Below are 439821 nucleotides of genomic sequence, written 5' to 3'. Positions count from 1 at the left end.
TCGGTTGTGAACAACACCAACCCCAACGCACCTGCAAAGATAAAAACGTCGGCAATGTTAAAAACAAACGGATTGTTGATGCCGCAACAAGACATATTAAGAAAATCAAGCACATAGCCATAGATCAGCCGATCCGCCACATTGCCAAGTGCCCCGCCCACCAGAAGGCCACCACTTATTTGCGCCCAGAACCCTTGTTCTGATCGGCGCAGCCACAGTGTAACAGCAAGACAAATAACCAACGCGAGGACGATCAAGAACCAGATGCTGACGCCATCGCCAAGGCCAAAGTTGATGCCCCGATTTTCGCCATACCGAAAATTCAGAAGAGGCGGCAACACGTCAATCGACCGAATGCGGGCCAGTTCCATCATGTGGATCACCACATATTTGCTGGCCTGATCGATCAGAAAGGCGGCAAATCCGGCCCAGATAAAATTGCGCATCTGTTGCCCCTCTTAGTGCCGAAAGTGGCGCATGTTGGTAAAGACCATCGCCAGACCAGCCGCGTCCGCAGCCGCGATCACCTCGTCATCGCGCATTGACCCGCCCGGTTGAATAAGTGCCGTTGCCCCCGCCTCTGCTGCGGTGATCAACCCGTCAGCAAAGGGAAAGAACGCGTCAGATGCCACAACAGACCCTTGTGTCAAGGGGGCCGGCAGGCCCATCGCCTCGGCCATGTCCTGTGCCTTTCGGGCCGCAATTCGGGTGCTGTCGACGCGGCTCATCTGGCCCGCGCCCACGCCGACTGTGGCACCATCTTTGACATAAATAATCGCATTGGATTTAACGTGTTTCGCAACCGTCCAGGCAAAAAGCAAATCGCTGAGCTCTTGATCTGAGGGTGCGCGTTTGGTCACAACTTTCAGATCATCACGGGTGATCCGACCCACATCCTTGTCCTGCACCAGATATCCGCCCGACACCTGCCGCACCGCCAGCTTTGCCAGTGCGGGGTCAGCCAACCCATTTGTGGTCAGTAACCGAAGATTCTTCTTTTTGCCAAAAATACTCATGGCGTCTGCATCAGCACCAGGCGCAATCACAACTTCGGTAAAGATCCCGCTGATGGCTTCCGCAGTTTCACCGTCAAGGATTTGGTTAAGCGCAATGATGCCGCCAAACGCCGAGGTGCGGTCACAATCAAAGGCGCGCGTGTAGGCCTCGATCATGGTGCTACCTGTTGCAACGCCACATGGGTTGGCATGCTTGATAATCGCGCATGCAGGGCCATTTTCCGGTGCAAATTCGCTGACCAGTTCAAACGCCGCATCGGTGTCGTTGATGTTGTTATAAGACAGCTCTTTTCCCTGATGCTGGGTGGCCGTTGCCACGCCGGGGCGGTCACTGCCATCAGTATAGAACGCGGCTTGCTGATGGGGGTTTTCGCCATACCGCAAGGTTTGCGCCAAAGTCCCGCCAAAGGTGCGGCGGCGCGGTGTTTCGCTGACCTGCTCGGCCATCCATGTGCTGACCGCTGTGTCGTAGGCCGCCGTGCGGGCATAGGCGGTCTGGGCCAGACGTTGGCGCAGGGCATAGGTGGTCTGACCGGCATGGGCATTCAGTTCGGCAATCACCTGAGAATAATCTTCCGTATCGACCACAACAGTCACAAAGCCATGGTTCTTGGCCGCTGACCTGATCATCGCCGGGCCGCCGATGTCGATGTTCTCAATAATCTCAGGATAGGCCGCCCCCTTGGCAACTGCCGCCTCAAACGGATAGAGGTTCACCACCACCAGATCAATTGCGCCAATGCCGTGGGTGTCCATCGCGGCCAGATGATCCTTGTTGTCGCGCAGTGCCAGCAGCCCGCCATGCACTGCGGGGTGCAATGTCTTGACGCGGCCGTCCATCATTTCCGGATAGCCGGTCAAATCGGCCACATCGCGGACATCCAGCCCCGCATCGCGCAATGCCTTGGCCGAGCCACCCGTGCTCAGCAATTCAACCCCATGCGCCGCCAGAGCCTTGCCCAGATTAATCAATCCGCTCTTGTCAGATACAGAAAGCAGGGCGCGTTTGACGGGGTGCAGGTCGGGCATGGGCAGGGGTCCTCTGGTCAGTCTTCTTCGGCATAAGGATCGTCTCGTGACAGATCCCGCACGCCAATCGCAGTTTCCTGCGCTTTGGACAAGGACCACCTGACCCGTGTGGCATAGGTAAATGCCATTCCGGTCAAAATAATCTGTTGTGCAGCACGTGGTTTCAACCGCGTGGTTTCCAGATAGACGCCTGCTTCGAGTTTGAGATTATGTGTGCCGTCATGGCGGAACACCCATATTTCACCGCTCTTGAGCGCCATAGAGATCGCAGCACCGCCCAGATCGAGTGTCGCATCAACGTCAGGGTGCAAGTGAAACCGGATATCAAACTGAATGCCTTTCAACTTGCCGGCATCCAGAGCGCGGTCAAAACGCTTCTTCTCAACGTCCTCCATTGCCAGCAGCATATCCTCACCCGCCAGCCCGCGCCCATCCAGCGTCAATTCAAGTGTCCGCGCATGGGTCAGCCCATGGGTCATGACATAACCATTATGACCGCCTTGAAAGCGGATGCCGTCCGACATCTGGCTGATTTCGACGGGCACATGGGTTGCCGCATCGATCAGCGCCTCATGACCGGTGTGGCGATCCGGTTCGGCAAGCCGGGCACTTGAATAGCCCCCCAAAGACAGCGTTGAATGTGACGGTGTGGCCCGACCGGCCCTGCGCCATTCGGCACCAAAAGACGCACCAGAACCACAGTTGACCACCAGGGGCCTGCGCCCCGAGGTCAGTTCAAATGCAAGTGTAGAGGCATGGGCGTTGTCAGACGCTGCACCCGACGGCGGCGTTTCTGCGTCAATGATCACGCTGGTGCGGCCCGCCGACAGTCGCGCATACCCCATGGCCAGCCCGTCTGGCTGAGTGGCCCTTACGTTCGACGCCGCCAGCGCATGATCCAACCACCCCTCAGCGCCGCGCCCGCCGCCATGAAAGCGTGCCAAGGCACCATCGGCATGCCGCAGGCTGCGCAGGGTGGGTGCGATGCGTTCGATGGCTTCAAGATGTTCCTTGGGCGCACCACGGCCCGCATCACTCAGCGCCGCCGCAGCCCATGTGAGAAGCGTGAAAACAGCAAGCAATTCTTCAGGGTTGCGTGTCGGCAAACCGCCTTGGTTGTCTATTTGCGATTTGCATTCGCGGGCCAAAGCCTTGATGGCCGGATCGGCCAGCGATTCCTGCCCCTCAAGCGACAAGCCCGCATAAATGAGGCCCGTCAACGCCTCAAACCTCGGCAAACCGGGCGCGGCTCCGCGCCAGCGCCGCGACAAAAACTGGGTTTGCTGCTCTAATGAGCGATAGAACGCTTTGCTTTGGTCCGACTCCTGCCCGCGCAGCACAAAAAGCGCGTGATTGATCCAGCGGATCAACCGACGACCCGTCAGATCAGGTGTCCATCCCGGCCCCTTGCCCTTGCCATAAATGTCAATCCAGGCCCAAAGCCAGTTTTGCGCCACAGTTCGTGCTGCAACGTCACCAACAGCGGCGAGATCGTCCATCCACGCAAACCCGTGAATTTCTTCGGCATAAGCCGCATCTGGTGGCGCAACATCCCAGATAGAGGTGCCCGGTTCGTTCAATAATGTCCCTGCAAACAGATAATTTCCTGCCACCAACTGCCGCCCACGCGCATAGGACCCGATGGTGCGGGGTTCCGGCGAGGATACAAATCCTTTGACCTGTGCACGGGTTCGGGTTGCGACCTTTGCGTGCCACAGATTGAGAAAACGCGCTTTGCGCGCCTTCAGACTGGTGGTGTTTAACATATGTGCTGCCCTTGACGCTCTGCTGGCGTTTGGCGCAACCATACCCTGAGTCAACCTGCAAGTCACCGCATTTTGGCATTTTTTATGGCAATCGGCGGGATTGGTCGCAAATGTGCGTTTGCCAGCTGCTTGCACATATTAATCTACGGGCGAAATATCTAAAGGAAACCAGTTCATGATCGCCAGCCTGATGATGTACATGCGCCCTGAGCTTGACGCGGCACATGCGCGGTGTTGGGGTCAGATCCGTGCTGAACTGGCCGCGCGAGGCGTTGCCGCCCCTGTGGTCCTGTCGCATGATGTGGATGAATTCAGAGTATGGAACGATCCGCATCTGGTGCTCAGCCAAACCTGTGGGATGCCCTATCGGAAATGGCTGCACGACAAGGTCACGCTGATCGGCACACCTGACTTCGGCGTGCCCGATTGCCCGCCGGGATACTACAAAAGCGCGATTGTGGTGCGGGCGGATGACACACGCGGGGCGCTGCCAGACTTCAAAGATGCGAGATTCGCTTTTAATCAGACGTTTTCACAATCAGGTTTTGCGGCACCCTATGCCCACACAAAACCGCTTGGGTTCTGGTTCACAGATCGGGTGCAGAGCCACAGTCATTTGTCCTCTGCCCGCGCCGTGGCAGAGGGTCAGGCGGACATTGCGGCACTTGACGCTGTGTCTTGGCGATTGATCGCGCGGTATGAACCTTTTGCAGAGCGCCTGCGGGTGCTGGAATGGACATCCCCGACCCCCGGTTTGCCCTATATCGCTGCTGCCGGTGCCGACCAACCAGCAACATTTGACGCCGTCAGCGCCGCGATTGCAGCATTGGAAGGTCCGGATCGTTCAGCACTGGGCATTCAGGGACTGATCCCGATCCCTAAAGAGGCCTATCTGGCTGTCCCCAACCCGCCAGAAAGTGACAGCTGATCAACCTGCCTTGCGCAGGCAGGAGATATAGAATCCATCCATCCCACCCCGATCGGCCCAATAATCCGGGCGCAGGCGCAAGCCGCCTTCGGTGGTGTGCCAGTCAGCATCAATCCCCGGCACATCCAAAGCATCGGTATCCGTTGTCATGTCGGCGTGACGCTCCAATGCCTCGTCCACCTGCACTTCGCCTTCATCAGGCAAGAGTGAACAGGTGCAGAAAACCAACCGGCCACCGGGTTTCAATAATGACCACGCATGGTCGATCAACTCCGATTGCAGTTCAATCAGATCGCCAAATTCAGACCCATCCTTGGCATAGGGCAAATCAGGGTGCCGCCGGATCGTGCCGGTGGCCGAACACGGGGCATCCAGCAAAATGGCATCATATTCACCTGCCACCTCGCGCGCGTCCTGCACACGGGTCTTGGCGGGCAAATGCACCCGCGCAAGGTTTTCCTTGACCCGCACCATGCGCGACGCAGAGCTGTCGACGGCCGTGACCTGTGCCCCAAGCGCTGCCAGTTGCATTGTCTTGCCCCCCGGTGCCGCACATAGATCAAGCACATTTTCGCCCTTTTTCGGGGCCAGAACCTGAACCGGAAGCGCCGCGGCGGCGTCCTGGACCCACCAATCGCCCTCTGCATACCCGGGCATTGCGGATACTTGCCCTGCATCCCGGACCCGCACCGACCCATTGGGCAGCACCACGCCGCCAACGGCCTCTGCCAAGGCCACTGGATCGCGTCTGGCGGTCAGGTCCAGCGGTGCGCCCGCGAAATGTGCGGCCTCCATGGCGGCCATTGCATCGGCCCCCCAGGCTTCGGTCAGCGGCCCCCGCAACCATTTGGGCAAACGCGGCGCGCGCAGGGCGGCCCAGGCGTCCGGCCCCTCTGTCGCGATTTTGCGCAGAATGGCGTTTGTCAGCCCCTTGAGATGGCTCAGGGTCCGGTGACCCGAAACCAGATTGACCATTGCGTTCACCACACCATGCGCGGCACCGCCCTGGCAAAGCTCTATCGTGCCGACGCGCAGAACGTTGCGAATGGTCAGGGGTGGATAGGAGTTCAGGTATTTTTGCAGCAGCCGATCCGCCCGTTCCATGCCGCGCAGCGTTTCCAGCGCCAGACGTTGCGCGCGAGCGCGGTCATCGGGGGGTAGCTTATCAAGCGCACCGCCAGCCAAAAGCTCAGACATCAGGCGTGGCTCTTCACCAAGTATCTGATCCAACAAATAGACGGCACTTTTTCGGGCCTGAACGCCTGTATCTGCCATGAGGTCACTTTCTATCTGGGGGCCAGCCTTGGGGGCATGGGTTGTCTGCGGTAATCTGGGACGTATATCAAGGTGGAAGTTGCCTCAAGAGGACCCCATGCCAAATCCTACGTCACCCCCCGGACCGGACCTGCCGCCTCAGCCCAAGCCAAGGGAAAACCCCGCCCCCGACGTGCCCAAACCGACCCCGCCAGACCCCAAGCCCGACCTGCCACCAGCCGCCATGCGCGCTCTGGCTGAGGCTGAAGAGCGGCGGAAAACCCAAAAAGTGACAAACCTGCCGCCGGAATTAGGCGGTCGGAACGGGCCGGAGCCTGTCAGATACGGTGATTGGGAGAAAAAAGGTCTTGCGGTCGATTTTTGATCAGGACCTAACCGTTGTAACGAAAACCTGCGAGCCTGCTTAACGGCCCAAAAGATCAGCGCAGTCTGAATTCAGCCGACTGACCGGCACCCTTGTCAGAAGTGATGCGCATTTTGGCTCCATCCGCTTCAACCGACTGGCAGTTGTAGCCCAGATCGTCACCGCCCCATTCGAGGCTGCGGCACAGATAGTTCCCTTTCCACTGCCATTGCCCCGTAATCTCCCAGACTGCGCCCATGCCCGAGATTTGTCCGTTTGGCAGCACCGACAACTTCACCATGGGACGCGTAAGCGACTTTCCCTCGACCAGCGCAACAAAATCGGCTTTGGTTGTGACCTTTTCGTAATCCGCAAAGGCAGGTGTTGCCAAAGCGAGGACACAAGCGGAAATGGAGGCTAACAATGATTTCAAGGCGCGTCTCCTTTGACTAATATAAAGGATACGTTTCAACCGCCCGATTGGTTTCATCTTTGTTGAAAAAACATCTCGACGCTCAATCAGACAGGCCCAGAACGTCAAGCATATCATATTGCCCGGGGGCCTGTCTCAGCCCCCAAAGTGCGGCCTTGAGCGCGCCGCGCGCAAAGACCGAGCGATCAGAGGCGACGTGCCGCAAGATGATCCGTTCACCTGCAGCGGCAAACATCACGTCGTGTTCTCCGATAATATCGCCACCACGGATGGCTGAAAAACCGATGTCGCCGGGTCTGCGCGCGCCCGTCATTCCGTCGCGCGCCCGGTCCGATACCTCGGCCAGTGTCACACCCCTGCCCGCTGCTGCCGCTTCACCCAACATCAGCGCCGTGCCAGAGGGCGCATCGACCTTCTGGTTATGATGGGCCTCGATGATTTCAATGTCGTAATCTTCATCCAGCGCGGCCGCGACCCGTTTGGTCAATTGGGTCAAAAGGTTCACGCCAAGGCTCATGTTGCCTGCGCGCACGATCACAGCATGGCGGGCAGCGGGTTCAAGGGCCGCGATCTCATCCTCGGTCATGCCGGTTGTCCCGATGACGTGTACGGCGCGGGCCTGCGCTGCAAAGGCTGCAAACTCAAGTGTTGCTTTGGGCGCGGTGAAATCAATAATGGCTTGCGCGGGTGCAATGGCGTCCAGCGGGTCGTCTGTAACCGTAACTCCCAAAGTTGCGCCACCCATGGCCACGCCAACATCCTGACCCACCCACGCATGGCCGGGTCGTTCAATCGCGCCAACCAACCGCATCCGGTCGCTTGCTGAAACCTGCGTGATCAGCATCTGGCCCATACGGCCAGAGGCACCTGTGATGGCGATACCGGGGGTTTGGGTCATGATCGCGCTCCTTGGTCAATTTCGTTTGGTTTAGCCTGCATGGCGCGGCTTGGCAAAGGCTGCGGGACGTCTTAGATGGAAGCCATGGGAAAGAATAAGTTTCAAGAGGGCACAGGTCCATCGCAACGACAGCTTCGGGTGGGCGAGACCATTCGACGGGCTTTGTCAGACGTTCTGGCGCGTGGCGATGTGCACGACCCCGAACTCAACCGCATGTCAATCACCGTCGGCGAGGTGCGCACGTCATCGGATCTCAAGATCGCCACAGCCTATGTTTTGCCATTGGGCGGGCAAGGCAAGGATGAGGTGCTCCAGCTTTTGGCGCGCAACAAAGGCGAATTGCGGCGCATGGTCTCCAAGAAACTGACGCTCAAATTTGCGCCGGATTTGCGGTTTCAACTGGATCAGACCTTTGACCAGATGGACGAAACGCGGCGGATGCTGGCCCAGGACATTGTGCGCCGGGATGCCAATGCCCCGGATCAGGCACTGGACGAATGAGGCTGCTTGTCCTCTTGGCTCTGGTTCTTGTTACCAGACCAGCGGACGCTGCGGCATGTCGGTCTGAAACCTACGCTGGCAATAAATACTCAATTTGCGAGGTCGATCTGACGCAGGAAAACCTGCAGCTTTTCCTCAAGGACGAGGATGGCCAGATTTACGGTCATTTTGGCAACGTTGAAGCAACCCTGAACGCAAACGGTCAGCATCTTGGCTTTGCGATGAACGCAGGTATGTTTCATGAAGACCGCGCACCGGTGGGCCATTATGTCGAGAACGGGCAAGAGGTCCAGCGGGTGATCAGCAGCGATGGTCCCGGCAATTTTGGTCTGCTGCCCAATGGTGTGCTGTGCCTTCGGGACGGTCGGGCAGATGTTTTTGAAACCAAAGCGTTTTTGCGCGACAACCCACCTTGCGTCTCTGCCACACAATCGGGTCCTATGCTGGTGATTGATGGTGCGCTGCACCCAAAGTTTCTCGAAGACGGGACATCACGCTACATCCGCAACGGTGTCGGCACCACGGCGGATGGCACACGTGCGGTATTTGCGATTTCGGACAACACAGTTAATTTTTATGATTTCGGTGTCCTTTTTCGCGATCACCTCAAGATGCCGAATGCGCTTTATTTTGATGGGAACGTATCGCGCCTGCGTGCCCCGGAACTGGGCCGCGACGACGCAGGGTTCAGCGCGCTGGGTCCAATCATTGGCGTGGTTGAGCCCGCGAGATAGCGGCCGCTCGCCCGTTCGGGTTCTTTTCAAACTTGGGTCTGGGCAGTCACGCTTTGGCGCGTTAAGTGGCACTTTGGTCAACAAAGAGAGTGAACATGGCACGCAAACGCAAAGGTCGGGATATTTCAGGTTGGCTGGTGGTCGACAAACCCGCCGGGCCGACCTCAACGGCTGTGGTGAACAAGGTACGCTGGGCGATGGATGCCAAAAAAGCAGGCCACGCTGGCACGCTTGACCCGGATGCGACCGGGGTACTGGCCGTGGCACTGGGTGAGGCCACAAAAACTGTGCCCTATATCACCGATGCCTTGAAAGCCTATGTGTTCACCGTGCGCTTGGGGGCATCGACAAACACCGATGACGCCGAAGGGGAAATACTTGAGACATCTGATGTGCGCCCGGATGATGCGGCTATAAAGGCGGCGCTGGGTGCCTTTGTCGGTGATATCGAACAGGTGCCGCCGCAGTTCTCCGCAGTCAAGATTGACGGGGAACGCGCCTATAAACGCGCCCGCGACGGTGAAGCGATGGATTTGGCGGCGCGGCCCCTCTGGGTGGAGAGCCTGCTTTTGACCGAAAGACCGGATGCGGATCACGTGACCCTTGAAATGGTGTGTGGCAAGGGCGGCTATGTTCGATCTGTTGCGCGGGATCTGGGGCAGGCATTGGGATGTTTCGGCCATGTCCGCGAATTGCGGCGTATCTGGTCGGGCCCCTTCGACGTCTCTGATGGTTTGACGCTGGAAGAGGTTGAGGCAATGGCCCGCACGCCCGAGCTTGATGCGCACCTCTTGCCGCTTGAACAGGGGTTGCATGCTTTGCCAGAGGTCAAGGCGACCGCAGAAGGTGCTGTGCGCCTGCGCAATGGCAATCCCGGCATGGTCATCGCACACGATGTTGAATACGGTGACGAATGCTGGGCGTCCTTTGACGGCAAAGCCGTTGCTGTTGGCCGCTTCAGATCAGGCGAACTTCATCCCACACGGGTTTTCAATGTATCTTCGTCAGGTAACGACTGAGTGTTGTGGTTCATTGGGATTGAATCCATCGCTGTGCCACACCGTTCAGGCCAGTCCCAAACGGTCTGTTCATCCCAGTGATTGCCCCTGCCACATCCATCAAAGCCACAGGCGCTAGCACCGGGGCATAGTTTCTCAGAATACCGTTATTCGAATTGCACTGAGACGCCAGGATTGGCACAACCACATCATGATCACCCGAACACACACCAAAGGCGATGCGCCCTCTACTGCGGTCTATTCCGACTGCGACAGATACCGCTATAGCCTTGGCCGCATTTGGAATCCGGTCGGCAAGCAGGTGATGTTCGTGATGCTCAACCCGTCAACCGCGACCGAAGTGCAGAACGACCCAACAGTTGAACGCTGCGAACGTCGGGCGCGGGCGCTGGGGTACGGCGGTTTTCGCGTGACCAACATCTTTGCGTGGCGCGCTACGGATCCACGCGACATGCGTGCCGCCCCTGATCCTGTTGGCCCCGAAAATGATTCGACTTTGAAAGAAGGTGCGCTGTGGGCCGACCACATCATCGCGGCATGGGGCACTCACGGTGCGCATCTGGATCGGGGCATTGCTGTGGCTGACATGCTGTCCCGACAGGGTAAACCATTGTTCCATTTTGGTTTATCTAAAGCGGGGCACCCAAAACATCCGCTATACCTGCCCTATTCTCAACAACCCATTTCGTGGTCAATCGATCAGGTCACCCTTTAACGGTCAATTAACCAGTTAACTCTATTGGCTTAGGCGACCGCGCGCTTGCGTGGTTTATCTGCGCCGGGGCGGTACGTGGTTGTGCCGAAGACCCGCTTTTTAGGATGATCAGATGTTGTGGTTGGCAGGATTGATGGGTTTGATGGCGGTCAGCACGGCGGTCTATGTCGATTTGAGCGAAGAATTGGACGGCGACGACCAGCCCGGCGCACCGGAAAACAGCAACGCTACACAAGACGACATCGTTCTGGGCAGTGCTGATGCGGACTTTATTATCGGCGGCGGCCACACCGACCAGATTAACGGTTATGACGGCAACGATGTCATAGATGGCGGTGCCGGCAATGATGATGTTCATGGGGCCGGTGGCGATGACACACTTTTTGGCGGGCCGGACAATGACAATGTCCATGGTGATCAAGGCGATGACGATATCCATGGGGATGATGGGGACGACAGTGTGATGGGCCACGGTGATGATGACATCCTTTATGGCGGTGTCGGCCAGGATTCCCTTCACGGGGGCGAGGGTGACGATCAGCTTTTCGGTGAAGAAGGTTCCGATGCCCTCCAAGGCGGCCTGGGCAATGACACGCTTGATGGTGGCGCGGGACAGGATGTTCTTTTTGGGGGATGGGGTGCTGATGTGTTGAATGGCATCGTCGATGATCCCGATACAGCGGGCATTCAAGACCTCGATGATCGGGATTTCCTGAACGGTGGCGGTGCCGATGATGTGATTCTGGCAGGTCAGGACGATATTGTGACCACAGGTGATGGGGCCGATCAGATCGTTATGGGGGACTGGATTGGCGCAAGCCATGCGGTACACATCACAGATTTCGTGCCAGCTGATGACGCCTTGCTGTTTGTCTGGGATGACAGCGCCGCTGACAGCGAAGCGCCAGAGGTTTCGATTGTGGCCGATCCTGAAAATGCGGGCCTTCTAAACATCTTTATGGGTGATGTGATCGTGGCGAATGTCACAGGGGCAAAGGCGTTGGACAGCGCGGAGGTAATGCTGATCCCGCTCAGTTCCGCTTATGCCAATGGCCTGATCGCTGCCTGACCAGCGGGCAGCCAAACCGCTATGGCAATAAGTCTTTGCCATTCCCAAGCTATTTTCCTATACGCGCCCATCACCTGCTGATTCTGATTGGCATGTGATGCCTCCATGGGCCTGAGCTGGACGACATCCCGGCCTGCGCCATTCATTTTAACTTTTCCGCAAAGGAGACCCCGATGTCGATTACACTGGAAGAAAAAGCAAAAGTCATGAAGGACTTTGGCACCAAAGAAGGCGATACAGGATCGCCAGAAGTGCAGGTCGCCATCCTTTCCTCGCGCATCGCGACGCTGACAGAACACTTCAAGACTCATAAGAAAGACAACCACGGTCGCCGTGGTCTTTTGAAAATGGTCGCAACACGCCGCAAATTGCTCGACTATGTCAAAGGCAAAGATGAGGCCCGATATCAGGATCTGATCAAACGTCTGGGCCTGCGCCGCTAAGCGTTTAGGCATCGCTGAAGAACACGAAACCGCGCTCTGGTGACAGAGGGCGGTTTTTTCATGCGCACCGCATGGCGAAAAGCCTGCGAAAACCGGACAGAATCCCGATCATCAAATACGGCCCAGCCGCCAGTTTGCGAAAAGGTTCGACTTTTTCGAAAAGGTGCCTGTTTCATACCCGGCAAACAATCCATCTTGAGTCACAAGAACTGTACGCCATCCGCGTGCCGCAGCCCCAAGTATATCAGTGTGCAGCGTATCTCCACACATTGCGATTCGATCTTTCGGCACGTCGGGAAGCGTTGCTTCGACAAGGTGGTAAACCTCGGGAAAAGGTTTCCCGAAAAATCGCACCTGTTCAGGGAACAGGTCTGCAATCAGATGACCAAAGTGGCCAGGTTCCACGGAAAACCCATCGTCGCGCGGGGCCGCCAGATCGGCGTTGCCAATGAACAGGGTCCGCGGGCGGTTCTGCATGGCATCTTTTAACAAATCCTGACGGTCGGTTGTCCAATTGGACGTGGAAAGGAACAGGAAATTGTCGACCATATCATAGTCTTTCGGATCATCGCCCAAGCGCAACGCAGTGGCAGGCAGGTCGACCAGCCGATCGGTATCCGCAGCAATGACACCCCATTTCCCTTGGGTCAGGTGAAGCAATGCGGCCTCGCGGCTTGTGATGATCTCATCATCTGAGAGTGTGAGCCCCAGACGTTTGAATTTCGCGACAGCGCCGCTGCGGTCATAGCTGGCGGCGTTGGTCAGGATACGAATGGCGCAGCCCCGTTCACGCAGCTGATCGAGCCTGTGATCAGCCCCCGGAATCATGGTTTCGCCCACATTCAGCACCCCGAAGGCATCGAAAACAAAGGCATCAACGTCGTCGGCGATATCCAGCAGGCAGGTGATATCGACAGTTTCGGACTGCGCTACAACTTTGGGAAATCGGCTGCGGACTGCCTGGTAGCGATCAAAGATTGATTGCGTCGTTAGCATGTTGTCCCCGCGCTTGTCAGTGGTTGCTAAGTTTTCTGTGCATCCCTAAGGGTACTGAGCCAGAGCACAGCCGTAAACAACAAAACAACATTTATTTCACCATCATGCCGCAGATTTACCAAATTATATCTATGATGCCTTCCAAAATGGCACTATTCAGATATTAATGTCAAAAACTCGCCCATCTTTTTTGTTGTTTTGTTGCTTTTAATGACCTAGCGTAAAGTCAGGGTTGGGATTTGGGGGGGGCAGAATGTCGTCGAAAAAGCGCAGTCGGCGAGAAGCAATCACGTCTCTTGTTCAAGAGCAGGGCGCTGTGACTGTCGGCTCGCTTGCAGAACGTTTCGATGTTTCGATGCAAACCATCAGGCGCGACGTGGATGCATTGTGCGAAGGCGACATGTTGCACCGGGTTCATGGCCGCATTGAGTTAAGTGAACAGTTTTTGAACACCCCGTTCGATCAACGCGCGGGCACCAACCTTTTGGGTAAACGCGCCATCGGACAGGCAGCGGCGGCCTTGATCCCCGACGGATCAACGGTATTTATCTCGATCGGGTCCACCCCGCTGAGCGTGGCGCAGGCGCTGCGCGGCCACAAAGGTCTGACGATCATTACCAATAACCTCAGCGCTGCGATGGCGTTGAGCGAAGAGGTATCCAACCGAATCATCCTGCCGGGCGGTGAACTGCGTCTGCCAGATCGCGACATACTGGGGAACGAAGTTCTGGATTTTTTCGGGCGTTTCCGGGCCGGGTTTGCTGTTTTTGGCGCGGCCGGTGTTGCCAGTGACGGTGGCCTTTTGGAATTTCACACAAATGAAGTCCGCGCGACACAAAAAATTCGTGCAAATGCGCAAAAATCCATTCTCGTGGTCGACTGGTCGAAGTTCGGGCGGCAAGCGCCGGCCCTTGGTGACAACATAGCCGATATTGACACGATCATCATTGACCGGCGGCCGGGCGAAACCTTTGCGCCGCTGCTCGACAAAGTAAACGACAGGCTGCTGGTGGCCGAAGGAGAAGCGACATGACAACATCCCCATTTGTGGTGCTCAAGGACGTAGCGAAACGCTGGAATGGCCAGCTTGGCGTCGAAGGCATCACGCTGGATATCCCCGAAGGCAGCTTTACCGCGCTGCTCGGGCCGTCGGGTTGTGGTAAATCGACGACGCTGCGCCTGCTGGCAGGATTGGAATTGCCGGATGAAGGGCGCATCCTGATCGACGGCAAGGATGTCACCACCAGTGCGGCGTCCGACAGGAACCTGTCGATGGTGTTTCAGTCCTACGCTCTGTTTCCGCATTTGTCGGTTGCCGAAAACGTCGTGTTTGGCCTGAAAGTGCGGCGTGTGCCCAAGGCAGAACGGCAACAAAAGCTGCACCGCGCCTTAGAGATCACGGGCCTGCTGGGCTACGAGGATCGTAAGCCGGGTGAGCTGTCCGGCGGTCAGCGTCAGCGCGTCGCACTTGCCCGTGCGATTGTGGCCGGTCAGCGCCTGTGCCTGATGGATGAACCCCTGTCAAACCTCGATGCAAAGCTGCGTAATTCGGTGCGCAAAGACATCAAGAAACTGCAGCGCGATCTGGGCATCACGGTCGTCTACGTGACCCACGACCAGACCGAAGCGATGAGCATGGCCGATACCGTCGTATTGATGAAAGACGGTCATATCCAACAGGTCGGCGCGCCTGAGGATCTGTATAACAAGCCCAACAACACTTTCGTGGCCGAATTTGTCGGTGCCCCCCCAATGGCGTTGATCGGGGCTGCCGCACTGGACGGTTTCGGTGCGGATCAGACCATCGGCATCAGGGCCGAGAACATCCAGATCGTCCCAAAGGGTGAAGGTCGCCTGAGCTGTATCGTCACCGAGAGCGAATTCCTGGGGTCGGAAACACTGATTGGGCTGGACCATGCGCATACCGAAGGTCTCTGCGTGTTGAGGTCCGGGCTGTCGCTGATGGCTGAGGGCGAAGAGATCGACATTACGTTTCAAGACGACAACCTGCACGTCTTTGACGGGTCAGGACAACGGATGGCGGCACGGTAGCACCTTATCGCGCCATAAAGACAAAGATCAAAACAAGGGAGAAAGACATGAAACTATTTTCAAAAACGGGATTGGGATTGGCCACTGCAATGGCGGCTGGCCTTGCTGCCCCAGTCAGCGCCGAAACCGAGCTGACAATGTATTACCCCATCGCAGTCGGGGGCGCGCTTACAGAGGTGGTGGACGGCATTGTCGCGGATTTCGAGGCTGAAAACCCCGATATCAACGTCACCGCGATCTATTCAGGCAACTATGACGACACACGCGTGCGCGCGCTTTCTGCCCTTGCCTCGGGTGAGGCGGCACAGCTTGCTGTCATGTTTTCCATTGATGCCTATGACCTGATCGAACAGGAATTGATTGTGCCATTCGACGAGGTTGCAACCACGGATGCAGATAAGGAATGGCTTGGCAGCTTTTATCCGGCGTTGATGGCCAACAGCCTGATCGAAGGTCAGACATGGGGCATTCCGTTTCAGCGTTCGACCATCGTGGCCTATTACAACAAGGATATGTTTCGCGCTGCAGGTCTCGACCCCGAAGCACCGCCAACCACGTGGGATGAAATGGTATCAATGGGCAAGGCGCTGACGCAGGGCGATACCTACGGGCTGATGATCCCCTCAACCGGCTATCCCTATTGGATGTTTCAGGCGCTCGCGATCCAGAACGGCAAAGAGCTGATGTCGAACGACGGTCTGACGACGTACTTTGACGATCCCGCCGTGGTCGAAACGCTTGAGTTCTGGAAATCATTGTCGGCTGAACACGGCATCATGCCTACAGGCACTGTTGAATGGGGCACATTGCGTCAGGCGTTCCTCGAAGGGCAAACGGCGATGATGTGGCATTCCACGGGCAACCTGACTGCGGTCAAGAACGGCGCAAGCTTTGACTTTGGTGTGGCGGAACTGCCCGGCAATGTACGCAAAGGGTCACCCACGGGAGGCGGCAACTTCTATCTGTTCAAGAACACAACTGATGAAGAACGCGCCGCAGCGCTCAAGTTGATGCAGTTCATGACATCCCCGGCGCAGGCTGCTGCATGGTCTATCGCGACCGGCTACATGGGCGTGTCACCAGCCGCCTACGAGACTGAAGCTCTGAAAGCATATACAGGTGAATTTCCGCCGGCACTGGTTGCCCGCAATCAGTTGGAAAACGCAGTTGCTGAATTCTCGACATTCGAGACAGCGCGCGTGCGTGATGGCCTGAACAACGCCATTCAGTCTGCGCTGACCGGGGCAAAGGCCCCTGCGGATGCCTTGGGCGAAGCGCAAGAAGCCGCAAAGCGCCTGCTGGCTGCATACCAGTAACTTTCCCGGCGGGGCCGATGCATCCCGTGCATCGGCCCCGCCACCTCCCCCATACCCGGAGACGCGCCCATGTCCGCCCATGCCAACCTTGAACGCCGTAGACAGGCCATCTACGGCTGGCTGTTGCTGTCACCCGCCGCGGTGTTGCTGACGGTCTTTGCGTTTTATCCGTCGATCGCGACCCTCTGGTCGAGCATGTTTTCCCGCGGCACACGCCGCAATCCGACAGAATTCATCGGCACCGAAAATTATGCGGACCTGTTCGCTGATCCGACCTTTTGGCTCGTGGTCAAAAACAATCTGCTCTACGCGGGCGTCACGATCCCCGTTTCCATCGGCATCGCTTTGGCAATGGCGCTTTGGGCCAATTCCAAGATATCTGCGCGCGGATTTGTGCGGACCGCCTATTTCACGCCCACGGTGCTGCCGATGATTGCCGCAGCCAACCTTTGGCTGTTCTTTTACACCCCCGGATTGGGCGTGCTGGACCAAATCGGCAGCCTTTTTGGCCTGCCTTCGGTCAACTGGCTGGGCCAGCCCGAAACAGCGCTTTGGGCGATCATCATTGTGACAATCTGGAAAGAGGCGGGGTTCTTTATGATCTTCTACCTCGCCGCATTGCAGACAATTCCCGTAGACCTTAAGGAAGCCGCCGATATTGAAGGGACCAGCCGCTGGACCTATACCCGCCGGATCGTGCTGCCGCTGTTGATGCCCACCACGTTGTTCATCGCCGTCAACGCGATGATCAACTCGGTCAAGCTGATTGATCATCTGTTCATTTTGACCAAGGGCGGGCCTTCGGATGCGTCCAAGCTGATCCTTTACTACATCTGGGAAATGGCCTTTGCCTTCTTTGATGCGCCCCACGCCGCCGCCATGACGATCCTTGTGATTGCCGTGCTTGGGGTCGTGGCCGCGGTGCAGTTCCTCTACCTTGATAAAAGGACGCATTACCAATGAAGAGCCTTACAAAATTCATGGACAGCTTTGGCGCGATCCTTTTGGCAATCATTTGGATTGCACCGCTGCTGTTTGCCTTCTGGGCCGCGACCCACTCGACCTCCGACGCCGTTAACCTGAACTTGTTCGCGCCCTGGACAATGGACAATTTCCGCGTCGCCTGGGACGGCGCGCCTTGGCTCAAGTATTTCATGAACACCTTCATGCTGGTCACGGTGATCCTGATCGGTCAGTTCATCCTGACCACGCTTGCAGGCTTTGCCTTTGCGCAGTTGCAGTTTCCGGGGAAGGACTATGTGTTCATACTGGTGCTGATGCAGTTGTTCATCCTGCCCGAAGTGCTGATCGTGGAAAACTACGCGATGGTTTCCCGCCTTGGGTTGTTTGACACAATTCTCGGCGTTGGCATGCCCTATATGGCCAGCGCGTTTGGCATTTTCCTCATGCGGCAGGCATTCAAGGGCGTTCCCATTGAACTCCACGAAGCCGCAAGGATCGAAGGCTGCGGGCTTTTGGGCATTCTCTGGCGGGTTTATGTGCCTTTGGCCAAACCCACCTATTTGGCCTATGCTCTGGTGTCGGTCTCAACCCATTGGAACAACTTCCTCTGGCCGCTGATTGTGACAAATTCGCCTGACACACGGCCCCTGACAGTCGGCCTTTCGATCTTTGGTGCGCCGGAAAACGGTGTGGATATCAGTGTGATTTCTGCCGCGACCCTGATGTCGGTCGCACCGCTACTGATTGCTTTCCTGATCTTCCAACGCCAGTTCGTACAAGCGTTCCTGCGCGCGGGGATCAAATGACCACGATCCTGCAAATCTCGGACACGCATATCGTACCCGAAGGCGCACTGGTGTCCGGACGGTTGGATACGGCAGAGGCTTTGGCGCGACTGATCACCCGTATTCAAACGATCCGCGACGAGATCGGACCGATTGATGCCGTACTGGTCAGTGGCGATCTAAGCGATGATGGCAGCCCGACAAGTTACGGCCGGTTCAAGACGTTGATGGCGCGGTTGAACTTGCCGCTGCTGGTCATCCCCGGCAATCACGATGCGCGCGAACCAATGCGCGCGGCCTTTGCCGACCAGTTGCCCGCGCAAGGTCCGTTGGATTGGGACACGCAGATCGATGATATGACGGTGATCGGCCTTGATACCCTTTCAGAAGGGTCGGGCAAAGGTGTCCTTTCGGCCCAGTCCCTGTTATTTCTCAAGGCAACATTGGCAAAGTCAAAGACCGCGCCAACCCTTATCGCGCTGCACCACCCGCCTTTCCCATCGGGGATAAAGTTCATGGATGACATCGGGCTGACAAATCGCGACGCTTTTCAGGCGATAGTGGCTGATCATAAAGGCCCGTTGCGGATCGTTTGCGGCCATATTCACAGTATGATGGTGATGGATCTCGGAGGTCACATCGCGGTCTCAGCGCCGGCACCTTGCAGCACATTCGCCTATGATGTGCGTGGCGATGCACCTGTGGGTTTCATGACGCTCGAAGATGGATGCGTGCTTCACCGGTGGAACGCGGGCTTTCAATCCGTGCGTATCGGGCCGGTTGCGGGGGCCGGACCGTTCCCCTTCTAAGTCTTCCCATTGACAGAAATCCGCCCTCCATAAGGCGCGCTGTTCAGTGGCGCTGCAGCAGCGCGAACGTCGCCTTTGTCTCTGCGCTGCTGGGCGAAAGAAACCGACACAATACCGACGCAATACAGATCGCCAAAAGCGCTCAGAATTTGCGTCTCTGCCCACCGCATCGAACAGGGATCGTAACCGCCGAGGCGCTTCGCATCCCCACCCTTCCCATCCCCTCGAAAACACTGTATGCCCCCGCAATCTGAAAGCAGGTGCCCGGACCTCAGCCCCTGTTAAAAGAAGATACCGAGGTCAGGGGCAATTCGGCCCCTATGCAAATGGCCCAAACAGGGCCGAAACAGGAAACGTAGATGTTTAATGTAACGACAAAATCAATCCAGTGGGGCGAAGAAACGCTGACACTGGAAACCGGCAAAGTGGCCCGTCAGGCAGACGGTTCTGTGATTGCCACGCTGGGCGAAACCAGCGTCATGGCGAACGTGACGTTCGCACGTCAGCAAAAGCCCGGACAGGACTTTTTCCCGCTGACCGTTCACTACAACGAAAAATATTATGCTGCCGGTAAAATCCCCGGTGGTTTCTTCAAGCGCGAGGCGCGCCCGACTGAAAAAGAGACGCTGACAAGCCGTCTGATTGACCGCCCGATCCGCCCGCTGTTCGTCCCCGGCTTCAAAAACGAAGTTCTGGTGATGTGTACAGTGTTGTCACACGATCTGGTTAACGACCCGGATATGGTTGCGATGATCGCCGCCTCTGCCGCCTTGACCATTTCTGGCGCGCCGTTCATGGGCCCGATTGCGGCATGCCGCGTTGGCTTCTCGGATGGCGAATACATCCTGAACCCTGAGATTGACGACATGCAGGACCTGCGCCTGAACCCAGATCAGCGTCTTGATCTGGTTGTTGCCGGCACCAAAGACGCCGTGATGATGGTGGAATCCGAAGCGTATGAGCTGACCGAAGAAGAAATGCTTGGCGCGGTGAAATTCGCGCATGAGCAGATCCAGCCGGTGATCGACCTGATCATTGATCTGGCCGAAGACGCCGCGAAAGAGCCGTTTGATTTCCAACCCGTTGACTATTCCGACCTGTCGGCAGCTGTCAAAAAAGCTGGTGAAAAAGACATGCGCGCCGCCTTTGCAATTGCTGACAAGCAAGAGCGCACTACAGCGGTCGCTGCCGCGCGCGAGACAATCAAAGCCGCATTGAGCGAAGAACAATTGGCAGACGCCAATCTGGGTTCCGCGATGAAAGGTCTTGAGGCGTCTATCCTGCGCGGTGACGTTGTGAAGACGGGCAAGCGGATTGATGGCCGTAAAACGGATGAAATCCGTGATATCGTATCCCAGACCGGCATCTTGCCACGGACCCACGGTTCAGCCTTGTTCACACGCGGCGAAACCCAAGGTCTTGTTGTAACCACGCTGGGCACCGGGGATGATGAACAGTTCATCGACGCGCTGCATGGCAACTTCAAATCGAACTTTTTGCTGCACTATAACTTCCCTCCCTATTCGGTTGGCGAAGTGGGTCGCGTGGGCCCTCCAGGCCGTCGCGAAATTGGTCACGGCAAACTGGCATGGCGCGCGTTGCAAGCCGTGTTGCCTGCGGCGACTGATTTCCCTTACACGATCCGCGTTGTGTCTGAGATCACTGAATCAAACGGTTCATCTTCGATGGCGTCTGTTTGTGGTGGCTCCCTGTCCATGATGGACGCTGGTGTACCGTTGAAAGCCGCTGTTGCTGGTGTGGCCATGGGTCTGATCCTTGAAGAAGACGGATCATACGCGATCCTGTCCGATATCCTGGGTGACGAAGACCACCTTGGCGACATGGACTTCAAAGTTGCGGGTACAGAAGCCGGGATCACCTCCTTGCAGATGGACATCAAGATCGCGGGCATCACGCCAGAGATTATGGAAAAAGCCTTGGCGCAAGCCAAAGAAGGCCGCATCCATATCCTTGGTGAAATGAACAAAGCGATCTCTGGTGCTGCCGAATTCTCTGAGCACGCGCCACGCATCGAAACCATGCAGATCCCAACCGACAAGATTCGTGAAGTGATCGGGTCTGGCGGTAAAGTGATCCGTGAGATCGTCGAAGTGTCCGGTGCAAAAGTCGATATCAATGACGAAGGCATCATCAAGATCGCAAGCCCGAACGGCGACGCGATCAAGAAGGCCTACGACATGATCCATTCCATCGTCGCAGAGCCAGAAGAAGGCAAAGTGTACACCGGGACGGTTGTTAAGATTGTCGATTTCGGTGCATTCGTGAACTTCTTTGGCAAGCGCGACGGTCTGGTCCATGTGTCACAGATCGAAAACCGTCGCCTGAACCACCCTTCAGATGTTCTGAAGGAAGGCCAGGAAGTGAAAGTCAAACTGCTTGGTTTTGACGATCGCGGCAAGGTGCGCCTGTCGATGAAAGTTGTTGATCAGGAAACTGGCGAAGAAGTGAAGAAAGAGGAAACGGCTGAGGAGTAATTTCTAAGCCCGACCTCTAAGAGCAGAAAAAGACGGCCCTGATGGAAACATCGGGGCCTTTTTGCGTTGGGATATATACGGGGGCCTGCGCCGCTCTACGATTTGCGCCGCTATTTGTAACGGGATAGTCTGCCGCCAACACGATTTGAAAGAGGGGAATTTCAATGACACTTTTTAACCGTCGCAACATTCTGACCACAGGTGCTGCCGCCTTTTTGGCTGGCCCTGCGTTTGCCGCGACCGAAGCCTATGAAATTCCCAAGCATCATCAGGCCAAGATTGTAAAGATCAGGGACGGGTTCCGCCCCGGCGAAATCCATGTCGATCCGGGCCAATTCGCACTTTATTGGACGCTGGAAGGCGGCGAGGCTATCCGATACCCCGTCGGTATTGGCAAAGCTGGCCGCTATGCTTCAGGCACATTCCGGGTTGGGCGCAAAGCCGAATGGCCAAGCTGGACGCCAACCAAGAACATGATCCGGCGCGAACCGCACCTCTACGCCAAACACGCAGGCGGTATGGCGGGGGGTGGCAATAATCCGTTGGGCGCACGCGCGCTCTATCTTTATTCGGGCAGCCGTGACACTTACCTGCGCATCCACGGCACTCCGCGTCCGCAAAACGTCGGCCTGGCGGTTTCAAACGGCTGTGTGCGGATGATCAATGCGCATGTCATTGACCTTGCTCAGCGGGTGCCGAACGGTGCGCGCGTTGTGCTGCACTAGATCCGACAGATCAGAATTATGGGCCTTAGGTATAAGGTATCGGTTTTTTGTGGCAGTTCCTGAGGGAGTAGGCCAAAAGTCACTGCACGGATGGTGGATAGGGACATTCGAAATCGGTAAGTTCAGTCCCGCAACCGAGTGTTTCAATATCCTCAGATCCGCTCGCTAGGTGCTTTGTTCAAGGGAGATATCGTCGAATGGTCCGTATGGTTCTTGCAGCTTTGCTCGTATTAACTGCCAGTATCCTGCACGCCGAAACGATCAAACTGGCGGTGACGACATCTTTTAAAAATTCCGGTTTGTCTGATGTCCTGCTGCCCGAAATCAAGCGCGATACCGGGATTGATGTGCAGCTTTTAGTTGTCGGCACAGGTCAAGCCCTTCGGCTTGGCGAAGCGGGGGATGTGGATGCAATTCTAGTCCATTCAAAAAACGCCGAGGAAGCCTTTGTCGAGGCGGGTTTCGGGACACACCGGCGCGAACTCATGTACAATGATTTTGTATTCATCGGGCGCATGGATGATCCTGCCGCGATTGGAACTGCGCCATCCGCGAACGATGCGCTGCGGCGTATTGCAGCCCTGCAATCGCCATTTGTCAGCCGTGGGGATGACAGCGGCACCCACAAAAAAGAACTGTCGCTCTGGGCTGCGGCAGAGCTTGACCCCACAAGTTTTGCCGATTGGTACAAGCCCGTTGGGTCCGGCATGGGTGCAAGCCTGAACACCGCGGCGGCTTTGGGTGCCTACATTGTGTCGGATCGGGCAAGTTGGTTGAGTTTTGCGAACAAACGCGACCTTGCACTGCTTTATGCGGGCGATCCGACGCTCTTTAACCAATACGCCTATATTCCGATCAGCCCTGCGCGACACCCGCATGTGAATGCCGATGCCGCCCGTCGGCTGGAACAATGGTTGGTCGCAGATCGTGCGCAAGAATTGATAAACGGGTACGAATTGAACAATCAGCAGCTCTTCACATTTAACGCCAAGCCAGAGTAGCCGTAGCAGATTTGGTCTATGACCGGCTGCGAATTGACGCTAACAAACGCTATGAAATCGCTGATTATTCATATGTCTTCAAGCATTGCGCGCCGCGAAAATGCGCATCGATTGTTGTCAGCGTTGCCCGACGCAAGTCTGGTTGAAGCGGTTGATGGCCGAGATCATGGTCAAGTGGAAGGTGTGCAGGTCATGCCCGGCACCCATCTTGATCCTGCCTACCCTTTCACCCTTGGCCCCGGCGAGGTTGGGTGTTTTCTGAGCCACCGTAAATGCTGGCAGATGATCGCAGATGGCAACGCACCATTTGCTCTGATTGCTGAGGACGATTTAAGTATTGATCCGGCTATTTGGTTTGATGTCTTGAAATTGATTGAACGGCACGCCGCCGAGGACAGCTTTATCCGTGTTCCCGCAAAAAACCGTGAAACAGCTGCATCAACAATTGAAACGCAGGGGAGTGCGTCCCTGTTTGTACCGCGTGTCATCGGGCTTCAGACTGTTTGTCAGGTGGTCGGGCGTGGTGCCGCGCAGCGCTTGCTGGCGGCGTCCGAAACGCTGGACCGACCGGTCGACGCCTTTCTGCAATTGCATTGGGCAACAGGTCAGACGATCCTTACAATCCTGCCAAATGGCGTGCGTGAACTCACCGCAGAGACCGGCGGCTCAACCATCCAAAAGAAAACCCGCACCAGTACCAAACTGATGCGGGAAATCAGACGCGCGTGCTATCGCGCAAAGGTCAGACAGAGACCTCAAAGAGCGTAAACTTATTTTGGCGCGGCTGTGGTCCGCAGGTAAGGCAGAACTGTCTTGAACTCACCAAATTTTACTTTTGCGTCCTCATTCGATACGGATGGGGGAATAATCACATCCTCACCCACATTCCAGTTCGCCGGTGTGGCGACACCTTTGCCAATTGACATCTGCAACCCGTCAAGCGCGCGCAGCACCTCGGCAAAATTGCGGCCCACAGTCATCGGATAGGTCATGCTAAGCTTTAGCTGTTTGTCTGGTCCAATGATGAATACAGACCGAACCGTGGCACTGTCCGCGGGCGTGCGGCCATCGGGCAGATAGGCTTCTGCCGGTAACATGTCGAATGCCTTTGACACCTCAAGCCCCGTGTCGGCGATGATCGGAAATCCCGCTTTGGCTCCCGCCACCTTCTCAATATCGGCTTTCCATTTTTTGTGGTCCTCAACACCGTCCACGGAAACACCGATCACCTTTGTTCCGCGCTTGGCCCATTCGTCGGCCAATTGGGCAACAGCGCCAAATTCGGTGGTGCAAACGGGGGTAAAATCTTTGGGGTGCGAGAAAAGTATCGCCCAGCTGTCGCCGACGAAATCATGCAGCGAAATGGAGCCTTGGTCCGTTTCAACAGTCAGATCAGGAATGGTGTCGTTGATGCGCAAGCCCATGATGTCCTCCAGGGTATGATTCAGAATATTGTCTCTATGATGTAGTATTTATTTGCCGCACTTGCATCCCCTCTCTTGCGGCCACATCTGCCCAGTGACAATGTTACGCAGATTTAACCGAGGCAATCGCCCCGGTCGCGCAAGTGAATAAAGGAGTACTTCAATGCTCGAAAAACGTGATTTCTATGTCAACGGCCAATGGGTCGCCCCCGCAGAACCAAACGACTACGCCGTGATCGACCCATCGACCGAAGAACAATGTGCCGTCATTTCCCTTGGCGGTCAGGCCGATACCGACGCCGCCGTTGGTGCGGCACGCGCGGCATTTGACAGCTGGTCACAGACTTCAAAAGAAGAACGCACCAAGCTCATTGAAAAACTGGCTAAGATCTATGATGCCCGTCAGGAAGAAATGGCACAGGCGATGTCCATGGAAATGGGTGCCCCGATTGATCTGAGCCGCAACCAACAGGTCGGCGCAGGGAGCTGGCATATTGACGGTTTCCTGAACGCGTTCAAGGACTTCTCATTTGATCGGGATTTCACTGCAACTGAAAAGACATTGCTTGAGCCGATCGGTGTTTGTGCCCTCATCACGCCTTGGAACTGGCCGATGAACCAGATTATTCTCAAGGCGATCCCGGCAATGGCCACAGGGTGTACCGTTGTTCTGAAGCCATCCGAAATTGCCCCCTTGTCGGGTCTGCTGTTTGCAGAATTCGTGCACGAAGCAGGCTTTCCCCCCGGCGTGTTCAATCTGGTGAACGGCGATGGTCCCGGCGTGGGCAGCCAGTTGTCTGTGCATCCCGAGGTTGACATGGTCAGCTTTACCGGCTCAACCCGTGCCGGCATTGCGATTTCCAAGGCGGCGGCGGATAGCCTCAAGCGCGTTTCGCTTGAGCTCGGAGGCAAAGGTGCCAACATCATCTTTGAAGATGCGCACCCCAAAGCGGCGAAATCCGGCGCAATCCGCTGTTTCCGCAACTCTGGCCAGTCGTGCAACGCCCCGACTCGGATGCTTGTGCACAAATCGCGGTACGATGCAGCCGTTGAAATGGCGGCTGATGTCGCCAAGAACACCCGTGTCGGCCCCGCATCTGAGGAAGGCCAGCACATTGGTCCGGTGGTTTCAGAAGCGCAATACAACAAGATCCAGGGTTTGATCGAAGTGGGTATGTCCGAGGCGCGTTTGGTCGCTGGTGGTCTGGGCCGTCCGGATGGGTTGAACCGTGGCTATTACGTCAAGCCAACGGTCTTTGCTGATGTGAACAACCAGATGACCATCGCGCGCGAAGAGGTGTTTGGCCCGGTGTTGTCAATCATCCCGTTTGAGAGCGAAGAAGAGGCTATCGCGATTGCCAATGACACGCCCTACGGCCTGACCAACTACATCCAGACCGAAGACACCGAAAAACGCCGCCGCGTGGCGCGCCGCCTGCGGTCGGGCATGGTGGAAACCAATGGATCGGGCTTTGCCCAAGGCTCGCCATTTGGGGGGTATAAGCAATCGGGCAATGGTCGCGAGGGCGGCGTTTACGGACTTGAGGAATTTCTCGAAGTTAAAGCGGTATCTGGCTGGGCGGCGGAATAACCAACCTCAGAGAAGCGATGCAATTGGGGCTGCCTTTTGGCGGCCCTTTTTGTCCATGAGATCAACCGAATGGGATCAACGTTCAACCGGTCCTAGCCCGCTTTGCGCACCCATTCTTCCCAAATGAACGGATATTCCCAAACACATTCGTGGGTTTTGGAATGACCGTTGCGAATTTCATCGCGTTGGCCGATCTGGTTCTCCGAGTACCGATGAAACTGCACCGTCAACCTGTCAATCTGTTCAATATGTCCTGTCTCGATCAATGCGGGCAGCAGATCATATTCGCCCCCTTCAATATTCATTTTGACCACGGCAATCCCGCCCAGACCAAGTTCCTTGAACACGTCCTCGACCGGGCGGATGTCACCACTGACCGTTGGTCCTGAGGTGACCAATGCCGATGATGCATTTTCATCATCTGACAGATCAAGTTTTCCAGCTTCGGCACCCATGGCATACCCGTGAACTTGCACATCATCCCTGCCGGCAAACCGGTTCTGCATGTGGGTGATGAACCTTGGATGCGGCTCGAATGCACGGACCGTAACACCATAAAGGTCGGTCATTCTTTGCGCCCTGTCCCCGTGATAACCGCCCACATCCAAAACCACATCGCCCGGCTTAAGGTCTGAATACCGCTCGGGCGTGCCCCGACCATGTGCTGCCCGAAATGAAGCCATCTGGCGTTTCATGGCGCGAAATTCGGGATCGCTGATGCGTTTCCACACTTTGTGCAGTTCGCTTTTGACACTCATGGTGGGTTACCTTTTCATCTGGCGAAGATTGTCATCTATATCCTACAAGGTGTTGAGCAAACCCAAAAGGCACCCTGTCAGATGATCTATACCCGATTGCACGGCTTTCTTGGTAATCAGATGTTTCAATATGCCGCCGCGGCTGATCTTGCCGCCCGATTGGATGTGCCGGTTGCCCTTGATCCACGTCGCGCGATGGCCAAGGGGCAAGGGAACCTGACGTCGGTGTTTGATCTGCCCGTGGTCACACCTGACAATCTGCCGCCAGACCAGGACAAACATCCGCTGGCCTATATGGCCTGGCGATTTCTGGGCCGCAAACCGTACCTTCGCAGGGAGAAATCCTTGGGCTATGATCCGGCGATCAAGGGTTGGGAAGATGAAAGTTACCTTCATGGCTACTGGCAAAGTGACAAATACTTTGCATCTATCGAAGAACATCTGCGTGAGGTGTTTGTCATGACCCCACCCATGTCACCCGAAAATGCCGCGATGGCTGATCAGATCAAAGCGGGGCCGTCGGTCGCGCTACATGTGCGCCGCGGCGATTATGTTGCGCTGGGGGCGAGCGCTGTGTGTGATCAAGGCTATTATACGGCAGCGCTGAGGGCAGTGGCCCATGAGTTGCCAAAGGACCCTAAAGTCTTCGTCTTTTCCGACGATCCGACATGGGCGCGCGATAATCTGGATGTGCCGTTTGAAAAGGTCGTGGTCGATCTGAACGGGCGCGAAACAGCACATGAGGACATGCGGCTTATGTCCCTTTGTCAGCATAACGTGATTGCCAATTCGACGTTCTCGTGGTGGTCTGCCTGGCTAAACAGTAACGCCAAAAAACGCGTTGCTGCGCCTGCGCGGTGGTTCGCCAATGATCATCAGCGCAACCCGGATATCCTGCCCAGCGAATGGATCGCCATCGCCAGTTAGAATGGAGCTTTTGCGCGTATCTTTGTCGAATGGCCACCTTGCGGATGGTTAAAGCGCAATTCCTCTGAGTGTAGCATCAGGCGCGGGAAATCCCGCGCCGGGCCTGTTGCGTAAAACGGATCACCCAAAATCGGATACCCCAGCGCCAGCATATGAACGCGCAGTTGATGGCTGCGGCCCGTTTTGGGCGTAAGCCGCACGCGTGCGGTATCACCCTGGTCTTTCAGCACCCGCCATTCTGTTTGTGCGGATTTTCCGGTTTCATGGCACACCATTTGCAATGGCCGGTTTGGCCAATCCACTATCAACGGCAGATCAATCAAGCCCGTTTTTTCGACAGGCACACCCCATACGCGTGCGACATAGGTTTTGCGTGTCATTCGTTTTTCAAACTGCAAACCAAGGTGTCGCTGGGCGTAGGGTGTCAGCGCAAAAATCATCACGCCAGAGGTATCGCGGTCCAGACGGTGCACCAGCAGTGCGTCCGGAAACGCCGCCTGAATGCGTGTCAGCAGGCAGTCTGCCAAATGTGGTCCTTTGCCCGGCACGCTGAGCAATCCGGCAGGTTTATCGACCAACAATACTTCGGCGTCTTCGTGCAAGACCACCAGCGGCCCATCAGGGGGCGTGTATTCTGTTTCCATGCTGCCCTGTCTCATCCGGTCTTGTGCCGCATCTGATGTAGCATTGAAGTCGAATAGATCACCAGTGCGGCCCAGATCATCGGAAACGCAATCATGCGCGCGGGGCCGAAAGGTTCGTCAAAAACAAAAACCGCAATGAGAAAGATCATTGTCGGCGCGATATACTGAAGAATGCCGATGGTCGACAGCCTGAGCAGTTTCGCGCCGTTGGCATAGATCATCAGCGGGATTGCCGTCACCGCCCCGCAGCCGATCAACAGCCAGGTATCCAACGCGCCGCCCGTTAGAAAATGGGACTGTCCTGTGCTCACCAAATATCCAAAAACTGCAAGTGCGGGCAGTATCAGGATTAAGACCTCCAACAGAAATCCCTGATTGGGCCCGATAGGCAGCCTCTTTTTGGCAAGCGCGTAAAGGCCCCATGACAACATCAGACCCAGCGCAACCCAGGGAATGCGTCCGGCATCAAGGGTCAGAACCAGCACCGCGCCGGCAGCCAAAGCAATCGCCGCCAACTGCGCCCGCGACAAACGTTCACCAAGAAGAACCGCGCCGAGAAAGATGCTGAAGAGCGGGTTAATGTAATACCCCAAGGCAGCGTCCAACGCATGGCCTGAGGAGATCGCCCAGACATAGATACCCCAATTGACTGAGATGAGTGCCGCCGTCACGCAGCCCATCAACAACATGCGGGGGGATCTGAGGGCATCGCGCAAATCGGAGGTCCGGCGCAAGGCAATCAGAACGATCGCTGCGATAGGTAGGGACCAGATAATCCTGTGCGCCACAACTTCTGCTGCGGACATATGAGACAACAGTTTCATATAGAGCGGCAAAAAGCCCCACAAGACATAGGCCCCTACAGCAAATGCAAGGCCCTGCGGCGTATCCTCGTTTGCGTTTTTTTTCAGACTGTCAGGGTTGCGCATTCGGTGTCCTCCACCTCAAGGCAGGTAACGCGATACGCACTCCGCTGCCAGTGCTAAACCTTCACACGCTCCGACGTGGGATCATACATTGGTTTAAGGGATACTTCCGCCCTGACCCGTGTTCCTGCCACGTCAATTTCATATGCTGATGCCAGAACATCACCGGCAGTTTGATCTTTGCAAGGGACGTACCCCAATCCAATTGCCGCACCTAGATGGTGGCCGTATGATCCAGAGGACAAGAAACCAACAATCTGATTGTCCCGGATAATCGGCTCATTGTGATAAAGCAATGGTTCAGGGTCAGTTAGACGGAACTGCAACAGACGGGCATTCAGCCCCTCTTCTTTTTTGCGCAGGACGGCGTCGCGCCCGATGAAGTCAGGCTTGTCAGTTTTTACAGCAAACCCAAGGCCTGCCTCAAGAACGTGATCCTCTGACGTGATGTCATGTCCAAAATGCCGAAAACCTTTTTCGATCCGCGCAGAATCCATCATATGCATGCCGCACAATTTCAGCCCCATGTCCTGCCCCGCTGCGTGCAGTGTTTCAAAGGCATGTGCAGCCATGTCAGCACTGACATAGATTTCCCAACCAAGCTCGCCAACATAGGTAACGCGGTGGACACGAGCCAGCCCCATCCCCAACTCAATCTCCTGCGCCGTGCCAAACGGGTTTATGTCGTTCGAGAAATCATTCGGTGACACCGCCTGCAACAACTTACGGGCATTCGGGCCCATGACGGCCAACACACCTTCGCCTGCTGTGACATCGGTGATGACGACGTTAAAATCATCCATATGCCGGCGCATCCATGTTTCATCCGCCAGACGGGTCGCGGCTGGTGTTACCACCAGATACGCCGTTTCAGAGAGGCGCGTGACCGTCACATCCGCCTCAATCCCGCCGCGATGGTTCAGGAATTGAGTATAGACGATCTTGCCCACTGGCACATCGTATTGCCCGCCCCCCACATGGTTCAAAAATGCAGTTGCATCGCGCCCTTCCACACGGATTTTTCCGAAAGATGACATGTCGTACATCCCGACATTCGTGCGGATCGCGGCCAGCTCTTGGGCCACATTGTCAAAGAAATTTTGCCGCTTCCACGAGTATTCGTATTCGGGTTTTTGCCCATTGCTAGCGAACCAATTGGCGCGCTCCCATCCGGCCAGTTCGCCCATGACCGCGCCTTGATCCAGCAGGTGTTGGTGAAACGGCGTGCGCCGCACACCGCGTGCAGAGGCCTTTTGCCGGTACGGATAATGATCGGCGTATAACAATCCCAGCGTTTCTTTGGAGCGTTCAAACAGATAAGTCTTATTGCCCTGAAAGGGTTGCATGCGGCCAATGTCCACATCGCCCAGATCAAAGGGTTTTGCGCCATCCTCCATCCATTGCGCCAGTGCCATGCCTGCGCCGCCCGCCGATTGAATGCCGATGGAATTAAAGCCGGCGGCGACCCAGACATTGTCCATGTCGGGGGCCTGACCCAGATGGTAGGCATCATCGGGTGTAAAGGATTCCGGTCCGTTGAAAAAGGTGTGAATGCCTGCGTCTGCCAGCATTGGCATGCGCTCTACCGCCGCTTCCAGAATGGGTTCAAAGTGATCAAAATCTTCTGGCAGTTGATCAAATTCAAAGTCTGCGGGGATGCCGTTCATCGCCCATGGTTTTGCATTCGGTTCAAATGCCCCAAGTAACATCTTGCCTGCGTCTTCTTTGTAATACGCACATTCGTCCGGCACGCGCAGGACGGGCAATTGGGTCAGGCCCGGGATCGCCTCAGTCACGATATAAAAGTGCTCGCAGGCGTGTAGCGGCACGTTCACGCCCAACATGCGGCCCACCTCGTGGCCCCACATGCCACCACAGTTCACAACCATGTCGCAGGTGATGTGACCCGTCTCGTCACCCTGTTCCCAGGTGACGCCAGTGATCCTGCGGCCCTCACGGGTGACCCCGGATGCGCGGGTACGCTCGATCACCTTGGCACCGCGCTGCCGCGCGCCTTTGGCCAGTGCCAACGCGATGTTGGCCGGGTCGCCCTGCCCGTCCTTTTCAAGGAAAACCGCGCCCGTGACCCCGTCAATATTCAGATGTTCATACTTTGCTTTGACTTCTGCAGGGCTGATTTCTTCTACGGCTACACCAAAAGCACGCGCCATCGCCGCCTGGCGGTAAATCTCTTCCTTGCGCTCCTCGGTCAGCGCCACGGTGATGGACCCACAGCGCTTGAAACCGGTCGCCACGCCTGTTTCTTGTTCAAGTTTGCCGTAAAGTTCCTGAGAATACTTCGCCAGCTTGGTCATATTGGCCGTGGCCCGCAATTGAGCGATCAGGCCCGCCGCATGCCATGTGGTGCCAGACGTCAGTTGCTTGCGTTCCAACAACACAACGTCTTTCCACCCCAATTTCGTCAGGTGATACGCAACAGAGCAGCCAATAACGCCGCCGCCGATGATAACCACGCGTGCGTGTGAGGGAACGTCAGCCATTGTAAGGCTCCTTATACAATATCATGCCCAGCTGCGCGCAGGCGACTAGCGATTTCAGCAATATGGGCAGGGCTCACTTCGCAGCATCCGCCAATGATAGTGGCCCCCTGATCGACCCACGCCATCGCGTGATCGGCATAGACAGCCGGCGTCATATCCTGCCGTTTGGTCAGCGCATCCACAGTCGGTTTGTCCTTGAGGAAATCATCCGTGATCTGCTCAAAAGCATTGGCATAAGCACCATACGGCAGGTCGCCCTGGGCAAGGACATTCAGTGCTGCCGGGATCGCCTCTGGTGCAGAGCAGTTTATCAAGATTGCGGTGGCCCCTGCATTTGCTGCCTCAAGAACCGAAACAAGCGGTTCGCCAGAGCGCAGCAATGTGCCGTCCTTGTCATTGACGGTCAGCGACAACCACACTGGTTTGCCCGTCGGGCCCGCTCCTTTGAGCACGCTGACCGCATGATCATGAGAGGCAACTGTTTCACAAATGAGCAGATCACATTCAGGCGCAAGCAGGCCCGAAACTTCGGCATAAAGCAGGGCACCGACTTCAGGCTCCGGATGCAGATCAGGGCGATAGGATGCGCGCAACGGCCCAATTGAGCCGGCAACGCGCCGCGCACCACTGCCCCGTGCCTCTTTCAGGGCCAATGCATAAAGGGCCTCAAATTCATTTTCGAACGTCGTGCCCTCCAGACGGTCGCGGTGCAGGGCATAGCTGTTGGTGGTGATAATCGTGGCCCCCGCAGCGGCAAAGTCCCGGTGCACTTCTGCCACCATGCCGGGATGGTCGATCATCACTTGCGTTGACCACAAGGGTGTCGGTCGATCCCCCGCCCGATGGACCAACTCCTGGCCCAATCCACCATCCAGCAGCGTGATTTGTGTCATTGTCATTCCCCCGCCGCAGGGATTTTGTCGTTTCCCTGCGGTGTTTTGATTGAAGCGAAGCAGTTATGCGCGCAACCGATCATTATCCGGATCCCACAGCGGCTGATCCGGTTGCACCGTGGCACTGTACATCTTGCCAAATATATTGATGGTCAGTTTGGTCCCAGGCACCGCCAGATCGGTGCGGATCATCCCCAGCGCCACCGATTTTCCGATACGGTAGCCCCAATCGCCCGAGGTCGTTTCACCGACAACTTGGCCGTTGTGCAGCACCGTGGACATATAGGGCGCATCCTGATCTCCTGCTTCGACGACCATGGTCACAAAGCGCTTTTTGCTGCCCTGCTGTTTTTCATTCAGCAATGCCTGCTTGCCGGGAAAGTCCTGTGGTTTGTCGAGTTTGACAAAGCGGTCCAACCCACCTTCGAACATTGTGTAATCAGTGGACAAGTCGCCCTTCCATGCGCGATACCCTTTTTCGATGCGCAGCGAATTCAGCGCCCACATGCCAAACGGCACGGCACCCGCGCCTGTCACAGCATCATAGAGCGCGGGAATGTCTGCGTTCGCGGCATGAATTTCCCAGCCAAGTTCGCCCGCAAAGCTGACCCGCGCCAAAGCGCATTTGATGCCCGCAACTTCAGCCGTCTGATGCGACAACCATGTGGCAGAGAGGTCGGCCTTGGTCGACAATGCCTCAAACAATTCACGTGATTTTGGACCGGTCACAATCAATGTGCTGTATTCGGTTGTGTGATCGGTCAGGTTCAATCCGGTATCCAAGGCAGGGCGCAGCACGTCGTAGTCATGCCATTGCGCTGTGGCGGCAGTAATCAGGGTAAAATGATCCTCCGCATGGCGCAGCACGGACATTTCGGTCAGGATACGCCCGCGATCATCCGCAAAATAAGCAAGGTTCATACGGCCCACTTTGGGCAAGCCGCCGGTGATCTGGCTCCGCAACCACTCGGCGGCACCTTCGCCTGTGAGGTTGAACCGCGAGAAACCCGGCAGATCCAGCACACCGACGCGGTCGCGCACTGCTTCGCATTCTTCTTTGATGCGCGCCGCCCACGGGCCGTTTCGATCCCAGGTTTGAGTGGCCTCTTCGGAGGTGTCGTCACCGTTCTTGGCAAACCAGTTGGCGCGTTCCCAACCGTTGTACGCGCCCATCACGCCCCCCGCCGCGATCACCTTGTCATGCACAGGTGACAGTTTCTTGTCGCGACCCGCTGGCCAAGCATGGTGGGGAAAATGCATTGCATATTCGTGGCCATACACTTCGACAGCTTTTTGGTTGCAATAATCCTGATCGGTGTAATCGGTGTAACGGCGCGGATCGACAGCCCACATGTCCCATTCCGTTTGCCCTTCGGTGACCCATTCGGCCAGCACCTTGCCTGCGCCACCCCCTTGGGTGATGCCAAAGGTGAACACGCAGGCCTCATAAGCGTTCGGCACGCCGGGCATCGGACCCACCAACGGCAGTCCATCAGGGGCATAGGGGATTGGGCCGTTGATGACCCGTCCTACACCAGAGGTGCCCAGTATCGGCACACGCGCCATGGCGTCCTCAATATACCATTCAAGCCGCTCAAGATCATCGGGGTAGAGTTGGAAACTGAAATCCTCTGGCATCGGATCATCAGGTGTCATCCAATGACCCTTGCAGTTGCGTTCATAGGGGCCCAGGTTCAACCCGTATTTGTCCTGCCGCAGATAATACGAGCTATCTACGTCGCGCAGCAGGGGTACCTTGTGCCCCTGTGCCAGCGTCCATTCCTTGAGCTCTGGAATTTCTTCTGTCAGGAAATACTGATGTGACATGGTGGCCATTGGCACGGTGCGCCCGCCATAGGGTTTAAACCATTCACCGACACGCTGGGCATAATAACCCGCTGCATTGACGACCTTTTCACACCGAATGTCGCCCTTGTCCGTGTGCACAATCCATTCATCACCATCGCGCATGACCCCGGTTGCCGGACAGAACCGTTCGATGCGCGCGCCCATGTCACGCGCCCCTTTTGCAAGAGCTTGGGTCAGTTGCGCCGGATCAATATCACCATCGTCGGGATCATAGAGACCGCCTGCCAGATCGTGGGTTTCAATGAATGGGTACTTTTCCTTGATCGCGTCCAAATCCATCATCTCAAGGTTCAGGCCCTGATAGTTGCCCATGGAACAGGCGCGCTCAAATTCAGCTATGCGTTCTTTGCCATGTGCCAGCCGGACGGACCCGGTGACGTGATAGTTCATCGGGTAATCGACTTCTTCAGCCAGCCGTGAGTAAAGTTCCAGCGAATACCGCTGCATGTTCATCACAGCCCAGGACGTTGAAAAGCTTGGGCAATTGCCCGCCGCATGCCATGTGGACCCAGCCGTAAGTTCGTTTTTCTCAAGCAAGACACAATCCGTCCAACCAGCCTTGGCAAGATGGTAAAGCGCCGAAACGCCTACAACGCCCCCGCCGATGATGACCACGCGGGCCGTGGTTGGGAAATCACTCATCTTCTTGCTCCTCCTGCCGAACGTTATCGGTGATGTCGTAATAGTCGCCTTTGTCTTTGGTAAAAATGTGCCGCTCAAGGTGCAAACCTGTCGGGCTGTCCAGCGCACCTAGGGCTATGCCTGTATCGTCGTCGGCATTACCCTTCCAGAACAAAAAGCTGCCGCAGGTTGGGCAAAATCCGCGTTTGGCGGTAGGGCTGGCGGCGTACCATTTCGGCATTCCTATGATGGTCAGGTCGGCGTCCATGACCTGAACAGCGGCCCAATAGTGACCCGATTGTTTTCGGCATTGGGTGCAATGGCAGGCCGCTGGATCGCGGGCGGCACCAAGTGCTGTAAACTTAATCGCGCCGCACAGGCAGCTTCCGTTTAACACATCAAAACCTTTCCGGCGTAGAGGCCACACCAAGAAGCACGCCATAGATAACAAAGCACACGGCCATGACCCGGCGCACCCAAACATTGAACACCGCGCCCAATGCATTACGTCCAATGCCTGCGCCAAGGGCTGTAAACCCTGTATAGCTGAGGGCCGTCAGCGTGAGGGCGGTGGGCATAATCACCAACATCTGACCCCAGATTGGCGCGTCAGGTTGCACAAATTGCGAAAATGCCGCGAAGTAGCCTGCAACGCTTTTGGGGTTTATCGTCGCGATGGCAAAGGCCCGCACATAGACCGAGGATGCGGGGCGCACATCCACTTTTACCGGTGTCTTTGCCATGATCCAGCCCCGAACGCCCAGGTAGACAAGGAAAGCCGCCCCGACGAATTTCGCGATCAAAAAGCCCATAGGTGAGGTTGCGATCAGCGCGGTGACCCCCGCCGCAGAGAGCACAAGAAACAGCGTCGCCTGAGTGAGAATCGCCAACACGCCGATCATTGACCGGCGCAATCCAATGGTCATGCCATTGGTGATGCAGTTCAACGCATTGGGTCCGGGCGTGGTGACGAACACCAACCAGAACAACGCGAATATGATCCAGGCGTCAAATGTCACATCAGTACACCGGCGGCGCAATGACCCAGATGGCCACCGCGGGTTCATCAGATTGATTGGCCCAGCGAAACGGCTCGCCGCGCACCCGAAAGCTGTCGCCGGGGTTTAGCTGATGGGTTTTCCCGTTGATCTCAATTTGGAGGGCCCCAGACACGAGATACCCAACCTCTTGGGTTGGCCTAATGACGGTATCCTTGATCTTGCTGTGCGGCAGAAAGGTGGAATGCACCATCTCGAAATCATCGGTAAGATCAGGCGACAGCAATTCTTCTACCAGCCCGGCAATCGATGATCCGATGGGCCGCCGGGCATCCTTGCGCACGACAAACCCGGCCTCATGCGCAGGCGCTGCGGCGTGGCGAAAAAGCATAGAGACAGAGACATCCAGACAGGCTGCGATTTCGCGCAGATCAGTAATAGAGGGTTCTGACATATCCCGCTCTACCTGACTGAGCCAGCCAACGGATCGGACCAGCATATCAGCCATTTCCAACAATGTCAGGCCCCGCGCCTTGCGCAGGGCGCGCAGGTCAGCACCTAGTGTATGTGGCGTATCAGGCAGATCGTGGCGCATGAAAATCCGTGAAATTCTAGGTCAGAATTTCACGATGGCCGAGTCGCATGAAAAAATCCAGCATTATTTCATGAAAGCGGATCAGCCGATGAAAAGACGTTCGACAGAATTCCTGACAGGGCATCGGCATCATCTTGGGTGAACGCATCATGTTGATCGCTGTCGATATCAAATACCGCCAAAAGCCTATCCGTTTTGTCAAAGACAGGTATGACAAGCTCTGACCGGGTTGAACTGGCGCAGGCAATATGACCGTCAAAAGCATCAACATCCGGCACCAGCTGAACCTCACGGGTCCGGGCCGCCGCCCCGCAGACGCCACGCGAGAACGGAATGACCAAACATCCATGGCCACCCTGGTATGGGCCGATCTTTAACAGCTCTGGCTCGGTGACCCGGTAGAACCCCGTCCAGTCAAAGCGGTCATCGGCATGGTGCACTTCGCAGGCAACCGTTGCCATAAGGGCGATGGGATCATCTTCGCCTGACGTCAGCGATGCGATTGATTGGGACAGGCTAGGATAATCAACGCGCATATATGTCAGACCCGTTCAATCGCAATCGCAGTGCCCTCACCGCCACCGATACAGATGGCTGCAACGCCACGTTTCAGCCCGCGTTTTTCCAAAGCATTCAAAAGTGTCACAATGATCCGCGCACCAGATGCACCAATAGGATGGCCGAGCGCGCAGGCACCCCCGTTTACGTTGACGATGTCATGGCTCAGCCCCATTTCTTGCATGAAAGCAAGAGGAACAACGGCAAAGGCCTCGTTCACTTCCCAAAGGTCGACCTCTTCCTTGGTCCACCCAATGCGTTGCAACAGCTTTTGCGCTGCAGGCACGGGTGCGGTTGTAAATAGTCCCGGTGCCTGGGCATGGCTGGCATGGCCGACGATACGCGCCCGCACCGTGAGGTTTTGCGCCTGCGCTGCGTCCTCGGACGCCAGAACAAGGGCGGCTGCACCGTCAGAAATGGACGATGAATTTGCGGCTGTGACCGTACCTCCGTCGCGAAACGCTGGCTTGAGCTGAGGGATTTTTTCAGGTTTGGCTCTGGCAGGCTGCTCATCTGCAGCGACCTCAAGGCTTCCCTTGCGGTCCTTGACCGTAACCGACGTGATCTCGTCCGCAAAGGCCCCGGATGCCTGGGCCTCAAGCGCGCGGGACAGAGACGCCAGTGCATAATCGTCCTGCACTTTGCGGGTAAACTGATAGGTTTCCGCGCAGTCTTCGGCAAACGTGCCCATAAGGCGGCCCTTGTCATAGGCGTCCTCAAGGCCGTCCAGAAACATGTGATCCACCACTGCACTATGGCCAAGCCGCGCACCGTTTCGCATTTTGGGCAGCATATAGGGCGCATTCGTCATGCTTTCCATGCCGCCAGCCACCATCACATCGGTCTGGCCGAGTGCGATCTGATCAAAAGCGATCATTGCCGCCTTCATACCAGAGCCGCACATCTTATTCAGCGTCGTCGCAGGTACGTCTTCTCCCAGACCAGCTGCAAAGCCGGCTTGTCTTGCAGGGGCTTGGCCCTGTCCCGCAGGCAGGACACAACCCATCAGCACTTCTTGCACCACTGCGGCACCGGCACCATCAAGGGCTGCTTTGATCGCCTTGCCACCCAGCTCTCCGGCTGTCAGCATCTGAAACGCGCCCTGAAATCCACCCATTGGCGTTCTCGCTGCACCGGCAATTACTACATTTCTCATCATGGTCTCCTGATCTGGTCGCACTCATAACTTGGTAAGCAATCGCTGCTATCCAAATGAGCGGATGTAAGGCTCAAAGGTATGTCTATGGAAATCTCTGCAAGGAATGAAGGGTGTTTGTGCATCGTTAGCGTGCAGGAAGCGCGTATTGATGCGGCGGTTGCGCTAGCTTTCAAAGAAGCGATGCGCAAGGCAACCAATGCCGGGCAATCTGACGTGGTGTTGGACCTGCAGCAGGTCGAGTTCATTGATTCCAGCGGCCTTGGCGCAATTGTTGCCACGATGAAATTCCTTGCGCCGCAACGTGCATTGATCCTCGCGGGGCTGACAGCAGGCGTTGAGAAAGTGTTCAAACTTACCCGGATGGATTCCGTCTTCAGTGTCTATACAACTTTGGATCAGGCATTGAAGGCGCAAAGTGACTGATCCGGCGCTATTTCCTGATGAACAGGACGAAGGTGAAATATGTTCTTTGGAGCCTTTGAATGTCTGTGTTCCAAGCGGTAACATGGCTGTGCGCGATGCCTTGGCTCAGCTCCTTGCGGGATTGAAACAACTGTCGCTGGATATCGAAGAGACAGCAATCGTCGAACTGGTCCTTGCCGAAGCCCTGAACAATATTGTGGAGCACGCATATCCCGCATCGCAGCCTCAGGGGCCTATTAATATTCGATGTCGCCACCGGGCCAACGGCCTGCATTTTAGGATCAATGACCAAGGCAATTCGATGCCAGATGGACATATGCCCCTTGGTCTGCCCCAGAACATCGAAGTGGATCCCATCGATCTGCCCGAGGGCGGATACGGCTGGTTTTTGATAAAAGATCTGGCGAAGGACATTCAGTATCGTCGCGTTGGTCAGAAAAATCAGCTGGTGTTGCGGATCGCGGTGGCAATCCCCCGCTTCAAGTAATCAATGAATATATTTCACCAGCTGTCTCAAAGAACGGCAGAGAGGCGTGTCTTTTGGTTCGCCATTCCCCCTGCCACGCCGCAATTAAGCCCAGAACATTCCTGAAATTGCCGCGTTTGCATCACATTTGCGCCATGGTCACAGCGCATAAATAATTCATAGCTGATTATGGCTTCCCTCGACGTCGCGTTTAATAGCCCCCACCCAGTGCGCGACGTCGAGGATCTTATCCCTTACATTGTTGGCAGTCTGACAAAGCCGAGCTAGGTTCGTTTTTTGAGCTTTATCGGTAAGGGGCATACATGCGTGATTTTCATCTTCCGGGGCGATCTTCGGTTTTCGCAACCAACGGCATGTGCGCCACATCACACCCACTCGCTGCCAAGACGGCAATCGATATCCTTGAACGAGGCGGTAACGCGATGGATGCCGCCATTGCTGGCGGGGTTTTGTTGGGCATCTGCGAACCCCAGATGACCGGGATCGGAGGGGATTGTTTTGCACTCTACACTCTTCCCGGCAGCGATGAGGTTCATGCGCTTAACGGGTCGGGGCGCGCACCTGCCGGGCTTGATGCAGCAATGCTGCGCGAACAGGGTGAGAAAACCGTGCCTTTGCAGTCCGCCCACGCGGTCACAATTCCAACCGCTATTGACGCTTTCTGTCATCTCTCTGGGACTGTTGGAAATATAGGGTTGGATGCGATACTGCAACCGGCAATTCATTATGCAGAAACCGGTGTCCCTGTGGCATCGCGCGTCGCGATGGATTGGGCCAACGACGCCAGCTCCTTACAAGGCAAAGCGCAAGAATACTTTTTGAGCAACGGCAAACCGCCCCTAGTCGGCGACATGTTTAAGGCCCCTGGTCAGGCCGAGGTGTTGCGCCGGATCGCAAAGGACGGCCGCGATGCTTTTTACACGGGCGAAGTTGCTGAGGATATGATTGCCGCACTGCAAGCCATGGGTGGTACCCATACCATTGCCGATTTCGCAGCTGCGGCATGTGACGCGACAACGCCTGTCGCGGGCACGTACAAGGACATCGAAGTGGTCGAACATCCCCCAAACGGTCAGGGTGCCACAGCGTTATTGCTGCTTAACATTCTCACTGAATTTGATCTGGCCGGGATGGACCCATTGGGGGCGCAGCGGGTGCATATCGAAGCGGAGGCTACAAAACTGGCCTATGATGCGCGAAACAGGTTCCTGACTGATCCAAATTTCACGACGCGGTTGGATCATATGCTGGCCCCCGAAACTGCTCGCAATTTGGCCAGATTGATCGATCCGCGCAAAGCGATGAAGGCCGCGGCGCCGCTGACTGAGGCGGTTCACAAAGACACCATTTACATCACCGTCGTGGATCGGGACGGCATGGCCGTATCGTTGATCTATTCAATCTTTCACGGCTTTGGGTCTGGTATTGCATCTGACAAATTCGGGATATTACTGCAAAACCGGGGGGCCGGATTCACGTTGGAGGCAGGTCACCCGAATGAGCTGAAGGGCGGAAAACGCCCGATGCACACCATTATTCCAGGGATGATCAAACGAGACGGCAAGGTCATCATGCCCTTTGGTGTGATGGGCGGTTCGTACCAGTCATGTGGCCACGCGCGTTTTGCCTCGAACCTCGTTGATTTCGACATGGATTTGCAAAGCGCAATCGACGCACCGCGCGCATTTGCCGATGCTGGCGCGCTCAAGGTTGAACGGGGGTTTGGCAAAGATGTGCATGCCAAGCTATCCGATATGGGGCATAACTTAGTTGTTCCTGACACCCCAATCGGCGGGGCGCAGGCGATCAGAATACGCGATGACGGTGTTCTGGAAGGGGCAAGTGACCCGCGCAAGGATGGCTGCGCGTTGGGTTACTGACAGATCAGTTCAACTGAAAATGCAGCGGATACGCGCCATCGGTAAAAGGTCCGAACAGATCGGGGATGTCCGGGTGATCCACCGGTTCGCCTGAATAGTCCGCAACCAGATTCTGTTCGGACACATAGGCGACGTAGTAGCTTTGATCGTTTTCGGCCAACAGATGATAATATGGCTGATCTTTGATGGGGCGATTGTCTTCCGGGATCGCTTCGTACCATTCATCGGTATTTGCAAATTCAGGGTCCACGTCAAAGATCACCCCGCGAAAGGGGTGTTTTTTGTGCCTAACAACCTGGCCCAGATGATATTTTGCGCGCGTTCGTAGCATAACATTGCTGCCCCTATCTTTCGTTAGTAGTCGTTTCAAGGGCCTTTTGTCCAATCACGCTGCGGCAATTCGCGGAAACAAACTGTTGATACTCGCAATGATAGAATTCTGCACCCAAACCGCAGTAATTTGCTGGCAGGGAATAGGTTTAGCTTCATCAGACGTGGTTCTGACGGGCGGGTAAAATCCCTCACACAACTGGCACTCATGATGCTGGATCATACCATATTTTTGCGCCATTGACGAAAACTCAGATGGATCCGGCCCGCAGTAACAACGCTTTTGTCGGCAACTGTTGCGGCAGGGGCGCGGGCACGGTGCTGACGACCTTGCATTAGAAAAAGTGATGTGACGCCGACGCATTTTCGGTTAAGATAGGCGAAAATAAGAAACGACAAAAAAGCGAGAGGCAGATGAGCAAAACTCTTCGCGCATTGATTATTGTGTTGCTGGTGGCATCCTGCGGTGGCGGACAGACGTCTGCCCCCCGCGGATTGGATGATGCCTGCACAATTCTTCAACAGCGCCCCGAATATTACAGAGCATTCCGTGCGGCAGAACGCAGATGGGGTGTGCCAGTGCATGTGCAGATGGCCACCATCCATCAGGAAAGCAAATTTGTGGCGGATGCCCGCACACCTTTCAAATATGTGCTGGGCGTCATTCCGATGGGTCGCCAATCCAGCGCGTTTGGCTATAGTCAGGCGCTTGATGCAACATGGGATGAATATCGCAATGCCCAAGGACGACGTTCCGCCAAGCGCGACCGGATCAAAGACGCCACTGATTTCATGGGCTGGTACATGAATCAAAGCCGGGACCGAAACGGGATCGCATTGTCAGACGCGCGCAATCAATACTTAGCTTATCATGAGGGTCACACTGGGTTTTCGCGGCAAAGCTACAACAGCAAGGCTTGGCTGGTTGCGGTTGCAAGCAAAGTCGATGCACGCGCGCAGATGTACCAAGGTCAGATCGCTGGCTGCCGGTTGCGTGGCTAATAAAAAAGCCCCGGCAGAAACTGCCGGGGCTTTTTTCGTTATCGGTTAACCGTAGCGCGGCTGATGTCGAACTTGCTGTTCGGGATGTTGCCGCCCTTTTTCAGATTACCCAAAATCACAGTCGTCTGGCCGCCATTCCCATCGTTGATGATCCATTGACGCAATTCGACAGGGTTGGCCGTGAACTTGAGCTGAATATTTCCATACTCAGGATGTTCCGGATCCTGGGCCGTCACAGTTGTTGCTGTTCCATCATAATTGTGTCCGGTGACCATTTTTGCCCGGCCCAGATCAACCTGTTTTGCCAAAATAATGGACAATGGTGTCCGGGACAGCGGATACGTTTCGGGCGGCTGGTTCGACTTTTTGTCATAGATCACAACCGTATTGCTGCCAGCGACCACCAGGGCAGTTTCCGGAGGGTTATACTCGAACCGGACTTTACCGGGGCGTTTGATCAGGATCGTACCCGTGCTGATCGACCCATCATCATTGATCTGGGTGAATTCGCCCTGGGCTGTTTGCAGCTTGTTCAAATAGCCGGACAATTCGTTCAATGGCAGCTTTTGCGCCATCGCAGCAAAGGGTGCCAGTACGGCCAGCCCCAATGTGAGAGCGACAGAGATGATAAAACGCATAACTTTGTTCCTGTGTTTAGGTCTTGTCCAATGACATAGGTCCTTTGCAGCTGATATGCGATATCAAGGCGCGGCTTTTTGCCGAGCCAAGTCATACTGCGCATAAAAAACACCGCCGAAGCGATATTCGGCGGTGCTTACATTCGGTTTGATCGTCTCGTCAGGACTTGAAACTCAGCCCTGTTCCGGTACCAGAATTTCACGTTTCCCAACATGGTTTGCAGAGGAAACAAGTCCTTGTTCTTCCATCTGTTCAACCAGACGCGCGGCCTTGTTGTATCCAATCGCCAATTTGCGCTGGATGTAACTTGTCGAACATTTGCGGTCCTTGATCACGATCTGAACGGCGGTGTCATAGAGGGCATCTTCGCCATCGGTATTGCCACCAAGGCCCAGAACCGCGTCGATGCTGATTTCAGCGTCTTCTGCCGGGCCTTCGACCACCCCGGAAATATAATCCGGTGCGCCAAATGCTTTGAGGTGATTGACGATTTCCTCGACTTCTTCATCGCTGACAAACGGCCCGTGACAGCGGGTGATTTTTGCGCCCCCTGCCATATAAAGCATATCACCCATGCCGAGCAGTTGTTCTGCACCCATTTCGCCCAAAATCGTGCGGCTGTCGATTTTCGAAGTGACCTGAAACGAAATTCGCGTTGGAAAGTTCGCTTTGATCGTCCCGGTGATCACGTCAACTGACGGGCGTTGTGTCGCCATGATCAGGTGAATGCCTGATGCACGCGCCATCTGTGCCAGACGCTGAATGCAGGCCTCGATCTCTTTGCCGGCAACCATCATCAGATCGGCCATCTCATCGACGATAACAACGATATAGGGCAATGCGACGGGTGTGTTTTCTTCGGTCTCAAATATTGGCTCGCCTGTGTCTTCGTCAAAACCGGTTTGTACCGTGCGACTGAACAACTCGCCCTTGGCCAGCGCTTCGCGCACTCGGCCGTTGTATCCTTCGATGTTGCGCACGCCCATCTTCGACATCTTTCGATAGCGTTCTTCCATTTCGCCCACTGTCCATTTCAGTGCGACAACGGCTTTTTTCGGGTCGGTTACGACCGGAGACAGAAGATGCGGTATGCCGTCATAGACGCTGAGCTCCAGCATTTTTGGGTCGATCATGATCAACCTGCATTCTTCTGGCGTCAGCTTATAAAGCAGTGACAGGATCATGGTGTTGATCGCGACCGATTTACCAGAACCGGTGGTCCCTGCAATCAAGAGGTGAGGCATCTTGGCCAGGTTGGCGACCACGGGATCACCACCAATGTCTTTGCCCAGGGCCAGTGGCAGGCGCATGGTGCTGTCTCCAAAGTCGCGGGCCGACAGAATTTCACGCAGTACGACTTTTTCCCGTGTCTCGTTGGGCAATTCGATGCCAATCACACTGCGTCCCGGCACGGTCGAAACACGCGCAGATAGCGCCGCCATTGAGCGGGCAATGTCATCAGCAAGCCCGATCACACGCGATGCCTTAAGACCCGGCGCGGGTTCAAGTTCGTACATCGTGACAACGGGGCCGGGGCGGACGGCGACAATCTCGCCTTTGACGCCGTAATCATCCAGCACGGATTCCAACATCCGCGCGTTTTCTTCCAATGCCTCATCAGACAGATGCAGGCGCTCCACCACATCGGGGCTTTCCAACAAGTTCAGCGGCGGCAATTCAAAGCCTGGATGCGTATCGTCGAATGTCAGGGTCGGTTGCGCCTCGGCCTTGGCCTGTTTGCTGGGTTGTACAGGTTTGCGCACCAGTTGCTGCACAACTTTGCGCGGCTCGGCCAGTGGGATCGATGCCATGTCAGGTGCCGGTGCAGGCTCAAGCGGCAGGGCCTCGGCATCTTGAAAAGCAGCATCTGATGACGCAGTCGAATTCAGTGAACCCCTTGACGCGCTAAGTGGCGGTTCGGCACGCATCGCACCTGTCAGAGGTGGCTCGGCGCGCAGGTCTGCTGGTGCATTGGCACCCAGCACGAGCGGGTCAGGTCCACGCCCCCGGCCTTTTGTAAGTGGAGAGGTGGTCGGCGTATGCACTGCATTTCCGGTGCGCACCCGGCTTTTGATGACATCAGCGATCTTGCTTCTGATGCGGTCTTCTCCGGGTCCTTCGTCAACAACGGCATCGCTGTAGTGTTCAACCAATTCGGGTTCCGGCATCACTTCAGGACGCTTGATCAATGCGGGCATCCGCGCAAGCAGTCCGGATTTTGGCCCCGTTGGTTCGGTAAGCATTGGTTCATGTGCACGCGCAGCAGAAGTAAACTCGGGCTGGCTTGCGGCAAAGGCGGCCGCCTCTTCGGCCTCAATCCGGTTGCGTTCACGGCGTTCCTGCTGGCGGGCATGCAAGCCCTGCGCGGCTTGCACGGCACCGCTTGCGCCACGGCCCAGAACATTCATCAGACCAGCGTAAACCATGATTACACCAACCAGAAGGAAGCGACCGATACGCGTCAATTCCAGCTTGGTGAACCCCAATACAAAGGTCCCGAAAACGACAATTGAAACACCCATGAAGAGCGACATCAGTTTGACCGTAAATGTCGAACCGATGGGCAACAGCGTCAGCAGGAAACCCATTACGAAATCGCCAAACAGCCCGCCAAGCCCAAAGTTGTGCGTTTGCAGCCATTCCGCATTTGGCGTCAACGTCGCAGCATAGATGGCGCATGCTGCCGCAGCGATAGGGGCAAATATCAGCCGCCCAATCGCGAGTTCCTCGCCCCGGTGCAACGCGAAACGAATGCCCCAGACCAACAGGATCACCGCAATGCTCCACGCACCCCATCCGCCGATCATAAACAGCGGCGCAGCAATGGATGCGCCCATGCGTCCGAGCCAGTTTTGGACAGCGGCATCCGTTGAGACAAGGAAGTTCGGATCGTCAGGGGTGTAGCTGCCGATCATCATCGCGGCCATCACACCCAATCCAATGAGCGCCAGCCCCAGCAGTTCCTTGCCACGTCTTTCAATCGCTTCGGCGGTTTTGCTGTCCAACAGTGGGTCGCGCCCGCGTGTCTGATATGCCATTGCTCTATTCCCTCGTTATACGTCTGAGTACAGGCAGTCGCGGATTGCTTCCAATCCACGCTCCGTCTCGTCTTTTGGGGCCACAAGTGCGACCCGGATGTATTCTTTGCCGGGGTTTTCCCCGTTCACGTCTTGGGCCAGATAGCTGCCGGGCAGAACCCGCACCCCGGTCTCGCGCCACAGTTTCAAGGCAGCCACTTCACCGTCTTGCACAGGCAACCACAGGAAAAATCCAGCTTGGGGGCTGACGTAGCCCGGCACATTGCCCAGAATACGATCAGCGATCTGGTATTTTTCAGCATAAAGGGCGCGGTTTTCTTCGACGTGCGCCTCGTCATCCCAAACCTTTGCCGCAGCCTGTTGCAGGGGTAGCGGCAGTGGCGCGCCCGCATAATTACGCAGTTGCTTGACCTCGCGGATCGTGTCCGCCCCGCTGGCGACAAAACCTGACCGCAAACCGGGCAGGTTTGATCGCTTGGACAATGAATGGAACGCAACGATGCGGTTGCGGTCTGCGCCCATACTTTCCGCCACTTGCATTGCCCCGACGGGCGGCGTGTCGCGATAAATCTCTGAATAACATTCATCCGCAAAAATCATAAAATCATGCTTTTCGGCCAAAGCAATCAGGCTCGCCCAATACTCATGGGTCGCCACCGTGCCTTGCGGATTGGCCGGAGAGCATATGTATGCTGCGGTGGTGCGATCCAGAACATTCTCAGGCACGCTTGTGAAATCCGGCAAATGCCCGGTTTCTGCGGTGGCTGGCACCAAGATCGGATCAGACCCACCCGAAATGGCACCGATCAAATAGACCGGATAGAACGGGTTCGGCATCAGGATAGCGGGCGTTTGGCCGTTCTTTGTCTCAGGACACAGCGCGATCACCGCATTATAGAGACCCTCGCGCGTGCCATTCAGGGCCATCACTTCGGTGTCGGCGTCCATTTCAACGCCGTAGCGTCTTTTGATCCAACGGGCGATGGCACCCCGCAGTTCGGGTGAGCCGTCGTTTGGAGGATAGCTGTTAAAACCGGCTGCATTTTGCGCAATTGAATCTGTGACCCAGGCCGGAAAGGCGTGTTTTGGCTCACCAATCGTCATGTGAATAGGCGTACCGCCCCCGTCATGCGCATCCAACAATGCGCGCAGACGCGGCCATACATGGGCCGGAAGGTTCGAAAACCGCTCGGGAAACTTCATCAAAACTGCCTCAGGGTCGGGATCATTAACGTCCCGTTTCCCCCAAATTAGACAAGGCCCGCCCATTCGTCCAGAAAAACCCGACCGTAATCAGGCATTTGTGGCTTTTCGGTTGTGTAGGTGTGTGAATGTGGCCGCTTTAGCTGATCGCCTCTTCGACAGCGATGCCCAGACGCAACAATTGTTCTTCCATTTCGGGGGGGCACATCATCATGACGCCACAAGACGGCAGTCCCGTAGGCAGCGTGAGTGCACAGACACCCAAAAGATTGCCGATACGCGTGTTGCGCAGAGCCAAAAGGTTTTGCGCGATATAGTAATCATGATCACGCGTCAGCCGTTCAAGATTAGGCGGCACAATGGGCGCGGTAGGCAAGAGCACTGCATCATATCCTGCAACGGCTTGATCATAGCCCATACGCGCAACCTCAAGCTTGGCCCAGGCGGCAACATAATCCGGGCCAGAAAACCCCTTACCCAAACGAAAACGCTCCAAAATCTCGCTGAACATTGCTTCAGGATTTGCCTCAATTACATCTTGCCAAAGCCCGTAAGCCTCTGATGTATAAAGGCACGCGCTCAATGGCATGGCGTCCGAGACCTCTGGCACATCGATGTACTCGATGGCGGCACCAGCGCTTTGTATTCGCTCTATTGCGCTTTTGAATGCGGCCGCCGGCTGGTCGCCGACGCCGTCCATGGCGACGGTCCGCAAGACAGCAAAGCGGCGGCCTTCGAGTGTCGCGTGTTGCAGATCGGCAGGCTTGTTGCCTTCAAGTGCTGCCAGCAACAGCCCTGCATCTTCGACAGAGCGGCAAAGCGGCCCGATCGTATCAAATCTTAGCGCCAGGGGGACCACCCCTTCGAGTGATAGGCGGCCAGATGTTGTCTTGAGCCCGACAAGATCATTCCAAACTGCGGGAATGCGCACAGAACCGCCCGTGTCAGACCCGATGCCAGCAGCAGCCAAACCGAATGCCACGGAAGCGGCAGCCCCTGATGAGGAGCCGCCCGCAACCCCATCCGCATCATTGACGGAAGGAGGCGTGGCCGTACTGGGATTATGGCCAAGGCCGGAAAACGCAAGTTCGCTCATATGGGTTTTGCCCAGACATACCAACCCGGCGGCTGTCGCATTGACCAATACAGCAGCATCCGCATCCGGTATCCGACCCTCAAGTAGCTTTGATCCCGCTTCAGTTGCGACACCAGCTGTGTCAAACAGGTCCTTCCACGAAATCGGCACCCCATCCAAAGCAGACAATCGATGCCCTGCCTTTGCCCGGTCTGCTGCTGCCCGTGCTTCTGCCAACGCACGGTCAGCGGTCACACGGGCATAAATCCGGTCGCGCAGCGGATGCGCGTCAATGGCATCGAGATAGGTCTGGCACAGTGCCACAGGATCAATTTGCCCTGCTGCAATGCCGCGGCCCAAATCCGCAGCAGTCATTTTCAACCATGCCTGCATGTCTGATCCCCTGTCATCGATCTTCGCCCTGACGGTAGCGACCGTTGGGCACATGGACAATCCCTGTACAGCGGTCATATCTAGAGCCATGGATTTTGATACAGATATTGCCATCATCGGTGGCGGACTGAATGGCCCTGCCTTGGCGATTGCCTTGGCGCAAACAGGGCTGCGGGTGACAATAATTGACGCATTGGCGGTCAAGACCCGCAAGATCGCGGGGTTTGATGGGCGGTCCTATGCACTGGCTTTGACCTCAACCCGTTTGTTGCAGGGTATTGGCGTATGGAACGCGGTTGAGCCATATGCGCAACCGATGTTGGAGATCAAAGTCACCGATGGGCGCGCTGGCGATGGGCCGTCACCGATGTTCATGCACTTCGATCATGCCGAGATTGAAGAAGGACCAATGGGCTTTATGGTCGAGGATCGGCATCTGCGGCGTGCATTGCTGGCTGCTGTCAAATCCACTCCAAACATCGTTCAGATGAACGGACAGGCAGTTGTGGGGCAGCAGGCAGATGGTTCAGGCATCACACTAAGTCTGGCGTCCGGAAAAAGCTTGCGTGCGCATCTTGCCATAGGGGCGGATGGGCGCAGTACCGGCACCGGTCAGCGCGCCGGGATCAAAAGGATTGGTTGGGAATATGGACAGACCGCATTGGTCTGTGCGTTGGAGCATGAATTGCCTCACCACGGTGTCGCGCATCAGTTCTTTATGCCGCCCGGCCCCTTGGCGATCTTGCCGCTGACGGGGAACAGATCATCCATCGTCTGGAGCGAAAAAGACCAGAATGCCGCCGCGATCAATGCGCTGTCGGATCAGGCATATCTCGATGTATTGCGCCCTCGTTTTGGCAGTTTTCTGGGTGATTTATCCATTGTCGGCCAGCGCTACACCTATCCGCTGAGCCTCTCACTTGCGCACGATATGGTCGCCCCTCGCGTGGCATTGGTGGGCGATGCGGCTCACGGAGTTCACCCGATTGCGGGTCAGGGGCTTAACGCGGGACTGCGTGATGTGGCGGCATTGGCCGAAGTCATCGCGGATACCCAACGTCGGGGTGAAGATGTGGGGTCTGATGCGACACTGGCGCGCTATCAAGAATGGCGGCGCTTTGACAACACAACGTTGGCCTTGGCGACGGACAGCTTCAACAGATTGTTCTCAAACGATAATCCTCTGATCCGCATAGCGCGTGATTTTGGAATGGCTGCGGTAAACGCCCTGCCCGGTCTGCGGCGGGGGTTCATTCGTGAAGCGGCCGGATTGACCGGTGAACTACCCCGTCTGATGCAGGGAAAACCGCTTTAGCAGATCAGTCGAGCTCCCGCGCTTCATCCACCAGCATCACAGGAATGCCGTTGCGAATCGGATAGGCCAGATTGGCTGCTTTTGAGACCAATTCCTGTTTGTCTGCATCATAGCTGAGTGTGGTCTGGGTCCGCGGACAGATCAGCCCGTCAAGCATGCGGCGGTCAAAATCGACGCGAACATCGCTCATTGCATCATTCCTTCTTCCTGTCCGCCCCGCATCGTGTATTCGATCAATGTCACCAGCGTTTCGCGGCGGGTTTCGAGCGATGGTGCCTCAAGCAGCGCCTGCTTATCTTCTGCCTCAAAGTCCAGCATCATCGAGAGCGAATTGATTAGTAATTCGTCGTCCGCTTCTTTGAGGGTATCCCAATCTGCGGACAGCCCACGCGTATCAAAATACCGCTCAAGCAGATCAAGGAAAGACTTCCGGTTAAAGCCCGCATCGGCTTCGTCCTTGCCAAGGTCGCGATCAAATCCATCCCAGTTCACATCGCACCGGCGATAGGGTGTAAATCCTTCGACCTCTTTCGTCACCCGAAAGCGTGACACCCCCCCAAGGGTGATCATATAGCGCCCGTCTTCGGTCTCAGAAAACTGCGTGATCCGTCCCGCGCATCCGATGGTATGCAAACCCGGTCCATCACGGCCGGGGACCGGGTTTGGCTGGATCATGCCGATCAGACGACAATCGGTCTTGAGCGCGTCTTCGATCATCTGCAAGTATCGCGGTTCAAAAATGTGCAAAGGCAAGCGCGCGCGCGGCAACAAAAGTGCCCCACCAAGCGGGAAAATCGCAATCGTATCTGGCAGTTCGCTTTGCTTTAGCATGACTATTGACCTAGCGCGCTTCGTGAATCAGGCAAATATCATTGAACTGAGTTTGCGGCGTCCGTTTAGAACTACAGGATCATTCGCTTTCAACGCGTCGAATATGGTAAACAACTGGGTTTTTGCAGCGCCCTCATTCCATTCGCTGTCTCGGCGAAAAAGATCAAGAAGGTGATTTACTGCCCCCTCGGCATCCCCATTTGCATAGAGAGCCTGTGCAAGATCAAACCGGGCCTGATGGTCGTTCTCGTCCGCCTCAACCGCTGCCATCAGGTCGCCTACAGGACCCGCATCCGCCGCCTGTCGCGCCAGCAGCAACTGCGCATGTGCCGCTTCAAGTTCAGGGGATTTTGAAATCTCAATTGGAGCACCGTTCAACAATGCCTCGGCCTGATCAAGCTCGCCTATCGCGATGTGTGCCCGCACCAGACCACCATATGCCCCGGCGTGATTGGGGTCTTCGCCCAAAATAGCGGCAAATGTCTGGGCCGCGTCTGCTGCTTCGCCTGCGGTCAACATATCTTCTGCGGCCTCAACCGCCTCGGCCAACCCGTCACCGGGCGCTTCGCCACCGGCAGCTTTGATCGTGCGGTCCACGAATGCCTTGATCTCTGATTCTGGTTGCGCGCCCTGAAAGCCGTCAATCGGCTTGCCCTGAAAAAAGGCATAGACGGTGGGGATCGACTGGATCTGCATTTGACCGGCGATCATCTGCGCCTCGTCAACATTAATTTTGACCATTTTGACCGCACCCTTGGCGGCTTGCACAGCTTTTTCCAACTGCGGCCCAAGCGTTTTGCACGGTCCGCACCACGGCGCCCAGAAATCAACAATGACCGGGGTCGTTTGGGACGCCTCGATCACATCCGCCATAAAGCTGGCTTCGTCACTGTCTTTGATCAGGTCAGCATCTGGTGCGCCGGCGAGGTTCAGTTCCATAATATCAAATTCCTTGGTCGTTCCTGTTTGCCTTTATATGTAGGCAAGGCGTGATGATTCAAAGGTCGAAACTGGCAAAAACTGGCGCGTGGTCGCTGGGTTGTTCCCAACCGCGCACTGCCCGCCCGATATGGCTGGAGTGACCGGCGTTCGAAATGTCCGCTGTGGCCCAGATGTGATCCAATCTGCGGCCTTTGTCAGCACCGTCCCAATCTGGGGAACGATAGGACCACCAACTATAGAGGTTGCCATCAGGAATATCCTTGCGGGTTATATCGACCCAGTTGCCCGCCTCTTGCATGGCACCCAGTGCCTCAACCTCAATCGGGGTGTGGCTGACGACCTTGAGCAGTTTCTTGTGATCCCATACGTCGTCTTCGCGCGGGGCAATGTTCAAGTCACCGACAAGGATCGCCTTTTCTGGCTTCTGCTCGTGGAACCAATCCCGCATCTCAGAGAGATAGTCGAGCTTTTGGCCAAACTTTTCGTTAATTTCGCGGTCCGGTTTGTCACCGCCGGCCGGCACATAGAAATTGTGGATCGTGGTCCCGTTCTCAAGTCGCGCTGACACATGGCGGGCATGACCGAGGGCTGCGAAATCACGGTCGCCGGTATCTTCCAATGGCAGCTTGGACAGGATTGCGACACCGTTATATCCCTTTTGACCACGTGCCACCATGTGTGTGTATCCCGCTGCATGGAACGCCTCGGTTGGAATTTTCTCAACCGGGCTTTTGCATTCCTGCAAACACAAGACATCTGGGCCATGCTCCGCCAACAGACGCAGAACCAGAGGTTCGCGCAGGCGAACAGAGTTGATGTTCCATGTGGCAAGTGTGAATGGCATTGGCAGGCTCCGAGGTTGGGGTGACGTCCGGCACCCTACTCCTTGCCGCCGCCCGCCGCCATGGTGAATTCAAATGCCGTTTGGGGTCAGGATTACCTTCCCCTTGCGCTCACCAGCCCATGAATATTTCGCAGCTTCGGCGATCTGGTCCAATGAAAAATGCCGGTCAACAGGGGCAAATAGCGTTCCTGAGGCAATGGCTTTGGTCAATGCGCCATAAACGGCCATGCGTGCGGCAGAGCCGCTACGCTCAAACCAATTTACCAGCCAAAATCCGTGAATGTGGATATCGCGAAATATCAGCGCGCTAGCATCAACGCTGCAGGGTTCGTTTGACATGCCGCCGTAGTTGATCATCGTACCCCCTGTCTCCAGACAGGCCGCCAGACGCCCAAATGTTTGGCCCGCGACAGCGTCGACAGCCAGTTTCATCTTGGCCCCGGTCGCCGCCTTGACCTCATTTACAAGGTCAGGACCATCAATCAGAACAATATCCGCCCCGAGGTCTTTGAGACCCTGAATGGCGGTTTCGCGGCGCACGACGCTGACAACATTGATCTCCTGCTCTTTTGCCAATTGAACTAGATACCCCCCAACCGCAGAATTTGCTGCCGACTGGATCACCCAATCGCCGGGGTTTAAGGCGACAAATTCACTGAGGAGCAAATGCGCCGTCGCCGGGTTTACCATTAGCATCGACAATTGATCCAAATCGCCGTCCGGCAACGGGATCAGGTGCCGCGGATCGCAAATGACCTCGCTGACCCATGTCCCCTGCCCCGCGGGCAGAAGAACCAATTGCCCCGTGCCCTCGCCTTCAACAATGCGGCCGAGCCCTTCGTTACCGGGAACAGCGGGCAAGGATGGCTTGACCCCGTAATTGCCTGAAACCTGGATCAGATCAGAAGGGTTGATCGGCGCGCGCAATACCTCAACCCGCGCCTGACCTGGGCCTAACGGCTCTGACGGGACCTCAACGACTTTGAGGACCTCTGCAGGATTTCCGAACGCTTCGTAGATCACTTTTTTCATGCTGTCGCTCCTTGGATTTCCACAAGCATGGCGTGTTGCGACATCCAAGACCAGCCTTCACACCGCGACGTCGTCCAACAGCGCAAAAAAAGGCCGAGCACAAAGGCTCGGCCAGTCCAACAGGGAGGTATGTGTCATAACCCGGACACAAACGTCGGGATTCGGGTCGATGGGCGGGTCACGACAACCCGGCCACTCGGAATACGAAGGACCCTGGGGCGCGAATCATTACACCGTCAGGCCATTAATCTATATCCGCCAGATTCGGTCACAAGAAGGCGAGCATTTGACGGATCTGGTTCAATTTTTTGGCGAAGACGGTAAATATGCGTCTCAAGCGTATGTGTGGTTACACCCGCATTATAGCCCCAAACCTCGTGCAGAAGCACGTCACGCGGTACCACGCCATCATTCGAGCGGTAGAGGTACTTGAGAATGTTGGTCTCTTTTTCCGTCAGACGCACCTTCTTGTCATCTTCAGTGATCAACATCTTCATTGATGGTTTGAAGGTATATGGCCCCAGCTGGAAAACCGCGTCTTCGGATTGTTCATGCTGGCGCAACTGCGCGCGAATGCGGGCAAGCAGCACGGGAAATTTGAACGGTTTACTGACGTAGTCATTTGCACCCGCGTCAAGGCCCAGGATGGTATCTGCATCACCGTCATGCCCGGTTAGCATCATGATCGGGCTTTTTACGCCCTGTTTGCGCATCAGACGGCACAATTCGCGACCATCGGTATCGGGCAACCCAACATCGAGAATGACCAGATCATAACGCGCCTCTTTGGCCCGGCTCATTGCGTCGCTGCCATTCGCGGCCTCGAAAACGTCGAAATCCTCTGTCATGATAAGCTGCTCACTGAGCGCCTCACGCAAATCATCGTCGTCGTCAACAAGCAGGATTTTCTTGAGTTGCGCCATGGTGTTCTCCGTTTCGCTTACTACAAAGATGTGCCTTGTGATCCGTTCCGACAAGGTTTGCGGTAAATCTTTCACAGCCTCGTGTTATTGGCCGGGTCAATTGTTTCAATTTCATGCTTTGTGGCATAGATATCCTTCAATACCGCTGCGGAGATGTAACACAATGAGCTTTGCACCCGACATCACAGAACAGATTGCGCGCGCCCGGGCGGATCTGCGCATGGGTGTTCCTGTTGTTTTGACGGGGACGCACCCGGTGATCGTCATGGCAGCCGAAACTTTGACGGCACAAAGGTTGACGGACCTGCTTGCCTTGGGCGGGACCCCTGTTTTGGCCATCACAGCGCGTCGCGCAGAGACACTTAAGGCGCGGGCCTATGATGGCGATCTGGCACGCATTGCAGTGCCGGTTGATGCGACACCTGCCTGGGTTCAAAGCATCGCAAACCCAGGCGATGATTTACGCGCGCCGATGAAAGGGCCTTTCAATTGCTTGCGTGGCGGGGATGTGTCCGCGCACCGTGCCGCCGTTCAACTGGCCAAAACGGCGCGGTTGCTGCCGGCAGTTCTGGTGCTTGAACTGGCTGACGCTGTGGTATTTGCTGCTGAACACAACCTGAACTGTGTTGATCTTGCGGCTGCAACACCTGCTTTGAGCAAACGAAGCCCACTACATCCTGTCGTCAATGCGCGGCTTCCTATGGAAGTATCCGAGACCGGTCGGCTGCATATCTTCCGACCAGACGATGGCGCGGAAGAGCATTATGCGATTGAAGTTGGCCGCCCTGACAGAGCCAGGCCAGTTCTTGCCCGACTGCATTCGGCCTGTTTCACAGGCGATTTGATGGGCAGCCTAAAGTGCGATTGCGGACCGCAGTTGCGCGCAGCTTTGGCGCAGATGGGTCAGGAAGGGCACGGCATTCTGCTGTACCTGAACCAAGAAGGCCGTGGGATCGGCCTTGCCAACAAAATGCGCGCTTATTCTCTTCAAGATCAAGGGTTTGATACTGTAGAAGCCAATCATCGACTGGGCTTTGAAGACGATGAGCGTGATTTTCGGCTTGGGGCCGATATCCTGAGATCAATGGGATTTTCTGCGATACGCCTGCTGACCAACAACCCCCGCAAGGTTGAAATGATGATAAAGAGCGGCATCGAAGTAACCGAACGCGTGCCATTGGCGGTGGGTGAGAACCGCCACAACAGTGCGTATCTGGCAACCAAGGCCGCGAAATCGGGGCACCTGTTGTGACACCCCACGATCTGGTCCTGACGCCGCGTGGCCTGCGGTTTCAGGGGCGCATTTTTCCTTGTAGCATTGGCAAAGGTGGACTGAGCGATGCCAAACGCGAGGGTGACGGGGCAACGCCACGCGGTGTTCACAGGATCGTCGGTATGCTTTATCGACCTGATCGAATGGCCCGGCCTGCAGATTGGGCGACACCAATCGGTCCATTGGATCTTTGGTCAGATGATGTGTCGTCGCCAGTTTACAACCATAAGATATCAGCACCCTATGAGGGCAGCCACGAAGCCCTCAGTCGTGCCGATCCGCTGTATGATCTTGTTTTGGTGACCGATTGGAATTGGCCGGTTGCGGTGCCGGGCAAGGGATCTGCCATATTTATCCATCAATGGCGGCGTCCGGGCTATCCAACCGAAGGATGTCTGGCCCTGGATCGGATGCACCTGCGGCACGTTGCGCAACGGATTACGCCCGCAACCCGGCTGATCATCCTCTGACGCAGGGCTTGTATTATACCGCTGTGCGTTCTCCAAAAATCGCAGAACCGATGCGCACGTGGGTCGCTCCCAAGGCAATGGCGCGTTCAAAGTCACCACTCATGCCCATGGAAAGCCCAGCCAAGCCATTGCGCGCGGCGATTTTGGCCAGAAGGGCGAAATGCAATGAAGGCTCTTCGTCGGCGGGCGGGATGCACATCAGGCCCTGAATGTTAAGGTCAAGTCCCTGACATTCCTTGATAAAAGCGTCAGCATCGGCAGGCAAGACGCCTGCCTTTTGCGATTCTTCTCCGGTGTTTACTTGAATGAACAGATCAGGACAGCGCCCGATTTCCTGCGCGAGACGCGCAATCGTGTTTGCCAGTTTGGGGCGATCGACGGAATGGATGGCGTCGAAAAGTTCCATCGCCTGCCGGGTCTTGTTGGATTGGAGCGGTCCGATCAGATGTAGATTGACGCCCGCATAGGTCTCGCGGAAATCCGGCCATTTGCTGGCTGCTTCCTGCACTTTGTTTTCACCAAAGCATCGGTGGCCTTGGTCCAGCACCGCCTTCACCCGCTCGTTCGGTTGAACCTTGCTGACAGCAATAAGCGTGACCGCACCCTCAGCGCGACCCGCGTCACGTGTCGCTTTGGCAATTCTGGTGGTGATATCGCGTAGGGTCATATTCTACCTTCTTGTTAGAGGCGCAGAAAACAACAGCGATGCGCAAAAGAAAAGGGGCAGACCAATGGCCTGCCCCAAATACCGTAGTGCGTTAGATCAACTTAGAAGTTGAAGATAACACCCAAGTCAGCAACTGTCTGGTCGCCAGTGTTACGACCAACCATACCGCGCAGGGCTACGCCGCCGCCCAGATCGTGGTCGAAACCGATGCCGTAAGAAGACTTCTTAGTTGTGGTAACATCATCACCACCGCCAGAAACAGAGGCGAGGATTTTTGTCGACGCGCCTACGTCAAAGCTACCGGATACACCGTAAGAAGTGCCTTCGAACTTGTCATCACCGATGAACAGAGCAACGTCAGCCACACCCAAAGAACCACCAACAGTCAGAACTGTACCGTCGTTTTCTGTGATTCCGTCATCGTCTTTGATTTCTTCGTAACCCAAAGCAACTGTCCAGCCGCTGAATGTGTATGCAACACTTGCAGAAAGAACGTCTCCGCCTGTGCCTGTTGCAGCGACAAATGCAGGGGTGCCAACGCCAGTCGCGGCAGCAAAGTTACCATCGTTGTCGCTGCTGTATGACAGTTGACCGCGGAAATCGCCCATTGAGTAAATTGCGCTTACGCCGTTAACGCCCGCACCAGTTGAGGAATAACCTGCCACTGGGCCGGAGTAGTTTGCATACTGACCAACTGCGCCGATCAAGCCTGGCTCGTAACCGTAGTAGTTTGCCAAGTTGTCGAGTGCGTGTGCAATGTTGCCAACTTCAAGACGGAAGCCGCCTGTTTCAGCGTGGAAACGCGCGCCGTTGAATACAGCCTGGTTTGCTGAACCGTCTGAGTTTTCGTCAGCTTGGATACGAACGCGTGCACCGAAAGTCACACCAGCATCAGATTCTGTTGACGCGTCGATGTTCAGACGGAAGCGGCTTTCGATGATGGTATCATCAAGAACGGCACCGGTGTTTGCGTTAATACGGTTTTCCTGGTGCTGCAGACCAAAACGGCCGTAACCACCAAATGTAACGTCTGCTGCTGCAACGCCGGCCGTTGCGACCAAAGCTGTTGTAGCGAAGAGAACTTTTTTCATGGGCTTTCCCTCGATTTGAATTCATATGCCCTGACCGGAGCATCCGGAAAGGGTATGAAGGGTGTTTGCATCCAATGACCCTGTCTTGGCAAGAACACTGAACATCATTGCATCAATGTCGCGTTCAATGGTGCAGCTTTGCCACAGTTTTACCCGACGCTTGGGCCCACATTGATATCGTCAGGTGCCAAACCCCCACAAAACCTGCGGAATCACCCCTTACATAGACCTTGCTCACACGGGCATGCTTGTTTAGACAATTGACCAAACAGGCAAAGGAAAGCTGAGAATGGCGCACGGGACCGTTGGCAGAATCGCAATCACCTTATTCTTGGTAGGTACTCTGGGTGCCTGTGGTGCATTGCGCAACATTACTGGTGGCAGCGGTGGTGGGTCTGACCAGTCCTATGCGCGTCCCAGCCTGAGTGGTTCGAACGACGTCGAAACCAACCCTGACAATACGATCTGGTCCATTTTTCGCAAAAAGACCGCCGAAAACAAAGTGCAGGTCAACAGGTACATTTGGGCCGCATCGCTTGAAGTGTTGAATTTCCTGCCTGTGCAATCGGTTGATCCTTTCACCGGCGTTATTGTTACCGGATACGGCACCCCGCCCGGCGGCGGACGTGCGTACCGCGCAACTGTACTGATTGACGACCCTGCGCTTGATGCCCGTTCTTTGAATGTTGCCCTTCAAACACGTGGGGGTAGCCCGGTCAGCAAGGCAACAAGCCGTGCCGTTGAAGATGCTATTTTGTCTCGTGCCCGCGAACTACGCATCGCCGATAGCAAGTTCTAATCCGGTCGATCCTCAATTCTCAATCCAACGCCGGGCTTTGTCTTTCAAACAGCCCGGCGTTTTCATGTTACAAGGTTCCACGTAGATGCCGCGTTATACACCTGCCGAAATCGAAGCCCGCTGGCAGCAAGCCTGGGAAAAGGATGCCGTGTTTCAGGCCGTCCGTTCAGCTGAAAAGCCCAAGTATTATGTGCTTGAGATGTTCCCCTATCCATCCGGGCGCATCCACATGGGACATGTGCGCAATTATACGATGGGTGATGTGATCGCACGGTATAAGTTGGCGACGGGCCATAATGTGCTGCATCCGATGGGCTGGGACGCCTTTGGCATGCCCGCCGAAAACGCCGCCATGGCCATCGGGGGACATCCCAAGGACTGGACCTACAAAAACATCGACGACATGCGTGCACAGATGAAACCATTGGGCCTGTCTATTGACTGGTCGCGCGAATTTGCCACCTGCGACCCCGAATATTATGGCCAGCAACAGGCGCTGTTCCTTGATTTTCTGGATGAGGGATTGGTTTACCGCAAGAATGCGATTGTGAATTGGGATCCGGTGGATATGACCGTGCTGGCCAACGAACAGGTAGAGGCCGGGCGCGGCTGGCGGTCTGGCGCATTGGTGGAACGCCGCGAACTGACCCAATGGTTCTTTAAAATCTCTGATTATTCTGATGAATTACTGACGGCACTTGATACGCTTGATAACTGGCCTGCCAAGGTCAAGTTGATGCAGGCGAATTGGATTGGCAAATCCCGCGGTCTGCAGTTTGCGTTCAGCACCATCGACGCACCAGAAGGCCATGACCGCATTGAGGTCTATACAACCCGCCCCGACACGCTGATGGGCGCGTCCTTTGTTGGCATCTCGCCGGATCATCCGCTCGCCAAGGTGCTGGAACGCGGGAATGAAATGGTTGCAACCTTCTGTGCCGACTGCCGCAAAGGGGGCACTACCGAAGAAGCCATCGAAACGGCTGAAAAGCTGGGTCTGGATACCGGTATCCGCGTGCGCCATCCCTTTGATACGGCACATGAACTGCCTGTCTACATCGCGAACTTTATTTTGATGGACTATGGCACCGGTGCCATTTTTGGCTGCCCTGCGCACGATGAACGTGATTTCGAGTTTGCGACCAAATACGACTTGCCGATCATTTCGACGTTCTTGCCGGATGAAGACAGCCCCGATGAGCTGGAGGCCGCCTTTGTCCCCGCAAAAACCGAAACGGTGTTCTACAATCGCGGTTTCGCTGGGGAACCGCACCAAACGGGAAATGAAGCCATCGACGCCGCCATCTCATTTTGCGAGTCAAATGGGGTCGGACGGGGTGTGACCAAGTTCCGCCTGCGCGACTGGGGACTGTCGCGACAACGTTATTGGGGCTGTCCCATTCCCATCGTGCATTGCGATGCCTGCGGTGTGGTGCCGGAAAAGAAAGAAAACCTGCCAATCGAGTTGCCATATGATGTCAGCTTTGATGTTCCCGGCAATCCGCTTGATCGCCATCCAACATGGCGCGACTGCGCCTGCCCGTCTTGCGGGGCTTCTGCAAAACGCGAAACTGACACGATGGACACATTTGTGGATTCGTCGTGGTATTTTGCGCGCTTCACAGCCCCGCACGCCGAGACCCCAACCAATCTGGAGGATGCGGCATATTGGATGAACGTCGATCAATACATCGGCGGCATTGAACACGCGATTCTGCACCTGCTTTATTCGCGCTTTTTTGCGCGTGCGATGCAGATCACCGGGCATCTGCCCGCATCCGCGATCGAACCGTTTGACGCGTTGTTCACGCAAGGGATGGTGACCCACGCCATTTACCAGACCCCAAAAAAGGACGGTCGACCCACTTATCATTATCCGGAAGCGGTTGAGTTGCGTGATGGCAAAGCATTCCTGAAAGACGGCGGTGCCGAGGTGCAGATCATACCCTCGGCCAAGATGTCGAAATCAAAGAACAACGTGGTAGATCCGCTGAACATCATCTCAAATTACGGCGCGGATACCGCGCGCTGGTTTGTATTGTCCGATTCGCCCCCTGAGCGAGATGTGGAATGGACGGCATCGGGCGCGGATGCCGCGTTCAAGCACCTGACACGGGTGTGGAACCTGTGTGATCGCATCAGCGAGATGGACAAGGATGCCCTTGGCATAGGCGACGACGAACTTTTGCGCGCCATGCACAAGGCCATTCATGATGTCACCATGGGCATTGAAAGCTTTGGCTTTAATGCAGCGATTGCAAAACTCTATGCATTCACCGCCATCTTGCAGAAATCACAGGCCAGCCATGCCGCCCAGCGCACAGCCATCATGGCGCTTGCGCAGCTGATGTCACCAATGACGCCACATTTGTCTGAAGATATTTGGGCACATCAGGGTGGAGAAGGGTTGATCGCAACTGCCCCCTGGCCGGTTGCTGACGATGCAATGCTGGTTGATGACACGGTGACCATGCCGATCCAGATCAACGGCAAACGGCGGGCTGAAATTCAGGTTCCCGCCGACATGTCCAAGGAAGAGGTTGAAAAGATCGCGCTAAGCCACGAAGCTGTCATTCGGACCTTGGATGGTGCCACTCCGAAAAAGGTGATTGTTGTGCCGGGACGGATTGTGAATGTCGTTGCTTAACCGCAGAACCCTGATTTTGGCCCCGCTGGCATTAGCCGCCTGCGGGTTTGAACCGGTGTATGGTCCCGGTGGCAATGGCTCGGCGTTGCAGAATCGCGTTTTGGTTGATGAACCGAATGAGCGTTATGGATATTTTCTGACCCGCGAAATTGAAGGCCGGCTGGGCCGCGCCGCGGCACCAACGTATGGCTTGGCACTTACAATCGCGACCAAACAAGCAGGTCTTGCCACAGATGTTGAGGGCAATACGCAGCGGTTCAACCTGATTGGCACCGTTGATTATGCGCTGCGTCACCTGTCGACCGGTCAGATTGTCACGTCGGGCAAGGTTGAAAATTTTACAGGTTATTCTGCGACCGGCACGACCGTTGCGACACTGGCCGGGGAACAGGATGCACAGGTACGGCTGATGACCATTTTGGCAGACCAGGTTGTCACCCGCTTGTTTGCCGCTGACATAAGCGGATGAAACTTTCACCTCGCGACGCCAACGCTTACTTCGCGCGTCCCGACGCATCCAAGACGGGTTTGTTGATCTATGGCGGCGATGCAATGCGCGTGGCACTCAAGCGGCAGGAGTTTCTGAAATCGCTCCTAGGAGTTAACGCAGAAGAAGAAATGCGCCTGACTCGGATGCAAGCAGCGGATTTACGGCGTGATCCGGCGATGTTGCTTGACGCGATCAAGGCGGTTGGGTTCTTTCCCGGCCCGCGTGCGGCGTTTGTCGAAGACGCCAATGACAACATCGCACAAATTCTGATTGATTCTCTTGCGGATTGGTTGCCCGGCGATGCGCAGATTGTCGTCAGCGCTGGCGATCTGAAAAAGACGTCCAAAGTCCTCAAGGCGTTTGAGGCCCACAAGACCGCTTTTGCCGCGGCAATCTATGATAACCCACCCGACCGCGCCGAGATTGAGCGTCTTCTAAGCGAGGCGCGATTGACGCCTGAACCTGATGCCATGGCGGCCCTGACGGATCTGGCCCGCGCCCTTGATCCCGGTGATTTTCGCCAAACCATCGAAAAGATTACTCTGTACAAGCTCAATGATGCCGGCCCGCTTAGCTCAGAGGATGTTGTGGCCTGTGCGCCAACCTCAACCGAGGCAGAAGTTGACGACATCCTGCATGTTGTGGCCGAGGCGCGCGCGGGCGACATCGGCCCGGTGATGAGCAAACTGCAAGGCCAAGGCGTCAACGCCGTGACCTTGACCATCATGGCCATCCGCCATTTTCGCACGCTTTACCGAATTGCTGCCAACCCCGGCGCGCCCATCTACGGTGTCCGCGACCGTGACCGCGCGACCCGGCAGGCCAAAAGCTGGGGCGCGGCAAAGTTGGAAATGGCATTGGGCGTTTTAACTGATACGGATCTGACGCTGCGCTCTGCCGGGCAACACGCACCCGCACTTGCGCTTGTGGAACGCGCATTCATCCGTCTGGCCATGCTGGGCGCGCAACGCTGAGAATCTGACTGATCTTTTGAAAGGATATCCCATGTATACTGTTGTTGGTGCGACCAAATCACGGGCATTTCGCGTGATGTGGATGCTTGAAGAAATGGGGATCGACTATGATCATAACCCTGCCGGACCACGCTCGGATGATGCAAAAAAGTTCAATCCGCTGGGGAAGATACCCGCACTTGTCGATGGCGACGAGGTGCTGACCGACAGCATGGCGATCATGACCTATCTTGGCGACAAACATGGACAATTGACTGCACCTGCCGGAACCCCCGCCCGCGCCCGGCAAGATGCAATGACCTTTTGGCTGGTTGACGAATTTGATGCCATCCTGTGGACCGCAGCCAAACACAGTTTCGTACTGCCCGAAGACCAACGCGTGCCCGCCATCAAAGACGCCCTGAAGGCCGAATTTGCCCGGTCCGCCGCGGTTTTGTCAGACCGCTTGACCGGCCCCTTCTTGATGGGCGATCAAATGACGATCCCCGATATTCTGGCAGTGCATTGCATCAATTGGTCGATTGGCGCGGGATTTCCACGGGTGGATGACAAATTGGGCGCATGGGCCAAAGAAATGCGAGACCGTCCAGCGTTCAAAGCGGCGCAAGCCAAAGAGACGTCCTAACCCCGCAGCGCCCAATCTGCGGCATGTTCACCTGCCCAGCGGCCTGTCGCAAGGCAGGCCGAGATCAGATAGCCACCGGTCGGGGCCTCCCAATCCAGCATTTCGCCTGCTGCAAAAACGCCCGGCAGTGCGTTGATCATCAGGCCTTTGTCGAGCGCATCAAACCGGATGCCGCCAGCGGTTGAGATGGCTTCATCCATTGGACGCAGCCCCGTATGTTTGATCGGCAACGCTTTGATCAGTCGGGCAAGGGCGCGTAAGCCGTCAGGCAGCGGGCGCGCCATTTCCTGAAGCAATGCAATCTGTGCCGGCGGCAATTTCAGCGTCTTGCGCAGATGTTCCTTAAGGCTGGCTTTGCCGCGCGGCTTGGACAGGCGTGCGGTGATCTCTGGCACACTCAAGTCCGGCAACATATCCAACGTCAGCGGATGCCCCTCGCGCACGCCGCGCGAGATCGAATAAATACCGCCGCCTTCCAATCCCCGCTTGGAAATCGCGGCCTCGCCCCGCGAGGAATACGGCCCCGATGTCAATGCGATACCCTTGAGGGCCGCACCGAAATGACGTGTCATATGATCGGACCATTCAACCCGAATACCCGCATTGGCTGGCGCAAAATCGGTCAGTGCCACTCCCTTGGCACGCAAATGGGCAGCCCAATCGCCCGTCGATCCAAGACGGGCCCAACTGGCCCCTCCCAACGCCAACACGGTTACATCTGGCGAGAGATATTCACGTCCCTGAGGCGTCTCAAACTCCAACGCCTGACCTTCCCAGCCTTGCCAAAGCCATCTTGTGTTGATCTGTACATTCGCCTGCCCCAACCGTGCCAACCACGCGCGCAGAAGCGGCGAGGCTTTCATCACTTTGGGAAAGACGCGCCCGGTGCTGCCTGTAAAAACCTCCTGCCCCAAATCATGCGCCCAGGCCTGAACAGCTTGCGAATCAAACGCAGTGATCACCGGTTCCAACGCGCGCTGCGCCTCAGCGTAGGCACCCATGAACGGGTCCAGCGGTTCGGATTTGGTGAGGTTCAAGCCCGATTTCCCAGCCATCAGAAACTTACGCCCGACAGATGGCTTTGCATCACAAACCGTGACGTGAAGCCCTGCAGCGGCCAAAATTTCTGCAGCCATCAATCCGGCCGGGCCTGCGCCTATGACAACAGCCTGCTTCACGATTTCATCTGGGGCAAGCCACCCTTTATCTCAACCACCCGCTGTGGATAAGGAATTTCGATACCGGCGTCTTTCAACGCGTTCCACACCAAAAACAGCACGTCGGAGGTATATTTATTCGGGCCATCATCCAATCCTTCGACCCAAAACTCGACGGCAAAATCGATACCGCTGTCACCGAAACCGCGCAATTCGCAATCTGGTGGATATGGTTCGTCCAAGACATCTGGATGTTTGGACACTGCCGCTTCGATCAAGGCAGGCACCTTGTTGATATCAGTGTCATAGCTGACGGAAAATTCGGCCTCAAACCGGTTGGCCGATCCTGAATCGGAATAATTGGTGACCCGCGTGGTGATGAAATCTTCGTTCGGGACCACAATCCAGCGGCCGTCGAATGTTTCCAGAATAGCGGCACGGGCCATCATCTTGACGATTGTGCCCTTCTCGCCGCCGTCGAGCTCGACAAAATCGCCAACTGTTGCCTGGCCCTCAACCAGCAGGATCACCCCAGAGATAAAGTTTGACGCAATCTTTTGCAGACCAAACCCGAGGCCCACACCAATGGCACCGCCCAAAAAGGCCAGCGCACCAAGGTTAATCCCCATGATGTTCAGCAAGAGAAAGAACGCGGTCGCAAAAATCACAAATTCAATCGTCTTGCCCACCAATTGCCGCACAGACGGGCGCATCTGTTCCTGCGCCTCGATGAACTGTGATGTCTGGCGTGTCGACCAGCCGCCCAGCCAAAACAATATGCTGCCTGCAATCGCACCGCGAAGCAGGGCCATGACGGAGATTGAGATGTTGCCAAACGTAACCTGCATCGACTTGAGCGCGGCCAGCACATCGTCCAGAACGCCAAACATATAAAGGGCTGCAATCGGCAATAGAATGTACCGTCCCAACACTTTCAGGAATGGATCGTGGATGATATCGCGGACCAATCGGCGGACTGCGAGGAACAGAAAGACGCGTTTGCCAAATGCGATGACAGCACCGCTATCGAACATGGACCGTACGAGCGTTTCGCCAATTGCGGTAAAGCCATAGGCCAACAGCGGCAGCAAGAGCGGCAGGAACAACACCGCAAAGCGCCGGACATCAGCAAGGGCACCTTTACTGTCTTTTGCCGGCGCGATCTTTATCGCCAAAACGGGCCGCAACCGCCGCGCGACAAGAATTGCCAAAAGGTAGGCAAGCACCAGGAGGCCAAATTGCGACCATGCGACCGGGCTTAAGAGCCAACTTAAGGCCAATTCCCAGCCCTGAAGCGCATACCCATAGGCCTGCTGGACGATTTCTGGCTGAGATGAGAGATCAAACTCCATACGGAACCTTTGCTTCATGGCGATAACAACGCGTCCTATTGCCCCGCATGTGCGATGGGATCAAGGTTTATCCGGTTTGTTCCCGCCCTCGGAGTGGGTCAATCAACATGTTAGTCGACGCTGAGATCAGGCGGCCTATGTTTTAGGAGGCTCCGACACGATGAGAAGGCGGCGCTGCGATGCCTCACCCAGTCTGCCCCCTGTGCGCCCGCGACATACCACCCAATGTGCCGCAAAGCCGACATCACCTCATCCCAAAGCTCAGAGGCGGCAAGGGCGGTCCGACCGTTCTGATGCATCACATTTGTCACCGCGAGATCCACGCGACCCTGACAGAGGCTGAATTGGCACATAATTACAGCACGATGGAAGATTTGCGCGCGCATCCTCGGCTTGCAAAATTTGCTGTATGGGTGGCGAAACGACCACCGGGGTTCAGATCCAAGGTGCCGGGCGGAATGCGCAAGCGCTAGGCTCCCTGCTTAACAATGCGCGTTTTCCATGCTCTCGATAGTCTCCCGGCTAGAGGATATCTTGGGCGGTGTCCTGAACCGTGCCTGCGCACATCTCTTTGATCCCCATTGCAATCTTTGGTGCCGCGGCAACTGTTTCAGCGGCCAGCAGGCGTGCGTGGTCCAACAGATCGGCATCCGGCACGATCCGGTCGATCAGCCCGAATGCCAGCGCTTCATCTGGCGTAATTTTTTGGCCACCCATCAAAATCAATTTGGTACGCGACGGGCCAATAAGGGCCACCATACGCGCGGGGTCGGAAGGTTGCGGCAAAAACCCCAGCTTCATAACAGGATAGAAGAATTTGGCACTCGCAACGGATATGCGCAGATCGCAGGCCAGCGCCATGCCCATTGCCCCACCTGCCAATGTTCCATTCAGGGCCGCAATGCTTAGCCCCGGAAGGGCAGCAATAGCGCCCGACAGCCGTTCCCAAACCTCGGATTCCGCAAGGCCCGCACCAGCCTCGGCCAGGTCCGCACCAGCGCTGAACACTTTGCCCTGCCCGGTCAAGATCACTGCGCGGGCGTTTTGGGCGTCTTCCATAATGCTCGCCAATTTGCTGAGCATGGCGTGGGTCAGCGAATTGGCTTTGTCCGGGCGGTTGATTGTCACCGTCCAGACATCGCGGTCGCGCTCAAGCTCAATCATATAAGACCAACAGCGCGGCGGACATCATCGTCCCGCAATGAGATTTCATCGCCCACATACTTGTCAGCCTCGGCGCTGCACATCCACAAAAGCGTGCGGGCAGGCCAATCAGCGGGAATATGGACATCCCAATCCAATTGGCTAACCGGGTTGATCCCGCTGGCCTTGATCTCGCGCTGCATCTGGGTGGCGACGGTGCCTGGCGACAGTCCGATCGCACGAATGCCGTTTTCTGCTTCCTCTTTGTCCACACATCGGTTGAGCATGTTCACGGCGGCCTTTGAGGCGCAATAATGGCTCCAGGCTTCGATCGGGCCATGTGCAGCGCCCGATGAAATGGTGAGGATCGACCCGGCCCCAGCCGCCTTCATCACAGGCAGCGCCGCGCGGATGCCGAAGAATACGCCCTTTAGATTGATGTCGATGACCTGACCCCAATCGTCGGGATCGGCATCTTCAAGGCGCGCGATGGGTTCGATCACGCCTGCGTTGTTGATCAGCACATCCAGACCACCAAACGCCTGCACAGTTGTTGCAACCGCCGCAGACACTTCGCCAAAGCGCGCCACATTGCAGGGGATTGCGATGGCTTTTTCACCAATTTCTCCGGCAAGGTCTGCAATCGCTTCCTGGGATCGCGCGATCAAGGCAACATTGGCCCCCGCTGCGGCAAAAACGCGCGCGGTTTCGGCGCCGATGCCCCGACTGGCCCCTGTGATCATCACTGTTTTACCTGTCATATCCATGGTGCTTATCCTTTGTATCCTGAAAAGAGGTTTTGCATCCGGTGTCAGCCAAGTGGTAATCTGCCTGTAAGATATGGTCCAGCCCTCGAGACCTTGACGATCCTTCGGGTTTGTCCGACCTATGGGCCCGAGAATTGCACAAAGGAATTTCATCATGTCTCGTCTTTCCCCAACGGCTTTTGGCCTTGCTTTGCCCCTTGCGGTCATGTCTCAGGCGGCGCTGGCCGATCTGACCCCGTCCGAAGTGTGGGGCGACTGGCGTCAATACATGGAGGGCATGGGTTACGGTATCGATGCCACAGAGAGCCAAAATGGCAATGATCTGACGGTTGCTGACATCAGGTTGAACATGGTCATGCCGGAAAACACCGGCGCAATGTCGATGACTTTGGGTACATTGAAATTCGTGCAAAACGGGGATGGTACTGTATCTGTCGTTATGCCCGGTGAACTGCCGATGACTGTCAACATCGCACCCGAGGGAGGCGCGGAACCCGTCACGGTAAGCATGCGGTATAGCCAAACTGATCACGCCATGATGGCCAGCGGATCACCACAAGAAATGGTCTATGACTATTCCGCAGGGACGGTCGCGTTTACGTTGGACCAATTGCAGGTTGGTTCCGAAACCTATGGACAGGAAAATGCCAAGGTAAACATCATTGGCACGGGTTTCAGCAGCAGCACAACAATGACCATCGCTGAAATGCGGAGCTATCAGCAGACCGGTAAGATCGACAGCATCCAATACGACATCGCGATCAATAATCCGACAGAACCTGCCAAGGTGACGATGAATGGCAGCGTTGCAAATCTGACCATGGATGGCGGCGGCATGATCCCGTTGGTGATCAGTGATGCCGCCGACATGGCTGCGATGCTCAGGGCCGGGTTCGATGTCTCCGGTCTGATCGCCTATGGTGCCGGCTCAACTCAGATGGATGTCGAAGATCCCAAGAACGGGAATTTTACAATGTCTACGACATCGGATGGCGGTGATCTGGGCATCAAGATGGGCGCAGACGGGCTGGCCTACAATGGATCCCAGAACAATATGGCGATAACGGCGAATGTCGCTGGCCTGCCCTTTCCGATTGATATGAGCATGGTGAAGGGCGCGTTTAACCTGAGCATGCCTGTCAGCAAATCAGAGGACCCGCAGGATTTTGCCTTTGGCATCACACTGGGCGAATTCAAGATGTCCGACGTCATCTGGAGTATCTTCGATCCTGCCGGCCAATTGCCGCGCGACCCGGCGAGCATGGTAGTTGATCTGTCAGGCAAGGCGAAATTGTTAGTCGATTTTCTTGACCCTGATGCCGCGGCACAGCTTGCAAGCGAACAACCCGGCGAAGTACAGTCCCTGACGGTGAACAAGCTGCAATTGGATGCGGCGGGTGCCAAATTGGACGGTGCGGGCGATTTCACCTTCGACAATACAGACATGACAACCTTTCCCGGCATGCCCAAACCGGTCGGCGCGGTCGATCTGTCCTTGGTTGGCGGCAACGGTTTGCTGGACAAGCTCGTGGCGATGGGCCTGCTCCCAGAGGATCAGGCAATGGGCGCACGCATGATGATGGGGCTTTTTGCGGTACCTGGGTCCGAGCCGGATACGCTCAATTCGAAAATTGAGTTTACCGAAGAAGGCCAGGTTCTGGCCAATGGTCAGCGCATTAAGTAGCGAATCTGTCGATTCAAGTAGGGGGCGTGCCAATTGGTGCGCCCTTTTTGCTGGCAACTGGTGGGGTCCCCTTGCCCTGCCTAGTTCTGACCATTAGGTCTGCCCTTCAGTCACAAACGGAACCAGTACCATGTCCCAGCCCCTTGATGCGCTCACAAGATCACTGCTGAGGGCGGCAGGCAAAGCGGGTGCCGACGGCGCAGATGCCAAAGCCGTAAGGGCCACATCGGTATCCGTTGATGTGCGCGGCGGCGCATTGGAACAGGCCGAACGGGCCGAAGGCATCGACATCGGTTTGCGGGTTTTTGTGGGCCAAAGATCGGCAAATGTATCGGCCTCGGACACATCAGAACGGACAATCGAAGAGATGGCGGAACGCGCTGTCGCAATGGCCAAAGAAGCACCGGAGGATCCACACAGTGGCCTTGCTGCCCCGGATCAACTGGCGACAGATTGGGACATCGACGCACTTGAGCTTTACGATGCCACACCTGAACCTTCCCCCGCTGATCTGCAACAGGATGCTGTATTGGCCGAGGCAGCTGCATTGGCGGTCAAAGGTGTTGCGCAGGTGCAGTCGGCAAGTGCCGGTTACAGTGCCCAAGACGTTCATTTTGCCACAACGAATGGATTTGAAGGTGGGTACGCCCGCACGGATCGTGGCCTGTCTTGTGTTGCCATTGCCGGTAAAAGCAGCGGGATGGAGCGGGACTATGACGGTGACAGCCGCATTTTTCAAAGCGATCTGCGCGATCCTCACGATATCGGCACGTCAGCGGGCGAAAGGGCGTTGCGCAGACTGGATGCGCGCAAACCGCCGACGGGTGCTTATCCGGTGCTCTTTGATGAACGTATTTCCTCCTCACTGATTGGCCATCTTCTTGGGGCAGTCAATGGGATGGCAATCGCACGCGGTGCCTCATGGCTGCGTGACGCATTGGGTCAGCCCGTTCTGCCCGATAGTCTGTCACTGATCGAAGACCCCCATCGCCCCCGGACCAGCGGTTCGCGCCCTTTTGACGGTGAAGGTTTGCCAACAGCCCGTCGGCTGATTGTTGAGGATGGCGTTCTACAGGGCTGGACGCTTGATCTGGCAACGGCGCGAAAGCTTGGGCTTTCCTCTACCGGGAATGCGGCACGCAGCACGTCATCAGGACCAAGCCCGACAAACTGGAATATTGAACTGACCCAAGGCGAACAAACCAGTGATGACCTGATCCGCGACATGGGCACAGGTTTGTTGGTGACATCAATGATCGGCAGCACCATCAACCCCAACAATGGGGACTATTCGCGAGGCGCGTCTGGTCTGTGGGTTGAGAACGGCGAGATTACGCATGCGGTGAATGAATGTACAATTGCGGGGAACCTTCGGGACATGCTGCGCGCAATCGTGCCAGCCAATGACGCGCGCGCGCATCTGTCACGTGTTGTCCCATCATTGTTGGTATCAGGAATGACCCTTGCCGGGGCGTGATTTGTCTTTGTTGATAGATGCGGCGCGAATGGCGGGTCGGGTCGCGACCAGCTTTGTGGGGCGCACGGCACAGCGTTGGGACAAACCCGGCGGTGCCGGTCCCGTGACAGAGGCCGATTTGGCGGTAAACGATTTGCTGCGCTCTGTGCTCAGCTTGGCCCGTCCTGAGTACGGATGGCTGTCAGAAGAGACCGAAGATAACGACAAACGCCTTTCCAAAGAACATGTGTTTATCATTGACCCCATTGATGGCACCCGAAGTTTTGTCGAAGGTTCAAACACCTGGGCGCATTCGCTTGCCATCGCAAAGAACGGCATTGTCACCGCTGCGGTTGTCTTTCTGCCGATGCGCGAAAAACTATATGCTGCGGGTTTGGGCATCGGTGCCACGCTGAACGCCAAACCGATTGCAGCATCACAAGTATCAGAGCTTTCAGGCGCGACAGTGCTCGCGGCGCGCCCCGCAATGATTGCAGACCATTGGATATCCAAAACTGAACCCATTTTTAAGCGGAGCTATCGCCCCTCACTGGCATACCGGCTTGCATTGGTGGCCGATGGGCGCTTTGACGCTATGATAACGCTGCGCCGCAGTTGGGAATGGGACATTGCCGCAGGCACCTTGATTGTGTCAGAGGCAGGTGGGGCATGCAGCGATCAACAGGGCACGGCGTTGCTGTTCAATAACCGTGATCCACGCCTGAACGGTGTTGTCGCGGGCGGGTCGAACGTACACACCGCCTTGATAGACGCTCTTGCGTGACGTGCCCCATCTGATACGCAAAGACCCAAGCTAATTGATAAAAGGATAACATCCATGACCCAACGCCTGCACCTTGTCTTTGGCGGTGAACTGGTGACCCCCACCGAAACTGCGTTCAAGAATGTGGATGATATTCATGTTGTTGGCATATTTGCCGACTATGCATCGGCATATGACGCCTGGAAAAACGAGGCCCAGCGTACCGTGGATAACGCGCATATGCGTTATTTCATCGCCCATCTGCACCGCTTGCGTGATGAAGAAGCGGCTGCGTCATCGACCGAAGAACTGGGATAAATCACACATGGCTCAGTCGCTGGGGTTGACGGCGTATCGGGCTTTGGCCCGGCGGAGCGAGGCGCGCATGGACGCGCCCGTAACGCCCCGCCCCGATGGCGAACTGGTGTGGCTACACGCCGCCGAGCCCGGCAATCTGATCGCCGTCCAAGACCTTGCGCTGCGGCTTTGTGCAAATCGGGTCGGGTTGAATGTGTTGATCACCTTACCCGAAGAAACAACAGCACCGAACCGCATTGCCGTCCCTCATGATGCAGTTTTGATTGTGCAAAACATACCAAATGAGCATCCCGGTAGTGTTGCCGCGTTTCTGGACCACTGGCAGCCTGATCTCTGCGTCTGGGTCTGGGGCGCACTGCGTCCAAACCTAATCTTGGAGGCCGCTGAAAGGAAATGCCCGCTGATCATGATAGATGCCGATTCCAAGGGCTTCGATGGTCGCAGGGATAGATGGTTGTCGAACCTGACAAAGAATATGTTGAGCCGTTTTGAGGCCATCCTTGCCCGCTCCGACGCTGGCCAGCGGCGGCTGGTCCAACTGGGTCTTAGGCGCGAAGATATTGAGGTCACATCGCCGTTGATGGCTGGTGGGCAAGCACTGCTTTGTGCTGATTCAGATCTGGCAGAATTGTCGGCGGCTCTCGGTGGGCGCCCAGTTTGGTTTGCCGCCCACGTCTTGGGACAGGAAGCCCCGGTTGTTCTGGCCGCGCACCGCAAAGCACTGCGGCTTTCACATCGGCTGTTGCTGATCATTAATCCAGCAGATGCGGGCGACGCTGATACAATCACTGAGCATGCCAGTGAAAATGGTCTCAATGTGATCCGATGGGGTGGTGCCTATAATCCAGACGATACAACCCAGGTGATGATCGCCGATGATCCTAATGATTTGGGGCTCTTTTTTCGCGTGGCACCGGTGTCGTTTCTCGGCTCATCCTTGATGTCTGAAAAGGGCGGCTCCGATCCTTTTGAAGCAGCCGCCCTTGGATCAGCGGTTCTGTATGGCCCTAAAGTGCGACACTTTATGCCATCGTACACCCGGCTCGCAGCGGCGGGTGCCGCGCGGATTGTGAATGACGCGGATGCGCTTGGCACTGCGGTGTCCCATCTGATTGCAGCAGATCAGGCCGCAGCGATGGCGCATGCGGGATGGGACGTCATCAGCCAAGGGGCCGCATTGATGGACCAGGTTATTGATCTGGTACAGGACGCGCTTGATACACGGGCCGGGCAACCGTGAGCCGCGCCCCCGCCTTTTGGCACCTGCCCAAACCTGATTGGCGGGCATGGGCATTGCGACCGTTGGGCGTGGCGTATGCGATGGCAACAGCGCGACGGCTAAGAAAGGGCGTGCCGATCACGTTGGATATACCAACGGTATGCGTCGGCAACATCAACGCGGGTGGTACCGGAAAGACGCCGACAGCCATCGCCGTTGTTGATCATCTGCGCGGACTTTTCCATGAACCACACATCGTCTCTCGGGGCTATGGTGGAACGCTCGAGGGGCCAGTGCGCGTCGATCCCGCCCGCCACAAAGCCGCGGATGTCGGTGATGAACCACTTTTGCTTGCTGCATTTGCCGAAGTTTGGGTGGCGCGTGACCGCGCCGCAGGTGCGCGGGCCGCACAGGATGCCGGTGCAAGTGTCGTGGTGTTTGACGATGGGTTTCAAAACCCAGCAGTACATTATGACCTCAGCATTGTCGTGGTGGATGCACAAAGGGGATTTGGCAACGGCCTCTGTCTGCCTGCTGGACCTCTGCGGGAACCTGTTAGTGTAGGTCTCAAACGGGCCGATCTGATATTATTGATTGGTGATGATGCCGCGCAGAGCGGTTTTGACACATCGCAGCTGCCTGCCCAGTTGCCTCATGTCCGTGCCGCACTAAAGCCCCTCAAGACTGGCATGGATTGGACGGATATGCGCGCATTGGCCTTTGCCGGCATTGGGCACCCAGAAAAATTCTTTGCCACATTGCGAGGGTTGGGGGCGACCCTTGTGCATTGCGAAGCGCTGGACGACCACCAACCGCTGACAGCAGCGTTGATGGCCCGCCTGGAGGCGGATGCGGCACTGCGCGGGGCGCAATTGGTTACAACAGAAAAAGATGCCGTGCGGCTTCCCGCTACATTTCGGACGAAAGTTATCACATTGCCGGTGCGGTTGGAGTTTCCTGAGGATAACGCGCTCTTTGCCTCTTTGAATGCGCTGCCCAAGCCAAAGTAACCCTCGGAATCTATAAATTCCCTAAGCCGTTTTTCGTCGGGGCCGATGTCTGGCCATCAATTGTCCTCGCCAAGCTTTGGTGATGGACGATGCAGGTCCAGTTCCGCGTCAGAAAACCTAAACGGCGAGCGCAGCCCCGGTACACCGTCCAACTCGATCTGCATGCCACGGGCTACGACCTGTGGGTCTGCCATCACATCTGCCATGTCGTTAATCGGCCCTGCAGGCACATTATGCGCTTCACACGCTGCCAAAAGATCATCCCGCGTTCGGGTTTGCGTCGCTGCAGTCAGACGGCGGATCATGTCAGATCGGTTGGCAACCCGGTCCGCGTTTTTCGCGTATTCGGGGGCCGTTGCCATGTCATCCAGACTCAAAAGCCGACACAGCCGTTGATATTGACCATCATTGCCAGTCGCGATGATCAAATGGCCGTCACTGCATGCAAAAACTTCATAGGGGGTAAGGTTGGGATGCGCATTGCCCATCCGTTTTGGTGCCTTGCCTGTCGTCAAATAATTCATCGCCTGATTGCCAGTAATGGCCACAGCACAATCCAGCAGGGACATGTCAATGTGTTGGCCCCTTCCGGTATGCGCGCGTTGATGAACGGCGGCCAGAATGGACGTAGTGGCATATACTCCAGTGAAAACATCCGTTATAGCGATGCCAGATTTCTGCGGTTGGCCGTCAGGATCGCCGGTGATGGACATCAGGCCAGACATACCTTGGATAATAAAGTCATATCCGGCGCGGTGGGCATAGGGGCCCGTGTGGCCGAAGCCGGTGATCGAACAATAAATCAGCTTTGGAAACAGCGTTGCAAGGCTGGCGTAGTCCAACCCATATTTCGCAAGCCCGCCGGTCTTGAAATTCTCAATCAGGATATCCGCGTCACGCAGCAACTCCTTGACATGCGCTTGCCCCTCGGGCGTGCGAAAATTGATTGTCACCGACGCTTTGCCGCGATTGGTCGAATGAAAATAGGCTGCGGACACATCATCATCGCGCGTGACAAAGGGTGGTCCCCATTGCCGCGTGTCGTCGCCATCCGGGCTTTCTACCTTGATGACCTCACAGCCAAGATCGGCCAGCGTCTGACCGGCCCATGGGCCAGCCAGAACACGCGCCATTTCAACAACTTTGAGACCCGCCAGTGGTGCCGCCATCAGCCGTCAATTGCCGCATCAATCAGATCTTTCATGGCATTATATGACATGTTCGAATACTTTGTGCCGTTGATCAAAAAGCTGGGGGTCGAGGTCACATCATCTGCCTCGCGGTTCTGCTTTTCCCATGCAACAAGTGTTTCTGCTGTGCCTGCGTCTTTCAGACAAGCGTCAAGCGCCTCAGCATCAATCCCGGCGAGCCGGCCAATTTTGCCCAATTCGCCAGCAATCGCAGCAGGTTCACCGGCGCGGGTCCATTCAGGTTGCCCTTTGTAAATCAGATCTGCGATCCCAAAGTATTTGTCCGGTCCACCACACCGCGCCACCATCGATGCCCAAAGGCCAAACCGATCAAAATAGACCTCGCGGTAAACAAAATTGATTTTGCCTGTGTCGATGTAATCTGCCTTGAGCTGTTTGAACGGTCCTGCGTGAAACGCCGCACAATGGGGACAGGTGAACGACGCGTATTCAGTGACAGTGACCGGGGCATCGGGGTTGCCGATCGTCATGTCCTGAATGGCTGACGTATCAATATCGGTTGTTTGCGCATTGGCGGCATTGGCCAGCGGATTCACGGGTGTGGAGTTGGGGCTCATTTTGCTGCCCAATGCCCAGCCGCCGACACCGAGTACGGCCAATACGGATAGAATAACGTTTCTGCGGTTCATCTGGTTTTCCTTTGTCGGCTTTTCAGCGTTTCGTCTTGTTCAATATGTTCTCACCCAGGCGCGCAAGGGCATCGCGCAGACCATCGTCCGAAACAGGCTTTGTTGCCTCTGCCGCTTTTTGACGCAGGGCGGGATCAGGAGGAGCCGTTTCGATGGTCGGTTTCTGGTGACCAAACGCCACTTTGCCTTCGGCAAACCCTGATGCGGCGGTTTGGGTGATGCGGACCCGCGCGATGGCGTTGTAGCCATAAACAGCGTTCACTTTGGTGCGCAATTGTTCCTTTTGCATTTCCAGCATCGGAGCGTTTGAGCCCGTGGTCAGCAAGGTCAGTGTCGCCCCCATGCCGCCACGCCCATAGCTGATTTCGACGGGTTGCGCGATGGCCGCCGTTGCCGTCCCAGCGATTTCAGCCCATTGAGTCAACAAACGCGACTGCGCGAAACCACGGGATTCAGATGCATGCCGGATTTGTCCGGACAGCAAGCTGTCTGTGCGTTTGAACCCTTTTGTGCTGGTGCGCCGCGGCGGCATGACTATGTTCCTCAGGTGATCTGATCCTACATAACCTGCCTGACCCTTGGCACCAACCCATGACCCCATCAGGAGCCATAAATATTGCGTGAAACTGCCCCGACAAGCGACCTGCCGTGCATCTTGCTGGACTGGTACGACGCGCATGCCCGCGACATGCCGTGGCGCATTGGTCCATCTGCGCGCAAGGCAGGTGCCCTGCCCGACCCTTACCGTGTGTGGATGAGCGAAATCATGTTGCAGCAGACCACCGTTGCGACGGTGCGCGATTATTTCACACGGTTCGTGACGCGCTGGCCCACTGTGGCCGATCTGGCCGCAGCACAAGATGCCGATGTGATGGGCGAATGGGCGGGCCTTGGGTATTATGCGCGTGCGCGCAATCTGCTGAAATGCGCGCGTGCCGTAGTCGATCAGTATGGCGGCACCTTTCCGGCGGATCATGCGGCTTTGCTCACGCTGCCGGGCATTGGTCCTTATACCGCTGCGGCTTTGTCATCGATTGCATTCGATTTGCCGCATACGGTACTGGACGGAAATGTTGAACGGGTGATGGCACGGATGTACGACATTCATATTCCGCTGCCCACCGCCAAACCCGACCTGATGGCCAAGGCTGAGGCGCTGACCCCGACCGAACGGCCTGGCGATTATGCGCAGGCAGTGATGGATCTGGGGGCAACGATATGCAGCCCAAAATCACCGGCATGTGGCATCTGCCCATGGCGTGATCCTTGCGCGGCGCGGGCGGCAGGGACGGCATCGGAACTTCCAAAAAAGACTCCGAAAAAGGCGAAACCTGTGCGACATGGCACTGTTTATATGGCCCAGCGTGATGACGGTGCCTGGTTATTAGAAACCCGCCCGGACAAAGGATTGTTGGGCGGCATGCTGGGCTGGCCCGGTTCCGATTGGTTGGATGTGAGCCATGACCGACCCGAGGGAATACCGCCAATCGGAGCCAAGTGGCAGGATTTGCCCGGTGAAGTACGGCATACTTTTACACATTTTCATTTGATCCTGACCGTCAAAATTGCCCAAGTTGATGCCAGTACCGCCGCTGCATCCGGACAATTCATCCCTCGCGACCAATTTCGCCCTTCGGACCTGCCGACCGTGATGCGCAAGGCGTTTGATTTGTCGCAGGGCGAGCGCTGCGTCACAGCTATGAGCACATCACATTCTGCGCTATACGGCTCCGAATAGGACAAGAGGTTCGATACCATGGCCACGCAGCATCCAATCATCGCCCCTGCCGATCTTGCGCGTTTTTCACGTGTTTTGCCGTTTTGGCTATCGCTCGGCCTGATCCCGTTGACGTGGTTTTGTGCGCTGCAAGGGGGATGGACCATTGCCCTTTTGCCGCTGATGACCTGGATGCTATTTTCGCTGCTCGATCAAATCGTCGGGCTGAACCTTGAGAATGCTGATCTTGAAGCGACGGACGAAGACCTTTTTTGGTACCGGCTTGTCACGCTGATCTGGGTACCGTTGCAATTTATCACGTTGTTTGGCTTGCTTTGGTATGCGCCGCGCGCCGACCATCTGGGCATGGCAGAGCGGGTATTTCTATTCTTCGGCGTGGGCGTGATCACCGGCACCATAGGTATCAATTACAGTCACGAATTGATGCATCAAAAGAACAGGCTAGAGCGATTCTTGGGCGACGCACTGTTGGCCATGGTGCTTTATTCGCATTTTCGATCCGAGCACCTGTTGGTCCACCACCGCTATGTGGCAACCCCACGCGATACTGTGACGGCCCATTACAACGAAGGTTTTTATCGCTTCTATCCGCGTGTCCTCAAGCAATCATTGAAGTCGGCGTTCCGGGCCGAAGCGCAGATGTTGGCGCGCAAGGACCTGCCCTGGACAAATTTGAAAAACCCGTTTTTCAAATACTGGGCGCTGCAGGGCGGGTTTTTGCTGTTGGCGCTTATTCTGGGCGGATGGTCTGGATTGGTATTGTTTTTGGTCCAGGCAGGTGTCGCGATCTGGCAGTTGGAGTTGGTGAATTATATTGAACATTATGGTTTGACCAGGAAACATCTGGGGGACGGCAAGTACGAACACGTCCAGCCCCGGCATTCCTGGAACGCCGCCCAAAAGGCATCAAACTGGCTCTTGATCAATCTGCAACGTCATTCCGACCATCACTTTAAACCAGATCGCCGTTTCCCCGTGCTGCAGACTTATGGTGCCGATCAGGCACCACAATTGCCGTTTGGGTATCCGATCATGACGATCGCAGCGATGTTTCCACCATTCTGGCGGCGGATCATGAACCCGCGGGTGCGTAAATGGCGCGACATGTACTATCCCGAAATCACCAACTGGCAGGCTTACAACAAAGGGACGACTCCGATGCCACGCTAGATCCTGCGAACAATATCTTAATCTTTCTCTGCCACAAAAATAGGGTCCATGGTGAGAAGGGGACGTGATGAAACATCCGGCATCAGCAAGAACCGCTGCGCAGCAGAGAACATGTCTGATCGTTGAAGACAGTGATTTTGACCGCGAAAAGATGACCCGTGTACTGAACAGAACCATGGGAAAGATACATGTAGAAGTTGCCACCACCCTTCGCTCGGCGCGGCTTGCCCTGTCGAACGCTGAGGTGTCCTTGATCTTGCTGGACAATAATTTGCCGGACGGCCTGGGCGCGAATTTCGCGCTCGAACTGTCCCTTAATGCGCGCCTTTCTGGAATTCCGGTTATTCTGGTCAGCGATTGGCCTTCTCCTTTCATGTGGGAAAAAGCCGCTTCAGCAGGTGTTCTATACGTGCTGAACAAGGGCGAATTTGATGCCCGATACGTTCATGCGGCACTCAAGATGGGATCAACACGGCGAAACAAATTGAACTTGGCACATTGAGGTGAAAAAAGCCCCGCCAAAAAGGCGAGGCCAAGGTGAGTGCCATTCATTGCGAGCCTTCGTTTGGAAGGCCGCAGGCACCGGCGGTGTTCAGTTTTCGGTAAGTCAGTTGGCCATTTCAGCCCTGATCTGTTGACGAAGGATGTCGATCGGCACCCGTTTGCCATCTTTTTTATAGCACCAATATGTCCAGCCATTACAGCTGGGTGCCTTTTCATAAGCCGCGCCAACCTGGTGAATGGATCCTTTGATGTCACTGCCAATCAATGTCCCATCCGCACGAACCTTGGCTTTATAGCGCCCGTTCATTGAAAACAGCTCTTCTCCAGGTCTCAACATGCCGCGTTCAACCAGTTGACCAAAGGGTACGCGAGGTTCGGCGCGCTTTGATGTGGTTGTCTGCAACGCCTCTTTGTCAAACTTCCGCACCTTGCTGATGCGTTTTGTTGCGACCTTGCGATATGCTTCTTCCCGCTCAATACCGATGAAATCGCGTCCCAGCATTTTGGCGACGGCCCCTGTCGTGCCCGTCCCAAAGAACGGGTCAAGGATCACATCGCCGGGGTTGGTCGAGCCGACCAAGACGCGATGCAAAAGGCTTTCTGGTTTCTGGGTTGGATGAGCCTTGTCCCCTGCGTCATCTTTCAACCGCTCGTGGCCGGTACAGATCGGCAAAACCCAATCGCTGCGCATCTGGATGCCTTCGTTCAGCGCCTTAAGGGCTTCGTAGTTGAACGTGTACTTGGCATTCTCATCTTTGCCAGCCCAGATCATTGTCTCATGGGCGTTGGTAAAGCGTTTGCCGCGGAAATTCGGCATCGGGTTCGACTTGCGCCAGACAACATCATTCAGGATCCAATAGCCTTGGTCCTGCAATGCGGCTCCAACACGGAAAATGTTGTGATAGCTTCCAATGACCCAGATTGCCCCGTTGGGTTTCAACAAACGGCGCGCTGCCTTCAGCCAGGCCTTGGTGAATTTGTCGTAGACTGCAAAACTGGCAAACTGATCCCAGTCGTCGTCCACAGCATCCACTTTGGAGTTGTCAGGACGGTGCAAATCACCCCGCAATTGAAGGTTATATGGCGGATCCGCAAAGATCAGATCAATGCTCTCCGCAGGCAACGCATTCATTGCTTCAATGCAGTCACCCGCAAGGATGGTGTTCAACGGAAGCGCACCAGCGCCCTTTGTCATTGTCTTCATATATCTGCCTCTGTCCCCGGCACATTTTGTGCTCGTTGGTTGAGGGACAGGATGATTCAAAGGGGATTCGCGGTCAATTTCTTTTTTGAATCAATCGCTTAAGTTTTTATCTTGATACAACATCTTGTGGACGGGTTTAAACAAACGTCTATGGTGTGGGGTCACACCCAAATTCTGCAGCGCTTCCATGTGTCTTTTTGACCCATATCCCATGTTAGTTTCCCAACCATACCCCGGATGCTGTTGCGCCAAGGACAACATGACACAATCCCGACATATTTTGGCCATAATTGAGGCCGCCGAAATGGACTGTGATCGCGCGTCCCCCTTGATGATCGTCTCGGCAGGAACTGTCAGCCCATTTGGCACCATGTTGCCGTCGATCAGCACATAATCCGCTGACTGCCGCAGCCCCTCCAACGCCCGTATCATGGCAAGGTGACTGGCCCTCAAAATATTCAGTTCCTCGATTTCCTCGACCGATGCGTGGGCGATGCTGACGTCAGCGACCTCCATTATCTCATTATAAAGACGCGCGCGGGTTTTCTTGGTCAGCTTTTTGGAATCGTTCAGGCCCTGCGGTATACATGCTGGGTCCAACACCACAGCTGCGGCGGTCACCGGGCCGGCCAACGGCCCACGACCCACTTCATCAACGCCAGCGACACGCACATAACCGCGTGCATGGGCGCGGCGTTCAAATTCAAAATCTGGTTTCATAGATATCTCAAAACGCAAGACAGCCCAAACCGCAAGGCTTGGGCTGTCTGCATTGTCTGTTACTCGTTAAAAAATATGGAAGGGAAAGGTGCCCGAACAACTTTCCCTTCCGGTCCGGGCAACAGGGACGTGTTGCCCGGATCGGCGACGGGATTACCCGCGCGCCAATCGGTATCCCGCGTCGCGCAAGCACCGGGCCTGATACCCTGTACGTTTCCCGTTGTAGGTTTTCACCCGTACTTTGCAGTGCTGTGGCAAACGGTTTGCGTGGCGGAAATTATTCTGAAGACAGCGGTTGCCGAACATCCGGACCGGGCCGCTGCGGGTATCAAAACTACGAAAGCATTGGCTTGGCAGCAATTTGTCGTTGCGGACGTGTCTGGGCAGAGGACGGGGCTGGATGTGCTGGTTGTAACGGCGCTGCTGCACCTGCGGCTGGTTGTAACGGTGCGGCGCTGTATAAACCGGCGAGGCGTGACGGCGCGTTACTACGCGTTCCTTTTTCTTATTGTTGTCGTGAATGATCTTTCCGACAACAGCGATGCCCAATATCGCGGCCAATGCCCGGGCAACATCTCTGTCATCTGCATATGCCGGGTTCGAACCAAGTGCAGTAATGGCGATCGACGCGGCTGCAACAGTAGCAATGAATTTGCGGTACATGGTTTGATCCTTTCAAAGTGTGGCACCTGACATCGTGAAGGGCGCTTTGTGGTCGTCATGGGATCAATCTGTGTTTTGGTGCTCAGACAGGCAATAACACTGCCATGTTATCCAATAGCAGCCACGCCAAGTGCTTTTGGATATTGAATAACCAGCGGCAAAAGCGCAAAACACCGCCTATGAAAAACATTATGCTTTCCCTTTTGACGGCACTTGTTGTTGGCTTGGCGCTGCCGGCCACAGCAGCCAATTGCTATGCCGATTATAAGGCAAAGCAGGACAATCCGTTGCGTCTGCATTACGGTGTTGCGCAATTGATGGGTGCCTGCGATGCAGCTTCTGCACAGACCGAATTGGCGGAACGCCTTGCCAAGCAGGGTTGGAAATTGCTGAATATCGTTTCGGTGTTCGGCGACGAAGGCTTGGCACAAAGGAGAGACAGTGCAGGACCAAACTACCTCCGCTTCTAAGATGCGCCGCGTTGGTGGCCGGTTTGTGGGTGGTGGCATCGCTGCCATTGTCGCCGTTCTTCTGATCGGTATCGTGGTCTTGTTCTGGGCCTTGCCGGACGCCAATGTCTTTAACGCTCAGGTAGAACGTATTTTCATTGAAAATGACGACCTGAATACTGGTGCAGAGATCAAATTACTGGAAATTCTCGCACAGTCCGGCACGGCGTTTTCAGACACCCTCGCCAGCTACCGCGTTGTGATTGTGGTACTTTTATTGTTCGCTACGGCCATGCTGATTGCCGCCATGGTGTTCTTGGTCTTGCTGATCGGCTTCAACCGCCGCATGGCACAGATTGAACGCGCCGGCATTCAGGTAAACTCCCTGCTGATCAGTCGCGAAGAAAACACTGTTTACCTCAATAACCTTGGTTTCAAATTGACCGCCGCCGCCATGGAAACCATGTCGGTGCTGGCTGAGGCACGGATGGATGATGAAGTTATGTCCGGGTCCGAAATCGAAGGCGTCATTTCCGGACGAAACGCATCTGATTGTGACGAAGCAGCCGGGGCTACGCGTATCAAGCGCCTGCGCGATACGCTTGGAAACCAAATAGTTGCAGAACTGCTCGTCAAGAATATAGCACGGCGTGGCTACATGTTGGCCATCGACAAGGACGTGATCAAAGTCATCTGATTTACGCGGATGATGCTTCATTGTTCTTCAAATACTCTCATCCCAGATCACAAACAGGTGCCAACTTGCCCATTTGTGCCCTTGAACAGAAGTTGGTTCAGCGCATCACCGTCAATCTGGCTCTTTTTGCAAGCGCGGTTCACAGCCCCCTTGCGGCTGCGACGGTTCCACACCGTTCGACGCGCAAAGCGATGGCACCCCTCTGGTCAATTCACAATATCCATGTCTAGGGTGCGCCGACAATCAGACCGAGGATCACGCAGATGCCCGCACCAATCAATCCCTTCAAGATAGCACTGCGCGCGGGCAAAACTGTTTTTGGATGCTGGCTCGGTCTTGCCGATACCTTTAGTGCTGAATTGATGGGGACCGCTGGTTTCGACTGGCTGGTCATTGATGGCGAACATGCACCAAATGACCTGCGTACCATTCTGGCTCAGCTGCAAGTCCTTGAAGCCAGCCCAAGTCACGCAATTGTCCGTGTGCCCAAAGGCGAGACTTACCTGATAAAACAGGTTTTGGATGCCGGTGCGCAAACCGTTCTGGTGCCGATGGTCGACTGCGCCGCTCAGGCGCGCCAGCTGGTGCGTGATGTTACCTTTCCGCCGCATGGGGATCGTGGCGTTGGCTATGCGCTGACCCGCGCTTCTGCCTTTGCCCAGATCGCCGATTACGGCACCACGGCAGATGAACAGGTGTGCCTGCTGGTTCAGGTCGAAAGCCTGAAAGGGCTCGCCGCTTTGGACGCGATCTTGGCGATTGACGGGATTGACGGTGTGTTTATCGGCCCTGCCGATCTGGCCGCTGATATGGGGCATATGGGCAATTCATTACATCCGGATGTGCAGAACAAGATTATGGATGCGCTGCGCCGCATCTCCGCTGCTGGCAAGGCAGCGGGCATCCTATCGACCGACGATGAAATGACACAAAATGCTTTGAAGGCAGGCGCAAGGTTTGTTGCCGTTGGCGCGGACAGTCTGCTGCTCGGCCAAGCGGCGCGACGTCTTGCTGAAAAATGGGTGGGGTCCAACACATGAACGCAGGTATCTTCCTTCTGGGGCTGGCTTATGTCCTTAGCCAGTTCTTTCGTGTCTTCCTTGCAGTGCTCGCCCCCGTTCTTGAACGCGATGTCGGGGCAACGCCGGATGACTTGGCGTTTGCCTCTGGCATGTGGTTTTTGGCATTTGCTGCGATGCAGATTCCAGTTGGTTGGGCGCTTGATACCGTCGGCCCGCGGCGCACCGCAGGGTGGCTCTTGCTGGCGGGCGGCTGTGGTGGTGCGGCAGTCTTTGCGCTGGCAACATCCCCCGCGCACATCGACATCGCAATGGCGTTGATTGGTGTGGGTTGTTCTCCGGTTCTGATGGCCTCGTATTACATCTTTGCGCGCGATCATCCACCTGCACAATTCGCCGTCTTGGCATCGCTTATGGTGGGGCTGGGCAGCGTCGGAAACCTGGTCGCCTCCTATCCGATGGCGCTTGCCGCCGAAACGATTGGCTGGCGCGCTTCCTTATGGGCATTGGGCGGTGTTTCGGCATGTGTGGCGCTTGGGACGCTTGTTCTGGTCAAGGACCCCATCAGAATCATCGGCGAGACCAAGGGATCGTTGGCTGAGTTGTTTCGCCTGCGGGCGTTGTGGTTCATTTTTCCTCTGATCGGTGTCAGCTATGCGATTTCCATTGCAGTGCGCGGCCTTTGGATTGGCCCCTACCTTGCGGATGTATTTGGCGCAGATACCGCCACGATCGGGCGTGCGACACTCATCATGGGACTTGCGATGATTGCAGGGACATTGGCTTATGGACCACTGGATAAGGCACTGCGGTCACGCAAATGGATGATTGCAGGCGGCTCTTTCGCTGCTCTGATCGCAGCAGTGGTTCTGATCATCACCCCCTCCCAATCGGCCGGACTGTCCATTACGATGATGTGCGCGATTGGCTTTTTCGGGGCAACCTATCCGGTGATCATGGCCCATGGTCGCAGCTTTCTGCCGCCACATCTGATCGGCCGAGGTGTGACCATGCTCAATCTCTTCAGCATCGGGGGCGTCGGCCTTTTACAGTTCCTGTCAGGGAACGTGTTCAGCAGCGCAGTTCCCGCCGCGACCGCGTCAGCCCCCTTTGTTGCGGTGTTCATGCTGTTTGCCATCTCTCTGGCTGTTGGTTTGGTAATTTATCTTTTCAGCAGTGACAGCCCCAACTAACACGTCCCCAGCCCTTTCCCTTGGTGCGCAAGCGCGCTAAAGGGCAGCGACCATCACACATCAATTTTGGAGAAATCAGATGGGTTATCGCATCGCTATCGTTGGTGCCACTGGCAATGTGGGGCGCGAAATGCTGAATATTCTGGCTGAACGCCAGTTCCCCGTGGACGAGATCGTGGCCTTGGCCAGCCGAAAATCCATGGGTTCCGAGGTTAGCTTTGGCGATAAGACACTCAAAACAAAGGATCTTGATACATTTGATTTCAAAGGCTGGGACATTGCATTGTTCGCAGTCGGCTCTGAGGCGACCAAGAAATACGCGCCTTCCGCGGCCAAAGCTGGTTGCGTTGTAATCGACAACTCGTCGCTTTATCGCTACGACCCCGATGTACCGCTGATTGTGCCGGAAGTGAATCCGGAGGCGGTGCATGGGTATTCAAAGAAAAATATCATCGCCAACCCCAACTGTTCAACCGCGCAGATGGTTGTTGCTCTTAAGCCCCTGCATGATCGTGCAACGATCAAGCGTGTGGTGGTCAGCACCTATCAATCGGTATCCGGTGCAGGCAAGGAGGGGATTGACGAGCTTTGGGATCAAACCAAGTCGATCTATAATCCGGTCGACAACAAGCCACCAAGAAAATTCACCAAGCAGATCGCTTTCAATGTGATCCCGCACATCGACGTGTTCTTGGAAGACGGATCCACCAAGGAAGAGTGGAAGATGGTGGCAGAGACAAAGAAGATCGTGGATAAATCGATCAAGGTTACTGCAACCTGCGTGCGTGTGCCGGTCTTCGTAGGCCATTCGGAAGCGATCAACATTGAGTTTGAGGACCATCTGGACGAGGAAGAGGCCCGCGAGATCCTGCGCACGGCACCCGGTGTCATGGTAATCGACAAGCGTGAAGATGGTGGCTATGTCACGCCAGTTGAATGCGTCGGAGATTTCGCCACATTCATCAGTCGCATTCGCCAAGACAGCACCATCGACAACGGCCTGAACCTGTGGTGTGTCAGCGACAATCTTCGCAAGGGTGCCGCGCTGAATGCCGTTCAGATTGCCGAACTGCTGGGACGCGAAGTGCTGAAAAAGGGGTAAACCTGACACCGGTTATCTGAGCGTGCCGCTTTTGATCCCAACGATCGGAAGCGGCATTTTTTTGTTTTTTTTCAAAACCCGTCCGCGCCGCCTCCGAGAATCGCTTAACGATTCGTTAATCTGCGTACGTCATGCAAAAACGATTGTTTCCAAACCAATATAAATCTTGGCATCGACATGTTATAAATTGGCTAACTCGGCGACAATCCCGTGTCAAAATTGTGATTCAACAAATTCTAGACACAAGAATGAACGATTCCCGCCAGATTTCAATTCAATCATGAGTAGGTATTCGGTAGTTGGTTTGGTGAGTGAGTTCGGGCAAGTCCTCCCATTAATCAATTGGAGGACAAGCGTCATCCAGCCCGTACACCTTTCACCCCCAGCAGCTAGCGGATGGAGATTTTTCGGCGTCAGATGGCATTCTTGCGAATGCCTCAGCGCGGAGGAAAATACGTAGCCATGGGGATGGTTGCACTTAAAAACAAGGCGAATTCGCCTGCTGCTAGGAAGGAAAAACTGTGAACAACGTCATCTCTTTCAAAAAGTGTACCAATAATCGCAAGCGTGCAGTTATTCAGAAATTATCCGACAATGTCGTGTCTCTTATGGAATGGAAGACAACGCCACGGGCCCTTCGAACCCCGAACGGAGTTTTCTTCATCACATCCGTCTTGGCGCAGCGCGGAAACCTCGCCTGATTCCTCCCTCTCTCACAATCAAAATTCTTTAGGAGAACCCAATGAACACTTCACTCTATGAAACAGCCCGCCAGAACCGTACCGCAGCTCTTGAAACCCTTCGCCTTAAAAAGCAGGTGAGCCAAAGCGAAGGCCAAGTTCTTTGCCTTCGGTCCATGCGCGAAAAGATGGCCACCAAGCCGGTCTTTAGGTCTGTCAGAGTGTACCGCTTTGAAGAGCGCCGCGCAGCATAGTCAGCTGGGGATCATGATCATGTATCGCGGTCCCGCCGAAATAGAAAAGGCTTGGCCCCCTGTTTTGCCAAGTCGGAATGGGATGGGCAATGGCAGCGGCCCTTCCCATTCCCAAAGTCCGTCGGCCCGCTTTGGATCAGGACGGATCATACTCGCAAATCCGTCCTAATTCGTTGCCCTGCCGACAGAGAATGCGCCAACCTGATGGTCAGCCGACCCATTCAGCCTGATTTCAGACAGATTGAAACATCTTTGTCTCGGGGCTGTAATATTCCAACCCACCCTCGCCAATATCGGTCCACAGGCCATGCAGGCTCAGATCGCCGGCCTGCACCAGTTCGTCGATCCAAGGGAACGTCATCAGGTTTTCGAGGGATATCATCACCGCGTGCTTTTCAAGTTGCCGCAGCTGGTCATTGGCATCTTTGATGTCTGCAACGGCCTCGTACTTTGGCCGCAGAATATCCATCCAACGACCGACAAAGCTGTCCTTTGCCTCAAGCTCGGGCGCTTTGCCTTGGCACATGTCAATGCACCCCTGCACCCCACCGCAATTGGAATGCCCAAGGACAATCAGATGGGCCACTTTGAGGACCCGCACGGCATATTCAACGGCGGCAGACGTGCCGTGGTGATCGCCATCGGGCTGATAGGGCGGCACAAGGTTGGCAATGTTGCGGTGGATAAAAAATTCGCCCTGATCCGCGCCGAAAATCGACGTCACATGAACGCGGCTGTCACAGCAAGAGATCACCATCGCACGGGGCCGCTGACCCTCGGCGGCCAATCTGCGATACCATGATTGATTGTCGGCGTATCCGGTTGCCTTCCACCCATGATAGCGCTGCAGCAAGTACGCTGGCAGTGGCTTTGCCTTGTTCATTTCGGCCCCGTCCCTTCACTCTATTGCCCATGCGATATCGCAAATTCTGCGACAATTCGAGGGAAAATGCATTTGTGCTTCAATCATTTGAATACTTGTTCCGGCCATAGTGCAAATCTGCCGTGGGGGCTGATTATGGGGTGAGAGACAATGCAGGTACTGCAAATTAGACCATTGGAACAAGTGAGCCTCGATCAGGAACGTCTGGGCGCGCTTTACTCGCAATTGGGAGAAGCAAGCGCCGAGGACATCGTTTGCCGCGCACTTGAGGAACTTGCACTCAGGATGTCACAGTGTGACCGGCTATACCGCGAACAAAACTGGTCAGATTTACGCAAAAATACACGGTCTTTGATCGCAATCGCAGATCAAATCGGCATGCAAAAGCTGGCTCAGGTTGCGGGGGACGTCACGCGATGCATTGACGCTGGCGATACCAACGGCCTTGCCGCCACGCTGTCGCGGTTGCTGCGGATTGGCGAAAAATCCCTGACCACCATTTGGGATACGCAAGACTTGAAAATCTGACGGCTTGCGAGCATCTCAGGAAAGGCTAGGCTATGCAAATAACCCCGCCAGCCTGAAAGGCCGAACATGCCTGCAACCTTTGCACCTTCCTCTGATGCCGCAATTCCATTGCAAGTGATTGCCGAAGACGCTTTGGAAGAGTGGTTGGGTGACCAACCGGCGACCATCAAATCCTGGGCGAATGCACATGGTTTCACGGGCGGTTTGGGTCAGGCTTTGACCGTCAGCGATCGTGCCGGAATGCCAGCACTTGCGCTTGCAGGATACGGAACCGAGGCATCGCGCCGGCGCGGCCGGTTTGCGCTTGCGGCGGCAGCGATAAAACTGCCTGAGGGCGACTATCGCATCATTGGTGGTTTGCCCGAAGACCAAATGGCGAACGAGGCCTTGGGCTGGCTTTTGTCCGGTTACCGGTTTGACCGCTACCGCAAACAAACTGGACTGGTCGCAGGTCTGGTTGCCCCTGAGGATATTGACGCGGCTCTGATTGAGGCTTTGGTCGCGGGTGAGATCCTGACCCGTGATCTAATTAACACGCCAGCTTCCGACATGGGCCCACCAGACCTTGAACAAGCCGCACGCGATTTGGCGGATCGACAAGGTGCCTCAGTTCATGTGACTATGGGCGACGACCTGTTGGCCCAGAATTTCCCAATGATTCACACTGTGGGCCGCGCTGCCGACCGCGCACCTCGGTTGATCGACATGCGTTGGGGCAAAGCGGGGCCAAAGCTGACGCTGGTTGGCAAGGGCGTTTGTTTTGATACCGGGGGGCTGAACCTGAAACCCAACGCGTCGATGGGGTTGATGAAAAAGGACATGGGCGGTGCAGCGGCAGTTCTCGGGCTGGCGCACATGATCATGGCCACAGGCCTGAAACTGCAATTGCGGGTTCTGATCCCAGCGGTCGAAAATGCAGTAGCCGGCAATGCATTTCGTCCACAAGATATCCTGACGTCGCGCAAGGGCCTGAGTGTTGAGATTAACAACACCGATGCAGAAGGGCGGTTGGTGTTGGCGGATGCGCTGGCGTTTGCAGACGAGGAAAAGCCAGATCAGATCATTTCGATGGCGACGCTGACCGGAGCTGCACGCGTGGCTGTCGGGCCCGATCTTGTCCCTTACTTCAGCGACGATCCGGGATTTGTTCGGTTACTTGAGGATGCGGCCACGCAGCATGCAGACCCTGTTTGGCGGCTGCCCTTTCATGCCCCATATGAGACAATGATCGAACCCGGTATCGCGGATTTGGACAACGCGCCCAAGGGCGGTTTTGCGGGGTGTATCACCGCCGCATTGTTCCTGCGCCGATTTGTTACGGACAGCCCCTATGCCCATTTTGATATGTTCGGTTGGCAACCCAGCGACGCACCTGCCCGGCCAAAAGGGGGCGTGGGTCAGGCAACGCGGGCGCTTTATGCGGCGCTCGGTCCGCTGTTAAAATTATGAGCGACCAGCGCACCACACCTGATCCTGCGCAAATCACGCAACGCGATCCAGCGCAGATTGTGGTCGCGGTGTCCGATCTTTGCGGCATTCCCGATGGGCCACGCGACCGGCAGTTGATTTTCGGTGACAGCGTCGTGGTGCTCAACACTCGTGATGGGTGGTGCTACGTGCAGGCGGCCAAAGACGGCTATTGTGGCCACATAAGATCATCCACTTTGGGTGCTTTGCTGCGGCCAAGCCACAAAGTGACTGCACCCGCCACCCACATTTATGAACGGCCAGATTTCAAATCACCCAACCTTTTGGACCTAAGTTTCGGCAGCCAGTTGCAGGTCACGGGCAAGACAGAAAAGTTTGCACAGATCGACGCTGGTTTTGTGCCATTACCCCATTTAGCTGAGATTGATGCCTATGGCACAGACCCCGCCACCGTCGCAGCGCTCTTTCTGGGAACGCCCTATCTTTGGGGCGGCAACAGCAGAAGGGGAATTGATTGTTCCGGGCTCGTCCAAGCGGCCCTTTTGGCCTGCGCCATCCCCTGTCCCGGTGATAGCGATCAACAACAAGAGATCGGAGCCGCCGCGACAGGCCCTTATCAGCGGAACGATCTGATATTTTGGAAAGGGCACGTGGCGCTGGTCGTCGATGCGGATACGCTCATCCATGCAAATGCGTACACAATGTCCGTCACCTATGAACCGATCACTACCGCCATCAAAAGGATCAGCGAACAAGGGGACGGTCCCGTTACGGCGCATCGTCGGTTATGACTTGCCAAGACACCGTTCAAAGGGACCCAAAATACCCCTGCGCAATTGTCGCCGCCATCGCGACATTTGGCCAGAACGTTATTCGACTGCCCGGATCAATTTACGTTCCAACACACGCAAAACAGATTTCAGGTCATGCCCCCGCCGCATGACCAGACCACCGGTGCCGACAACCGCATACATCCCTTGTTTTGCCTTCAATTTGGGCCGTTTTTCGATCCGATACAGCGGGATTTCGGCTGTCCGCCTGAAAACGGAGAAAACGGCAACCTCACGCAAACAAGATATGCCATAGTCACGCCATTCGCCCGCCGCGACCATGCGCCCATAAAGCGATAAGATGACTGAAAGCTCAGTACGGTGAAACGCAATCTGCTCTGGTGGGCGTTCAATCGGGCCATTCAGTGGCGGGATATGTAGTGTCATGATTTGACAGTTGCGCCGTTCCATCCGCAAATCAAGACTTAGAGTAAATCATAAATATTGAATGTGTTACACAATACTGTAAGTATCCATGAAGCTGAAACACAAAGGCCCCCGTATGACCCCTGAAACACGTGCCAAAAAATGCGCTGATGTCATGTTTGCGAATGATGCGGCGTCGATGGGTCTGGGCATGAGCATCAAAACGATCAATCCCGGCCAAGCGGTGCTGAGAATGCAGGTCAGGCCGGACATGTTGAACGGCCATGGCATCTGCCACGGTGGGTTTATCTTTACGCTTGCTGACAGCGCATTTGCTTTTGCCTGCAACACCTACAATCAGGTGACGGTCGCGCAGCAGAACCAGATAACCTATCTGACGCCGGGGAAATTGGGGGAAATGCTGACCGCAACAGCGGCGGAGGTTTCTAAATCTGGCCGCTCCGGCACTTATGATGTCACGGTCACGGGCGAAGATGGCCGCACGGTCGCGCTTTTTCGGGGCCTGTCGCGCAGTGTAAAGGGCCAGCATTTTCCAGAAGAGGGCTGATAAATATGAAAGACCTGACACCCCACAAGAACACCCTTGATCCAATTGAAATCGCCAGCCGCGACGAAATTTCTGCGCTGCAACTTGAACGCATGAAATGGTCGCTGCGGCATGCCTATGACAATGTGCCGTTCTACAAATCCAGCTTTGATGCGGCAGGTGTGCATCCTGATGATCTGCACGATCTGTCCGATCTGGCCAAGTTTCCTTTTACCGTGAAAACAGACCTGCGGGACAATTATCCTTTTGGGATGTTTGCCGTGCCGCGCGAACAGGTTGCACGCATTCATGCGTCCTCGGGCACCACAGGTCAGCCAACTGTTGTAGGATATACGGCGGATGATCTTACAAATTGGGCAAGCGTCGTTGCCCGGTCTTTGCGCGCGGCGGGCATGCGTCCGGGCAACATGCTGCACAACGCCTATGGGTACGGGCTGTTTACCGGTGGCCTGGGCATTCATTTGGGCGCGGATGCGCTGGGGCTGACGACCTATCCGATCTCGGGCGGCATGACGCCGCGCCAAGTCCGTCTGATCGACGATTTCAAGCCAAAGGGCATCACCGTCACGCCTTCTTACGCCCTGTCTATCTTGGATGAATTCGCGGCCCAGGGCATTGATCCACGCGCTTCATCGCTTGAGGTTGGGATATTCGGTGCAGAACCCTGGACCAACGCGATGCGGCTGGAAATTGAGCAGGCATTCGATATGCATGCGGTTGATATCTATGGGTTAAGCGAGGTGATGGGACCCGGTGTGTCAATGGAATGTGTAGAAACAAAAGACGGCCTGCACATTTGGGAAGACCACTTTTTTCCAGAGATCATCCACCCCGAAACCGGAGAACCGGTGGCAGATGGTCAAATGGGTGAGTTGGTTTTTACATCCTTGACCAAACAGGCGTTCCCGGTCATCCGTTATCGCACCCGTGATCTGACGCGTCTATTGGCTGGAACCGCTCGGTCCATGCGCCGAATGGAAAAGGTGACCGGGCGCAGTGATGACATGATCATCTTGCGTGGCGTCAACGTGTTCCCCACCCAGATTGAAGAGGCGTTGATGGCAACAGATGGGCTTGCGCCACACTTTCAGATCGAACTAAGCCGTCCCGGCCGCATGGATCAGATGCGGGTCTTTTGCGAATGCGCCGATGCATCGGTTTCGGTGGACATGCGCGATGCCGCCGCCAAGACATTGTCAGCACGTATCAAGCAATCGGTCGGGATCAGTGTGAAGGTCGAGGTTTCCGATGTGGGTGGCGTTGAGCGATCCGAGGGCAAAGCCGTCCGGATCCTGGACAGACGCCCCAAGACCTAGCCACAATCAATGGCGACAATGACATCTGTCTCGTCCAGTTTGATGTTGACCCGATTTGCAACGTAGTCCGATGTAACGGGCTGTCCGATGCGGTATTCGCGTTTGGGGTCTGGCACGGCCAGTGCTGTCACCGCCTCTTGACCAATGATCCCCTCATAGGCGGCCGCGTTACAGGTATCAGGCCCGGCTGACCCGCTTTTGCTTGCCGTGTTGTTGGTCGCAACGCCCCCACATCCCGCCAATATCAGCAGGCTGAAAAACAAACATCGCATGAGCCGTCCTCTTCGATTTGGTGTCGCCTTTCGTTAGTAGCATGCATTCCGCTACTTACACTCATCCATAGTGGTCTTTGGATTCAGAGGGTTTTTTGGAGTGAGCGGTGAGAAGCACACCTTCTCAGATGACCGGGATATTGCCTAGCGCGTTGGCCCAAAGGGTTCTCCAACCTGCAGTTTTACTTGGGGCCGCTTACCATTGCATTATGCTGCATCCGGATCAATTCGCCGCCTTCATCACAGCAAATCCAGGCGGCTCACGCACCATACCTTGCCATAAAGGTTTCAACCGCACCGTTCACCACTCGCACCATTTCGCAGTGGGTCACCGACCTGCTGACCCCGAAAATGAGCCGAGGCCAGATATCTGCCTTGCAAAGCTCACCAAATTGATCGGCTGCCAAAATGGCATCGTCGATTTTCAATTCTCCGCGCGCCTGAGCCATGCCAAAATACTTTGCCATCTCGGCCCGCATCACCGCAGGCCCAGAATTGTAGAAGCGTTGACCAAGCTCCGGAAAGCGATCCGATTCAGCCACGCAGATGCGGAATACCTGCTGACCAAACGTCGATGTGATGAACCCCAGAAAATGCAGACCCGTTTGCATCAACACTTCACGAGGTGGACCATCCATATCAATGCTGTCCATCGCTTCGCGCGATTGACGTTGGCATTCGGCGTTGGCCACTTCCATGAACAGCAACCTTTTATCCGGAAAGTAGCTGTACAGGGTCGCTTTTGACACGGCCGCCACGCGCGCGATCTCGTCTACGCTTGCACCCTCAAACCCATCTGCCATGAAAACAGTCCGTGCGCCGGCAAGCACCTGATCAAATTTGCGGCCCTTGCGGATATGGTGGTCTATGGCTGTCATCACGACTCCGGCTGTTGGAAGGACACTTTATAAACCGAATCGTTTAGTTCCAAGGTCTATTTGACTTTACCTCAGGCAATCCCAGTTGTTGTTTCTGAGGTATTTGATTAGAATCATTCTAAGCAAGCAAAGGACATGTCATGGGTTTTTCTCGGAGCCGTAAGCGTTTCAAAGATTTATCAGAGCAAGAAGTGCTAGCCCTGGCGATCTCTTCTGAAGAAGACGACGCAAGCATTTACCGGGGCTACGCCGAAAGATTGCGTGGCGAATATCCTGATAGCTCTGCGGTTTTCGACGGCATGGCAGCCGAAGAAGATACCCATCGACAGCGCTTGATCAATCTGCACCAGAAACGGTTCGGTGATGTGATCCCATTGATCCGCCGCGAACATGTGTCAGGCTATTATGCGCGGCGTCCGGTTTGGTTGATTGAAAACTTGGGCCTCGACCGCATCCGAGCGGAGGCAACCGCGATGGAGCAAGATGCCGAGCGGTTTTATCTTGCCGCCGCAGCTCGGACAACTGACGCCGATACCCGTAAATTGCTGGGGGATCTGGCCGTCGCCGAGGCCGGGCATCAGATCGCCGCTGATGATCTGACGTCCAGACATCTGGACGACCATACGGTCAAAGACGAAGACGCCCGCGCGCATCGGCAATTCATTCTGACATGGGTGCAGCCCGGGTTGGCCGGATTGATGGATGGGTCCGTCTCAACGCTTGCACCGATCTTTGCCACGGCGTTTGCCACACAAGACACCTGGACAACATTCCTCGTTGGCCTGGCCGCATCGGTCGGTGCAGGCATTTCTATGGGATTTACCGAAGCGGCCTCGGACGATGGCGAACTGTCTGGCCGTGGATCGCCTTGGAAACGCGGCTTTGCGTCTGGCATCATGACGACAGTTGGGGGGTTGGGCCACGCCCTTCCATATCTGATCCCCGACTTCTGGACCGCCACGACGACAGCTTTTGTTGTGGTGTTCATTGAGCTTTGGGCCATCGCGTGGATACAAAACAAATATATGGACACCCCCTTTTTCCGCGCGGCTTTGCAAGTGGTGCTGGGTGGTGCACTGGTGTTTGCTGCTGGTGTCTTGATCGGGTCAGGCTAGCGGTACGCCATTTCGCGTCTGCTGGCCTCTACCAGTACCTTGCGCGCACCAGCTTTGCTGGGGTAGGTCTTTGTCCATGCTCGCGATCTTCCTGAAAACGCTACCCTTCTTTGCACTGATCGGGCTGGGCTATTGGGCCGGACGCACGCGGTTCTTCAGTGCCGAAGCAACGGCGTATCTGACAAAATTTGTGTTCTACTTTGCCCTGTCCGCAATGCTGTTTCGGTTTTCAGCAAATCTGTCATTGGCAGAGGTCTGGGACACGCGCCTTGTTGTGGCGTACCTGTGGGGCACCACATTTGTCTATGGCATCGCGACAATCGTTGGGTTCTTGCGGCGGCTGGACGTTCCGACGGTCGCGATAGAGGCGCAATGTGCGGCCATCGGCAATACTGGATTCCTGGGTGTTCCCATGCTGACCTTGTTGCTGGGGCCAGAAGCGATTGGCCCGGTTCTGTTAGCCCTTGCTGTCGATCTTGTGGTGTTTTCAAGTCTCATCGTGATCTTGATTACAGGCGCGCGCGACGGTCAGTTTAGCCTGAGAATGTTGCGCACGATCGGCCTCGGGCTTATCAAAAACCCGATGATCGTGGCCATCGTCCTTGGATTTGCATGGTCCGGCATGTCGATACCGATCCCGGCCCCAATGAATGATTTTCTGGCAATTCTCGGCGGGGCCGCAACGCCCGGCGCTCTTTTTGCCATTGGCGCGTCGCTGGCCACAAAATCCGCCGAACGGTTGTACATCGCGGGCTGGCTCAGCTTTTGTAAGCTGGTTCTGCATCCGTTGTTTGTCGGTTTTGCCGCACTTTTCGTGTTCGAGGTTGATCCTTTCAAGGCAGGCGTGATCATTTCGGCTGCTGCCCTGCCTGTCGCCGGCAATGTCTATATCCTCGCTCAGCATTACGGTGTCGCACCGCAACGGGTGTCCGCCGCAATTTTGGTGTCCACCGCGCTCAGCATCGTTACAGTCAGCTTAGTTGTTGCCTGGGTGACCGGAACCTGATCTTCACCCTTTTTCAAATACCGTCCGCCACCCGCCTCAAGCCAGAACAGATCGACATAAAGGACCAGCCCATGAAAACGCTCTCTGAAAATGCATGCTTTGGCGGAACCCAAGGTGTTTATTCACATGCCTCTGCTACCTGCAACTGCGAGATGACATTTGCCGTTTTCCTACCTGAAGAGGCCAAAGACGGGCCCGTTCCGGTGCTCTGGTATCTTTCTGGCCTGACGTGCACGCATGAAAACGCGATGACAAAGGCAGGTGCACAGGCTTGGGCGGCTGAACACGGAATTGCACTGGTCTTTCCAGACACATCACCGCGCGGCGAAGACGTTGCTGACGACGAGGCCTATGATCTGGGCAAAGGTGCCGGGTTTTACGTGAACGCAACCCAAGATCCCTGGGCACCACATTTTCAAATGCGGGATTACATTGCCGAAGAATTGCCAAGTCTGCTGGCCGGAAACTTCGCGGTTGATATAACAAGGCAGGCCATTACCGGCCATTCGATGGGTGGGCATGGCGCGCTGGTTTTGGCAATGACCCTGCCCGGGCGATTCCTGTCTGTCTCAGCCTTTGCGCCGATCGCAAACCCAAGCAAAAGCGATTGGGGTCGCAAGCAGCTCGGTGCATATGTCGGCAGCAATGAAAAAGACTGGGGCAAGAATGATGCGACAGTTCTGATGCAAGAAAAAGGGTTCGACGGACCCATCCTGATCGATCAGGGCGCGCAGGATCAATTTCTTGACCTGTTAAGGCCAGAAGCCTTGGCCGCCGCCATTGCCACGCGTCGTCAGCAGGCCATTTTTCGGATGCAACCGGGCTATGACCACAGCTATTTCTTTGTGTCCACCTTTATGGAAGATCACATCGCGTTCCATGCCGATGCGCTTTATGCAGGTTGAATTCAGCGGGGGACCGTGGGTTATTTCGTACGGAACACGGTCAAGAGACCCACAACCTAGAAGAAAGACAGATGACCGCACTGTATATTGATGCCGATGCCTGCCCGGTAAAGGGTGAAGCCGAGCGCGTGGCGACCCGCCATCAAATTCGAATGTTCGTGGTGTCCAACGGCGGTCTGCGGCCCTCGCAAAATCCGTATGTGGAGATGGTGATCGTACCCGATGGACCGGACGTCGCAGATATCTGGATTGCTGAGCGGTGCGGCCCCGGCGACGTGGTTGTGACGGGGGACATCCCGCTTGCCGCACGCTGTGTTGAGGCCGGCGCACGGGTGCTGAAACACAATGGTGAGGCGCTGACGGAGGCAAATATTGGCAATGTGCTGGCAACACGTGATCTGATGACCGATCTGCGTGCCGCTGATCCGTTTCGCCAGGGAGGGGGTAAGGGATTTACCAAGACCGACCGCTCGCGCTTTCTAGAAGCATTGGAGCGTGAATTACGCGCTGCCGCGCGTGTAAGCATTTCCCCCAAAAGTTAATCGCACCGGTCCTCTGAAAGATTTCCGCTGCAACACAAAAGGATAGAACATGGTGCCTCAAGCTGTCGTTTTCGACATCGGTAACGTCCTGATCGAATGGCAACCGGAGCGTTTCTATGACAAGGCCATTGGCCCGGAAAAACGCCACGCAATGTTCGCCGCAGTTGATCTGCACGCAATGAACGACCGCGTTGATTTGGGCGAGAATATTCGCGAAGTTGTCTATGAAGCTGCAGAGCAATACCCGGAATGGCGCGCCGAAATCCGGATGTGGCACGATTGCTGGGCCGACATGGCCACCCCGGCCATTGATCATTCCGTGCGCTTGATGAAAGCGCTTCAGGCGCGCGGAGTGCCGGTTTTTTCGCTGACCAATTTTGGCATCGAAACCTATGATCTCGCGGCCACGCACTATCCCTTTCTGCGCGATTTTGACCGTGACTTCATCTCAGGACACATGCGTATGATCAAACCCAACCCTCTTATATACAAGACTTTGGAAGAGAGCAGCGGCATTGCACCCGAGGCCCTGCTTTTCACCGATGACCGGGCCGACAACATTGCTGGGGCAGCGGCACGTGGCTGGCAAACTCATTTGTTTGATGGGCCTGCGGGATGGGCGAACAGGTTGGTCGACGCGGGCCTGCTGACCCAGGAGCAGGCGACATGAGCGATATCCCCTTCATCCCCTTTGAAGCTGGCGAAGCGGTGCTGGACTGGATCGGCCTGACCGATGCGCTGGCAGCGGGTCACGCCCTGCCCCGTGCTGAAATTGGCGATACCTTTTTGTACCGCGGCAAGGATACATTGCTGAGCCGGGCAGCGTGGATTGATGGCTTAGGCATCGCCGTGAAATCAGCCACCATTTTTCCCGACAATCCCGCCCATGGCACACCGATGATCAATGGCGGTCTGAACCTATATGCAGATGCTGATGGCACGCTGGAGGCGATTGTCGATTTTCACCTTGTGACCAAATGGAAAACTGCCGGTGACAGCCTGCTTGCGGCCCGCCGCCTTGCACGGCCAGACAGCCGGGAAATCCTGATCGTTGGCGCTGGCAACCAAGGGCGTGCATTGCATGCGGCCTATTCAGCCGCGTTTCCGGCTGCCAATTTCACCGTCTGGAACCGCACCCGCACCAATGCCGATGTGATGGCCGCCGAATTGCCGGGTCTGCGTGTAGCCGATGACCTTGAGGCCGCCGTTCGGTCCGCGGACGTGATTACCAGCGCCACCATGTCAACCGAACCACTCATCAAGGGTGCGTGGCTAAAGCCGGGTCAGCACCTTGATCTAATCGGTGCGTACCGCCCCGACATGCGCGAGGTGGACAACGAAGCGCTGTTGCGAGCCCGCGTGTTTGTGGACAGTTATGACACGACAATTGGCCATATCGGGGAGATTAAGATTCCCATTGAGGCTGGTGTCATCACCAAAGACACGCTGGTTGCGGATTACTATGCTCTTGATCAGTTCAAGCGCAATTCACACGACGAGATCACCCTCTTTAAAAATGGAGGTGGCGCACATCTGGATCTGATGACAAGCCGCTACATCCTTAACCGTTGGAAAGGGCTCGGATGATCGGGGCGCTGCCGCAACTCAGAACGAAGGAGCGATTGCGTAAAGTTGGATTTCGACCGGCAGGGCATGGTGGTGCCGCGTTCGTAACCGCTTGCGTTCAAACAAACTTCTTAGTGATCGAATTATGTCGCTGTTCCATTCACCGCCTATGCCGGTCAGATCATATAAATCGATAGCCAAGCGCAGCCTTGGCTTTTCAACTGGGCATCTGCACGCTAAGCCAGTGGTATGACCAGCCTTCGTGAAACCTATGATCGCCTGATTGACGAGGGCAAACTGCAATCTGATCCAGCGCAGGAAGCGTTGATACCAGAGTTCGATCGCATTCGCGATGCCTTGTCGCAACCAATTAAAAAGGGCCTGTTTCGCAAAGCGCCGGAGCCGCCCAAAGGGCTGTACCTATGGGGCGGTGTGGGCCGTGGTAAATCCATGTTGATGGATTTGTTTGTTGAACACTTGCCCGACATTCCATCGCGCCGCGTGCATTTTCATGCTTTCATGCAGGAAATTCATGCCCGGATGCACGAAGCACGCAAAACTGGTGTCGACGACGCTATTGCCCCCGTCGCGGCAGATGTTGCGGCATCGGTGAGGCTACTGGCATTCGACGAGATGCAAATCAGTGATATCACCGATGCAATGATTGTGGGTCGGTTGTTTCAGGCCTTGTTCGCTGCGGGCGTCGTTGTGGTGACGACCTCAAACCGATTGCCGGATGAGCTTTATAAACATGGTTTGAACAGAAGCCTTTTCATTCCGTTTATCGAGATGATCAAAGAAAAAATGGTTGTGCGGGAAATGGTCAGCCCAACCGATTACCGTCAGAACCGTCTGTCAGGGACCCAAGTGTATTTTACCCCGGTCAACGCCGACAGTCGTGCCGCGATGAATGCGGTTTGGGACGATTTGGCCGGCGGCCCCGGCACACAGCTAACGCTGCGCGTCAAAGGCCGCGACGTGGTGATCCCGGCGTTTCACAATGGGATGGCGCGCGCGCAATTTCATGATCTGTGTGGTACTCCCCTTGGCCCGGCCGATTATCTTGCTCTGGCTGAGGCTGTTCGGGTTCTGCTGCTTGACGATATTCCCACGCTCAGCCGATCAAATTTCAATGAAGCGAAGAGATTTGTGACTTTGATCGACGCGCTTTATGAGGCGCGCGTGCGTCTCATTTGCTCGGCAGCCGCAAAACCCGAAATGCTGTACATCGAAGGCGAAGGCACTTTTGAATTTGAACGCACCGCGTCGCGGCTGCGTGAAATGCAGGCGGATGGCTGGGGCGACTAGACGTTCCTCTCAGGAATCGGCGGTGTCGCTGACTTGCGTTTCGGTCACGGGGATGTCTGGATGATAGGGGCCGTCAACATCGTAAAGCAGCCACAAACCACCTACAATGATGGCAAAGCCAACGCCAATAAATATCACTTGAGAACGGTTTGAAACATCCGCTTTTGAGGGCGGCAGAATTGCAGTCTGGTCCTTTCGTTCCATGGCGCTCACCTTTGGTCTTTTGAATTATTGCATGCGCGTGTCACGCCTGAATAGACCTATACTATACACCAAATATGGACGATTGATCAGCTCCCCACACAAAATACTGCGGGTTAGCTGTTTTCTCGCAACACGCCGCCCGCCAGATAAAGTGAGCCACAGATCAGCACCCGGGCGGTCGGATCGCTTGCCACAATGTCACGCAGGGCTTGTGCCACGCTTGGCGCTTCAAAGGCATCCATCCCCACTTTGCGTGCGGCGGCCGCAGTATCAGCGGCAGGCAGCGTCGCGGTTTCCCCCGGTATGGAAACCGCATGCAGGGTGGTGGCATGGGCCGCCAAAGGGCGCAGATATCCACCAATGTCCTTGGTATTCAACATGCCGCAAATCAAATGCGTGGGACGTTTGGGGCCCTGTGCAAGCACCGCTGCGATTGCATCGCCTGCTGCGGGGTTGTGACCACCATCAAGCCATAGTTCTGCCTGGCCTGCGATATCGGCAAGCGGTCCTGCTTTCAAACGCTGCATGCGCGCGGGCCAGTAGGCCTGGGTCACAGCCGCCTCGCAAGCAGCGTCATCTGCGCCCAGATGGCGCAGGGCGGCCAGCGCTGCCCCTGCATTCATAATCTGATGATCACCGGGCAAATTGGGACGTGGCAAATCAAGCAAGCCCCGCTCATCCTGATAGATCATGCGCCCGGCTTCGGCACCTGCATGCCAATGCTGGCCATATGCCAAAAGAGGCGCGGCTTGGCGGGCCGCGACCGCCTCAATCACATCCAAACCTGCGTCATCCTGCGGTCCAACGACACACGGCACATGGCGCTTGATGATCCCTGCCTTTTCACCTGCAATCTCGGCCAGAGTGTCACCCAGATATTGCTGATGATCGACCGACACAGGCGTGATGATTGTGAGCAACGGTGTCTCGACGACGTTGGTCGCATCAAGCCGTCCACCCAGCCCCACCTCAAGCAAGGTATAATCCGCACGGGTGCGCGCAAACGCCAGCAGGGCCGCGCAGGTGGTGATCTCAAAATAGGTGATGCTCTCGCCGCCGTTGGCCGCATAGCATTCATCCAGAGCTTTTGTGAGGTCATCCTCGTCAATCAACGATCCGGCAACACGAATACGTTCATGAAACCGGGCCAGATGCGGAGAGGTATAGGCGTGCACCGACTTGCCCATCGCCTCCAATCCCGCGCGTATCATGGCCTGTGTTGAACCTTTGCCATTCGTGCCTGCAATATGGATCACAGGCGGCAGATCATTTTGCGGATTGCCCAATTCGCTGAGCAACCGGTGCATACGGTCCAGTGTCAGATCAATGATCTTGGGGTGCAGCGCCATCATCCGGGCCAGGATGACGTCCGAAGTTGGGGCGTTCATTTCTTGGCATCTGCCTTGGCTTGCGCCTCTTCGACATCGCTCAGTGCATGATCCAATTCGCCACCCTCGCGTGGCGGTGGCAAATCGCCGCGCACGGCAGGCGGCATGCCAAGCAACATTCGGGTGATATTGATCAATTCGTCGCGCAGTTGCGTGCGCGGGGTCACGCGGTCCAACATACCATGATCCAACAGGTATTCTGCGCGCTGGAACCCGTCGGGCAGCTTTTCGCGGATGGTTTGTTCAATCACGCGCGGCCCGGCAAAACAAATCAACGCGTTAGGTTCAGCAATGTGAACATCACCCAGCATCGCATAGCTTGCCGTGACGCCACCGGTCGTCGGGTGGGTCAAGACAACGATATAGGGCAATCCGGCCTCTTTGAGCATCTGGACCGCCACTGTCGTGCGCGGCATTTGCATCAGTGACAAAATCCCTTCCTGCATCCGCGCGCCCCCTGCGGCTGAGAACAGAATCAGCGGGCGTTTGAGCTTCACTGCCTCTTCGGCAGCGGCAATAATTGCGTTGCCTACATACATGCCCATTGATCCGGCCATGAATGAAAAATCCTGTCCTGCCGCGACAATCGGTGTGCGGCCCATCTCGCCCGTGGCCACCAACATCGCTTCGGCCTCTGCCGTTTGTTTCTGCGCGGCTTTCAGGCGGTCGGGATATTTCTTTTGGTCCCGGAAATGCAAAGGGTCCGGTGTGGGGGCCGGTACTTTAACCTCTGTAAACACACCGCCGTCGAACAATGTCTGAAACCGCTCACGCGGGGTGATCGGCATGTGGTGGCCGCAGTTGGTACAGACGTTCAGGTTATCGGAAACCTCACGATGAAACAGCATGGTGCCGCAATCATCACATTTGGTCCAAAGATTGTCCGGCGTTTCGCGGCGCGAAAAGATCGAGTTGATCCGTGGCCGGACGTAATTGGTAATCCAGTTCATGTGCAGCCCCTGTTGGCATCAGTTGCATCTGAAATAAGCTGCCGGCCCGTGAATTGCAATCAGCGGCGTAGGGCCAGCCGCGCCGCCAGCCATGATACGAACATCAAGACGAAATCAACCGGCAGCCAGGCGCGTATTTCTGCGGTATCGCCCAGACCGAAGGGTGCCAGATACAGCGCCAGGCCAGAAAGGTCATCGGGCAGCGATACAATCAGAACTGCCGATACGTTATTCCACAAGTGCAGCGCGATCGCGGGGCCAAGTGTGCCCGCGCGGGCCGTGAGATCGGCCATCATGATCCCAAATAAACCCGCCCAAACCGCAATAAAAAGCGCATTTTCACCCGCAGTGTCGGGCAAGTAGTGCCCAAGTGCAAACAGGACTGAGGGCAAGATCATCCAAACCAGCGGCGACCTGAAACGGGCGGCCAGCTGTTGTTGTACATAGCCTCGAAAAACGATCTCTTCTGCGCTGACCTGCACCAAGACAGCCACCAACGAAATTGGCAACAGAATGACCCAGCGGCTGGCTGACATGTTCGCGACGAAATCGCCGCCCATGTCCCAAGGGGGCAACAAAAACACCACAATCATCAGGCCCAACATGGCTGCGGACACCGCCCCGAACTGTGCCAACGCAAGGCGCAGGTCACCCAGCAGCCCCAATGCCGATCTGCGGTGCACAATGCGTACGGTGACACCAACCGCCATCGTCATGAATGCAAAGCTAAAAAGCAACAGGTACATCGCCTGTGGTGTACTGCCTTTCAACAAGTTCTCATAAAGCGCGCTGCTTTGCGCGCCCAGAAACGAATACACGACCTGAAAGAACATCTGACTAAGGGCAACATACCCCAGTGCCGCCAGGGTAAAGCCCAACACAAGCCGCCACAACGCAGCGCTTTCACGCGCTGGCGCAATAAACTGCTCATGCGCGGCATAGTTCAATCGCCAGATCACTTGTTTTCCTCTGCCTCGATCAGCGGGGGCAACCCTGGCCCAAATTCGCGCGGAACTTCAATTTGTGATGCGCGTAACAATTCTGCGGCACCTGTCAAATGCCCTGCAACCGTTTGGAGCAAGCGAAGCAATACGGTCTTATCATTTTCAACGACAGCCAGAAATTCTTCTGCGCCGATGCGTAAGAACTTGGTGGGCTCAGTCGCTGTCAGATTTAATTGCCGCGGTTCATTGAGGATAATTGCCAGATCGCCGATCAATCGTCCCGGCTCAACCTGCGAGACATGGTGCAAGATGCCATATTCATCCAACCAACCCAAATCGGCACGGCCCGACAGACACAGATAAGCGGCATCAGGGCGTTCGCCCATCGAGAAGACACGTTGTCCTGCGTCAACATCGTACCATTGGGCGGCAAACGCCAGAAGACGCTGGCTTCGGGCATCCAGACTGCCAAAAAGATCATTGCGCGAAATGATCTGTAGTTTGCGCCGCAGATCGTCGGAAGTGCCTTCATCGTCATCACTTGCTTCCTGTTCGACGAGCCCATCAATGCGACCATGTCGGATGACCATGTGAAGGTCGAAGTCTTCCGGGGCAGCGAATTTACTGCCTAGGTATATCTGGGTGCTTTCGGGCAAAAGGGCGCTCAGCTTGTTTCGGATATCCGATTGTGATTTGGCGTCCTGACCGGCGAGAAGTTGGTTAAAGACCAACACATCGGGGCGCTTGATCGCAGCGCGCCCAAAGGCAACACGCTCCTGAAAAATCGCGGGCAAATTTGCGCCACCTATTGTCGTGCCAACATCAAAAAGAATCGCTGAAACCATTTGCTGCAATCCGTTTTCTTCCAGCACCTCGGCCACGACATCCTGCACCAGATCACCCTGCAAACCAGCGACCGAAGACAATCGGCCATACAGCATGTTTTCAAGGATCGTCAGCCGCGGCAGGTAGTTCTCCGGTGCCACCGGTACAAACAAAGCATTGGCTTTTTTCCGCAGCATTTCACCGTCGGTTTTGCGAATGTGGAGGATTTCTTTTTTGAAGCTTTCCGGAAAGGCCGGACCAATCTGTTCTGCCGTAAAGGCAAATGGAACAGTCAGGAGAAGTGCAAATTCGTCTGGCGTCAACGCCTTGTCGCCCATCTCGCGGCGGCGGCCGGCGATATCAACAAGCTGTTCGTAAAGCGCCTCTTCAATACCGAGTGCCGTGAACAATGGGTGCCCGGTTCCATCCATGCCAAAGGTTTGGTGCAGACCTTCGACCAAAGTTTGTGAAATTGCGATGGCCTGTTCTGCAAGACCCTGATCAATGATCATCGCCAGAAACGATTTTTCAGCAACAAGGCTTTGGGGGCTGATGTTGCGTGCCGGGCTCGCAAACATAAGGTTGCCCCCTAACGGCACTGACGGATTGAACTTGTCAGGATCGAACCGGTTGACAACTTTGTCCAAGCCTTTGGCCTTTAACCTTTTGTGCACTTCATCGCGCAACGACACGATGCGCCGGGCAAGTTCTGTATGCTTTGTCGCATCCATGCGAGAATTCAGCATACGTTCGAACAAGACCTCGGCTGTTCCCAATGCCTGCGTGATTTGGAACCACCATTTGAGGATGTCTTCGTCGGTGTTTAGACCTGCAAGCCCCGGATCAAGCCAATCGGCGCGCAGGCTATCACGGCTGTTGCCGGCACGTATTGCTTCGATGGTTTCACGGTCACTGCTTTTTGGGTCCCACAAAACCGTTTTCGGGCTGGTGCGCAGTGGCATCAACATATTGTCACCGACCGTCCCCTGAAAAAGATAGGGCGATGAACTGGCGTACCCGATGCGCGCCGCAACCACTGATTGATGGAGGCGTGACAGGTCAAACTCACCAACTTTGACTTTCCCGCGCGTTGGAATAATTTCGCGGGTCAGAATCTCTGCCAACGCGGTTCTCTCAGACTGAGCCGGCACTTCGATCGCCACGCGGCTGCCTGCCGGAATATGCATTGTCAGGTCGTCCAAAAGGGTATTGCCGCTGGCATTGCGCACAGAGACGTTTGTCAGATTGATGTCACCGCGCAAGTGGGGAATTTGATCTGGCTCACCCTCAAACAATGCCTCGTCTATCATGCCTTTGGGGGCGAACCGTTCGATCACGATTTCCCAGCGCAGCGACATATCCTGTGTCTGATTGTAAAAGGTCAGCAGTTCTTTCCAGGGGTTGCTGAGGTCTTTGTAGGCCGCAAGCGCTGCGACAAGTGCACCAACCGTTATATCACCATTGATCGCCAGATAACCGCCAACCGCATAGAAAAAAAACGGGGTGAGCTGCGTGATGAAGTTGTTGAGAAACTTCATAAAGAACTTCTTTTGATAGATCCGAAACCGGATTTCAAAGAGCCGTCCCAAGATGGCAGTAAACGTCGCCAATCGGAATCGCCAGCCTCCGTTGGTCCGTAAATCAGTGATGCCCGCCGCCGTCTCGCCGATCTCGGCAGACAAATGGCGCACTTCTTTGATACGCTCCTTGTTCAACAGATTTATCTGACGTTGCAGCAAAGGGATCAGCCATGCCTGCAACGGGATCAGTGCCACACCAGCAAGGCCGAACCAGAGCGATTGGATAAAAAGGAACAACAATATAATGAGCATTTGACCGGCCTGAAACACGGGTTGCGCCACGGCTTCGCCCATCAGCCCGCCCATGGGCTCGGCTTCGGATGTCACCATGCTCACCAATTCACCCTGACTGGTTTCCTGGAAATAACTATTCGGAAAGCGCATCATTCGCGCGATCAACTGATACCGGAAACGACGCAACAGACGTTCCGCCACGACACCCTTCATGGTGTTCAGACGCATTTTCATCAGGCCATGCACCAGAACGGATGCCAGATAAGCAAGACACAGCGCCATCAGGAACTGCACCTGAGTGACCTCAAAGCCAAACACATCAACGAAACTGGTGGTTGATCCGATCGCGTCGTTGATAATGCGTTTGGGCAGTTCAAGCGTCACATAAAGAAATGGAAAGGTGACGATTGTGAACAGCAATAATGCCAGCTGATCGCGACGGGAATATTTCCAGATAAAGGAAAATATGCTGGGTTCCATCCGCCGCTCTTTCTTTGGGAGGGGCCGCAAAAGGCACCGAATACGCTTGTGCAAAGGTAAGCGTTGCGGTTGGCCAATACAACATCCCGCACAGGCTGTTGTGTCTTGCGGCCTTGCAGCACCGGGCGCAGCCGACTATTCCAGTGAAAATGCTTAACGGAGAGCCTGTCGATGTCCACCAATCAACGCTTTGATAAATCCAAATTACCCAGCCGCCATGTCACCGAAGGCCCTGCGCGTGCGCCGCATCGTTCATATTACTACGCGATGGGCATGACCGATGAAGAAATTCATCAGCCCTTGGTGGGTGTCGCGACCTGCTGGAACGAAGCGGCGCCTTGTAACATTGCGCTCAATCGTCAGGCGCAGGCTGTCAAGATCGGTGTCAAACAAGAACAAGGCACGCCGCGCGAATTTACCACCATCACCGTCACGGATGGCATCGCAATGGGTCACGAGGGCATGCGGTCTTCGCTGGCAAGCCGCGAGGCGATTGCCGATACAGTTGAGTTGACGATGCGCGGTCATTGCTATGACGCGATTGTGGGCCTTGCAGGGTGTGACAAATCCTTGCCCGGCATGATGATGGCAATGATCAGGCTGAATGTGCCGTCGGTATTCATGTATGGCGGATCGATTCTGCCGGGTCGGGCCCCTGAAGGGGCCGATGTCCCGGCCGCTTTTGCAGATCGGGACCTGACGGTACAGGATATGTTCGAAGCCGTTGGCAACTGGCAAAGCGGCACCATGTCCGAAGCTGAACTTGAAATTCTTGAACGGGTGGCCTGTCCGTCTGCGGGCGCGTGTGGGGGTCAGTTCACGGCCAATACGATGGCCTGCGTATCCGAAGCAATTGGCCTTGCCCTGCCCAACTCGTCCGGCGCACCTGCTCCGTATAAATCACGCGATGAATATGCCGTGGCCTCCGGTGCGGCAGTGATGAGCCTGATCGAGAAAAATATCCGCGCCCGCGATATCTGTACCCGCGAAGCGTTCGAAAACGCGGCGCGCATCGTTGCCTGCACGGGTGGCTCGACCAACGCGGGTCTGCATTTGCCTGCGATGGCACATGAGGCAGGCATTGAATTCTTTCTCGAAGATGTCTGCGAGATCTTCCGCGACACGCCATATTTCGTCGACATGAAACCGGGCGGTGCTTATGTGGCCAAGGACCTTTATGAGGCGGGCGGCGTGCCCGTGGTGATGAAGGAATTGCGCAAAGCAGGGTTGATCCATGCCGATTGCATGACCGTAACGGGCTATTCGATGGGTGAAGAACTTGACCGGATTGAGCGTGAAGCGGATGGCAAGGTCATCCACTCCGTTGTGAACCCAATCAGCAAGACAGGCGGCGTTGTGGGGCTTAAGGGCAACCTCGCGCCTGAAGGCGCAATTGTGAAGATCGCCGGTATGTCAGAGGACGACATCGTGTTCACCGGTCCTGCGCTGGTATTTGAATGCGAACAGGATGCTTTCGAAGCGGTGCAAAACCGGACCTACAAAGAAGGTGACGTGTTTGTCATCCGCAACGAAGGCCCCGCCGGCGGTCCGGGCATGCGCGAAATGCTGGCGACCACGGCGGCGCTTTCTGGTCAGGGCATGGGCAAGAAAGTTGCACTGATCACCGATGGTCGTTTTTCCGGCGCGACGCGCGGGTTCTGTGTGGGCCATGTTGGGCCAGAAGCGGCACTTGGCGGGCCAATCGGATTGCTGGAAAACGGAGATATGATCACGCTGAATGCCATCGAAGGGTCAATCTCTGTCGATTTGAGCGATGACGAACTGGCCAAACGCAAGGCCAACTGGAAAGGGGCACGCCCCACCAATTATGCCAGTGGAGCCTTGTGGAAATACGCGCAACTTGTTGGGCCAACTTATCTGGGTGCGGTCACACATCCCGGTGCCAAGGCGGAAACCCATGACTACATGGACCTGTAAAGGTCCCATTGCGGCTCTTGCGCTGTTCGCCCTGACCGCCTGCGAAGACGGTCAGGGTGCAGCGCTGTTTGAAGGGCTATCGGTGCCTCCGGCCAACGGTCGAACTACCAAGCCATTCTTACAGGCAAAGCTGTCACAGGGTGCCGTCATACTGGTCGCGCCACCGGGGTTTTGTATTGACAGAAAAAGTGTGCAGAAAAGATTTGCGCTGATGGCCCGGTGCGACATTCTGGGTGCGCCGCAGGCCGCTGGCGACGCGCCTCTGGCATTCATCACGGTCAGCGTCCAACCCGCCAGCACCGACGCCTCACTGCCAGCTGTTGAGCATTTGGCAGCGGCCAGCGCATTGAGCGGTATATCAGATCCTCAGATCAGAGACGGACAGCTTACCTTTCGTGCCAAGGGGGCCGCACCGATAGACGGGGTGAGCAATACCCACTGGCGCGGTACGACACGTATCGGCACGCAAATTGTCGGCGTGGCGCTTTATGGACCTGAAAAGGGGCGCGCTATAACCGGAGAGGGACGCAGCATCGTTTCCGCAGTGTTGTCACGCAGTCAAAGTGGATCGTGACGCTAACTGTTTCCATCAAAGCAACATAGTAGGATTTCGCCCAAGTATTGTTGCCAATTTATTTGAATGAAACCTTTAGGCTAGATAGAGTGTCAAAAAGTCAGAGGCAGTCCATACATGTCCAAGCTCGGTTTTCGGTTTCTGGATGGCAAGATATATGCGCGCAACATCCAACGTTGGGCGCGTGCGGCCCGTATGGCGGCAACGACCGACCTGTCTTTGCTGCGCCGCCAGCGCAGCCGTGCGAGATTGCTAAAAATGCATCTGGACCGGCTTATTCACACAGCGGATGAACGGTTGGCTTTGCCCAAAGTCGGCTCCACCAGTTTTCCCAAACCCCACAATGCGGACTGGTCGTGGCGGCCGGAACTTTGGCGCGGATCGCTGCCGACGCCTGGGCTGTCGTCAGTTCAGACGAAATCCATGCTGGGCGATGAAGTCACTCTATTTCATGATTGCAAATTTTCGGAACTGACCTTGCGCCAATTGCGCAATCTTCGAGAAGAAGACCTCGCACCTTACGGGTTAAGGCTGGATGTTTTCAAATTCGACGGATCTTTTTTGTCGCTGGTCGTGGACCTACCGGATGCCGGGGTGAAAGGGCTCAAGCGCAGCCATCTGGTGCGGATGGATGCAATCGTCGAGATGGAAAAGCCGCTTGAGATTTTTGCGCGCCTGAACATCCGGCACGGCCCCAATACCGAACAGATCGTGCGTGAGTTGCCCCTGAGCGAAGAGAATATTCGCGTTGAGTTTGATCTGGCTTATTCCAACATGAACGAAAAACGGGTCGAGCGGGCGTGGATTGATTTGATATTTGAAGGGCCGCAAATGAATCAGGTGATCCTGCGCGACCTGACCTTTTCGCGCCGCCCGCGCGCCCACCTTTGAGGAGCCATGCGCATGACTGCAGTTCAACTAACAAAGACCAAGATGCAGCAAGGCGTTTGGCAGGGGATCATCACCCAGAATGGCACAGACACCCCACAGATTGATGTATCACATCAAAAAAATTCCATAGCAGACGTGAGCATAACCCATGATAGCGCCGCCAATCACTGGGTTTTGTCGGTTCCCATCCCGAAAGAGGCAATCGCGGATGGCGTTCAAACGCTGATTATCCGGGACACCGCCGCTGACGAAAACATTGGTCATATCACGCTGCTGGCAGGTGAAGTGCTGGGGGATGACATCCGTGCTGAAATCGATCTTTTGCGGGCAGAACTGGATATGCTGAAACGTGCATTTCGGCGCCATTGCCTTGAAACGATGTGATGTTCGCCGGATGGGTGCGCCGTGGTCACGGCGCTTTGTCCTTCGGACTTCAGGAACTAAGGATTACAACGAAAAAGGCCCGCGCATAACACACGGGCCTTTTCATTCTTGTTGTTGCTTCGCGTTACTCTTTCGGACCCAACGCTGAAAGGCCTTTCAGAATATCAATAGCATAGGCCAGTTGATAATCTTCTTCGCGCAACTCTGCTGCCTTTTCCGCCTTATCGCGGTCCGCTTCGATCTGTTTGATCTGGTCGTCCGTCAGGCTGTCATTGTTCAGGCTGCCGCGCAGGTCGGCCTCCGAACGTGTGCGAAGCGCTGATTTCTTGTCGTCCTCGTCCTCTGCCGCGGGCTTTGCCGGGGGCTGGGCCACGATGATGTCAGGCGAAACACCCAGCGCCTGAATAGACCGGCCTGATGGTGTGTAATATCGCGCGGTCGTCAAGCGCATAGCACCGTCACCACGCAGAGGCATGACCGTCTGAACCGACCCTTTACCAAAGCTTTTGGTGCCGATGACAATGGCACGGCGGTGGTCCTGCAAAGCACCGGCCACAATTTCAGAGGCCGAGGCAGAGCCGCCATTGATCAACACAACAATCGGTTTGCCTTGTGACAGGTCACCCGGTGTTGCGTTGACACGGTCCCCGTCCGCCAATTCACGGCCTCGGGTGCTGACAATCTCGCCTTCTTCGAGAAATGCGTCTGATACTGCAATCGCCTGGTTCAACAACCCACCGGGATTATTGCGCAGGTCGATCACAATACCATTCAGGTTGTCGATCCCGCCCAAAGCATCGATTTGCTTGGCCAGTTCTTCCTTCATCTTCGGATAGGTCTGTTCGTTGAAGGTAGTCAGGCGAAGGACAGCGGTTGATCCAACAGTACGGGCACGCACTGCAGTCAGTTGGATGGTGTCGCGAATGATTGAGACATCAAATGGTTCTGCTTCGCCTTCCCGCACAACGGTGATGATAATCTCGGACCCGACCGGGCCGCGCATCAACTCAACCGCGTCATCGAGCAGCAGGCCCAAAAGGCTCTCGCCATTCACGTGGGTGATAAAATCACCTGCCTCAATGCCGGCTTCTGCCGCAGGCGTCCCGTCGATGGGGGAAACCACTTTGACAAAACCTTCTTCTTGCGTGACCTCAATCCCAAGGCCACCAAATTCGCCGCGCGTCTGTTCACGCATCTTCGCGGCGGCCTTTGGCGACAGATAACTGGAATGCGGATCAAGCGATGTCAGCATGCCGTTAATCGCTGCTTCGATCAGTTCACTGGAATCCACTTGCTCAACATATTGCGCGCGGATCCGTTCAAAGATGTCGCCAAACAGGTCCAGCTGCTCATAAACATTGACCGTCTTGGCCGATTCCTGTGCTAACAATGGCCCGGCAATCTGGGTAGTGGCGATTACACCTGCCAATGTGCCGCCAACGGCCGCCATCACGAATTTCTTCATCTCTTTATCCATCCTTGTCGGTGCGGAACCAGTCACTTGGGTCCTGTGGAGTGTTGTCTTGCCTGACTTCTATATAGAGCGTTTCTGAGCGATCAGTGCCAGTGCCATCACGATTGGGTGACAATGTCGTGTCATTTTCATCCGGCGGGGCCCCCATCAGACCAATCGGCGTGCCCGCAGCGATCACTTGACCGGTCTGTCCATAGACTGTTTCCAGCCCAGCCAAAACAAACAATGTGTCCGCTTGGGGTTCTAAAATAATCACATTGCCTAAATCAAGCAACGGACCCGTATAGCGAATTGTTGCGGCCGTCGGGCTGATCACGATGGCCCGCGGACGGGTTGCAACGATAATGCCGGGTCTTTTGATGCCAGCGGCATCTGCTTCGCCTGCCCGGCGCAAGATCAATCCCTGCACCGGCAAGGCAAGCTCACCAACTTTGCCGTCCAGTTTTGCGAGGGCCGGTGCCGTTTCGTCTGTCACGATCTCTGACAATCCGCTGGCAAAGCCACCCAAGGTCTCGGTTGAAGCAATCAGGATAGCGGTCCGCACCGGATCTTCGGTAAAACGCTTGGGCAAGTCGGTGCGGTTTGCCATTGCCTGATTAAGTGCCGTCCGTGCCGCCTGAACTTCAGTCAGCCCATCTTGCAGACGTTCTGCTGCATCGACCTGCAGGTCGCGCAGGGTTTGCACATCTTCCACATCGCGGCGCAGAGCATCGGCACGGGTGTTCAGCGCGGGGGTCAATTCCGCCAGCAACATGCCAGCCCGCGCGGTACCCGTAGGGCCGCCTGGATGTAAAAATGCCACGGGCGATGGTGTGCCACCGATAGTTTGCAGGACTCCAAGCAATTCTGCAACTTCGCCGTCACTTGCCTGCAGTTTTTGGGACAGCTGCGCCTCGCGGATCGCAACCTGACGCAACCCGGCCCGCATCGCGCCCAGACCCTTTTCAAAGGCCTGAATCGTCTCAGTCAGGGCTTTGACCCGGTCGCGGGCACCTTCCGCGCTGTCCAAGAGTGCCGATGCTATTTCCAGCTCTGCTGCCGCTGCACGGGCCTGACTGGCTGCCTCAGATTGGGCAACGGCTGTCATTGGCCATAAGAGCATGAGGATCAGCGCTGTGCGGATCATGATAACAAACACCGCCCCGTCATTTCGTCGGGTTTTGCCAAGCCCATCAAGTGCAACAGTGTCGGTGCCAGATCTGCCAGCCGCCCGTCTTTGAGTGTCGCGCCGGTCGGTCCGCCCAGAAGAGCTACTGGCACAGGATTCAAAGTATGCGCCGTGTGCGGACCACCTGTTTCAGGATCAATCATCGTCTCGCAATTGCCGTGATCCGCCGTCAGGATCATGGCACCGCCCGCTTTTTCCAGCGCCTCAACGACCCGTGCAAGCCCCGCGTCCACCGCCTCGCAGGCGGCAATTGCGGCCTGCAAATCGCCGGTATGGCCCACCATATCCGGGTTGGCGTAATTCACGACAATCAAATCATAGCCATCGTCAATTGCCTGAACGAAATGATCAGTCACCTCGCCGCAAGACATCTCTGGTTTTAGATCATAGGTCGCCACGTCTGGCGATTTCGCCATGTACCGATCTTCACCAGCCACAGGCGTTTCAGCGCCGCCGTTCAAAAAGAACGTCACATGCGGATATTTCTCGGTTTCTGCCAAACGGAATTGGCGCAGGCCCTGCTGCGATACCCACGCGCCCAATGTGTTCACGATTTCGGGCTTGGGATACATCGTGGTCATATAGGAAGTATGGGCATCGGAATAGGCCGCCATGCCCATGAGCGCCGCAAATTTCGGGCGTTTGCCTGTGTCAAATGCATCAAACTTCGGATCGCCCAGCGCGGCCATGATCTCGCGAGCGCGGTCGGCGCGGAAATTCAGACAAAACAACCCATCGCCATCCTTAACCCCTCCATAGCCTTCCAGAACTGTCGGCAGGATGAACTCGTCATTTTCATCGCGCGCATAGGCGGCGTTGACCGCTGCCTTGGCTGACTTTTCGAGATGTCCCTGAGCCTGAGCAATGGCCTCATAGGCCTTGGCAATACGGTCCCAACGGTTGTCACGGTCCATCGCATAATAGCGCCCTGTCACTGTGACCACATCCTCACCTGTCGGCAATTCAGCCTCCAGTGTCTCAAGAAATCCCAGCGCAGAACGTGGTGCCACGTCACGACCATCGGTCAATGCGTGGATCACAACCGGCACTTTCGCGTCGTGCAAGGCGTTTGCCGCAGCGATCATATGGCTTAGATGACCATGCACCCCACCATCGGACACAACACCCATCAGATGGGCGGTGCCGCCGGTCTCAAGCATCTGGCCGATAAAGGCTCGCAACCGCGCGTTATTGGCAAAGCTACCTTCCTCAATCGCAAGATCAATTTGACCCAGATCCATTGCCACGACGCGCCCTGCACCGATGTTGGTATGGCCGACCTCAGAATTTCCCATCTGTCCGCGTGGCAAACCGACGTCGGGGCCGTAGGTGATCAAGGTCGCATTGGGACAGGTTTTCATGATGTGATCATAAGTGGGCGTCTTGGCCAAGAGCGGTGCATTGCCCTCGGACGCGTCGCGCAATCCCCATCCGTCAAGGATGCACAACACTACTGGTTTGGGGCTGCTCATGTCTGTGTCTGCTCCGAATGATCTTTGTTTTGTTGGCCTTTTAGCGGGTCAAAGGGCCGGGGTGAACCGTTTTCATGGTGATGGGCAAATATGCGCAATAATCGGATTGAGCGGCTGACCCAAAACCACAACAAGAGGTGGCACATCAAGGGAGACACACCATGCACTATTCCGCTATGCCCACCAACATTGCCCGCGGTTATCAGACGGGTATGGTTGACGCTTATGACAACGCGCCTGAACTTGCAGTTTCAAATGGCCCCGGCACGCCATGCCGGCATTGTCTGAAAAATATCCCGAAAGGTGCAGGGATGCTTATCCTGGCGTATAGACCTTTTGACGGGCTGCACCCTTACGCTGAAACAGGGCCGATATTTCTATGCGCTGAACCTTGCGGGCGCGGGGGTGGCGATGTCTTACCGCCGGTTCTAACCACCTCGCCTGCATATCTGGTCAAAGGCTATTCATCAGATGATCGCATCGTTTATGGCACCGGTGCGATTGTGAAATCAGCAGAAATTCCTGATCACACGGCTCAGGTCTTGAAAGATCCTCGCGTCAGATATGTCCACGTCAGATCCGCAAGCAACAACTGTTATCTGGCGCGGATTGATCGCGATTAACGAGCTTCAAGCAGGGCTTGTCCCGCTCGCTGGCTTTGGGCATAACAGACTGGCAATCTGCCCAGAGCCAAGGATCATTCGATGACCATTTCAGCGCCCGAAACCCGGATCGTGAACACCTATCGCGTCGCCTGTGATGGCAGCGAAGGTGCATTGGGCCATCCCCGTGTCTGGCTGCAAATTCCCCGCGATACCGGGTGGGTCGAGTGCGGCTATTGCGATTGCAGGTTTGTGCATTCGGATTTTGAGGGAAAATCCTGATCAAAATGGCGACCTCTTCTTCTGGAAGGGGTCAGACGGTACTTTTGAAAGGGCGAAGGACAACGATTTTCCTGTATCGCAGGTCGCATGTGATCCTTTGCAACAGACAACGCAGGAAAAGGAACGCATCATGTCCCAGACATTTGGCAAAGGCCATCACCTGCATCTGATTGACGGTTCGGCCTTCATATTTCGCGCATATCACGCATTGCCGCCGCTGACGCGCAAATCTGATGGCTTGCCAATTGGTGCGGTTGCGGGGTTCTGCAACATGCTGCACCGCTATGTCGAAGGCAATACTGGCCCAGATGCGCCGACCCATGCCGCCGTTATCTTCGACAAAGGCAGCCATACATTTCGCAATGAAATGTACGACCAATACAAAGCCAACCGCGATGCGATGCCCGAGGATTTGCGCCCACAGATACCACTCACCCGAGAAGCGACAATTGCCTTCAATATTGCCTGCGAGGAAAAAGAAGGATTCGAAGCCGACGACATTATTGCAACCCTTGCCGTACAGGCGCGCAAGGCCGGCGGGCGGTGTACGATCATCAGCTCTGACAAGGACTTGATGCAGTTGGTCGGGGATGGCGTCGAAATGCTTGACGCCATGAAGAACAAGACCATCGATCGGGAAGGCGTGTTTGAGAAATTCGGCGTTTATCCTGAGCGGGTGGTTGATGTGCAGGCGCTGGCGGGCGACAGTGTCGACAACGTCCCCGGCGCGCCGGGCATTGGGGTCAAGACGGCGGCCTTGTTGATCAATGAATACGGAGATCTGGATGCGCTTTTGGAGCGCGCGGGCGAAATCAAACAGCCCAAGCGCCGTGAGACCTTGATTGAGAATGCAGAGCAAATCCGGCTGTCGCGCCGCCTTGTCCTATTGGATGAGAATACACCGCTTGATTTCACCCTTGATGATCTTGAGGTAAAAGCCCCTGATCCAGACAAGCTCTTGTCTTTCCTTGCCGAAATGGAGTTTCGGACCCTCTCTAAACGAGTTGCGGAAGTTCTTGGCCGAGAAGCGCCGACGATTGAAGATGCCCCTGCAACGCCTGATGCACCTGTTGCTGCGGATATCCCATTTGACCCCTCCAAGTACGAGCAGGTCGGTGATGCGGCTGCCCTTCAAAAGTGGATCGACCAGATTTACGAATTTGGGTACGTCGCCGTGGATACCGAAACCACCGGTCTGAATGAAATGACGGCAGAGTTGGTTGGCATATCCTTGGCAGTTGAGGCGGGGCGGGCCTGTTACATCCCGCTGATCCACAAAGCGCATCGCGGCGATGATCTGTTTGGATCCGACGATCTGGCCGAGGGGCAGATGGCTGTTGAGGAAGTGCTTGGGATGCTCACGCCGGTGTTGGAGGATGCAAGTATCCTCAAGATCGGGCAGAACATGAAATATGATGCCAAGATATTTGCTCAGATCGGCATAACTGTGGCCCCCTTCGATGACACGATGCTGATGTCCTACGCGCAACATGCGGGTCTGCACAATCATGGCATGGATACGCTGTCAGAACGATATCTTGGGCACATCCCTATTCCGATCAAACCGCTGTTGGGCTCTGGTAAATCCGCAATCACCTTTGACAAAGTGCCGCTGGAAGACGCGGTGAAATATGCAGCAGAAGACGCCGACATCACCCTGCGGCTTTGGCAATTGCTGAAACCTCAATTGCACATGGCGCAGGTTACAAAGGTCTACGAAACGCTTGAACGGCCTCTTGTGCCAGTGCTGGCCACGATGGAACGCTCTGGCATCAAGGTGGACCGCGATACGCTATCGCGCATGTCCAATGCATTTGCCCAAAAGATGGCCGGGCTGGAAGATGAAATATACGAATTGGCAGGCCGAAAGTTCAACGTCGGGTCACCCAAACAACTGGGCGAAATCCTGTTTGACGAAATGGCGCTTGAGGGTGGCAAGAAGGGCAAGACCGGGGCCTATGCCACGGGTGCGGATGTGCTGGAGGATCTGGCAACTGAGCATGAATTGCCTGCGCGTGTGTTGGATTGGCGTCAGTTGAGCAAACTCAAATCCACCTATACCGACGCATTGCAGGACCACATCAACCCCGATACGGGCCGGGTACATACCTCTTATTCCATCGCGGGCGCTTCAACAGGTCGCCTCGCATCCACCGATCCGAACCTGCAAAACATCCCGATTCGCAGCGAAGAAGGCCGCCGCATTCGCGAAGCCTTCATCGCGGAACCGGGCAAGACACTTGTTGCGCTCGACTATTCCCAAATTGAGTTGCGTATTCTGGCGCATATTGCTGAGATCCCCGAATTGAAACAGGCCTTTGCGGATGGCATCGACATTCACGCGCTCACAGCCTCGGAAATGTTCGGCGTGCCTCTGGACAAAATGACCCCGGATGTGCGTCGTCAGGCCAAGGCGATCAATTTTGGCGTGATCTATGGCATTTCGGGCTTTGGCCTTGCCAGAAACCTGCGCATCCCACGGGCCGAAGCACAGAGATTTATCGACCGCTATTTCGAACGCTTTCCCGGCATCCGAACCTACATGGACGACACCAAGGCATTTGCAAGAGAACACGGGTATGTACAGACGCTCTTTGGCCGCAAGATCCATACGCCCAACATTGGTGCCAAAGGGCCGCATGCCGGGTTCGCCGCGCGTGCTGCCATCAACGCACCGATCCAAGGCACGGCTGCCGACGTCATTCGCCGCGCCATGATCCGCATGCCGGGTGCCATTGCCGATCTGCCGGCAAAGATGCTTTTGCAGGTGCACGACGAATTGCTGTTCGAGGTGGACGAAGGATCCGAAGACGCGCTGATTGGGGCGGCCCGCGAGGTCATGGAAAACGCCAATGATCCGGTGGTGAAGTTGGATGTAAAACTGACCGTTGATGCGGGGCAGGGCAAGAACTGGGCCGAGGCGCATTGAGCGTGCCATGACACCCATCCTCTACACGTTCCGCCGCTGCCCCTATGCCATGCGGGCGCGGTTGGCGATTGCGGTGGCAGGGGTGCGGGTCGAATTGCGAGAAGTGGTTCTGCGCGACAAGCCTGCAGCGTTCTTGGTGGCGTCATCCAGCGGAACAGTGCCTTGCCTTGTAACCGATCAAGGTGCCATCGACGAAAGCCTCGACATCATGAAATGGGCCTTGGTGCGCAATGACCCAGACGAGTGGCTAGACATGCCTGTGGCGGGTTGGGACCTGATCAGACGCGCTGACGGGCCGTTCAAAGACGCATTGGACCGGACGAAATACGCCAACCGTTATCCAGATACCGACGCCAAGGAGCAGCGTGAGATCGCGGCAGAATTTCTGGCGAACTTGGACAGCAGAATTGCAGTTTGGATTTTTGAGCGTCCGAGTATTGCGGATTTTGCGATCTTACCTTTTGTCCGGCAATTCGCCTTTATCGACAAGCCGTGGTTTGACGCGCAACCATTGCCCAACCTGCAGGGCTGGCTGAGCCGGTTTCTGGCGACAGATCAGTTTGAGAACATCATGTTGAAATACCCGCAATGGTCCGAGGGCGACGCGCAAACATTCTTTCCCGGCTAACTGCGATGTTCGGACCTACCTGACCAATTTAGCGACCAGTTTCCGGGTCAGCGGCGCGACCACCAGAAGAGCCGGAAAAGCGATTATCCAACTGGCTAACCAACCGCCCATCCAGATCACTGCAAAATCAGGGGCCAATCCCTCCGCTCTATATGTCGCGAGGCTGGAAACCATCAGTGATATAAGAACCCAACAGGATAAAGCCAAACAATATCGGTACAAATCGGGCAGGTATCATAGATCTTTCATCCAATCCAACGTGTCTTCGGTCCGTCCAATCGGGTGGTATTCTCCGCTGATCCAACCCTGATAGCCACTGGTCCTCATTCGGTCAAAGAGCGCTTTGAAATGAACCTTACCTGTTCCAGGGGGGCCACGATCCGGGGTGTCGCCGACCTGAACATGACGAACCAGATGGGCAAATTGATCAAAGACCGCAACCGCATCCCCATGGATCATTTGCGCATGATAGCTGTCAAATTGGAGCGCAACATTCGGCGCGTTGACCGCCACCAGAACATCCTGAGCAAGGTTATAGTTGTTTAGGAAATATCCGGGCATCGCGACCCGGTTCAGCGGTTCAATCATCAACGTAAGATCGCGCGGAGCGACCTGTGCTGCCCATTTGAGATTTTCAACAAACGTCGCTTTGGCCTCAGATCCGCCCGCAACGCCAGCCATGACGTGCACCATGCTCACGCTCGAACTTATCGCATATTCAAAAACGAGCCGCATATCCTGCTGAAACCGGGCTGTTTTGCCCGGTACGCCGGCAAATCCACGTTCCTCTTCCGCTTCATTCAGCGGAGGTGCGTTGATCAGCACCATTTCCAGATTGGTACGCGCCAGTGCTGCCAGAATGTCTTTCACAGCAATATGGTAAGGAAACAACACCTCAACTCCAGTGAACCCCGACGCCGCAGCCGCATCAAATCGCTCAAGAAGGGGCAGTTCTGGCCATAAAAGGCTTAGATTAGCGGCGCATTTCAACCTTGGAAGGGCCAACGTCAGGCTTCCGGCAACTCATCCGAAGGGATGATGCCAAAGAATTCCCCACCCGACCAAACACCAAACCAGCCTTCATGATGCACGCCCAAATCAACCAGCCGGTAGAAACTCTTGCGGTCGATCAGCGCCTCTAGATTGCGGCGGATCCGCACATAGGGCGATGGTTCGCCCGTATTTTCATCACGCACCACACGGATTGGCGCGTTCGGACCTGCGACACTAAAATCTCCCAAGTTGGTCTCAAATCGCAGGTTTTGTGCCTCGCCTGTCCCCTCAGCCTCAAAATCAACGGCAACAAAAGGTGCGTCTTCGACGGTGATGCCCACCTTCTCAACGGGCGTGACCAGAAAATACTTGTCCCCCTCGCGCCACAGAATCGTCGCGAACAATTTGACCAGTTCACGTCGTCCGATCGGTGTGCCTTGGTAGAACCACGTCCCGTCACGCTTGATCTGCATGTCCAGATCACCGCAAAACGGCGGATTCCACTTTTCCAACGGCGGCAAACCGCGCGTTTTGGCGGCTTTTGCCGACGCCACAAGGCTTTCAGCGGTTGGGGTAACGGTTTTTTGTCCGCTCATTGCTTTTGCCATTTCCTGTGACCGATATACACTTACACTGTAATGATATAACCCAAGGAACCTGAATGTCATGACCAAAGCCGAAGATATGGTAGCGCAAATCGAAGCGTTGGGCGAAAAGCTGGCTGAGGCAAAGAAGTCTATTACCAGTCGGTTTATCGGTCAGGAACGGGTTGTCGACCTGACGCTGACAGCGCTTTTATGCGGTGGTCACGGTTTGCTGATCGGTTTGCCGGGTCTGGGCAAAACCCGGCTGGTTGAAACGCTGTCCACGGTGATGGGGCTGGATGGCAGCCGGGTGCAATTCACGCCCGATCTAATGCCGGCTGACATTCTGGGGTCAGAGGTACTGGAAACCGGCACCGATGGCGTACGGTCCTTTCGGTTTATCGAAGGGCCAATTTTTTGCCAACTTCTGATGGCTGATGAAATCAACCGTGCCAGCCCACGCACGCAATCCGCGCTGTTGCAGGCGATGCAGGAAAAAACGGTGACCGTTGCCGGGCAGGACCGGGCATTGGGCGTGCCGTTTCACGTGCTGGCGACGCAAAACCCGATTGAGCAGGAAGGGACGTATCCCCTGCCCGAAGCACAACTTGACCGTTTTCTGGTACAGATAGACGTCGCATATCCGGACCGCGACACGGAACGTGACATTCTGATTGCCACCACAGGCGAGGTAGACGCGCAGGCAACCCAGACTTTTACTGCCGCTGAATTGCTCGACGCTCAGCGTTTGCTGCGTCGCATGCCAGTCGGGGAATCCGTTGTCGAGATGATCCTTGATCTGGTCCGCGCCTTTCGCCCCGAAGAGGCCGGAGCAAGCCAGCAAGTCCGCGAAACTGTTGCTTGGGGTCCCGGCCCACGTGCCGCTCAGGCGCTGATGCTGGCGGTGCGCGCGCGCGCCTTGTTGCAGGGACGTTTGGCACCCTCGGCCGAAGACGTCATTGATATGGCGCGCCCGGTCCTGAGCCACCGCATGGCATTGAATTTCGCGGCGCGGGCGCGTGGTGACAGCCTGTATGCGCTTATCGACGAAACTGCCGCCAATTTGTCCGGGGCAAAGGCCGCAGCGTGAACACCCCTGGCACCTTACGCGCATCTGCTGAACGTGAGGCCACCCGTCTGCCGGACCTGCTGGCGCGGGCCGAACATCTTGCGGGGGCGGTTTTGTTGGGTGCCCATGGGCGCAGACGCGCGGGCATGGGTGACGATTTCTGGCAGTACCGCCCGGCCCAGATGGGCGACAGCCGCCGGTCCATTGACTATCGCCGATCAGCCATGGGGGATCAGGAGTTCGTGCGCCAGCGCGAATGGCAGATCGCACAGTCAGTGATGCTTTGGGTCGATCAGGGTGCGTCGATGCGTTTCGCATCTGACGCAAATGTACCGCAAAAAGCAGATCGCGCACGCTTGCTGGGTCTGGCGCTGTCCATCCTGCTGCTGCGCAGTGGTGAACGGGTTGGGCTCACGGGTACCACCCTGCCCCCGCGTCGGGGCAATCCTCAGGTCTTGCGGCTGGCCGAGATGTTTTGTCGTGATGATCAGACCGATTACAGCCCCCCGGAACACCGCGCCATGATCCCCCATGCGCGCGCGGTATTTGTGTCGGATTTCATGGGTGATATGGCTGGTGTGCAACTGGCACTGACCAAGGCCGCCGATCGTGGCGTGCGCGGGGTGCTCTATCATGTACTGGACCCGTCCGAGGAAGCGTTTCCTTTCACGGGACGTACAATTTTCGAAAGTATCGGCGGCACGTTAAGTCACGAAACGCTCAAGGCGAATGACCTCAAGGGGCGTTACCTTGAACGCCTTGCGGACCGGAAATTCGAACTTCAGCGGCTCTGCACCCTGACCGGATGGCAATATGGCCTGCATCACACGGATGCCTCGGCACAGTCCGCCCTGCTGTGGCTTTATGGTGCGCTTGATGCACGGGCAGGTGTCGCAGCATGATTGTCTTCGGGGGCATAGGCTTTACGGCACCCTGGTTGCTTGTCGCCTTATTGGCGCTTCCAGTCCTGTGGCTGATCCTGCGTGCAGTGCCGCCTGCGCCAATCCGGCGTCGCTTTCCCGGTGTCGCATTGCTGTTGGGGTTGAATGACGATGAAACCGTATCGGACCGTACGCCATGGTGGTTGCTTTTGCTGCGGATATTGGCAGTTGCGGCGATCATCTTAGGGTTGGCGGGACCAGTTCTAAACCCCCAAGCAGATCAGGCTGAGGGTGATGGGCCCCTGCTGATCGTCCTGGATGGCACATGGGCGGGCGCGCCCCGTTGGCCGCAACAGACCGAAGCGATTGAGGCGCAGTTGACCCGTGCCGGCCGCGCCGGACGCACCGTTGGATTCCTGGTCCTGACCCGGCCGGACATCCCAGCATTTCAATCCGCCGACGTTTGGCGTTCCCGGCTTGCTGGATTTGCCCCTGCCGCTTGGCAACCATCCCTTGCAGACCTCGAGAAAGCGGCAAAAATAATGACTGAATTGCCGGCATTCGACACCCTTTGGTTCAGTGATGGGTTGGACTTTGACGGACGCGCTGTCGCTTTGGACGCGATGCAGTCACGGGGCAATGTTGATGTCTATCAGACCGCCGCAAACGTGTTGGCCATCGCTCCCGCGCGGTACGAAGACAATGTCGTCAAATTGGAGCTTAGCCGCGCCGCAGCGGGACCTGAACGGGAAGTCGTGATCCAGACAGAAGGGCGCGACCCTGCCGGCAATGCACGTATTCTCGCAACTGTCCCTGCGCTATTTGAACAAGGGTCCGTGAACGCAAGCGCCGAACTGGCCCTGCCTGCGGAAATGCGGGCGCGGGTGACGGGTTTCGTGATTGCCGGGCAACGCTCTGCCGGGGCGACAACGATTGTGGATGACGGTTTGCGCCGCCGCGAAGTTGCATTGATTGGCGGGCGCAATGACCGCGAGGGCCTGCAACTTCTGTCGCCCTTGCACTACATCGAGCAGGCGCTGGCACCAACCGCTGATCTGATCGGCGGATCACTTGCAGATGTATTACCGGCCAACCCCGATGTGATCGTGCTGGCCGATATTGCGACGCTTTCAGAGGCTGAAGCGGGGCCACTGATGGACTGGATTGAGAGTGGCGGCATGCTGGTTCGGTTTGCTGGGCCCCGCATTGCCGCAAGCGACATCAGCCGCATTGACGAAGACCCGCTGATGCCTGTGCGCCTTCGCGCCGGCGGGCGCAGTGTCGGGGGTGCGATGTCATGGGGGGAGCCGAAATCGCTTGCACCGTTCCGGGACACATCACCCTTTTTTGGTCTGAATGTCCCGGATGATGTCGTGGTCTCTGCACAAGTTGTGGCGCAACCGGATCCCACGTTGGCAAACCGTGTCATCGCCTCGCTCAGTGATGGGACGCCTTTGGTTACGCGCAAGCCTGTTGGTCAAGGGCAGATTGTCCTGTTTCATGTAACGGCAACGGCGGAATGGTCCACTTTACCACTTTCAGGGCTGTTCGTTGAGATGATGGAGCGGTTGGCGGTGTCCTCTGCGGCCTCAACACCGGACGCCGGTGATCTGGTGGGCACAACATGGACACCACTTCGGGTTATGGATGGCTATGGCGTTCTGACAGATGCTGGAAATCTGCCCGGTGTAAATGGCCCTGACCTGATCAACGCGCCTGCAGGGCCGCGGATGCAACCCGGGATATACGGGTCCGGTGATCGCCGTTTGGCGCGCAATGTTTTCACAGACGAGAGCACGCTGACGCCCGCGACATGGCCCACCGATGTGACGGTCAGGGGCCTTGCCGTGGCCGCGGAGCAGCCCATCGCCGGTTGGCTGCTGAGCCTTTCGATCTCGCTGCTTCTGGCCGATGTTGTCGCTTCACTGGCGCTGTCTGGCCGTTTGTTGACCCGCAGCAATGCGGCAGCGGTGGTCTTGCTGGCGCTGCCTTTCGTTGGTCAGCCGATCACGGGCCATGCCCAAATCAACGCAGATGCCTTCGCCCTTGAAGCCACAAACGAAGTGTCATTGGCACATGTCGTGACGGGCAATGCACAGGTTGATGGGATCGCCCATGCAGGGCTCGTCGGCCTGTCAGACACGCTTTTCTTTCGGACGTCGGTCGAACCCGCAACACCAATCGGTGTTGACCTCGAAACGGACGAATTGGCGTTTTTCCCGATCCTTTATTGGCCCATCACACCCGATCAGCCGCGCCCCTCTGCCGAGGCTTATGGCAAGCTGAACGAATATCTGCGATCTGGCGGGTTGATCGTTTTCGATACCCGCGACGCGGATACCGCGCGTTATGGGGCGGCCAGCCCAAATGGCCGCAAGCTGCAGGAACTCGCCGAGCCGCTTGATATTCCACCGCTTGAACCGCTGCCCGCCGACCATGTGCTGACCCGAACGTTTTATCTGCTGCAGGATTTTCCCGGTCGCTACGTCAGCCGCGATGTCTGGGTTGAGGCATCTCCACCTGATGCCGAACGCATTGAGGGGATGCCGTTCAGAAACCTCAACGACGGTGTGACGCCGGTGATCATCGGCGGCAACGATTGGGCCGCAGCATGGGCCGTGCGTAGTGACGGTGCACCCCTGTTGCCCATCGGGCGCGGGTACTCCGGTGAGCGGCAGCGCGAGTTGGCCAATCGGTTTGGTGTGAACCTCGTCATGCATGTGCTGACGGGCAATTATAAGTCAGATCAGGTGCATGTTCCCGCCCTGCTGGATCGGTTGGGGCAATGACGGCAACAATTGTATTTGACCCGTTGGTTCCCCTGTCGCTGCTGATTGTTGTGGCGATTATTGCGGTCCTTGGCGTTGTACTGGCTGGTTGGCGGGGCCTGCAGGGCTGGGCGTTACGCGGATTGGCGGCACTTGTTGTCCTGGGAGCCCTTGCAGGGCCATCATATCAGCAAGAAGACCGCGCACCGCTCAGCGATATTGTACTGCTTGTCGAAGACAACAGTGCCAGCCAAAAACTGGGCGACCGTGCCGATCAAAGTGCCGATGCCGCCAATGCCATCGCTGCCCAGATCGCCGCGCGACCCAATACCGAGGTGCGCCGTGTCTCTGTGCCGGATGGTGCGGGGGATGCGGGCACCGAACTGATGACTGCCATTGCCGATGCGCTGGCCGAAGAACCCCGCGCGCGGGTTGCTGGCATCCTAGCGATCAGCGATGGCCGCGTGCATGACGCCGATTTGCCTATCGATTTGCCCGCGCCCATGCATGTGCTGCTGTCGGGGCGAGCGGACGATTGGGACCGCCGCCTGACCGTGCGCAACGCCCCTGCATTTGCCATCATCGGTGAGGCGGTGACGCTTACCCTGCGCATCGACGATTTGGGCGCGGCACCTGCCGGGCAAACCCTTGCAGCCCTTGATATTTCCATAGACGGCGAACCGGCCCAGATGTTCCGCGTCCCGATTGGCGAGGACATTACCCTTCCTGTCACGCTGCCCCACGGGGGGCGCAATGTGATCCGCTTTTCGCTGCCCTTCGCAGATGGCGAGTTGACGGACCGCAACAATGCCGCACTGATCCAGATGAACGGCGTGCGCGACCGCCTGCGCGTGCTATTGGTCAGCGGTGAGCCGCATCCGGGTGGGCGCACATGGCGAAACCTGCTGAAGTCTGACAGTTCTGTCGATCTGGTGCATTTCACCATTCTGCGGCCACCCGAAAAGCAAGACGGTGTGCCTGTGGGCGAACTATCCCTGATCGCATTTCCCACCCGTGAGTTGTTCATGGAGAAAATCGACGATTTTGATCTGATCATCTTTGACCGCTACAAACGGCGCGGCATCCTGCCCGGTCTCTATCTTGAGAATGTTGCGAATTATGTGCGCAATGGTGGGGCGGTGCTTGTTGCTGCCGGCCCCGATTTTGCCAGCGCAGACAGCCTATATCGATCGCCCTTGGGGTCTGTGCTGCCTGCCACACCTTCCGCGCGGGTGTTTGAGGATCCCTATCTGCCAACGGTCAGCGATTTGGGCAAGCGTCATCCGGTCACGGCCGGGTTGCCCGGCAATGGCGATTGGGGCCGCTGGCTGCGCCAGATTGATGTCGCCGAACCACAGGGAAACGTGGTTCTTGAAGGGATCGAAGGGCGGCCGCTTTTGGTCCTGAACCGTGTGGACGAAGGACGCGTGGCGCTGTTGGCATCGGATCATGCATGGCTTTGGAGCCGGGGCTATGAAGGGGGCGGACCACAGTTGGAATTGCTGCGCCGTCTGGCCCATTGGATGATGAAAGAACCTGAGCTTGAGGAAGAAGCGCTGACGGCGACCGCCGAGGGTCAAAGCATGCGCATCACGCGCCGGACCCTGGGCGAAACCGCCCCCCCGGCCACTGTTACTGCACCCGATGGCAGCACCAGCGTGGTGGATCTGACGCCCAACGGACCCGGTACATTTGAGGGCACGTATCAAGGGCCCGACATTGGCCTTTATCGGCTCGAGAATGGCGATGAGACGTCGGTGATCGGCCTTGGCCCTGCGGCACCACGTGAATTTGTCGAAACCATCGCCGATGCAGTGGCCTTGGCACCTGCGATTTCCACATTGCGCGGTGGTGTTGTGCGCCTTGAGGATGGATTACCTAGGTTGCGCAACGTGCGCGCAGGTCGTCCCGCTTCCGGACGCGGATGGCTGGGCCTGACCCCGCGCGGTGCCTACGAAACCCGTGATGTGCGCCAGACGCCGATCCTGCCGGGATGGTTGGTATTGCTACTCAGCGCCGCTCTGATTACCGGTGCGTGGCTGCATGAAGGACGGCGATGATCGCCTAGATCGCGCGAAACAGCAGCCCCGCGGCAAGGAAAGCGACAAAACACCCTGCGACCATTTCCACGACAGCAGCAATCTGCGCACCCCGCGTGGACCCGGCGACACCAGCAAGAATACCACCGCGCAGGCCAGTTGTCGCAAGACCGACAGAGATCGTGATCACCGCCGTGCCAATCGCCATTGCAAAAGCACCAAGTACGCCAAGCAGCGCGATGCCCATTTGCCAGGTAATGATCAACACAAACAGCGCACCGGTGCAGGGCCGAATGGCGATACCTGCAATCAGCGCCAGACCTTCGCGCAGTGAGGTCACGTTTTCCACCTGCTGCAACGTGGGAGCATGGGCGTGACCGCAACTTGCGCAAACCTCGCCATGCTCTGAGTGGCTATGAACCTGCGGCGCGCTGGCCCGGCGCAACCGCCGCAGTCCGCGCCAGACCAACCACAATCCAATTGCAGCAATAGCGCCATAGCTTACGGGCGCAAAAATCTGCTCTGTCATGCCAACCATGGCCTGACGACTTAGGTTTAGGACCAACACGCCCGCATAGACCAAAACAATTGCTGTCACCGCCTGACCAAGAGATGCCGCCAGAGCAACGAGGGACAATCGGAACATCGGCACCCTGCGCGCAAACCCGTAGGCCCCAATCAGAACCTTGCCGTGGCCCGGACCCGCAGCATGCGCCAGACCATAGGCAAAACAAGCGGTCACCAGTGCCAATACTGCACCTGCGTCACCGGCACGTGCGCCACGCAATGATATCGCGATGGAGTTTTGAAACGCGCGTTGCTGGCTTGCGGCCCATAGGCCAAGGTCCGCAATCCCTCCGTTGAGCCACATCAATGCAAGGCCCAACACCACAACCAAAGCCGCCAAAGTTATGATCCGGCGCATGTCAAGATCACATCATTGGCCAGTTCCGCCCCAATATTCGGCAGCCCCGCATCCTGGGGTTCAGCGTCGGGATCAAGCGCGCTGAGCTGGTCACGTATTTCGGTAAGATCAGCATTTATATCCGGCATCTTCACGCGCGCACGGCATGTATCAGACCCCTTGATCACGACAGGCAAAGTCACATCATAGGCGGTATAATACGTTGGATCGTAAGGTTTGATCACCACCTGCTCCACGACAGCCACAGGCGACAGAAATTCGCGTACATGCGTGGTTGTAATCCGGCCCTCTGCGAACACCGCAGTGGTCGTTGACGGACCTGACAAGGCAAGAACCTCGGCCCCATTCAACACCTCAAGATCACCGTTGAAACCTTCGACCCATTTCATATCGAAACCTGTCAGTGCCGCCTGTTCGGCTGTAGTCAAAACACCGTCGTAATCAGGATCAAGCCCCATATCCTCAGTGATCAACAAGGAGTAAAGGGCGTCATATTGCCATGTAACCTGCACATGGGTCAGATGGCCGGTATCATCAAATATCATCTCCAGCCCCGTGTCGACAAACACATGCGGATGTGCCGCCAAAGGGGTCGCCATCATCAAAGCAACAACAGAATAAATCATACGTTTCATTGCCTGACGTCTTAGCGCAGAGCGGACCCTGCAGCAATCATGCACATTAGAGGTTTGCGGGACTTAGCCGATCAGCGCATAGGCCCGGATTGTCAGCACGTTCAGGCACAAAAGCATCTCCCACGTCAAAACATCTGCATAAAGGTCAGCGTCTCCACCCATTGGTTGGCGATGATGTACCCATTCGACGCGGTAGAGGCGGCCAAAACCAGAACCCCGTTCAGCGTTTGTGTCGGGCTCAAAGCCCCTCACCCGTGCCAGGGGCTGCAACGTCAGTCCAGACGGATTTCAACCTGCGCGCCGCGGCCTCTGGCATCAATCACTGATATCTGTGAGAAACCCGGCCCGCTGATTGGCAGCATGACACTGCGTTCACGGACACCGGTCAAAACGGGCGCACCATTCACGAGTACCGTCATCGGCAGAACGCCATCGCGTAGCTTAAGCGGAATACTGTCACCGCTTTGCCGCAGCACAGCCCCTTGAGGGGGGAAACTGACCAAAGGTGCATCTGTGGCCTTTTGAAACGCCGCGTCGCGACTGCGAAAGCGTCGCAACGGAACGGGCAAAGCCGCCGTGCTGAGGATCAGGGTTTCGGGCGGCGGCGCTGGCAGTGGCGTGGGCGTTGGCTTGAGCCGGCCAAAGGCCTCAAATAGAATTGGCGCGGCCAGATCACCTCCAAAGGCACCCGGCACCGGGGTACCATCGGGGCGGCCCAGCCATACACCAACCACGTGGCGGCCATCAAACCCAATCGCCCAGGCATCCCGATGGCCATAGGACGTCCCGGTCTTATAAGCGATCTGGCCGCTGCGCGCGGTGGTGCCCGCAGGTGGCGTGATGCTGGCAAGGATGTGACCGACCTGCCATGCGGCGGACCGTGACATCAACCGTTGCTCAGATGCGTTTTCACTGCCCAGCCGCCAAACCAACGGCCGCGTTTTGCCGCCATTGGCAAGCCCCGCATAAAGCTGCACGAGATCGTTCAGGGTCAGGCCGACACCACCCAGCGCCACCGCCAGACCGGGCTTGCCACCCGGCACCTGCGGATCAGCGCCACCTGCGCGCAAACTGGCCATCAGCCGGGCGGGGCCAAGCTCTTGGGTCAGCAGAACGGGTGGGATATTAAGCGACAGTTGCAAAGCTTCCCGTACCGTGAGTTCTCCGCGAAACTGCCCGTCGAAATTCTGCGGCGCATAGCGCCTAAAGGCGACCGGACTGTCGTCGATCAGTGTATCGGGGTGGGCCAGCCCCTGATCAAAGGCCAACCCATAGATGAAGGGCTTCAACGTAGACCCCGGAGAGCGCACAGCGCGGGTCATGTCGACAAAGCCAAGCGCGCCACCTTGGGCCGAATAATCGGGCGACCCTGTCGAGGCGAGCACTTCGCCTGTCTGATGATCCGCAATGACAATGGCTGCCGAGACGCCCCGAGCCTGACCCTGAACAGCGCGCCGGGCAAGGTTTTCGATTTCTGCCTGCAAACGGGCATTCAAGGTCAGCTCGTGTTGCCCGGCCAACGGGTCCGCACGCTGCATCTGGTCCGCCAGATGCGGGGCCAGTCTGACAAAGGGTTTCATCGCTTGTGGCACTGCTGCCAATTGCATTTGTTCGGGTGCATCCACACGGTCCAGGACCCGCGCGCGAGCAGCCATGGCCGCGTCAGGGTGGCGATCGGGGCGGCGTTTTTCGGGTGACTGCGGCAGCGCCACCAAAAGAGCCGCCTCTGCCATGGTCAGCCGTGCAGGTTCTTTGCCAAACCACGCCAAAGACCCCGCGCGCAACCCTTCGACAGCACCGCCATACGGCGCATGAGCCAGATACAGTCCCAAGATTTCATCCTTGCTGAGCCGCCTTTCCAGCGCCAGCGCGACCTGCACTTGGCGCAGTTTGCCCTGCCACCGTCCAGTGCCGGAGTTTTCCAAAAGGCGCGCAACCTGCATCGTCAGCGTCGAGCCGCCAGAAACAACCTGCCCATTCCAAACCGCTTGTGCGGTGGCCCTCAGCACCGCGAGCGGGTCCACACCATGATGGCGATAAAACCGCTTGTCCTCATAGGCGATCAGCATTGCGAGATAATCTTTGTCGACATTCTCCAGACTGAGGGCCAGTCGGACCCGCCCATCTTCAACCGGAAAGACCCGCATCAACACACCATCCCGGTCGCGCACCTCAACCGACGTTTCAACGAGGACAGGCGGCAGATCCGTTGCATCCACCCAGGCGTCGAACCCGTCCCTGACGCCCGCCGCGATGCCAAGTACCGCGACAAGTACAAAGAGGCCAAGCCGCCGGGTCATGGGGTAACCGTCACCTCGCCCGCGTCAGTATTGGCGCGGTATTCTGGCCGGTACATATCTGTCACCGTGGCTGCGGGATGATGATAGGTCCCCGGTGTCACGGCCCGTACAATGTAAGCCAGTCGAAAGGCATCGGCGTCACGGTGATTGACCGCTGCGACAAACCGATCACTACGGAATTCGGCGTTTTCGGCCTCCTTGGTTTGCAACCAGTCAAGCGCACCGACCTCAGCGCTGCGCAGCAGGTTGGGGTTGTCGATTTCAAAACCTGCCGGAAGTGGATCATCCAGGATCAACCGCGCGCCCGTATCCTCGAAGGGATTCACTTCCAGAACAACCACCATCCGATCCCCTGATTTCATCGGGCCCTGCGCTGGCACACCATCCATCGTGTAATAGCTGCGCGTGATCGCATACCCATATCCGCCCGCCGCTGGCTGTACCTCTGGCACCCCATAAGCGGTCATTGTGACATCCATCGCTTTATCGCTGATGTTTTCGATCACCGCTGGGGTCGGGTCGGCGTCATTCAGGCGTTTTACCACAGGGCCATTCACCGATTGACCGTCCACCCTGAGACCCGGCACTGCATCCGGTGATGCAAGCGCATGTGCGGCAAGAACGACCTGCGCCGCTTCCTGTGTCGACAAATGTCTGTTGTCATTGCCAACCCAGGAAACCAGCGTTGCGGCATCAATGGCAGTGCTGCCTGCCTCTGCGGTTAGTTTGAGAACACCGGCAGTATCGCGCAGGTTGGTCCCGAAATCTGACCGCCAGCCGCGCCGCCGATCCCTGTCGCGCAGCAACAGCGCCCCGGCGCGGCGGAACATTAGATCGGCGCGAACCTGATCGCCATAAGCAGCAAGCGCCGCACCCAGCTGGGCGGCGGCCAAAGGCGTCCCGAAATCGTTCATTTTGGTATCCGCGTAATAACGCAAATCTCCCATGCTGGCGGCTCCCTCGCGAGCGAGCACAAGAAGGGCGTAGGCAACGTCTTCGCCCCCCTCGTCAAAATCGGGCGCATAGCTGATCCGGTTGCGCAGGTTGTCCATCGCCTGTGCAAAGGCCAGGTCCGGCACGACATGCCCCTCACGGCGGGCGCGGGACAGGAAATCGGTGACATAAGCGTCAAGCCAGAACTCGCCCGATTGGGCCCGCCACAGACCGAAAGCACCATTGCTGGCCTGCCGTGTCAAAATGCGGGCAATGGCTTTGCCGATCTTGTCGTCGATCTGCGCAGGCTCCCCAATGCCTGCGGCCTGAGCCATCGCACTGAGATACAAGAGCGGCATCGCGCCCGATGTCACCTGCTCAGTGCAGCCGTAAGGGTAACGGTCCAACTGGCGTAGCAATCCCGGCACATCGAACCGCGCCAAGGGGCCAGCGGTGAGCGTGGCGCTGCCCGTGCCTAACCGCAATCCCGCAAAAACATTACCATCGAAAGTGAAGGTCTCACCAGCGCCCAGCGCAAACTGCCGGGTCACAGATACTTCTGGATCATTGTCACGCACGGGCATGGTCAACACCTTGCGCATTTCTTTGCCATCCGGTGTGGTCAGCGAAATGGTGATCAGATGATCGCCAATTTCGCGCGCCGTGATTGGAACACTCAGACGCTGCGACCCTTGATCAAGGAGGCTTACGATTGTTGGCGCATCGCCAAGGGCCACACCAGCATCTGCAATGGCCTGCAAAGCCATCTCACCAGATGCACCTGTTGCGTGAACCAATTCCAGCAGCAAACGGCTTTGATCGCCGGGGGCGAGAAACCGTGGAAGCGACGCGGTAACGACAACCGGATCGCGCGCAACAACGTCGGCAGAAGCATCGCCGACAGCGCTTTTAGACCAGGCAACCGCCATCAGTTTGATGGTCCCGTTAAATGCTGGGCGGATGATCTCGACCTCGGCGCGGCCATCGGGGCCGACCTGCAAAGGACCGGTAAAGAACGCCATCAACTCTTCGGTTGGCGGGGGCGATTGCAATTGCGCACTGGCTGCCGCATCACCGCCCGACCGCACAGCGCCCATCGCGCCGTTCATTCCGTCAATGAGCCGACCATAGAGATCGCGAATTTCCACGCCCAACCTTCTTTGACCAAAATAATGATCGGTCGCATCAGGCGCGTTGAACCCTGTGAGGTTCAAAATTCCCACATCAACTGCGGCAAGGGTGACATAAGCCGTTTCGCCGGGTTTCACCCCATCGACCAGCACCGCAGCACGCATCGTGCCCGCCTGCCCATCAACCTCCTGCGGTGTTTCAAAGCGGACCGACAGTTCCTTGGCACCCGGTCGCACAGCGGCGTGTGCCAGTCCCAGACTGCGCGCAGGGTTTTGGCCTGTTGCCTCATCCATAGCGCTCAGGACCGATGCTGTGACATAGGCCCCGCTACCCCAATCCTCGGTCACCTCCAGCGGGATCAGGTTTTCCCCCGCAGACACGGCTACCGCCCTGCGCTCAATCACCTGGTTCGACAACACGCTGATCAGGGCCACGCCGTCATTTTCAGGAACCAGCCGGAGCTGAACGGTGTCGCCCATGCCGAATTCTGTGTCATTTAACGACAGGTCCAGACGATCGGGCGTATCCCTTGCCCCGTCGCCACCGTACCAGCCAGAATAGAATTGAACCGATGTTGCCGCGTAGGGCGTACCGATGCGTTCTATCAACAGTTCATATTCGCCCCATTCCGTCGGGGCAGTCAGGGTCGAAGGCGTTTCACCCAATGTTATCTCACCCATTCCCTGATGGATGCGACGTGTCGTCGGCTCCCACTCCCAATTGCCGTAAAGCTGGTACCACTGATAGCGCGTCTCGACCTTGTTCAATGTCCAGCGCACCGGCATTTGTGCAGATGTTCCGTCAGAGTTGAGCGCGATCACATTAAACGAGGCCTCGCTGCCCTCGGGCAGGACATCGTCGAAGTTCGGTTTGATCCCGATCAACGCCGTTTCAGGCTCAATTGGTTTGGTCAGCCGGCGTTCAACTGGTCGACCTGACCCTTCGGAGACACGCAATATCACCTGAGCCTCAAGCGGCATTCCGGGATCTTCGTTCAGTTCCGGCAGTTTCAGGGCCAGCGTCGCCCTGCCCTGACCATCAGTTACGGCGTCGCCGATGGACTGCGTTTGCGTGCCAAATCGGGTATCGTAGCGGCCGAACAGGTACCCATCCCAGCCCGCAATTTCACGTGTTGCACGCAGGCGCAGATCGCCCTGCACGGCCAAATCCGCCCCCGGCGCACCAAACAGGTACCGAACATCGACAGACAGAGGGGGCGTGCCATTGATCCGCAAAGGTGCATCCGGCAGGCTGATATCAAAATCAATCCGTTCCGGCAGAAAATCCTCAACCAGCACGGTTTGGCTTGCCAGCGCCGGCCCCTCCACGTCTGATAGGATATCAAGACGCCAGGCACCGCGCGGCACGTCCGGCCCCAATGGCATAGCAAAAACATGCCCGCCAGCGACAGGATTCTGGCTAAGAGTGCGGCTATATTCGACGCCATCAGGGCGTTTGAGAATTGCGGTCACTGGCAAATCTGTCAGCGCCCTGGCCTGCGCATCCCGGGTCAGGACCGTGGCGTAAACGGTATCGCCAACGCGGTATGCACCACGATCGGTGGTCAGAAACGTATCGATCGGCGGGCTGGGCGGATGGCCTTCTACGCCACGGTCAGACAGATCAAAGGACGGATCGGTCAGCGGCAGGAACGCGATATCCTGCCCACCATCATCAGCCATCAACAACGCGGGACCGGCGGCACCCGTCCCGCGGGTCAGGCCCGCCGGAAATGCTGCAAAACCATCAGCATCTGATGTCATCTCACCCAGAATCGCATTTGCGCGCGAAATCAGGGTCAGTTTTACCCCAGCAAGCGGTGCGGTGTCTGACAATCGGCGCACAGAAACCTGCATGCCATCCACGCCTTCCCAAGTCGACAATCCCAGATCAGACAGCACAAACCATTGCGTCGCTGCCGGGTAATCATACGGATCTTGCCCCGGCACCGAAGCGCTTAACGCATAAATGCCCGCCGTCTGACCCGCCAGCACATCGCCCATCGGCAAGCGCGTGGTCATGTCTGCGTTCAGTGTATTTTGAACATCGCCTGTCCCGCTCCAGATTTCCTGTGCAAGGTCGCTGGAGAACTGATCATCCTCATATTTGCTCAGGGGTTTTCCGAAATAGCTTTCTCTGATCGCGCGCACCAGATTGCGGTCACTGACACGCCGCAATTTCAGATCCAGTGTATCGACGTTTATCGTCTCAACAGGCAATGCCGCCTGCGCGCTGCGTGGCAACACATAGGCCCGACCGGGGAACCGCACCACTGGACTACGGTCTTTTACATAAAGGACCAACCGCACATCCTTGTGCAGCGTTTCTGCGCTTCCAGCGGGCAGTCCCTGACGAAACGTGACATCATAGCGCACGCCATGTTCGACACCATCAATACAAAGCTGACTTTCGTCCGCCTGCACGACCAGGCCTTTGCCTTCAATCCGCACAAAAGGTTCGTAATCGACTCCGGCCTGCACCAGCTTTTCCGAAAATTCGGCGCAAATGCGCGGCGCTGCTGCGTCGTTATCGACCCGATGTTCCACAATGCGGAAACCGTATTTGCCAATGGCCTCGTCCAGCGCTGCATTCAAATCGTCGCGTGGGGTCAGGGAAAGGGCCAGTCGCAATGCCGGGATCATGTCGCGCCCCCGCCGGTTCGCTTCCAATGCCTGCGCCATCACATCCAGCGCATCCACGCGGACCCCGGCATCGGTTGCCCGCAGGTAAGCGTTCACCGCCGCTGACAACGCATCAAGGCGTGCGCGGCGACGCTCGGAATTGCCCTCCCGGTTTGCCTCGCGCAGCGACAACCGCGCATATCGCGCCCAGAGGTCAGCACGGTCTGAGGCGGCAACCGCTTTGCCCGCCCATACCAATGCCGACCGTGTGGCACCCGATTGGCTTGACGCCACCATCGCAGCGATCAGGTCGTCCAGAACGGCGTCGCCGACGGGCAAGCGCCGCGCGTTGTTGCCAACCAGCGTCCGCGCGTTTTCTAGATCGTCAGTTGTCAGAAACCCCAGATCAGCCGCTCGTGCAGCAGCATTGTTTATCACGTCGGGGTCCGTTGGAACTTTGCCGGCCGACATCGCCCCGTTGTAGGATTGTTTGTCTGTAATGGCTGACTTTGGAAAACATGCGTTGGAGCGTTTGTTGAAGGTAAAGGCGACGCAATCTGCCTGCGCGGAACACGCACGTTCGCAGGCCGATTGCGTCGTATCAAACAGATTGGTCAGGTCGGCCCCAAAGAAATCCACATCCTGCGTATAAACATACCGATGATCCGGCACAGCAGCCTGAGCCCAGACTTGCGTCGCGAAAAAAATCGGGATCAGAAAAATCAGACGCAACGTGCGGAAAAAAGTCATGACACTCTCCAATCGGGGTCTTGTCATCGTGCCACGCGCCCCCCCATCGAGCAAGTGTTGCTGCAGGACTTAAGCATATGTTCACCCTGTTACAGCAGTCTGCGCATGACGTCTTGAGGACCACATCGGAGTGGCGGATGAGCCTTGCCAACAAACTGACCGAAGAGCGGCGCAGCCGCCTTGCGGCAGAGCGCCTGCTGGAGCTCAAACAAGCCGAACTGTTCGCAGCAAACCGAAAGTTGGGTCAACATGCTCAGCAACTCACAGAGGAAATTGTCGAAACCCGTGCCGAAGTTGAGAACATTAGGGGCGAAAATCAACGGGTCAAATCCGACCTCACCGCAGCAAACCAAAAGATCGAGATCGTCGAACGCAGGTTATGGTATTCGATTGAGACCATAACCGACGGCTTCGCGTTCTTTAACGCCGACAACGAAATGATAATGGCCAACCGATCCTATTTGGCGATCTTTGATGGTCTTGAGGTGGTCAAGCCGGGGGTCAATTATGTGACGATCCTTCAGGCTCTCACCGACGAAGGTATCGTCAACACCGGCCATCTGGACCCGAACGGCTGGCGCCAAATGATGACGGAACGCCTGCACAACCTGCAACCCGAACCCATCGTCATACAGCTTTGGAATGGCACTCATATCAAATTGATCGATCAGCGCGGACCGGGGGGCGACATGGTATCGCTTGGCCTCGATATCACGGCGACCGCTATTTATGAGGAGCAATTGAAAGAAGCCCGCGCCATCGCAGAAAGCGCCAACCGCGCCAAATCGGCTTTCCTTGCTAACATGAGTCATGAGATCAGGACACCGATGAACGGTGTCGTTGGCATGGCGGATGTCCTGAACGACACAGAACTGACCGACGAGCAGCGGCTTTATGTCGATACGATCAAGAATTCCGGCGAGGCGTTGTTGGTGATCATCAACGACGTGCTGGATTATTCGAAAATTGAGGCCAAGAAACTTGATCTGCATCCAGAACCCTTTGACCTTGAACGGGCCATCCAGGAGGTCCTGATGCTGTTGCAAACATCTGCGCGCAGCAAGGGCCTGAACTTGCTGCTGGACTATGACATGTTCTTGCCGACCAAGTTGCTGGGCGACCCCGGGCGCGTTCGGCAGGTCTTGAACAATCTGGTTGGCAATGCCGTCAAATTCACCATCAGCGGGCACGTGTTGGTCAGAGTCACAGGGGTGCCCGATGCGGCGACAAACAATGTGGCACTGCACATCACCATTGAGGATACCGGCATTGGCATTCCCGAAAATATGGTCAACCACATATTCGGTGAGTTCAATCAGGTCGAAAATGAACGAAACCGCCAGTTTGACGGCACCGGACTTGGCCTTGCCATCTCGCAGCACCTCATCGAAATGATGGGTGGCACCATCTGGGTCACCTCAGAAGAGGGCGTCGGATCATGCTTTGGCTTTAAACTGGATATGGCAGCCGCCTCTCATTTGCATCCCGATCATCATAGTCTGCCAGCGGGACTGCGCCGCATCATGATTGTGGATGACATCGCGATCAACCGCACCATATTGCAGCGGCAGCTGGAACAACTGGGCCTTGGTGTCATCAGCTGCGCCAGTGGACAAGAAGCATTGGCCCGGTTGGATGAGAATATTGATCTTGTCCTGACCGATCACAACATGCCTGAGATGAATGGCGTCGAATTGGCCAAGGCAGTGCGCGGCACCGGCAACACCGTTCCGATCTTACTGCTCAGCTCAAATCCCGGCCATTTGGAAAATGATCCCGCACGGGTTCATCTTCAGGGCGTGTTGCAAAAACCTCTGCCCCGTCAGGAGCTTTTGATGCAGCTGGAGGCGGTGGTCATGCCACCCACCCCAGTTACCCAAGTGTCGTTGAGAAAGATGCGCATCCTCGCTGCCGAGGACAACAAAACGAACCAATTGGTGTTTCGAAAAATGATCAAGGATCTGGAGGTCGATCTGACCTTTGCGGGCAATGGTGAGGAGGCTGTTGAATTGTTCCAAACCCTTACCCCCGATATCATCTTCATGGATATTTCAATGCCCACGATGGACGGAAAAGAGGCCACCAGAGCCATCCGCGCGCTTGAGGCAGACACAGGTGCGCATGTGCCAATCGTGGCGATGACGGCACATGCGATGGACGGTGATGACGCGGGCATTCTGGCCGCTGGGCTGGATCATTATTTGACAAAACCACTGCGCAAGCCAGACATCATTGCCCGCATTGAGGCGGCAGTCAGCGCAGGTATCATCCCACCCCTATCTGCCGACCCTGTTCAGGCTGCGGGATAGGGACGGACAAACACCGGGCGATCCGGTGTTGATGTTGCTTTCTGCCAGACATACCCGCCCGCTTCGAAGCCATGAATGGCGTCCGGATCTGTCAGCCGATGTTGTACGATAAAGCGGGCCATGGCACCACGTGCCTTTTTCGCGAAAAAGCTCACGATCTTTGGCCCTTTTCCATCGCCCTTGTCTTCCATGAACTGGGGCGTGATGACCCTGAGTTTTAGTGCTTTTGGCGCGACTGCCCCAAAATATTCCTGGCTTGCACAGTTCATCAAAACATCGCTGCCCACCGCGGCTGCCTGCGTATTCAGCGCTTTGGACAGCGTGTCACGCCAATAGTCATAAAGGTTGCTACCCCGCCGCGTTTTCAGGCGGCTGCCCATCTCCAATCGGTAGGGCTGGATCGCGTCCAGTGGACGCAGCACGCCATAAAGCCCGGACAGAATGCGCAGGTGATCCTGTGCCCAGGCCATCTCATCCGCGTCAAGGCTGCCAGCCTCCAGACCCTGATAGGTGTCGCCGGCAAAAGCCAGTGCTGCCGGCCTTGTGACATCGCTGACCGGTTCATCTTCAAAGGCTGCAAACCGGTCCCGGTTGAGCCGCGCCAGATCATCTGACAAATCCATCAGTCCCTTGAGTTTACCCAAGGTCAGGTTGCGTGCCGTCTTGGCCAGTCGCACCGCATCATCCTGAAAGGCAGGCTCGGTCGTTGCAACGTCGCGTGTGTCCCAATCCAGCCGCTTGGCGGGCGAAATAACAACCAACATCATAGTCCCCTTTGTACAGATGTGCCTGATCTAGCCCGCGTCCCGTAGAACGTCCAGAAAAGCCGGCCCAAATCGTTCGGCATGTCTGTCGCCAAGCAGCCTTTTCAGCGCGCTATCGTCGGCATTGCGCAGTTGCGCCACCTTGGCGAGCACCGAGGCAGAGCAGGACATCGGCTTATCCGCACCCGCAGAACCGCGCGCCAGATCTGCCTGAACCTGCAACAACTGGTCATAGACCATGCCCGCATCACGGCCCGCCAATTTGCGCCTTGTCGGATGCATTTGCTGCACCTCTCCGTTGATGACCTCAAGAAACGCCTTGCCGTAAGTCTCAAGTTTTTTCGCACCAACGCCACCGATCCGCGCAATTGCATCCAGATCGCGGGGCCGGGTTTCGGCCATCTCAATCAACGTGCGGTCGTTGAAAATAATATATGCCGGGACCTTGGCCGCCTCTGCCAGACCGCGGCGTTTGGCCTTGAGAGCTGACAACAACGGCGCGTCCTCGTCGCTTACCATCTCTTTGACCGCGGGTCGGCGGGTAGCCGATGCTGCCTTGATCGAATCCCGGCGCAGGCTGATCTTGGCCTCATCCCGCAGGATCGGGAGCGCCGCATCGGTCATGCGCAATGCGCCGTGCCGTTCCGGATCAGGCCGGATCAAATCATGCCCCATCATCTGCCGAAAAACCGCCTGCCATTGGCGGCGATCATATTCGGTACCCACACCAAATGTCGGGAGGCTGGTATGGCCGCGCTGTGTCACCTTGTCGGTCTCAACCCCCAACAGAATATCGATAAGATGCCCCGCACCAAACCATTCCTCGGTCCGTAAGATCGCAGAAAGTGCCTTGCGCACCGCTGTTGTGCCATCAAAGACATCGGCAGGTGCATCGCACAGATCGCAATGTCCGCAGGTGATTTCCGCTTCATCGAAGTACCCCAGCAATGTCTTGCGCCTGCATTCCAACGCCTCTGCCAGACCCAGCAAGGCATTCAACCGCGCATGATCCGCGCTGCGCCGTTCGGGCGGGGCCAATCCTTCGTCAATCTGACTGCGGCGCAGGCGAATGTCGTCTGCTCCAAACAGGGTCAATGTCTCGGCTGGCGCACCATCGCGGCCAGCCCGGCCAATTTCCTGATAATAGGATTCGATTGATTTCGGCAAATCAGCATGCGCAACCCAGCGGATATCAGGTTTGTCGATGCCCATGCCAAAGGCCACGGTGGCGACCACGATCAGACCGTCTTCTTGTTGAAACCGCCGTTCAGCGATGCGGCGATCTTCGGCTTCCATACCGCCATGATAATGCAGCGCTACATGACCCTCGTCGCGCAGTGCTTTGGCCAGGCCTTCGGTTTTGGCCCGCGTTCCGCAATAAACAATTCCCGATTGGCCTTTGCGCGCGGACGCAAAATTCAAAATCTGGTCGCGCGGTTTGTTTTTCGCCGCAAAAGCCAAATGGATGTTGGGGCGGTCAAACCCACGCAGAAAGGCGCGTGGCGCAACCCCATCAAACAGCTTTTGCACAATCTCGACTTGGGTTTCTGCATCCGCCGTTGCCGTGAACGCAGCAAGCGGCACATTTAAACTGCGTCGCAATTCCCCAATGCGAAGGTAATCTGGCCTGAAATCATGACCCCATTGGCTGACGCAATGCGCTTCATCGACGGCGATCAGCCGCACGTTCACGCGCCGCAGCATGCCCATAGCCGACCCCGCCGCCAGCCGCTCGGGTGCCATATAAAGCAGCTTGAGGGTACCTGCTTCCAGCGCCTCCCAGACGGCGTCGGTTTCTTCAGGTGTGTTCCCAGAGGTCAAGGCACCGGCCGACACACCCGCTTCTTGCAAGAACCGCACCTGATCCCGCATCAGTGCAATGAGCGGGGAAATCACCACTGTGACCCCCTCGCGCATCAGCGCAGGCAATTGAAAGCAAAGAGATTTTCCGCCACCCGTCGGCATGATCGCCAGAACGTTTTCGCCGGCTGTCACCGCCTCGACGATTTCCTGCTGTCCGGGCCTGAACGAGTCAAAGCCGAATACATCACGGATCAGCGTATCAGCGCCGGAAAGTGTGGCCGTCATGTGGGAACCCATATGTTTGTCTGCTCTTTTTTTGCAGACTCCCACACTAACAATTGGTGAACAAGTACTTGCGCCTCATTGGCCCAAAAATACACCAGACCAATCTGGGTTTAATAAAATGCCGCCGCGTTGTTGGTCAGGATGATCCGCAAAATGGCCACACCGATCAAGACAACCAAGGGGGCAAGGTCGAGCCCTCCCATCGCAGGGATGACCGACCGTACACGGCTATAAAGGGGTTCCAGCAACCGGTTCAGCCCGTACCAGATTTGCGCGACCAAAGGCTGACGCAAATTCAGGACCTGAAAATTGATGAGCCATGACATGATCACATGCGCGATGATGACGAACCAAACGATGTTCAGCAGCAGCATCAAAATTTCAAACAGCGATGACATGGCAAACCCTTTCAAAGTGGTGCCTGTCAGTTAAGCGTCGGCGCACAAAACCGCAAGAGTGCCGCGAGGTTCATGCTTGACGCGCACGCGTTCAGGTGCACCTGACTACGGCCAAAGGAGGCGCTAAAATGTTCCCATTCGTCCGTCTGTTCAAAGATCTCTTTCTGGCCAGCCGCCAACCGCCATTTGAAACGCTGACTGAAACCCACGTCAGTCATCACATCTGCTGGCCGCATGATCTGGATGTCTGGCTTGAATTGAACAATGGCCGCGCACTGTCGCTCTATGATCTGGGGCGCACGGCAATGGCCCAGCGCGCCGGTATGATCAGTGTATTAAAGCGTGAAGGGTGGGGGCTGACCATGGCTGGTACGTCAACCCGTTTCCGCCGCCGCATTCGCGGGTTTGAACGTTTTGAAATGCGCAGCCGGGCACTGTGCTGGGATGACAAATTTATCTATCTTGAACAATCCATGTGGAAGCGGAACAGTGAATGCGCGAGCCATGTCCTTTATCGGTCTGCGGTGACCGACAAAAATGGTATTGTCGCGCCGCACACCGTGTTGACCGCAATGGGGCAACCGACCACGTCGCCGGACATGCCGGATTGGGTGGCAAAATGGTGCGCTGCTGAAACGCACCGTCCTTGGCCGCCCATGCAGGACGCCTGAGCACGAAACGGTATCTTGCGCACACGCCGCTGCCCTGTTCTACCTTCAGCCAACGAAGAACGAGGTAGCTATGACACAGATCAACGCGCGCAAACGCATCTGGGGCTGGTATTTCTTTGATTGGGCGAGCCAGCCTTACAACACCCTTATGCTTACCTTCATTTTTGGCCCCTACTTTGCCCAGACGGCAACTGCTTCTCTGGTCGAGGGCGGCATGGATCTGTCTGCCGCCAAGGCGCAGGCGCAGGCCTATTGGGGGTATGGTCTGGCGATCGCTGGCATTGCCATCGCAATCCTCGCGCCGATCCTGGGTGCGGTTGCGGATTCGTCCGGCAAAAGGTTGCCTTGGGTCTCGCTGTTCTCGCTGCTTTATGTCGTTGGATCCGGCGCGCTTTGGTGGACCGCCCCACAGGATTTCTCGGTGCTTTGGGCGCTGTTCTTTTTCGGCATTGGCCTTATCGGAATGGAGTTCGCGACGATCTTTACCAATGCCTATCTGCCGGAGTTATCCCCGGACCCTGCAGAACGCGGGCGCATTTCAGGGGACGGCTGGGCCTTTGGATATGCCGGTGGGGTGCTTGCATTGATCATCATGATTACCTTGTTCCAAAGCGGGTCCAGCGGCAAAACGATGGCCGGACTGTCACCGCTCTTTGGTCTGGACCCGGCGACCAGGGCCGATACCCGCGTGGTCGGGCCTCTGACTGCGATCTGGTTCGCGGTCTTCATGGTCCCTTTCTTCCTTTATACACGCGACACTCCCAAACCGGCGGCGGCGCGGTATCGGCTGGGCAAAGGGTTGACCGATCTGGTGCAGACACTGCGCAATCTGCCGCGACATCCTTCATTATTGGCCTATCTGGGATCGTCGATGTTTTACCGCGACGCGCTCAATGGCATGTATACATTTGGCGGGCTCTATGCGTCAGGTGTCCTGGAATGGTCAATTCAGGAAATTGGCATTTTTGGCATCCTCGCCGCCATCTCAGGTGCTATTTTTTGTGTGATCGGTGGCCGGGTTGACCGCCGCGTCGGGCCTATGCCGGTAATCGTGTTTTGCTGTATCATCCTGATCTTCACGGCCTGCCTGATCATCTCGCTGACGCCGACATCCGTGTTGGGCATGACCGTTGCGGATGGCTCAGCCTTGCCCGATATCATGTTCTATCTGGCCGGTGCACTGATTGGTGCCGCAGGTGGCGCATTGCAGGCGTCATCGCGCAACATGATGACACGTCAGGGCAACCCGGACCGCATGACCGAATCCTTTGGCCTCTATGCATTGTCGGGCAAGGCAACTTCATTCATTGCACCTGCGCTGATTGCGATCACAAGTGACATCACAGGCAGCCAGCGCCTTGGCATTACACCCGTTGTGGGTCTGTTCATTATCGGCCTAATACTGTTAGCATGGGTCAAACCGAACGGAGATTTTGAAAAATGATCCTGACACGCCTTTTGACCTGTGCGGCCTTGGTCCTGACAATGGGTTCGTGTGGCGGCGACAAATCCAGCAATGACATCGGCGGCAGATCAGCGGTCCTGCCCACCATCGGCTCGTCCGGTGGCGCACTCAGCAATGTGCAGGCGAAGAAGCTTTTTGGGGCAAAAAGTTTTGCCTCGCCCCAGTCATCCGCGCCCTATGGCAGCTATGCCAAGGGGTGCCTTGCAGGGGCAGAACAACTGGCCGAAACAGGCCCGACATGGCAGGCCATGCGATTGTCGCGCAACCGAAACTGGGGACATCCCGACCTGATTGATATGGTCAAGAAACTCAGCGCCAAAGCCGCACAGCAGCCCGGCTGGGCTGGTATTTATGTGGGCGATATGAGCCAGGCGCGTGGCGGTCCGATGTTGACAGGCCATCGCAGCCACCAGATTGGTCTGGATGCAGATATCTGGATGCTGCCCCCGAAAACACTGAGCCTTTCGCGCGCACAGCGCGAAAGCATTTCATCGATTTCAATGCGCCGCGCCAGCGGTGCATATGTGAACAGCAGCTGGACCCGCGCGCACCACGAGATCATCAAAGCCGCCGCCGAAGACCCGCGTGTCGAGCGTATTTTCGTATTCCCCGGTGCCAAGGTGCAGATGTGCAATGATGAAAAAGGCAACCGTGCCTATCTGCGCAAAATCAGGCCATGGTACGGGCATCACTATCATTTCCACGTGCGCCTTGCCTGTCCGGCTGGCGCGCGTGGCTGCACCAATCAGACACCACCCCCCGCCGGGGATGGCTGCGCTGATGCGCGCGAATGGCAGCGCAACATTCTGAACCCGCCGCCACCAAATCCAAACGCGCCAAAACCAAAGCCCCAGCGTGAACTGGTGCTGGCCGACCTGCCGGCCCAATGTAAGTCTGTGCTGGACAACTGATCTACGTCATCAGAACAGCCTTTTTCGTTGTATTCACCTGTGTCGCACTGGCCGCACAGGCCGAACCATCACTTCGACAGGTGTCCAAATTGCTCTGGTCACAGACCGATCCGTGGTTTGGCGGTTTCTCCGGGGCCGAGGTGACGGCAAACGGCACCGAGATAACGCTGATCACCGATAAGGGTAGTCTCGTCACTGCGACGATGGTGCGCGAGAAGGGCATCCTGACAGCGATCAAGTTGCGTAGGCATGTCATATTGACGCCTACCGTCAGGGTCTCGTCAGAAAATTTTGAATTGGATGCCGAAGGGCTGGCCATAGACGCGCATGGTCACGCATATGTATCCTTTGAACAAGATCATCGGGTGGAACAGGTGGATCTCGACTCTGCGCGCATCCTCGGCGCCTTGACCACAACAGAGTTTTTCGACCTGCAGGACAATTCTGGCCTTGAGGCGCTCGCCGTTCACTCCGATGGGACACTTTACACACTGCCCGAATTGTCAGGCATGATTGATACCCCATTTCCCGTTTTCACAAGTGTCGGCAAGGAATGGCATGTGGCCTATCACATCCCGCGTCGCGGACCCTTCCTGCCAGTGGGCGCGGATTTCAGTGATGATGGGCTGTTCTTCCTTCTCGAACGGGCTGTGACGCCTTTGGGCTTTCGCAGTCGCATTCGCAGGTTCGATCTTGCTGCGCCTGAATTGCGCGAGGAAACCCTGCTCACAACCGGCCCCGGCCAGTTTGACAATTTTGAAGCCATCAGCGTTTGGCGGGATATGTCAGGTCAAACATTCGTAACGCTGGTTTCTGACGACAATTTTCTACCCATTCAGCAGACACAGATCGTGGAATTCACTCTGGAAGAATAGCTTGCGCGCATCGTCAGGAAACCGTAAAGCGCCCCTGTCAGCGATCCCCGCTGGCCAAGTCGCCGCACCCTTGCAAAAAACGGTTTACATATGACACGCACTTATCTTCCCGGCATTCTTGCCATGGCCACCATTGTTGTGGCCTCAAACATCCTCGTTCAATTTCTCTATGGTCAATGGTTGACCTGGGGTGCTTTCACTTACCCCTTCGCATTTCTGGTCACAGACGTGATGAACCGCGTTTATGGCGCATCGGCCGCACGCCGTGTTGTCCTTGTCGGGTTTGTGGTTGGCTTAATCTGTTCATTGATCGGCACCCAGATCATGGGCGAATTTGGCCCACTGGTCACCTTGCGCATCGCAATTGGTTCTGGAGTGGCGTTCCTTGCTGCACAGCTTCTCGATGTCTCAATCTTTGCCGCTCTGCGCGGCGGAGCATGGTGGCGTGCGCCCCTGATCAGCACTTTGATCGGCAGCACAGTTGATACGGCATTGTTTTTTGGGATCGCCTTTTCCGGTGCGCTATCTTTCGTGCACCCTGCCACAGACGTTTCCTGGGCGGCTGAAATATTGCCACTGCTCGGCTTTGGTCCGGCTGCCCCGCTCTGGGTTTCGCTTGCGCTTGCAGATTGGGCCGTGAAACTCAGCATTGCCTTGGTCGCACTGATCCCGTTCCGCATGATCACCAGCAAGCTCATGCCGACGGCGTGATTGTTGTCGCAATTACAAAGGGAACCTCCTGTGCGGCAATGTCACACTTTCGGGATGTAAGCGAAAAAAGTGCTTTGCGTTTTGAAATACCTGTGCAACGATTCAGGTGAGTTCAACAAATGTAAAGGAGGTGATCTAGTGTCAAGAAAGGTACTGGAGCGAGGTGTCGGAACAGCTTGGGAGGTAACCTGCTAGGGCAGCCCTTGGCAGCGATAACAACCCAGGTGGATCAGTTGATCTAACCGATCCCACCTCCTTAAACCATTCGATTGGGCCGCTCCTTAGCTGGAGCGGCCCATTTCGTTTCTCGCCCTTCAACTTGGCCAATGCCCATGCGATATTGAACTCATGTTACGCATCACCGATACCGTTGCCCTGCAAGACTGGGAATTGACCGAAAGCTTCATGAGGGCGTCGGGGCCGGGGGGTCAGAATGTGAACAAGGTCTCATCTGCTGTCGAGCTGAGGTTTGAGGCAGCAACGTCTCCTTCGCTTACAGGGCCGGTCAAAACGCGATTGCGACGGCTGGCCGGACGGCGCTGGACGCTTGAAGGTGCACTGGTCATTCAGTGCGACGAAACCCGATCACAGGCGCGCAATCGCGAGATTGCGCGCGATCGTCTGGCCGAACTGATCAAAAAGGCACTGACACCGCCCAAGCGACGCATCGCGACCCGGCCCACTTTGGGGTCTAAGAAACGCCGATTGAAGGCCAAGAAGGTGCGTGGTGAGGTCAAGGCAATGCGCGGAAAAGTCGACCCGGATACCTAACGCCAAAGCAATTGTGCACCGCATATCGGCGGCCCTCAGGACATTCTGCGCAGGATATATATGTCCATGATCCAACCGTGCCGGCCCCGCGCCTCAGCGCGCATTTTGGTGATCTGATCCCGCACCTCGACCAGCGGCCCCTCGCAAATGATTTGTTCCTTCATCCCAACATACCCACCCCACCAGATGTGCACCCCGTCAGCTGCCAGTGTCTGAAATGCACAATCGCCGTCCAGCATGACAACAACAGTGTCGATTCCTGCGGGCCACCCTTCATCGCGCAACCGCCGCCCTGTGGTCACGACAAATGGCGCGCCAATGTCATTCACGGGGATCGCATGTGCCGCGGTCAGCGCGTGCAATGATGTGATGCCGGGGATCACCTCAAGCGTCGGCGCGGGGTCCAGCCGCGCGGCAATCCGCAAGGTGCTGTCATAAAGGGATGGATCCCCCCAGACCAGCAGTGCGATTTTCGCGGCCCCCGGATGACCTGCCATCGCTTCTTGCCATGCCAGCGCAATGGCGTCGTGCCAATCATCAACCCGTTGCCGATAATCCGCTGTCGCTTCATCCCGCACAGGCAAATCAAATTCCACAATCTGTGTGGCTTTGTTGTTTAGAACCTCATCACATATCGCGCGGCGCAGTTCGGCAAGATCGGCCTTTCCCTCGCCTTTGCGCGGGATCAGGATCAAATCCTGTCGGTTGATCGCGCGGATCGCCTGCAGGGTCAGATGCTCGGGATTGCCCGTCCCGATCCCGATCAGCGTCAGATGCAAAACGCTCATCCCGGTATCCGCGCGATGGCTTTGGAGCGCAGATTGCCAAGCACGCGTGCATCCGGGAATGTCCCATCTTTGGACGCCAGATAAAGCCGCACAAAATTTCGCAAGTCGTCCATGTCCGCCACAGTGATGTCACCGAACAGATACGCAACCTTGCCGGGACTGCGGAACGCAATCGTCTGTGCACGCTCACAGCCTGACATGCAGTCGACACTGACAACATCCAACTCCTGCAATCCGACGCGCACCTCGTCGACAAAATCACCTTCGACAGAACAGCTCTTGCAGACAAAAACCTTCACCCATCAAACTCCGCCAATGGGCCGTAAAAGATCAGCGCAGGTGTGGTGCTTGTCGCTTTTTCCAGATGGAGGGCAAGGGTCGCAATCGTAAATCGTTGAACCTTTTCGGCGGGGGTGGATACCGCTTCGGCCAGCATCGCAGGTGTATCGCCCGGCAGCCCATGTTCCATCAAACGCGCGACCAGTCCTGCAAAAGTCCGTTTGCCCATATAGACAACGGTGGTCGCCAGAGGATCAGCCAAAGCGGCCATGTTCACATCGGCTGGCAAATCACCGGTGACATCTGCGCCAGTAATAAACTGCACCCGCCGGGCGGTCAGGCGGCGGGTCAACGGAATACCCGCCGTTGCCGCCGCAGCAGAGGCCGAGGTCACACCGGGAATAATCTCAAATGGAATGCCCGCCGTCCGCAACGCGATGATCTCTTCTTCGAGTCGTCCAAACATACCGCAATCACCGGATTTCAGGCGCACCACCCGCAATCCAGCTTGAGCATATTCAACCAAAACCCGACTGACGTGATCTTGTTTCGGCGACGCGCGCCCTGCCCGTTTGCCCACACCAATCAGATCAGCGTCAGGCTTGGCGTGTTCCAGGATCGGTCCTGCGCTCAGATCATCAAACAGAACCACTTCGGCCTTTTGCAGCCGGTCCACCGCCTTGACCGTTAGCAGGTCTGGATCACCCGGTCCTGATGAGACGAAAGAGACAAAGCCGTTCATGGTGCCTCAGCGATCATATGAAAAAACGTGCCCGTCGCGCGTCCGCCACCTTCAAAGGTCCGCACCGATCCGGTTTCCGGAACGTCCAGATCGTTGCTGTCGGTGATGTGCGCCAAGGGCGCATCAGGTTCGGTCACAATGGTGGCATAGTGAAATTCATGCCCGCGCAGCCGCGCCCGTGCATCATGGCCGGGGATCGCTGCGTTCAGGTCCGCTTTACGATAGCCAAGGTGCATCTTGCGTTTGGCAAATGACGTCTCCAATCCCAAGAGGCCCGCCATTTTGTGACGCACGCCTTCCTTGTCGATGATCCCGGCACCCATCGCCATGTAGCCCCCGCATTCGCCGTGCACCGGTTTGGTCTGGGCAAAGCTTTGCAGTCCGGTGCGGAACTGCGCCGCTGCCGCCAGTTTCCCTGCATGCAATTCAGGATACCCGCCGGGCAACCAGCACACATCAGCGCTGGCATCCGGCGCCTCATCGGCCAGCGGTGAGAATGGCAGAATTTCAGCCCCCGCAGCGCGCCAGCCGGCCAACAGATGCGGATAGACAAAGGCAAAGGCATTGTCCTGTGCCAGCGCGATACGGCCCCCGGGCGGCGGTATCTTTGCTGGCGGGGGTGCATCGGTCATCGTCCCGGCGGCCGCTGCACGAATGGCTGCGATGTCCACATGTTCTGCCACAAACGCTGCGGCCTCTGCCAAAAGCTGGGGCAGGTTTTCCTGTTCTCCGGCCTGCACCAATCCCAGATGGCGTTCCGGCATTTCAATCGCTGTCCGGCGGGGCAAGGACCCCAGCACCGTCACGCCGACCTGCGCCATCCCGACCCGCACCAAGGTATCATGGCGCGGTGATGCGACGCGGTTCAGGACCACACCCGCCAATGTCACATCCGGGCGCATCAATTTGAAACCCAGCGCCGTCGCCGCCACCGATTGCGCCGCGCCGGACACATCCAGAACCAGAACCACCGGCCACCCCATCAGGGCCGCAACATCAGCACTTGCGCCATTTCCGCACGCGCCCGGCACCGCCACACCGTCAAACAGCCCCATCGACCCTTCGGCAAGGATCAAATCTGCGCCCGCCGCGTTTCCTGTTAAACCGTCGATACGCGTACGGTCCATCGACCAGCTATCAAGGTTGAAAGATGCGCGCCCTGACGCGGCGGTATGAAACGCCGGATCAATGTAATCCGGGCCGCTCTTGAAGGGCTGCACATTGACGCCTTGTGCCTTGAGTGCAGCCAAAAGACCCAGCATCAGTGTGGTCTTGCCTGTGCCTGATGAGGGTGCGGATATCAGAATGCCGGGGGGGATCATTCGCCTGTCTCCGGAAAGCGCGGGTCTGTGCCAACAGGCCGGAACCGCCGATCATAATCACCCGCATAAAGACGGCTTTCACCAAAATCTTCGGACCCCAGCGCGTGGCCGACAAGGATCAGCGCCGTACGCTCCATTTCGGCACCGATCGCGGTCTGCAAGGTGGCAAGCGTTGCCTTGACGATGCGCTGATCCGGCCAACTTGCGCGCCAGACCACGGCAACCGGACAATCGGTGCCATAAAATGGGGTCAGTTCCTTCACGACCTTGTCCAAAACATGAACGCTCAGATGGATTGCCAGCGTCGCCCCCGTCTTGGCAAAGTTCTCAAGCGTTTCGCCATCAGGCATTGCCGTGGCACGCCCCGACGTGCGGGTCAGGATCACGGATTGAACGACACCGGGAAGGGTCAGTTCAGCACCAAGTTCCGCCGCCGCTGCGGCAAAAGACGGCACGCCGGGCGTGACGTCATACGCGATACCGAGTGCGCGCAATCGGCGCAGTTGTTCGCCCATCGCGGACCAGACCGACAGATCACCAGAATGCAGCCGCGCCACATCATGACCCGCCGCGTCCGCCTGCGCGATCACCTCGATAATCTCATCCAGCGACATACGCGCCGTGTTGACCACCTGCGCCCCTTCGGGGCAATGCGAAAGCAAGGCTTCGGGCACCAAAGACCCGGCAAATAGACACACAGGACAGGCCGCGATCAGGTCACGCCCGCGCAATGTGATCAGATCAGGGGCACCCGGCCCTGCGCCAATGAAATGTACCGTCACAGGCTTGTTTCCCCTTAATTCTCGGCAATCGCCGCAGTGGCCATACCATCGCTTGAGATCACCCGCTCTGCAAGCAATCGCGCACCCGGTCCGGCGGCGACAAGGGCCGCGGCTTCGGCCAATGAACCTGTGCCAAATTTATCTTGAATGCGGGCGGATTGGGTCGGCGTGAGCATCTGAGCCATATCCGTCTGCGTCACACCCATGCCCGGAATGCGCATCGCCTGCGCCAACTCGCGAAACACTTTTTCACGGGCCTTTGCCGCCTCGCTTACCAGCGCATCAACTGCACCGCCGTCGGTTGCGCTGATGGCTTTTTGCAATGCGTCCTGCAGGCTTGCCAAATCCGCCGCGCCGCGAAATCCGATGCCAGCGAATCTCATAACGTAACACTCCATTGCACAACAGGGCGTGCCGGGACCCAGCCGCGCATCCGCCCAAGCGGTGCGGCTTGCGCCATTTCAATGCGCAACAGCTCACCGCCCATTTTGACATGAAGATGTGACAACAGGCTTTCAGTTTCCAAGGTCACCCCATTGGCCACAAGTCGCGTGCTCTTGGGGAGCAGATCAAACAGGTGGTCAAACAACGCCGCGTTCCCGCCCCCGCCGACGAACACGGCGGCTGGGGCCGCATGATCCTGCACTGCGGTGGATGCATCGCCCTGAACAACCGACATGCGGTGGCCGATGCCAAAATCCTCGATGTTCTGTGCGATGTTGGCGACGCGTGTCGCGTCCTGTTCAAATGCGATTGAACGGCCACCGGCCAGACACCATTCGACCGAGATTGATCCAGACCCGGCACCAATGTCCCACAACAGTTCGTCGGCCCGAGGGCCAAGCGCTGACAATGTCAGCGCCCGGATGGGCCGTTTGGTGATCTGTCCATCGTGGGCAAAGCTGTTGTCTGGCAGCCCAGATGCGCGCGAGAGTCCGACGTTTTCGGGCAAGGCGATGGCAACGGCCACCGGTGCTGCGATGTCTGAAAGGCCAAATTCCCCGGCGGTTGATCGACGCACGCGCTGTGCGTCACCGCCCATCCGCTCGCAAATCCATAGGGTCGCAGCACCTGCGCCCTGTCCGGTCAACCACGCCGCCAATGCCTGCGGTGCATCCCCGTCGCGAACCAGACAGATCATTTGGCCACCGGGTGCCAGCACCCCACGGAGCCGTTCAAAAGGCGCGGCATGCAGGCCGTGGCAGGTCGTGTCCTCCAACCGCCAGCCAAGATGGCCCGCGATCAATGCGAACGTGGAGGGTGCCGGGAACACCCGCCATTCTTCTGGCTGCAAATGGGCCGCAAGGCTTGCGCCAGCGCCAAACCAAAATGGATCGCCTGATGCCAAAACAGCAACGCGCTGACCGCGATGTGCCAGCACCGGCTCAATGGAAAAGGGAATTGGCCACGGCAGACCACGTGCGCCTGCATCGGCCAATTTCAGATGACGTGGACCACCGAAAACAATATCCGCCGCGTCAAGAGCGGTACGGCTTGCAGGCGGCAGGTTTGTCGCGCTATCGTCAGCCATTCCGATGATGCTAAGCCAAGGATCACCCATCATGCGCGTTCTCTTGCTGGGTGGCACAACCGAAGCGGGCCAGATGGCCAGAGCTTTGTTTGATGCGGGGATCGATGCGGTTTACTCCTATGCGGGGCGCACCAAATCCCCGGTGCCGCAACCGTTGCCCACCCGTATCGGTGGCTTTGGTGGTGTGGCGGGGTTGATTGAGTATTTGGGCGAAAAGAAAATCACCCATGTCATCGACGCCACCCATCCATTTGCCGCGGGCATGAGCAAGAATGCCTTTGCCGCCTGTCGCGATGCCGGGGTTCCGCTGATCCGATTTGAGCGCGCGCCATGGGCCGCTGGGCCCGGTGACAACTGGACGCTTGTGTCGACAATCGATGAAATTCCCGCGGCCCTGCCGGACACGCCCGCGCGGGTGTTTCTGGCAATCGGCAAACAACAGATTGGCCTCTTTGCCGCCAAACCACAGCATCACTATGTGCTGCGGCTGGTGGATGCACCGGATGCGGAGCTGCCCTTGCCCGATGTCACGGTGTTGCTGGCGCGGGGGCCATTCACGACCCAAGGGGATGTCGCCTTGATGCGTGAACACGCCATCACGCATGTCGTGGCGAAGAATGCGGGCGGCGTGGGCGCGCGGGCCAAGCTGGATGCCGCCCGCACTCTGGGCCTGCCGGTGATCATGGCAAACCGCCCTATCTTGCCGGGTGACGTCACCGCCGGTGGCGTGGCCGAGGTGATGGCGTGGCTGGGTCATGACACCGACCGGGGCGTGTAAACATACCGCCCTACCCGCCGAGTGGCGGCGTTGCCAACCAACACAATAGTGCGCATATCTGCCATCTCGGGGGTCGCCTCACCCAGCGTGACCGTGCTGATCCTCTGTTCTGGGGTGCTCACCGCGCGGGCAAAGGTGATCAGATGGTCCAACCCACATTCCTGTCGCAGGATGTTCAGGCATTCGGCGAATTGATGCGGGCGCGATTTGGAACGGGGATTGTAAAACGCCATTGCAAAGTCCGCCCGCGCCGCCAAGCGTAATCGGTGCTCGACCGTTGCCCATGGCTTGAGATTATCACTTAGGTTGATCGCGCAAAAATCATGCCCCAATGGTGCACCGGCAGCAGCAGCGGCGGCGAGCATCGCGGTGATGCCGGGCAAAACGCGGATTTCTGCGTCGGCAAACTCGGGGTGGTTTTCCAGCGCTTCAAACACGGCAGACGCCATCGCAAATACACCGGGGTCACCCGAGGACACCACAACAACACGTGCCCCCACCGCGGCCAATTGCAGCGCATGAAGTGCGCGGTCAATCTCAACCCGGTTGTCGGTTGGGTGCAGGTTCAGCCCCTCACGTGGGGCCACACGTGCAACGTAGGGAATGTAGCCGATGACATCGGTGGCTTGGGCCAAGACCTGAGACACCTCAGGTGTTACCAGATCATCGCGCCCCGGCCCCAGCCCTGCGATGGCGATCCACCCTTTGGTCTGGCCTGTCATTCCGCCGCCTCTGGCCTGCGGCCCTGACCATGCACCAGAACAATCGCAAAATAGGGGCAATCGGCGTCATCGACGTCAATCAGCCTGGCAACACGTTGTCCCGGCATTGTGCCTTTCTCTACCAACCATGCATCGTCCAGCCGACCGGTGGTGGCAAGCGCGCGGCGCACGGCAGGCAAGTTGCGCCCGGTCTTCATCACCACAAGCGCATCGGCTCGCGCCATATGGGTGATCAGATCTTCCTCTGGCAAAGTACCCATCAGCACGGTCATCACATCGTCGCCCCAGGTGAATGGCTGATCAAGCGCATTCCAGCAGCCAACCATGCCGGGGATTGCAGGCAATACCTCGACCTGCGCGCGGCCTTGCAAACGGGTGTGCAGATGCATGAACGAGCCATAGAAAAACGGATCGCCCTCGCAGAGCACGACAACCTCGTGAGCCTGTGCCAAAGCGCCCAGCCTGTCGGCCCATTCAGCGTAGAAATCGACCATCAGTTGTTTGTATTCATCCGAACTGAAATGCAGCTCGGTGGTTACCGGGTACTCCATCGGGTACTCGACCACATCATCGCGCAGCATATCTTTGACGATCGTACGCGCCTGACCCGCGCGGCCTTTCTTGCGGAAATAGGCCAGATGGGTCGCCCCACGGATCACCCGGTCAGATTTTACTGACATTAGTTCAGGGTCGCCCGGTCCCAGGCCTGCACAGATCACTTTACCCATTGTTCATTCCACCCTGCTGGCAAGCGCGTTCACGGCAGCCACCGTGATGGCCGACCCACCCAGACGTCCCTGCACGATCATGGCAGGCACTGGCAAGTCCTGCATCAGTGCTTCTTTTGATTCCGCAGCCCCGATAAAGCCAACCGGGCAACCGATGATCGCTGCTGGGCGCGGGCAGTCAGGGTCGTCGAGCATATTCAACAGATGGAACAACGCGGTTGGCGCATTGCCAATGGCCACCACGGCACCCGCCAGATGCGGACGCCACAACTCAAGCGCCGCCGCAGACCGCGTATTGGCCATCGCCTTGGCCATGTCCGGTACCTTTGGATCCCGAAGGGTACAGATGACCTCGTTCTGCTTTGGCAGCCGTTTGCGGGTGATCCCCTCGCTGACCATATAAGCATCGCACAGGATTGGCGCACCGTCTTCCAGTGCCGCGCGTGCGGCAATGGCCATTCCGTCCGAGAACCGCACGTGTTCCTCCAACCCCACCATCCCGGCGGCGTGGATCATCCGCACGGTCACAATTTCCTCTTCAGGTGTGAAACGGCCTAATGCCGCCTCTGACCTGATGGTGGCGAAGGACTGGCGGTAAATCTCTGCGCCATCGGTGATGTAGGTATGGGGCATCAGATCGCCTTGATTAAAGTGTCGGGGGTGAGGTTGGTCTGCTCAGGGGCATCAGATGCCCTGCCGTTCCGGATCAGATCATACGCAGTTTCGGTCGCCCTGATCGTAAGATCGGCTGCACCGGGATGCGCGCACCCTTTCGCACAGCCTGAGACATGCAGTGTTTGCCCGCACGGCAAATGCGGGGCAAGCGCGCGCGCAACGTCGCGTGTGGGTCCAAGGCCTTGGGCGCACCCGGGTGCACCGGTACAGGCCACAACGCGCAGCAACGGGTCATTGGCGTCGGTGATGATCCCATCAATCTGTGGCAGTTGCCGCGCGCTTTCGACCAGCAGCATCCGCCACGGCGTCATCCGCAGCCCACCGTGTTTGGCAAGCGTTGCAAGTGTTTCCGATGTCATTTGTCCAAACGCCATAGCAGTCATGGCACCCAAGGGCGTATGGCCGGGTTTTGGGACATAACTTTGGGTCTGCCGCGGCACAATAGAACCGGGTGGCAAAGCTGCGCCTGCGGTCATCAGCCGCCTCATCCGCGTGTGGTCCTTGCAGGTGACCATAAACCAGTGTGCAAGCGCAACGGCCTCATCCACAGCCGTTTCAGACGTCACTGGTTTGCCAGTGTCAGCACCATCCGCAACAAGGATCAGCCCACCGCCCGCGTCCCGTTCCAACCGGATATCCGCAGATGCGGTTTGCAAGACCGGTGAACGCCCCGTGTCGATGGCAAAACCAAATTTGCCGGGCAATGCCGGCGCATCCGGTGCCGCCATAGCCTGGGTCAACTCAGCGGCGAAAAGCTCCGTGTCATCCCCGGTTTGCCAGAACGGCGTGACAAGAATATTCCGCCGGCCCTCAACGCTGGCGTCCGCGTCCACCAGTGACATGCGGCGCAGCCCTTCAATCAGTGGTTTGTGGCTGTCCTCGCGCACGCCGCGCATCTGAATGTTGCCACGACCCGACAGGTCAAAGATGCCGTTCCCATGTGCCGCCGCGAGCGTGGCAATGCCATCTGCCTGCGCCCGGCGCAACCTGCCGCCATAGGGGCGCACGCGCACGACCCAGCCATCACCAGACAGCATCGGGCGCAGTGCGCCGGGGCACCAGCCCTTTATCTGGGGTGCACCACTCAATCCGCCATGTCCATCTGGGCGCTGATTGAATTACGGCGCGTGATCCACAAACCGGCATCGCGCAGGGCCGCAAAACGATCGCGCATTTCCTGTAGGGCTTGTGGGTTCTCCGCCTCCATGAAAGCGACCAGATCGTCGCGGCCCAGCGTTGCATCAAAGTAGAGGTCAATCAGATGCGCCGGCACCTCACGGGTGAGATGCGCGAAAGCTGCAAGGTTATCAAGCGTCGCCGCCACCTCAGCCGCACCTCGGAACCCATGGCGCATCATCCCGCTGGCCCAATCGGGATTGGCGGCGCGCGCGCGCACCACCCGCGCGATTTCTTCGGGCATCGTGCGGGCGCGCGGTGTGCCAACAACGGTACTGTCCACATGATATATCGCTGGTTTTTGCGCGCCCAAATGGGCCATCGCTGCCGCGAACCCTCCCTCATGGCTGGCATAGTCTGCGGCCAGCAACACATCCGTCTCTGTCAAATCCTGCACATGGGCAAATCCGTCAGCACCGTGCAAACGCGCCTCTAACGCGGCGCGGTCCTGATGCGCCTCACCTTGTGCATTGATCGCCCATTCGGACCCTTTGAGCCACGCCTCACCCGCCGCATCCCGACCGGCATCAGAATAATCGTGCAACGCACTTTCCATATTCATGCCGTAAAGACCCGGCTTTGGGCCAAAAACGCGGGGTGACCGCGTCAGATACGGGTTCATATCGGGCGCTTCTTCACGCGCTGCAAGGGCGGTGGCTCCGGCCTCGAACAACTGACTGAGACCCGGAAACACATCGCGGAACAACCCAGACACCCGCAAGGTCACGTCAATACGTGGACGGTTCAGCAGGGCAAGCGGCAGGATCTCAAATCCCGAAACGCGTTCTGAACCTTCGTCCCATTTTGGGGCCAATCCAGCCAGATGCAGCGCCATTGCAACCTCTTCACCCGCTGTGCGCATGGTCGCAGAGCCCCAAAGATCGACAACCAGACCTTTGGGCCAATCACCCTGATCCTGCAGATGCCGCCGCAACAATTCCTCGGCCAGCTTCACCCCTTGGGCATAGGCCACCCGCGACGGCACGCTTCGTGGATCGACGGAATAAAGGTTGCGGCCCGTGGGCAGGACATCTGTACGCCCGCGATATGGGGAACCCGATGGCCCAGCGGTGACACGTTTGCCATCCAGTGCGGCAAGCAGTCCTTCGAACTCGCCTTTTCCCGCGCCATAAACGTGCAGGCCATCGCCATACTGGCTTTCCTTGATGTCACACACAAACCGGTCAATGCGGGTGATCGCTTCGGCGGCACTGGCGTCTTCGGTCAGGCCAAGATCGCTTTCCACACCTGCGGCTTGCGCCTCGGACCGGATCGTTTCAATCAGCCGATCGCGCCGCGCCGGATCAAGCCCATCGGCGGTGGAATATTCATCCAACAGACGCTCAAGCCGCAACAACCCCTCGGGTGTTTCGCTGTCTTTCATCGGGGGCGGCAAGTGGCCCAATGTCACCGCCCCAATGCGCCGCTTGGCTTGCGCGGCTTCACCGGGATCATTGACGATAAAGGGATAAATCACCGGCATGCTTCCGGTCAGCGCCTCGGGCCAACAGTCATTCGACAGCGCCACCGCTTTGCCTGGCAACCATTCAAGCGTGCCATGCGCGCCGATGTGAACCAGGGCATCCATGCCCTGCGCCTGCAGCCACAAATAGAACGCCACATAGGAATGGCGCGGTACACGGGCAAGGTCGTGATAATCCGTGTCGCGCGCCGCAATCGAACCGCGTTCCGGTTGCAGCGCGACCAGTGCATTGCCACAGGTCTGGGCCGGGAAATGAAATGCGCCACCCGCAAACAACGGGTCTGCTTCAGGTGCGCCCCACGCCGTTTCCAGATCGGCCCGCAAGGGTTTCGGCAGACGCGCAAGCGCTGTTTGATACGCAGACAGCGGCCATTCAACCGTCTGTTGAGTGAGGGTTTTGCCAAATCCGATGCTGGGCACAGCGCTATACCCGGCCCCCGCCAGCGTCAGCAACATTTCCTCAACCGACGCCAAGGCATCAAGTCCGACAGCATGGGCAATCTGGTCGGCCCGTCCGGGATAGGTCGACAGCACCAGCGCAAGTTTGCGATCTTTTGCGAGCGTTTGGCCCAGCCTGTGCCACCCCAGAACCCGGTCAGCCACCGCAGCGATCCGGTCCTTGTCTGCCCGATGGGCAAAGCGCGAGAATTGCAGATCGGGATCTTTCTTTTGCGGTGCCTTAAAGCTGACAACCCCGGTGAAAATCCGGCCATCTACCTCGGGCAGAACCACGTGCATGGCCAGATCCGCAGGCGATAACCCGCGCTCTGAAGCGGCCCATTCCTTTTGGCGTGCCGTGGAAAGTGCAATCTGAAAGACCGGGCAACCGGGGCCATCAAGCGGCGACGTGCCATCACCGCCACGGCCCGAAAACGCAGTGGCATTGACGATCGCCACCGGATCAATCTGCGTCAAAGCCGCGCCCAGAAATGACCGGGCTGTTTCTGCTTTGAGCGAAGGCACAAAAAGACCGATGGCATTGAACCCGCGATCCCGTAGAGCGTTGATCATCGCATCTACCGGGCTGGTGTCAGCGGCAGTCAGGTAGCTTCGGTAAAACGTGACTGCGACCGCATCGCCTTGGGTGTCGGCGAAGGGAACCACACCCAGATCAGGGTCATAAAACCCGCAATCCGGAACGGTCTTCGCGCCCAGAACCGGACCGGCATAAAGTCCGGCAGCCAGCGCCATTTGTGCCAGGGCCGCCTGCGCGGCAACGGCTCCGCCTGCATCACACAGATGCGACAGACGGCGCAGGGTCGAAACAGGCAACGTCGAATGGGCATCAAGCGCCGGGTCCTCGCGCCCATCCGCGGGCAGCACCGCCAAGGCAATTTCGTTTCGGCGGGCGAAATCCTGAACCTGCATGATGCCATAGGACCAATAGTTTTCGCCACCTATAAGGCGAATCAAAATGCCCTTGGCCCCGGTCAGCGTCGCTTCGACATAGTTGTCGACAGACGCCGGATGGCGCAATGCAACCAGATTGCACAGACGCAAAGTGGGCAGCTTGCCTTCTGGTCCGCCGCCACGATGCCAGCCTGCCGCGAATGCGCCAAGGTCGCTGTCGGAAAAGGACAGCACCACCAGATCAGCGGGCGATTGCCCCGGATCAAACGGGGTGTCCGCATCCTCCAGCCCATGGCTTTCACGGAAGACGACATGCATGGGTCAGGCACCCAGCGTCGCGCGAATTTTGGCGGGATCGACGTGATCATGTTCGCCAATCACCACCAGATGCCCTGCCCGGATGTCACTGCCCCACGACCGATCAAACTGGTGCCGCACCCGCGCGCCCACGGCCTGAACCAGCAGACGCATGGGTTTGCCGGTCACGGCGACGTATCCTTTGACGCGCAGGATATGCTGTTCTTGCGCCAACCGTTCAATGGATTTCACCAAGGCATCGACATCCTCCACCTCGGGCATCGGGATCACCACGGTTTCAAAGTCATCATGTTCATGGTCATCATGCCCGTCATGATGCGAGGGCCGCGCCGCCAGATCATCCTCAGCCTGCGCATTCAGGCCCAGCACGACATTTGGGTCGATCACGCCTTCGCTCATTTCGAGAATTGGAATTTTGCGCGGGCTTTCCGCCTCGATCACTTTACGCGCAGCGGCAAGCCCATCTGTGCCAGCCAGATCCGCCTTGGACATCAGAATGATGTCAGCGCAGGAAATCTGATCCTCGAACACTTCAGAAAGGGGTGTTTCATGATCAAGGCTGTCGTCCGCCAAACGCTGCGCATCTACCGCCGCAACATCTGCGGCAAAAGTGCCTGCCGCCACCGCTTCGGCATCGGCCAGCGCAATCACCCCATCGACCGTAATCCTGGACCGGATTGCAGGCCAATCAAACGCCTTCAGCAACGGCTTGGGCAGCGCCAGGCCTGAGGTTTCGATCAAAATATGATCAGGCCGCGTCGGCATCGCCATCAACGCCTCAATCGTGGGGATGAAATCATCCGCCACAGTGCAACAGATACAGCCATTCGCCAGTTCGACGATATTCTCTGCCGGGCAATCCTCGTCCGCACAGGACTTGAGGATGTCACCATCCACACCAACGGTGCCAAATTCATTGACCAGAACCGCCAAGCGGCGGCCCTTGGAATGGGTTATCAAATGACGGATCAATGTGGTTTTCCCAGACCCTAAAAAGCCGGTGATCACGGTTACGGGAATTTTGGCAAGATCGGTCATTTGGGTAGCTCCATTGGCGGAATACGGGCAAGGCTTTGTTTGCGGAAAATCACCGGGCGCTCGCGCCATGGCACAAGGCCGTCGGTGGTCGCGGCATAGGCGGCAGCGCCGGCCAGGATATCGCCCGCGTCATCCTTGGTCAGTCGGCCATAGACATAGGTCCATTTGCCCGGTTCCGACAATGCCACCGCCGCCCCCTGCGAACAGGCAGACAGGCATTCAACGCCGACGATATTGACCCCATCAGGTGCCGTGGCACCTGAAAGTGCGGCATGCAGCAACGCACCGGGGCGCGGCGCGTCTTCTTCAAGCACTTCGCCGGCGCGGCAGGTGGTGCAGACGTGGAGGGTAACGGTCATCGGGTACATCCTAAAGCAGGGTGCGGATCAAGCCTGCGGCCTATCCTATTGAGGGGTGCCGGGCAAGTTGCGCCCGGCTATTCAACGGTCAGCGTGGTACTGGCAGAAATCGGTGTGCCATCGACGGCAAGCGGTCGGTGGTCATTACTGTTGAGCGTTACCTCAACCGTCACGTCGCCTTTGGGCAAAGCAGCAATATGCATCCACTCGCCATAAAGCCGCGACAGTTTTTCACCGTTTACATAAACATGTGCATGGCCTTGACCGGGGACCGCGGCAAGGCTGGCACCCTCGGGCTGAAATACGAAATTTTCAACTGTGACCTGCAGATTATGACCCGCCATCGGATCGGTCATCAGCGCCAGTGATACGCTTGGCGCATCCTCGGATGGCACATCCATCGGTGTGTCATGCGCCGCGCTATGGTCCATGTTTTCGTGCGCCGTGGCGAGGTTGGCATCGCCATGGGTTGCTGTGTCCGCATGATCATGGCCGTCGAACGTGATGCCGTTTCCTGCCGCAACGACAAACCCGATACCACCGCCAAAAATCAGGCCAATCGCGAAAAGCACAAGACTTCTATCCATTCTCCCTCGCCCCTTCACGTTGCCAGAAATAGCCCGCAAATGAACCGATCAGGACCCAGGCCGCCAGCCCGACACCAAAGGCGCGGGCAGCAAAAAGGGCCGCAATCTCTGGCGGGACCGTTCCGGCAAATTGGTCGGGTTCCGGTGCGCCGATCATGTGCGGAGCCGTTAAAAAGATCACGGCGACGCCCCACATCGTCCAACTGCGGCCAAAGGCCAACAGCCACATCGCGGTCCCTGCGGCAACCACTGTGCCCCACCACCAGATTTGCCGTGCACCGACATCTGCGGCGGCAACACCCGGCACTTCCGGGGCAAGGCTCAGGCCCGGCGCGAAATGAAAGGTCACGAAACCGGCGATGCCCCACAGGATACCTGTGCGGCCGTCAATCTGAGCACCGCGTCCTTCTGCAATGCTCATCAAGGCGACCAGAACCAGCGTATAACCGGTATAGGTCAGCATGGTGAAAATCAGGCTCAGCCCATCACGCACGGTATCAAAGCCGGACAATTCAGGATGCGCGCTTGGTGGTGTTGCCCCGAAATGCACCAGCGCACCGCTTTCATAAAGCTCTGCGTGCAACAGCACGGGCTGCACAAACATCAATTGCAGGATGCCCGCAATCAGGCCCGCCGCTGCACCTGCGAACAGCGAAGTTATCAGAAACCTCTGAAACATAAATGTATCCTCGATATGATCGTACTGTGCGATCAATCGCGTTTGGCAGGTTGGCCAGATTGACGTCTGCACAAACGCAATGGGTCAGGCATTGTCCATCGACAAGCCCGCCTCAAACACGCACCTAAAAATGATTAGTGGCAGGGAAAACCTGTCGCATGGCGCACATCATGTGCCGCGTCATGCAGGGCTGCTGCCTGTACATGGCCGGTCAGCGAAATCACGGCAACGCCGATCATCGCAGCAAACAGAGCTGGAAAAAATCGGGCGCGGCTGTCGCTAAGCGTTTTTGTCATCGTGGTCATTGTCGTACTCCTTACCGTCACACCCGACGGCATGTTGCGTTTCATTCTCGCCTGGCAGGTCTCCTGGCTCGCGGGTCGTGGCCTTGGCCCGCCTTCCCTGTCCATGATCGGACAAGTGGCTATTGGGCCTTGGCTCACCGCTTACAGTCGCGGGGGCGGCTTCGGCTTCGGGTGTTGCATGCAACGGCCCTTACTGAATTCCCTTTTCGGTCCCACACCAAACGGCGCTTTTCGGAACACCAAGCGCCCCCAATTACGCATTTTGCATCTCCAAACGCAAGGTGGATTTGCGACGCGATACCGATCAGAAGCGCTTCTTTTCTGGTCTCTGAGGCAGTTGTCGCTCATATGTGCGCAATCACGGGCCGCCTCCCTTCGTCCGAATCTCTGAAAATCGAAAGTTACATGCCGACAAACCGAACTACACTTGCGATCCTTTACTCCTTGCTGGCGCTGGTCCTGTTTGACGCGATGGGGCTGATCATCAAACATCTGTCCGGGCATTATGGTGCCGCCGAACTGTCTGCCTATCGCAACTTGTTTGGGCTTATCCCGGCGGCCATCGCGCTGTGGTGGTCTGCTGACTGGCATGCGCGCGGTCGGCACATGCGCGTGCGACAATGGCGTTTGGCGCTGACCCGCGGGGCGATCCTGACCTTTGCGCAATACTTCTTTTACCTGTCGCTGGGGCTGCTCAGCTTTGCCACCGCCTCCACGATCACCTATGCCAATGCGCTGTTTATGGTCGCGCTTGCCGTGCCTTTGCTGCGTGAACAGGTGGGGGCCTCCCGTTGGGCCGCAGTGCTGATCGGCTTTGTCGGCGTGATCATGATTGTGGGGCCGGGGCGGGACACGTTCACACCTGCCGCCCTGTTGCCGCTGGCCGCAGCGGCCTGTTACGCGCTTACCGGGATCACCGCGCGCATGATGGACCATGAGGTGCCGACGGCCCTGATCAATCTATACTCTTCGGGCGTCGCGGTGGTTGGGTCGCTGATCCTCGCAGCGTTCACACAAGGCTTTACGCCCCTTCAATCCCCCACGGACCTGCTATGGATCATCGGCATGGGTGCGTTTGGCGGCTCAGCGGTATTGTTGCTGATCGCCGCCTACCGCATGACCGAGCAAAGCAACCTCGCCCCGTTCAGCTATTTCGGTATCCCCTTCGCCTTTGTGTTCGGTTGGTTGTTCTACGATGAGGCCCCATGGAACGAGCTGTTTCCGGGGGCATTGCTGATCATCCTCGGAGGATTGGTCATCGTCTGGCGCGAACGCGCACAGCGACGGGGATGAGGAGCGACAGCTTTTAATGCGGGGTGCGATAACTGACCGCAACAAGCCGCGAGAGCCTGCTGCATTGTAGGATTTGCATGTTGTCGCGCGTCCTTGCAGCATGTCACAAAACTGCGGAGGTAGAAATGATCTATGCAATCACGATTTACGGTGAGGCGGGCGTGTTTGAAGCGCTTCCCAAAGACCGTCAGGATGAAGTCATGTCGGGGCATGGCGCGCTTCAGGCGGCGCTGAAAAAGCGGGGAAAGTTCGTATCGATGAAACTTATGCCGCCAACGTCAGCCGTCATGGTTGAGCCTGCGACGTCAAAGGGTGGCCGTCCGCTTATCACCGATGGCCCGTTTTCTGACACCAAAGAGAACTTTCTGGGCTTCTATGCCGCGGATTTCAAAGACCTTAACGAAGCCTTGGAATACGCGAAAATGATATCGTCACCCATCGCCCGTCTGGAAGTCCGACCGGTGGCTTGGGCCGGAGGTGCAATTTCATCGGAATAGGCAATGTCTGACTGGTTGGAGGCCACCTTCGCGCAACAGCGCCCAAGGGCCATTGCGGCGCTGACGCGGATTTTCCGCGATATCGACGTCGCTGAGGAGGCGTTTGCCGACGCCTGCCTCAAGGCGCTCACTGCCTGGACGCAGGACGGGGCACCGCGTGACCCATTGGCCTGGTTGCTTGCGACGGCCCGGAATGCCGGGCTGGATAGTCTGCGCACATCGCAGCGCCGGGCCGCCATCCTTTTGCGACACAATGAGGAATTTCAGCCAATGCCTGCGGAAATGCCTGACCCCGACGAAATGCGTGACGATGTGCTGCGCCTGCTGTTTATCTGCTGCCATCCGGAATTGGACCGAAGGGATCAGATAGCCCTCGCGCTTCGGATCATCGCTGGCCTTGCAGTGGAAGAGATTGCCCGGGCCTTCCTGATCAAGCCCAAGACCATGGAACAACGGATCACCCGTGCCAAAAAGAAGATCGCCAGCAGTGCCGTCGCCTTTGGAACGCCAAGCCCGGCAGAACGTGGTGCACGGCTGGGTGAGGTCTCATTGATGATCTACCTGATGTTCAACGAAGGGTGGTCAACGTCGGCAGGACCCTCGCAGATGAAACTGACGCTGTGCGAGGAGGCAATCCGCTTGGCGCGGCTGCTTGTCGCGCTGTTCCCAGCCATGGGCGAACAGGCAGCCCTCTTGGCGCTGATGTTGTTGCAGCACGCACGAAGGGAGGCTCGGATCGATCCGGAAGGGAAGCTCGTCGCACTCGATGATCAGGATCGAACGAAGTGGGACCGTAAAGATATCGCCGAGGCAACGGCCCTGTTGCAAAAGGCGCAACGTATCAATCATCACGGGGTTTACATCATCCAGGCTGCAATCGCCGCTGCGCATGCACGCGCATCGTCGTCAGATGATACAGACTGGGCGCTGATCGAAGGCCATTATGCAGCGCTTTATGCGCTTCAACCGACCCCTGTCATTCGCCTCAATCAAATTGCGGCGCAGGCCAAACTCCATGGCCCTGAATTCGCCCTGAAAGCAATGGAACCCTTGGCCGAGGATTTGTCGGAATATCGTTGGTTTCATGCAATGCGCGGCGCGCTCTTGCAGCAAGTGGAGGACCATCAAGGGGCGATTTTGGCATTCCAGTCCGTCCTGAAACTTGCACCCACTGCGCCTGAACGCGTTGCTATCAAAGATAAAATTGAAATCAGCAAAAAAGAATTGAAGCAGTTGTAGGGAAGCCCGTCGTTCATCCGTCCTTGACTCAGACCCGCATGTGGCGGGTCCAACCAAAGGAGATGACCATGAGTATTCTTGACATGACCACCATCGGCAATTCCGGCTGGATCGGCCATTCCGGCCCTGATCAAGGAAAGGCCAAGGCATTTTATCAGGATGTGCTGGGCTGGACGATCAACGACATGCCGATGCAGGATGGATCAAGCTATTCGGCTGCCGTTGTCGGCGAGACGGCCATCGGGGGCTTCTCGCCCATGCCGGAAGATACCGGAAGCTGGACGATCTTTTTCACGGTTGCCGATGTTGATGCGAGTGTCGCCAAGGCTGAGGCCAAAGGCGCAGCGGTCGTTCAGCCCGCGATGGATATGCCGGGCGTCGGGCGCATGGCCACCCTGACCGATCCGCAGGGTGCGCGGTTCGCCCTCATCACATACGAAAGCATGGCCACCTAGGCCCCCTCGCGAAAGGAAGTATCAGATGGAAGATATCCCTCGGATCGCGCTGGGTGTGACCGCAGTGTTTGTTTTGATGAGCATACCCATGGCGATTGCTGTCGGCGTAAAGCGCGCCAGAACCGGTATCCTGCTGCTGCATGGAGACAACGAAGACCTGTTGCGGCTTATGCGGGCACACGGGAACTTTGTGGAATACGTGCCGCTTGCCCTTCTGGCGCTTGCAGGGGCGGAAATTGCGGGCGCTGCACCCTGGCTGGTTGCCCTGTGTGGTGCAGCACTTCTGGTGGCTCGACTTATCCATTATTTCGGCCTTCGCGCCGCAGCGGACAGCAAGGGCCGCGCGATCGGGGCCGGGCTGACAACAGCCACAATGCTCGTGCTCTCGGTCACGATCCTATGGCAACTTGGTTTGTCTTTCTGATGCCTGTTGATGAATACCTCAATCAACGCATGCGCGACGCGCTTGGCGCGCATGTGGGCATCTCTGAGAAAAAGATGATGGGCGGGCTCTGCTTTTTCCTGAATGGCAACATGCTCTGCGGGGCGCGGCGGCATCAGGACGGTATTGGCCGGTTCATGTTTCGGGTGGGCAAGGCGAACCAAGCAACCGCGCTAAGGGACCCTGATGCGCAGGAGGTGATCCACGGCACCCGTAAGCTAGGCGGTTTCGTGCGCGTCGACGCACATGATTGTGATGTTGCAGCTATTCGGCGCTGGCTTCATCTATGCTTGGTCCATGCCGCCGCACTGCCCGCAAAGACATGAACGGAGGAACACATGGAGACATTTCGCGCATTTTCGCCAGAGGCGATCAGATATCTGAGTGACCTTAAGAAAAACAACACCAGAGAATGGTTCGCCGCCAACAAAGCGTCCTATGAGGCGCATCTCAAAGAACCCGGCAAGCAATTCGCAGCAGACCTGGCGCACAGGCTTGGTGAGCTGACCGGTCATAGCCACGACAGCAAGATCTTTCGGATCAATCGCGATATCCGTTTTTCGAAAGACAAGACGCCATACAACGCGCATCTTCACATCGCGTTGATGCCCTTGGGCCGGGCGGGCCAGCCCCCAATGTGGTTCTTTGGCGTCTCACCCGAAAAGCTCTCGCTTGGCTGTGGTGTTTTTCAATACCCCAAGGATGCGCTGACCACCTTCCGTGCCGCGATGGGGGGATCCATGGGATCAGACCTGATCAGCCTCAGCGCGGAACTGCGCGAGAAAGGGATCCGCATTGGGGAACCCGAACTGAAACGGATGCCCCCCGGCTTTGAAAAGGACCATCCCAATGGCGAAGCGCTCCGGCGCAAAGGTTTTGGGGCCTGGATTGACAAGGATGATCCGGGGTTTGTCACCAAACCGGATCTTGTTGATCGCACGATAGCGGAGTTTGAAACCCTGATGCCGGTTTACCATTTGTTGTCCCAGGTGAGGTAACAGTGATTGTTGCGCTGCCGTCAATGGCAACATTGCAAAAGTGACAATCGCCATAGCCACATTATGATGGCGTCCATGGATGCTGTGACTTCACTTTTTGTACGCAAGATGGTGGCGGCTGCAGGTGGTGGTGTTGATGCTGCGGCCTTGCTTCAATCTGTTGGCCTTGACCCCAATGCCAAGGCTGATCCCAAAGTTATGGTCTTGGCATCTGCATATTACGATCTGCTAGAGAGGACCGCGGGCGAAATCGACGCAACGCAATTGCCGTTGCGAACCGGTGCATCGATGCGATGTGATGACTATGGCGCGTTGGGCCTTGCGTTCAAAGCGGCTCCGACGCTGCTTGGATCGTATTCCCGTGTGGTGCGTTACGCCCGCCTCTGGACAAGCGTTGTCGCCTACGAACTGGAGCCTGACGGGGTAAGCACATGGTTCGCGCTGCACCGACCTGGAGCCCGCCGGTTGGGGCTGCGATTGTCCAACGAAGCAACAATTGCAAGTGCGACCGCAATAGCGCGAGAAGTGTCTCAAGACGGCGCGTTCACGCCACTTGAAGTCCACTTCACCCATCCCCAGCCAGGGGCAACTGCACATCACGAAGCTTACTTTGGCTGTCCGGTCTTTTTTGGTTCAGACCGCGATGCAATCCTGATTTCGGCTGATAGTATTAGCCGGGCCAACAAGCTTGGCGATGAGGGTATTACGCAATTCCTGCAGCAGCATCTCGATCAGGAACTGGCACAGATAACCCCCACAAAGTCGTTGAATGAACGGACCCGGGATGTGATCGCACGTGCGTTGAGCGAAGGGGTGCCAAAAATGGAAGACGTGGCGCGCAACCTCGGCATGAGTGTTCGATCGCTACATCGACGCTTGGCGAACGATGGCATGACCTTTCGAACTCTGACTGAGGAAACACGACAGGAATTGGCTGAGGGGTTACTGTGTGACGAGCGTTATTCAATCGCGGAAGTCGCATTCCTGACAGGGTTTTCAGAGCAAAGTTCTTTCAACCGTGCCTTCAAGCGATGGGCTGGTGATACACCTGCGACATACCGCAAAGCACAGAACAGGCCTGCGGCGGCACCCTGACCGCTTTGGTCAATTTGTTGGCAGGATCAGCCAATACTCCAAACCAACCGATCCCCTATCCCATGGTCATCGCATTCAAACCTGGGAGATCCAAAATGCATACTTGCCTCACATTCGCAGCCGTCGCCTGTGTCGTCGGGCTTGCATCGGCAGTGCCGACATTGGCAGAGACTGACCGCAACCTCGCAAATACAATCTCGCTTGACTCCAACCATCCTGACAGCTTCCGAAATTTCGCTCCGGAGTTGCCGCAGATGCGGGCGCGGGCTTCGACGATCAACACCGAAATCGGCTTGCACGTAAGCGAGATCGAACCGGGGCTCTTCTTTGTAACTGACCTCGTCTATCAATCCGCATTTGTGGTGACCGACGATGGTGTCGTGGTTCTGGACGCGCCGCCCAGCTTTGGTGCAAACCTGCGCAAAGCCATAGCGATGACTGCCCCGGATGCCCCAATTACGCATCTGATCATGAGCCACGGCCACCGTGATCATAACGGCGGCGGTCACTTTTTCGCCGACATCCCCGGACTGGAAATTGTCGCCGCTGCTGAAGTGGCTGAAACGCTTGAAGAGTTCCATCTTGAAGGCGTTCTTACACCAACGCAGGTCTTCGATTCTGCATTGGAGCTGTCAATTGGTGGCGTGGACATCCAGCTTCAAACGGCCAATTACCATGCCGAAGACACCGATGTGATGATCTATTTGCCGGACCAGAAGTTTCTTATGGCAATCGATACGATCACGCCGGGCGAGGCACCGTTCATGAACTTTGGCGCTACAACAAACGTGAATGCCTATTTCGAAAGTTTTGCGACTTTCCTAGAATACGACTTCGAACACTTCCTCTCTGGGCACGTGTCCATACTTGGCAACCGTCAGGACGTCGTGGCCGCACGCGACTACGCATTTGATGTACGAACCACGGTCTACAATCTGATGTCAGGCTTCAATGATCGGTTCATGAACGGGTTTGAAGCTGTCGAGTTTCAGAACGCAAATTTGGCTTATCGCGTTGCTATGGAGGGCATCCGCGACGATTGCGCGGAGAAGATTATTGACCGTTGGAAAGACACGCTTTCAGTGGTTGATCTCTGGGCCGATAGCCACTGTGAAACAGCACTTCTTTACGCGGTGATGCACTGACCACAGCGGGGCGCAGAAATGCGCCCCGGACCATCCTCAACTCACATCCAAGGGCTTGCCCAATGTCACTTTGGTTATTCTTCCTCATTCAATTCGCCGTCCTCGCTTATGCATTTGTGGGCGGCGTGTTCCTCGCATTTTCCGATTTCATCATGCGCTCCCTTGCCAAAACCGGCGGTGTGGAAGCCGTTCAAACAATGCAAGTCATCAACCGGGAGGTCTTTCGTTGGGTGTTCATGACGCTCTTTCTAAGCCTGGTGCCCATCTCGTTTATCATCGTCGGATACACCGCAGCCCACTTGGATGGACCGGCCAGCGTGTTGATGGCAATCGCCGGCCTGACATACCTTTTTGGGTGTTTTGGCGTGACGCTTTTCTTCAACGTGCCGATGAACGAAACACTTGCCGGAATGAAGTTGGACGGCAGCGCGACTCAAGACTATTGGACCCAAACATATTTGCCTCTCTGGACGTTCTGGAACACCGTGCGAACGTTGGCATGTGCGGTTTCTTCTGCCCTTCTGTTGTGCGGATTGACCTTGGCGGCAACAGCTTGCTGATGGGCGCACTGATCTGGCAATCTGGTCTGTTCGCGCGTGTATTTGGCGTCGGCTTGGTACTTGCCGGGCTGGTTTATCTCGCTGGCAGCGCCGTACGTTCTTCGCGCCCGAATTATCCCCGTATTTCGCCCCGGCATATGGGCAGACAATACTTGCCGAGGCCGCGCTCTGCCTGCGGCTCGGGCTGCAGCGAGACCTCACTTCGTCCACACAACCGCCATTAACCCTTTCTTGACAAACCCCACCGTGCGCCGGGTTAACCGGGCAAATGATCCGAAAAACCGTTGCTGTTACCTATGCAATACCGACACTTTACTGTCGCGATACAGCACAGGGGTTCTCATAAAAATAGGGCGTTTACGAACCGATTCTCGACTGCCGCGGAAAACTGACGGCACCGCGTTGCGCATTTTTCAAACCACGACCTTTTGCGCGGCTTGCTCCCCCACGCCAAACACCCGTTTGTAGCGCTCGATTTGATCCGCTGGTCCCATCGCTTTATTGGGGTTGTCCGACAGTTTAACCGTCGGCTGGCCGTTTGCCGCAACCGCCTTGCAGACAAGGCTGAACGGGGCCAATGCATCATCCGGCACCAAGCCGCGGAAATCATTGGTCAACAATGTGCCCCAGCCGAATGACACCTTCACCTTGCCCGCAAATTCCGTGTGCAACTCTCTGATCTTCTCCACGTCCAGACCATCGCTGAAAATCACCCGCTTTTCGCCCGGGTCCTCACCTCGGTCACGCCACCAGTCTATTGCGATTTGCGCCGCCTGTGCCGGATCGCCGCTGTCGACCCGGATGCCAGTCCAACCGGCCAGCCAATCGGGGGCATTGTCCAGAAATCCCTTTGTGCCATAGGTGTCCGGCAGAATAATACGCAGGTTGCCTTCGTGTTCGTCCTGCCAGTCCTGCAAGACGTCATAGGGGGCCTGCGCAAGGGCCGCGTCGTCCTTGGCAAGGGCGGCATAAACCATCGGCAGTTCGTGGGCGTTGGTCCCAATGGCCTCAACCTCACGGCTCATCGCAATTTTGCAGTTGGATGTGCCTGTGAAAGCATCCCCCAGACCTTCGCGCATGGCCTGAACACACCAATCCTGCCAGAGAAACGAATGGCGGCGACGGGTCCCGAAATCTGCAATCGACAGATCAGGAATACCGCGCAAGGTTTCAATCTTTTCCCAAACACGGGTCATCGCTCGGGCATAAAGCACCTGCAGCTCAAACCGTCCCATTGAGTTCAGAACCGCACGCCCGCGCAACTCCATCAACACCGCAAGTGCAGGAATTTCCCACAGCATGACCTCAGGCCAGGACCCTTCGAACGTCAGCTCATATTGGTCGCCTTTGCGTTCCAGATGATAAGGCGGAAGGCGCAATCCCTCAAACCACTCCATGAAATCAGGGCGGAACATCTGGCGCTTGCCATAGAACGTGTTACCCCGCAGCCAGGTGGATTCGCCCCGGCTGAGGGACAGGGACCGGATATGGTCCAACTGCTCACTCAATTCGCCCTCGTCGATCAGGTCGGCCAGCGGGATGTGTTTGGACCGGTTGATCAGGCTGAACGTGACCTGCGTATCGGGTTTGTTGCGGAAAACCGATTGGCACATCAGCAGTTTGTAGAAATCCGTGTCAATCAGGGATCGCACAATCGGGTCGATCTTCCACTTGTGGTTATAGACGCGGGACGCGATATCGACCATTGAACTTTCCTTTGTAATTCCATTGTTTGTGCCAAGGAGAGACCAGCAAGGGCAAGGGCAATTGCAACTTGTTTTAGGGATAAGTTCATCAGAAGGCCCTATTTACGTGGCCATCAATCGAGTGGTTTATTTTATGGCGGAGATTAATTTGGACCCAATTGGCGTCTTGGCAGTAATTGTTCTGGGGCTTGCTCTGGTTGGGTACATCACTTTTTTGATGCGTTTCTATTGGGCGTCTTTGGCCCTGACAGCCCTGGCTGTTGCCTATCTCAGCACGAAAATGCCAATTGATGCCAAAACGATCCCATACTGGGTCGCATCGGCCCTCACCGTCGCTGTTGCACTGACCATCACTTCGATCCTCAGGTCGCGGCAAACCGGGCCAAAACCCATCTCAAAAAACAGCACACCAACACCAACCAAGCGTCGCATTGTGATTGATGGCACCAACGTGATGTACTGGGATGGAGAAACCGCCCAACTCGATACTTTGCGGAGCGTTGTGGACTATCTGAAGCAGCGCGATATCACCCCCATTGTTTTCCTGGATGCGTCGTCACGCCACCATCTGAAAGACAAGTCACTGACAGAAAAAGGGTTCTCTCTCGCTTTGGGCCTGCCCCAAAAACAGGTTATGGTCTGCCCGGCCGGGACCGAAGCCGACGTGTTTATTCTCAAATTCGCCAAGCAAGAGGAATTGAAGATTCTGTCCAATGACCGGTTCGGCGACCGGTCCAATCTGGCAAAGGATATCAAGATTGTGAAAGGCGTGATAACCGCAGGGCGGCCGATTTTGGATGGCCTTTAGGACGTCATTCTTGTCACCACAGCAAGGGCGGCATCATCGGCTATCAGACCATGTTGACCCCCGCCGCCTGCATGCCCGACAGTGCCGTGTCCAACGATCCGTTCAGATCAATTGCCCGGCACAGATTCTTTTGAACAGTCACATCGAACCCCAGTTTCGCCGCGTCAACAGCAGAGTAATTCACGCAGAAATCCAATGCGAGGCCAACCATAGTCAGCTTTGATATTCCGCGGGTGCGCAGGTATCCCTCTAATCCGGTCGGTGTCTTGTGATCATTCTCAAAAAACGCGGAATAGCTGTCGATGGCAGGGTTATACCCCTTTCGGATGATCAGATCGGCACGGTCTTGCTGTAGTTCCATATGAAACTTTGCGCCCATGCTGCCTTGGATACAGTGGTCGGGCCACAGAACTTGTGGACCGTAAGGCATTTCAATCATGTCGTAAGGCGCGCTGCCCTTGTGCGCTGACGCAAATGAGGAGTGGCCCGCCGGATGCCAGTCCTGGGTCAGAATCACGGCATCAAAGTCAGCCATCATTGCATTAATGCCCTGCACGATTGCGTCGCCTTGTGGCACGGCAAGCGCGCCACCGGGGCAGAAATCATTCTGAACGTCGATAACAATGAGTGCCTGCATGGGAAGTCCTTTTGTCAAAACGTGCTTTGTCCGGGTTTTAACCCACAGCCCCCTTGCGCAACAGACCCTGCACCCTTTATTTCACTGCCCATGTACACAATTGCTGCCCTTTATCACTTTTCTCGGTTTGACGAACCCGACGCACTGCAACCTGCGCTGCTCGACCTTTGCGTCGCGCAGGGCGTACAAGGCACCTTGTTGCTGGCCCATGAAGGGGTGAACGGGACCATCGCTGGGCCGCAAGCCGGGATCGAAACCGTGATCGCGAATCTGCGCGCCCTGCCCGGATGTGCCGATCTGGAATGGAAGATGTCGACCAGCAACAACCGCCCCTTCGGCAAGATGAAAGTCAAGGTAAAGAGTGAGATCGTCACGATGGGCCAACCCGATGTTGATCCACTTTCACGGGTCGGAAACTATGTTGAACCGCGCGACTGGAACGCCCTGATTGCAAGCCCAGACGTGGCGGTGATCGACACCCGCAACGACTACGAAGTGGCGATCGGCACGTTTGACGGGGCCATCGACCCTGAGACAGAAAGCTTCAGAGCATTCCCTGCGTGGTGGGAAGCAAACAAGCATCGGTTCCACAACAAAAAGGTCGCAATGTTTTGCACCGGCGGCATCAGATGCGAGAAATCGACAAACTACTTACTAGGCCAGGGTGTCGAAGATGTATTTCACTTAAAAGGTGGCATCCTGAAATACCTTGAAGAGGTCCCGCAGGATCAAAGCACATGGCAGGGCGATTGCTTTGTCTTTGATAACCGCGTGAGCGTGGGGCACGGACTGGTCGAAGGGCCGCATGAGCTGTGTCATGGCTGTCGCAGACCGATCTTGCCGTCTGATACCAAACGACCAGAATTTGAGGCCGGCGTCAGTTGCCACAATTGTTTTGATGAAACATCAGATTGGGATAAAGATCGTTTTCGCGAGCGGCAAAAGCAGATCACCCTGACCAAGGCACGCAAGCACGCTCAAAGCGGTTGAACGGCCATGCGCGGTGCGCGCGGACGGCTGCGGTTGAGCAGCCAGATCATGATTGCGATATTCAGCCCGTTCCAGACAATGCCGTTTATGAAGGCCCATTGGTACGACCCGGTCAGATCATAAATCTGGCCCGACATCCAACCGCCCAGCGCCATGCCCAGGATCGTTGCCATCAAGACGAAACCAACCCTCGCACCGGCCTCTTTTGCGGGCATATATTCGCGGACGATCAGCGCATAGCTGGGCACGATACCGCCTTGGCTCAGGCCAAAGATCAGGCTGACCGTGTATAGCGAAACCATGCTGCCGGCCGGCAGATACAAGAATAATGCAAGGCATTGCAGGATTGAGCCAATCAGCAAAGTGCGCACACCGCCAAGCCGGTCCGCCAGCAAACCAGATACGATGCGCGATCCGACACCGCCGAGCAACATCAATGACAGCATCTGTGCGCCCACTGCCGGACCAAAACCAAGGCCCACGCAAAGCGATACGATATGGACTTGCGGCATCGACATCGCGACGCAGCATCCGATGCCAGCAAGGCCAAGAAGGTATTGCAACGTACGCGGGCTTAGACCTGACGATTGTGCATTGAGGGACGACGCCAGTTGCGCTGCGTCGCGCGCATCTTCCGGCACCTGTCGGCGCAGGGCAAGCGACAGCGGGATCACGCAGACCAGTGTAACAACCGCCATCACCGCATAGACCGCACGCCAACCGCTGTCTTGCAAGATGCCTGCCAGAACCATTGGCCAGATCGCCCCGGACAGGTAATTGCCGCTTGCCACAAGCGCCACGGCGATCCCGCGTCTGCGTACAAACCAATGAGAGATGTCGGCAATCAAAGGGCCAAACCCAACGGCAGATGCGAAGCCAACCAGCAACTGCGCCAAAGAAAGCATGACGATAGAATGCGACAGAATGGCCAGGCCCAGCCCGGCAACAATAGCCAATGCGGCAAAGATCAGCGACAGCGTGACGCCAAACCGGTCCACTGCCCGTCCGATCACAAAATTGCCCAGCGCGAAACCGATCATTGTCAGGGTGTAAGGCAGTGCCGCGTCCGCACGGGTGGTCGCAAACTCCGCCTCCACCGCGGGCATGATGACGATGATGGCCCACATGCCAGCATTCGCCACGGTTGCAACCAACAGGGTCAGCACCAGCCGAAACCATGAATATCCACTGTCTGTCACAGGTTGCTGCATGATGGCTTTACTCCTTGATATCCATCTGCTGCAAAAGCCAACCCAAGTACAAGGACACAAAAGAAGTAATGACATTTGGATATGTTAAGCAGGCGGTAAACCTTAGCGCCCTAGAAAGGTCTTGGGTGAATAAAGGTGGTGGAGATGGGTGCGCAAAGCAATTTGGCACCAGTCATCATTAAACGTAAGAAGATCATCGTCAGCGGTGGGCATCATGGTGGTGCCTGGAAGGTCGCTATAAGCATGTTCCTTCAGTCATTGACGCTTTGCGTCCGTTGTTGTCCCTCCCTATTCAGGGTTGGACGAAATGTCGTTCTGACCTGTGCAATCGCTTATGTTTGATCACGATGCGCCACCCGACCTCGGATGCATCGCCACCATGTCCGGTTTTACCTTAACGCCCCCTAAATGCGCCCGGATTGAGTAGGCAGCTTTTTATTCAAACGCTCATGCGCGTTTTTCGACAGAATGATCCGTGTCGACGCCAATGTTCCGCTTCTTGCCATCGGACCCATAGGTTTCAAGCGATCCGCGCAAGCGGCGCAAGGTCGCCAGACGCTCGGCTACATTTCTGATCCCCTCCAAGGCACCATCCAGTAACAGCTGGTTTCGCTTTACCTTGATATCGAGCGACTGAAGCGTCGGAATGTCCGGATGAGGAACGCCATTCAGGGCATCAATCAATGCCTCTTTGCGCGGCAACATGTCCGTCAGCTTGTCCAGCACACCGCTCAGCAATGCTGTGCGTTCTTCTTCAAGAAGCGCCTCAAGTGCGTCAACGTTCAACTCAGTTCTATCATCCGACATTCTGCCGCTCCTTTAAAGTTTCATAAATTGATTCGCTTAACCCGATGCCACCGGCCCTGACCATTTGCATCGCTTGTTCCTGAACAAGAAATGACGCGAACTGATCCTCTCCGGCCCCACCCCCAAAACTCTCACTCGCCTGACCAAGCCCTGACGATTTCAGCATTTCAGCCAGAAAAGTGGCCTCCAGTTTTTGGGCGGCTTCCATCAAGGCCTTGTCTTTGACAACAGTGGGTGCTGCTGGTCCCACAGGTAATAAGTGCGTCATGCATCAGGTCCTTAAATTGCGTTCTATTTTTGTGATCCTGCGCTGAAAGCGGTAAACAACCAGTAAGGATGTCGGCGCATAGTGACCAAATCGGAGAAGAACTCCCGGAGGTCGACCATGCATCCTTTATTATCGCAACTCCCCAGCCAGAGTGCTCCGGCAGGCAATCCGTCGACGGGCGGAAGTGAACAGGTGCCGCCTCAGCAATACACAAATGAAGACCTTGCCGGACGAGGGGGTGACACATTCGCGAGCTTTCAAAAGATTTTTGAAATCGAGAATGACGCCAAATCTATTGATACACAGGTCATCGTCCCACCGGCGGATCCTGCGAAAAAGACCGATCAACCGGCGGACATCACAGATGATTCAGCGGATGAGCGAGATATGGACGGATCAAACACGTTGGCAAAACGCACCAGCTTGGCAGACGGGCTGTCTGTTCAAGACTCTGTTCAGCTAGCTAGTGATCCCGCGATCAGCGCTGCTATTTCAGGGCACCGAAAGCAGCAGCCATTGGAAAATGGCGATTTGGCGAAAGCCATACAAAGCACCGCCGCTTCCAAATCTGGCGATTCTCACGCGGTTCCACCGACAAAAATTCTCTCCAATCCAGATCACTTTAACGGGCCCGTGGCATCCAAAACTCAAGCGCAGGTTTCCCATAATTTCAGCCTTAACACGCAAGCAAGTTCAACTGTGGCCCATGAAGGAAAAATTCACGCTCACCCAAATGCAGCGCATCCATTTGAAGCAAGAGCAGACCAGAAGGCGACAGTGGATAGTCAGAACATCGAGCGCATGATCGTTCCAATGTCGGGCAAGAACCTTGAGAAGGCTGCGTCCACCTCACCTGGAAAATCAACAATACAACAACCACAGACGGGTGAACCAAAAGCCTTTGAGGTATTTAGGGCCGGGTCTAGCGCACAGGCCGATGCGCTGATCAGAGCGTCGGGCATGGATCACAGGGGGCAAATGCCAATTCCGGAACGATTTGACCTCACCATGAGGCCAACATTGGATCGGGCCACATCACCTTCGACCAGACCAATGCCAACTGGCCTAATTCAAAGCATGTCTTGGAATGCCGAAGCGCGACAAGCGGCCCCGAACCAGACCCTCCTTTCAAAAACGCTTGTGACAGAGCCATTTTCGCTGCTCCCTCCAGAAATTTCGCATGCCCCCACAACTCAGCATGGGTCTGTTCCGTTACGTCCCGAGATGCCCGCGTACATCGCACGTCAACTGGCCGAGGTGGCGCAGCACCTGCCGGCCCGTCCCGTTGACATCACCCTCAGTCCAGAGGAATTGGGACGTGTGCGGCTTTCCGTTGTTCCTTCAGAACATGGTCTGGTCGTGAACGTGCTGGCTGAACGTCCTGAAACGCTCGATTTGCTGCGCCGCCATATCGACCAGCTTGCACAGGAATTTCAAAAGCTGGGATACGAGGATATTGGATTTTCGTTTTCAGGTGCAGAGCAGAACACCTCGGATGAGCAGGCTGATCACTCAACAGATCAGAGGGGGCAAGCGGTGCCCCCAGATCCTGATCATGAAGATATCGAAAACACACGCATCCATCTCTCTTCCGAGGTCCTGACTGGCCTTGACTTGAGGCTTTAAGAAAGGGCACCCATGGATATTTCTACGACAACCGCTGCCGCCAACAGGGGTGCAACGCAAAGCGCCGCGGCACCAAGCGAAGCTGTTTTGGCATCGGATTTTGAAACTTTCCTGAAAATGCTCACCGCGCAGGCCAAGCATCAAAACCCGCTTGAGCCTATGGATTCATCCGAATACGCCGCCCAGCTGGCACAGTTTTCAATGGTTGAACAACAGGTGCTGTCAAATGATCTGTTATCTGCACTAACCGCGCAATTGGGATCGGGAAACATGGCACAAATGGCCAACTGGATCGGGTTGGAGGCACGCACCACTGCCCCCGTCCAATTTGACGGCAGCCCCATCGCGATGGAGCCGAACCCTGCGGCCGCGTCTGATGAAGTGTTTCTCGTCGTCTATGACATTGACGGTCACGAAGTGCAGCGCCGCGCCATCCCAGTCTCTGCTGAACCGATTGAATGGGCGGGCGTGTCGGATGATGGCACGCCGTTTCAGGACGGACTTTACAGCTTTGTGGTCGAAAGCCGCGCTAACGGCGAGTTGCTTTTGTCTGACCCGGTGGAAACCTATGCCCGTATCGTAGAAGCCCGTACTCAAGCCGGGGAAACCATATTGATACTAGAGGGAGGGTCGGCGGTATCGGCAGGCAATGTTAATGGCCTGCGAGAGGCTGGATAGAGCCAAACCGGGCGGGCTGTGCATCTTCCACAACCGCTCTATTCCCGCCTCATCGATCAGACAGCGCAAAACCGGCGTAGGCAAAAGGCATGATTGCGCGCCTTAAACGCCCCAACTCAAATCGCGCAAGCGGGCGTTTCACCACTTCCGGATAGATTTTCGTCGGTTCTTTTTCTTGCACGATATCCGCCAGCAGTGCGCCGGAATAGCTGGCCATGGCAACGCCATTTCCGTGATAGCAAAGGCTGGTGAACATGCCATTCTCGCCCGGTATTTCGCCAACAAACGGCATTCTGTTTCGGGCGATACAGACCATACCGGACCACGCATGCGGGGTTTCAACGTTGCGCCACGCGGGGAACATCGCGTCAAAATCAGCGCGTGCGCGTTTTATGGCGCGCGCCTCTGATGCCGCGTTTGCCATCAGCCCGCCACGGACACCAAACAACATGCGATTGTCTGGCATCAGCCGAAAGTAATGCAGCAAATGGCGCGTATCATAGGACGCCTGCCCGCTTGTCCATCCCTGCGCGCCCAGTTCGGTCTGAGACATGGGCCGCGTAACGATAATACTGGATTGCGTGGGCATATAACGCGCGGCCAACCACTCCGGCAGGTCTTCGGATGAATACCCATTGGTGGCGATAATGACTTTTTCGGCTGTCACCGTGCCATTTGGTGTTTGGATGCGGAACGTTCCGGCATGCCTTGTGATCCGTATCACAGGTGTTTCGTGAAATATTTTTGCGCCCGCATTTTCCGCCGCCGCGGCCAATCCAAAGAGGTACTTGCGGGGGTTTAGACCAAAACCAATGGGCAGGGTCAGAGCCCCATAAAAACCCGCGTTCATGCCCTCGGACTCTAGATCTGCCTGCTCTGTCAGCCGCGCCTTTACGCTATAATTCTCGGCATAATAGTCAAGCTTATCGCGCAGCTCTTCCATATCTTTTGGACGGTGTGCCAATTGGGTTTCGCCGTCAGATTGGCGATCGACCTCAATGTTGAACCGGGTGGTCAGGTCCTCAACCAGATTAACCGCCGCAAGTTCGGTCTGTCGCCATTCATCACGCCCGGATCGACCAACCTGTTTGTCCAATGCCACGTTGTCCTGCATGCCCCCGCCCAGACAGCAGAACCCACCATTACGTCCTGACGCACCCCATCCAACATATCGGTTCTCTAGAACAGTTGCTTCAACCCCTGCTTCTGCCAGGTGCAGAGCCGCTGAAACGCCCGTAAACCCACCCCCGACAATGGCCACATCACATCGGTGATCACCTGCCAACGCAGGCCGTTCGGGCGTTTGGCAGGTTTCATCCCACCAGCATCCCGCGCGGGGCGCATCGCTATAGGCGAAGTCCGGATAGATACGCTTCATTCGGCGGTGCGTTCCGCCGCTTGCGTTTCTTTTTGGGAACGCAGGGAATTGCGTTTGCTGACCAAAGAGGCGCTGATCACGCCGATGGTTACAATCGCAATCATGATCGTCGATAACGCATTGATCTCGGGCGACACACCCAAACGTACGGCACTAAAGATCTTGATCGGCAAGGTTGTGGCGGACGGCCCTGAGGTAAACGAGGCGATTACCAGATCATCAAGGCTGAGTGTAAAGGCGAGAAGCCAACCGGAAATGACCGCAGGTGCGATGATGGGCAGTGTCACCAGCCGGAACGCCTCCCAGGGGGACGACCCCAGATCGAGTGCTGCTTCTTCCAAAGACCGATCAAATGTGACCAACCGCGACGACACCACAACCGAGACATAGCACATCGAAAACGTCGTATGCGCCAGAACGATGGTTAGCACTCCACGGTCCAACCCGATGCCAATGAACAAGAGCAGCAAGGACAAACCGGTTATCACTTCGGGCATGACCAGCGGCGCGTATATCATCCCCGAAAACAATGTGCGCCCCATGAAACGCCCACCACGCACCAACACATAGGCCGCCATCGTGCCAAGGATTGTGGCAAAGGTGGATGAGATGACAGCGACTTTGATCGTGACCCAGGCAGCGTTCATGAACGCCTCATTCTGGAACAGGGTGCCATACCATTTGGTCGAAAACCCGGCCCAGACCGTCACCAATTTACCTGCGTTAAAGCTGTAGATGATCAGGATGATCATCGGGATATAGAGAAACGCAAACCCCAAGGTCAGAGAGGTCACATTGAACCAGCTGAGACGCTTCATTGTTCTGCCTCCGCTTGCTTTTGTTGGTTCCGCTGAAACAGCACAATCGGGATGATCAGGATCAACAACAAGATCACCGCAACCGCGCTCGCGACGGGCCAGTCGCGGTTGTTAAAGAACTCTTCCCACAACACCTTGCCGATCATCAGCGTGCCGGAACCACCCAGCAACGAGGGGATCACAAATTCGCCCAGCGCCGGAATGAAGACCAGGAAACACCCGGCAATGATACCGTTCTTAGACAATGGGATCGTGACCAGCCAAAACGCCTGCGTGCGCGAACAGCCAAGGTCCTCTGCTGCCTCGTTCAGGGATTCATCCAACCGGTCGAGCGCTGCGTAAATGGGCAGGATCATGAACGGCAGATAGGTGTAAACGATGCCAATATAGACGGCTGTATTTGTGTTCAGGATCGTCAAAGGCTCTCCGATAACACCAAGCCACAGCAAAAACTGGTTCAGCAATCCTTCGGTGCTGAGAATACCCATCCATGCATAGACCCGGATCAGAAAGCTGGTCCAGAATGGCAGGATCACCAGCATCATCAGGGTTGGCCGCCATTCTTCGGGCGCTTTGGCCATGCCGTAAGCAATGGGATAACCCACCAAAAGCGTGCAGAACGTTGATATCACCGCAATGCGCAAGGAACTGAGGTAGGCTTTCCAATACAGATCGTCGGACGCGATGAAGGCAAAATTCTCAAAATCCAATTCCGCCAGCAGGGCACCCAACCCGTCGCGCAAGGTTGGGGTATAGGGCGGGATCGCCAGTGCCGTATCAGACAGCGAGATTTTGAAAACGATAATGAACGGCACCAGAAACAGCACCAGGAGCCATGCATAGGGAACCGCAATCAGAGCAAAACGCCGCATCATTGCGCCAACAACACGCCGGCAGTCGCGCTCCATGAAATCCAGACGGGATCTTCCCAGGTGATATCTCGCCGCGCAAGACGGCGGGTGTTTGCGGTCTGCGCCTTGATGATCTGACCACCGGGCAATTCCACATGATAGGTCGAAAGGTTGCCTAGATATGCGATGTCCAGAACCTTTCCCTGCAGTGCATTTGCCGCGTCCTTGGCTTTTTCAGTGCTGATGCCAATCTTTTCGGGTCGAATGGCAAGATGCGCTTTTTGCCCATCGCTGAAGGGGTGCTCAGACATTGCAACGATAGGGTCCTGCCCGTCAGCCCAGTCGAGCTGATATTTATCCTTGCCCACTGCTTTTGCCGTGGCCTCAATGATGTTCACTTCGCCGATGAAATCTGCAACATAAACCGAATTTGGATATTCATAAATCGCCGCCGGTGTGGACACCTGAATGATCCGGCCTTCATCCATCACCGCCACGCGGGATGCCACGGTCATTGCTTCTTCCTGATCGTGGGTCACGATCACGAATGTGGTGCCTGTCGTTTCCTGAATGTCCATCAATTCAAACTGGGTATCTTGGCGCAATTTCTTGTCCAGCGCGCCCAGAGGTTCGTCCAGCAAAAGCAGTTTCGGTGCCTTGGCCAAAGACCGCGCCAATGCAACACGCTGCCGCTGTCCGCCGGATATCTGATGTGGTTTGCGTTGTGCGAATTTTTCCAGCCGGGTGAGCTTGAGCATCTCATCAACCCGTGCCGCAATCTGATCTTTGCTTTGCTTGTCACGCTTAAGACCAAAGGCGATGTTTTCCCAGATGCTCAGATGCGGGAACAAAGCATAAGACTGAAACATCATGTTGACGGCGCGTTTGTTGGGCGGCACATCGGCGATGTCTTGTCCGGCCAATTCCATCTTGCCTTCTGTCGGGTTTTCGAACCCGGCCAGCATGCGCATCATTGTCGTCTTGCCGCATCCTGATGGCCCCAGCAGAGCAAAAAATTCCTGAGCATAGATATCCAACGTGAGATCGTCGATGGCGACAAACTCGCCAAATTTCTTGGTTACATTCTCAAACCGGATCAGTGGCTTTTCGTTAGGATCATCCCAAGGTGCAAAAACAGTCTGGCTCACAGGGTGCTTCTTTCTTTTGTTCGGGAGGTCTTGGCAGTCAAAAAAGGGCGAGGCTGATATTGCCTCGCCCTTTGTCAGCAAACTTTAGGTACCGGATTTGATCTTGGTCCAAAGCCGCGTCACAACCCGCTGCACCTTGGGGCCATAAGGCGACGTGGTATAGAGATTCTCCAGCGTTTCAGGTGTCGGATAAATCGCCGGATCACCGATCACGTCTTCTTCCAGAAACTCCTGTGAGGCCAGATTGCCGTTGGCGTAATAGACATAGTTCGATGCCGCCGCCATGTTCTGCGCATCCATGATAAAGTTCAGGAACTTATGTGCGCCATCCGGGTTTGGCGCATCGACCGGGATTGCCATGTTGTCGAACCACATCAACGCCCCTTCGCTGGGTGCATTGAATTCAATCTCGACACCATTGTCCGCTTCTGCCGCACGGTCACGCGCCTGCAAAATGTCCCCGGACCAACCGAAAGCCACGCAGATGTCCCCATTCGCCAGCGCATTGATGTATTCAGAACTGTGGAATTTCTGCACAAACGGTGCCACCGCTGTCAGCGTCGGCTCTACCGTTGCAATGACATCCGGGTCTTGGCTGTCGGGATCTTCGCCCATATAGGCCAGTGCCGCCGGAATGATCTCTGCCGGGGCATCAAGGAAATGCACACCGCAACTCGCAAGCTTCTCCATGTTTGCCGGTTCGAATATCAACGCAAGCGAATCTACAGGCGCATTGTCGCCCAGCACTTCCTTGACTTTGTTGATGTTCACGCCAATGCCCGTGGTGCCCCACATGTAGTTGATCGCATATTGGTTGCCGGGGTCATATTTCGCCACGCGGGTATTGATCACATCCCACATGTTGCCAGAGTTGGTCAGCTTGGACTGGTCCAGTTTCTGAAACGCGCCCGCCGTGATCTGGCGCTGCAGGAACGTGCCCGAGGGCACAACCACGTCATAGCCTGACCCACCGGCTAGCATCTTGGTTTCCAGCACCTCGTTGCTGTCAAACACGTCATAGATCAGATCGATACCAGTTTCTGTCTCAAACTTTTCGAGCAGAGATTCGTCGATATAGTCAGACCAGTTGTAAACGCGCACCTCTTCGGCAATCGCCGTGGATGCAAGCAAGGCCGTGGCAGCAACGCTGCCCAAAATTCCAAGTTTCATGTAATACTCCCGTTATACAGACGTCATACCGACGTGATACAGACAGGGTTTTTCCCCGCCTTTGGCTAATTTGATCAAGTTTTGCCTCTCACGGCAAGATAATTTATGCTTTCATGCACGGCACGTTGGTGCAAGGTAACCGATATCGACCATAAAGCAGGCGTTTGATGATGAACCAGGAACTGATCGCTCCGACGAATCCCTTCACGTCTGAGGATACCGGAAAGGCACCTGTACATCAGCACGTCTACGAGCGTCTGCGGGCGATGATCCTCTTTGGTGATCTGGCACCCGGACAGGCGGTTACAATTCAGGGGCTGACGTCAGAGTTGGGTGTGGGCATGACTCCGGTGCGTGAAGCGCTTCGTCGGCTGATCGCCGAGGGCGCGCTGACCCATCAGGGCAATCGCCGGGTCAGCGTCCCGATTCTGACTGCCGAAAGCGTCGAAGAGCTTGGTTTTATGAGAAAAGCTCTGGAACCCGAGCTGACGCGGCGCGCGGCAAATCGGATAACCACGGCTCAACTTGTCCATCTTCGCAGCTGTGATGACGATCTGAATATGGCGATCGAGCAGGGCGATGTCGGCGGTTATCTAACCCATAATTATCGGTTTCATGCGTTTATCTATGACTGCGCAAATGCGGCGATCATGACCGCGACAGTTGACCAATTATGGCTTCGGTTTGGGCCCTCTTTGCGGGTCGTCTGCGGCCGCTTTGGCACCAACAATCTGCCTGACAGACATATGGATCTACTCAATGCCTTGTCTGCCGGCAATATCGAAGCCGCAGCCGAGGCGATGGCACAGGACGTCGAACAAGGCATCCGTCAGGTCCGCGCAGCCCTGCAATCAGATTGACCCACCTATTGATTCGGTTTGACTTCGCATAATTTGATCATATTCTGCGGTCATTGATTTTCGCCGCTTTCCACGAGGTATGCGCCATGACCGCCATTACAAACCACCTGCCCACTTCTGAACTACAGGCGCTTGATGCTGCCCACCACATGCATCCTTTTACCACAAATAATGAGCTGGCAGAAAAGGGAGCGCGCGTTATCACGCGGGCCAAGGGAATTTACCTGACCGACAGCGATGGCAACGAAATCCTCGATGCAATGGCGGGTCTGTGGTGTGTGAACCTTGGATATGGCCGCCCGGAAATGGGTAAGGTCGCCGCGCGGCAGATGGACGAGCTCCCCTTCTACAATACTTTTTTCATGACCAGTCATGTCCCTGCCATCGCGCTGGCCAAGGAATTGGCCGATCTGGCTACGGGTGATTTGAACCACGTCTTCTTTGCAGGCTCAGGGTCAGAGGCGAACGACACCAACCTGCGCATGGTCCGCGTCTATTGGGCACAAAGGGGCCAGCCAGAAAAAAGCCACATCATCAGCCGCAAGAATGCGTATCACGGCTCCTCCGTTGGATCAGGTAGCTTGGGCGGCATGACCTACATGCACGAACAAGGCGGCATGCCGATCCCCGGCATTCATCATATCGGTCAGCCCGATTGGTGGGCCGAAGGCGGCAACCAAACACCAGATGACTTCGGTCTTGCCCGCGCGCAGGAGCTTGAAGCCAAGATCCTTGAATTGGGTGCCGAGAACGTTGCGGCCTTTATTGGTGAACCTGTACAGGGTGCAGGCGGCGTGATTATCCCGCCCAGCACCTATTGGCCCGAGATTCAACGCATCTGCACCAAATACGATGTGCTGTTGATTGCTGACGAGGTCATCTGCGGTTTTGGCCGTACGGGAAATTGGTTCGGCTCGCAGACCATGGGCATCACTCCTGACATAATGACGATCGCAAAGGGTCTCAGCTCTGGCTATGCGCCAATTGGTGGCTCTATCGTCAGCGACAAGATTGCAAAGGTCATTGATGCCTGCGAGTTCAACCACGGCTATACCTATTCTGGGCATCCGGTGTGTGCCGCTGTGGCACTTGAAAACCTGCGCATCATGAAAGAGGAAAACATCCTTGATCACGTGCGCAATGTGGCTGGTCCCGCGTTGAATGAAGCGCTGCAAAAATTGGGCGATCACCCGCTGGTGGGTGGCGTCAATATCTCCGGCATGATGGCCTCAATCCCTCTGACGCCGCACAAGGAAAGCCGGGCGTCTTTTGCCAGCGATGGTGGCACAGTGGGATACATGTGCCGCGAACATTGCTTTGCCAACAATCTGGTGATGCGCCATGTCGGCGACCGCATGATCATCTCGCCTCCGCTGGTGATCACGCCCGAGGAGATTAACGAGTTTGCCAAACGGGCAAAGCTCGCGCTGGACGCGACCTATGCCACGCTGAAAGAAAAAGACATGCTCAAGGCGGCGTCTTAAGCACTTATCTCTGCGCGGCAGGGCGATCGTCCTGCCGTGCCACCCTCACAGCGCGCGCAACCTGTCCAGCAACCGCAGCGACGGATAGCCATCCGGCACAACACCAACAGATTGCTGAAACCCGCGCACCGCGTTGATCGTCAGCGGCCCCATTTTCGCGTCAATCTTGATCGTATCAAATCCCGCTGCGGTCAGCCGTTTTTGCAGTTCGATCCGTTCATCATAGGTCAGCGCGCGATCCTCGCGTGGCCATAGATGTTTGATCGGTGCCGCGCCCTTTATACGATCGCTCAGGTGGCCCACGCCGATCACATAGGCGTCTGCGGTGTTGTAATGCTCAATCACCTCAAAGTTTGAAAAGACCAAAAATGCGGCCCCTTCAGCGCCTGCTGGCAAAAGTACCGAAGCCAAACCGTGATCCTTGACCGAATTTCCGTTTACATCTGTGACGCCCACAGCGGCCCATTCACTTGGCAGTTTCTGGATTGACCGGTTTGCCGAAAGATAGTCAAAACCCTTCGGCACCTGAACCTCAACACCCCAGGGCTGATCCTTCTTCCAGCCAAAATGTTTCAGATAGGCAGCGGTTGAGGCCAATGCGTCGGTAGGATCCTCTCCCCAAATGTTTCGTTTGCCATTCTTGTCATGATCGACGGCGTGTTTGTTGAATGAGGATGGCATAAATTGAGTATGCCCCATGGCCCCCGCCCAGCTGCCTGTCATTTGGTCCGGTGTTGTATCTCCGCTTTGCAATATCTGGAGGGCGTTGATCAGCTCATCCTCGAAAAATTCTGAGCGGCGGGCATCATAGGCCAAGGTCGCCAAGGAATTTATGACGCTGCTGCTGCCGCGGAACGTGCCATAGGCGCTTTCCAAACCCCAGATGGCAACAATGACTTCTTTGTCGACGTCAAAATCCGTCTCGATTTCGATCAGGGTCTCATCCCATTTTTCCAAAGCCTTGCGTCCGTTTTCAATGCGCAAATCAGACACTGCAGTGTCGAGATAATCCCAGATCGTCTTGGTAAACTCAGATTGGTTGCGGTCGCGTTGGATAACCTGTGCATCATATGTGACACCGCGCAGCGCCGTATCGAACGTCGCACCCTCGATGCCTTGCTCAAGCGCACGGGTGCGGAAATTTTTGATCCAGATATTTAGTCCCGCATCGGCCGCGGTCTGTGGTGACGGGGTTAGAGCCTCAGTCGCTGCAATCTTGATGGTTTCACTACGCGCCACAGGCCGCATAGATTTTTGCGCATGTGCAGCGATAGGGGCCACACAGCCTGCCAAAATCGTGATGCCTGTAATGAATTGCCTCAGCATAGTTGCTCCATTTCTTATGATTGGCTTCCTATCCAATCCTAGTAGGATTTTGCCGTCCGCCAAAGAGGTCACAATCGTTGCGCGCTGCTTTCCGCCATTGCTTCAATCTCGGCTCTGATCCGGGCGAGATGTTCGCGCAGCATCGGAACCCGTCGAGGCCTGAAGCTTTTGCCTGTTCGCGCCAAGCCATCCATTCTGTCCAGGCGAAAAACGCGGTAATCTGTCCGAAGGTGACACCATGCCATCAGCATATTGGTGTCTTGCATGTAAACGATGCCCAACGGATCGACCTCGCGTTGTGAGGCGGCCCCCTTGGCGTCAGTATACCCAAAACTGACGGTTTCCTCGTCCCACGTGGCGGCGCGCAGATCTGCAACATTGATGCGGGGCGGTTCCGGTCGTCTGAAACGACGTACGTCCAAGATGGCATGTTGCAGGCGGTGTGCCTGCCGCGGTGGGACGCGTGCCGTCAATTTGGCCAATGCAGACTGAGCCGCACGCGCTAATGCCGGATCACCAATTACTGCCACGTCGCGCAGCCCCAGAACCAATGCTTCCAGTTCATCATTCTCGAAACCCAAGGGCGGCAAAGCGGCGTCTTCGATCAGGGTGTACCCAAATCCGGCTTCCCCATCAATCACGGCACCCAGACCCCGCAGGGCGTCAATATCCCGATACACCGTGCGCAGCGACACATTAAGTTCATCTGCCAGCTGCACGGCCCGCACCGGTGCAGGCATGCGCCGCAGTGAGGTCATCATTTGAAACAGGCGGTGCGTGCGATTCATGTTCTCAACTTAACCTGTGCTGACAGAAATTGACAGCATCCACTGATATCAGACGCCTAGAATCTGAATTGGAGAACCTCATGATCACCCTCATCACATTTGCCCCTGCATTTGGCCAGATCAGCGCCAGCCCATTCTGCGTCAAAGCGGTATGGATGCTGAATATGTCTGGCCTGCAATGGCAGCGCGAAGACAGCATGGACCCCCGAAAGATGCCCAAACAAAAGTTACCTGTTGTTCGCGTGGGTCAAACCCTTATCCACGATAGCGACAACATCCGGGCTTACCTTGAACAACAGGGGGCCGATTTTGACGCGGGCCTCAGCGACATGGAAAAGGCAACCTCGCGCGCATTCATTCGGATGGCCGAGGAGCACCTGTATTTCCATTGCGTCCTGCAACGCTGGGGCGAAGACACCGTTTGGCCGACAATTCGTGACACCTATTTCACCGCTATTCCTTCGGTCCTGCGGGGGTTCGTCACCAACAAACTGCGCAAGGCCTGCTTGCAGGGGATGGATCGGCAGGGGCTTGGCCGCCTGACGCCACAAGAGCGGATGCAAAGAATTGAACCTGATCTGCAGGCGATCACAACCCGCCTATGGCACGGCAGGTTCCTTTTCGGGGACCAGCCAACTGCCGCAGATGCGTCCGTTGCCGCGATGCTTGCCGGTATGCGCGCGACGCCCGGCACGACCTTGCTCAAGACGCGGATCGCCGAAGATGAAATCCTGTGTCACTACATTGACCGGACTGAGGATGCGTTGTCGGTGTCCAGAACTACTGCCGCGTCCGTGTCACTTTGCGCTTGATCTTGTCTTTCTTGCGTTTGGCATTGCTGCCTTTGCGCCGGGGGCTGCGCCCAGCCGGGTTCCGACCGCCTTGCGGTATTTTTTGACCTTCAATCTCCAGTAGTTCGAGAGCGATCCCGCCGGTAACGGGCACAGCTTCGGCCAACCGCACGATGACGTGTTGGCCGAGGCTGATCGTCATCCCGGTGTCTGACCCTGTCAACGTCTGCGCCTCGGCGTCGTGATGAAAGTACTCGCGCCCGAGCGATCGCATCGGCAGCAATCCATCAGCCCCGGTTTCATCCAGTTTCACAAACGCACCAAAGCGCGCGATCCCGCTGATCCGCCCTGTAAATTCATTTCCAACACGTTCCGACAGAAACGCCGCCAAATAACGATCTGTTGTATCGCGTTCCGCCATCATGGATCGGCGTTCGGTGTCAGAAATATGCGCACCGGTATGCTCAAGCGCTTCAATCTCTTCGGCCTGCAGGCCATCCTTGCCCCAGCCATGCGCGGTGATCAGCGCCCGATGAACGATCAGGTCAGCATACCGCCGAATTGGTGATGTGAAATGCGCATATGACCGCAGTGCAAGGCCAAAGTGGCCGATGTGAGCGGGCGCATAATAGGCCTGAGTCATCGACCTTAATGTCGAGATGTTGATCAGTTCGGCATCGTCTGTTCCGGCCGCGTCATTCAGCAATCGGTTCAAATGAGAGGTTTGCAAGACCTGACCCTTGGCCAGCGTGAACCCTGCTGCTTGCGCAGTCTCACGCAGGCTTTCAAGTTTTTCTGGTGAGGGTTCCTCGTGCACACGGAACAGCAATGGCGTTTTCTTGGCCAGCAGTGTTTCAGCCGCTGCAACATTGGCCAAAACCATAAATTCTTCGATCAGCCGATGCGCATCCAACCGATCCTTGAAGTTGACAGAACTCACCTTGCCATCGTCACCCAGTTCGATCCGCCGTTCCGGCAGGTTCAGATCAAGTGGTTGCCGCAGTTTGCGGGCCTCTGTCAGGGCGGCATAGGCGGCATAAAGCGGCTTTAGAACGGGCTCTAACAATGGGCCAGTGCGGTCATTTGGGGCACCGTCAATGGCGTCCTGAACCTCTTGGTAATGAAGAGATGCAGGTGATTTCATCGACACGCGGTGGAAAGAATGCGACAGCTTTTGGCCATTGGCGTTCAGCACCATCCGCACGGCGATTGACGGGCGTGGCACACCCTCGTGTAAAGAACACAGATCACCAGACAATCGGTCTGGCAACATCGGCACAACCCGGTCAGGGAAATAGGTGGAATTGCCACGTTTGCGCGCCTCTCGGTCCAATGCGGAACCCGGGGTGACATAAGCTGCGACATCGGCAATTGCGACCCAGATGACGTGACCACCAGCATTTTTAGGATCGTCATCAGCATGCGCATAACATGCATCATCGTGGTCCCGCGCATCAGATGGATCAATGGTAATCAACGGCAGGTCGCGCAGGTCTTCACGGTCCTTAAGCCCTATGGGTTTAGCGGCGTCCGCCTCTGCGATGACATCATCGGGAAACTGGTCAGGGATGCCATGCTGGTGAATGGCAATCAGGGACACCGCTCTGGGCGCAGATGGATCACCCAATCGCTCAATAATCCGCGCGCGCGGCAATCCCATCCGTCCTTTTGGCCCGGCCTGTTCGGCTTCGACCAACTCACCATCTTTGGCACCATGAGTTGCGTCGCTGGCAACGGTCCATTCCCGGTCCGCACCCTTATCGATGGGTTGGATACGCCCCCCTTCGCCGGTTTTTCGAAAAATGCCCATGACCCGAATAGGGTTGGTGCCGATCCGCCGGATCAGCCGCCCCTCGTATTCGTGCCCCTCCCCTTTGACCAGCGTCAGCCGGGCAAGAATACGGTCCCCTTCGCCCAGCGCCGGATCAGAGGCGCGCGGGATCAGCAGTACAGCAGGTTCTTTACCGCTGCCCTGCCATTCCATCGGTTTGGCAAAAAGATCACCATCCTTGTCGGTACCTGTCACCAGCAACACCGATACGGGCGGCAGGCGGTCCGGGTCCTGATAGCTTTTCTTGCGTTTTTCCAGATGGCCCTCGACCTCCAACTCTTTCATCATACGCTTGAGGTCGATGCGGGCGGCACCTTTGATCCCAAACGCCTTGGCGATGTCGCGCTTGGCGGTCAGAGTGGGGTTTTGTTCGATCCATTCGAGGATCTCGGTTTTTGACGGTAATGTTTTCATGTGCCTCAGGTAGCACGCGCATGGTGTCACGTCATGGTCAAATCGATCACTTCGTCCACGTCACGCAGTGTCGCAATATCAGCAATGCGGTACCCCGGCATGGTCGCCTTGGTATCGGCAAGCGCATGTTCGCTGGACCAGCGGACATCTTTGAACAACATCGGCGGTTGTCGCCGCGGATGTTTCAGGCCGATCAACCAATATCCACCATCGGGCGCAGGGCCAAACACCGCATCATGTGCGCCCAACGTCTGAAAAGCCTCTGCAATATGACGCCGCCTGATGCCGGGAACATCGGCCCCAATGACGCAAGCCGGGCCGCGCACGACCTGCCCCAACATCCGCGCCATACGATCCCCCAGATTTCCGCGCCCTTGCGGCCATCGGGTCAGATGGCCGGGCCAAACGCGGCTTTGCAGCCCTTCGATGTCGGGGGCCACTGCCAAGACCACATGCCAACGCGGGTCCTGCATGCTGCGGATCAATCGGCGCGTCTGGTGGCGAAACCACCACGCCGCCGCCGTCATCCCGATATCGTGTCCCAACCGGGTTTTAACCCTGCCGGGGTGTGGCTCTTTGACCATGATGATCAGGGTAGGCTTCACAGCATTTGCACCGTGCCCCGGTGCGATGCTTTGACAGCCATCCACCGCCACACTCTACGCACCAGAATATCATCGGTCTGCACAATGCACACGTTCACGCAAAGTAGTCTTTCAGGATGCGGCCATAAATCGCCTTGAGTTTATGAATGTGTTCCACCCGCACATGTTCGTCGACCTGATGCATGGATTGCCCTACAAGACCAAATTCCACCACCGGGCAATGCGCCTTGACAAAACGTGCGTCAGAGGTGCCGCCACTGGTCGACAACGTGGGCGTCACACCTGTTTCAGCGGCAACCGCGTTTGACACCATGTCTGACAGCGGTCCGGGAGGCGTGATAAAACTTTCCCCTGAAATCTTAACCTCTACCTCAATCTGAACCCCAAAGTTTTCGCGAACTTCCTTGGCCTGTTGTTCCAGCCATGTGGTCAGGCTCGCCCCAGAGTGCAGGTCATTGAAGCGAATGTTGATCGCTGCTGTGCAGGCCGCTGGAATGACGTTGGTGACCGGATTGCCGGTGTCGACCGTGACAACAGCCAAAGTGGACGCGTCGAAATGGTCCGTTCCCTGATCCAGCTCATGGGATGCCAATTTATCCATCAATCGGACCATTGCAGTCAGCGGATTGTTTGCCCGGTGTGGATAGGCCGCGTGGCCCTGTTTTCCTACAACGCGAAAATGTGCATTCATCGATCCACGGCGGCCAATTTTCATCATATCGCCCATGGTTTCAGGACAAGTTGGTTCCCCCACAAGGCAGACATCCATACGTTCGCCATGATCTGTCATATAGTCCAGCAAGGCGGTGGTGCCGTCGTCAGCATCGCCTTCCTCGTCGCCGGTGATTGCCAAAATGATCGACCCATCAGGCGGGGTTTTGCGCACGAAATCAACCGCCGCTGCCGCAAACGCCGCAACGCCCGATTTCATGTCGGTGGTGCCGCGGCCGTACATGACGCCGTCTTTTACTTCGGCTCCAAACGGCGGCATCGTCCAATCCGCTTCGTTCCCGATCGGAACAACATCGGTATGTCCGTTAAACCCAAAGGACCGGGTGTTGCCTTTGTTGCCCCACCGGGCAAACAAGTTCCTGATGCCACCACGATCCGCCCAAACGCAGTCAAAACCCGCATCGCTAAGCAGATCATACAGGATTTCCAGCGCCCCTTCGTTTGCAGGCGTTACAGAGGCGCAACGCACCAGTTTTGCGGTCAATTCAGCAGGGTCGACGCCAGACATTTCGGATCCTTTGTTTGGGGGAACGTGTGTTCGACCCTTTTTGTGGCGAAAAAAGTGAAGTGCCAAGGGGGTGGATGCAGGAAAAGCTTAACAGTTCCCCATGTCTCGTGTTATGAATTCATTAATAATATGACCCGAGGCAGGGCATCAGCAGTGTAGTTCGCGTCTAGCACCTGAAAACAGGGCAGACGGATCATCAAATCAACTAATGACATGGGGTAAATCCGTGTCGCGCTGACTGTGGCCACCTCGAACAAAGGTTGGGACACAGAAATGGTTGCAGCGTCGGAACTTCCGATTGACACGGTCCGCGAGGGCACGACGGCCATGGATATGGCGAATGCCATCTTTGGCAATGGCGTCACTGTCACCGGGGCAACCTTTATTGGCGATATCGACAGCGCCGGCATCTACTCGGGCGGGCTGTCGACTTCGCCGGGCGTCGTACCGGGAGACACCGGCGTCATATTGTCGACGGGCAACGCAGAAGATTTTACCAATTCCAATGGTCAAGCCAACCAAAGGGCCAACACCTCTACAAACACATCCGGCACAAACAACAACCCCCAGTACAACGCAGCAGCTGGCGCGCGTACCTATGACGCGGCAACGCTGGATATTGATTTCATCCCCGACACCTCGGTCATGACGATGCAGTTTGTGTTTTCTTCCGAAGAGTACCCTGAGTTTCAGAATTCAATTTATCAGGATTTTGTGGGCGTCTGGATCAATGGCACCCTTGTTCCGATGGACGTGGGCAATGGTGATGTTGACCCCGGCAACGTCAACACCTCGAACAACATCAACATGTATGTGTCCAACCAAAACTCTCAGGCAAACACCGAGATGGACGGGTTCACCATCACGCTGACCCTGACCATGTTCGTCAACCCTGGGGTTGTAAACTCCATGCGGATCGCCATCGCGGATGTGTCTGACAGCAGCTACGATTCAAATCTTCTGATCGCTGGAGACTCTGTTCAAACTGATCTGGTTGCCATTTCTGACGCCGTCAATGTATTTCCCACCGGACAGAAAACCATCGATGTCTTGGGCAATGATATCAACAATGGTGTCGGTGCGCTGACGATCACCAAGATCAACGGCCAAGGTGTTTCAGTCGGGACCCTTATCACCCTGCCGACGGGTCAGACGGTGCAACTGAACGCGGACGGCACACTTACTGTTACCGGTGACGGTGATGTCGAAAACTTTAATTTCACCTATTCGATCGACAACGGGACGAACACGGACGTTGGCTTTGTTAACGCGACAAGTGTCCCCTGTTTTGTTGCCGGTACGCTCATCGCAACCCCCGATGGCGAATGCGCAGCAGAGTTGTTGCAACCTGGTGATCTGGTGATGACAAAAGACGATGGTCCCCAGCAGCTACGTTGGATTGGCACACGTCACGTTGAAGCAAGTGGTGATTTTGCCCCAATTCACATCCGGGCGAACACCTTTGGTAGACACCGTGATCTTCTGGTGTCGCCCCTCCATCGTATCTTGATCCGCGACAATCTGGCGGAACTGCTGTTCGGCGAAGCCGAGGTTCTGATCGCCGCACGTGACCTGGTGAATGACCGGTCGGTCCTGCGTCGTGAAGGAGGCGAGGTGTGCTATGTTCATCTGATGTTCGACCGGCATCAGGTCGTGTTTTCCGAAGGATTGGAAACAGAAAGCTTTCTGCCCGGCCCGCAGACAACCAAAAGCTTTGAGGCGGACATCGTGGACGAAATTTGTGCGATATTCCCCGAAATGGATCCCGATACCGGGAAAGGGTATTCGCCAGCTGCACGTCGGACACTCAAAAGGTACGAAGCCCACCTTTTGCGCGCGACACAGGCGGCCTGATCATGACATGGCTTGCCCTCACTGATCACGATGACCGTCGCTTTTCCCTTCGCGGGTTGGGGTCAGATAAGAAAGACACCCCCCTGCTGGCGGATGACCCGCGTGCGATGCTGACACGTGGCACGATCATGTTTGAAACACGATTGTCTGCGGACGGGCGACCGCAGGTTTTGTTTGGCTATAAAACAACACATCCTTGGTTGCGCAGCCTCACGTTTCAGGCGATCCCTGGTGGCGGGGTCGCGATGGTTCAGGTCCAGGGCAAGGCGATCACCCATGCCGCAATCCAACATGAGGATGCGGGCCGCACCGATGTTGTACGCATTACTTATTCCTGGGACAGCACCGCAAAATGGGGACGCATGACGCTGGAACAACCCGAAGACATGCAAGTTGTCAGCGTTGCCGTTGAAAACCCGCGTCCCCTGTCTCTGGATGACATACGCGACCTGATGCTGGGCCGTGGCGATCAGACATTTGCCCCAGATATGATATTCGCAGCGCTCTCAAATCAGATTGAGCCGATTGGTCCGATGCCCACACTTCTGCCCGACACGCCATTGGCGACTCCTCTCGGGTACAAGAAAGCCGGACAGTTGCAGCGTGGCGATACCGTTTTGACCAAAAGTGCCGGCATCGTCCCTGTTTTACAGCGGGTCAGCAGGATGGTCCCTGCGCGCGGCAGCTATCAGCCCATCCGCCTGCGTGCGCCCTACTTTGGCCTGCAGCAGGACATCATCGTATCCCCGGATCAGCGCCTTGTGATCGATGGACCAGAAGTCGAGTACCTGTTCAGCCAGGAAGCCGTATTGGTGCCTGCACGTCATTTGGTGAACGGATTTGCCGCGCTTAATGAACCTTGCGGTCCGACCATCTGTTACTCTCAACTATTGTTGCCGGGTCATGAGACAATGCTGGCGGCGGGTACGGCATTGGAAAGCCTCTATATTGGCCGCATCCGACGCAACGCGACCCATCTGCAAAGCAGTATCCTGCACACATTTGATCGCAGTGGTTTACCTGAACACGGTCGGCCCGGGCATCACGTCTTGCGGTGGTATGATGCGATCCACCTTGCCCGCCAGCGGGCAGCCTAGCGCAACAGGCTGTTGCGCACCGGGTCTCAATTGCCTCTTTCAAATTTTCAGTTCTCTGCGCACATTCATGAAATTGCTATGAGCCTGAAAAAATGAAAGTGCCGCCCTTTGCCTGCTGATTTGGAAATAGGAGAACGTCTTGCCGCGCGCCTCAAGGAAGAGCGGAAGAAGAAGGGACTGAGCCTTGAAGCACTGGCACGGCTTTCGGGCGTTTCACGATCAATGCTGTCACAGATTGAGCGCAGCGAATCCAGCCCAACAGTGGCAAGTCTTTGGAACCTCACCCGCGCCTTGAATGTTGATTTCGCCGGGCTTTTGGATGAAAGCGCCGATGCGCCGCGTTCCATCAAAGAAGTGGTGCGCGCCAACGAGATACCCCAGATCAACAGCAAGGCAGGTGGTTGCATTATCCGTATCCTAAGCGCCCCAGAAGATGTCGGACAGACCGAAGTCTACGACATTGAATTCAAAGATAACGCTCTGTTGGACAGCGCGCCCCACAAAGCAAATTGCGAGGAACATCTGACCGTGCTTGCAGGAACCGTACTGGTCCGCTCAGATGAGGAAACTGCGTTGGCAGAAGTGGGCGACACCCTGCGCTACCGTGCTGATCGGGATCATTCAATTCAGGCCAAAGGGAACGCACGGGTGATATTGATCGTGAAAAACGCCTGAGCGCTGGCCATCAAAAGGATTAGGTAATGAAAATTGGATTTATCGGACTTGGGAACGTTGGCGGCAAACTTGCCGGGTCTATCCTGCGCAATGGGTACGACCTGACCGTGCGGGATCTGAACCAGGACTTTGTGCAGGACTTTGTTGCCCGTGGTGCGGACAGTGCGGACAGCCCAAAGGAACTCGCTGAAAAGTGCGATGTCATCATCACCTGCCTGCCATCGCCTGCCGCCTGTAGCGACGTGATGGAGGCCGCTGATGGCGTGATCGCCGGGCTGAGCGAAGGTAAGATCTGGGCCGAGATGTCGACCACAGACGAGACCGAGGTTAAACGCATCGCCGAGCTGGTGCGCGCCACCGGTGCCGCCCCCATCGAATGCCCGGTTTCGGGCGGTTGCCACCGTGCCGCCACAGGCAATATCTCGATCTTTGCGGGCTGCGACCGGGATACTTTTGAGCGCATGTTGCCGATGCTGACCACTTTGGGCCGGCGCGTGCTGCACACGGGTCCTATCGGATCCGCATCTGTGCTCAAGGTGATGACCAACTATCTGGCCACCGCCAACCTGCTGACGCTCTGCGAGGCGATGGTGACGATGAAAGCCGCGGGCATGGACATGGCCACCACCTATGAGGCAATCACGATCTCCTCGGGCACGTCCTTTGTCGCGGAAACCGAAGGTCAGGTCATTTTGAACGGCAGCCGCGATATTTCGTTCACCATGGATCTGGTGCTCAAGGATATCGGCCTGTTCCACAAAATCGCGGAACAGCATGACATCCCGCTCGAAATCAGCCCATTGATGATCGACATCTTCAAAGATGGTCAGACACGCTATGGCAGCCGCGCGCAGTCTGACGACATCATTCGCCGCTTAGAAGATGCCACGGGCCTGTCGATTCTGGCAGATGGGTTCCCGGCCGAGATGACCGACGATGAACCCGAAGAGCCGGGGTATGAAGTGGTGCCGCGTGGGCCGAACGTCAGATAACTCTGACCTTCAAGTCACAAACACGGTCAAAATGAAAAAACGAAACCTTCAGGTAGGATGCGGCGCAAGTTGGTTGTGAGCCGATTTTGTGAATTTGATTTTCTCGCTGTACGCGCTCGCAACACGAATTTCTCTGCACACGCGCAGATTCACGTATTGCGACACAGCGGCGATTCCGGTCATTCGAGCATCGCGCAGCATTTTTTGAGGTGGGAATTTCAGGTTGCGGGACAAACCAGCCGTTCGACCAAAGTCAGCTTTGCGACTTTGGACGTTTGTTGACCAGTATGACACCCACAAAGATAAGTGCCGTAGCAAGGTAATCAAAAGCAACAATAGCCTCACCGAGAAACAAAGCACCAAGAACGAGAGCGACGACTGGCGGGACATAGGTCAGTGCCGACGCACGCACCGCACCAAGCTCGCCAATGACGTAATAGTACAACACATAGGCCAATCCTGTTCCCAAGAAGCCCAGGCCAAAGACCAGAACCGCAAATGAGGTTTGATCATCGTAGAGCGCACCAAGCCCGGCTTTGTCCGTGATAGCCAACAAGATCAGCGCGGCAAAGCCAAGCTGATAGGTTGTGAGTGCGGCAGGCTGTAGGTCGAGCGGTGTTACAAACTTGCGGGCATAGACAAAGGACACACCCAGGCTGAACGACCCAAGCATCATCCATAACACGCCTAGCACGTAGCTGTCGCCGAGGCCGCCCGAAAACGGTTTCGCAATCAGGGTCACACCAATCAAACCAACGAGCAAACCCAGAACTCGATTGATGGTTAGCTTCTCTTCAGGAAGGAACAGAACAGCCGCAAGAAGTGAAAAGAGTGGAATTGATGCACTGACCGCGCCTGCCAAACCCGATTCCAAAAGAGCCGTTCCTTCGGCAAAGCCGTAGAAATAGAGCGCGGCAGCAAGACAGGCCATTACGACAAAATGGATGCTATGCCTCAAATGCGAAAGCTTTAGCTGTCTCGTGATCAACGCGTAGGCCGCAACTGTCAGGAACCCGGCAATAACACGCACCAGTGCAACCTGCATTGGGGTGACGGTCTCGGTTGACCATTTGATGAACACGAAATTCGTGCCCCAAATCAGTCCAAGCAAAAGCCAAGCCAGACCGGCACGATTGATTATAGAACGCCCCACTTCAGGACGATAATCTTGCGATTGCGTTCAGTGCGCGTCGAAATTCGGGGAGCTCAGATAATGCCAGTTCGTTCAGAACCTGCTTTTGTGCCTGCGCCCAAAACGGCATGACACGCTCAATTGTGTCGTGCCCCACAGCGGTCAGCTTTGCGATTTTTGATTTCCCCGTCGGGGCATTTTCCACCTGCACAGCACCGCTTTCAATCAGAGGCTCGATTGTCCGGTATAGCGACGTGCGCTCCATCGCTAGGTCATCGGCCAGCCGAGACAAAGTAACCGCTCCATTCCTTTCGAGCGCCCGAAGAATAGAGAGTTGCACGATGCTGATGCCTGTTTCGGACAGAGCATCTTGGTAGTGCCGAAATAGAACGCGATTTGCCTTCCTCACGGCGGTAAAGATGCACTGATCCATCATGGTTAATCCAATTTGATGTGGCTACATCATGTATCTACATCTATAATGAAAAGCTTTGCAACCTTTCTTATCCCTAACTGAAAATGCGGACATTGGTGAATGTGAAGCGTTCGACACTTTGGGCAAAGATGATCGCGTTCGCGAACCGGCTCCGGTGATCCAAAGCTAGACCAAAAAGCTTATTCAGTTCGAACTAACCGAAACCACCCGCGATACCGTCATTGCGTGGGATAGATCACCCAAGATGATCGGGTGCCGCTTCATGTCCGCGAACCGCTTTCGCGACCGCTCGCATATCTCAACTCGTCAGTATGGTCGGCTTGTCCGCGATTGGGTGACAACGATCGGATTGGAATAGAGTGACTACCGCGCCCATTCACTTCGACGGACCAAAGCTGCAGAAATCTACCGCAAGATGGGCAACCTTCGCGCTGTACAACTTTTGCTTGGCTACACGAAGGTCGATAGCACGGTGCGTTACCCCGGCGTCGAGTTGGAAGATGCTTTTAGTATTGCCGAGCGCATCGACATCTAAACCATGTTGGCGGACGGTACTTGACGTTCGCCAATTTGGAAAAGGCCCAGGATCAAGTTGCGGCGCAGGCGAAGTGCGAGCCCACAGTGACGGCTTCTGCGATACAAGGGAACGTCCGCAAAGCTAGTAGTCCAGATGTTCTGACTTGGGCCGCTAGTTGTCCGGCACGGTGTCACGAGATTGACGGTAGATTCCCGCTTTCAGGCGTAAGCTGTCCTCTAAGATCGAGGCAATCGCGGCCACGCATACGAGGAAGCCGCAGATTGGCACGATCGCGATGGCATATTTTTGGCATGTAGTTGGGCTTGAAGACAATGCCGCCATCTTACCAGGCAAAATACCACATCTCCCAGTACTTGCCGCCCATGGTCGCCACCGCCTCGATCCCCCAGACGATCATCACGATCCCGAGGCAGAAGATCACGGCGGTCCAGAACTGCTGGACCAGGAACGCCGCTTTCGGGGCAACCAATTGTAAATCATGTCGAGTGCGATGTGGTCCTTGTCCCGCACCGTCAAGGCCAGCGCAAAAAAAGACCAGCCAGATGTTGCTGAGCACGGTCAGAAGGTCGCCCCAGATGGGTGGGTCCTTGAAGACAGAGCGCATCACGACGGAGTAGACCGTGAAGGATAAACGTATATCGTCTGATGCCATACGAAGTGATTGGGCGTCTTGATAAATCGATGCGCGAACACACCGAGATAGACAACGCGATCCTCAAGCAGCGCGGCATGGATGCCAACAATTTAATGCGCAAACACGTGATGCTACAAGGCAGGCGTCTGCCCCAGTTGCTTAAAGCAATGGAAGACTGACACCTGTGAAACAACTTGGAGCATCGTGTCGGTAATAGAATTGATTGATCCCGACAGCGGCAACCCGTCATCCATGGCGTTAAGTTTCGAAAGCAGACTTTGTCGCGATGCATACCAACTGATGCTTTGTCAGTGTTGTGTGAATTGGCCCGCCTTAAATGCTGCAATGTGCACGAATGGTCGCAATGCGAATGCTGCGCTACGTCTACAGTAGATGCAATGAATAGCCAGTAAGGGCCACTGTGACGATTACACTGGCCTTTAGAAGATGGTAGTGAGCCAAAGTTCTGGCATGATGAAAAAGGGTGCTGAGATACCAGTTACCCACTTCTATGTTCGCCGCAACTGGGCCGCCATGACAGCGAGCTGATGCCTAACGATAAACAAGCGACTGTCCGTTGTGGAACACCTGCACCTTTTCAGGGACTGCGTTAAGGCGGATTGAGGTGCCGCGCACATTGTTGTGCACGCCGGGAAGCTTGCCAATCACGGCATTGCCCGCGTCCTGTTCTTCAAAATATAGCAAAGTGACTTCGCCTAACGCTTCGGTGAAATTCACGACACCTTCGAACAAGAAATCACCAGAAGCCCTGACAAGGTCTTCTGGCCGGACCCCGATGTTCACGCGTATGCCCATGTCGTCCTTTTCAGTTTTGACGGCAGAGACCGCCGTGCCGCCGCCGTCAAGTTTCACTGTTGTTTGCACACCGGTCTTGACCACCTCGCCCGGCAACAGGTTCATTGCAGGTGAGCCAATGAACTGGGCCACAAATTCGTTTTCGGGACGTTCATACAAGTCCAATGGCGTGCCAACCTGGGCGATGCCCTTGTCAGCCAAAACAACAATGCGACTGGCAAGGGTCATCGCCTCGACCTGATCATGGGTAACATAAATCATGGTTGAATCTGGCATCTGCTCTTTGAGCTGCGCAATTTCGATGCGGGTCGCGACACGCAGTGCCGCATCGAGGTTCGACAGCGGTTCGTCAAACAAATAGACCTTTGGGTCACGCACAATCGAACGGCCGATTGCAACGCGCTGCCGTTGACCGCCAGACAATGCCTTGGGCAAACGGTCCAGATATTCGGTCAGTTGCAGCTTGTCCGCCGCCCGCTTAATCGCCGCATCAATATCCGCAGGGCTTTTCTTGGCAAGCTTCAGAGCAAAGGCCATGTTGTCGCGCACTGTCATGTGGGGGTAAAGAGCGTAAGACTGAAATACCATCGCAATGCCACGTTCAGACGGGGGCACATTGTTGACCACTTGACCGTCAATTTCCAACGTCCCGCCAGAGATCTTTTCCAGACCTGCAATCATCCGCAGCAGGGTGGATTTGCCGCACCCTGATGGCCCCACAAACACGATGAGTTCGCCTGTGGTAATATCCAGATTGATATTCTTGAGGACTTCGACGTTGCCATAGGTTTTGGCAACTTGGGTCAACTTGAGATTGGCCATTTACGTTTCCTTTTGATCAATGGATCGTTTGCTGATGCATGCCTGCCAAGGGGCAAGGGCAATTGTCCCGCCTTTGTCCGTTTCGGCAGTGTCCATATCGGGGGCCAGATTGGCCCAGTTATCTGTGGGCAGGTCAACGGTCGCCGGGGCCTCGGAGAGATTGAAAGCACAGAACACCTCTTCGCTGCCCAATATGCGCGAAAAACTCAGGACGTCGTCTTTGACTGTCAGATTTGATAACGATCCTTTGGCCAGCACGGCGTTTGATTGACGCAAGCCAATGGCCTTTCGATAATGGTGCAACATTGCCGAGGGGTCTGCCTCTTGCGCAGCAACAGAGAGGTTCAGATGTTCAGGGCTGACCGGCAGCCATGGCTTGCCAGTGGTGAACCCGCCGTTTTGATTGGACAGCTCCCAGGCCATGGGGCTGCGGCAGCCGTCGCGGCCTTTGAATTCCGGCCAGAATTCAATGCCATAGGGATCTTGCAGGTCCTCGAATGCGATGTCGGCTTCGGGCAGGCCCAATTCTTCACCTTGGTACAGACAGACAGAACCGCGCAGGCACATCAGCATTGTCACAAACAGGCGTTGTGCTGCGGGGGACAGAGCCCACCGGCTGGCATGGCGCATGACGTCATGGTTTGAAAACGCCCAGCAGGCCCACCCGTCGGCGGCAACATCCGCGACCTTGGCGAACACTTCCGCGATCCGTTCCGCAGTTGGTTTTTCCTTGGCCAAAAGCTCGAAAGCATAGCACATGTGAACAAACTCATCGCCACTTGTGTATTGGCCCAAAATCTCCAGCCCGAACTGTGCATCACCCACTTCGCCCACTGCGGCCTTGCCGGGATATTCATCCAGCAGCGCGCGAAAGCGGCGCAAAAAGGCAAGGTTCTCAGGTTGGTTCTTGGAATAGATATGTTGCTGGTGGTTGTAAGGATTGACCGACGGCGCGATGTTGGCATTGCGTTTTTCAGGGGGCAGGGCAGGATTATCGCGCAGCTGCTTGTCGGCAAAGTAAAAGTTGATGGTATCAAGCCGAAATCCATCTACGCCCCGGTTCAACCAGAAACGGGTTGCATCCAGCAGGGCATCTTGCACGGCGGGTGTGTGCAAATTTAGATCAGGCTGACTGCTCAGAAAATTATGCAGGTAATACTGTTCGCGCCGGGGGTCCCAGTGCCACGCCGGCCCACCGAAGATCGACAGCCAGTTGTTCGGGGCTGTTCCATCGGGTTTTGGATCAGCCCAGACATACCAATCTGCCTTGTCGTTTTCTCGGTCCAGTCGGCTTTGTGCGAACCAGGGATGTTGGTCGGATGAATGCGACAGCACCAGGTCGATCATCACTTTGACGCCGTGATCATGCGCGGTGGCAATCATTTCATCGAAATCGGCCAGTTTGCCAAACATCGGATCGACATCACAGTAATCGCTTACGTCATACCCAAAATCCTTCATCGGAGAGGTAAAGAATGGCGAAATCCAAATCGCATTCACTCCAAGTGACGCGATATAGGGCAGGCGTTGCACGATGCCTTTGAGGTCGCCAATACCGTCACCATCGCTGTCCTGAAAACTGCGTGGGTAGATCTGATAGATGACCGCGCCACGCCACCAGTCTTGATCGACCACGGCTGTTTCAACGGTGTTTGGTTTTACAGTCATGTTCATCCGCATGTCTTTCGCTTACTTGACGGACCCGGCCAGCAGGCCCCGGACCAGATATTTTTGCATGGCAAAGAAAACCGCCAACGGCACAGCGATTGAGACAAAGGCCGATGTCGCCAGAATTTCCCAATTACCGCCACGGGTGCCCAACAGCTCAACGATTTGTTTGGTCATCACCGTGGTTTCCCCGGTTGAATCGATCAGGAACACCAGCGAGACAAGCAGGTCATTCCACGTCCAGAGGAACTGAAAAATCGCAAAAGAGGCGAGGGCCGGAAAGGACAGGGGCAGGATGATTTTCACAAAAACCTGAAAATCAGTTGCTCCGTCCACGCGTGCGTTCTCGATGATATCGCGGGGCAGGCCCACCATGTAGTTGCGCAACAGATAAATCGCCAGCGGCAGGCCAAATCCAGTGTGTGCCAGCCAGACGCCAAGATAACCCTTGCCGATGCCAACCTCGTTGTGGAGCTTCAAAAGCGGGATCAGCGCCAATTGTAACGGCACCACCAAAAGCCCAACCACAGCTGCGATCAGCAGCGCACGACCCGGAAAATCCATCCAGGCCAACGCATAAGCGGCAAAGGCCGCAATCAGGATCGGGATGATCGTCGCCGGAATCGTTACTGTCAGCGTGTTGAAGAATGCCTTTGCCATGCCTTCCCGATTTGTTGGATCAAACAGCACTTTTTGATAGTTTTCCAAGGTGAATTCCGGGGGCGTCTTGGCGGTCACAAATACCCGTGTGCCCCTGCTGCCCGTGAATTCTTCGGCGTTTTCCATACGGTAGTCGCCGTTGGCCTGAACCGTGACCGTACCGCCTTTGTTAAGCTCGGCCGTATCTCCTGGGACGTAGGTGTCGATCTCGCGGGACGACAGGCCCCATGCGGAAATCTCTGCATCGCTGGACTCGCCAAAGAGATTCCCTTCAATCACATATACGCCGTCTATCAAGAGCTGCGTTTCCGGGTCTGCGGATCGCAATGTCAGGTTCTGTTCCGATGGAAACATGGAGTTCCACCAGCCCGAGGTCGCAATCTGGTCGGAGGTGCGAAATGATGACACCAACAAACCGACAGTCGGAAAGAGCCACAACATCACCAGCACGGCAACCGAGATGTGAACGGCCCAAGTCAGGCTCGATTTTGTTCCTGCAATATTATCCATTGTTTTGCCCTTTCCCTCAGCGCATTTCTTTGCGTGCGCTATAGACGTTCCAGACCAGGATCGGCGTCACCAACAGCATGATCACCATGGCCGACGCCGACCCCACGCCCCAATCATTGGCACGGAACATTTTGTCATACATGTAGTTTGCCAAAACCTGCGTTTCCCACTGCCCATTGGTCATGGCGTAAACGATGTCGAACACCTTGAGCACGACGATGGTGATCGTTGTCCACACTACAACGATTGTGGGGATGATCTGGGGGGCTTTGATCTTGAAAAACACCTGCATCGGGTTGGCCCCATCCACAATTGCAGCCTCAATCGTTTCCTCTGGAATACCGCGCAGGGCGGCGGACAGGATCACCATGGCAAATCCTGTCTGGATCCAAATCAGTACAGCCATCAGAAAGAATGAATTCCACAGCGGTATCGTCAACCATTGTTGCGGCTCATCGCCACCAAAGGCCAGATAGATCGCGTTAAGAACACCAATCTGGTCTTGATCAACGGGCCGCGTGTCATAGACGAGTTTCCAGATAACGGCAGCGCCCACAAACGAAATAGCCATCGGCATAAATATCAGTGATTTTGCGATGTTGCCCCACCGGATGCGATCAGTGAGCTGTGCCGCCAAAAGCCCGAAAGCCGTTGAAAATGCGGGTACAATAATCAGCCAGAGGAAGTTGTTCTTGAGGGCCTCCCAAAACTTTGGCTCACCCAGCATTTGAGTATAGTTGGCAAGACCAACGAACTTGTAGCCACCGCCCGGAATACGCTCTGTCACTGACAGGCGGATCGTTTCAATCACCGGGTAGGCAAGATAGAGCCCAAGGGCGATCATAGCAGGCGCAAGAAACAACCAGGGACGGATCATATTCGCCTGATTGATGTTGCGTCCGGCGTTCGGACCTCGCGGCGGAAACAGCACCTTGTCGAGCAACTGATTGGAAAAATAGAAATACCCAACACAGCCACCAACACCGATAAAAATGGTCATCAGACCTTGTAGCGCTGGATGCATGATCCCCTCCCCGAGACTGTCATGAAGTGGTGGAACAATCCGGGGTCATATCGCCCGGATTGTTCGTTTTTGTGTGCCCCGCTTACTTCAGGGCGTCCCAAGAGTTTTGGATTTGGGTCGCGACTTCAGTGGCATCTTTACCGCCCGCATAGTCAACCATCCCGGTCCAGAACGAGCCCGCACCAACACCACCCGGCATCAGGTCTGACCCGTCAAAGCGGAATGTGGTCGCGCCCAACAGGATGTCGTTCATCTTTTTCAAGGTTGGATCGCTGAACACGCTGGTGTCCACGCCTTTGTGTGGCGTCAGAAAGCCTTGGCGTGCCATCCAAGTTTCATGCGCGATGGGTTCGCGCAGCCATTCAATCAATGCCTGTGCGCCAGGACTATCGTTCGTGATGCCCCAAACGGTGCCCGCCCCCAAGACAGGGGAGCCGAGGTCCTTGTCCGCATAGGCCGGGAAGTAGAAGAAATCGGCGTCTTCACCAACAACCGTACCTTCAGGAAAGAACGCCGGGATAAATGACGCCTGACGGTGCATGTAGCACTGCGGTGGCGAGCTGAATAACCCTTTTGGGCTGTCGCGGAAGTCGGTGGATGCGACCGCACCGGCACCACCAGCAACGTAGGCGTCATTGCGGGCAAACGCGCCAAATTCTTCAATCGCCGCGACCACCTTTGGATCGTTGAACTTCATCTCGTTTGACACCCAGGCATCATAATCCGCGGGGGATTGTGTGCGCAGCATCATGTCCTCGACCCAATCGGTCGCAGGCCAGCCCGTCGCGCCGCCAGACCCCAGACCGATACACCACGGCGTGCCGCCATCGGCCACAATCTGATCTGTCAGTGCTTTGAGGTCTTCCATGGAGGTTGGGACTTCGTAACCCGCATCCTCAAAGTTCTCAGGTGAATACCATACCAAAGACTTTACATCGACCTTGTAGAAAAAACCGTAAAGTGCCTCTGCGCCATCGGCCCCGGCAAATGTTCCCAGATCGACCCAGGATTGACCGGCCGCATAGTTTTCGCGGACCCAGTCGTCGGTGTCAGCGGTAAGAGGCGTCAAAAAGCCTGAGGCGGCAAGGTCAGCGGCCAAGCCGGGCTGTGGAAAGACGGCGATGTTTGGGGCTGATCCCGCTTCGGTATCAACGCGAATTTGCTGTTCAAAGCTGTCAGAACCAACATAGCGCACATCTGCGCCCGTGGCTTTTGCAAATTCGGCCAACACGGCTTCGACGTTCACCTGATCTGGGCCAAGCCACGGACCAAATACTGTCACCTGTTCGCCGGCCAAATGTCCGTCCGCATGGACCATGCCAGAGGCCAAAGCCAAAGTAGCGGCACCCGCATAAAGTACTCGTTTCATGTGTTCCTCCCAAATTGCGCTGCGCGCAGATTATTTAGTGGCGATTCGGATCTAGCCAAAGCGCTTTGGATGGCGGGATAATCACAAGTTGACTGGCGTCCGTCAAGGGAAATGTATTGTACTTGCATGCAGGTATGCCTAAATCTTGATTGTCAACTCGGTGACATCCCAAAACTTTCCTTTGACCTGATCCTGAGATGTCCGTAGAAAGGGGCAATAACCAAAGCGCTTTGGCGGTAAGAGATGAACCTTAAGAGACTGGCAGAAATTCTTAATCTATCGCAAACTACGGTCAGCCGGGCGCTAAATGGCTATTCTGATGTAAGCGAGGCCACGCGCGCAAGGGTGCAGCAGGCGGCAGAACAGTATGACTACAGGCCCAGCATGCGCGCCAAGAGCCTTGCCACCGGGCGGGCGATGGCCATTGGTCATGTCATTCCGGTCACATCAGGTCATGAAATGGTCAATCCGGTCTTTGGCGACTTTATCGCCGGTGCGGGCGAAACCTATTCCGCGCGTGGTTATGATACGCTTCTCAAGCTGGTGCCAGATGGCGATGAAGAACGGGTTTACCGCGACCTGAAATCACGGGGGACAGTGGACGGAATTATCGTTCACGGCCCGCGTATGAATGATCAGCGGATCGCACTTTTACATGAAATTGGATTGCCTTTCGTGGTGCATGGCCGCGCCTCGGACATTGAGGGCGGGTATTCGTGGCTGGACGTGAACAACAAAAGTGCGTTTCAGCGGGCAACGAAATTCCTGCTTGATCTGGGGCACAGCCGCATCGCTTTGATCAATGGATTGGAAGAGATGGATTTCGCCCATCGCAGGCGAAATGGGTATGTGCAGGCCCTTAAGGATCGGCATATTGACCCGGATCCAGCGCTCATGCGCAGTGAGGAAATGACCGAGATTTATGGCTATCGCTCGGCCCGCGAGATGCTGAGCCTACCAGCTGCGCCAACGGCTTTTTTGACCTCTTCAATGATCTCGGCCATTGGCGTGCGCCGGGCATTGGAAGATGCGGGGCTTAAAATGGGGCGGGATGTGTCGGTCATTACCCATGACGACGATCTGTCGTATCTCAAAAACGGTGAGGGGGTACCGATCTTTACGGCCACCCGGTCTTCTGTGCGCGATGCAGGTCGCGAATGTGCAAAAATGCTGCTTGATTATATTCAAGATCCTTCAATGGAACCGGTCACGCGTCTTCTCGAGGTGGATTTGACGGTTGGTTATTCAACAGAACCGGTATCTCGGCACGCCTTGGTACAGGGGTAAGAAATGCAATTCAAACGCTCAGACTTTCCAGCCGGATTTCAGTTCGGAGCCGCAACGTCCAGTTACCAGATCGAAGGCCACGCCTATGGGGGTGCTGGAAAGACCCACTGGGACAGCTTTGCCGCGACACCTGGGAATGTTGTGCGTGCGGAAAATGGCGATATAGGCTGTGATCATTATCACCTGTACGAACAGGACCTCGATCTGGTTGCGGCGGCCGGGTTTGATTGTTACCGATTCTCGACCAGTTGGGCGCGTGTGTTGCCAACGGGTCGCGGTACGCCAAACCCTGAGGGGCTGGATTTTTACGACCGTCTGACCGACGCCATGCTGGAACGCGGGCTAAAACCCTGTGCCACTCTTTATCATTGGGAATTGCCGTCACCGCTGGCCGATCTGGGGGGTTGGCGGAACCGTGATATTGCCGGGTGGTTCGCCGATTTCACCGAAACCATCATGGGGCGCATTGGCGACCGGATGTACAGCGTGGCCCCAATCAATGAGCCTTGGTGTGTCGGGTGGCTGTCGCATTTTCTGGGCCATCACGCGCCGGGATTGCGCGACGTTCGTGCCACGGCACGGGCAATGCATCATGTATTGCTGGCGCATGGTAGTGCAATCCAGACGATGCGCGGACTGGGCATGGAAAACCTTGGTGCGGTTTTTAACATGGAATGGGCAACACCCGTCGATCAAACGCCACAAGCCACGCAGGCGGCAGCGCTTTATGATGGCTATTACAACCGCTTCTTTCTGGAGGGTGTCTTTAAGGGCCGCTATCCGGACAATGTGATGGAAGGGCTGGGCCCACATATGCCGGACGGCTGGCAAGACGATTTCGACACCATTGGATCGCAAGTCGACTGGTGCGGTATCAATTATTACACCCGCAAGATGCTCGCACCCAACGATGGCCCCTGGCCTGGACATCACGAGGTCCCCGGCCCGTTGCCCAAAACTCAGATGGGGTGGGAAATATACCCACAAGGGCTGCGTGATTTTCTGATCAGAACAGCGCAGGAATACACTGGTGAATTGCCGCTTTATGTTACGGAAAATGGCATGGCAAATGACGATCATTTGGTGGATGACGTGGTGAATGATCAGGCCCGTATTGATTATCTGAGCAGCCATGTCGCGGCGGTCAAAGAAGCGATTGCGGCGGGTGTGCCCCTCAGGGGCTATATGGTCTGGTCTTTGATGGACAATTACGAGTGGGCGCTAGGCTATGAAAAGCGGTTTGGCTTGGTACATGTCGATTTTGAAACGCTCCGGCGCACACCAAAGGCGTCCTATATGGCCCTAAAGTCCGCACTTTCAGGTTGAGACGCCAGAATTAGGCCTGATCAGAGTGGTCTAAGCTCAGCCTAAATCACACCTGACCTGTCCAGATAGTAAATATATGAACATTGTTCAAGGTATGGAATTACCCCGTTTCAATGGCGGCTTTTCTGCACCAGACTGAGCAGTGATAAGAGTTGTGGAAAGGCATTTTGCGGATGAAGAATTGGACTCGCAGGGCGGCATTGCTCGGGTCAGGGGCGGTGTTGGGTGCTCTTGGCTATCGCGGTTTGGCATCGCATAATCCGACATTGGACGGCGCGGGATCGACCGCCACGGCAAACCCACCCGGCACGCTTAACGATGCCAGCCTGTTGAGCCAGACGTCCGTTCACAAACATATTATCCTCAAGGATGACCCCGGCGAGACCCTCGTCGCGGCACTTCGGGCCGAGATAAAAGAGGCACGCGAGAATGGTCGCCCGGTCAATGTAAGTGCTGCGCGTCATTCAATGGGCGGTCAGGCGATCCCATTGGACGGTCATGCGATCACGTTTGACAATGGCTTGATCGAGCCAGACACCAGTCAAGGAACATACCGCGCCCACGCCGGGGCCCGCTGGGCACAGGTGATCAAGGCGATTGATCCGATTGGATATTCGCCCAAGGTCATGCAATCCAACAATGATTTTGGTGTTGCGGCGACTTTCTGTGTGAATGCCCATGGCTGGCCCGTGCCGTTTGGCCCGATGGGATCGACGGTCAAATCCATTGACCTGATCACCCCGGATGGGTCGCTCGTTACCTGTTCGCGTACTGAAAACAGCACGCTCTTTGATCAGAGCATGGGCGGCTACGGCCTGACCGGTGCCATCGTGTCGATGGTGGTCGAGATGGAGCAAAACACCCGGCTCAAACCATCATTCACCGAAATGCCCGCCGAGGATTTTGGCACCGCCTTTATTCAAGCCCTCGCAGATCCCGAAGTCACAATGGCCTACGGACGCCTGAACGTGTCGCGCGCCGAGTTTTTCAAACACGCGCTCATGATCACCTATCGCGCTACCGATGATCAATCTGATCTGCCTGCCGCGTCCGGATCTGGCACAATGTCGAAAATCGCCAGCTATGTGTACCGCGCACAACTGGGCAATGAGCGGATGAAGGACCTGCGCTGGTGGTTCGAAACAGACCTTGGCACATCGCTGGGTGGTGGTGAGACGACGCGCAATTCGTTGATAAATGAGCCGGTGATCACGCTGGATGACCGCGACGACACCCGAACAGATATTTTGCACGAATATTTTGTGGCCCCTGACAGGTTTCCCGATTTTCTGACGCTGTGCCGCGACGTGATCCCGTCGTCATACCAAGAGTTCTTGAACGTCACGCTGCGGTTCATCAATACCGACAAGGAAAGCTGGCTGTCTTATGCCACGGTTCCCCGCATCGCCGCTGTCATGTCGTTTTCTCAGGAAATGACCGCGCGGGCTGAGGCGGACATGGCGCGTATGACCCGCGATCTGGTGGACGGGATCATCGCCATTGGCGGCGCGTACTATCTGCCATATCGCCCACACCCCACCGTTGCGCAACTGGAACGCGCCTATCCCCGCGCTGCTGCATTTGCCGCCGCCAAGCGTGCCCTCGACCCTGACATGATCTTTCGAAACAACCTTTGGGACAGCTATCTGGAGCAGTTATGACCACTTTGCAAAAGATCGCGATCGGCTATTTTATGGCCCTGATGGGGGCCGCATCGCTGAACTATATTCCCGGTCTGACCGATGCTGATGGCCGCGCTTTCGGCATCTTTGCCCTCGATATATTTGATGATGCGCTGCATGTCGCTTCGGCGCTTTGGGCGCTGGCCGCGGCTTTGATCTCGCATCGTGCATCGCGGATGTTTCTGTTGATCTTCGGCGCGCTTTATCTGGGCGATGGGGTGTTCGGGTTCTTCACCGGCTATGGTTATCTTGACCTTGGCATCTTCACCAACGCGTCAGAGGGGATGTCGTTCACGATATTCCGTATCCTTGCGAACCTGCCGCATATCGCACTTGGCGGCTTTGCTCTGTTGTCAGTCTGGAAGCTGGACCGCGCATGATCCGTCGACTGGGCAAATGGCTGCTGCGGATTGCGATCAGTGCGGGCTTTTTGATCGCAGCATTGCTTTTGCCTGTGGCGTGGGTCGAATTTGGCTGTCGTGGCGACACGGTCGAAAACAGCTATACGTCCCTTTTGCCCCCGGAACATCACCGGGCAGAGGCGCGTACATTGCTGACCTATCCCGAATGGCACATCGTGCATGCCTATGACGATTACGCGCGGGTGATCCAAACAGACGATCCCCATGATTTCGGCTATTTTCGCGCCGTGCGCACCTATTGGTCGTCGCTTTGTGCTTTGAAGAAACAGGCAGCGTCACATGGGGGAGTGGATGGCGAAACCAAACAGCTGGTCTATGTGATCGGTGTCAGCTTTACCGCCGAACTGGCGCTAAAGGCTGCATATGAAGAAACCATAGGTCGTGTTTTCACCCTTTTGCGTGGGTCAGCACATACACCGCTGGATGATCTGTCCGCAGGCCAGGCCGCCGATTACGCAGCATTTTTGCAGCAGGTGCCGTGGTATAAATGGGATTTCGACGGCGATCGTGCCGCGCTATATCTTGCCGCCACGGATGCCTTGCGCGACCGTGAACGCCGCTTTGCGCTGGGTGCTGAATATGGGGCCAAATCCGCCTATGCGGGGGTGATTTCTGCGGCTGTTGCCGCGACGGGTGCCGACGAATTGACCCTGCGGATGATTGTCACAGGTCCGGACCTTGGTTTCCTGAACGGCTTGGATGGTATTACCGTAATTGGGCGAACCGACAAGGGTACGGAAATCGAAACGACCCGGTACCGTGCGTTGACGAGGCTCTTGGCGGTTATGGCAGGATACGGCGTGGATGTCGTTGAAATCGCAGGCAATGATGACATCATGCTGACTGTAATTTCCGACCAAACCACAATGGACGGAGCAATATTCAGCTTTGCACGGCAAGGATACGAGGATTATCGGCATTTGTTATGGGTCAAGCTGTCGGACCTGATGGATCAGTTGCGCGCGATTGCGGCGGGTCCCGCACAATTGGAACATGTGCATGATTACTAAGATTGTCCTTATAGGCTTTGCCGTTCTCATCGGATGGCTTGCCGTTCTGGCAGGTGTCATGCTGGTATCCGACGCGGCACCCGCTGCATTGGTCATGTTCCCTGACTCCGCGTTTCTGAACGACCTGCCACAAGGGGTGGCGATCCTGTCTCAGAACGCAGTCAGCGTGACTTTGATCAGCGAAATGAGCGGGTTTGGTGCGGCACTCTACCGCGCAGGCGCAATTGTGGTCCTGCCGGCGGGACTTTTCGGGTGCGCGCCCTTGACTTCCTGAGCCTCAAAAGGTGTACCTGCGACGAGAAATTTCAGCCCTCGAAGGGGACCCGCCATGCACGCCTATCGCAGCCAGACCTGTGCCGAATTGACCAAGGAAAACGTGGGCGACACAGTCCGCCTGTCGGGCTGGGTTCACCGTGTGCGCGACCATGGTGGCGTGCTGTTTCTTGACTTGCGCGACCATTATGGCATCACCCAGGTGATCTGCGATGCCGACAGCCCGGCCTTTGTCGAGCTTGAAAAAGCGCGTTCCGAATGGTGCATTCGGGTCGACGGCACCGTCAAGGCACGCGACGAAAGTCTGGTAAACCCCAAACTGCCCACTGGGGCGATCGAAGTTTACGCCCGCAATATCGAAGTGTTGGGTGCAGCGGCCGAGTTGCCGTTACAGGTCTTTGGTGATCAGGAATATCCAGAGGAAACGCGCCTGCGTTATCGCTATCTCGATCTGCGCCGCGAAAAGATGCAGGCGAATATGGTCCTGCGATCTGACGTTGTCGCCTCTATGCGCAAGCGCATGTGGGATGCGAAGTTCCGCGAATTCCAGACCCCGATCATCACGGCCAGCAGCCCCGAAGGCGCGCGTGACTTTTTGGTGCCTTCGCGTCTGCATCCCGGTAGATTTTATGCGCTGCCGCAAGCCCCTCAGCAGTTCAAACAATTGCTGATGGTCAGCGGTTTTGACAAATATTTCCAGATTGCGCCCTGTTTCAGGGACGAAGACCCACGCGCCGACCGCTCGCCCACTGACTTTTACCAGCTTGATCTTGAGATGAGCTTTGTCACCCAGCAGGACGTGTTTGACACGATCCAGCCGGTCATTGGCGGTATCTTCGAAGAGTTCGGCGGCGGACGTAAAGTGGATCAGGAATGGCCACAGATTTCTTACAAGGACGCTGCTCTTTGGTATGGCTCGGACAAACCAGACCTGCGCAACCCGATCAAAATGCAGGTTGTCAGCGAGCATTTCGCAGGGTCCGGTTTTGCGATCTTTGCAAAGCTGTTGGAGCAAGAAGGCACCGAAATTCGTGCCATCCCCGCGCCCACGGGTGGCAGCCGCAAGTTCTGTGACCGGATGAACGCCTTTGCACAAAAAGAAGGGCTGCCCGGGATGGGTTATATTTTCTGGCGTGAAAAGACAGCGGATGCAGTGGCACAGGAACTTGGCATCAGCGTCAAAGAGGCCCAAGCCAAGCTGAAATCTGGTGAGGTCGAAGGCGGCATGGAAGCAGCAGGACCTTTGGCCAAGAACATCGGCCCTGAACGTACCGAAGCCATCCGCAAGCAGCTTGGTCTGAATGTGGGTGATGCGGCGTTCTTTCTTGGTGGCAAGCCAAAAGCGTTTGAAGGCGTTGCTGGCCGGGCGCGCAATGTCATTGGTGAGGACCTGGGCCTGACCGACAAAAACCGCTTTGCCTTTGCGTGGATTGTCGATTTCCCGATCTATGAAAAGGACGAGGAAACCGGCAAGATCGACTTTGAACACAACCCGTTTTCCATGCCACAAGGCGGAATGGATGCATTGCAGGGTGATCCGCTTCAGGTGCTTGGGTATCAATACGACCTGGCATGCAACGGGTATGAACTCGTGTCCGGCGCGATCCGAAACCACAAGCCAGAGATCATGTTCAAGGCCTTTGAAATTGCAGGCTATGGCGAAGAGGAAGTGCGCAAGCGCTTCGGCGGGATGGTTAACGCATTCCAGTACGGTGCGCCGCCCCACGGCGGATGTGCGGCTGGGATCGACCGGATTGTGATGCTGCTTGCGGATGCGGATAACATTCGTGAGGTCATTCTGTTTCCAATGAATCAACGCGCCGAAGACCTGATGATGAACGCACCAAGTGATCCGAGCACCGATCAATTGATGGAATTGGGTCTGCGGGTGATCCCGCAGGAATAAGCAAAAAAGGGCCGCGGCGAAGCGGCCCTATTTTATTAGTCTTCCAGACTGTCTTCGCGTTTTTTGTCGATCAACCCGCGTTCTTCTTTTTTCCGCGCCTCGAAACGCGCGCCGTATCCTTCGATTTCGCTGGCGTCGATCACTTCTTGGGCCCGTTTGAAGACATCTTTTTCTTCTTCTTCCATGTGATGTTCGTAATCATGCTTCAGCGTCTTGAACCGGGTCAGCCAGCCAGAAGATGACATATCCATTTCGTTCAATTCCTCCATGATATCATCAAGTTGCTGGTGCTCATGAACAGAATGGCGCGCAGCATCCTGGCCCCAGGTCTTTGAAATCAGTTTGGAATAAAATGTTTCTTCTTCGGCTGCGGCATGAGATTTTACATCGTGGTAAAAACTGTCCCATGCGGTGCGGCGCTCTTTGCTGTCGCCGCTGGTCTCGGCGATCTGATCCAGCATTTTGCGATGGGTGTCATGGTCGTCCTTGATAGCGTCATAAATTGATGGCATGGGGGTTTCCTTTCAGCTGCGTTGCTGGAAAACGCCTTCCTCTTTAATCGGTTCCATCATGCAGAGGATAATGGCCTGGAATTTAACACCCACGGCAAATTCAAATTGAAAATATTGGAATGGGAAGCGCCGGACGCTTAATGTTCGGCCATCGCGCGCAGATAATAGTTTAGGTGTCGCTTATGTCAGCTGCGAAATAGCTACCCATGTTTGCCACAAGCCCGCCATCGCCGGCGTGAAATGATGCGACAATTACAATAGCAAGTCCGACAAGGGATGCGGTCAGCACAATCCAATCAACTCTAAAGTCACAGTATGCTTCTTTGCAGAAACGCAGCATTTCGGGACCAGACATCGTTCTTCCACTTCGACACGAACCCCCGTTCCCATTTAATCGAGGATTGCCATAAAATATGGCACCAATTGGGAAGCGGCGTGCCATAACTCTGACTTTTTAGATTGGCTTGATCGGATGAATAGGACTTGGCGGTCTCGGGGCATGCCCCTAACGTGATGTTATGAATAGGAATACAACATCCGACCGCCCAGTTGGCGCACTCGTACAGGACTGGACGCCGCCAGCCATGCCGTCTGGCGATATTCTGAACGGCCGGTACGCCCGTTTGGAACCACTGACAGCTGAGAAACACGCGGCCTTGTTGTTTCGCAGCTTCGATGGCCATGACCATATTTGGGATTACATGGCGGATGGGCCGTATTCTTCTGCGTCACAGTACCACCGCTGGGTCCGAGATAATGCGGGGCTTTCTGATCCGTTTTTTTACGCCATCCGCAATCTTGAGTCTGCTTGCTGGGAAGGGGTTGCAAGCTATCTGCGCATTGCACCCCAAAGCGGTTCAATCGAGGTTGGTAGCATCAGTTACAGCCCTGCATTGCAACGGACGCGTGCCGCGACCGAGGCGATGTATCTGATGATGAAATGGGCATTTGAGGCTGGATATCGTCGCTATGAGTGGAAATGCAACGCGCTCAACGGACCTTCGCGTCGGGCCGCACAGCGACTGGGTCTCAGTTTTGAGGGGGTGTTTCGACAGGCGATGGTGATCAAGGGTCGCAATCGTGACACCGCCTGGTTTGCCGCAATCGACAAAGAATGGCCCGCACTGAGGGAAGCCTTTGAAGCCTGGCTGTCACCCAGTAATTTTACTTCGGAAGGGGTTCAGATTGAACGCTTGGGTGATTTGACAGGACTGGTGCGGGCGACAAGCGACCCAACGCTTTAAACTCCACATCTGCTCGTGCTGCTCGGTGTAGTCAAATAGCGATTTTTTGGGCCAACCTGTTTTGTATCATTCCAGCGATTGCCGCCGCTTCAGAGCCTGAGGGCTGGCCTAGCGCACGTTTGGTGGCGAGCGCTTGCGCCGCTTGTTCCAGGCCTTCGTCACGGGCGGAACGGGCAACGCCGCTTAGAAATTGTGCCACGTAATCCAATGCGTGTTCATCAGGCGGATCGTCCAGCACATCGGCAATATGGGCTATGTCATCCTGATAGGCGATCTTGTCGGGAACGACTATTTCATCCGTGATTTCGCGGGGGCCCGTAGGGCGGCGGTCCGCGGGCAGCAGGGCCAGAATACATTCTTGAAACATCGCGATTGACGTTATGGGTTTGGCCAGAAATCCATCAGCACCCGCCGCCAATGCATCACCCTCAAGATGGCCGTCACCGGACATCGCCAAAATGGCTTCTACGCGTGGTTGGCATTCCGTTAATTCAGCGATCAGATCGACACCATTCCCATCTGGCAACCCCAGATCCACGATAGCAACCGATGGGCGATAGACCTGCAAGTGTCGCCTCGCGGAGCGCAGGCAATCCGCACGCCTGATCCGCGCACCTGAGCGCAGGCAGAGCAATCGCATTGCCTCGCAGGCAAATCGGCTATCCTCGACAACCAGAATAGTAAGCCCAAGCAATGGGCGCGCAGCGGTGGGCGCGGGGATGTTCGCCGCAAACGGGTCAATCGTATCCATCAAAGCCTCCAACATCTTTTGACGACCCCATGGTTACGCGGTGTTGGCTAACAGCAGGTTAATGTGACGCATTGCCCTTAGTGGCTCTGCTCGCCATAAGCAGCTATGCAGAACAACGGAGCATTATGATGATCGGACGCCTTAATCATGTGGCCATCGCCGTACCAGACCTTGACGCGGCAGCAGACCAATACCGCAACGCTTTGGGGGCGAAAGTTGGTGCGCCACAGGACGAACCGGACCACGGCGTCACGGTGATTTTTATCGAATTGCCTAATACCAAGATCGAATTGCTGTATCCTTTGGGTGAAAACAGCCCAATCCAAGGGTTTCTGGATAAGAACCCGTCCGGCGGCATTCATCACATCTGCTATGAGGTTGACGATATTATTGCCGCACGTGATCATCTGAAATCAACGGGTGCACGTGTTTTGGGGACGGGTGAACCCAAAATTGGCGCGCATGGCAAGCCAGTCCTTTTCCTGCATCCCAAGGACTTCAACGGTGCCTTGGTTGAGTTGGAAGAGGTTTAGAGTATGGGTGTCGTCTCTGGTCTGGTTCTGTTTGCCATCATCTGGTTCATGACATTCTTTGTTGCATTGCCGATCCGGGTGCAGACCCAAGGCGACTTAAAGAACGTGATTCCGGGGACCCATGCGGGCGCGCCTGAACATCATCATCTTAAGAAAAAGGCCCTGTGGACCACGTTTGTCGCGGTGATCCTGTGGTGCGTTATCGCGGGGATCATCCTGTCTGGCTGGATCAGCGTGGACGATATTGAGCGTTGGCTTCACCCTGCGGCAACAAGTGGAACAGGTGGGTAAACGTCGCAGCCCCCAAAATCGGGATCAGCAAGTTCAAAAGCGGTACAGACAGCGGCATCGCCATTAGAATGCCGGCCAGCCAGATGATGCCAAAGTTTTCACGCCGCAACGTCTTGGCACGTTTTCGCCCGACCCGGCGGATCGCGGCCATCGTGTAGTATTCACGGCCAAGCAAAAACCCGTTCAACGCCCAGAATATGAATATCGCGGCAGGGGCAAAGAGCAGGTAGAGCACAATCGCGAGCAGGTTTGCCCCGATCAGCACGCCCAGAAAATTCACCGTATCACGCAGAGCATCCCCAAAGGATGTCCGTTGTGCAGGTGGCAGATCGGGATAGTGCACACCCTCAACAGCATCAGCGACGTCATCCAGAAACATCGACGTAATGGCGGATGCAACCGGGACCATTAAAAAGATCGACAGGAAGGCCAGCAAAAATGCGGCCCCCCATGAGAGCAAGTCATTCAACCATCTGACTTCGCCCAAAACAGGCAGCCACGCCTCTTCGGGGGTGACCCATTCAATAAACCACGAAAACCCGGCAGTCGCCCCGATCAACAGCGCCAAGGACAGGCCAATGCCGATCAAAAATACCCGGCGAAACCGTGCGTCTGACAATTGTCCCACCGCCAAGCCGAAAGATTTCAATATCACTGAGACACCCATGATGTGATGCTTTCGATGTCTGGACGGGGGCGTTCGGGTGGGTGCGATGTTTCGGTGCCGATATGGATGATCCCGGCAATGCGTTCGTGATCCTCAAGCGCCAGACCGTCCCGCATGAAACCGCGATCATGCGCGGGCCAGCCACTGAGCCAATTGGCCCCCCATCCGGCGGCAAGGGCTGCGTTCAGCAGCGAAAGGCAGACAGCCCCGGCAGAGTAGGTTTGTTCCAAAGGAGGAATTTTCTCGGACGATTTTTGCACCTCGATTACGACCACCGCCAAATTGCCCTGATCAAATTGATTACGGCCTTTTTCGATCTGTTCGGCCGTGTGACCCAGCGCCGCACCACGGGTTTGCACAACGCCAGCCAGCCGCGCCATTGCGCCGCGTTCCAGAACGATAAACCGCCAAGGTTCCAATTTGCCATGGTCCGGTGTTCGGGCCGCAGCGGCCAGCAATACCAGTAAATCGTTACGGTCAGGGACCGGTAATCCCAGCGTTTTGGCAGGACGCGACCGGCGGGTTTGCAAAAACAGCAAGGCATCAGGATTGGGGTCAGGCATGGGATATCTCAGTGGTTCAGTTGATTTGCCATATCGTCAATTGACTGCCGCAGGAAGGCATCAAAAGCGGGTGTCGGTTGCCGGTTGTCATGCGCAACGGCAAGTGGATCACCGGCATCGACCGTACTTCCCGCCAAGGTCGCGATGGTTGAATGTCCGCAAAATGGCACATAAGCCTCGGAATAGCCGCCCTCATGCACCAAAACCAATTTGCCATCACATAGGCGTTCAGCGGTCTGTTTGATCCGCTTGGTCATCTGTGCAAAGGTTTTAACCGTGGCTTGCATCCGCGCCAGCGGGTCGATGATTGCGGCGTCAAAGCCGCAGGCGACAATGATCATGTCGGGCTTGAATGCTTCAATCGCGGGGATCACGATGCGGTCCATTGCGTGCAGATAGGCGGTGTGGCCAGACCCTGCATGCATCGGCAGATTGATGTTGTATCCATCGCCCGCACCCTTGCCCCGGTCCGCCAACGCGCCGGTATCAAGTGGATAATTCCCCTCTTGGTGCAGCGAAACCGTCAGGACATCATCACGGTCATAATAGATCGCTTCGGTCCCGTTGCCGTGGTGCACATCCCAATCCAGAACGGCCACACGTTTGGCCATCCCCTTGGCCTGCGCCGCTTCAATCGCAATCGCGATATTGGCCAAGAGGCAGAAACCGTTGGGAAAATCAGGCAGGCAATGATGCCCGGGTGGCCGGCAGAGCGCATAGGCGTTATGCACCTCTCCGGTCGCGACTGCATCCACGGCGGCAACAGCCAGACCTGCGGACAGGGCCGCAATTTCGTAACCCCCATGGGCAAAAGGCGTGCGGCGGCCCAGTTCACCGCCGCTCCCATCTGACAAGCGTTTGAATTCATCCAGGTAGGACGCAGGGTGCACCCGCTCCAGCGCCTCACGAGGGGCCATTTCAGCGCTGCGCACGTCCAGATCGCGGATCAATCCGGTGACGTCCATCAGGTTCTTCAATCGACGCTTGGTCTCGGGATTTTCGGGCAGGCCTCCTGCGGCCAAGGGCTGCACCAGACCGCCGATGGGCATGGTAAAGGTGTAATTGCCGCCCGCGTGCCAAAAGCACTTTTCGTCCCAGAAAAAACCCGTTGCCATGGTGGGGTGCCCCTTGTTGCTTGCTGGGGAAACTGGCCCAGAGGGGGATGATTGTCCATGGCCCCAAATGGCGTCGGTAATACGTCGGTATTACGTCGGTGCACCTGTGCCCTAAGGAGCCTCGGCCAGCAGCGCGGCAATATCGAGCCGATTATTCATCATGGCGAGGTTTCCGTCCGCATCCCGCGGCCAGTCGGCGGGCGCGCGATCACGGTAAAGCTCGACCCCGTTTTGATCTGGATCGCGCAGATAGACTGCCTCGCTCATGCCATGGTCTGCCGCCCCGTCCAAAGGAATCCCGGCGTTCAACACGCGCCCAAGAACGGTCGCGAGGCTGGCACGGTTGGGATACAGGAATGCCGCATGATAAAGCCCGGTATGACCAGATGGCGGTGGAGTGGCCCCGGCACTGTCCCAAGTGTTCAGGCCGATATGATGGTGGTACCCCCCGGCACCCAGAAACGCAGCTTGTTTGCCGTACCGCTGTGTCACCTCAAAGCCGAGCACATCGCGATAAAAAGCGATCGCGCGGTCGAGGTCAGAGACTCTGAGGTGCACGTGACCGACGTGAGGATGGACAAAAGTCATAACGAATCCCTTTTGATGATGCGGCAAAAGATGCGCCCGGGCGCGCATTCTGTCGAGTCGCACAGATGCAGGTATCATGTGCAATGCTGCAAGGTTCAGTCGGCGTCAAAGCCCCTGTCAAGCGCGCGCCAACCGGCAAGGGCCAGTGTCAGTGCGCCAACTGCGGCCATCAGAAACGGTGCTGTCAATGCGGTGTCGCGCGCCAGTGTGCCTTCTGCAATCCGCACGATAAGACCGGACAGCAGCAATCCAACAGGCATCATGCCCCACGCCAGCAACCGATAGAGGCTGTTGACCCGACCAAGCAGGGCATCGGGTATCTTGCGTTGGCGGTAAGACACGGAAACGGTGTTCCAGACCAACCCGGTAAATTCAAACGCGGCGAGGACAACGGCGAGTGCAATCGGGCCGGGAGCATAGGCAATGCCGAGAAAGGCCGGGAAGGACGCGAGCAGCATCCACTGGGCTGTCCGCTTTGGCCCAAGTCGGGTGATGATCGCATCGCCCCACCAACCGCCGGCAATGCCGCCCAGTGCCCCGGCGGCCAGGATCAGACCATAGGCGCGGGCATCAAGACCCAGATTTTCCTGCACATGCAGAACCAAGGCGATCATCACCATCTGAAACAGCAGGTTCCACACCCCGGTGATCCACGCCAGTGACCGAAGCAGTTGTGCGCCCCAGAGAAACTGAAACCCCTCTTTCAATTCACGCCGCCAATTGCGCGTTTGAGTTGGCGCAGGCTGAAACTGCCCTGCGATGCCCAGTACAAGAAAAACGGCCGCAACATAGGCAAGCGCCCCGACAGCGAAGGGCAGCGGCAAGGCCGCGGCAATCAAAAACGCCCCCAATGCAGGGCCGATCAATGCGTTGCCGACCAGTTCGACGCTCCAGAGCCTCCCGTTGGCCTTTTCCAAACGGTCCTGTGGCACCAGCGCGGGCAACATGGTCTGGGCCGCATTGTCGCGGAACACTTCGGCAATGCCGACAATCGTGGCAGCGGAAAGGATGGCGATATAGAGGCCGGGTTGAGTGAGCGCTGTTGTCGGCGGTGCCAGCGGCACAGCAGCCCAGATTGCAAAAGCCGCAAAGGCAAAAGCCACACCGCGCAGCAAGTCCATGCGCAGGATCAGCAATCGGCGGTCGACGCGGTCGGTGATGACGCCCGCCGGGATCGCGAAAAAAAACCAAGGGAGCCGCAGCGCGACGGCGACCAGCGCGATCAAAAGTGGGTCACGTGTGAGCAGAGAGGCCAGCCATGCCCACGCCACTGTCGCTATGCCATCCGCGAGGTTGGTCAGGCCAGATGCCGCGACAAAACGGGCGAAAGGGGATGTGGTCATGGCGGTGAATTTTCCAAAACATTCAACCCGAATTGGCCGATCTTTCGGGGTGGGGGTCAAGGGGGAAACGCCGGAAATGTTTGGAAAATCTTGGGGGATGTTGGGGTGATCAATCGTCATCCAAGGTCGGCTTTGTGCCCATAGTGCATTATGCTGTGTGGTCTACGAATGAATAGTCTTAGCGCAAAGACGCATTCCATTAATTCTGCAATCCGAACGAGTAACACCCAAGGTCCATAACAGACTTGCGCCGCGCTTGTGTTGCTTGACCTCAAAGACTGGCTTACTCAGAGCGCGACCATGAGGATAAAACATATGCCAAACAACAGCTGGAAGATCGCCGTCATCCCAGGCGACGGGATCGGGAAAGAGACCACACCGGAGGGCATTCGTGTCCTGGAGGCTGCCTCGAAGCGGTTCGATCTCGGTTTTGACTTTACCGACCATGATTTTGCCTCCGCTGACTATTACACCAAGCACGGGCAAATGCTTCCTGATGATTGGAAAGACCATTTAAGCGGATGTGATGCCCTGTTTTTTGGGGCTGTCGGATGGCCTGAGGTTGTGCCCGATCACATCTCGCTTTGGGGATCGCTGATCCAGTTCCGGCGGGAATTCGATCAATACGTCAGCCTGCGTCCCGCACGCGCCATGCCCGGCGTTCCATTGCCGCTGGCGGGGCGCGCGCCCGGCGACATCGACATGATGATCGTGCGTGAGAACACCGAAGGCGAATATTCCTCTATCGGTGGCAGGATGTTCGTCGGCACGGATCGCGAAATCGTCCTGCAGGAAACCGTCATGAGCCGTATCGGCGTTGACCGCATTCTCAAATATGCCTTTGATCTGGCGGCGAAACGCGGGTGCCATCTGACATCGGCGACCAAATCCAACGGAATCTCGATCACGATGCCCTACTGGGACGAGCGGGTCGCAGAGATGGCGACGCATTATCCCGACATCAAAGTCGACAAGTACCACATCGATATCCTCACGGCCCAGTTTGTCCTTCACCCGGACTGGTTCGACGTTGTCGTGGCATCCAACCTGTTTGGCGACATCTTGTCTGACCTGGGCCCCGCCTGCACTGGCACAATCGGGATCGCACCTTCGGGTAACATCAACCCGGAAGGTAAATTCCCCTCGCTCTTTGAACCGGTCCATGGGTCCGCGCCGGATATCGCCGGACTAGGGATCGCCAACCCGGTCGGGCAGATTTGGGCGGCAGCGATGATGCTGGAACATCTGGGTGCCCAGGAGGCCAGCGGGTCAGTTGTCGCCGCGATTGAACGGGTGTTGTCAGAAGAGGCCCTGCGCACCCCGGACCTTGGCGGACCAGCCGACACCAAGACATGTGGTGCGGCAATTGCGGATGCCGTTTCGGAAGGGTCGTAGGTGGTCGCCTCCGCCTTTCTTGAGGGCTTTGACGTCCAAAGGGTCGCGCTGCCCGAGATCGCAATCAACTATGCCCACGCCGGGACCGGACCGCCGGTATTGCTGCTGCATGGCCACCCGCAGACCCATGTGGTCTGGCGCAAAGTCGCCCCGCGCCTTGTGGAGGCGGGATACCAGGTCATCGCCCCCGATCTCAGGGGCTATGGCGACAGCGACAAGCCTGACAGTGACCCGTCACACCTTCCATATTCCAAAAGGGTCATGGCAGCCGATCAGATCGCCCTGATGAACCACCTCGGTCACAAGACCTTTTCGGTCGTCGGTCATGATCGCGGGGGGCGTGTGGCACATCGCCTTGCCCTTGATTTTCCAGATGCGGTCGAACGGCTAGTCGTACTTGATATCGCCCCGACGCACACAATGTATGCGCAAACCAATCAAGAGTTCGCGACGCGCTATTTCTGGTGGTTCTTCCTGATCCAGCCAGATGGGCTACCCGAGAAGATGATCGCCTCAGACCCGGAGTACTTCCTGCGCAGACATATCGCGGGCCAAGTAAAAACCGAAGGGTCTGTGGACGAGGTCGCGATTGCGGAATACCTGCGCAGCTATCGTGATCCGGCCACACTTCATGCGATTTGCGAAGACTACCGAGCGGCTGCGAGCATTGATCTGGAGCACGATCAGGCAGATCAGACCAGTCGCATCAACGCTCCGCTTTTGGCTATTTGGGGCGAGAATAGCGTTGTCGGTGAACTTTATGACGTCAAGGCGACCTGGCAGGAAAAAGCAAACCACGTCTCGGGTGTAGCTCTGTCATGTGGACATTCAATCCCCGAGGAAGCGCCAGCTGAATTAACCGGACATATTCTTAGATTTCTGGCGGGGTGAAGGAACCTCGCCTGTGTTACCGCATTTTGCCATTCCCGTTGCCACCAGCAAGGTCCGCTTCGTCCGCATAGATAACTTTCATGCTCTTAAGGAGACGCCCGAACGAGTTTCAAAAGTGGTTCATAAAATGAACAAATCACCGAATTGGACCTAGGTGCCCGTCATAATGAACCGGTGGCTCCTTTGAGACCATCGTAGGCGACGCCGGGGCCTTTGCGAATTGCCGCACTTACAAATGAAAAATTTGATGTCCTTTCCGCACGACTAAAAGTGGCGTTTACGCTGTTGGAAGATTTTTCGAGGGCTTCCAACAGAACGGGTAAGCATGTTCCTGGACATGCGATAACATTCTTGCGCCTCGTGTAGGTACACCGATCTGTCGAAGGTTGAGGTCAATTTTTTCCAGCTATAAAATTTCAATTGAACCTTTCATATGCGGGTGGAAGGTGCAGAAAAACGAGGTTTCCATACCTTCGATGACGGTGATTTCCGCAGTTTCACTCTTTGCGATTTCTGCGGTGTTCCAGCCAAACGCGTCGGCGGTTGCCGTATGTGGTGCAACATCATGGTTGGTCCAGCGGATCGTGTCGCCGACATGGACCTGCACCAGATCCGGTTCAAATTTGAACGCCTTGATCGCAATGTCATGCACATTTGGCTCAGCTGCAAGAAGGGGAGATGTGGTCAGGACGACTGCTGATGCAGCCGCCCCGCCAATCACGTCCCGGCGTGGGTATGATTTTGCCATTACTGCAGCGCCTTAACCATCAGTTCAGCATGCGCTTCATGGGCCTTGAAAACGCCAAGCCCCTGCTCGAACAGTGCCTTGACTTCGGCATTGTCGATATTGGGGATCATTGTATTCTCAACGAGATCGTTCACGGCTTGGTGATAGGCCAGCTCATTGGCGGCATAGGCCGCGTCAAACTCTGCGCCACGCAGTTGGACAAAGCCATCGATGATCTTTTCTGCATTTCCATTCAGTGTTTGGCTGAACGCATTATCCTGCGCTGACGCCCCCAGCTTGTCCAGCAGGCCAAGGGCCGCTTCGTTTACAGCCGAGTGGTCACGGATCATGGTATTGGCGAATGTGTGGATGTCAGGATTGGTCGACAGCGCCAGCGCCAGATGCGCATAGCGAATATCGATGTTGTCAGCGGTATAGGCAATATGGGCATATTCAAGGTCGCTCATGTCAGCGACTTCCTGAGCAGATGCATGAACACCTGTCATGGTCAATGTGACGGCGAGTGCGGAAATCAGTTTCTTCATTTTGGAAGCTCCATTGTATGTTTCGATAGGAATTGAGTACCCCCAAATGATCCGTTCGATACATGCTCATTCATTCCAATTTTCGTGCAGATCGTTCAGATATCTGTACAGTTATCACAGGTCGTGTATGTTCAAGCCATGCTTGATCTTCTGAGTGACATCCTCACCAACCTGTCCATGCGCGGTTCGCTATATTTCCGCACGTCCCTGACATCTCCTTGGGGAATCGAAGTGCCACAATTCGAAAATGTTGCGCGCTTTCATTTCGCCCATCGGGGCAATTGCCTGGTCGAAGTTGAAGGCGCGAAAAAACCGGTGTGTCTGGAACAAGGTGACCTTGTCATCATTCCTCATGGTGCCTCCCACAAGCTCTACTGCGCCCCCGAAACACGGCACGCGGCCCTGCCACTTGAAACGGTTATTGAGCAGTCTGGCTATAACGGAAACGGTGTGTTGGTTTACGGCGGCGATGATGATGACCGTGATACGCAGCTAATCTGTGGACATTTTTCGTTCGAACCTCACGCAAAACATGTTTTGATGGAGCGCCTTCCACCAATCATCCACCTTAAGAACTATGGTGAGACCGCCGGAAAATGGATGGAGGCCTCGTTGCGCGTTATTGGCGATGAGGCCGGCGGGCGCAAAATGGGAGGCGACCTGATCGCGCTGAAGATGTCTGAGGCGATCCTGGCGCAGGCGATCCGTAGCTTCATCGAAAGTCAGGATGCTGACGACTGGGCTTTGGGTGCGTTTTCCGACAAGCAGCTAAGCCGCGCGTTGGATGCCTTTCACAAATCCCCGGCAGAGCGCTGGACCGTTGAGGCCCTGGCCAATGCGGCAGGTATGTCGCGCACAAGCTTTGCTGTTCAATTTCAAAAACTCATGCAGATGTCACCAATGGAATATGTGACCGGATGGCGGATGGAAATCGCCAAGAAAGTCTTGCATCAATTGGGGTGTTCGCTGACGGATGCAGCTGAAAGCGCGGGGTATGCCTCAGACAGCGCCTTCACGCGGGCCTTTAAGAAAGAGACAGGCCAGACCCCAGCAGAGTTTCGCAAGCTAAAAAAGCCCGCTCGTTCCATTTCCTGAACGGTCTGCGCGACATCTTGGATGGGTGGATATGGATGGAAGCATTTTTTTGAGATTAAATTTTCTCGATCAACGCTGAATATCAGCGCCGCTAAGAGAAAGAAGTAATCATGTTCCTACGCTGCATCACCAAATCGGTCCACGCCTATCTCGACTACCCTGTCGCGCTCGGTCTGATCGCCATGCCATTCCTGTTCGGGCTGGGTGAAACGGCCCCATTGGTCTTTTGGCTGTCGGTTGCTGCGGGCGTTGCAGCCTCTGTTTTGAACGTACTGACAGATCATCATCCGGGTATTGTTCAGGTTCTGCCCTACAGCCTCCATTTCACAGTGGATGGTTTGGTCAGGCTGACCTTTGTGGCCGCGCCTATCGTTATGGGATTCGCAGGAGTGAAATTCGGGTACTATATGGTCCTCGGTCTCCCCGTTCCGGCAGTCGTTGGGTTGCACCAGTCCGAAGATCGAACCGCCATTGCCCCGTAGGTCCTGGCAATTGCAAAAGGCCGCGCGCATGGTGTGGCCCATGAAATTTGAGGGCTAGGCATGGCCGAACAGCCAACTACTCAGATACTTTTGAAGAATGTGCGTGCCTGCAAGATATGCAAAGGCCTGCCGCTTGGTCCGCGCCCGATCCTTCAAATCAGTTCCACAGCAAAGCTTTTGATTGTTGGGCAAGCACCGGGGCGCATAACACACCAAAAAGGCATTCCTTTCGATGATCCATCTGGAGATCGATTAAGGGGTTGGTTGGGGATCAATAGAGGCACATTTTACGACGCGTCAAAGATTGCAATTCTCCCCATGGGGTTCTGTTTTCCCGGCACCGGGAAGGGCGGCGATCTGCCTCCGCGTGTCGAATGTGCGCCTGCGTGGCGGGACAGCATCCTGGAGATATTAGACGGCATCGAGCTAACGCTGGTTATTGGTCGATACGCCATTGATTGGCACTTGCCAGAATATTCCGGGCGTACTGTGACAGATGCGGTAAGATCATGGGTCGATGTCTGGCCAAAGAACCTCATCTTGCCCCACCCGAGCCCTAGAAATAACGGGTGGCTAAAGACAAACCCATGGTTCGAAACAGATGTGGTCCCCACTTTGCAAGAGCGCGCAAAACAACTGCTCTAGTCCAGTTTGCAGGCTCGGTGTCTCCAATGCAGACATTCGCTTGAGGTGCTCAAACGGCGGCAAAGTCCCGCGAGGTCGACCTTGGCAAAGCTACGATAGAGGTCCGTTTTGAGTTAGAACTTCACGGTACCATCGGGCGAATTGATCCAGAAAACGGCTGAAATCCCGTCAATCACTGGTGGCGTTTCACTACAAGGGCAGAGTATGTCTTTCACGCCGAAATAATCTCAGTCAAAAAACGGCGTCATCTGCGCGACGATCACAGAATTCTCTTCCAGCGCGCGCTGCATCAGGCCGCGTTCTTCATCGTCAATCTCGTGCCCCTCGGCCTCGCGGTCAGCCAAGGTGCCATAGCCGGTGACATCCAAAGGGTTGGTATCCGCCTGTTTTAGGATCGCAACCGTTTCACGCACGGCTTCTGCCTCATCCACGCCAGAGGCAAAACACATCAGCGCAGCGCCGGTCGCCTTTTCAGGCAGGCCATCGCCGTCCTTGCGTCCGATCTCGACCAACAGCGTATAGACCTGCTGGCGAGACGGTTTTTTGGGTTTCTTGGTGTCAGACATGAAAAAGCTGCCGCAAATAAATTCGCAGCAGCCCTAACGTGTCCATGCGACCTTGAAAAGGGTCAGCTGCGCCCGCGTATTGCGCGCCATGCCCAAATGACGAGGCACGCACCGACCAAACCGACCAGCAGTTGTGGCATCCAAGCGTCAGCCGCGTATATGTTGAACAGCCCCAAAATGAAGTTCAGGACAACCGCGCCCACAATACCCAGACCGATATTTGCGATCAGGCCAGTGTCTGCCTTCATGATCATGCTGGCGATCCACCCCGCAAGGCCACCTACGATGATGGCTCCGATAATTCCGATACCCATGTGTTATTCCCTTAGAAGTCAGGCCGACATTGGCCCTCCGCCTGTTAAACTGCGCAACACGGCATTTGGTTCCCGGCGATGGAATACACCCTTAGTCGCGCAACAGCTCGTTGATGCTGGTCTTGGACCGGGTACGTTCGTCGACACGCTTCACGATCACGGCACAATACAGATGCACACCGTTCTTTGAGGGCATTGATCCAGCAACCACAACCGATCCTGATGGGACTTCACCATACATCACTTCACCGGTTTCACGATCCACAATCTTGGTGGATTGGCCAATGAACACACCCATGCCCAAAACGGAGCCTTCGCGCACGATGCAGCCTTCGACCACTTCGGATCGCGCACCAATGAAACAATTGTCTTCGATGATTGTTGGTCCGGCCTGCATCGGCTCCAACACGCCGCCAATGCCAACACCACCAGACAGGTGCACGTTCTTACCGATCTGTGCACAACTGCCGACAGTGGCCCAGGTGTCTACCATGGTGCCGCTGTCGACATAGGCACCGATGTTGACGAAAGATGGCATCAAGACAACGCCCGGCGCGATAAATGCGGATTTGCGTACGACGCAGTTCGGCACGGCACGAAAACCTGCAGCTTTCCACTGGTTATCGCCCCAGCCCTTGAATTTGCTGTCAACCTTGTCCCACCAACCGGCACCCTGCGCGCCGCCTTCCTGGTGTTCCATATCTTTGATCCGGAACCCCAGCAATACGGCCTTTTTGGCCCATTGGTTCACATGCCAATTGCCATCCGGCTGCTTTTCCGCCACGCGCAGCTTGCCTGAATCCAGCGCATTCAGCGTGTCCTCAATCGCATCGCGCGTTTCACCTGTTGTCGCTGAGGTGATCTGGTCACGGGTATCCCATGCGGCTTCAATGGCGGTCTCGAGTTGGGCGTTGGACATGGGGTTCGTCTCCGACTGCTGAATAACTGTTACCGCGCTATAGCGCTCAGCTTGGGTTGGCGCAATCATTCCCGCTCGGATCGTGCCGCCATCACCCCTTTTTTCAAAAGCACGATCCAGGTTTGAATAACACAGACCCGTTGCATGTTCCGGGCAACCGGGCCACTTTGATCCCAACGTATAACCGGAGATATCCATGAACGAAGCCAACCGCCGTCACCCGTTGCGTGACGCGCACACAGACCGCACTGCCGCTGCCGAAGCGCCTGATACCGCACAGACCCGCGCGCCCGCATATCGCCTCGCCTTTACCGATGGCGAATTCATGTGCCGGGAGGAATTACGCCCCGTTCGACTGCAGCTGGAACTGCTGAAACCAGAAATGGGCCTGGATGCGCATGGCATCAAATCAACCATCGTCCTGTTTGGCGGAGCACGTATTCCGGAGCCGTCAAAAAAAGCGACAGCGCGCACCGAGACTCTGGCCGAGTTGTCGCATTTCTATGATGAAACGCGCGAATTCGCCCGGCTGATGACGCTGAAATCAATGGAAAACGGCGGGAAGGAAGGCGTCATCGTAACCGGTGGCGGACCAGGTGTGATGGAGGCCGGCAACCGCGGGGCCATGGATGCCGGTGGGGAATCTATCGGGTTGAACATTGTGCTGCCGTTCGAGCAAGCCCCGAATGAATATGTCACGCCCGACCTTTGTTTCAACTTTCACTACTTTGGGATTCGCAAGATGCATTTCCTGATGCGCGCAAAGGCAATCTGTGTCTTTCCCGGTGGTTTTGGGACATTGGATGAAATGTTTGAATCCCTCACCCTAATCCAAACCGGACGGATGCAACGCGTACCGTTCTTGCTCTTTGGTCGCGCTTTTTGGGAAAAGATTATAAACTGGGATGCGCTGGCGGACGCAGGCACCATTTCGGTCGAAGACCTCGACCTGTTTCGTTTCGTTGAAACAGCCGCAGAAGCAATGGAGCTGATCGAAAACTGGGACACACCCACAGCACGAGATCAAATTCCCGGACGCTGATTTGGGGCGCATTACGACGCCGTCGGTGCCAGAAAGTAGAAAGAGGTCTGTGCGTTAATCGGCCTAAGGCTCTTTTTTGAACTTGTTGTTCTTCCGATCACTCGAGCACAGCAATGGGCCTTGCCGATGCTGATGGGTCCGGGCTTTATAGTGTCGCACGCTCTCACAGGCTTGCTTTAGAAAGGCCCGTGCTGCCTTTACGTCCGTTGGCGCTGGTCTCGACAGGATAGGGCGAGGCGGCAGTTTCAGGGCACCGCAAAGAGAACTATATCTGGCGGAAACCGGTGGTGTTTGAATGGATCGCGCTGCATGATGAAACTTCTCGTAAACGACGACGCCTCAGATCTGCCGACGCGTGAAAATTAGTGCAACAGAGATGTTCAGAGCTATGGATCCGACGCACGCGCCTGAGACAAAGATATCCCGGAGCAAGCCAGTGACGGAGAAAAACACAAAGTCAGAGCAATTCGGCTATTCTGGCAAACCCTTGTTTCAGAAACTTGGTCTGAAGCCCGGCATGACCTGTTTGCTGGTCAATGCGCCCGAAAATTATCCAACACTGGTGGCTGGCGTCGATGGGGTGGCCTTTGTTCAAAACGCGACCAAGGCCGATATGGTGCATCTTTTCTGCGATACCCGCGCCGATCTTGAGGCGGATATCCGGCACGCGCTGGACAGTGCCACAGAAGGCGGGATGGTCTGGATTTCCTGGCCCAAGAAATCGTCCAAACTTTTTGTCGACTTGACCGAAGATGGCATTCGCGAGGTTGTTCTGCCGACGGGTTGGGTCGATGTCAAAGTCTGTGCCGTAGATGGGGATTGGTCCGGTCTCAAATTCCTGCAGCGGAAGAAATGACAAAAGCTGAGTTTTTGGCCTCTATTTTGGGATAACGCGCGCGCACCGGTGAGGTTTTTGAGTGCCGGCTTCGGGTCTGCCTTGGCACAAAATACGTGAAATGACTTGAATTGCGTATTTTTCTCTTTGCGCCTAAATCAATTTTGTATCCGGCGGTTCGGCGCTGAATGCAAACAAGGGCCAGAAGATTGCGACGGCATCAATCAGGCCTTTTCTGAAAAGAAATCTTTCGCGGTATGTAATCTCAGGTGGCGCATGAATGACCGGGCCATGCTGGAGGTCGGACCGTGATCGGGTGTCGCGAAATAGCTCCGATATTCGATTGGCGATGCAAATGAACGGAATGCAACACCCTCTGATCGATACTGCACAATCGGAAAGGGGTTGACGATCGCAATGCCAAGCCCTTCCTTGGCGAGATCTACGGCAGCAACCGATGTCGAGACTTCGGCTACGATGTGCGATGTGACACCGCTGCCATGCAAAACTTTCTCAAGCTGTGCGCGACGGGCGTGTCGATGGGTCAGCGCAATCAGCGCCTGACCATCCAAATCCATGGGGTGAATTTCGTCACGGTCGGCCAATGGATGATCGCTCGCCATGGCACAGACAGCGCTGGATCTGCGGTAGGGTGTTAATTTCACGCCGTCACGGGACAGCTCCACACCCGTAACTCCTAGGTCAAAACGCTGGTCAACTATGCCGCGAATGACGTCCTCAGAGGGTGCCACCTCAAGGCTGACAAAGAAGTGAGGGTTGAGTTTAAGAAAGGTCGCAATATGGTGGACCAGAAAGCGATGCGCATAGGTCGGCGGCGCGATAATTCGCAACGTTTCCCGCGCCACTTCCGGCGGCCCATCAATGCGGTCCAACGCTTCAAACAAGGGGTCCAGACGCCGGTTCATCTGCGCGGCCTCGTTGGTAGGACGCAACCTGCCACCATCGCGCTCGAACAATGTCCGACCGGTTCGGGTCTCAAGGCTCGCGATGGACCGGCTGATTGCGGATTGCGAAAGACCCAGCCGAATGGCCGCCTTTGAGGTTGTCCCACTTTCCATCAATGCGCGCAGGGCCTGATATTCTGGTAGGCTATGCCATATTTTGGTGCCCATCCAAGCCTCTACATAAGTATCATCATAGTATGAGATAATATCAAGTAATTGAGGCTGGTCCATGAGAATTTATGGGATAAGCTGATTTGATATTTCTGGGGGTAAAAGCAACGTGAGTGATCCGACATCACCTGCCATTTTCGATGGCCACAACGATGTACTTTTGAAACTGTACCGCGATGGCGGTGCAAAAGCCGCAGAAAGCTTTGTGACCGGACGAGATGGCGCGATTGATGTCCCCTCCGCAAGAACTGGCGGATTTGGTGGCGGGTTTTTCGCGGTCTATGTGCCATCCCCTGCCGATCTCGATTTCAAGCTCAACGAGATGGTCAAACCGACCTACGATCTCCCTCTGCCTGAACCGATTGACTGGGAGGACGCGTTTCCGGTGGTCATGTCTCAGGCTGCAATCCTGTTTGATCTGGAAAAGCGCAATGCGCTGACGATCTGCCGCACAACACGGGACATTGAAGTGACGCTGAAAACCGGAAAAATCGCCGCGATCTTTCATATCGAAGGCGCAGAAGCGATTGATCCGGATCTCAATACCCTTGAGGTCCTGTATCAGGCTGGCCTGCGCTCCATCGGTCCGGTTTGGAGCAGATCCACGATCTTCGGGCATGGCGTGCCCTTTCGCTATCCAAGCACACCTGACATCGGCAACGGGCTGACGGATCACGGATTGCGGCTGATCCAGCGGTGCGATGAATTGGGGATAATGGTGGACTTGTCGCACCTGAATGAGGCAGGGTTCTGGGATGTGGCGCGACATTCCAGCAAACCGCTGGTCGCGACCCATTCAAATGCGCATGCGATCTGTCCGCACAGCCGCAACCTGACCGACAAACAGCTTGCTGCGATCCGCGAAAGTGATGGCATGGTTGGGCTGAACTTTGCGGTCGCGTTCCTGCGTGACGATGGGCGTATGGTTGCGGAAGTGCCATTGGAACAGATGATCAGGCATCTCGATCACCTGATCGAGCATCTGGGCGAAGACCGTGTGGGCCTGGGCTCAGACTATGACGGGGCGATTGTACCGGAGGCGCTTACCTCTTGTGCATCTTTGCCTAAATTGAGGCAAGCAATGGCAAGGCACGGCTATGACGACGCGTTGATGGTCAAGCTATGCCACGGGAACTGGCTGCGTGTGCTTAAGAAAACCTGGGGCGCATGACCCGCCAAGCCGCACGTAGATATAATTGAAACGGAACAGGAGAGGTTCTTACGATGAATGCTTTTAACAGACTACTGACGAGCGTTGCGATTGGCCTGGCGGTCAGCGTGACGTCGTTCTCAGCTCATGCTGAGACGCCGGCAAACATGCTGGTGATCGCGCACCGTATCGACGATGTGACGACGCTGGACCCGGCAGAGAGCTTTGAGTTTGCGGGCTCCGACATCAGCCGCAATGTCTATAACAGGCTGGTCAATCTCGACCCACTGGATTTGGCCGCTGGCTATAAACCCGATCTGGCAGAAAGCTGGGAAGTCTCAGAAGATGGCAAGACGATCACCTTCACGATGCGCGATGGTGTCTCATTCCATTCGGGCAATCCGGTGCGGGCAGAAGATGCCGCTTTCTCGTTGCAGCGCGCGGTCATCCTGAACAAGACCCCAGCGTTCATCCTGACCCAATTTGGATTTACGCCTGAGAACGTGGCCGAGACCATCAAGGCCGACGGCAACAAGCTGATGATCACGACGGACAAGAAATACGCGACGTCCTTTGTGCTGAACTGCCTGACATCCACCATCGGCGGCATCGTCGACAAAGAAGTCGTGATGGCCAACGAAGTTGATGGCGATATGGGCAACACTTGGCTGAAAACCAATTCGGCAGGCTCTGGTCCTTACAAGCTGGACGGTTGGAAGCCCAATGAAAGCGTGACACTGTCGTCGAACCCCGACTACTACGGCGGTGCCCCGGCGATGGAGCGTGTGATCGTACGTCACGTCATCGAAAGCGCGTCCCAGCGTCTGCTGCTGGAGCGCGGCGACATCGACATCGCGCGCAACCTGAACCCAGAAGACATTGCAGGTGCAACCGCTGCGGATGGGGTGAAAATCACAGATGAGCTGAAAGGCCGTCTGATGTATCTGGCGCTGAACCAGAAACACCCTGTGCTGTCCAAACCCGAAGTCCGTCAGGCGTTCAAATACCTGATCGATTACGAAGGCATGCGCGACAGCTTCCTCAAGGGTCAGTACACCATCCACCAGAACTTCCTGCCCGCGACATATCTGGGCGCATCCGAAGAAAACCCGTTTTCGTATAACATCGAAAAAGCCAAAGAACTTTTGGCAGCGGCTGGTGTGGAAAACCTTGAGGTCGAAATCGGCGTACGTGAGGCGCAGGAACGTATCGAGATTGGTCAATCCTTCCAAAACGCTGCTGCATTGGCTGGCATCAAGGTGAACATCACCGTGGGTACTGCCAAGCAAATCCTTGCGCGGTATCGTGCGCGGGAACTGGATGTGTACCTGGGGGCTTGGGGACCGGACTATCCTGATCCACAAACCAATGCCGGTACCTTTGCCTATAACCCTGACAACTCGGACGAAGCCAATGCGACAGGCCTTCTGGCGTGGCGTACGGGTTGGGACGCGGGCGGTCTGACCGAAAAGGTCGAGGCGGCAGTGACCGAAGGAGATCGCGACAAACGGGTGCAGATGTATCTGGATATTCAGGCAGAATTCCGGGAAATCTCTCCTTTTGTGATCATGTTCCAACAGATTGAACAGTCCGCGCTGCGTGACAATGTGACCAACTGGTCCACCGGTCAGGCTGTGACATCGGCTGCTTACTGGCAGGTTACCAAGTAAGTGGCCCTTTCCGAGGACAACAATCAGAGGCGCCCCACGCGGGCGCCTCTGTCAGAGCAGGTCTGGCCGTTCTTGCGCACGATGCTGCTGACAGTAGGCTCTGTCGCGGTCACCATGCTTGGCCTTTTGTTCATCACATTCATCATCGGTCGCGTTATGCCGATCGACCCGGTACTGGCCATCGTGGGCGAGCGGGCATCGCAATCAACTTATGACGCGGTCTACTTTCAGCTGGGGCTGGACAAACCGCTAGTCGTGCAATTTTTCTACTATCTCTGGGATGTGCTGCATCTGGATTTTGGCACCTCGTTATTGAATGCGCGCCCCGTCTCAGAGGACATCGCGCGTGTCTTTCCAGCCACCCTGGAACTCGCGACACTGGGAATTATCTTTGGAGTTGTGCTTGGCGTGCCCTTGGGTGTGCTGGCGGCTGTGCGCAAAGGCTCCTGGATAGATCAGATCGCCCGCGTTGTGGCGCTGGTTGGGTATTCCATGCCAATCTTCTGGTTGGGCCTGATGGGCCTTCTGGTCTTTTATGGCATTCTGGGGTGGGTTGGCGGACCGGGACGCGTTGGCATTTTTTACGTCGATGTGGTGCCCAGTGTGACGGGCATGATCCTTGTTGACGCCGCATTGGACGGAAATTGGGATGTTTTCAAAGATGCATTTTCGCACATCGTTCTGCCCGCATCGCTGCTGGGTTACTATTCGCTGGCCTACGTCAGCCGCATGACGCGGTCGTTCATGCTGGAACAACTTAGCGCGGAATATATCACCACCGCACGGGTCAAAGGCATGTCTGAATGGGATGTTGTCTGGAAGCACGCTTTCAAGAACATCCGCGTGCAATTGATCACTGTCATTGCGTTGAGCTACGCGAACCTGCTTGAAGGCTCGGTGCTGACGGAAATCATCTTTTCATGGCCGGGCATTGGCAGCTATATTACCACAGCCCTGCTTAGCGCGGACATGAATGCGGTCTTGGGTGGCACCGTCGTTGTTGGTCTCATATTCATCCTGCTCAATATCTTCTCTGACCTGCTCTACAAGGTCTTCGATCCGAGGGCGAAATAATGGCCGACACACAAAGTCTGCACCAATGGTTGGTCACCGAGACGCCGACATCCCGACGCCACGCCAAGCTGTCGGCCCTTTATCAGGGCTGGCTGTCGTTCAAGTCAAATACGATGGCGATGATTGGATTGGGGATACTTGTTGCCTTGGTCCTGATCGCCGCCGCCGCCCCAATCATCGCACCGCATGACCCCTTCGTCCAAGACTTGGGCAACCGGCTCGCGCCGTTGTGGACGGACGGGCATGTCTTTGGCACGGACAGCCTTGGGCGCGATATCCTGTCCAGACTGATCTACGGCGCGCGGATCACACTTTATATCGTGGCCCTTGTGGCGTTGATCGCGCCAATTGCCGGTCTTCTGGTGGGTACCGTTTCGGGCTATGTCGGCGGCTGGACTGATACAGTTCTGATGCGCATTACCGATATTTTTCTGGCCTTCCCGCGTCTAGTTCTGGCATTGGCGTTTGTCGCCGCCCTAGGGGCCGGGATCGAAAATGCGGTGCTTGCAATCTCGCTTACGGCCTGGCCCCCTTATGCACGCATAGCACGTGCGGAAACGCTGACAATCCGATCATCTGATTATATCAGTGCAATCAAATTGCAGGGTGCTGGGGCACTCAGGATCATCACCAAACACATCTGGCCGCTGTGCATCTCGTCGCTCATTGTAAGGGTCACGCTGGACATGGCGGGCATTATCCTTGCCGCTGCCGGATTGGGCTTCCTTGGCCTTGGCGCGCAACCGCCCAGCCCTGAATGGGGCGCGATGATTTCTGAAGGGCGGCGCTTTATTCTGGATTACTGGTGGGTTGCGACTGTGCCGGGGCTGGCGATCTTTACGGTTTCGCTGGCTTTCAATTTACTGGGCGACGGGTTGCGTGACGTCCTTGACCCCAAGGCAGGTGAATGATGCAAACGCTTCTGGATGTGCAGAACCTTTGGGTGAAATTCCCCTCCCGCCACGGCGTATTCGACGCAGTGCGCGGTGTGTCCTTTACCTTGGGCAGGGAACGTCTCGGCATCGTCGGCGAAAGCGGTTCGGGCAAATCAATGACCGGACGCGCCATTTTGCGCCTGATCCGACCCCCCGGCATTGTCGAGGCGGATCAGATCAGCCTCGACGGTGTGGACCTCCTCCAGAAATCCGAAAAAGACATGCGGGCAGTGCGCGGACAGCGCATCAGCATGGTGATGCAGGACCCCAAATTCTCGCTCAATCCGGTGATGACCATCGGCGACCAGATCATCGAGGCCTACCGGTTGCATAACTCTGCGTCAAAATCCGACGCCTACAACAAGTCGCTGGAGATGCTCGAAGCTGTGTCAATCCGCGACGCCGAACGGGTGATGCGCGCCTATCCTCACGAGATGTCTGGCGGCATGGGGCAGCGGATCATGATCGCCATGATGCTAATCCCGAACCCTGAAATCCTGATCGCTGATGAACCGACCAGCGCCTTGGATGTGTCTGTGCAACGTCAGGTGCTCGACATCATGGATAAGCTGGTGAAAGAGCGCGGGATGGGCCTGATCTTTATCAGCCACGACTTGAATCTCGTGGCTGATTTCTGCGACCGGGTGCTGATCATGTATTCGGGCCGCATTGTCGAGGTTTGCGACGCTGACAAACTGCATGAGGCAAAGCACCCCTATACGCGCGGTCTGCTAAACTCGCTTCCACGGCTGGACGCACCAAGAGACCGGTTGGACGTGTTGCAGCGTGACCCGGAATGGTCTGTCACCCCAAGCGTGAGTGGCCGCATATGAACATGCTCGAAATCCGTGATTTGAACGTCTGGTTTGGTCGAAACCGCGACCGTGTCGACGCTGTAAAAGGTGCCACTTTCGACGTGGGTCTGGGCGAAAGTTTCGGACTTGTCGGTGAAAGCGGGTCGGGCAAATCGACGATACTGCGCGCCATAACCGGTCTTGCACCAAATTGGTCGGGCGCAATCTCTGTTGAAGGGCAGGCCATAGGTAAAAAGCGGCCCAAGGCCTTCTTCAAAACCGTGCAAATGGTGTTTCAGGACCCCTACGCCTCGCTGCACCCACGTCATTCCGTTGATCAGGTTCTGGGCGAAACGCTGCACTTGCACGGGTTCAAAGACATAGATGGGCGCGTGGTGAAACTGCTCGACGATGTGGGCCTGGGTCAAAAGTTTCGCTTCCGCTATCCCCATCAGTTGTCTGGTGGTCAGCGTCAGCGTGTGGCAATTGCCCGCGCGCTTGCGCCGGAACCTAGTTTGCTGCTGCTGGATGAACCGACATCCGCATTGGATGTGTCTGTGCAGGCCGAAATCCTGAACTTGCTTGCGGATTTGAGGGCAGATCGGGATTTGACCTATTTGATGGTGTCACATGACCTATCCGTCGTTGGACATATGTGTGATCGGCTGGCCGTCATGAAAGACGGTGAAATCGTTGAGATTCTGGGCGTGGACGCGCTTCGGGCTATGAAAGCTGTCCAGCCCTATTCACAACAACTGCTTGCAGCGTCACTTTAGCTTACCACAGGTGCCGGTTCGGATCCTCGCAACCGCGCCGCGACCTGCTTGAGGTAAAGCGCCCAAATGGGGGTCGCCTAACCGCAGGGCGCAATCTGGCGGGGCCGATGGTAAACTTCCTTGGCGACCAGCCGGAAGGTGGCATATTCTTCTGCATTGCGCTCTCTGACGCGCAAGGCGATAACCAACAGCGCCTGAAATCGAACGCCTGACAAACTGGAAAGTGCTATGGCCAATCTGCTTTATGATACTCTGTTCGGGTGCCATGCCGGAAAATCGACACCCTTTCTGCATTTGCCAAATGCGCCAACGCTGACCCATGATGCTTTTGTGCGCATGGCGGGGCGCTATGCCAATGCGATAACGACGCTGGGCTTGGCACCCGGCGATCGGTTGGCGGCACAGATCGAAAAGTCGCCCGAAGGCTTGGCCGTCTATGCCGCTTGCGTTCAGACCGGCGTCATCTTTTTACCGCTCAATACCGGCTATACAGCGGCAGAACTGGACTATTTCATCGGCAATTCCGGCGCAAAGCTTGTGCTGGCAACGGACAAGGCCAAAGCAGCACTCACCCCCGTTTCCGACGCTTACGGCGCAACCCTCAAGACCCTCAATCAAGATGGCACTGGCAGCTTTATCGATATGTCCGCAGACCTGCCTGATACATTTGCAACCGTCAGCCGCACTGCCGACGATCTCGCGGCGTTCTTGTATACTTCAGGTACCACAGGCCGTTCCAAAGGGGCGATGCTGACACAAGCCAATCTGCTGTCTAACGCGCAGACACTGGCAGACTATTGGCGGTTCACCGATGCTGATGTCTTGCTGCATGCTTTGCCGATCTTTCACACCCACGGACTTTTTGTGGCCACCAACACGACACTTGTAGCAGGTGGATCAATGATCTTTTTGCCCAAATTGGATATCGATCAGATGATCGCCCATATGCCAAAGGCCACCACGATGATGGGCGTGCCAACCTTCTACACGCGGCTGCTTGACGACGAAAGATTTACCGCCGATCTCACTGCACATGTGCGGCTATTTGTATCCGGTTCCGCGCCTTTGCTGGCTGAAACACATGCCCGGTTCGAAAAGCGTACCGGTCACCGCATCCTTGAACGGTATGGCATGACCGAGACCAATATGAACACCTCGAACCCCTATGATGGTGAGCGTCGCGCCGGGACTGTTGGTTTTCCGCTTCCCGGTGTGGATCTCAACATCATCGATCCGGCAACCGGTAAAAAGGTCGCGCAAGGCGAGATTGGCCAGATCGAAGTACGTGGGCCAAACGTGTTCAAAGGGTATTGGCAGATGCCCGAAAAGACTGCTGAAGAGCTGCGCAGCAATGGTTTCTTTATCACTGGTGATCTGGGCCTGATCGACGCCGATGGCTATGTGACGATTGTCGGACGCAACAAAGACCTGATCATCTCTGGCGGCTACAATATCTATCCCAAAGAGATTGAGCTGATCCTGGACGAACAACCCGGTGTGCTGGAAAGCGCCGTTATCGGTGTGCCGCACCCGGACTTTGGCGAAAGCGTGGTCGGGTTGCTGGTGGCTGAACCCGGTGCCGATCTGTCGACCGATACCATCATGGCCGCATTGGGCAAACAGCTTGCACGGTTCAAACAACCCAAGAAACTTGTCGTGATGGATGCGTTCCCGCGCAATACCATGGGCAAGTTACAAAAGAATATTCTGCGGGATCAGTTCGCTGATGTTTTTGCCGGGACCGACACCTGAAATCGCCAACTGAGGGCGGGCATGGCCCATCCGCGGTGCCCTAGATATCCAGCACAGTGGATCCTGTTGTCTTGCGCGCCTCCAAAGCTTCATGCGCTTTTGCCACATCTCGCAGGGCGAACCGCTGCCCGATGTTGATCTTCACGTCTCCGGCCAGCACTTTTTCGCCAAGGTGTGTTGCCATCGCCTGACAGGTTGCGTGGTCACCAATGTGGGTGAACAGTGTTGGACGGGTTATTTTCAGAGACCCCTTTTTCGCCAGAATTCCGACGTCGAAAGGCGGCACCGGTCCAGATGCATTTCCGAAAGTGATCATCATGCCGAGTGGCTTCAGGGATTCGAGCGATCCGTCGAACGTGTCCTTGCCCACCGCGTCCATCACCACATCGACACCTTTGTCGCTGGTCAGGCTGCGCACTTGCGCCACCCAATCGCCACTGCGGTAATTCAGGCAATATGTTGCGCCGTGATCCAACGCGAGCTGGCATTTCTCGTCCGTTCCCGCCGTGCCGATCAGGGTGATCCCTTCGGAGCGCGCCCATTGGCAGGCCAAAAGGCCCACGCCACCGGCCGCCGCGTGAAACAATACCGTATCCCCTGATTTCAAAGGCGTGGTGCGGTGAAAGAGGTATTCCACCGTCATGCCCTTGAGCATCATCGCGGCCCCTTCCTCGAATGAGATACCTTCAGGCAGCGGACAGACCTGAGCGGCAGGCATCACCCGTGCCTCAGCGTAGGCCCCCGGCGGGTTCGATGCATAGGCAGCACGATCACCGACTTTCAGATGGGTCACCCCCTCGCCCACGGCCTCAATCACACCGGCGGCTTCCATGCCCATCGCGTGGGGCAATTGCATCGGATAAAGCCCGGTACGCTGGTACACATCGATGAAATTCAGGCCGACTGCTTTATGTGCAATGCGGACTTCGCCTTTCCCCGGTTCACCAACTGCGACGTCCACCAATTTGAATTGCTCTGATCCTCCATGCGCCTCAATTATTGCCGTAAGTGCCATCGTTCATCCTCCCAGTGTTGCCATTAGCAAGAGGGCAATTCTATCGTGATGTCCAATGTTTAAGGATCACGATTTGCCAAACAGGCTTCTTTTGGTCGCAACGAGAAAGCATCATCTTAAGGCTTGCCAATGCAGAGCTTAACGTTGTCGCTCAGGTCCAAATAGCGAAGTCTTATTTCAAGCATTGCGTCCCCATCGCCCAAGCTCAGTGCCGCATCTGCTTCATCAAGAAACGCGGTATCGCCAGTAGTCAGTCGCGCGGCATTCATCGTTGGGCCACCTGACAGTACATGCAACGCGACAATGCCGAATGCGGGGCGCAAAATGACCTGTTCAAACGGACCCCTGCGGACGATCACGTCTCCTTCGCAAAAGGTCGGATCAAACATCAGGTTCAGATCGGTCAAAGCCCCACGTGTTAGGCGTGAGTTGATCCTAAGGTTGCCATCAAATCGCACTGGGTCCCACAATTCTGCATCCAGCGTGCCGTTTTCGTGCTCCAACACCATACCACCGCCAGAAACCACAGTCAGTATGCGGATAAATCCGGTAAAGTCTGAAAAGGCACCGTCTTGTGCAACATCCGCGCGGCTTATCCTCCAGACTACATGTTGATCTGTGATGCCAGTGGCAATTTCGCGCGTCGTGCCGCCACCATTTTTCCAAGGCACCTCTATCAGGTCGTCGGCTCTTAGTATGCGCAACTGGTCGCTCCTGTTCAGCTCTTGAGGATCTGCATCTATCCCGTCAACTCAGCGCTGGCATCTCCTTTTGGGTGTTGCGCAGAAGGATCGCCAGGACCAGCGCACTGCCGATTGCCATTGCCAGCCACGAGGTCGAGATTAGCAGCAGTCCCCCCATGGTCAGTGCAGCTTTGTCCAGCACGTTCAGAGGTGCTTTGAAATAGCCGATATAGGCGGCAGAAAGCGCAATAATGCAGACAATCCCACTGATCAAAGCGGCAACAAATTCGATGAGCGAAAAGTCCACGAACAGCAAGCTGGGTGCGTAAATGAACATGAACGGCACCAACGCCTTGCCCATAGACAGTCGAAATGCCGTCATGCCGGTCTGCATCGGGTCAGAGCGCGCAAGGCCAGCCGCGGCATAGGCGGCAAGTGCAACCGGCGGTGTCACATCGGCCAGAACGCCGAAGTAAAACACAAAGAAATGCGTGGCGATGAGCGGGATATCGAATTCCATCAGCGCGGGGGCCGCGATAGAGGCAAGGATGATGTAAGTCGGTGTCGTTGGGATACCCGCGCCCATGATGATGCAGGCGATTGCGACGAATACGAGACCAAAGAACAGCGCCATGCTTTTTTCATTCAACAGTCCTGTAAAATCTATCGCGGTCATGAAGCCCGCCAGATCATAGGCCAGTTCAACCACAGCCGCTGAGAATTTGAACCCCAGTCCAGTCAGTGTGGTGATCCCAAGAAGAAAGCCGACGCACGCGCAGGCGGCCCCGATGGCAAGCGCGAATTTCGCACCATCCTCAAACCCGCGCACAAGTCGCGGTGGGGTCAGCACGCTGTCCAGATCCATCGACGTATTGCCAAACGCCCGCATCAGCAGCGGCACATAGGAAAATACGATTGTAAGGATGATACCCCAGAAGGCCGCCAAAAACGGTGTGTATTGCATCAACAGCAACGCCACCATGACACCCAATGGCAAGAATAAATGCCATGATTTGCGCAACACTGCCTTGAATTGAGGAATTTTGTCGGCGGACAATCCAGCCAGGCCAAGGCGCTTGGCTTCAAGATGGACCATCAACATGATCGCCAGATAATGAAATGCGGCGGGGATGATGGCGATCAGGATGATCTCGTTATACGGCACGCCCAGCATTTCGGTCATCACAAAGGCCGAGGCCCCCATGATCGGGGGCGTAACCTGCCCGCCGCAGGATGCCGACGCTTCGATGGCACCTGCGAAACGGGGCGTAAATCCGGATTTCTTCATCAGTGGAATTGTGAACGCCCCTGTCGTCACCGTATTGGCGATCGGAGAGCCAGAGATCATGCCGAAAAAGCCCGAAGACACCACAGACACCTTGGCACTGCCGCCCGATGCGCGCCCCGCCACGATTGTGGCAAGATCGATGAAAAGTTGGCCCAGACCGCTCATCTGGGCAAGAATGCCGAACAGCACGAAATGGAAAACGTAAGTCGCCACAACACCGACGGCGACGCCATAGATGCCTTCGGTACCGACATAAAGATGGTTGATGATGCGCAGGATGTTGTAGCCACGGTGGCCCATGATGCCGGGCATATAGGGGCCAAACATGGCATAAACGATGCAGAACACGCCGATGAAGGCAAGCGTTGGCCCCATGGTGCGCCGCGTCGCCTCAAGTGTCATGACGATGGCGATAAAGCCCATCATGTATTCCTGCGGGCGCGGTGACCCCACATTTTCAATGAACACATCGCGAAAGAAGACCACAAGATAAAGCGAGAAACCGGCACCGAGGATGGCAAAAAGCCAGTCCCGCAACGCGACCTTACTGCCCGGCAACCCGCGCCCCTTGATGGGCAGGGTCAGCACGGTCAACAACACCATAGCAGCGGCAAACGCATAGGTGAGCGCGGTGGGTGGCAACGCCCTCACCAGATCGTAAATAATGTAGAGGTAGAAGGTCCCGAAAATCGCGCTGTCAATCCACAGGCGGCGCGTCGGTTCGGCGCGGCGGCGTGGAAAGACCAGAAACACCAGCCCCATCACAAAAGTCAGGTGGATGGTGCGGTGCGTGACTTCGTTCAGCAGACCAAAACCAGCGGTGTAGACATGAAAGAGTGACAGCGTGACGCAAGCGATCGTCACTAGCCAGGCAACCGCCCCTTTGAGGTCGCGAAAATTCGATTCTGAATCGTATTCACGCACCAGCGCTTCGATTTCATCGGGTGTCAGTTCGCGATCATCAGGAGCTGCGGTATGCGTTGTGTCAGACATGATTACTCCGATGGTTCACAGGCCGCGATCCGAAGGGTGACATGACCCAGTGATGCAAGCACAATAGATTGGCCATTGATATGCAGGGTATTTTCGTATTCGGGTTGGACCCGCACGATCATCGCACCGATGGGACGTGCAAGGTCAAGGATGAATTGGCCGTTCTCGTGTCGCCATCCGGTTGCGTGCATCTCATTTGTCGTGGACGGCAGGCCAGCGCCGTGCGCGTTGAATATTTCCGCCGTCTGGATGATTTGCCCCGCGACGATCTCATAGGTATCCACAACAGGTGTGCGCGAGACAGAATGGATGAACCCCAATGCAAAGGTCCCGCCGGGATCAAGCGGAAAGGCCTTCACTATCTCGTTCGAACTATGGCTGTTCAGGCACAAAGAGGGGGCCGAACGGGCCGCGTCAGGCAAGGTTAGGATGGCCCAAAAGGCCACCCCAAAGGCACTAAAAGTGCCATGTGTCGACATCACTTGATGCCTTTCTCCATATAATATTTCTCGGCCCCCGGATGCAGCGGCACCGACACGCTTTCCAACGCCTTTTCAAGCGAGATTTCCTTGCCCTTTGGATGCACGTTACCCAAGGTTTCAGTGTTCTCGTAGAGCGCCTTGGTCACCGCATAGATGATGTCGTCCGGCACGTCCGCATGGGTTGCCCAGATCGCCCGCACGGCGAGCGTTTCAACATCGTTATCCTGACCTTTGTAAGTGCCGCCCGCAAGGATCGCATTCGCGTAATACGGCTGAGTTTCCTGCAATTTGGCAATCGCGGGCCCATTCAAAGGCACGATGCGGATTTCATGACCGTTGGCCAGATCAGTGACCGACGACGTTGGCGAACCTGCGGTGATCAGAGAGGCGTCTAGGTTGCCGTCCTTGATCTTGTCCACCGACTGCGAGAACGACGAAAAGTCTTCGGTGACGTCTTCGCGGGTCATGCCGTGCGCGATCATCAGGTCACCCAGCAACTGCCATTGGCCGGACCCCGGAGAGCCGGAAGAGATGGTCTTGCCCTTGAGGTCCGCGAATGTCTCGATCCCTGAATCTGCGCGCACAACAAGCTGAACCGTCTCGGGATAAAGTGCGCCGATGGCGCGGATGCTCTCGGCCTTTTCTCCCTCGAACTGGTTCACGCCCTTGTAGGCAGCGTCCAGAATATCCGCCGCGACAAAGGCAGATTCGATCTCGGCTCGACCAAGAAGCTGCGCGTTAGCGACAGATGCATTACCGGTCTCGGCGGTGGCCGACAGTTTGGTATCTGGAATTTCCGCCGTGTTCGAGATCAGCTGCGCCAGCATGCCACCCAAAGGATAATAGGTGCCACCGGTGCCGCCTGTTGCGATGCCGAAAAAGACCCGCTCTGCGGCAAAGACGGGCAAGGTGGTCAGATGCAGCAGTGGTGCTGCAGCGACGCCACTCATAAAGATACGACGTGAAAGTTTCATGGTTCTTCCTCTATTTGGCAGCCTGCTTATGACAGACCCGATGCGCGGGCTGCTGGCAGACAGAATTACGCGCCAGATCATTTTTCCTCGCGAGAATCACATGTTCGCGAGAATCCGGCGGTATGTCTAGCGATTAAGCCAAAGGGCCAGATTGATAAATTTGCCGAAGCATGTAAGGCAAGTTCGAACCGGCCATTATTTCCGCCCGGCTATCAACCCAACCGGCACAATTCAGATGACCCTTGGCATGAGCGACGGCAAAATGGGTTTGAAACTGACACTGTGATGTGGTGGTGATACAACCGTATCAGGCGTGCCTGAAGTGCACGGCTCAGAAAGCATCTGGCCAAAGTGAACCGATTAGTTTAGATTGCGTTCCATTGAACAACCCGTCACATTCCGCCGGGCTCTTGCGATTGCCGCCTTGTGGCCCTTTACTGTTCCGATCAATTTCCCGATGAGGTTTATGATGATTTCCGGACGGACGTTATTTGCCAGCCTCATCTTTTCCCTGCCCGTCTACGCTGAGACTCCGCTGACCGTGAACGTCGTGGTCGCGCAAAATGTGGCAGATGAGCGCGTTAATGCACTGGTTGGCGAAATCGTGGCCCGCAACACGCTGACCGCATCATTTCCTGCAGGCGGTCGGCTTGCCAGCGTCAATGTTGAACAGGGCGACAAGGTCGCCGCCGGGGCGGTGTTGGCGCGAATGGAATCGGTGCGGCAGGAACAGACGCTGCGTGCTGCTGAGGCAGGTGTTGCAACGGCGCAGGCTGATTTCCGTCAGGCTCAGGCAGACCTTGTGCGCCAGAATGCACTGATCGAACGCGGTGCCACAACCCGCATCGCCCGCGATGCGGCCGAAGATGCGCTGACCATTTCCGAAGGGGTTCTGGCACAGGCGCAGGCTAACTTCGATCAGGCGCGCAAGGCACTGGACGATACCGTTTTGCTGGCTCCTGCCGCCGCCGAAGTCACGGACCGGATGGGCGAACCGGGTCAGGTTCTGGGCGCGGCACAACCCGTTGTCAAACTGGCGCTTGGAACCGACCTTGATGCGATATTTGACGTGCCGGAAGCATTGTTAACGAGCGAAACACATTCTGAGACGATCCAGCTTGATCTGCTCGATACCCCCGACGCTGGCTTTTTCGGAACAGTGCGAGAGGTCTCGCCGCTGGTCGATGCCTCGACAGGCACGGTTGAGGTGACTGTGAGCGTGCAGGATGCCCCGGCGGGTGCCAGCTATGGCGATGCCGTGCGCGGCACGGTGCGGCTGCAGGTCGATGACCGGATCGCCCTGCCCTTTACCGCGATGTCAGCCACCAAGGACGGGCCCGCCGTCTGGGTGGTCAATCCTCAAACGCGCAGTGTCTCGCTACAGCAGATCGATATTGACCGTTTCGAGACAGCCCGCATGATTTTGAAAAACGGACTGGAGGAAGGCGCTGTGGTCGTCACCGACGGGGCGCAATTGCTCTATCCGGGCCGGACTGTCACCTATCAGGAGCCCACAAAGTGAAATTGCTGCTGCTCGCGCCCGTCCTGCTTGTAACCGCTCTGCCGCTTGGGGCTGCCGAAAATACGGGCGGGCCAAAAGGCCTGCCTCAAATCGACACGCCGCGCCCGGTCATCTCGGATATTGTCAGCCTGTCGGCGTCGGCCCGCGCCAGCTTTGTCGGGGTTGTTGCTGCCAAGACCGAGATCGATCTGGGGTTTCCTGTGCATGGCACACTTGCCGCGCGGCTGGTGGATACCGGCGATATTGTCACCGGTGGTGATCTGCTTGCGCAGCTTGACCCCGAAGATTTCGACGCCGATGTGCGCGCCGCCGAGGCAGGTGTCGCTGTCGCGATGGCCAATCTGCGATCTGCAACCGATGCACAAAACCGGGCCAAGCAACTGGCCGGCCGTGGCGTCGATGCTGCCACCCGCCTCGAAGATACCGACCGCGCATTGACCGCTGCACAGGCACGCCATGATCAGGCGCTTGCCTCGCTTGCCAGTGCGCGTGAAATCCGCAATTACGCCGCGCTGCGCGCCCCGCAGGACGGCGTGATCACCAGCGTGCATGCCGAAGCCGGGGCGACGCTGGCAGCAGGCGAAGTGATTGTGACGCTGGCCGGGTCCCTTGGCCGTGAGGTCGTGATCGACCTGAGTGAGCAGGATGTGGCGAACTTTGACATCGGCGCGCCTTTTACGGCTGAACTGATCGCGATCCCCGACATGACTGCCACCGCTGTGCTGACGCGAATTGATCCGGTTGCCGAACGCAGCACCCGCACCCGCCGCCTGCACTTGTCGCTGGATCAGTCCGCCGCCGAAGGTTTCAGACTGGGGGCATTGGCAGTTGTGACGCCCGACGCACAGGCCGATGGCGTGCTGAGCCTGCCACGCAGCGCGATTTTGACCCCTGAAACAGCACCGCACATCTGGGTTGTGGACCGCAGCACCAACACCGTCCACGCCCGCCCCGTAACACTGGGCGAGGATTTCGGCGGCCGCATCCGCGTCGCGCAGGGCCTCAAGGTCGGGGATGAAGTCGTGCTGAAAGGCATACATTCGTTGAAGGACGGGCAAGTCGTTGGCCCGCAGGTCGCATTGCCATGAAATCGTTCAACCTGTCCGACTGGGCACTCAAGCACCGGTCATTCGTTTGGTTTCTAATGATCATTTCTTTGGTGGCCGGGACACTTTCCTATGTGAATATCGGGCGCGAGGAAGATCCTGATTTCTCGATCAAGACGATGATCATTCAGGCCGCCCTGCCCGGGGCCTCCACGACGGAAACATTGCGGCAAGTCACTGACCGGATTGAGAAAAAGCTCGAAGATCTGGAATCGCTGGATTACACCCGGTCCGTCACCGGGCCGGGGCTTGCGATTGTCTATGTCGAACTGCTGCCCACAACAAAGGCCGATCAATTGCCCCGTATCTGGCAGACCGTGCGCAATTATATGGGCGACATCAGGGGCGAGTTTCCACAGGAATTTGCGGGTTTTCAGTTCAATGACAACTTTGGCGACGTTTTTGGCAATATCTATGCCTTCACCTTCGACGGCTATTCCCCACGGGAAATGCGCGATTACGTCGAACGTGTGCGGCGCGCCGTTCAGGCGCTGGATGATGCCGGCAAGGTCGAGATTTTTGGCTTTCGGGAAGAGACTATTTATCTTGAGTTTTCGACCGAGCGACTGGCGGCACTTGGGCTGAACCAACAGGCCGTGCTGAACACCCTGTCAGCGCAGAATGCAATTATTCCATCGGGGGTCATCGACGCCGGTGATGAACAGGTCCTTGTGCGGGTTGGCGGCCAGTTTGAGGGCACCGAAAGCCTTGAAGACATCAATCTGCGTGTGGGTGAGCGGTTCTTTCGTTTGACGGATGTGGCCGACATCAAGCGCGGGTATGTCGATCCGCCCTCGACCATGTTCCGCTATAACGGCACCGAAGCCATGGGCCTGTCAGTAGGGATGCGCAAAGGGGCCAATATCATCGATTTTGGTGCCGAGCTGACGGCGGTGATGACACTGGCGCAGGCCGATATGCCGATCGGGATCACCATCCACCAGGTCGCCGACCAACCCCACGTGGTGGACGAGGCGGTGGGCCATTTCATACAGGCGCTTATCGAGGCGGTGCTGATCGTGCTTGCGGTCAGCTTCATCAGTCTGGGCGTACGGGCGGGTCTGGTTGTGACCATCACCATTCCCTTGGTGCTGGCGATTACATTTGTGATCCTCGACTACTACGGCATCACCCTGCAACGGATATCGCTTGGGGCGCTGATCATTGCGCTGGGCCTTTTGGTCGATGACGCGATGATCGCGATTGAAACGATGATCGCCCAGCTTGAAAAGGGCGAAACACTGACACGCGCCGCGTCCTATGCGTGGACCTCGATCGCGGCACCGATGCTGACCGGCACGCTGATCACTGTCGCGGGTTTTATTCCGATCGGGCTGAACACATCGGCAGCGGGGGAATTCACGTTTTCGCTCTTTGTGGTGATTGCCGTGTCGCTGCTGATCTCCTGGATCGTCGCGGTGCTTTTTGCGCCGCTTTTAGGGGTCACGCTGCTGCCTGCCAAGATGAAAGCGCACGATGCCGGGCCGGGCCGTCTGCGCCGTGGATTTCACCGCATTCTACACAGCGCCATGCGTTTTCGCTGGCTGACCATCATGGCCACCGTCGTGGTCTTTGGCGGGGCCATCTGGGGGATGCGTTTTGTCGAGAACCAATTCTTTCCCAACTCTGACCGTCCCGAGTTGCTGGTGGATTTCACCTTGCCGCAAAACGCCTCCATCACCGCCACGCAAACGCAAATGGACCGCATGGAGCGCCATCTGGAAGGCAATAACCATGTGCTGTTCTGGTCTTCCTACGTCGGGCGTGGTGCGCCACGGTTCTTGCTGTCGTTCAATGTTCTGACACCCGGGGCCAATACCGGACAGATCGTTATTCAAACCCCCTCAGTTCAGGACCGCGATGCCCTGCGCACCCAACTCAGAGAGATTGCCGCACAGGAATTTCCCGGGACCGACATCTACGTAAAGTTGCTTGAGATCGGGCCGCCGGTGGGACGTCCGGTGCAATACCGGCTGAGCGGACCGGACACCGACGTGGTGCGCGATACCGCGCGCGACCTTGCCGCGCTGATGGCCACAGATGACCGGCTGACCAGCATTGTGATGGACTGGAACGAACCGGCGCGGGTGATCCGGGTCAACATCCTACAAGACAAGGCGCGACAACTGGGCATTTCCACCACCGACATCGCGGGCGCTTTGAATGCGATCTATGATGGCACCCAGATCACGCAGCTGCGCGATGCCACATACCTTGTGGATATTGTGGCGCGTGGCGCGCCCGACGACCGCACATCGGTAGAGGCGCTCGCGAACTTGCAATTGAACGCAACCGACGGCGCGGTGATCCCGCTACGTGCCGTTGCCACCTTTGATTTTGGCACTGAACAACCCGTGATCCATCAACGTGACCGGATGCCAACGATTACCGTCAAGGCCGCCATTGCCACCGATGATCAGCCGGACACCATTGCAAACGATCTGGCCGACAAGATCGCCGATTTTCGCGCTGCCCTGCCCTTTGGTTACAGTGTTGTGGTGGGCGGCACGGTTGAATCCAGTGCCGACAGTCAGGGCCCGATAGCCGACGTGGTGCCATTGATGATGCTGATCATGCTGTCGCTGATCATGGTGCAGATGCAGGGATTTCGCCTGACGTTTGTTGTGCTTTGTGTGGCACCTTTGGGCCTCATCGGTGTGGTGGCCGCGTTGGTGCCGTCTGGTGCGCCGTTGGGCTTTGTGGCGATCCTGGGGGTGTTGGCGCTTGTCGGCATCCTGATCCGCAATTCGATCATTCTGGTGCATGAGATCGAAGAGCTGTGCCGCGCCGGGCGCAGCCAGTGGGATGCGGTGTTCGAGGCGTCGGACAGTCGGGCCCGACCAATCCTGTTGACTGCCGCTGCCGCCAGTCTTGCGCTGATCCCGATCTCGCGACAGATTTTCTGGGGGCCGATGGCCTATGCGATGATGGGGGGTATCATCGCCGGCACAGTGATCACTCTGGTCTTTGTGCCAGCACTTTATCTGGCGGTTTTCCGGGTCAAAGCACCGGCGAGCGACGCATAGACGCGACCGCTTCTCCGTCACCGGAACCGTTCAGAAAGTCAAAAACGCAGAGGTGTGGTAGGGGCCAGGACATTCAAATCCCGAGCGATAAGACAAGATATTTGGCACCAAGCTTGCCAAAATCCAACACCGCCGCTTAGGATCGCTGAAAATTTAAGACGTATCCGCAACATAATTGAATAGTGAGATCGGGAGGATAAGATGCTTGATACCAATGCAAACGCCCAGGTGGAACAGGTTCTTGGAGCGCTTAATGAGGCGATGATCGCAGGCGATGCCGCGGCTGCAGCAAATCTTTTTACAGATGATTGCTATTGGCGCGATCTGGTGACCTTTACCTGGAATATCAAAACACTAGAGGGCAAAGAGGCGATTGCCGATATGCTGACGTCGCAATTGTCCGCTGTTGAACCTGAGGGCTGGCGTATCGCCGATGGAGAAGTCGCCACTGAGGATGGCGGCATTACCACGGCCTGGATCAGCTTTGAGACCGCCGTGGCGCGCGGGTACGGATTGATCCGCCTGCGTGACGGGCTGATCTGGACGCTGCTGACGTCGATGGTCGAACTCAAGGGTCACGAAGAACCGCTTGGCATGGACCGCCCCATGGGGGCCAAACACGGCGCTGGCAAGCACCGCCCCACCTGGAAGGAAGAGCGCGAAAAAGAAACCGCAGAGCTTGGCTACAAAACCCAGCCCTATACCGTCATCATCGGCGGCGGTCAGGGCGGGATCGCGCTTGGCGCGCGACTGCGCCAGCTTGGCGTTCCCACGATCATCATCGAAAAGAACGACCGCCCCGGCGACAGCTGGCGCAACCGTTACAAGTCTCTCTGCCTGCATGATCCCGTGTGGTATGACCATCTGCCCTACCTGCCCTTCCCGCCCAACTGGCCGGTGTTCGCGCCTAAGGACAAGCTTGGCGACTGGCTTGAGATGTATACAAAGATCATGGAGCTCAATTACTGGACGCGCACCACCTGCGAGAGCGCCAGCTTTGACGAGGCCAAAAAGGAATGGACCGTCACCGTCAACCGCGACGGCAAAAAGGTTATCCTCAAGCCCAAGCAGCTTATCTTTGCCACCGGCATGTCCGCCAAGGCCAACATGCCCGAACTGCCGGGTAAGGACACCTTCAAGGGTGACCAGCACCATTCGTCCCAGCACCCAGGCCCGGACGCTTACAAGGGCAAAAAGGCAGTGGTCATCGGCTCGAACAATTCCGCCCACGACATCTGCGCGGCGCTGTGGGAAAACGATGTGGATGTCACCATGGTGCAGCGTTCGACGACCCATATCGTGCGCTCTGAACCACTGATGGAGATTGGCATCGGCGATCTCTATTCGGAACGTGCGGTGGCCTCTGGCATGACCACCAACAAGGCAGATATGATTTTTGCCTCGTTGCCTTATGCAATCCTCCACGAGTTCCAGATCCCAGTCTATGACAAGATCAAAGAGGTGGATGCCGATTTCTATGCAGGGCTGGAAAAGGCAGGGTTCCAGCTTGATTGGGGCTCGGATGGCTCCGGGCTGTTCATGAAATATCTGCGCCGCGGCTCGGGCTATTACATTGATGTGGGTGCCAGCCAGCTGATCATCGACGGTAAGATAAAACTTGCCCACGGGCAGGTCACCGAGGTTGTCGAAGATGGTGTGATCCTTGATGACGACACAAAGCTGGAAGCCGATGTGATCGTCTATGCCACGGGCTATGGCTCGATGAATGGTTGGGTCGCTGACATCGTTGATAAAGAGACCGCAGATAAGGTCGGCAAATGCTGGGGTCTTGGTTCTGACACGCCAAAGGATCCAGGTCCGTGGGAAGGCGAACAGCGCAATATGTGGAAGCCGACCCAGCAAGAGGCGCTATGGTTCCATGGCGGCAACCTGCACCAGTCGCGCCACTATTCGCAGTTCCTGTCCCTGCAAATCAAGGCGCGGATGGAAGGCATCGACACGCCGGTCTATGGCTTGCAAGAGGTCCACCACAAAGGATGATTGCATCGGGGGCCTGGGTGCACGGGGCCCCCTTGTCGTTGCACGCACGCATCAGCCATCGCATTGGAACCGTCCGCCGAGACGGTCCAAGGCCGCGAATCAAATTGTTAACGTAAATCCAGTTCGACAAACATCGGGTGATGGTCCGATGCGATCTGATCGTTATCGACCCGCACGCTTTGTACGCGCGAGGCCAGCATTCCGCCGACAAAACAGTGATCCAGTTGCCGTTTTTGAAGCTTTCCGCCGATCTCTTTGACATGCGTATGAAGCGCCCGCGCTGGGTGACCTGCAGCAATCGCGGCATCAACGAAACCATCATGATACGCCACGTTTGCATGATATGGTGCGTCGCCGATGATGCGGCGATATTCCGCACTGCCCGGCTCTGAATTGAAATCGCCCATCCAAATGGCGGCCAAAGGGCAATCCGGCTCGGCTTTACCCTGCGTCCAATTCCTGTGGGGTTCATCGTCAACACCACTCCAGGGACCACCCTCAAACGGGATGCGGCGGTGGCGTTCCAACAGAAATTCAATTTGATCAAGCCGTTCTTCCACACCAATATGGGCAAGGTGAACTGACAAGACCCGGATCGGCCCCCAAGGGGTTCGGATCATACATTCCAGTGCCGCGTTTTGAGTATTGAGCGGGTTAAGGACGCGGCGCATTGGCAGCAGATGAAGGCGGGACCAGACAATTGGCGTCCGCGATAGTATCATTGTTCCAAATTGCCGGCGTCGGTTGATCACACGTCCTTGGCCAACTGTGCTGGCATCCATGTCAAATGCAGGGCCATAGACGTAGTGGTAATCTGGCAAAAGCTTGGACAGAATTTCCGGCTGATCGTCAAAGCCTGTGCGCTCCCAGTTCCGCTCAACCTCCTGCAAAGCGATAATGTCAGCGCCGTCAATAACATTTGCGATGCGACTCAGGTCATAGCGTCCATCTGCGCCAAAGCCATATTGAATATTGTAGATCACCAGCTTCATGTGAATGTCCCGACACGCGTATCGCAGTATTGAAAGCGCAAATCACGTCTCTGCAAGGGTACTTCGGAGATTTTACATCAATGGACCATAGTTCAGGGACCAAATGCATGGATGCGCCGGATCGTTACAGTGCAAATCAGACACCCAGTGGGGACGCTCACGTTGACGTTTTGTACAAATCACTGAACGTTCTGTTGCGAGCGTAGGGCGACGTTGATCCCTTCTCGCCTATAGCCTCTGGAAACCTGCCAATCAGCCGTTGGGTTTGTACTTGTTTTCGCATCGGGAAATGGTTTGACAGTCCGAACTCAAATCTACGAAATCTCAGATTGCGCAGCACTTCAGAGTTTCAGAGTGTACGCTCTGTTTGATACTACCTGATGTCATGGTCTGATGCGTTGTTCATATTCTGCGATGAACCTGCCCTGTTCCATCGTATCAGGAATCAAGGCACCCCTTGCACGGGCAATCTTCTTTATTGCCAGCCCGCTATCACTGCCGAGCGCAACGAGCGTTGCCGCCGTCACCATGCCAGAACGGCCGATGCCAGCACGGCAATGCACCGCAACGTGCCTGCCATCCAGCAGCATATCCCCAATGCGCCGGACCAGTGGATCAAAAACCTTGATGTCGGGCAGGCCAAAATCCTTGATGGGCGACGATATGAACGCAAGGCCCGCGTCGGCACAGGCAACACTTTCCTCCGCAAGCCCCAACATCTCTGCCTCTTTGGGCACCAGCATGGATACCACTGTATCAACCCCTTGGGCCTGATACGCCTCGATGTCGCCATGCAGGTTATACCCATTCGGGCAGGGCATGATGAACAGGCTTCCGGGCAGGTCCGCCGCAACAATGTAGATTTCAGGCGTCACGGCTTACCGGGTCACCCCTGCCTCTGCCTCAATCTGCTTGCGTGATTTGCGTGCACGCTCTGTGGCTGATTTCAGCTGACCACAGGCCGCCATGATGTCCTCGCCGCGTGGCTTGCGGACCGGGCTGGCATAACCCGCTTTGTAGATAATTTCCGAAAATGCCCGGATGCGGTTGTTCGACGACCGCTTATAGGGCGCGCCGGGCCATTCGTTGAACGGGATCAGGTTGATCTTGGCTGGAATCCCACGAATCAGATCGACCAGCCGGTGCGCATCCGCATCGCTGTCGTTCACGCCATCCAGCATGACATATTCAAATGTGATCCGTTCCGAATTGCTGACTTTGGGGTACTCGCGCAGGGCGTTCAGCAGTTCCGCAATATTCCAGCGCTTGTTGATCGGCACCAGCGTATCGCGAACCTCGTCCGTTGTTGCATGAAACGACACAGCCAACTGGCAGCCGATCTCCTGAGCCGTGCGCGCAATCTCTGGCACCACGCCAGATGTGCTGAGTGTGATCCGGCGGCGCGACAATTGTATGCCCTCAGGGTCCATCGCGATTTTCATCGCATCGCGCACATTTTCAAAATTATAAAGCGGCTCGCCCATGCCCATCAGCACGATGTTGGACAGCAACCGCGCCTCATAGGTCCGGGTGCCCGTTTGGGGCCATTCATCCAGATCGTCCCGTACCACCATCACCTGACCAATGATTTCTGCCGCTGTCAGGTTACGGACCAATTTTTGGGTGCCGGTATGACAGAACGAACAGGTCAGCGTACAACCCACCTGACTTGAGACACAAAGTGTGCCACGCCCGTCTTCGGGGATATAGACAACCTCAACCTCGTGACCGCCCGCGATCTGCACCAGATACTTGCGCGTGCCGTCCTCGCTCACTTGTTTGGTCACGACTTCGGGTACGGCAATGACAAAGTTCTCTGCCAGTTCGGCCCGGAACGCCTTGGACAGGTTGGTCATGGACTCGAAATCGCGCACGCCCCATTGATAGATCCATTGCCAGATTTGGCCGACCCGCATCTTGGCCTGCTTTTCCGGCGTGCCCATCGCGATCAACGCATCGCGCATCGCATCGCGGGTCATCCCGACAAGGTTCGCAGGCCCCTCCGGCAATTTGCGCGGTATGGTGTGAACGTCTTGGGTTATGGGCGCAGACATAAGCGATTCTCCAACGAGCAGCGATGTGCCTCTATATAGGGACTGGCCACCAAATCAAAAGCAAACAGCCCCGCAAGTGCAGGGCTGCTTTGCGAGGTTTTCAAAAAAGGATTAGCCGCCGCAGCGTTTGGCCGCGTCTTCCACAGCTGCTGTGAACCCCAGCAAGGAAAAGCTGTCCTTGGTCTGTGTGCCCCGACCGGACCGGCCCGTCAGAACTGCATCAGAACCGCGCTTCATCGCTGTGATGATCTTGTTGTCGTCCTCGGTGGTCGCGGGCCATGCCCATTCCCCTTCGGTGAACAATTCAAACGTGTTGCCTGAGATGTTCATGTTGACGGTCGACCCGGACGCAAAAGGATAGCCGCCGGTAAAGGCCACCTGGCCTTTGGCACCGGCCGAGGGACGGTAAAATACCATCAACAACGTCTGACCCCGGTTCACCGCAACCACGCGCCCATCGCGTGAGTTCACAGTTTCCTTGGGCGTCGAAACACCCCAGCATTCCGTCGGATTGTCCTCGACAAAAACGCTCCAATCGGTCTTTGCTGCGACTCTGTTGTTACTCTGTTCCTGCGCCGAAACGCCGCTTGCCAAAAGCGCGGCAACACCTGTTGCCAACCCCAGCGATCTCAAAATTCCCATCTTTTACAGCCTCCAGCCGTCCTTAACCTCAATCTTTGTCCCAAACACCCGTCGGCAACCCTTATCATGGCTGTTCTCTTGCAAGTGCCTGTATTCTTTCCGACAACAATCATAATAACGTCAAACACGCGACCAGCGAAAGCCTGATTGGCAAATTTTCGCCCACAAAAAGCGCAATAGAAGGAACAATTCATGGTCAATCCTGCCCCTTTCACCGAAATCTGGCGCGGCCCCTTCCTTGAAAGCGTTCATTCCGGGCATGCGGTCATCTGTGATGACACCGGTCAAATCGTTGACGCATGGGGAAATCCTGATGCGGTGGTCCTGCCACGATCGTCCTCAAAGATGATTCAGGCGCTGCCCCTGATCACTTCCGGTACCGCAGATAAAGTCGGTCTTGGCACAGAACAACTGGCCCTGGCCTGCGCGTCACATCAGGGGGACAAGATCCACACGGACCGTGTCGGTATCTGGCTCAAGACGCTGGGTCTGGGGGATGATGATTTCCGCTGCGGTGCTCATATTCCGTATTCCCGCGCGGCAGACGTGGCCCTGATCAAATCAGACGAAAGCCCTTGCCAAATCCACAACAATTGTTCGGGCAAACACGCCGGGTTTCTGACCCTCAATCAGCACCTTGGGGGCGATGCAGACTATGTTGACATGAAACACCCCGTGCAACGCGCCTGTCTCGACGCGTTCGAAACCGTGACGCGAGAAACCTCACCCGGCTACGGCATCGACGGCTGTTCTGCCCCTAACCACGCCAGCACCCTGCACGGAATGGCCCGCGCCATGGCCCATTTCGCAGCGGCACCCGAAGGGTCAGCCGAAGCACGGCTGCATCAGGCGATGCGCCTGCACCCCGAACTGGTCGCTGGCGAAACCCGCGCCTGCACCGAACTGATGCGCGCCATGGACGGCAAAGTTGCCCTGAAAACAGGGGCCGAAGGGTATTTCACCGCCATTCTGCCAGACCGGAAACTTGGCATCGCCCTCAAGGCCGCCTGCGGCACCACTCGCGCCGCTGAATGTGCGATCACCGCCCTGCTGGTCAGATTGGGCGCGCTGGATGCCAATCACCCTGCAGCACTCAAGCGCATGAACGCACCGATCACAAACTGCCGTGGCATTCAGACAGGCATGATCAAACCGGCGGCAGGCCTGATGTAAACGTGGGTCCGTTTTGGGTTACATTTCGACGATTGGCGCGACCTCTGCGGTCCCGGTTCCATCCGCAACCATTGGACATCCAGCCGCCATTTTGCAGGCCTCGTCGATATCCGCCGCCCTTACGATGGTGAACCCGGACAGCGGGTTTGAACCGCCATTGTCTTCGACACCCTTGGCACTGACCGTCTTGGACATGCCAACCGGATTTCCCGGGTTCACCATCTTGTCACCAAGGCCTTTCATCCAGGCCTCCCATGCGGCCATGGCTTTGGCCCCTTCCTCTGGTGTCTCGGGCATGGCACCGCCATGATAGGCAAATATAAATTCTGGCATGATCTTCTCCTCTGCTGGGTTTGAAATTCTTAACCAAGAAACCGCGCAAGCCGCGTCAGCGGTCCGTTCCACCCTGCCGAATGACGCGCGGCCACTTCCTCGCTAGACAACTCGCGGTGATCAATGATCAACTTTGATCCAATCCCGGTTTCGACCACGGTAAATGTCACATGGCTTTCCGCACCGCGCTGGTCGTCATCGTCATGCCAACCCCAGGTGAACCCGATGCTGTGACCTTGATCGACCCGCGTCACCTGCCCGGACATCTTGAACCGATTGCCCTCATCGTTTAGCATCACGGCGTACCACGGACCAGGCTTGCTGAAATCAAGCTGTTCTTCGGGCAAGGTCATCCCATCATGCCCCCACCATTGGATCAGCATGGCATGCGATGAAATCACTTCGAACAACCGCGCCGGGCTGGCCGTAAATTCGCGTTCAAGCCGGATGTCAGCCATCGTCTGTCCCCCCGTCGTGCGCCAATAGCGCATCAAGCCGGTCAAGCCCCGCTTCCCAAAACGCACGATGCGAAATGGTCCAGTCTGAAATCGCCTTCAGCGCATTGGGCTGAACCGAATAATACCGCTTCGTCCCCGCCACACGCTGTTGAATGACCCCCGCCTTGCGTAGAACTTTCAGGTGCCGTGACACAGCTGGTGCGGACATCTCTACATCCGCTACCAGATCACCCGCCGCCAATTCGCCCTGCGCCATGAGCCGCTCCACCACCGCAAGACGGGTCCGGTCAGACAGCGCGGCAAAGGTGGCGGCAAGCTGGGTCATATCCCAAATTTAACAATATTGTTAATTAAGTAAAGACCGAAGTTATGCGATCCCTGCCCCAGCTTCTTTTCGCGACAAATACTCCAGGGGGGTCTGGGGGCCTGCAGCCCCCAGACGGTCGCCGCGTTACGCGGCGAAGTCAGCCTTGCGATACCCCTGTACAAACAACAACGCTGTCAAATCACCAAAATTGATCCGCACATCACATTCCGCCGAGACCACTGGCTTGGCATGCAGCGCCACTCCCAATCCGGCCCGGTGCAACATGCCCAGATCATTTGCCCCGTCACCCACGGCGATGACATCAGTTTCCTGTATTCCCAATCTTTTGGTGATTTCGGCCAAGGCATCGACCTTGGCCTGTTTGCCAAGGATCGGAAGGCCGACCTCGCCCGTCAAAAAGCCGTCTGACACCAGCAAGGTATTGGCCCGATTTTCATCAAACCCCAACTCCGCCGCGACTTGCGCGGTGAACGCGGTGAACCCGCCAGAAACCAACGCCGCATGACCGCCCTGGGCCTTCATCGTCGCCACCAGGGCTTTGCCCCCGGGCATCATGGTGATCCGCTCGGCCAACACCTTGTCGATCACACCCACATCCAGCCCCGCCAGCAGACCCACACGTTCGCGCAGCGCACCGTCAAAATCCAGCTCGCCGTTCATCGCCCTTGCCGTGATGTCCTTGACGCGGGGCCCGACGCCCGCCTCATCCGCCAGTTCGTCAATACATTCCTGCTGGATCATTGTGCTGTCCATGTCCGCCAGAAGCATCTTTTTTCGGCGTCCCTCGGTGGGCATCACCACCATATCAACACCGATCGCCTGACAGTCTTTCCAAACCTCCCACCGGTTGCCGGGCACTTGGTCAACGACAAATTCAGCGGCCTCGTCAGGGGCCAACCAGATGGCATCGCCCCCGCCCCAGGCGTTGCGCAGGCTTTCGACCAGCGCCGGGTCGAGGGCCGCGTTCATTGGGGAGGTAAGCAAAACAACGGTAAACATCAGCAAGGTTTCCTATCCGCGCCAAAGATGTCGCAAAAAATGACTGAAGCGGCGTTCTAGCTGCGTTTTGCCGCTTGTGCCAGACCACGCGCGCCCGTATCTCCATCAGCGGGACACCCTTCCCCAACGAAGGGCATTTATCTGTAAGGATAGCAGACATGAGCACGATACTTCCTGCCACGCGGCCGGCAAATCCGCGTTTTTCTTCTGGCCCTTGTGCCAAAATCCCCACATTTGATCTCAGCAAGCTCAGCGGTGCACCCTTGGGCCGCAGCCACCGTGCGGCCCCCGGCAAGGCCAAGCTGCTTGAGGCGATTGAAACCACCCGCGACATCCTCGGCGTGCCGGCAGATTATCGCATCGGCATTGTGCCGGCGTCCGACACAGGCGCGTTTGAGATGGCAATGTGGTCAATGCTGGGCGAACGTCCTGCTGAAATGGTCGCATGGGAAAGCTTTGGCGCAGGCTGGGTCACGGATGTGATCAAACAGCTTAAGATCGACGCACAGGTGCACACCGCTGAGTATGGCGACATCGTCGATATGGCGGCGCTGAACTATGACAATGACGTTTGTTTTACATGGAACGGCACCACCTCCGGCGTGCGTATGCCATCGGGCGATGCAATCCCGGCGAACCGCGAGGGCCTGACGCTCTGTGATGCGACATCGGCTGCATTTGCGATGGATCTGCCGTGGGACAAACTGGATGTGACAACCTTCTCCTGGCAAAAGGTGCTGGGCGGTGAAGCGGCGCATGGCATGTTGATCCTGTCGCCCCGCGCGGTTGAGCGGCTCGAAACCTATACCCCCGCATGGCCCCTGCCCAAGATTTTCCGTCTGACCAAAGGCGGCAAACTGATCGAAGGCATCTTTAAAGGCGAGACTATCAACACGCCTTCGATGCTCTGTGTTGAGGATTACCTTGTCGCCTTGGACTGGGCCAAATCCGTGGGCGGCCTGAAGGGATTGATTGCGCGCGCAGATGGCAATGCCAAAGCGATTGCCGACTTTGTCGCATCTCACGATTGGATCGATTTTCTGGCAATCGATCCAGCGACCCGCTCCAACACATCCGTGTGTCTGAAATTCACAGATGACCGTATCGCCGACGGGGCCGCCTTTGCCAAAGCCGTTGCAAAGCGGCTGGCGGATGAAAACGTCGCGCTGGATATCGGCGCTTACCGTGACGCGCCTCCGGGTCTGCGCATCTGGTGTGGTGGGACTGTGGAAACTTCAGATATCGCCGCGATGCTGCCTTGGCTGGCATGGGCATTCGAGGCTGAGATCAACGCGGGCTGAGCAACCCTCACATACCGACGCGATACCGACGTAATACCGACATTCAATAAGGACCAAAACAATGGCCCCCAAAGTACTCATCTCCGACAAACTCAGCGCCGCCGCCGTGCAGATTTTCAAAGACCGCGGCATCGACGTCGACTTCCAGCCCGACCTGGGTAAGGACAAAGACAAGCTGGCCGAAGTGATCGGCAACTACGATGGTCTCGCCATCCGCTCCGCCACCAAAGTGACCGAAAAGATTCTCGCCAATGCGCCAAACCTCAAGGTGATTGGCCGCGCGGGAATTGGCACTGATAACATCGACAAAGACGCCGCATCCAAAAAGGGTGTGATCGTCATGAACACACCTTTTGGCAACATGATCACCACCGCCGAACACGCCATCGCGATGATGTTTGCCGTGGCCCGCCAAATTCCCGAGGCCTCTGCTTCGACCCACGCTGGCAAGTGGGAAAAGTCGAAATTTATGGGGGTTGAACTGACCGGAAAAACCCTTGGTGTGATTGGCGCAGGCAACATTGGCGGTATCGTCTGTGACCGCGCCCGCGGCCTTAAAATGAAGGTTATCGCCTATGATCCGTTCCTCGGCGAAGAAAAAGCCGAGAAAATGGGCGTCGAAAAGGTCACGCTTGACGCGTTGCTTGCGCGCGCTGATTTCATCACGCTGCACGTCCCGTTTACCGATCAAACCGCCAACATCCTCAGCCGTGAGGCGCTTGAGAAAACCAAGAAGGGCGTGCGGATCATCAACTGTGCCCGCGGCGGTCTGGTGGACGAACAGGCGCTCGCGGATCTTTTGAAGTCTGGCCATGTTGCTGGCGCAGCTTTCGATGTCTTTGCGGTCGAGCCCGCAACCGAGAACCCGCTTTTCAACTTGCCAAACGTCGTCTGCACCCCTCATCTGGGCGCGGCCACGACCGAGGCACAGGAAAACGTGGCCCTGCAGGTCGCAGACCAAATGTCTGACTATCTGCTGACAGGTGCCGTGAGCAACGCACTCAACATGCCATCGGTGACAGCAGAAGAAGCCAAGGTCATGGGTCCATGGCTCAAACTGTCGGGGCATCTTGGCGCGTTTATCGGGCAGATGACAGATGAGCCGATCAAAGCGATCAACATCCTTTATGATGGCTGCGTCGCTGAGATGAACCTCAACGCCCTGAATTGCGGTGTGGTCGCGGGTATCATGAAACGCGCTAACCCGGATGTGAACATGGTCAGCGCGCCAGTTGTTGCCCGTGAGAAAGGCATCCAGATCAGTACGACCAACCAAGATAAGTCTGGCGTTTTTGATGGGTACATCAAAGTAACGGTTGTTACTGACAAACGTGAACGGTCAATTGCTGGCACGGTGTTCTCGGATGGCAAACCACGCTTCATCCAGATCAAGGGCATCCATATCGACGCCGAAGTTGGCGAACATATGCTCTATACCACCAACGAGGACGTGCCGGGGATCATCGGTACCTTGGGTCAAACAATGGGCGAAAACGGCGTGAACATCGCCAACTTTACCCTTGGCCGCGCCGCCGTGAAGGGCGAGGCGATTGCCCTTCTTTATGTCGATGCAGAGGTTCCCGCGCCGGTCATAAAGAAACTGCAGGACACCGGCATGTTTACCCAAGTCAAACCACTGCAATTCGACGTGGCCTGACCCGGACAGCGGTGTTAAACAACCTGCGTTTGCCCCCGGTGGGGCGGGCGCAACAAGAGGAACATTCCCATCTCACAGCCCCTTTATGCCATCGGCGATATTCATGGTCAGCTGGCCGAGCTTCACCGTGTGCTGGACCTCATCGAGAAAGATGGCGGCAAGGATGCGCAAATCATCTTTCTGGGCGATTATACCGACCGAGGTCCGGACAGCCGCGGTGTTATGGATCTGTTGGTCGAGGGACAGGCAAAATCGCGCAACTGGACCTTTCTAAAGGGCAACCACGACCGCATGTTCGAATGGTTCATGCAAAAGCCGCTGCGCAATGATCCGTATCTGATGGTTGAACTTTATTGGCTGCATCAGCGGCTGGGTGGCGACACGACGATGCAATCCTACGGCGTTGACGCATTCAGAGGCCGCCGTAACAAGGACGTGCAGGCCGAAGCGCTTGCCGTGGTCCCGCAAAGCCATCTGGATTTTCTCGCAGGGCTGGAGTTGTCATACCAGACCAAGGATCTGTTTTTTGTCCATGCCGGAATTGTCCCCGGTGTCCCCCTGAAGAAACAGAAAGAAGAAAACCTGCTGTGGATCAGGCAGGAGTTTCACAGACATGAAAAACCACATCCCAAGCTGATCGTGCATGGTCATACGCCCATTGATCACCCAACCCACTATGGCAACCGCGTCAATCTGGATACCGGCGCGGGTTATGGCGAACCCCTGACTGCTGCGGTTTTTGAGGGGGCAAAGTGTTGGACTCTGACTGCGTCGGGGCGCGTGCCGCTCGTACCGGAATAACCGGACCCCAGACAGCATGCGCTTGCCGCGCGCAGACATATCCTTTGCTCCGGTGACGCTGACCTAGATCGCGATAATCTTTTCTGCAAATCCTGTAAAATCCGGCGCATGATACAATGCTGTTCCTGATGCTGCGATATCCTTCATCGCGGCAGCGCTTTTGGCATCTGGCCCTGGCCCCGGTTCGCGCAGCACAACCGCGCGGATACGTCCGGGATGACGGGCGATGGCATCGCGGTAAACGAAGGCGTCGTGCTGCCCCGTGTCGCCCACCAAGACGAATGCCAGGTCAGGATTGGCGGCCATTAGAATATCAATGCTGCCACCTTTGTGGTCGCCATGGGTGCCAGTTATGAACTGTGTCTTGCTCAGCCCCAGATCCCGCAAAAACATCGGTCCGAGTGTCAGCCCTGCGCGTTCGAATATCCCAGTCAGGAAATGATGAAGGTTCCAAGGGCTGGAGCTGACGTAATAGACCGGGTTGCGCCCGCTGTCGGACAGCGCCGCGATAAAGGTGACCGCATCGGGGAAAATGCGGCGGGTCAGCAGATTGCCAGTCAGCGAGGTCCAAAGGTTGCGCACCAGTGAATAGGCCCCCGTTTCCAACATCGTATCATCAACATCAGAAATTACGGCAAACTCTGCATCCTGCCGCACTGCCAGCACAGGACAGATCGTCACGCCTGTCTGACCCTCGATTGACGTTTCGACATCGATCCAGCCCTCAGCGGTCCAACGCGGAAGCATCAGGCTGAAATAGCCTTCTTCATCTGTCAGGGCTGTGACACCTTGGGCGGACACCTCTACACCAGCCACTTCATCGGTCAGAAACAGCGAGACCATCTGACGAAAATTGACCCAAACCGATTGTGTGGGCAGCGGCTTGTTCCGTCTAAGTGCCGCAAGCACCCGTCCGCGAACCACCAAATTATCAGGAGTCTCGTAGCCGATATAAGGTTCAATGATGCGCCGTTTATCGTTCTGGCCGCGCAGACGGTCCAATACGTACTCAGTGCGCCAGGCAAAAGAATGAATAATGCGTTTGATCATGGTCCCTAACGCGGCAGAGCCTCAGATGGTTCAATTGTTGGATCAGATGCGCATGCCAAGCCTGCGCATCACCACCGAGTGATCTGGCCAGACTTACGTCCAATCCAGAACAACTTTGCCCGATTGTCCCGATTTCATCGCAGCAAACCCTGCCTCAAAATCATCGACGGCAAAGCGGTGCGTGATGATCTTGGACACGTCCAAACCATTCTCAAGCATGGCAATCATCTTGTACCAGGTCTCAAAAATCTCTCGCCCATAGACACCTTTGATTGTGATGGCTTTGAACACTATCGCGCTCCAGTCGACGGGTGATTTGCCGGGTGGAATGCCCAGCATCGCAATACGGCCGCCCATGGTCATCGCATCCACCATTTGATCCAATGCCCGCTGGTTGCCGGACATTTCCAATCCGACGTCAAAGCCCTGTTTCATCTTCAGCTTTGGGAACACATCACGCAGTTCCTCAGAGGCGACATTGACGGGAATCACGTCCGTCACCTTCTCGGCCAACGCAAGGCGGTCGGGGTTCACATCCGTGATCACCACATGGCGGGCACCCACGTGCCGCGCCACTGCGGCAGCCATAATGCCAATCGGACCGGCACCAGTGATCAAAACATCTTCGCCCACCAGATCAAAGCTTAGCGCGGTGTGCACGGCGTTGCCCAAGGGATCGAGGATCGCACCGATGTCATCGGAAATTTCATCTGGCAATGGCACCACATTGAATGCAGGCAGCTTCAAATACTGCGCAAATGCCCCTTGTTCATTTACGCCGATACCCCGTGTGGCCGGGTCGAGGTGAAATTTGCCTGCGCGGCTCTGACGGGATTTTTTTCCGATCAGATGTCCTTCGCCAGAACACCTTTGCCCAATCTCCAATCCTTCGACATTGCGGCCCAACTTAACAATCTGACCCGCAAACTCATGCCCCGTAATCATTGGAACGGGAACTGTTTTCTTGGCCCACTCGTCCCAGTTCCAGATGTGAATATCCGTCCCGCAAATCCCGGTCTTGTTGATTTTGATCAGCACGTCGTCGGGGCCGATTTCCGGCACCGGCGCATGAACCATCCACAACCCCTCGCGGGCGTGGAGCTTTGACAGTGCTTTCATTTCGTTGGTAGTCATTTCAACACCCCACATGCTTTGCCAGCCACCTCAAACGCCTTCAGCGCACGGTCCAATTCATCCCGGCTCAATGCCGCGTTCATTTGCGTTCTGATCCGGGCTTGTCCGCGCGGCACCACCGGAAAGAAAAACCCGCTGACATAAACGCCTTCTTCAAATAGGCGCGCAGCCATATCCTGCGCCAGCTGTGCCCCACCCAGCATGACAGGCACAATCGGGTGTTCGCCAGGCAACAGGTCAAACCCAAGCCCTTCCAGACCCGCACGCCAATATTTCGTGTTCTCAAACAACCGTGTCCGCAGGTCGTCGCCCTGTTCAACCAGTTCCAACGCTTTGATGCCCGCCATCACAATCGACGGCGGCAGGGAGTTTGAAAACAGATAGGGCCGCGCACGTTGGCGCAACAGATCAATCACCGGCTGTGGCCCCGCAATATATCCACCGATTGCACCGCCCAGCGCCTTGCCCAATGTCCCGGTCAGGATATCCACGTCAACACCGTGATGGGCTGGGGTGCCTTCGCCCTTGGGCCCCATGAACCCGGTTGAGTGGCAATCGTCCACCATCACCAGCGCTTCATATTTCTCGGCCAGCGCAACAATCTCGGGTAGCTTGGCCAGATAGCCATCCATGCTGAATACCCCATCCGTCGCAATCAGGGTAAACCGCGCGCCGTCATCGCGGGCCTTGATAAGCTGCGCTTCCAGATCATCCATATCGCTGTTGGCATAGCGATACCGCTTGGCCTTACAAAGGCGGATACCGTCAATGATCGACGCGTGGTTCAGCGCGTCAGACACAATCGCGTCTTCGGGTCCAAAAAGCGGCTCAAACAGCCCGCCGTTGGCGTCAAAACAGGCCGCAAACAGGATCGAATCGTCTTTGCCGAGGAAGGCCGCCAACTTTTGTTCCAACTCGCGGTGGATGTCCTGCGTCCCACAGATAAAACGGACGGAGGCCATGCCAAAACCGCGGGGGTCCATCGCCGCTTTTGCGGCCTTGATAAGCTCTGGGTGATCCGCCAACCCAAGGTAATTGTTTGCGCAAAGGTTGATCACGTCCCGATCCCCGACGGTGATCTCACCGCCTTGGGGCGAAGTGATCAGACGCTCACGCTTCATCATCCCTTCGGCTTCGATGCCGGCGAGGGTTTCAGTGATGTGGCTGAGATAGGCTTGGGTCATGAATCATACTCCTAGGTGCAGGGGATTTAGCATGTCGGACAGATTTCCGAAATAGAGGAATTTGTCTTGTATGACGGATTTTTGGCAAATCGAGATACCAGCATGTGGATTGACGGGACGTTTGGGCTGACTTCTTCTGCTTGGCACCGCATAGTCTATGAATAGCAACAGGAGATCACCATGACCAAAGATATCGTTATTCTGGGTGGCGCGCGTACGGCCATTGGTACATTCGGCGGTGCGCTTGCGGGTACACCCCCGACGGATCTTGGTACAGCCGTTGCCCGCGAGGCGATGGCGCGGGCCGGTGTTGATCCGGCACAGATCGAGCATGTGGTCTTTGGCAATGTCATCAACACAGAACCGCGCGACATGTATCTCAGCCGCGTCGCCGCACGGCAGGCATGTGTCCCGGATGAAGTGCCCGCAATGAATGTGAACCGCCTGTGTGGATCCGGCGTTCAGGCCATCGTATCGGCCGTTCAGAACCTCATGCTTGGTGATGCGGACTTTGCCTTGGCAGGGGGGGCGGAAAACATGTCTCGGTCGCCCTACATCATGCCAGATGCGCGGTGGGGCCAGAAAATGGGCGATGTGCGCACGCTCGATATGATGCTTGGCACGCTGAACTGTCCCTTTGGCACGGGGCACATGGGGGTAACGGCGGAAAATGTTGCGGCAGAGCATGGCATCAGCCGTGCGGATCAGGACGCCTTTGCGCTGGAAAGCCAAAACCGCGCTGCTGCAGCGATTGAGGCGGGATATTTCAAGGAACAGATCGTGCCTGTTGAGGTGCGTGTGAAACGGGACATGGTGCCGTTTGATACCGACGAACACCCCAAAACCACCACGATTGACGCATTGGCCGGCTTGCGCACCGTTTTCCAAAAGGACGGGACCGTCACGGCTGGGAATGCCAGCGGCATCAACGACGGTGCCGCAGCTTTGGTGCTGGCAACGTCGGATGCTGCAGAAAAAGCGGGCCTGAAACCCCGCGCCCGCATCATTGGCTATGCGCATGCGGGCGTCCGACCGGAGGTGATGGGTATCGGGCCGGTGCCAGCAGTGCAAAATCTGCTGTCCAGAACAGGCCTGTCCGTCGATGATTTTGATGTGATCGAAAGTAACGAAGCTTTTGCATCGCAAGCCTGTGCCGTCACCAAAAACCTTGGACTTGACCCGGCCCGCGTCAACCCGAATGGTGGTGCCATTGCGCTTGGCCATCCGGTGGGGGCGACCGGGGCGATCATCACGGTCAAGGCGCTTTATGAATTGGAGCGGACCGGCGGCAAACGCGCGTTGATCACCATGTGCATTGGCGGCGGACAGGGCATCGCCCTTGCGATTGAACGTCTTTAACCGATCCGGTCCAGCACCATCACCACCACAGCCCCAAAGGTCGCGCCGATCATCAGCGACAATGCAACCCAACGCCAGAAGGGGCGGTGCTTGGGCAAGGCCTCATTGCTTTGCCGCAGCAGCGCGCTTTCAACCAGGCCAGGCAAACGTGGACCAAACCGTGCCAATACCATGGCTGTGCTTTTCAGATCGGTCAGAATGGCCCGTGGGCCGATGGATTTTGTGATATAATCTGTGACGATGGGGCTTGCGACCTCCCAAATGTTGATATGCGGGTTGAGAGACCGCGCAACCCCTTCGACCACCACCATTGTCCGTTGCAACAAGATCAGTTCGGTCCGGGTTTCCATGCCAAATCGCTCAGTCACTTCAAAGAGATAGCTTAGCAAACGTGCCATCGAAATATGCGTCGCATCCATGCCAAAGATCGGCTCACCTACTGCGCGTAATGCGCGGGCGAATTCATCGACATCTTTGTCGGCTGGTACATATCCCGCCTCAAAGTGGACTTTCGCAACGCGCATGTAATCGCGGCGGATAAACCCATAGAGGATCTCGGCGTAGACCCGGCGCGTGTATTCGTCGATGTGGCCCATGATCCCAAAATCATAGGCAATAATATCGCCATTTGCCGCGACTTTCATATTGCCCTGATGCATATCCGCGTGGAAATACCCGTCGCGCAGCGCGTGGTTCAGGAACAGGTGCAGTACCCGTTTCGACAAGGCAACGCGGTCATGCCCAGCCGCATCAATTGCGGCATTGTCCCCCATCGCGGCACCATCGGCCCAGCCCAACGTCATCACCCGCCGCGCTGAGTGGTTCCACTTGATGTCCGGCAGTTGAAAGCCTTCGTCGTTCTTGGTGTTGGCCGCAAATTCCGATGCCGCAGCACTTTCCAGCCTCAGATCGAGCTCACCACGCACCACGCCGTCAAAGTGTTCAATCACTTCCGTCGGGCGCAGTCGGCGCGAGCCGGGGGAGAAAACCTCGACCATCCGGGCGGCAAGGTAAAAGGCATCCACGTCCTTGCGAAACGCGCGCTCAATGCCGGGGCGCAGGACTTTTACAGCGACCTCTTCACCTGAATCAATCAACCGCGCTTTGTGAACCTGCGCAATCGACGCCGCCGCAACAGATTCGCTGAATTCGGAGAAGATGGCAGAAACCGGTTCGCCCAGTTCACGCTCAACCTCGGCCTTCGCTTCTTCGATAGAGAAAGGTGGTAGTTTGTCCTGTAGCACTCGCAATTGGACGGCCAGTTCGTCGCCAACAACATCAGGTCGGGTCGAAAGCACCTGACCAAATTTGATGTATGCGGGACCAAGTGCCGTTAACGCGCGCGTCGCGGGCGGCATTGTCGGATCGCCTTTGTACCCCAACCATTTGAATGGCAGGCCCAGCGCCCGTGCAACAAAACGCAGCGCCGGTGTTGCCTCAAACGCATCAAGCACGACATTCATCGCCCCGGTGCGTTCCAGTGTTGCGCCTGTGCGGATCAGACGCCAAATATTGTGCGGGCCGCGCATATTAAAGCTTCCAACCCGAATGCAGTGCGGCAATACCCATCGCCATATTACGATACTTCGCCTGCTCAAAACCAGCATCACGAACCATGCTCAAAAAGGTTTCCTGATCTGGAAAGTTCCGAATGGATTCAACCAGATATTGATAGCTGTCACGGTCATTCGCGATCAACTGACCCATGCGGGGGATCACATTAAAGCTATATAGATCATAGGCTTTTTGCATCATCGGGTTCGGCAGTTGGCTGAATTCCAGAACCATCAGACGTCCACCGGGCCGCAGCACACGAAACGCTTCGTTCAGCGCTTCTTGCGGTCTTGTCACATTCCGGATGCCAAAGCTGATTGTGTAAACATCAAAGGTGTTATCGGCGAACGGCAATGTCATTGCATCGCCCACGACCCAATCCAAACTGTCTGCGAGGCTGTCAGCTTCGGCGCGCTGGCGGCCCTCAACAAGCATCTGTTCGGTCAGATCAAGCACGGTTGCATGACCACTGCCCGCACGCTTGAGGAACTTGAATGAAACATCCCCGGTACCGCCCGCAACATCCAAAAGCTTTTGACCTGCGCGCGGCGCAAGCCAATCCATCATCGCCTCTTTCCAGATGCGGTGAATTCCGACGCTCATCACATCATTCATGATGTCATATTTGCTGGCCACATCGCCAAACAGCGATTTTACCTTGCCCGCCTTTTCGCTTTCCAGAACGGTCTGGGCACCAAAATGCGTTGTCTTATCCGTGTCCATGACACCTTCCTGCCTCACTGTGGTCCATTTGGGGTTATATTGCCCAGCGCGAAGAAACAAATCCTCATTATGACGCAGGGGCTAGAACAATATGGGCTTTCTGACATGGATTGTTCTTTTGGAATGTCGGTTGGGGCGCTTGCGATCCTTTCTGTGATAGTTGTGACGCATATTCTTCGGCGCATCTCACACAACGGATCGTATCCTGACATCAAACTGACCGGAGCGCGCCGCATGGGCATTGTCGATTTGGATCCTGTCAGCAGCAGGATCGCAAATATGGGCATGGATAGGCCAGTGCACATGACACTTGGTACTATTGTGAAGCGGCCAAAACAGGGTTTACGCATCATCAGCCGAGGCTCAGGCTGATTAATCCTGTTCTGTCTTTGGGGCTCCACGATCTTTCAACCCATGCTCAGCGGTTTGGGGGCCATCATGATGACGGCGATGATATTTTACACGGTGATGTACATTTCTGCCTACGAAGCGCGGTATCATGACCGAGGCATCACTGCTCCCAACTGGATGTTTCAGCAGAAGCATTTTTCATGGGAGGATTTCATCACCATCCGCGACAATGGGCATTACAACGACGTCCTGAAATTTGTCGACGGAAAGATGTCTTTGCAGAAACACCTTGTCGGCATCCACACCTTCCTTACATTCGTGTCAGATCTAGAGGACATGAACGTCAGGACCTGATGCCCGAACTACCCGAAGTTGAAACCGTCCGTTGCGGATTGGCCCCCGTCATGGAAAATGCCGTGATTGCGCGCGCTGATGTGAACCGGCCAGACCTGCGCTGGCCGTTCCCCGAACGCATGGCTGAGCGCCTGAGTGGGCAAAAGGTTGAGCGACTGCGCAGACGTTCCAAATATATTCTGGCTGATCTGGCGTCAGGAGAATCATTGCTGATCCATCTTGGTATGTCAGGGCGTATGCTGATTTCTGGCGATCCGTTGGGAAAATTTGTAAACGATCACCCCAGCCCTGAAAAACACGACCATGTTGTTTTGCACATGTCCAATGGCGCACGGATCACCTTTAACGACCCCCGTCGCTTTGGTGCCATGGACCTGATGGACACGGCCACAGCAGATCAGCACAAACTGCTTGCTGTTTTGGGGCCAGAGCCGCTTGGCAACGACTTTCACGAGGCACATTTGATTGCGGCGCTCAAGGGGCGGAACATGCCGATCAAATCGGCGCTGCTGGATCAGCGCATTGTCGCGGGGTTGGGAAATATCTATGTCTGTGAAACGCTTTACCGCGCAGGCATCAGCCCTGCCTGCAAGGCGGGGCGCATTTCAGCGGTGCGGGTCGCCGCTTTGGTCCCGATCATTCGGCAGGTATTGTCAGAGGCGATCAAGGCGGGCGGATCGTCGTTGCGGGATTTTCGACAAGCGGATGGCGAACTGGGCTACTTCCAGCACCGTTTCGATGTCTATGGACGTGAGGGCCAGGCATGCCGAACACCCGACTGCGGCAATATCATAGGACGTATCGTTCAATCGGGGCGCTCGTCTTTCTATTGCCCGACATGTCAAAGATGACTTGAAACGGGGTGAACCCGTGATATGCACAACGGTCTGAGCGCAACAAACGAGAGCACACTTGATGGCTTATGAAACAATCATCGTAGACGTGGACAATCACGTGGCCCTGATCACCCTGAACAGGCCTGATGCACTGAATGCGCTGAATGACCAGTTGATGACGGAATTGGCTGCCGCTTTGAAAGCTGCTCAGGAAAATGAAAAGGTGCGTTGCATCGTCATTACCGGATCTGAAAAAGCGTTTGCCGCCGGGGCTGACATTGCGATGATGCGAGACAAGACATTTGTCGAAGCGTTCACGGGCGATCTCTTTACCCCCGAAACGGATCAGATCATGCGCGTCCGCAAGCCGATCATTGCGGCAGTATCAGGTTATGCGCTGGGCGGTGGGTGCGAACTGGCGATGATGTGCGACTTTATCATCTGCTCAGAGACCGCAAAATTTGGCCAGCCCGAGATTAATCTGGGCGTGGTTGCGGGCATCGGTGGCACGCAGAGGCTGACGCGGCTGGTCGGCAAATCCAAAGCAATGGATATGAACCTGACAGGTCGTTTCATGGACGCAACAGAGGCAGAGCGTTCGGGACTGGTTTCGCGCGTTGTACCTGTCAAGAAGCTGATGGATGAGGCGTTGGGTGCAGCCGGCAAGATCGCTGAAAAATCCATGGTCGCCGTGATGGTTGTCAAAGAGGCCGTTAATCGCGCCTATGAGGTGCCCCTGCGCGAGGGCCTGTTGTTTGAACGTCGCGCTTTCCACGCGCTCTTTGCGACAGAGGATCAAAAAGAAGGCATGTCCGCCTTCCTTGAAAAGCGCGAAGCACAGTTTCGCGACAAATAATCTATGGTTTGCAAACCCGGGCGGCTTGGACTATAGCCCGCTCCATACATGCGCGTGCAGCCCGCTCTGGCTAGAATCACCTTACCGGATATCCGGCACGGGTTTGGCGTTACGCGCCAGAAACGAAATTATGAACCCGAAGGTTGAGACTCATGGCAAATACACCACAATCCAAAAAGCGCGCGCGCCAGAACGAAAAGCGTTTTGCGGTCAACAAAGCACGTCGTTCGCGCATCCGCACCTATCTGCGCAAAGTAGAAGAAGCGATCGAATCTGGTGACAAAGATGCATCAGTTGCAGCACTGAAAGCTGCCCAGCCAGAGCTTATGCGTGGTGTTACCAAGGGCGTTTTCCACAAAAACACAGCGTCACGGAAAATGTCCCGTTTGGCGGCACGGGTCAAAGCGCTGGCATAACGGCGACGATCACCCATCTGCTATCGGCTAATCAATTGATAAAAAAGGCATCGCACTGCGGTGCCTTTTTCGTTTGGCATTGAGTCTCAAAATTGGCGGATAGATTCTTTTCCAAGAAACACCGAGTCAAGTTTGAAGATGTGTTGTAGGCGACCCTGACAACTTGCTACCAAGGGAGTGCGATTCAGGTCGCATGGGGGACAGGCTTCGGTCTCAAACACACGCGAAAGCGTACTATGTTTGATTTTGAGGGCGTGTGGACGGACATAAAAAAGGTCCGCCTTTCGGTCTGCAGATGCTGCTGCCAGCACATTTGCCCTGTTGTGTATTTGAGTCGCGGACGACCATGTCCGGCATCCTACGCTAATCCCATCATTGGGATGTAAGCTGCTGATATGGTCATTCTGAATATGTCCAAAGGACGGATGGTCGGGTGCCTTGTGGACCCGGGCTGATGACCTTTGTCTTAAGAAAAGTACTTTTGCATGCTGGAATGTCTGCCAGTTGCAATGAACGGAAGAAGCGGGACCAGGTGGATTATGACGCACGACCAATGGGGCGAAATTAGGCAGCGATTGCTAAAGACTGTCGGACAGAACAACTATACAACGTGGATTGCGCCGCTTGTGCCGGGCGATGTGGCTGATGGCATAGCGACACTGCATGTCCCGACCAATTTTTTTGGCAACTACGTCAGTCAAAACTTTTCTGACCTGATCTTGCATGAGATCCGAGGCGAAGGTGTTGACGTGTCGCGCCTGAATTTTGCCCTGTCCCAAAATTTGGTCAAATCAGCGAACAGTCCCGCACCCGTCACCCGCCGGACAAGCGCCGTTCAAAAACCTGCCGGTTCAAGCGTGCTGAACACCGCCCCGCTGGACCCCCGCTTTAGTTTCGACAATTTCGTTGTGGGCAAGCCCAATGAGCTGGCCCATGCCGCCGCGCGCCGTGTTGCCGAAGGTGGTCCAGTCACGTTTAATCCATTGTTCCTTTACGGCGGTGTTGGCTTGGGCAAAACACACCTGATGCACGCCATTGCGCAAGAGTTAAAGCAGCGCAAACCTGAGATGAACGTGCTTTATCTGTCTGCAGAACAATTCATGTACCGGTTTGTTCAGGCCCTGCGCGACCGTAAGATGATGGATTTCAAGGAAATTTTCCGCTCTGTTGATGTGTTGATGGTGGATGACGTCCAATTCATCGCGGGCAAGGACAGTACGCAGGAAGAGTTCTTTCACACATTCAATGCGCTTGTGGATCAGCATAAGCAGATCATTATTTCAGCCGATCGCGCCCCAGGTGAGATCAAGGATCTTGAAGAGCGCGTTAAATCACGGCTGCAGTGCGGACTTGTGGTTGATCTCCACCCAACCGATTATGAATTGCGTCTGGGCATCCTGCAAAGCAAAGTCGAAGTACAACGCAAAACCTATCCGACCCTTGAGGTTGATAATTGCGTGCTGGAATTTCTGGCACACCGCATCACATCCAATGTGCGCGTGCTTGAGGGTGCATTGACCCGTCTCTTCGCGTTTGCTTCGCTGGTTGGCCGTGAGATCAACATGGAACTGACCCAGGATTGTCTGGCTGACGTGCTGCGCGCATCTGAACGGAAGATTTCTGTTGAGGAAATCCAGCGCAAAGTCAGCGATCATTACAACATCCGTCTGTCAGACATGATCGGCCCGAAACGCCTGCGCAGCTATGCACGCCCACGACAGGTGGCGATGTATCTGTGCAAACAGATGACAAGCCGGTCCCTGCCTGAGATTGGCCGCCGTTTTGGGGGGCGTGACCACACCACCGTCATGCACGGTGTGCGCCGCATAGAAGAGTTGAAGCAATCTGATGGTCAGATCGCTGAAGATCTGGAATTATTGCGCCGCGCACTGGAATCGTAAGAACGATCTACCGCCTTCTTTTTCGCTAAAATGAGGGGTGCTTGCGCGCCCCTCTTGCATTCCCAGTAACAAAGCCAGAAAAGTCTTGTGAAAGTGGGGGAACCGGGTAGTTTGCCTGTCCCGGCTGTCCTGAGGGAGAACGCATATGAAATTCAGCATCGAACGCGCCGCACTGCTCAAAGCAGTGAGCCAAGCGCAATCTGTTGTCGAGCGGCGCAACACGATTCCGATCCTTGCGAACGTCCTTGTCGAAGCCGAAGGCAGCGAAGTGTCGTTTCGCGCAACGGATCTGGACATCGAGGTCGTTGATAAAGCCGCTGCGCAGGTTGAACGCGCTGGGGCGACAACTGTGTCCGCCACGATGCTGCATGAGATTGTGCGCAAACTGCCGGATGGCGCGCTGATCAACCTGACGGCAGATACCGCTGCAGGTCGCCTGACTGTCGAAGCGGGCCGGTCAAATTTCTCTCTGGCGACACTGCCACGCGAAGACTTTCCTGTCATGGCGTCGTCGGAATATGCGTCAAACTTCTCTGCTCCTGCACCGGTGCTGCGGCGGTTGTTTGATAAATCGAAATTCGCCATCTCGACCGAAGAAACGCGGTATTACCTGAACGGTGTTTATATGCACATTTCTGATGCCGACGGTGGCAAGGTTTTGCGCTGTGTGGCCACAGATGGTCACCGTTTGGCCCGTATTGATGCGGATATGCCAGAAGGTGCCGCCGACATGCCGGGCGTGATCGTGCCGCGCAAGACGGTCGGTGAATTGCGCAAACTGCTCGATGACGATGATATGAAAATCGCGGTGTCGGTGTCTGAGACCAAGATCCGCTTTGCCACGCCAGAGATCACCCTGACATCGAAGGTGATCGACGGCACATTTCCTGACTACACGCGGGTCATCCCACAAGGGAACACACGCAGGATGGAAGTTGACGCCGCCGAATTTGCGCAGGCCGTGGACCGTGTTGCGACAGTAAGTTCAGAACGGTCCCGTGCTGTCAAACTGCAACTAGACGAGGACCGACTGATCTTGTCTGTGAACGCGCCCGACAGCGGCGCCGCCGAAGAAGAATTGGCTGTTGCCTATGGCGATGAACGGTTGGAGATCGGGTTCAATGCAAAATACTTGCTTGAGATTGCCAGCCAGGTGGACCGCGAGAATGCAGTGTTCCTGTTCAATTCGTCTGGCGATCCGACCCTGATGCGAGAAGGCAACGACACGTCTGCCGTTTATGTCGTCATGCCAATGCGTGTTTAAAAAGGCGTTCTTTGCTGAGAACCGGTATCGCTGATGGCGGGCCTGTACCTTTCACAACTGACCCTGTCGCACTTTCGCTCGCACAAGCGGGCAGTCATCGACGTTGATGCGCGACCTGTGGCGATCCATGGCCCCAACGGTGCGGGCAAGACCAATATCCTAGAGGCGGTGTCGCTGCTGTCACCGGGTCGCGGCCTGCGCCGGTCCAGTGCCGAGGATATGACGCGCCGACCAGAGGCATTGGGTTGGAAGATCACAGCCCTTCTTCATTCTTTGCACCAAACCCACGAGGTTGAAATCTGGTCGCAAGCAGGTGCGGCGCGGCAGGTACGCATAGACGGTAAAGCGGCCCCACAGACCGCGTTGGGCAGTATTGCGCGGGTGTTGTGGCTGATCCCCTCGATGGATCGTCTGTGGATTGAGGGGGCTGAGGGCAGACGGCGCTTTCTGGACCGTATGACGCTTAGCTTTATACCTGACCATGCGGAACAATCGTTGAGCTATGACAAGGCCATGCGCGAACGCAATCGCCTGCTCAAGGACATGGTGCGCGAGCCGTCCTGGTACGCTGCGCTGGAAACCCGTATGGCCGAAACCGGAGCCGCGATCCATGCAAACAGGGTGCAGGCCCTCAGCGCCATTGCTGCGGCACAGGTTCAGGCAGAAACGGCGTTTCCGACTGCAACACTCGAACTGATCTGTGAGATGCCCTCAGAGGCGGATGACCTGCGTGCAGCGTTGGCTGACAACCGTGCCCGCGACCTTGGTGCAGGTCGAACATTAATCGGCCCTCACCGCGCTGACTTATATGGTGTCTTTGCGGCCAAGAACGTGCCCGCAAAAGACTGCTCTACCGGCGAGCAAAAGGCGCTGTTGGTGTCGTTGATCCTGGCGAATGCCCGCGCCCTCGCTGCCGATTTTGGTGCGCCGCCGATCTTACTGCTTGATGAAGTCGCTGCCCATCTGGACGCAGATCGCCGGGCGGCTTTATACGATGAGATCACCGCCCTTGGCGCGCAGGCCTGGATGACTGGAACCGGGCCGGAGTTGTTCGCTGAACTAAAAGATCGCGCCCAGACACTGGAAGTTACCGAAACTGAGGGCGCGTCAAAAATCACACAGAATTCGTGATTTCATCAGCATCTTTCATCTGAGCTCCATTGCCGTCCGATGACACAAAATCTTGTGCCATTTGCGTGACATTCCCCCAGAAAAAAACTATACATTGGACAAAAGAAGAAGGTTATTCCCAATGTCCGAAAACGAGCAGCAGCCCGAAGAATACGGTGCCAGTTCCATCAAGGTTTTGAAGGGGTTAGAGGCGGTCCGCAAGCGCCCGGGCATGTATATCGGTGACACCGATGACGGGTCTGGTTTGCACCATATGGTCTACGAGGTCGTTGACAACGGCATTGACGAAGCTTTGGCCGGGCATGCAGACGCGGTAACGGTCACAATTCACGATGACAGCTCTGTTTCCGTCAGCGACAATGGCCGCGGTATTCCGGTGGGTATCCACGAAGAAGAAGGCGTTTCTGCAGCCGAAGTTATCATGACCCAACTGCATGCGGGCGGTAAGTTTGACAGCAATTCCTACAAGGTTTCTGGTGGCCTGCACGGCGTTGGCGTGTCTGTTGTAAACGCCCTTTCCGACTGGCTGGAGCTACGCATCTGGCGTGAGGGCAAAGAACACGTTGCCCGGTTTGAAGGCGGTTTTACAACCGAACACCTCAGTGTTGTTGGTCCCACAGATCGTACTGGTACCGAAGTCCGGTTTATGGCGTCAACCGATACGTTTTCAAACCTCGAATACAGCTTTGAGACACTTGAGAAGCGTCTGCGCGAACTGGCATTTCTGAACTCTGGTGTGCGGATCATTCTGAAAGACGAAAGGCCCGCTGAGACACTCCAGTCCGATCTTTTCTATGAAGGCGGCGTGAAGGAGTTTGTGAAATACCTTGACCGGCACAAATCGTCGGTCATGCCAGAACCGATCTTTATCACGGGCGAAAAGGATGACATCGGCGTTGAAGTCGCGATGTGGTGGAATGACAGCTATCACGAGAATGTCTTGCCTTTTACCAACAACATTCCTCAGCGCGATGGCGGTGCACACCTGGCCGGTTTCCGTGGCGCTCTGACCCGGACGATCAACAACTACGCGCAATCCAGCGGTATCGCCAAAAAGGAAAAGGTCACATTCACGGGTGATGACGCCCGCGAGGGGTTGACCTGTGTGTTGTCTGTGAAAGTGCCGGACCCAAAGTTTTCGAGCCAAACCAAAGACAAACTGGTCAGCTCCGAGGTGCGCCCGGCCGTTGAAGGGCTGGTCAACGAGAAGCTGTCAGAGTGGTTTGAGGAAAACCCAACAGAGGCGCGGATTGTCGTCAGCAAGATTATCGAAGCAGCCCATGCCCGTGAAGCAGCCCGCAAAGCCCGCGATCTGACCCGGCGGAAGACAGCGATGGACGTGAATTTCCTTGCTGGGAAACTCAAGGATTGCTCGGAAAAAGACCCTTCCAAGACTGAAGTTTTCCTTGTCGAGGGGGATTCAGCCGGTGGATCTGCGCAGACCGGGCGCGACCGCCAGACGCAGGCTATTCTGCCGCTCAAGGGCAAGATTTTGAACGTAGAGCGTGCGCGTTTTGACCGTATGCTGGGGTCGCAGGAAATCGGTAATCTGGTGATGGCGTTGGGGACCGGTATTGGTCGCGACGAATTCAACATTGATAAGCTGCGGTATCATAAGATTGTCATCATGACAGATGCGGACGTCGATGGCGCGCACATCCGTACACTGCTTTTGACCTTCTTTTTCCGTCAAATGCCGCAGCTGATTGAACATGGGCATCTCTATATCGCGCAACCGCCGCTTTATAAGGTGTCGCGCGGCAAATCAGAGGTTTACCTCAAGGACCAGGCCGCAATGGAAGAATACCTGATCCAGCAGGGCGTTGAGGGCGCGATGCTGCGGCAGGGCAACGGCGAAGAGATCAGCGGGCAGGATTTGCTCCGCGTGGTCGAACTTGCCCGTCAAATGCGCCGCGTTTTGGAAGCGTTCCCAACGCATTATCCGCGTCACATTCTGGAACAGGCCGCAATTGCGGGTGCTTTTGTGCCCGGCGCAGTTGATGCAGATCTGCAAAGTGTTGCAGACAAGGTCGCAGTCCGGTTGAACCTGATTGCGATGGAATACGAACGTGGCTGGCAGGGGCGGATAACCCAGGATCACGGGATACGTCTGGCCCGTATTCTGCGCGGTGTGGAAGAAGTGCGGACGCTTGATGGCAAAATGATGCGGTCAGGCGATGCACGGCGCTCTGGCACGTTTACCGAGCATTTGCAGGAGGTGTATGATCTGCCGGCGACCTTGGTCCGAAAGGACCGCAATCAGCTTATCCACGGCCCGATGGATTTGTTGAATGCAATATTGACTGAAGGTGAAAAAGGTCTGTCGCTGCAGCGCTACAAGGGATTGGGCGAAATGAACCCCGAGCAATTGTGGGAAACCACATTGGACCCGGATGCGCGCACGCTGTTACAGGTCAAGGTTGAAGACATGTCTGAGGCGGACGACTTGTTCACCAAGTTGATGGGCGATGTCGTGGAACCACGCCGCGAATTTATTCAGCAGAATGCGCTGAACGTCGAGAACCTGGATTTTTAGACCGATATGATTGTTAGCGCCGGATCAATCCGGCGCTATTTCAATCCGTTTTTGGCAATATACGTCGCCAGATTAAGGATCAACTGACCGCGCGCTGCTGCAATCGCGTTTGGGCCACCTTTTGGGTCAAACGCCACTGTCAGATCAAACAGGCCAGACCGTTCGCGACGGCCATCCGTAACGCCGACGAAATATTGCCCTGACGTACGAAACTCGCCAGCGGCGCTCGCCACCAATTCAGAAAATCGCACTTCGAGACGCGCATCGGGGAAGGCCTCAAATGGCCAAGGTTCGGATGCGATCCGCCGGCCTGTCATCCGGGCCAGGTTCTGACTTAGCTCAAGCGCTACGGCGCGTTCAGGCGCGTCTGCCCAAAGCACCGATTTGGAGCTTACCAATGTCCCATCTGCGGCTTGCGTCGTAATCTCATCTGCGGCGGCATAGGTTGGCAAAGACACATCGCGGACCTCTACAGCACCAAAGGCGATGCTGACCTGTTCGGTCACAGTGGGCGACTGCACCGCGAACCGCTCTGCGCTGCTGCAGGCAGTGAGAGTTGCAAGAACTAAACCCAAAGTCAGGATGCGACGTGAAATCATCATGTTTTACCGTCCTAGCAATAGCGAATTAGGATTACGTTCAATGGTCCGCGCCAGCGAGGCAAGCGCATCTGCCGCCTTCTGGATGTCGCGCAAAGTATCTTGGGCAGAGCGGCTAAGCTCTTCGCCCTTGTCATACCCTTCGATGGTTCGGCTGGCTTGAGCGAAAAGACGTGTCAGGCGCTCAACGATCTGCGGCAGGTCCTTGGCGGAAACCGCAATGCTGTCTGCTGCGTTGCGGGCAGAAACCAGCGTGCGGTTCACATTTTCGATTGCGCCACCCTCGCGGAGTTCTTGCAGGGTGTAATTCACCTCATCCAGCGCGCGTTTTAGAGATCCGGGTAGCGCCACGGCATCATCCGTGCCAATCACTTTTTCTGCAGACCGGGTGAGATTGGTAAGCTCTGCGATCAGATCATCCAAAGGCAATTCTTCGGCCTTGGCCGCCAATCCCTGAATTTGCTCGATGAGTTGCGGGACGCCTTCAACAGACGATGTCACGGCGTCGGCGGCATCCGCTGCGCTGTCAACTGCGCTCAGCAATCGTTCCGCAATGCGCTCTTCTTCCAGTGTCGCAACAAGCTTTTCCACCCGAACCAATGTGGCATTTAACGTCACGGGAATGTTTTTGACATCATCAGAGGTCACAAGCCCCTTAAATTCGGCCAGCAATTCACGCAGGTCTTGCGGTGTCTCGCGCAAGTCTTCGTCCGCGACAAACGCTTCGGCAGAGTTGAGGAATGAGATTGCGCTGTTCAGCAATTCCTCAATCGGCAGGTTGTTGATCCGAGAAAATACACCCTCGACGGTCGCTGCTGCATCAGATGTTTCGCTTTTGGTTGTCGGCATCAGGGGCTGGTCGTTCGCTTCTGCGACCAATCGCGCGGCGGGTGCATCTGGCACCATCACCAATTCAACTTTAAGCCCGCCCGTAAGCAGGCTTGCTGAGGCCAGTCGCGCCCGTAATCCGTTTGCGACCCGATCCTGAAGGAAATTCAATGCGTTATCAGCAGTGACCTCTCCGGGCAGGCCAAGCCGAGCGGGTTGGATGGACAGGTTGGCATTCAGCCGAACGCGGCTGTCACCAAATTGATCATAATCCACGATCCCCGAAAGCGCTTCAACTTCACCAATTTTAAGGCCGCTCAATTCCACTGCGGCACCGACAGCAAGCCCCGAGATATTATCGTCAAATATCACACTGACCTTAAGAGGTTCGACCTCTGATGCATTAAAGACTGAGTTCCGGGCTGTTTCCTTGTCTGGAAAGATTTCAAATACTGTCCCGTCCTGAACAAGGTCACCACCAGATACAAAGGTATCAAAAGTCACCCCACCACCGATCAGGGTCGCAAGCGAAGAAAAGTCGATCTCGGCACCAGCAGGTCCGATGTTCACGCTGAATCCCGAAGCATCCCAAAAACGTGTCGTCTGGTTTACCAAAGTGCGATGTTCTTCAAAAATGATGGCTTCTACAATGGCAAAATTGCCGCGCGGGGCAATTTTGGCCCTACCAACGCGTCCAACTTCAATGCCTTTGTAGAGGATCGGCGCATTGTCGGTCAGTTGGCCGTTGGCAACGGTCCGAAATGCGATTTCCAGCCCCTCCTGACCCGGTCGGATCAAAGGGGGCTCGGATGCACCCTGAAACCGGTTTGAGAAAGCACCGATCTGATCGTCCCAGGATCCTTCGATATGGACACCGCTCAGCACCGTGCTGAGGCCTGTGATACCTTGCGCGGTAACTTCGGGTTGAACAACCCAGAACACCGCAGCGTTGTCGATATAGGGTGCCACTTCCTTTTCAACGCGGATCTGAGCGGTGACTTTCCCTAAGCCTTGAGTAAAGCCAACTTTTTCTACTTTTCCGACAGTGACATCACGGTATTTTAGCTCGGTTTCGCCTGCCGAAATGCCAGCACCATTTTCAAATTCAACAAGAATAAGCGGGCCGCGATCAGTGTATGATTTCCACGCAACCCCAAGCGCAACAAGCAGTGCCAGCACCGGAATGACCCAAATGACCGAGGCACCGCTCAAGAACATCTTGCGTGTCGGCGACACGGACACATCTGGTGGTGTATCACTCATCGCGGTCAGGACCCCCATCCTTGGCCTGAACGTCCCAGATCATCCGGGAATCAAAGGCCTGCGCAGAAAGCATCGTGCAAATCACAGACAGAGCGAAGAATATGCTCGCAGTTCCAGGGTTGATTGATGCCAATGACTTGAGTTGCACCAGTGAGGATAAAATCGCAACCACAAAGATGTCGATCATTGACCAACGGCCAATATATTCAACGATTTCATAAAGGAATTGGCGCTGCGGCTTTGATGCAACGTCTTTTTGTTTCACGCTGATCGCAAGGAACGCAACGGCCCAAAACTTGCCCAGCGGGATCACAATCGAAGCAACAATGATGATCAGCGCAATGCCGACGTTGCCATGCTGCGCCAACTCGACAGCACCACCGATGATTGTGCTTTCATCAACCTGAAAGAGCGTTCTGGTCTTGAGCATGGGAAAAATATTCGCCGGGATGTAGCAGATCAATCCCATGACCCAAAAGGCCCAAACCCGTTGCAAACTTTGATGATCACGCGAAACAAGAGCATGTCCGCAACGCCCACAGGTTTTGGTGCCTAGCGGCCACGCTTTGGTGCAGCGTGTGCAGGCCACAACACCCATGTCCCGGGCGCTTATGATTTTTTGGGGTGTTCCAGAGAGTTCCATACAGACCATTTACACATAAAGCTGTCCTGCGCGATGACAAGGACAACAAGAATTCCGAACATCCAAAAGGCGGGACCAAAGCTGACCTGTGCCAAATCGGCAATTTTGACCAAAGCCACCGCACATCCAATGGCAAAAATTTCTGCCATGGACCACGGGCGCATCGCTTCTGAAAGGCGAAATGCGGTGATCGCGTGCCGGGCGGGCGGGCGATCCAAAACCACAGGCAAAAGCACATAAAGGGTCAGCAGAACGCGCATGAGCGGGATAAACACGATCAGACCCGCAGTCGCAATTGAGAGCAATATCATCGGCCCGCCTGAAAAAGCTAGCGCTGCATCAAGGATAGAAACCGCGTTTTTGTTGCCCGCTGCATCAATGGTCAGGAACGGGAAAACCGCCGCACCGATGATCAAGAATACTACGGAAAGCGCGATGGCAATGATGCGCATGCCCGCGTTCTTACGGGGTGTAATCAAAACCTTGTGGCACCGCTGACATATGGCACGTTCGCCATGTTTGGGCTTTTTGAGCTTATAAGCAGCATCACATTGCGGACAGACGATCAGGTCATCCAGCATATCTATTGCGGCAGAGGCAGCAGCATCTTTCATGGATCTTTCTTACAGGAACCTGCATCAAGGTGGTATCGTTATCTGTGTATATGACCGGAGACTATCAAGGCACTTTTCAGGCACCATGTACTGCTCAATCAGTTGAGTATGGCCTGAATATCTGCGTCATTGAACCCGATCTCGCGCAAGACATCTGCTGTGTTTTCTCCGATTCCCCGCGGGGGCGGCCTTTGTGTTGTCGTTGACCGGGCGAACCGAGGGGCCGTGTTAGACTGGGTGATGCCATCCGGGGCTTGGAATGTCCGTCTTTCAGCCATGTGTGGGTGCAGTGGTGCTTCGGAAAATGTAAGGACAGGGGCAACGCAGGCGTCCGAACCATCAAAAAGAGCTGCCCAATGGTCGCGTGTTTCAGTTCGAAAAATGGCGGAAAATTCATCGGATCGTGCTGGCCAGGTTCGCTTGTCGTTTTGTGTCTGCCGGTGGCTTTCTGGCAATCCCAATTTGCTCAGTAAAACCGCGTAAAACTGTGGTTCCAGCGCGCCCACGGCGACGAATTTTCCGTCCTTACACGTATAACATCTGTAAAATGGTGCAGCCCCATCAAGCCAGTTGTCAGCACGGGTTTCGCCCCAGGTTCCTTTCGCCAGCATGCCGTGAATCAACCCCATCATCGCGGGAACGCCATCCACCATTGCGGCGTCCACCACCTGACCCTTGCCAGATATGCCGCGTTCAATCACCGCTGCTAAAATGCCGAAAAGCAAAAACATCGTGCCACCGCCGTAGTCGGCAACCAGATTAAGGGGCGGAACAGGCGGGCCATCACCCTGCCCCATTGCATACAGTGCACCTGTCAACGCCAGATAGTTGATGTCATGACCCGCAGTTTGCGCCCACGGGCCGTCCTGACCCCAGCCAGTCATCCGACCATAGATTAATGTATCCGGACACTCCTTGGGGCCAAGGCCAAGCCGTTCCATAACGCCGGGGCGGAACCCTTCGATCAGCACATCATTAGCGGCAATCACACGGCGCGCCGCCTCGATACCTTTGGACGATTTAAGGTCTAGAACAATGGATCGTTTGCCGCGTCGGTTGATGTTGGTCGGGTCTGCTCCGGCCGATGCCCTGTCAATTGTGACAACCTGCGCGCCAAGGTCGGCAAGCAGCTGTCCTGCAAGAGGTGCGGGGCCCAACCCCGAAAACTCTACCACTTTCAGAGATGCAAGCGGGCCGCCGGTCATGCGGCACCCGGCACCATCACATTGCGCGCGCCTTCAACAAAATTATTGAGTGACAGCGGCCAGACCGTGCCTGGCCAGCGCAACTCCATCTCGCGCTTACGGGGGCGGTAAACGGCGGTGTAAAGCGTGCCAAAACCAGCCCTAAACGCAGTGGAATAAAGCGGTGGCTTCAAGAAGGCATTGATAAACTTCTCTTCGGGATCTTTGTGCATGCGCAAGCGATTCAACAAATACCGCTCACGCTCAACCGTGGCCGTAAACCGCGCGTGGCTTACCCATTCAACGTTTTCCTGATGGTTGGTCGCCACCGCCGCATGGGTAATTTGCGTCGTCCGATCCGGCCCCATCATCGCGGTTGAATAATCCCGTTTGCGGTCCAGTACTGTCACGTTATAGCTCATGTGGGTCGGCACGCGCTCTAATACTTTGGTCGCCTCTGCTGTGGTTTCACAGGTCTGCAACACATACCGCAAGATCAACGGCACACCAAAACCGGTGCCAACGACGCGCCGTCCGCCGAACGTCAAAGAGATTGACAAACCAGCATCATTCACGCCGTCAACCAACCCCCATAGCCCATCGGATGTTCCCATAACCCGGCGACCCATCCAGTTGGTGTTCAGCACCAATTGGTCGAACGCGTTTGGATTGTAGTCATAGTTGCGCACCATAACCGGTTCCTTACCCGCCCAGATCGCCTGACTGCAGCCCGACAGATAGGGTGGCGGATTGTAGAGGCTTAAAAAGCGCGCGGCCTGATCCCCGCCACCCGCCAAGGCACATAGTTCATCATAGAGCGGCATCAGCTCCGGCATATGGGTGTTCAGTGCGCGGCGGCATTGCGCATATGTGGGGCGCGCGGCATCACCTTCCTGGAGCCACCACGTACGGTAGTCAGGCCAGTATTCAGCGAAAAGCCCGGACCATTTTGGTCCGGGCGTTTCTTCTTGGAGTGCGCGCCAATACATCGTGGCCTTTCTAGGACGTTAGAGGATTTTAAACGCCGGGTCAGACAATTCCGGACCCGCCGAGGCGGTGGGCAGTGGTTTGCCATCAACAGCTTGCTTGATGCCATGAATCCACTTTTTCGCCCGCTCATTCAACTGGAAAGACTTGGTCATTGACCGGCCACGCGTCACGAGGATGCCAATGTCGGCCCCTTCATAGCGATAATCACCCGGCTGCAAGATGCGCAAAAAGAACGCTTCGTTTTCTGATTCAACAGCCCGGCGGTGATAGTCAAAGCGGTCAAATACGACGCGGCCATCCTCAAGCATCTTGTAGATGCCTGTTTCCGGTGCCGTGGTACAGATATCAACGCTGTCTTCGGTATGTTTGATGACCATCTGTGACCAGCCATCAATCATTTCCGGATCGGCCCAGCGGTTGTTCAGTTCATCAACATTCAGATCAAATTTCTTTTTCGAGAATTCGAGCAGGTGGAACAGGAACAACGGCGCATCGGCATGGGCAAAAGCCGCGTGGTTGGTCATCGAAGACGCACCTGTGATACGCGGGTTCAATTCGCCCAGCCAGATATCGCCGGTCTTCTTGTCGATCAAGAAATCCAGTTCAAAATATCCGCGGTACCCCTCTTTGCGCAGTTGCTCACCAAACTTGAAGGTCAGATCACGGGCTTTTTCACGTACCTTGGGTGGGAATGCCGTGGCCAACATTTCGTTGCCACACCAGCCCCCACGATAGGGTGTCAGTTCCTTGAAGCCGACCAGTTCAGTCATCAACGGACCAACGATTGTGCCTTCCTTGGTCGCGCATGCCTCAATCGCGGAACCCCGGCAATCGATCCGTTTCATGATCTTGATCTCGCCCTCGCCGACAATCTCGGATTCATGGCGTCGGAAGTCAGCCTCGGATTTAATAAAGAACGTTGTGTGGCCACTGTCACCAAAGGCGGATTGCAGGACCAGATCGTGACCGATGCCCGCCTTTTCGCACGTTTTGCGCAGGTCTTCGTAGTTTTTAACCTCGGCCAGCACATTGGGCACCGACGGCACACCGGCCTTGTTGCCGATGCGGACGGTTTCGATTTTGTTGTCCATTGACTGGCGTAATTTCGCCTTGGGGAACCATACGTCTGCCCCCAGCTCTTTTGAAAGGCGTTCTGTTTCCTCGTCGAACATCAGGAACACAAACTTAGGTTTGCCGCCACGGCGTTTGATGAAATCAATCACCTCTTTGTGCTGCAACAGATAATTGTTGATGTCTTCGATCGACTGGAATTCCGCGTGCGGCTGTTCGGATGGGCAGAACACGTTCGGGTGCTTGCCGCCGTAACAGTCGATGTAGCAGATATATTTGAAATTCTTCACCCATTCATCGAGGCCCAACAGGTTAAAGTTGGTCGCCGAAATGAAATACACAGGATCTTCGTTCCGGTGAAAGAACCGGCGAATTTCTGAGATATTCTTGAGAACTGTAGCCATTTGGATGGTTCCTTCTATTATTTAGGGGAAGAGGACAAATGCTTGGCACGCACACTTTTGAGCGCCGCATCGTTAAAGACACGCAGACCCAAATCAGGGCGGTATCCATGGATTTCACTGACGTCCAAAGCACGCATAAACGACAGAATTTCCTGGCTCACAACTTGTCCAGGGACAAGGATTGGAAAGCCCGGTGGGTAAGGAATGATAAAGCTGGCAGAGACGATCGTATCCCCGGCATCCATTGCTTCCTTAAGTGATCCGTTCAGTTCCAAATAATCGCAGTTCTTCTCATCATAGGACAAGAAGAATGCAGTTCGAATATCACCCTCAGAAGTAACATCATCGGCGCGAAATGCTTCGTGAAAACGGCTGAAGTCAGGCAGCGGTGGATAGTTTTCCATCAGGTTGGCAACGCGTTTGTCAAACGACAACCGTTCCATCTTGCTGGCGTCATCCAGCAATTCATCCAGCGACTTGGCGATCTCAACCAACACTTCAATCAAGTACGCCACCGACGAACGCGTCGTGCCGATGTTGGTCATAAACAGCACGGTATTGCGCGATGTTTTATTGATCTGGATACCGTACTTGTCCATCAGAATGTCAGTCTTGAATGTGTCGCCATCCCAACCTGTACCGCCAACGGCAAGCGTGACACGGGTTGCATCAAGAACAAAGGTGTCCTGCTCCCAGCAATCCCACATGTCGGTCCAGCCCTGTTGCGTGTCATAATAGCTGGTCACGCCACTTTCGCGGTATTCTTCGGGGATCATGTCGCCGGCTGTCAGTACCTTGAAGTACTTGTTCAACAGCGGATGATCGGTGATCGCACGGCGCATCGACATCGCCGCTTCGATCTGGCGCTGAACAAATTCAAACCCTTCCAGTTCAACCTGCCGACGACCCACATCCAATGATGCGATGATCTGGTAGTTGGGCGAGGTTGACGTGTGCGTCATGTACGCCTCGTGAAAAGATTGTTCGACTTCACCTTTAAAGTCCTGATCGTTCACGTGGATCATGGACCCCTGACGCAATGATGTCAGTGTTTTATGGGTCGATTGGGTCGTATAAACGCGTACGCGGGATTTGGGCGGCGGAATCAACCGTGTGTTCAGGATTGTTTCATCATCCGCATCTTTCAGCTCTTCTTGCTGCGCTTCATAGGCTTTCGCATGGGCCTCGGTCTTGAACCTTTCACGCAGTGTATTTGCCGCGTTCATGCCGGTGCGCTGACGATAGGTCGGGTTGAAGCGTGCAAAGGCAAACCAAGCCTCATCCCACAGGAAGATCAGGTCAGGCTTGATGGCCAGACATTCTTCCATCATCCGCTCAACATTATAGACCAGCCCGTCGAACGTGCAGTTGGTCAAAAGCAACATGCGGACCTTGTCCAGTTTGCCGGCCGCTTTGAGTGCGAGCAACTGATGCTTGATCTCGCGCAGCGGCACGGCTCCATACATCGAATATTTATTGAGTGGATAGCTGTCGAGGTAACACACCTGCGCACCGGCCAGAACCATGCCGTAGTGGTGAGACTTGTGGCAATCCCGGTCCACCAGAACGATGTCACCCGGCCGCACAAGCGCCTGTACGACGATCTTGTTACAGGTCGATGTGCCGTTTGTGGCAAAGAAGGTTTGCTTGGACCCAAATGCGCGGCTGGCCAGTTCTTGCGCTTCTTTGATTGGGCCATGGGGTTCCAGCAGCGAATCCAGCCCGCCTGACGTTGCAGAAGTTTCCGCCAGAAAGATGTTGGGTCCATAGAACGCGCCCATGTCCTGAATCCAATGCGACCGGGTGATGGATTTACCGCGGCTGATCGGCATCGCATGGAAAACGCCCGTCGGTTGCTTGGAATACTCAACGAGCGCGGTAAAGAATGGTGATTTGTTACGTGACTGCACACCGCGCAGAATGTTCAGGTGCAGTTCCATAAAGTCTTCTTGGTTATAGAAAACCCGACGGCAGATCCCCAGATCAAGGCCAGCAATGTCTTCAACGGACCGTTCGGTAACCAGATATGCGTCAAGTTCGGGCCGCACCTTTGCGATCATGCGGCACAGTTCCGGACCATAGTTTTCAGGCAGCAGCGCGTCGATCTCTTCGCGGCCACCAGCGCGGGCCAGATACCTTGTCAGAATGGTTTCGACCATATTTGATTTCAGCGTCAGGCCGGGACGTACGACAATTGCCTGTATATTATGGTTAAACATTACTGCAATCAGCGCGTCCTCAATTGAGGGGACCACAACCGCTTCGTAGATGAATTGGTCCTCCGGGCGGCGCATCCGCAGAACATTGGATTTCAGCCAGCGTTCCTGCTGTTCGTTCACGTTGTCGACGATCAGCACTTCAAAGTAAGGTTTTGCCAGCGCCCGTGCTTCCGGGCTCAGCAGTTCTTCGTCATTGTGTTCTTCGACGTCCCTGCTGTCGCGTTCAAGCGGAATGGACCGGCGGCGATAAGCACCAGTGGTCAGCGCGCGCGTGACGCGGCTGACGGCAAAGGCCAGATCATCCAAGTTGTTGTGTTGAAATTGACGCCGCATATGGTCAAATGCGGCCATTCCCGGAAATGCCCAATAGGGTTCGATCAGCGCAAGCGACGTAAACAGGTCTTGCACCCGCGTGCTCAGATTTTTGACCTCATTTGGTTTTGGATCTCGTGTCAGCGCCGATGTCGCTTCGCGCAGCGCGCTCCAACGATCCGACCGAAGTTGGATCGCGGACGAATAGTCGTTCATATCATGCATCAGGTCGTCTCCGCTGTGCGGGGGTCACTGTGGCATGATCGCCCCGGCCGAAAAGGCCGAGGCGGGAAACGCCGCAGCTTAACCGCTAGATGAATCGGCTGTGTCGGTAAAAATACCGGGTTTCACAGGTGGGTTGGGCATCGCCGCAGGTGGTGCGGCAGTTGTCGGTGCGTCGGTGGGCGGGTTTGCCGTCCCGGCCGACGGGTTGGGCATTGGTTCGGTCCCGATACTTTCAGGCGCGCTGGAAAAGGGAAGTGTCGCCTCCTGGCCTTTAAACGTGGGGGCCTCAGGAATAAGTTGTGATGGTACGTCTACATGCAAACCAGCGCGCGTCCCTTGGTGTGGAATCTCTAGTGGACCCAACGTCTTTAAATAGGCATCAGTTCCGCTGTTGCGGTCATAGACCGAGAAATCTGTTGATCGGTCGCGGAAGGATTTGAGAACCTGACCCAGACCTTTCATGCCTGTCTCGCGCTGACGGCGGACCATCGACAGATCAATTTCAATCGGGAACATGTCTTCTTGACCGGCCGACTGGTGCAACACCATCGATGTCGGATCGACAACGCAAGATTTGCCAACACCGCCCGCACCCAGGCCGTTCACGGCAACAACATAGCACTGAAATTGCGCCGCAGTAGCGCGGGCGATAGCCAGTTCAGCATCGCGGTCAGTTGTGCCAGTCAGCACCGGGTTCAGCAACACTTCGACACCCTGACTGGTCAGCTGGCGCGTGGTTTCGGGGAACCAGATATCATAGCAGATCGACAGGCCGAAACGGCCAACTTCTGGTACGTCGAAAACACAGAACTCGGTCCCAGCGGCGATGCCCGCCTCATAGGGCCGGAATGGGAACATCTTGGAATATCGGCGGATGATCTCGCCTTCCGGGTTTATCACCACGGCGGTGTTATAGACCCGGCCGTCTTCGCTGTTCTTTAGAAACATGGAACCCGGGATCAGCCAAACACGGTGCTTGCGTGCGGCCTGTTGAAACTTCTCAAGCGTTTCATTGTCTTGCGGCAGGGCAAAGCGGTCAAGCGGGCCGTAGGGCGCGAGTTCAGAAAACAAGACCATCTGGGTCCACGGAAACCGTGCCATCAGGATATCAAGTCGCTGGATCATGCCATCGACGTTGGATTGAAGGGCGTTGACGTACATTTGTACGCCTGCGATTGCGAAAGGTGTCATAGCTGTTCACTCCGTGCAAAGCAGCGCTTTTTAGCAGGAAAAGTCCCGCCGAACATGCTGCGTTGCGCGTTCCTTACGCCGATCGGCGAGGAAGTGGAACAGGTGACTTTCGGACAACCTGAATGACCAAAGACCGGCCAGTATGTATGTGCGTCAAAGATGGTGCTTACGCCGCAACAGACTGCCGGGTGCCGCGCGCGTTGCGGCCCCTTTGCAAGAAAATGACCAACAGCAAAAGCAACAAAGCGGGGATAAACATCAAATATTTACTGGGCTGGCTGACGGGTTTCAGAACCCGAAGAACCTCTTGATCCCAATCCAGACCCGCTGATTGTGCAGCGGAATCGTAGACAACATCGTCCACAAGCATCTTGCCGCTGTCTTCTCTAAACGCCAGTCCTGCAGCCTCCAGTTTTTCCTCACCTGTGGCCCCTTCACCAATGGGCAATAGCGCAACAAACTCGATCGGATCGCCTAGGTCATTCAAACCCGCCACCCGCAGGCGCAATTCCTCGCCAGCAGGCGTATCATTGGCGGCCTGTACAATCTCGGTTGGCGCTTCTTCGCTGTAGGGTGGCGACACCATATCCATCCAGAAACCCGGGCGGAAGAAGGTGAACGCGATCAACAACAGTGCCGCACTTTCGTAAAAGCGGTTTTTCGCCAGGAACCAACCTTGGGTCGCCGCCGCAAACAACAGCATCGCAAATGTGGCAACGATGAAGACGAATATCCCCTGCGCCCAGGTGACCCCAATCAACAGCAATTCCGTGTTAAAGATAAAAAGGAACGGTAAGGCGGCAGTGCGCAGGCTATAGAAGAACGCAACCACACCTGTCTTGATCGGGTCGCCACCTGAGACAGCCGCCGCCGCAAAACTGGCGAGGCCAACAGGTGGCGTCACATCCGCCATGATGCCGAAGTAGAACACAAACAGATGCACAGCGATCAGCGGCACAATCAATCCGTTCTGCTGACCAAGCGTCACAATGACAGGGGCCAGCAGCGCGGACACAACGATATAGTTTGCCGTTGTCGGCAGCCCCATACCAAGGATCAGTGACAGAACTGCGGTCAGCAGCAGAATGGCAAGAATATTACCACCGGACAGCACCTCAACCACATCGGCAAGGGCAGACCCCACGCCGGTCTGGCTTACCGCACCCACGATAATGCCGGCTGTTGCTGTTGCGATACCGATACCGATCATGTTGCGTGCGCCGGTGACCAATCCGTCAATCAAATCGGCAAAGCCTTCTTTGATATCAGTGGCCAGTTTGCTCTCGCCCCGGAAAATCGCCATCAAAGGTCGTTGCGTCAGCAGAATAAAGACCATGTAGGATGCAGCCCAGAAAGCGGACAAGCCGGGCGACAAACGGTCGACCATCAAGGCCCAGACCAGCACGACGACTGGCAGGATAAAGTGCAGACCTGACCGCGCGGTCGGACCCGGCAGCGGCAGGGTCGTCACTTCTGCATTCGGATCGTCCATCTTGAGCGGCTCTTCCTTGCTGCCGACATAGAGAAGTCCAACATAGACGGCTGTCAGAAAGGCAAAGATGATGTATCCGGCACTGTTCGGGAAGGCGGGACGAATCCAGCCCATCAAATAGTAAACTGCAAAGGACAATGCGCAAATTGCGATGATCGCAAAGGCGATGCCAATCATCTGCTGCACCAGCGGCTTGGGCGTATAGGCACGCGGCAGACCCTGCATGCCGGCCTTCATCGCTTCGAGGTGCACGATATATACCAGCGCGATGTAGGAAATCACCGCAGGCAGGAAGGCATGTTTGACCACGTCAAAATAGGGAATGCCGACATATTCAACCATCAGGAACGCAGCAGCGCCCATAACAGGTGGCATGATCTGTCCGTTCACCGACGAGGCAACCTCGACCGCGCCCGCCTTTTCAGAGCTAAAGCCGACCTTTTTCATAAGCGGAATTGTGAATGTCCCCGTGGTCACCACGTTCGCGATGGACGACCCGGAAATCAGACCAGTCATGGCTGACGCGACAACCGCCGCCTTCGCCGGTCCGCCGCGCATGTGGCCCATTAGGCTGAACGCGACCTGGATAAAGTAATTGCCCGCGCCTGCCCGGTCCAACAAGGAGCCGAACAACACAAACAGGAAAACAAAGGATGTCGAAACGCCCAGTGCGATGCCGAACACGCCTTCGGTTGTGATCCACTGGTGGTTCACAATTTCCGAAAGGCTGTTGCCTTTGTGCGCGATGATGCCGGGCATGTAGGGACCAAGCACGGTATACATAAGGAACACGGATGCGACGATCATCAGAGCCGGACCAAGAGCGCGGCGGGTTGCCTCAAGCAAAATCATCAAACCAATTACGGCAACGACAAAATCCTGCATGATCGGCGCGCCGACACGGCCTGAAATATCACGGTAGTAGACGAATAGATATAGCGCAGCGATTGCGCCAACCACCGCCAATGCCCATTCCCAAACCGGAATGCGGTCTTTGGGAGAGCCGAGGACAACAGTTGCCACAACGCCAAGCGCGATAAGCGGAATCCACCAGGTTGACGTGTCGTCTTTCGCCCCTGTCATGAACAGGAACGCCAAAACTACCGGGACGAAGACACCAAGGCCGATTTGGAATTTGCTGCGGGTCGCGGGAAAAGCGGCGATGCCGAGAAACACGGCAAAGGCCAGATGGATGGAGCGGCTTTCGGTGTCGTTGAATACACCCCAGCCAACAATGAATGGAATGGGCGAGGCGATCCAAAGCTGGAACAGTGACCATGCCAATGCAACGAGCATCAGAAAGGTGCCAACCGGTCCACCGGCAGAGCGGCCCCCGGTGTCGGAAGATGCGACAAGTTCATCCAGTTCTTGCTGGCTTAACCCACCGCGCCCGGCGGCCGCGTTTTCGACGGCAGCAGCTTGCTGTTGATCGTTGTTGGTCATGGTTCGTCCCCCTGTCGCCTTACCTTATGGCAAGTGCACATTCTTATTGTTGGGCCACAAAACACGCAGTGGCAAGAACCCTTGCCACTGCGTTCGTCAAATCAGACTGGTTACTCAATCCAGCCTTTTTCTTTGTAGTACTTTTCGGCACCTGGGTGCAGCGGAGCAGAAAGACCGTCCTTGATCATCTCTTCTTCTTTGAGGTTCTCAAAAGCAGGGTGCAGACGCTTGAAGCGATCAAAGTCGTCAAAGACAGCTTTAACAACTTCATAAACGACATCGTCAGCTACGTCCGCAGAGGTTACAAACGTTGCCTTCACACCGAATGTGTTCGTCTCTGCATCAGACCCTTTGTACATGCCGCCCGGCACAGTGGCCGCTGCATAGTAAGGGTTGTCAGCAATCAACTTGTCGATTTCAGGACCGGTGACCGGGACCAGAACAGCATCAACCGTTGAAACGGCTTCCTGGATCGACCCGTTGGGATGGCCAACGGTATAGATAATCGCATCCACCTTGTTATCGCCCAAAGCCGCGGCTTGTTCAGCGGGCTTCAACTCTGACGCCAGCGCAAAATCGTCCATTGTCCAGCCCAGCGCGTCCATAACGACCTGCATTGTGGCGTACTGACCAGAACCGGGATTACCGATGTTGACGCGCTTGCCCTTAAGGTCGGCAAACGTCGAGATGCCCGCATCAGCGCGCGCAATCACGGTGAACGGTTCACCGTGGACAGAGAACACTGCGCGTGCTTTGTCGAACTTGTTGTCCGCAAATTCCGACGTGCCGTTGTACGCGTGGAACTGCCAATCAGATTGGGCAACGCCCATGTCCATGTCGCCCGCTTTGATCGCGTTGATGTTGGCAATGGAACCACCAGTGGACGGAGCCGTACACTTCAGGTTGTGCTCGGCTGAACCACGGTTGACCAAACGACAGATCGACTGACCCACAACGAAATATACACCCGTCTGGCCACCTGTCCCGATTGTGATGAATTTTTCCTGAGCCATCGCTGCGGTACCGGCCACCATGGCCCCCGCAACAGCAAGCATTTTAATCATTTTCATAGATTCTCTCCCGTTGTTATAAACTACATCCCGCGTTTTTCGCAGTGACATAAGCATCTGTGACACCACCAGACGTTACCCATTTTTCGGAACAGCAAAAAAGCCACTTGAGGCCCCAATTTCTTCCGAGAAACGTGGCAACTTGCGCACAAGATTCTAATCGACAGGTTAGGCACGTTTGAAATTATGATCAAGCAGGCAATAAGCTGGCATCACAATTTAGTCTAAGTCTCTGTTATTGATGTTTATTTCTATTTATTATGTTTCAATGAGAGGTTGTGGCCATGCCCTTCTGTTTAATATTATAGACAAACTTACCAGATTTTAAACCAATGGCTTGCACGGTCTCACAATCCTGTCAAAGTCGGCTAAAATTGAAACATCGCGATAACTTATGAATGGAATCATATGCCTAACCTGCATTCGCTGACCCGCTTCGTGCCGCTTATTGGCGTGCTGGTGCTTACCCTTGCTTCCTTCACTCTAATGCTCGCCTGGTCCATCTGGTTTATCTTGCCGCTTGGCCTTTTTGGGGTGCTGTCGGGGATGGGGCTTTATGATCTTATACAGACCAAGCATTCAATTCTGCGCAATTACCCTGTGTTGGGGCATATGCGGTTCTTCTTTGAGGGCATTCGCCCTGAGATTCGGCAATATCTGATCGAATCTGATCAGGATGAGGAGCCGTTCAGCCGCGATGACCGCAGCCTTGTGTACCAACGCGCCAAGGGCCAAGAAGATGCACGGCCCTTTGGCACTCGGATGCGGGTATACGACGCCGGATATTCTTGGGTCACGCATTCCGTGCAGCCAAAACACATCACTGATACAAGTTTTCGCGTCGAAATTGGTAACAAAGCGTGCAAAAAACCCTATTCGGCGTCGCTTTACAACATCTCTGCCATGAGCTTTGGGTCGCTCTCTGCCAATGCCATTCAGGCCCTCAACACGGGTGCCAAGCTGGGTGGATTTGCGCATGACACGGGCGAAGGATCCGTCAGCAGGTATCACAAGGCGGGCGGTGGTGACCTTATCTATCAAGTGGCGTCAGGGTATTTTGGATGCCGCGCCAAAGACGGCACATTTGACGCAGACAAGTTTACCGAAACCGCGTCACTTGATCAGATCAAGATGATCGAATTGAAGCTGAGCCAGGGGGCCAAACCCGGACATGGTGGCATGTTGCCTGCCTCTAAGATCAGCGAAGAGATCGCGGAGGCGCGTGGCGTGCCGATGGGACAGGACTGCGTATCACCTGCGGCGCATTCCGCCTTTTCGACGCCAATTGAGATGATGCAATTCTTGAAAGAATTGCGGGACCTGTCAGGCGGAAAGCCCGTGGGGTTCAAGCTCTGTATTGGGCACCAACGTGAATTTATGTGTATTGTCAAAGCGATGCTGGAAACAAAAATCATCCCCGACTTTATTGTGGTGGACGGTACCGAAGGCGGCACCGGGGCCGCACCGGTTGAGTTTTCAAATCACGTCGGTATGCCGATGGTGGAGGGGCTGACCTTTGTCCACAATACGCTGCGCGGCGCGGGCATTCGCGATCAGGTCAAGATTGGTGCCGCCGGGAAAGTTGTTTCTGCATATGACATCGCCCGGACGCTGGCGATGGGCGCAGATTGGTGCAACTCCGCCCGCGGCTTCATGTTCTCGATCGGATGTATTCAGGCGCAGGCTTGTCATACGAATCATTGCCCCGTCGGTGTCGCAACCCAAGACAAAATTCGTCAGCGGGCATTGGATGTGGGTCACAAAAGCGAACGTGTGGCCCGTTTTCATCGCAACACAATGGAAGCCTTGGCTGAAATGACCGGCGCGGCGGGCCTGTCGCACCCAAGCGACTTTCAGCCTCGTCATTTAATGCTGCGTCAGGGCGACAGCAGCATGGTCCAGGGTGATCAAGTTTACGCTTATCTGCCAGAAGGATATCTGTTGGATGATGCTGCGACCGACTTTGGTGGCAACAAGTCGCGATGGGCGCGCGCCCGTGCAGAAAGCTTTGCACCAGTGGATTGAGCACCACACAGATCGGCTTGAACGAAAAAGGGCGCGCTGACTTCTCAGCGCGCCCTTTATGCGATTTGGTTAACTTAGTGTGCTTCTTCAGCAATCGCTGCAACAACTGCGGCTTCAAAGATCGCCAAGCCTTCTTCCACGATTGCGTCTGATGCCGTCAGCGGCACCATCACGCGCAGGGCGTTGCCGTGCAAGCCGCAGCTCAGCAGCAGCAGACCGCGCTTGAGCGCGTGAGCAATGACGCGCTTGGTAAAATCCGCATCGGGTTTGGCGCTGTCAAAGTCGGTCACAAACTCAACGGCAACCATCGCGCCCAATCCGCGAATATCCCAGAAACGGAAGGGTGCCGCGCGCTCACCGATTTCGGCAAAGCGTGCTTTGAAGGTTTCGCCCATCGCAGTGGATCGCGCCAGCAGGCCTTCTTCTTCGATCGCGTTGATCGCAGCCAATGCCGCGGCGCAGGCGACAGGGTTGCCCCCGTATGTGCCACCCAAGCCGCCGGGGATCATCGCATCCATGATATCCGCGCGGCCAATAACACCCGCCAGAGGATAGCCACCCGCCATTGATTTGGCCACTGTGATCAAGTCGGGAACAACACCAGAATGTTCGATCGCAAACCAGGTGCCGGTGCGGCCGAAACCAGCCTGCACTTCGTCAGCAATCAACAAGATACCATGCTGATCGCAGATCTCGCGAAGCTGTTGCATCATTTCAAAAGGCACAGGCGTATACCCACCTTCGCCCAGAACCGGCTCAATGATGATCGCCGCCACACGTTCGGGCTGCGCATCAGTCAGAAACAGGTTCTTGAGGCCGATGATTGCGTCATCGACGGTAATGCCATCACGCACGGATGGGAAAGGTGCGCGATAGATATCGGACGGGAAAGGACCTATGTCTTTTTTATAGGGCGATACCTTACCGGTCATGCCCAGCGTCAGCAATGTGCGGCCATGATAGCCACCGGTAAAGGCGATCACACCAGAACGACCAGTTGCGGCACGGGCGATCTTGACGGCGTTTTCCACCGCCTCGGCACCTGTGGTAACAAGCAGCGTTTTCTTGGGCGCGTCACCAGGAGCCAGCGCGTTCAGTTTTTCTGCCAATTCAATGTAAGGGCCGTAAGGGACAACCTGAAAGGACGTATGCGTATATTGATCTTCCTGCGCCTTGGCCGCAGCGATCACCTTGGGGTGACGGTGGCCCGTGTTCAAAACGCCAATTCCGCCGACAAAATCGATGTACCGGTTGCCTTCAACATCCCAAAGCTCTGCATTTTCTGCATACTTTGCATAGATGGGTGCCGCTGACGCAACGCCACGCGGTACAGCGGCCTCACGGCGATCAACCATCTGCGCGTTGGTAATATCGGCAGCAGCGACTGCCTGAGATACGATGTTCTTTACGGCTTCCATCTGCGTCTTCTTTTTCGCGACGGCCTTGCGGCGGGGTTTCTTTGCGGTGCTGGACATATCAAATTCCTTTGCTTCAAACGCCAACATGCGTTTAAAAAATCGTCTTAGGATGTTTAATATAATTGTCAATTGGGATAATGCAACGCATTCGAAGGCCCGGCGCATTGGGCCGGATTTTGCCTGTGACAAACCCCGATGCAAACGCTAGGAACATACCACAGCTACTATGAGGGTCGCACCGTTGGACATTGGTCACAAACTCAGAACCATCAGGAAACAGCGCGGCTTGTCCCAAAGGGAATTGGCGGCGCGTGCCGGTCTGACCAATGGCACAATTTCTCTGATCGAGAAGAACCGCACAAGCCCCTCTGTCGCGTCACTCAAAAGCCTGCTTGATGCCATTCCAATCAGTATGGCCGAGTTCTTTTCGACACTTGAGGAATCCCAAGCCCCAAAGGTCTTTTACAAGGCTGAAGAGTTTACGGAAATCGCGCCCGTCAGCGAAGGGCAGGTGTCACTTCGCCAGTTGGGAAATGCAGAGCACCATGCTTTGCAGGTATTGCATGAAACCTATCCTGCTGGTGCAGATACCGGACCGGAATTGTTGTCACATAATGGCGAAGAGGCTGGAATCGTTGTGCGAGGGTCAATCGAAGTGACCGTCGATGGGAACGTGGCGGTCCTGAATGTCGGCGACGGATATCTCTTTGACAGCCGCTTGCCTCATCGTTTTCGAAATCTGGATGACGCAGTATGCGTAATAGTCAGCGCATGCACACCGCCCAGTTTCTAAGGGGACGGCACATAGGATGCCGGATCACCGATCAGAATTTGGTCGTGACTGCCTGTCAGCCCGACCGGTATCCCCATTGGAATTTTTCGGTCGGCTGACCCGGTCATTCGTGGTCAGGGCAATAATGATGATCCCGGCGAGGGTCAGGATCGTCAGGCTGCCCAGAAAGAGCTCTGTGGTCATGTGATTATCCTTTCGATCGTCTCGTTACATTCTAACGATCCGGTCAAGAATTCTGTTCCAAAATAATTGATTGCTCTCGTCATCTGTGTTGCAAGAGCCGTTGTGATCGACGCAGATTTAGGTGGCGTTAACTCACATTCAATAGTCGTAGATTTCTTTGTTTCTAGGCGGGACCGGAAAATTCACAGTCATTTGGTACTGGCCATCAGTTTCGCCCACTTCGACTTGACCGTTAAGTTGACGTGCAAATGCGAGGATGAGGGTTGAACCCAAACCGGTGCCCGAAACAACCGGCCCAATCGCAGTGGTGTTCGCAATCAAAAGCTGCGCCCGGTCGGGACCATCGTAGGACAGATTGATGGTGATCTGCCCTTTGTCTTTGGGCGCATGAGACACATATTTCAGCGCGTTCGTCATCGCCTCTGATGCAAGCAACGTTAAGGGTGCAGCATCATCGGCGTTCAGAATAATTGGATCATAATGCTGGGAAACCTTCACATTTGAGCCTGGCGCAAACCCGACAGCCAGCAATTGGTTCACAACTTCATGAAGAAGAACACCGGCATCGACGCTGGCCAAATCCGTGTTCTGATAGAGGCTTTTGTGAACCGTCGCGAGGCTCAGGATACGGTCTTGCAACCGACGAAGCACAGTTTTTGCGTCTTCCGAATCCGATTGCCTGATCTGCATGTTCATAATTGACGAAATCAGCTGCAGGTTATTTTTGACCCGGTGATGCACCTCTTTCAACAAGATATTCTTTTCACGCAGGCTATCTTCGAGGGTCGCTTCATCGCGCAGAATCGATTCAGCCATCTCGATAAAGGCGCTTTCCATTTTTACCAATTCAATTGGCACACTCGGGCTCAATGTATCGCGCGGCAGGGTGCGGTTGATCGCAAATCGGCGCATCTGACGTCCGAGTTTTCGAATGTGTGTCAACGCCAGCCGATTCAATGCCAAAAATGCGACGACCAGACTGGCCACCCACATCAAAATTGGCAACATTGCGCTGAGCCGAGTCGAGATATCTGATTGCAGGAACGGTGTATCTGAATGCCAAACGCTTAACGCATATACGGCGTCGGGAACGATAGGCAAGATGGCATAGGCGCGTTCTTGACCCGACTGGTTGGTGGCAAGGAAAACGTGCGTGTTGTTTTCTGTAAACAGCGAAAGTTCTATGTTGGCTGGGACCTCATTCTGAGCAACATTTGGCGACCGTTCGGTGGTCAGAATCTCTCCATCTTGATTGAAGGTCATGAGTGACAGTGGCGCTATGGCGAGAGGGGGCTCATCAACACCCTCAAACGTCGTCGATGGGATCGAGATCGCCATAAAGCCAATCAATTCATCATCTTCAAAAACCGGGGAATTAACGATGATCACGTGTTTCCCACTCACGACACCGATCCCCCGCACTGAGGCTTGACGCTCGCCCCGGCGCAGCGCGCTTTGGAATCCTTTATTTGTAGAAAAATCACGGGATTCAGCGGATGAAGAGCACTGCATCAGACCATCGATTGGAATAAATCCAACCAAGCTGTAGATTTTCGACGCCTCTTTATACTCTCTCAGGAATTCTGAGCATTCCTGGCTGTTGTTTCGTCTTAACCTAACAAGGGCGGACAATGCCTCTGCCGCCCCAAAAGCTTCCTGAAGGACCCGGCGCTCCGCGCCCGAGGCCTGCTCAGTCACCGCAAGCAATGACAATTCTGCACTTGCTCTGCTCTGATCTGCGATTTGGCGGGTTTGCACAATCGCAATCAATCCGATCGGCAAAAGAGCGAGCGACAGGAAAAACAATACCCGCACTGCCAAACCGCGCATCAGGCCGCCAGAAAGAAAACCAGAAGTCATTGTCAGAAAGAAGACACTTTTGACGCGGATAGAACTGACATTGTCGCGTCATCGGTCATTTCCAGCGACTCGTTTTCGTCATGTCCCATCAGTTCGGCCAATCTTGCACGTGCCCTGCTGGTCCGGCTCTTGATCGTTCCGACCGCCACGCCGCACATCTCCGCTGCTTCCTCGTAAGAGAATCCCGACGCACCAACAAGCAAAAGCGCCTCGCGTTGTTCATCCTGCAATTTCGCCAACGCTTTTCGAAAGTCGGTCATTTGCATGTGGCCATCATGCGCCGGCTTCTCTGCCAGGCTTTCCGTAAACACTCCATCCACATCTGCAACCTCTCTTCGGGCCTTGCGACGGGATGAATAATAAGTGTTGCGCAGGATCGTAAACAACCAGGCTCGCATGTTCGTTCCAGCCTGAAATTTCTCGATGTTCGTCCACGCCTTGACCAAGGTATCCTGAACCATATCATCTGCAATCGCGCCGTTGCGGGTCAAGCTGATTGCGAACGCGCGCATTGCCGGCAGGTGCTCTACCAGTTCGTTACGCGGATCCTTATTGATCATTTGTCGGACCCTTGTTTGGCGTCCTGCTGTTTGAGCTGATCTAACAGGAGCTTGAACCGGTCCGGTATCCCTTCATCCAGTGTTTCTTCGAAAACACGCTTGAGGTTTTCATCGATCACACGCTCACGCTCATCTTTCTTTCGGGATTGCACAACTTACCTCTGGCTTCAGTAGTTCAAATCAATAATTTCAGCTTTCAACGGAACTAAACGCAGGCTTGCGGTGTTTGGTTCCCGAAAATGCAAAAAAAGGACTGCTATCCATGAACGACGTAACTGAGACCCGCAATATTAGCGATGAGTTGGGGGCAAATATCCCGTTTCTGCGTCGGTTCGCGCGGGCCATGACAGGCAGTCAGCAAAGCGGAGACACATTCGCAGCGGCCACTCTTGAGGCAATCCTTGCCGATCGTTCGGTGTTGGATGGGTCAGATACAAAGACAGGTCTGTTCAAAATTTTGTACGGCATCTGGTCCAGCGCCGGCGCACCCGTGGAAGAAGGTGAAAGCGGTGCACGGGCCAAAGCGCAAAAACGCTTGGCAAGCTTAACCAACAACAGCCGCGAGGCGCTGTTGCTGCATACAATCGAAGGGTTTTCGTTTTCTGAGATTGCCGAGATCATCGGCGTTGACCAACCCGAAGCAGAAGGGCTTGTTTCTATAGCGCGTCAGGAAATGGCCGACAGTACCGCTGGTTCGGTGATGATCATTGAGGATGAGGCGATTATTGCGATGGATATCGAATCGATCGTGTCGGATATGGGTCATCGCATCACCGGCATCGCACGCACCAGAGATGAGGCCGTAGAGTTAGGCAAATCAGATGTGCCCGATCTGATACTTGCCGATATCCAGCTGGCGGACAACTCATCTGGCATTGACGCTGTGAATGACTTGCTGGCAGAATTGGGGAACCGCCCCGTTATCTTTATCACTGCCTTTCCTGAACGCTTGTTGACAGGCGATAAACCTGAACCGGCATTCCTGATCTCCAAACCCTATTCGGTTGATCAGGTAGTTTCTGCGGTGTCACAAGCGATGTTCTTTTCGTCGACCGAAACACTACACAGCTGAGCAGCTTGGGCGATGCGCGATGTTAATTGCAAGTGGGTGCCTGGCATCTTTGGCACTCACTTGTTTGAAAAGTGAGCAACCAAAATCTGCTATTTCCCATCTAATGGGAACTTTCTGCGTCAACCGGGGTTTGATTGTAACGAAAGAAAAAAGGTGAAGGAGAGTACCAATGGTTTCTGCGAAAACCGCCAACAGAGATACCAAGTCAGCTCATGACGTGACAGTAGGAGACCTTTCAGACCAGATCGCGGTTCTGAAAAATGACATCGCTGCCCTGACAAATACACTGGGTGCTTACGGCAAGGCCAAGTCAGAAGAGGCGTCGCGCACCGCGAAAGAGACTGTCGACGATCTGACAACCGCCGGACGGGTTAAGGCGCTTGAGGCACAGCAGCAGGCAGAAGAATTCATTCGCACGCAACCGGCAACCGCCTTGGGCATCGCCGCTGGCGTCGGTTTTCTCGTGGGTTTGATCACGGCGCGCCGATAACATGTTGGCGATGCTGACATACCACTTGCAGAGGGCCGCGACCAGAACCGCGCACACTGCTGTGTTGGGACTGGCCGCGGCTTTCTTGCTTTTGATCGGGTTAGGCTTTTTGACTGCGGCTGCTTGGCTATTGCTTGCCACGCTGACAACACCTTTCATCACGGCACTCATCTTAGGCGGCATTTATTCAGGCGTGGGGTTCCTATTGTTGGCTGTTATGTCGATGCGCAGTCATGCAAGACGCCGCGGGCGCGCCGCAGCATTGGCCGCAGCAGCGCCAACGTCGTCCACCAGTCTGACATCGATCATAGCCGCGTTTATGGCTGGCCTCACTGCTGGGAAGACAGCGCGTTTCTGACCGCCGATACGAGCGTAGTAGAATTGAACGGGCGGGGCACAAATTGTGCTGCTGAACGGTTGCCATTTTCGGCCGGAATGTCATCGCAGATAATAACCAGCCCCGCACGTTCGGCAAATGACAATGTCTCGCTGTTGCCGCCCAAAGCATCTTGGCCAGAGACCGAAAGAATGACGACAGACGGTGCGGCCTGCTGCTCATCGAACCGGGCAAGATCCCGGAGATCTTCGATCATATGAATGACGCCGCAAAACGCGTCTTTTAAAGTTTCGATGATATCGATTCGCACCAAAGGATCTTGTTCGTAGACGAGAAATCGCATGCGCTTGTTTCCTTATTAAGGATGACAATTACTGTGCGACAGGCGATCATGCATTAAACTGTGACATACTGAGAGGCAAAGAAAACGATGGCTACAAAGTGTCGATACTGCCCCCTGCAGCGCAAAGAACTTTTTGTGCGTATGTCAAAAGACGATCTGGAGTTCATGCAGAAGTTTAAAGCTGGCGAACTCACCGTGGAACCTGGGACACCCATTTTAATGGAAGGGTCAAACGCGCCGCAGCTTTTTACCGCCCTGTCCGGGATGGGGATCCGCGACAAGATGCTAGAGAACGGCGAACGCCAAGTTCTCAACTTTGTTTTTCCCGGGGATTTCATTGGATTGCAAGCAGGTATTCTTGGTAAAATGGGCCATTCCGTCGAGGCACGAACGCACATGCGGCTCTGTGTCTTTAATCGGTCAGAGTTCTGGCAGTTTTTCAAATCCAACCCGGCAAGGGCTTTCGACATCACCTGGCTCGCTGCAATCGAAGAACACTTTTTGGGTGAAACGCTAGCGTCTGTCGGGCAACGTACGGCAATTCAGGCAATTGCGTGGGCTCTGGTCAAAATTTTTCAGCGAGGTGATGCGCTTGGCATGGTCACGAATAACCAGATGGAATTGCCCTATACACAACGAGACTTGGCCGACGCATTGGGCTTGTCTCTGGTTCACACAAACAAAACACTGGGCAAGTTAAAAGACCGGCAACTGGCCTCTTGGTCAGATCGGATGCTGCAGATAAACGATGTAAAATCTCTGGCAGACATTGCCATCATGTCGCTTGAAAAGGCACCTCAACGGCCATTCCTCTGACACTGCAATGTGCTTGCCGCCTCATGCGTCGTCTGAGACTTCGACGACATTATCAGCGGCATAGGCCCCTCGTTTGCCCAACGGCTTTGGGTCGCCAACGGTGCTGTCCGGCCTCGTACGTAATTCAATCTGTGCATTCAGAGATGCGCCCAGAAGAACGAGAAAACTGCTTATCCATAGCCAGATCAGCATCGCGATCACAGCCCCGATTGACCCATAGACCTGATTATAATTGCCAAAATTGGCAACGTAATATGAGAACCCGACCGAAATAATCGCCCATGATACGACGGCAAGGATGGCACCGAAGGACAGCCATTGAATTCGCGCCGGGCGGCGGTTTGGGCCATACCGATAAAGCACACCAACCCCAGCCAATAAGACGGTGATGGCAATGGACCACCGCACAAGGTCAGCAATGAAATTCCCGAAAGGCCCGAGCGGAATAAACGCCAGGACAACTGGTGCCACAACAACAGTAAGCAATGCCGTGATCCCAACTGCAACCAGCCCGATGGTCAGCAACAATGCCCGAAAATAATGCCCTGCCGCACCTCGGTTGCGCTCGTTATAGACGTTGTTCAAGCCGATCATCATGGCCCCCACGCCTGCCCGCGCTGACCAGAGTGCGGCAACCAACGACAGCAATCCCGCCCACCCCAACGCGTCAGCCCGCGCAGAGACCAGCGACACCACCTGATCGTTGACGATCTGGTAGACATCATTGGGCAAAAAGCCCCGAATTGACTCAAGCTGTGCGATGACGACGACCGGATCAGAAATCAGCCCAAGGATCGCGATCAATGCGGCGAGCGCCGGAAAGATTGACAACATGGCAAAGAACGCCACACCTGCGGAAACCAGGCTAATATTGTTCTCTGAAATATGGTTAACGCTCGCCTTCAGTGCGGCCCAATATACCTTGGGGTTTGTCGGGGGTGTCCGTTTCATCAGTCGCTCAATTCATCAATATTCGGTTTCGGCTGCCTAGCTGGGCTCGACATCATCGCGTACCTGCCCCCAGGCAACCAATGTAAAGATCAATGTACCGCCGATGATATTGCCCGCGAGCACTGGCAGAAAGAATCCAAAAACAGCCGGACCCGCGCTTAACTGCCCTTGCAGCATGAGCACAGCCATCTCAACCGATCCTGCTACGATATGTGTAAAATCACCTGCAGCAATCAGCCAAGTGAACGTCAGGATCAGGAAAAACGCTGCTTCATCCGCCTGAGGCAGCATCCAGACAATCAGTGCCACAATGATACCTGCGGGGATTGCCCGCCAAAACCCTTCGCCTGCACCCATCCCTGTTGCATGGCGCGATAATTCTTCAATCGCGGGCATCAGATCAGAAGGCAAAGCTGGGGTAAAAACAAACAGCGCAGCAGCGGCAAATGCACCGATAACGTTCGCTGAAAGAACGATCGCCCAAAGACGCATCATACTTCCAAATGCCCGCCAAGAGCGGGCCTTCATCACTGGCAAAACCGTCGTAATGGTGTTTTCCGTAAAAAGCTGCATCCGGCCCATGATGACCGCCAGAAACCCAAGGGAATATCCCAAATTCTCAATTAGGAACCGATAGGATGTATCCGGTAAATGGGTCCGAAAAATCGCCTCTCCGAGGACTGATAGGCTGATCAGCATACCTGCCGCAATCCCTGACCACATCAGTGACTTTTTGGACCGCGCCAACTCTTCTTCACCTTCGCGGCGGATCACCTCATAAATCAGCTTCGGTGACAGCGCAGCAGCTTCACTGACCGATCTTTCCTCGGCTGCCTCTTCGACAGTGTTGTTTTTCGGGCGATGTTGGATAAGCGGGGCCATTTTTCTTTCCTTAATGTACTTTCGGGTGACTTAGCGCATTTTCTCCGGGGGCCTAGCAAAAAAGATCAGCACTATGTCGCAAAACACCTTGCAGGACCTGTAAGACCCGCAAAGATGCGCGTGATAGCATAAGGACAGAGAATGATCACCAATTCACCAACGCTGACCAGTGATATCCGCAACCGGTTTGCACATGTGGAAACCTGCCCATTTTCTGGTCCGCGGATTTTTTTTGAAAACGCCGGTGGGGCGCTGACCCTAAAATCAGCGGTGGAAACATCCGCGATCTTTGCCGCCATCCCAGACAACCAAGGCCGCGATAATCCCGCATCAGCGGCATTGGTCGATGTGATTACCCGCGCCAAGGCCGACATGGCATTATTCTTTAACTCAGCTGACGGCACGTTTTTTGTGGGTGAATCCGGAACTGAGCTGTCCTTCAGGCTCATCCGCACCGCGATTATGGGGTCAGCGCCGGGTGGGTCGGTCATTGGGTCGTCCATTGAACACCCCGCATCGCGCAGTGCCGCACTTCATTGGGCGGAAATGGCCGGGAAACCCTATATTGATGTAGCCCATAATAATGCGACGGGTCAGGTGACGGCAGAAATGTATGCCAGTCAGATGACGCCAGATGTTCGTGTGGCCACAATTCTGCATACATCGCCGGTGACAGGTATCGCAAACGATGTTGCGGCAATTTCTGCCGCGATCAGGGTGGTTTCACCCGATGCGTTCATCTTTGTCGACGGCATCCAACACGCCAGCCACGGTCACATCGACATCGCAAGCTATGACATCGACGGCTATGTGGTATCGCCTTACAAGGTCTTTTCGCGTCATGGATATGGTGTGGCCTGGGCGTCTGATCGGCTCACTGCGCTGCCAATTGAAACGCTTAGGAACGGCCCGACTGGGAATTGGGAAATGGGCACGCGCGATACAGGGTCTTATGCGACATTCTCAGACGTGGTGCGGTATTTCGAATGGCTGGGCGAAAAGGTGTCAGACACAACTGACCCACGCGCAAAAATTGAGGCTGCGGGCAGGGCAATCCATGATCATGAACAAACGCTGACAGATGCGATGCTACGGGGTATTGGAAATCTGCCAGGTTTGGCCGATCTGCCGGGTGTGACGGTCCTTGGCGGTGCGGACAACCCGGATCGCGAAGGGTTGGTGTGCTTTGCCCTCGACCACGTTCCTGCCAGCGATATCGTCGACAAATTGAATGCTGAGGGCATTCGCACCCATATCCGCCGCGCGGATCATTATTCCGGCAATATCCTTACCCCGTTGGGATTGGACGCAGCCGTGCGCGTATCGCTGTGCCACTACAATACATTGGACGAGGTGCGCAGCCTGCTGGCGGCAATGAAGGACATTGCAGGTTGAAGATTAACCCTCTCCTTCACCCTTTCAAAATACCGAAATGCGACGCCTTTACCAAACTCGCCGCTTGCCAACCGGACGCAACCGTTGAACCATGCGGAAATGAAGAGCATTCTTTCAAACGCCGTTACCGCCAAACGCGACGATCTGATCGCGCTGACGCAGGATTTGATCCGCATCCCCACCCTGAACCCACCGGGCGGAAATTATCGCCAGATCTGCGAATATCTGGACAAACGCCTGTCCGGCCATGGCTTTGAAACCGAACTGATCCGCGCCGTCGGTACACCGGGGGACGGCGATAAATATCCGCGCTGGAATATCGTCGCGCGCCGAACCGGCGCGCGCAGCGGTGATTGCGTGCATTTCAACAGCCACACAGATGTGGTCGAGGTTGGTGCAGGCTGGACGTTTGATCCGTTTGGGGCCGAGGTGTCTGACGGCAAAATCTACGGGCGAGGCACCTGTGATATGAAAGGCGGCCTGGCGTCGTCGATCATCGCCGCAGAGGCGTTTATCGAAACACACCCTGAATTTTCCGGCGCGATCGAGATTTCTGGCACAGCAGACGAGGAATCGGGCGGATATGGCGGGGTCGCTTATCTGGCTGAGCATGGGTATTTTGACCCGGCCCGTGTCCAGCATGTGATCATCCCCGAACCGCTGAACAAAGACCGTATTTGTCTCGGCCATCGTGGTGGATGGTGGGCTGAAATTGAAACAAAGGGTGAGATTGCCCACGGCTCGATGCCGTTCCTGGGCGACTGCGCAGTGCGCCATATGGGTGCCGTCTTGTCAGAGTTCGAGGACAAGCTTTTCCCGGCAATGGCCGCTCGTCACACAGATATGCCTGTTGTTCCGCAAGGCGCGCGGTCGTCCACCATGAACATCAACTCAATCCATGGTGGGCAAAAAGAGCCTGACAGCGATTTCACTGGCCTGCCGGCGCACTGCGTCCCGGATTCCTGTCGCATCGTGATTGATAGACGTTTTCTGGTCGAAGAGCCTCTTGATCAGGTGCGCGATGAGATCACCGCGTTGTTGGACGGGTTACGCGCGACCCGCGCTGATTTCGACTATGAGCTGACCGAGATAAACTCAGTTTTGCCGTCCATGACAGACCGGGATGCGCCTGTGGTCCGAACCGTGGCAAAAGCCATTGAGGATGTGATTGGCAAAAGTCCTGAATACGTCGCCTCGCCCGGGACCTATGATCAGAAACACATCGACCGCATTGGCAAGCTCAAGAACTGCATCGCATACGGTCCCGGCATATTGGAACTCGCCCATAAGCCGGATGAATATATTGGCATAGACGATATGGTCGATGCGGCATGTGTCATGGGTGCCGCCCTGGAATCGCTGCTACTGCCAAAGGTCTAATCAAACGCGGTGGCGGCGGCCAGCGCCAAGCCATCAACCACACCGGTCAGGGCCGCTGCCTGATGCACTTCGGCCTTTGGAAATTCGCGCCGAAGGGCCGCATCGACCACCCCCATCAAACTTGACCCGCCCACAAAAATCAGCCGCGAAACATTATCTTTGGCCAATCCGGCCTGATCAACGGTCTGCATGGCAGCATCAGCAATCTTGCCCGCCATCTGGGCAAGCGTCGCCGCCATCATCGCCGCAGGCAGCGGCAGGTGCAGACCACGTTCCAGCATGTCCAGTTTGATCTCTGGGGGTGCTGTCCCGTTCGGATCGTTCGCCGCGATTTTCGCAGCCTCAACGGCAAAGGCCAGATCATGACCCAGCTCTTCCTCCAGAACCGTCACCAGCCGCGCCAACAGATCCGGTTCCATCGCATGGCGCGCAAGGTCTTCGGCAGCGCGGCGGGTTTCGCGGGTGTAGAGAAAGGGGATCTTTTGCCAGGTTGCAAGATCAGCAAACATCGACTGAGGTGCAACATGGGTCTCGCCGCCAAACATATGTTTGATGTCACTTCCCATGCCCAAATGGGGCATCACGTGCGTGAGGCTCAGTTCGCGGTCAAAATCTGTGCCCCCCAGCCGCAAACCATTGCTGGCCATAATATCAATGTCGGCATCGCCTTGATGTCTGAACAATGTGAAGTCTGACGTGCCACCGCCAATATCCACAATCAGCCCCAAATCCCCCGCGTTCAAAAAGGCGCGATTGGCAAGCGCTGCCGCCTCTGGTTCGGGCATAAATCGCACGTCCGTGAACCCGGCGGCGTGATAGCAATCGGTCAGATCAACTAGCGCCTGTTCATTGCGACCGGTATCAGCACTGTGAAACATCACAGGCCGTCCTGACAGGGCACAGAGAAACTTCTGACCGGTTGCCGCCTCGGCACGTGCCTTGATCTCGGCCAGAAACCGTCCAACAATTTCAATGAAATCCATACGCTTGCCCAACAAAACCCGGCTTTCACGCATCAGCGATGTACCAAGCAGGCTCTTGAGCGCCCGCATGTAACGCCCTTCATCGCCGCCAATCAACGCGGCTTGGGCCGGACGGCCAAAAACTGTCTGTTTCGCGTCAAAATCAAAGAACACGGCCGTCGGCAGCGTCTTTTCGCCAGGTTCGATATCAATCAAGTGCGGCATACCGTTGATCGCCACGCCCGCCGCGGAATTTGAGGTCCCAAAATCGATGCCCAACGTGGTGGATAACGCAACCATGACGCACCTTTGCCTATCAAGAAGGCCGGAGCCTTATCGCGATGACACAAAGGGCGCAACAAGGTTTGCCACTGGTGAACCAACACGAATCTGGCTAACCTCTTTGCTAAATATCAACAGGGAGATACCCATGTTCCACCTACGCTCACTATTTCTTGGTGCCAGTGCTGCGGCGCTGATTGCCGGGGCCGCCACGGCACAGCAAACTGACATCACAGTTGCGCTTCAGCTTGAGCCGCCGCATTTGGACCCGACATCAGCCGCCGCTGGTGCCATTGATTCGGTTCTGTATTCCAATGTGTTCGAAGGTCTGACCCGGTTCATGGGCGATGGGTCCATTGTGCCGGGATTGGCTTCTTCATGGGAAATCTCTGACGATGGCTTGACCTACACCTTCAAGCTGCATGACGGCGTCAAGTTCCACGATGGTACCACAATGGACGCCGAGGATGTAAAATTCAGCCTCGACCGGATTGGTGCAGAAGATAGCGCGAATGCCCAAAAGGCGCTTTATGCCGCGATTTCTGAGGTCAATGTGACTGACCCGCTGACGGTTGAGGTGAAGCTGTCTGAGCCCAACGGGAGTATGCTGTTTAACCTCGCATGGGGTGACGCGGTGATCGTGGCACCAGAAAGCATCGAGAACATCAAGCAAAATCCGATCGGTACCGGTGCGTTCAAGTTCGACAACTGGGCTCAGGGCGACAAGATCGAGCTTTCAAAGAACCCTGACTATTGGGGCACTCCAGCGAAACTCGACAAGGCCACGTTCAAATTCATCTCTGATCCGACAGCGGCCTTTGCTGCGATGATGGCCGAAGACGTTGATGTCTTTTCCCAATTTCCAGCCCCCGAAAACCTGCCACAGTTTGAGGCCGATCCAAGGTTTCAGGTGCTGATCGGATCGACCGAAGGGGAAACGATCCTGTCCACCAACAACAAGATGCCACCCTTTGACAATGTCAAAGTCCGCGAGGCCATCGCCCACGCGATTGACCGTCAAGCGATCATTGATGGTGCGATGTTCGGATATGGCACCCCCATCGGGACTCATTTTGCCCCGCACAACCCGGCCTATATCGATCTGACTGGGATGAACAGTTTTGACCCTGAAAAGGCCAAGGCGCTGCTGGCTGAGGCAGGGTTTCCAGACGGGTTTGAGACCACGCTTGATCTGCCCCCGCCTTCTTATGCACGGCGCGGCGGTGAGATCATTGCAGCCCAACTGGCTGCAGTCGGCATCAAGGCCGAAATTCGCAATGTCGAATGGGCGCAATGGCTGGAAACTGTTTTTAAAGGCAAGAATTTTGGTCTGACCATCGTCAGCCACACCGAGCCAATGGACATCGGAATTTATGCAAAACCGGATTACTATTTCCAGTACGACAATCCCGCGTTCCAAGAATTGATAACCAAACTGAACAGCACCACAGACGATGCGATGCGGACCCAGATGATGGCAGAAGCCCAGCGCATGATTTCTGAGGATTACGTGAACGGTTATCTGTTTCAACTGGCGGCAACGTCGGTGGCCAAGGCAGGCGTTCAAGGGTTGTGGAACAACGCGCCGACACAGGCAACTGATCTGACAGCGGTAAGCTGGGCCGAGTAAGCCACGGCGCACAATGAAGGGGCCCTGCACGCGTGGGGCCCTGCCGCCGTCGGAGTAAAAAAGCTTGGCTGATCCTTTCACCCCTTCCCCGGAACTTGCCGCCATTGCGACGCGGTGGATCAAGGCCTATTCAGCCAGACGTTCCGTCGCGGCAGCCAATCTGCTCTCCTCCTCCAAGGCACTGACTTACATCGGGTCGGATGAAGGCGAGCTGTTCAAAGGGGATACGCTGCGCGAGACGTTTGAAAAGTATTCGGATGATCAGGCTGTTCTGTTGCCCGAGAATATCCAGGCAACAGGCTATGAGGCCGGTGATTTCGGCTGGGCTTATACCACGCTCACCATATATTCGCCCGAGGCAAACCTGCGGGTCGCCTTTCGCAATACCTTTATCTTCACCATGGAAGATGGTGTTTGGCGGATCGTGCATATCCACAATTCCAACCCCAAACCTAACCTCGAAGCCATGGGATACGAGTTGGGACGTTTCGAGGATTTGCTGGTCGCCGCACGTGCCGAACGTGTGGAAAGCACTCAGACCGGGATAGCCTCGGTGATGTTCACAGACATTGTCGACAGTACGGCACTGGCCTCCGCCGCAGGTGATCACAGATGGAACCGGATCGTTACGGAACATATTGGTTCGATCACCCAGCAGATTCAGACCGAAGGTGGCACGATGGTCAAATCGCTTGGGGACGGGACGCTGTCGACCTTCGCATCGGCGGGTGCTGCGATGCGGACCGCGATTGCGATCCAACGGGGGATGGTCGCCCAGACGGACGAACCGAAACTGCGCATCCGGATCGAAATCCATACCGGTGATGTTATCCAGAACGAAGGTGACTTTGTCGGTACGGTCGTTAACAAGGCTGCGCGCGTTGCAGCTACCTGCGATCCGGGCAACATCAGAGTGTCAGAGGCGACGCGCGTCATGGTAGGCGACGCCGATGGCTTCAACTTCGTAGATCCGGTAGAGGTGCCGTTAAAGGGCCTCAAGGGTGAGCATCTGATACATTCCCTTGCTTGGTAGCTATCACACCCGTTACAAAACGCGTTGTGTCAGCATGTAAACGGCATCCTTAACCTGATCCCGCAACGCCCCCTCTCGCGGCGCGTCGCGCAATGTAGTGAACCAATGATCCGGCGGGTTCTTGCCGCGCCGGTTGCCATCAAAACGCAAGCCCCGCAGGACTGTTTCGGCGTTTTCGGGCAGATTATCCGGTATGTCTTGACCGTTCAGAATGCCCCAAACCCCGGTCCACAGCCGTCCGACGGACCAAGGGTTGTACCCACCACCGCCAAGCACCAAAAGCCGAGGCGCGAGGCCCATGAGGCAACGCAGGACATCCCAATGGGCATTGTTGCTGAGGCTGAGGTGAGACAGCGGATCTTCTTCAACTCCGTCTGCACCACACAGGAAAACAATGGCGTCAGGGGCAAAGGCGGTCACCTTTGGGACGATCAATGTGTCTCTGACAAAAGCCATTTCGCTGTCGTTGAACCCGCGCGGCACGGGCAAATTCAAGGCATTGCCGCCGGCATCGTTTTCCAGCACGCCACTGCGCGGCCACAGACGGTCTTCGTGCACTGAAATCAACAGGCAATCGGGATCGCCGCCAAAGCCAACCTCAACCCCGTCGGGATGGTGTGCGTCGATATCGACATAGGCGATGCGCCGCACACCGTGACTGCGCAGGCTGAGCATTGCAAGAACCGGGTCGTTCAAATAGCAAAACCCGTTCGCCCGGTCCGGCATACCATGGTGCGTGCCGCCTGCCGGATTATAGATCACACCACCGTCGCGCAGCAGTTCCCCCGCCAGAATTGACCCGCCCGCCGCCGTTGCGGGCCTGCGAAAAATCTCCGGGAACACTGGATTGGTTACGCTTCCGATATCATGGCGCGTCAAATCTTCTGCGGTTGCGGCCTGCGCTGCCTCAACTCTTTGCAATGCGCCGATGTAATCTGACGTATGCCACCTTGTCAGCGCCGCAGGTTTGGCGCGGGGCGAGGTGATAAATTGCTCTTTCGGAAGCCACCCCAAAGCCTGGGTGAGGTCCATCACCGTTGACACACGCGGCACCCGCAACGGGTGCCACCGCCCATAGCTTGAGCCACGGAAAATCTCATGTCCAATGAAAGCAGGATGCTGCATGAGGCAAACCTAACGCGGTCCGGTCAAATTGCCAGCCACAGTGATCGCAGTCTGGACGCCCCTGCGCTGTGCGCCTAACGTCACAGTAATGCTCAGATATGCACTCAAACGCCTTCTTTCATTATTGATCAGTCTTGCCGTCGCATCGCTGGTGATCTTTGCCGTGATCGAGGTCGCGCCGGGCGATCCGGCGTCATTCATGCTTGGGATCAATGCCCAGCCTGAAACGCTTGCCGCGCTGCGGACTGAACTGGGGCTCGATGTCTCCAAGGTGCAGCGCTACATCGCCTGGGTTGGCGGTATGATGACAGGTGATTTTGGCACCTCCTATACCTATCGCACGCCAGTAATCGACATGGTTTCAGGCCGATTGTGGGTGTCGTTGCCTTTGGCGCTTTACGCTTTAGCGCTGAGCACATTGATTGCTTTTCCCGCAGGTATCTTTGCCGCGTCCCGGCGCGGTCAGGCGGGCGATATCGGGGTCATGGGGGCCACGCAGCTTGGCGTTGCGGTGCCGAATTTCTGGTTTGCGATGATTCTGGTCCTGATCTTTGCAATCAATCTGCGGTGGTTCGCGGCAGGTGGTTTTGTGGGTTGGGACAAAGGGTTCTGGGCTGGCCTGCACGGCCTGACACTGCCTGCCATCGCCCTCGCGCTGCCCCAGGCGGCGATCCTTGCGCGTGTCATGCGGTCGTCATTGTTGGATGTATTGGGCGAAGATTTCATGCGAACTGCCCGCGCCAAGGGTCTGAGCGCCCGGCAGGCGCTTTGGCGGCACGGGCTGCGCAACGCGCTGATCCCTGTTCTGACCATTATCGGACTGCAGTTTTCGTTCCTGCTGGCTGGGTCCATCATCATCGAACAGGTGTTTTATTTGCCCGGGCTGGGACGGTTGGTGTTTCAGGCGATTTCTGCCCGCGATCTGATCGTCGTGGAATCGGTCGTCATGTTGCTGGTGTTTTCGGTGATCATGGTGAATTTCCTCGTCGACCTGGCCTATGCAGCCGTGGACCCCCGTCTGAGGTCACGTACATGAAACGCAATCTGATCATTGGCGGTCTGCTTACGGCAGTTTTCGTTTTGGGTGCCCTTATCAGCTTTGTCTGGACACCTTTTGACCACGCCGCACTGAATATTCCGAACAAATTGCAAACCCCCGGTGGCGCGCATCCGTTTGGTACGGACCATTTTGGTCGCGATATCCTGAGCATGATCATGGTCGGTGCGCGCACATCTATCGCCGTGGCGTTGGTGGCGGTTGGTATAGGCATGGGTCTTGGTGTGCCGCTGGGCCTTTGGGCCGCAGCGCGACAAGGGACATGGATGGATGAATTGATCATGCGCGGCAATGACCTGGTCTTTGCCTTTCCCAGCCTTGTGATTGCAATCCTGATCACTGCGATTTTTGGGGCCGGGGCGATAAACGCGATCATCGCCATCGGCATTTTCAACATCCCCGTCTTTGCGCGGATCACGCGAGGCGCGGCGCTTTCACTGTGGCAGCGTGAATTCATACTGGCTGCCCGTGTGGCGGGCAAATCGGCGGCTCGCATTTCTGCGGAACACATCCTGCCAAATGTGACCAACCTGTTAATTGTCCAAGGAACGATCCAATTCTCACTCGGCATTCTGGCAGAAGCAGGCCTCAGCTATGTCGGTCTTGGCGCGCAGCCGCCGACACCTTCTTGGGGGCGCATGTTGGCCGACGCCCAGACACTGGTAAGCATCGCACCGCATATGGCACTGATCCCCGGCTTTGCAATCATCTTTACGGTTCTGGGCTTGAACCTCATGGGTGACGGGTTACGCGACTATCTTGACCCCAGGTTGCGGGTGGCGCGGGTATGAGCCTGCTTGAAATCACAAACATGTCCCTGTCGATACATGGCATCCAGATCTTGCACGACATCACTGTATCTGTTGGTGCCGGAGAGATTGTTGCAATCACTGGTGAAAGCGGTTCCGGCAAATCCATGACGGCACTTGCGACGATGCAACTGCTGCCCAAAGGTGCCACCACCACAGGTCAGATCATGCTGGGCGTTCAGGATCTGACCAAACTGGATGAACCCGCCCTGTGCGCCATTCGCGGCAATGATGTCGGCATGGTGTTTCAGGAACCGATGACAGCGTTGAATCCCGTCCAGACCATCGGACAACAGGTGGCCGAAACGCTCCGCATCCACGACAGGACAATGACCCGTCAGGACGCAGAACTGCGCGCGGCAGAAACGCTGACGCGCGTTGGTTTGCCGCAAGACCGTTTTCCTCTTTCACGGTTCCCGCATGAACTCAGCGGCGGGCAGCGTCAGCGGGTTGTCATCGCCATGGCCATCACCTTGCGGCCGGGCCTGTTGATCGCCGATGAGCCGACAACCGCACTTGATGTCACCACGCAGGCTCAGATCCTCGACCTGCTCAAAAAGCTTGCCCAAGAAGACGGTATGGGCCTTTTGATGATCACCCATGATTTGGCCGTGGTTGCGGATATGGCTGATCGTATCGTCGTTATGCGCGCTGGCAAAGTGGTTGAACAAGGCGAGACACAGACGCTTTTGCGCACCATGCAGCACCCCTATACCAAAATGTTGTTTGCCGCCTCAGGTCACATGGTCACTCTGCCCAAGGTGACCGATACCCGCCAATTGCTCGACGTGAAAAACGTCACGCGCGATTATCGTCTGCCCCGCACAACGCTGTTTGGCGCAACAGGATCATTTCGGGCTGTCAACGATGTCTCGTTTTCCATCGCGCGGGGGGAACGGCTTGGTCTGGTAGGGGAATCAGGCTGTGGGAAATCCACACTCACCCGCGCCCTGCTGGGGCTGGAGCAAATACAATCTGGCAGCATCACTTTGGATGGCGAGCCGGTGTTCACCGGTGCCAAACCGAACCTCGCAGTGCGCCGCAAGATGCAGGTTGTTTTCCAAGACCCCTTCGGCAGCTTCAATCCGCGCCACCGGGTTGATCGACTGATTACCGAACCCTTCCATCTGTTGCGCGAGCCACCGCAAGGTGCAGACCGTGTCAGGGCCATAGACGCCGCGTTGACTGCCGTTGGTCTGGCCGCAAAGGACGCCACGAAATACATCCACGAGTTTTCTGGTGGCCAACGTCAACGCATCGCGATCGCCCGCGCCCTGATCATTCGCCCGGACCTTATCTTGTTTGATGAAGCGGTCAGCGCATTGGACGTTTCTGTACGGGCCCAGATCCTTGATTTGCTGGCAGACCTTTGTAAAGCCTACAACCTGACCTATCTGTTCATCTCGCATGACCTGTCTGTGGTGCGCACAATCACTGACCGCGTCTTGGTCATGAAGTCGGGCGAGATCGTGGAACAGGGCGAAACTCAGTCCCTTTTTGAAAACCCCCAACACCCCTATACGAAGGCGCTGATCGCGGCTGCACCGGTGCTGCCAGATCTGTCGCGGAAAACGGCATGACGCCATCTGCGGTAAGAAGGTGTCTATGCGCATCCTGGTAAACGGCGTCCGACTGTTCGTTGATATAGAAGGGGCTGGGCTTGTTGCCGAGGGCCCAGTGATGCGCGAAAAGCCCACAATGATTGTGCTGCATGGTGGGCCTGGCGCAGACCATTCTATCTTTAAACCGGCATTTTCACAGCTGTCCGATCTGGCACAGATTGTCTATGTGGATCACCGTGGCAATGGACGCAGTGAAGATGGCGATCCAAAACACTGGACGTTGGACCAATGGGCCGATGATATTTTTGCCCTTTGCCAAACGCTGGGCATCAAAGAGCCGATCATATTTGGCGCTTCCTTTGGCGGCTTTGTGGCACAGGCATATGCCACAAAATATCCCGGACATCTGCGCGCATTGATTCTCGCTGCGACCACTGCCCATGTGGACTTTGAAACCATCTTTGCCGCCTTTGGCCGGATTGCGGGCCACGACGCCGGACAGGTCGCACGCGCCTACTGGAGCGATCCAACACCGGAACGCCGCCTGGCCTACTTTGAAAACTGCTTGCCTCACTATTCTGTCGCGCCTCCAGACCCGGACATGATGCAACGGATGACGGTAAAGAACCCTGTTGCAATGCACTTCAACGGGCCCGACAATGAAATGGGCCGTTTCGATTTTCGTGCCGCGTTGAACCGTCTCACCTGCCCCGCCTTGATCCTTTCAGGCAACCGTGACCCAATGATGCCGGTGCCCTTCAGCGACGTTTTGCTGACGAGTCTTGGCAACGCACGCGCAACCCATCACACTTTGCCTGACGCGGGGCATTTACTTGAGTATGATCAGCCTGAGGTATTCTTTGCCCACCTGCGCCGCTTCATATCGGAGGAAATAGCATGCGATTGACCGGAAAAACCGCCATTGTCACCGGGGGTGCCTCTGGATTTGGGGCAGGGATCGTAAGGCGGTTCTTGCAAGAAGGTGCGAGGGTGATGGTCGCCGACATCAACGCTGATGCTGCCACGCAATTGGCCCGTGAAATGGGAGATCACGCGATCGCATGCCCGGTTGATGTTGGCAACGGGGCCTCAGTCAACGCAATGGCGAAGGCCGCAATTGATGCCTGGGGTCACGTTGATGTTTTGGTGAACAACGCAGGGATTACCCATTTGCCTGCCCCGATGGAAAAGGTCACCGAAGAAGACTTTGATCGGGTGTTCAAGGTCAACATGAAGTCCGTTTATCTGACCGCCCGCGCACTGGTGCCCCACATGAAGGAGCGCGGCAAAGGGGCCATCCTGAACATCGCCTCAACGGCTGGTGTTTCGCCCCGGCCCCGGCTGAATTGGTATAATGCATCCAAAGGGTGGATGATCACGGCAACCAAAACCATGGCGGTCGAACTCGCCCCGGATGGTGTGCGGGTGAACGCGCTGAATCCGGTTGCAGGTGAAACGCCGCTGCTCAAAAGCTTTATGGGCGAGGACACACCAGAAATGCGGGCCAAGTTTCTAGCAACCATCCCGTTGGGCCGTTTTTCGCAACCCGAGGATCTGGGCAATGCCGCCCTGTTCCTTTGCTCGGATGAGGCCAGCATGATCACCGGCGTGGCCATGGAAGTGGACGGAGGGCGCTGCATATGATCGCAGTAAATCTGGCCGAAAAGCTGGCGCGGATCAGCACCCATTGGGATCCGCATGTGGTTGCAGATTACAATGAGAACGACATTATGGTGGTCAAGTTCCAGGGTGAGTTTCCATTTCACCTGCATGAGGATACCGATGATTTTTTCATGGTACTCAAAGGTGAAATGATCATGGATCTTGAGGGGGCATCGCATGCCGTCAAGACCGGCGAGGTTTTCATCGTGCCCAAGGGCGTGACGCATCGCCCGCGTGCCGCCCAGGAATGCGAGGTCCTGTTGATTGAACCCAAAGGCGTCCCAAACACCGGCGATCCTGCCACGGCAGCAGCCAAGCCGCGTCTTTGAATTCACGCTTTTCTAAATACCGATCATCCTCATCAACAGGCACCGCCATATGAAACCCGGACCCAAGAACCTGATCACAGATGTCACTGGCCTGGTGGTTGGCAATGCGCAGGATAATACCCTCAAGTCTGGTGCCACCGTTTTATCAGCGGACGTTCCCTTTGCCGCATCCGTGCACGTTATGGGCGGTGCACCGGGGACGCGTGAAACCGATCTGCTGGCACCGGACAAATCCGTCACCGCAGTTGATGCATTGGTTTTGTCAGGTGGGTCTGCTTTTGGGCTGGATGCCTGTTCGGGGGTGATGGACGGGTTGCGCGCAGCGGGGCGCGGATTTCAGGTCGGCGATGCAACAATCCCGCTGGTACCTGGGGCCATTCTTTTTGATTTGCTGAACGGCGGGGCAAAGGATTGGGTCGAGAACCCCTATCGAAATTTGGGGCGTCAAGCTTTTGACAACGCGTCGGATGAATTTGATCTTGGGTCTGTTGGTGCTGGGACCGGTGCGCTGAGTGCAATGTTGAAAGGCGGGCTTGGCTCTGCCTCATTGTCCCTGCCAGACGGGACAATGGTTGGCGCATTGGTTGCAGCAAACCCAGTCGGGGCCGTGACCACACCCGGCGACAGGCATTTCTACGCCGCACCCTTCGAAATCGGATCAGAGTTCGGCGGGTTGGGCCCGGACCCTGCGTCCGGTCTTGGATTGAGCTTGGAAAGCCGCAAGGCTGCCGCAATTTCACTGCGCGAAAATACGACCATCGCGATTGTCGCAACCGATGCGACCCTGACGAAATCCCAATGCCACCGTGTCGCGGTTGCCGCGCATGACGGGATCGGGCGGGCCACTGTCCCGGCACATACTCCATTTGACGGTGATCTTGTTTTTGCCCTCGCCACGGGGGGCAAACCGCAAGCTGATGTAAGCCTGATCGGTCACGCCGCATCTCTCTGTCTGGCACGTGCAATTGCAAGGGCGGTATATGCTGCAACACCCGCACCCGATGATCTGCTGCCGAGTTGGCGCAGTCTGAACAGCTGAAACGCTTATTCTGCGTCTGGCTGATTGGCGGGCGCTGCTGCGGCAAGTGCAGGAATGGCCATGCTGTTGGCGTGAATGCGCCTGATGGTCGGATAAGGCGACATATCCACCTCAAACCGCGCGTTGTTCAGGACTTGCGCATAAAGGCACAAATCAGCCAGCCCAACGACATCGCCATGGCAAAATTCTCCTGTCTCAGGTTCTGACGCCAACCGGGTTTCCAGCGCGTGCATACCTGCTTGTGCCCATCGGCGAAACCATGCGGCCTTGCCGGCCGCATCCACACCAAATTCGGTCTCAAGATGCTTGAGGATGCGCAGGTTGTTCACCGGATGAGTATCGAGTGCCACAATATGTGCCAAGCTGCGCACACGTGCACGTGCCCATGGATCAGACGGCAAAAGGGGTGGTTCCGGGTGCACCTCATCCAGCCATTCCAGGATCGCCAATGATTGCGGCAATGGTCCCTGCGGCGTCACCAAGGTTGGCACCAGACCAGAAGGGTTCAGCGCCAGATGGTCGGCACTTGCCTGTTCACCTTTGAGCAGGGACAGCGGGACATAGTCATAGCCAAGCCCTTTGAGGTTCAGCGCCGCGCGGACCCGCACCGACGTCGAGGACCGAAAGTAGTTATGCAAAGCCAGATCGTTCATGCGTGCGGGCCAATTGCCGCGAGGATTTCGAATTCGTCAGGCAAATATTCGGTACGTTTCAGGTGGGGAATGGAGCCGGTTTGCGTACTTTGCACCGCATGGCTAGCTTGGCTTTGAGCATGTAAAATGTACATCTTGTGTTTCTTACTTCCAGTGCCGCGTTGAAGCGATGTTACCGCGATACCAAAGCCGGGGCCAGTCCGCCGCGTGCTGGAACAGTTGTTGGCCTCCTCCACGTGATAGCATAGAAAGGGCCAAAGCACCGCGACACCTTTTCGCGGCAACGACGCGTAATTGTAGGATCGAAACCCATGAAAAAAGCACTTATCACCGGGATCACTGGTCAGGACGGATCCTATCTGGCAGAACTGCTGTTGGAAAAGGGTTATGAAGTGCATGGGATCAAGCGTCGAGCATCGCTGTTCAATACGCAGCGGGTCGATCACATCTTTCAGGATCCGCACACAACCAATGCAAACTTCAAACTGCACTATGGTGATCTGACGGACACATCGAACCTCACGCGGATTCTGTCCGAAGTGCAGCCCGATGAGGTCTATAATCTGGGTGCGCAAAGCCATGTTGCCGTCAGCTTTGAGGCCCCCGAATACACCGCAGATGTTGATGCCATCGGGACACTGCGTTTGCTTGAGGCAATCCGTTTTCTCAAGATGGACAATACCCGGTTCTATCAGGCGTCCACATCCGAACTTTATGGACTTGTGCAAGAAACGCCCCAGACCGAGACCACGCCGTTTCACCCGCGAAGCCCCTATGCAGTGGCCAAGATGTATGCGTTTTGGATGACGGTGAATTACCGCGAGGCATATGGAATGTTTGCCTGCAACGGTATTCTATTCAACCATGAAAGCCCGCGCCGCGGCGAGACATTCGTGACCCGCAAGATCACCCGTGGTCTGTCGAATATCGCACAGGGATTGGAGACGTGTGTTTACATGGGCAACATCGACGCGTTGCGCGATTGGGGCCACGCCAAAGATTACGTGCGCATGCAATGGATGATGCTGCAAGAAGACGAACCAGACGATTTTGTCATCGCAACCGGCAAGCAATATTCGGTACGTCAATTCATCGAATGGTCGGCCGCTGAACTGGGCATTACCCTACGCTTTGAAGGAGATGGCGTGAATGAGGTGGCGATCGTGGATACCATCACCGGTGACAATGCCCCGGCTCTTTCACAAGGCGACGTAATTCTGAAAATCGACCCCCGCTATTTCCGCCCGGCAGAGGTGGAAACCCTGCTGGGTGATCCATCCAAAGCCAAACGTATTTTGGGCTGGGAACCACAAATAAGCGTTCAGGAGATGTGTGCTGAAATGGTTGTAAACGACCTCAAAGCCGCCAAGCGTGAACGTATTCTCAAAGAACATGGCTTTGACGGCCTGATGTCGAAAGAGGATTAACCGAATGAGCAGCAAAGGCAAAATGCTGCTGACCGGCGGCGGCGGCATGGTGGGCCGCAATATTCAGGATCACGCATGCGCTGCTGACTGGGATATCCTTGCGCCCCGCAGTGCGGAATTGGACCTGACCAATGCGGACGCCGTAGACGCTTTTATAAATGCTCATAAACCTGATCTGGTGATCCATGCGGCGGGGCGTGTGGGCGGCATTCAGGCGAACATGGCCCATCCGGTGGCGTTTCTTGAGGAAAACGTGGCGATGGGCCGCAATGTGATTATGGGCGCGCGACAAGCGGGTGTTGGGGCCCTGATCAACCTCGCCTCAACCTGTATGTACCCGGCCCAAGCGGAAAATCCGCTACGTGAGGAGATGATCCTGACCGGGCCGTTAGAGCCGACCAATGAGGGATATGCATTGGCCAAGATCATGGCAATGCGGCTTTGTGATTATATCCGGCAAGAAGATGCGGCGGCGCAGTACAAAACTTTGATCCCCTGCAACCTTTACGGTCCGTATGACAAATTTGACCCCAAGAACTCGCATCTTTTGCCCGCAATCATCCATAAAGTCCATCAGGCCAAACTAACTGGCGATGCGGCGGTTGAAATCTGGGGTGATGGCACGGCGCGGCGTGAATTTATGTATGCGGGAGATCTGGCTGACGCTGTCTGGAAAGCAGTTCAAAATCCCGGCGGCTTGCCCGGTGCCATGAACATTGGACTGGGCCATGACCATTCGATCAATGACTATTATGCGACTGTTGCAGATGTAATCGGCTGGCAAGGGGCATTTACCCATGATCTGTCCCGCCCGGTGGGCATGAAACAAAAACTCTGCTCTATAGCACGCCAAACCGATTGGGGTTGGAGCGCACCGACAACACTGCGCGATGGTATCTCACAAACCTATCGCCATTATCTGGAGTATCACTCAAAATGACGTTCAAGTATCCTTTGGCCACTTCATCCTGGGACGATGCGGAATTTGCAGCACTTGACCGGGTCATCGCCTCTGACATGTTCTCAATGGGGCCAGAAGTGCGCGCCTATGAGGAAGAATTCGCAGCGCTTTTTGGCAGCAAATATGCTGTGATGGTAAATTCCGGATCATCCGCCAACCTGCTCATGACGGCGGCTTTGTTTTTCACCAAAAACACAGCCCTAAAACTTGAACGCGGCGATGAGATTATCGTGCCCGCAGTCAGCTGGTCGACCACCTATTACCCGCTTTGCCAATATGGGTTGCGGTTGAAGTTTGTGGATATCGACCGGGAAACACTGAACTATGATCTGGCAGCACTTGAGGCTGCGATCACGGATAACACGCGCGCGTTGATGGTGGTGAACCTGTTGGGCAATCCCAATGATTTCGCAGCACTCAAACGCCTGACCGATGGCCGCAACATCGTGATGATCGAGGACAACTGCGAATCCATGGGGGCCACGTTTGAAGGCAAACAGGCGGGAACCTTTGGCGTTATGGGGACATTTTCATCGTTCTTTTCACACCATATTTCCACCATGGAAGGCGGTATGGTCGTCACGGATGATGAAGAACTTTACCATATCATGTTGTCCCTGCGCGCCCATGGGTGGACCCGTAATTTGCCGAAATTCAATCATGTGACAGGCGAAAAAAGCGATGATCCGTTCAAGGAAAGTTTTCGGTTTGTCCTGCCGGGCTACAACCTGCGCCCGCTGGAGATGTCGGGTGCGCTGGGCCGTGAGCAAATCAAAAAACTGCCCGGCCTGATTGCGGGACGGCGCGCCAACGGGGCGCTGCTTCAGGACGCGGTGTCGGATCATCCTCGTTTCATGATCCAACGTGAGATTGGCAATTCAAGCTGGTTTGGATTTTCGCTGGTTCTGCGCGATGTGCATACGGGCGAACGCGCCCAGATGGTGCGTGATTTATCGGCCGCAGGGTTTGAATGCCGCCCGATTGTCGCCGGGAATTTTGCCAAGAATGAAGTGATGGACTATTTCGATTTTGAAATACACGACACGCTGAGCAATGCGAATTACATCGATGACAATGGATTGTTCGTGGGCAACCATCACTATCCCCTGCCCGAGGCGATCAAGGTGCTTGTGACGCTTTAATGGGGCGCGGCCAGATCGCGCAGGATCGGGCAATCCGGCCGATCATCGCCTGCGCAGGCCTTGACCAAAACACGCAAAGTGTCGCGCATCGCAGTGAGTTCGGCCAACTTTTGGTCGATCTCTGTCAAATGGGATTTCGCGATCTGTTTGACGTCAGCGCTTGCACGCGTTTCATCATCGTAAAGCGCCAGCAAACTGCGACAGCTTTCCACCGGAAAGCCCAAAGACCTTGCCCGTGCAACAAAGGCTAGTTTGTGAAGATCCGTCTCGCGAAACGCGCGATATCCATTGGGTTGCCGCATCGGACGGACCAGATTGATGTCTTCGTAATACCGAATGGTCTTGGTGGGCAGCCCGGTCGCCTTGCTTACCTCAGAGATATTCATTTTGAACCCTCAATCCTGCGCAACCTCAGCGCGTTGGTTAGAACGAAAACTGATGAACATGCCATCGCCCCGGCGGCCAAGACCGGTGACAGAAGAATGCCGAACATCGGATAAAGCACACCTGCCGCGACCGGGATAAGCGCAATATTATACCCAAATGCCCAGAAAAGGTTCTGCCGAATATTGCGCAGCACGCTGTGAGAGACGGTAATCGCGGTGCCAACGCCTGATAGGTTTCCTGACATCAAAACTACGTCCGCCGTTTCGATTGCAACATCTGTGCCGGTTCCGATGGCAATGCCAATATCCGCATGTGCGAGCGCCGGTGCATCGTTGATCCCATCCCCGACAAATGCGATCTTTTGACCCGCGCCGCGCAGGTGGTCCAATGCCGCCATTTTTCCATCTGGCAGGACGTTTGCGACAACATGATCAATGCCCAGCTCGCGGGCCACTGATTGAGCCGTATTTTCGCCGTCGCCCGTGATCATCGCCACTTGCAGACCTTGGGCCTTAAGTCCTTTGATTGCTACGACGCTGTCGGGCTTTATGGGATCTGATACCGCGACAAGAGCGGCGATCTGACCGTCTATCGCAGCAAATACAGTTGTCTGCCCCTTTTTTGCCAATGCAGTTGCATCCGCCTCAACCTCAGACACATCAACGCCGCTCGCCGCCATGAGGCGCGCGTTGCCGACGATGATATTTCTTTCTTTCACGGTTGCTTTTGCGCCCTGCCCGGTGATCGCCTGAAAGGCTTCCGCATCAGGGATCGTCAGGTTTTGCGCCTTGGTTGCAGCCACAATCGCCTGTGCAATGGGATGTTCTGACAACGCTTCAACGGCCGAAACAAGGGCAAGGACATCTTGTGAGTTCTGCCCCTCGGCCACTATCAAATCCGTCAATGTGGGCCGACCGACCGTCAGTGTCCCAGTCTTGTCAAACGCGACCACATCAACCGCGCTGAGCGACTGCAGTGCGTCCCCTTGCCGGAAGAGCACCCCAAGTTCAGCGGCGCGCCCTGTTCCCACCATGATCGAGGTTGGCGTGGCCAGTCCCATCGCGCAGGGACACGCGATGATCAACACAGAAACCCCCGCTACAAGCGCATATGTCACGGTTGGATCAGGACCAAAGATCAACCAGATCACTATTGTCACGGCGGCCAAAATCAGAACGGCGGGAACAAACCACATGGTGATCTGGTCGACCAACCCTTGCACCGGCAACCGGGTACCCTGGGCCTGTTGAACCATCCGAATGATTTGGGACAGTGTGGTATCATCGCCAATGCGCATCACCTCACAGGTCAAACTGCCCAGGCCATTGACCGTGCCACCCGTCACCAAGTCGCCTGTTGTTTTGGTGACTGGCATCGGTTCGCCTGTGATCATGCTTTCATCAACATCACTGCCACCCGATACCACCGTTGCATCAATCGGAAGCCGCTCTCCGGGGCGGACCAGAAACACATCGCCGACGCGCAACTCGGAAATGGGGCGATCGACCCAATCGTCACCAACTTTCACACGTGCGGTCCGGGGCTGAAGGCCGATCAGCTTTTGGATTGCAGCGCCGGTCTGGCCCTTGGCCCGCGCCTCAAGCCAGCGACCCAGCAGGATCAGCGTGACAATGACCGCCGCTGCTTCAAAATAGACTGCGCGCGCGGCCAGCGGCAGCACATCCGGGAAAACCAGCGTGACCGTCGAAAACAACCAGGCAGCCCCTGCGCCCAGCGCGACGAGGCTGTTCATGTCCGGGGCCTTGTGGATCAATGCCCTGAACCCTTTCACAAAAAACCCGCGTCCCGGCCAAATGAGGATGATTGTGGTCAATACAAACTGAATGGACCAACTGGTCCCAATGCCAATCGTCTGCGCAATAAGATGATGCCAGGCTGGCACCAGATGCGCGCCCATCTCAAGGATGAAAACGGGTACCGTAAGAACCGATGACACGATCATTGCGCGTTTTTGCTGTGCTGCTTCCTCGGCTTTGACGGCCGAACGGTCTGTGGGTGCCTGTTCGGACTGCACAGACGCTGGATATCCGGCCGTTGCCGCAACTTGTGCAAGCTGCTCCGGACTTGTGAGGCCAGGAACATACTCTACCGTAGCACTTTCGTCAGCCAGATTCACATGGGCCTCTGTGACACCCGGTGCCCCAAGCAGTGCCTTTTCAAGCCGACCGACACAGGATGCGCAAGACATCCCAGTGATCTGAAAACGAATACTTTCGGACGCCGCGGGATAGCCGGCTTTGTCCAGTGTCAAGATGATCTCTTTTGACGTTTCTGGATCATCCAGTTCAAACTGCGCTGTTTCAGTCGCGAGGTTCACAGAAAACGCTGATATTCCCTTCACGCCTTCCAGCGCGCGATTAACCCTGCCGACGCAACTTGCGCATGACATGTTTTTGATGGGCAAAATGAATGTGGTATCAGAGTGCATTTCCGGAAATCCTATGTGTGGTCCTAACCCACATAAGTGTTCCAGTGACTGGAAGGTCAAGGGCCATTCAGCATTTGGTCAAACTCGACCGCAGGTGCCGCGCGCGATTAGTTCGATATCGCAGCGGATGCGGAACACATCCAGTTCGGAATGAATGATGGATCTGGCAAGCTGCTGACCCGCAAGCAGACCGATGCGTCGCGCAGGCAATCGTACAGTCGTTAGGTTTGGCTCCATTTCCTTTGAACCTTTAAAGTCGCCGATCCCGATGATTGAAATATCCTCCGGTATCCGCAGGCCAAAACGCAATGCCGCATAAATTGCCCCCTGCGCCAGGACATCATTGCCACACAAAAGCGCAGTTGGCACCGGGCCGCTTTGCAAAAGCTCAAGTGCTGCCTTCTTCGCATCTGAGATGCTATAGGGTGCTTCGATCCACCAGTGTGCTTGCGTCATAATTTCTGCCTGCGCCAAGGCGGCGAATGCGCCGCTTTGACGGTCAGAGGCGCGGTCATTACCGCCGGTCGGAGGAAAGATTAGACCAATCTTTCGGTGGCCAAGTCCGATCAGATGTTCCGCCGCCGTCTGGCCCGCCGCAAAATTATCCGCACCCACACAGGATATCCGCGATGTTTCGGCAAAGTTCCAGATTGTCATCGCGGGGATCGCCTGACTGTCGAGCAGTTGATAGGTTTCTTCTGAATGTTCCTGCCCAATCAACGCGACACCATCCACACGGTGTTCGAGAAATTTGCGCATGACCGCGTACTCACGCTCCAGATCGTAGCCGTGGGACGCAATCAGAATTGTGAACCCTTCGGCATCAACCGCGTCAGAGAACGCTTGAATTACTTCGGCAAAGATCGCGTGATCAATGGTTGGAACAATCAATCCAATTGTGCCGGACCGAATACCATGCATGGTTTGCGCGGCCCGATTGCGGATATACCCAAGCCGCCGCACTGCTGCGTCAATCTTTTTGCGGGTCGCGGGTTTGACCTGTTCCGGGTGGTTATAGCTTCGTGATACAGTAGAAATCGACACTCTTGCCGCCTTGGCAACTGCGACGATATCTGCCTTCTTTCTATTTTTATCAATCACTTGAACCCCAAAATATGCTTGCAGATGAAAACATTTGCAAAACTATTTTCATTGCCTACCCTTAATTGTCAACGCGGCTGCGCGCTGTTCGTGGGGACTTGATGGAATTTATCTTTTACTTTGGTGATGTGTTCACGCCGATTAATTTCGGTCTGTTGTTGATTGGCACGATCGGTGGGCTGATCCTTGGTGCGACACCTGGTCTGTCACCGACAATGGCCGTCGCGCTGTTGATCCCCTTTACCTTTCAACTTGAGGCCGCGCAGGGGCTGATCTTGTTGGGCGCGGCCTATACATCAACTGTCGCAGGCGGCGCGGTATCGGCCATCTTGCTCAAGATACCGGGCGCACCCGCCAACATCGCCACCACACTTGATGGGCACACCATGGCACAGAACGGCGAGGGCGCTAAGGCCTTGCAACTGTCGTTCCTTGCGTCAGCAGTTGGCGGTGTTTTTGGCGTGCTGCTGCTGATCTTTCTGACACCGGTTCTGGCAAAATGGGCGCTGGCCTTTGGCCCCTCGCATTTGTTCTGGCTTGCCATTCTTGGGGTCACGGTCATCGGTTCGCTTGACAGCAAATCAGTGGTCAAGGGGTTGCTATCTGGCTGCATTGGGTTGTGGCTGGCGACCATTGGATTTGACGATATCATGGGTGCCCAACGGTTCATCTTTCATCCTGCATTGGGCGGCGGCATCAATATTATTGCGGCCCTGATCGGTTTGTTTGCAATTCCTCAGGTGATCACGATGTTCGCCAAGGGCCGCATTGCATCTGGTGCCGAGGTGATCAGCGTCGAAAAACATTCCGTTGTTGATGCAATGAAAGAGATTATGCGCAACAAACGCGCTATGAGCATCGGCACAATCACCGGGTCGATTATCGGCCTGATCCCCGGTGTGGGCGGGCAGATCGCCGGATTGGTCGCCTATGACCAGTCCAAGAAATTCAGCCCCGACCGGGACAAGTTCGGCACGGGCCATCCAGAAGGGGTTATTGCCGCTGAATCCGCTAACAACGCAATGGTGGGGCCATCGCTGGTGCCGCTTCTGACGCTCTCTATCCCCGGTTCACCGACGGCGGCTGTGTTGTTGGGCGGGCTGCTGATCCATGGGATTTTTCCGGGAACGGACCTGTTTGACAACCATCCCGATGTGGCATGGACATTCATCAACTCAATGCTGATTGGTCAAATACTGATGTGCGTTTTTGGCCTCTATATCGCTGGATTTGCGGCCAAGGTGGCGCGGGTCCCGCAATCTATCATGGCGGCTGTGGTGCTGGGTCTTGCCGTTTTTGGCAGCTATTCTGTGCAAAGCTCGATGGGGGATGTCTATGTCATGGCGTCACTTGGTGTGATGATGTATTTTCTCGAACGCTTTGGGTTTTCAGCAGCTCCCCTGGTGTTGGGTCTGATCCTCGGTCCAATTGCTGAAGCGAACTTTATCCAAGGTTCAATGATCGCCCACGCAACGGATGGCATGACGCCCTATTTCTTTGGTGGTCCACTGAATATGTTTCTGATTGCAGTGGTGATCGCATCAATCCTGTATTCCGCCTATATGGAACTGCGCAATCGCCGCTACACCTCAAAAGAGGAGATCATGGCATGAAAGATCTTTCCCTGCCCCGCATTCAACATATTCTGGCCTCTGGCTTTGTGGCGGCGGTTGGTGTGTGGGTCACCTACATCAGCTATACCCAGCAACCATCCGAGGCTTTTCTATTTCCGCGGCTGATCGCAACCATCTTTGTCGTGCTCGCCATCTGGACCTTTGTCAAAGCATGCCTTGGATGGACAAAGGTTGGCGCTGGCATCACCCTGCGGCAATTCACAAACCTGCTGCCGGGCTTGATCATCGCCCTTGTCTATATTTTCTGGGCGGCCAAGGGATTGGGTTTTTATACTGCGACCGCAATCGCCTTTTTCATTCTGCTAAGTTTGTATGACCCGAATTCACATTCTGAAGTCAGATCATGGGTCAAACGCGTCATCATCACGGCCTGCTTTATGGTCGTTATGTACCTTCTCTTCGCAACACTTCTCAAAGTGTACACACCGCGAGAGATATTCTTCTGAACCGCAAGGGCGGCAGATCACACATTTAGGGAGGAAAAAACGATGAAGAAGTTACTAGCCAGGGCCGCAATGGCCATTTTGGGCCTGACCGGGGCGGCATACGCAGATGGGCATGGCAGCTTTCCAGACCGCCCCATCATGATGATGGTGAGCTATGGCGCTGGTGGTGCAACGGATTTTCAGGCGCGCATCGTGACAATGACCGCCGGGAACGAGGACGCGCTGGGCATGCCCATCGCCATCCTGAATAAACCCGGTGCGGGTGGGCGTGTCGGATGGAACTGGTTCGCGACACAGGCTGACGCCGATGGCTACACCCTTGCCGCCTATAACATTCCGCATTTTATCGCCCAGTCGATCAAAGGCGGCGTTGAATATTCCGCAGACAGCTTTGAACCGATTGCCAACTGGGGTGCGGACCCAGCGGTTCTGATTGTCGGTGCCGACAGCGCGTTCAACACACTGCAAGATGTGGTTGATTTTGCCAAAGCCAATCCGGGTAAACTGACAACCTCTGGTGCCGGTCTTTTTGTCGGCCACCACATCGCGGCCCTTCAAATGGAAAAAGCGGGCGACATGAAAATTGCCTTTATCCCGACCAAAGGCGGCGGTGCCGCAGCCATGAAAGCAGTGATTGCCGGAGAGGTTATGGCAGGCATCAACAATCTGTCTGATGCGTTCCGTGCCGCAGAAGCAGGGAATGTCAGAATTCTCGCGGTGGCTGATCTGGAGCGCAACGAATTTCTGCCAGATGTACCGACAATGAAAGAGGCCGGGCTGGATGTTGATAACGCATCGGTTAACTTTCGTGGCATCATGGTGCCCAAAGGGACGCCCGAAGCGATCATCGAGAAACTGGCCGCGACAGTGCCGTTGATGTTTGAAAACAGCAGGGTGACTGGCAAGATGAAATCAGGCGGATCGCCCATGCACATCATGAACCGTGATGAGGTCAAGGCGATGTGGGACGCACGTGAAGAAAGCCTCAAGGAACTGCTCTCAGGTCTTTGACAAATCCAGAACATCACCCCGCGCTGGCGGGGTGATGGTGGCCCACTATCCCCGAACAAGGACACGCCCAATGAATGCCCATGATGACCTTGCCGACGTCGATGCCGTTGTCGCCAACGCCCGTGTTGCCCAACAGGCATACGAGGCAGGCGGATCGCAGCAACGCTATGACCGTGCTTCACAGGCTGCAGCCTGGGCCATCATGGAACCTGCGCGGAACCGCGAGTTGGCTGAGCTTTCAGTGACAACCACCGGCTTGGGCAATGTCCCTGACAAGATCACCAAGAATCATCGCAAGACACTGGGTCTGATGCGCGACATCGCAGATGTTAAGACCTTTGGCGTCATATCCAACAACGCCAAAACCGGCATCACCGAAATCGCCCGCCCCATCGGGGTGATCGGCGCGGTGGTGCCCTCAACAAACCCGGCGGCAACGCCTGCCAATAACATCATCAATGCGCTGAAATGCGGCAACGCCATTGTACTGTCGCCCTCGCCGAAAGGCGTTCCAGCCTGCGTGGCATTGCTTGCGTATATCCACGCAGAATTTGACAAGATTGGCGAAGACAAAACGCTGGTTCAGATGATCCCCGGCAAAGGATCGAAAGAGAAAACCCAGAGATTGCTTGAGATCAGCGATATGATTGTCGTGACCGGCAGCCAAAACAACGTCAGGCGCGCCTATACCAGCGGCACTCCGGCCTTGGCCGTAGGGGCAGGCAACGTCACCGTGATCATCGATGAAACCGCTGATCTGGATGCTGCCGCGGAAAAAATCACTGCCTCCAAGACTTTTGACAATGCAACCTCCTGCTCGTCTGAAAATGCGATTGTCGTTGTGGATGACGTCTACGACGTGTTTGTTGCCGCGCTTGCGAAAGCTGGCGGCGCACTGGCGAAAGATGAAGCTCAGATAGTTTCAAAACTTTGGCCAGATGGCCATCTGAACCGATCTGTCATCGGACAGGATGCGGACAAGATGCTGGCCGCGCTCGGTATGACCAATGAGGTGCCATCGGACACCAGGTTTCTGGCAGTTGAGACAACAGGGATCGGGCCAGAATACCCTTTGTCGGGCGAAAAATTGTCGCGTGTCGCGGCGCTTTACCATGCTGCAGATTTTGAGGATGCAATGTCTCTCACCGCCAAAATCCTTGCGCATCAGGGTGCCGGTCATTCAGTGGGCCTGCATTCAACCGACGACGGACGCGCACTTGCACTGGGCCGCGCGTTGCCAACCTGCCGGGTGATCGTCAATCAGGCACATTGTTTTGCCACAGGTGGTGCCTTTAACAACGGGATGCCATTTTCCCTTTCCATGGGCTGCGGGTCTTGGGGCGGCAATTCGATAGATGATAATCTGCATTGGAAACATTTCATGCAGACCACCAAAATCATTCGCGAAATCCCGGCACGAGAACCTTCGGTCGAGGATATTTTCGCAGGCTATTGGGCTGACGTCGGCGCATGATCCTGTCTGCTGAAACGCCGCCACAGGGCACCGTTCGGAATTGGCTGAATGCACGGGCTGAAACCGATGGTCCGGCATTTGTTTTTCCGGCCGGTGATGATGATGCTTTGAGTTGGGCCGATCTGCGGGATCACGCAGCCCGGATTGCCGCGCACCTCACGGCACAGGGCATCAAAAAGGGCGAAAGTGTTGCGTTGATGCAGCCCAATTGCCGCGACGGTGTGTTGGCGCTTTATGGTGTTCTTTACGGCGGCTTTCGCGCGACAATGATCAACCTTGTCGCCGGCACCAGCGCGATAGGGTACGCGCTGGACCACAGCGAGGCACGATATGCCTTCGTGCATCAAGATGCGCAGGAGATCTTTGATCAGGCGACCAGACCCGGACAGATCAGCCAAGTCGATATCTACGGCTCTGATACCGCGCCTTTGGTTGATCTTGCCCCGACCGATCAGGCGTTGCTGATGTATACTTCCGGTACAACCGGTCAGCCCAAAGGCGTGGTTCACACCCATTCCAGTCTGCTCGCCGGGGGCTGGACAACGGCGATCGCACATGGCTTGACGCCTTCGGATTGCGGTCTTTGTGTGCTGCCGATCTATCACATCAATGGGTTGTGCGTGACCGTCATGGGGGCGCTTGTGTCGGGTGGGACCGTCGCGATGTGCCCCAGATTTTCGGCAAGCCAATTCTGGGACCATGCCAGATCTGCCAATGCAACGTGGTTTTCGGTTGTGCCAACGATCATCTCGTATCTGTTGCACGCAGAGGCCAACCCAGATCCAAAGACCCGGGCGGCATTGCGATTTGGACGCTCGGCATCCTCCGCGTTGTCGCCAGACGTGCAGACCGCGTTTGAAACACGATTTGGCGTCGCGATTGTCGAGACAATGGGTCTGACCGAAACTGCAGCACAAATTTTGTCCAACCCTTTGCCCCCCGGTGTTCGCAAAATTGGCTCGCCGGGATTGGCCTTTGGCAATGAGGTTTGCATCCTATCCAAAGACCTCAGGCCCATGCCTGTCGATCAGGAAGGCGAGATTTGTGTGCGCGGCCCAAATGTCATGCTCGAATACCTCAAAAATCCTGACGCCACCGCCCGGTCGTTCACGCCTGACGGATGGCTGCGCACCGGTGATCTGGGATGCAAGGATGCGGATGGCTATCTCTTTGTCACTGGGCGTTTGAAAGAACTGATCATCAAAGGCGGCGAAAACATTGCCCCGCGCGAGATTGACGAGGCACTTTATTCGCATTCGGATGTGATTGAGGCGGCAGCGTTTGCGCGGCCCTGCACAAGCTATGGGGAGCGGGTCGAGGCAGCCGTCAAGATCAAGGCAGGGTCAACTCTGACCAATCTGGATTTGATTGAGCTTTGCAGCAAAAAGATTGGTGCCTTCAAGGCACCCGATGTCGTGCATATTCTTGATGACTTGCCAAAAGGACCATCCGGAAAAATCCAACGCCTCAAGATTGCAGAGCTGACCCGCGGTGACTGATCACGGCGCGATCAACACCTCCAAATGGTCGCGACCCCGCGCCAACAGGACCTCATAAGATGCGGCGTCTATGTTTGCCCCACAAATGACGACACCGATCCTTTTACCAAGCAATCGCGCACGCAATGGCCCGATCATCCCTGCTATTGCCGCCCCTGCCGCAGGCTCAACAGCCAGCTTGGCCTCTTGTTGCAAGACGACCATCCCTGCGCAGATCTGGTCATCCGTTACAGTCACAATTTCATCGACATAGGCCGCGCAGAGCGCGTAGCCGAACGGTAGGGCCATCGGCGGCGCGAGGCTGTCAGCGATACTTGTAACCTTGTCCAGTGTAATTGGCCGACCTGCTGCAAGGCTACGTGACATGCTGTCCGCGCCGGTTGGCTCCACACCGAAAACCTTGCACTTTGGGTTCACAGCCTTGATCGCGGCTGCGACACCGCTGATCAGCCCGCCACCGCCAACCGATACGATGACGGCATCAAGGTTCGGCACATCCTGGATCAACTCCAACCCGACACCCGATGCGCCAAGCGTGGTGTCGACCCCCTCAAACGGGTGAATGAAGGTCCGGCCCTCTTCAAGCGACAGGCGCTCGGCTTCGGCAAAGGTGTCTGGACCGGGATCGCGCAAAATCACTTCGGCCTGTTGAGCCTTTGCACGGGCAATCCGAAAGGGGTTCGCAGTGTTTTGCATCACAACTTTGGCTGACATGCCACATTGCCGTGCTGCCCAAGCCGCTGCGATGGCGTGGTTTCCGGCACTTGCCGCCGTGATCCCCGCACCACGCCGATCCTCAGGTATCTGCCGCGCAACAGACAGCGCACCTCGCGCCTTGAACGTTCCCGTATGCTGAAAGCACTCAAGCTTTAGAAATACCGCGCCACACCCCATAAGATCACCGATGAGGGGCGTTGTAAGCGGTACAACAGGCGTGCGGAACACTGCATCACTCAGCAAAGCAGCGCGGGTTGTCATGGCCTCCAACGTTACACCGTCGTTCTTAATTTTTGCCATATCTTGTATTTCCTCAATGACTTATGCTTAGCTGTATTGCGCATGGCTTCTGGCTTCTAAGTCAACAGCCGATCGCGACAAATACTCAGCCATAAAGCAAGCTGAGTATTGAGGTTAATGGTCTGGTGGATTGGTGCTTGGGCGCGCCGTGCACTTTTTTGGTTACGTTCGCCCAAGCGACAGAGGAAGCATAGATGACGTCAAAGAATATCACCCCGGTTATTTTGTGCGGCGGTTCGGGCACACGTCTTTGGCCAGTGTCCCGCAAAAGTTTTCCCAAGCAGTTCATTGCACTTGTTGGCAAAGGAAGCCTGTTTCAGCAATCCAGCGAGCGCCTGTCTGGCGCTGGGTTTGCGGCACCGCTGATTGTCACCAATTCTGATTTCAGATTTATCGCGACCCAACAATTGTCCGAGATGAACATTGATCCCGGTGCCGTTCTGATTGAACCGCAGGCGCGTAATACAGCACCTGCGCTGTTGGCGGCGGCACTGGTTCTCGCGCAGACAGATCCTGATGGTTTGATGCTGGCGGCCCCGTCAGACCATTACATCACCCAAGCCGATGTATTCCGAGACAGCGTACTGCGCGGGATCGCGGCCGCAAAGGCGGGGCAAATCGTGACCTTTGGTATCACGCCGGACCGTCCTGAAACCGGATATGGCTATCTCGAACTGGGCAGCGGCGAGGTCGACGGGGTTGTCCCCCTGAAACGCTTTGTCGAGAAACCGCATTTGGCCGAGGCGGAGCGGATGCTGGCTGCTGGTGACTACCTGTGGAATGCAGGTATTTTCATGTACACGGCACAGACGTTGATTGATGCCTTTGCTGAACACGCGCCTGATACGCTTACGCACGTGCGCGCTGCGGTGGAAGCAGCACAGACCGATCTGGGTTTCCTCCGTCTTGATCCCGACGCATGGGCAAAATGTGCGGATATTTCCGTGGATTTTGCGATCATGGAAAAGGTGAGCAATCTTTCGGTGATCCAACACAAGGGCGATTGGTCTGATTTGGGGGGCTGGAACGCGGTGCATCAGCACGCCGAAATAGATACAGACGGCGTCGCAACACAAGGCGCGTCCTATGCCATCGACTGCAAGGATACATTGCTGCGTTCTGATAATGAGGCGTTGCAATTGGTTGGGCTCGGGCTTGAGAACATCGTCGCAGTGGCCATGCCCGATGCGGTTCTGGTCGCGCATCGTGACCGGGTTGCGGATCTGGGTGATGTGGTCAAGGAAATGCGCAAATCCGCGATCCCACAGGCGGATACCTTTCCCAAGGATCACCGGCCCTGGGGCTTCTTTGAGACATTGATCCTGGCAGGTCGTTTTCAGGTAAAGCGTATCGTGGTGACGCCCGGTGCCGCGCTCAGCTTGCAAAGCCATGTGCATAGATCCGAACACTGGATCGTCGTTGCCGGCACCGCCAAAGTCACGATCAACGAGACAGTCCAATTGGTCAGTGAAAATGAAAGTGTCTACATTCCGGTCGGGGCCGTACACCGCATGGAAAACCCCGGTAAATTACCGATGGAATTGATCGAAGTGCAGACTGGCAGTTACTTGGGCGAGGACGACATTGTGCGCTATGAAGATGTCTATGCCCGTGGGCAGGGCGCAAAGGGATAATTGCCCTTTTAGGGTCTGTTATTTCGTTAAGCGTTGGCTTTGGGTTCGGATACCCCAAGAGGATAGCGGTCGAGAGCGATAAACATTCCGTCCGTCCGCTCAGCGACAAGGGTCAAGCTGTTGATCACAAAAGGCTGTGGGATCATAGGTGTGATCACTGGATCGAGCGCCAAGATCACCTTTGACAGTGTCACTTTATCAAGTTTGCCAGTCAGAGTGATGTGGAACTTGAATGCATCCATAACGTGAGGGTACCCCCAATTCCGCAGGTTTTCTTTCTGGGCAGGCGACAAATTGGCACCGCAGCGACGGGCATATTCACTCTCAGTAAGAGGCGCGCGAAAACCGTCCAGCGTTTTGACGACCTTGGCGGCAAGATTATTCAGCTCTACCACATCACCCAAAGGAACTAACGCCAGAAACCGTCCGAGCGTGGTCAGCTTTAATCTGTCGAGCATCACAGGCTGCAAGTCCTGAAACAGCAGTGCCAAAGCATTCTTCAACTCCTGCTCGCTGGTGCCTTCAGCCAGTTGAAAAGGAGGTTTGATCGTCCCGTGCAGCCCATACTTCCTCGGCGCTTGAGTTATTGACGAGATGTCGAGACCATCCATGTCAGGATGTCCCACGCGTTTTGCCAGCGCAATATCCCACCCCAGCCATGCCGCGCCAAACTCAGCAAGCGGGCACGGTGGCAACGTGTAAAAGATGGCATAGCGGGTGAACACGTGGCATTTTTCCTTTTTGGGCTAAGTAACAGAACCATAGCGGTCAATTGCCCCTCCAGACCAGCTTTGCCAAGGAGCAGGCGGTTGCGTGCAGAAAATAACCCGGTGAAAACCTTATTGCGAACATAAATCCATGACCGTAACGATTACGGAACACCCCTATTTATTGATGGTTTAGCGCTAACATTCTCCGAAAAAATCATGTAAGGCCCCTGTAACTGGTTGCGAACGGGGCATTCTGGGTGAATGAACAGCGCGTGACTGACTTTTTATCCGAAGAGAGCGCTATGCCTGAGTACACCCAACCTATCGCAACTGCAGATGTCCTGCGCGACGATATCTTGCGACATCTAAAGCTATCGCTGGGCAAAGACGCTGAGCATGCAAGCCTCTATGACTGGCGGATGTCGTTGTCTCTTGCACTGCGTGATCGGGTTGTTGAGCCATGGTTCGCGTCCACCCGCAAAACCTATGAGGGCAAGTACAAGCGGATCTATTACCTGTCGATGGAATTTCTGATTGGTCGGTTGATCGAAGACGTCACAATCAATCTGGACGTAGAAGGTATTGCACGTGACGCCATGGCGGCGCTGGGTCAGGACTATGAAACCGTTGTTGCAGATGAACCTGACGCGGCACTTGGCAATGGTGGGCTGGGTCGTTTGGCGGCCTGTTTCATGGACAGTCTGTCAACGTTGTCAATCCCCGCCTATGGCTATGGCATTCGCTATGAACACGGCCTGTTCGAGCAGCATTTTCAGGACGGTCAACAGATCGAAACGGCAGAAGGCTGGCTTGCGCAACGTCACGCGTGGGAATTCGAACGCCCGGAAGTCGCCTATAATATTCACTTTGGCGGGTATGTCAGCGAAACGGATGGCAAGGCAAACTGGAACCCTGCGGAAACGGTCCTGGCAATGGCCTATGACACCCCAACGGTGGGTTGGAAGGGCAAATGGGCCAATACCCTGCGCCTTTGGGCCGCCAAGCCAATCAAGCTTTTCGACCTCGAAAGCTTTAACCGGGGCGATTATGTCGGTGCGAACGCACCCGAGCGGTTGGCCAGAACCATCTCTCGTGTTTTGTACCCTGACGACACCACCGAAGACGGCAAGGAACTGCGGCTGAAGCAGGAATATTTCTTTACCTCCGCATCAATCAAAGACCTGTTGCGGCGCTTTTTGTCCGAAGGTCACAAGATCGCAGACCTGCACAAGATGGTCGCGATTCAGCTTAACGACACGCACCCCGCAATCGCCGGGCCCGAATTGGTGCGTCTGTTGATCGACAAGCATGATTTCGGTCTAGATCAGGCCATCGACATGGCGCGCAAATGTCTGGGTTACACAAATCATACGTTGCTTCCTGAGGCATTGGAAAGCTGGCCAGAAGGCCTGTTTGCACGGATATTGCCGCGCCATCATCGGATCATTGAAATGATCCAGGAACGCCATTTGGCCGCAACAGGGTCTGATATTCGGATCATTGAGCACGGCAACGTCAAAATGGGCGAACTGGCCTTTATCATGGCGCATAGGGTGAACGGTGTGTCGGCGCTGCACTCTGAACTGGTCAAGGAAACCGTGTTCGCCGATCTGCACAAAGCCTATCCAGATCGCATCCTCAACCAGACAAACGGGATCACGCCCCGCCGTTGGCTTTATTCATGCAATCCGGCACTGCGCGGCCTGATCAACGACACCATCGGCACCGATTGGCAGGAGGATCTGCAAATGCTGCAAGATCTGAATGCACATCTGGACGACGCCGCATTTCAACAGGCGTTTCGCGATGCCAAGACCGAAAACAAGTACCATCTGGCCAGATGGCTGAAGGATCGCGACAACGTTACGCTGAACACCGATGCAATGTTCGATATCCAGATCAAGCGCATTCACGAATACAAGCGCCAGCATATGAACATTCTTGAAACGATCGCGCTTTGGAATGAAATCCGCGACAATCCGACGGGCAATTGGACACCACGGGTCAAAATTTTTGGCGGCAAGGCTGCACCGGGTTATGCGCTGGCCAAATCAATCATTCGCCTGATCAATGACGTTGCGGCGACCATCAATAATGATCCTGTGACACGTGATCTGCTACAGGTGGTCTATCCTGAGAACTACAATGTTTCGATGGCAGAGATTTTGATCCCGGCCTCTGATTTGTCAGAGCAAATCTCGACTGCGGGCAAAGAGGCGTCTGGCACGGGCAACATGAAGCTTTCCCTGAACGGCAGTCCCACAATCGGGACGCTGGACGGGGCCAACGTTGAAATTCGGGATCATGTAGGGGCCGAAAATTTCTTTCTTTTCGGGCTCACCGCCGCACAGGCACAAGAGGCACGTACACATCATGGCTATGCCCGGCGCGCCATTGATAACAGTCCACGTCTTCGCCGTGTTCTCGGACAGATTGCAGATGGCGTATTTTCGGGCGGTGACCGATCGCGGTATTCAAACATTCTGACCAACCTTTGGGAACACGACTATTTCCTCGTGAGCTGTGATTTTGACGATTACTTTGCAAAGCAACGTGAAGTTGATGCAGTATATCAGGATGTTACACGCTGGACGCGGATGGCCGCTGCGAACACCGCCGGGATGGGGTGGTTTTCTTCCGACCGAACCATTCGAGGATACGCACATGACATCTGGGGTGTAACCTCGGTCCGCTGATGGCGTGGAAAAGCATAAGGGATGCATGACGTGATCAATTCAAACGATATGCAAAAAATCGTGAATGGTACCCATTCTGACCCGTTTTCCGTGCTTGGCATGCACATTATCGACGGCAAGGTGACAATACGGGTTTTTCATCCTGATGCCGATGCAGTTGATGTACTCGACAGCAAATCAGGCCGCAAAGCCTTGTCGCTGATCCCCTCGCCTGATGCGCCTGCCGTCTATACCGGTCTGGCGTCGCGCCGCAAAAAGCCGTTTGGGTACCGTTTGCGGATAACCAAAGGCGATCACGTCTGGGAAATGGATGATCCCTATCGATTCGGTCCGGTATTGGGTGAATTGGACGAACACCTGATCGCTGAGGGCGCACATCTTGACCTTTGGAAGGTGCTTGGGGCGCATGTCATGGTTCATGAAGGCACAGACGGCACACATTTTGCGGTCTGGGCACCAAATGCCTCGCGTGTTTCGGTGATCGGAGACTTTAACCGCTGGGATGGTCGGCGAAATCCAATGCGGCGGCGCGGTCAGACAGGTGTCTGGGAAGTGTTCATGCCCGGCCTGACCGAAGGCGAAGCCTATAAATACGAACTGCTTGATGGGCAGGGCAAATTGTTACCGCAAAAGGCAGATCCTTTTGGATTTGGTGCCGAACACCCCCCCAAAACCGCCTCTGTCATTCGCAGGCTGGAAGGTCACAATTGGACCGATGCAACGTGGATGCGCAAACGTGAGACCCTGCACCGCATCGACAAGCCAATTTCAATTTACGAGGTTCATCTTGGGTCCTGGCGGCGTGTCCCGGAGGACGGCAATCGTCCGTTGTCATACCATGAACATGCGCAACAATTGGTGCGATACGCCAAGGATATGGGCTTTACCCATATTGAACTGATGCCCATCTCTGAATTCCCTTTCGACGGCTCTTGGGGGTATCAGCCTGTCGGGCTTTATGCGCCGACAATTCGGCACGGCACATTGCAGGAATTCCGCGCTTTTGTTGAGGCATGCCACCACGCCGATATCGGACTTATCCTTGACTGGGTTCCGGGGCATTTCCCCGAAGATCAGCATGGGCTGGGCCTGTTTGACGGCACACCGCTTTATGAACATGCCGACCGCAAAGAGGGATTTCATCCAGACTGGAACACGCTGGTCTATAACTACGGTCGCCGTGAAGTGTCAAACTATCTTGTGGCCAATGCCTTGTATTGGCTGCGCGAGCACCACGTTGATGGTCTGAGGGTCGATGCCGTGGCTTCGATGCTTTATCGTGATTATTCGCGCAAAGAGGGCGAATGGGTACCGAACAAGGACGGCGGACGCGAAAATCTTGAGGCGATATCGTTCCTGCAGCGCACCAATACCGTCGCTTATGGCGACGTGCCCGGCATTGTAACCGTCGCCGAAGAATCAACGGCATTTCCGGGGGTCAGTGCGCCCGTCGATCATGGTGGCCTGGGCTTTGGGTTCAAATGGAATATGGGGTGGATGAATGACACTCTGTCCTACATGGCCGAGGATCCGATTCACCGGAAATACCACCACCACAAGATGACCTTTGGTCTGCACTATGCCTTTTCAGAAAACTTTGTGCTGCCGATCAGCCATGACGAAGTGGTGCATGGCAAAGGGTCGATGATCGAAAAAATGCCGGGGCAAGGCGATGACAAATTCGCCAACCTGCGTGCCTATTACGGGTTTATGTGGGGCCATCCGGGCAAAAAGCTTTTGTTCATGGGCTGTGAGTTTGCGCAAGGCGTCGAATGGAACCACGACAGCAGCCTTGATTGGCATCTGCTGGATCATCCGCTGCATGCGGGCATGCAAAACCTTGTGCGGGACCTGAACACGCTGTTGCGTGATATGGCCGCCCTGCACCAGCTTGATTGTAAGCCAGAAGGGTTTGAATGGATCGAGGAAGGTGCGGCAGAAGAATCTCTTTTTGCATGGTTGCGCAAAGGCTCTGATGACACGGCACCTGTATTGGTGGTCAGCAATTTTACCCCCGTTGAACGCAGCGCGCGGCGCATCGGTGTACCACGTGCAGGGCGCTGGGTTGAAAAGCTCAATACGGACGCCAGCATCTATGGCGGCGGTGATCGCGGGAATATGGGTTTCGCAGACAGTGAACAGATTGCCGCCTCTGGTCGGCCCCATTCGATTTCGCTGACCATTCCACCACTGACAACTCTATTCTTTGAATTAAAAGAGGGTGACTAGCCCCATGACCGACGGCATTTAGGGAGGACGACAAATGGATACAGAACCACAACGACTGGCCCAGCAAACGATGGCGTTCGTACTGGCGGGGGGCCGCGGCAGCAGGTTATTTGAACTGACCGACAAAAGAGCCAAGCCAGCAATGTATTTTGGTGGCAAGAGCCGGATTATTGATTTCGCCCTGTCCAACGCTGTGAATTCCGGCATCCGCCGTATCGGTGTCGCGACGCAGTACAAGGCACATTCCCTGATCAGGCATTTGCAGCGGGGATGGAGCTTTTTCCGCGCTGAACGCAACGAGTCGCTTGATATTCTGCCTGCATCACAACAGCTGAACAATGAAAACTGGTACAAAGGAACCGCCGACGCGGTGACCCAGAATATCGAAATCATTCGCGGTTATGGCCCGAAATACATTATCATTCTGGCTGGCGACCACATCTACAAACAAGACTATTCCCTGATGGTCAAACATCATGTCGAAAGCGGTGCGGACGTCACTGTGGGCTGTATCGAAGTCCCCCGGATGGAAGCCACGGGCTTTGGCGTGATGAAAGTGGATGACACGGATCGCATCCTTGATTTCGTCGAGAAACCCGCAGACCCGCCCGCCATGCCTGGCCATCCCGACATGGCATTGGCAAGCATGGGAATTTACGTGTTCAAAACGGACTATCTGTTCGAATTGTTGGAAAAAGACGCGGCCAATCCTGCATCCAAGCACGATTTTGGCGGTGATATTATTCCTGACATTGTCAAGAACGGCAAAGCCATCGCACATCCCTTCAGCCGCTCGTGTGTTCGGACCGGGCTGGAGGAAAAACCATATTGGCGGGATGTAGGGACTGTCGATGCGTTCTGGCAGGCAAATGTTGATTTGACCGACTTCAAACCTGAGCTTGATCTTTATGACAACTCCTGGCCGATCTGGACTTATTCGGAGCTGACTGCGCCAGCAAAATTCATCCATAACGAAGAAGGGCGGCGCGGCCATGCCGTGTCTTCCATGGTATCGGGGGGCTGCATTATTTCCGGGTCGTCGCTTGAGCGGTGCTTCTTGTTTACGGGCGTCAGAACCCATTCGTTTTCGCAACTCGAAGGCGTTGTCGCGATGCCCTATGCCGAAATAAACCGCAATGCGCGTTTGAAAAATGTTGTCATTGATCGGGGTGTGACAATACCCGAAGGCCTGGTTGTTGGCGAAGATGCCAAGCTAGACGCGAAAAGGTTTCGGCGCAGCCAGAATGGCGTTTGCCTGATCACTCAGCCCATGATCGACGCATTGGAAAAATAACATGAAGCTGCTTTTTGTCGCCTCTGAATGTGCGCCGTTTATCAAGACGGGCGGATTGGCCGACGTGATTGGTGCCGTGCCCAAAGCGCTGGCGGAACAGGGTGTCAGCATCAAAGTGCTGATCCCGGCTTATCCGGCGTTGGCGGGATTGGTGGCGAAGGGCAAAAGCGTCATGTCGTTCGTTGATCTCTTTGGCGGTCCTGCGCGCATTGTCGCGGTACAGGCTGAAGGGCTGGACATGCTGCTGCTTGAAGCGGGGCATCTATTTGACAGACCCGGCAACATCTATCTGGGACCCAATGGTCAGGATTGGCCAGACAATGACCTGCGCTTTGGTGCGCTGTCCTACGCCGGGGCGCGGATCGGAACACGCGGCATTGAAGACTGGGTGCCAGATGTGATCAACGCCCATGATTGGCAAGCGGGGCTTGTCCCAGCATATCTGCAGCTGTCCGAGGGACCAAAACCGCCTGTCGTGATGACCATCCACAACATCGCGTTTCAAGGATTGTTTGAGTCCACCCGTCTGGCCGCATTGGGGCTACAGGCAGAGCTATTTACGTCAGAAGGTGTCGAATACTTTGGCAAAATCGGTTTTCTCAAGGCTGGGTTGGCCCTGTCTGAAAAGATCACGACAGTCAGCCCGACCTATGCCGCAGAACTGCTGACACCAGACTTTGGCATGGGGCTGGATGGCCTTTTGCGCAATCGTCAAGCCGATCTTTCTGGCATACTCAATGGCATTGATCTGGATATCTGGTCCCCGGAAACGGATGCCAATCTTGTTGCAAACTATTCCGCCCGCAGCATCAAGGGCAAAGCCAAAAACCGGGCGGAGGTTGAGGCACGCTTTGGTCTGACCGCAGGCGACGGACCCTTGTTTTGCGTGATCAGTCGCCTGACCTTTCAGAAAGGTCTGGATATGCTCCTGGATCGCTTGCCGCACCTCGTAAGCCTGGGTGGCAGGCTTGCGGTTCTTGGGTCGGGTGAACCCGCGTTGGAGCGTGCCTTCATCGACGCGTCCAACCGCTACGCAGGCTCAGTGGGTACAAAAATTGGGTATGACGAGGCTTTGTCGCATCTTATTCAGGCTGGCAGTGATGCAATCGTGATACCGTCGCGGTTCGAACCATGCGGGCTGACCCAGCTTTATGGGCTGCGGTATGGCACGCTGCCTGTTGTCGCGCGGACCGGCGGTCTGGCCGATACTGTAATAGACGCGAACGAGGCCGCGATGCTTGCCGATTGTGCCACAGGCATTCAATTTGCACCGATCAACGCAACCATGCTCGGCAATGCCATTTCTCGGGCCTGCACGCTTTTTGCCAATCAGAAAGCCTGGGCTGCCATGATGCGCCGTGCGATGCGCCATCCGGTCGGATGGGACCTTTCCGCAGCGGCCTATCTGGATGTTTACCGCGCGGCCCGGGACAGTCGCACCTCATGACGTTCCAACAGATACGGGGCGGCACTGACCGTAAACTTGGTGCGCATCACGATGGCAGCGGTGTCAACTTTGCCGTGTTCTCAGAGAACGCCACCAAGATCGAGTTATGCCTGTTTTCACCTGATGGAGTTTCCGAGAAAGCGCGCATTGCGCTGCCCGAACGCACAGGTCCGGTTTGGCATGGTTATATGCCCGATCTACCGATTGGCACGCTTTATGGATACCGCGCGCATGGCAATTACGCCCCGGAACGCGGGCATCGGTTCAACCCCAACAAATTGTTGATTGATCCTTACACCCGTGAGCTTAGTGGAGAGTGGGGAAGCGACCCCGCGCAACTTGGCTATGACATCACGTCCTCTGCCGAAGACACGTCATTTGACACACGCGATTCCGCACCATTCGTTCCCAAATCAGTCGTATCTGATCCCGCACTTTTCGTCAGGAGCCAGCAAGGCCAGCATACCCGCACAGATCGCGATCTGATTTATGAAGCTCATGCCAAAGGTGCGACACAGTTGAACATAGATGTACCCGAGGCAGTGCGCGGTACCTATGAAGGGTTGGCGTCAGACCCGATGCTGGCGCACTTCAATAATCTTGGCGTGCAGTCGGTTGAGCTTTTGCCTGTCCACAGCTTTGTTGACGACAAATTCTTGGTCGAACGCGGGATGCGAAATTACTGGGGTTACAACTCGATCGGGTTTTTCGCAGCCGAGCCGCGATATTTTGGGCCAAACGGCATTCAGGGGTTCCGCCAAATGGTCGACCGGATGCACGCCACCGGGATCGAAGTCATTCTTGATGTCGTTTATAACCATACTGCCGAGGGCGATCATCGTGGCCCAACTCTGTGTTACCGCGGCCTGGATAACGCATCCTATTACCGTTTGAACGCCAATCAGCCGCGCTATTACGTGAATGATACCGGGTGCGGGAATACGATGAACATCGCGCACCCTTATGTGCTGCGCATGGTGATGGACAGCTTGCGTTTCTGGGTTGAATCCATGGGCGTTGACGGGTTCCGGTTTGATCTGGCCACCACAATGGGTCGCGAAGCCCATGGGTTCGACGCAAGTGGCGGTTTTTTTGATGCGCTGCGGCAAGATCCGGTTTTGTCGCAGGTACGCATGATTGCCGAGCCATGGGATATCGGGCCGGGCGGATACCGGCTTGGTGAATTTCCACCTGAATTTTCCGAATGGAACGACAGTTACCGCGACACCGTGCGCCGCTATTGGCGGGGCGACGCGCACAGCGCCCAGGAAATTGCAGCACGGCTTTTAGGGTCTGCCGACAAATTTGACCACTCTGGGCGGCGTAGCTGGACATCCATCAACTTTCTGGCCTCTCACGACGGATTCACTTTGGCCGATATCACTCGATATTCCAGACGACACAATGAGGCCAATACCGAAAACAACCGTGACGGACATCACTCGAACTTCAGTGACAATTGTGGTGTTGAGGGCGATACAGACGATCCACAAATAGGCGCACTGCGCGCACAGCGGCAGCGCAATATGTTGGCCACCTTGTTTCTGTCCCAAGGCACACCCATGCTGCTTGGGGGTGATGAATTTGCCAATTCGCAACAGGGCAACAACAACGCCTATTGTCAGGACAACGCGACAGGTTGGCTGAACTGGGATCAGGCAGACAGTGATTTGCAGCAGTTTGTCAGCCACCTGTCGGCGTTTCGTCAGCTGCATCCCGCCGTGCGGCAAACCCGGTTCCTGCACGGTGCAGTAAGCGCATCCGACGGGCAGCCGGACGTTCACTGGACAGATTTCAACGGGCAGCCGTTGCATTGGCGTGATCCACGTCTTGCGAACCTGTGCCTCACGCTAAGATGTTCGGGCGAGGCACCAGCACATGATCGGAATGATGATGTGGTCTTTGTCGTCTTCAACCGAAGCGAAGAACACTCAAGCGTTCAGCTGCCGAAGGCATCAAACGGACGTGCCTGGTTTCGCGCAATTGACACCAACCAACCTGAAATCACCACATCCCCAAAATGCATGGCAGACAAGGTCGACATCGCCCCACAGTCCGTTGTGGCCTTTGTCCTGGATATGCCAAAGGGCACGGAATGAACGGCGATCGCGACCTCGACGCGCTCTGCGATCTGTGCGGAATTCTGCCGCGCTACCACGATCTGCAAGGGCAGGAACGGATCACATCACCGGAAACGCAAAAGGCGCTTTTGCGGGCAAACGGGTTTGATACGACCAGCGGCGCGACGATCCATGAGGCGCTCTCTGCTCTGCGCCACGAGATCGAAGATCGATGGTTCCCCCAAGAGATCATTATCGAAAGCAACAAAACCACACCGCTTGATTTTGGCCTTGGCGCGTCATGGGAAATTCATCTGGATGGCCAGGATACTATTGTCGCCGAAGGGCCGCCCGCCGATCACATCACCCTACCTACACTGAAATCCGGCGTTTATGTTTTAACCGCTTCTGTTTCCGGACGGGTCGAAACCGTCACTGTTTTCGCCGCGCCGAAGCGTCTGCCTCAGGTGCAGGCTTTGGCCCAGGCGGATCGCCTATGGGGTCTCAATTTTGCGCTTTACGGGATCCGATCTGATCGCAACACCGGTTTGGGCGACTTTGAAGACCTCGCCAATATGTCAGAGATCGCGGGCACGCAGGGGGCCGCCTTTGTCGGCATCAATCCGATCCACAATATGGGCTATTTCGACAAAACAGCCATCAGTCCCTATTCACCGTCACATCGCGGCTTTCTGAACACGTCATACATCGCCACCGATCGAATTCCGGGGTTGGACGGCGTTGCAGAAACGTCGGCTTTCGATGTGTTGCGGCGTGCTGAGACGGTGCAATACCATGATCATAAACACATTCATAACGCTGCTCTGGAAACGCTGTTTGGCAGATTTCAAGCAGAGGCCGACACCAATGCGCAAAACGCATTTGCGCATTTTGTGGCGAATGGCGGTTCAGAACTACAGACCTTCGCGCGGTTCGAAGTCCTGAGTAAGAAATTCGGGACAGACTGGCGGGACTGGCTAAATGATCCAGCAGCGCCGCCAATAGAACAGCTTGAATTTCACATGTGGTTGCAATGGGTCGCGGACACACAGCTGGGCCACGCCCAAACCCGAGCGATTGCGGCAGGAATGCCCCTTGGCCTGTACCTGGATCTGGCGGTTGGGCCACGCCGCGATGGCGCAGAAAGCTGGTGCGAGAGGGACACAATTGCACAAGGCGTGTCGGTCGGCGCGCCCCCTGATCATCTTAGTCCAGAAGGGCAAAACTGGGATTTGGCCGCCTTTGCACCACGCAAGCTTCAGGCACAACGATACGCGCCGCTGCGCCGGATCCTATCGCAGACAATGCACCATGCCGGGGTTATTCGGATCGATCACGTACTCGGCCTCAACCGGAGTTTCTGGCTGCCTGATGACGGCAGCCCCGGCGCGTATATTCGTCAACCGTTTGAGGCGCTTTTGGCGGTCATCAAGATCGAAGCGGAGCGGCACAATTGTCTGGTGATCGGCGAAGACCTCGGGCTGGTGCCCGATGGCTTTCGCGATACGATGCGCGGGCATGGGTTTTACGGATATTCCGTCCTGCAATATGAACGCGATGATCACGGTGGGTTCCGTGACCCCCATTCAGGTGCCAAACAGGTGCTGTCGTGTTTTGCCACTCATGATACACCAACAGTGGATGGTTTCGCCACTGGACGCGATATTGATTGGTGGGCCAAGCTTGGATGGATTGATGCCCCCGAAGCCAAACACGCGCATGCGCGGAGGCACGATGAGATAGCTACCATCGCACATGACGGTGATTTCCGAAACCATGTTCACACCCTGCTCGCGCGATCGAATGCAGCGCTGGTTGCCGTTCAGCTTGATGATGTGCTTGGTTCAGTTGAAGCGCAAAACCTGCCCGGCACAATTGACGAGCACCCAAACTGGCGGCGAAAATACGCCACGTCGCTTGAAGGATTGGCCCATGACGACCGATTGACCGCCACCGCGTCAATCATGCGCGACGCAGCAAGACATAATTCTCTGAAAGGAGTGCCAGATGAAGATTGAAACTGTCAGCACCACACCGATCGAGGGGCAGATGCCCGGCACATCCGGTCTGCGCAAGAAAACACGCGTCTTTATGGAGCCGCGGTTCCTTGAAAATTTCATTCAGGCCACCTTTGACGCCATCGGCGGTGGTGCGGGCAAGACGTTCGTTGTCGGCGGTGACGGGCGCTACTTCAACAAACAGGCCATTCAGACAATTCTGAAAATGGCGGCGGCGAATGGGGCGGCGACGGTGATCGTCGGACAAGATGGCATTCTGTCGACACCTGCCGCATCTCATTTGATCCGGCTCAATGGTGCGGATGGCAGCTTTATCCTGTCAGCCAGCCACAATCCGGGCGGGATAGATGAGGATTTCGGAGTCAAATTCAACGCCGAAAATGGGGGGCCCGCGCCGGAGAAACTGACCGCCAAGATCTTTGCGGCGACCACTTCAATCAGCGCATACAAGATCGCGGTGACTGACGATGTGGATCTTGGGACCATCGGCAAGATCCAGCAGGGGCAGATGCAAATTCACGTGATCGACCCGGTTGAAAGTTATCAGGCGCTGATGGAAACGCTTTTCGACTTTGACGCAATGCGGGATCTGTTTTCTGCCGGGTTCACCATGCAATTTGATGCCATGCACGCCGTGACCGGGCCCTATGCCAAAGCGATCCTTGAAGGGACGCTTGGGGCGGCACCCGGAACGGTGGTGAACGGCATGCCGCTTGAGGATTTTGGCAAAGGTCACCCAGACCCCAACCCAATCTGGGCGAAACCTTTGATGGACCTGATGATGTCAGATGACGCGCCAGACCTTGGGGCTGCGTCGGATGGGGATGGCGACCGCAATATGATTGTCGGGCGAGGCATCTATGTGACGCCGTCTGACAGCCTGGCTATTCTGGCCGCAAATGCCCATCTGGCCCCCGCTTATGAAAAGGGCCTTGCCGGAATCGCCCGGTCAATGCCGACCAGTGCCGCAAGCGACCGTGTGGCGCAAAAACTGGGCATTGTGGCCTATGAAACGCCTACGGGTTGGAAGTTCTTTGGTAACCTTCTGGATGCGGGCAAGGTGACGATTTGTGGCGAAGAAAGTGCCGGTACCGGATCAGATCATGTGCGGGAAAAGGACGGGCTTTGGGCTGTGCTGTTGTGGCTCAATATTCTGGCAGTGCGCAAACAATCGGTCGCCGAGATCGTGATGGATCACTGGGAAACCTTCGGACGCGATTATTATTCACGCTACGATTACGAGAACGTTGCGATTGAACAGGCCAACGCGCTTATGGATGATCTGCGCGCGCAATTGCCTCAATTGACGGGCAAGAATATCGGCGGTTTGACCGTGACGTCGGCAGATGAATTTTCTTATCTCGATCCGGTTGACGGATCGGTCAGCAAAAACCAAGGGCTGCGGATCGGGTTTGCCGGTGGCGGGCGCGCCGTTTTCCGTTTGTCCGGCACCGGCACCCAAGGTGCCACTTTGCGGCTCTACCTCGAACAATACTCCGGGATCGGGGGCGATCTGGAAATGGATAGCCAAGATGCATTGCGCAAAGTGCGTGATGCGGCGCAGGCCATCAGTCATATGGAAGCCACCATTGGCCGCCTGAAACCGGATGTCATTACCTAGTTACCCTTTCGCAATGTGATGGTCATGCCGAGGCAGAGATTGGTCCACCAAAGCCATACGACACAAACACCTTGCCGCTACTCTGACCGCGCATCTTTGCCGCGTGCCTTTGCGCTCATCTCTGCCGGCTTATCGTCTTCCTGCCAGATACCAATGAATATGCCAACTGGTTCCGATGTGCCGTCACGAGACTTGATCAAGGCATCATGACCAACCGTGGTCCGCTGTGACGGACGGCGCGCCCAAGCCGAGAACCGCGCTTGGAACATATCAATGATGTCACCGTGATCGCCGCTGCCACCAAGATCGTTCAGTTCATTTGGATCGTTCAACAGATCAAACAGCATGGGCCGAAAACCACCATCGGCAAAGATGCATTTCCAACGCTCATCGACCAGCATAAACAACCGCGCAAGTCTGGGATCAACGTCCAATACTTTCGCCTGCGGGGTTGCGGAATAGTCATATTCGCTGACCGCAAATTCCCGCCAGCTTTCGGGCTTTTTCCCCTGCAAAAATGGCCAAAGCGATCGCCCCTCAAGGATATGTTCGGGAACGTCACCCACCATATCGACAAAAGTCGCCGCCAGATCGATGCTTTCTACCAATGCATCACAGACGGTGCCGCGCGTCCCATCGGCCTCGGGTGACGGATCATAGATGATCAGCGGAACACGCACTGAAGGGTCATGAAACAGGTCTTTTTCACCAAGCCAATGATCGCCCATGTAATCACCATGATCCGAGGTGACGACAATGACCGTGTTGTCCATCTGGCCCTCGGCCTCAAGCCAATCAAACAGGCGCCCCATCTGGTCATCGGCTTGTTTGATCAGACCCATATAAGCAGGCAAGACCGTTTCACGCACCTCATCGCGGCTAAAGTTGCGACTCACTTCAGTATCCATGAACGCCGCATAGACAGGATGCGGATCGTCTTTTTCGCTTGGGTTGCGCACGACCTTTATCAGATCATCTTTGCCGTACATCGTGTGATACGGTGCCGGCACGATGTAGGGCCAATGGGGTTTGATATAGGACAGATGACACAACCACGGGCGCGCATTTTCGGAAGCTTTCTTAGCGATGAAATCCATCGCACGGCCCGTTAACCACGGTGTTTCGCTATCGCGCTCATCAATGTTGGCCGCTTTGTCCGAGTGTCGCAAGAACCAGCCAGAGGCGATGTCACCCTTTTCATCAAGTCCGGCGTTCGCATTGTGCAGCCAGGGGTTTTCAGCATCATAGCCTTTGGATTTCAGATAGGCATTATAAGGCGAACGTCTCTTGTCATAAAATCCCGCTGGCCCTTCGCCCCACAGGCCATCGTCCCGTTCAAATATGTCAAATCCACATTCGCTGACCCGTGCCCCAATGATGCTGTCATGCGTAATACCCAGACGCTCCATACCGGGATCATCAGCCTTCATATGGGTCTTGCCGATCAGCCAGCAATCCATACCGCGTTCACGCAGATGATCCCCCAACGTCATCTCGCCCACCTTCAACGGAAAGTTATTCCAAGACGCACCATGAGAATGCACATACCGACCGGTATAAAAACTCATCCTTGACGGGCCACAGATGGGGGACTGGACATAGCATTTTGAAAACCTGACACCTTTGGCAGCAAGCTTGTCCAGATGAGGCGTTTTCAAATGCGGGTGCCCAGCGCAGCTTAGGTAATCATGACGTAATTGGTCGAACATGATGAAAAGAATGTTCTTTTGCGTCATTGATTTGCCTTACCGCTGATGACTTGTGTGACCTGTATATCCAATATCGTTTGGGGCTGTTGGAAAATCGAAGCGTTCATGTCGCACGATGGCGGGCACCACTGGGGGTCACGCCAAATTCCGCCTTGAACGCCCGCGTCATTGCGCTTGGGTTACGATACCCGGCACGCAGCGCCACCTCCGACAACTGCAAATTTGTCTCTTCCGCCAGCCTGCGCACCAGATTAAGCCGAAGCCGCAGGTAAACCTGCTGGGGCGTTGCGCCAAGATCGCGCTGCATCACCTGCTGCAGCCTTTTCTGGCTGCATCCGCATAGCACCGCAATCTGACCAACGGTCAGCGGCTTTTCCAGATGGGCCTGCATATGGGTCACTGCCCCTTTGGCCAACCGCCCTCTGACAGCGCTCGTCGGATGTTGGGTTTGGGGTTCGCGGGCCATGAACAACTGCTCAACGTCCAAAGCCAACGCATTGCCGTGATTTTGCGTAATCAGATGCAGGATAAGATCAAAAGCAGCCATTGCACCGGAACAGGTGATCCGGTTCCCGTCGACGACAAACCTTTCGCGCACTACATTCACATCGGGAAATGCCTCCGAAAATGCGGTCAGAACCTCCCAATGGATCGTGGCCCTGCGCTCCGCCAGCAGCCCGGCTTTGGCCATAAGCCAGCTGCCCGTATCCAACCCCGCCATATCCGAAAACCGACGCGCTGCGGCTCGCAGACCGCGCTGGACACCCGGGCCGCCAAAGCCCTTATAGCCATACGACGGCGTGATCATCAAAAGATCACCTTTTGCATCCTCCAAACGTCCATGTGGGACAATTTTCAGCCCACTTGAGCTTTCTGCGATGTCACCATTCATTGTCAGGTACTGCCATTCGTAATGCTGTTTATGTCCCAGCATATTGGCCGCCCTGAGCGGTTCAATCGCATTGGCGACGCAGTGGTTCGAGAAACCATCGAACAGCAGCACGCCGACCCGCAGCGGTTTATCAGATGATTTTTTCCAATTTGGCATGTTATTATCTAACTCTGCACAGAGGTTTCTCACAAGCCGAATAATGCTGCGGCTTAGGCCACAAGGGGGGATTGCCCGTGCATTTTGGATTGACCGACGAACAAGAGATGATCGTTTCGACCGTTCGCAGCTTTGTTGAAAAAGAGATCTATCCACACGAAGCGGAAGTTGAGCGCACAGGTCAGGTACCGCAGGCTGTGGCCGAAGCGATCAAGCAAAAGACCATTGATTTGGGCTTCTATGCCTGCAACTTTCCAGAAGAAGTTGGCGGCGCGGGCCTTAACCATCTTGAATTCGCGCTGGTCGAACGCGAGCTGGGACGCGGTTCGATGGCGCTGAACCACTTCTTTGGACGTCCGCAAAACATCTTGATGGCCTGCAATGACGAGCAACGCGAACGCTATCTGTTGCCCGCTGTTCGGGGTGAACGCATGGATGCGCTGGCGATGACCGAACCGGTTGCCGGGTCGGATGTGCGAGGCATGAAATGCACGGCTCGGCGCGATGGGGGTGATTGGGTCCTGAACGGGACGAAACACTTCATCTCCGGTGCCGATCACGCCGATTTCCTGATCGTTTTCGTGGCAACCGGCGAAGACGACACGCCGCATGGTCCCAAAAAGCGCATCACCACTTTTCTTGTGGATCGCGGAACGCCGGGTTTCACCATTCGCGACGGCTATAAATCGGTCAGCCACCGTGGTTACAAAAATATGATCCTCGATTTTGATGATTGCCGCCTGCCAGACGCACAAGTGCTGGGTGATGTTGATGGTGGCTTTGCGGTGATGAACGAATGGCTTTACGCGACCCGCATCACAGTCGCTACCATGTCGGTCGGACGTGCGCGTCGGTGCTTTGATATGGCGCTTGGCTACGCCGCTGAACGACAGCAGTTCGGCCAGCCCATTGGCAAGTTTCAGGGCGTTAGTTTTCAGATTGCCGATATGATCACCGAAATTGACGCCGCCGACTGGCTCACGCTTTCGGCCGCATGGCGTTTGGATCAGGGGCTGCCAGCAAACCGTGAAATTGCCTCTGCCAAGCTTTATGCATCCGAAATGCTGGCGCGGGTCACGGACGCGACACTGCAGATTTATGGCGGAATGGGCCTGATGGATGATTTCCCGATAGAACGGTTCTGGCGAGATGCCCGTGTTGAACGTATCTGGGACGGCACATCTGAAATTCAGCGCCACATCATTTCGCGCGATCTGTTGCGCCCGCTTGGCGCATGACACGCAATCTGGACCGTCTTCTGCGGCCCCGGACCATTACCGTGATTGGGGGTGGCGCATGGTGTCGGCAGGTTATCGAACAATGCCAAAAGATGGGCTTTGACGGTCAGGTTTGGCCCGTGCATCCTTCTGCGCAGGAAATCTCGGGCGTCCGCACTTTTCCCAGCGTTGGAGACCTGCCCGGTGCTCCTGATGCCAGCTTTGTCGGCGTAAACCGTGATGCAACGATCGACATCGTACGCAGTCTGTCCGCAATGAACGCAGGGGGTGCTGTGTGTTTTGCCTCCGGTTTTCTGGAGGCCGTGGCCGAAGACAGCACAGGCGCAGACCTTCAGGCACAACTGCTTTGTGCGGCGGGCGACATGCCCATCCTTGGACCCAACTGCTATGGCTTCATCAATTACCTTGATGGTGCGTTGCTCTGGCCCGACCAACATGGCGGACAACGCGTGCAAAGCGGTGTCGCACTGGTGACGCAAAGCTCAAACATCGCGATAAACCTGACGATGCAGCAACGTGGATTGCCACTGGCCTATATCGTCACCGCAGGCAATCAGGCGCAAACGGGCATATCTCAGATCAGCCGCGCGTTGCTGGACGATCCACGCGTAACAGCGCTCGGCCTGCATATCGAAGGCATTGGTGATCTGCGCGCCTTCGAAGGGTTGGCAACCCATGCGCGCGCTTTGGGCAAACCGATTGTGGCGATCAAAGTGGGACGATCTGCCCAGGCACGCGCCGCGACCGTGTCACATACCGCCTCCCTTGCTGGTGATGACGCAGGCGCGGATGCCCTGCTGGCGCGTCTTGGCATCGCCCGCCTCGCTGACCTTCCCTCATTTATCGAAACGCTCAAGCTGCTGCACATCACTGGGCCCCTTACGCAGAGTACCGTCGCGACAATTAGTTGTTCGGGGGGCGAGGCGAGCCTTGCCGCAGATACCGGAGATGCCCTTGGCGTTACGTTTCCACCGCTCAATAGTCGGCAAGAACTTGACCTGCGCGCCGCTCTTGGGCCGCGCGTCGCGCTTGCAAATCCTCTTGATTATCACACCTATATTTGGCGCGATGTGCCCGCGATGACGCGTGCCTTTGCCGCCATGGCGGACCGCGCGATTGCAATCACGATCCTGATTGCGGATTTCCCACGGCCAGACAGATGTTCGCCCGAGGATTGGGACAGTGTGATTGATGCCGCCATTGGGGCCGCCCGACAAACCGGCGCGCACTACGGCGTGGCAGCTACTTTGCCTGAACTGATGCCTGAACCGGTCGCCGAGACGCTGATCGCGGCCGGTATCGTGCCCTTTTGTGGTCTGACCGAGGCCCTGACCGCCTGTGCCGCGGCGGCGATACAGGCACCCCCTGACACCGACCCAATTTTGTTACCCCGCCCGGATGCCACAGCCGTCCTCATCCCTGAGGCCAGTGCAAAAACGCGACTTGCGGCACACGGCTTGCGCATTCCGCGTGCCACGCGATGCGCGTCAGCCGCTGATGTTGCACAGGCCGCCGAACGCATGGGTTTTCCAATTGCCCTCAAGGGCGAAGGCATTGCGCATAAGACTGAGGCCGGCGCGGTACGTTTGAATATCACTTCAGCGCAACTGGCCCAAGATGCGGCTCAAGGCATGGCTGCCCCCGGCTTTTTGGTCGAAGAGATGATCATGGGCGCAGTGGCAGAGCTGCTTGTTGGTGTTGTTCGTGATCCCGCGCATGGGTTCGTGTTGACCATTGCGGCGGGCGGCACGCTGACCGAGATTATGAAAGACTCGGTCTCTTTGTTGGTTCCCGCATCAGCCGCGTCGGTTGAACGCGCGTTGGCTGACCTCAGGATCGCCCCTGTCCTCAGAGGATATCGCGGCGCGCAGCCAGCCAAAATAGACGCGATCCTACGTGCCATTCAGGCAGTCCAGGACTATACCCTGGCCAATGCAGATGAAGTGCTTGAGATTGAGGTCAATCCGTTGATCTGTACGCCAAACGACGCAATTGCCGCTGACGCGCTGCTGCGCTGCACGAAATGAAAGGACAAAAGATGTCTGACAGCCCCATCAAAACCCGCCGCGACGGTGCCGTATTGGAAGTCACTTTGGACAGACCAAAGGCGAACGCCATCGACTTGCTGACATCCCGGAAAATGGGAGAGGTCTTTGCCAGCTTTCGTGACGATCCTGACCTACGGGTGGCGATCATTACCGGGGGCGGTACCAAGTTTTTCTGCCCCGGCTGGGATCTCAAGGCAGCTGCTGATGGTGATGCGGTGGATGGCGATTATGGTGTTGGCGGCTTTGGTGGTCTGCAAGAACTGCGTGGCCTGAACAAGCCTGTGATCGCCGCTGTCAACGGGATCGCCTGCGGGGGTGGATTGGAACTGGCGTTGAGCGCCGACTTGATCCTTGCGGCTGAACACGCCACTTTTGCATTGCCTGAAATCCGGTCAGGCACGGTGGCCGATGCGGCGTCGGTCAAACTGCCTAAACGCATCCCCTATCACATCGCGATGGAACTACTGCTGACAGGCCGTTGGTTTGACGTGAACGAGGCTAAGGGCTGGGGCCTGATCAATGAAATTCTGCCCGCAGATCAACTGATGGACCGCGCGTGGGAACTTGCCCGCCTGCTCGCCGCTGGTCCACCGCTGGTTTATGCGGCAATCAAAGAGATCGTGCGCGATGCTGAAGCGAGCAAATTTCAGGATAGCATGAACCGGATCACGCGGCGGCAACTGCCGTCGGTGGATGTGCTTTATGCCTCAGAAGATCAGATGGAAGGCGCGCGCTCCTTTGTTGAAAAACGAGATCCGGTGTGGAAGGGGAAATAGGGGCAACACCCCTATCCCATTTTTGAATGACGCCCCGGTGCCGCCTTGCGTTGCAGCTCCAGCATCTTTTCGCGGCTTTTTTCAGCCTCGCGAAACGCCTGCGCCGCGCCGCTGATATATTGTTTGGGCCACATCGCCTCGTTACGCGCCCCGTACCAGGCGGCAGCCTGATGGGTAAAATAGGGGTTTGCCATATGCGTCCGCCCCAGCGCCACAAGATCGGCCCGGCGGGTATGCAAAATCGTGTTGACCTGTGCCGCTTCGGTTATCGCACCGACCGCCATCGTCGCCATGCCAGTCAGATTGCGCACGGCCTCAGCCAGATGGGCCTGAAACATGCGGCCATATGTCGGTTCCTGATCGGGAACAGTCTGGCCCGCTGACACATCAATAAGGTCACAACCCGCCGCCTCAAACGCGTTTGCGATGGCGATAAGGTCCTCTTCGCTTAGACCTCCGTCTTTCCAATCTGTGCCGGAAACCCGCACGGACATGGGCCGCTCTTTGGGCCAAACCGCGCGCATCGCCTCGAACACTTCCAGCGGATAGCGCAGACGGTTTTCGATCGAACCGCCATATTCATCCTTGCGGGTGTTGGTCAGGGGCGACAGGAAGGACGCAAGCAGATATCCATGCGCGCAGTGCAGTTCGAGCATGTCAAATCCGGCCCGCGCCACACGTTCTGTCGCTTGCACAAAATCAGCTTTGACCGCATCCATGTCTGCACGGTCCAACGGCTTTGGCGTACTGCTTTCACCCGCAAACCATGGCAAGGCTGACGCCGAAACCAAAGGCCAGTTCCGCGATTTGTCCGCGATAGGATGGTCCATCTTCTCCCACCCCAGTTGCGTTGATCCCTTACGCCCAGCATGGCCCAGCTGCATCGCGATCTTAGCCCCGGTGTTGGCGTGGACAAGATCAACTATTTCTTTCCATCCTGCCTCATGCTGGTCGGTCCACATGCCCGGGCACCCTTCGGTGATCCGCGCATCGGCAGAGGGGCAGGTCATTTCAACAAAGATCAGACCCATGCCACCCATTGCGTGGCTGGCATAATGTATCTTGTGCCAGTCTGTTGGATTGCCGTCTGTATCGGCAGAATATTGCGCCATCGGGGACATGACCACGCGGTTGTCCACTTCCATGTCGCGCAGCTTGAATTTGGCAAACATGGGCGTCGGACGGGTCTGGCGCAAATCCTCACCGGTATCGCGCAGGTGACGCGCGTACCATTCGTCATCCACTTTTCGGACAAATTCGGGGTCGCGCACGATCAGGTTGTCATAGGTGATCGACTTGGCCCGGCACATCACGACCATCGCGAATTGATAGGGGTCCATATCCCATGAACGCGACATATGTTCGAACCACGACAGCGACACATCGGCGTTGTGTTGTGTGATCTGGCAAGGTGTGCGGCGGACGTCGTCATAAACCTGGAATGCCTTTTGCACATCGTCTTCGGCGTGGGCGACCAATGCGTCGGACAACGCGATCGCACATTCCATCGCAAGCTTGGTCCCCGACCCGATTGAAAAATGCGCACTTGCCTTGGCGTCGCCCAGAATGACGATGTTGTCTGTGTACCAGTTTTCACAAAACACCCGTGGGAATTGCCGCCAATGCGACCGATTCAGCAGCAGGGGGTGACCCTCTAATTCCTCTGCAAAAATCTCGGCGAGCTTTGCCTTGCTGTCCTCTTCGTCTGTTTCTTTGAATCCATGCGCGTGCCAGGTGTCATCATCCATCTCAAACACCCATGTCGAATGACCGGGTACGTATTGATAGCAATGAGCGACCATTGGGCCATGTTCGGTCTCGCGGAAGAAATAGTTGAACTCCCCCATCGGCCGCGTTGACCCCATCCAGCAAAAACGGTTCTTGCGCAGTGTTGTTGAAGGCTGAAAGGCATCGGCATATTCATTCCGAACCGCAGAATTCACGCCATCGCAGGCGATAATCACGTCGCTATCTGCAAAACGCTTCTTGATCTGTGACGCATCAACGCCCGCGCTAAAATGCATTTCGATGCCTTCTTCGCGGCACCTTTGCTGCAGAAGCCGCAACAGAGTATGCCGCGACAGCCCGCAAAAACCGTTTCCACCAGCACGCATTTCCTCACCCTTGAAATGCACCGCAACATCATCCCAATGCGCAAATTCATTACGCATCAGTTCGAACAGGCGTTTGTCCCGGCTTAGAAATTCGTCCAGCGTTTCATCCGAGAACACCACACCAAACCCAAAGGTATCATCCGCCTGATTCTGTTCAAATACTTCAATATGCCAATCGGGCTTCGCCTTTTTGGTCAGCAATGCCGAATAGAGGCCGCCGGGGCCGCCGCCAATTGTCGTGATTTTCATGCCGTGAACTCCAGATTTACGCGCTGAGATGCTTAATATGTGTTATAGCACATATTAAGCATCTGAGTAGCTTTTTGTGCTAAGAAGCCGTAGTGTAGGGAAATCCCATTGCCGAAGGACCGCCAAATGCCCGCCGCCTCAGATATCCATGAACATCCAACTGAGCATTGGCTCGACGATATGGACCCGCCCGAGTTCCTTATCGCCTTAGCGGGTCGGCACATTCAGGAAATGATGAATTCAGTGTTGCGCGGGCATGGGCTTAAGCTGGTGGAATGGCGGATATTGGATTGCCTTGCTGCGCAGGAAAACCTCACCATTTTTGATCTGGCAGAACGCGCCGTTGTGGACCGCACGGTTGCAAGCCGTTTGGTCGACAGGCTCGCGGATCGGGCGCTGGTTGAAAAGGTGGCGCTCAAAACGGATCGGCGGTTCGCTCAGGTTTCGTTGACCGCCAAAGGTCGCGATGTCCTGAAACTGACCAACCCGGATGTTCATCAGGCTCGCGCACGGTTGTTTGCTGACATGTCCCCTGACGAGGCGGCGCAGCTAAGCCGCGCGCTGGAAAAACTCAGCATCAATGCGGCCCATAAATACCTGCGTTAGAGACGAATTAGGGTGCCCTACTTCTCGGCGTTTTTCGGGTCTTCCTCGGGGGGATCAGTGATCAATTCGACATCTTCGATGTCGCTTCGCGTTGCGACTTTGGCAGCGCCATCTGCACCTGAATTATCCTCAATCGCACCAACGATCAGCGGCAGCATTTGCACGCCACCCGGCATTGCAACTTCTGACATTGGCGGCGATTTCCACGCCAATGTGTCAAAACTCTTACAGTTCTCACAGATCGGTTTCCACTCCGCATGGATGTGCTGACAGTTGTCACAAATCCACTGTGGACCACGCGACACCGTCAATGCCCGTGCCAACCAGCCCTTAACAACCGTATCTGATGCGCCCTCGCCCCGCTCAATCGCCGCCATCAAGGTGACAGAACGTGCTGTCGGATCGGTTTCAATAAGGTCTCCCAATGCGCGCCGCGCTTCCGGGAAATCTTCATTTGCGATGTGCAGTTCAGATAACAACATGCGTGTTTCTGGGTGGTCCGACTGTGATTTGATCAACGCTTTGAACCGCTTGATTCGATCCGGTGGCGTTTCGTCCGGCGCAATCGCGGCATAGGCTGCGGCGAGATCCGGATGCGGGTGCACGCTCCAGGCCTTTTGCAGCAGGCGAGCGGCGTATTTTGGTTTCGACTGCTTAATATAGCTATGAGCGGCCATGACCGCGGCCGGGATCAGATCAGGCGACAGCCTGTTGGCCTCGATCGCTGCTTCGCGGGATTCGATGCTGTTGCCATCGGCAATCACATCTTTGGCCTCTGAAAGCGCCAGCACTGCATCACGTCGTTTATGCACGTCCCGTGGCAATTGGCCGTTTTTCAATTTCGCACTCAGGGTCTGCCGCGCACCGCTCCAGTCTTCCTTTGCCGCCTGAAGCTGCAACAAAATATCACCGGTTTCCGCGTGCTTCGGCTTGAGCGCAAATGCCCGTTCGGCCAGCTTGAGCGCCGTTTCCGTATCCCCAGCCGCCAGTTTCTGTTTCATGATTCCGCGCACGCCTACGAACCGGGTGGATTCGTCTTCAACCAGCTTGCGATAGGTTTCTTCGGCTTTACGGCTATCACCGGCCAGTTCTGCTGCCTGTGCTGTCAACAGATTGGTCAGTGCGGGCTTGTTGAGATATTTGTCAGCCTTCGCCGCCTTTGACATCGCAACCCGTCCTTCACCGCTGGCCAACGCCATAAGGCCCTCTGAAAGCGCCTCAAACCCCTTCTTTTCACGGTTCCGGTCAAAATAACGCGACAATGCGGTTTCATCACCGTTCAGGAATTTCCATGTTGCCACCAAGAGCGAAAATATTTTGAGAAGCAGCCAAACGCCTATCATCAACAGGATCACGGCGATGACGGATTGCAGTGGGCCAAAGCTATATTCCGTACCCATAACGGTAACTTGAATGCCGCCCTGGCTTTCCAGCAGGAACCCTGCACCCCAGGCCAACAGCGCAACAACAGCGACAAACAGAACGATCTTGATCAATGACCACAGCATAAATTCAGGTTCCTTAGTTCGCCGTCAGGCGTTGTGACAGGTCTTCGGCGGCAGATTCAGCCGCTTGTCTGGCGCGTGCGTCAGCCAGCCAAGCGTCCATCGCGCTTTTTGAATTCTCGGGCAGCGTATCAAGTTCCGCCAAAGCGTCGATCAACCGGCCATCACGCACGGCGGCCTCGGCACGTGACAAAACGGCATCCGGATCGGTGCCTTCACGCGGGGCCACGGAACGTGCACCCAAATGGCGCCGCAAAAAGCTGCCTACACCGCCGGTGTCTTCATCGTTGCCACTTGCGCGCGCCGTTGAAAGTGCTGAACGCGCCGCGTCAGGAAACCGCGTTTGCAAATTGATTAAGGTAACCACTCCATTATCGGCATTATCTGCAAGGGCAGCCGGGACATCAGCCAGACCGTTCGCCTGCAGATCGGCGAGCGCAGATGCGTAAGGTTTACCGCCATTTATCGCGGCCGTGATCCGTGTCAGTGCCGCCTGCAGCGTTGCGCTGCGCGCCGCCTCGGCTGTCGCTTCTTCCACACTCAGCGCATTATCGAGCAACCCTTCAATCTCTGAACGCTGCTCTTCGACCGACGCCTGCAGCGCAGCCAGTTCGCGTTCATAGGCTGCCACTGCGGCCTCCGATGATCCGCCCGTCATGGGGCGTTTTTCAACTTCTGTCAGGCGGGCATCCAATGCACCCAGCGCCTCTGAAAAAGATGCAACTTCGGATGTCAGCCCATCCAATTCTGGAAATTCGATTTCCGGAACCCTTGGCTCAGCACTCCTAAGCTCAGCAATCTGCGTTTGTTGTTCGCTCAACAAGGCGCGCAAATCACTTGTGTCCCCACGTGTGCCGAGCATGTTCATCTCTGAGGCAAGAAACCCAAGGGCGGCGGCCAACCCACTACCAATCAACAGAGGCCAAAAGACGCTGCCAGATTTTTCTGCGTCCGGCTTGGTGGTCACGACCGGGTCCGGTTTCATCTCTGCCCTCGCTGGCGGTGGTGATTTGCTGCCTTCGGGTGCAGATTTATCATTTGGCTTAGAGTCCGCAGGCTTGTTTACAGCCTTTTCCAAACCGGCTGCCGGTGACACTTTCGGCTCAGGTGCCGTTGTTTTTGCAGGTTCCGGGAACGCCTTTGAAACGGTCTGAGTCGCCGTTTTTTCAGATAAAGGCTGCTTCGTTGCCGCTGTCGAAGCTGTGGAGCTGGTAGAAGGTTTTGATCTGGCTGTCTTTGGCACTGAACCAGTGTTTTTGGTCGCCTCATCGTCGGTTTTGGCCGCTGCTGCAGCAGCTGTCGACGCTGGTTTTTTCGCTTTAGCCACTCTGTCACCCTTCCGATTCTGACCATCAAGATCAGCTTGACCTTACAACCTTACCCGGCATCCCTGCCCCCCTCAAGCTAAGCTGGTGCCCTGCAGTATCTTTTCAACAGCGCAAAGCATTTCTTTACCCGTCGGCTCTGCCACCACCATGACACTTTCGATACCCGCCATCTGACAGCAATCCGCTACTGTATCACTGATGGCCACAACGCTGACATTGTGAAACTTCGGTGCTCTCTCAATGAAATGCGCCGCCGAACGTGGTGAAAAAAGGGGAACCACAATGCGCCCTTCCCCCTCAAACAACGCAAGTGCCTGTGCAGAAAGATCAACAGGATTTTGGTCATAAAGAGTTTGAACATCTGTCTTTACACCCAGCCCGGTCAACCGCGCCGCAATATCACCCCGCCGATGCCGTCCCGCCAAATGCAGCAACGGCCCGACAGGCAGTGTTCTGGCAAGCTCTGCGATCAGGTTTTCCGCGTTTTGTTCTGTTGCCGCAACCGTCCATCCGGCTGCCCTTGCACGCTCTGCTGTCATGTGACCGACGCAATAGGCAGGCCGTTGGTTTCCGTTCGGGGCCAAAGCAACCGCATTGGACGACGTAAAGACGACCCCGGCATAGGGCGATAGGTCAACCTGAGCGCCAGTCGGGACAATCTCAAGCAGCGGTGATACGACGATTGTGACACTTTGCTGGATGTCCTCAGCCAAACGCCCCACAAATCGGGTCGCACTGGCAAGGGGTCGGGTGATCAAAAGCGAAGGTCGGGTCATGGCTTCACCGTCATATCCTGCGTTGGCATTGTTTGCCATGGGTTGCAGTGTTACCTCCGAATGGCAAATCGGAGAACACAGATGCCTCAGGCAGTGACCATATTGGGAATAGAAAGCAGTTGCGATGACACTGCCGCCGCGTTGGTCCGGGTGGGGGCAAACGGCCATGCATCCGTATTGTCATCGGTTGTTGCGGATCAGACAGACCTGCATGCAGCATTTGGGGGCGTGGTTCCTGAAATCGCCGCGCGCGCGCACGCAGAAAAGCTCGATTTGTGCATTGAACAGGCTCTAATAAAGGGAAAGATGCAGCTTTCTGACATTGATGCAATCGCTGTCACGGCGGGGCCCGGCCTTATTGGTGGCGTTATTTCTGGCGTCATGTGTGCCAAAGGCCTGTCACTCGCCACCGGGAAACCGCTTTATGGTGTGAACCATCTGGCCGGACACGCTTTGACACCGCGACTTACCGATAACGTGCCGTACCCCTATTTGATGCTCTTGGTATCTGGCGGTCACTGTCAGTTTCTCATCGTGCACGGGCCGCTTAAATTTGAACGTCTGGGCGGTACTATTGACGACGCTCCGGGCGAAGCGTTTGACAAGATCGCGCGCCTGATTGGATTGTCGCAACCCGGCGGGCCCGCGATTGAACATGCCGCCAAACAAGGCGACCCAAAGCGGTTCAAATTTCCCCGACCGCTTTTGGATCGCGACGGGTGTGATATGTCGTTTTCCGGTCTGAAAACCGCCGTTCTACGGACCCGCGATGCCATTATCGCTGAACGTGGCGGATTGACCGGGCAAGACCAGGCAGATCTGGCTGACGGATTTCAGGCCGCTGTCGTTGACGTCTTTGTCGAGAAGGCGCGCCGTGCCTTTCAATCCTATCCGCCTGATGCCAGCCGCACCCTCTGCTTAGCGGGCGGTGTCGCGGCAAATCATGCAATTCGTTCAGGGTTAGAGACTGTTGCGGCAGAACAAAACGCATCATTCGTTGCGCCCCCTTTGTCATTGTGCACCGACAACGCTGCGATGATCGCCTATGCTGCTGCCGAACAGCGCGGCACGGATGACGCAGATGATCTGACCCTGTCTGCCCGTCCACGATGGCCATTGGATACGTCGCAGCCTGCGATGCTGGGCAGCGGCAAGAAGGGAGCGAAGGCATGACGGTCTCAGTGTTGGGTGCCGGCGCTTTTGGCACTGCGCTTGCCATTTCATTGGCACGCAAGGGCCCTGTTACGCTATGGGCGCGGGATTTGGGCACCATGGCCAGTGATCGCGAAAACACCCTGCGTCTGAAGGGATGCGGGTTTCCCGATGCGCTGCGGGTCACCGACGACATTGATGACGCTTGTCTGGCCGAGATTTTGCTGATTGCTGTGCCAATGCAGAAACTGCGCGGATTTCTCAGCGACAATAGCGTCAGAATGGCTGCCAAGCGCCTCGTCGCCTGTTGTAAGGGGATCGAACTGTCGACCGGTGTCGGGCCAGTGAATGTTGTTGAGGATACCATTCCGTCGGCCACCGCCGCGATTTTGACTGGCCCAAGCTTCGCGGCTGATATTGCGCGAGGACTGCCCACCGCCCTGACGCTTGCATGCGCGGACGATGCCGCCGGCGCAGAGATGCAACAGTCTCTAACAACGGCAAATGTCCGCATTTACCGCACAACAGATACAATCGGTGCCGAACTTGGTGGCGCGTTAAAGAACGTGATTGCAATTGCCTGTGGTGCGGCAATTGGTGCGGGTCTTGGCGAAAGCGCACGCGCCGCTTTGATGACCCGGGGTTTTGCCGAGATGCAGAGGCTCGCAGCCCATCTCAAAGCGGATCCAGCCACCCTATCCGGCCTATCGGGATTTGGGGATCTGACGTTGACATGCACCTCTAAACAGTCACGCAACTATCGGCTGGGTCTGTCATTGGGCAAAAATATACCTTTTGATCCGACCACCACCGTCGAAGGGGCCGCCACCGCGCACGCCGTTCATGCTTTGGCCGAGAAATCAGGGTTGGACATGCCGATCACAGCCGCAGTTGCAGGATTGCTGGACAACAGGCTAAATGTACAAGAAGCCATGAAATCACTGCTGACCCGCCCCCTTAAGGAAGAATGATATGCTTGTTGCCATAATCGCAAAAGACAAACCCGGCGCACAGGTGATCCGCGCCGAAAACCGACCGGCACATCTGGATTACCTGAAATCGACTGATCTGGTTGCTCAGGCGGGACCGCTGCTGGATGCGGAAGGCGGCATGGTCGGATCCCTGATCATTCTTGATGTCATTGACATGGCCGCAGCACAAGGCTGGGCTGACAATGACCCTTATGCAAAAGCTGGTTTGTTTGGATCAGTTGATCTGATCCATTGGAACCGGGTTATCGGCTGATGGCTTATTGGTTGTTCAAGTCAGAACCCAGCACCTGGGGCTGGGATGACCAGGTCGCCAAAGGTGACGCCGGCGAGGAATGGGATGGGGTCCGCAACTATCAGGCACGCAATTTCATGCGCGACATGGCGGTTGGTGATCGGGGGTTTTTTTATCATTCCCAGACGGAAAAGGCTGTCGTGGGCATTGTCGAAGTGATTGCGACCGCCCATCCGGATAGCACGACCGATGATGCACGTTGGGAATGTGTGGATATCAAGGCGGTGCGCGGCTTTGAGAAACCTGTGAAGCTTGATCGGATCAAGGCAGATGAACGCCTGGCTGAAATGATCCTGGTCAGAAATTCACGCCTGTCGGTCCAGCCGGTTAGCCCTGCTGAATGGCAGATCATTTGCGCGATGGGCGATACGAAACCGTAGGCGAAACTGATTTTTCGGCTCATACTCCTTTCAGTTGCTGAAAACAGGAGAGAAAAATGGGATTTTTAGCAGTCATCATTGCGGCGGCCGCAGGTTTTGGGTTTGGGGCCGTCTGGTACATGGCACTGGCAAATCCATGGATGGAGGCCGCAGGCATCACCGCAGGGCCAGATGGTAAACCGATGGGGGATTCGCCCGCGCCCTATATCATGGCCGCACTTGCCATGTTGCTTGTCGCCGGGATGATGCGGCACTCTTTCGCTCTGTCAGGCATTGATACTTTGGGCAAAGGATTGGTGTCTGGCCTCGGTATCGGCCTTTTCTTTATCAGCCCGTGGATCATGATCAATAATGGATATGGCGGTCGCCCATTCAAGCTGACGTTGATTGATGGTGGCTATGCGACTTTCGGGTGCGCCATTATCGGACTGGTTCTGACATTCTTTTGAGCAGGCCAAAGGTACGAAAAAAGGGTTCTGGCACCCCGCCAGAACCCTTTCTCACCCCGTGTGCTCCCAAGACCACCACACACGTATCTGAAATCTGTTCTGGCCGTACTGGCCTGTTGTCTTTTGATACCAAATGTGGCGGCGTCTCGCAACAAAACTGTACTTCAAAACCGCTCTAAAAACGAAACGCCCGCTTAACCAAGCGGGCGCCAAGATCTTGGTAACTAAGGCTAGATTATCCGTAAACAGATTCTTTTCCAAAATGCTTGGTCAGCATGTAATAGATCACCGCGCGGTATTTGTTGCGCTCTGACTGGCCATATGTCTCGACAGCCTTATGGATGCCTTCCATCAGGTTCGGACCATCGGCCATTCCCAATTTCTTAATGAGGAAGTTGTTCTTGACCAGTTCAAGCTCGCTTGCCTGACCTGCGGCAACAGTTTGCGCGTCTGCGTTATAAATTGACGGGCCACAACCGATTGTCACCTTCGTCAGCAAATCCATGTCCGGCGTCATGCCACATTTGTTTTTCAGATCGTCCGCGTATTTTGCGATCCACTCATCTCGTTTGCCCATATGAAATCCTCCACCTGTCTGGCGTTGCCGCCCATTAAATAAAAAAGCCCCCCTCCGGCGCTCCATGGGACACTAACGGCTCTTTTCACTGGCACAAAGGGAAAATTCCTCGATTTCTCCACCCTGTGAATGCAGTATTTGACAACAACTTCGAGAAATCCTTCTTGTTGTCACAATCCGGCCAACTTCTGCCTGTTTCCTCTGATAGTAGTACAGTCAACCAACGAACCACTTAGAGGCGACGATGACCGGAAACAAACATGGATTTGAAGAGCGTCTGAAACGCATTCAAAGCAAAGGCGCTGGCGCGCAATTGGTCCACAGTGGTGCCACACCAATGACCCCATCAATGCAACCAACTCTGCCCAAGGCCGAGATACCACGGTCATTCAAGTTGCTTTTGCTTAGTTTGGGTCTTGTCATATCCGGTGCGCTAGGCGTCGTATTGGTTGTCTAAACCAAGGACGTGCCAGTTGGCATGATCAACTTAACCACTTCGGCCATCAATGTTATTGAGGTGTCATCTTCGTGGCACGGCGCGCCCGTCGGCGGAAAGGCCAGGCCGCTTTCTCATCATGCTGAGATGCGATTTTATGGCCGCTGAACCCCGCAAGCCACCCGAATTGATCGGGTGGCTGTCAATGCATGGAGCGGACTCATGTTTGGAGAGATCTAGTAGCGATAATGCTCTGGCTTGAACGGGCCATCTGGCGACACGCCGATATAGGCCGCCTGCTCAGGGTCCAGTTTGCTCAATTTCACGCCAATGCGATCAAGGTGCAAACGCGCAACCTTTTCATCCAGATGCTTGGGCAGGATGTAAACGCCGGGTTTATATTCGTCACCCTTGGTCCATAGTTCAATCTGCGCCAATACTTGATTGGTAAAGGATGCGGACATCACAAATGACGGATGTCCCGTGGCGTTACCAAGGTTCAGCAAACGTCCCTCGGACAACAGGATTAACCGATTGCCATTTGGCATTTCGATCATGTCCACCTGTTCCTTGATGTTGGTCCACTTGTGGTTCTTCAGCGCCGCAACTTGAATTTCGTTGTCGAAGTGGCCGATGTTGCCGACAATCGCCATGTCCTTCATCTCGCGCATATGCTCGATGCGGATCACGTCCTTGTTGCCGGTGGTGGTGATAAAAATGTCGGCGGTGGCCACTGCGTCTTCCAGCAATACCACTTCAAAACCGTCCATCGCGGCCTGCAGGGCACAGATCGGGTCAACTTCCGTCACTTTCACCCGTGCGCCGGCACCTTTGAGTGACGCCGCTGACCCTTTGCCTACGTCGCCATATCCCATCACGACCGCAACTTTGCCCGCCATCATGGTGTCCGTGGCGCGGCGGATGCCGTCAACCAGCGATTCCTTACAGCCGTATTTGTTGTCGAACTTGGACTTGGTCACAGAATCGTTCACGTTGATTGCCGGGAATGGCAGTTGGTTCTGCTTGAACAGCTCATAAAGACGATGCACGCCCGTTGTCGTTTCTTCGGACACACCCTGGATCATCTCGCGCTGCTTGGTGAACCAGCCGGGGCTTGCCGCCATGCGTTTCTTGATCTGTGCAAAAATTGCTTCTTCTTCTTCCGATTTTGGAATAGCGATCAGCGCGTCTTCGCCTGCTTCGACACGTGCGCCCAGCAAGACATAAAGCGTCGCATCCCCGCCGTCGTCCAGGATCATGTTCGCGCCGCCTTCTTTGAAAAAGAACGTGCGGTCCTGATAATCCCAATGGTCGACCAAAGACTGGCCTTTGATCGCAAACACAGGCACGCCGCTGGCCGCGATTGCCGCCGCCGCGTGATCTTGCGTCGAGAAAATATTGCACGAGGCCCAGCGCACTTCAGCGCCCAGCGCCACCAGCGTTTCAATCAAAACGGCGGTTTGAATCGTCATGTGCAAAGAGCCGGCAATGCGCGCACCTTTAAGCGGCTTTTTCTCACCGTATTCTTCGCGCAGCGCCATCAAACCGGGCATTTCCGTTTCGGCAATGTCCAGTTCCTTGCGGCCATACCCAGCAAGATTGATGTCTTTTACAATATAGTCGTTGGCCATCTGGCACCTCATTCACAAGCTTTGAGCGCCGCGTATCATCTTTGGCCTAAGTTCTCAACGTCTGTTCGTTTTCCGTTTGCAGGTTCAAGTTCAGTCGAAATGTGGGTTCCATGATCGCCAACTTCATGGGAAGAACAACGCGGTTCAACACCGTCATATTTGGAGTTCGCGACATGGCGCAACAACCCCGCGCATGGCAACGCATGTTATCGGGTCGCAGGCTGGATCTGCTTGATCCGACACCTGTTGATATCGAAATTGATGATATTGCGCATGGATTGGCCTTTGTCGCGCGCTGGAACGGCCAAACACATGGTGATTTTGCGTATTCGGTCGCTGAACATTCGCTATTGGTTGAAACGATATTTTCCCGAATTGACCCACGCGCCCCAGCCAAATGGCGGCTGGCTGCGCTTTTGCATGACGCACCGGAATATGTGATTGGCGATATGATTTCGCCCGTCAAAGCCGCCGTTGGACCGGGGTACGGCGCGCTGGATGACCGGCTTTCAGCGGCTATTCACATCCGGTTTGGTCTGCCTGCTGCGATACCTGCTGCAGTCAAAAAGCAGATCAAGAAAGCCGACAAGATCAGCGCATGGATGGAGGCGACCCAGATTGCTGGGTTTTCCGAAACTGAATCGAGCAAGTTTTTTGGCAAACCTGACCTCGCGCTGATGCAGGGGTTGGACATCGTGCTGCGCGCGCCCGTGGCAACCCGCACTGCATTTACTGCGCGGCATGCCGAGCTTCTAAGCCAGATTTCATGATCACGGTACGGCACCCAATTACCCTCGACACGGCGGATATGGCGCGTCTGTTGAACGAAATTATCAGTGCCGGCGGTACCACCGCGATGGCCCGGCCCGTCACTGGACAGGACCTTGCCGAATGGATCGCGCATGATCCAGACCACAGCGCCTGGCATGTTGCCGTTGATGGCACTGAACACATTGTGGGTTTCCAGTGGATTGAACCGGCCGAATATTTACCGCCCGAAGCTGCCGAAATTGCCACCTTTGTTCAAATTGGGCAAACCGGCCTTGGAATCGGATCCGCGCTTTTTAACGCGACGTGCAAGGCGGCCAAGGCGCTTGGCTATGTCTGGATAAACGCCAACATCCGTGCCGATAACGAGGGTGGTCTGATCTATTATCAAAGCCGCGGGTTTCAGGATTATCGGGTGATCGAAGGCCACAAAATGGCCGATGGTCAGATCGTCGACAAACGGTTGAAGCGTTTCGATTTGTGATCGGCGCGCGCACCGACGTGATACCGACGTAGTACAGACACGTTACTGAGGGGACCGCTTAGCCAATATCCGCTGAAGCGTCCGCCGGTGCATGTTCAGTCGCCGCGCGGTTTCCGAGACGTTCCTGTCGCACAATTCATAGACCCGTTGAATATGTTCCCATCGGACACGATCCGCGCTCATTGGGTTTTCGGGGGGCGGGGGCATATCACCTTCGGGTGCCAGCAATGCATTGGTAATGTCATTGGCGTCAGCCGGTTTTGACAGGTAATCTGTCGCACCGATCTTAACCGCCGCCACAGCCGTGGCAATTGCACCATATCCCGTCAAAACAACAACGCGGGCATCTTCGCGCTTGTCCCGCAACACCTCAACCACGTCCAGCCCGTTGCCGTCCTCAAGGCGCAGATCAACAACGGCATAGGCGGGTGGGCGCGCCGTTGCTATGGCACGTCCGGCAGCAACGGAACCCGCTGTTTCGACTTCAAAACCACGCTTTTCCATGGCTTTGGCCAACCGGCGCAAAAACGGTTCATCGTCATCAACAAGCAAAAGAGTTTTGTCTGGCCCCAAATTTCGGCTGTCTTGTTTCACCTCGAATTCCCTCATGCTCATCATTTGCTTGTCAATATGGGGCGCGCCCCAGCGCAGGTCAAATTTTCACATGTTATTGATGAAACAACCGATCTTGTCGGCCATTTCTTCCGGAGTCACCTCGCGGCGGAAATATTCGACAAAGCCAACCTCCGGCAGGACAAGATAGCTGAATGTTGAATGATCAACGAGGTATTCGTCATCCTCAGCCTCGTGAGACTTGTAATAGGTCCGATAAGCGTTGCTTGCGGCCTTTATCTGTTCTGACGATCCGGTCAGACCGATCATTTTTGGGTGCATGTTGGAGGCAAAATCACCCACCACCTCGGGCGTGTCACGCGCAGGGTCAATTGAAATGAACACCGGCGTCACGCTTTGCCCGCGTTCCTGTAAAATATCGACAGCGCTGGCATTGCGGTCAACATCCAACGGGCAAACATCCGGGCAATAGGTGTAGCCAAAATAGATAAGCGCAGGTTCTGTAATCACATCCTTGTCAGTGACTGTCTGGCCATTGCTGTCAAGCAATTCAAACGGGCCGCCAAGGTCACCGCCCGCAACCGCCGACGAACGACACGGCGCAAATTGATCGCCACTTTGGCGTTGCGAAAACCAGACCATGCTGGCCAAAAATAGGGCTGTGACTGCAACAGCGGAAATAGCGACCATGCGTTTCATCATATCCTCCTGTGCCCAATGGCGCTCTTGATTAGGGGTCTGTGCAGACCTACGCTACAGTTCGTTTGATGCAATAGCGAACAGAGCAAAGGTGCGTTCATGACGCAGGGACATATCCGACCCCTCGGCGCGCGCACGCGGGCCAATTGGATCAGGCTTCGCACCATGATCCTGCTGCGCTGGGTGGCAATCACTGGCCAATTCATCGCCGTTACCATTGCCCCGCTTGTGTACGGGCTGCAACTGGAGCTTGGACTTTGCTATTTGGCAATTGGCGTGTCCGTTATCGGCAATCTGGTCGCGACCTTTGTGTTTCCTGAAAACAAACGACTGACCGAGCAAGAGAACCTTGCAATGGTCCTGTTTGACCTTCTGCAGCTCGCCTTTCTGCTTTTTCTTACCGGGGGGCTGCACAACCCCTTTGCGCTTTTGATGCTTGGCCCGGTCACGATTTCGGCAACCGCGCTCAGTTTGCGCTCCACCTTGGTGATGTGTGCAATTGCCATTGTTGCGGTGTCGTTCCTGGCCGTCTCACATTTGCCTTTGACCACCGAAACAGGCGAGGTCTTGCGGATACCGCAGCTTTTTGTATTTGGCCATTGGATCGCGCTGCTGATTGCGATTGTGTTTACCAGCGCTTATTCCCGTCGCGTTACATCCGAAATTCATTCGATGGGCGACGCGTTGGCCGCCACCCAGATGGCGCTGGCGCGAGAGCAAAAGTTGACCGATTTAGGAGGGGTTGTCGCAGCCGCCGCACATGAATTGGGCACGCCGCTGGCCACCATCAAACTGACCAGCACTGAATTGCTCAGCGACCTTGCCGATTTGCCCGAACTCGCAGAAGACGCGGCCCTTATTCGCGATCAAGCCGACAGGTGCCGTGACATCCTGCGCGATATGGGCCGCAGTGGCAAAGACGACCTCCACTTGCGACACGCCCCTCTGGAAGCTGTTGTTTTTGAGGCGGCAGAACCCCATCTTTACCGCGACAAGCAAGTCCATTTTAACCACCATTCAGATGATGAGGCCCGTCCAAATCCACCAACAATATTGCGCAAACCAGAAATCATCCACGGGTTGCGCAACCTGATCCAGAACGGGGTTGATTTTGCCGATCACAATGTCTGGATTGAAACGGATTGGACCGACAAGGACGTATCCGTGCGGATCATGGATGATGGTCGCGGTTATCCGGCGCATATACTTGGCCGTATCGGGGATCCTTTTATGCGACGCGGCTCCGCTTTGCGGGCAAAGGGCGAACGCCCCGAATACGAAGGGATGGGCTTGGGTCTTTTCATCGCAAAGACATTGCTTGAACGGTCTGGTGCAACATTGAGGTTTGCCAATGGATTTGACGAACGGCACAAGGGAAAAGCAACAGGTGCCGTGGTCGAAGTCAGCTGGCCACATAACTCAATAGATGCCCGTGACGGCGATGACCCGGTTCCGTTGGGTCAAAATCGGCACATCCCAGTCTGAGTCTGCATCTATCATGCCGCACTGACGTTTCGCACCGAAAGGTCACTCGTTCTCCTTCATTAATGACCTGTTAACCTCAAAAGTTAACACTTGGTCACTTCTAACCATGTGAAGGAAGCAACTGTGCTTGAACTGTCAGATGTGATCGTGGTGCTGAGCGTATCTGTGCTGTCAGCCGCCTGCGCCGTTTGGTTTCTACAGCGCCCCAAGGCGTCCCAAAAGCGGCAGTTTGCAGAACCGGATGAGCCAATGTCGCTTCTTTTTGATGGCGGGGTTTTACATCACGGAACAAATGCCGCGCTGACTGCGCTCGCTCTGCAACCGGGGACCCATGGGTGGAACGATCTGCGCGATACCCTTGTCCCTCGGTTTCCGGGGTTCTCCGATCTTCCGGGTACTGGGACGCATGGCAATGTGACGATACACGCATCTGATAACCGCAGGCCCGATCGTCTGGAGGTTTCGTGGCGGGGGGCATTTTGCTGGGTCACGCTTGCGCAGGGAAAACCGCGAAATGCCAGCGCCAACAATAAATCAGACACGCAAGAGTTGATCAATCTGCGCCGCGCCAGCGCATCCCTGCCAAATCCCGTCTGGCAAGAAGACCCGTCTGGGAAGGTCTTTTGGTGCAACCCCGCCTATGCCGCTCTTTTCCAACTGGCGCATGGAGGGCCGGTTGACCCTGATATACGACTGTTCTCGGAGGGTGATCAGGATGCGCCCAAACGCGTTTCGTTGCGCACCGAATCTACGAAACAACCTGACTGGTACGAGCTGTCCGTGATCTGTGTGGACGACGTGACTGTTTTTCATGCAACCTGCATCAATGCCGTGGTTTCAGCAGAGAATGCGCAGCGAAACTTTGTGCAAACGCTCGCCAAAACATTCGCCCATCTTTCTATCGGGCTGGCCATCTTTGACCGCAACGGCCAACTGGCGCTCTTTAATCCGGCCCTTGTTGATCTCACCGGATTGCCCGCGCATTTTCTAAGCGCACGCCCAACAATGCTGTCGTTCTTTGACCGGTTGCGCGAAAATCGCCGGATGCCGGAACCCAAGAATTATCTAAACTGGCGGCAAGAGATAGCTGATGTCATCGCCGCAGCATCCGATGGCAGGTATCAAGAAACATGGTCCCTGGAAACCGGCCAGACCTATAGCGTCAAAGGGCGCCCCCACCCCGATGGGGCGACCGCTTTTTTGATCGAAGACATCAGCGCCGAAGTGACCCTGACACGCAATTTTCGCGCTGAGCTTGAGTTGGGCCAATCTTTGCTAGACACGCTTGACGATGGTTTGGTTGTGTTTTCGGCAAGTGGGATACTTACCTTCAGCAACGCCGCATACAATACGTTGTGGCAACAAAAGCCTGACGTTGCTTTTGCTGATGTTACGATCCTTGACTGCATATCCGTTTGGCAAGCCGGATCAGAGAAAAACCCGCTTTGGCACAAGGTCGAAGACTATATTGGTGCGTTTGGTGAGCGAGAAGAATGGAATATGCCGGTCATCCTTAACGACGGTGGGCTTGTGACCTGCCAGCTTGCTCCGATTTCGTCTGGGGCGACATTATTGCGATTCCGGGTACAGTCAAAGATGCAGAAACACGCCCTTGATCTGGCTGCGAATTCTGCGGACTGACGCCACTTTTTGCCTGTTTCGCCTTGCGAAGGGTGCCAGCGCCGCTAAGCATATGCCATGCCCAAATGTACGTTAACCCTTTCCGATCCTGATGACACATCCCAACGGGCCGCAGAATTGGGGCGCTCTTTGGTTGCAGGGGACGTTGTCTTGCTAAGCGGCGACGTCGGAGCAGGAAAAACTCATTTCGCGCGATCATTGATTCAATCATTGCTCAAAGAACCTCAGGACATCCCATCACCGACTTTTACGCTGGTGCAAACCTATGACACCATCAGGGGCGAGGTTTGGCATGCTGATCTGTATCGCATCACGTCAGCCAATGAAGTGGAAGAGTTGGGGGTGGTCGATGCCTTTGACAGTGCGATCTGTCTGATTGAATGGCCAGACAGATTGGGTTCTTTGATACCTGCCTCCGCGCTGACCATTGAACTGGTCGCCGGATCTGACGAAAACGCGCGGGCATTGACGGCGCATTGGCACGATGAAAAGTGGCCTGCCAAGCTGTCCGGTTGGAAATCATGAGGTCACGTGCGACCCAAGCCAACGAATTCATCGCACGCTCTGGCTGGGGCCAGAGCCGCAGCACTTTGTTGGCCGGCGATGCTTCTAACCGCCGCTATGATCGCCTTACCTCACCCACGGGCGCAACTGTGATATTCATGGATGCCCCCCCGAACCGGGGCGAGGACGTGCGCCCATTCGTGCGCATCGCGGAATATCTTTTGGCAATCGGCCTGAGCGCACCAAACATATTGAACAAGGACCCTGACGCGGGGTTTCTGTTGATCGAAGATTTGGGCGACGCCCTTTTTGCGCGCATGATGGCCGCAGATCCGAAACAGGAAAGTATGCTTTATCGTGCGGCAACGGATGTCTTGATTGATTTGCACACTGCCGAGCCCCTGAGCCTGCCAATATGCGATGCTGGCTGGCTGACCGACATGACCGAACCTGCATTTGAATGGTATTCAGGCGGATCAACCGATCAAATCATGCAGCACTTTCGAGATGTGTTTCATCCACTGGCCGCCCGGTTGGACGTGGCGCAAAAGGTTGTCATTCTTCGCGATTACCATGCAGAAAACCTGCTGTGGCTGCCTGAACGTGGGGGTACGGCGAAAGTCGGATTACTGGACTTTCAGGATGCATTACTTGGCCATCCCGCATACGATGTGGTGTCTATCCTGCAAGACGCACGGCGGGATGTAGCGCCGGAGATTGAGGCTGAAATGATTGGACATTATCTGAATAATACAGGTGCAGATGAAGCTGAGTTTCGAGCGGCCTATGCGTTGCTTGGGGTGCAGCGCAATCTGCGCATCATGGGCATATTTTCGCGGCTTTGCCTGCGCGACGGCAAGCCGCATTATGTCGATCTGATCCCGCGGGTCTGGGGTTACATTGTGCGCAACCTGACACATCCTGAACTTGCGCCATTGGCCGCATTTATTGAATCCGCCCTGCCCTATCCAACCCAAGATCATCTGGAGCATCTGAAAAGCCAATGCGCGACCATCCCAACGCCATCATGATGTTTGCTGCGGGCTTTGGCACGCGGATGAAGCACCTGACAAAAGACCAGCCAAAACCGATGATCCATGTGGCCGGAAAGCCGCTGATTGACCATGCATTGGCATTGGCTCGTGCGGCCAACTGCGATCCTATTGTGGCAAACCTTCATTACAAGCCTGACCTGTTGGACCAACATTTGCAGAGCAAAGGTGTTGTCACGGTTCTGGAACAGCCAGATATCCTCGAAACGGGGGGCGGGCTGCGTAATGCGCTGCCCAAGCTCGGCGGTGGTCCGGTCTATACCATAAACACCGATGCGATCTGGGCCGGGCCAAATCCCTTGTTGGAACTGGCGGCCGCCTGGAAACCGGATGAGATGGACGCACTATTGATGTGTGTCCCACCGACCCATGCCGTTGGGTATGAAGGCAAAGGTGATTTCTCAATGGCGGAAAACGGCAAACTGAAACGGGGGCCGGATGTGATTTATGTCGGGGTCCAGATCATAAAGACTGACCGCCTTGACCAGATGAAAGAGGGTGCGTTTTCGCTGAACCTGCTTTGGGATGACATGCTGAAAAACGAGCGGTTGTATGGCCTGCGCTATCCGGGGAGGTGGTGCGACGTTGGTCATCCAGCAGGGATAACGCTTGCTGAATCGTTGCTGGCAGATGCCGATGTTTAACCAAAGTGACAGACCGCGCGTCTTTGGTTTGGCACCGGGCGTCGATTTTCCAGCGGCTTTGGTTCAGGGGCTGCAGGCACGCCTTGAAGGGTCTCCACCCGATGCGATGGCCCGTGTTGATTTGATTGTGAACACCAATCGAATGGCGCGGCGGCTGCGCGATATCTTTGATAACGGAGCGCCCGGATTCCTGCCGCGCGTTCGGCTGGTGACGGATCTTGATACGCTGGTGCCGGGGATCACATTGCCACCTGCGACATCATCGCTTCGCCGGCGGTTGGAGCTGGTCCAACTGGTGTCGAAATTGATCACCGCGGACCCCACGCTTGCGCCGCGATCGTCGCTTTATGCATTGTCTGATAGTCTGGCGAACCTAATCGACGAAATGCAGGGTGAAGGGGTTGCCGCATCCGCTGTCGCTGAATTGGATGTCAGCGATCAGTCGGGTCATTGGGAACGGGCGCAACGATTTCTCACCATTGCGCAAAACTATCTCAATCAAACACAAGGCCAGCCAGATAAAGAAGCGCGGCAAAGGCAACTGGTCAAACGCATCATTGCGCATTGGGAGGTGAAACCACCAGCCAACCCGGTGATCCTGGCAGGTTCTACCGGATCGCGGGGAACGACGTCGATGTTGATGCAGGCGGTGGCAAAGCTTCCGCAAGGGGCGATCATTCTGCCGGGTTTTGATTTTGACCTGCCCACTAAGGTCTGGGCGGCGCTGGATCAGGAATTGTTATCCGAGGACCACCCCCAATATCGCTTTGGACATATCATGCGGGCCCTTGATCTGCCCCGTGCTGGGATTGAGGAATGGACACCGACAAAGCCACCATCACCTGACCGTAACGCGCTGATTTCCCTGTCATTACGCCCTGCTCCGGTGACACACGCATGGCTGACCGAGGGTCCAAAGCTGAAGGGGCTGGAGACAGCAACCGCCAATCTAACCTTGGTTGAGGCACCGACACCGCGCATTGAGGCGCTCGCCATTGCCCTGCGCTTGCGCAAGGCGGTTGAGGAGGGCAAGACCGCTGCCCTTATCACGCCGGATCGGATGCTGACGCGGCAAGTGACCTCGGCCTTGGATCGGTGGGATATCCTGCCTGACGACAGCGCAGGCACACCGCTTCAGCTTTCTCCGCCGGGCCGTTTCTTGCGCCATGTTGCGGCGCTGTTTGTCAGGCGGCTGGATGCCGAGGCGCTGTTGACGCTTCTGAAACATCCGCTGACCCACAGCGATGCCGACCGCAATGAACATCAACTCAATACGCAACGGCTTGATATGCAGATCAGGCGGGATGGGTTGCCTTATGTTGACGCCGACGGCTTGTCACGGATCGCTGCGAAAGCGGCAGACAAACAATCAGGCCCTGCTGATTTTCTTGCCTGGGCGGATTGGGTCGCGGCAACCTTTACCGCCCATGATGGCAAGGGTGACAAAACGCTGACAGAATGGGTTGCTGATCATTTGAAGCTTGCCAATGCGGTTGCAGCAGGTCGATCAAAAACGGTCGACAACGAATTGTGGAATCGCAAGGCCGGGCAAAAAGCACAAGACGTCATGGCGGACCTCGCAGCGCAGGCCGAGTATGGCGGGGAAATGACCGCATCTGATTATGCTGACCTTGTCGGGGCATTGCTTGCGACAGGTGAAGTGCGCGACCGCGATGCACCGCATCCCGACATCATGATCTGGGGTACATTGGAGGCGCGCGTTCAAGGTGCTGATTTGGTGATTATGGGTGGTTTGAATGATGGCACCTGGCCTGAAGCACCGCCCCCAGACCCGTGGCTTAATCGACAGATGCGGCTCAAGGTGGGGCTGCTTTTACCTGAAAGGCGCATTGGCCTTTCTGCGCATGATTACCAACAGGCTATCGCCGCGCCAGAGGTGTGGTTGACCCGCGCCATCAGGTCGGATGAAGCGGAAACAGTGCCGTCCAGATGGCTGAACCGGTTGGGCAACCTATTGAATGGACTGCCGAAAAACGGCGGCCCCGACGCGTGGGAGGCGATGCAGGCCCGCGGTGCAAAATGGCTGGACCAAGTGCGCGCCCTCGAAGCGATCCAAAGGACACCCGCCGCTATTCGACCGTCACCGCGACCACCGCGATCTGCGCGCCCGCATGGGCTTTCGGTGACTGAAATCAAACGCCTGATCCGCGACCCCTATGCGATCTATGCGAAACACACTTTGCGATTGCGGACGGTCAATCCCTTGGTGCAATCGCCCGACGCGCCTGTGCGCGGCATCGTCCTGCACGAGGTGATGGAACGGTTTGTGAAATCAATTTCTGCGGACCCTGCCCGCTTGACCAAAGAGCGCCTCTTGGAAATTGCTGCCGAGGTGCTGGCGGTTGAGGCACCCTGGCCCGCCGCGCGGCTTATGTGGATGGCGCGGATCGAACGCTTTGCGGATTGGTTCATTGAAAATGAAAAGCGGCGACAAAGCTATTCCAGCCCCGTTGCGTTTGAGAAAGGCGCGCGTGGGACGCATGTGTTTGCTGATCTGGGGTTCACGTTGACCGGATATGCCGACAGGATTGATGTAACCAATGATGGCGATGCTTTGATCTATGACTACAAGACCGGCACGCCCCCGTCTAAAAAAGAACAGCGGGTTTTTGATAAGCAATTGCTGATCGAGGCGGCGATGGTCGAAGAAGGCGGGTTCAAAGAGGTCGGCACCGTTTCGGTGGCCCATGCTGCGTTCATCGGGTTGGGTGCAAAACCCGTCGAAATTGCTGCGCCGCTGGACGAAGAACCACCCGTTGAAGTGCTGCGCGGGTTACACGAATTGATATCAAAATACCTTGATGAAACCCAAGGCTTTACGGCGCGACGGATTGTGAAAATAGAAGAGGCTGCAGGCGATTATGACCAGCTTGCACGCTTTGGCGAATGGGATGGCACGACAAAGCCGACGCCCGAGGATTTGAAATGACCGCGCGTTTTGATGATGCCACCCGCGCACAGATTGATGCCGCCCGTCCTGATGCGTCAACCTGGCTGACAGCAAATGCAGGGTCGGGCAAAACGCGGGTTCTGACTGATCGGGTTGCACGGCTGTTGCTGGACAAGGTCGAGCCGCAGCAAATCTTGTGCCTGACCTATACCAAGGCCGCCGCGTCGGAGATGCAAAACCGGCTGTTCAAGCGGTTGGGCGAATGGGCGATGCTGGAAGACGACGCGCTGCGCATATCGTTGGCCGACCTTGGTATCACTGACGTTCTTGCGCCAGACAGGCTTCGCGATGCGCGCACCCTTTTTGCGCGCGCAATCGAGACACCGGGCGGGTTGAAAATTCAGACAATCCACTCTTTTTGTGCATCTCTCCTGCGCCGCTTTCCACTTGAAGCCGGGGTTAATCCGCAGTTTTCCGAGATTGAGGATCGTGCCGCCGACCTGCTGCGCGCCGAGATCGTGGATAGTATGGCCGAGGGCAGTCAGTCGCAGCTGATCGCTGATGTCGCACGGCACTACACTGGTGAGGATTTTTCCAAGCTGACCCGGAGCATCGTGAACCAAAGGGATGCTTTTCTCGAACCACTCACTACACCCGATATTCTGGTGCTATTCGATCAGCCACAGGACCTGACTTGGGAAAAGATCGAAGCGGCGGTCTTTGACGGAAATGAACACGATCTGATCACTCAGATGATCCCGCATTTGCATGCGAAAGGCGGCAATGACCTTAGGGACGGGGAAACACTTGGCACAGTGTCGCAGTTCGATATGTCTGCATTGCCAACATTAGAGAAGGTTTTCTTAACCGGTGGCAGTGCAAACGCGCCCTTTACTGCGAAAATCGGCAGCTTTCCGACCAAACCGACACAGGGCGTCATTGCGCATCTGATGGCCGATCTTGACGCGCTTATGCAGCGCGTCGAAGACGCCCGCGACGCAAGACTTGCGCTATTAGCAGCCGAAAAATCTGCCGTTCTGCATCGGTTCGCCCATGCGTTTCTGATACATTACGAGGCGCAAAAACAACTGCGCGGGTGGTTGGATTTTGATGATTTGATCCTCAAGACCCGTGCGCTCTTGACTGACAAGGCCGTTGCAGCGTGGGTTCTTTACCGCATCGACGGTGGCATTGATCACATTCTTGTCGATGAGGCTCAGGATACGTCTCCACGCCAATGGGATGTTGTCGAAAAGCTAACAGATGAATTTTACCGCGGGGCCAGCGCACGCGAAGGTGTTAAGCGGACACTGTTTGTCGTGGGGGACAAAAAGCAATCCATCTATTCCTTCCAAGGTGCCGATCCGCGTGAATTTGACCGCAAGAGCACCATATTTGAACGCACAATCACAGATGCCGGGCAGATGTTTCAGCACCGCAGTCTTGATTATTCCTTTCGATCTTCCAGCGCGATCTTACGGATGGTGGATACCGCACTGGATTCTCGGGTTCAGCCGGGATTTGATAAAGAGACCCTGCACAAACCCTTCAAATCTGATTTGCCGGGGCGCGTTGATCTATGGCCTTTGGTCGAAAGATCCGCGGCTGACGATGACCATGTTTGGACGGATCCCGTTGATCGACGCAGCACACAGCATCACACGGTCATTCTGGCTGAACAGATCGCGGCACATATCAAGAAGTTGACCCAAGGGGAACATTTCATTCCCGATGACAGGAAGGGCAATGGGGCCCTTTACAAGCGTCGAATCCAGCCTGGCGATTTTCTGATATTGGTGCAGCGCCGCTCGCCTTTGTTTTCGGAAATTATCCGGGCGTGTAAGGCAGCCGATCTGCCGATTGCAGGCGCAGACCGGCTCAAGGTGGGTGCGGAACTGGCTGTCAAAGATCTGGCCGCCTTGTTGTCGTTTCTGACCACGCCGGACGACGATCTAGCCTTGGCGACCGCGCTCAAATCACCCCTGTTCGGATGGGACGAGCAGAGCCTTTTTGACCTCACACACCGCAGAACCGAGGATCGTGTTTGGCAATCTTTGCGAAAGCGAACCGAGGAGTTCCCTGAGACGATTGCCGTGCTGCGCGACTTGCGTGCGCAGGTCGATTTTCTGCGGCCCTACGACTTGATCGAGCGGATTCTCACCCGACATCGTGGGCGTGCCAAGCTGCTGGCGCGGTTGGGGCCAGAGGCGGAGGATGGCATAAACGCATTGCTGACGCAGGCGTTGACCTATGAACGCAATAATGTTCCGAGCCTGACCGGATTTCTGGAATGGATGCAGACCGATGATCTTGAGATCAAGCGCCAGATCGACGCGTCATCTAACCAGATCAGGGTGATGACAGTTCATGGCGCAAAAGGGCTTGAAGCGCCGATTGTAATCCTGCCGGATACAGGCCGAAGGGATATCACGATCAAAGATGAGATCATCAAGATGGAAGGCGTACCGGTCTGGAAAGTCAGCATCGACGAGATGCCCAGCGCCATGAGGAACAGCGTCGAAGGCATGAAATTCTCACAATTTGAGGAACGGCTGCGGCTGCTCTATGTCGCGATGACCCGCGCCGAAAAATGGCTGATTGTTGCGGCGGCGGGCGACCTGTCGAAAGACAGCAGTTCCTGGTATCAAATCACGCAGGCGGCAATGGGTCACGTGAATGGCGTGCCCGTAGGAACAAAGGGCGCTGTCAGGTTTGAAGAAGGCGATTGGGACGGATTGCCAATGGGTGGAGTGCCGCAGAATACCGCAGAACAACCTGTGTTAGAGCCTGTTTTCCTGCAGCCAGCCTTGATGATCGTCGAAATTCCAAAGACATTATCGCCCTCTGAGTTAGGGGGCGCTAAGGCGCTACCGGGGGAGGATGGCGCAGATCAGGAAACGGCAAAGTCTTACGGATCCTTGGTGCATCTGCTGCTGGAACATGCACATAGCCGGGCAGAGCTTGGCGCTGGGATTGACCCGGGCGTTTTGGCAAATGCCCAACGTGAGGCCAGCACTGTGTTAAATGCACCCGATCTTTCACATATATTTGGCCCTGGCACTCTGGCCGAAGTCGCCGTCACAGGGACTATCGGTGCCCGTCGTGTTCACGGCACAATTGACCGCCTGCTTGTTTCAGAAAACACTATCCTTGCCGTCGATTTCAAAACCAATCGTGTTGTCCCCCAAAGTCCTGAAGCATGCCCCGAAGGGCTGCTCCGGCAGATGGGGGCCTATGCACATGTCCTAGCACAAATCTATCCAAATCACGAAATCCGAACCGCTATTCTGTGGACCGCTCGTCAGGAGCTGATGGTATTGCCCCACAATATTGTGACATCAGCGCTTGAACGTTCGCCATATCTTGACGACACGGGCGTGGGTTCTTAGGTTCATTTCTCAACGCACTTCATCCTGTCAGGAGAACATCATGGCCACCGTCGCAGTCACCGACGATACATTCGACGCCGAAGTCAAAAATTCCGATATCCCCGTAGTGGTGGATTTCTGGGCCGAATGGTGCGGCCCGTGCAAGCAAATTGGGCCCGCTTTGGAAGAATTGTCCAAGGAAATGGACGGCAAGGTAAAAATCGTCAAAGTGAACGTGGATGAGAACCCAAATTCCCCCGCGCAAATGGGCGTGCGCGGAATTCCGGCGCTTTTCATCTTCAAAAATGGGGAAGTTGTATCAAACATGGCGGGGGCCCGTCCAAAGGCAGCTTTGCAAAGCTGGATCGAAGAGTCAGTCTGAGAATTGACGGCATTGGAATAGTAAGGGGCGTCCAATTTGGGCGCCCTTAGTTTATGGGCCACCCAAACCGTTTAAGGCGGGCTGATATCTTGTCGCGGGCGTCGTCGCGGCCTGCGTTGATGGATTGTTGTTGCCAGAACCACCAAATGAAAGTGTCATAAGCCGGGCGTAATTGCGCTGTATCTTCAAAACTTTGGGCCAAATTGCCCATATCCGCGGATTCCGCGATATGGTGAAAATCAACCTTGGCAAACAGCAGTGCAGGTTTGCCAAAAAAATACCCTGAAAATGCAGCGCTTGAATTTTGGGTCACCACATAATCGCAATGCTGCAGATGACGAACCATATCGCCGGTGTGAATGGACATCCGCGCGTGTTTGCTTTGTAGCGCGTCTAATTTAGCAAGTTCGCCAGCTGAATAGTGCTCTTTGGGGTGCAATGTTGCGATGACGTCTCGCTGAGGATTATGGTCCAGGCAGGCCTCAATCATCTCAATCGGAGAACACGACTGAAAACTGCGGTGTTGGTTCAGTCGACCTTGCAGCGGGACGTAAATGTACCCGTCCCTTCGGGTTTGATCCGGAGCATTTGCGAACAATCTTTTTTGCCAGAACCGATAAAACCGCGCCGCATCAGGGGCCGTGAAGTTGGGATCAAACGGGGCCTTGGCGACATCCCAATGCCAACGCTCATTTGTCTGCTCGATCTGCCAGAACGGATAATGATATACTCTGCGAAAGACGAGGCCATGCACATCTGGCGGTTCGACCATATGGGACAGAGAATATCTCCCGGCTCGTGTGCCCATTCTTTTGATATCGCATAAATCGACCCTAAACCGGGCGTTTTTTAAGACATCAACGACCAAATTGATGAAATTGTGCTCTCCGGCCTCCGCACTTTTAAGCAGAGGTTCCTCAAGATAGATACACACGGCCTGTTCATCATTCATGGCACAACGCTATCGCCGGGCCAATAGGCTCACAAGGGGTACCGCCCTTGTGCCGAAGAGATGTGGGGGCCATATAGACCTCAGACAAAAGGAGGTCGCAGGTGGCAAAACAGGATTTTCCCGGCTGGCATGGGACAACGATCATTGGCGTTAAAAAAGGCGACGAAGTTGTCATCGCCGGTGACGGTCAGGTCAGCCTTGGCCAAACCGTGATCAAGGGAACCGCCCGAAAGGTGCGCCGGCTTTCCCCCGGCGGATTCGACGTGGTTGCTGGCTTTGCCGGATCTACGGCTGATGCTTTCACCTTGCTGGAAAGACTGGAAACCAAGCTTGAGGCAATGCCCGGTCAATTGGCGCGCGCAAGCGTTGAATTGGCAAAGGACTGGCGGACGGACAAATATCTGCAAAAGCTTGAGGCGATGTTGATTGTAACCGATGGCACCGAATTGCTGGTGATTACGGGTGCCGGTGATGTGCTGGAGCCAGAACACAATGTCGCAGCAATTGGTTCAGGCGGAAATTATGCACTGGCTGCCGCGCGCGGCATGATGGACATGGATAAAGACGCTGAAAGCATCGCCCGCGCCGCGATGGCGATTGCAGCGGATATCTGCGTCTATACCAATGGCAACCTGACTGTAGAAAAGATTGGCAAATGACTGACTTAACTCCGCGCGAAATCGTTTCAGAACTGGACCGGTTTATCATTGGTCAAAACGATGCAAAACGCGCCGTAGCTGTAGCGCTGCGCAATCGCTGGCGGCGCAAACAACTGGCCGATGATCTGCGTGACGAAGTCTATCCGAAGAATATTCTGATGATTGGGCCGACAGGCGTCGGTAAAACAGAGATCAGCCGCCGTTTGGCAAAACTTGCGCGCGCGCCATTCCTCAAGGTTGAGGCGACCAAATTTACCGAAGTTGGCTATGTCGGGCGCGATGTGGAACAGATCATTCGCGATCTCGTGGACGGGGCCATCATCATGGTGCGCGAACACATGCGCGAAGACGTCAAAGCCAAGGCGGAAGGTGCCGCTGAAGAGCGGGTGATTGATGCCATCGCAGGCACTGATTCACGTGGCGGCACCCGCGAGATGTTTCGCAAAAAGCTCCGGGCGGGTGAACTGGACAATACGATGATCGACCTAGACATTGCCGAGACCTCAAATCCGTTTCAGATGATGGATATTCCGGGGCAGCCTGGTGGCGGTGCTGGCATGCTGAATCTCGGTGATATTTTTGGCAAGGCGATGGGCGGCCGTACAACAAGGAAACGCCTTTCCGTATCTGACAGCTATGACATCCTGATCGGGGAAGAGGCCGACAAACTGTTGGACGATGAATCCGTGAACCGCGCCGCGATTGAGGCGGTTGAACAGAACGGCATCGTGTTTCTGGATGAGATTGACAAGGTTTGTGCGCGGTCGGATGCACGCGGTGGTGATGTCAGCCGCGAAGGGGTACAGCGCGATTTGCTGCCCCTGATCGAAGGCACGACCGTCAGCACCAAATACGGCCCCGTGAAAACCGATCATGTTCTCTTTATTGCGTCCGGCGCGTTCCATATTGCAAAACCATCAGACCTGTTGCCGGAACTTCAGGGCCGCTTGCCAATCCGCGTTGAATTGCGTGCGTTGACTGAAGAAGATTTCGTGCGCATCCTGACGGAAACCGACAACGCGCTGACCTTGCAATATACAGCCTTAATGGGAACCGAAGAGGTCACTGTCAGCTTTACATCGGATGGTATCGCGGCGCTGGCCAAGATCGCGGCAGACGTCAATCAATCCATTGAAAACATTGGTGCACGACGTCTTTATACCGTGATGGAGCGGGTGTTTGAGGAGTTGTCCTTTACCGCGCCGGATCGGGCAGGCGAGGCGATCGAGGTGAATGCAGATTTCGTGGAAGCAAACCTTGGCGCGCTGACCAGATCGACTGACCTCAGCCGATACGTGCTTTAGGGCTTTTCATTTCGCCATGTCCCTGAAATTCAGGGGGTATGGGTTACCTCCGCTTCCTTAGACTGAATTGGCTGTTCCTGCTCGCCGGCTTTTTGCTGACGTTCACCTCGTCTTATGGGCAGACCTATTTCATCTCGCTGTTTGCGGGTGAGATCAAGGGCGAGTTCGGGCTAAGCGATGGGCAGTGGGGCGGCATCTATACCATTGGCACAACCCTGTCTGCGGTGGTGATGATCTGGGCCGGAGTATTGACTGACAATTTCAGGGTACGCGCCTTGGCATTTGGCGTGATGATCGGTCTTGCGATGGCCTGCCTTGCGATGGCAGCTGTGCCAAACTGGGTTGGCCTGATCTTTGTAATCTTTGCGCTGCGCTTTACCGGGCAGGGGATGTTGTCACAGCTTGGCGCGGTGGCGATGGTGCGTTGGTTCGAGGCGGCGCGCGGCAAGGCGCTTTCTATTTCGTCGATGGGATTTGCCATTGGACAGGCGTTTCTCCCGATCATTTTTGTGGCGCTCTTTGCTGTTTTTCATTGGCGCAGTCTTTGGGTCATCGCGGCTGTGCTTGTGGTGATTACCATTCCGGTGCTCATGCTGCTGTTGCGTCAGGAACGCACGCCCCAGTCCATGGCGAAAGAGGCGCAGATTGCTGGCATGCATGGCCGACACTGGGCGCGGGCTGAGGTCCTCAAATCAGGTCTGTTCTGGTTGATGATACCGCTGATTGTTGGTCCGTCAGCATGGGGAACGGCGCTGTTTTTTCAACAGGTTCACTTTACCGAAGTTAAGGGATGGGAGCTGGTTGCCTATGTTTCGCTTATGCCGACCTATGTCCTGTCCGCAGTGATCGCGACCTTTACCTCAGGGTGGGCCATCGACCGGTTTGGGGTCAGCCGGGTTGTCCCGTTTCAGATGTTACCCTTTGCGCTGTCCTTTGCGGTGTTGGCCTATGCCGATACGCTGTTCATGGCTGGTGTCGGGTTGGTGATATTTGGTGTAGGGCAGGGCATACAATCGACCGGTGCATCGGCGTTCTGGCCAGAATATTATGGGACCAGGCATATCGGTGCGATCAAGGCTGTGGCAGCGGCGCTTATGGTATTTGGATCCGCAATCGGGCCGGGCGTCACAGGGGCGTTCATTGATCTGGGCATCACATTCCCGGAACAGATGATCCCGATTGCGGTCTATTACGTCCTTGCCGCAGGCCTCGCAACATGGGGCATCGTCAAATATCGACCAGCACTGGGCCGTTAGCGGTGTCTTCTGAGATAGACATAATAGGCGCCGCCGCCGCCATGGCTTACGTGCGCTTGGGTGATTTGCAATACCGCCGATGACAGTGGCGGCTTCGCCAGCCATTGTGGGACTTGATGCCGCAGCACGCCGTGCCGAACGGGAATGGGGCCGCCATCATCCCGTAACTTGCCCTTGCCGGTGATCACCAACACCAACCGCTTACCACGGGCGTGCGCAGACAGGATAAACTTGGTGAGTATTGGATGCGCGTGATCCAGCGTCATGCCGTGCAGATCAATCCGCCCTTCCGGCTTGAGCTTGCCACGTTTGAGTTTACCAAATGCCTTTTGGTCCATCTGAACCGGCGCACTGCTGATTTGATCTGGCAGCGATGGTGCTAGATTGTGCGGCAAGCGGCGCAGTTTCCCCTCGGGCTTTCGCATCACAACAGGTTTTGATTTGCGCAATGTGGTAAGCGCAGGGGCAGGGGCGTCAATTTCGGGCGTGAATAGTTTCTTCAGGTCCAAACGCTCTGTCCGCTCGGTCACTTTGCGCCATAGCTCCAGATCGTCCTCGTTTAATCTACCCTGCATTCGGCCCCGCTTCATATCGCACTTTCAGGCAAAAGCGCATATGCGCGCTGGATTGGCATCAATACCAACATGCGGCCCGGATCGCGTAATCTGCCAGCCTCGCGGCCTGCCTTGTCACCTGTCCCAAAAAATACATCGGCGCGTTGAGCACCTTTGATCGCAGACCCGGTATCTTGGGCGATCATCAAACGGTGCAAAGGTTTTTCGCCTTCCTTTTCGATCCAGACGGGCGCACCGAGTTGCACATAGCTTGGATCAACCGCAATTGTCCGCATCGCCGTGACCGATCGGTTCATTGCACCCAAAGGCCCCTCATCAGAGGGCACTTTGCTGACTTCACGAAAAAACACATATGACGGGTTGTGCAACAAGAGTTCCCGCCCCTCGTCGGGATTGCGCCGCACCCAGCTTTTGATCACATCTGCGCTGACCTGATGGGCATCATAGACACCTCGCCTGACCAATTCGACGCCGATAGATCGATATGGATGCCCGTTGGCCCCACGATAGCCAACGCGAAGGAACTGTCCGTTCGGAAGCCGCACTCGGCCAGACCCTTGAATTTGCAAAAAGAAAAGCTCAACCGGGTCGTCGACCCAGGCAATTTCAAGCCCGCGGCCCTTCATAATGTCTGTGCCAAGGATTTGACGCCGGGTGAACCACGGGTTTGACTTGAGGGCCTCAGGTGGCATGGCATAAATCGGGTATCGAAACCGGGCGGATTGATAAAGATCACCGTCCAATTCGGGTTCAAAATACCCGGTGAACATTGCGTCATTACCATCATCAATCAGCACAGGACGAAAAAACAGCTCAAAGAACTGGCGCGGATCGGGATCAGCCTCGGCAAACTTGCACAGCGCGCGCCAGTCGGGGTCTTTCATATCGCGACAGGTGTTCAGAAAAACCTTTAGAGCCTGGGCATGATCATCCTGTGCCCACCCGTCCAGCTGATCAAATTCCAAGACCTGATACCGCACATCTGAAGCGCTGGCGGGGCTGGTCATAAAGACCGCCCCAATCCATGCCAATGCGCAAATCGCATGGCCTACCCGTCTGTGGAAACCAACAACCAATTTGGATCATCCGAGCCCATGATACGGGCAAATACCCATGTATCTTTTTGACGTTTGATTTCTGTTAAGCTGCCTTCGATTATATCTCCGCCTTTGTCCCGCACTGCTGACGTCAGTTCGGCACCAAAGCGAATGGTCATTTCTGCCTCTTTGGTATCAGGATCAAGTGAGGCATTCACCAGCGTTGTCTCTCGTACGCCGATAAAGTTGGCTTCAATGGTCAGGCCCTGATCCTCGCGGGCGGCAACGCCGTCAACAAAGCTCTCGTAGATGTCTTCCGAGAGAAATGGTTGAATTTCGGCCAGATCACCACGTTCGTATCCCATCACAATCATCTCGTAAGCACCCTTGGCGCCAGACAGAAAATCGCTCACGCCGAATGAAGGTTCAATGCGCTTCATTGCGGCCAAGGCTTTGCCCGCATCGCTGTCTTCTGCAACGTGATCGGTGATGTCCAGATCCGGACCACCCTGGATCACTTCAAGGGCCGGTCCCGTGCGCCGTGACGGACTTTGATCGGTCACAGGAGGTTTTTCAAAACCTTCCCGTGTCCCGAGAACATTTTTCAATCGCAAAATCAGGAATACGGCAATACCGGCCAACACCAGAAGCTGTATCATAGGTGAATTCATCGGAACCTCTTTTGGGCAAAACATGGAAACATGCGTGTCGATGTCTTATGTAGGTGCTTGATAGGGGCAAGTCCACTCTGACCCCACCAAAAGGAGCCAAAGCCATGTGGCTATTGATCGCGTTTATTGCTGTTCCGCTGATTGAGATAACTTTGTTTATCCAAATCGGTGGTGCAATCGGGCTGGGATGGACCTTGGGAATTGTAGTTCTCACGGCGATTTTGGGGACTTGGCTTGTTCGGACACAGGGTGCCATGGCGCTGGGGCAACTGCGGTCGTCGTTCTCTGATATGCGTGATCCCACTGAACCTTTGGTGCATGGTGCAATGATCCTGTTCGCTGGTGCGCTTTTGTTGACACCGGGTTTCTTTACGGATGCCGTCGGATTTTCGTTCCTTGTACCCCAGATCAGACAAGCCGCGTTCAATGCGATCCGGTCTCGCGTGAATATACAAAGCTTTGATGCGCCCGGCACAGGTCCCAGAAGGCAATCTGCCAGAGGTGATGTGATTGACGGGGAATACCACGAGATTTCAGAAGAAGAAGCCAAGTCCAAGGGCCCGTCTGGATGGACAAAGCATTGAGGGTGGCGGGGCAACCTGATAAGGCCGCGTAAATCTGATTTTAAGCTGAGGGAGCCAATCATGGCAGAAGCAGAACAACCAAAAGCGCCGCAAATGCGTGTCTTGGGTCAATTCATTCGCGATATGTCCTTTGAGAACATCATGGCGCAAAAAGGCGCGCCCACAGATGTGCAGCCCGACATCCAGGTTCAGGTCAATCTTGACGCCAAGAAACGCACCGCTGATAACCAATACGAGTCAGCCATCAAACTGAATATCACATCAAAATCCAAAACCGGCGACACGACGCTTTTCCTGTTCGAAATTGACTATGTCGGCATCTTTGACATTCAAAATGTTCCCGAAGAGCAGATTCATCCCTTTCTCATGATCGAATGTCCGCGGATGATTTTCCCATTCTTGCGTCGTGTTGTCAGCGACGTTACACGTGATGGTGGATTCCCGCCGCTTAACCTTGAAAACATTGATTTTCTTGCGCTTTACCGTGGCGAAATTGCCCGCCGTCAGGCAGAAACGCCGCCAAAAGCAGACGCTTAACCCCTACGCCACATCGCATCGTCGCCCAGTTTGCTGATGAAGTCAGCGTGGGCGGCGGCCTCTTTTTCGGTCAGCCGCGAGGGCAGTGGGGTCGGTCGTGGGGCTGCAGTCCAGTCACTACTCGCATCACCCGATTTACGCTCTGGTTTTGCGGATAGTGCGAAATCTGGTTGCCGCCCGCCGATCAGCTCCAGATAGACTTCGGCCAGAATTTCGCTGTCCAAAAGCGCGCCGTGCAAAGTCCGCGATGTGTTGTCGATGCCAAATCGGCGGCACAATGCGTCCAAAGATGCTGGCGAGCCCGGAAACCTTTTCCGCGCAATTGCAAGCGTATCAATCGCCTGTTCCCATGGGATTTGTGGCAGGTTCATCCATTTCAGTTCCGCATTCAAAAATTTGATGTCAAATGCAGCATTGTGGATGATCAACTTGGATTCTCCGATAAAGTCGAGAAACGCCTGCCCAATCTGGGCGAATTTGGGCTTGTCACGCAGGAATTCATCGCCAAGACCATGGACCTGAAATGCCTCATCCGGCATTGCGCGTTCGGGGTTGATGTATTGATGAAAGGTCTCGCCAGTCGCCATATGACCCATCAACTCAACCGCACCGATTTCGACGATCCGGTCACCGGATTCAGGGTCAAACCCGGTGGTTTCCGTATCTAGAACGATCTCACGCATGGCGTTGCTTTCCCCTGATATCTGCGACCACATCTTGCACCTGAAGCCGGGCGTGATCAATTGTGTCCGTCTCGATTACGTAGTCGGCGCGCGCGCACTTTTCTGCGTTTGGCATCTGTTTCGCTTTGATCGCCTCAAATTGCTCAGCGGTCATTGTGCCTCGCTCCATCACCCGGTTTTGCTGTATTTCCTCCGAAACAGTGACACATACGACTGCATCCATTTGAGCCTCTGCTCCGGTTTCGAACAGCAGTGGCATGTCGAGAACAACAACATCATTTTTCGCCGCCTCGATGAAATCTGAACGATCTTTTGCGACCAAAGGATGCACAATCTGCTCGATCTGAATCAGTGCTTCTGGTGTTTCGGAAATGATCTTTTTCAGTTCAGAACGCGAAACACACCCATCAACGATCGCTTGCGGGAAAAGGGCACCAACCGGATCAACCGCTGGGCCCCCTTTTGAATAGAGCCTGTGCACCGCCGCATCTGCATCCCACACCGCGCATCCTTCATCGGCGAACATCTGCGCGGTCGTCGATTTGCCCATCCCTATTGACCCGGTGAGCCCCAAAAGAAACATCAGCGTAGCGCGGCCGCACGTGTGGCGCGGTCAACCTCTGGCCGCGTTCCAAACCAGCGTTCAAATCCCGGCACCGCCTGATGAAGTAACATGCCAAGCCCATCAACGGTCACGCAGCCCATTTGTTCTGCGGTTTCAAGAAAACGGGTCTTGAGAGGCGTATAAACCAAATCCGTCACAATCGTCCCCGGCTTCAGTCCGTCAAGCGGCACCCGCATTTCACCCTTACCCAACATCCCCAGCGAGGTTGTGTTCACCACTAGGGACGCGTGTTCAAGCATATTGCCGGCCTGCACCCAATCAGACACCCGAACGCGGCTGCCGAAATCTGACTTTAGCTGTTCAGCGCGAACTCTTGTGCGGTTTGACAGGAAGATCTCCGGGACGCCCGCGTCAAGCAGGGATGCAATAACCGCACGCGCGGCACCACCTGCACCCAAAACGGCGGCGGGACCGGCCTTGGGCTGCCATCCTGGCGCGCCGGTTTTAAGGTTTTCAAGAAACCCATAGCCGTCCGTGTTGTCAGCGTGGATTTTGCCGTCTTTGCGGAAAATCAACGTATTGGCGGCACCAATTAGGATTGCACGATCGGTCACAAGGTCAGCAATCGCCAACACCGCTTCCTTGTGCGGGATCGTTATATTCACGCCGACGAACCCCATTTTTGGCAACATGCGGATCACGTCGGTCAAGTTGCTGCTGGCCACGTCCATAGGGATGTAATGTCCTGCGATCCCATAGGTTTTGAGCCAGTGACCATGGAGTTGCGGAGATTTGGAATGTGCAATTGGCGAGCCGATTACGCCGGCCAGCGGAATTTTTGGCAATGTCATGTGGCAAGGTCTCCGCGCAGGGTAAGATAATTCAGCAGTTCCAAAAGTGGCATACCCAAGACGTGAAAGTAATCCCCTTCAATATTCGAGAACAGCCGCACACCTTCTTCTTCCAGTTTATAGCACCCTACCGTGTGTCGAATGCTGTCCCAATTTCGCGTCACGTAGTCGGACAAATAATTGTCGCTGACCTGCCGCATCCGCAGCCGGACCTGACCGACATGCCGCCAGATCGGTTTACCGTCTTCGCAGATAACCGCCGCTGAGAGCAGGCTGTGACGGTCGCCCTGCAATGAGGTGAGCTGCCGTACTGCATCATCCCGATCAACCGGCTTGGACAACAGGGTCCCCCGATGATCCAAAACCTGATCGCAGCCCAGAACCAACGCACCTGGATGTTTATCGCTGACTTTGCGCGCTTTTATCTCTGCCAATGCATCCGCGATATCACGGGGTGTGGCCGTCTCGGCCAACATCGCCTGCTTGATCATCTCTTCGTCAACGCGGGGGCGTTCAGCAACGTGATCAACTCCAGCCTGCCGGAGCAGCTTTGCCCGGATTTCGGATCCTGACGCAAGGATGAAAGGCTGAACCATGTGGATAACCCTGTGTGTCTCATTAAGGACGACTTAAGGACTGGTTCTGCATAATCGGGTCCGATGATACAAGTACCTGCGGATCGCAAAGTTTCAGGGACGCTCAACCGATTCCTACAGATGCGGATAAGGAAAACTTGCGCTGCGGGAGGAATCGATGGTTTTTTGGGTTATCCTATCTGATATCCACAGTTTTTTGTGGCCATGCATCGTCTAAATACTTGTTTTCAAATACCTATTATCTAACTTCGATGTTCATCTGTGGCCTTTTATCCACGTGTGGGTAAGTACCCTGATAACTCAATAATCCACAGATTTCAGCGCCCCTACTTACAACATCATCTTTCTTATCTTCTTTATTATTATAAGAAGGGGCCAGAGATCGGAGTTAAACATGTCAGATATTCTTGCCCTCATTTACCCTTGGGTCAAAGCACTGCACATCGTTTCAGTGATCTCTTGGATGGCAGCGTTGTTTTATCTGCCCCGGCTCATGGTTCATCACACCGAAAAGGCAGGCCTCAGTGGTGAAACGCATGATCTTTTTGCAATGATGGAATTCAAGCTTTCTAACGTGATCATGCGTCCGGCGATGCACGCCACCTGGGTTTTTGGTCTTTGTCTGGTATTTACACCGGGAATCGTTGATTGGTCGATGATATGGCCCTGGACCAAAGCTGCAAGTGTGATTGGGATGACGGTTTTTCACACTTGGCTGGTGATCCGTGTAAAATCATTTGGGCGCGGCGAAAACACCCTGACGGGGCGTCATTACCGGATAATGAATGAAGTTCCGACCGTTTTGATGATCATCATTGTCTTCTCGGTTGTCGTGAAATTCTGATTTGATTGACTTGGGGTCGGGGTCTGCCTATATCTGCGCCACCACCCCGTCCGGGGATGGCGCACATCTGTAATTTTCGAAACATGAACAGCCGGCTCACTCATGCTGCAGCTGAACAGGATATTCCATGACAACTGACACTCTGAACCTTGCCGATCTTAAGGCACAAACTCCCAAGAACCTGCTAGCGATGGCAGAAGAGCTTGAGATCGAAAACGCCTCAACGATGCGTAAAGGCGAGATGATGTTTCAGATTCTGCGCGAGCGCGCGGATGAAGGCTGGGAAATCTCTGGCGATGGTGTTTTGGAAGTGTTGCAGGATGGGTTTGGTTTCCTCCGCTCCCCGGAGGCGAATTATCTTCCGGGTCCAGATGACATCTATGTTTCGCCCGACATGATCCGGCAACATTCGCTGCGCACCGGGGATACCATTGAGGGGCTGATCAAAGCGCCTGACGATACCGAGCGATACTTTGCGCTGACTGAGGTCACCAAGATCAATTTTGAGGATCCTGAGAAGGCACGCCACAAAGTCGCCTTTGAGAACCTGACGCCACTTTATCCAGATGAACGGATGACGATGGAGGTGGATGATCCGACCATCAAAGACCGTTCGGCGCGCATCATCGATTTGGTCTCACCAATTGGTAAAGGCCAGCGCTGTTTGATTGTGGCACCGCCACGGACAGGTAAGACGGTACTTTTGCAGAATATCGCCAACTCTATCGAAAAGAACCACCCTGAGTGCTATCTGATCGTGCTGCTGATTGACGAGCGGCCCGAGGAAGTTACCGACATGCAACGCTCTGTGAAAGGTGAAGTTGTATCGTCGACCTTTGATGAACCCGCGACCCGTCACGTGGCAGTCTCGGAAATGGTAATTGAAAAGGCCAAACGTCTCGTTGAACACAAGCGTGATGTGGTGATCTTGCTGGATTCGATTACCCGACTGGGTCGTGCGTTCAACACGGTTGTGCCCTCGTCGGGCAAGGTACTGACCGGTGGTGTGGATGCGAATGCCCTGCAGCGCCCCAAACGTTTCTTTGGCGCTGCGCGTAACATCGAAGAAGGTGGATCGCTGACGATTATCGCAACAGCGCTCATTGATACAGGTTCGCGGATGGATGAGGTCATCTTTGAAGAATTCAAAGGGACTGGTAACTCTGAAATTGTGCTTGATCGCAAGATTGCGGACAAACGCGTGTTCCCGGCGATGGATATTCTGAAATCGGGTACACGGAAAGAAGAATTGCTGGTTGATAAGATTGATCTGCAAAAGACCTTTGTGCTGCGTCGGATTTTGAACCCGATGGGGACAACAGATGCGATCGAATTCCTGATTGGTAAACTGAAACAAACCAAGACGAATTCAGACTTCTTTGACTCGATGAATACCTGAGTTATTTAACAATAACAAAAGGTTATGATAAATGAACACGATTTTTGCCCAAGCGACGGCACCCGGTCGTGCAGGCGTTTCCGTCGTGCGTCTCTCGGGACCTGATGCACAGCAGATCGCTTCGCAGATCTGTAGTCCCGTGCCGGACGCGAGATTGGCTGGGTTGCGCCATCTTAAAGATCTGGATGGCGAGGTCATTGATCAGGCGCTTGTTCTGTTTTTTCCGGGACCGAACAGTTTTACCGGCGAAGATGTCGTAGAATTTCATCTTCATGGGAGCATTGCCGTCGTGCGTGCCGTGCTCAATGTACTGGGGCAATTCCCAAATTCCCGGCTGGCAGAGCCCGGGGAGTTTACCCGACGCGCTCTTGAAAACGAAAAGATGGATCTGGCCCAGATTGAAGGTCTGGGTGATCTGATCGAGGCCGAGACTGAAGCGCAGCGCAAGCAGGCCTTTCGGGTACTGTCGGGGCACCTGGGCCAACGCGTTGAATCGTGGCGCAGTGACCTCATCAGAGCTGCAGCGCTGCTTGAAGCGACAATTGATTTTGCGGATGAAGACGTGCCAGTTGATGTCACACCTGAAGTCAGATCGCTTTTGTCCGGGGTGCGCACCCAGATCGTGAAGGAAGTCAAAGGGACAAAGGTTGCTGAGCGTGTCAGGTCGGGTTTCGAAGTTGCCATTGTGGGTGCACCGAATGCTGGTAAATCCACATTACTGAATGCTCTGGCCGGCCGGGATGCGGCGATTACATCGGAGAAAGCGGGTACAACACGGGATATCATCGAAGTCCGCATGGATTTGGGCGGTTTGCCTGTCACACTGCTTGATACCGCAGGTTTGCGGGACAGTGATGATGATGTTGAATCAATCGGAATTAGCAGGGCGATTGAGCGGGCAGAGACCGCGGATTTGCGCGTGTTTTTGGCTGCACCAGGGGACTCACTGATGATTTCGCCATCTGGTGAAGATATTGTTGTCACTCCGAAAGTGGATTTGTTGCCAGCCTCAACTGTCGGGATATCGGGCAAAACAGGTGTTGGCATTCCTGAATTGATTGCCCAGGTGCAGTCAGTGTTGGCACAAAGAGCAGCGTCAGTTGGTTTGGCAACGCATTTACGGCACCGGAAATCGTTAGAACAAGCTGCGACTTTTTTGGATTCTGTTTTTGACGTTCTGGACCGTGGTCCTGACCAATATGATATAGCAGCAGAAGAGTTGCGTTCAGCGATTCGTGCGCTCGAGGCTTTGGTTGGGCGAATTGACGTGGAAAACCTTTTGGACGAAATTTTCGCTAATTTCTGTTTGGGCAAATGATGGAGTGTTTCACGTGAAACATTTTGATGTGGTTGTGATCGGCGGGGGGCACGCTGGGTGTGAGGCGGCACATGCGGCGGCGCGACTTGGCGCGACTACCGCTCTGATCACAATGTCACGCGACGGTATAGGCGTTATGTCCTGCAACCCGGCGATTGGTGGCTTGGGCAAGGGCCATTTGGTTCGGGAAATTGATGCAATGGACGGCGTCATGGGTCGGGTTGCTGATAGGGCCGGGATTCAATTTCGGCTCCTAAACCGACGCAAAGGGCCAGCCGTACAAGGGCCACGTGCGCAAGCGGATCGGAAAATCTATCAACGCGAGATGCTGCAAGAGATGGTGGATCAGGAAGATCTGTCAATTCTTGAAGCCGAAGTTGTGGATTTTTGCATGGATGGCAGTGCCGTCAAAGGCGTCGTGCTCGCCGATGGCGAGATAATCAGCGCACACTCAGTGATTTTGACGACCGGTACATTTCTGCGCGGCGTGATACATATTGGAGATGAGCGGCATTCAGGTGGACGTATTGGTGATAAGGCATCGATCAAACTTGCAGAAAGAATAGATAGTTTTGAACTGCCTCTGGGGCGCCTTAAGACCGGCACGCCACCCCGTCTTGATGGGCGAACGATTGACTGGGATATCCTGGAAACCCAACCAGGGGATGATGAACCGGTTTTGTTTTCCTTCTTGTCGAAAGGCACCACAGCACGTCAAATTTCGTGCGGGATCACTCATACGAATACGAATACCCATGAAATCATACAAGAAAGTCTACACCTGTCTGCGATGTATGGGGGCCACATTGATGGGATTGGACCAAGATATTGTCCGTCAATAGAGGATAAGGTGGTTCGGTTTGCCGACAAAGCGTCTCACCAGATATTTCTGGAGCCTGAGGGCGCTGACGATCATACAATCTATCCCAACGGCATTTCCACGTCGCTGCCTGTAGATGTTCAGATTCGGTATGTTCGGTCAATCAAGGGGCTTGAGAAGGCCGAAATTCTTCAGCCGGGTTATGCAATTGAATATGATTACGTTGATCCTCGTGCGCTTGACTCGATCCTGGCAGTCAAAACTGTACCGAACCTCTTTCTGGCGGGGCAGATTAACGGGACAACAGGCTATGAGGAAGCAGCAGCGCAGGGATTGGTCGCAGGGCTGAACGCCGGATCGGCAGCCCTTGGCCGAGATAAAGTGACATTCAGTCGCTCGGACAGCTATATCGGAGTGATGATCGACGATTTAACCACGCGCGGGGTGACGGAGCCCTATCGGATGTTCACGTCCCGCGCCGAATTTCGGTTGTCCTTGCGGGCGGACAATGCGGATCAGCGTTTAACGCCGGTTGCGATAGAGCTTGGTTGTGCGTCGGACGAGCGTCGATCAATCTTTTCAGAAAAGCTGGAGAGATTGGTAAGAGCAAAAGCTTTGCTGACAGCCTCGACCTTTACGCCCAAGGAAGCAGCGTTGGCGGGTTTTCAGTTGAGTAAAGATGGAAACCGGCGGACTGCGTTTGAGCTTTTGTCCTTTCCAGATGTATCCTTTGAGAACTTAATCGAGCTTGATGCGGCGTTTGCGTCGGTCGACACCGAAACACGGCGTCAAATTGAGCGGGATGCGCTGTATTCGAATTATATTGAACGCCAGCAAAAGGATATTGACCGGTTGCGCAAGGATGAGGCGCATTTGATACCGAAGGGCTTTGATTTTAAGGGCATGGAGGGATTGTCCAATGAATTAAAGCTGAAGCTCACCGCAACCCGGCCAGCGACTCTTGCGCAGGCAGCACGCATTGATGGCATTACCCCGGCAGCGCTCACTCTTATCCTTGCCCATCTTAGGCGTGATGCACGAAAGCAGGCGGGATGACGACAGTAGGGGGTCTGGATGTTTCACGTGAAACATTTGCAAAGCTCGAGTCTTTCGCAAGATTAGTCGAAAAGTGGACGCCAAAGATCAATCTGGTGTCAAAGCCGAGCGTCCCATATCTATGGGAACGGCATGTTGTTGATTCAGTTCAGCTTTTTACCATCGCCCCCAAAACCGGGCTATGGGTTGATATAGGCAGCGGAGGCGGGTTTCCTGGTATTGTGATTTCGATTTTGTCATCGGAACAAGGCGATAGCCACAATCTGACACTAATAGAAAGTGACAAGAGAAAGGGCGTGTTTTTACGTACAGCCATTCGAGAGCTTGGGTTGACTGCGACGGTGATCTCAGATCGGATCGAAAATGTTCCATCTTTACAGGCTGATATCTTGTCGGCCCGTGCGCTGGCCGACCTTACCACACTTCTGGGGTATGCTGACAAGCACCTGAAGTCGGACGGCGCAGCACTTTTCCCAAAAGGTGAAAATTGGCTGAAAGAACATGAAGGTGCACAAGGCGTGTGGTCTTACGAATGTGAACCCATTAAGAGCTTAACCAACCCTTCGGCGGCCGTTCTAAAGATCAAGGAAATTGCCCGTGTCTGACCTCTCCCGGCCTGTTGGCCCGAAAATTATCGCGGTTGCAAACCAAAAGGGTGGCGTAGGAAAAACCACTACAACCATAAACCTTGCCGCTGCTTTGGTTGAGAACGCCAAACGGGTACTTGTTGTTGATCTGGACCCGCAGGGCAACGCCTCCACGGGTCTGGGGATTGACCTGGAGGATCGAGAGTTCACAACCTATGAACTGTTGCTGGAAGACATAGATCTGAAAGAGGTTGTTCAGGAGACCGAGATCGCCGATCTGCTGATTGTACCTGCAACCGTAGATCTAAGCTCTGCTGATATGGAGCTTATTTCCAATGAAAAGCGTAGCTTTTTATTGCATGACGCACTTCGCCAAACGCAAATGGATGAGTTTGAATTTGATTACATCCTTATTGACTGTCCACCGTCTTTGAACTTGTTGACGGTCAATGCAATGATCGCGGCACATTCCGTTTTGGTGCCGCTGCAAAGCGAATTTTTTGCACTGGAAGGTCTCTCGCAGTTGATGCTGACCATCCGGGAAGTTCGACAGGCAGGCAATAAGGACCTGAGAATCGAAGGCGTGGTGCTGACCATGTACGACAGCCGCAACAACCTTTCTCAGCAGGTGGAGCAGGATGCGCGGAGCAATCTGGGTGATCTGGTGTACAAAACAGTCATTCCGCGAAATGTCAGGGTGAGTGAGGCACCAAGCTTTGCAATGCCGGTCTTAAACTACGATAGTCAGTCTAAAGGAGCGCGGGCCTATCGCAGTCTCGCGAAAGAGCTGATCAACAACAATTAAACTGAGGGCGATGACCATGGCGGATAGATCTGATCGTAAACGTGGCTTGGGGCGCGGGCTGTCTGCGTTGATGGCGGATGTTTCAGAGACGGAGGAGGCAGTTGCCCGGGGGACCGTCGCTGCTGAACAATATATCCCGATTGAACGCATATCGCCTAATCCGGAGCAACCACGGAAACGGTTCGATCAAGGTGATTTGGATGACCTTGCTGCGTCGATCAAGGAAAAGGGCGTCATTCAGCCCTTGATCGTCCGTAAACGTAGTGACGGCAGTTTTGAAATTGTCGCTGGTGAGCGCCGTTGGCGCGCGTCACAGATCGCCCAACTTCATGAGCTTCCTGTCATCGTGCGCAACTTTACTGATGTCGAGGTCCTGGAAGTTGCCATTATTGAGAACATCCAGCGTGCTGATCTGAACTCTGTAGAAGAGGCTGCGGGTTATCGGCAGCTCATGGACAAATTTGGACATACCCAAGAGAAAATGGCGGAAGCGTTGGGGAAGAGCCGCAGCCATATCGCAAACCTGCTGCGATTACTGAACCTGCCTGAGCCCGTTCTGGAAATGCTCCGCGCTGGCGACCTGAGTGCTGGGCATGCGCGCGCACTGGTGCCAGCCGAGGACCCTGTGAAGCTGGCAAAACAGATTGTAAAAGGCGGCTTGTCCGTGCGTGCAGCTGAGGCTTTGGTTAAGAAAGAACAGGCTGGCACCAGCGATAACATCTTTTCCAAGGATTCTGCGAAACCGAAGGCCGAAAAAGATGCAGATACAAAGGCGCTTGAGGGGGATCTGTCGGCGAGTCTTGGGATGAAAGTTGAGCTTGCGCACAAACCGGGCCAAGAGGCGGGTCAGATGACGGTGCACTACAAGTCGCTGGATGACCTTGACGAGTTGTGTCGGAAATTAAGCGGCAGCTAATCGACAAGAAGTTCTTCAAGAACGACGTTCAATACCATAAGCCCTTGATTTGTAACAGACATGTTGTCATTGGCACACGTGATCATGCCAATGGCTTCAAGGTGAGCGATCTTGTTGTCAGGCAATGCCTGGCCCAATAGCTTTTCGTACCGTTGCAGACTAACGCCTTCTTTCAGGCGAAGTCCCATCAGCAGAAATTCATTTGCCTGATCGCGCTTCGAAAGGACCTCGCGCGGCTTCTCTGGCGATTTTTCAGCGACGCCATCAAGCCAGCGTTGGGGGTTGCTATAACAGACTGTCGCAAATTTTTTCCCGCCCACCGTGATGCGACCGTGTGCGCCGGGGCCGATTCCGACATAGTCACCATACCGCCAGTAGATCAGGTTATGCCGGGATTGTGCACTGTCACGGGCATGGTTTGATACCTCATAGGCGGGCATTCCCATCGAGCCACACAGATCTTGGGTCAGCTCATACATATCTGCGCCCAAATCATCATCGGGCAAACCTTGCAGCTTACCGCAGGCATACCGATCGCCAAACGCCGTGCCACTTTCGATTGTAAGCTGGTAAAGCGAAAGATGATCAATCGCTAGGTTTAGAGCCGTTTTTAGCTCATTTTTCCATGCTGCCAGTGTTTGATCCTGTCGTCCGTAAATCAGATCGAAACTAACCCTGTCAAAAGCATTTCGTGCGACGTTAAAGGCAGTCAACGCTTCAGTTGCGGTATGGATACGACCCAGACGCCGCAAGTCTGGATCGTTCAGTGCCTGAATGCCCATGGAAACTCTGCTGATCCCAGCTTGCCGGTAAGCTGCAAAGCGGCCTGCTTCGACAGAACTTGGGTTCGCCTCGAGCGTGATTTCAAGGTCATTGGCGGTTGGCCACAATTGTTTGACGCGTGTTATGATGTCAGCAACGACATCGGGGTCCATCAAGCTGGGTGTGCCCCCTCCAAAAAAAACAGCGTTTAACACGCGTCCAGATGTCTCAGAGGCTGCGCGCGTAAGCTCCGTCAGGTAGGCGTCCCGCCACGCCCGTTGATCTATGTGCCGACTGACATGCGAATTGAAGTCGCAATAGGGGCATTTTGCCTCGCAAAACGGCCAGTGGATATAAAGGCCAAACCCACCATGCTGCCAATCCTCAGTCAAAACAGGCTGAAATCAGTTTGCTGAAAGCATCGGCGCGGTGGCTGATCGCATTTTTCGCATCTGCATCCATTTCGGCAAAGGTAACTCCGTACCCGTTAGGCAGGAACATTGGATCATAGCCATGTCCCTGACGTCCACGCATCGGCCACACCAGCGATCCGTTCACTTTGCCCTCGAACACTTCGTCATGTCCGTCCGGCCACGCCAACACAAGAGTTGCGCAAAAACGAGCACGCCGCGGGTGAGGCGCGTTTTTCTTTTCAAGAAGTTCGTGCGTTTTGGTCATTGCCGCAATGAAATCACGACCGTTGGGTGTTTCAGCCCAATCGGCGGTATAAACACCGGGCGCATTGTCCAGCGCCTCGACTTCAATCCCGGAATCATCCGAAAGCGCGGGAAGGCCGGTCGCCTGAGACGCAGCATGCGCTTTGATGCGCGCGTTGCCGACAAATGTGCTTTCGGTTTCTTCTGGTTCGGGCAAGTTCAGTTCAGCGGCACCGACCACGTTCACGCCATATGGCGCAAACAATTGGCCCATCTCTTCAAGCTTCCCGGCGTTGTGGGTGGCAATCAAGATGCGGGTGTCGGTGAACTTGCGGGTCATGATGTGACTGACTTTTGTATTGCCACCAATTCCGCCACACCCTTTTCTGCCAAATCCATCAGTTCGTTCATCTGACCGCGGGAATAGGTAGACCCCTCTGCACTCATTTGCACTTCGATGAGCTGTCCGGTGCCGGTCATGATAAAGTTGCCATCAACGCCCGCCTCTGAGTCTTCTGGATAGTCCAGGTCAAGCACGGGCTGACCTGCGTAAATCCCGCAACTTGTGGCCGCGACAGGATCAACAAGCGGATCACTGATCACGTCGCCGGCTTTCATCAGCTTGTTCACTGCCAGACGCAGGGCGATCCAGCCGCCGGTGATGGCCGCGCAACGGGTGCCGCCATCAGCTTGAAGCACATCGCAATCGACGGTGATCTGACGTTCTCCCAATGCGACCCGGTCAACACCTGCGCGCAGGGACCGGCCAATGAGACGCTGAATCTCAACCGTCCGGCCGCCCTGTTTGCCCGATGCCGCCTCGCGGCGCATGCGGGTGTTGGTGGCGCGCGGCAACATTCCGTATTCAGCGGTGACCCATCCCAGTCCTGATCCTTTGATGAAAGGCGGCACGCGGTCCTCAATTGTGGCGGTGCATAAAACATGCGTGTCGCCCACTTTGATCAACGCCGACCCTTCGGCATGTTTGGTAAAGCCCACGTCAACACTGACAGCGCGCATTTCATCGAGTTTCCGGCCAGATGGACGCATATTCTTTCCTTTTTGATGTTAGTGTCGAGATACCGCTCAGATGTGTGGGGATGCAACCCTGTTTGACGTTTGGTTGCTGTGCACCTTTATTGTAGGACAAACAGAGGATGCCATGACAGAGACCACAGATATGCTGAACGACATGAATGACAGATCCCGCGAAGTATTTCGCCGGGTGGTTGAAGGATACCTGGCCAGCGGGGATCCTGTGGGGTCGCGCACGCTGACGCGTGATTTCAGCGAAAAAGTAAGTGCTGCGACGATCCGAAATGTGATGCAGGACCTTGAATATATGGGTCTGCTCGGCTCGCCGCATGTCAGCGCAGGCCGTATTCCCACACAGATGGGCCTGCGGATGTTTGTCGATGGAATGATTGAAATCGGTGATCCGTCCGAAACGGACCGCGAAAAAATAGACGCGACAATGGGAAACAATACCACTGACGTTGGGGGCGTGTTAGATCGGATCGGTTCCGCGCTGTCGGGCGTTACGCACGGTGCATCTCTTGTCTTGACGCCCAAACATGAAGCGCCAATTAAGCACATTGAATTTGTGTCACTATCTTATGAACGTGCATTGGTTGTTCTGGTATTCTCCGACGGTCATGTTGAAAACCGTCTGTTCACACCTCCGCCTGGACAAACACCAAGCTCGATGAGAGAGGCGGCGAATTTTCTCAATGCGCTGGTAGAGGGAAAAACAATCACCGAACTGCAACGGACCATTGGCAATGAAATCGCACAAAGACGTCAAGAGATAGACGTCTTGGCGCAGCAACTGGTCGAAAGCGGTCTTGCGTTATGGCAGGGCGAAGACGAGGCGACCGAGCGTTTGATTGTCCGGGGTCGGTCGAATCTGTTGAGCGAAGACGGCGAAGGGGAGGATCTGGCGCGGATTCGCAACCTCTTTGACGACCTCGAACGCAAGCGCGATATTGCAGAATTCCTTGATTTGACCGAAGGCGGTGAAGGTGTACGCATTTTTATCGGTTCAGAGAACAAACTTTTCTCACTTTCGGGTTCCTCTTTGGTGGTTTCCCCTTATATGAACGCTGATCGGAAGGTGATTGGTGCCGTCGGAGTGATTGGCCCCACACGCCTAAACTATGGACGTATCGTGCCGATTGTGAATTACACGGCGCAACTGGTCGGAAAACTGATTTCTGACCGGAGTTAGAGGTGGAAGATGGCAGAGCCGAAAGAGAACGAATTTCTTGATGATATTGATGAGGCCGAGGCGGATGAATACGCCGATGAAATGGCTGAGATTGATGATGAAGCGTTAGAAATGGATCAGCTTCGGGCTGAGCGTGATCAGCTGAAAGATCGTTTCATGCGCGCGCTCGCGGATGCAGAGAACGCGCGCAAGCGGTCTGAAAAAGATCGGCGCGAGGCCGAGAATTATGGCGGTTCAAAGCTGGCGCGTGATATGTTGCCTGTCTACGACAACATGAAGCGTGCTCTTGAAGTGGCGACCGAAGATCAACGCGCTGTTTCCGGCCCGCTGTTGGAGGGCGTAGAGCTGACCATGCGGGAATTGCTCAACGTATTCAAAAAACACGGAATCGACCTGATCGAACCAAAAGTCGGTGACCGATTTGATCCCCAAAGCCATCAGGCAATGTTCGAAGCGCCTGTTCCGGGGACACGGGCAGGAGACATCATTCAGATTGCGGCTGAAGGTTTCATGTTGCATGACCGCCTGCTGCGCCCGGCACAGGTTGGTGTATCATCGACACCAGCAAGCGCTCCTGCGCCTGAACACCCTGCTTCCTAAAATTGCTGAACAAGGCAAGCCAGAGGCGGTCAGGAACTGGCCGCCTCTTTCAATTTGTAAAGTAGGTCCAACGCTTCGCGCGGGGTAAGTTCGTCGGGCAGAATATTTTTGAGCTGTTCTTCGACCAAAGACGGCTTGTTGGGCTTTGGTGCAGGCGTTGGGTTGACGGAGAACAAGGGCAAGTCATCGATAAGGGTTTTTTGTTTCGCACCCCCCTCGCGCTCGCCTTTTTCGAGCGCCTCGAGTACCACGCGGGCGCGGGCAATCACCGCTTCGGGCAACCCGGCAAGCTGTGCGACCTGTACGCCATATGATCTATCCGCGGCACCCTTTCGGACCTCGTGAAGAAAGATCACCTCGCCGTCCCATTCCTTTACCGCAACTGTGGCGTTATCGACGCCGTCAAGCTTGCCTGATAAGGCGGTCATTTCATGATAGTGTGTTGCAAAGAGTGCGCGAGCCCGGTTCACATCATGCAAATGTTCCAGCGTCGCCCATGCGATCGATAGGCCGTCATATGTAGCGGTGCCGCGGCCGATTTCATCCAGAATGACCAAAGCCCGATCATCTGCCTGGTTCAAAATTGCAGCAGTCTCTACCATTTCGACCATAAATGTCGAACGGCCACGCGCCAAATCATCCGATGCACCAACCCGGCTGAACAGCTGGCTGATCAACCCGATGTGGGCGGAGGTCGCGGGAACATAGCTGCCCATCTGTGCCATGAGGGCGATCAGCGCATTCTGTCTGAGAAATGTTGATTTACCCGCCATGTTTGGCCCTGTCAGCAACCAGACGTTTGCGGCATCAGCATCAGCGCTGAGGTCACAGTCGTTGGCAATGAAGGGATCGCCCGATTGTTGTGCCAAGGCGCGTTCAACAACCGGGTGCCGGCCGCCCTGAATGGCAAATGCGCGGCTGTTGTCGACCTTTGGACGTACCCAGTTTTCCGCCTGCGCAAGGTCCGCTAAAGCAGCTGCCAAATCTATTTCGGCAAGCCCGGTTGACGTCACACCAATTTCAGCCGCCCGCATCAATATTGCTGCTTTTAGCCCTTCATAGAGCCGCTTTTCAATTTCAAGCGCATGATTTCCCGCATTCAGGATCTTTGTCTCCATCTCCGACAGGGCCACTGTGGTAAAACGCACCTGATTTGCGGTGGTTTGCCGGTGGATGAAGGTTTCGGAGAGGGGAGGCGACAGCATCTTTTCCGCGTGGACGGCAGTTGTCTCAATAAAGTACCCAAGGACGTTGTTGTGCTTGATCTTAAGTGAGGCGATGCCCGTGTCAGAGACGAATTGCTGCTGCATTTGCGCGATAACACTGCGGCCCTCATCCCGCAGTTTGCGGGCTTCATCCAGCTCCGCCTCATAACCGGGTGCGATGAAGCCGCCGTCGCGGGTGAGCAGGGGCGGCTCTGCAACAAGTGCGTCTTCCAGCACGTTAACCAGATCGTCATGACCGACCAAACCCGCCGCTGCAGTTTTGATGAGTGTGGGAAGGTTCTGCTTATTGAGCTGCGTTGCCAATTTGACGGCCTCGATCAACCCGTTGCGCATTGATGCAAGATCACGCGGCCCGCCGCGATCAAGAGACAGCCGTGACAACGCCCGATCCAGATCGGGCACACCGCGCAGGATGGTGCGAATATCCTGTGTCGCACGGGCATCTGTGAAACAGAATGTCACAGCATCAAGACGGTCCAGTATAGTCTCTAACAAGAGTGAAGGGCTGGAAATCCTGCGTTCAAGAAGGCGGGCACCAGCAGCCGTACAGGTACGATCCATGATCGCAAGCAGCGACCCCGCCCTCCCGCCAGTGAGGCTGTGTGTCAGTTCGAGGTTGCGCCTTGTGGCCGCGTCGATCTGCACGGTCCGCGCTTCGCTTTCTTTGTGCGGAGGGCGCAGAAGGGGCAATTTGCCTTTTTGAGTAATTTGAAGGTACTCAATTAAGGCACCCATCGCTGAAACTTCGGCCCGGGTGAAGGTGCCAAAGGCGTCCAGCGCCGCGATTCCAAACAGATCGCAGATGCGTTTTTCGGCACTGGTGCTGTCAAATGCAGATGGGGCAAGGGCGGTCATCGCAATACCGAATTCAGAGACTAAATTCCGCAAATCAGCCTCTTTCGCCTCTGATACAACCAGCTCTGACGGGGACAGCCGCGCAAGCTCGGGACCAAGTCGCAAAGGTGTCAGCGGCATGACGTGAAACGCACCTGTAGAAATATCAACCCAAGCCAAGGCGGCGGCATCGCGCACTTCGGCAAAGGTGGCCAGATAGTTGTGGCGGCGCGCTTCTAACAGCGATTCTTCTGTTAATGTGCCGGGCGTCACCAACCGCACGACGTCGCGATTGACCACTGACTTATGGCCGCGCTTTTTGGCTTCTGCCGGGCTTTCCATCTGTTCACAGACGGCCACGCGAAACCCTTTGCGGATCAAAGTCAGCAAATACCCTTCGGCTGCGTGAACCGGGACGCCGCACATCGGGATGTCCTGGCCATTGTGCCTGCCTCGTTTGGTCAAGGCGATATCCAATGCTTCTGCTGCGGCAACAGCATCATCAAAGAACATCTCGTAAAAATCACCCATGCGGTAGAACAGCAATGCGTCGTCATATCCGGCCTTCAGGTCGAGATATTGCGCCATCATTGGTGTGATCTTGTCGTCGCCCACGTGCATCCCCCGCTTGCATATGTGTCTGTACAAAACCACGCCCCCTAGGGAAAGGGGCAGCGAAGCGGGTTCTCGGTAGACGGGTGCAAGGATCGTGTTAAAATTGGGCAACGATCAGTCCATATGAAAGCTGCTGGACCCTGTGCGCAACAAAATTGAACTTAGGTCTCCGCCTGATGCCCTGTTTCTGAACCCATGGCGTGACCCCGGGTTTCGGTTGTTGCTGGAGCCTGAATTCATTTGGCGTTCGATGCCAAAGGCGGTGATCGAAGGGTTTGCTGCCAGCGCTTTTAAAGAGATCAACCAAAAAATATCGGTGTTTCTCACGGCCACCAAGCGTGACAAAACATTCTCCCGCGCGATTGAATACAATGCTGTTCCAGTGGTGCTGGAGCATGCAAGTTTCCGAAAATCCTACATCATGGCGCATGACCGATTGTTGTTGACCGGGGCATCCGGGACACGTTTGCTAAACCAGTATCGGCGGGAAAATGAGGAATCCGATCCTGACGTGGACGCGGGCCTCGACGCCTTTTTTTCCGGGTGTCGGAGTGACAACAAAGACGGTGAAATTCCAATCTATTCGGGCTTATTAGAGCCTGATATCGCCTTTGCCATCGAATGCCGAAATACGTTCAACTATTATCATTTTATCACCGAATCCCTACCGCAACTCACGTTGCTTGATACGCTTGGCTTTCAGGGAAACATCTATTTCCATTTTCCAAATCAGGAAGACAAGCAACGCCCCTTTGCCGAAGCTTTTGTCGTGGCGCTTTTTCCGGAATTCGAGGACCGGGTTTTCTTTGAACGGTCCCCGAAGGACTATGAAAAAGTGCTTTCAGCTTTCGATCTTGTTGGTTCACATCCAATGCGGCCTTTGGAAGATGTCGCTGGTATTGAAAAGCACGCGCCTGCCGGATTGGCAGATCAGGTGGGGCTGACAGACATCAGGCTGCAGCCGGTCCTTTCCATGAATTCAGTGAGTTCGGCATTGTTGGCGCTGCGTGCCCGGGCGTTGCAGGCGATCGAAGGTCATGATTTTGGCCATCTTCCCCGTCGGTTCTATGTTGGTCGGGATACACGGCAAAGCAGATCCCGGCACATGGAAGGGGAGGATATGCTGTATGACCACCTCAGGCTGTTTGGTTTTGAGTATGTTGTTTTTGAAAGCCTGACCCCACTTGAGCAGGTCGCGCTGATGGCGAACGCCGAGATGATGGTTTCCTACCATGGCGCTGGATTTACCAATATGCTGTTTGCCAATCCGGATGCCTTTGTGATTGAGATCGGAACATTGCAGACTGCGCAGTTTCGATGGGCCGACTTTTGGCCGTTGGCGAATGCGGCACAGTGCCGGTACGTCAGTTTCTTTGCTGATTTCAAGGGCGCAAATCCTCTTTCAGAACCTCGTTTTTCAATAGACGGCATTGTGCCTGTTATGCTTTCCGAAACAGGCACGGCACAAGTAATGGCCTTTGTAGTGACTGTTCTGGGGCATTATCCCACATTGAAAACTGCAGCGAGCCTGGAAGAAGTCGGGCGCAGGGTTTTGACTGTTGGTGCTGGTGAACACGCTGTCAGGCTTCTGGAACAACACCCCCAACTGGTCAGGGACAATGCCAAGTTATGTTTGCTTCAAGCCGATTGCCACAAGCAACTGGATGAACCAAAATCAGAACTGATCGCGCTTGACCGGGCTTTCAAGGCGGACCCTTCACGTTGGCAGACATTGGTTCGTATCGTTTGGTGCGCCAACAGGTGTGACCGACCCCAAGTCATCCGTTGGGCGCTTGCGCAGCTCAAGGCGGATTTCCCACAACGCCACGCTGCATTTCTGGGAAACCATAGTTGGGTTCGTTACATCGCCTGATGAAGTTTTTGTCGCTAGCCGCTGTGTGATTGTAGGTCTGGGCGCAGATGGCTAAGGTCATCAAAAAGAGAAAGTCAAAACCCTTGTCCAAGACCCGTATTACCGATGCCGAAGCGCTTGCTTTCCATTTGGAACCCATGCCCGGCAAGTTTGAGATTACCGCAACCGTCCCCATGACCACCCAGCGGGATTTGTCGTTGGCATACTCGCCCGGCGTTGCTGTGCCCTGCGAGGCGATCGCAGAAAACCCGGAGACGGCTTACGACTACACCAACAAGGGCAACCTTGTTGCGGTTATTTCTAATGGGACGGCGGTTCTTGGGTTGGGCAACCTTGGGGCCTTGGCATCCAAGCCGGTGATGGAAGGCAAGGCGGTTCTGTTCAAACGATTTGCGGATGTGAACTCAATCGATATTGAGTTGGACACGGAAGACACGGACGCGTTCATCAACGCGGTCAAGTTGATGGGGCCGACCTTTGGCGGCATCAACCTGGAAGACATCAAGGCACCGGAATGTTTCATCATTGAACAGCGCCTCAAGGAAGAAATGAACATCCCGGTCTTTCATGATGACCAACACGGCACGGCAGTCATCTGTGCGGCGGGACTTTTGAACGCATTGCACATTTCCGGCAAGAAAATCGAAGACGTGCGCATTGTCTTGAACGGTGCCGGTGCGGCCGGGATCGCGTGCCTAGAATTGTTAAAGGCAATGGGTGCACGACATGACAACTGTATCATGTGTGACACCAAGGGCGTCATTTACCAAGGCCGTACCGAAGGCATGAATCAGTGGAAATCGGCGCATGCCGCCACGACCGACCTGCGGACATTGGAAGAAGCGATGGATGGGGCAGATGTGTTTCTTGGTGTCAGCGTCAAGGGCGCGGTTACACAGGATATGGTCGCCAGCATGGCGGAAAACCCGGTCATTTTTGCAATGGCGAACCCCGATCCAGAGATTACACCAGAAGAAGCGCACGCGGTTCGGATGGACGCGATTGTTGCTACCGGGCGCAGTGATTACCCTAATCAGGTCAATAATGTTTTGGGCTTTCCTTATCTTTTTCGCGGCGCGCTCGACATCAACGCCCGTGCGATCAATGATGAAATGAAGATCGCCTGCGCCCACGCGCTGGCCAAACTTGCGCGGGAAGATGTGCCAGATGAAGTCGCTTTGGCGTATGGCAAAACACTGAGCTTTGGTCGTGATTATATCATTCCCACACCGTTTGATCCGCGGCTGATCCATCGCATCCCGCCCGCCGTTGCGCGCGCGGGAATGGATACCGGTGCCGCACGGCGTCCGATTATTGACATGGACGCCTATGAGTTAAGTCTGAAATCGCGGATGGATCCCACGGCCAATATCCTGCGTGGTATCAACGCGCGTGCGCGCAACAACCAAGCACGGATGATTTTTGCCGAAGGCGACGATCCACGTGTCTTGCGGGCGGCTGTTTTGTATCAACGGTCCGGGTTGGGTAAGGCATTGGTTGTCGGTCGGCAGGAAGACGTAAGGGCCAAGCTGTTGGCAAGCGGTATGGAGGATGCGGTGCGCGAGCTTGAAGTGGTCAATGCTGCAAATTCGCACCATTTGGACAGCTACAAGGAATATCTTTACCGGCGTTTGCAGCGGCGTGGCTTTGACGCCAAAGATATTCACCGCCTCGCGGCGCGGGATCGCCACGTCTTTGGGGCCCTGATGTTGGAACACGGCCATGGTGATGGTCTGGTTACGGGTGCCACGCGGAAATCAGCGCATATTCTTGAGCGGCTGAACCATGTGTTTGAGGCAAACCCTGAACACGGGGCCGCAGGTTTCACCGCATTGCTGCACAAAGGACGGATTGTCTTTATCGCGGATACTTTGGTGCATGAATGGCCTGATGAAAATGATCTGGCCAATATCGCTGTCAGTGGTGCGCGTGTTGCGCGACACCTCGGGCTTGAGCCACGCGTCGCTTTTGTCAGCTTTTCAACGTTTGGATATCCGGTATCAGAACGTGCTGAGAAAATGCACAAAGCGCCCATGATCCTTGATCAGCGCGGTGTGGATTTCGAATACGAAGGTGAGATGACAGTCGACGTCGCGCTGAACGCTGAATCGCAGAAGAACTATCCGTTTTCCCGCCTCACAGGGTCTGCAAATATTCTTGTTGTTCCGGCAAGGCATTCTGCAAGTATCTCGGTGAAATTGATGCAGGAAATGGCTGGCGCTACAGTGATTGGGCCGATCCTCACAGGGCTGGATAAATCCATTCAAATCTGTTCATCGACCTCGACGGCAAATGACATTCTGAATATGGCAATTCTAGCGGCTTGTAAGGTTGGGGAATGATTTGGAATCTCGGCTCTATCAATACGGATAACTTCTATTTGTTGCCGCATTTGCCTGCCGCGGGCGAAACGCTCGCCGCGCTGCAATTTGATCAGGGGTTGGGCGGCAAAGGCGCGAACATGTCTGTTGCCGCTGCGCGGGCCGGGGCGCGTGTCGAACATATCGGGGCGGTTGGGCCAAATGGAAGTTGGGCAGTTGATCGCTTGCTGGAATATGGCGTGGACACCCGGCATGTATCATCCATCGACATTGCGACAGGGCACGCAAACATCAATGTCGATCAGGCCGGTGAAAATAATATCGTGTTGTTTGCCGGGGCCAATCATGGCGTGACAAACCAGATGATCGGTGCCGCGCTGACAGAGGCATCGCCAGGCGATACATTGCTGATGCAAAATGAAACGCTTGGGCAATCTTATGCGGCGGCAACAGCAAAAACACTGGGCCTTCGGGTGATCTATGCCGCTGCACCCTTTGATGCTGAGGCGACCCAATTGATCATGGATAAGGTTGATTTGTTGGTGTTGAATGAGGTTGAGGCGGCCCAATTGCGAGAGGCGACTGGCAAAGACCTAGAGGACTTACCAATTTCGGACATTGTCGTGACACTGGGCGGCGATGGGTGCAAATGGGTCTCTAACAAGCATGAAACCACGGAATCCTTTGCCGCTTACAAGGTTGTTCCAGTCGATACCACGGGTGCTGGTGATACGTTCACCGGTTATTTGGCTGCGGGTTTGGACCGAGGCATGGACATTGCCGCGGCAATAGACCTCGCGTCAAAAGCAGGGGCGCTCATGGTCATGCGCCATGGCACTGCGGATGTTATCCCGGATCTCAAAGATATCCAGGATCATGACTTTGGTTAATGCGTAAACGGGGCCGCCGCACCCCAAAGTTGTTTGACCCGCTGGTCGCGACCACAACCGTTGCGGTAGCGTTTGTAGGCCACAGATTTCTTAACCCCTATGCCAACACTGCTGACAGCAAGACGTTCACTGCTTTTGTAGTAATTCTGATGGTAGGCGTCTGCGGGATAAAATTTGGCTGGGCCCAAAATCGGGGTCACCACCGTTTGCCCCAAATCCACTTGTGCAGCCGCTTTGGCCCGTTCTGCCGCAGCTTTCTGATCAGGCCCGTTTGGGAAAATAGCTGATCGATAGCTGGCACCTCGATCACAGAATTGTCCACCGGCATCCGTTGGGTCAATTGAGCGAAAGAAAAGGGCCAGTATCGAATCGCGACTGACGACTGCAGGATCAAATGTGATTTGCACCGCCTCATAATGGCCGGTGCCACCTGACGTGACTTGTTTGTAGGTTGGATTAGCCGTTTTGCCACCAGCGAACCCTGAAACCGCGTCTTTGACGCCCTTAACGGATTCAAAATCTGCTTCGACACACCAGAAACAGCCACCTGCAACGAGAATCGTCTCTGATCCAGCCGCATGCGCTGTTTTTGAATGCGCAAACAGGCCAATGGCGATCATCGTGACCAAAGCGAAAGTCTTGAGATTGTTCATATGTGACATAGCGAACTCCTGTTTTATGAGACGCTGCACCCATAGTTCATTAAGAGCAACTGCTCGACGCGCCAATTCACGAGGTGGTGAAAGCAATTTACCGCTTGGCAGCACGCCGTAACATTTCTAGCGTCGCCTGAGACTGTGAATTGACGTTCACACCCCAAATGAAAGCCATCGGAAAATGCGTATTGCAATGTGGTCTGGACCTCGAAATCTGAGCACCGCAATGATGTACAGTTTTGGCGCGCGGTCAGATTTCGCCGCGATGGATGAACCTTTTTATGCAGCGTATCTGGCACGGTCTGGTGCCAATCACCCGATGCGGGATGACATCCTGAAGCACCACGAGACTAACCCGGACAAGGTGGCGCTGGCCTGCGCCAAAGCGGGGTCACCGCACCTTTACATGAAACATATGCCGCACCACATGCTTGATGGGTTTCCTATGGAATGGGCAGCGGATTGCGTAAACATACATCTGATCCGACACCCGGCCCGCGTCATCGCAAGCTATGCCGCCAAATGCGAGGCACCGACGCTTGAAGACATTGGATTTCGCCAACAAGCTGAACTATATGAACGAATTGGCGGTTTGATCATCGACAGCACAGATATTCGGGCTGATCCCGAAGGGATGTTACGCGGACTGTGTCGTGCGATTGATCTGGCCTTTGATCCTGCAATGTTGCGCTGGCCCGCGGGACCCAGACCAGAGGACGGTGTCTGGGCCGCGCACTGGTATGGCGCGGTGCACCGCAGTACAGGATTCGCGCAAGCAGAGGGCCCTTTGCCGAAGGTCGACGCACAAAGCGAAGCGGTGTTGGCGCGAGCTTTGCCGTATTATCAGATGCTGTCTGAAAGAAAGCTAAATGGGCCTTGTTAGTCTCTGTTTTATCGCTTTAGCCGCTTTTCTCGGGCTGCAAGCAATTTCAGGCGCAGGGCGTTGAGCTGAATGAACCCTTGGGCGTCTTTCTGGTCGTATGCACCGGCATCATCTTCAAAAGTCACATGCGCTTCGGAATACAATGAATGATCAGACCAGCGGCCAACTGTGCGCACATGGCCTTTGTAAAGCTTTAGCCGCACAGTGCCCGTGACATGGGTCTGACTTGCGTCAATCGCGGCTTGCAACATAGTGCGTTCGGGGCTGAACCAGAAGCCGTTATAAATCAGCTCGGCATATTGCGGCATCAACTGATCTTTGAGGTGCATGGCACCTCGGTCGAGGGTGATTGATTCGATGCCGCGATGCGCCTCAAGAAGCAAAGTGCCACCCGGCGTTTCGTAAATCCCGCGTGATTTCATACCGACAAAGCGACCCTCAACAAGGTCAAGGCGCCCACATCCGTGCTTGCCGCCAAGCTCATTGAGTTTGGTCAGGATCGTGGCCGGTGACATCGCCTCACCATCAATGGAAACCGCATCGCCGCGTTCAAACCCGACTTCAACATATTCGGGTGTGTCTGGCGCATCTTCAGGGTTGACCGTGCGCTGATACACATAGTCTGGCGCATCGACGGCGGGGTCTTCCAGCACTTTGCCTTCGGAAGACGTGTGCAGCAGGTTTGCATCAACACTAAACGGTGCCTCGCCGCGTTTGTCTTTCGCAACTGGAATTTGGTTCTTTTCGGCAAATTCCAATAGCTTGGTGCGGCTGGACAAATCCCATTCGCGCCAGGGTGCGATCACCTTGATATCAGGATTAAGCGCATAGGCGGCCAGTTCAAACCGAACCTGATCGTTGCCCTTTCCTGTCGCGCCATGTGCAACTGCATCCGCACCCGTCTCGGCGGCAATTTCAACCAAACGTTTTGAAATCAGCGGTCGCGCGATAGAGGTCCCCAACAGATAAAGCCCCTCGTAGACCGCATTCGCGCGGAACATCGGGAAAACAAAGTCACGCACAAATTCTTCGCGGACATCTTCGATGTATATCTCAGAGGCACCCATCATCTCGGCTTTCTTGCGGGCCGGCTCCAGCTCTTCGCCTTGACCCAGATCAGCGGTGAAAGTCACCACCTCGCAGCCATATTCGTTTTGCAGCCATTTCAGGATGATCGAGGTATCAAGCCCACCGGAATAGGCGAGGACAACTTTTTTAGGTGCGGACATGACGGGTTCCTTTGCAATTCGCCTCGCGGGGTATCGGGTTTTTCAAGGGCGGGCAAGAATGAAGCGGCGCGTTGACCTGTGCGGCGCACGGGCCTATCGACAGATATCAGGTTGAGGGGTTAAATGTGACCACAGATTTCCAAGAAAAGGCGCGTGCAGGCACCCAGGCGATGCGGATGGTTTTTCCGACAACGCCCCTCATGCGCAATGACCATTTGTCGGAACGATTTCGTGCCGAAATTTGGCTGAAGCGCGAGGATCTAAGCCCTGTGCGTTCCTACAAATTGCGCGGTGCGTTTAACGCAATGCGCAAGGTGATCCCCGAAAAGTCCGTATTTGTGTGCGCGTCGGCAGGCAACCATGCGCAAGGCGTGGCCTTTATGTGCAGCCACTTTGGTGTGCGCGGAGTTATTTTCATGCCCGTCACGACTCCACAACAAAAAGTGCAAAAGACGCGGACGTTTGGCGGCACACAGATCGAAATCAGGTTAGTCGGAGACTACTTCGACAAAACGCTGGCAGCGGCCCAAAAATTCTGCGCCGATGAGGGGGCCTATTTTTTATCCCCCTTTGACGATGATGACGTGATCGAAGGTCAAGCGTCTGTCGCGGTTGAAATTGAAGAGCAGCTTGGGCGCATCCCCGACCACATAATATTGCCAGTTGGTGGCGGCGGATTGTCGTCAGGTGTGCGGAGTTATTTTGGTGAATCGTGCAAATATACCTTTGTAGAGCCTTCGGGCGCACCCAGTCTGGCCCGCGCATTGGCGAACGGTGCACCAGTTGATGTGTCCCCGATCAACAGTTTTGTGGATGGTGCGGCCGTCGCAAAAATTGGCGCGCGCAATTTTGAACGGCTGAAGGATGTGAACCCCGAGGATGTGATCGACCTTTCAGAAGACCGCATTTGTGTGACGATAGCCGAGATGTTGAACGTGGAAGGGATTGTGCTGGAACCTGCAGGCGCGTTGTCAATTGAAGCGCTGGGTGAGGTTGCCGAAGAAATCAAAGGGAAAACAGTGGTCTGCATCGCCTCTGGAGGTAATTTTGACTTTGAGCGCTTGCCAGAAGTGAAGGAGCGGGCGCAACGATACTCCGGGATAAAGAAGTATTTCATTTTGCGGATGCCGCAGCGGCCCGGTGCGCTGAAAGAGTTTTTGAACATTCTGGGGCCGGAAGATGATATCTGTCGTTTCGAGTACCTCAAGAAATCCGCCCGCAACTTTGGGTCGGTGCTGATTGGGATCGAAACGCGCAGCCCTGAAAATTTTGAACCTTTCCTGCAACAACTGATTGAGTCCGGGTTTACCTTTACGGACATTACCAACGATGAAACGCTTGCGCAGTTTGTATTGTAAGGGACTGGCAGATGAAATTTGCAGATGCGTCAATTGTGATAACTGGTGCCGGAAGCGGGATCGGTGCGGCATTGGCCCGTCACGCGGCGCGATTGGGCGCGCGCGTCTGTGTTTCAGATTTGGATGGTGACAGGGCAAAGGCTGTCGCGGATGAGATTGGCGGCGTCGCCGCCCAATGTGATGTGCGTGACGAGGCGGCAGTCCAATCGCTGATAAAGACGGCATCAGTCAAGCAGGGTGAGATTGACATTTATGTCTCTAACGCAGGGATTGGTGCGGGTGAACCAAGCCACGCAGCCTCTGCATCAAATGATGTTTGGATGCTAAATTGGCAGGTGCACGTCATGGCGCACGTCTATGCCGCGCGCATTTTGTTGCCGCAGATGATTGCACGCAAATCTGGTCATCTGGTCAATGTGGCTTCAGCGGCCGGGCTGCTGAACCAAATTGGTGATGCGGCCTATTCGGCGACAAAACACGCTGCAGTCAGCTTTGCGGAATCGCTCGTAATTGGTCATGGCGCAGATGGGGTCGGCGTCTCGGTCGTCTGCCCACAATATGTCGCGACACCGCTTTTGGGATTATCTGATGAGGACGCCCAAAGCCGCGCTTCTCTGTTGACCGCAGATGATGTCGCAGCGGTGATTGCGCATGGAATTGAGGCGAACCAATTCATGATCATGTCACACCCGGCAGTTCAAGGATATGCCGTCAATCGGGCGCGGGACCATGACAGATGGATCGCAGGCATGCAGATGTTGCGTGAAAAAGCGATTGAGACTTTGGGCACTGCCCGAGCCGAGACTCTGTACAAGCTTGTCTAGGTCGCGAGAACGCTGGGAAGCTTGCTTAAAAACACAACTTTGGACGCATCGTAAGATGCAAGGATATTGGGTACATCCACATCACCCGCTTTACCTTGCGAAGAAGCGGTTTCGCCGTTCTGGCACAGGTTTGCAAAATCTCTGAACCCAAGGCTTAGGGCGCTGCCTTTGAGAAAGTGCAGATCACCCTCAAGGGTCGTCTGGTCGGACGTGACTTTGACACGCGCCGCGACCTCCTCAACCTCTTCAAGGAACAGGTCGACGACTTCCTGAAAGTCATCTGCGCCCACTTCATCACGAAGCTCTTTAACGCGTGTCCAGTCAATCATCCGCAGACTCCTTCGTTTGCGGATAGAATGACTGGATATATTAAACATAGTTTGATCAATGAATGTCGGAATGGTCAAAATTTTACCATTCATCCTAACTTAAACATGGCAGGCTATCGGGTGGGGAATATTTTTAAGACTGACGAATAAATGACCCGATTTCCCCCTGCGTTTGCTCATCCTGCCGGCGACGCAAATTCAAGCAAGATGAAGCTGGTGTTGGTTGTCGATGACAGCCGCCTGCAACGGCGCATATTGGCAAAGTCATTGGTAAAATGGGGTTTTGAGGTCGAAGAAGCCGAATCTGGCGAAGCAGCGATTACGTTTTGCAAGTCACGGCGACCTGATCTGATCCTAAGCGACTGGATGATGCCAGGCATGTCAGGGTTGGAATTTTGCCGCGCCTTCCGGGAGTTGTCAGATGGCCACTATGCTTACTTCATTCTTTTGACATCCAAGAGTGAAAAGGAAGAGGTTGCGCGCGGGCTGGATTCTGGCGCGGATGATTTTCTGACCAAACCCGTCGACAACAACGAACTGCGTGCGCGGATCACTGCGGGGGAACGCATATTGCATATGCAGCGTGAATTATCCGAAAATAACCGGCTGATTACGGACACGTTGGATGAATTACAGCGGGTATATGATTCCCTTGATAAGGACTTGTTAGAGGCCAAGAAGCTACAGCAATCATTGTTGCGCGAGCGTCACAAAATCTTTGACCAAGGCACCCTTTCACTAATGCTTAGATCCAGTGGGCACGTCGGCGGTGATCTTGTTGGTTTTTTTCCGGCGGGCACGGGGCAATTGGGATTGTTTGCAATTGATGTGTCTGGCCACGGCATCAGTTCGGCTTTGATGACGGCGCGGCTGGCAGGGTATCTATCAGCAACCGCGCCAGATCAGAATGTGGCGCTAGAGCGCAAGCCTGATGGCAGATATGCCGCGCGCCCAACGAGCGAAGTGATTGCGACATTGAATGACCTCGTTCTGAACGAGATGGAAACGGAGCACTACTTTACCCTTATGTTGGCGGTTGTGGACCTGAACACTGGCAGAGTGACCATCGGGCAGGCGGGCCATCCGCATCCGGCAATCCAGCGACGTGATGGCAGCATTGTTCAGACCGGTACGGGCGGGTTTCCTGTGGGCCTTTTGTCAGGCATTTCATTTGAACAATTCGATGTGCAGCTTGAGAATGGCGACCGGCTGTTGATCCTGTCGGATGGGGTGACCGAATGTCCTGATCCAGCGGGTCAAATGCTGGGTGAAGACGGCCTTGAACGGATCATGGTCAAACTGAAGGGCGTTAAGGGCACGGCGTTGTTGGAGGCGCTGATTTGGGAGCTCACTGATTTTGCAGGCGGGGGTGATTTTCCTGACGATGTGTCAGGGATATTGTTTGAATACTCAGGCGTCGATCAAAGGCCATAGCGCGTCAAAAACATACGATCACCGTCGTTGCCGAGTGCTGCAACCGCCTCTGATGCGGATAAAACCAACGTGATGTGATCGGGCTCAAGTGGTTCCCTGATTTGTCGAACCGGATGCGCCACGTAAACATGGCATAATTTTTCTGCCCACATGTCATACTCCGGCATGTACACAAACCGACGAAACGCACCCAGCCGGCGCGGCCGCGCAATCCGCCAGCCAACCTCCTCAAGCACCTCGCGATGCAGCGCCTGCATCGGGGATTCGCCGAGGTCGATACCGCCGCCGGGCAGCTGAATGTCAAACACGGGTTCGGTTTGCGCTGTCATCAAGAACCGTCCCTTAAGGGGCAGGATCGCATAGGCACCGGGTCGCAAACGATAGGTCTTTTTCGGCTTCGGCGGTTGCCCCACACGTCTGATCATATGTTTGCCCCTTTATCCATGGCTTGCCGCCCCTATATAGACGCGGTATGCCAAGCGGCCCCCGATAAGGAAACCCCAATGACCCCCGATACCCAGCCCGGCCAAAAGATTGCATGGGACGACAGTGTTCTGCCTTTTCAGCTTGACGGTGCCGACATCCGTGGTCGCGTTGCCCGGTTGGATGGCGCGCTGGAAGGCATCTTGCGCCAGCACAATTACCCGCAGCAAGTGGAAGCGCTGGTGGCTGAAATGGCGCTGCTGACCGCGTTGATCGGGCAAACGATCAAAGTACGCTGGAAGCTCTCGTTGCAGGTACAGTCCAAAGGCGCGGTGCGGATGATTGCCACAGACTATTATGGACCGGAAGCTGACGGAAAATCCGCCCGGATTCGGGCCTATGCCAGCTATGATGCAGATCGTTTGACCGATGCAACACCGTTTGATCAGGTGGGTGAAGGTTACTTTGCGATCATGATTGACCAAGGCGAGGGGATGGCACCGTATCAGGGAATTACGCCCCTTGAAGGTGCATCTCTTTCTGCATGCGCCGAGGCATATTTTGCGCAGTCTGAACAGCTGCCGACCCGGTTCTCGATGAGCTTTGGCCGGTTGTCAGGTCCAAATGAGCCAGAGCATTGGCGCGCTGGTGGTGTAATGTTGCAGCATATGCCCAAAGCCTCACCCTTTGTCGCAAAGGGTGAAGGGTCAGGGGGGGTTCTGACGGCGACTGATCTCGTGCATGGCGATGAAGAAGAAAACTGGAACCGGGTGAATGTATTGCTCGATACAGTAGATGATCTTGAGCTTATCGGACCCAGCATTGCCCCCACGGACCTTTTGTTGCGGCTGTTTCACGAAGAACTGCCACGGGTCTTTGATGCGCAGGCGGTGCGATTTGGGTGCTCGTGTTCCGAAGACCGTGTTCGGCAGAGCCTGTCGATCTATTCGGCCAGAGACATCGAGAAAATGACAACCGATGACGGCCGTGTGACCGCGGATTGTCAGTTCTGCAGTGCGCATTATGACCTGGACCCGGCCACTGTCGGGTTTGAGGCCAATGCGACCAGCGGTGAGTGATCAGGTTCAGCCATATCGGGACGCCTTAGCCCAGACAGGCGTTGGGTCGTCTGACTTTGACCTGAATGCTGATGTGGTGCTGCCTGAGGGGCGCGTATTGCGGCCTGCGGGCGTGCTTGCCCCGATCATCGAGCAAAATGGGCGGCTTGAGCTGCTGTTGACCAAGCGTTCGTCGGCATTGAAACATCACCCCGGCCAGATTGCTTTTCCTGGTGGAAAGCAGGACGAAACCGATGCAGATGTTGTTGCCGCTGCATTGCGCGAGGCGTGCGAAGAAATTGGACTGTCGCCCGGCATCGTCGATATTTTGGGGACGTTGCCATCGCACGAAACTGTAACTGGGTTCAACGTGACGCCGGTCATCGGTTTCATCACTGAACCGTTCAAGATCAGCCCCGAACCCGGTGAGGTCGAAGAAGTGTTCTCTGTTCCGCTGGATCACGTGTTGAATCCCGGAAATTACCTGATTCAGTCCCGGCGGTGGCGCGGGAAACGACGGCATTATTACGTTGTTCCTTACGGGCCCTATTACATCTGGGGCGCAACCGCGCGTATGTTACGGGCATGGACCGATCGAATGACATCGTAATCCCGGCCAAGACCGGCTTTTTGAATGACCCTGAGGCGCAGAGGGTTTGCCGTGTCATTACTGACGCGGGCTATGATGTTTATTTTGTCGGCGGCTGTGTGCGCGATGCAGTGCTTGGGAAACCAGACAGTGACGTGGATATATCAACAAATGCACTGCCAGAGCAGGTCATGTCCCTTGCCGAAGCGGCGGGACTAAAGGCGGTACCCACCGGGATAGACCACGGCACCGTTACAGTGATTGCTGGCAAGGACGCTTTCGAGGTTACAACATTTCGTCGCGATGTGGCGACAGATGGTCGGCGCGCTGTGGTCGCTTTTTCAGACAATATCGCCGATGACGCGCGGCGGCGTGATTTTACCATGAACGCATTATATTCAGACCCAAGCGGGCGCATTATCGATCCACTTGGCGGCCTAACAGATCTCTTGGCGCGCAAGGTCAGGTTTATCGAAGATGCCAACGCACGTATCCAAGAGGACTATCTGAGGATTCTCCGTTTCTTCCGGTTTTCAGCCTGGTACAGCAATCAATTGACGGGCTTTGATCCCGATGCCTTGGCGGCGATTGCGGCAAATACCGGCGGGTTAGAGACGCTTTCGGCAGAACGTGTTGGACAGGAAATGACCAAATTGCTGTCGGCACCCAACCCCGCTCCGGCAATTGCTGCAATGCGCCAAACAGGCGTGCTTTCGGCCATATTGCCGGGTTCGGACGACCAATGGCTTTCGATCGTGGTGCATCTTGAGCAACATCTAAGACTTGATGCGGATTGGGTGGCACGTCTGGCTGCGTTGGGCGGACAGGATGCGGCGGCTCGGCTCAGGCTCAGCAAAGCCAATGCGCGCAAATTGGAACTGTTGCGAGACATCGGATTTTCAGGCCCGCCACTGCCGGAAATCGCTTATCGACATGGGGCGGATATTGCCGGGCAAGCGCTTTTGTTGCGTGCTGCAATGGCTGAGGACACGCCGGAAATAGCTCTGTTAGAGACGATAAAAAGGGCTAGCCAGGCCGTTTTTCCCATAAGGGCGGCCGACCTGATGCCGACATTCGAGGGCCCGGCGTTAGGGGCGCGTCTGGACCTGCTTGAGCGTGAGTGGATCGCTTCCGGTTTTACGCTGAGTGGCGTGCAATTGCTTGATCTGCCGTAGTGGGTCGACAGCCACCTAAAATTTGGCTAGATCAGGTGGCATGGAGATGGAGGAATGCAAAATGTATCGCGGGATCTGGTTCAGCTAAGGCTGACATAACCACACCCCACTGTTGGGCCTGCTGCTGCAGCGCCTGATCATTTTGCGCTATCTATCCTAAGGTTTCCCGCCATGTTCCGTTTTTTTGAGAACCTCGTTAATCCCTATGTGGATTACGATGAACAAGACCATCCGCCCCAGGCGCTTTGGCCATTTCTGCGTGACTATTCGCGGCCATTCTTCTGGGTGTTTGCCCTGACGACTGTCATGTCGATTGTGGTCGCCGCGATCGAGATCGGTTTGATCTACTACATGGGCCGCCTTGTTGACCTGCTGGGCACTGATCCTGAGCAGATGTGGGAGAACTACGGCACTGAGTTGATCATTGTTGCCCTGTTCGTGATCTTTATCCGACCCATCTTGCAGGGGCTGGATGTCGCATTGCTCAACAATACCATCCTGCCCAATTTCGGAACACTGATCCGGTGGCGCGCGCACAGACAGGTGTTGCGGCAATCAGTAGGTTGGTTCGAAAACGATTTTGCGGGGCGGATCGCGAACCGGATCATGCAAACCCCACCCGCCGCGGGCGAGGTCGTGTTTCAGGTGTTTGACGCGATATCCTATTCGCTGGCCTATTTGATCGGGGCCGCGATATTGCTGTCTACTTCTGATCTGCGGCTGTTGATCCCGCTTGTAGGTTGGTTTGCGCTTTATTCTTGTTTGGTGGCCTGGACGGTCAGACGCGTCGGCCCGGCGTCCAAGGCGGCGTCGGATGCGAGGTCTTTGGTAACCGGGCGCGTGGTGGATGCCTATACCAACATTCATTCGGTCAAAATGTTTGCGCATCATGATCTGGAAGTCGATTTTGCCAAAGAAGCGATCGAAGGGGCGCGGAAGACCTTTCAAAAAGAAATGCGGATTTTTACGATCATGGACATGACGCTGGTCGCGTTGAATGGCTTGCTTATTGTCGGCGTTGTCGGCTGGGCATTGGCGCTATGGATTACTGGTGAGGCAAGCGTGGGTGTTGTCGCTGCAGCCACAGCGTTGACCTTGCGGCTCAATTCAATGACCGCATGGATCATGTGGGCATTGTCATCATTTTTCCGCGAGCTGGGTGTCGTGGCCGAAGGGATGGAGACCATCGCACAGCCGATAAGTCTGGTGGATGACCCATCTGCGCCAACGCTTGATCTGTCGCGGGGCAAGATTGAAATGAAGCGGCTGACCCATCACTACGGGCGCGCTTCGGGCGGTTTGCAATCTGTTGACCTTATCGTTCAGCCGGGTGAAAAAATTGGGTTGGTTGGGCGGTCTGGCGTAGGGAAATCGACCCTAGTTAAGCTGTTATTGCGGTTTTACGATGCAGAAGGCGGTCAGATCCTGATTGACGATCAGGACATCACAACAGTGCGGCAAGACAGTTTGCGGCGGCACATTGGGATGGTGCAGCAGGACAGTTCGCTTTTGCACCGATCTGTGCGCGACAACATTCTTTATGGCCGTCCTGATGCAACCGAAGATCAGATGATCGCGGCGGCGAAACAGGCGCAGGCGCACGAGTTTATCCTTGATCTGTCTGATCCTGAAGGGCGGCGCGGCTATGATGCGCGCGTCGGCGAACGCGGTGTGAAATTGTCAGGCGGTCAGCGCCAGCGGATCACGCTGGCCCGTGTGATCCTTAAGGACGCGCCGATCTTGCTGCTGGACGAGGCGACCAGTGCGCTGGACAGCGAAGTCGAAGCCGTTATTCAGGAAACGCTTTATGGGATGATGAAAGGCAAAACCGTGATTGCAATTGCACACCGTCTTTCCACCATCGCCGAGATGGACCGTATACTGGTCATGGATCAGGGCAAGATTGTCGAAGAAGGCAGTCATGACGCGCTTTTGGCACGTGGCGGGCTATATGCAGATTTCTGGGCGCGCCAATCTGGTGGGTTCCTAAAAATGGATGACGAGACGTGAGCATTTCCGACTGGATCAATCCATTCTCTGCCGCAAAGGGCCCGCCGCCTCGATCCCTGGGCGCGTTTATGCGGTGGTGTCTGTCTGGGGCCTGGCCAGTTTTGTGGCTGGCGGCGTTTATTTCGGCCTTTGCCGGCGTGATGGAGGCGGGAACAGCGTGGATACTGGGCCGCATCATTGATGCGACGGTAAAGAGCGGACCGGATCAATTCTTTGACGGGACCAATATTGCCCTGATACTTGGCGCGCTTGCGTTCTTTTTGGTGGTGCGTCCAATCTTTTTTGGCCTTTCGGCAGCATCCAATTCAATTATGGTTGGCCCAAACATAAACCCGATGGTCCTGTCGCGTTTGCACCGCTGGACGTTGGGGCAGAACGTCACCTTTTTCGATGATGATTTTGCTGGACGGATTGCGCAGAAACAGATGCAGACAGCACGTGCTGTTACGGACGTTGCCGTCGAAACGATCAACGTGGTCGCTTTTGCGCTGGCATCCTTGGTCGGGTCGGTCGCCTTGCTGATAGCGATTGATTGGCGTGTCGCGATTGGGTTTTCAGTCTGGCTCGTGCTTTATCTTGCCCTTATCTATTGGTTCCTGCCGCGTGTGCGCAAACGGTCAGCGGGTCGTGCGGGCGCACGCGCGATGGTGTCGGGGCAGGTGGTGGATACGATCACCAATATCAAAACGGTCAAATTGTTTGCCCACGCCGATCATGAGGACCGCGCGGCGCTGGGCGCGATGCAGACGTTTCGGGCGCGCGCATTGGAATTTGGCTATTTGGCCGCGGGTTTTAGGCTGGCTTTGATGAGCCTTGCCGGGCTGCTGCCTGTTTTGCTGTTGGGCGGCACTGTGATGTTGTGGCAACGCGGGTTGGCAACCGAAGGTGACATAGTTGCGGCAGGTGCGATTGCCATTCGCATCGCGCAAATGACTGGATGGGTCAGTTTTACGTTAATGGCGATCTATTCCAGCATTGGCGAGATTGAAGATGGCATGCACACTTTGACCCCGCGCACTCGCCTTGAAGATAAACCAAATGCGCGGGCGCTTGTGGTGTCAGAGGGCCAGATCGACATCTCCGACCTCGGGTTCGCCTATGGTCGCAAAACAGGTGGAATTGACGGCATTTCATTGACCATCAGGCCGGGCGAAAAGTTGGGAATTGTGGGTGCGTCGGGCGCGGGAAAATCGACCTTGGTCGCGTTGCTTTTAAGGCTCTATGAAGCGGAAAAGGGCACAATTTCAATTGATGGATGCGACATTCGGGATGCGACACAAGAAAGCTTGCGACAGAACATTGGTATGGTGACGCAGGAAACAGCGATGTTTAACCGATCTGCGCTTGCTAACATCCTTTACGGTCACCCGGATGCGACAAAGGAACAGGTGGTTGACGCGGCAAAGCGGGCCGAAGCGGATACGTTCATCCAAGACCTGCAGGATCACAAAGGCCGGCGTGGGTATGACGCCCATCTGGGAGAACGCGGCGTCAAGCTTTCTGGTGGGCAACGCCAGCGCATTGCATTGGCGCGGGCCATTTTGAAGGACGCACCGATCCTTATTTTGGATGAAGCAACATCAGCTCTTGATAGCGAGGTCGAAGCGTCCATTCAGGCTGCCCTTGCCCGTGTAATGGAAGGCAAAACCGTCCTTGCCATTGCCCATCGGTTGTCCACGTTGACAGAAATGGACCGTATTGTGGTCATGGACGAGGGCCGCATCGTTGAAAGCGGCACTCATGAAGGGTTGCTGGCACAGGGTGGTCTTTATGCGCGCTATTGGAACCGTCAATCTGGTGGCTTCCTAAACGCGCGGGCCGCCGAATAGGGCTTTAGCATGGTGCTTCACCGCTGTATGGCCGAAGCATGACAGAACATATTATCACGCGTTTGGGTCACCACGGCGACGGCATTGCCGACGGCCCGCTCTATGTGCCGATCAGCCTGCCGGGTGAAGTGGTGACAGGCCGGGTCGACGGGCAAACTTTGCGTGATGTTAAGATCGTCAGGCCGAGCGATAATCGGGTGGCACCACCGTGCAGACATTTCAAATCTTGCGGGGGCTGCCAACTCCAACACGCTTCAGATGAATTCGTCGCGCATTGGAAGTTGGACGTGGTGCGAAATGCGCTGGAAGCGCAGGGATTAGAGACTGTTTTGCGGCCAATAACGACGTCGCCGCCGCAATCGCGCAGACGGGCAACCTTTGCGGCGAAGCGGACCAAGAACGGCGCGATGGCGGGGTTTCATGGCCGAGCGTCTGACGTGGTAATTGAGGTCCCGGGCTGCCAGCTTGTTCAACCCGATGTGCTGATGGGATTGCCGATTGCGGAAAAGCTTGCCGTTGTCGGCACCAGCCGCAAAGCAGCGCTTGCGGTCACGGTCACCTCATCGAAATATGGGCTGGATGTTGCGGCACTGCATGGCAAGTCTCTGGATGGTCCTTTGCGACAGGAGTTGGCCCAGCTTTGTGATCAACTGGGTCTTGCCCGGCTGAGTTGGGATGGCGAAGTGATTGCCATGCGCAACCCGCCGCGCCAACAGTTTGGCAAAGCACAGATCACACCACCACCCGGAGCATTTCTGCAGGCGACGGATCACGGTGAGGTCGCGTTGTTGGCAGCGGTCAAAGAAGCTGTTGGCGACGCTGGTTACGTTCTTGATCTGTTTGCGGGCTGCGGAACATTTTCACTGCCGCTGGCCGAAACAGCCAGAGTGCATGCCGTCGAAAGTGATGCAGAGATGCTGTCTGCGCTGGATCAGGGTTGGCGGATGGCCGAGGGATTGAAACCAGTTACAACTGAGACACGGGATTTGTTCCGTCGACCAATGTTGCCCGATGAGTTGGTCAAGGCGGGGGCCGTTGTGCTTGATCCGCCGCGGGCTGGTGCCGAAAGGCAGGTTGCTGAGTTGATTGAGGCCGCTGTGCCGCGGATCGCCTATGTGTCGTGTAATCCGGTAACGTTTGCCCGGGACGCGCATGTGTTGGTTGCGGCTGGATATACACTGAACTGGGTGCAGGTTGTGGACCAGTTTCGCTGGTCGTCGCATGTCGAATTGGCCGCATCTCTGACCAAGGCAATCTGACCCCCTAAGCCATTGCCCAGAGGCAACAATTGCCCTCATTTTAAGACGCATCACCTCTTTTTGACTGCAAAATATTCGGTTTTATGCTAGTCGGCTTTGAAAAGAGCTGGAAGAGCTTGGGCATTTGGGACAGCAGTACATGAATCGCAGAAATCTAATTCTTGGTGGCACCGCCCTTGTGGCATTTGGGGCGTGCAGCACAAGCAAGTTCAAACGCTACAGTGGTCCTGAAGTGACCTATGTCATCGTGAACAAAGAACAGCGTCGTATGATGCTGCTGCATCATGACAAGGTGCTCGAAGCCTATAAGATCAGGCTTGGGTTCGCGCCAATTGGCCATAAAACATTTGAGGGTGACGGTCGCACGCCTGAGGGTTTGTACCGCATCGACAGACGGAACCCGAACAGCAATTTCCATCTGTCTTTGGGTATTTCCTATCCAAATGAAACGGACCGCGAAGTTGCCAAGGCGCTGGGCAAACAGCCGGGCGGGGACATATTCATTCACGGCCAAAAGGACCCACGGAAAAAAGACAAATCCGATTGGACCTGGGGCTGCATATCAGTGACTAACAAGCAGATAGAAGACATTTACGCGATGGTGCGTGACGGCACACCGATTGCGATCAATCCATAACCACGGTTAAGGTTGGTACTTTCATCGACCCCTTTTTGGGTCAGCTGCCCATCACCAAAGTCCACCAGATTTTGCCACCATTTTCCTGATGCCAGGAAAAACCCATGTTACGGGCGTCTGGTGACATGATCACGCGGCGTGTGTCAGGCTGGTCCATCCAAGCCGCGAGCGTTTCAAGTTCGGTCTCATAGGTTTCCGAGATCGTTTCACCGACCAGGTTGCCAGCATATCCGACCCTTTGGATGCGATCGACAGGGGAAGAGCCGTCCGAGCCAAAGTGCCAAGGACGGTTTTGGACAGACATGTCGCGCGAGTGGGTAGCAGCGGCGGCATTCAAGTTTGAATTAAGCTGAACGGGCGCCACGCCAGCAGAGCCGCGAAGCGCGTTAATCGAATCAAGCATGCGGAACTGGATCTTGCCAGCGTCAGCGCGGCTGATCTTGTAGGCCCTCGGCAATGCCCGGCCATCAGAACCGATTTGTGGCGTTACAGGAGTACAGGCCGCAAGGGCAATCGTTACGGAAAGTAGTACTGATAGAATACGGATCACGGCGCAGCTCCACACAAATTTGATTTTGACTGCCTTACATCGGCATGCGTTGCAGTTCAAACGCACATCGGCGTTACTCTGCTAAATGACGCGGGTTTGATTTGATACTGCGTCTTTCGCGCCATATATACAGGGCAAATGCAGAAAATGCCGATTTATGGAGACATCAAATGTCTGAAAAGCGATTCAATCTTAAAAGCCGCCGGGCTTTTCTGGCCGGTTCCGCAGCTATGCTTGCCGCACCAGCAGTAGCGCAAGACGCAGCTGCTGTGAATTCGGCGGCGACCACGGTGAACGAACGCGATCTGAATGAAACAGTGCGCCGCAATATTTCAAGTTTTCGCACCTTGGACTGGCAGCCTTATTTCTCAAACACGAAGAATGGTGCGATTCTGGTCGATATCGACAGCCGCGCTGTGCACTATTGGTCTGAGAATCAAAGTATTTACAAACTTTACCCCTCAAGCGTCCCCCTGACGGATGATCTGACCCGTCGTGGCCGGACATCGGTGGTTCAGAAGGTCGAAGGCCCAAGCTGGCGGCCGACACCTTCGATGCTTAAGCGCAACCCAGAATGGCCTGCGTTTATCGGACCGGGCCCGGATAATCCGCTTGGGACTCATGCGCTTTACCTGAGCTGGACGTACTACCGCATTCACGGCACTCACGACACACGCAAGATTGGCCGGAAATCGTCGAACGGGTGTATTGGCCTTTATAATGAACACATTGAAGAGCTTTTTGCGATGACCAAGGTCGGCACACAAGTGTTGCTTATTTGACGACATCCGGGTGCATCTGAGGCTGAAAAGTGGAATCTGGGTTTGCAATCACCCGGCGATGCTGTTTAGAAAGTTTCACGAGGTAAGTCTTGGGTGCGTGTGAGTACTTTATTGTGCTGCACGCCTTTTCTGGAGGTTATGAATATGAAAAAACTCGTTCTCGCCGCTGCTCTGTCAGCTGCTGCATCGACTGCATTTGCCGGTTCTTTGGCAGATCCAATCATCGAAGCGCCTGTTATCGTTGAAGAAGCAAACTCTTCTTCTTCTGGCATCCTGATCCCGCTGCTTTTGCTGGTTGTGGTTGCTGCTGCTATTGCTGCCGACTAATCGGTAATAGTTTCTAAAACGAAAAAGGCGGTGTTCTGCACCGCCTTTTTTGCGTTTTAACGACAAGGGATTGGCGAGTCAGGCGAGCCAGCCTTGCAAATTTTCTTCGATAATATTCGACAGCGCGGCGATGTGTGCGTCATCATCGTTGAGGCAGGGAATATAGGTAAATTCTTCACCGCCTGCGTGTTCAAAACTCTCTTTGATCTCTTCGTTGATCTCTTCGAGCGTCTCGATGCAATCGGCTGAAAACGCCGGTGCGCAGACAGCGATATTTTTGTTTCCCGCCTCAGCCTGCCGCGCAACTTCCTCGACGGTGTAGGGCTGCAACCATTCCTCAGGGCCAAACTTTGACTGGAATGTGGTCATGATCTGGGTGTCATCCCACCCCAGACGCTCTTTCAACAGCCGCGTCGTTTTCTGGCATTGGCAATGATACGGGTCGCCTTCTGTCAAATACCGAATGGGTACGCCGTGGTACGAACAGATCAACAGATCAGGTTTGGTTTCAGCCGCCGCATAAGCCGCCTCAATAGATCCAGCAAGGGCATCGATATAATCGGCCCGGTCAAAATACGCAGAGACAGTGCGCGCAGAGGGCTGCCATTTTTCTTTCCCCAGCGCCGCAAAAAATGCATCGTTCGCTGTCGCAGAAGTGGCACCAGCGTAGTGTGGATACAGCGGAAAGAACAAAATCTTCTGACATCCAGCGGCGGTCATTGCGGCGACCTTTGATTGTGTAGAGGGATTGCCGTAGCGCATACAAAAATCGACAATAACGTCATCGCCATAGCGTTCTTGCATCGCCAATGTGATCTTGGCGGTCTGGGCCTTGGTTATAGTCATCAACGGGCTTTCGTTCTCGGCCTCGTTCCAGATGGATTTATATGCGGCACCGCTGGTAAAGGGTCGTTTGCTGAGAATGACCAATTGCAAGAGCGGCTGCCAAAGCCATGGACTGTAATCAATGACACGCCGGTCTGAAAGGAATTCACCCAAGTATCGGCGCATCGACCAGTAATCGTAGTGATCCGGCGTGCCCAAATTCGCCAGCAAGACGCCAACCTTTGGACGGGGCAGTTTTGGATGGTCGGTATCG

The 439821-nt window shown here is 55.7% G+C and carries 417 protein-coding genes, 2 pseudogenes and 1 riboswitch (1 of these 420 cut by a window edge); of the genes and pseudogenes, 228 read left to right on the top strand and 191 right to left on the bottom strand.

Annotated elements, in window-relative coordinates:
- The 3 genes from lspA to ACEWL3_RS02365 form a co-directional block, all read right to left on the bottom strand.
- Positions 1–446, bottom strand: a 446-nt coding sequence (lspA, locus tag ACEWL3_RS02375) for a signal peptidase II (protein ID WP_435000486.1), incomplete at its 3' end; no start/stop codon positions are given.
- A 12-nt stretch (positions 447–458) separates the two neighbouring features.
- Complete coding sequence (purH, locus tag ACEWL3_RS02370; protein ID WP_386177429.1) at positions 459–2045, bottom strand: bifunctional phosphoribosylaminoimidazolecarboxamide formyltransferase/IMP cyclohydrolase; 1587 nt, start codon at positions 2043–2045, stop codon at positions 459–461.
- A 17-nt stretch (positions 2046–2062) separates the two neighbouring features.
- Positions 2063–3811 carry a heparinase II/III family protein gene (locus ACEWL3_RS02365; protein WP_386177428.1) on the bottom strand — a complete coding sequence of 583 codons (1749 nt, stop codon included), beginning with the start codon at positions 3809–3811 and terminating at the stop codon, positions 2063–2065.
- Between the two features lie 175 nt (positions 3812–3986).
- Here ACEWL3_RS02365 and ACEWL3_RS02360 point away from each other — a divergent pair, with 175 nt between their 5' ends.
- Positions 3987–4739 carry a phosphate/phosphite/phosphonate ABC transporter substrate-binding protein gene (locus ACEWL3_RS02360; protein WP_386177427.1) on the top strand — a complete coding sequence of 251 codons (753 nt, stop codon included), beginning with the start codon at positions 3987–3989 and terminating at the stop codon, positions 4737–4739.
- Here the strand turns inward: ACEWL3_RS02360 and ACEWL3_RS02355 are convergent, their stop codons facing one another.
- Complete coding sequence (locus ACEWL3_RS02355; RefSeq protein WP_386177426.1) at positions 4740–6014, bottom strand: RsmB/NOP family class I SAM-dependent RNA methyltransferase; 1275 nt, start codon at positions 6012–6014, stop codon at positions 4740–4742. It abuts the gene before it with no gap.
- A 223-nt stretch (positions 6015–6237) separates the two neighbouring features.
- On the opposite strand from ACEWL3_RS02355, the gene ACEWL3_RS02350 reads away from it, so the two are divergent.
- Positions 6238–6378, top strand: a complete 141-nt coding sequence (locus tag ACEWL3_RS02350) for a DUF1674 domain-containing protein (protein ID WP_386177902.1) — start codon at positions 6238–6240, stop codon at positions 6376–6378.
- Positions 6379–6433: 55 nt separating this feature from the next.
- Here the strand turns inward: ACEWL3_RS02350 and ACEWL3_RS02345 are convergent, their stop codons facing one another.
- Both ACEWL3_RS02345 and dapB read right to left on the bottom strand, forming a co-directional pair.
- On the bottom strand, positions 6434–6790 hold the full coding sequence (locus ACEWL3_RS02345) for a dihydrodipicolinate reductase (RefSeq protein WP_386177425.1): 357 nt from the start codon (positions 6788–6790) through the stop codon (positions 6434–6436).
- A gap of 82 nt (positions 6791–6872) precedes the next feature.
- A complete protein-coding gene (gene dapB / locus ACEWL3_RS02340) occupies positions 6873–7688 on the bottom strand; it encodes a 4-hydroxy-tetrahydrodipicolinate reductase (protein WP_386177424.1) in 816 nt (271 codons plus the stop codon).
- 84 nt (positions 7689–7772) lie between these two features.
- Here dapB and rbfA point away from each other — a divergent pair, with 84 nt between their 5' ends.
- From rbfA to rpsO, 6 genes are all read left to right on the top strand, one after another.
- On the top strand, positions 7773–8189 hold the full coding sequence (gene rbfA / locus ACEWL3_RS02335) for a 30S ribosome-binding factor RbfA (protein WP_386177423.1): 417 nt from the start codon (positions 7773–7775) through the stop codon (positions 8187–8189).
- On the top strand, positions 8186–8923 hold the full coding sequence (locus tag ACEWL3_RS02330; protein WP_386177422.1) for a phosphodiester glycosidase family protein: 738 nt from the start codon (positions 8186–8188) through the stop codon (positions 8921–8923). Before rbfA ends, ACEWL3_RS02330 begins: the two co-directional genes overlap by 4 nt.
- Before the next feature lie 95 nt (positions 8924–9018).
- The gene (gene truB / locus ACEWL3_RS02325; protein WP_386177421.1) at positions 9019–9942 is read left to right on the top strand and encodes a tRNA pseudouridine(55) synthase TruB; all 924 of its coding nucleotides are present in this window, start codon (positions 9019–9021) and stop codon (positions 9940–9942) included.
- 190 nt (positions 9943–10132) lie between these two features.
- Positions 10133–10657: a DUF1643 domain-containing protein gene (locus tag ACEWL3_RS02320; RefSeq protein WP_386177420.1), complete on the top strand. Its 525-nt coding sequence runs from the start codon at positions 10133–10135 to the stop codon at positions 10655–10657.
- 112 nt (positions 10658–10769) lie between these two features.
- Entirely contained in the window at positions 10770–11726 is a 957-nt protein-coding gene (locus ACEWL3_RS02315) for a calcium-binding protein (RefSeq protein ID WP_386177419.1), read from the top strand.
- Positions 11727–11899: 173 nt separating this feature from the next.
- Entirely contained in the window at positions 11900–12169 is a 270-nt protein-coding gene (rpsO, locus tag ACEWL3_RS02310) for a 30S ribosomal protein S15 (RefSeq protein ID WP_114877023.1), read from the top strand.
- A gap of 111 nt (positions 12170–12280) precedes the next feature.
- Here rpsO and ACEWL3_RS02305 read toward each other — a convergent pair whose 3' ends face one another.
- Positions 12281–13165 (bottom strand): HAD-IIA family hydrolase, encoded by an 885-nt coding sequence (locus ACEWL3_RS02305; protein WP_386177418.1) that lies wholly within the window; start codon positions 13163–13165, stop codon positions 12281–12283.
- 253 nt (positions 13166–13418) lie between these two features.
- On the opposite strand from ACEWL3_RS02305, the gene ACEWL3_RS02300 reads away from it, so the two are divergent.
- The 10 genes from ACEWL3_RS02300 to ACEWL3_RS02255 all read left to right on the top strand — a co-directional run bounded on the left by ACEWL3_RS02300 (position 13419) and on the right by ACEWL3_RS02255 (position 24079).
- The gene (locus ACEWL3_RS02300; RefSeq protein WP_386177417.1) at positions 13419–14198 is read left to right on the top strand and encodes a DeoR/GlpR family DNA-binding transcription regulator; all 780 of its coding nucleotides are present in this window, start codon (positions 13419–13421) and stop codon (positions 14196–14198) included.
- Positions 14195–15217 carry an ABC transporter ATP-binding protein gene (locus tag ACEWL3_RS02295; protein WP_386177416.1) on the top strand — a complete coding sequence of 341 codons (1023 nt, stop codon included), beginning with the start codon at positions 14195–14197 and terminating at the stop codon, positions 15215–15217. The genes ACEWL3_RS02300 and ACEWL3_RS02295 overlap by 4 nt, the downstream gene beginning before the upstream one ends.
- A 47-nt stretch (positions 15218–15264) precedes the next feature.
- Positions 15265–16533 (top strand): ABC transporter substrate-binding protein, encoded by a 1269-nt coding sequence (locus ACEWL3_RS02290; RefSeq protein WP_386177415.1) that lies wholly within the window; start codon positions 15265–15267, stop codon positions 16531–16533.
- 69 nt (positions 16534–16602) lie between these two features.
- Entirely contained in the window at positions 16603–17496 is an 894-nt protein-coding gene (locus tag ACEWL3_RS02285) for a carbohydrate ABC transporter permease (protein WP_386177414.1), read from the top strand.
- Positions 17493–18302: a carbohydrate ABC transporter permease gene (locus tag ACEWL3_RS02280; RefSeq protein WP_386177413.1), complete on the top strand. Its 810-nt coding sequence runs from the start codon at positions 17493–17495 to the stop codon at positions 18300–18302. The genes ACEWL3_RS02285 and ACEWL3_RS02280 overlap by 4 nt, the downstream gene beginning before the upstream one ends.
- A complete protein-coding gene (locus tag ACEWL3_RS02275) occupies positions 18299–19090 on the top strand; it encodes a phosphodiesterase (RefSeq protein ID WP_386177412.1) in 792 nt (263 codons plus the stop codon). Before ACEWL3_RS02280 ends, ACEWL3_RS02275 begins: the two co-directional genes overlap by 4 nt.
- 359 nt (positions 19091–19449) lie before the next feature.
- Positions 19450–21585, top strand: coding sequence for a polyribonucleotide nucleotidyltransferase (pnp, locus tag ACEWL3_RS02270; protein ID WP_386177411.1), 2136 nt, complete (start codon positions 19450–19452; stop codon positions 21583–21585).
- A gap of 164 nt (positions 21586–21749) precedes the next feature.
- Positions 21750–22310 carry a L,D-transpeptidase gene (locus ACEWL3_RS02265; RefSeq protein ID WP_386177410.1) on the top strand — a complete coding sequence of 187 codons (561 nt, stop codon included), beginning with the start codon at positions 21750–21752 and terminating at the stop codon, positions 22308–22310.
- Positions 22311–22507: 197 nt separating this feature from the next.
- Positions 22508–23311, top strand: coding sequence for an ABC transporter substrate-binding protein (locus ACEWL3_RS02260; RefSeq protein WP_386177409.1), 804 nt, complete (start codon positions 22508–22510; stop codon positions 23309–23311).
- 51 nt (positions 23312–23362) lie between these two features.
- Positions 23363–24079: a glycosyltransferase family 25 protein gene (locus ACEWL3_RS02255; RefSeq protein ID WP_435000485.1), complete on the top strand. Its 717-nt coding sequence runs from the start codon at positions 23363–23365 to the stop codon at positions 24077–24079.
- Between the two features lie 2 nt (positions 24080–24081).
- Here the strand turns inward: ACEWL3_RS02255 and ACEWL3_RS02250 are convergent, their stop codons facing one another.
- Positions 24082–24735 carry a peroxiredoxin gene (locus tag ACEWL3_RS02250; RefSeq protein WP_386177407.1) on the bottom strand — a complete coding sequence of 218 codons (654 nt, stop codon included), beginning with the start codon at positions 24733–24735 and terminating at the stop codon, positions 24082–24084.
- 163 nt (positions 24736–24898) lie between these two features.
- Between ACEWL3_RS02250 and ACEWL3_RS02245 the strand changes: the two genes are divergently transcribed.
- Entirely contained in the window at positions 24899–26326 is a 1428-nt protein-coding gene (locus ACEWL3_RS02245; protein WP_386177406.1) for an aldehyde dehydrogenase family protein, read from the top strand.
- Positions 26327–26418: 92 nt separating this feature from the next.
- Here ACEWL3_RS02245 and ACEWL3_RS02240 read toward each other — a convergent pair whose 3' ends face one another.
- Positions 26419–27084: an FkbM family methyltransferase gene (locus ACEWL3_RS02240; RefSeq protein ID WP_386177405.1), complete on the bottom strand. Its 666-nt coding sequence runs from the start codon at positions 27082–27084 to the stop codon at positions 26419–26421.
- Positions 27085–27165: 81 nt separating this feature from the next.
- Between ACEWL3_RS02240 and ACEWL3_RS02235 the strand changes: the two genes are divergently transcribed.
- Positions 27166–28011, top strand: coding sequence for an alpha-1,2-fucosyltransferase (locus ACEWL3_RS02235; protein WP_386177404.1), 846 nt, complete (start codon positions 27166–27168; stop codon positions 28009–28011).
- Here ACEWL3_RS02235 and ACEWL3_RS02230 read toward each other — a convergent pair.
- The 10 genes from ACEWL3_RS02230 to ACEWL3_RS02185 form a co-directional block, all read right to left on the bottom strand.
- Positions 28008–28655: a pseudouridine synthase gene (locus ACEWL3_RS02230; protein WP_386177403.1), complete on the bottom strand. Its 648-nt coding sequence runs from the start codon at positions 28653–28655 to the stop codon at positions 28008–28010. The genes ACEWL3_RS02235 and ACEWL3_RS02230 overlap by 4 nt on opposite strands.
- Before the next feature lie 11 nt (positions 28656–28666).
- Positions 28667–29584: an EamA family transporter RarD gene (gene rarD / locus ACEWL3_RS02225; RefSeq protein ID WP_386177402.1), complete on the bottom strand. Its 918-nt coding sequence runs from the start codon at positions 29582–29584 to the stop codon at positions 28667–28669.
- A 53-nt stretch (positions 29585–29637) separates the two neighbouring features.
- Positions 29638–32082 (bottom strand): GcvT family protein, encoded by a 2445-nt coding sequence (locus tag ACEWL3_RS02220; RefSeq protein ID WP_386177401.1) that lies wholly within the window; start codon positions 32080–32082, stop codon positions 29638–29640.
- 11 nt (positions 32083–32093) lie between these two features.
- The gene (locus ACEWL3_RS02215; protein ID WP_386177400.1) at positions 32094–32975 is read right to left on the bottom strand and encodes a homocysteine S-methyltransferase family protein; all 882 of its coding nucleotides are present in this window, start codon (positions 32973–32975) and stop codon (positions 32094–32096) included.
- 63 nt (positions 32976–33038) lie between these two features.
- Positions 33039–35486 carry a GcvT family protein gene (locus ACEWL3_RS02210; RefSeq protein ID WP_386177399.1) on the bottom strand — a complete coding sequence of 816 codons (2448 nt, stop codon included), beginning with the start codon at positions 35484–35486 and terminating at the stop codon, positions 33039–33041.
- On the bottom strand, positions 35479–35862 hold the full coding sequence (locus ACEWL3_RS02205; protein WP_386177398.1) for a GFA family protein: 384 nt from the start codon (positions 35860–35862) through the stop codon (positions 35479–35481). Before ACEWL3_RS02205 ends, ACEWL3_RS02210 begins: the two co-directional genes overlap by 8 nt.
- A gap of 1 nt (position 35863) precedes the next feature.
- Positions 35864–36484, bottom strand: coding sequence for a LysE family translocator (locus ACEWL3_RS02200; RefSeq protein WP_386177397.1), 621 nt, complete (start codon positions 36482–36484; stop codon positions 35864–35866).
- A 1-nt stretch (position 36485) separates the two neighbouring features.
- On the bottom strand, positions 36486–37058 hold the full coding sequence (locus ACEWL3_RS02195) for a helix-turn-helix domain-containing protein (protein WP_386177396.1): 573 nt from the start codon (positions 37056–37058) through the stop codon (positions 36486–36488).
- 68 nt (positions 37059–37126) lie between these two features.
- Complete coding sequence (locus ACEWL3_RS02190; protein WP_386177395.1) at positions 37127–37594, bottom strand: GAF domain-containing protein; 468 nt, start codon at positions 37592–37594, stop codon at positions 37127–37129.
- 5 nt (positions 37595–37599) lie between these two features.
- Complete coding sequence (locus ACEWL3_RS02185; RefSeq protein WP_386177394.1) at positions 37600–38772, bottom strand: thiolase family protein; 1173 nt, start codon at positions 38770–38772, stop codon at positions 37600–37602.
- Between the two features lie 87 nt (positions 38773–38859).
- On the opposite strand from ACEWL3_RS02185, the gene ACEWL3_RS02180 reads away from it, so the two are divergent.
- The 3 genes from ACEWL3_RS02180 (at position 38860) to ggt (ending at position 41565) form a co-directional block, all read left to right on the top strand.
- Positions 38860–39198, top strand: a complete 339-nt coding sequence (locus ACEWL3_RS02180) for an STAS domain-containing protein (RefSeq protein ID WP_386177393.1) — start codon at positions 38860–38862, stop codon at positions 39196–39198.
- A gap of 82 nt (positions 39199–39280) precedes the next feature.
- On the top strand, positions 39281–39685 hold the full coding sequence (locus ACEWL3_RS02175; RefSeq protein ID WP_386177392.1) for an ATP-binding protein: 405 nt from the start codon (positions 39281–39283) through the stop codon (positions 39683–39685).
- Positions 39686–39987: 302 nt separating this feature from the next.
- Positions 39988–41565: a gamma-glutamyltransferase gene (ggt, locus tag ACEWL3_RS02170; RefSeq protein WP_386177391.1), complete on the top strand. Its 1578-nt coding sequence runs from the start codon at positions 39988–39990 to the stop codon at positions 41563–41565.
- A gap of 4 nt (positions 41566–41569) precedes the next feature.
- On the opposite strand, the gene hspQ is transcribed toward ggt, so the two are convergent.
- Positions 41570–41896, bottom strand: a complete 327-nt coding sequence (gene hspQ / locus ACEWL3_RS02165; protein WP_114876997.1) for a heat shock protein HspQ — start codon at positions 41894–41896, stop codon at positions 41570–41572.
- Positions 41897–42309: 413 nt separating this feature from the next.
- Here hspQ and ACEWL3_RS02160 point away from each other — a divergent pair, with 413 nt between their 5' ends.
- On the top strand, positions 42310–42897 hold the full coding sequence (locus ACEWL3_RS02160; protein WP_386177390.1) for a transglycosylase SLT domain-containing protein: 588 nt from the start codon (positions 42310–42312) through the stop codon (positions 42895–42897).
- A gap of 38 nt (positions 42898–42935) precedes the next feature.
- On the opposite strand, the gene ACEWL3_RS02155 is transcribed toward ACEWL3_RS02160, so the two are convergent.
- From ACEWL3_RS02155 to ACEWL3_RS02140, 4 genes are all read right to left on the bottom strand, one after another.
- Entirely contained in the window at positions 42936–43535 is a 600-nt protein-coding gene (locus tag ACEWL3_RS02155; protein ID WP_386177389.1) for a LolA family protein, read from the bottom strand.
- A 174-nt stretch (positions 43536–43709) separates the two neighbouring features.
- The gene (locus tag ACEWL3_RS02150) at positions 43710–46574 is read right to left on the bottom strand and encodes a DNA translocase FtsK (protein WP_386177388.1); all 2865 of its coding nucleotides are present in this window, start codon (positions 46572–46574) and stop codon (positions 43710–43712) included.
- A 15-nt stretch (positions 46575–46589) separates the two neighbouring features.
- Positions 46590–47777 carry an aminotransferase class I/II-fold pyridoxal phosphate-dependent enzyme gene (locus ACEWL3_RS02145; RefSeq protein WP_386177387.1) on the bottom strand — a complete coding sequence of 396 codons (1188 nt, stop codon included), beginning with the start codon at positions 47775–47777 and terminating at the stop codon, positions 46590–46592.
- Between the two features lie 139 nt (positions 47778–47916).
- On the bottom strand, positions 47917–49245 hold the full coding sequence (locus tag ACEWL3_RS02140; RefSeq protein WP_386177386.1) for an amidase: 1329 nt from the start codon (positions 49243–49245) through the stop codon (positions 47917–47919).
- 88 nt (positions 49246–49333) lie between these two features.
- Between ACEWL3_RS02140 and ACEWL3_RS02135 the strand changes: the two genes are divergently transcribed.
- The gene (locus ACEWL3_RS02135) at positions 49334–50560 is read left to right on the top strand and encodes an FAD-dependent monooxygenase (protein ID WP_386177385.1); all 1227 of its coding nucleotides are present in this window, start codon (positions 49334–49336) and stop codon (positions 50558–50560) included.
- A gap of 4 nt (positions 50561–50564) precedes the next feature.
- Here the strand turns inward: ACEWL3_RS02135 and ACEWL3_RS02130 are convergent, their stop codons facing one another.
- From ACEWL3_RS02130 to ACEWL3_RS02105, 6 genes are all read right to left on the bottom strand, one after another.
- Complete coding sequence (locus tag ACEWL3_RS02130; RefSeq protein WP_386177384.1) at positions 50565–50750, bottom strand: Trm112 family protein; 186 nt, start codon at positions 50748–50750, stop codon at positions 50565–50567.
- Positions 50747–51391 (bottom strand): LON peptidase substrate-binding domain-containing protein, encoded by a 645-nt coding sequence (locus tag ACEWL3_RS02125; protein WP_386177383.1) that lies wholly within the window; start codon positions 51389–51391, stop codon positions 50747–50749. The genes ACEWL3_RS02130 and ACEWL3_RS02125 overlap by 4 nt, the downstream gene beginning before the upstream one ends.
- Before the next feature lie 27 nt (positions 51392–51418).
- On the bottom strand, positions 51419–52333 hold the full coding sequence (gene trxA / locus ACEWL3_RS02120) for a thioredoxin (RefSeq protein WP_386177900.1): 915 nt from the start codon (positions 52331–52333) through the stop codon (positions 51419–51421).
- Between the two features lie 55 nt (positions 52334–52388).
- Positions 52389–53177 (bottom strand): exodeoxyribonuclease III, encoded by a 789-nt coding sequence (locus ACEWL3_RS02115; RefSeq protein ID WP_386177382.1) that lies wholly within the window; start codon positions 53175–53177, stop codon positions 52389–52391.
- Positions 53178–53246: 69 nt separating this feature from the next.
- Positions 53247–54209 (bottom strand): zinc-dependent alcohol dehydrogenase family protein, encoded by a 963-nt coding sequence (locus tag ACEWL3_RS02110; protein WP_386177381.1) that lies wholly within the window; start codon positions 54207–54209, stop codon positions 53247–53249.
- 236 nt (positions 54210–54445) lie between these two features.
- Positions 54446–55132, bottom strand: coding sequence for a response regulator transcription factor (locus ACEWL3_RS02105; RefSeq protein ID WP_386177380.1), 687 nt, complete (start codon positions 55130–55132; stop codon positions 54446–54448).
- Between the two features lie 163 nt (positions 55133–55295).
- On the opposite strand from ACEWL3_RS02105, the gene ribA reads away from it, so the two are divergent.
- On the top strand, positions 55296–56384 hold the full coding sequence (ribA, locus tag ACEWL3_RS02100) for a GTP cyclohydrolase II (protein ID WP_386177379.1): 1089 nt from the start codon (positions 55296–55298) through the stop codon (positions 56382–56384).
- A complete protein-coding gene (locus tag ACEWL3_RS02095) occupies positions 56381–56875 on the top strand; it encodes a L,D-transpeptidase family protein (RefSeq protein ID WP_386177378.1) in 495 nt (164 codons plus the stop codon). Before ribA ends, ACEWL3_RS02095 begins: the two co-directional genes overlap by 4 nt.
- Positions 56876–56888: 13 nt before the next feature.
- Here ACEWL3_RS02095 and ACEWL3_RS02090 read toward each other — a convergent pair whose 3' ends face one another.
- The gene (locus ACEWL3_RS02090) at positions 56889–57542 is read right to left on the bottom strand and encodes a YggS family pyridoxal phosphate-dependent enzyme (protein ID WP_386177377.1); all 654 of its coding nucleotides are present in this window, start codon (positions 57540–57542) and stop codon (positions 56889–56891) included.
- A 101-nt stretch (positions 57543–57643) separates the two neighbouring features.
- Entirely contained in the window at positions 57644–58633 is a 990-nt protein-coding gene (locus ACEWL3_RS02085; protein ID WP_386177376.1) for a porin, read from the bottom strand.
- Between the two features lie 289 nt (positions 58634–58922).
- Between ACEWL3_RS02085 and ACEWL3_RS02080 the strand changes: the two genes are divergently transcribed.
- The 5 genes from ACEWL3_RS02080 (at position 58923) to ACEWL3_RS02060 (ending at position 64168) form a co-directional block, all read left to right on the top strand.
- Positions 58923–59432, top strand: coding sequence for a DUF3576 domain-containing protein (locus tag ACEWL3_RS02080; protein WP_386177375.1), 510 nt, complete (start codon positions 58923–58925; stop codon positions 59430–59432).
- 85 nt (positions 59433–59517) lie between these two features.
- On the top strand, positions 59518–62079 hold the full coding sequence (gene leuS, locus ACEWL3_RS02075) for a leucine--tRNA ligase (protein WP_386177374.1): 2562 nt from the start codon (positions 59518–59520) through the stop codon (positions 62077–62079).
- On the top strand, positions 62066–62548 hold the full coding sequence (lptE, locus tag ACEWL3_RS02070; protein WP_386177373.1) for an LPS assembly lipoprotein LptE: 483 nt from the start codon (positions 62066–62068) through the stop codon (positions 62546–62548). Before leuS ends, lptE begins: the two co-directional genes overlap by 14 nt.
- Positions 62545–63543 (top strand): DNA polymerase III subunit delta, encoded by a 999-nt coding sequence (gene holA / locus ACEWL3_RS02065; protein ID WP_386177372.1) that lies wholly within the window; start codon positions 62545–62547, stop codon positions 63541–63543. The genes lptE and holA overlap by 4 nt, the downstream gene beginning before the upstream one ends.
- Before the next feature lie 31 nt (positions 63544–63574).
- Positions 63575–64168 carry a glutathione S-transferase family protein gene (locus ACEWL3_RS02060; protein ID WP_386177371.1) on the top strand — a complete coding sequence of 198 codons (594 nt, stop codon included), beginning with the start codon at positions 63575–63577 and terminating at the stop codon, positions 64166–64168.
- On the opposite strand, the gene ACEWL3_RS02055 is transcribed toward ACEWL3_RS02060, so the two are convergent.
- Together ACEWL3_RS02055 and ACEWL3_RS02050 are read right to left on the bottom strand one after the other, a co-directional pair.
- Entirely contained in the window at positions 64165–65346 is a 1182-nt protein-coding gene (locus ACEWL3_RS02055) for a TIGR03862 family flavoprotein (RefSeq protein ID WP_386177370.1), read from the bottom strand. The genes ACEWL3_RS02060 and ACEWL3_RS02055 overlap by 4 nt on opposite strands.
- Positions 65343–66695, bottom strand: coding sequence for a mechanosensitive ion channel family protein (locus ACEWL3_RS02050; protein WP_435000484.1), 1353 nt, complete (start codon positions 66693–66695; stop codon positions 65343–65345). Before ACEWL3_RS02050 ends, ACEWL3_RS02055 begins: the two co-directional genes overlap by 4 nt.
- Positions 66696–66856: 161 nt before the next feature.
- On the opposite strand from ACEWL3_RS02050, the gene ACEWL3_RS02045 reads away from it, so the two are divergent.
- The gene (locus ACEWL3_RS02045; RefSeq protein WP_386177368.1) at positions 66857–67150 is read left to right on the top strand and encodes an HNH endonuclease; all 294 of its coding nucleotides are present in this window, start codon (positions 66857–66859) and stop codon (positions 67148–67150) included.
- A 49-nt stretch (positions 67151–67199) separates the two neighbouring features.
- On the opposite strand, the gene ACEWL3_RS02040 is transcribed toward ACEWL3_RS02045, so the two are convergent.
- Both ACEWL3_RS02040 and ACEWL3_RS02035 read right to left on the bottom strand, forming a co-directional pair.
- The gene (locus tag ACEWL3_RS02040; protein ID WP_386177367.1) at positions 67200–67841 is read right to left on the bottom strand and encodes an enoyl-CoA hydratase/isomerase family protein; all 642 of its coding nucleotides are present in this window, start codon (positions 67839–67841) and stop codon (positions 67200–67202) included.
- Positions 67838–68587 carry an SDR family oxidoreductase gene (locus ACEWL3_RS02035; RefSeq protein ID WP_386177366.1) on the bottom strand — a complete coding sequence of 250 codons (750 nt, stop codon included), beginning with the start codon at positions 68585–68587 and terminating at the stop codon, positions 67838–67840. The genes ACEWL3_RS02040 and ACEWL3_RS02035 overlap by 4 nt, the downstream gene beginning before the upstream one ends.
- Before the next feature lie 154 nt (positions 68588–68741).
- Here ACEWL3_RS02035 and ACEWL3_RS02030 point away from each other — a divergent pair, with 154 nt between their 5' ends.
- From ACEWL3_RS02030 to lpxK, 6 genes are all read left to right on the top strand, one after another.
- Positions 68742–70271 carry a DUF2125 domain-containing protein gene (locus ACEWL3_RS02030; protein WP_386177365.1) on the top strand — a complete coding sequence of 510 codons (1530 nt, stop codon included), beginning with the start codon at positions 68742–68744 and terminating at the stop codon, positions 70269–70271.
- A gap of 130 nt (positions 70272–70401) precedes the next feature.
- Positions 70402–71748 (top strand): TldD/PmbA family protein, encoded by a 1347-nt coding sequence (locus ACEWL3_RS02025; RefSeq protein ID WP_386177364.1) that lies wholly within the window; start codon positions 70402–70404, stop codon positions 71746–71748.
- Complete coding sequence (locus ACEWL3_RS02020) at positions 71735–72511, top strand: inositol monophosphatase family protein (RefSeq protein ID WP_386177363.1); 777 nt, start codon at positions 71735–71737, stop codon at positions 72509–72511. Before ACEWL3_RS02025 ends, ACEWL3_RS02020 begins: the two co-directional genes overlap by 14 nt.
- A gap of 54 nt (positions 72512–72565) precedes the next feature.
- Complete coding sequence (locus ACEWL3_RS02015; RefSeq protein ID WP_386177362.1) at positions 72566–72808, top strand: DUF4170 domain-containing protein; 243 nt, start codon at positions 72566–72568, stop codon at positions 72806–72808.
- Positions 72809–72815: 7 nt separating this feature from the next.
- On the top strand, positions 72816–74048 hold the full coding sequence (locus tag ACEWL3_RS02010) for a 3-deoxy-D-manno-octulosonic acid transferase (RefSeq protein WP_386177361.1): 1233 nt from the start codon (positions 72816–72818) through the stop codon (positions 74046–74048).
- Positions 74045–75037 carry a tetraacyldisaccharide 4'-kinase gene (gene lpxK / locus ACEWL3_RS02005; protein WP_386177360.1) on the top strand — a complete coding sequence of 331 codons (993 nt, stop codon included), beginning with the start codon at positions 74045–74047 and terminating at the stop codon, positions 75035–75037. The genes ACEWL3_RS02010 and lpxK overlap by 4 nt, the downstream gene beginning before the upstream one ends.
- Before the next feature lie 56 nt (positions 75038–75093).
- Here lpxK and ACEWL3_RS02000 read toward each other — a convergent pair whose 3' ends face one another.
- From ACEWL3_RS02000 to ACEWL3_RS01990, 3 genes are read right to left on the bottom strand one after another with little or no spacing between them, the layout of a single operon-like run.
- Entirely contained in the window at positions 75094–76206 is a 1113-nt protein-coding gene (locus tag ACEWL3_RS02000; RefSeq protein WP_386177359.1) for a CaiB/BaiF CoA transferase family protein, read from the bottom strand.
- Positions 76206–76877, bottom strand: coding sequence for a DsbA family protein (locus ACEWL3_RS01995; protein WP_386177358.1), 672 nt, complete (start codon positions 76875–76877; stop codon positions 76206–76208). The genes ACEWL3_RS02000 and ACEWL3_RS01995 overlap by 1 nt, the downstream gene beginning before the upstream one ends.
- 22 nt (positions 76878–76899) lie before the next feature.
- Positions 76900–77409: a DUF721 domain-containing protein gene (locus tag ACEWL3_RS01990; protein ID WP_386177357.1), complete on the bottom strand. Its 510-nt coding sequence runs from the start codon at positions 77407–77409 to the stop codon at positions 76900–76902.
- Positions 77410–77493: 84 nt separating this feature from the next.
- Between ACEWL3_RS01990 and mutY the strand changes: the two genes are divergently transcribed.
- The 3 genes from mutY (at position 77494) to ACEWL3_RS01975 (ending at position 80287) form a co-directional block, all read left to right on the top strand.
- On the top strand, positions 77494–78615 hold the full coding sequence (gene mutY / locus ACEWL3_RS01985) for an A/G-specific adenine glycosylase (protein ID WP_386177356.1): 1122 nt from the start codon (positions 77494–77496) through the stop codon (positions 78613–78615).
- An 18-nt stretch (positions 78616–78633) separates the two neighbouring features.
- Positions 78634–79785 carry an alkane 1-monooxygenase gene (locus ACEWL3_RS01980; protein WP_386177355.1) on the top strand — a complete coding sequence of 384 codons (1152 nt, stop codon included), beginning with the start codon at positions 78634–78636 and terminating at the stop codon, positions 79783–79785.
- A gap of 67 nt (positions 79786–79852) precedes the next feature.
- Complete coding sequence (locus ACEWL3_RS01975) at positions 79853–80287, top strand: response regulator (protein WP_386177354.1); 435 nt, start codon at positions 79853–79855, stop codon at positions 80285–80287.
- Between the two features lie 105 nt (positions 80288–80392).
- Here ACEWL3_RS01975 and ACEWL3_RS01970 read toward each other — a convergent pair whose 3' ends face one another.
- The 3 genes from ACEWL3_RS01970 to ACEWL3_RS01960 form a co-directional block, all read right to left on the bottom strand.
- Positions 80393–81493: a site-specific DNA-methyltransferase gene (locus ACEWL3_RS01970; protein ID WP_386177353.1), complete on the bottom strand. Its 1101-nt coding sequence runs from the start codon at positions 81491–81493 to the stop codon at positions 80393–80395.
- 90 nt (positions 81494–81583) lie between these two features.
- Entirely contained in the window at positions 81584–82213 is a 630-nt protein-coding gene (gene rnhB / locus ACEWL3_RS01965; protein WP_386177352.1) for a ribonuclease HII, read from the bottom strand.
- Positions 82214–82366: 153 nt separating this feature from the next.
- On the bottom strand, positions 82367–82876 hold the full coding sequence (locus tag ACEWL3_RS01960; RefSeq protein WP_386177351.1) for a hypothetical protein: 510 nt from the start codon (positions 82874–82876) through the stop codon (positions 82367–82369).
- Positions 82877–83055: 179 nt separating this feature from the next.
- Here ACEWL3_RS01960 and ACEWL3_RS01955 point away from each other — a divergent pair, with 179 nt between their 5' ends.
- From ACEWL3_RS01955 to ACEWL3_RS01930, 6 genes are all read left to right on the top strand, one after another.
- Entirely contained in the window at positions 83056–83346 is a 291-nt protein-coding gene (locus ACEWL3_RS01955) for a hypothetical protein (protein WP_386177350.1), read from the top strand.
- A gap of 1 nt (position 83347) precedes the next feature.
- The gene (locus tag ACEWL3_RS01950) at positions 83348–84022 is read left to right on the top strand and encodes a winged helix-turn-helix domain-containing protein (RefSeq protein WP_386177898.1); all 675 of its coding nucleotides are present in this window, start codon (positions 83348–83350) and stop codon (positions 84020–84022) included.
- Between the two features lie 263 nt (positions 84023–84285).
- Positions 84286–85062, top strand: a complete 777-nt coding sequence (locus ACEWL3_RS01945) for an aldolase/citrate lyase family protein (protein WP_386177349.1) — start codon at positions 84286–84288, stop codon at positions 85060–85062.
- Positions 85059–86234 (top strand): MFS transporter, encoded by a 1176-nt coding sequence (locus ACEWL3_RS01940; RefSeq protein ID WP_386177348.1) that lies wholly within the window; start codon positions 85059–85061, stop codon positions 86232–86234. The genes ACEWL3_RS01945 and ACEWL3_RS01940 overlap by 4 nt, the downstream gene beginning before the upstream one ends.
- A 79-nt stretch (positions 86235–86313) precedes the next feature.
- Entirely contained in the window at positions 86314–87336 is a 1023-nt protein-coding gene (locus ACEWL3_RS01935; RefSeq protein ID WP_386177347.1) for an aspartate-semialdehyde dehydrogenase, read from the top strand.
- Between the two features lie 742 nt (positions 87337–88078).
- Positions 88079–88270 (top strand): hypothetical protein, encoded by a 192-nt coding sequence (locus ACEWL3_RS01930; RefSeq protein WP_386177346.1) that lies wholly within the window; start codon positions 88079–88081, stop codon positions 88268–88270.
- Positions 88271–88502: 232 nt separating this feature from the next.
- On the opposite strand, the gene ACEWL3_RS01925 is transcribed toward ACEWL3_RS01930, so the two are convergent.
- The gene (locus tag ACEWL3_RS01925) at positions 88503–89153 is read right to left on the bottom strand and encodes a carbonic anhydrase (protein ID WP_386177345.1); all 651 of its coding nucleotides are present in this window, start codon (positions 89151–89153) and stop codon (positions 88503–88505) included.
- A 150-nt stretch (positions 89154–89303) separates the two neighbouring features.
- Between ACEWL3_RS01925 and ACEWL3_RS01920 the strand changes: the two genes are divergently transcribed.
- From ACEWL3_RS01920 to ACEWL3_RS01910, 3 genes are all read left to right on the top strand, one after another.
- Positions 89304–89681, top strand: coding sequence for a hypothetical protein (locus ACEWL3_RS01920; protein ID WP_386177344.1), 378 nt, complete (start codon positions 89304–89306; stop codon positions 89679–89681).
- Positions 89682–89747: 66 nt separating this feature from the next.
- Entirely contained in the window at positions 89748–91130 is a 1383-nt protein-coding gene (locus ACEWL3_RS01915) for a leucyl aminopeptidase family protein (RefSeq protein WP_386177343.1), read from the top strand.
- Positions 91127–91900 (top strand): C40 family peptidase, encoded by a 774-nt coding sequence (locus tag ACEWL3_RS01910; protein WP_386177342.1) that lies wholly within the window; start codon positions 91127–91129, stop codon positions 91898–91900. The genes ACEWL3_RS01915 and ACEWL3_RS01910 overlap by 4 nt, the downstream gene beginning before the upstream one ends.
- Positions 91901–91978: 78 nt before the next feature.
- On the opposite strand, the gene ACEWL3_RS01905 is transcribed toward ACEWL3_RS01910, so the two are convergent.
- Positions 91979–92326, bottom strand: a complete 348-nt coding sequence (locus ACEWL3_RS01905; protein ID WP_386177341.1) for a DUF2794 domain-containing protein — start codon at positions 92324–92326, stop codon at positions 91979–91981.
- Between the two features lie 115 nt (positions 92327–92441).
- Here ACEWL3_RS01905 and paaI point away from each other — a divergent pair, with 115 nt between their 5' ends.
- The gene (gene paaI / locus ACEWL3_RS01900; protein WP_386177340.1) at positions 92442–92873 is read left to right on the top strand and encodes a hydroxyphenylacetyl-CoA thioesterase PaaI; all 432 of its coding nucleotides are present in this window, start codon (positions 92442–92444) and stop codon (positions 92871–92873) included.
- Positions 92874–92878: 5 nt separating this feature from the next.
- Positions 92879–94189, top strand: a complete 1311-nt coding sequence (paaK, locus tag ACEWL3_RS01895; protein ID WP_386177339.1) for a phenylacetate--CoA ligase PaaK — start codon at positions 92879–92881, stop codon at positions 94187–94189.
- Here paaK and ACEWL3_RS01890 read toward each other — a convergent pair.
- Both ACEWL3_RS01890 and ACEWL3_RS01885 read right to left on the bottom strand, forming a co-directional pair.
- Positions 94186–94461, bottom strand: a complete 276-nt coding sequence (locus ACEWL3_RS01890; RefSeq protein WP_386177338.1) for an I78 family peptidase inhibitor — start codon at positions 94459–94461, stop codon at positions 94186–94188. The two genes, paaK and ACEWL3_RS01890, sit on opposite strands and share 4 nt — an antisense overlap.
- A 260-nt stretch (positions 94462–94721) precedes the next feature.
- On the bottom strand, positions 94722–95339 hold the full coding sequence (locus ACEWL3_RS01885) for a TetR/AcrR family transcriptional regulator (RefSeq protein ID WP_114876946.1): 618 nt from the start codon (positions 95337–95339) through the stop codon (positions 94722–94724).
- 140 nt (positions 95340–95479) lie between these two features.
- Between ACEWL3_RS01885 and mbfA the strand changes: the two genes are divergently transcribed.
- The 7 genes from mbfA (at position 95480) to zapE (ending at position 101781) form a co-directional block, all read left to right on the top strand.
- Complete coding sequence (gene mbfA, locus ACEWL3_RS01880; protein ID WP_386177337.1) at positions 95480–96454, top strand: iron exporter MbfA; 975 nt, start codon at positions 95480–95482, stop codon at positions 96452–96454.
- 76 nt (positions 96455–96530) lie between these two features.
- Positions 96531–97460 (top strand): AEC family transporter, encoded by a 930-nt coding sequence (locus ACEWL3_RS01875; protein WP_386177336.1) that lies wholly within the window; start codon positions 96531–96533, stop codon positions 97458–97460.
- 71 nt (positions 97461–97531) lie between these two features.
- On the top strand, positions 97532–98365 hold the full coding sequence (fghA, locus tag ACEWL3_RS01870; protein ID WP_386177335.1) for an S-formylglutathione hydrolase: 834 nt from the start codon (positions 97532–97534) through the stop codon (positions 98363–98365).
- A gap of 71 nt (positions 98366–98436) precedes the next feature.
- Entirely contained in the window at positions 98437–98907 is a 471-nt protein-coding gene (locus ACEWL3_RS01865; protein WP_386177334.1) for a YaiI/YqxD family protein, read from the top strand.
- A 49-nt stretch (positions 98908–98956) separates the two neighbouring features.
- Positions 98957–99577 (top strand): HAD family hydrolase, encoded by a 621-nt coding sequence (locus ACEWL3_RS01860; protein ID WP_386177333.1) that lies wholly within the window; start codon positions 98957–98959, stop codon positions 99575–99577.
- Positions 99574–100494 carry an ornithine cyclodeaminase family protein gene (locus tag ACEWL3_RS01855; protein ID WP_386177332.1) on the top strand — a complete coding sequence of 307 codons (921 nt, stop codon included), beginning with the start codon at positions 99574–99576 and terminating at the stop codon, positions 100492–100494. The genes ACEWL3_RS01860 and ACEWL3_RS01855 overlap by 4 nt, the downstream gene beginning before the upstream one ends.
- Before the next feature lie 228 nt (positions 100495–100722).
- The gene (gene zapE, locus ACEWL3_RS01850) at positions 100723–101781 is read left to right on the top strand and encodes a cell division protein ZapE (RefSeq protein ID WP_386177331.1); all 1059 of its coding nucleotides are present in this window, start codon (positions 100723–100725) and stop codon (positions 101779–101781) included.
- Between the two features lie 9 nt (positions 101782–101790).
- On the opposite strand, the gene ACEWL3_RS01845 is transcribed toward zapE, so the two are convergent.
- From ACEWL3_RS01845 to ACEWL3_RS01825, 5 genes are all read right to left on the bottom strand, one after another.
- Positions 101791–101985, bottom strand: a complete 195-nt coding sequence (locus ACEWL3_RS01845; RefSeq protein WP_386177330.1) for a hypothetical protein — start codon at positions 101983–101985, stop codon at positions 101791–101793.
- A 113-nt stretch (positions 101986–102098) separates the two neighbouring features.
- Complete coding sequence (locus ACEWL3_RS01840; protein ID WP_386177329.1) at positions 102099–103373, bottom strand: bifunctional folylpolyglutamate synthase/dihydrofolate synthase; 1275 nt, start codon at positions 103371–103373, stop codon at positions 102099–102101.
- A complete protein-coding gene (accD, locus tag ACEWL3_RS01835; protein WP_386177328.1) occupies positions 103370–104323 on the bottom strand; it encodes an acetyl-CoA carboxylase, carboxyltransferase subunit beta in 954 nt (317 codons plus the stop codon). The genes ACEWL3_RS01840 and accD overlap by 4 nt, the downstream gene beginning before the upstream one ends.
- A gap of 59 nt (positions 104324–104382) precedes the next feature.
- Positions 104383–105282 carry a CPBP family intramembrane glutamic endopeptidase gene (locus ACEWL3_RS01830; RefSeq protein ID WP_386177327.1) on the bottom strand — a complete coding sequence of 300 codons (900 nt, stop codon included), beginning with the start codon at positions 105280–105282 and terminating at the stop codon, positions 104383–104385.
- Positions 105279–108386: an ABC transporter transmembrane domain-containing protein gene (locus tag ACEWL3_RS01825; protein WP_386177326.1), complete on the bottom strand. Its 3108-nt coding sequence runs from the start codon at positions 108384–108386 to the stop codon at positions 105279–105281. The genes ACEWL3_RS01830 and ACEWL3_RS01825 overlap by 4 nt, the downstream gene beginning before the upstream one ends.
- Positions 108387–108557: 171 nt before the next feature.
- On the opposite strand from ACEWL3_RS01825, the gene ilvD reads away from it, so the two are divergent.
- From ilvD to ACEWL3_RS01805, 4 genes are all read left to right on the top strand, one after another.
- A complete protein-coding gene (gene ilvD / locus ACEWL3_RS01820; protein ID WP_386177325.1) occupies positions 108558–110324 on the top strand; it encodes a dihydroxy-acid dehydratase in 1767 nt (588 codons plus the stop codon).
- Positions 110305–110898 carry a hypothetical protein gene (locus ACEWL3_RS01815; protein WP_386177324.1) on the top strand — a complete coding sequence of 198 codons (594 nt, stop codon included), beginning with the start codon at positions 110305–110307 and terminating at the stop codon, positions 110896–110898. Before ilvD ends, ACEWL3_RS01815 begins: the two co-directional genes overlap by 20 nt.
- Before the next feature lie 117 nt (positions 110899–111015).
- Positions 111016–111789, top strand: coding sequence for a DUF6478 family protein (locus ACEWL3_RS01810; RefSeq protein ID WP_386177323.1), 774 nt, complete (start codon positions 111016–111018; stop codon positions 111787–111789).
- A 12-nt stretch (positions 111790–111801) separates the two neighbouring features.
- Positions 111802–112173 (top strand): hypothetical protein, encoded by a 372-nt coding sequence (locus ACEWL3_RS01805; RefSeq protein WP_386177322.1) that lies wholly within the window; start codon positions 111802–111804, stop codon positions 112171–112173.
- A gap of 124 nt (positions 112174–112297) precedes the next feature.
- Here the strand turns inward: ACEWL3_RS01805 and ACEWL3_RS01800 are convergent, their stop codons facing one another.
- The 3 genes from ACEWL3_RS01800 to gpmI are packed head-to-tail and all read right to left on the bottom strand — an operon-like array spanning position 112298 to position 116287.
- Positions 112298–113638: a S41 family peptidase gene (locus ACEWL3_RS01800; protein ID WP_386177321.1), complete on the bottom strand. Its 1341-nt coding sequence runs from the start codon at positions 113636–113638 to the stop codon at positions 112298–112300.
- Between the two features lie 4 nt (positions 113639–113642).
- Positions 113643–114773 carry a murein hydrolase activator EnvC family protein gene (locus tag ACEWL3_RS01795; protein WP_386177320.1) on the bottom strand — a complete coding sequence of 377 codons (1131 nt, stop codon included), beginning with the start codon at positions 114771–114773 and terminating at the stop codon, positions 113643–113645.
- A complete protein-coding gene (gene gpmI, locus ACEWL3_RS01790) occupies positions 114770–116287 on the bottom strand; it encodes a 2,3-bisphosphoglycerate-independent phosphoglycerate mutase (RefSeq protein ID WP_386177319.1) in 1518 nt (505 codons plus the stop codon). Before gpmI ends, ACEWL3_RS01795 begins: the two co-directional genes overlap by 4 nt.
- A 161-nt stretch (positions 116288–116448) precedes the next feature.
- On the opposite strand from gpmI, the gene ACEWL3_RS01785 reads away from it, so the two are divergent.
- The 4 genes from ACEWL3_RS01785 (at position 116449) to ACEWL3_RS01770 (ending at position 120728) form a co-directional block, all read left to right on the top strand.
- Positions 116449–116910: a DUF1203 domain-containing protein gene (locus ACEWL3_RS01785; protein WP_386177318.1), complete on the top strand. Its 462-nt coding sequence runs from the start codon at positions 116449–116451 to the stop codon at positions 116908–116910.
- A gap of 81 nt (positions 116911–116991) precedes the next feature.
- Positions 116992–117171 (top strand): zinc-finger domain-containing protein, encoded by a 180-nt coding sequence (locus ACEWL3_RS01780; protein WP_114876928.1) that lies wholly within the window; start codon positions 116992–116994, stop codon positions 117169–117171.
- Positions 117172–117301: 130 nt separating this feature from the next.
- On the top strand, positions 117302–120100 hold the full coding sequence (gene polA / locus ACEWL3_RS01775; RefSeq protein ID WP_386177317.1) for a DNA polymerase I: 2799 nt from the start codon (positions 117302–117304) through the stop codon (positions 120098–120100).
- 7 nt (positions 120101–120107) lie between these two features.
- Positions 120108–120728 carry a glutathione S-transferase gene (locus ACEWL3_RS01770; protein ID WP_386177316.1) on the top strand — a complete coding sequence of 207 codons (621 nt, stop codon included), beginning with the start codon at positions 120108–120110 and terminating at the stop codon, positions 120726–120728.
- 15 nt (positions 120729–120743) lie between these two features.
- On the opposite strand, the gene ACEWL3_RS01765 is transcribed toward ACEWL3_RS01770, so the two are convergent.
- The 3 genes from ACEWL3_RS01765 to ACEWL3_RS01755 are packed head-to-tail and all read right to left on the bottom strand — an operon-like array spanning position 120744 to position 122317.
- Entirely contained in the window at positions 120744–120902 is a 159-nt protein-coding gene (locus tag ACEWL3_RS01765) for a DUF2798 domain-containing protein (protein WP_386177315.1), read from the bottom strand.
- A gap of 60 nt (positions 120903–120962) precedes the next feature.
- Positions 120963–121733, bottom strand: coding sequence for a hydroxypyruvate isomerase family protein (locus ACEWL3_RS01760; protein ID WP_386177314.1), 771 nt, complete (start codon positions 121731–121733; stop codon positions 120963–120965).
- A 2-nt stretch (positions 121734–121735) separates the two neighbouring features.
- A complete protein-coding gene (locus ACEWL3_RS01755; protein ID WP_386177313.1) occupies positions 121736–122317 on the bottom strand; it encodes a DUF1285 domain-containing protein in 582 nt (193 codons plus the stop codon).
- A gap of 70 nt (positions 122318–122387) precedes the next feature.
- Between ACEWL3_RS01755 and ACEWL3_RS01750 the strand changes: the two genes are divergently transcribed.
- Genes ACEWL3_RS01750 through ACEWL3_RS01735 form a run of 4 tightly spaced genes read left to right on the top strand, consistent with a single transcriptional unit; the run spans position 122388 to position 129083 of the window.
- Positions 122388–123395 (top strand): AAA family ATPase, encoded by a 1008-nt coding sequence (locus ACEWL3_RS01750; RefSeq protein ID WP_386177312.1) that lies wholly within the window; start codon positions 122388–122390, stop codon positions 123393–123395.
- On the top strand, positions 123392–124276 hold the full coding sequence (locus tag ACEWL3_RS01745; RefSeq protein ID WP_386177311.1) for a DUF58 domain-containing protein: 885 nt from the start codon (positions 123392–123394) through the stop codon (positions 124274–124276). The genes ACEWL3_RS01750 and ACEWL3_RS01745 overlap by 4 nt, the downstream gene beginning before the upstream one ends.
- Positions 124273–127044: a DUF4159 domain-containing protein gene (locus tag ACEWL3_RS01740; RefSeq protein WP_386177310.1), complete on the top strand. Its 2772-nt coding sequence runs from the start codon at positions 124273–124275 to the stop codon at positions 127042–127044. The genes ACEWL3_RS01745 and ACEWL3_RS01740 overlap by 4 nt, the downstream gene beginning before the upstream one ends.
- Complete coding sequence (locus tag ACEWL3_RS01735) at positions 127041–129083, top strand: hypothetical protein (protein ID WP_386177309.1); 2043 nt, start codon at positions 127041–127043, stop codon at positions 129081–129083. Before ACEWL3_RS01740 ends, ACEWL3_RS01735 begins: the two co-directional genes overlap by 4 nt.
- A gap of 4 nt (positions 129084–129087) precedes the next feature.
- Here the strand turns inward: ACEWL3_RS01735 and ACEWL3_RS01730 are convergent, their stop codons facing one another.
- The 4 genes from ACEWL3_RS01730 to ACEWL3_RS01715 form a co-directional block, all read right to left on the bottom strand.
- Positions 129088–129987, bottom strand: coding sequence for a nickel/cobalt transporter (locus tag ACEWL3_RS01730; protein ID WP_386177308.1), 900 nt, complete (start codon positions 129985–129987; stop codon positions 129088–129090).
- A complete protein-coding gene (locus ACEWL3_RS01725; RefSeq protein WP_386177307.1) occupies positions 129972–130622 on the bottom strand; it encodes a DUF1007 family protein in 651 nt (216 codons plus the stop codon). Before ACEWL3_RS01725 ends, ACEWL3_RS01730 begins: the two co-directional genes overlap by 16 nt.
- A 272-nt stretch (positions 130623–130894) precedes the next feature.
- On the bottom strand, positions 130895–132922 hold the full coding sequence (gene pbpC / locus ACEWL3_RS01720; protein ID WP_386177306.1) for a penicillin-binding protein 1C: 2028 nt from the start codon (positions 132920–132922) through the stop codon (positions 130895–130897).
- Positions 132919–138357, bottom strand: coding sequence for an alpha-2-macroglobulin family protein (locus tag ACEWL3_RS01715; protein WP_386177305.1), 5439 nt, complete (start codon positions 138355–138357; stop codon positions 132919–132921). Before ACEWL3_RS01715 ends, pbpC begins: the two co-directional genes overlap by 4 nt.
- 137 nt (positions 138358–138494) lie before the next feature.
- Between ACEWL3_RS01715 and ACEWL3_RS01710 the strand changes: the two genes are divergently transcribed.
- Positions 138495–140666 (top strand): response regulator, encoded by a 2172-nt coding sequence (locus ACEWL3_RS01710; protein ID WP_386177896.1) that lies wholly within the window; start codon positions 138495–138497, stop codon positions 140664–140666.
- Here ACEWL3_RS01710 and yaaA read toward each other — a convergent pair.
- The 3 genes from yaaA to ACEWL3_RS01695 all read right to left on the bottom strand — a co-directional run bounded on the left by yaaA (position 140651) and on the right by ACEWL3_RS01695 (position 143916).
- Positions 140651–141430, bottom strand: a complete 780-nt coding sequence (gene yaaA / locus ACEWL3_RS01705; RefSeq protein ID WP_386177894.1) for a peroxide stress protein YaaA — start codon at positions 141428–141430, stop codon at positions 140651–140653. The genes ACEWL3_RS01710 and yaaA overlap by 16 nt on opposite strands.
- Positions 141431–141460: 30 nt before the next feature.
- Positions 141461–143518, bottom strand: a complete 2058-nt coding sequence (gene recQ / locus ACEWL3_RS01700) for a DNA helicase RecQ (protein WP_386177304.1) — start codon at positions 143516–143518, stop codon at positions 141461–141463.
- A gap of 110 nt (positions 143519–143628) precedes the next feature.
- The gene (locus ACEWL3_RS01695; RefSeq protein ID WP_114876914.1) at positions 143629–143916 is read right to left on the bottom strand and encodes a YggT family protein; all 288 of its coding nucleotides are present in this window, start codon (positions 143914–143916) and stop codon (positions 143629–143631) included.
- A 128-nt stretch (positions 143917–144044) separates the two neighbouring features.
- Between ACEWL3_RS01695 and ACEWL3_RS01690 the strand changes: the two genes are divergently transcribed.
- From ACEWL3_RS01690 to arfB, 6 genes are all read left to right on the top strand, one after another.
- Entirely contained in the window at positions 144045–144587 is a 543-nt protein-coding gene (locus tag ACEWL3_RS01690; protein ID WP_386177303.1) for an acyl-CoA thioesterase, read from the top strand.
- Positions 144588–144657: 70 nt separating this feature from the next.
- Positions 144658–146031, top strand: a complete 1374-nt coding sequence (locus ACEWL3_RS01685; RefSeq protein ID WP_386177302.1) for an MFS transporter — start codon at positions 144658–144660, stop codon at positions 146029–146031.
- The gene (gene mepA / locus ACEWL3_RS01680) at positions 146028–146963 is read left to right on the top strand and encodes a penicillin-insensitive murein endopeptidase (RefSeq protein WP_386177301.1); all 936 of its coding nucleotides are present in this window, start codon (positions 146028–146030) and stop codon (positions 146961–146963) included. Before ACEWL3_RS01685 ends, mepA begins: the two co-directional genes overlap by 4 nt.
- A gap of 80 nt (positions 146964–147043) precedes the next feature.
- The gene (locus tag ACEWL3_RS01675; protein ID WP_435000483.1) at positions 147044–147838 is read left to right on the top strand and encodes an esterase-like activity of phytase family protein; all 795 of its coding nucleotides are present in this window, start codon (positions 147044–147046) and stop codon (positions 147836–147838) included.
- A gap of 90 nt (positions 147839–147928) precedes the next feature.
- The gene (locus ACEWL3_RS01670; RefSeq protein WP_386177299.1) at positions 147929–148549 is read left to right on the top strand and encodes a queuosine precursor transporter; all 621 of its coding nucleotides are present in this window, start codon (positions 147929–147931) and stop codon (positions 148547–148549) included.
- Positions 148550–148897: 348 nt separating this feature from the next.
- The gene (gene arfB / locus ACEWL3_RS01665) at positions 148898–149320 is read left to right on the top strand and encodes an alternative ribosome rescue aminoacyl-tRNA hydrolase ArfB (RefSeq protein ID WP_386177298.1); all 423 of its coding nucleotides are present in this window, start codon (positions 148898–148900) and stop codon (positions 149318–149320) included.
- 35 nt (positions 149321–149355) lie between these two features.
- On the opposite strand, the gene cobF is transcribed toward arfB, so the two are convergent.
- Genes cobF through cbiE form a run of 7 tightly spaced genes read right to left on the bottom strand, consistent with a single transcriptional unit; the run spans position 149356 to position 154794 of the window.
- The gene (gene cobF / locus ACEWL3_RS01660; protein ID WP_386177297.1) at positions 149356–150108 is read right to left on the bottom strand and encodes a precorrin-6A synthase (deacetylating); all 753 of its coding nucleotides are present in this window, start codon (positions 150106–150108) and stop codon (positions 149356–149358) included.
- The gene (locus ACEWL3_RS01655) at positions 150105–150407 is read right to left on the bottom strand and encodes a DUF1636 family protein (protein ID WP_386177296.1); all 303 of its coding nucleotides are present in this window, start codon (positions 150405–150407) and stop codon (positions 150105–150107) included. Before ACEWL3_RS01655 ends, cobF begins: the two co-directional genes overlap by 4 nt.
- Positions 150404–151129, bottom strand: a complete 726-nt coding sequence (gene cobA, locus ACEWL3_RS01650; RefSeq protein ID WP_386177295.1) for a uroporphyrinogen-III C-methyltransferase — start codon at positions 151127–151129, stop codon at positions 150404–150406. Before cobA ends, ACEWL3_RS01655 begins: the two co-directional genes overlap by 4 nt.
- The gene (locus tag ACEWL3_RS01645; RefSeq protein ID WP_386177294.1) at positions 151126–152451 is read right to left on the bottom strand and encodes a cobyrinic acid a,c-diamide synthase CobB; all 1326 of its coding nucleotides are present in this window, start codon (positions 152449–152451) and stop codon (positions 151126–151128) included. The genes cobA and ACEWL3_RS01645 overlap by 4 nt, the downstream gene beginning before the upstream one ends.
- Positions 152448–153233, bottom strand: coding sequence for a precorrin-4 C(11)-methyltransferase (gene cobM, locus ACEWL3_RS01640; RefSeq protein ID WP_386177293.1), 786 nt, complete (start codon positions 153231–153233; stop codon positions 152448–152450). The genes ACEWL3_RS01645 and cobM overlap by 4 nt, the downstream gene beginning before the upstream one ends.
- A 14-nt stretch (positions 153234–153247) precedes the next feature.
- Positions 153248–153616, bottom strand: coding sequence for a cobalamin biosynthesis protein (locus tag ACEWL3_RS01635; protein WP_386177292.1), 369 nt, complete (start codon positions 153614–153616; stop codon positions 153248–153250).
- A complete protein-coding gene (gene cbiE, locus ACEWL3_RS01630; RefSeq protein ID WP_386177892.1) occupies positions 153613–154794 on the bottom strand; it encodes a precorrin-6y C5,15-methyltransferase (decarboxylating) subunit CbiE in 1182 nt (393 codons plus the stop codon). The genes ACEWL3_RS01635 and cbiE overlap by 4 nt, the downstream gene beginning before the upstream one ends.
- Here cbiE and ACEWL3_RS01625 point away from each other — a divergent pair.
- Positions 154793–155542, top strand: coding sequence for a cobalt-precorrin-6A reductase (locus ACEWL3_RS01625; protein WP_386177890.1), 750 nt, complete (start codon positions 154793–154795; stop codon positions 155540–155542). The two genes, cbiE and ACEWL3_RS01625, sit on opposite strands and share 2 nt — an antisense overlap.
- On the opposite strand, the gene cobJ is transcribed toward ACEWL3_RS01625, so the two are convergent.
- From cobJ to ACEWL3_RS01575, 10 genes are all read right to left on the bottom strand, one after another.
- Positions 155518–156264 carry a precorrin-3B C(17)-methyltransferase gene (cobJ, locus tag ACEWL3_RS01620; RefSeq protein ID WP_386177291.1) on the bottom strand — a complete coding sequence of 249 codons (747 nt, stop codon included), beginning with the start codon at positions 156262–156264 and terminating at the stop codon, positions 155518–155520. The genes ACEWL3_RS01625 and cobJ overlap by 25 nt on opposite strands.
- Positions 156261–156992 (bottom strand): precorrin-2 C(20)-methyltransferase, encoded by a 732-nt coding sequence (locus ACEWL3_RS01615; RefSeq protein ID WP_386177290.1) that lies wholly within the window; start codon positions 156990–156992, stop codon positions 156261–156263. Before ACEWL3_RS01615 ends, cobJ begins: the two co-directional genes overlap by 4 nt.
- A gap of 3 nt (positions 156993–156995) precedes the next feature.
- Positions 156996–157625 carry a precorrin-8X methylmutase gene (locus tag ACEWL3_RS01610; protein ID WP_386177289.1) on the bottom strand — a complete coding sequence of 210 codons (630 nt, stop codon included), beginning with the start codon at positions 157623–157625 and terminating at the stop codon, positions 156996–156998.
- The gene (cobG, locus tag ACEWL3_RS01605) at positions 157625–158755 is read right to left on the bottom strand and encodes a precorrin-3B synthase (protein ID WP_386177288.1); all 1131 of its coding nucleotides are present in this window, start codon (positions 158753–158755) and stop codon (positions 157625–157627) included. Before cobG ends, ACEWL3_RS01610 begins: the two co-directional genes overlap by 1 nt.
- Positions 158752–161994 carry a cobaltochelatase subunit CobN gene (gene cobN, locus ACEWL3_RS01600; RefSeq protein ID WP_386177287.1) on the bottom strand — a complete coding sequence of 1081 codons (3243 nt, stop codon included), beginning with the start codon at positions 161992–161994 and terminating at the stop codon, positions 158752–158754. The genes cobG and cobN overlap by 4 nt, the downstream gene beginning before the upstream one ends.
- Before the next feature lie 3 nt (positions 161995–161997).
- The gene (gene cobW / locus ACEWL3_RS01595) at positions 161998–163032 is read right to left on the bottom strand and encodes a cobalamin biosynthesis protein CobW (RefSeq protein ID WP_386177286.1); all 1035 of its coding nucleotides are present in this window, start codon (positions 163030–163032) and stop codon (positions 161998–162000) included.
- The gene (locus ACEWL3_RS01590; protein WP_386177285.1) at positions 163029–163391 is read right to left on the bottom strand and encodes a DUF1636 family protein; all 363 of its coding nucleotides are present in this window, start codon (positions 163389–163391) and stop codon (positions 163029–163031) included. The genes cobW and ACEWL3_RS01590 overlap by 4 nt, the downstream gene beginning before the upstream one ends.
- Positions 163392–163468: 77 nt before the next feature.
- Positions 163469–163978 (bottom strand): hypothetical protein, encoded by a 510-nt coding sequence (locus ACEWL3_RS01585; RefSeq protein ID WP_386177284.1) that lies wholly within the window; start codon positions 163976–163978, stop codon positions 163469–163471.
- Positions 163971–164657, bottom strand: coding sequence for a CbtA family protein (locus ACEWL3_RS01580; protein WP_386177283.1), 687 nt, complete (start codon positions 164655–164657; stop codon positions 163971–163973). The genes ACEWL3_RS01585 and ACEWL3_RS01580 overlap by 8 nt, the downstream gene beginning before the upstream one ends.
- Positions 164658–164791: 134 nt before the next feature.
- Positions 164792–164962, bottom strand: a complete 171-nt coding sequence (locus tag ACEWL3_RS01575) for a CbtB domain-containing protein (RefSeq protein ID WP_386177282.1) — start codon at positions 164960–164962, stop codon at positions 164792–164794.
- Between the two features lie 36 nt (positions 164963–164998).
- Positions 164999–165221: riboswitch (cobalamin riboswitch) on the bottom strand.
- A 146-nt stretch (positions 165222–165367) separates the two neighbouring features.
- Between ACEWL3_RS01575 and ACEWL3_RS01570 the strand changes: the two genes are divergently transcribed.
- The 10 genes from ACEWL3_RS01570 to ACEWL3_RS01525 all read left to right on the top strand — a co-directional run bounded on the left by ACEWL3_RS01570 (position 165368) and on the right by ACEWL3_RS01525 (position 172686).
- The gene (locus tag ACEWL3_RS01570; protein WP_386177281.1) at positions 165368–166255 is read left to right on the top strand and encodes a DMT family transporter; all 888 of its coding nucleotides are present in this window, start codon (positions 165368–165370) and stop codon (positions 166253–166255) included.
- 125 nt (positions 166256–166380) lie between these two features.
- Positions 166381–166752 carry a YciI family protein gene (locus tag ACEWL3_RS01565; protein WP_386177280.1) on the top strand — a complete coding sequence of 124 codons (372 nt, stop codon included), beginning with the start codon at positions 166381–166383 and terminating at the stop codon, positions 166750–166752.
- Positions 166753–166755: 3 nt separating this feature from the next.
- Positions 166756–167991 carry an RNA polymerase sigma factor gene (locus ACEWL3_RS01560; protein ID WP_386177279.1) on the top strand — a complete coding sequence of 412 codons (1236 nt, stop codon included), beginning with the start codon at positions 166756–166758 and terminating at the stop codon, positions 167989–167991.
- Positions 167992–168059: 68 nt separating this feature from the next.
- Positions 168060–168446, top strand: a complete 387-nt coding sequence (locus ACEWL3_RS01555; protein WP_386177278.1) for a VOC family protein — start codon at positions 168060–168062, stop codon at positions 168444–168446.
- A 25-nt stretch (positions 168447–168471) separates the two neighbouring features.
- Positions 168472–168870: an MAPEG family protein gene (locus tag ACEWL3_RS01550; protein ID WP_386177277.1), complete on the top strand. Its 399-nt coding sequence runs from the start codon at positions 168472–168474 to the stop codon at positions 168868–168870.
- Positions 168870–169214: a TfoX/Sxy family protein gene (locus ACEWL3_RS01545; RefSeq protein ID WP_435000482.1), complete on the top strand. Its 345-nt coding sequence runs from the start codon at positions 168870–168872 to the stop codon at positions 169212–169214. The genes ACEWL3_RS01550 and ACEWL3_RS01545 overlap by 1 nt, the downstream gene beginning before the upstream one ends.
- 12 nt (positions 169215–169226) lie before the next feature.
- Entirely contained in the window at positions 169227–169886 is a 660-nt protein-coding gene (locus ACEWL3_RS01540) for a DUF2461 domain-containing protein (RefSeq protein ID WP_386177275.1), read from the top strand.
- A gap of 63 nt (positions 169887–169949) precedes the next feature.
- A complete protein-coding gene (locus tag ACEWL3_RS01535; RefSeq protein WP_435000481.1) occupies positions 169950–170981 on the top strand; it encodes an AraC family transcriptional regulator in 1032 nt (343 codons plus the stop codon).
- 95 nt (positions 170982–171076) lie between these two features.
- The gene (locus ACEWL3_RS01530; protein ID WP_386177273.1) at positions 171077–172126 is read left to right on the top strand and encodes an MBL fold metallo-hydrolase; all 1050 of its coding nucleotides are present in this window, start codon (positions 171077–171079) and stop codon (positions 172124–172126) included.
- A gap of 116 nt (positions 172127–172242) precedes the next feature.
- Positions 172243–172686 carry an anthrone oxygenase family protein gene (locus ACEWL3_RS01525; protein WP_435000480.1) on the top strand — a complete coding sequence of 148 codons (444 nt, stop codon included), beginning with the start codon at positions 172243–172245 and terminating at the stop codon, positions 172684–172686.
- Positions 172687–173099: 413 nt separating this feature from the next.
- On the opposite strand, the gene pncB is transcribed toward ACEWL3_RS01525, so the two are convergent.
- Positions 173100–174392 carry a nicotinate phosphoribosyltransferase gene (pncB, locus tag ACEWL3_RS01520; protein ID WP_386177271.1) on the bottom strand — a complete coding sequence of 431 codons (1293 nt, stop codon included), beginning with the start codon at positions 174390–174392 and terminating at the stop codon, positions 173100–173102.
- A 133-nt stretch (positions 174393–174525) separates the two neighbouring features.
- Here pncB and ACEWL3_RS01515 point away from each other — a divergent pair, with 133 nt between their 5' ends.
- Positions 174526–175200 carry an NYN domain-containing protein gene (locus tag ACEWL3_RS01515; RefSeq protein ID WP_386177270.1) on the top strand — a complete coding sequence of 225 codons (675 nt, stop codon included), beginning with the start codon at positions 174526–174528 and terminating at the stop codon, positions 175198–175200.
- 43 nt (positions 175201–175243) lie between these two features.
- Here the strand turns inward: ACEWL3_RS01515 and pncA are convergent, their stop codons facing one another.
- Complete coding sequence (pncA, locus tag ACEWL3_RS01510) at positions 175244–175837, bottom strand: bifunctional nicotinamidase/pyrazinamidase (RefSeq protein WP_386177269.1); 594 nt, start codon at positions 175835–175837, stop codon at positions 175244–175246.
- Between the two features lie 90 nt (positions 175838–175927).
- Here pncA and trhO point away from each other — a divergent pair, with 90 nt between their 5' ends.
- Positions 175928–176827, top strand: a complete 900-nt coding sequence (trhO, locus tag ACEWL3_RS01505; protein WP_386177268.1) for an oxygen-dependent tRNA uridine(34) hydroxylase TrhO — start codon at positions 175928–175930, stop codon at positions 176825–176827.
- Here the strand turns inward: trhO and ACEWL3_RS01500 are convergent.
- Positions 176815–178038: an MFS transporter gene (locus ACEWL3_RS01500; protein ID WP_386177267.1), complete on the bottom strand. Its 1224-nt coding sequence runs from the start codon at positions 178036–178038 to the stop codon at positions 176815–176817. The two genes, trhO and ACEWL3_RS01500, sit on opposite strands and share 13 nt — an antisense overlap.
- Positions 178039–178182: 144 nt before the next feature.
- On the opposite strand from ACEWL3_RS01500, the pseudogene ACEWL3_RS01495 reads away from it, so the two are divergent.
- Positions 178183–178299 (top strand): annotated as a pseudogene (locus ACEWL3_RS01495) (chemotaxis protein MotB); the annotation flags it as partial.
- A 186-nt stretch (positions 178300–178485) separates the two neighbouring features.
- Here the strand turns inward: ACEWL3_RS01495 and ACEWL3_RS01490 are convergent.
- Together ACEWL3_RS01490 and ACEWL3_RS01485 are read right to left on the bottom strand one after the other, a co-directional pair.
- The gene (locus ACEWL3_RS01490) at positions 178486–178845 is read right to left on the bottom strand and encodes a flagellar biosynthesis protein FlgN (RefSeq protein ID WP_386177266.1); all 360 of its coding nucleotides are present in this window, start codon (positions 178843–178845) and stop codon (positions 178486–178488) included.
- A complete protein-coding gene (locus ACEWL3_RS01485) occupies positions 178835–179113 on the bottom strand; it encodes a rod-binding protein (protein ID WP_386177265.1) in 279 nt (92 codons plus the stop codon). Before ACEWL3_RS01485 ends, ACEWL3_RS01490 begins: the two co-directional genes overlap by 11 nt.
- A gap of 81 nt (positions 179114–179194) precedes the next feature.
- Between ACEWL3_RS01485 and ACEWL3_RS01480 the strand changes: the two genes are divergently transcribed.
- Together ACEWL3_RS01480 and ACEWL3_RS01475 are read left to right on the top strand one after the other, a co-directional pair.
- On the top strand, positions 179195–180739 hold the full coding sequence (locus tag ACEWL3_RS01480; protein WP_386177264.1) for a flagellar hook-length control protein FliK: 1545 nt from the start codon (positions 179195–179197) through the stop codon (positions 180737–180739).
- 12 nt (positions 180740–180751) lie between these two features.
- On the top strand, positions 180752–181417 hold the full coding sequence (locus tag ACEWL3_RS01475; RefSeq protein WP_386177263.1) for a flagellar hook capping FlgD N-terminal domain-containing protein: 666 nt from the start codon (positions 180752–180754) through the stop codon (positions 181415–181417).
- Positions 181418–181466: 49 nt separating this feature from the next.
- Here ACEWL3_RS01475 and ACEWL3_RS01470 read toward each other — a convergent pair whose 3' ends face one another.
- The 5 genes from ACEWL3_RS01470 to ACEWL3_RS01450 form a co-directional block, all read right to left on the bottom strand.
- Positions 181467–182795, bottom strand: a complete 1329-nt coding sequence (locus ACEWL3_RS01470; RefSeq protein WP_386177262.1) for an NAD(P)/FAD-dependent oxidoreductase — start codon at positions 182793–182795, stop codon at positions 181467–181469.
- Positions 182792–183613, bottom strand: coding sequence for an ABC transporter permease (locus tag ACEWL3_RS01465; RefSeq protein ID WP_386177261.1), 822 nt, complete (start codon positions 183611–183613; stop codon positions 182792–182794). Before ACEWL3_RS01465 ends, ACEWL3_RS01470 begins: the two co-directional genes overlap by 4 nt.
- Entirely contained in the window at positions 183610–184485 is an 876-nt protein-coding gene (locus tag ACEWL3_RS01460; RefSeq protein WP_205389896.1) for an ABC transporter permease subunit, read from the bottom strand. Before ACEWL3_RS01460 ends, ACEWL3_RS01465 begins: the two co-directional genes overlap by 4 nt.
- Positions 184485–185612 (bottom strand): ABC transporter ATP-binding protein, encoded by a 1128-nt coding sequence (locus ACEWL3_RS01455; RefSeq protein WP_386177260.1) that lies wholly within the window; start codon positions 185610–185612, stop codon positions 184485–184487. Before ACEWL3_RS01455 ends, ACEWL3_RS01460 begins: the two co-directional genes overlap by 1 nt.
- Positions 185613–185696: 84 nt before the next feature.
- Positions 185697–186782, bottom strand: a complete 1086-nt coding sequence (locus ACEWL3_RS01450) for a polyamine ABC transporter substrate-binding protein (protein WP_386177259.1) — start codon at positions 186780–186782, stop codon at positions 185697–185699.
- Positions 186783–186949: 167 nt separating this feature from the next.
- On the opposite strand from ACEWL3_RS01450, the gene ACEWL3_RS01445 reads away from it, so the two are divergent.
- A complete protein-coding gene (locus ACEWL3_RS01445; RefSeq protein ID WP_386177258.1) occupies positions 186950–187642 on the top strand; it encodes a GntR family transcriptional regulator in 693 nt (230 codons plus the stop codon).
- A gap of 86 nt (positions 187643–187728) precedes the next feature.
- Positions 187729–189126, top strand: a complete 1398-nt coding sequence (locus tag ACEWL3_RS01440; protein ID WP_386177257.1) for an aspartate aminotransferase family protein — start codon at positions 187729–187731, stop codon at positions 189124–189126.
- A gap of 45 nt (positions 189127–189171) precedes the next feature.
- On the opposite strand, the gene ACEWL3_RS01435 is transcribed toward ACEWL3_RS01440, so the two are convergent.
- Together ACEWL3_RS01435 and ACEWL3_RS01430 are read right to left on the bottom strand one after the other, a co-directional pair.
- A complete protein-coding gene (locus tag ACEWL3_RS01435) occupies positions 189172–190452 on the bottom strand; it encodes a lytic murein transglycosylase (protein ID WP_386177256.1) in 1281 nt (426 codons plus the stop codon).
- Between the two features lie 68 nt (positions 190453–190520).
- Positions 190521–191240: a helix-turn-helix transcriptional regulator gene (locus ACEWL3_RS01430; RefSeq protein ID WP_386177255.1), complete on the bottom strand. Its 720-nt coding sequence runs from the start codon at positions 191238–191240 to the stop codon at positions 190521–190523.
- Positions 191241–191320: 80 nt separating this feature from the next.
- Here ACEWL3_RS01430 and ACEWL3_RS01425 point away from each other — a divergent pair, with 80 nt between their 5' ends.
- Positions 191321–192052, top strand: a complete 732-nt coding sequence (locus ACEWL3_RS01425; protein ID WP_386177254.1) for a glutathione S-transferase family protein — start codon at positions 191321–191323, stop codon at positions 192050–192052.
- Here ACEWL3_RS01425 and rnr read toward each other — a convergent pair.
- The 3 genes from rnr to dapE form a co-directional block, all read right to left on the bottom strand.
- Positions 192021–194276, bottom strand: coding sequence for a ribonuclease R (rnr, locus tag ACEWL3_RS01420; RefSeq protein WP_386177253.1), 2256 nt, complete (start codon positions 194274–194276; stop codon positions 192021–192023). The two genes, ACEWL3_RS01425 and rnr, sit on opposite strands and share 32 nt — an antisense overlap.
- Positions 194277–194302: 26 nt before the next feature.
- Positions 194303–194881: a TIGR04282 family arsenosugar biosynthesis glycosyltransferase gene (locus ACEWL3_RS01415; RefSeq protein ID WP_386177252.1), complete on the bottom strand. Its 579-nt coding sequence runs from the start codon at positions 194879–194881 to the stop codon at positions 194303–194305.
- Positions 194882–194975: 94 nt separating this feature from the next.
- Positions 194976–196121, bottom strand: a complete 1146-nt coding sequence (dapE, locus tag ACEWL3_RS01410; protein WP_386177251.1) for a succinyl-diaminopimelate desuccinylase — start codon at positions 196119–196121, stop codon at positions 194976–194978.
- A gap of 273 nt (positions 196122–196394) precedes the next feature.
- Between dapE and ACEWL3_RS01405 the strand changes: the two genes are divergently transcribed.
- From ACEWL3_RS01405 to ACEWL3_RS01390, 4 genes are all read left to right on the top strand, one after another.
- On the top strand, positions 196395–197975 hold the full coding sequence (locus ACEWL3_RS01405) for a Hint domain-containing protein (RefSeq protein ID WP_386177250.1): 1581 nt from the start codon (positions 196395–196397) through the stop codon (positions 197973–197975).
- Between the two features lie 2 nt (positions 197976–197977).
- On the top strand, positions 197978–199072 hold the full coding sequence (locus ACEWL3_RS01400; RefSeq protein ID WP_386177249.1) for a Hint domain-containing protein: 1095 nt from the start codon (positions 197978–197980) through the stop codon (positions 199070–199072).
- A 108-nt stretch (positions 199073–199180) separates the two neighbouring features.
- Positions 199181–199747 carry a helix-turn-helix domain-containing protein gene (locus ACEWL3_RS01395; protein ID WP_386177248.1) on the top strand — a complete coding sequence of 189 codons (567 nt, stop codon included), beginning with the start codon at positions 199181–199183 and terminating at the stop codon, positions 199745–199747.
- 26 nt (positions 199748–199773) lie between these two features.
- Positions 199774–200739 (top strand): NAD(P)-dependent oxidoreductase, encoded by a 966-nt coding sequence (locus ACEWL3_RS01390; RefSeq protein ID WP_386177247.1) that lies wholly within the window; start codon positions 199774–199776, stop codon positions 200737–200739.
- 253 nt (positions 200740–200992) lie between these two features.
- On the opposite strand, the gene ACEWL3_RS01385 is transcribed toward ACEWL3_RS01390, so the two are convergent.
- Together ACEWL3_RS01385 and ACEWL3_RS01380 are read right to left on the bottom strand one after the other, a co-directional pair.
- Positions 200993–201892: a DMT family transporter gene (locus ACEWL3_RS01385; RefSeq protein ID WP_435000479.1), complete on the bottom strand. Its 900-nt coding sequence runs from the start codon at positions 201890–201892 to the stop codon at positions 200993–200995.
- Between the two features lies 1 nt (position 201893).
- On the bottom strand, positions 201894–202307 hold the full coding sequence (locus ACEWL3_RS01380) for a MarR family winged helix-turn-helix transcriptional regulator (protein ID WP_386177245.1): 414 nt from the start codon (positions 202305–202307) through the stop codon (positions 201894–201896).
- A gap of 118 nt (positions 202308–202425) precedes the next feature.
- On the opposite strand from ACEWL3_RS01380, the pseudogene ACEWL3_RS01375 reads away from it, so the two are divergent.
- Positions 202426–202842, top strand: a pseudogene (locus tag ACEWL3_RS01375) (tyrosine-type recombinase/integrase); the annotation flags it as partial.
- Between the two features lie 325 nt (positions 202843–203167).
- On the opposite strand, the gene ACEWL3_RS01370 reads toward ACEWL3_RS01375, so the two are convergent.
- Positions 203168–203497: a TRAP transporter small permease subunit gene (locus ACEWL3_RS01370; protein WP_386177244.1), complete on the bottom strand. Its 330-nt coding sequence runs from the start codon at positions 203495–203497 to the stop codon at positions 203168–203170.
- Positions 203498–203526: 29 nt separating this feature from the next.
- Between ACEWL3_RS01370 and ACEWL3_RS01365 the strand changes: the two genes are divergently transcribed.
- Positions 203527–203658 carry a hypothetical protein gene (locus ACEWL3_RS01365; protein ID WP_435000478.1) on the top strand — a complete coding sequence of 44 codons (132 nt, stop codon included), beginning with the start codon at positions 203527–203529 and terminating at the stop codon, positions 203656–203658.
- Positions 203659–204031: 373 nt separating this feature from the next.
- Here the strand turns inward: ACEWL3_RS01365 and ACEWL3_RS01360 are convergent, their stop codons facing one another.
- The 5 genes from ACEWL3_RS01360 to ACEWL3_RS01340 form a co-directional block, all read right to left on the bottom strand.
- Positions 204032–205117, bottom strand: a complete 1086-nt coding sequence (locus tag ACEWL3_RS01360; RefSeq protein ID WP_386177242.1) for an ABC transporter ATP-binding protein — start codon at positions 205115–205117, stop codon at positions 204032–204034.
- Positions 205118–206791, bottom strand: coding sequence for an alpha-glucosidase (locus tag ACEWL3_RS01355; protein WP_386177241.1), 1674 nt, complete (start codon positions 206789–206791; stop codon positions 205118–205120).
- 15 nt (positions 206792–206806) lie between these two features.
- The gene (locus ACEWL3_RS01350) at positions 206807–207955 is read right to left on the bottom strand and encodes a carbohydrate ABC transporter permease (protein ID WP_386177240.1); all 1149 of its coding nucleotides are present in this window, start codon (positions 207953–207955) and stop codon (positions 206807–206809) included.
- A gap of 16 nt (positions 207956–207971) precedes the next feature.
- Positions 207972–208979, bottom strand: coding sequence for a carbohydrate ABC transporter permease (locus tag ACEWL3_RS01345; protein ID WP_386177239.1), 1008 nt, complete (start codon positions 208977–208979; stop codon positions 207972–207974).
- A gap of 82 nt (positions 208980–209061) precedes the next feature.
- Positions 209062–210348 (bottom strand): ABC transporter substrate-binding protein, encoded by a 1287-nt coding sequence (locus ACEWL3_RS01340; RefSeq protein WP_386177238.1) that lies wholly within the window; start codon positions 210346–210348, stop codon positions 209062–209064.
- A 243-nt stretch (positions 210349–210591) separates the two neighbouring features.
- Between ACEWL3_RS01340 and ACEWL3_RS01335 the strand changes: the two genes are divergently transcribed.
- From ACEWL3_RS01335 to aspS, 7 genes are all read left to right on the top strand, one after another.
- On the top strand, positions 210592–211635 hold the full coding sequence (locus ACEWL3_RS01335; RefSeq protein WP_386177237.1) for a LacI family DNA-binding transcriptional regulator: 1044 nt from the start codon (positions 210592–210594) through the stop codon (positions 211633–211635).
- 3 nt (positions 211636–211638) lie between these two features.
- The gene (locus tag ACEWL3_RS01330; protein WP_386177236.1) at positions 211639–212961 is read left to right on the top strand and encodes a GH1 family beta-glucosidase; all 1323 of its coding nucleotides are present in this window, start codon (positions 211639–211641) and stop codon (positions 212959–212961) included.
- Positions 212962–213134: 173 nt separating this feature from the next.
- Positions 213135–214622, top strand: a complete 1488-nt coding sequence (locus ACEWL3_RS01325; RefSeq protein ID WP_386177235.1) for an FAD-binding oxidoreductase — start codon at positions 213135–213137, stop codon at positions 214620–214622.
- Positions 214619–215023, top strand: coding sequence for a hypothetical protein (locus ACEWL3_RS01320; RefSeq protein WP_386177234.1), 405 nt, complete (start codon positions 214619–214621; stop codon positions 215021–215023). The genes ACEWL3_RS01325 and ACEWL3_RS01320 overlap by 4 nt, the downstream gene beginning before the upstream one ends.
- Entirely contained in the window at positions 215020–216075 is a 1056-nt protein-coding gene (locus ACEWL3_RS01315; protein ID WP_386177233.1) for a hypothetical protein, read from the top strand. The genes ACEWL3_RS01320 and ACEWL3_RS01315 overlap by 4 nt, the downstream gene beginning before the upstream one ends.
- On the top strand, positions 216065–216349 hold the full coding sequence (locus ACEWL3_RS01310) for a hypothetical protein (protein ID WP_386177232.1): 285 nt from the start codon (positions 216065–216067) through the stop codon (positions 216347–216349). Before ACEWL3_RS01315 ends, ACEWL3_RS01310 begins: the two co-directional genes overlap by 11 nt.
- 54 nt (positions 216350–216403) lie before the next feature.
- On the top strand, positions 216404–218254 hold the full coding sequence (gene aspS / locus ACEWL3_RS01305; protein WP_386177231.1) for an aspartate--tRNA ligase: 1851 nt from the start codon (positions 216404–216406) through the stop codon (positions 218252–218254).
- A 35-nt stretch (positions 218255–218289) separates the two neighbouring features.
- Here the strand turns inward: aspS and ACEWL3_RS01300 are convergent, their stop codons facing one another.
- Entirely contained in the window at positions 218290–218766 is a 477-nt protein-coding gene (locus ACEWL3_RS01300) for a hemerythrin domain-containing protein (protein WP_386177230.1), read from the bottom strand.
- Positions 218767–218935: 169 nt separating this feature from the next.
- Positions 218936–219121: a hypothetical protein gene (locus ACEWL3_RS01295; RefSeq protein WP_435000477.1), complete on the bottom strand. Its 186-nt coding sequence runs from the start codon at positions 219119–219121 to the stop codon at positions 218936–218938.
- Between the two features lie 163 nt (positions 219122–219284).
- On the opposite strand from ACEWL3_RS01295, the gene ACEWL3_RS01290 reads away from it, so the two are divergent.
- Entirely contained in the window at positions 219285–220010 is a 726-nt protein-coding gene (locus ACEWL3_RS01290; protein ID WP_386177229.1) for a GNAT family N-acetyltransferase, read from the top strand.
- Positions 220011–220041: 31 nt separating this feature from the next.
- On the opposite strand, the gene ACEWL3_RS01285 is transcribed toward ACEWL3_RS01290, so the two are convergent.
- On the bottom strand, positions 220042–220761 hold the full coding sequence (locus ACEWL3_RS01285) for a response regulator (protein WP_386177228.1): 720 nt from the start codon (positions 220759–220761) through the stop codon (positions 220042–220044).
- Positions 220762–220889: 128 nt separating this feature from the next.
- Between ACEWL3_RS01285 and mce the strand changes: the two genes are divergently transcribed.
- Both mce and ACEWL3_RS01275 read left to right on the top strand, forming a co-directional pair.
- Entirely contained in the window at positions 220890–221294 is a 405-nt protein-coding gene (mce, locus tag ACEWL3_RS01280; protein ID WP_386177887.1) for a methylmalonyl-CoA epimerase, read from the top strand.
- A gap of 3 nt (positions 221295–221297) precedes the next feature.
- Complete coding sequence (locus ACEWL3_RS01275) at positions 221298–221585, top strand: DUF1467 family protein (protein WP_386177227.1); 288 nt, start codon at positions 221298–221300, stop codon at positions 221583–221585.
- Here the strand turns inward: ACEWL3_RS01275 and ACEWL3_RS01270 are convergent.
- The 5 genes from ACEWL3_RS01270 to ACEWL3_RS01250 form a co-directional block, all read right to left on the bottom strand.
- Positions 221524–222252, bottom strand: coding sequence for an EI24 domain-containing protein (locus ACEWL3_RS01270; protein WP_386177226.1), 729 nt, complete (start codon positions 222250–222252; stop codon positions 221524–221526). The genes ACEWL3_RS01275 and ACEWL3_RS01270 overlap by 62 nt on opposite strands.
- On the bottom strand, positions 222237–222815 hold the full coding sequence (locus tag ACEWL3_RS01265) for a nitroreductase family protein (protein WP_386177225.1): 579 nt from the start codon (positions 222813–222815) through the stop codon (positions 222237–222239). Before ACEWL3_RS01265 ends, ACEWL3_RS01270 begins: the two co-directional genes overlap by 16 nt.
- Before the next feature lie 8 nt (positions 222816–222823).
- Positions 222824–223930: a class II histone deacetylase gene (locus ACEWL3_RS01260; RefSeq protein WP_386177224.1), complete on the bottom strand. Its 1107-nt coding sequence runs from the start codon at positions 223928–223930 to the stop codon at positions 222824–222826.
- A gap of 111 nt (positions 223931–224041) precedes the next feature.
- Entirely contained in the window at positions 224042–224518 is a 477-nt protein-coding gene (locus ACEWL3_RS01255) for a VOC family protein (protein WP_386177223.1), read from the bottom strand.
- A 95-nt stretch (positions 224519–224613) separates the two neighbouring features.
- The gene (locus ACEWL3_RS01250) at positions 224614–225861 is read right to left on the bottom strand and encodes an MFS transporter (RefSeq protein WP_386177222.1); all 1248 of its coding nucleotides are present in this window, start codon (positions 225859–225861) and stop codon (positions 224614–224616) included.
- Positions 225862–226176: 315 nt separating this feature from the next.
- On the opposite strand from ACEWL3_RS01250, the gene ACEWL3_RS01245 reads away from it, so the two are divergent.
- Positions 226177–227256, top strand: coding sequence for a tartrate dehydrogenase (locus ACEWL3_RS01245; protein ID WP_386177221.1), 1080 nt, complete (start codon positions 226177–226179; stop codon positions 227254–227256).
- On the top strand, positions 227257–228147 hold the full coding sequence (locus ACEWL3_RS01240; protein WP_386177220.1) for an alpha/beta fold hydrolase: 891 nt from the start codon (positions 227257–227259) through the stop codon (positions 228145–228147).
- 406 nt (positions 228148–228553) lie between these two features.
- Here ACEWL3_RS01240 and ACEWL3_RS01235 read toward each other — a convergent pair whose 3' ends face one another.
- A complete protein-coding gene (locus tag ACEWL3_RS01235; RefSeq protein ID WP_386177219.1) occupies positions 228554–228895 on the bottom strand; it encodes a cupredoxin domain-containing protein in 342 nt (113 codons plus the stop codon).
- Positions 228895–229419, bottom strand: a complete 525-nt coding sequence (locus ACEWL3_RS01230) for a DUF4142 domain-containing protein (protein WP_386177218.1) — start codon at positions 229417–229419, stop codon at positions 228895–228897. Before ACEWL3_RS01230 ends, ACEWL3_RS01235 begins: the two co-directional genes overlap by 1 nt.
- A 138-nt stretch (positions 229420–229557) precedes the next feature.
- On the opposite strand from ACEWL3_RS01230, the gene ACEWL3_RS01225 reads away from it, so the two are divergent.
- From ACEWL3_RS01225 to ACEWL3_RS01215, 3 genes are all read left to right on the top strand, one after another.
- The gene (locus tag ACEWL3_RS01225; protein ID WP_386177217.1) at positions 229558–230514 is read left to right on the top strand and encodes an AraC family transcriptional regulator; all 957 of its coding nucleotides are present in this window, start codon (positions 229558–229560) and stop codon (positions 230512–230514) included.
- A 110-nt stretch (positions 230515–230624) separates the two neighbouring features.
- The gene (locus tag ACEWL3_RS01220; RefSeq protein WP_386177216.1) at positions 230625–230996 is read left to right on the top strand and encodes a hypothetical protein; all 372 of its coding nucleotides are present in this window, start codon (positions 230625–230627) and stop codon (positions 230994–230996) included.
- Positions 230997–231056: 60 nt separating this feature from the next.
- On the top strand, positions 231057–231641 hold the full coding sequence (locus ACEWL3_RS01215) for a uracil-DNA glycosylase family protein (protein ID WP_386177215.1): 585 nt from the start codon (positions 231057–231059) through the stop codon (positions 231639–231641).
- Between the two features lie 227 nt (positions 231642–231868).
- Here ACEWL3_RS01215 and ACEWL3_RS01210 read toward each other — a convergent pair whose 3' ends face one another.
- From ACEWL3_RS01210 to dapD, 3 genes are all read right to left on the bottom strand, one after another.
- Complete coding sequence (locus ACEWL3_RS01210; protein WP_386177214.1) at positions 231869–232207, bottom strand: DUF8846 family protein; 339 nt, start codon at positions 232205–232207, stop codon at positions 231869–231871.
- Positions 232208–232269: 62 nt separating this feature from the next.
- Complete coding sequence (locus tag ACEWL3_RS01205) at positions 232270–232521, bottom strand: GlsB/YeaQ/YmgE family stress response membrane protein (protein WP_386177213.1); 252 nt, start codon at positions 232519–232521, stop codon at positions 232270–232272.
- Positions 232522–232612: 91 nt separating this feature from the next.
- On the bottom strand, positions 232613–233440 hold the full coding sequence (gene dapD / locus ACEWL3_RS01200; RefSeq protein ID WP_114880226.1) for a 2,3,4,5-tetrahydropyridine-2,6-dicarboxylate N-succinyltransferase: 828 nt from the start codon (positions 233438–233440) through the stop codon (positions 232613–232615).
- 196 nt (positions 233441–233636) lie between these two features.
- Between dapD and ACEWL3_RS01195 the strand changes: the two genes are divergently transcribed.
- Positions 233637–234482 carry an LOG family protein gene (locus tag ACEWL3_RS01195; protein WP_386177212.1) on the top strand — a complete coding sequence of 282 codons (846 nt, stop codon included), beginning with the start codon at positions 233637–233639 and terminating at the stop codon, positions 234480–234482.
- A 436-nt stretch (positions 234483–234918) separates the two neighbouring features.
- Positions 234919–235338, top strand: a complete 420-nt coding sequence (locus tag ACEWL3_RS01190) for a hypothetical protein (RefSeq protein ID WP_386177211.1) — start codon at positions 234919–234921, stop codon at positions 235336–235338.
- A 203-nt stretch (positions 235339–235541) separates the two neighbouring features.
- Here ACEWL3_RS01190 and ACEWL3_RS01185 read toward each other — a convergent pair whose 3' ends face one another.
- Positions 235542–236513 carry a LysR substrate-binding domain-containing protein gene (locus ACEWL3_RS01185; RefSeq protein ID WP_435000476.1) on the bottom strand — a complete coding sequence of 324 codons (972 nt, stop codon included), beginning with the start codon at positions 236511–236513 and terminating at the stop codon, positions 235542–235544.
- A 49-nt stretch (positions 236514–236562) separates the two neighbouring features.
- On the opposite strand from ACEWL3_RS01185, the gene ACEWL3_RS01180 reads away from it, so the two are divergent.
- The 7 genes from ACEWL3_RS01180 (at position 236563) to ACEWL3_RS01150 (ending at position 244604) form a co-directional block, all read left to right on the top strand.
- Positions 236563–237624 (top strand): dipeptidase, encoded by a 1062-nt coding sequence (locus tag ACEWL3_RS01180; RefSeq protein ID WP_386177209.1) that lies wholly within the window; start codon positions 236563–236565, stop codon positions 237622–237624.
- 53 nt (positions 237625–237677) lie between these two features.
- On the top strand, positions 237678–239273 hold the full coding sequence (locus ACEWL3_RS01175) for an ABC transporter substrate-binding protein (RefSeq protein ID WP_386177208.1): 1596 nt from the start codon (positions 237678–237680) through the stop codon (positions 239271–239273).
- 81 nt (positions 239274–239354) lie between these two features.
- Positions 239355–240347: an ABC transporter permease gene (locus ACEWL3_RS01170; RefSeq protein WP_386177885.1), complete on the top strand. Its 993-nt coding sequence runs from the start codon at positions 239355–239357 to the stop codon at positions 240345–240347.
- Entirely contained in the window at positions 240347–241258 is a 912-nt protein-coding gene (locus tag ACEWL3_RS01165) for an ABC transporter permease (protein ID WP_386177207.1), read from the top strand. The genes ACEWL3_RS01170 and ACEWL3_RS01165 overlap by 1 nt, the downstream gene beginning before the upstream one ends.
- The gene (locus ACEWL3_RS01160; RefSeq protein WP_386177883.1) at positions 241258–242115 is read left to right on the top strand and encodes an ABC transporter ATP-binding protein; all 858 of its coding nucleotides are present in this window, start codon (positions 241258–241260) and stop codon (positions 242113–242115) included. Before ACEWL3_RS01165 ends, ACEWL3_RS01160 begins: the two co-directional genes overlap by 1 nt.
- Positions 242112–242852: an ABC transporter ATP-binding protein gene (locus ACEWL3_RS01155; RefSeq protein WP_386177206.1), complete on the top strand. Its 741-nt coding sequence runs from the start codon at positions 242112–242114 to the stop codon at positions 242850–242852. The genes ACEWL3_RS01160 and ACEWL3_RS01155 overlap by 4 nt, the downstream gene beginning before the upstream one ends.
- Positions 242853–243080: 228 nt before the next feature.
- Positions 243081–244604 (top strand): malonate--CoA ligase, encoded by a 1524-nt coding sequence (locus tag ACEWL3_RS01150; RefSeq protein ID WP_386177205.1) that lies wholly within the window; start codon positions 243081–243083, stop codon positions 244602–244604.
- Positions 244605–244644: 40 nt separating this feature from the next.
- On the opposite strand, the gene ACEWL3_RS01145 is transcribed toward ACEWL3_RS01150, so the two are convergent.
- The 5 genes from ACEWL3_RS01145 to ACEWL3_RS01125 form a co-directional block, all read right to left on the bottom strand.
- A complete protein-coding gene (locus ACEWL3_RS01145; protein ID WP_386177204.1) occupies positions 244645–245619 on the bottom strand; it encodes a quinone oxidoreductase family protein in 975 nt (324 codons plus the stop codon).
- Positions 245620–245735: 116 nt separating this feature from the next.
- Complete coding sequence (locus tag ACEWL3_RS01140) at positions 245736–246323, bottom strand: HutD/Ves family protein (RefSeq protein WP_386177203.1); 588 nt, start codon at positions 246321–246323, stop codon at positions 245736–245738.
- 43 nt (positions 246324–246366) lie between these two features.
- Positions 246367–248583: a TRAP transporter permease gene (locus tag ACEWL3_RS01135; RefSeq protein WP_386177202.1), complete on the bottom strand. Its 2217-nt coding sequence runs from the start codon at positions 248581–248583 to the stop codon at positions 246367–246369.
- Positions 248584–248585: 2 nt separating this feature from the next.
- A complete protein-coding gene (locus ACEWL3_RS01130; protein WP_386177201.1) occupies positions 248586–249062 on the bottom strand; it encodes a DUF1850 domain-containing protein in 477 nt (158 codons plus the stop codon).
- Positions 249062–250039: a TAXI family TRAP transporter solute-binding subunit gene (locus tag ACEWL3_RS01125; protein WP_386177200.1), complete on the bottom strand. Its 978-nt coding sequence runs from the start codon at positions 250037–250039 to the stop codon at positions 249062–249064. Before ACEWL3_RS01125 ends, ACEWL3_RS01130 begins: the two co-directional genes overlap by 1 nt.
- Positions 250040–250505: 466 nt before the next feature.
- Between ACEWL3_RS01125 and ACEWL3_RS01120 the strand changes: the two genes are divergently transcribed.
- The 4 genes from ACEWL3_RS01120 (at position 250506) to ACEWL3_RS01105 (ending at position 257694) form a co-directional block, all read left to right on the top strand.
- Positions 250506–251561 carry an efflux RND transporter periplasmic adaptor subunit gene (locus ACEWL3_RS01120; RefSeq protein WP_386177199.1) on the top strand — a complete coding sequence of 352 codons (1056 nt, stop codon included), beginning with the start codon at positions 250506–250508 and terminating at the stop codon, positions 251559–251561.
- Positions 251558–252649, top strand: a complete 1092-nt coding sequence (locus ACEWL3_RS01115) for an efflux RND transporter periplasmic adaptor subunit (protein WP_386177198.1) — start codon at positions 251558–251560, stop codon at positions 252647–252649. The genes ACEWL3_RS01120 and ACEWL3_RS01115 overlap by 4 nt, the downstream gene beginning before the upstream one ends.
- A complete protein-coding gene (locus ACEWL3_RS01110) occupies positions 252646–255693 on the top strand; it encodes an efflux RND transporter permease subunit (protein ID WP_386177197.1) in 3048 nt (1015 codons plus the stop codon). Before ACEWL3_RS01115 ends, ACEWL3_RS01110 begins: the two co-directional genes overlap by 4 nt.
- Positions 255694–255894: 201 nt before the next feature.
- Positions 255895–257694: an NAD(P)/FAD-dependent oxidoreductase gene (locus ACEWL3_RS01105; protein ID WP_386177196.1), complete on the top strand. Its 1800-nt coding sequence runs from the start codon at positions 255895–255897 to the stop codon at positions 257692–257694.
- Between the two features lie 107 nt (positions 257695–257801).
- Here ACEWL3_RS01105 and ACEWL3_RS01100 read toward each other — a convergent pair whose 3' ends face one another.
- The 4 genes from ACEWL3_RS01100 to ACEWL3_RS01085 all read right to left on the bottom strand — a co-directional run bounded on the left by ACEWL3_RS01100 (position 257802) and on the right by ACEWL3_RS01085 (position 261382).
- Complete coding sequence (locus tag ACEWL3_RS01100) at positions 257802–258686, bottom strand: endonuclease/exonuclease/phosphatase family protein (RefSeq protein WP_386177195.1); 885 nt, start codon at positions 258684–258686, stop codon at positions 257802–257804.
- 383 nt (positions 258687–259069) lie between these two features.
- Positions 259070–259561, bottom strand: a complete 492-nt coding sequence (locus tag ACEWL3_RS01095) for a protein-tyrosine phosphatase family protein (protein ID WP_386177194.1) — start codon at positions 259559–259561, stop codon at positions 259070–259072.
- Between the two features lie 3 nt (positions 259562–259564).
- Entirely contained in the window at positions 259565–260740 is a 1176-nt protein-coding gene (rlmN, locus tag ACEWL3_RS01090) for a dual-specificity RNA methyltransferase RlmN (protein WP_386177193.1), read from the bottom strand.
- A gap of 111 nt (positions 260741–260851) precedes the next feature.
- Positions 260852–261382, bottom strand: a complete 531-nt coding sequence (locus ACEWL3_RS01085; RefSeq protein ID WP_386177192.1) for an invasion associated locus B family protein — start codon at positions 261380–261382, stop codon at positions 260852–260854.
- 192 nt (positions 261383–261574) lie between these two features.
- Here ACEWL3_RS01085 and ACEWL3_RS01080 point away from each other — a divergent pair, with 192 nt between their 5' ends.
- On the top strand, positions 261575–262555 hold the full coding sequence (locus ACEWL3_RS01080) for an asparaginase (RefSeq protein ID WP_386177191.1): 981 nt from the start codon (positions 261575–261577) through the stop codon (positions 262553–262555).
- Positions 262556–262573: 18 nt separating this feature from the next.
- Here the strand turns inward: ACEWL3_RS01080 and ACEWL3_RS01075 are convergent, their stop codons facing one another.
- The 4 genes from ACEWL3_RS01075 to serB form a co-directional block, all read right to left on the bottom strand.
- Positions 262574–262888 (bottom strand): YciI family protein, encoded by a 315-nt coding sequence (locus ACEWL3_RS01075; RefSeq protein ID WP_386177190.1) that lies wholly within the window; start codon positions 262886–262888, stop codon positions 262574–262576.
- Between the two features lie 29 nt (positions 262889–262917).
- The gene (locus tag ACEWL3_RS01070) at positions 262918–263346 is read right to left on the bottom strand and encodes an SRPBCC family protein (protein ID WP_386177189.1); all 429 of its coding nucleotides are present in this window, start codon (positions 263344–263346) and stop codon (positions 262918–262920) included.
- Positions 263339–263671: an ArsR/SmtB family transcription factor gene (locus ACEWL3_RS01065; RefSeq protein WP_386177188.1), complete on the bottom strand. Its 333-nt coding sequence runs from the start codon at positions 263669–263671 to the stop codon at positions 263339–263341. Before ACEWL3_RS01065 ends, ACEWL3_RS01070 begins: the two co-directional genes overlap by 8 nt.
- A 126-nt stretch (positions 263672–263797) precedes the next feature.
- Positions 263798–264673 (bottom strand): phosphoserine phosphatase SerB, encoded by an 876-nt coding sequence (serB, locus tag ACEWL3_RS01060; RefSeq protein ID WP_386177187.1) that lies wholly within the window; start codon positions 264671–264673, stop codon positions 263798–263800.
- 158 nt (positions 264674–264831) lie between these two features.
- Here serB and ACEWL3_RS01055 point away from each other — a divergent pair, with 158 nt between their 5' ends.
- The 3 genes from ACEWL3_RS01055 to ACEWL3_RS01045 all read left to right on the top strand — a co-directional run bounded on the left by ACEWL3_RS01055 (position 264832) and on the right by ACEWL3_RS01045 (position 268432).
- Complete coding sequence (locus tag ACEWL3_RS01055; protein ID WP_386177186.1) at positions 264832–265974, top strand: phosphoserine transaminase; 1143 nt, start codon at positions 264832–264834, stop codon at positions 265972–265974.
- Positions 265975–266035: 61 nt separating this feature from the next.
- The gene (gene serA, locus ACEWL3_RS01050) at positions 266036–267631 is read left to right on the top strand and encodes a phosphoglycerate dehydrogenase (protein ID WP_386177185.1); all 1596 of its coding nucleotides are present in this window, start codon (positions 266036–266038) and stop codon (positions 267629–267631) included.
- Positions 267632–267694: 63 nt separating this feature from the next.
- Positions 267695–268432, top strand: coding sequence for a metallophosphoesterase family protein (locus tag ACEWL3_RS01045; RefSeq protein ID WP_386177881.1), 738 nt, complete (start codon positions 267695–267697; stop codon positions 268430–268432).
- A gap of 63 nt (positions 268433–268495) precedes the next feature.
- On the opposite strand, the gene ACEWL3_RS01040 is transcribed toward ACEWL3_RS01045, so the two are convergent.
- The 3 genes from ACEWL3_RS01040 to ACEWL3_RS01030 all read right to left on the bottom strand — a co-directional run bounded on the left by ACEWL3_RS01040 (position 268496) and on the right by ACEWL3_RS01030 (position 271800).
- Positions 268496–269482, bottom strand: a complete 987-nt coding sequence (locus tag ACEWL3_RS01040) for a phosphatase domain-containing protein (protein ID WP_386177184.1) — start codon at positions 269480–269482, stop codon at positions 268496–268498.
- A 93-nt stretch (positions 269483–269575) separates the two neighbouring features.
- The gene (tdh, locus tag ACEWL3_RS01035) at positions 269576–270616 is read right to left on the bottom strand and encodes an L-threonine 3-dehydrogenase (RefSeq protein ID WP_386177183.1); all 1041 of its coding nucleotides are present in this window, start codon (positions 270614–270616) and stop codon (positions 269576–269578) included.
- Positions 270613–271800, bottom strand: coding sequence for a glycine C-acetyltransferase (locus ACEWL3_RS01030; protein WP_386177182.1), 1188 nt, complete (start codon positions 271798–271800; stop codon positions 270613–270615). Before ACEWL3_RS01030 ends, tdh begins: the two co-directional genes overlap by 4 nt.
- A gap of 180 nt (positions 271801–271980) precedes the next feature.
- Here ACEWL3_RS01030 and ACEWL3_RS01025 point away from each other — a divergent pair, with 180 nt between their 5' ends.
- Positions 271981–273159 carry an acetyl-CoA C-acyltransferase family protein gene (locus ACEWL3_RS01025; protein ID WP_386177181.1) on the top strand — a complete coding sequence of 393 codons (1179 nt, stop codon included), beginning with the start codon at positions 271981–271983 and terminating at the stop codon, positions 273157–273159.
- On the opposite strand, the gene ubiB is transcribed toward ACEWL3_RS01025, so the two are convergent.
- Positions 273156–274688, bottom strand: coding sequence for a 2-polyprenylphenol 6-hydroxylase (gene ubiB, locus ACEWL3_RS01020; RefSeq protein ID WP_386177180.1), 1533 nt, complete (start codon positions 274686–274688; stop codon positions 273156–273158). The two genes, ACEWL3_RS01025 and ubiB, sit on opposite strands and share 4 nt — an antisense overlap.
- 1 nt (position 274689) lies before the next feature.
- Positions 274690–275436, bottom strand: coding sequence for a bifunctional demethylmenaquinone methyltransferase/2-methoxy-6-polyprenyl-1,4-benzoquinol methylase UbiE (ubiE, locus tag ACEWL3_RS01015; RefSeq protein ID WP_386177179.1), 747 nt, complete (start codon positions 275434–275436; stop codon positions 274690–274692).
- 105 nt (positions 275437–275541) lie between these two features.
- Between ubiE and ACEWL3_RS01010 the strand changes: the two genes are divergently transcribed.
- From ACEWL3_RS01010 to gyrB, 9 genes are all read left to right on the top strand, one after another.
- Positions 275542–275808: a hypothetical protein gene (locus tag ACEWL3_RS01010; protein ID WP_386177178.1), complete on the top strand. Its 267-nt coding sequence runs from the start codon at positions 275542–275544 to the stop codon at positions 275806–275808.
- A gap of 42 nt (positions 275809–275850) precedes the next feature.
- Positions 275851–276141, top strand: a complete 291-nt coding sequence (locus ACEWL3_RS01005) for a hypothetical protein (RefSeq protein ID WP_435000475.1) — start codon at positions 275851–275853, stop codon at positions 276139–276141.
- Positions 276141–276992: a bifunctional DNA-formamidopyrimidine glycosylase/DNA-(apurinic or apyrimidinic site) lyase gene (mutM, locus tag ACEWL3_RS01000; RefSeq protein ID WP_386177176.1), complete on the top strand. Its 852-nt coding sequence runs from the start codon at positions 276141–276143 to the stop codon at positions 276990–276992. Before ACEWL3_RS01005 ends, mutM begins: the two co-directional genes overlap by 1 nt.
- Before the next feature lie 64 nt (positions 276993–277056).
- Entirely contained in the window at positions 277057–277833 is a 777-nt protein-coding gene (locus ACEWL3_RS00995; RefSeq protein ID WP_114880262.1) for an enoyl-CoA hydratase, read from the top strand.
- A 152-nt stretch (positions 277834–277985) separates the two neighbouring features.
- A complete protein-coding gene (rpsT, locus tag ACEWL3_RS00990) occupies positions 277986–278249 on the top strand; it encodes a 30S ribosomal protein S20 (RefSeq protein ID WP_386177175.1) in 264 nt (87 codons plus the stop codon).
- A gap of 539 nt (positions 278250–278788) precedes the next feature.
- Positions 278789–280150, top strand: a complete 1362-nt coding sequence (gene dnaA / locus ACEWL3_RS00985; RefSeq protein ID WP_386177174.1) for a chromosomal replication initiator protein DnaA — start codon at positions 278789–278791, stop codon at positions 280148–280150.
- Between the two features lie 145 nt (positions 280151–280295).
- Positions 280296–281414: a DNA polymerase III subunit beta gene (gene dnaN / locus ACEWL3_RS00980; protein ID WP_386177173.1), complete on the top strand. Its 1119-nt coding sequence runs from the start codon at positions 280296–280298 to the stop codon at positions 281412–281414.
- 33 nt (positions 281415–281447) lie between these two features.
- Complete coding sequence (gene recF, locus ACEWL3_RS00975) at positions 281448–282545, top strand: DNA replication/repair protein RecF (protein ID WP_386177172.1); 1098 nt, start codon at positions 281448–281450, stop codon at positions 282543–282545.
- A 121-nt stretch (positions 282546–282666) separates the two neighbouring features.
- A complete protein-coding gene (gene gyrB, locus ACEWL3_RS00970) occupies positions 282667–285081 on the top strand; it encodes a DNA topoisomerase (ATP-hydrolyzing) subunit B (RefSeq protein ID WP_386177171.1) in 2415 nt (804 codons plus the stop codon).
- A gap of 35 nt (positions 285082–285116) precedes the next feature.
- On the opposite strand, the gene ACEWL3_RS00965 is transcribed toward gyrB, so the two are convergent.
- The 11 genes from ACEWL3_RS00965 to ACEWL3_RS00915 all read right to left on the bottom strand — a co-directional run bounded on the left by ACEWL3_RS00965 (position 285117) and on the right by ACEWL3_RS00915 (position 300629).
- Positions 285117–285683, bottom strand: a complete 567-nt coding sequence (locus ACEWL3_RS00965) for a PqiC family protein (protein WP_386177170.1) — start codon at positions 285681–285683, stop codon at positions 285117–285119.
- A 3-nt stretch (positions 285684–285686) separates the two neighbouring features.
- Positions 285687–287771, bottom strand: a complete 2085-nt coding sequence (locus ACEWL3_RS00960; protein ID WP_386177169.1) for a PqiB family protein — start codon at positions 287769–287771, stop codon at positions 285687–285689.
- Positions 287764–288369 carry a paraquat-inducible protein A gene (locus tag ACEWL3_RS00955; protein ID WP_386177168.1) on the bottom strand — a complete coding sequence of 202 codons (606 nt, stop codon included), beginning with the start codon at positions 288367–288369 and terminating at the stop codon, positions 287764–287766. Before ACEWL3_RS00955 ends, ACEWL3_RS00960 begins: the two co-directional genes overlap by 8 nt.
- An 11-nt stretch (positions 288370–288380) precedes the next feature.
- Positions 288381–289028 carry a paraquat-inducible protein A gene (locus ACEWL3_RS00950; protein WP_386177167.1) on the bottom strand — a complete coding sequence of 216 codons (648 nt, stop codon included), beginning with the start codon at positions 289026–289028 and terminating at the stop codon, positions 288381–288383.
- Positions 289029–289126: 98 nt separating this feature from the next.
- A complete protein-coding gene (locus tag ACEWL3_RS00945) occupies positions 289127–290233 on the bottom strand; it encodes a CaiB/BaiF CoA transferase family protein (RefSeq protein ID WP_386177166.1) in 1107 nt (368 codons plus the stop codon).
- Entirely contained in the window at positions 290230–291201 is a 972-nt protein-coding gene (locus ACEWL3_RS00940; protein WP_386177165.1) for a C45 family autoproteolytic acyltransferase/hydrolase, read from the bottom strand. The genes ACEWL3_RS00945 and ACEWL3_RS00940 overlap by 4 nt, the downstream gene beginning before the upstream one ends.
- 18 nt (positions 291202–291219) lie before the next feature.
- Positions 291220–292677, bottom strand: a complete 1458-nt coding sequence (locus ACEWL3_RS00935; protein ID WP_114876585.1) for a biotin carboxylase — start codon at positions 292675–292677, stop codon at positions 291220–291222.
- A gap of 17 nt (positions 292678–292694) precedes the next feature.
- The gene (locus tag ACEWL3_RS00930) at positions 292695–295433 is read right to left on the bottom strand and encodes an aminotransferase class I/II-fold pyridoxal phosphate-dependent enzyme (RefSeq protein WP_386177164.1); all 2739 of its coding nucleotides are present in this window, start codon (positions 295431–295433) and stop codon (positions 292695–292697) included.
- A 78-nt stretch (positions 295434–295511) separates the two neighbouring features.
- Positions 295512–296624, bottom strand: a complete 1113-nt coding sequence (locus ACEWL3_RS00925) for a carbon-nitrogen hydrolase family protein (protein WP_386177163.1) — start codon at positions 296622–296624, stop codon at positions 295512–295514.
- A gap of 166 nt (positions 296625–296790) precedes the next feature.
- Positions 296791–299559 (bottom strand): TRAP transporter permease, encoded by a 2769-nt coding sequence (locus ACEWL3_RS00920; RefSeq protein ID WP_386177162.1) that lies wholly within the window; start codon positions 299557–299559, stop codon positions 296791–296793.
- 110 nt (positions 299560–299669) lie between these two features.
- On the bottom strand, positions 299670–300629 hold the full coding sequence (locus ACEWL3_RS00915) for a TAXI family TRAP transporter solute-binding subunit (RefSeq protein ID WP_386177161.1): 960 nt from the start codon (positions 300627–300629) through the stop codon (positions 299670–299672).
- A gap of 408 nt (positions 300630–301037) precedes the next feature.
- Between ACEWL3_RS00915 and ACEWL3_RS00910 the strand changes: the two genes are divergently transcribed.
- The gene (locus ACEWL3_RS00910) at positions 301038–302654 is read left to right on the top strand and encodes an FMN-binding glutamate synthase family protein (RefSeq protein ID WP_386177160.1); all 1617 of its coding nucleotides are present in this window, start codon (positions 301038–301040) and stop codon (positions 302652–302654) included.
- Between the two features lie 74 nt (positions 302655–302728).
- Here ACEWL3_RS00910 and gabT read toward each other — a convergent pair whose 3' ends face one another.
- A complete protein-coding gene (gene gabT / locus ACEWL3_RS00905; RefSeq protein ID WP_386177159.1) occupies positions 302729–304129 on the bottom strand; it encodes a 4-aminobutyrate--2-oxoglutarate transaminase in 1401 nt (466 codons plus the stop codon).
- 184 nt (positions 304130–304313) lie between these two features.
- Here gabT and ACEWL3_RS00900 point away from each other — a divergent pair, with 184 nt between their 5' ends.
- On the top strand, positions 304314–304865 hold the full coding sequence (locus tag ACEWL3_RS00900; protein WP_386177158.1) for a cupin domain-containing protein: 552 nt from the start codon (positions 304314–304316) through the stop codon (positions 304863–304865).
- 24 nt (positions 304866–304889) lie between these two features.
- Here ACEWL3_RS00900 and ACEWL3_RS00895 read toward each other — a convergent pair whose 3' ends face one another.
- From ACEWL3_RS00895 to ACEWL3_RS00880, 4 genes are all read right to left on the bottom strand, one after another.
- Positions 304890–305048, bottom strand: coding sequence for a hypothetical protein (locus tag ACEWL3_RS00895; RefSeq protein WP_386177157.1), 159 nt, complete (start codon positions 305046–305048; stop codon positions 304890–304892).
- A 138-nt stretch (positions 305049–305186) separates the two neighbouring features.
- Positions 305187–306878 carry a sensor histidine kinase gene (locus ACEWL3_RS00890; RefSeq protein WP_386177156.1) on the bottom strand — a complete coding sequence of 564 codons (1692 nt, stop codon included), beginning with the start codon at positions 306876–306878 and terminating at the stop codon, positions 305187–305189.
- Between the two features lie 32 nt (positions 306879–306910).
- Positions 306911–307468, bottom strand: a complete 558-nt coding sequence (locus tag ACEWL3_RS00885) for an RNA polymerase sigma factor (protein WP_386177155.1) — start codon at positions 307466–307468, stop codon at positions 306911–306913.
- Entirely contained in the window at positions 307465–307620 is a 156-nt protein-coding gene (locus ACEWL3_RS00880; RefSeq protein ID WP_386177154.1) for a NepR family anti-sigma factor, read from the bottom strand. The genes ACEWL3_RS00885 and ACEWL3_RS00880 overlap by 4 nt, the downstream gene beginning before the upstream one ends.
- A gap of 110 nt (positions 307621–307730) precedes the next feature.
- Here ACEWL3_RS00880 and ACEWL3_RS00875 point away from each other — a divergent pair, with 110 nt between their 5' ends.
- Both ACEWL3_RS00875 and ACEWL3_RS00870 read left to right on the top strand, forming a co-directional pair.
- Positions 307731–308540, top strand: coding sequence for a response regulator (locus ACEWL3_RS00875; RefSeq protein ID WP_386177153.1), 810 nt, complete (start codon positions 307731–307733; stop codon positions 308538–308540).
- Positions 308541–308709: 169 nt separating this feature from the next.
- On the top strand, positions 308710–309030 hold the full coding sequence (locus ACEWL3_RS00870) for an ElaB/YgaM/YqjD family protein (protein ID WP_386177152.1): 321 nt from the start codon (positions 308710–308712) through the stop codon (positions 309028–309030).
- 329 nt (positions 309031–309359) lie between these two features.
- On the opposite strand, the gene ACEWL3_RS00865 is transcribed toward ACEWL3_RS00870, so the two are convergent.
- Entirely contained in the window at positions 309360–309710 is a 351-nt protein-coding gene (locus ACEWL3_RS00865; RefSeq protein ID WP_386177151.1) for a hypothetical protein, read from the bottom strand.
- Between the two features lie 87 nt (positions 309711–309797).
- Between ACEWL3_RS00865 and ACEWL3_RS00860 the strand changes: the two genes are divergently transcribed.
- On the top strand, positions 309798–310526 hold the full coding sequence (locus ACEWL3_RS00860; protein ID WP_386177150.1) for a Crp/Fnr family transcriptional regulator: 729 nt from the start codon (positions 309798–309800) through the stop codon (positions 310524–310526).
- Positions 310527–310547: 21 nt separating this feature from the next.
- Here ACEWL3_RS00860 and ACEWL3_RS00855 read toward each other — a convergent pair whose 3' ends face one another.
- Positions 310548–311477: a YihY/virulence factor BrkB family protein gene (locus ACEWL3_RS00855; protein ID WP_386177149.1), complete on the bottom strand. Its 930-nt coding sequence runs from the start codon at positions 311475–311477 to the stop codon at positions 310548–310550.
- A 36-nt stretch (positions 311478–311513) separates the two neighbouring features.
- Entirely contained in the window at positions 311514–312359 is an 846-nt protein-coding gene (locus ACEWL3_RS00850) for a formate/nitrite transporter family protein (protein ID WP_386177148.1), read from the bottom strand.
- Between the two features lie 141 nt (positions 312360–312500).
- Here ACEWL3_RS00850 and ACEWL3_RS00845 point away from each other — a divergent pair, with 141 nt between their 5' ends.
- Both ACEWL3_RS00845 and ACEWL3_RS00840 read left to right on the top strand, forming a co-directional pair.
- Positions 312501–313754: an aminotransferase class V-fold PLP-dependent enzyme gene (locus tag ACEWL3_RS00845; protein WP_386177147.1), complete on the top strand. Its 1254-nt coding sequence runs from the start codon at positions 312501–312503 to the stop codon at positions 313752–313754.
- 99 nt (positions 313755–313853) lie between these two features.
- Complete coding sequence (locus ACEWL3_RS00840) at positions 313854–315134, top strand: acetylornithine deacetylase/succinyl-diaminopimelate desuccinylase family protein (RefSeq protein WP_386177146.1); 1281 nt, start codon at positions 313854–313856, stop codon at positions 315132–315134.
- Here ACEWL3_RS00840 and ACEWL3_RS00835 read toward each other — a convergent pair.
- Positions 315131–316396: an Hsp70 family protein gene (locus tag ACEWL3_RS00835; protein WP_386177145.1), complete on the bottom strand. Its 1266-nt coding sequence runs from the start codon at positions 316394–316396 to the stop codon at positions 315131–315133. The two genes, ACEWL3_RS00840 and ACEWL3_RS00835, sit on opposite strands and share 4 nt — an antisense overlap.
- Before the next feature lie 130 nt (positions 316397–316526).
- Here ACEWL3_RS00835 and ACEWL3_RS00830 point away from each other — a divergent pair, with 130 nt between their 5' ends.
- Positions 316527–318008, top strand: a complete 1482-nt coding sequence (locus ACEWL3_RS00830; RefSeq protein ID WP_386177144.1) for an ABC transporter substrate-binding protein — start codon at positions 316527–316529, stop codon at positions 318006–318008.
- A 64-nt stretch (positions 318009–318072) separates the two neighbouring features.
- Positions 318073–319041 (top strand): adenylate/guanylate cyclase domain-containing protein, encoded by a 969-nt coding sequence (locus ACEWL3_RS00825; RefSeq protein ID WP_386177143.1) that lies wholly within the window; start codon positions 318073–318075, stop codon positions 319039–319041.
- A gap of 12 nt (positions 319042–319053) precedes the next feature.
- On the opposite strand, the gene ACEWL3_RS00820 is transcribed toward ACEWL3_RS00825, so the two are convergent.
- Positions 319054–320166 (bottom strand): acetoin utilization protein AcuC, encoded by a 1113-nt coding sequence (locus tag ACEWL3_RS00820; RefSeq protein ID WP_386177142.1) that lies wholly within the window; start codon positions 320164–320166, stop codon positions 319054–319056.
- 88 nt (positions 320167–320254) lie between these two features.
- Between ACEWL3_RS00820 and ACEWL3_RS00815 the strand changes: the two genes are divergently transcribed.
- Genes ACEWL3_RS00815 through ACEWL3_RS00785 form a run of 7 tightly spaced genes read left to right on the top strand, consistent with a single transcriptional unit; the run spans position 320255 to position 326624 of the window.
- A complete protein-coding gene (locus tag ACEWL3_RS00815) occupies positions 320255–321202 on the top strand; it encodes an ABC transporter permease (protein ID WP_386177141.1) in 948 nt (315 codons plus the stop codon).
- Complete coding sequence (locus ACEWL3_RS00810) at positions 321199–322014, top strand: ABC transporter permease (RefSeq protein ID WP_386177140.1); 816 nt, start codon at positions 321199–321201, stop codon at positions 322012–322014. The genes ACEWL3_RS00815 and ACEWL3_RS00810 overlap by 4 nt, the downstream gene beginning before the upstream one ends.
- The gene (locus tag ACEWL3_RS00805) at positions 322011–323612 is read left to right on the top strand and encodes an ABC transporter ATP-binding protein (RefSeq protein WP_386177139.1); all 1602 of its coding nucleotides are present in this window, start codon (positions 322011–322013) and stop codon (positions 323610–323612) included. Before ACEWL3_RS00810 ends, ACEWL3_RS00805 begins: the two co-directional genes overlap by 4 nt.
- A 25-nt stretch (positions 323613–323637) precedes the next feature.
- Positions 323638–324501, top strand: coding sequence for an alpha/beta fold hydrolase (locus ACEWL3_RS00800; protein ID WP_386177138.1), 864 nt, complete (start codon positions 323638–323640; stop codon positions 324499–324501).
- Complete coding sequence (locus ACEWL3_RS00795; protein ID WP_386177137.1) at positions 324492–325238, top strand: SDR family oxidoreductase; 747 nt, start codon at positions 324492–324494, stop codon at positions 325236–325238. The genes ACEWL3_RS00800 and ACEWL3_RS00795 overlap by 10 nt, the downstream gene beginning before the upstream one ends.
- Positions 325235–325585, top strand: a complete 351-nt coding sequence (locus ACEWL3_RS00790) for a cupin domain-containing protein (protein WP_386177136.1) — start codon at positions 325235–325237, stop codon at positions 325583–325585. The genes ACEWL3_RS00795 and ACEWL3_RS00790 overlap by 4 nt, the downstream gene beginning before the upstream one ends.
- Before the next feature lie 49 nt (positions 325586–325634).
- Positions 325635–326624 (top strand): P1 family peptidase, encoded by a 990-nt coding sequence (locus ACEWL3_RS00785; protein ID WP_386177135.1) that lies wholly within the window; start codon positions 325635–325637, stop codon positions 326622–326624.
- Positions 326625–326629: 5 nt separating this feature from the next.
- Here ACEWL3_RS00785 and maiA read toward each other — a convergent pair whose 3' ends face one another.
- Positions 326630–327277, bottom strand: coding sequence for a maleylacetoacetate isomerase (gene maiA / locus ACEWL3_RS00780; RefSeq protein ID WP_386177134.1), 648 nt, complete (start codon positions 327275–327277; stop codon positions 326630–326632).
- Positions 327278–327588: 311 nt separating this feature from the next.
- Between maiA and gmd the strand changes: the two genes are divergently transcribed.
- From gmd to ACEWL3_RS00765, 3 genes are read left to right on the top strand one after another with little or no spacing between them, the layout of a single operon-like run.
- Entirely contained in the window at positions 327589–328704 is a 1116-nt protein-coding gene (gene gmd, locus ACEWL3_RS00775; RefSeq protein ID WP_386177133.1) for a GDP-mannose 4,6-dehydratase, read from the top strand.
- Positions 328705–328708: 4 nt separating this feature from the next.
- Complete coding sequence (locus ACEWL3_RS00770; protein ID WP_386177132.1) at positions 328709–329644, top strand: GDP-L-fucose synthase family protein; 936 nt, start codon at positions 328709–328711, stop codon at positions 329642–329644.
- Positions 329641–330807, top strand: a complete 1167-nt coding sequence (locus ACEWL3_RS00765; protein WP_386177131.1) for a DegT/DnrJ/EryC1/StrS family aminotransferase — start codon at positions 329641–329643, stop codon at positions 330805–330807. The genes ACEWL3_RS00770 and ACEWL3_RS00765 overlap by 4 nt, the downstream gene beginning before the upstream one ends.
- Here the strand turns inward: ACEWL3_RS00765 and cueR are convergent.
- From cueR to ACEWL3_RS00750, 3 genes are all read right to left on the bottom strand, one after another.
- On the bottom strand, positions 330804–331193 hold the full coding sequence (gene cueR, locus ACEWL3_RS00760) for a Cu(I)-responsive transcriptional regulator (RefSeq protein ID WP_386177130.1): 390 nt from the start codon (positions 331191–331193) through the stop codon (positions 330804–330806). The two genes, ACEWL3_RS00765 and cueR, sit on opposite strands and share 4 nt — an antisense overlap.
- Positions 331190–333643, bottom strand: coding sequence for a heavy metal translocating P-type ATPase (locus ACEWL3_RS00755; protein WP_386177129.1), 2454 nt, complete (start codon positions 333641–333643; stop codon positions 331190–331192). Before ACEWL3_RS00755 ends, cueR begins: the two co-directional genes overlap by 4 nt.
- A 78-nt stretch (positions 333644–333721) precedes the next feature.
- Positions 333722–334744, bottom strand: a complete 1023-nt coding sequence (locus ACEWL3_RS00750; RefSeq protein WP_386177128.1) for a LacI family DNA-binding transcriptional regulator — start codon at positions 334742–334744, stop codon at positions 333722–333724.
- Positions 334745–334845: 101 nt separating this feature from the next.
- Between ACEWL3_RS00750 and ACEWL3_RS00745 the strand changes: the two genes are divergently transcribed.
- From ACEWL3_RS00745 to ACEWL3_RS00725, 5 genes are all read left to right on the top strand, one after another.
- The gene (locus ACEWL3_RS00745) at positions 334846–336357 is read left to right on the top strand and encodes a tripartite tricarboxylate transporter permease (protein WP_386177127.1); all 1512 of its coding nucleotides are present in this window, start codon (positions 334846–334848) and stop codon (positions 336355–336357) included.
- Positions 336354–336824, top strand: coding sequence for a tripartite tricarboxylate transporter TctB family protein (locus ACEWL3_RS00740; protein ID WP_386177126.1), 471 nt, complete (start codon positions 336354–336356; stop codon positions 336822–336824). Before ACEWL3_RS00745 ends, ACEWL3_RS00740 begins: the two co-directional genes overlap by 4 nt.
- 42 nt (positions 336825–336866) lie before the next feature.
- Complete coding sequence (locus ACEWL3_RS00735; protein WP_386177125.1) at positions 336867–337835, top strand: tripartite tricarboxylate transporter substrate binding protein; 969 nt, start codon at positions 336867–336869, stop codon at positions 337833–337835.
- 70 nt (positions 337836–337905) lie between these two features.
- Positions 337906–339309 (top strand): acylating sulfoacetaldehyde dehydrogenase, encoded by a 1404-nt coding sequence (sauS, locus tag ACEWL3_RS00730; RefSeq protein WP_386177124.1) that lies wholly within the window; start codon positions 337906–337908, stop codon positions 339307–339309.
- On the top strand, positions 339306–340808 hold the full coding sequence (locus ACEWL3_RS00725; RefSeq protein ID WP_386177123.1) for an AMP-binding protein: 1503 nt from the start codon (positions 339306–339308) through the stop codon (positions 340806–340808). The genes sauS and ACEWL3_RS00725 overlap by 4 nt, the downstream gene beginning before the upstream one ends.
- Here ACEWL3_RS00725 and ACEWL3_RS00720 read toward each other — a convergent pair whose 3' ends face one another.
- Complete coding sequence (locus tag ACEWL3_RS00720; RefSeq protein WP_386177122.1) at positions 340809–341825, bottom strand: threonine/serine dehydratase family protein; 1017 nt, start codon at positions 341823–341825, stop codon at positions 340809–340811. It lies immediately after the preceding gene.
- 194 nt (positions 341826–342019) lie between these two features.
- On the opposite strand from ACEWL3_RS00720, the gene ACEWL3_RS00715 reads away from it, so the two are divergent.
- On the top strand, positions 342020–343459 hold the full coding sequence (locus ACEWL3_RS00715) for a mannose-1-phosphate guanylyltransferase/mannose-6-phosphate isomerase (protein ID WP_386177121.1): 1440 nt from the start codon (positions 342020–342022) through the stop codon (positions 343457–343459).
- A gap of 26 nt (positions 343460–343485) precedes the next feature.
- Here ACEWL3_RS00715 and ACEWL3_RS00710 read toward each other — a convergent pair whose 3' ends face one another.
- Positions 343486–344184 (bottom strand): DUF1045 domain-containing protein, encoded by a 699-nt coding sequence (locus tag ACEWL3_RS00710; protein ID WP_386177120.1) that lies wholly within the window; start codon positions 344182–344184, stop codon positions 343486–343488.
- Positions 344185–344471: 287 nt separating this feature from the next.
- On the opposite strand from ACEWL3_RS00710, the gene ACEWL3_RS00705 reads away from it, so the two are divergent.
- Genes ACEWL3_RS00705 through ACEWL3_RS00675 form a run of 7 tightly spaced genes read left to right on the top strand, consistent with a single transcriptional unit; the run spans position 344472 to position 357534 of the window.
- Positions 344472–346865: a glycogen/starch/alpha-glucan phosphorylase gene (locus ACEWL3_RS00705; protein WP_386177879.1), complete on the top strand. Its 2394-nt coding sequence runs from the start codon at positions 344472–344474 to the stop codon at positions 346863–346865.
- A 21-nt stretch (positions 346866–346886) separates the two neighbouring features.
- Positions 346887–349094, top strand: coding sequence for a 1,4-alpha-glucan branching protein GlgB (gene glgB, locus ACEWL3_RS00700; RefSeq protein ID WP_386177119.1), 2208 nt, complete (start codon positions 346887–346889; stop codon positions 349092–349094).
- A gap of 34 nt (positions 349095–349128) precedes the next feature.
- Positions 349129–350388: a glucose-1-phosphate adenylyltransferase gene (gene glgC, locus ACEWL3_RS00695; protein WP_386177118.1), complete on the top strand. Its 1260-nt coding sequence runs from the start codon at positions 349129–349131 to the stop codon at positions 350386–350388.
- Between the two features lies 1 nt (position 350389).
- Positions 350390–351835 (top strand): glycogen synthase GlgA, encoded by a 1446-nt coding sequence (glgA, locus tag ACEWL3_RS00690; RefSeq protein WP_386177117.1) that lies wholly within the window; start codon positions 350390–350392, stop codon positions 351833–351835.
- Positions 351832–353934, top strand: coding sequence for a glycogen debranching protein GlgX (gene glgX / locus ACEWL3_RS00685; protein ID WP_386177116.1), 2103 nt, complete (start codon positions 351832–351834; stop codon positions 353932–353934). Before glgA ends, glgX begins: the two co-directional genes overlap by 4 nt.
- Positions 353931–355913, top strand: coding sequence for a 4-alpha-glucanotransferase (gene malQ / locus ACEWL3_RS00680; protein ID WP_386177115.1), 1983 nt, complete (start codon positions 353931–353933; stop codon positions 355911–355913). The genes glgX and malQ overlap by 4 nt, the downstream gene beginning before the upstream one ends.
- Positions 355903–357534, top strand: a complete 1632-nt coding sequence (locus ACEWL3_RS00675; protein WP_386177114.1) for an alpha-D-glucose phosphate-specific phosphoglucomutase — start codon at positions 355903–355905, stop codon at positions 357532–357534. The genes malQ and ACEWL3_RS00675 overlap by 11 nt, the downstream gene beginning before the upstream one ends.
- 77 nt (positions 357535–357611) lie before the next feature.
- Here the strand turns inward: ACEWL3_RS00675 and ACEWL3_RS00670 are convergent, their stop codons facing one another.
- Together ACEWL3_RS00670 and ACEWL3_RS00665 are read right to left on the bottom strand one after the other, a co-directional pair.
- Positions 357612–359270, bottom strand: a complete 1659-nt coding sequence (locus ACEWL3_RS00670) for a sulfatase-like hydrolase/transferase (protein ID WP_386177113.1) — start codon at positions 359268–359270, stop codon at positions 357612–357614.
- A gap of 76 nt (positions 359271–359346) precedes the next feature.
- On the bottom strand, positions 359347–360291 hold the full coding sequence (locus tag ACEWL3_RS00665) for a GlxA family transcriptional regulator (protein WP_386177112.1): 945 nt from the start codon (positions 360289–360291) through the stop codon (positions 359347–359349).
- Positions 360292–360368: 77 nt separating this feature from the next.
- On the opposite strand from ACEWL3_RS00665, the gene ACEWL3_RS00660 reads away from it, so the two are divergent.
- The 3 genes from ACEWL3_RS00660 to ACEWL3_RS00650 are packed head-to-tail and all read left to right on the top strand — an operon-like array spanning position 360369 to position 364353.
- Positions 360369–361529, top strand: coding sequence for an acyl-CoA dehydrogenase family protein (locus ACEWL3_RS00660; RefSeq protein ID WP_386177111.1), 1161 nt, complete (start codon positions 360369–360371; stop codon positions 361527–361529).
- Entirely contained in the window at positions 361526–363556 is a 2031-nt protein-coding gene (locus tag ACEWL3_RS00655) for an acetate--CoA ligase family protein (RefSeq protein WP_386177110.1), read from the top strand. Before ACEWL3_RS00660 ends, ACEWL3_RS00655 begins: the two co-directional genes overlap by 4 nt.
- 11 nt (positions 363557–363567) lie before the next feature.
- Entirely contained in the window at positions 363568–364353 is a 786-nt protein-coding gene (locus tag ACEWL3_RS00650; RefSeq protein ID WP_386177109.1) for a carnitinyl-CoA dehydratase, read from the top strand.
- A gap of 11 nt (positions 364354–364364) precedes the next feature.
- Here ACEWL3_RS00650 and ACEWL3_RS00645 read toward each other — a convergent pair whose 3' ends face one another.
- Entirely contained in the window at positions 364365–366716 is a 2352-nt protein-coding gene (locus tag ACEWL3_RS00645; RefSeq protein ID WP_386177108.1) for an oxidoreductase, read from the bottom strand.
- Between the two features lie 126 nt (positions 366717–366842).
- On the opposite strand from ACEWL3_RS00645, the gene ACEWL3_RS00640 reads away from it, so the two are divergent.
- Positions 366843–367322 carry a MarR family winged helix-turn-helix transcriptional regulator gene (locus ACEWL3_RS00640; RefSeq protein WP_386177107.1) on the top strand — a complete coding sequence of 160 codons (480 nt, stop codon included), beginning with the start codon at positions 366843–366845 and terminating at the stop codon, positions 367320–367322.
- Between the two features lie 17 nt (positions 367323–367339).
- Here ACEWL3_RS00640 and ACEWL3_RS00635 read toward each other — a convergent pair whose 3' ends face one another.
- The 3 genes from ACEWL3_RS00635 to ACEWL3_RS00625 all read right to left on the bottom strand — a co-directional run bounded on the left by ACEWL3_RS00635 (position 367340) and on the right by ACEWL3_RS00625 (position 370970).
- Positions 367340–368830, bottom strand: coding sequence for a heme biosynthesis protein HemY (locus ACEWL3_RS00635; RefSeq protein ID WP_386177106.1), 1491 nt, complete (start codon positions 368828–368830; stop codon positions 367340–367342).
- A 13-nt stretch (positions 368831–368843) separates the two neighbouring features.
- Entirely contained in the window at positions 368844–369812 is a 969-nt protein-coding gene (locus tag ACEWL3_RS00630; RefSeq protein WP_386177105.1) for a COG4223 family protein, read from the bottom strand.
- A gap of 414 nt (positions 369813–370226) precedes the next feature.
- Positions 370227–370970, bottom strand: coding sequence for a uroporphyrinogen-III synthase (locus tag ACEWL3_RS00625; protein ID WP_386177104.1), 744 nt, complete (start codon positions 370968–370970; stop codon positions 370227–370229).
- A gap of 42 nt (positions 370971–371012) precedes the next feature.
- Between ACEWL3_RS00625 and tsaD the strand changes: the two genes are divergently transcribed.
- The 5 genes from tsaD to ACEWL3_RS00600 are packed head-to-tail and all read left to right on the top strand — an operon-like array spanning position 371013 to position 374196.
- Positions 371013–372104, top strand: coding sequence for a tRNA (adenosine(37)-N6)-threonylcarbamoyltransferase complex transferase subunit TsaD (gene tsaD / locus ACEWL3_RS00620; RefSeq protein ID WP_386177103.1), 1092 nt, complete (start codon positions 371013–371015; stop codon positions 372102–372104).
- Positions 372101–373054 (top strand): NAD(P)H-dependent glycerol-3-phosphate dehydrogenase, encoded by a 954-nt coding sequence (locus ACEWL3_RS00615; RefSeq protein ID WP_386177102.1) that lies wholly within the window; start codon positions 372101–372103, stop codon positions 373052–373054. The genes tsaD and ACEWL3_RS00615 overlap by 4 nt, the downstream gene beginning before the upstream one ends.
- A 1-nt stretch (position 373055) precedes the next feature.
- A complete protein-coding gene (locus ACEWL3_RS00610) occupies positions 373056–373328 on the top strand; it encodes a YciI family protein (protein WP_386177101.1) in 273 nt (90 codons plus the stop codon).
- Positions 373328–373747: an EVE domain-containing protein gene (locus ACEWL3_RS00605; protein WP_386177100.1), complete on the top strand. Its 420-nt coding sequence runs from the start codon at positions 373328–373330 to the stop codon at positions 373745–373747. The genes ACEWL3_RS00610 and ACEWL3_RS00605 overlap by 1 nt, the downstream gene beginning before the upstream one ends.
- Positions 373748–373803: 56 nt before the next feature.
- A complete protein-coding gene (locus tag ACEWL3_RS00600) occupies positions 373804–374196 on the top strand; it encodes a DUF1761 domain-containing protein (RefSeq protein ID WP_386177099.1) in 393 nt (130 codons plus the stop codon).
- A 235-nt stretch (positions 374197–374431) separates the two neighbouring features.
- Here ACEWL3_RS00600 and ACEWL3_RS00595 read toward each other — a convergent pair whose 3' ends face one another.
- Entirely contained in the window at positions 374432–374773 is a 342-nt protein-coding gene (locus tag ACEWL3_RS00595; protein ID WP_386177098.1) for a DUF2853 family protein, read from the bottom strand.
- A gap of 244 nt (positions 374774–375017) precedes the next feature.
- Here ACEWL3_RS00595 and ACEWL3_RS00590 point away from each other — a divergent pair, with 244 nt between their 5' ends.
- Positions 375018–375230 carry a hypothetical protein gene (locus ACEWL3_RS00590; RefSeq protein ID WP_386177097.1) on the top strand — a complete coding sequence of 71 codons (213 nt, stop codon included), beginning with the start codon at positions 375018–375020 and terminating at the stop codon, positions 375228–375230.
- Between the two features lie 215 nt (positions 375231–375445).
- Here the strand turns inward: ACEWL3_RS00590 and ahcY are convergent, their stop codons facing one another.
- Complete coding sequence (gene ahcY, locus ACEWL3_RS00585; RefSeq protein ID WP_386177096.1) at positions 375446–376840, bottom strand: adenosylhomocysteinase; 1395 nt, start codon at positions 376838–376840, stop codon at positions 375446–375448.
- Between the two features lie 173 nt (positions 376841–377013).
- Between ahcY and ACEWL3_RS00580 the strand changes: the two genes are divergently transcribed.
- Entirely contained in the window at positions 377014–377610 is a 597-nt protein-coding gene (locus ACEWL3_RS00580; protein WP_386177877.1) for an HD domain-containing protein, read from the top strand.
- Positions 377607–378092, top strand: a complete 486-nt coding sequence (locus ACEWL3_RS00575) for a GNAT family N-acetyltransferase (RefSeq protein ID WP_386177095.1) — start codon at positions 377607–377609, stop codon at positions 378090–378092. Before ACEWL3_RS00580 ends, ACEWL3_RS00575 begins: the two co-directional genes overlap by 4 nt.
- Before the next feature lie 42 nt (positions 378093–378134).
- Here the strand turns inward: ACEWL3_RS00575 and ACEWL3_RS00570 are convergent, their stop codons facing one another.
- Together ACEWL3_RS00570 and ACEWL3_RS00565 are read right to left on the bottom strand one after the other, a co-directional pair.
- Positions 378135–378701, bottom strand: a complete 567-nt coding sequence (locus ACEWL3_RS00570) for an ActR/PrrA/RegA family redox response regulator transcription factor (RefSeq protein ID WP_114880274.1) — start codon at positions 378699–378701, stop codon at positions 378135–378137.
- 51 nt (positions 378702–378752) lie between these two features.
- Positions 378753–379364 carry an SCO family protein gene (locus ACEWL3_RS00565; RefSeq protein ID WP_386177874.1) on the bottom strand — a complete coding sequence of 204 codons (612 nt, stop codon included), beginning with the start codon at positions 379362–379364 and terminating at the stop codon, positions 378753–378755.
- A gap of 99 nt (positions 379365–379463) precedes the next feature.
- On the opposite strand from ACEWL3_RS00565, the gene regB reads away from it, so the two are divergent.
- The 8 genes from regB (at position 379464) to trxA (ACEWL3_RS00525) (ending at position 391351) form a co-directional block, all read left to right on the top strand.
- Complete coding sequence (regB, locus tag ACEWL3_RS00560) at positions 379464–380849, top strand: sensor histidine kinase RegB (RefSeq protein ID WP_386177094.1); 1386 nt, start codon at positions 379464–379466, stop codon at positions 380847–380849.
- A 123-nt stretch (positions 380850–380972) separates the two neighbouring features.
- The gene (locus ACEWL3_RS00555; protein ID WP_386177093.1) at positions 380973–382490 is read left to right on the top strand and encodes a PAS-domain containing protein; all 1518 of its coding nucleotides are present in this window, start codon (positions 380973–380975) and stop codon (positions 382488–382490) included.
- Positions 382491–382547: 57 nt separating this feature from the next.
- Positions 382548–383015 (top strand): tRNA (adenosine(37)-N6)-threonylcarbamoyltransferase complex ATPase subunit type 1 TsaE, encoded by a 468-nt coding sequence (gene tsaE, locus ACEWL3_RS00550; RefSeq protein ID WP_386177092.1) that lies wholly within the window; start codon positions 382548–382550, stop codon positions 383013–383015.
- On the top strand, positions 383012–384025 hold the full coding sequence (locus tag ACEWL3_RS00545) for an aminoglycoside phosphotransferase family protein (protein WP_386177091.1): 1014 nt from the start codon (positions 383012–383014) through the stop codon (positions 384023–384025). Before tsaE ends, ACEWL3_RS00545 begins: the two co-directional genes overlap by 4 nt.
- The gene (locus ACEWL3_RS00540) at positions 383998–384690 is read left to right on the top strand and encodes a nucleotidyltransferase family protein (RefSeq protein WP_386177090.1); all 693 of its coding nucleotides are present in this window, start codon (positions 383998–384000) and stop codon (positions 384688–384690) included. Before ACEWL3_RS00545 ends, ACEWL3_RS00540 begins: the two co-directional genes overlap by 28 nt.
- Positions 384683–387640 (top strand): double-strand break repair protein AddB, encoded by a 2958-nt coding sequence (gene addB, locus ACEWL3_RS00535; protein WP_386177089.1) that lies wholly within the window; start codon positions 384683–384685, stop codon positions 387638–387640. Before ACEWL3_RS00540 ends, addB begins: the two co-directional genes overlap by 8 nt.
- Entirely contained in the window at positions 387637–390990 is a 3354-nt protein-coding gene (gene addA, locus ACEWL3_RS00530; RefSeq protein WP_386177088.1) for a double-strand break repair helicase AddA, read from the top strand. Before addB ends, addA begins: the two co-directional genes overlap by 4 nt.
- A 4-nt stretch (positions 390991–390994) precedes the next feature.
- Complete coding sequence (trxA, locus tag ACEWL3_RS00525) at positions 390995–391351, top strand: thioredoxin (RefSeq protein ID WP_386177872.1); 357 nt, start codon at positions 390995–390997, stop codon at positions 391349–391351.
- Between the two features lie 46 nt (positions 391352–391397).
- Here the strand turns inward: trxA (ACEWL3_RS00525) and ACEWL3_RS00520 are convergent, their stop codons facing one another.
- A complete protein-coding gene (locus ACEWL3_RS00520) occupies positions 391398–392123 on the bottom strand; it encodes a capsular polysaccharide export protein, LipB/KpsS family (protein ID WP_435000474.1) in 726 nt (241 codons plus the stop codon).
- Between the two features lie 281 nt (positions 392124–392404).
- Here ACEWL3_RS00520 and hslV point away from each other — a divergent pair, with 281 nt between their 5' ends.
- From hslV to ACEWL3_RS00505, 3 genes are read left to right on the top strand one after another with little or no spacing between them, the layout of a single operon-like run.
- Positions 392405–392962 carry an ATP-dependent protease subunit HslV gene (hslV, locus tag ACEWL3_RS00515; protein WP_386177086.1) on the top strand — a complete coding sequence of 186 codons (558 nt, stop codon included), beginning with the start codon at positions 392405–392407 and terminating at the stop codon, positions 392960–392962.
- Positions 392959–394266, top strand: a complete 1308-nt coding sequence (gene hslU / locus ACEWL3_RS00510) for an ATP-dependent protease ATPase subunit HslU (protein ID WP_386177085.1) — start codon at positions 392959–392961, stop codon at positions 394264–394266. The genes hslV and hslU overlap by 4 nt, the downstream gene beginning before the upstream one ends.
- Before the next feature lie 38 nt (positions 394267–394304).
- Positions 394305–395522: an MFS transporter gene (locus tag ACEWL3_RS00505; RefSeq protein ID WP_386177084.1), complete on the top strand. Its 1218-nt coding sequence runs from the start codon at positions 394305–394307 to the stop codon at positions 395520–395522.
- On the opposite strand, the gene ACEWL3_RS00500 is transcribed toward ACEWL3_RS00505, so the two are convergent.
- From ACEWL3_RS00500 to ACEWL3_RS00490, 3 genes are read right to left on the bottom strand one after another with little or no spacing between them, the layout of a single operon-like run.
- Positions 395519–396097: a Smr/MutS family protein gene (locus ACEWL3_RS00500; protein WP_386177083.1), complete on the bottom strand. Its 579-nt coding sequence runs from the start codon at positions 396095–396097 to the stop codon at positions 395519–395521. The two genes, ACEWL3_RS00505 and ACEWL3_RS00500, sit on opposite strands and share 4 nt — an antisense overlap.
- An 11-nt stretch (positions 396098–396108) precedes the next feature.
- Positions 396109–397104 carry a murein transglycosylase A gene (mltA, locus tag ACEWL3_RS00495; RefSeq protein ID WP_386177082.1) on the bottom strand — a complete coding sequence of 332 codons (996 nt, stop codon included), beginning with the start codon at positions 397102–397104 and terminating at the stop codon, positions 396109–396111.
- A 41-nt stretch (positions 397105–397145) separates the two neighbouring features.
- Positions 397146–397805 carry a Tim44/TimA family putative adaptor protein gene (locus ACEWL3_RS00490; RefSeq protein ID WP_386177081.1) on the bottom strand — a complete coding sequence of 220 codons (660 nt, stop codon included), beginning with the start codon at positions 397803–397805 and terminating at the stop codon, positions 397146–397148.
- A gap of 104 nt (positions 397806–397909) precedes the next feature.
- Between ACEWL3_RS00490 and ACEWL3_RS00485 the strand changes: the two genes are divergently transcribed.
- Positions 397910–398389, top strand: coding sequence for an FxsA family protein (locus tag ACEWL3_RS00485; protein ID WP_386177080.1), 480 nt, complete (start codon positions 397910–397912; stop codon positions 398387–398389).
- Positions 398390–398449: 60 nt separating this feature from the next.
- The gene (gene secB / locus ACEWL3_RS00480; protein ID WP_386177079.1) at positions 398450–398926 is read left to right on the top strand and encodes a protein-export chaperone SecB; all 477 of its coding nucleotides are present in this window, start codon (positions 398450–398452) and stop codon (positions 398924–398926) included.
- Here the strand turns inward: secB and dnaQ are convergent.
- From dnaQ to ACEWL3_RS00460, 4 genes are read right to left on the bottom strand one after another with little or no spacing between them, the layout of a single operon-like run.
- The gene (dnaQ, locus tag ACEWL3_RS00475) at positions 398923–399609 is read right to left on the bottom strand and encodes a DNA polymerase III subunit epsilon (protein ID WP_386177078.1); all 687 of its coding nucleotides are present in this window, start codon (positions 399607–399609) and stop codon (positions 398923–398925) included. The genes secB and dnaQ overlap by 4 nt on opposite strands.
- Positions 399602–400192 carry a dephospho-CoA kinase gene (coaE, locus tag ACEWL3_RS00470; RefSeq protein WP_386177077.1) on the bottom strand — a complete coding sequence of 197 codons (591 nt, stop codon included), beginning with the start codon at positions 400190–400192 and terminating at the stop codon, positions 399602–399604. Before coaE ends, dnaQ begins: the two co-directional genes overlap by 8 nt.
- Entirely contained in the window at positions 400192–401025 is an 834-nt protein-coding gene (locus ACEWL3_RS00465; protein WP_386177076.1) for a shikimate dehydrogenase, read from the bottom strand. The genes coaE and ACEWL3_RS00465 overlap by 1 nt, the downstream gene beginning before the upstream one ends.
- On the bottom strand, positions 401022–401621 hold the full coding sequence (locus ACEWL3_RS00460; protein ID WP_386177075.1) for a Maf family protein: 600 nt from the start codon (positions 401619–401621) through the stop codon (positions 401022–401024). The genes ACEWL3_RS00465 and ACEWL3_RS00460 overlap by 4 nt, the downstream gene beginning before the upstream one ends.
- A 394-nt stretch (positions 401622–402015) precedes the next feature.
- Between ACEWL3_RS00460 and ACEWL3_RS00455 the strand changes: the two genes are divergently transcribed.
- From ACEWL3_RS00455 to ACEWL3_RS00425, 7 genes are all read left to right on the top strand, one after another.
- A complete protein-coding gene (locus ACEWL3_RS00455; protein WP_386177074.1) occupies positions 402016–402465 on the top strand; it encodes a CopD family protein in 450 nt (149 codons plus the stop codon).
- Between the two features lie 127 nt (positions 402466–402592).
- Positions 402593–403864, top strand: a complete 1272-nt coding sequence (gene rho / locus ACEWL3_RS00450; RefSeq protein ID WP_386177073.1) for a transcription termination factor Rho — start codon at positions 402593–402595, stop codon at positions 403862–403864.
- A gap of 31 nt (positions 403865–403895) precedes the next feature.
- Positions 403896–405182: a tRNA uridine-5-carboxymethylaminomethyl(34) synthesis GTPase MnmE gene (gene mnmE / locus ACEWL3_RS00445; protein ID WP_386177072.1), complete on the top strand. Its 1287-nt coding sequence runs from the start codon at positions 403896–403898 to the stop codon at positions 405180–405182.
- A 13-nt stretch (positions 405183–405195) separates the two neighbouring features.
- Positions 405196–407058, top strand: coding sequence for a tRNA uridine-5-carboxymethylaminomethyl(34) synthesis enzyme MnmG (gene mnmG / locus ACEWL3_RS00440; protein WP_386177071.1), 1863 nt, complete (start codon positions 405196–405198; stop codon positions 407056–407058).
- A complete protein-coding gene (gene rsmG / locus ACEWL3_RS00435) occupies positions 407055–407663 on the top strand; it encodes a 16S rRNA (guanine(527)-N(7))-methyltransferase RsmG (protein WP_386177070.1) in 609 nt (202 codons plus the stop codon). The genes mnmG and rsmG overlap by 4 nt, the downstream gene beginning before the upstream one ends.
- Positions 407656–408450 carry a ParA family protein gene (locus tag ACEWL3_RS00430; RefSeq protein WP_386177069.1) on the top strand — a complete coding sequence of 265 codons (795 nt, stop codon included), beginning with the start codon at positions 407656–407658 and terminating at the stop codon, positions 408448–408450. The genes rsmG and ACEWL3_RS00430 overlap by 8 nt, the downstream gene beginning before the upstream one ends.
- Before the next feature lie 16 nt (positions 408451–408466).
- Positions 408467–409366, top strand: coding sequence for a ParB/RepB/Spo0J family partition protein (locus ACEWL3_RS00425; RefSeq protein WP_386177068.1), 900 nt, complete (start codon positions 408467–408469; stop codon positions 409364–409366).
- Here ACEWL3_RS00425 and hemW read toward each other — a convergent pair.
- Genes hemW through rph form a run of 3 tightly spaced genes read right to left on the bottom strand, consistent with a single transcriptional unit; the run spans position 409363 to position 411834 of the window.
- Entirely contained in the window at positions 409363–410520 is a 1158-nt protein-coding gene (hemW, locus tag ACEWL3_RS00420; protein WP_386177067.1) for a radical SAM family heme chaperone HemW, read from the bottom strand. The two genes, ACEWL3_RS00425 and hemW, sit on opposite strands and share 4 nt — an antisense overlap.
- On the bottom strand, positions 410513–411124 hold the full coding sequence (rdgB, locus tag ACEWL3_RS00415; RefSeq protein ID WP_386177066.1) for an RdgB/HAM1 family non-canonical purine NTP pyrophosphatase: 612 nt from the start codon (positions 411122–411124) through the stop codon (positions 410513–410515). The genes hemW and rdgB overlap by 8 nt, the downstream gene beginning before the upstream one ends.
- Entirely contained in the window at positions 411121–411834 is a 714-nt protein-coding gene (gene rph / locus ACEWL3_RS00410) for a ribonuclease PH (protein WP_386177065.1), read from the bottom strand. Before rph ends, rdgB begins: the two co-directional genes overlap by 4 nt.
- Positions 411835–411976: 142 nt before the next feature.
- Between rph and hrcA the strand changes: the two genes are divergently transcribed.
- Both hrcA and ACEWL3_RS00400 read left to right on the top strand, forming a co-directional pair.
- On the top strand, positions 411977–413011 hold the full coding sequence (gene hrcA / locus ACEWL3_RS00405; protein WP_386177870.1) for a heat-inducible transcriptional repressor HrcA: 1035 nt from the start codon (positions 411977–411979) through the stop codon (positions 413009–413011).
- Between the two features lie 9 nt (positions 413012–413020).
- Entirely contained in the window at positions 413021–413611 is a 591-nt protein-coding gene (locus ACEWL3_RS00400; RefSeq protein ID WP_386177064.1) for a nucleotide exchange factor GrpE, read from the top strand.
- Between the two features lie 29 nt (positions 413612–413640).
- Here ACEWL3_RS00400 and mutS read toward each other — a convergent pair whose 3' ends face one another.
- Positions 413641–416292 (bottom strand): DNA mismatch repair protein MutS, encoded by a 2652-nt coding sequence (mutS, locus tag ACEWL3_RS00395; protein WP_386177063.1) that lies wholly within the window; start codon positions 416290–416292, stop codon positions 413641–413643.
- A gap of 136 nt (positions 416293–416428) precedes the next feature.
- Here mutS and ACEWL3_RS00390 point away from each other — a divergent pair, with 136 nt between their 5' ends.
- From ACEWL3_RS00390 to ACEWL3_RS00380, 3 genes are all read left to right on the top strand, one after another.
- Positions 416429–418159: a glycosyltransferase family 61 protein gene (locus tag ACEWL3_RS00390; RefSeq protein WP_386177062.1), complete on the top strand. Its 1731-nt coding sequence runs from the start codon at positions 416429–416431 to the stop codon at positions 418157–418159.
- Between the two features lie 83 nt (positions 418160–418242).
- Positions 418243–420501 (top strand): NADP-dependent malic enzyme, encoded by a 2259-nt coding sequence (locus tag ACEWL3_RS00385; RefSeq protein WP_386177868.1) that lies wholly within the window; start codon positions 418243–418245, stop codon positions 420499–420501.
- Positions 420498–421370: a ribokinase gene (locus tag ACEWL3_RS00380; RefSeq protein ID WP_386177061.1), complete on the top strand. Its 873-nt coding sequence runs from the start codon at positions 420498–420500 to the stop codon at positions 421368–421370. The genes ACEWL3_RS00385 and ACEWL3_RS00380 overlap by 4 nt, the downstream gene beginning before the upstream one ends.
- Here the strand turns inward: ACEWL3_RS00380 and msrA are convergent.
- Positions 421367–422032: a peptide-methionine (S)-S-oxide reductase MsrA gene (msrA, locus tag ACEWL3_RS00375; RefSeq protein WP_386177060.1), complete on the bottom strand. Its 666-nt coding sequence runs from the start codon at positions 422030–422032 to the stop codon at positions 421367–421369. The genes ACEWL3_RS00380 and msrA overlap by 4 nt on opposite strands.
- 175 nt (positions 422033–422207) lie before the next feature.
- Between msrA and ACEWL3_RS00370 the strand changes: the two genes are divergently transcribed.
- The gene (locus ACEWL3_RS00370; RefSeq protein ID WP_386177059.1) at positions 422208–422909 is read left to right on the top strand and encodes a sulfotransferase-like domain-containing protein; all 702 of its coding nucleotides are present in this window, start codon (positions 422208–422210) and stop codon (positions 422907–422909) included.
- 8 nt (positions 422910–422917) lie between these two features.
- On the opposite strand, the gene ACEWL3_RS00365 is transcribed toward ACEWL3_RS00370, so the two are convergent.
- Positions 422918–424138 (bottom strand): argininosuccinate synthase, encoded by a 1221-nt coding sequence (locus ACEWL3_RS00365; protein ID WP_386177058.1) that lies wholly within the window; start codon positions 424136–424138, stop codon positions 422918–422920.
- A gap of 125 nt (positions 424139–424263) precedes the next feature.
- On the opposite strand from ACEWL3_RS00365, the gene ilvA reads away from it, so the two are divergent.
- Together ilvA and ACEWL3_RS00355 are read left to right on the top strand one after the other, a co-directional pair.
- Positions 424264–425496 carry a threonine ammonia-lyase IlvA gene (ilvA, locus tag ACEWL3_RS00360; protein WP_386177057.1) on the top strand — a complete coding sequence of 411 codons (1233 nt, stop codon included), beginning with the start codon at positions 424264–424266 and terminating at the stop codon, positions 425494–425496.
- 11 nt (positions 425497–425507) lie between these two features.
- The gene (locus ACEWL3_RS00355) at positions 425508–426320 is read left to right on the top strand and encodes an SDR family oxidoreductase (RefSeq protein WP_386177056.1); all 813 of its coding nucleotides are present in this window, start codon (positions 425508–425510) and stop codon (positions 426318–426320) included.
- Here the strand turns inward: ACEWL3_RS00355 and ACEWL3_RS00350 are convergent.
- Positions 426317–426649, bottom strand: coding sequence for an Hpt domain-containing protein (locus ACEWL3_RS00350; RefSeq protein WP_386177055.1), 333 nt, complete (start codon positions 426647–426649; stop codon positions 426317–426319). The two genes, ACEWL3_RS00355 and ACEWL3_RS00350, sit on opposite strands and share 4 nt — an antisense overlap.
- Positions 426650–426799: 150 nt before the next feature.
- Between ACEWL3_RS00350 and ACEWL3_RS00345 the strand changes: the two genes are divergently transcribed.
- Positions 426800–428083, top strand: a complete 1284-nt coding sequence (locus ACEWL3_RS00345; RefSeq protein WP_386177054.1) for a PP2C family protein-serine/threonine phosphatase — start codon at positions 426800–426802, stop codon at positions 428081–428083.
- On the opposite strand, the gene ACEWL3_RS00340 is transcribed toward ACEWL3_RS00345, so the two are convergent.
- Entirely contained in the window at positions 428071–428508 is a 438-nt protein-coding gene (locus ACEWL3_RS00340) for an NUDIX domain-containing protein (protein WP_386177053.1), read from the bottom strand. The two genes, ACEWL3_RS00345 and ACEWL3_RS00340, sit on opposite strands and share 13 nt — an antisense overlap.
- A 78-nt stretch (positions 428509–428586) precedes the next feature.
- Here ACEWL3_RS00340 and hslO point away from each other — a divergent pair, with 78 nt between their 5' ends.
- From hslO to ACEWL3_RS00305, 7 genes are all read left to right on the top strand, one after another.
- Positions 428587–429585, top strand: a complete 999-nt coding sequence (gene hslO / locus ACEWL3_RS00335; RefSeq protein ID WP_386177052.1) for an Hsp33 family molecular chaperone HslO — start codon at positions 428587–428589, stop codon at positions 429583–429585.
- A complete protein-coding gene (locus ACEWL3_RS00330) occupies positions 429566–430174 on the top strand; it encodes a CoA pyrophosphatase (protein WP_386177051.1) in 609 nt (202 codons plus the stop codon). The genes hslO and ACEWL3_RS00330 overlap by 20 nt, the downstream gene beginning before the upstream one ends.
- A complete protein-coding gene (locus ACEWL3_RS00325; RefSeq protein ID WP_386177050.1) occupies positions 430150–431328 on the top strand; it encodes a CCA tRNA nucleotidyltransferase in 1179 nt (392 codons plus the stop codon). The genes ACEWL3_RS00330 and ACEWL3_RS00325 overlap by 25 nt, the downstream gene beginning before the upstream one ends.
- A gap of 171 nt (positions 431329–431499) precedes the next feature.
- Complete coding sequence (locus ACEWL3_RS00320; RefSeq protein WP_386177049.1) at positions 431500–433338, top strand: ABC transporter ATP-binding protein; 1839 nt, start codon at positions 431500–431502, stop codon at positions 433336–433338.
- Positions 433335–435167: an ABC transporter ATP-binding protein gene (locus tag ACEWL3_RS00315; RefSeq protein ID WP_386177048.1), complete on the top strand. Its 1833-nt coding sequence runs from the start codon at positions 433335–433337 to the stop codon at positions 435165–435167. Before ACEWL3_RS00320 ends, ACEWL3_RS00315 begins: the two co-directional genes overlap by 4 nt.
- A gap of 38 nt (positions 435168–435205) precedes the next feature.
- Positions 435206–436426 (top strand): class I SAM-dependent RNA methyltransferase, encoded by a 1221-nt coding sequence (locus ACEWL3_RS00310; RefSeq protein WP_386177047.1) that lies wholly within the window; start codon positions 435206–435208, stop codon positions 436424–436426.
- A 139-nt stretch (positions 436427–436565) separates the two neighbouring features.
- Positions 436566–437063 carry a L,D-transpeptidase family protein gene (locus ACEWL3_RS00305; protein WP_386177046.1) on the top strand — a complete coding sequence of 166 codons (498 nt, stop codon included), beginning with the start codon at positions 436566–436568 and terminating at the stop codon, positions 437061–437063.
- 40 nt (positions 437064–437103) lie between these two features.
- On the opposite strand, the gene dalA is transcribed toward ACEWL3_RS00305, so the two are convergent.
- On the bottom strand, positions 437104–437613 hold the full coding sequence (gene dalA / locus ACEWL3_RS00300; protein WP_386177045.1) for a divisome-associated lipoprotein DalA: 510 nt from the start codon (positions 437611–437613) through the stop codon (positions 437104–437106).
- A gap of 170 nt (positions 437614–437783) precedes the next feature.
- Between dalA and ACEWL3_RS00295 the strand changes: the two genes are divergently transcribed.
- Together ACEWL3_RS00295 and ACEWL3_RS00290 are read left to right on the top strand one after the other, a co-directional pair.
- Positions 437784–438395: a L,D-transpeptidase gene (locus tag ACEWL3_RS00295; protein WP_386177044.1), complete on the top strand. Its 612-nt coding sequence runs from the start codon at positions 437784–437786 to the stop codon at positions 438393–438395.
- A gap of 144 nt (positions 438396–438539) precedes the next feature.
- A complete protein-coding gene (locus ACEWL3_RS00290) occupies positions 438540–438722 on the top strand; it encodes a hypothetical protein (RefSeq protein ID WP_114880285.1) in 183 nt (60 codons plus the stop codon).
- Between the two features lie 78 nt (positions 438723–438800).
- Here ACEWL3_RS00290 and hemH read toward each other — a convergent pair whose 3' ends face one another.
- On the bottom strand, positions 438801–439821 hold the 3' portion of the coding sequence (hemH, locus tag ACEWL3_RS00285; RefSeq protein WP_386177043.1) for a ferrochelatase. The gene runs 26 nt beyond the window's last position; 1021 of the gene's 1047 nt are visible here — the last part of the coding sequence; its start codon lies beyond the right edge, outside the window — the gene reads right to left on this strand; the stop codon is at positions 438801–438803.

The sequence above is a fragment of the Sulfitobacter sediminivivens genome (assembly GCF_042611115.2).
Taxonomy (GTDB): Bacteria; Pseudomonadota; Alphaproteobacteria; order Rhodobacterales; family Rhodobacteraceae; genus Sulfitobacter; species Sulfitobacter sediminivivens.
This window is presented reverse-complemented; position numbering and strand designations above follow the sequence as displayed.

Bases quoted from the DNA above. Each gene is read 5' to 3' on its own strand.
- ACEWL3_RS02275 (WP_386177412.1), top strand. From the start codon at position 18,299: ATGACCACGATCCTGCAAATCTCGGACACGCATATCGTACCCGAAGGC.
- rph (WP_386177065.1), bottom strand. From the start codon at position 411,834: ATGCGTCCATCTGGCCGGAAACTCGATGAAATGCGCGCTGTCAGTGTT.
- ribA (WP_386177379.1), top strand. From the start codon at position 55,296: ATGAGCTTTGCACCCGACATCACAGAACAGATTGCGCGCGCCCGGGCG.
- hslO (WP_386177052.1), top strand. From the start codon at position 428,587: ATGACCCCCGATACCCAGCCCGGCCAAAAGATTGCATGGGACGACAGT.
- ACEWL3_RS01645 (WP_386177294.1), bottom strand. From the start codon at position 152,451: ATGATCCCCCCCGGCATTCTGATATCCGCACCCTCATCAGGCACAGGC.
- ACEWL3_RS01685 (WP_386177302.1), top strand. From the start codon at position 144,658: ATGACACAGATCAACGCGCGCAAACGCATCTGGGGCTGGTATTTCTTT.
- cobW (WP_386177286.1), bottom strand. From the start codon at position 163,032: ATGACCGATCTTGCCAAAATTCCCGTAACCGTGATCACCGGCTTTTTA.
- ACEWL3_RS00720 (WP_386177122.1), bottom strand. From the start codon at position 341,825: ATGGCAAAAATTAAGAACGACGGTGTAACGTTGGAGGCCATGACAACC.
- mbfA (WP_386177337.1), top strand. From the start codon at position 95,480: ATGGGTTTTTCTCGGAGCCGTAAGCGTTTCAAAGATTTATCAGAGCAA.
- ACEWL3_RS01445 (WP_386177258.1), top strand. From the start codon at position 186,950: ATGATGAACCAGGAACTGATCGCTCCGACGAATCCCTTCACGTCTGAG.
- ACEWL3_RS00860 (WP_386177150.1), top strand. From the start codon at position 309,798: ATGGCTACAAAGTGTCGATACTGCCCCCTGCAGCGCAAAGAACTTTTT.
- hspQ (WP_114876997.1), bottom strand. From the start codon at position 41,896: ATGCTACGAACGCGCGCAAAATATCATCTGGGCCAGGTTGTTAGGCAC.
- serA (WP_386177185.1), top strand. From the start codon at position 266,036: ATGGCCCCCAAAGTACTCATCTCCGACAAACTCAGCGCCGCCGCCGTG.
- ACEWL3_RS01330 (WP_386177236.1), top strand. From the start codon at position 211,639: ATGCAATTCAAACGCTCAGACTTTCCAGCCGGATTTCAGTTCGGAGCC.
- ACEWL3_RS01360 (WP_386177242.1), bottom strand. From the start codon at position 205,117: ATGGCCAATCTCAAGTTGACCCAAGTTGCCAAAACCTATGGCAACGTC.
- ACEWL3_RS00800 (WP_386177138.1), top strand. From the start codon at position 323,638: ATGCGCATCCTGGTAAACGGCGTCCGACTGTTCGTTGATATAGAAGGG.
- ACEWL3_RS02030 (WP_386177365.1), top strand. From the start codon at position 68,742: ATGTCTCGTCTTTCCCCAACGGCTTTTGGCCTTGCTTTGCCCCTTGCG.
- ACEWL3_RS02160 (WP_386177390.1), top strand. From the start codon at position 42,310: ATGAGCAAAACTCTTCGCGCATTGATTATTGTGTTGCTGGTGGCATCC.
- ACEWL3_RS00925 (WP_386177163.1), bottom strand. From the start codon at position 296,624: ATGACACCTTTCGCAATCGCAGGCGTACAAATGTACGTCAACGCCCTT.
- ACEWL3_RS00915 (WP_386177161.1), bottom strand. From the start codon at position 300,629: ATGAAAATGATTAAAATGCTTGCTGTTGCGGGGGCCATGGTGGCCGGT.
- ACEWL3_RS01300 (WP_386177230.1), bottom strand. From the start codon at position 218,766: ATGCCATCAATTTATGACGCTATCAAGGACGACCATGACACCCATCGC.
- ACEWL3_RS00310 (WP_386177047.1), top strand. From the start codon at position 435,206: ATGACAGAACATATTATCACGCGTTTGGGTCACCACGGCGACGGCATT.
- ACEWL3_RS00920 (WP_386177162.1), bottom strand. From the start codon at position 299,559: ATGACCAACAACGATCAACAGCAAGCTGCTGCCGTCGAAAACGCGGCC.
- ACEWL3_RS02115 (WP_386177382.1), bottom strand. From the start codon at position 53,177: ATGCCATTCACACTTGCCACATGGAACATCAACTCTGTTCGCCTGCGC.
- ACEWL3_RS02285 (WP_386177414.1), top strand. From the start codon at position 16,603: ATGTCCGCCCATGCCAACCTTGAACGCCGTAGACAGGCCATCTACGGC.
- ACEWL3_RS02110 (WP_386177381.1), bottom strand. From the start codon at position 54,209: ATGAAAAAAGTGATCTACGAAGCGTTCGGAAATCCTGCAGAGGTCCTC.
- ACEWL3_RS01205 (WP_386177213.1), bottom strand. From the start codon at position 232,521: ATGGGTATCGGAATTATCGGAGCCATCATCGTAGGTGGCCTTGCGGGG.
- ACEWL3_RS01230 (WP_386177218.1), bottom strand. From the start codon at position 229,419: ATGAAGAAACTGATTTCCGCACTCGCCGTCACATTGACCATGACAGGT.
- ACEWL3_RS00815 (WP_386177141.1), top strand. From the start codon at position 320,255: ATGCTCAGATATGCACTCAAACGCCTTCTTTCATTATTGATCAGTCTT.
- ACEWL3_RS01250 (WP_386177222.1), bottom strand. From the start codon at position 225,861: ATGACCACATCCCCTTTCGCCCGTTTTGTCGCGGCATCTGGCCTGACC.
- glgX (WP_386177116.1), top strand. From the start codon at position 351,832: ATGACGTTCCAACAGATACGGGGCGGCACTGACCGTAAACTTGGTGCG.
- purH (WP_386177429.1), bottom strand. From the start codon at position 2,045: ATGCCCGACCTGCACCCCGTCAAACGCGCCCTGCTTTCTGTATCTGAC.
- ACEWL3_RS02105 (WP_386177380.1), bottom strand. From the start codon at position 55,132: ATGGCGCAACTCAAGAAAATCCTGCTTGTTGACGACGACGATGATTTG.
- ACEWL3_RS01885 (WP_114876946.1), bottom strand. From the start codon at position 95,339: ATGACAGCCATAGACCACCATATCCGCAAGGGCCGCAAATTTGATCAG.
- ACEWL3_RS01400 (WP_386177249.1), top strand. From the start codon at position 197,978: ATGACATGGCTTGCCCTCACTGATCACGATGACCGTCGCTTTTCCCTT.
- ACEWL3_RS02245 (WP_386177406.1), top strand. From the start codon at position 24,899: ATGCTCGAAAAACGTGATTTCTATGTCAACGGCCAATGGGTCGCCCCC.
- ACEWL3_RS02365 (WP_386177428.1), bottom strand. From the start codon at position 3,811: ATGTTAAACACCACCAGTCTGAAGGCGCGCAAAGCGCGTTTTCTCAAT.
- ACEWL3_RS00595 (WP_386177098.1), bottom strand. From the start codon at position 374,773: ATGGGCAAACGAGATGAGTGGATCGCAAAATACGCGGACGATCTGAAA.
- ACEWL3_RS01980 (WP_386177355.1), top strand. From the start codon at position 78,634: ATGGCCACGCAGCATCCAATCATCGCCCCTGCCGATCTTGCGCGTTTT.
- ACEWL3_RS00465 (WP_386177076.1), bottom strand. From the start codon at position 401,025: ATGACATTGCCAAAAATTCCGCTGGCCGGCGTAATCGGCTCGCCAATT.
- ACEWL3_RS01925 (WP_386177345.1), bottom strand. From the start codon at position 89,153: ATGAACAAGGCAAAGCCACTGCCAGCGTACTTGCTGCAGCGCTATCAT.
- ACEWL3_RS02140 (WP_386177386.1), bottom strand. From the start codon at position 49,245: ATGCAGGCATGGTTGAAAATGACTGCTGCGGATTTGGGCCGCGGCATT.
- ACEWL3_RS01390 (WP_386177247.1), top strand. From the start codon at position 199,774: ATGAAAATTGGATTTATCGGACTTGGGAACGTTGGCGGCAAACTTGCC.
- ACEWL3_RS02265 (WP_386177410.1), top strand. From the start codon at position 21,750: ATGACACTTTTTAACCGTCGCAACATTCTGACCACAGGTGCTGCCGCC.
- ggt (WP_386177391.1), top strand. From the start codon at position 39,988: ATGCGTGATTTTCATCTTCCGGGGCGATCTTCGGTTTTCGCAACCAAC.
- ACEWL3_RS01580 (WP_386177283.1), bottom strand. From the start codon at position 164,657: ATGTTTCAGAGGTTTCTGATAACTTCGCTGTTCGCAGGTGCAGCGGCG.
- yaaA (WP_386177894.1), bottom strand. From the start codon at position 141,430: ATGTTGGTTGTTATTTCGCCCGCCAAGCGGCTGGATTGGGACACACGC.
- addB (WP_386177089.1), top strand. From the start codon at position 384,683: ATGTTTAACCAAAGTGACAGACCGCGCGTCTTTGGTTTGGCACCGGGC.
- ACEWL3_RS01545 (WP_435000482.1), top strand. From the start codon at position 168,870: ATGCCTGTTGATGAATACCTCAATCAACGCATGCGCGACGCGCTTGGC.
- ACEWL3_RS01730 (WP_386177308.1), bottom strand. From the start codon at position 129,987: ATGCGCCGGATCATAACTTTGGCGGCTTTGGTTGTGGTGTTGGGCCTT.
- ACEWL3_RS01795 (WP_386177320.1), bottom strand. From the start codon at position 114,773: ATGATCCGCACAGCGCTGATCCTCATGCTCTTATGGCCAATGACAGCC.
- ACEWL3_RS01500 (WP_386177267.1), bottom strand. From the start codon at position 178,038: ATGCAGCAACCTGTGACAGACAGTGGATATTCATGGTTTCGGCTGGTG.
- ACEWL3_RS01085 (WP_386177192.1), bottom strand. From the start codon at position 261,382: ATGGGAATTTTGAGATCGCTGGGGTTGGCAACAGGTGTTGCCGCGCTT.
- ACEWL3_RS00545 (WP_386177091.1), top strand. From the start codon at position 383,012: ATGAGGTCACGTGCGACCCAAGCCAACGAATTCATCGCACGCTCTGGC.
- ACEWL3_RS00945 (WP_386177166.1), bottom strand. From the start codon at position 290,233: ATGACCGGCGGCCCGCTTGCATCTCTGAAAGTGGTAGAGTTTTCGGGG.
- ACEWL3_RS02350 (WP_386177902.1), top strand. From the start codon at position 6,238: ATGCGCGCTCTGGCTGAGGCTGAAGAGCGGCGGAAAACCCAAAAAGTG.
- ACEWL3_RS01295 (WP_435000477.1), bottom strand. From the start codon at position 219,121: ATGTCTGGTCCCGAAATGCTGCGTTTCTGCAAAGAAGCATACTGTGAC.
- ACEWL3_RS00875 (WP_386177153.1), top strand. From the start codon at position 307,731: ATGAACGACGTAACTGAGACCCGCAATATTAGCGATGAGTTGGGGGCA.
- ACEWL3_RS01995 (WP_386177358.1), bottom strand. From the start codon at position 76,877: ATGAACCGCAGAAACGTTATTCTATCCGTATTGGCCGTACTCGGTGTC.
- ACEWL3_RS01515 (WP_386177270.1), top strand. From the start codon at position 174,526: ATGGCGGAGATTAATTTGGACCCAATTGGCGTCTTGGCAGTAATTGTT.
- ACEWL3_RS02130 (WP_386177384.1), bottom strand. From the start codon at position 50,750: ATGAGCGATGTTCGCGTCGATTTTGACCGCCGCATGCTTGACGGGCTG.
- coaE (WP_386177077.1), bottom strand. From the start codon at position 400,192: ATGTTTCTTTTGGGGCTCACCGGGTCAATAGGGATGGGCAAATCGACG.
- ACEWL3_RS02315 (WP_386177419.1), top strand. From the start codon at position 10,770: ATGTTGTGGTTGGCAGGATTGATGGGTTTGATGGCGGTCAGCACGGCG.
- paaI (WP_386177340.1), top strand. From the start codon at position 92,442: ATGACCCCTGAAACACGTGCCAAAAAATGCGCTGATGTCATGTTTGCG.
- ACEWL3_RS00725 (WP_386177123.1), top strand. From the start codon at position 339,306: ATGATCCTGTCTGCTGAAACGCCGCCACAGGGCACCGTTCGGAATTGG.
- ACEWL3_RS00320 (WP_386177049.1), top strand. From the start codon at position 431,500: ATGTTCCGTTTTTTTGAGAACCTCGTTAATCCCTATGTGGATTACGAT.
- ACEWL3_RS02050 (WP_435000484.1), bottom strand. From the start codon at position 66,695: ATGAAGCAAAGGTTCCGTATGGAGTTTGATCTCTCATCTCAGCCAGAA.
- ACEWL3_RS01635 (WP_386177292.1), bottom strand. From the start codon at position 153,616: ATGAGATTCGCTGGCATCGGATTTCGCGGCGCGGCGGATTTGGCAAGC.
- ACEWL3_RS02260 (WP_386177409.1), top strand. From the start codon at position 22,508: ATGGTCCGTATGGTTCTTGCAGCTTTGCTCGTATTAACTGCCAGTATC.
- ACEWL3_RS00965 (WP_386177170.1), bottom strand. From the start codon at position 285,683: ATGATGATTTCACGTCGCATCCTGACTTTGGGTTTAGTTCTTGCAACT.
- ACEWL3_RS01245 (WP_386177221.1), top strand. From the start codon at position 226,177: ATGCCAAACAACAGCTGGAAGATCGCCGTCATCCCAGGCGACGGGATC.
- ACEWL3_RS01355 (WP_386177241.1), bottom strand. From the start codon at position 206,791: ATGAACATGACTGTAAAACCAAACACCGTTGAAACAGCCGTGGTCGAT.
- ACEWL3_RS01285 (WP_386177228.1), bottom strand. From the start codon at position 220,761: ATGGATACGATTGACCCGTTTGCGGCGAACATCCCCGCGCCCACCGCT.
- ACEWL3_RS01150 (WP_386177205.1), top strand. From the start codon at position 243,081: ATGGCCAATCTGCTTTATGATACTCTGTTCGGGTGCCATGCCGGAAAA.
- ACEWL3_RS01935 (WP_386177347.1), top strand. From the start codon at position 86,314: ATGGGTTATCGCATCGCTATCGTTGGTGCCACTGGCAATGTGGGGCGC.
- ACEWL3_RS01210 (WP_386177214.1), bottom strand. From the start codon at position 232,207: ATGTCTGACACCAAGAAACCCAAAAAACCGTCTCGCCAGCAGGTCTAT.
- ACEWL3_RS01690 (WP_386177303.1), top strand. From the start codon at position 144,045: ATGTTCCCATTCGTCCGTCTGTTCAAAGATCTCTTTCTGGCCAGCCGC.
- ACEWL3_RS01155 (WP_386177206.1), top strand. From the start codon at position 242,112: ATGAACATGCTCGAAATCCGTGATTTGAACGTCTGGTTTGGTCGAAAC.
- ACEWL3_RS02295 (WP_386177416.1), top strand. From the start codon at position 14,195: ATGACAACATCCCCATTTGTGGTGCTCAAGGACGTAGCGAAACGCTGG.
- ACEWL3_RS01080 (WP_386177191.1), top strand. From the start codon at position 261,575: ATGGTCAATCCTGCCCCTTTCACCGAAATCTGGCGCGGCCCCTTCCTT.
- dapE (WP_386177251.1), bottom strand. From the start codon at position 196,121: ATGTCTGGCGTCGACCCTGCTGAATTGACCGCAAAACTGGTGCGTTGC.
- pbpC (WP_386177306.1), bottom strand. From the start codon at position 132,922: ATGACCCGGCGGCTTGGCCTCTTTGTACTTGTCGCGGTACTTGGCATC.
- rho (WP_386177073.1), top strand. From the start codon at position 402,593: ATGACAACTGACACTCTGAACCTTGCCGATCTTAAGGCACAAACTCCC.
- ACEWL3_RS02150 (WP_386177388.1), bottom strand. From the start codon at position 46,574: ATGGCATATCAGACACGCGGGCGCGACCCACTGTTGGACAGCAAAACC.
- mutS (WP_386177063.1), bottom strand. From the start codon at position 416,292: ATGCACGTGGGCGACGACAAGATCACACCAATGATGGCGCAATATCTC.
- ACEWL3_RS01135 (WP_386177202.1), bottom strand. From the start codon at position 248,583: ATGTCTGACACAACGCATACCGCAGCTCCTGATGATCGCGAACTGACA.
- ACEWL3_RS00855 (WP_386177149.1), bottom strand. From the start codon at position 311,477: ATGAAACGGACACCCCCGACAAACCCCAAGGTATATTGGGCCGCACTG.
- ACEWL3_RS00650 (WP_386177109.1), top strand. From the start codon at position 363,568: ATGTCTGACAGCCCCATCAAAACCCGCCGCGACGGTGCCGTATTGGAA.
- ACEWL3_RS01950 (WP_386177898.1), top strand. From the start codon at position 83,348: ATGCGCCGCGTTGGTGGCCGGTTTGTGGGTGGTGGCATCGCTGCCATT.
- ACEWL3_RS01780 (WP_114876928.1), top strand. From the start codon at position 116,992: ATGACCATTTCAGCGCCCGAAACCCGGATCGTGAACACCTATCGCGTC.
- dnaQ (WP_386177078.1), bottom strand. From the start codon at position 399,609: ATGCGTGAGATCGTTCTAGATACGGAAACCACCGGGTTTGACCCTGAA.
- ACEWL3_RS00845 (WP_386177147.1), top strand. From the start codon at position 312,501: ATGATCACCAATTCACCAACGCTGACCAGTGATATCCGCAACCGGTTT.
- ACEWL3_RS01440 (WP_386177257.1), top strand. From the start codon at position 187,729: ATGACCGCCATTACAAACCACCTGCCCACTTCTGAACTACAGGCGCTT.
- ACEWL3_RS00635 (WP_386177106.1), bottom strand. From the start codon at position 368,830: ATGCTGTGGTCATTGATCAAGATCGTTCTGTTTGTCGCTGTTGTTGCG.
- ACEWL3_RS01450 (WP_386177259.1), bottom strand. From the start codon at position 186,782: ATGAAACTTGGAATTTTGGGCAGCGTTGCTGCCACGGCCTTGCTTGCA.
- ACEWL3_RS01335 (WP_386177237.1), top strand. From the start codon at position 210,592: ATGAACCTTAAGAGACTGGCAGAAATTCTTAATCTATCGCAAACTACG.
- recQ (WP_386177304.1), bottom strand. From the start codon at position 143,518: ATGACGGCCACACTTTCCGGCGCTGATACGCTGATCCGTGATGTATTC.
- rpsO (WP_114877023.1), top strand. From the start codon at position 11,900: ATGTCGATTACACTGGAAGAAAAAGCAAAAGTCATGAAGGACTTTGGC.
- ACEWL3_RS01215 (WP_386177215.1), top strand. From the start codon at position 231,057: ATGGCCGAACAGCCAACTACTCAGATACTTTTGAAGAATGTGCGTGCC.
- ACEWL3_RS02290 (WP_386177415.1), top strand. From the start codon at position 15,265: ATGAAACTATTTTCAAAAACGGGATTGGGATTGGCCACTGCAATGGCG.
- ACEWL3_RS00610 (WP_386177101.1), top strand. From the start codon at position 373,056: ATGCTTGTTGCCATAATCGCAAAAGACAAACCCGGCGCACAGGTGATC.
- ACEWL3_RS01435 (WP_386177256.1), bottom strand. From the start codon at position 190,452: ATGCTGAGGCAATTCATTACAGGCATCACGATTTTGGCAGGCTGTGTG.
- cueR (WP_386177130.1), bottom strand. From the start codon at position 331,193: ATGAATATCTCTGAGGTAAGCAAGGCGACCGGGCTGCCCACCAAGACC.
- ACEWL3_RS01810 (WP_386177323.1), top strand. From the start codon at position 111,016: ATGTCCAAGCTCGGTTTTCGGTTTCTGGATGGCAAGATATATGCGCGC.
- ACEWL3_RS00460 (WP_386177075.1), bottom strand. From the start codon at position 401,621: ATGGTTCAGCCTTTCATCCTTGCGTCAGGATCCGAAATCCGGGCAAAG.
- ACEWL3_RS01860 (WP_386177333.1), top strand. From the start codon at position 98,957: ATGGTGCCTCAAGCTGTCGTTTTCGACATCGGTAACGTCCTGATCGAA.
- ACEWL3_RS00640 (WP_386177107.1), top strand. From the start codon at position 366,843: ATGCCCGCCGCCTCAGATATCCATGAACATCCAACTGAGCATTGGCTC.
- ACEWL3_RS00490 (WP_386177081.1), bottom strand. From the start codon at position 397,805: ATGAATTCACCTATGATACAGCTTCTGGTGTTGGCCGGTATTGCCGTA.
- ACEWL3_RS02235 (WP_386177404.1), top strand. From the start codon at position 27,166: ATGATCTATACCCGATTGCACGGCTTTCTTGGTAATCAGATGTTTCAA.
- accD (WP_386177328.1), bottom strand. From the start codon at position 104,323: ATGAACTGGATTACCAATTACGTCCGGCCACGGATCAACTCGATCTTT.
- lptE (WP_386177373.1), top strand. From the start codon at position 62,066: ATGTCGTTGCTTAACCGCAGAACCCTGATTTTGGCCCCGCTGGCATTA.
- ACEWL3_RS01845 (WP_386177330.1), bottom strand. From the start codon at position 101,985: ATGGAACGAAAGGACCAGACTGCAATTCTGCCGCCCTCAAAAGCGGAT.
- mce (WP_386177887.1), top strand. From the start codon at position 220,890: ATGATCGGACGCCTTAATCATGTGGCCATCGCCGTACCAGACCTTGAC.
- ACEWL3_RS01165 (WP_386177207.1), top strand. From the start codon at position 240,347: ATGGCCGACACACAAAGTCTGCACCAATGGTTGGTCACCGAGACGCCG.
- ACEWL3_RS01110 (WP_386177197.1), top strand. From the start codon at position 252,646: ATGAAATCGTTCAACCTGTCCGACTGGGCACTCAAGCACCGGTCATTC.
- ACEWL3_RS01235 (WP_386177219.1), bottom strand. From the start codon at position 228,895: ATGGCAAAATCATACCCACGCCGGGACGTGATTGGCGGGGCGGCTGCA.
- ACEWL3_RS02195 (WP_386177396.1), bottom strand. From the start codon at position 37,058: ATGCGCCACGATCTGCCTGATACGCCACATACACTAGGTGCTGACCTG.
- ACEWL3_RS00785 (WP_386177135.1), top strand. From the start codon at position 325,635: ATGAAACCCGGACCCAAGAACCTGATCACAGATGTCACTGGCCTGGTG.
- ACEWL3_RS01105 (WP_386177196.1), top strand. From the start codon at position 255,895: ATGCTTGATACCAATGCAAACGCCCAGGTGGAACAGGTTCTTGGAGCG.
- recF (WP_386177172.1), top strand. From the start codon at position 281,448: ATGGCGGGCCTGTACCTTTCACAACTGACCCTGTCGCACTTTCGCTCG.
- ACEWL3_RS01740 (WP_386177310.1), top strand. From the start codon at position 124,273: ATGATTGTCTTCGGGGGCATAGGCTTTACGGCACCCTGGTTGCTTGTC.
- ACEWL3_RS00810 (WP_386177140.1), top strand. From the start codon at position 321,199: ATGAAACGCAATCTGATCATTGGCGGTCTGCTTACGGCAGTTTTCGTT.
- ACEWL3_RS01530 (WP_386177273.1), top strand. From the start codon at position 171,077: ATGCATACTTGCCTCACATTCGCAGCCGTCGCCTGTGTCGTCGGGCTT.
- holA (WP_386177372.1), top strand. From the start codon at position 62,545: ATGAAACTTTCACCTCGCGACGCCAACGCTTACTTCGCGCGTCCCGAC.
- ACEWL3_RS01475 (WP_386177263.1), top strand. From the start codon at position 180,752: ATGGATATTTCTACGACAACCGCTGCCGCCAACAGGGGTGCAACGCAA.
- ACEWL3_RS00675 (WP_386177114.1), top strand. From the start codon at position 355,903: ATGAAGATTGAAACTGTCAGCACCACACCGATCGAGGGGCAGATGCCC.
- ACEWL3_RS01535 (WP_435000481.1), top strand. From the start codon at position 169,950: ATGATGGCGTCCATGGATGCTGTGACTTCACTTTTTGTACGCAAGATG.
- ACEWL3_RS00950 (WP_386177167.1), bottom strand. From the start codon at position 289,028: ATGAAAGATGCTGCTGCCTCTGCCGCAATAGATATGCTGGATGACCTG.
- ACEWL3_RS01370 (WP_386177244.1), bottom strand. From the start codon at position 203,497: ATGGCATCAGACGATATACGTTTATCCTTCACGGTCTACTCCGTCGTG.
- ACEWL3_RS00590 (WP_386177097.1), top strand. From the start codon at position 375,018: ATGACCGGAAACAAACATGGATTTGAAGAGCGTCTGAAACGCATTCAA.
- ACEWL3_RS02230 (WP_386177403.1), bottom strand. From the start codon at position 28,655: ATGGAAACAGAATACACGCCCCCTGATGGGCCGCTGGTGGTCTTGCAC.
- ACEWL3_RS02145 (WP_386177387.1), bottom strand. From the start codon at position 47,777: ATGAAGTTTCCCGAGCGGTTTTCGAACCTTCCGGCCCATGTATGGCCG.
- ACEWL3_RS01325 (WP_386177235.1), top strand. From the start codon at position 213,135: ATGAAGAATTGGACTCGCAGGGCGGCATTGCTCGGGTCAGGGGCGGTG.
- ACEWL3_RS01875 (WP_386177336.1), top strand. From the start codon at position 96,531: ATGCTCGCGATCTTCCTGAAAACGCTACCCTTCTTTGCACTGATCGGG.
- ACEWL3_RS01955 (WP_386177350.1), top strand. From the start codon at position 83,056: ATGAAAAACATTATGCTTTCCCTTTTGACGGCACTTGTTGTTGGCTTG.
- ACEWL3_RS01350 (WP_386177240.1), bottom strand. From the start codon at position 207,955: ATGGATAATATTGCAGGAACAAAATCGAGCCTGACTTGGGCCGTTCAC.
- cbiE (WP_386177892.1), bottom strand. From the start codon at position 154,794: ATGGGTGATCCTTGGCTTAGCATCATCGGAATGGCTGACGATAGCGCG.
- ACEWL3_RS02250 (WP_386177407.1), bottom strand. From the start codon at position 24,735: ATGGGCTTGCGCATCAACGACACCATTCCTGATCTGACTGTTGAAACG.
- ACEWL3_RS02035 (WP_386177366.1), bottom strand. From the start codon at position 68,587: ATGGATATGACAGGTAAAACAGTGATGATCACAGGGGCCAGTCGGGGC.
- ACEWL3_RS00835 (WP_386177145.1), bottom strand. From the start codon at position 316,396: ATGGTTGCGTTATCCACCACGTTGGGCATCGATTTTGGGACCTCAAAT.
- ACEWL3_RS01670 (WP_386177299.1), top strand. From the start codon at position 147,929: ATGACACGCACTTATCTTCCCGGCATTCTTGCCATGGCCACCATTGTT.
- pnp (WP_386177411.1), top strand. From the start codon at position 19,450: ATGTTTAATGTAACGACAAAATCAATCCAGTGGGGCGAAGAAACGCTG.
- ACEWL3_RS01270 (WP_386177226.1), bottom strand. From the start codon at position 222,252: ATGGGTGTCTCAGTGATATTGAAATCTTTCGGCTTGGCGGTGGGACAA.
- ACEWL3_RS01890 (WP_386177338.1), bottom strand. From the start codon at position 94,461: ATGCGATGTTTGTTTTTCAGCCTGCTGATATTGGCGGGATGTGGGGGC.
- ACEWL3_RS02320 (WP_386177420.1), top strand. From the start codon at position 10,133: ATGATCACCCGAACACACACCAAAGGCGATGCGCCCTCTACTGCGGTC.
- tsaE (WP_386177092.1), top strand. From the start codon at position 382,548: ATGCCCAAATGTACGTTAACCCTTTCCGATCCTGATGACACATCCCAA.
- ACEWL3_RS00995 (WP_114880262.1), top strand. From the start codon at position 277,057: ATGGCTTATGAAACAATCATCGTAGACGTGGACAATCACGTGGCCCTG.
- ACEWL3_RS00345 (WP_386177054.1), top strand. From the start codon at position 426,800: ATGACCCGATTTCCCCCTGCGTTTGCTCATCCTGCCGGCGACGCAAAT.
- ACEWL3_RS00770 (WP_386177132.1), top strand. From the start codon at position 328,709: ATGAGCAGCAAAGGCAAAATGCTGCTGACCGGCGGCGGCGGCATGGTG.
- ACEWL3_RS01565 (WP_386177280.1), top strand. From the start codon at position 166,381: ATGATCTATGCAATCACGATTTACGGTGAGGCGGGCGTGTTTGAAGCG.
- ACEWL3_RS00930 (WP_386177164.1), bottom strand. From the start codon at position 295,433: ATGCATGATATGAACGACTATTCGTCCGCGATCCAACTTCGGTCGGAT.
- arfB (WP_386177298.1), top strand. From the start codon at position 148,898: ATGTTACGCATCACCGATACCGTTGCCCTGCAAGACTGGGAATTGACC.
- fghA (WP_386177335.1), top strand. From the start codon at position 97,532: ATGAAAACGCTCTCTGAAAATGCATGCTTTGGCGGAACCCAAGGTGTT.
- ACEWL3_RS00540 (WP_386177090.1), top strand. From the start codon at position 383,998: ATGCGCGACCATCCCAACGCCATCATGATGTTTGCTGCGGGCTTTGGC.
- ACEWL3_RS01005 (WP_435000475.1), top strand. From the start codon at position 275,851: ATGCTCAGCGGTTTGGGGGCCATCATGATGACGGCGATGATATTTTAC.
- ACEWL3_RS02155 (WP_386177389.1), bottom strand. From the start codon at position 43,535: ATGCGTTTTATCATCTCTGTCGCTCTCACATTGGGGCTGGCCGTACTG.
- ACEWL3_RS02015 (WP_386177362.1), top strand. From the start codon at position 72,566: ATGACCCAACGCCTGCACCTTGTCTTTGGCGGTGAACTGGTGACCCCC.
- ACEWL3_RS01975 (WP_386177354.1), top strand. From the start codon at position 79,853: ATGAAACATCCGGCATCAGCAAGAACCGCTGCGCAGCAGAGAACATGT.
- ACEWL3_RS01075 (WP_386177190.1), bottom strand. From the start codon at position 262,888: ATGCCAGAATTTATATTTGCCTATCATGGCGGTGCCATGCCCGAGACA.
- ACEWL3_RS01320 (WP_386177234.1), top strand. From the start codon at position 214,619: ATGACCACTTTGCAAAAGATCGCGATCGGCTATTTTATGGCCCTGATG.
- ACEWL3_RS01970 (WP_386177353.1), bottom strand. From the start codon at position 81,493: ATGAAGACAATGACAAAGGGCGCTGGTGCGCTTCCGTTGAACACCATC.
- ACEWL3_RS01785 (WP_386177318.1), top strand. From the start codon at position 116,449: ATGCACTATTCCGCTATGCCCACCAACATTGCCCGCGGTTATCAGACG.
- ACEWL3_RS01920 (WP_386177344.1), top strand. From the start codon at position 89,304: ATGCAGGTACTGCAAATTAGACCATTGGAACAAGTGAGCCTCGATCAG.
- dnaN (WP_386177173.1), top strand. From the start codon at position 280,296: ATGAAATTCAGCATCGAACGCGCCGCACTGCTCAAAGCAGTGAGCCAA.
- ACEWL3_RS02060 (WP_386177371.1), top strand. From the start codon at position 63,575: ATGTATACTGTTGTTGGTGCGACCAAATCACGGGCATTTCGCGTGATG.
- ACEWL3_RS00330 (WP_386177051.1), top strand. From the start codon at position 429,566: ATGCGACCAGCGGTGAGTGATCAGGTTCAGCCATATCGGGACGCCTTA.
- ACEWL3_RS01725 (WP_386177307.1), bottom strand. From the start codon at position 130,622: ATGAAACGTATGATTTATTCTGTTGTTGCTTTGATGATGGCGACCCCT.
- truB (WP_386177421.1), top strand. From the start codon at position 9,019: ATGGCACGCAAACGCAAAGGTCGGGATATTTCAGGTTGGCTGGTGGTC.
- zapE (WP_386177331.1), top strand. From the start codon at position 100,723: ATGACCAGCCTTCGTGAAACCTATGATCGCCTGATTGACGAGGGCAAA.
- ACEWL3_RS00805 (WP_386177139.1), top strand. From the start codon at position 322,011: ATGAGCCTGCTTGAAATCACAAACATGTCCCTGTCGATACATGGCATC.
- ACEWL3_RS01065 (WP_386177188.1), bottom strand. From the start codon at position 263,671: ATGACCCAGCTTGCCGCCACCTTTGCCGCGCTGTCTGACCGGACCCGT.
- ACEWL3_RS02010 (WP_386177361.1), top strand. From the start codon at position 72,816: ATGGCTCAGTCGCTGGGGTTGACGGCGTATCGGGCTTTGGCCCGGCGG.
- ACEWL3_RS00505 (WP_386177084.1), top strand. From the start codon at position 394,305: ATGGGTTACCTCCGCTTCCTTAGACTGAATTGGCTGTTCCTGCTCGCC.
- ACEWL3_RS01425 (WP_386177254.1), top strand. From the start codon at position 191,321: ATGATCACCCTCATCACATTTGCCCCTGCATTTGGCCAGATCAGCGCC.
- dnaA (WP_386177174.1), top strand. From the start codon at position 278,789: ATGACGCACGACCAATGGGGCGAAATTAGGCAGCGATTGCTAAAGACT.
- ACEWL3_RS02360 (WP_386177427.1), top strand. From the start codon at position 3,987: ATGATCGCCAGCCTGATGATGTACATGCGCCCTGAGCTTGACGCGGCA.
- ACEWL3_RS00665 (WP_386177112.1), bottom strand. From the start codon at position 360,291: ATGCCAAATTGGAAAAAATCATCTGATAAACCGCTGCGGGTCGGCGTG.
- ACEWL3_RS00960 (WP_386177169.1), bottom strand. From the start codon at position 287,771: ATGAGTGATACACCACCAGATGTGTCCGTGTCGCCGACACGCAAGATG.
- ACEWL3_RS00740 (WP_386177126.1), top strand. From the start codon at position 336,354: ATGAAAGATCTTTCCCTGCCCCGCATTCAACATATTCTGGCCTCTGGC.
- ACEWL3_RS00290 (WP_114880285.1), top strand. From the start codon at position 438,540: ATGAAAAAACTCGTTCTCGCCGCTGCTCTGTCAGCTGCTGCATCGACT.
- ACEWL3_RS00615 (WP_386177102.1), top strand. From the start codon at position 372,101: ATGACGGTCTCAGTGTTGGGTGCCGGCGCTTTTGGCACTGCGCTTGCC.
- ahcY (WP_386177096.1), bottom strand. From the start codon at position 376,840: ATGGCCAACGACTATATTGTAAAAGACATCAATCTTGCTGGGTATGGC.
- ACEWL3_RS01825 (WP_386177326.1), bottom strand. From the start codon at position 108,386: ATGGAACCCAGCATATTTTCCTTTATCTGGAAATATTCCCGTCGCGAT.
- ACEWL3_RS01145 (WP_386177204.1), bottom strand. From the start codon at position 245,619: ATGGCACTTACGGCAATAATTGAGGCGCATGGAGGATCAGAGCAATTC.
- ACEWL3_RS01750 (WP_386177312.1), top strand. From the start codon at position 122,388: ATGACCAAAGCCGAAGATATGGTAGCGCAAATCGAAGCGTTGGGCGAA.
- ACEWL3_RS00580 (WP_386177877.1), top strand. From the start codon at position 377,014: ATGGCGCAACAACCCCGCGCATGGCAACGCATGTTATCGGGTCGCAGG.
- sauS (WP_386177124.1), top strand. From the start codon at position 337,906: ATGAATGCCCATGATGACCTTGCCGACGTCGATGCCGTTGTCGCCAAC.
- ACEWL3_RS01030 (WP_386177182.1), bottom strand. From the start codon at position 271,800: ATGACCCAAGCCTATCTCAGCCACATCACTGAAACCCTCGCCGGCATC.
- ACEWL3_RS00605 (WP_386177100.1), top strand. From the start codon at position 373,328: ATGGCTTATTGGTTGTTCAAGTCAGAACCCAGCACCTGGGGCTGGGAT.
- ACEWL3_RS01310 (WP_386177232.1), top strand. From the start codon at position 216,065: ATGATTACTAAGATTGTCCTTATAGGCTTTGCCGTTCTCATCGGATGG.
- ACEWL3_RS00830 (WP_386177144.1), top strand. From the start codon at position 316,527: ATGTTCCACCTACGCTCACTATTTCTTGGTGCCAGTGCTGCGGCGCTG.
- ACEWL3_RS01125 (WP_386177200.1), bottom strand. From the start codon at position 250,039: ATGAAACTTTCACGTCGTATCTTTATGAGTGGCGTCGCTGCAGCACCA.
- ACEWL3_RS00295 (WP_386177044.1), top strand. From the start codon at position 437,784: ATGTCTGAAAAGCGATTCAATCTTAAAAGCCGCCGGGCTTTTCTGGCC.
- ACEWL3_RS01470 (WP_386177262.1), bottom strand. From the start codon at position 182,795: ATGAAGCGTATCTATCCGGACTTCGCCTATAGCGATGCGCCCCGCGCG.
- rbfA (WP_386177423.1), top strand. From the start codon at position 7,773: ATGGGAAAGAATAAGTTTCAAGAGGGCACAGGTCCATCGCAACGACAG.
- secB (WP_386177079.1), top strand. From the start codon at position 398,450: ATGGCAGAAGCAGAACAACCAAAAGCGCCGCAAATGCGTGTCTTGGGT.
- ACEWL3_RS01945 (WP_386177349.1), top strand. From the start codon at position 84,286: ATGCCCGCACCAATCAATCCCTTCAAGATAGCACTGCGCGCGGGCAAA.
- ACEWL3_RS02305 (WP_386177418.1), bottom strand. From the start codon at position 13,165: ATGCTAACGACGCAATCAATCTTTGATCGCTACCAGGCAGTCCGCAGC.
- ACEWL3_RS01610 (WP_386177289.1), bottom strand. From the start codon at position 157,625: ATGCCCCATACCTACATCACCGATGGCGCAGAGATTTACCGCCAGTCC.
- ACEWL3_RS02180 (WP_386177393.1), top strand. From the start codon at position 38,860: ATGGAAATCTCTGCAAGGAATGAAGGGTGTTTGTGCATCGTTAGCGTG.
- ACEWL3_RS01345 (WP_386177239.1), bottom strand. From the start codon at position 208,979: ATGCATCCAGCGCTACAAGGTCTGATGACCATTTTTATCGGTGTTGGT.
- mltA (WP_386177082.1), bottom strand. From the start codon at position 397,104: ATGACCAGCCCCGCCAGCGCTTCAGATGTGCGGTATCAGGTCTTGGAA.
- ACEWL3_RS01615 (WP_386177290.1), bottom strand. From the start codon at position 156,992: ATGGGTAAAGTGATCTGTGCAGGCCTGGGACCGGGCGACCCTGAACTA.
- ACEWL3_RS01855 (WP_386177332.1), top strand. From the start codon at position 99,574: ATGAGCGATATCCCCTTCATCCCCTTTGAAGCTGGCGAAGCGGTGCTG.
- ACEWL3_RS01260 (WP_386177224.1), bottom strand. From the start codon at position 223,930: ATGGCAACGGGTTTTTTCTGGGACGAAAAGTGCTTTTGGCACGCGGGC.
- ACEWL3_RS01915 (WP_386177343.1), top strand. From the start codon at position 89,748: ATGCCTGCAACCTTTGCACCTTCCTCTGATGCCGCAATTCCATTGCAA.
- gpmI (WP_386177319.1), bottom strand. From the start codon at position 116,287: ATGAGCAGCCCCAAACCAGTAGTGTTGTGCATCCTTGACGGATGGGGA.
- ACEWL3_RS00340 (WP_386177053.1), bottom strand. From the start codon at position 428,508: ATGATCAGACGTGTGGGGCAACCGCCGAAGCCGAAAAAGACCTATCGT.
- ACEWL3_RS00520 (WP_435000474.1), bottom strand. From the start codon at position 392,123: ATGGTCGAACCGCCAGATGTGCATGGCCTCGTCTTTCGCAGAGTATAT.
- ACEWL3_RS01100 (WP_386177195.1), bottom strand. From the start codon at position 258,686: ATGAAGCTGGTGATCTACAATATTCAATATGGCTTTGGCGCAGATGGA.
- gmd (WP_386177133.1), top strand. From the start codon at position 327,589: ATGAAAAAAGCACTTATCACCGGGATCACTGGTCAGGACGGATCCTAT.
- ACEWL3_RS00895 (WP_386177157.1), bottom strand. From the start codon at position 305,048: ATGACCACAGAGCTCTTTCTGGGCAGCCTGACGATCCTGACCCTCGCC.
- ACEWL3_RS00500 (WP_386177083.1), bottom strand. From the start codon at position 396,097: ATGCAGGGTAGATTAAACGAGGACGATCTGGAGCTATGGCGCAAAGTG.
- ACEWL3_RS00955 (WP_386177168.1), bottom strand. From the start codon at position 288,369: ATGGGTGTTGTGGCCTGCACACGCTGCACCAAAGCGTGGCCGCTAGGC.
- aspS (WP_386177231.1), top strand. From the start codon at position 216,404: ATGCACGCCTATCGCAGCCAGACCTGTGCCGAATTGACCAAGGAAAAC.
- ACEWL3_RS01560 (WP_386177279.1), top strand. From the start codon at position 166,756: ATGTCTGACTGGTTGGAGGCCACCTTCGCGCAACAGCGCCCAAGGGCC.
- dapD (WP_114880226.1), bottom strand. From the start codon at position 233,440: ATGTCCAACGCCCAACTCGAGACCGCCATTGAAGCCGCATGGGATACC.
- ACEWL3_RS01990 (WP_386177357.1), bottom strand. From the start codon at position 77,409: ATGCCGCCGCGGCGCACCAGCACAAAAGGGTTCAAACGCACAGACAGC.
- ACEWL3_RS02190 (WP_386177395.1), bottom strand. From the start codon at position 37,594: ATGCGCGTTGATTATCCTAGCCTGTCCCAATCAATCGCATCGCTGACG.
- ACEWL3_RS01405 (WP_386177250.1), top strand. From the start codon at position 196,395: ATGGTTGCAGCGTCGGAACTTCCGATTGACACGGTCCGCGAGGGCACG.
- ACEWL3_RS00570 (WP_114880274.1), bottom strand. From the start codon at position 378,701: ATGAGGGAATTCGAGGTGAAACAAGACAGCCGAAATTTGGGGCCAGAC.
- ACEWL3_RS01755 (WP_386177313.1), bottom strand. From the start codon at position 122,317: ATGAGCGGACAAAAAACCGTTACCCCAACCGCTGAAAGCCTTGTGGCG.
- ACEWL3_RS01550 (WP_386177277.1), top strand. From the start codon at position 168,472: ATGGAAGATATCCCTCGGATCGCGCTGGGTGTGACCGCAGTGTTTGTT.
- rsmG (WP_386177070.1), top strand. From the start codon at position 407,055: ATGACGACAGTAGGGGGTCTGGATGTTTCACGTGAAACATTTGCAAAG.
- ACEWL3_RS01715 (WP_386177305.1), bottom strand. From the start codon at position 138,357: ATGACTTTTTTCCGCACGTTGCGTCTGATTTTTCTGATCCCGATTTTT.
- ACEWL3_RS01570 (WP_386177281.1), top strand. From the start codon at position 165,368: ATGCCGACAAACCGAACTACACTTGCGATCCTTTACTCCTTGCTGGCG.
- ACEWL3_RS01255 (WP_386177223.1), bottom strand. From the start codon at position 224,518: ATGACTTTTGTCCATCCTCACGTCGGTCACGTGCACCTCAGAGTCTCT.
- ACEWL3_RS00645 (WP_386177108.1), bottom strand. From the start codon at position 366,716: ATGAAAATCACGACAATTGGCGGCGGCCCCGGCGGCCTCTATTCGGCA.
- ilvD (WP_386177325.1), top strand. From the start codon at position 108,558: ATGTCCACCAATCAACGCTTTGATAAATCCAAATTACCCAGCCGCCAT.
- ACEWL3_RS01770 (WP_386177316.1), top strand. From the start codon at position 120,108: ATGACACCCATCCTCTACACGTTCCGCCGCTGCCCCTATGCCATGCGG.
- msrA (WP_386177060.1), bottom strand. From the start codon at position 422,032: ATGTCACATATGAACAATCTCAAGACTTTCGCTTTGGTCACGATGATC.
- ACEWL3_RS01490 (WP_386177266.1), bottom strand. From the start codon at position 178,845: ATGTCGGATGATAGAACTGAGTTGAACGTTGACGCACTTGAGGCGCTT.
- glgB (WP_386177119.1), top strand. From the start codon at position 346,887: ATGCATGACGTGATCAATTCAAACGATATGCAAAAAATCGTGAATGGT.
- ACEWL3_RS00755 (WP_386177129.1), bottom strand. From the start codon at position 333,643: ATGCACTCTGATACCACATTCATTTTGCCCATCAAAAACATGTCATGC.
- ACEWL3_RS01695 (WP_114876914.1), bottom strand. From the start codon at position 143,916: ATGTCATCGCTGTTTGAAATTTTGATGCTGCTGCTGAACATCGTTTGG.
- ACEWL3_RS00630 (WP_386177105.1), bottom strand. From the start codon at position 369,812: ATGAAACCGGACCCGGTCGTGACCACCAAGCCGGACGCAGAAAAATCT.
- glgA (WP_386177117.1), top strand. From the start codon at position 350,390: ATGAAGCTGCTTTTTGTCGCCTCTGAATGTGCGCCGTTTATCAAGACG.
- ACEWL3_RS02025 (WP_386177364.1), top strand. From the start codon at position 70,402: ATGTCCCAGCCCCTTGATGCGCTCACAAGATCACTGCTGAGGGCGGCA.
- cobN (WP_386177287.1), bottom strand. From the start codon at position 161,994: ATGCATGTCGTCTTCCGTGAAAGCCATGGGCTGGAGGATGCGGACACC.
- ACEWL3_RS00790 (WP_386177136.1), top strand. From the start codon at position 325,235: ATGATCGCAGTAAATCTGGCCGAAAAGCTGGCGCGGATCAGCACCCAT.
- ACEWL3_RS01460 (WP_205389896.1), bottom strand. From the start codon at position 184,485: ATGCGGCGTTTTGCTCTGATTGCGGTTCCCTATGCATGGCTCCTGGTG.
- ACEWL3_RS00715 (WP_386177121.1), top strand. From the start codon at position 342,020: ATGACGTCAAAGAATATCACCCCGGTTATTTTGTGCGGCGGTTCGGGC.
- ACEWL3_RS00705 (WP_386177879.1), top strand. From the start codon at position 344,472: ATGCCTGAGTACACCCAACCTATCGCAACTGCAGATGTCCTGCGCGAC.
- ACEWL3_RS01805 (WP_386177322.1), top strand. From the start codon at position 111,802: ATGACTGCAGTTCAACTAACAAAGACCAAGATGCAGCAAGGCGTTTGG.
- ACEWL3_RS01290 (WP_386177229.1), top strand. From the start codon at position 219,285: ATGAATAGGAATACAACATCCGACCGCCCAGTTGGCGCACTCGTACAG.
- ACEWL3_RS02135 (WP_386177385.1), top strand. From the start codon at position 49,334: ATGGATTTTGATACAGATATTGCCATCATCGGTGGCGGACTGAATGGC.
- ACEWL3_RS01930 (WP_386177346.1), top strand. From the start codon at position 88,079: ATGAACACTTCACTCTATGAAACAGCCCGCCAGAACCGTACCGCAGCT.
- ACEWL3_RS01130 (WP_386177201.1), bottom strand. From the start codon at position 249,062: ATGTCGACACATGGCACTTTTAGTGCCTTTGGGGTGGCCTTTTGGGCC.
- ACEWL3_RS01185 (WP_435000476.1), bottom strand. From the start codon at position 236,513: ATGGACCAGCCTCAATTACTTGATATTATCTCATACTATGATGATACT.
- ACEWL3_RS02300 (WP_386177417.1), top strand. From the start codon at position 13,419: ATGTCGTCGAAAAAGCGCAGTCGGCGAGAAGCAATCACGTCTCTTGTT.
- ACEWL3_RS02175 (WP_386177392.1), top strand. From the start codon at position 39,281: ATGGCTGTGCGCGATGCCTTGGCTCAGCTCCTTGCGGGATTGAAACAA.
- cobJ (WP_386177291.1), bottom strand. From the start codon at position 156,264: ATGACAGGCCAGACCAAAGGGTGGATCGCCATCGCAGGGCTGGGGCCG.
- ACEWL3_RS00890 (WP_386177156.1), bottom strand. From the start codon at position 306,878: ATGCGCGGTTTGGCAGTGCGGGTATTGTTTTTCCTGTCGCTCGCTCTT.
- ACEWL3_RS01380 (WP_386177245.1), bottom strand. From the start codon at position 202,307: ATGATGGATCAGTGCATCTTTACCGCCGTGAGGAAGGCAAATCGCGTT.
- rpsT (WP_386177175.1), top strand. From the start codon at position 277,986: ATGGCAAATACACCACAATCCAAAAAGCGCGCGCGCCAGAACGAAAAG.
- ubiB (WP_386177180.1), bottom strand. From the start codon at position 274,688: ATGCGCGGCCCGCACAATATTTGGCGTCTGATCCGCACAGGCGCAACA.
- ACEWL3_RS00425 (WP_386177068.1), top strand. From the start codon at position 408,467: ATGGCGGATAGATCTGATCGTAAACGTGGCTTGGGGCGCGGGCTGTCT.
- ACEWL3_RS01175 (WP_386177208.1), top strand. From the start codon at position 237,678: ATGAATGCTTTTAACAGACTACTGACGAGCGTTGCGATTGGCCTGGCG.
- ACEWL3_RS00600 (WP_386177099.1), top strand. From the start codon at position 373,804: ATGGGATTTTTAGCAGTCATCATTGCGGCGGCCGCAGGTTTTGGGTTT.
- cobF (WP_386177297.1), bottom strand. From the start codon at position 150,108: ATGAGCGTTTTGCATCTGACGCTGATCGGGATCGGGACGGGCAATCCC.
- ACEWL3_RS00350 (WP_386177055.1), bottom strand. From the start codon at position 426,649: ATGATTGACTGGACACGCGTTAAAGAGCTTCGTGATGAAGTGGGCGCA.
- ACEWL3_RS00935 (WP_114876585.1), bottom strand. From the start codon at position 292,677: ATGGCTACAGTTCTCAAGAATATCTCAGAAATTCGCCGGTTCTTTCAC.
- ACEWL3_RS01765 (WP_386177315.1), bottom strand. From the start codon at position 120,902: ATGGTTTCCAGCCTCGCGACATATAGAGCGGAGGGATTGGCCCCTGAT.
- mepA (WP_386177301.1), top strand. From the start codon at position 146,028: ATGATCCTGACACGCCTTTTGACCTGTGCGGCCTTGGTCCTGACAATG.
- rnhB (WP_386177352.1), bottom strand. From the start codon at position 82,213: ATGAAACCAGATTTTGAATTTGAACGCCGCGCCCATGCACGCGGTTAT.
- ACEWL3_RS01170 (WP_386177885.1), top strand. From the start codon at position 239,355: ATGCTGCTGACAGTAGGCTCTGTCGCGGTCACCATGCTTGGCCTTTTG.
- mutM (WP_386177176.1), top strand. From the start codon at position 276,141: ATGCCCGAACTACCCGAAGTTGAAACCGTCCGTTGCGGATTGGCCCCC.
- ACEWL3_RS02210 (WP_386177399.1), bottom strand. From the start codon at position 35,486: ATGAGTGATTTCCCAACCACGGCCCGCGTGGTCATCATCGGCGGGGGC.
- ACEWL3_RS00865 (WP_386177151.1), bottom strand. From the start codon at position 309,710: ATGCGATTTCTCGTCTACGAACAAGATCCTTTGGTGCGAATCGATATC.
- ACEWL3_RS01960 (WP_386177351.1), bottom strand. From the start codon at position 82,876: ATGTACCGCAAATTCATTGCTACTGTTGCAGCCGCGTCGATCGCCATT.
- ACEWL3_RS00565 (WP_386177874.1), bottom strand. From the start codon at position 379,364: ATGAAACGCATGGTCGCTATTTCCGCTGTTGCAGTCACAGCCCTATTT.
- gabT (WP_386177159.1), bottom strand. From the start codon at position 304,129: ATGTCCAGCACCGCAAAGAAACCCCGCCGCAAGGCCGTCGCGAAAAAG.
- ACEWL3_RS00625 (WP_386177104.1), bottom strand. From the start codon at position 370,970: ATGGCAAACAATGCCAACGCAGGATATGACGGTGAAGCCATGACCCGA.
- pncB (WP_386177271.1), bottom strand. From the start codon at position 174,392: ATGGTCGATATCGCGTCCCGCGTCTATAACCACAAGTGGAAGATCGAC.
- ACEWL3_RS00325 (WP_386177050.1), top strand. From the start codon at position 430,150: ATGGACCGATCGAATGACATCGTAATCCCGGCCAAGACCGGCTTTTTG.
- ACEWL3_RS02000 (WP_386177359.1), bottom strand. From the start codon at position 76,206: ATGGCGGCACCACTGGCGGGTCTCAAAGTTGTTGAAATGGCGCGTGTT.
- ACEWL3_RS00575 (WP_386177095.1), top strand. From the start codon at position 377,607: ATGATCACGGTACGGCACCCAATTACCCTCGACACGGCGGATATGGCG.
- ACEWL3_RS02240 (WP_386177405.1), bottom strand. From the start codon at position 27,084: ATGAGTGTCAAAAGCGAACTGCACAAAGTGTGGAAACGCATCAGCGAT.
- ACEWL3_RS01120 (WP_386177199.1), top strand. From the start codon at position 250,506: ATGATGATTTCCGGACGGACGTTATTTGCCAGCCTCATCTTTTCCCTG.
- ACEWL3_RS02040 (WP_386177367.1), bottom strand. From the start codon at position 67,841: ATGATTGAGCTTGAGCGCGACCGCGATGTCTGGACGGTGACAATCAAC.
- ACEWL3_RS00820 (WP_386177142.1), bottom strand. From the start codon at position 320,166: ATGCAGCATCCTGCTTTCATTGGACATGAGATTTTCCGTGGCTCAAGC.
- gyrB (WP_386177171.1), top strand. From the start codon at position 282,667: ATGTCCGAAAACGAGCAGCAGCCCGAAGAATACGGTGCCAGTTCCATC.
- ACEWL3_RS00485 (WP_386177080.1), top strand. From the start codon at position 397,910: ATGTGGCTATTGATCGCGTTTATTGCTGTTCCGCTGATTGAGATAACT.
- ACEWL3_RS00735 (WP_386177125.1), top strand. From the start codon at position 336,867: ATGAAGAAGTTACTAGCCAGGGCCGCAATGGCCATTTTGGGCCTGACC.
- ACEWL3_RS01465 (WP_386177261.1), bottom strand. From the start codon at position 183,613: ATGAAGCGTCTCAGCTGGTTCAATGTGACCTCTCTGACCTTGGGGTTT.
- ACEWL3_RS02085 (WP_386177376.1), bottom strand. From the start codon at position 58,633: ATGAAAAAAGTTCTCTTCGCTACAACAGCTTTGGTCGCAACGGCCGGC.
- ACEWL3_RS00670 (WP_386177113.1), bottom strand. From the start codon at position 359,270: ATGACGCAAAAGAACATTCTTTTCATCATGTTCGACCAATTACGTCAT.
- glgC (WP_386177118.1), top strand. From the start codon at position 349,129: ATGGATACAGAACCACAACGACTGGCCCAGCAAACGATGGCGTTCGTA.
- ACEWL3_RS01195 (WP_386177212.1), top strand. From the start codon at position 233,637: ATGAACGAAGCCAACCGCCGTCACCCGTTGCGTGACGCGCACACAGAC.
- hrcA (WP_386177870.1), top strand. From the start codon at position 411,977: ATGAATGACAGATCCCGCGAAGTATTTCGCCGGGTGGTTGAAGGATAC.
- tsaD (WP_386177103.1), top strand. From the start codon at position 371,013: ATGCCTCAGGCAGTGACCATATTGGGAATAGAAAGCAGTTGCGATGAC.
- polA (WP_386177317.1), top strand. From the start codon at position 117,302: ATGTCCCAGACATTTGGCAAAGGCCATCACCTGCATCTGATTGACGGT.
- ACEWL3_RS02045 (WP_386177368.1), top strand. From the start codon at position 66,857: ATGCCTCACCCAGTCTGCCCCCTGTGCGCCCGCGACATACCACCCAAT.
- ACEWL3_RS01555 (WP_386177278.1), top strand. From the start codon at position 168,060: ATGAGTATTCTTGACATGACCACCATCGGCAATTCCGGCTGGATCGGC.
- ACEWL3_RS02215 (WP_386177400.1), bottom strand. From the start codon at position 32,975: ATGACACAAATCACGCTGCTGGATGGTGGATTGGGCCAGGAGTTGGTC.
- ACEWL3_RS02355 (WP_386177426.1), bottom strand. From the start codon at position 6,014: ATGGCAGATACAGGCGTTCAGGCCCGAAAAAGTGCCGTCTATTTGTTG.
- dapB (WP_386177424.1), bottom strand. From the start codon at position 7,688: ATGACCCAAACCCCCGGTATCGCCATCACAGGTGCCTCTGGCCGTATG.
- ACEWL3_RS01275 (WP_386177227.1), top strand. From the start codon at position 221,298: ATGGGTGTCGTCTCTGGTCTGGTTCTGTTTGCCATCATCTGGTTCATG.
- ACEWL3_RS02080 (WP_386177375.1), top strand. From the start codon at position 58,923: ATGGCGCACGGGACCGTTGGCAGAATCGCAATCACCTTATTCTTGGTA.
- ACEWL3_RS00365 (WP_386177058.1), bottom strand. From the start codon at position 424,138: ATGTCCGCACCTAAAAAAGTTGTCCTCGCCTATTCCGGTGGGCTTGAT.
- ACEWL3_RS01910 (WP_386177342.1), top strand. From the start codon at position 91,127: ATGAGCGACCAGCGCACCACACCTGATCCTGCGCAAATCACGCAACGC.
- ACEWL3_RS00305 (WP_386177046.1), top strand. From the start codon at position 436,566: ATGAATCGCAGAAATCTAATTCTTGGTGGCACCGCCCTTGTGGCATTT.
- ACEWL3_RS02280 (WP_386177413.1), top strand. From the start codon at position 17,493: ATGAAGAGCCTTACAAAATTCATGGACAGCTTTGGCGCGATCCTTTTG.
- cobA (WP_386177295.1), bottom strand. From the start codon at position 151,129: ATGAACGGCTTTGTCTCTTTCGTCTCATCAGGACCGGGTGATCCAGAC.
- ACEWL3_RS01905 (WP_386177341.1), bottom strand. From the start codon at position 92,326: ATGACACTACATATCCCGCCACTGAATGGCCCGATTGAACGCCCACCA.
- mnmE (WP_386177072.1), top strand. From the start codon at position 403,896: ATGAACACGATTTTTGCCCAAGCGACGGCACCCGGTCGTGCAGGCGTT.
- leuS (WP_386177374.1), top strand. From the start codon at position 59,518: ATGCCGCGTTATACACCTGCCGAAATCGAAGCCCGCTGGCAGCAAGCC.
- ACEWL3_RS01265 (WP_386177225.1), bottom strand. From the start codon at position 222,815: ATGCCTGACCCCAATCCTGATGCCTTGCTGTTTTTGCAAACCCGCCGG.
- ACEWL3_RS01055 (WP_386177186.1), top strand. From the start codon at position 264,832: ATGAGCACGATACTTCCTGCCACGCGGCCGGCAAATCCGCGTTTTTCT.
- ACEWL3_RS00870 (WP_386177152.1), top strand. From the start codon at position 308,710: ATGGTTTCTGCGAAAACCGCCAACAGAGATACCAAGTCAGCTCATGAC.
- ACEWL3_RS02090 (WP_386177377.1), bottom strand. From the start codon at position 57,542: ATGACCCTACGCGATATCACCACCAGAATTGCCAAAGCGACACGTGAC.
- ACEWL3_RS01220 (WP_386177216.1), top strand. From the start codon at position 230,625: ATGTTCCTACGCTGCATCACCAAATCGGTCCACGCCTATCTCGACTAC.
- ACEWL3_RS01840 (WP_386177329.1), bottom strand. From the start codon at position 103,373: ATGAACGCCCCAACTTCGGACGTCATCCTGGCCCGGATGATGGCGCTG.
- rlmN (WP_386177193.1), bottom strand. From the start codon at position 260,740: ATGTCTGCGCCCATAACCCAAGACGTTCACACCATACCGCGCAAATTG.
- maiA (WP_386177134.1), bottom strand. From the start codon at position 327,277: ATGAACGATCTGGCTTTGCATAACTACTTTCGGTCCTCGACGTCGGTG.
- ACEWL3_RS00850 (WP_386177148.1), bottom strand. From the start codon at position 312,359: ATGGCCCCGCTTATCCAACATCGCCCGAAAAACAACACTGTCGAAGAG.
- ACEWL3_RS00765 (WP_386177131.1), top strand. From the start codon at position 329,641: ATGACGTTCAAGTATCCTTTGGCCACTTCATCCTGGGACGATGCGGAA.
- rdgB (WP_386177066.1), bottom strand. From the start codon at position 411,124: ATGACCCGCAAGTTCACCGACACCCGCATCTTGATTGCCACCCACAAC.
- tdh (WP_386177183.1), bottom strand. From the start codon at position 270,616: ATGACTACCAACGAAATGAAAGCACTGTCAAAGCTCCACGCCCGCGAG.
- ACEWL3_RS00885 (WP_386177155.1), bottom strand. From the start codon at position 307,468: ATGATCAATAAGGATCCGCGTAACGAACTGGTAGAGCACCTGCCGGCA.
- ACEWL3_RS00355 (WP_386177056.1), top strand. From the start codon at position 425,508: ATGAAATTTGCAGATGCGTCAATTGTGATAACTGGTGCCGGAAGCGGG.
- ACEWL3_RS01010 (WP_386177178.1), top strand. From the start codon at position 275,542: ATGGATTGTTCTTTTGGAATGTCGGTTGGGGCGCTTGCGATCCTTTCT.
- rarD (WP_386177402.1), bottom strand. From the start codon at position 29,584: ATGCGCAACCCTGACAGTCTGAAAAAAAACGCAAACGAGGATACGCCG.
- ACEWL3_RS00370 (WP_386177059.1), top strand. From the start codon at position 422,208: ATGCGTATTGCAATGTGGTCTGGACCTCGAAATCTGAGCACCGCAATG.
- ACEWL3_RS01365 (WP_435000478.1), top strand. From the start codon at position 203,527: ATGCGCGAACACACCGAGATAGACAACGCGATCCTCAAGCAGCGCGGC.
- ACEWL3_RS00910 (WP_386177160.1), top strand. From the start codon at position 301,038: ATGCCTAACCTGCATTCGCTGACCCGCTTCGTGCCGCTTATTGGCGTG.
- ACEWL3_RS01575 (WP_386177282.1), bottom strand. From the start codon at position 164,962: ATGACCACGATGACAAAAACGCTTAGCGACAGCCGCGCCCGATTTTTT.
- serB (WP_386177187.1), bottom strand. From the start codon at position 264,673: ATGTTTACCGTTGTTTTGCTTACCTCCCCAATGAACGCGGCCCTCGAC.
- ACEWL3_RS01040 (WP_386177184.1), bottom strand. From the start codon at position 269,482: ATGATCAAACGCATTATTCATTCTTTTGCCTGGCGCACTGAGTACGTA.
- ACEWL3_RS01735 (WP_386177309.1), top strand. From the start codon at position 127,041: ATGACGGCAACAATTGTATTTGACCCGTTGGTTCCCCTGTCGCTGCTG.
- ACEWL3_RS01800 (WP_386177321.1), bottom strand. From the start codon at position 113,638: ATGAAGAAATTCGTGATGGCGGCCGTTGGCGGCACATTGGCAGGTGTA.
- ACEWL3_RS00745 (WP_386177127.1), top strand. From the start codon at position 334,846: ATGGAATTTATCTTTTACTTTGGTGATGTGTTCACGCCGATTAATTTC.
- ACEWL3_RS01540 (WP_386177275.1), top strand. From the start codon at position 169,227: ATGGAGACATTTCGCGCATTTTCGCCAGAGGCGATCAGATATCTGAGT.
- ACEWL3_RS01815 (WP_386177324.1), top strand. From the start codon at position 110,305: ATGACTACATGGACCTGTAAAGGTCCCATTGCGGCTCTTGCGCTGTTC.
- ACEWL3_RS01225 (WP_386177217.1), top strand. From the start codon at position 229,558: ATGCTTGATCTTCTGAGTGACATCCTCACCAACCTGTCCATGCGCGGT.
- malQ (WP_386177115.1), top strand. From the start codon at position 353,931: ATGAACGGCGATCGCGACCTCGACGCGCTCTGCGATCTGTGCGGAATT.
- ACEWL3_RS01940 (WP_386177348.1), top strand. From the start codon at position 85,059: ATGAACGCAGGTATCTTCCTTCTGGGGCTGGCTTATGTCCTTAGCCAG.
- ACEWL3_RS00400 (WP_386177064.1), top strand. From the start codon at position 413,021: ATGGCAGAGCCGAAAGAGAACGAATTTCTTGATGATATTGATGAGGCC.
- ACEWL3_RS00795 (WP_386177137.1), top strand. From the start codon at position 324,492: ATGCGATTGACCGGAAAAACCGCCATTGTCACCGGGGGTGCCTCTGGA.
- ACEWL3_RS01865 (WP_386177334.1), top strand. From the start codon at position 98,437: ATGACCGCACTGTATATTGATGCCGATGCCTGCCCGGTAAAGGGTGAA.
- ubiE (WP_386177179.1), bottom strand. From the start codon at position 275,436: ATGGACACGGATAAGACAACGCATTTTGGTGCCCAGACCGTTCTGGAA.
- ACEWL3_RS02220 (WP_386177401.1), bottom strand. From the start codon at position 32,082: ATGGCTGACGTTCCCTCACACGCACGCGTGGTTATCATCGGCGGCGGC.
- ACEWL3_RS02125 (WP_386177383.1), bottom strand. From the start codon at position 51,391: ATGCTAAAGCAAAGCGAACTGCCAGATACGATTGCGATTTTCCCGCTT.
- ACEWL3_RS01710 (WP_386177896.1), top strand. From the start codon at position 138,495: ATGAGCCTTGCCAACAAACTGACCGAAGAGCGGCGCAGCCGCCTTGCG.
- ACEWL3_RS01340 (WP_386177238.1), bottom strand. From the start codon at position 210,348: ATGAAACGAGTACTTTATGCGGGTGCCGCTACTTTGGCTTTGGCCTCT.
- ACEWL3_RS01585 (WP_386177284.1), bottom strand. From the start codon at position 163,978: ATGGATAGAAGTCTTGTGCTTTTCGCGATTGGCCTGATTTTTGGCGGT.
- ACEWL3_RS00380 (WP_386177061.1), top strand. From the start codon at position 420,498: ATGATTTGGAATCTCGGCTCTATCAATACGGATAACTTCTATTTGTTG.
- ACEWL3_RS01025 (WP_386177181.1), top strand. From the start codon at position 271,981: ATGACCAAAGATATCGTTATTCTGGGTGGCGCGCGTACGGCCATTGGT.
- ACEWL3_RS02330 (WP_386177422.1), top strand. From the start codon at position 8,186: ATGAGGCTGCTTGTCCTCTTGGCTCTGGTTCTTGTTACCAGACCAGCG.
- ACEWL3_RS01160 (WP_386177883.1), top strand. From the start codon at position 241,258: ATGCAAACGCTTCTGGATGTGCAGAACCTTTGGGTGAAATTCCCCTCC.
- ACEWL3_RS01430 (WP_386177255.1), bottom strand. From the start codon at position 191,240: ATGAATCGCACGCACCGCCTGTTTCAAATGATGACCTCACTGCGGCGC.
- ACEWL3_RS01485 (WP_386177265.1), bottom strand. From the start codon at position 179,113: ATGACGCACTTATTACCTGTGGGACCAGCAGCACCCACTGTTGTCAAA.
- rnr (WP_386177253.1), bottom strand. From the start codon at position 194,276: ATGAAAACATTACCGTCAAAAACCGAGATCCTCGAATGGATCGAACAA.
- trhO (WP_386177268.1), top strand. From the start codon at position 175,928: ATGTACACAATTGCTGCCCTTTATCACTTTTCTCGGTTTGACGAACCC.
- ACEWL3_RS00940 (WP_386177165.1), bottom strand. From the start codon at position 291,201: ATGTATTGGCGCGCACTCCAAGAAGAAACGCCCGGACCAAAATGGTCC.
- regB (WP_386177094.1), top strand. From the start codon at position 379,464: ATGACGCAGGGACATATCCGACCCCTCGGCGCGCGCACGCGGGCCAAT.
- ACEWL3_RS02185 (WP_386177394.1), bottom strand. From the start codon at position 38,772: ATGAGAAATGTAGTAATTGCCGGTGCAGCGAGAACGCCAATGGGTGGA.
- paaK (WP_386177339.1), top strand. From the start codon at position 92,879: ATGAAAGACCTGACACCCCACAAGAACACCCTTGATCCAATTGAAATC.
- ACEWL3_RS00655 (WP_386177110.1), top strand. From the start codon at position 361,526: ATGACACGCAATCTGGACCGTCTTCTGCGGCCCCGGACCATTACCGTG.
- ACEWL3_RS01315 (WP_386177233.1), top strand. From the start codon at position 215,020: ATGATCCGTCGACTGGGCAAATGGCTGCTGCGGATTGCGATCAGTGCG.
- ACEWL3_RS00455 (WP_386177074.1), top strand. From the start codon at position 402,016: ATGTCAGATATTCTTGCCCTCATTTACCCTTGGGTCAAAGCACTGCAC.
- ACEWL3_RS02255 (WP_435000485.1), top strand. From the start codon at position 23,363: ATGAAATCGCTGATTATTCATATGTCTTCAAGCATTGCGCGCCGCGAA.
- pncA (WP_386177269.1), bottom strand. From the start codon at position 175,837: ATGCAGGCACTCATTGTTATCGACGTTCAGAATGATTTCTGCCCCGGT.
- ACEWL3_RS00840 (WP_386177146.1), top strand. From the start codon at position 313,854: ATGAAGAGCATTCTTTCAAACGCCGTTACCGCCAAACGCGACGATCTG.
- ACEWL3_RS01590 (WP_386177285.1), bottom strand. From the start codon at position 163,391: ATGACCGTTACCCTCCACGTCTGCACCACCTGCCGCGCCGGCGAAGTG.
- ACEWL3_RS01070 (WP_386177189.1), bottom strand. From the start codon at position 263,346: ATGGCTGACATCCGGCTTGAACGCGAATTTACGGCCAGCCCGGCGCGG.
- hslU (WP_386177085.1), top strand. From the start codon at position 392,959: ATGACTGACTTAACTCCGCGCGAAATCGTTTCAGAACTGGACCGGTTT.
- addA (WP_386177088.1), top strand. From the start codon at position 387,637: ATGACCGCGCGTTTTGATGATGCCACCCGCGCACAGATTGATGCCGCC.